We start from the raw sequence: 432,858 nt of genomic DNA, 5'->3' as shown, positions 1-432,858 counted from the left end.
TGCGCGCGCCGGCCGCACCCGGCTGCGTCGCGTAGACGCCGCCGGCCGGGTACGCCTGCGCGACGGGTGCATCGGGCCGCTTGTAATGCGGCGCCATCGTGCAGCCCGTGGCGAAGAGCGCGACCGCGATTGCAGTCAAAGCGTGTTTTTGCATCATCACTGTCCCTTGTTGCCTTCGTCGCCGTTGCCCGGCTTCTCTTCGTGGTGCGAGTGCTCCTGAGCCAGGCGCAGCGCCTCGTCGACGTCTTCCTTCTCGCCGCTGAAGATCGCGCGGATCTTCACGAAGAACATCGGGATCATGAAGATCGCGAGGAACGTCGCCGTGATCATCCCGCCGATCACGCCCGTACCGATTGCGTGCTGGCTCGCCGAACCCGCGCCGTTGCTGATCGCGAGCGGCATCACACCGAGAATGAACGCGAGCGACGTCATCAGGATCGGACGCAGCCGCAGGCGCGCCGCTTCCAGCGCGGCCTCGATCGGCCCCATCTTCTCCGTCATCTGCAGTTCGCGCGCGAACTCCACGATCAGAATCGCGTTCTTCGCGGACAAGCCCACGGTCGTCAGCAGGCCGACCTGGAAGAACACGTCGTTCTCGAGGCCGCGCATCGTTGCCGCGAGCAGTGCACCGATCACGCCGAGCGGCACCACCATGATCACCGAGAACGGGATCGACCAGCTTTCATACAGCGCCGCGAGACACAGGAACACGACGAGGATCGAGATCGCGTACAGGATCGGCGCCTGCGAACCGGACTGGATTTCCTGGAACGACAGGCCCGTCCACGAATAGCCGATACCGACCGGCAGCTTCTTCGCGATCTGTTCCATCGCAGCCATCGCCTGACCCGTCGACTTGCCCGGTGCGGCCTGACCCTGGATTTCCATGGCCGACACACCGTTGTAGCGCTCGAGCTTCGGCGAACCGTACGTCCAGTGACCGGTCGCGAACGAACTGAACGGCACCATCCCGCCCGACCCGTTGCGCACGTACCAGATGTTCAGGTCTTCCGGCGTCATCCGGAACGGTGCGTCCGCCTGCACGTAGACCTTCTTGATCCGGCCGTCGGTATCCAGGAAGTTGTTCACGTACTTCGACGCCCAGGCGATCGAGAACGTCTGGTCGATCGCATCCGCCGTCACGCCGAGCGCGTTCGCCTTCTCGCGATCGATGTCGACCTTGTACTGCGGCGTATCGTTCAGGCCGTTCGGACGCACACCCTGCAGCGTCGGATCCTTCGAGGCCATCCCGAGCAGCTGGTTACGCGCGGCCATCAGCGCATCGTGGCCGAGACCCGCGTTGTCCGTCAGCTCGAAGTCGAAGCCGGCAGCGGTGCCGAGTTCTGGAATCGACGGCGGGTTGAACGGGATCACGATCGCGTCCTTGTAGCCCGCGTAGCGCCCGAACATCCGGCCGATCAGCGCCTGCACCTTCTGGTTCGCATGCTGACGCTGCGAGTAGTCCTTCAGGCGAACGAACACGAGACCGGAGTTCTGGCCGCGGCCGGCGAAGCTGAAGCCGTTGACCGTGAACGCCGATTCGACGATTTCCTTCTCGTCCTTCAGCAGGTAGTCGGAAATGTTCGCGAGCGTCTTCGCGGTCGTTTCCTGCGTCGAGCCCGACGGCGTCTGCACGATCACGAACATCAGGCCCTGGTCTTCATCCGGCAGGAACGACTTCGGCAGGCGCACGAACAGCAGGCCGACCGCGACGATCACGACGAGGTAGATGATGAGCCAGCGGCCCGAGCGCTTGATCACGTGGTGCACGCCGACGTGGTACTTGTCGCGGCTGTTGTTGAACGTGCGGTTGAACCAGCCGAAGAAGCCCTTCTTCTCTTCGTGATGCCCTTGCGGGATCGGCTTGAGGATCGTCGCGCACAGGGCCGGCGTCAGAATCAACGCGACCAGCACCGACAGCACCATCGCCGACACGATCGTCAGCGAGAACTGACGATAGATCGCGCCGACCGAGCCGCCAGAGAACGCCACCGGCACGAACACCGCCGACAGCACGAGCGCCACGCCGACGAGTGCGCCGGTGATCTGGCCCATCGCCTTGCGGGTCGCCTCCTTCGGTGACAAGCCCTCTTCCGCCATCACCCGCTCGACGTTCTCCACCACCACGATCGCATCGTCCACCAGCAGGCCGATCGCGAGTACAAGGCCGAACATCGACAGCGTGTTGATCGAGAAGCCCACCATCGACATGATCGCGAACGTGCCGAGCAGCACGACCGGCACCGCGATCGTCGGGATGATCGTCGCCCGTAGGTTCTGCAGGAACAGATACATCACGAGGAACACCAGCACGATACCTTCGAGCAGCGTCTTGACCACTTCCTCGATCGACAGCTTCACGAACGGCGTCGTGTCGTACGGGTACTTCACGACGAGGCCGTGCGGGAAGAACGGCGCCAGTTCGTCGATCTTCGCGCGCACGGCCTTCGCGGTGGCGAGGGCGTTCGCGTTGGTCGCGAGCTGGATACCGAGTGCCGCGGTCGGCTGACCGTTGTACTTCGTGTCGAAGTTGTAGTTTTCACCGCCGAGCTCGAGCTTCGCGACATCCTTCAGGCGAACCTGCGAGCCGTCCTGGTTGACCTTCAGCAGGATGTTGCCGAACTGCTCGGGCGTCTGCAGCAGCGTCGACTCGGTGATCGTCGCCTGCAGCATCGTGCCCGGCGTGGACGGCGTGCCGCCGATCTGGCCACCTGCGATCTGCACGTTCTGTGCGGAAATCGCGGTCGACACGTCGACCGGCGTGAGGCCGTAGTTCGTCAGCCGGGTCGCATCGAGCCAGACCCGCATCGCGTACTGCGAGCCGAACAGCGTGACGGTACCGACGCCATTCAACCGGCTGATCGGGTCCTTCACGTGCGACGCCACGAAGTTCGCGAGGTCGTATTTGTTCATGCTGCCGTCTTCGGAGTTGAAGGCGAGCACCAGCAGGAAGCTGCTGCTCGACTTCGTCACCGAGAGGCCGAGCTGCTGCACGACCTGCGGCAGAATCGGCGTCGCGAGCGACAGCTTGTTCTGCACCTGAACCTGTGCGATGTCGGCGTTGGTACCCGGCGCGAAGGTCAGCGTGATCGTCGCGTTGCCCGAGTCGTCACTGGTCGACGACATGTACAGGAAGTTGTCGAGACCGCTCATCTGCTGCTCGATCACCTGCGTCACCGTGTCTTCCACCGTCTTCGCGGAAGCGCCCGGGTAGTTCGCGGTGATCTGGATCGAGGGCGGCGCGATCGTCGGATACTGCGAGATCGGCAGCGTGAAGATCGCCGCAACCCCGGCCAGCATCAGGATGATGGCGATCACCCACGCGAAGATCGGGCGATCGATAAAAAACTTTGCCATGAAACAGGCTCCCTGTTATTGCGCGCTCGAAGCAGCGGCAGCACTCGCCGGCGCGGCGCCCGATGCGGCAGCACCGGAAGCGGCAGCGGCGCCGGAACCGGCGGCAGCCGGCGCGGCGGTGGCGGCGACGCCCGATGCGGCGGCAGCCGCCGGTGCGAGCTGTGCCGGTACCGACTTCACGGTCGCACCCGGGCGCACCTTCTCGCCGCCCTGCACGATCACGTGGTCGCCCGCTTGCAGACCGCCTTCGACGATCCAGTTCGGGCCCTGCATGCCGGTGGTCTTCAGCGGACGCGGCTCGACCTTGTTGCTGGCGTTCACCACCATCGCGATCGCCTGGCCCTTCTGGTCGTGCGTGACGCCGATCTGCGGCACCAGGAACGCGTTCTCGTTCACGCCTTCCTCGATCCGTGCGCGCACGAACATGCCCGGCAGCAGCACGCGGCCCGGGTTCGGGAACACCGCGCGGATCGTCACCGAACCGGTGGCCTGGTCGACCGTCACGTCCGAGAACTGCAGCTTGCCGGCTTCCGAGTAGGTCTTGCCGTCTTCCAGGATCAGCGACACCTTCGCGGCGCCCGGGCCGCTCGTCTTCAGGCGGCCGCTCTGCACGTCCTGGCGCAGCTTCAGGCCTTCGAGGCTCGACTGCGTGAGGTCGACATACACCGGATCGAGCTGCTGCACCGTCGACATCAGCGTCGCCTGGCTCGCCTGCACGTACGCGCCCGGCGTCACCTGCGAGATGCCGACACGGCCGGTGATCGGCGACACGACGTCGGTGTAGCCGAGGTTGATCTGCGCGGTATCGACCGCTGCCTTGCCGGCCGCGACGTCCGCCGCGGCCTGGCCTTGCGTGGCCACTGCGTTGTCGTAGTCCTGCTTGCTGACCGCGTTCGCGGCCACCAGCACCTTGTAGCGCGCGACCAGTGCGTTCTGCGTGACGAGGTTCGCCTGCGCCTTCGCGAGCGTTGCCTTCGCGCTGTTCAGTGCGGCGACGTACGGCGCCGGATCGATCTTGTACAGACGCTGGCCGGCCTTGACGTCGGTGCCTTCGGTGAATTCACGACGCAGCACGATGCCGTCGACTCGTGCGCGCACCTGCGCGACGAGGAATGCGCTGGTGCGGCCCGGCAGTTCGCTGAAGACCGGTACGGCTTGCGGTTGGACGGTGACGACGCCGACTTCCGGCGTTTGCGGCGGCGGTGCCGATTCTTTTTTCCCGCACGCGGCCAGGAAAACGGCGGCCGTCGCGACAGTGATTAAGCGGTATGGAACCCGTTCGACGCGCATGGAGCGACCTCTGTGTATAACCAATGGAATAAGTGCCGCACCCCACCGGAGGGAGCGCGACACGGATGCGCCTCACGGCGCAGATCGAACACCTGAAATACTGGACTGCTAGATACAGCAAGCGGCACGAAACCTCCGTGCCGACAGGTTGCCCCGCACTGCGGACTGGAACTTTGGCGGGAATCAGCAGAGTGGGATATTAACTGATTGCCACTTGGGTCATTCGATCGTAGGGTGGTATTGTATATACATTCATGAATGTATGTAAAAAGCCCGTTTATGCCCCGCCTGCCGTCCAGTCTTACGGATTGTTACCAATCGCAAGCATAGCCAGTCTATATGACTGCGCAGAGGGTTGCAGACCCTAAATTCACCTACGCTCATTCCAATCAGGCCTGCACATGGTCAGACGTACCAAGGAGGAGGCGCTCGAGACGCGTAACCGCATTCTCGACGCCGCCGAACACGTGTTCTTCGAGAAGGGCGTGTCGCACACGTCGCTCGCGGACATCGCCCAGCACGCCGGCGTGACGCGCGGTGCGATCTACTGGCATTTCGCGAACAAGAGCGAACTGTTCGACGCGATGTTCGACCGCGTGTTTCTGCCGATCGACGAGCTGAAGCGGATGCCGCTCGACGCGCCGGGCGGCAATCCGCTCGAGAAGATCCGGCAGATCCTGATCTGGTGCCTGCTCGGCGTGCAGCGCGACGCGCAGTTGCGCCGCGTGTTCAGCATCCTGTTCATGAAGTGCGAGTACGTCGCGGATCTGGAGCCGCTGCTCCAGCGCAACCGTGCGGGCATGAGCGAGGCGCTGCACGCGATCGATGCCGATCTCGCGGGGGCCGTGCGGCTCAAGCTGCTGCCCGAGCGGCTCGATACGTGGCGCGCGACGCTGATGCTGCACACGCTCGTCAGCGGTTTCGTGCGCGACATGCTAATGCTGCCCGACGAGGTCGACGCCGAGCAGCATGCGGAAAAGCTCGTCGACGGCTGTTTCGACATGCTGCGCTTCAGCCCGGCGATGCTGAAGGACGGCGACTGACCGCGCGTCGAGCGCGCGCTTGCGGGGTTGTTTGTTTCATCGGGCGGCGCGCCGCCCGCGCCCTCCCCCCTCTCCCTCCCGTTTCAGGCCACCGTCGCGCGCTGCGCGCGGGCCCGCCGGTTCGACGCGGCGACCGAATCGCGCTTCGGCATCGGCGCACCGGCCAGCCCCGCGATCCACGCGTCGGTCGACATCACGGCCGCGAAGTTCGACTGGAACACGACCGCGTACGTGCGGTGAATCTCCTCGGCGCTCACCGCGCCAGCTTCGTTCTCGTACGGCAGCGCACCCGTCGCGTCGTTCAGGTACTCGACATTCAGCCCCGCGTGCGCCGCGTGATAGACCGTCGACGCATTGCAGTTGTGCGTCATGTAGCCGGCCACCGCGAGCGTGTCGATCCCGTGCGCGTCGAGCCACGCAGCGAGGTCGGTCCCGGCGAACGAGCTTGCCTGCTGCTTCTCGATCAGGTGCGCATACGGCCGGCCGGCAACGACCGCGTGCAGCGCGACGCCGTCGGAGCCGGGCGCGAAGATCGGCGCGCCGGCCGGTGCGACGTGCTGGACGACGATCACCGGCACGCCGGCCGCATGCGCGGCGTCGATCGCGCGGCCGATGTTCGCGAGCGACACGTCGAGCGGCGGATAGTCGATCGGCAGGTTGCCCGTCACGTATTCGTTCTGGACGTCGATCACGATCAGTGCGCGACGGGGAACGGTTTGGGAAGCGGAATGCGGGACGGCGTTCGACATGGCGGGCTCCTGGTGCGGTGGCGCGGCCCCGCCCCGGAACGGGACGGCCAGCGGCGCGATGCGATGCATTGTCGGCGCGCATCGCTCACGGGGACAGTGGCCCGATAGCCATTCTTCGATAGAATCGGGCCATCGCCATTCCGGATCCCGCCATGACCGCCGCCGCCTCGTCCACCCGGACCGCCCAGCCTGCTCCGACCGTCGTTGCCGTGATCGCGTACGACGGCATCAGCCCGTTCCACCTGTCGGTGCCGTCGGTCGTATTCGGCAAGGAACGCGACGCGGCCGCCTCGCCCGCGTTCGAGTTCCGCGTCTGCTCGGCCGAACGTGGCCCGCTGTCGACGACGGGCGGCTTCACGATCACCGCGCCGTACGGGCTCGACGGGCTCGACGAGGCGGACATCGTCATCGTGCCGGCATGGCGCGACCCGGACGAAGCGCCGCCCGACGTGCTGCTCGACGCTGTCCGCGCGGCCGCCGCGCGTGGCGCGCAGCTCGTCGGGCTGTGCCTCGGCGCGTACGTGCTCGCTGCGGCCGGCCTGCTCGACGGCCGCCCGGCCACCACGCACTGGGCGTGGGCCGACGACTTCGCACAACGCTTTCCGCGCGTGAAGCTCGATCCGGACGTGCTGTACGTGGACGACGGCAACCTGATGACGTCGGCCGGCACGGCCGCCGGGCTCGACTGCTGCCTGCACGTCGTCCGGCTGCGCTTCGGCTCGGACGCCGCGAACCAGATCGCGCGCCGCCTCGTGATCCCGCCGCACCGGCAGGGCGGGCAGGCGCAGTACGTGCCTCAGCCGGTGGCCGCGCACCCGCGCGATGCGCGGCTCGCGGGCCTGCTCGACTGGGTGCGCGCCCACCTCGACGTCGCACACAGCGTCGATTCGCTCGCCGAACGCGTGCTGATGAGCCGGCGCACGTTCACGCGCCACTTCCGCCAGGCGACCGGCACGACCGTCACCGCGTGGCTGCAGGCCGAGCGGCTCGCGCGCGCGCAGCATCTGCTGGAAACCACCGGGCAATCGATCGATGCGATCGCGCAGGCGGCCGGCTACGGGTCGAGCGTGTCGCTGCGCCAGCATTTCGCGGGCGCGCTCGGCACGTCGCCGTCGGCATATCGAAGGGAATTTCGCGGCGCCGGAGCCGGCGCCGAGGTCGTGCGGTAACGCGCGCGGCGAGCAGCCTCGCAGCGGAACCGGCCGGCCGCTCAGCCGCCGTTGATCCAGCGCGCCGCGTACAGCAGCAGCGCGACGAAGACGATCATCGCGGCCCACGCCCACACGGGCACGGTGCCGGCGCCGCGATGCGGGAGCGCGCTGGCGGCACGCCCGCTCAGCGCACCGCCAAGGTGCGGCGGCAGCGCACGCTTCGTCGCGGCCACCAGCGACGCCGGCCGCAGGAACACGTGCTGGCGCCGTGGCACGGCCGAGCGCGCGCGATTCGGTGCAAGACCGTGCTTCGCCTGCACGACCGTGCAGAATTCACGGAAGAAATCGTCGGTCCATTCGCGCAGCGTGTTTTCGATCTGCCGCCCCGGCAACTCGGTGAGCGGGCCGCTTGCCGTCGCCCAGACGACGTACTCGATGCGCGTGGCGTTCGCATCGTCATCCGGCATCAGCACGAGTTCGACCTGGCCGCGCAGCGCGCCAAGCCCGTCGGCCCGCGCCTTGAAGTTGAGCACGCGGCGCGGCTGCCCTTCCGCGTCGCCCTGCTCCGCGGCCGCATGCGCGCGCACGTCGTAGCGGGCGCGCAGCGGGCCGAGCGGCACCGTGATCGTCAGCGCAAACTCGCCATGCGCAAGCTTCACGAAGGATTCGCAATGGTCGAAGCTCGCGCGCAGCAACGCGAGATCCTCGAATGCCTCCCGCACGACGGGCGGGGCGAGCGGTATGCGTAACGTGTCGTTCAGTTCCATGACGCCTCCCCGATGAACACGCGCCGCATCAGGACGTCTCGACGAGACTGTCGATCCGTGCGGCGTCGAAGGCAACGTAGTGCGCGAGCGCCAACGCAGCCGCCTTCGGTGCCTCGTAACTCCACGCGGCGTTCTCGATCACGCCGTCTTCGGTCTGCAAGTCGAAGTGCACGGCCTCGCCCCTGAACGGGCAGGCCGACGTAACCCCCGACTTCACGAGCCGGCGCATGTTGACGTCGCTGCGCGGCAGGTAGTGGATGTCCGGCAGGCCCGTTTCGCGCACAGTCAACGCGCCGTGCGAATCGGCGTACGTAATGCCGCGATGGATCACGCGCACGCGATGGCGGTTCGGCACGATTTCGAGACGAGGGTCGGCTGCGTCGGACATCGTTTCTCCTTGGGGCGGCCCGGCCAGGCCGGACTCAGGAAACGAAAAAGCCACGGCACGAGTGCCGTGGCTTTCATTATGGGCGAAACCGCAGCCGAATGCGCAACCCCGGCCGGGGCCGCGCGCGGCGGGCTACTGTGCGCTCCACTGGAAGGCGGTTTTCGCGCCGCCCTTCGCGCCGACCGTGACGGCGTGGGATTCCTCGTTGCCCTGGTACGACGCCTGCACCGTATAGCGGCCCGGCGGCACCTTCACGAGCATGTACGGCCCGCGCGCGTCGGTCTTCAGCACTTCGGTACCCTTGCCGTCGACGATCCGCACATGGACGTCGGCCAGGAACTCACCGCCCTTGCCGGTGAACCGCAGCGCCAGCGGCCAACTCGGCTCGTTGCGCTGGAACGCCGTCGATTCGTCCAGCCCGACGCCGCCGGACACGAAGGTGACGTCGCCCTGCTGGCGCGCGGCGGGCAAGCCGTCCGACTGCGCGTACGCGCCGGTCGCTCCGGCTGCGAGGCCGGCGGCCAGCGCCGCGGCGACGGCAAATCGGGACACGTTGCGTAGATATTGCATGGCTCTCTCCTTGGGGTCGGAACACATACAGGGCGCCGCGCCAAACCTTCAATACGGCGGCGGCGCCCGCCGCGGCCGGCCTGGCCGGCCATCGGCCGTCGCCGGTCAGCTCAGGTCGACCGGCACGAAGATCTGTGCATTATCGCGCTGGATCAGCAGAGCAAGACTGTTGCCCGCCCCCTTGACCGCTTCGCGCAACTGCTCGGGGCTCGTGACCGGACGGCCGTTGACCGCGAGGATCACGTCGCCGGGCTGGATTCCTGCGTTGGCGGCCGGCCCACCGGCCTGCTGCACGATCAGGCCATGCGACAGGTTGGCGGCACTGCGCTCCTGCGGCGACAGCGGACGCACCGCGACGCCCAGGCGCCCCTGCTCGACCGGCCCGCCGTCGTTCGACGCGAGCTTCGCGTCGGCCATCGCGCCGAGCGTCACGCTGATCGACTTCTTCGACTTGTCGCGCCAGATCTGCAGGTCGGCCTTCGAACCCGGCTTCAGGTTCGCGATCTGTGCGGGCAGCGACGTCGAATCGGCAACCGGCGAGCCGTTGACCGACAGGATCACGTCACCCGGCTGCAGGCCGGCCTTCGCGGCCGGGCCGTTGGCGTCGACCGAGCTGACGAGCGCGCCGTCCGGCTTCTGCAGCCCGAACGAGCTCGCGAGCGTCTGGTTCAGCCCCTGCACGGCGACGCCGAGGCGGCCGCGGCTCACGTGGCCCGTCTTCACGAGTTCGTCCTTCACCTTGATCGCTTCGTTGATCGGGATCGCGAACGACAGGCCCTGGAAGCCGCCCGTCTGCGAGTAGATCATCGAGTTGATGCCGATCACCTCGCCCTGCAGGTTGAACAGCGGGCCGCCCGAGTTGCCGGGGTTCACCGGCACGTCGGTCTGGATGAACGGCGTGTAGTTCTCGTCCGGCAGCGCGCGCGACTTCGCGCTGATGATGCCCGACGTGACCGTGTTGTCGAAGCCGTACGGCGAACCGATCGCGACGACCCACTGGCCGACCTTGCTCTGCGCCGGGTCGCCGATCTTCACGGTCGGCAGGCCGCTCGCGTCGATCTTCAGCACCGCGACGTCCGACTGCTTGTCGGAGCCGACGACCTTCGCCTTGTATTCGCGCTTGTCGGTCAGCTTGACCGTGACGACGTTCGCACCGTCGATCACGTGCGCATTGGTGAGGATGTATCCGTCGGAGCTGATGACGAACCCGGAACCGAGGCTCGCGCTCGGCTGGTCGTCCGGCTGCGCGTCGCCGCCCATGCCCGGCACCTGGCCGTAGAAGTGCTTGAAGAACTGGTAGAACGGGTCGCTCGGATCGATCGGCAGCTGCGGCTGCGGCACGCGCCGCGACACCTGCTTCACGACGTGCTTCGCGCTGATGTTCACGACCGCCGGGCCGTAGGTCTCGACGAGCCCGGAGAAATCGGGGATGCCGGTCTTCGCGGCCGCTTCGGCCGGCATCAATGCGGCGGCCTGCGCGGGCGTGATGATCTGCGGATCGGCGCGGTGGGTGCCGGCGACATAACCGGCGGACAGGGCGGCCGCCACGGCGACCGCGACGGCGCCGCGCGCAAGGAATCGGGTATTCATCGTAGGACCTCCTCTTTGTTAGGACGCAGCGTAACGACCCTGACTTAAAGGAGGCTTAATCAGCCTTAAGCGGGGCTTAAGCGGCCGCCGGCGCCTGCGCGGGGTCGTGCTTCACACGGATTCGGACGGCTGCGGCGCCTCGGCCGGCATCTCGGCATCGCGAAACACGACGCTGACGAGCAGGCCGCCCGCGGCCGCGTCGCCGAGCGACACCGTCGCGCCCTGCTGCGCGGCCACGCGCTTGACGATCGCGAGCCCGAGCCCGCTGCCCGACACGTCGGTGCGCGCCCGCGCGGAGCTGTCGCGGTAGAAGCGGTCGAACACGCGTTCGCGCTCATCGGCCGGAATGCCGGGCCCGCTGTCGCCGATCTGCACGCACGCGCGGCCGGCCGCGTCGCGGGTCAGCGATACGTCGATGCGGCCGCCGTCCGGCGTGTACTTCACCGCGTTGTCGAGCAGGTTGCCGAACATCACGCGCAGCGCGCCGACGTCCGCGACGACGCTCGCCGCGCGCGTCTCCTCGAAGCCGAGATCGATGTCGCGCCGTTGCGCGAGCGGCGCAAGCGCGGCCACGCATTCGGCGAGCAGCGCCTGCAGGTCGACCGGCTCGCGCATCGTCGCGCCATCCGGTTCGGCGCGGGCGAGCGCGAGCAGTTGCTCGGTGAGGCGCGTCGCACGCGACACGCCATCCTGGAGATCGGCGATCGCCTCGCGGCGCGACGCGTCGTCCTTCGCACGGGCGACGAGCTGCGCCTGGATCTGCACGGCCGCGAGCGGTGTACGCAGTTCGTGCGCGGCATCGGCCACGAAGGCCTTCTGCGTGTCGAGGGCGGCCGCCAGCCGCGCGAGCAGCCCGTTCAGCGCGCGCACGAGCGGCTGCACCTCGAGCGGCAGGCGCCCATCGGGCAGCGGATCGAGCGCTTCCGGCCGGCGCGCCTCGACCGCGCGCGTCACGCGGCCGAGCGGCGCGAGCCCGCGTCCGACGATCACCCACACGGCCGCGCCGAGGAACGGCAACAGCACGATCAGCGGCCACAGCGTGCGCAGCGCGACGTTCGCCGCGAGCCGGTTGCGCACCGACAACGGCTGCGCGAGCTGCACGACGTTGTCGCCGACGATCGCGCCGTACACGCGCCATTCGCCGCGATCGGTGCGTTCGGTCGAGAAGCCGAGCTCCGCGCGCGGCGCGATCGGCGCACGCGGATGCGAGAAGTACATCAGCACGCCGTTGCGGTTCCAGATCTGGATCACGATACCTTCGTCGCCGTTGGTGCGCGAACCGAACACCTGCGAGAACGGCTCGGACGGCAAGGCCGCGGCGATTTCCTGCAACTGGTAGTCGAACAGTTCGTTCGCTTCGGCGAGCGCCTGCCGGTAGATGAGCCAGCCCGCGAGGCCCACGCCCGCGACGACGATCGCGAGCAGCCAGATCAGCAATTGATGACGAATCGACCTCACGCGTCAGCTTTCCTTGACGACCATGTAGCCGAGCCCGCGCACGTTGCGGATCAGGTCCGAGCCGAGCTTCTTGCGCAGCGCGTGGATGTAGACCTCGACCGTGTTGCTGCCGATCTCCTCGCCCCAGCCGTACATCTTCTCCTCGAGCTGGCTCTTCGACAGCACCGCGCCGGGCCGCGCGAGCAGCGCCTCGAGCAGCGCGAACTCGCGCGCGGACAGCGCGACGGGCGCGCCGTCGAGCGTCACCTGGTGCGAAGCGGGATCGAGCGTCAGCGCGCCGTGGCGGATCAGCGATTCGCTGCGCCCGGCCTGGCGACGGATCAGCGCGCGCATCCGCGCGCCCAGTTCGTCGAGGTCGAACGGCTTGACGAGGTAGTCGTCGGCGCCCGCGTCGAGCCCCTTCACGCGGTCGGCCACCGCGTCGCGCGCGGTGACGATCAGCACCGGCAGCGCCAGCCCGCGTGCGCGCAGCGTGCGCAGCACGTCGATGCCGTCGCGCTTCGGCAGGCCGAGATCAAGCAGCAGCAGGTCGTACGTCTCGCCGCCGAGCGCCGTCAGCGCGGCGTCGCCGTCCTGCACCCAGTCGACCGCGAAGCCGTCCGAGCGCAGCGCCTTGCGCACGCCTTCGGCAATCATTCGATCATCTTCGACAAGCAGAATCCGCATCGGGACAGGCATCCATGGGGCGAGTCAAACACGCCGACCATTGTAGCGCCGCGAACCGGGCGCGCGGCACCGTGCAATGCAACAGAAAGGCGGATTGCAAGGGGGCTGTCCGGACTTGTCTCTACAATGTGCGCTTTGGCGCCGCGCGCGCCCTGCCCGAACGTCGTGCTTCCCCCGTATTCGCTCATGCCGATTTCCGATCTTTCCACCCGGTTCGCCCCCCGCGCCCGCGTCTGCCTGAAGGCGGCCGCCATCGTCGCCACCTGCACGGCCCTCGCCTTCGCGCCGCCCGCGCAGGCCCGCAAGAAATCCCACAAGGAAGCACGCAAGACGGCCGTCGTGTCGCCGGCCGCGCGCGCGGCCGGCCTGCCGGCGTCGGTGCTCGTCGCGCTGCAGCGCGCGAAGGTGCCGGCGTCGGCGATGAGCGTCGTCGTCGAGCGCGTCGGCGATCCCGAACCGCTGATCGCGTGGAATGCGAGCCGGCCGATGATGCCGGCCTCGACGATGAAACTCGTGACGACCTTCTCGGGCCTGTCGATCCTCGGCCCCGACTACCGCTGGCGCACCACCGCCTACACGGACGGCACCGTCGACCCGGACGGCACGCTGCAGGGCAACCTGTACATCAAGGGCACCGGCGATCCGAAGCTCGTGCCCGAAGAGCTGATCGATCTCGTCGACAAGCTCCGCAAGGCCGGCGTCAAGCGCGTGGCAGGCGGACTCGTACTCGACAAGAGCTACTTCGCGACCTCGACGCGCGACCTCCCTTCGTTCGACGACGACGCGAGCGCGCCGTACAACGTCGGCCCCGATCCGCTGCTGTACGCATTCAAGGCCGTGTCGTTCACGGTCACGCCGGGCGACGACGGCAAGGTGGCCGTCGACGTGCTGCCGCCGCTCGCGGACCTGTCGATCGACAACCAGCTGGTCGAAGGCACGGGCTCGTGCAGCGCGGCCGCCGCGGCCGCGCGCCCGACGCTGACGGCCGGCGGCGGGATCATGACCGCCTCGTTCGCGGGCGACTACCCGCTGCGCTGCGGCGCGCACACGACCAACCTCGCGATCCTCGATCACACGACGTTCTTCGCGCGCGGCTTCCTCGCGCTGTGGCAGCAGGACGGCGGCACGATCGCCGGGCCCGTGAGCGAGGGCAAGGTGCCGACCGCCGCGCGGCCCCTCGCCGTGCATCACAGCCCGGTGCTCGGCAGCATCGTCTACGACATCAACAAGTTCAGCAACAACGTGATGGCGCGCAACCTGTTCCTGACGATCGGCGCGGTCAGCGGCAAGCCGCCCGCGACGCCCGAGCAGTCGAGCCGCGTGATCCAGGCGTTCCTGCAGAAGAACGGCATCGCGATGCCCGACCTCGTGCTCGAGAACGGTTCGGGCCTGTCGCGCGAAGAGCATGTGAGCGCGCTGTCGCTCGCCGCGCTGCTGCAGGCCGCGAACGCGAGCCCGGTCGCGCAGGCGTTCGTCGATTCGCTGCCGATCGCCGGTATCGACGGCACGATGAAGAACCGCCTCACCAACGCCGGCGTGCTCGGCAACGCGCACATCAAGACCGGCACGCTGCGCGACGTGCGCGCGATCGCCGGTTACGTCGCCGGTGCGGACGGCCAGAGCTACATCGTCGTGAGCTTCATCAACAACGACCACGCGGAAGCCGCGCGCGCCGCGCACGACTCGCTGCTCGAGTGGATCTACGCCGGCGCGCACTGACGTCGCCGCGCGCCGCGACATACGGCGCGCCCGTGGCCTGCTGCCGGCGCGCGTCGGCCCGCCTCGGCATCGGGCGGCACCGCGCAGCGGGTCGCCCTGACGCGCCGCCGGGGCCGCCTGCCGGTGCCTGCGCACACCGAATCCCGCCCTCTCCGGTTTGAAACGCCGGCCGCCACCGGCGCGCGACACACCGCGCGCCACCCACGACCGCAAAACAGGGCCATACCGCCCGCCCCCGTGCCGCGCGGCTTCCGTAAAAACCCTGTCCTCAGAGGGAACCCTCTACGCTGCCCCCTCGCCTAGCGCTTGGCGATTGCGTAGGCTGTTGGCCTGACCGATATCTACAACGGGCCATACGCCCGGCCTCAAGGCTTGCAGGGGAAAGAAGGAGACACGCCCATGCGATTCGACGTCGAATTGCTTCTGCTCGCGCTGGCGCCCGTCTTCCTGCTCTGCATCGCGTGGGAGGCCTGGCACCTCGCCCGCACCCGTGCGCAGGACGCTGTCTATGCGTGGCGCGACACGCTGTGCAACGCGGCGCTCGCGCTGATGCACCAGGGCGCCGACAAGGTCGCATGGCTGTTCGTGATCCCCGTCTATGCGTACTGCTATCAGCACTATCGCCTGTTCACATGGCATGACGGCTGGCTGTCGTTCGCGGTGCTGTTCGTCGCGCAGGATTTCCTCTACTACGTCTTTCATCGCGCGAGCCATCGCGTGCGCTGGCTGTGGGCCGCGCACGTCGTGCACCACTCGTCCGAGCGGATGAATTTCTCGACAGCGTTCCGCCAGAGCCTGATGTACCCGGTCGCGGGGATGTGGGTGTTCTGGCTGCCGCTCGCGTTCGCCGGTTTTCCGCCGCAACAGGTCGTCGGCATCGTGCTGATCAACCTCGCGTTCCAGTTCTTCGTGCATACGCAGGCGATCGGCAAGCTCGGCTGGCTCGAATACGTGCTGAACACGCCGTCGATCCACCGCGCGCACCATGCGCGCAACCCGCGCTACATCGACCGCAATTACGCAGGCGTCCTGGTGATCTGGGATCGCCTGTTCGGCAGCTATGTCGAGGAAACGCCCGACGATCCGCCGCAGTACGGAATCGTCGAGCGGCTAGGCTCGAACAACCCGCTCGTCGCGACGTTCCACGAGTGGATGTCGATGGCCGGCGACGCGTTGCGCGTCGCCGGCTGGCGCAACAAGCTGCGCGCGATTTTCGGCCCGCCCGAATGGGCGAGCGCTTATCATGCGCAGATTGCCGAGGCCGCGAACCCCGATCCGCGCACCGTGCCGCTCGCGGCCGCGCGAGACCAATAAACCGTTTCAGCCAACGGCCGCCGCGCAGCCCGGAACCGAGCAGGCACGCGGCAGATGAGAAACACATCAGGCCATATCTACGAGGAGATCGAACGATGCAGACACAACAACACGCACCCGCCCGCACCCGTCAGCGCATGCTGCGCACCGCGCAACTCGCGATCGCCGGCGCCGCGCTCGCGCTGCTCGCCGCGTGCGGCGGCGGCGGTGACGACAACAACAACAGCGCATCGAACACGCCGCCGTCGGGCGTGAAAATGCAGGTCGTGTCGTTCGGCGACAGCCTGTCCGACGCGGGTACCTACTCGCAGATCAAGCTCGGCTTCGGCGGCGGCCGCTTCACGACCAACCCGGGCCAGGTGTGGACGCAGAACGTCGCGCAGTACTACGGCGACACGCTGCAGCCCGCGAACCAGGGCGGTTTCGGCATTCCGCTGCAGGCCACCGGCGGCCTCGGCTACGCACAGGGCGGCTCGCGCGTGACGCAGCAGCCGGGCATCGGCCACGCGGACGCCAGCGTGCCGAACCCCGATTACGCACAAGCGACCACGACGCCGATCGCCGACCAGGTCAAGCAATACGTGTCGCAGCACGGCAGCTTCAACGCCGGCCAGATCGTGCTGCTGAACGGCGGCGCGAACGACATCTTCTACCAGGTCGCGGCGCTGCAGGCCGGCGCGATCACGCCGACGCAGCTGCAGCAGAACATCGGCGCCGCCGCGCAACAGCTCGCGGGCATCGTGCAGCAGATCGTCGCCGCCGGCGCGACGCACGTGTTCGTGTCGAACGTGCCGGATATCGGCGGCACGCCGCTCGCGCTCCAGAGCGGCTCGCAGACGACCCTCACGCAACTGTCGATGCTGTTCAACGGCACGCTCGCCGCGACGCTGCAGGCACTCAAGGTCGACACGACCAAGTACGTGCTGCTCGACACGTTCACGTGGCAGGACGGCATCCTCGCGAACTACAAGGCGAACGGCTTCGCCGTGTCGAACACCGACACCGCCTGTAACCTGAAGGCGATGGTCCAGGCCGCCACGCAGTATGGCGTCGCGAACGCAACCGCATTCGGCTCGTCGCTGTTCTGCTCGCCGCAGACCTACACGGTCGCGAACGCGGATCAAACCTACATGTTCGCCGACACGGTCCACCCGACGACGCGCCTGCATGCGCTGTTCGCGCAGTTCGCGCAGTCGAAGATCGCGGCCTCGGGCGTCGGCAAGTAAGCCGCCGGCCACGCGCCCAAACGAAAACGCCCGACCGGTTTACCGGTCGGGCGTTTTTCATTCGTGAACCGCGACGGGTATCAGTCGCGCGCTTCGAACGCGGCGGCCGCGCGGCCGAGGCGATCGTTGACCGCGATCCATTCGACGGTCTCGGGCAGCTTCTCGACGAGAATCCGCGCCACCTGCGCGCGGTCGAGCGCACGCAGCATCCCGTACAGGTCGCGCGCATACGCCTGCGGATCCTCCGGCGCCGCGACGAAATGCACGCCGTCAGCCTGCGCCCAGCGCCCCGCGCGCGATGCGCGTGCGACGAGCGCGACACGCTCGCCGTCGGTCTGCGCGGCCGCGAGCAATGGCTCGAGCGCGTCGAACGGCAGCAGCGCGAGCGGCGTGCGCGGCGCGTAGTGCGCCTTCAGCGTGCCCGACGCGCGCGGCGCGGTCGCGTCGCTGCCGTCCGGCAGTTGCGGTGCGCGACCGAGCACGGCGGCGATCTGCTGCGGCGTCACGTGCCCCGGGCGCAGCAGCGCCGGGAAACCGCGCGACAGGTCCAGAATCGTCGATTCGATACCGACTTCCGATGCGCCGCCGTCGAGCACGTGCACGGTGTCGCCAAATTCGTCGCGCACATGCTGCGCGGTGGTCGGGCTTACATGGCCGAACCGGTTCGCGGACGGCGCAGCCACGCCGCCATGCCCGCCGCGCCGCGCGCTGAATGCGGCCAGCAGCGCCTGTGCGACCGGATGCGACGGGCAGCGCAGCCCGACCGAATCCTGGCCGCCGCTCACGGCGTCCGGGATGCGCGCGTGGCGCTTCAGGATCAGCGTCAGCGGGCCCGGCCAGAACGCATCGATCAACGCCTGCGCGTCGGCCGGCAGATCGTCGGCCCAGTAGCCGGGATCGCCGCCCGGCGGCAGGTGCACGATCACCGGATGGTTCGCGGGCCGCCCCTTCGCCGCGTAGATGCGCGCGACGGCCTCGGGATTCGCCGCGTCGCCGCCGAGCCCGTAGACGGTTTCGGTCGGAAAGGCGACGAGCTGGCCCGCGTCGAGCAACGCGGCGGCCGCGTCGATCTGCGCGGCCGTCACGGCGTTCGGGAGGTCGATGGACATCGGCTGGCGTCTCAGTCGAGCGGCACGCGCAGCAGCTGCGCGCACGCGGTGGCCGCGGCAACGGCTTCGTCGCGCGTTTCGGCCGTGAAGTTCACGTGGCCCATCTTGCGGCCGATGCGCGCGTCTTCCTTGCCGTACAGGTGCAGGTGCGCGGTCGGCATCGCCGCGACCGTGTCCCACGGCGGCGTGACGGCATCGGCCGCCGCACCTACGCCGGCCGCACCGTTCGGGAACCACACGTCGCCGAGGATGTTCAGCATCGCGGCCGGCGAATGCTGGCGCGGGTTGCCGAGCGGCATCCGCGTCATGGCACGCACCTGCTGCTCGAACTGGCTCGTTGCGCACGCATCGACCGTGTAGTGGCCTGAATTGTGCGGGCGCGGCGCCATCTCGTTCGCGACGAACGAACCGTCTTCCAGCACGAAGAATTCGACGCACAGCACGCCGACGTAGCCGAGCGTATCGGCGATCCGCACGGCGGCCTGCTGCGCCGCTTCGACACGCGCGGCATCGGCGGCCGGCGCGGGCACAACGGTCAGCGCGAGGATGCCGTTGTGGTGCACGTTCTGCGCGAGCGGGAACGCAGCCGAGCGGCCGTCCGCGCCGCGCGCGATCAGCGCCGACACCTCGTATTTCAGCGGCAGGCGCTTTTCGAGCACGCACGGCACGCCGTTCAGCGCCGCATGCGCGTCGCGCACTTCCTGCGCGGTGCTCACCCGCACCTGGCCCTTGCCGTCGTAGCCGAGGCGCGCCGTCTTCAGGATGCCCGGCAGCACCGCGTCGAGCGCGGCATCGTCGAGCGCGGCGAGCGCCGCCGACGATTCGATCACGACGTGCGGCGCGACGGGCACGCCCGACGCTTCGATGAAGCGCTTCTCCGCGATCCGGTCCTGCGCGACCGCGACGCAGCGGCCGGCCGGTGCGACGAACGTCGTGCGCGCGAGGAAATCGAGGCTCGCGGCCGGCACGTTCTCGAACTCCGTCGACACCGCGTCACACAGGTCGGCCAGTTCGGCGAGCGCGGCTTCGTCGTCGTAGGCCGCGCGCAGGTGGCGGTCGGCGACCGCGCCGGCGGGGCTCGTCGGATCGGGATCGAGCACGGCGACGCGATAGCCCATCGACTGGGCGGCAAAGCAGAACATGCGGCCGAGCTGGCCACCGCCGACCATGCCAAGCCACGCGCCGGGCAGGATCGGGGAAACGGAATCAGGAGTTGCGGTCATGTCAGTGGTCGGTCGCGGCGGGCGCTGCCCGCCGCAAGTGGGGAGGTCAGGCAGCCGCTCGAATGGCAGGGCGGCCGCCGGTGCGCCGTCATTCCAGCGGCGGCAGCACCATTGCGTGCGCGGCTTCGTTCTGGCGCACGCGGAACGCGGCGAGCCGGTTCGCATAGTCGACCGAGTTGCCGGACAGGATCGACACCGCGAACAGCGCGGCGTTCGCCGCGCCGGCCTCGCCGATCGCGAACGTCGCGACGGGCACGCCCTTCGGCATCTGCACGATCGAGTGCAGCGAATCGACACCCTTCAGGTACTTGCTCGCGACCGGCACCCCGAGCACCGGCACCGTCGTTTTCGCGGCCAGCATGCCGGGCAGGTGCGCGGCGCCGCCGGCGCCCGCGATGATCGCGCGCAGCCCGCGCTCGCGCGCCTTCTCCGCATAGTCGAACATCTCGTCGGGCATCCGGTGCGCGGACACGACCTTCGCTTCGTACGGCACGCCGAATTCCTGCAGGATGGCGACCGCATGCTTCATCACGTCCCAGTCGGAACTCGAACCCATCAGCACGCCGACGAGCGGCGCGCTGTGCGTGTGGGCGGTCTGGACTTCACTCATTTCGTGCGTTCCTTCTGGTCAGGCCAGCGACTGGCCCGTGATGCGCTCGAGCGCTTCCTGGTACTTCGCGGCCGTCTTCTCGACGACGTCGGCCGGCAGTGCCGGTGCCGGCGCCGTCTTGCCCCACGGCTGCGCCTCGAGCCAGTCGCGCACGAACTGCTTGTCGAACGACGGCGGGTTCGTGCCGACTTCGTACTGGTCGGCCGGCCAGAAGCGCGACGAATCGGCGGTCAGCACTTCGTCCATCAGGTACAGCTGGCCGTGGTTGTCGAGGCCGAATTCGAACTTCGTGTCGGCGATGATGATGCCGCGCGTGGCCGCGTAGTCGGCCGCTTCCTTGTACAGCTTGATCGAGATGTCGCGGATCGTCGCGGCCAGCTCGGTGCCGATGCGGCGCTCGGTTTCCTCGAACGTGATGTTCTCGTCGTGCTCGCCCATCTCGGCCTTCGCGGCCGGCGTGAAGATCGGCTCGGGCAGCTTCTGCGCGTTCTGCAGGCCTTCCGGCAGTTGCACGCCGCACACGGCGCCCGACGCCTGGTATTCCTTCCAGCCGCTGCCGGCCAGGTAGCCGCGCACGACCGCTTCGATCATGATCGGCTCGAGGCGCTTGACGACCACGCCGCGGCCCTTCACCTGCTCGACCTCGTCGGCCGCGACAACCGCTTCCGGCGCGTCGCCCGTCAGGTGGTTCGGCACGATGTGCGCGAGCTTGTCGAACCAGAAGTTCGCCATCTGGTTCAGCACGCGGCCCTTGTTCGGAATCGGCTCGCCCATCACCACGTCGAATGCCGACAGGCGATCGGTCGTGACGATCAGGAGCTTGTCGTTGCCGACCGCGTAGTTATCGCGGACCTTGCCGCGACCGAGGAGCGGCAGCGAGCGGAGCGTGGATTCGTAGAGGGTAGACATCGTCTTTTCGCAGATAAGGAGCCAAACAAAAAGGGAAACGCCGTTCCCCGCGGCAGGCGGGAACGGCGGTCTTGCAATACGTCGGCGAACCGCCGGGCGACGGCGCCCGGGCGGTTGCCGGCCGGCCCTCGTTCGGCCGGACGGAGCGGCTGCGGGGCCGGATCAGATCCGGCCGGACAGCCTTGCCGTTGCCCACATCGGGCGCGGCAATCGTACTACAGTCTCAGCGCACGACCTGTGCGAGCGCGCCGGACTTGTACTGCTCGGCGATCTTGTCGAGCGCCACCGGCTTGATCTTGCCGGCCTGGCCTTCGCAGCCGAACGCGAGGTAACGGTCGACGCAGACCTGCTTCGCCGCTTCGCGCGCCGGCTTCAGGTAGTCGCGCGGATCGAACTTGCCCGGGTTCTCGAACAGGTAGCGGCGGATCGCACCGGTGATCGCCAGACGCAGGTCGGTGTCGATGTTGATCTTGCGCACGCCGTGCTTGATGCCTTCCTGGATTTCCTCGACCGGCACGCCGTAGGTTTCCTTCATGTCGCCGCCGAATTCGCGGATCTCGGCCAGCAGTTCCTGCGGCACCGACGACGAACCGTGCATCACCAGGTGGGTGTTCGGGATGCGCGCGTGGATTTCCTTGATGCGCTGGATCGACAGGATGTCGCCCGTCGGCTTCTTCGAGAACTTGTACGCGCCGTGCGACGTGCCGATCGCGATCGCGAGCGCATCGCACTGCGTGAGCTTCACGAAGTCGGCGGCCTGCTCCGGATCGGTCAGCAGCTGCTCGCGGGTCATCGTGCCTTCCGCGCCGTGGCCGTCTTCCTTGTCGCCCTTCATCGTCTCGAGCGAGCCGAGCACGCCGAGTTCGGCTTCGACCGTCACGCCGATCGAGTGCGCCATCTCGACGACCTTGCGCGACACGTCGACGTTGTACTCGTACGATGCGACCGTCTTGCCGTCGGCTTCCAGCGAACCGTCCATCATCACGCTGGTGAAGCCGCTGCGGATCGCGGCCATGCAGACTGCCGGCGACTGGCCGTGATCCTGGTGCATCACGACCGGGATGTGCGGGTACGACTCGACTGCTGCTTCGATCAGGTGGCGCAGGAACGGCTCGCCCGCGTACTTACGCGCGCCGGCCGATGCCTGCATGATCACGGGCGCGCCGACCTGGTCCGCCGCCGCCATGATCGCCTGGACCTGTTCCAGGTTGTTCACGTTGAAGGCCGGCAGGCCGTAACCGTGCTCTGCCGCGTGGTCCAGCAATTGACGCATTGATACGAGAGGCATTGTGGAACTCCATGGAATGAAAACCGGTGCGCCCTGACGCCGGCGCGGCGCTCGCTCCCGGTCGAACCCGGGGTGGCGCGGCGCGGCTGAGCGTCGAATAGCCGCATTTTATCGCGAAGCGCCTCCGATTCCGACCGCCCGGTGGCGCCGACTCGCAATTTGTTACGTTCGCACGGCACAATGCGGGCAAAAATGAGAAAAAAAGCCGCGCGGGGCTTCGACCCCACGCGGCTTTCGCGCGAAAAACGGTGCCGGATCGATTTTTCAGCCGACCCGAGCTTCAGCGGGCGCTCAATAGTGCTCGCCGACCCGCACGATCTTCAGCGTGTTGGTGCCGCCCGCCTGCCCCATCGGCTCGCCGACGGTCAGCACGACCATGTCGCCGTGCTGCACGTAGCCCTGCTTGACGACGATTTCGAGCGCCGCCTGCAGCGCCGAGTCGCGGTCGCTGTTGAAGTCGACGTGCAGCGGCGTCACGTTGCGGTACAGCGCCATCGTGCGCTCGCTGCCGACGCGCGGCGTCAGCGCGAAGATCGGCACGTGCGTGTAGTGACGCGACATCCACAGCGCGGTCGCGCCCGATTCGGTCAGCGCGATGATCGCCTTCGCACCCAGGTGGTACGCGGTGAACAGCGCGCCCATCGCGATCGACTGGTCGATCCGCGTGAACGTGCGGTCGAGGAAATCCTTGTCCAGCTCGACTTCTTCCGACTTTTCCGCCTCGACGCACACGGCCGCCATCGTTTCGATCGTGACGACCGGGTACTTGCCGGCAGCCGTCTCGGCGGACAGCATCACCGCGTCGGTGCCGTCGAGCACCGCGTTCGCGACGTCCGACACTTCCGCGCGCGTCGGCACCGGCGCGTGGATCATCGATTCCATCATCTGCGTCGCGGTGATCACGAGCTTGTTCGACTCGCGCGCCATCCGGATCATCCGCTTCTGCAGCGCCGGCACGGCCGCGTTGCCCACTTCCACCGCGAGGTCGCCGCGCGCGACCATGATGCCGTCGGACGCGTCGAGAATGCTTTGCAGCGCCGGAATCGCTTCCGCGCGCTCGATCTTCGCGATCATCTTCGGCTTGATGCCGTACGGCGCGCCCGCGATGTTCGCGAGCTGGCGCGCCATTTCCATGTCGGTCGCGTTCTTCGGGAACGACACCGCCACCAGGTCCGCGCCGAGCGACATCGCGGTGCGGATGTCTTCCATGTCCTTCGCGGTCAGCGCGGGCGCCGACAGGCCGCCGCCCTGGCGGTTGATGCCCTTGTTGTTCGACAGCTCGCCGCCCACCTTGACGATCGTGTGGATCTCGTCGCCGAGCACGCGCTCGACGGTCAGCACGATCAGGCCGTCGTTCAGCAGCAGCAGGTCGCCCGTGCGCAGGTCACGCGGCAGTTCCTTGTAGTCGAGCCCGACGCGCTCGTCGTTGCCCAGCTCGCAGCCCGCGTCGAGGATGAAGGCCTGGCCCGGCTCGAGCGTCGTCTTGCCGTTCTCGAACTTGCCGACGCGGATCTTCGGGCCCTGGAGGTCGGCCATGATCGCGATCTCGCGGCCGACCTTGCGGGCGGCCTCGCGCACCATCTCGGCGCGCTGGCGGTGATCGTCGGCCGTGCCGTGCGAAAAATTGAGCCGCACGACGTCGAGGCCCGCCTGCATCATCTGCAGCAGAATCTCCGGCGAACTGGAAGCCGGGCCGATCGTGGCGACTATCTTGGTGGCGCGCTGCATGAAACTCCTCATCTGGATCAAGGTGGATGCGCTGGGTGAAACGCTGCGAGAGCCGGAAGCGGCAGGCCCAGCGGCCGCCGCTCCGGGGGGCGTGCCGGTGCTTGCGCCCGGCATCGCTTTGTTCTGAATCTCGTGGTGCTGCTCGGCCGCGTCGCCGGCGGCCGCCGGTGCGCGCGGGGCGGTGTTCGCCCGCGCGGGCGCGCGTTTGCGCTTGCCCGCGCCGGCCGGCTGCTCCGCTTTCGCGGAGCGCACGGCCTTCGTCACCCCTGCGCGCGCCGCCACGCTCAGGCCGCCCGCGTTTCCAGCACTTCCACCGCCGGCAGCTTCTTCCCCTCGAGGAACTCGAGGAAAGCGCCGCCGCCCGTCGAGATGTAGCTGACCTGGTCATGGATGCCGTACTTCGCGATGGCCGCGAGCGTGTCGCCGCCGCCCGCGATCGAGAACGCGGACGATTTGGCGATCGCTTCGGCGAGCGTCTTGGTGCCGTTGCCGAACTGGTCGAACTCGAACACGCCGACCGGGCCGTTCCACACGATCGTGCCGGCCTTCTCGAGCTGGCTCGCGAGCGCCTTGGCGGTATCCGGGCCGATGTCGAGGATCATGTCGTCCGCTTCGATGTCGGCGACCTGCTTCACCGTGGCCGCGGCCGTCGGCGAGAATTCCTTGGCCGTCACGACGTCGGTCGGGATCGGCACCGACGCGCCGCGCTCGCGCGCTTCGTCGATGATCGCCTTCGCCTCGTTGACGAGGTCGGCTTCCGCGAGCGACTTGCCGATCGACAGGCCGGCCGCGAGCATGAACGTGTTCGCGATGCCGCCGCCGACGATCAGTTGGTCGACCTTGCCGGCGAGCGACTTCAGGATCGTGAGCTTGGTCGACACCTTCGAGCCGGCGACGATCGCCACCAGCGGGCGGGCCGGGTTGCCGAGCGCCTTGCCGAGCGCGTCGAGTTCGGCGGCCAGCAGCGGGCCAGCGCACGCGACCGGCGCGTACTTCGCGATCCCGTGGGTGGTCGCTTCCGCGCGGTGCGCGGTACCGAACGCGTCGTTCACGTACACGTCGCAGAGCTTCGCCATCTTCTGCGCGAGCTCGTCCGAATTCTTCTTCTCGCCCTTGTTCACGCGGCAGTTCTCGAGCAGCACGACCTGGCCCGGCGCGACGTTCACGCCGTTCTCGACCCAGTTCGACACGAGCGGCACGTCACGGCCGAGCAGCTCGGCGAGGCGCTTCGCGACCGGCGCGAGCGAATCTTCCGGCTTGAATTCGCCCTCGGTCGGACGGCCGAGGTGCGACGTGACCATTACGGCCGCGCCGGCGTCGAGCGCGGCCTGGATGGCCGGCACGGACGCGCGCACGCGCGTGTCTTCGGTGATGTTGCCCTGGTCGTCCTGCGGAACGTTCAGGTCGGCACGGATGAATACCCGCTTGCCGGCGAGCTGGCCGGCGGCGATCAGGTCGGTAAGACGCTTGACTTGGCTCATGTTGAACAAATTGAAGTAGTGGATGGGGAAAGGGGGTTCACGCTGGACGTGCGCGGGCTGCCGCGAAAGGGCGCCGGATGCGGCCGTGGCTGGCGGTTCGCATGACGCGCACGGGTAAAAAATCTCGAACGGGCATTCTAGCCGATCCATCCGGCAGACTGACCCGCGGGCGGCGAATTCCGCCTATTTGGGATCGCGCGCGGGAACGGACCCATTGCTGCAACGCAGTAATGCACGCGCGCAGGCGGCCGGCGCCCGGCGGGCCTGAGCGGCGGCCCATCAGAAGACCAGGCGCAGCGCGGTGAAGACGAGCATCCCGACGACGATCGTGCCGAGCATGCTGCGCCGCCACAGGAACCAGCCGAGGCCGGCGAGCGCCGCGTAGAACGGATGGTTGGACAGCGCGAACGACAGCCCGGCCGGCGTTTCGAGCACGTCGGGCAGCACGACGGCGACCAGGGCCGCCGCCGGCGCGTAGCGCATCGCGCGCTGCGCGCGCTCGGGCAGCACGGTGCGTTCGCCGCCGATCAGGAACAGCGCGCGCGTGACGGCCGTGACGATCGTCATCCCGATGATGACGATCCAGATTTCCGTCGCGCTCATTCGATTTCCTTTTCGGGCACGGTTTCGGTGCGGATGCGCCGCCAGTCGGCCCGCTCGACGAAGAAATCGGCCGTGCAGCCGGCCGCGAGCGCGGCGAGCACCGCGAGCGGCAGCGCGAGCCGGTACGGCAGGTCGAACGCGATGAGCGACACGATACCGGCGACCGCGACGGCCGCGAGCGTCGAGCGGTTCGCGACCGCCGACACCATGATGGGGATCAGCGCGAGCGTGCCGGCCAGTTCCAGCCCCCAGCTCGCGGGAAAGAAGCTCGCGAGCAGGATGCCGGCGAGCGACGACACCTGCCACGACAGCCAGCTCGCGAGCGCCATCCCCCAGAAGTACGCTTCCTTGCCGGGCACGTGGCCGTACGCGAAGCCCTGTTTCTGGAACAGCAGGTAGATCACGTCGCCGTTGAAATAGCCGATCGCGAGGCGCCGCCACAGCGGCAGGTAGGAAAAATGGGGAGCAAGCCCGGCGCTGAAGATCACGAAGCGCGTGTTGACCATCGCGGCCGTGAGCAGGATGGTCCAGATCGGCAGCTTCGCCGCGAGGAGCGGCAGCACCGCGAGCTGCGACGAGCCCGCGTAGACCAGCAGCGACATCGCGCTCGCCTGCCAGAGTGTCATGACCGACTTGCTCATCGCGATGCCGGTGACGAGCCCCCACGAGAAAATCGCCATCAGCGTCGGGGAATAGTCGCGCGCGCCCTGGATCAGCGCGAAGCGGTCGGTGGCGGACAATCGAGCGAGCATGGGAAGCGGGCCGCAGCGGGCGGTTCGTCGGGGCGCCGGCGCCTCCTGCCGGGTCGACCCGTCGTTATTGGAATCGGTACCGGGCGATTATAGCGCCGGCCCCGCGCCGACCGACCGGATCGCCTTCAAATGACGCTAAAATATGCGTCTTTCCGGCTCAACGCTGCATACAACCGCATCCCAGGAGAAATCTATGTCAATGGCCGACCGCGACGGCAAGATCTGGATGGACGGCAAGCTGATCGACTGGCGCGACGCCAAGATCCACGTCCTGACCCACACGCTGCACTACGGCATGGGCGTCTTCGAGGGCGTGCGCGCGTACAAGTCGGCCGACGGCAGCACCGCGATCTTCCGCCTGTACGAGCACACGAAACGTCTGCTGAATTCGGCGAAGATCTTCCAGATGGACGTGCCGTTCGACCGGGAAACGCTCGAAGCCGCGCAGCTCGAAGTCGTGCGCGAGAACCAGCTCGAGTCGTGCTACCTGCGCCCGATCATCTGGGTCGGCTCGGAAAAGCTCGGCGTGGCCGCGAAGGGCAACACGATCCACGTCGCGATCGCCGCATGGCCGTGGGGCGCGTACCTCGGCGAGGAAGGCCTCGCGAAGGGCATCCGCGTGAAGACGTCGTCGTTCACGCGCCACCACGTGAACGTGTCGATGGTGCGCGCGAAGGCGTCGGGCTGGTACGTGAACTCGATCCTCGCGAACCAGGAAGCCACCGCCGACGGCTACGACGAAGCGCTGCTGCTCGACGTCGACGGCTACGTGTCGGAAGGCTCCGGCGAGAACTTCTTCCTGGTGAACAACGGCAAGCTGTACACGCCCGACCTGTCGTCGTGCCTCGACGGCATCACGCGCGATACCGTCATCACGCTCGCGAAGGACGCCGGCATCGAGGTCATCGAGAAGCGCATCACGCGCGACGAGGTCTACACGGCCGACGAGGCGTTCTTCACCGGCACGGCCGCTGAAGTCACGCCGATCCGCGAGCTCGACAACCGCACGATCGGCAGCGGCGCGCGCGGCCCCGTCACGGAAAAGCTCCAGTCGGCGTTTTTCGATATCGTGTCGGGCAAGAACGCGAAGTACGCGAACTGGCTGACGAAGGTCTGAGCGCGCTGCGCCACCGACCGCCCCACAAAAGAGTGATAAGAGAAAGTCTCATGAGTGAAATCAAGGAAATGCCGCTGGTCGAGCTGACAGCCAAGGATCTTCCCGCGTACTGCCCGAACCCGGCCATGGCGCGCTGGAGCGCCCACCCGCGCGTCTTCATCGACGTCTCGCACGGCGAGGCACGCTGCCCGTACTGCGGCACGCGCTACAAGCTGCGTGACGGCGAGGTCGTCAAGGGCCACTGAGCCCCGGCGGCCGGGCCTGCAGGCTGATGCAGGCCCGCCGATCGCCCAGGCGGCGCAGCCGGATTGCCGGCGCGCCGCCGTTCTCCATTCTGGCAACCCGAACGCGGCGCCTGGGCGCCGTGCTTCATTACGACATCGGAAGTCGACCTGATGCGTCGAGCGCTGGTTATCGCACCGAACTGGATCGGTGACGCATTGATGGCGCAGCCGCTTTTTGCGCTGCTGAAGAAAAACCATCCCCGCATCGCGATCGATGCCGTCGCGCCCTCGTGGGTCGCGCCCGTGCTCGAGCGGATGCCCGAGATCCACGATGTCTACGCGACCGATCTCGCGCACGGCAAGCTGCAGTTGCTGCGCCGCTGGCAGCTCGCGAGCGACCTGCGCGACGTCGGCTACGACGCGGCGTACGTGCTGCCGAATTCGCTGAAATCCGCGGTGATCCCGTGGCTCGCGAACATCCCGCTGCGGGTCGGCTACACGGGCGAGCACCGCTACGGGCTGCTGAACGTGCGGCACGCGAACCCGGACAAATCGGGCGAGCGGCCGCCGATGACAACCCACTACGCGGCGCTCGCGTATGCGCCGGGCGCGAAGCTGCCCGAGTCGATGAAGACGCTGCCCGCGCCGCGCCTCGACGCCGATCTCAACGAGACGGCGCGCGTGTCCGCCCGTTTCAATCTCGATACGCGCAAGCCGCTCGTCGTGTTCTGCCCGGGCGCGGAATACGGCCCGGCCAAGCGCTGGCCGCCCGAGCACTTCGCGTCGCTCGCCACCATCGTCCACCAGTCGTTCCCGTACACGCAGATCGTCGCGCTCGGCTCGCAGAAGGACGCCGCGGCCGCGCAGGCAATCGCCGACCACGCGCCGAACGTGCGCAACCTGTGCGGACAGACGTCGCTGTCGGAGGCGTGCGCGCTGATCGCGCGCGCGAACGCGGTGGTCACCAACGATTCGGGGCTGATGCACGTTGCCGCCGCGCTACGCCGGCCGCTCGTCGCGCTGTACGGATCGACCGATCCGCGCCACACCCCTCCGCTGTCGGACCTGGCGAAGGTACAATGGCTTCATCTCGAATGCAGTCCCTGCTTCGAACGCGAGTGCCCGCTCGGCCACCTGAAGTGCCTGCGCGAACTCGGTCCCGAGCAGGTATTCGGCGATTTGCGCGGCATGCTCGTCGGGCAGCGCTGACCCTGGCCGGCAGCGTCGCACGGCGCGCCGGGCAATCCGATTCACCGGTGTACGGCGGCTCCATCCGGGCCGCCGTGCTGAATACGGCGCGCGACGCGCGCGAGAGATAACCCCGATGCCACGTTTTGCCCGCCTCTTCGAAGCCGCCGCCGATACGCTGAACGCCTACTACCAGGCCGTCGCCGATGCCAATCTCGACGCGCTGCTGGGACTGTGGATCGACGAGGATTTCGCCAGCTGCGTATGGGCGGACGGCGAGCATCTGCACGGCCTCGACCAGATCCGCAGCGGGCTCGCCAACCGGCTCGCCACGCGCCCCGTGACGATCGAGCCGCTCGACATCCGCGTGTACGACAGCCTCGGCACGGTCGTCTATACGATCGCCGAAGCGCATCAGCAGGCCGACCTGACGGCCGAACCCGACATGGTTTTCGCGACGTACGTGATGATTCACGAACGTGGCGAGTGGCGCATCGCGCACATTCACGCGAGCCCGATTCCTGAACAAGCGGCCGGACAATTCGCCGCGAAGATCCGTCACGGGCAGGGTCCGCTGCACTGACGAAAAGACGAAGCAACGCATACGCGGGGCGATCATGAGTACGGCTTCTCCGCCCACCTCGCCGCTGACCGGGGCTCCGGCCCCCGACGACGACATACTGCGCTATCGCGCACCACGCTGGCTGCCCAACAGCCATGCGCAAACCATCGTGCCCGCGCTGTTCGCGCGGCGTCCCGTCGTCGCTTACCGACGAGAGCGATGGGAAACCCCCGACCACGACTTCATCGATCTCGACTGGGTCGCGCATCTCGACAGCGCGGCGCCGCGGCCCGATGCGCCGCTGTTCGTGCTGTTCCACGGCCTCGAAGGCAGCTCCGGGTCGCACTACGCGCTCGCGATGATGGCCGCCGCGCGCGCGAAGGGCTGGCACGCCGTCGTGCCGCACTTCCGCAGTTGCAGCGGCGAGATCAACCGTCAGCCGCGCTTCTACCATCTCGCCGACAGCGCCGAAGTCGACTGGATCCTGCGCCGGCTCGCCGCGCAGCATCGCGGGCCGCTCGTCGCGGCCGGTGTGTCGCTCGGCGGCAACGTGCTGCTGCGCTGGCTCGGCGAGCATCGCAGCGACACGTCGATCCTGCGGGCGGCCGCCGCGATCTCGACGCCGATCGACGTGCACGCCGGCGGGCGCGCGCTGTCGCAAGGCTTTGCGATGGTCTACACGCGCAGCTTCCTGAAAACGCTCAAGCGCAAGGCGCTCGCGAAACTCGACCAGTACCCGGGGCTGTTCGACCGTGAAGCCATGCTGCAGGCCGTGACGATGCGCGACTTCGACGAGATCGTGACCGCGCCGCTGCACGGTTTCGCGAACGCGGACGATTACTGGACCAAAGCGACGACACGGCCGCTGCTCCCCGCAATCGACGTGCCGACGCTGATCCTCAACGCCCGCAACGACCCGTTCCTGCCTGAATCGGCGCTGCCGGGCCCGGCCGACGTATCGCCGGCCGTCGAGCTCGACCAGCCCGCGGCCGGCGGGCACGCGGGATTCATGACCGGGCCGTTCCCCGGCCGTCTCGACTGGCTGTCGGCGCGGGTGTTCGGCTATTGCTCCAAATTCGTCGACCATGGATGACATCGTCAGGCAGGCCCTCGCCAAGTGGCCGAACGTGCCGCACTGTACCGGCTGGCTGCTGCTCGACCGGCGCGGCGAATGGCGGCTGCGCGACGACGCGGCGCAGGCGGCCGGCGAACTCGGCTCGCCGATCCGGCATGCGGCGCTGAACGCGTTCATCGGCCGCAACTACGAATGCGACGCGCAGGGCCAGTGGTTCTTCCAAAATGGGCCACAGCGCGTGTACGTCGAGCTCGCCTATACGCCGTGGATCGTCCGACTCGCCGAGCGCGACGGGCAGCTCACGCTCACCGACCAGACCGGCACGCCGTTCGAACCGGACGAAGCCTGGCTCGACGACGCAGGCGGCGTGCTGTTTCGCGCGGCCGGCACGCCGCCGCGCATCGCGGCGCTGCACGATCACGATCTCGGGCTGTTCGCCGATCATGCGGATTTCGACGCCGCGCCGCCCGTGCTGCGCTGGCGCGAGGGCCGCACACTGCCGCTCGGCAGCATCGTCGGTGCGGACGTGCCCGCGCGGTTCGGCTACGTCGCCAGCCCGGCGCAACAGGCCCGCAACACCGCTGGCAGCGGCAACTGACCCACAGCGGCCGCGGCCGCGCTTCCCGAGTATCGGCCGCTACCCGCGGCCATTCTTCTCGTCCTCGCGCTCTTCCTTGTAGCGCGCCTCGAATTCCAGCAGCCGCGCGCCGATCATCGACTGCTCGTAGAACGACACGTCCTTCGCGTCGCGCGCTTCCTTCAGTTGGCGAATCGCCGACGGCCACGCGCCGTCGAGCGCGAGCTTCTCCGCGAGCGCGCGGCGCCGCGCCAGCAGGTCACCCTTGCCGTCGCTCGCCTTCGCGAGATAGTCCCACCAGTCCGGCTGTTCGGGGTCGGCCTTCGCCTGCGCGCGGGCCTGCGCCTGCGCTTCACCGAAACGGCGCGCCGCGATCAGCGCCTGAAGATGCGCGACGATCGCCGCGTGCGACGCCGGCCAGCGGCGCTGCGCGAGCGCCGCGAGCCGCACCGCGTCGTCGGCCCGCCCCGCGCGGCGCGCGATGTCGGCGGCCAGGACGTCGAGGCTCGGCGAGCTCGTCGCCGGATCGTCCTCGCGCCGCTCGCGGGCGTCGAACGCACTGCGTGCCGACGCGAGCGCCTTGCCGGCTGCGTCGTACTCGCCGAGCAGCGCATCCGCGAGTGCGATGCCGTACCAGTTCGCCGCGACGTTCGGCGCGGTGCGATCGTCGATCTCGAACTGCATCCGCCGCGCCTCGGCCGCGATGTCGGTCGGCGCACGGTTCTGCAGGACGCGCAGCCGCGCACGCACGAACCCGTATTCGGGCGACTGGCGCGGCTGCCGGTACGGCGCGCGGCGCGCGCGATCCTCCATGTCGGCGATCCGCTCGCCGGTCAGCGGGTGCGTACGCGCGTAGGCCGGCACGCCCGCATCGCCCATCGACGCGCGGTCGAGCCGCTCGAAGAAGCCCGGCATCCCGTACGGGTCATAGCCCGCGCCCGCGAGCAGCTGGAAACCGACGCGATCGGCCTCGCGCTCGGCCGACCGCGAGAAGCGCAGCTGGTTGTCCACCGCATACGCCTGCCCGCCCACCGCGATCGCACTGCCGAGGTCGCCGCTTCTCGCGAGCACGCCGGCCAGCACGCCGAGCAGCATCGTCGCGAGCGCCGTATAGCCGGTCTTCTCGTTCGCACCGATCATCCGCGCGATGTGCCGCTGCAGCACGTGCCCCATCTCGTGGCCGACCACCGATGCGAGTTCCGACTCCGTCTGTGTCGTGACGACGAGCCCGCTGTTGATCCCGATGAAGCCGCCCGGCATCGAGAACGCGTTGATCTGCGGATCGCGCACCGGGAACAGGTCGAAGTCCGGCATATAGCCGCCGATGAAGCGCGCGGCAGCCGCGGCCGCGAGCCGTGCCGCCATCGCGTTCAGGTAGTCGCGCACGAGCCAGTCGTCGAGATAGTCGGGGTCGCGCCGCACTTCGCGCATCACGCGCTCGCCGAGCCGGCGCTCGGCCTGCGGCGTCAGCGAACCGCCGGAGCCGTCGCCCAGGTCGGGCAGCTCCAGCGCGCGAAGCGGCGCGCGCAGGCTCGCGGCCGGCGCCGACGCGCCGCCCGCGTCCGAAAACCGGCTCTCCGCGCCGCCGTACGTGCCGAACACGCCGGCCGCGATGCCGGACGGCACGGTGGAAATCGACCGCGCGCCGTCGGCCGCCGATTCGAGCGGCGGCGCGGACGCGCTCTGCGCACGGCCGCTCGGCGGCCATGCGAGCGCCACCGACAGCGACACGGCAAGCAACTGTTTGACACGCATGGCAGGATGAAAGCGACGCCGTCCCGCGCGCCCGGCGCGCATCGCGGCGTTTGGTCTGAATATTCGGGTCATTGTACCGGCGGCAGCGTGACTGTCCCGTTCGGCATGGACGCCATCTGCGTCCCCGGCGCCGCGCATGCCACTGCTATGATAGGCGCCCGTTGAACCGCTGGATCGGAGCGGGGCGCAGAGACGGGATGCGATGCCCCGGCCAATCGCGATGCGCGATCGCGGGACGCGCTCGCGCACGCCGTTCCACTAGAGGAAGACATGTCAGGACTCACCCATTTCGACGCCGCCGGCCATGCGCACATGGTCGACGTCGGCGGCAAGCAGGAAACCCAACGCATCGCGATCGCGCGCGGCACGATCCGGATGCTGCCGGCCACGTTCGCGCTGATCCGCGACGGCAAGGCCAAGAAAGGCGACGTGCTCGGCGTCGCGCGCATCGCGGCCATCCAGGGCGCCAAGCGCACGGCCGACCTGATCCCGCTGTGCCATCCGCTCGCGCTGACGCGCGTGGCCGTCGAGTTCGACCTCGACGACGCGCTGCCGGGCGTCCACTGCGTCGCGCAGGTCGAGACGTTCGGGCGCACCGGCGTCGAGATGGAAGCGCTGACCGCCGTGCAGGTCGGGCTGCTGACCGTCTACGACATGTGCAAGGCCGTCGATCGCGGGATGGTGATCACCGACGTGAGCGTGCGCGAGAAGCGCGGCGGGAAGTCGGGGGACTGGAAGGCGGAGGAACCGGCGGGTTGAGCGGCCCTGCGGCGGTCGATCCGGCCGGAACCGCTGACGGCCAGCCCTTGCCCGGCCGGATGACGTGCGCGCGTTGCCCGCCAGGCCGACGATCCGACCAGATTTGAAATGCCGTTGAAGGGCAAATTCGAGATATCCGTCGCTTATCTCATACAATTACGGGATTCCGCACGAGAGAGCGTGCGACCCAGCACAAAAAAAAGCGAGCACGGGTAATGAATTCGCAAGCATTGAGAAGCGCACTGCTGGCCGGGCCGATCCAGGACGAGCGACTCGTCAAACTGGAGACGCCGCTCGGCCCTGACGTCCTGCTGCCCCATCGCGTCAAGGGGCGATCCCGGCTCGGACGGCATTTCGAGTTTGCGGTCGACGCCGTGTCGGTGTCCGATGACATCGAACTCAAGAAGCTGATCGCGCAGCCGGTGACACTGCGGATCCAGCAGGCCGACAAGTCGTACGCGCCGCACCACGGGTACGTGCACGCTGCCCGCCGGCTCGGGTCGGACAGCGGCCTCACGCACTACCAGATCGTCTTCGCCTCGTTCCTGCACTTCCTGAGGTTCCGCCGCGACCAGCGCATCTGGCAGGACAAGTCCGCCGACGAGATCATCACCGACGTCCTGAACCAGCATCCGCAGGCCAAGGGCTGTTTCGACTTCAGGCTCTACCAGCCGCTGCCGTCCCGTTCGTTCTGCATGCAATACGAGGACGACTGGAACTTCGTGCACCGCCTGATGGAATCGGAAGGCCTGTACGGCTTCTGGGAGCAGGCGCAGGACGGCAAGTCGCACCGGCTCGTCATCGTCGACCGGATCGACGCACTGCCGGCCCTGGCGCCACAGACCCTGCGCTTTCATCACGCCGGCGCACACGACGAAGCCGACACGCTCGTCCAGTTCTCCGGCACGCGCACACTGCGCAGCGTCGCGCGCACGACGCGCTCGTTCGACTACAAGCAGCCGCCCACCGCATCGAATCCTAAGGCGACTCACCTGCCGACGATCGCGAACCAGGGCGACCTGCCACAGCAACTCGAAGTCTACGAATACACCGGGGCCTACACGTATTCCGAACAGTCTCGCGGCGACCATCTGTCGAAGATCTGGATGGAGGAACAGGAGTCGCTCGCGAAGCGCTTTCACGGTATCGGCGGCGTCCGGCGCATGGACGCGGGACGCACGTTCGAGCTGGCGGATCACCCCGAACACGACAAGGACGATGCCGGCCAGCGCCGCTTCGCCGTGATCGAAACGACGTGGCTGATCGCCAACAACCTGCCCGTCGCCGATCGACAGGCCGGGTTCCCGCACAGCCTGCAGGCCGAAATCGACGACCTCGTGCAGGCCGGCGGCGCTGACCTGCCGCATGTCCTGCATCCGGACGGCAGCGCGGGCATTTTCCAGGTCAGCATCGAAGCGCAGCGCACCACGGTGCCGTTCCGCAGCCCGTTCGACCACCCCAAGCCGCCGATGCATCTGCAGTCGGCGATCGTCGTCGCGCCGCAAGGCGAGGAAGTCCACACCGACGAACTCAATCGAATCAAGGTCCGCTTCCACTGGGATCGCCTCAACGACGGCGACGAGAAGGCCTCGTGCTGGTTGCGCGCCGCCGCATCGGATTCGGGCAACGGCTATGGCGCCGTGCACCCCCATCGCAGCGGCGAGGAAGTGCTCGTCGATTTCCTCGGCGGCGACTGCGACCGCCCGATCGTCGTCGGGAAGCTGTACAACGGGGCGACGAGCCCGCAATGGCACAGCAACGGCATCCTGTCCGGGTACCGATCGAAGGAATACGCGGGCGCCGGTTACAACCAGCTGGTGCTCGACGACGCGACCGCGCAGAACCGTGTGCACCTGTACAGCAGCCAGGCCAACACGCACCTGCACCTCGGCTACCTGATCGACCACACGGGCAACAACCGCGGCCGCTACCTCGGCAGCGGGTTCGACCTGCGCTCCGACGCCTTCGGCGCGGTTCGCGCGAACCGCGGCCTGTACGTCACCACGCATCCGAAACAACCGGCGAGCCAGCCGCTCGACGTCAAGGAGACGCAACAGCAGCTCGTCACGGCGGAAGGCCTGATGGAAGCGATGTCGGGGGTCAGCGCGCAGCATCAGGGCGAGTCGCTCGACCCCGGCCACGCGGCGCTGAAGCAGTTCACCGATGCGACGCAGAACAGCGTGAGCGGCAGCGCGTCGGGCGGGCGAACCGGCGGCGGCGGAGCCGGCAGCGCCAATGCATTCAAGGAACCCGTGATGCTGTTCGGCAGCCCGGCCGGCATCGCACTGTCGACACAGCAATCGGTGCAGTTCGCCGCGGACCAGCACGTCAACCTCGTCAGCGGACAGAGCACGCACGTCGCGGCCGGGAAATCGCTGATCGCGAGTGTCCTCGACCGGATCAGCCTGTTCGCGCAGAACGCGGGGATCAAGCTGTTCGCCGGCAAGGGCAAGGTCGAAGTGCAGGCGCAGGCAGACAATATCGAGCTGACCGCGCAGAAGGCGCTGAAGCTGATCGCCGTCACGCAATCGATCGAAGGTGCCGCGGCGAAGGAAATCCTGCTGACGTCCGGCGGCGCCTATATCCGCATCGCGAACGGCAACATCGAAGTGCACGCGCCCGGCAAGATCGACATCAAGGGCGCGCAGCATGCGTTCAGCGGCCCCACTCACCTGTCGCAAACCATGCCGACACTGCCGAACTCGAGCGGCAACTACGACCAGGCGTTCATCGCACACTGGGCCGGCACCGACATTCCGGTCGCGAACACGCGATACCAGATGTTCTCGAACGGCACGCTGATCTCGGAAGGCGTCACCAACGCGGCAGGCGAGACGGGGCTCACGCAGAGCCACGTGCCGCATGACGTCGTCGTCAAGTTTTTAGGGAAATCGAATGGCTGACGGACAACAGGACAAGGTGCTCGGCACCGGCGCGGCAATGCTGACCCCGACGGATTACAAGGATCGGCCCAAGGTGCAGATCAACATCTGCGACAAGCATGTGACGCCGGCGCCGAAATGGATTGTCGGCACCTGTCCGTTCTACTATCGGCCGCTGCATGGCGCTTATCTGGAGACTGTCGAAAAAGTCAGCATGTCGAGCATCTGGTCGACCATCAAGGGTTTCGCGCTTTCGTGGGATCCGTGGACAGACTCGGACGCGGCGCACAAACTCCTCCACCGGCGCGAGGAACTGATCAAGCCAGAAAGTTCGAATTCCGACTGGTCGCGTCATGGCAACTTCATGATGCGTCATATCGGATGCGGACATAAGCCACCCGACTACTACATCAGCTACGGCTACTACTATTGCTCTGACTACGGCGCCAACCTCCTCCCGCGACTGTCCGCGCAAGGGAAAGCGTGGTTGAACAAGGCACGGAAGCTGCTGCAGGCCAACATGGAAGACGGCCTGAACCAGAACATGATGGGAGACACGATCCAGATGGCCAGCCCGACACCGGGAAACGGCGGTGTCGATATGACCTGGCCACAGTTCGAACTGGAAATGAACAACGAGAAATTCAAGGAGTTCGCGTTCAAGACGCACCCGATGGCCTACCTCGACGGGGGATTGGCGGACCTGCCGATCATGGATCTCGTCAAGATCGGGATGCGTCCGAACATCCAGGAATGGGGCGACGGAAAGACATGGGGACAGGCTCGAGATTCGGCCATCCCCGTTGCACGGAAAAAGGCCGAGGACTGGGACGTCGACGATCCGGTCGGCAAAGCGCTCGGAAGACTGCTGGTGAAGTGACATGCGAAAAGGCACACGATGGCTTTGGGTCGCGGGATGCGTTCTTGTTCTGCCGATCGCTATTTACGGATACACGGAAATGACTTCAGGGTGGGACACGGTATCAACGGAATTCATGCGCAACGACAAGCCGTACGGTGCGGGCGCATTTCGAGTGCATCGCAACGACTTCATCTCATTGAAGATTGCCAGACCGGAACTCAGGTTCAAGCCGGAAAGCGAGCAGAAGAACCCTGACGTCGCGGAGTTCGCCGAGCCCTGGATGGACGATTCGAACGAGCGGCTGAACCGGTCGACCGTCAGCTTTCTGCGCGGCACGCTGGGCGGCGGCGTCGCACGCCACTTCCAACAACCGGGCCAGACCGCGTCTTGGTGGTATTCGCCTGACTGGCAGGTCCTGTACGTCAGCACCGGCTGGATGGATTACAAGGCGCCGCGCCCCGACGACGGAGCGGCCCCTCAGACAACCAGACTCTGGAAATCGAGCGACGGCGGCCAGCACTGGTCCCAACTCGAATGGCCGGCGGACCGCAACGTCAACCGGCTGCTGTTCATCGATACGCAACGGGGCTACGCCATCGGCTGGGGACCACGCGTGTGGCGCACGGCAGACGGCGGGCAATCGTGGCAGGAAATCAAGGAGCCGCCCGGTGCCGCCGTGCAAGGCAAGCCGAGGCGGACTTTCGACAGCATCAATCTCGGCCCCGACGGTGTTTTGCGCATTGCCTATCAGGTCGAGGACGCCGAGCATCCGCAACCGGCAACCATCGTCTGGCGGCTCGGGTGGAGCCAGCATGACTTCGCCCAGGAAGCGGTACTGCCCGGACAAGTCGTCGGTCTCGAATCGCCACCGGCACCCGTCCGGGATTACGCGCTGTATGCGTTGTCACGCACCAGCAGCGCATCTGGCAGCGGCCGTGGCGCGGGCGTCATTTCGACCTGGACCAGCGAGCACCCCGACCACATCCAGGAACTGCACGCGTTCGACAACCCGCTGACGCTCAATGGACTGAGCGTGGGTCGCAACGGTGTCGTGCTGGTCCACGCGACCGATCCGAACACCGCAAACGGCGGCGGCTCGCCGATTGACCAGACGATCAGCAGCACCGACGGCGGCAAGACCTGGCGGCATGCCGCCGACAAGGCTTCACAGGGCGGCTACTTCGACCCGGAAACGAATACGCTCTATTCGGTTTTCGCCTATACGCTGCGCAAACGGCAATTCTGATTGCCGCCTGACACGCTCGCCGCGGGCCGCGTCCGCAGAATCGGACGACGCCCGCGCATGAGGCGCCTCATGATCCCTCCGCCGACGTCAGCCAGCCCTATGCGAAATCGATCTCGACTGAAGCGACTGGCCGCGATCGCGATCGGCAGCGTCGCATTGATTCTGCTGTACGAAAGCACCGGCCCTCGATGGGAAACCGTTTCGTCGCGGATTACGTGGCCCGACGGGTCGTCAGGCGTCGGGGATTTCTACGTCACCGGCAACGAGATCATGTCGTTCACGATCGCCGATCCCGTGGTGACGCTGAAGCCCGTCAGCGAGTGGAAAGACCCGATGGTCGCCGAACCCACCGAAGCATGGATGAACAGTGCGAGAGAAACCCTGAATCGGCGCACCGCGAATTTCTTCCGGGGCACGCTCGATCGGGGACTGCAGCGCTTCTTGCAAGTACCCGGTCAGCACACCGCATGGTGGCATTCGCGAGACGGTCATGTGCACTTGATCAGTGTCGGCCAGATGAGCTACACGTCGCCGGGCTCCGCAGACGACCTCGTCTCGCAGCAAACCCGTGTCTGGAAATCGCTCGACGGCGGCCGCCATTGGTCGCCACTCCCATGGTCCGAACCCGAAGATATCCATCAGCTCCTCTTCATCGATGCGCAGCAAGGCTACGCGATCGGCTGGGGCCCTGCCGTCCGGCGGACGTCCGACGGCGGCGAGTCCTGGCAGCGGATTGCACTACCGCCGGATGCAGTCGTCCCCGGTGCCCCTCAGCGCAAGTTCGACGCGGTGAGTCTTGGCCCCGACGGCATTCTGCGCGTGGCTTACCATGTCGACCGGTCTGCGACGGCCCCCGCCCGCAGCGTGGTCTACCGGCTCGCGCCGGATCAGCAGACGTTCGTCCCGGATGCTGTCCTGCCGAACCAGACCGTCACCCGACTCGCGTCGACGCCGGCCACGGCCGGCGGCTATGCGCTTTACGCGCTGTCTCTGCTCGACAGCGAGAGCGGCAACGACGCTACACCGGATCACACACACCGGACCGGCGTGCTTTCAACGTGGACGAACACGCGACCTGAGCACGTCCGGCAATTGACGACATTTGACAAGAAGCTCATCCAGCGTGATCTCGATGTGGGACGCGACGGCCTGTTGCTCGTATATGCGACCGATCCCCAGCAGGCAATCGATGATCCGCCGGTCCCACTGATGTTCAGCAGCACCGACGCAGGCATGACCTGGAAACAGCATGACGACAGAATCGCCTATCAAGGTCGGTACTTCGACCCGGATTCGAACACGCTCTATTCGCTGCTCGACAAAAGACTGAAGAAGCTGTCGTTTCCGGTGAGAAATACCCCCGCCTCAAAAGACTGAATCCCCTCGCTACGCCTGGGGACTCCGTTCGATGCAGAAATCGCTGCGCTGCGTGCGTACAAGCAGGCGCTCGTCAGCACGATCGATGCGTGGCTCGCGTGCAGCGACGAACAGGTCGATCCGGCCGCACTGAAGCGCACGCTCGCGGCGGCGTTCGGCGTGCCGGCCCGTCCAGCCGAAAAACGGCGAATCGGCGTTCGGCCGCAATCCGGACGTCGACGTCGAACGCGGTGGCACGTCCCGCCCGATGCTGTTCGTGCGCGCCGGCTTCGACATCGCATGCGGCGACGACAACCTGCTAACCGCGTATGCATGGGAAAACGGCGGCTGGCGACGCGTATGGCAGCGGATTCCGGCTCTCGGCGCTACCTGGCGGGCAGGTCGCGGTCGCACCGGCCAACGGCTCGGCTGCGCAACGCACGGTGTTCCATTCAGAGAACGACTACGTGCTCGACGAGAACTCGGATTGCGGAATGCGCCCAAGCCACCGTGCCGCAGCACGACCCTGGCGCTGCAGCACCGAACCGTATGCAGGTTCCCCAGGTTCGTCAGTTACCGCGCTGCGGCTCGAACACGAACGGTTGGGTCAGCAGGAACGGGTTCGCGGTCGCGCCCGTCTGCACGCAGGTCGCGTGCGTCATCGCGTCGACAGCCGCGCGGTCGGCCGCCGCATTGCGGCTGCTCGTCGTCACGGTGACGTTCTGCGCTTCGCCGGACGTCGTCATCAGCGCGCGCACGAGCACGGTCGCCGGGCGCGTGAGCGGCTTCGCGGTATCCGGATAGACGGCGCGTGGAATGTGACAGGTCAGCTTGCTTTCCTGCGACGACGTCAGCATCGCGCAGCCGGAAAACAGCATCGCGACGGCGGGCAGGATCAGGTAGGTCGAGCGAATAGCCATGGTCGAATATCGTTCTTCAGCACTGTTCCGGACACACGCGCCGCGCACCGGAACACGTCGCCCGGCCGCATCGCATGCATCACACTGCGCCGCGGCCATCGGACCGGCGCCCCGTTACGGCCGCACGGCCGATCGATGCTCGGCCGCGATCCTGCGTGGCGGACTTCCCGGGTAGCCCGGGCTTTGCCTGTGTTCGCGCTACCCTCGCCTCACACGGGTCGGCACGCGAGCGCTTTCGCGCATTGTGCACGCCCTGCCCGGCAAGCGGCGGCGATTTGACAATGGTTGACGCGAATCGCCGGGCCTTCAGCCGGAATCCATGCAATCCGCGAGGTAATCGATGCGCGGCCGGAATCGCCGTGTTCGCGCCGGGCGCTAACGCCCGACGCGCACCGCCGCTCCGTCGCGGCGCGGCACATGCCGGAATTCCCCGTTCCGGCAGGCGCTGCGCGCATCAATCCGAATCGTCGTCGTCCTCGTCGTCGGCCGCATCGGCCGGAACTTCGCCGTATTTCGCGACGACCGCCGCCTTGAACGGCTTCAGCGCCGGCTGCTGATCGCACAGCTTGTACAGCGCGGCCAGTTGTTGCGGCCAGTCCTTCAACTCCTTCGCAAACACGTGCAGGCGTGCGACGGTGTCGAGCGCGTCGGCCTCGCGACCGGCCAGCGCCTGCAGCGCCGCGTAGCGGCGCAGCACCGTCTCGCCGGGCAGCAGCGCGATCGCGCGCTCATGGGCGGCGAGCTTGGCCGGCAGGTCGTCCGCCGAAATCGGGAGGAGCGTGGCCGCACCGTATTCACCCCACGCGCCGAACAGCAGCGACGGCGCATCGCGGTACTGCGCTGCCGGATCGCTACCGTAATACAGCACTTCCGCGCGCTGGTAGTCGCGCAGCACCGGCACCGCCGCCAGCACGCCGCCGACCGACAGCACCGCGAACAGCCCGAATGCCGCACGCCCCGGCAGGATGCGCAGCGACTTCACCTCGAGCAGCCCGATCACGAACATGGCCGGCAACAGGAAGAACATGTACTGCTGCGGATACTCGACCAGCGCGTGCATCAGCAGGATGCCGATCAGCGCGAAGCCGAACACGCGCATGCTCGACTGCGGCGCGCGCACCGCGCGCACGAACCACGTCACGAGCGCGACGACGAGCACGCCCAGGCCGACGAGGCCGGACTTCGCGAGCAGGTCGATGAAGATGTCGTGCGAGTTGTTCGCGATCTCGACGCCGCCGAGCGAGCGCACGAGCGCGAACTGGTGCGACGGGAATTCACCCCAGCCGACACCGAGCAGCGGATGCTCGCGGAACATCGCGAGCCCGTACTTCCACAGCGCGAGGCGCGGTGCGATCTGCCCCGCGTCACGCATCCGGTCGGCCGCGGATTCCGCGAGACCCAGGTGGTAATGGACGTTCGCCCAGCGCACCGCGACGTTCACCGCGATGAACGCCACCGCGAGCACGACCGGGATCGCCCACGCACGCGCATTACCCGGCGCGCGGCGCGATTCGAGCCAGGCCATCCAGAAGCCCGCGACGACCATCACCGCGACCTGCAGCCACGGCCCTCGCGACACCGTCAGCGCTAGGCCGGCGGACAGCACGATCGACAGCGCAAGCCACGCCCATGCCGCAAGCCGGCGCGTCTGCACGAGATACAGCGCGCCCGCGAGCGCGAACGCGATGTAGCTGGCCAGATGGTTCGCCTGCGCCATGTTGCCGTACGGACGGCGATCGACCGCGACGTTGTACACCACGACGAACGGCGACAGCGCCGACTCCAGATGGAACAGCTGCACGATCTGCGTTCCGACCGCGAACACGCCACCGATGAGCAGCGCGCCGGCCATCATTCGCGACACGGCCTCTGCCAGCCCGTCGCGCGCGAGCGCATAACCGGCCTGCATCGCGACCAGCGCGGCGGCGAGGTAGCCGACCGCCAGCCAGTTCATCGACGGCACCTTGAGCGGGATCAGCGCGACCTGCGCGATGAGTACCACGGCGAACCCAAGCGGCGCGACGAACGCGGCCGGCGCCGCAAACGGCTCGGCCGGGCGGCCCGTGCGCGCGAGCAGCACGACGGACACCCCCACCAGCAGATACAGCACCAGCGCCGAAAACTCGGAATAGAAGGTCGGGATCGGATACGTGTGATTCGTGATCGCGTACGGCACGATCAGGGCGACAGCCAGCGCAACGAGCGGCAACGAACGGGAAAAAGTAGAAGGCATGAGCGAACCGGATGTCAGCAACCGGCGCACTATACAAAACTTTCCCCCCTCTGTGCGGGGCCTTCGCGCCGCGACCCGACGCCGGGTGGCCGCGCCGGCCGGCTGACGAGGCGGCCGGCATGCTGCCCGCGCCGCCGTGCTCCACCTCCGACACTAGGCGCGACACTCCGCCGGCGCATATTTCGCGGGCAGCGTCGCCGCGTCGACCGGCAGCGGCCCGGCCCCCGGCGCGGGCAGCGATGACGCCCCCTTGCCGGCGGCGAAGCACTCCCACACGATCGCGCCGGCCTGCATCGCGCCCTTTTTGAGCGGCACGCGGGCGGTGGGCGAGTCGGCCTTGTCGGGCGCGGACGGCACGAGCACCAGCGTGTTGGTGCCGGCCGCGGCGACGCGCGTGGTGAACGCGACCGTGATCTGGCCGGTCTCGCCGTCGATCACAACCGATTCGACGTTGCGGGTCCCGGCCGGCGGGCTGTAGCCGCCGTCGAGGCTCGCACCGCTTGCGGCGTTGTCGGCGACGGCGAGCCGCGCGGACGACGCAAGCGCGAGCCCTTCGCCGACGCGCGAGCGCGCAAGGTAATCCTGATACGCGGGAATCGCATAGGCCGCGATCACACCGACGATCGCCAGCACGATCATCAGTTCGATCAGCGTGAAGCCGGCCGGCCGCCAGCGCGGCGACGGCCGGTTCGCGCGCCGCAGATCGGCGGCCACGCGACGGAACAGGGAAACGGAAAAGGCTTCGAACATGGCAGGCTCCGGAAACGAAAAACGCCTGCCGGTAAAGGCAGGCGTCTCGATCGTAGCCAGCAGGCCGTGAATCCGGCAGTCGGCCGGACGGCCAATGTCAGTGCGCGTGCGGTACGTCGCGGCGCTTCCTGAGCGTGTAACCGATCGCCACCACGAACAGCGCGCCCGCGATGCTCGCACCGTAGAGGACCTCCGGCGTATCGAGCACCGGCCAGCGGTCGCCGACCGGGTCGTTCACGATCAGGCCGCCCGCGATCCATCCGAGCAGTCCCGCGCCGAATGCCACGAAGATCGGGAAACGGTCGAGCAGCTTCAGCACCAGCGTGCTGCCCCACACGATGATCGGCACGCTGACGACGAGGCCGAAGATCACGAGCGCGATCCGGTGCGACGGGTCGGCCTGTTCGGCCGCGCCCGCGATCGCGATCACGTTGTCGAGGCTCATCACCGCATCGGCGATCACGATCGTCTTCACGGCGTCCCACAGCCGGCTGGCCGGCTTGATGTCGTCATGCGCGTCGCCGGCCGGCGCCATCAGCTTGATGCCGATCCACAGCAGCAGCAACCCGCCGCCGAGCTTCAGGAACGGCACGTCGAGCAGCGCGACCGCGAACGTGATCAGCGCGACACGCAGCAGGATCGCCCCCGCGGTGCCCCAGACGACGCCGCGCAACCGCTGGTTCGCGGGAAGGTTACGGCACGCGAGCGCGATCACGACTGCGTTGTCGCCGCCGAGCAGGATATCGATGATGACGATCTGGAGAACGGCGCCCCAGTGGAGCGACGTCAGGAATTCGAGCATGGCGTGAAGGGCAGGACGGCGGCCGCCCGCGGGCGGCCCGGTTCATCGCCGGCACATGCGCGATGCATGCCCGGTGCTTACGAATTCATTGCGCGAGCATAACAAAAAACGCCGGCAAAGCCGGCGTTTTCTGCAGGACGAACCCAGGGGAAATATTACAGCGCCTTCTTCAGCAGACGGCCCATTTCCGACGGGTTGCGCGTCACGGTGATGCCGCACGCTTCCATGATTTCCAGCTTCGCTTCGGCCGTATCCGCACCGCCCGAGATCAGCGCGCCGGCGTGGCCCATGCGCTTACCCGGAGGCGCCGTGACGCCAGCGATGAAGCCGACCACCGGCTTCTTCATGTTGTCCTTGATCCACTCCGCCGCATTGGCTTCGTCCGGACCACCGATTTCGCCGATCATCACGACTGCGTCCGTATCCGGATCGTCGTTGAACATCTTCATCACGTCGATGTGCTTCAGACCGTTGATCGGGTCGCCGCCGATACCGACTGCCGACGACTGGCCGAGGCCGAGTGCCGTCAGCTGGGCAACCGCTTCATACGTCAGCGTGCCCGAACGCGACACGACGCCGATGCGGCCCTTGCGGTGGATGTGACCCGGCATGATGCCGATCTTCAGTTCGTCCGGCGTGATCGTGCCCGGGCAGTTCGGCCCGAGCAGCAGCGTCTTGCGGCCTTCGCGACGCATGCGGTCCTTCACTTCGATCATGTCGCGCACGGGGATGCCTTCCGTGATGCAGATCGCGAGATCCAGATCGGCTTCGACCGCTTCCCAGATCGCAGCCGCTGCGCCTGCCGGCGGAACGTAGATGACCGACACGGTCGCGCCGGTTTCCGCCTTCGCTTCCTTGACGCTTGCGTAGATCGGAATGCCTTCGAAATCTTCGCCGGCCTTCTTCGGGTTCACGCCCGCGACGAATGCTTCGCGGCCGTTTGCGTATTCACGGCAGGCGCGCGTATGGAACTGACCGGTTTTGCCGGTAATGCCCTGCGTGATGACCTTCGTGTCCTTGTTGATCAGAATCGACATGTATTTTGACCTCTGTTCGATGGGCGTCGCGTACAAACCGCGCCGCCATGCGTATTCGATAGCGTTACTTGCCTGCGGCAGCCGCGACGACCTTCTGCGCAGCCTCTTCCATGCTGTCCGCCGAGATGATCGGCAGGCCCGAATCGGCCAGCATCTTCTTGCCGAGGTCCTCGTTCGTGCCCTTCATGCGCACGACGAGCGGCACGTTCAGGTTCACGGCCTTCGAACCGGCGATCACGCCTTCCGCGATCACGTCGCAGCGCATGATGCCGCCGAAGATGTTCACGAGGATTGCCTTCAGATCCGGGTTCTTCAGCATCAGCTTGAACGCTTCCGTGACCTTCTCGGTGGTCGCGCCACCGCCGACGTCCAGGAAGTTCGCCGGTTCGCCGCCGAACAGCTTGATCGTGTCCATCGTCGCCATTGCCAGGCCCGCGCCGTTCACGAGACAGCCGATATTGCCGTCGAGCGAGATGTACGCGAGGTCGAACTTCGACGCTTCGATTTCAGCCGGATCTTCTTCGTCCAGATCGCGGTACGCGACGATTTCCGGGTGACGGAACAGCGCGTTCGAGTCGAAGTTGAACTTCGCGTCGAGTGCGATGACCTTACCGTCGCTGGAGACGTTCAGCGGGTTGATTTCGGCCAGCGATGCGTCGGTTTCCCAGAATGCCTTGTACAGGCCTTGCAGGATCGCGCGCGCTTGCGGGATCGAAGCAGCCGGCACGCCGATCTTCGCGGCGAGGTCGTCGGCTTGCGCGTCGAGCAGGCCCGTCGACGGTTCCACGATGACCTTGTGGATCAGTTCCGGGTGCTTTTCGGCAACTTCTTCGATGTCCATGCCGCCTTCGCTCGAACCCATCAGCACGATCTTTTGCGTCACGCGATCGACGACGAGGCTGACATACAGTTCCTGCTTGATGTCGGCGCCTTCTTCGACCATCAGACGGTTGACCTTCTGGCCTTCCGGGCCCGTCTGGTGCGTGACGAGCTGCATGCCGAGGATCTGGTTCGCGTATTCGCGGACCTGCTCGATCGACTTCGCCACCTTCACGCCGCCGCCCTTGCCACGGCCACCTGCGTGAATCTGAGCCTTCACGACCCATACCGGGCCGCCGAGCTCTTCTGCCACCTTGACGGCCTCGTCAACCGAGAACGCCGGCTTGCCGCGCGGTACCGCGACTCCGAATTTCCGCAGGATTTCCTTACCCTGGTACTCGTGAATCTTCATGCGTGATTCCCTTCAGTCTGAGAGTTGGATGAAAAGTCGCTTTAGACGCTTCTTCGAATGATTTCCGTTCATTCCTTCGTGCTGCCTTCACCGGGCACGTCCGGCCGGCTCGCGCCATACCAGCGCGGGTAGTACTGCCGCACGACCTCGCCGTCGAACCGCAAAGCCCGGCAGCGGCCGAGCTGGAAAGGCGCTTCGTCGTGCACGCCGCCATGGTCCGGCCCTTCGCCCCCCTCCTCGCGCACGTTCCACACGTCACCGGCGAACGCCTGGATCGCTGCCGTCGGCAGCACGGCGCACAGTTCGGTGAGATGGGAGCAGCCTGCGACGCCGGCGAGCAGCCGGTTCGCGTTGCGGCGGAAATTGCGGAAGAGATTGAGCCCGATGAGGGCCCGATAGGCGGGAGTGGCGGATTGACAGTGACCGGGATAGGGAACCCATTCCGAAGACGCTTCGGCGTCGACGACATTGAGGTCACGATCGATAGTCACGCGCAGCCAGAGTTCGTGGATCGGCAGGCCCTGGGGCCGGATGCCCGACGCAAGCGCGACATCGCGCGGCTTGTGGTCGGTCAGGCAGGCTTCGATGTCCCACAAGCCGTCGCCGCGCTCGTAAGCTTCCGCTCGGATTGCGCGTTGATGTCGCAACTGACGGGGCACGGGCTCGGATAGCGGCATGCTGGAGGTTGAGGCCGAAGAGGAAAACCCAAGGATTTTAGCATATTGGGTATTTGAGACAGTTTGACGCGACGGCGGGTATTCCCGCCTGTCCGGAAGCGGTTGCATTGCAGCAAAATCGCGCGCCACGCGCGCGATCGGTGCGATCAGTCGTCGACCAGGAAATCGTCGCCGACCTTCAGCAACTTCACGATGGTCGCACTCGAGAAGCCGCGCGCGGCGAGAAAGCGCGCCTGCTTCGCACGCTCGGCCGGCGTTTGCGGCAGTGCACCGAATTTCTTGCGCCAGACCGCCTGCGCACGCGCCCATTCGGTCTCGCGGAGCTGCGCATTCACCTCTTCGACGAGCGTGTCGCCCACCGCATGACGCTTCAGCTCGCTGACGATGCGCGCAACGCCGACACGCGACGCGCGACGATGCACGAGACTCTCGGCAAAGCGCGCATCGGACAGCCAGCCTTCCTGTTCCAGCGCATCGAGCACGGGTTCGACGGATTCGTCTTCGCCGACGTAGGGCGCGAGCTTGCGCGCGAGTTCCGTGCGACTGTATTCACGGCGGGACAGATAGCCGAGCGCGCGGCCCTTCAGCGATCGCTGAGGCTTCGACGACTTGCGCTCGGTAGCGCCCGGAGCGTCACCCGATGAAGTGCTGGAAGAAGCACCCGGCGCGCGACGTGTGCGGCGCGGATGCTGGCTGCTGCGCGTATAGACATCTTCCCTGGCCGGCGACGATGCATCGGCTGCGCGATCACCCGGGAAGCTGACACCGGAAACACGACGGCGGGAGCGGTCGTGCGCGTCGAACGATTCATCGTCGTCGAACGGATCGTCCGGGACGGCAATCTCAAACGAAACGAGGGCATCGTCGGATGCCCTCGTCGCGGTGCGGTTCGCGGCATCGCTGCCCGCGCCCCGCTGATCAGCGCCCGAGGATCCGGTTCGCCGGCCGGAGCGACCCGCCGTTTCGGGCGCGTCGCTCTCCTCCGGCTCGCCAGCCTGACCTCGGCGCCCGACCATCACTCTTCTTCGTCCATCGCCTCGGCTTCGTCCTGGACTACACCGTCGGGCATGGTGACCACGCCAAGCGATTCGCGAATGCGGTTCTCGATCTCGCGTGCGATTTCCGGATTCTCGCGCAGGAATTCACGCGCGTTGTCCTTGCCCTGGCCGATCTTCTCGCCGTTGTAGCTGTACCAGGCGCCGGCCTTGTCGACGATCTTCGCCTGCACGCCGAGATCGATGATCTCGCCCTGACGCGAAATGCCTTCGCCATACAGGATGTCGAAGATCGCTTCGCGGAACGGCGGCGACACCTTGTTCTTGACGACCTTCACGCGGGTTTCGTTGCCGATCACCTCGTCGTTCTTCTTGATCGAGCCGATCCGGCGGATGTCGAGACGCACCGACGAGTAGAACTTCAGCGCGTTGCCGCCCGTCGTGGTTTCCGGGTTGCCGAACATCACGCCGATCTTCATCCGGATCTGGTTGATGAAGATCACCAGGCAGTTCGTGCGCTTGATCGTGCCGGTCAGCTTGCGCAGCGCCTGCGACATCAGGCGGGCCTGCAGACCCGGCAGCGAATCGCCCATCTCGCCTTCGATTTCGGCCTTCGGCACGAGCGCCGCGACCGAGTCGATGACGATCATGTCGATCGAGCCCGAGCGCACCAGCGCGTCGGTGATTTCAAGCGCCTGCTCGCCGGTGTCCGGCTGCGAGATCAGCAGCTCCGGCACGTTCACGCCGAGCTTCGCTGCATATTGAACGTCGAGCGCGTGCTCGGCGTCGATGAACGCCGCCGTACCGCCGATCTTCTGCAGTTCGGCGATGACCTGCAGCGTCAGCGTGGTTTTACCGGACGATTCCGGACCGTAGATCTCGACCACCCGGCCGCGCGGCAGGCCGCCGACGCCGAGCGCGATATCGAGACCGAGCGAGCCCGTGGACACGACCTGGATGTTCTCGGTCGCCTCGCCGTCGCCCATGCGCATGATCGAGCCCTTGCCGAACTGCTTTTCGATCTGGGCAAGCGCGGCGGCCAGCGCCTTGCTCTTCTCGGCGGTCATCCCGGAGCCCTTCTTGCTATCTTCCATGAATCGTCCTTTGCTATGATGAGCAGCGTCTGTTAGAGGCGCGCCCACTTTCAAGCGCTGCCCACGAATGCAGACACTGTATAAAAAAACAGTGTTTTGTGCAAGCCCGCAATGCAGAGCGTTGTACACGAATAACTTCGGAGACAGCCGGCCGGCGCGAACGCCCCCGCCGGCCATCGGTCAGCACCATGCGAATTCTCATCGCGGAAGACGACAGCATACTCGCGGACGGCCTCACCCGGTCACTCCGCCAATCGGGCTATGCGGTCGACCACGTGAAGACCGGTGTCGACGCCGATACCGCGCTGTCGATGCAGACATTCGACCTGCTGATCCTCGATCTCGGGCTCCCGAAAATGCCCGGGCTCGACGTGCTCAAGCGCCTGCGCGCCCGCAATTCCAACCTCCCCGTGCTGATCCTGACGGCCGCCGACAGCGTCGACGAGCGCGTGAAGGGGCTCGACCTCGGCGCCGACGACTACATGGCCAAGCCGTTCGCGCTCAACGAACTCGAGGCGCGCGTGCGCGCGCTGACCCGGCGCGGCGCGGGCGGCGGCCCGACCGTCGTGCGCCACGGCTCGCTCGCGTTCGACCAGGTCGGCCGGATCGCGTATGCGAACGATCACGTGCTCGACCTCTCCGCCCGCGAGCTCGGCCTGCTGGAGGTGCTGCTGCAGCGGATCGGCCGGCTCGTGTCGAAGGAGCAGCTCGTCGACCATCTCTGTGAATGGGGCGAGGAAGTCAGCAACAACGCGATCGAAGTCTACGTGCACCGGCTGCGCAAGAAGATCGAACCCAGCGGCGTACGGATCTCGACCGTGCGCGGCCTCGGCTATTGCCTCGAGAAGGTCGCGCCCGCCGCGCCGGTCGACACGGCAGCGCCCCAGCCCGCGGTGGCCGGCACGCCGTTGCGCTGAATCCGGGCGTCGCCGCGATGGCCACGCCGGCCCATCCCCGCCATCCGACCGGCGCGCCGTCGTCGGCCGCCGACGAGGCGCGCGACGCGCGCTACGAGAACCCGTTCGCGCCGCCCGACGAAACCGATGCGCCCGAGGCGCCGCGCCCGCGCTCGCTGTTCGGCGAAATCCTCGACTGGATGCTCGCGCCGCTGCTGCTGCTGTGGCCGATGAGCATCGCCGTCACCTATCTGGTCGCGAAGACGATCGCGAACGGCCCGTTCGACCGCGCGCTCGAGACCAACGCCTATGTGCTCGCGCGGCAGATCCATCCGGTGAACGGCGTCGCCGAACTGACGCTGCCGGAGCAGACCCGCGACTTCCTGCGCGCGGACAACGTCGACAGCGTGTACTTCCAGGTGCTCGGCACACGCGGCGAGCTGGTCGCGGGCGAAGCCGACATGCCGCTGCCGCGCGACGAGGACCGCCCGCCGCCAGGCGTCGTCATGTTCCGCGACGACCTGCTGCGCGGCAACGACGTGCGCGTCGCGTATACGACGGTCGCGCTGCCGCAAGCGGGCAGCCCGCAGCCCGTGCTCGTGCAGGTCGGCGAAACGCTGGACAAGCGCAACGCGCTCGCGAACGACATCATCAAGGGCGTGATCCTGCCGCAGTTCGTGATCCTGCCGCTCGCGATCCTGCTGGTCTGGTTCGGGCTGTCGCGCGGGCTCGCGCCGCTCAACGCGCTGCAGGCGCACATCCGCGCGCGGCGGCCCGACGACCTGTCGCCCGTCGAGGCGCAGCGCGCGCCGCCCGAGATCGAGCCGCTCGTCACGTCGTTCAACGACCTGCTCGCGCGCCTCGAACAGAACATGGCGCTGCAGAAGCGCTTCATCGCCGACGCCGCCCATCAGATGAAGACACCGCTCGCGGGCCTGCGCACGCAGGCCGAATTCGCGCTGCGCCACCCCGTCCCGCCCGACGTGCAGCGCTCGCTCGAGCAGATCGCGACGAGCTCCGAGCAGGCCGCGCGGCTCGTCACGCAGCTGCTTGCGCTGGCGCGCGCCGAAAACCGCGCGAGCGGGCTGACGTTCGAGCCGGTCGAGATCGCCACGCTCGCGCGGCGCGCGGTGCGCGACTGGGTGCAGGCCGCGCTCGCGAAACGGATGGATCTCGGCTACGAAGGCCCGCCGGACCCGCCGGACGACGGGCCGCTCGACGTCGACGGCAATCCGGTGATGCTGCGCGAGATGCTCGGCAACCTGATCGACAACGCAATCCGCTACACGCCGGACGGCGGCCGCATCACGGTGCGCGTGCGCGCCGAACCCGCGGCGCGGCTCGTGCATCTCGAAGTCGAGGACACGGGGCCGGGCATCCCGGCCGCCGAACGCGAGCGCGTCGTCGAGCGCTTCTACCGGATCCTCGGCCGCGAAGGCGACGGCAGCGGCCTCGGGCTCGCGATCGTGCGCGAGATCGCCACGCAGCACGGCGGCACGCTGACGCTCGACGATCACGTCTACCAGCACGCACCGCGCCTCGCCGGCACACTCGTGCGCGTCAGCCTGCCGCTGGCCGAAACTGCCCCGGATTAACCCTGATGGGCGCCGCCACAGCACGCCGCGATTGAGTCAAAATCTACGATTTAACAGAAAATAAAAGCACTTCGCAGCACGATGAGCGCACGAAACCACCGATTCGGCGCGGGTTAACCTGCAGTCGTTTTGCACGCGCGAGTCAGTCGGCCGTAAGTTTCCGTACCAATAATCCTCGACAGGCCCGCCCACCCAAGGCGGCCGCACATCTATATCAAGGGACTTGGAGACGACTCATGGCAACGTTAGGCGGGCAAATTTCCCACTCGCCGATGACGGGCGAAGAGAAGAAAGTGATCTTCGCGTCGTCGCTCGGCACCGTGTTCGAGTGGTACGACTTTTACCTGGCCGGCTCGCTCGCGGCCTACATCAGCAAGAGTTTCTTTTCCGGCGTCAATCCGACCGCCGCCTTCATCTTCACGCTGCTCGGCTTCGCGGCCGGCTTCGCGGTGCGGCCGTTCGGCGCGATCGTGTTCGGCCGCCTCGGCGACCTCGTCGGCCGCAAGCACACGTTCCTCGTGACGATCGTGATCATGGGCGTCTCGACGTTCGTGGTCGGCTTCCTGCCCGGCTACGCGTCGATCGGCATCGCCGCCCCCGTGATCTTCATCGCGATGCGGCTGTTGCAGGGCCTCGCGCTCGGCGGCGAGTACGGCGGCGCGGCGACCTACGTCGCCGAGCACGCGCCGGCCAACCGTCGCGGCTTCTACACCGCGTGGATCCAGACGACCGCCACGCTCGGCCTGTTCCTGTCGCTGCTCGTGATCCTCGGCGTGCGCACGTTCATCGGCGAGGAAGCGTTCGGCAGCTGGGGCTGGCGCGTGCCGTTCGTCGCGTCGATCCTGCTGCTCGCGGTGTCGGTGTGGATCCGGATGCAGCTGAACGAATCGCCGGTGTTCCTGCGCATCAAGGCGGAAGGCAAGACGTCGAAGGCGCCGCTGACCGAAGCGTTCGGCCAGTGGAAGAACCTGAAGATCGTGATCCTCGCGCTCGTCGGCCTGACCGCCGGCCAGGCCGTCGTGTGGTACACGGGCCAGTTCTACGCGCTGTTCTTCCTCACGCAGACGCTGAAGGTGGATGGTGCGAGTGCGAACATCCTGATCGCGATCGCCCTCCTGATCGGCACGCCGTTCTTCCTGTTCTTCGGTTCGCTGTCGGACAAGATCGGCCGCAAGCCGATCATCCTCGCGGGCTGCCTGATCGCGGCACTGACCTACTTCCCGCTGTTCAAGGCGCTCACGCACTACGCGAACCCGCAGCTCGAGGTCGCGACGCAGAAGGCGCCGATCACGGTCATCGCCGATCCGGCCGCCTGCTCGTTCCAGTTCAACCCGGTGGGCACGTCGAAGTTCACGAACTCGTGCGACGTCGCCAAGAGCGCGCTCGCGAAGGCCGGCCTGAACTACGAGAACGTCGCGGCACCGGCTGGCGCGACGGCCCAGATCAAGGTCGGCGACACGGTGATCCCCGCCTATGAAGGCAAGGCGGCCGACGCGAAGGCGCAGGGCGCGGCGTTCGACAAGACGCTCGCGGCGACGCTGAAATCGGCCGGCTACCCGGCGAAGGCAGACCCGGCGCAGCTCAACTGGCCGATGACGATCGTGATCCTGACGATCCTCGTGATCTACGTGACGATGGTCTACGGCCCGATCGCGGCAATGCTGGTCGAGATGTTCCCGACGCGGATCCGCTACACGTCGATGTCGCTGCCCTATCACATCGGCAACGGCTGGTTCGGCGGCTTCCTGCCGGCCACCGCGTTCGCGATCGTCGCGGCGAAGGGCAACATCTACTCGGGCCTCTGGTATCCGATCGTGATCGCGCTGGCCACGTTCGTGATCGGCCTGCTGTTCGTCAAGGAGACGAAGGACTCGAACATCTACGCGCAGGATTGATGGCGGGTGCGCAGCGGGGACGGTCGGCGGAAGGTCTCCTTCCGAGGACCGACTCCCGCCCGCAATGAAAGCCGGCATGGGCCGCCGGCAACTTTTTTCGGGAAAGATGGAAAAAGGTATTGACAGCGGACCGCCCGATCGACATAATTCAAGTCTTCGGCGAATTAGCTCAGTCGGTTAGAGCGACGGAATCATAATCCGCAGGTCCGGGGTTCGAATCCCTGATTCGCCACCAAATGCGAAAGCCGCTGTTTCGAAAGAAACAGCGGCTTTTTCATTTGTATCTTCCGAACACCATGTCCTGGCGGCCCGCGGTGTCGGGCCGGGCACAGCCCGGCCTTTACCTGCAATCACTGTCACGCCGGATGACCGTGCGGCGCCTCGTCCAGTCTCGCCAGCCACGCGTCTGCCGAACTCGCTTCCCCGAGCTGGAATCGCGCTTCGCTGAAGTACTTCAAACCGCCCCAGAGCGACGCGTCGCCGACAACGAACAGGCGATGCCTTGCACGGGTCACCGCCACGTTCAACAGGTTCGGCTTGGATGCTGCCCAGTTCGCGGACGCGGCACTTTCGTGGTCCGCCCCGAGAACGAACACCACGACGCTTTCCTCCTTTCCCTGAAACGTATGTACGGTGCCGATACGTTGCGAGCACCACTGTCTCCATACCTTGCTCGAGGGCCCTCGCCGCCCCGTGTCGGCCACCCATTGGATTGCCTGCAAGCGGTCCGACAGCGCCTTCCTGATCGCCTTGAAGGGGGCGATCACGTACAACGGTGGCAAAGCGCCGGAGTCCGCATACAGACGAATCACCAGCGCCGCAATCACTTCGATTTGCGCCGGCACGACCTGCCGGTCCGACGTGCGGCCGCGCACATCGATCCACGCGCTCGCCCCCAGTCTTTCGAGCGGATCTCCGGAAGGGGCGCGGGACTTAAGCCCGTAGACCATCTTGTCCCGATACGCGATCCGGTTCGCGATCGTAAACATCTTGTCGCAGCAGCGGCGATGCACACGAAGCGGGCTCCCGATCCACAATGGATCATCGCCTTCTACCGGCACGTACGTACCGAAGGGATTCGCCTCGTCGGCCAGCCGTTGCACCGATACCCTAGCGGGCGAGCATCGTCCATCGGACGTGTGCGGCGACAGGTCCGCCAATGCATTGATCAATCGAGTCGGCACCGTGAACACCGGTTCGATCTGCAACGGATCGCCGACGACCACCGCGCGTCGCGCTCGCCACAACGCTCCTACGGCAGCTTGCGGCACGGCTTGACCGGCCTCGTCGATGAATAGCCAGCCGATCGACCGCGGCCCCATGCCGCGAAACTGTCGAGCAAACGACGCGAACGTCGACGACACAACCGGCACCACCATGAACAGGCTCTGCCATATGAATTCGGCTTCCGCAGGATCCTCCAGACGGGTCCCGGCAAGCAGTTTCTGAATCGCCACCAGATTGCCGCCGAAGCCGCCCCCTTTCCTCGACACTTCTGCGAGCCAGGCCTCGTGCAGCGCAAGCCCCGCGACGAAAAGACCGGACCGCAGTCGCGCAAATTCGTCGTCGTGCCCGAAGCCGTTCCGCTGCACTTCGTCCGATTCGAGCTGGTCGGAACCGACCGGCAAGCTGGCCTTACCGAATCGGCGGCACCCATCGGCAAGCAATGCGTGCTTTTCCGCCCACACGCGACGGGCATTGATCAACTCCGCACTCGCCCGTTTCGCTTGCGACTGCGCATTGTCCAACGCGTTGCGCGCGGATGCGGCATCCAAACGACATTGCACGGCGGTACGGCGTGCGTCGATCTGTGCACGCGCATTCGTCGCCACCTGTTCCATGTGCCGTCGCGCCCCCTCCGTCCGAAAAAAACGGGAAAAGAATCCGGGGCGGGCGCGATCGAGCAATCGCTCTTCCTCCTGCAATTCCGCGAGCGCGGCATCGGCTGCCGCCGTCCTGCCGTCGCACGCCGCAAGTTCAGCGCTTGCGTCGCGACCATGCTGCTCCGCCTGTCGCAACGCGTCCGCTGCTGGCTGCGCAAACTGCGCCTCGGTTACGTGGCCCCACGCCGAATGCAACGCTCTAAATGCCACCCGGTCGGAGAGCGCCGCCTGGTAGGCGGATTCCGCTTCGAGAAAGGACGCCCTCGCGGACTGGAAGGTCGGGCCCGAGTAGCGGTCACGCCACGCCCAGAACGCCTGGGGGTCGCTCGGCCCGCCACGCTCGCCCAACGGCCGGGAATCGATAAAGAAACGCTCCTTGAAACGCCATCGATTGTCGCCGTTGCCCAACGCACATGACACGAGCCCCCAGGGCACATCGTCGGCGTCAAGCCGCGTCATTTTGCGGTCACCCACCTGCGCCGCAATCTTGTGCGCGATCGGCTGCAAATAGCGCACCCCGCTCCACTCGGCACCGAGTTGCTTCTGCTTGGGCAGATCGTTCGAGATATTCTCGACCGCCGCGTTGTTCGACGAGGCCACTACCATCTCGAACCCCGTGAGATCGGCGCGCAGCGTGCGAATTCGCGCCACATCGCCGTCCATGAAGCGGATTCCCGTGCTCACGTCCGCCAATGCGTCCGCCGCGCGCGCCAACTTCGCCAGTCGACTCGCGCGTCGCACTACGTTCTCGCAAATCATGTCGCGAAGCAGGGTCGTTTTCCCGGTTCCCGGTGGTCCGTTGACGGAAAACACGCCGTCTTCCTTCAAGTGGTCGAACGCCGTGTTGATCGCAAACTGCTGCATCAAACTCATTTTTTGCGACGCATCGGCAGGCCAGCGCCCGGCGTTCGTTTTTTCCGGACGTAACGTATCGATGATCGCCGCACGACCGGCATCGGTATAAAGATCGACTCGCCGCGCGGGGTCGCCCGGCGTCAGATACGCGCGGAGCGCCGCCGGCACGTCGCCGGCATCGACCGACGCCATGCAGCGCTCGATATCCTCGATATAGAAACTGTTCAGGATGTCGACCGTGGGCGCATCATCCTGGGCCTCGTCGCCAGCTTCGTCATCGTCCGCCGGCGCCGCCCGATCCAGCGCACCAGCATCGTCCCTTGCGACTTCCGCTCCGCCGTTCGATGGCTTGGTGCGCGGCTTCTTCTCGCGCGTCACGATTTCCAGAAGCGCCACCGTGGAGCCCGTCTGCGATTCCCAGTTGCTCCACGCCGCCAGCAGATCGCGCAATTGCAGGATTTCGTCTCCCGTGAGCGGAATAGACGGCTCGTCCGGTTTCAGGCCAGCGCGTCTCCGGCGGCGCCGTTCGGTCTCGAAATTGAACAATTGGTCCGATAAGCTCCGCCGAGCACGGTCGAAGGAAGCCGAACCGAGCATCTCGAGGCCGTCGCTCCGGGCTGTGCCGATCGCCCACGGCGCAGTTGATACGGACAATGGATCGAAAGCAGGTTCGCCGGCAGCGTCCAACGTTATCCGTGCCATGCATGAACGACCGTCGAGTGCAGTCCGCTCCTCTTCCTCCGGCGCAATGCACGCCCCTTCCGGCGAAAGCGTATTGGCGAAGTCGACGATGGCTTGCATGTCGAATACACCGAGATACAGCCGGAATCCCGTCAATTCGCGCTCTTCCGGGATTGCCCCGACTGCCCACAACGACGCCGCACCTGGTGCGAGATCGGCCGGTTCGATCCATTTAAGCGAATCGTCGTCGGCATGATCGAATACCTGCTTCAAATCGAAAGGAATGAAGAATTCGATCTTGTGCCAGTAATCGAGAATATGATGAATCCGTTCCACGTCGGCCATGCTTTCTCAGGCTCCTCGTTCGGCTGATTTTGTCTAATCATATTCCCGAATTCCGAGTCACCGCCGACGACCACAGATCGAATACCTGTAACGACACGGTATTCGACACTTCCGCAATACGTTGAGAGCCGGCATATTCCAGATCATTCAAACTGCGGATCCGGAAAAAAACATCGCCGACTGGAGATTTTCAGTCGAACCTTCGTGCGCTTTTAATACGGGCATGCCGTCGTGAGCAATCAAATAAACATCGTACCGACGGGCATCGCAAACCGGTAGAACCATGTCGACTGACCCGCGACGGGCAAGCACGTGATGCAATGTCGAGCAGCGCCCCGATACGCTGCGGCGGAAGCGGCCGAATCGACGGTCGGCCGGCCGTGCGCTACGCCGCCACTGCCCCGCGCCGCACCTCCGGCGCGTTGCCCCCCACCCGCCCGCGCCAGTTCTCCCCACCTTCCAGCGACGGCGTCGACTCGAACACCTCCGCGATCCAGTCGGCGAACACGCGCACCTTCTGCGACAGATGCCGGTTGTGCGGATACACGATCGAAATCGGCTTCGGCTTCGGATTGCAGTCCGGCAGCACCTCGACCAGCGAGCCGTCGAGCAGGTGCGGCAGCACCATGAACAGCGTCGGCTGGATCATCCCGAACCCTTCGAGCCCACATGTCACATAGGCATCCGAATCGTTGACCGTGACGCTCCCGTTCATCCGCACCTCGAACGGCTTGCCGTCGATCATGAACACCCACGGAATTGCCCGCGCGCCGTGGCTCGACCGAAAATTCACCGCGTGGTGGTCGGCGAGATCGGCAATCTCGTGCGGCTCGCCGTGACGCGCGAGGTAGTCGGGCGACGCGCAAGTCACGCGCTTCAGCATCCCGATCCGCCGCGCGACCATCGACGAATCCTCGAGCGGCCCGACCCGGATCATGCAGTCGATCCCCTCCTCGACCGGATCCACGTAGCGGTCGGAGAGCCCCAGTTCGAGCGTGATGTCCGGATAGCGCTGCCGGAAAATCGACAGCGACGGCAGCACGATGCGCCGCCCGAGCGAACTCGGCATGTGAACGCGCAATACGCCGCTCGGCTTGCGGTTGCCGGTCTGGAAGCTCGCGTCGGCCTCCGCGATCTCCGAGATGATCTTCATGCAATGCTCGTAGTACGCCGCACCTTCCGGCGTCAGCGACAGCCGGCGCGTCGTGCGGTGCATCAGGCGCACGCCGAGCAGCGCCTCGAGATTCTGGATGATGGTCGTCACCGACGCGCGCGGCATCGCGAGCGTGTCGGCCGCGCGCGTGAAGCTGTTCGCGTCGACCACGCGGGTAAAAACTTCCATTGCCTGGATTCGGTCCATGCTGCTCCCCCTTCGAATCGCCAACGAAACAGAATAGAGCGCGCGACGGGCGTGGCACAAGTCCCCACCCATTGTTCTCCGATCCCGAATAGTTCCGGCGTTTCGGACTGGAAAGTGATCGATTTCCGTTCAGTCCCACCCGGCGATCGTTCCGGCCCCGCCCGATTACGGTCGCCCGCCGCGCGTTACCGCACGAATCGCTCGCGATACCCCTGCGGCGATACGCCCAGCACGCGTACGAAACAGCGGCGCAGCGTCTCCTCCGAGCCGAAGCCGCACCGCGCGGCGATCCGCTTGACGGGCCATGCCGTTTCACCGAGCAGGCGTTGCGCGGCTTCGACTCGGATCTGCTCGACTGCGCGCGCGGGCGTGCGGCCGGTTCCGGCGCGGTAGTGGCGCACGAAGCTGCGCTCGCTCATGCGCACGCGCTCGGCCAGCGCGGGCACCGACAGGTCGGCCGCCAGGTGCTCGGCCATCCACGCGTGCAGTTCGCCGAACCGGTCGTCGGTGCGCTGCATCGACAGCATCGTGCTGAACTGGGCCTGCCCGCCCGGACGCTTCAGGAACACGACGAGTTCGCGCGCGACGTCGAGGGCGGTCGCGCGCCCGAGATCCTCCTCGACCAACGCGAGCGCGAGATCGATGCCGGCCGTCACGCCGGCCGACGTCCACAACGCGCCTTCGCGGATGAAGATCGGATCGGATTCGACGCGCACATTCGGATAGCGTGCCGCGAATTCTTCGCAGCGCGCCCAGTGCGTGACCGCGCGCCGCCCGTCGAGCAAGCCGGCCTCGGCGAGCAGGAACGCGCCGGTGCAGACCGATGCCACGCGCCGTGTGCGCGCCGCCTGCTGTTGCACCCAGCGCACCAGCCGCGCATCCTTCGATGCCGCATGCACGCCCTTGCCGCCGGCGACGATCAGCGTGTCCGGATGGCGCGCCGCCGAGCGCAGCGATTCCGCCATCACGACCAGGCCCGACGATGTCTCGACGGGCCCTGCCTCGGCCGCGATGACGCGCGGCGCATACGGCGCCGGCTGGCCGCGCTCCTGCGCCAGCTCGTTGACGGACGCAAACACCTGCAGCGGCCCCGACACGTCGAGCAGCTGGGCACGAGGGAACGCGAGGATCAGGATCGAACGCGGGGCGGCAGGCATGATGATTGGCTGAAAACGTGGGTGATATGGCAATTTCGCCAAACACTACGCGCCTAGAATCGACCCGTCCATCCCGTACCGGCTACGGCCCGCCCCCATCCAATCGGAGTCTTCGCATGACCCTGCATATCGGCTTTCTCGTGTTTCCAGGCGTCCAGCAACTCGATCTCACCGGCCCGCACGACGTGCTCGCGTCGCTGCCCGACGCCACCGTTCATCTGGTCGGGAAGTCGCGCGACTCCGTCGCATCGAGCAGCGGACTCGCGCTCGCGCCGACCTGCACGTTCGACGACTGTCCGCCGCTCGACGTGATCTGCATTCCGGGCGGGATCGGGATCAACGCGCTGTTGCTCGATGCCGAAACGATCGCGTTCGTGCAGCAGCGCGCGGCCGCCGCGCGCTACGTGACGTCGGTATGCACGGGTGCGCTGCTGCTGGGCGTGGCCGGCCTGCTGCGCGGGCGGCGCGCGACGACGCACTGGGCGTTCCACTCGCTGCTCGAGCCGCTCGGCGCGGTGCCGGTGCGCGAGCGCGTGGTGCGCGACGGCAACCTGATCACGGGCGGCGGCGTCACGGCCGGCATCGACTTCGCCTTGACGATCGCCGCGGAGCTGGCCGGCGAGGAAGAAGCGCAGGCGATCCAGCTGCAACTCGAATACGCGCCGGCACCGCCGTTCGACGCCGGTTCGCCCGACACCGCACCGGCAGCGGTCGTGAAGCGCGTCACCGAACGGTCGGCGGCAGGTTTCGCGACGCGCAAGGCGACGATCGAACAGGCGCTGCGCGCGAGGTCGCGCTGAACGCCGGTGCCGGAAAATCGACTTGAAAGCTCGAAGACTGGAAGACGAGAACGACGCGCATTCGCGCCGGAGAACCCATCGATGAACATCGTCCGCAGCGCCGCGTTCACCGCGGACCGCGCATGGGGCGCGCTCGACATCGCGAACCTGAACGGCATCACGGTCCGCCTGCACTGGACCGACCAGCCGTATCGGTGGCACGTCAACGACGGCGAGGAAGTGTTCGCGGTGCTCGACGGTCGCGTCGAGATGCGCTACCGAGAAGCAGGCGCCGAGCACGCGACGGTGCTCGAAACGGGTGACGTGTTCCACGCATCGGCCGGCACCGAGCACGTCGCGCATCCGCTCGGCGAAGCACGCATCCTCGTGATCGAAACCGAAGGCAGCGTCTGACGGCCCGCGGCCGGGTGTCGATGCCGCGCGGATGGCAACCGCCGCCTCCGCGCGGCCGGTTTCACCCGGTGATCGTCCCGGTGGCCTGCGACGCGATCAGCTTCGGCTGCGGCGTGCACAGGCACTGGCACAGGTCGTGTTCGAGCGCGACGACCTTGCCCATCACGGTCATCGTCCGCTCGCCGCCGTCGGACACGATCACGCCCGGCGACTTGCAGGCGGCGCAGAACACGGCTGCGCCGAGATAGGCGAGTTCGCGTCCGTCGAACGACGAATTGGCGATCCCTTCGAGCACGACACCGCCGTGGTCGGTCGTGTCGCCCTTCAGAATGAATTTGCGGCTCATGTTGTCGGTTCTTCCCTCGGAAATGCCGTGCAACGCGGCAGCGCGCAGGCAGTCGGAATCTGCCCGTCGATCGCGGGCGTCCCGCGAGCATATCACCGCGCGCCTCAGCCGCCTCCCGGATCAGGGTTCGTGCCGTATGCCGCCGGCGCCGCCATTCAGACGAACAGAGCGAGACACCGCACGGCGCCGCACAGATACGTGCCGAGCGCGCCGACGAAACGCGCGGGATTCGGGTCGGCCATCGTCGGCCAGGCAAGCAGGCCGATCACGAGCAGGCAGCGGCACGCGGTCGCCGCGACGATCAGCGTCAGGATCGCGCGCGATGGATCGTGTGTACCGAAATAGAGAAACAGCACCGCGAGAAACGGCGCGTATTCGGCCGTGTTGCCGTGCGCGCGCACGATCTTGTGCAACCCGTTCGCGGGATCGGGCGCGCACCCGGAACCGGTCGTGCACCGGAAGCGCGTGACGGACACGACGAACCCGAGCCCGAACAGCAGCAGCCCGAGAATGGCCGTGCAAACGAGCGCGACGGGGTGGATCGCCATGGGACTCCCGGCGAACGCGGAAATGCGCCGCAAATCCAATGATCGTACCCGTGACCGACACACGCGACCATCACGGAAACCCTCAGCATCGCCGTGCGCCGGACACAATTTTTCGGTCGGGTTCCGATCCCAATTGTCGCTCGGCCGCACCGCACGAAACCGGTGCATCGCCCCTGCCTGCCTGGGTGTCCGAGCCTGCCCGCCGACCCACCCCGCCATACGACGCCCCCGGCACGAAACGCGCAAACGTTACGCGTCGACGGCATGCACCATCACAACGCAACTTGGGTGACAGCGCGTCGCAGGCATGCGCGTTGCGCCGACGCATCTCGGTAGTGAACGCCCTTGGCAGCCCGCTGCGGAGGACTACACTAATCCTTAATGGGGTGCGGCCGGAGCCCGCGCCTTCAGGGAGACGCCGCCATGAATCGGCCGCTGAATCGTATCCTGCCGCGCGTGACCGGTCCCGCATCGGTCTGGACGTGGGTCAAGTGGTCTTTGCTGGCCGCGCTGCTGATCGCCGTGGCGATCGTTGCGCGACTCGTGCAGAGCGAGATCGAAACGTCGCGGCTGCAGGCGCACTACCTGTCCGAGCTCACCCGCGATGTCGGCTACACGGTCGAGACGGGCCCGAGCGATCACATCCGCTTCCCCGCGAACGGCCCCTACGACCAGCGCCTCGGCTACGCGATGATTCCGGCGTTCCAGGAGCGGCTGCTCGCGCGCGGCTTCGTCGTCAGCAAGCAGGCGCGCGATTCGCAGCGAATGCTGTCGCTCGGCGAGCGCGGATTGTTCCTCCCGTTTGAAGAAAAGGACCAGGCGGGCCTGATGCTGTTCGATTCGACCGGCGCGCCGCTGTTCGCGACCGTGTTCCCGCAGCGCGTCTACGCCGACTTCGACCTGGTGCCGCGCGTGGTGGCCGATTCGCTGCTGTTCATCGAGGATCGCTACCTGCTCGATGCGAACGAACCGAACCGCAACCCGGCGATCGACTGGGGGCGCTTCGGCCGCGCGGTCGCCGACCAGGCGCTGCACGTCGTCAACCGCCATCAGGCGCGCCCGGGCGGCAGCACGCTCGCGACGCAGATCGAGAAGTTCCGCCATTCGCCCGAGGGCCGCACCGCGACGCCGCCCGAGAAGCTGCGGCAGATCGCGTCCGCGTCGGTGCGCGCGTACCTGAACGGCCCGCAGACGATGCTCGCACGCCGCACCATCGTCGTGCGCTACCTGAACTCGGTGCCGCTCGCCGCACGGCCGCATATCGGCGAAATCACCGGCATCGGCGACGGTCTCGCCGCGTGGTACGGCCGCGACTTCAACGACGTGAACCGGATCCTGTCCGCGCCGACGATCGGCGACAACGTCGACGAGCAAGGCAAGACGTTCCGCGAGGTGCTGTCGCTGATCATCGCGCAGCGCGCACCGTCGTACTTCCTCAACCGCGGCTACCCGGCGCTGCAGAAGCTGACCGACAGCTACCTGCGGCTGCTGTCGAACGGCGGCGTGATCTCGCCCGCGTTGCGCGACGCCGCGCTTGCCGCGCAGATCGAACGCAGCGCGCCGCCCGCCGCCGCGCACGTGCAGTCGTTCGTGTCGCGCAAGGCCGTGACGTCCGCGCGCGCGTCGCTGCTGTCGGCGCTCGGCATCAGCGACCTGTACCAGCTCGACCAGTTCGACCTGCAGGCGACCAGCACGCTCGACAACGGCGTGCAGCAGGCGGTCGCCGAACGGCTCGCCCAGGCGTCGACGCGCGACGGGGCGCAGAAGGCCGGCCTGTACGGTTTCGAGATGCTCGCACCGAAGGACGACCCGTCGCACCTCACGTACAGCTTCACGCTGTACGAACACCGCAACGGCGCGAACCTGCTGCGCGTGCAGACCGACAGCGTGAACGAGCCGTTCGACGTGAATCGCGGCGGCCGCATCAACCTCGGCTCGACCGCGAAGCTGCGCACGCTGATCACGTACCTGCAGATCGTGTCCGACCTGCATGCGCGCTACGCAAACCTGTCGAACGCGGAACTGGCGCGCGTGAAGCCCGATCCGATCGACGGGCTGTCGCATTGGGCGCTCGACTACCTGTCGCATACGCGCGACCGCTCGCTGCAGGCGATGCTCGACGCGGCCGTCGAACGCAAGTATTCGGCGAGCCCGGACGTGTTCTACACGGGCGGCGGCGCGCAGGTGTTCTCGAACTTCGAGAAGTCGGACAACGGCCGCATCCTGACGCTGCACACGGCGTTCGAGCATTCGGTCAACCTCGTGTTCGTGCGGCTGATGCGCGACATCGTCCACTACGAGACGCTGCAGGCGGCCGGCCCGTCGTCATCGTGGCTCGGCGATCCGGAGCAACGCCGGCATTACCTGCAGCAGTTCGTCGACGGTGAAAGCCAGGTCTACGTGAAGCGCTACTACACGCGCTATGCGGGCAAGGCGCCCGACGACGCGCTCGCGCTGATGCTGAAGGACGTGCGCAAATCGCCGCCGAAGATCGCGACGGTGCTGCGCAGCGTCGCACCGAACGAATCGCTCGCGTGGTTCGATGCGCAGATGCGCGTGCAACTGAAGGGCACGCCGGCCGCGACGCTGTCCGACGACGATCTCGCCAGGCTCTACGCGAAGTACGCGATCGACCGCTTCAACCTCAACGACCGCGGCTATATCGCGAGCGTGCATCCGCTCGCGCTCTGGACGCTCAACTACCTGCGCGCGCACCCGGCAGCGTCGCTCGCCGATGTCCAGCGCGAGAGCCGCGACGCGCGTTTCTACACGTATTCGTGGCTGTACAAGACGCGCTACCACGCGACCCAGGACCGTCGCATCCGCCGCATGGTCGAGCTGCGCGCGTACGCGGAAATCACGAAGTCGTGGCGCGCGCTCGGCTACCCGTTCGCGGAAGTCACGCCGTCGTACGCGGCCGCGATCGGCGCATCGGGCGACCAGCCCGACGCACTCGCGAAACTGATCGGCCTGATCGCGAACGGCGGCCAGAAGGCGCCGACCGAGACGATCACGCGGCTCGACTTCGCGAAGGGCACGCCGTACGAAACGCACTTCGAGCGCGCGGTCGCCCGGCCGCAGCCGATGCTGTCGCCGGAGATCGTCAACGTGACGCACACGCTGCTGCGCGACGTCGTGCTCAACGGCACCGCGCGCCGCCTCGCGGGCGGCTTCACGCTGCCCGACGGCAAGACGCTCGACGTGTACGGCAAGACGGGGACGGGCGACCAGCGCTTCAACGTCTATGCGCGCGGCGCGCGGCTGATCGAGTCGCGCAAGGTGAACCGCAGCGGCACCTTCGTGTTCGTGCTCGGCGACCGGTTCTTCGGGGTCCTGACCGCCACGGCGCACGAGCCGTATGCGGCACGCTACGACTTCACGAGCGCGATGGCCGTGCAGTTGCTGAAGTCGATGGCGCCGGCGCTCGCGCCGCTGATCGAACGCCCGGCCGGCACGCGCACCGCGGGCCCCGCCCCGCAGGCGGAAACGCCCGCGCCGGGCGCCGCGACCGCGCAACCGTCCTGACGGCCACGCGTCCGTTCATGCGCCGGCGCGCCGCTCAATGCGAGCGGCCGTCGTAGTGCGTGACCGGCAGCGCGTCGATATCGACATCCTCGAGACAGCGCACGTTGATCGCGGCCATCGCGGTGCCGTTCGGGTGGACGCCCTCGCCGAACGTGTGAATCCCGCAGCGCTTGCAGAAGCGGTGCTGGATCACGTGCTTGTTGAACGTGTAGGTGGCGAGATGGTCGTCGGGCGTGAGGAGCGTCATGTGGTCGCGCGGCACGAACCACATCAGCGCGCCCTTGCGCCGGCAGATCGAGCAGTTGCACGCCATCACGCCCTGCAGGTCGCCTTCCGCCTCGAACTTCACGTCACCGCAGTGACAGCTTCCGCGATAAAGCATGGTCGTCTCCCGGTGCGGCCCGTGCGCATCGACGGCGCCCCGGCGGAACACCGTTGGCCGGGCCGATCCAAGCGGGTACAGTAGCGCGCACCTGCACCGCACGCAATGTCCGTGCGGCGCCCGTCCCGACCCTGTCCAAACCAAGGAAAACCGTCATGCTCGAACTGCGCCCCGGCTGCGAATGCTGCGACAAGGACCTGCCGCCCGATTCGGCCGATGCACGCATCTGTACGTTCGAATGCACGTTCTGCGCGACCTGCGCCGACGACGTGCTGAAGGGCCGCTGCCCGAACTGCGGCGGCGACCTGGTCGTGCGCCCGCGGCGGCCGGCGAGCCTGCTCGCGAAGTACCCGGCGTCCACCGAACGCATCCACAAGCCGGGCGGCTGCGCGAACGCCTGACGGCGCCGCACGGCCCGCCCCTCCCCGTCACGACATCTCGATCCGTGCGCGCGTCACCGCGAGCAGCGCGGCCATCGCGCGGCGCGCACCGTCCTCGTCGCGCACGCGGATCGCGTCGCTGACGGCCGTGTGCTCGGCGAGCGACGCGTTGTATACGTCCGCGCGGCGCGCATTGAGCTGCAGTTGCGCCTCGAGCGTGCGATCGATCAGCGTGCCGAGCGGTACCAGCAGTTCGTTGCCGCCGGCCTCGAGCACGCTCAGGTGAAAGCGCAGGTCGGCGCGCACCCATTCGTCGACGTTGCGCGCGGCGGCCATCGCGCGCGCCGCGCCGTCGATCGCGTCGAACGTTTCCGGCGTATGCATGCGCGCGGCGAGCGCGGCCGCGTACGGCTCGACCATCTCGCGCATTTCCTGCAGCTTCAGCGCGAACGCGATCGGCGGCGCGACACGCGCGTACCAGTCGAGCAGGTCGGCGTCGAGCAGGTTCCAGACGCCGCGCGGCCGCACGCGCGTGCCGATCTTCGGCCGCGACTCGACGAGCCCCTTCGACGTGAGCGTACGCAGCGCCTCGCGCATCACCGTGCGGCTCACGCCGTACATCACCATCAGGTCGGGTTCCCTCGGCAGCAGCGACTCGGGCGGGTAGTCGCCGCGCAGGATCGCCGTGGCGAGCCGGAAGGCCGTTTGTCCATGCAGGTCGCGTCGAATGATCGTTCTCCGTTATGCGAGTACCCGGGCGTGCCGGCTGCCCACTATCTGCACAATAGTGCTATTAATACTATTTTTTATCGGGCTGCGCTAGGATAACCGCGAAAGCACGCGACCGCGCGCCGCGCCCGACTGCCCGCGCCGGTCAACCCTGGAGACTCGCACCGTGAAAATCACCCGCCTCGAAACCTTCGTCGTCCCGCCGCGCTGGCTGTTCCTCAAGATCGAAACCGACGAGGGCATCGTCGGCTGGGGCGAGCCGATCGTCGAAGGCCGCGCGCACACGGTCGAGGCTGCCGTGCAGGAGCTGGCCGACTACCTCGTCGGCCGCGACCCGCTGCTGATCGAGGATCACTGGCAGGTGATGTACCGCGCGGGCTTCTACCGCGGCGGCCCGATCACGATGAGCGCGATCGCGGGCGTCGACCAGGCGCTGTGGGACATCAAGGGCAAGCATCACGGCGTGCCCGTGCACGCGCTGCTCGGCGGCCAGGTGCGCGATCGCATTAAGGTGTATTCGTGGATCGGCGGCGACCGGCCGAGCGACGTCGCGAACAATGCGCGCGCGGTGGTCGAGCGCGGCTTCAAGGCCGTGAAGATGAACGGCTCCGAGGAGCTGCAGATCGTCGACACCTACGACAAGGTCGAGCAGGTGATCGCGAACGTCGCGGCGGTGCGCGACGCGGTCGGCCCGCACGTCGGGATCGGCGTCGACTTCCACGGCCGCGTGCACAAGCCGATGGCGAAGGTGCTCGCGAAGGAGCTCGATCCGTACAAGCTGATGTTCATCGAGGAGCCGGTGCTGTCGGAGAACGCCGAGGCGCTGCGCGACATCGTCAACCAGACCAACACGCCGATCGCGCTCGGCGAGCGGCTCTACTCGCGCTGGGATTTCAAGCACATCCTCGCGGGCGGCTACGTCGACATCATCCAGCCCGACGCATCGCACGCGGGCGGCATCACCGAGTGCCGCAAGATCGCGACGCTCGCGGAGAGCTACGACGTCGCGCTCGCGCTGCACTGCCCGCTTGGGCCCATTGCGCTCGCCGCGTGCCTGCAGCTCGACGCGGTCAGCTACAACGCGTTCATCCAGGAGCAGAGTCTCGGCATCCACTACAACCAGGGCAACGACCTGCTCGACTACCTGCGCAACCCCGAGGTGTTCCGCTACGAGGACGGCTTCGTCGCGATCCCGCAGGGCCCGGGGCTCGGCATCGACGTGAACGAGGAGAAGGTGCGCGAGATGGCGAAGACGGGGCACCGCTGGCGCAACCCGGTGTGGCGTCACGAGGACGGCAGCGTCGCCGAGTGGTGAGTGCGATGCGCGGCGTGCGGCTTCGGCCCGCGCGGCAAGTATCGATTCGAGAACGGCTGCCCGACGGGCAGCCGTTTTTGCATGCGCGGTGCGGCGCCCGGCACGTGCCGGATGCGCGACGGCAGCCTTGTATCGCGCCGCGCGCGCCCTGCCGTCAGCCGATCGCCGCGAACCCCGGCACGCTGAACGACAGCACGGCGGCCGCGACGAACACGCCGATCATCGTCAGCGCCTCGAGATGCAGGATGTTGCGGAACGTGTGCGCATCCTCGGTCGACGCGGTGCGGCGCAGGCGCGGCAGCGCCGCGAAGCGGTTCAGGCCGCCGAGCACGAGCGCGAGCGCGACGAGCAGCAGCTTCAGCAGCAACACGCGCCCCCACGTGCTGCCATCGAGCGGCGCGAGCGAACCGCCGAGCCCGCGGAGCGCATTGAGCGCGCCGGTGCCGAGCAAGAAGACGACCGCGATGATCGACGTGCGCGACAGGTGCTGGCCGATGCGGATCAGCGCGCCGCGCGCGACCGACGACCCGAGCGCCGGCAGCACCGCGAGCCCGCCCGCGAGCACGAGGCCACCCCACACGGCCGTCGCGAGCAGGTGCAGCGTCTGCACGCCGACCGCCGCGGACAGCGCACCCGTATCGGCCGCATGGCCGAGCGACGCCTTGCCGGCCGCGACCACGATCACCGCGAGCCACAGCACTGCGTGTGCAACCGGGCCCTCCGGCTTCCCCAGCGCGACGATCGCGAGCACCACGGCGCCGGCGAATGCAACGCTCCACGCGAAGCCCGTATGCGTCTGCATCAGCATCACGGGAATCGCGGCGAACGCGCCGCCGAGCCCCGCCCCGCTCATCGTCGCCGCCTCATAGACGAGCCAGCCGAGATCCGCGAGCACCAGCGCCAGCGCCGCCGCGACCAGCGAATGTTGCGCGCGCAGCCACGCGGGATGCGACGGCGCGACGACCGGACGCGCACCGTCCTTGCCGAGCCATGCCTTGAGCAGCGCCGAGCCGACCGCCATCGCGAACGCCGCGTCCATCAGCGCCGCGAGCGCGACCTGACCGATCCACAAGCTGTCGAACTTCATCGCGCACACCCTCCCGAAAGCGGCAGGCCGGCGAGGTGGCAGCAACGGGATGGACAGCGTGAGGAAGGCAACGGCACGGTAGAAAACGTCATCGATGAATCCGGAAACGGGAGAAATGACTGGACCTGCGGCGGAGGCGGCGCCGCGCGACCCGCGAGTGTACGGTCTTCGATGGGGAAAACGCACGCCGGTTCACACCGACACGTCGCAATGCGCGTCAAATTGTCGCAAGTCGCAAACGGACAGGAACCGATGACCTTTTGCCAAATAGCCGTCATTACCCATCGATGATAGAATGCCGCGTCGCAGCAGCCCGGCTGCCTTGCCGTCATGCGCCGAGCCGATCGTAGCCCGGACAACAGGTCCCCGTCGAATAAACATGGAGTCTCGTGTGTCTTCAAGACGCCTCTTCCGTCCGCTGCTCGCCGTTCTGATGTTCGGCGGCGCGGGCCTTATGAGCGCTGCCCAAGCGCAGACCAAGCCCACGGAGCAAGCGCACGCCCAGCAGGCGCCGCTCAAGGCACCCGATACCATGGCCGAGCGTGTGCGCGGCTGTACGGCCTGCCATGGCGTCCACGGCCAGGGCACGGACAACGACTACTTCCCGCGGCTTGCCGGCAAGCCGGCCGAGTACCTGTACAACCAGCTCGTCAACTTCCGTGACGGCCGGCGCAAGTACCCGCCGATGAACTACCTGCTGACGTACCTGAACGACGACTACCTGCGTGAAATGGCCGAGCACTTCTCGGCCGAACGCCCGCCGTACCCGGCGCCGGCGAAGCCGACGCTGCCGGCCGCGACGCTCGCGCGCGGCAAGCAGCTCGTCACGCAAGGCGACCCGTCCCGCAAGCTGCCGGCCTGCGTGGCCTGCCACGGCGCGACGCTGACCGGCATGCAGCCGGCGATCCCGGGCCTGGTCGGCCTGCACGCCGACTACCTGAGCGCGCAGATCGGTGCATGGCGTTCGGGCAACCGTCACGCGAAGGCGCCTGACTGCATGCATGAAGTCGCTTCGAAGCTTTCCGACGAAGACGTGACGGCCGTGACCGCATGGCTTGCCGCGCAACCGGCGCCCGCCAACCCCGTGCCGGCTCCGGCGCGTTCGATGAAGACTCCGCTCGCCTGCGGCAGCGAACCGCAATAAGGCAAGGGAGACAGACACAATGAAACGCAAGTCCCTGTTTGCACTCTCGGCCGTCGCGATCGTCGCGGCTGCTGCCCTCGTGCCGGTCCTGTGGCCGGGCAACGATACGCTGCACGGCGCTTCCGCCGTCGCGGCCACGCCGGCCGACCAGGCCGCGCTGATCAAGAAGGGCGAATACCTCGCGCGCGTCGGCGACTGTATCGCGTGCCACACCGTGCGCGGCGGCAAGTCGTTCGCGGGCGGCCTGCCGATGGCGACGCCGTTCGGCACGATGTACACGCCGAACATCACGCCGGACGACAAGGACGGCATCGGCAAGTGGACGTCGGACGACTTCTACCGCGCGATGCACACCGGTCGCTCGAAGGACGGCAGCCTGCTCTACCCGGGTTTCCCGTTCGCGAGCTACACGAAGGTCACGCGTGCGGATTCGGACGCGATCTACGCGTACCTGCGCTCGGTCGCGCCGGTGTCGGTGCCGAGCCGTCCGCATGAACTGAAGTTCCCGTTCAACAACCGCAACCTGCTGATCGGCTGGCGCACGCTGTTCTTCAAGGAAGGCGAATACAAGCCGGATCCGACCAAGTCGGTCGAATGGAACCGCGGCGCGTACCTCGTCGAAGGCCTCGGCCACTGCTCGATGTGCCACACGTCGATCAACATGATGGGCGGCCCGGTAACGGGCTCGGCATTCGCCGGCGGCCTGATCCCGCTGCAGAACTGGTATGCGCCGTCGCTGACGAACGACAAGGAACTCGGCCTCGGCGACTGGCACGTGCAGGAGCTGTCCGACCTGCTGCAGGCCGGCGTGTCGCAGAAGGGCGCGGTATTCGGCCCGATGGCGGACGTGGTCCACAACAGCCTGCAGTACATGACCGACGAAGATACGCGCGCAATGTCGACGTACCTGAAGTCGATCCCGCAGAAGGCTGAAGCGCCGAAGAACATGCAGTACGAGCCGTCGAAGCAGTTCGGCAACGCGCTGTTCGACCAGGGCAAGAAGATCTACGCGGACAACTGCGCGACCTGCCACGCCGAAAACGGCGCAGGCAAGCCGCCGGCGTATCCGCCGCTCGCGGGCAACCACTCGATCATGATGGAATCGGCCGTCAACCCGATCCGCATGGTGCTGAACGGTGGCTATCCGCCGAGCACGTTCAAGAATCCGCGTCCGTACGGGATGCCGCCGTTCGCCCAGTCGCTGTCGAACCAGGAAGTTGCGGCGGTCGTCACGTATATCCGGGTATCGTGGGGCAACAACGGTACGCCGATCTCGCCGCAACAGGTGAGCGACCTGCGTTCCGCGCCGCTCGACTAAGAAGCGGCTGACACAAACGGGGCGCGGCTGCGGGAAACCGCGGCCGCGCCCTTTTGCATTTTGCATTTTGCGATGTCACCTCCCGCGCGGGCCGCGCGCGACGTCGCCGATCATAAAACTGAAGAGTGGTATCTATGTCTTTTGAATCTCTCGGCTTGGCCGAACCGCTGGTCAAGGCGGTCAACGAGCTCGGCTACACGTCGCCGACTCCGATCCAGCAACAGGCGATTCCGGCCGTCCTCGGCGGCGGCGACCTGCTCGCCGGCGCACAGACGGGCACCGGCAAGACCGCCGGCTTCACGCTGCCGATCCTGCAACGCCTGCATACGTTCTACGCGGAACATCGCGGCGCGAAGCGCGCGGTGCGCGCGCTGATTCTCACGCCGACGCGCGAACTCGCCGCCCAGGTCGAGGAAAGCGTCCGTGCGTACAGCAAGTACCTGAAGCTGCGCTCGACCGTGATGTTCGGCGGCGTCAGCATCAATCCGCAGATCGATGCGCTCAAGCGCGGCGTCGACATCGTCGTCGCGACGCCGGGCCGCCTGCTCGATCACATGCAGCAGAAGACGATCGACCTGTCGGACCTCGACATCCTCGTGCTCGACGAAGCCGACCGGATGCTCGACATGGGCTTCATCCACGACATCAAGCGCGTGCTCGCGAAGCTGCCGCCGCAGCGCCAGAACCTGCTGTTCTCGGCCACCTTCTCCGACGAGATCAAGGCGCTCGCCGACAGCCTGCTCGACTCGCCCGCGCTGATCGAGGTCGCACGCCGCAACACGACCGCCGAAAGCGTCGCGCAGAAGATCCACCCGGTCGACCGCGACCGCAAGCGCGAACTGCTCACGCACCTGATTCGCGAACACAACTGGTTCCAGGTGCTCGTGTTCACGCGCACGAAGCACGGCGCGAACCGGCTCGCCGAGCAGCTCACGAAGGACGGCATCAGCGCGATGGCGATCCACGGCAACAAGAGCCAGTCGGCCCGCACGCGCGCGCTCGCGGAGTTCAAGAACAGCACGCTGCAGGTGCTCGTCGCGACCGATATCGCCGCGCGCGGGATCGACATCGACCAGCTGCCGCACGTCGTCAACTTCGACCTGCCGAACGTGCCGGAAGACTACGTGCACCGGATCGGCCGCACGGGCCGCGCGGGTGCGACCGGCGAAGCCGTGTCGCTCGTGTGCGTCGACGAGAAGCAGCTGCTGCGCGACATCGAGCGGCTGATCAAGCGCGAGATTCCGCAGGAAGTGATCGCGGGCTTCACCCCCGATCCGAACGCGAAGCCGGAGCCGATCCAGCAGCGCCGCGGGCAGCAGCAGCCGCGCGGCGGTGGCGGCGGCGGTGGCGGCGGCGGCAATCGCCAGCCGCGCGCAGGCGGCTCAGGCCAGCCGGCCGCGAAACGCGACGGCAATGCGCAACCGAAGGCTACCCAGCAGAAAGCCGCGAAGCCGCGCACGCAAGGGCAAGGCGGCGCGGGCGGCACCGGCGGACGTCCGGCCGGTGGCGGCAACAGCGCGCGCCCGGCGAATGGCAATGCCGCGCACGCGAACCGCAACCGCTCGTCGCGCAGCGGCCAGCGCGGTCACTGAAGCCGTGCGGCTGCGCGCCGCAGGTGCTCGACCTGGCGTTGCCAGCGTGCGAGCACCTCGGTGCGCTCCCCTTCCAGCGTGAACGTGACACCTGTCGCGAGACGCGCATAGCCGACCCGCTGCGCATCGCCGTGCGCGATCGTCGCAGCGAATCCGGCCAGTCCGCCGAAGTCTCCTTCGAGCGGCGCCATCCTCAATTGCGCCTGAAAGAACGCGCCGTCCGCGACCAGCGTCAACGCGGCCGATCGCCGTTGCGCGATCGCGCGCGCCGCACGCGATTGCGGCCAGAGCGCCAGCAGCAGCGTGCGCGCATCGTGTGCATAGATTTCGCCGACGCCGAGCAGCGTCGTGCGCAACTGACCATCGTCGGTCGCGACGATCAGCGACGCGGCGAGGTCGGCATGACGTTCGAGCGCGGTACCGTCGAACAATGAGACGACGGCCGGCGGCCACGCATCGAACGTCCATTGTTCGAGCGCGTCGCGATGGGTATCGGTCATGATGGCGTTGCCCCGGTGGACAAGCGGATGAAGAGCCGCAGCATACGCGCGTCGGGCCGCGCCGCGGCGCTCAGCGCAGGAACACGTGCCGCGTGATCTTCGTGAGCGGATAGTGAACGCCCGGCTGGATCTTCGCGGGCAGGTCGAGCGGCTTGAGCAGCATCTTCACGCACATGTCGGCCGACAGGTTGCGCCGCACGAGCGTGCTGATGCGCGCGGCGCGTTCGCGGTTGTACTGGCTGTCGCCGACACGATCCGGATAGCGCACCGCGAACACGTGGCGCAGCGCGATCTCCGAATCCTCGTTCTTGATTTCCATCACGCGGCGCGCCAGCGCGCCGAGCACCGCAAGGCGGCCATTGCCTTCGACCTGGTTGTACTTCTTGAAGAACTTGAAGAAGTGCTTGTAGTGGCGTACTTCGTCGGTGCGAATGTTGTCGGTGATTTCCTTCAGCACGGGCTCGTCCGAGCACTCGTTGATCGCGCGATAGAGCGTGGCCGTGCCCGTCTCGACGACGCAGCGCGCGACCATCTCGAGCGCGCGGGTCTTCTCGAACGCCTCGACCTTGCAGGTCTGCGAATACTCGGCGAAGAAGTTCGCGAACGCGGTATCCCAGTCGAACTCCGGCCACACGTGCGCGATGTACGCCTTCAGCGCGCGCCCGTGCTGCAATTCTTCGTGCTCCCATGCATTGTTGAGCCATGCGGAGACTTCCGGATCGTCGTTGAAGAACTGGCTCAGATTGCTCGTGTAGAGATCCGAGCCGCTTTCGATGAACGACGACGCGCACAGCAGCAGCAACAGATCCTCGTTGGCGGCGGCACGTTGACGATCGATCCGGTTCAGGTCGATGTCCTCGATTCGCCACGGCATCACATGCGTCGTTTTGGTGTCCATGGTAGTGCGCTCCCAGTCGTCGCGTGGGGCCGGCCCATGCCTTCGGCACAGGCGCCGGCCATCCCGCAGGCGGCGTTTTACTTGCGTTTATAGTGGATTGGTCCGGCCGAACCATGCTGGCATCTTAGCCGGACTTTGATGTTCATGCTTCAAAGCACTGACCATACCCGACAAGCGCAGTTCCACGGCGTCTGTTGCCGTTCGTTAGACGAGTCCTTCAAACCGCTTGCGCCCGCGCGGTGATAGGGGGCTTGCCGCAAACGAAACGGGCGGCCAATCGGCCGCCCGCGAAGCACACGACATGCCGGCGAAAGTCGCCAGGAATCCGTCAGAAACCGGCCGCCAGACCGTCGCGCCGGCTGTCGCTCGCGGCCGCGTAGCCGCGCTCGCGATCGTCGCGATCGAGACGCCAGATGAACTGCCCCGAACCGAAATCCATGTAAGGATCGTCGATCGACTTGATCGTATGGCCGCGTGCGGCCAGCGCATCGACGGTCGCGCGATTCATCGTCGCCTCGACGTCGAGCGTGAAGTCGCGGTTGACCTTCCAGCGCGGCGCATCGCAGGCCGCCTGCGGTTGCTGCCCGTAGCCGAGCATCCGCACGACGGTCTGCAGGTGCCCTTGCGGCTGCATGTCGCCGCCCATCACGCCGAAGCTCATCACGGCCTCGGTCCGGCCGTCGACCTCCTCGGTGACGAACGCCGGGATGATCGTGTGGAACGGCCGCTTGCCGCCCGCGACGACGTTCGGCGAAGCCGGGTCCATCGAGAAGCCGTGCCCGCGATTCTGCAGCGCGATGCCGGTGCCGGGCACGACGAGCCCCGAGCCGAAGCCCATGTAGTTCGACTGAATGAAGCTCACCATCATCCCGCGCTCGTCGGCCGCCGACAGGTAGATCGTGCCGCCCGAATGCGGCCGGCCGGCGGCGAAGTGCGTCGCGCGCGCGGGATCGATCAGCTTCGCGCGTTCGGCGAGATACGCATCGTCGAGCATCTGCTCGGGCGTGACTTCCATCGCACGCGGATCGGCGACGTAGCGATAGACGTCCGCGAACGCGAGCTTCATCGCCTCGATCTGCAGATGCTGCGAGTCGACCGAGTCGACTGGCCACTCGGTCACGCCCGCGTGCTCGGCAATCCCGAGCGCGATCAGCGCGGCGATGCCCTGCCCGTTCGGCGGAATCTCGTGGATCGTGTGACGGCCGAAGCGCTTGCCGATCGGCTCGACCCATTCCGGCCGGTACGCCTGCAGGTCGGCTGCGGTCAGCGCGCCACCGCCTTCGCGGGAGAACGCGGCGATGCGCTCGGCGAGCGCGCCCTCGTAGAACGCGCGCGCCCCCTCCTTCTGCAGCGTGCGCAACGTCTGAGCATGGCCCGGCAGGCACACGCGCTCGCCCACCTGCGGTGCGCGGCCGTGCGGCATGAAGGTGTCCGCGAAGCCCGGCAGTCCCTTGAGTTCCGGCACCGCGGCCGCCCACTTGTGCGCGACGATCGGCGGCACCGCATAGCCGCGCTCCGCGATCTCGATCGCCGGTTCGAGCAGGTCCGCGAACGGCAGCGAACCGAACTTCGCATGCAGCGCTTCCCAGCCCGCGATCACGCCCGGCACGGTGACGGTGTCCCAGCCGCGCGTCGGCTTGTTCGCGATGCCGTTGCCCGCCTCGCCGTGGCGCTTGCGGAAATAGTCGACGTTCCATGCGGCCGGCGCGACGCCCGACGCGTTCAGCCCGGACAGCCGCTCGCCGTCCCACACGAGCGCGAACGCATCGCCGCCGAGCCCGCACGACACGGGCTCGACGACCGTGATCGCGGCCGCGGCGGCGAGCGCCGCGTCGACCGCGTTGCCGCCCTTCCACAGCATCCGCAACCCCGCCTGCGCGGCGAGCGGGTGCGACGTCGACACGACGTTGCGCGCGAACACCGGGATGCGGGTCGTCGGATACGGGTTGTGCCAGTTGAAGCCAGTCATCGGTTCCACCTCGTCGAAAGCTGAATGATCGCGCCGGACGCGCACCCCGCGCGCGCGGACAATCCGCCATTGCAGCGCGATCGGCACAATCGCACAAATTCATTTGTGAAATGAATCCATGCAATTTCCACATGAATATCGGGCAAGCCTGCGGGCCGGGCCGGCCTAACGCCGTTGCCGCCCTTACAATACCCGCTCCGTCTCACGACACGACCATCGAGCCATGACCCGAGATCCCCGCCTCACCCTCAACGCGCGCCAGCAGGAATTGCTCGAATGGGTGCAGCGCGACGGCTTCGTGACCGTCGACGATCTCGCCGCGCATTTCGCGGTGACGCCGCAGACGATCCGCCGCGACGTGAACTGGCTCGCCGACCTGAACCTGCTGCGCCGCTACCATGGCGGCGCGAGCCTGCCGACCAGCTCGGAGAACGTGTCGTACACCGCGCGCCAGCGGATGTTCCACGACGAGAAGCGGCGCATCGCGGCGCTCGCGGCGTCGCACATTCCCGACCAGGCGTCGCTGTTCATCAACCTCGGCACGACCACCGAGGAAGTCGCACGCGCGCTGAACCGCCACCACGGGCTGCACGTGATCACGAACAACCTGAACGTCGCGTCGATGATGAGCGGCTACCCCGACTGCGAGGTGCTGATCACGGGCGGCATCGTGCGGCCGTGGGACAAGGGGATCGTCGGCGAACTCGCGATCGACTTCATCCGCCAGTTCAAGGTCGACTACGCGATCATCGGCACATCGGCGATCGAGGCCGACGGCACGCTGCGCGACTTCGACACACGTGAGGTGCGCGTGGCCGAGGCGATCATGCAGCATGCGCGCACCGTCTATCTCGTGACCGACCATTCGAAGGTCGGCCGTCCCGCGCTGGTGCGCCAGGGTCACCTGAGCCAGGTGCACGCGCTCTTCACCGACAAGCCGCTGCCGCCCGAGATGGCCGATACCGTGGCGGCCGCCGGCACCCAGGTGTACGTCGCCGAGTGACGGTTCCGATGCTGCACCGCACCTAAAACTTCAAGTGAAATCAAGAAGTTGGCGTCGCGAGCAAACCGCTTGCGCGCAGCCCGGCTGTCAAACGGAAAATTAACGGGGCCCGATTTGTCGTTGCCCGCGCGCTCGACTAGACTCCAGTTCCCCGGCCTATTTCGACCGTTCCGCCTGTGCCAGGGCGCGGACGAATGGCATGGCCGGCGAATACAGCTTTCCCCCCAAGCCATACCCCGCTGGGTATCGCGCGTCGGCCCGTGCGCCGGCTGCGCGGGCTGACTGGTCGCCATGGAGAGAACGATGCTGAGTCCGCATGAATTCGCCACGCTATTGCTTGTGAAGGACGCTCCCGATCAAACCCACATGGATCGGGACGAAATCGACGCGCTGCTCGAACAGCAGCTCGTCCGTCTGGAAGGCCTCGGTTCGGGACGCAAATACTGCGTGACCGAAACCGGCGACGCCGCACTGCGATCCATCAAGTACCGCTATTCGTAAAACCACACCGTTTCTGACCTGACCGCGCCGCCCGGATGCCGGGCCGCGCGGCCACTTCCGCTTCCGTCCCCCAACCCCGCCCCAGCCTGTTTCAACCGCCGCGCAGCGTCGGATCGACCGCCGCCCGCCAGCTGATGGCCTGCGCCCGCGCACCGTTGAAATACGCGATCCAGCCGGCACGCGCCGCCGCGTCCGGCGCCGCATAGTGCGTCGAAAGTTCGTTTACGAACGCACAATAGTTCGCATCGGTCAGCCCACGATACCGTTTCGCCACGTACGCGTCATATAGCGTCGAGTAGACCGGCTGAGCGTCCGCGCCCCAGTCCCGCGCCGTGCCGCCGCATGACGTCTGCAGGTCGGCGAACGACGGCGTGCGCCAGTTGCCGGCGAGCGGCGGCATCCCGGCAGTGCACCCCGCCAGAAGGACGGCGCACGCGCCGGCCCACATCCCAATACGCATGATTCACCTCGCGAAACGGTCGATTTCGCCAGTATCGTCCGGGATCGTGCCGCGCGCTACTGGCCCCGCTTTATCGAACTTTACTTTTTCGATTTCGTTCGTTAAATTTCGAATTCGAACATTTTCTGTTCAACCCTTTCCCTCAGACGATAAGGACAGCAGGTGACCCAACCGAATCGCTACGATCTGCTCGTCGTCGGCGGCGGCATCAACGGCGCGGGCATCGCGCGCGATGCGGCCGGCCGCGGCCTGTCGGTCATGCTCTGCGAGCAGGACGATCTCGCGTCGCACACGTCGTCGTCCAGCACGAAGCTGATTCACGGCGGCCTGCGCTACCTCGAGTACAACGAGTTCGGACTCGTGCGCAAGGCGCTGCAGGAGCGCGAGACGCTGCTGCGCGCGGCGCCGCACATCATGTGGCCGCTGCGCTTCGTGATGCCGCACATGCCGAACCTGCGTCCGGCCTGGCTGATCCGCATCGGCCTGTTCCTTTACGATCACCTCGCGAAACGCGAACTGCTGCCCGGCTCGCGCGGCATCGACATGCGCCGCCATGCGGCCGGCGCGCCGCTGATCGACTCGATCAAGCGCGGCTTCGTCTATTCGGACGGCTGGGTCGACGACGCGCGCCTCGTCGTGCTGAACGCGATGGATGCGAAGGAGCGCGGCGCCCAGATCCTGACGCGCACGAAGCTGGTGTCCGCCGAACGCCGCGGCGACGAATGGGAAGCGCGACTGCAGCACGCCGACGGCTCGATCCGCGTCGTGCATGCACGTGCGATCGCGAACGCGGCCGGCCCGTGGGTCGGCGAAGTGCTGAAAGGCGCGCTCGGCCGCGGCGCGCACCACAGCGTGCGGCTCGTGAAGGGCAGCCACATCATCACGCGCCGCCTGTTCGATCACGACCACGCGTACATCTTCCAGAACCCGGACAAGCGGATCATCTTCGCGATTCCGTACGAGCACGATTTCACGCTGATCGGCACGACCGACGTCGAATACACGAACGATCCCGCGAAGGTCGCGATCGATCGCGACGAGACGCAGTACCTGTGCGATTCGATCAACCGCTACTTCAAGCGCAAGATCTCGCCGGCCGACGTGCACTGGACCTACTCGGGCGTGCGCCCGCTGCTGGAAGACGAGAACGCCGCGAACGCATCGGCCGTCACGCGCGACTACCGCCTCGAGCTGGACGACGGCGCGGGCGCCCCGCTGCTGTCGGTGTTCGGCGGCAAGATCACGACGTTCCGCAAGCTCGCGGAAGAAGCCGGCGACATGCTGTGCCGCGCACTCGGCCGCGACGCGAAGACCTGGACGGCCGGCGTCGCGCTGCCGGGCGGCGACATCGCGAACGCGAAGTTCGACGCATTCGCCGATACGTTCGCCAAACGCCATGCGTGGCTGCCCGCCGCGCTCGCCCGCCGCTATGCCCGTGCATACGGCACGCGTGCGGAACGCGTGATCGACGGCGCGAAGTCGCTCGCCGATCTCGGCACCGAAATCGCACCGGGCATCTACGACGCCGAACTGCGCTACCTGCGCGACGCCGAATGGGCGACCTGCGCGCAGGACGTGCTGTGGCGCCGCTCGAAGCTCGGCCTGCACGTCGCGCCCGGCACGCTCGACGCGGTGACCGCCGCGGTCGACGCGTGGTTCGCCGCCGCGCACGCGCCGCACGCCTGACCGGAATGCAGTTGCAGTTGCTTGACCGACGTTGACTCACCGACGCGCCGCCCCACATGCGGCGCGCATCACAACTAAGCCAAATCCACGGATGGAGATGAGAGACATGCAGGATCAGTACATCCTCGCGCTTGACCAGGGCACCACGAGTTCCCGCGCGATGCTGTTCGATCGCCAGGGCAATATCGTTTCGATCGCCCAGAAGGAATTCGAGCAGATCTACCCGCAACCCGGCTGGGTCGAGCACGATCCGCAGGAAATCTGGTCGACGCAAGCCGGCGTCGCCGCCGAAGCCGTCACGCGCACGGGCCTGAACGGCACGTCGATCGCCGCGATCGGCATCACCAACCAGCGTGAAACCACGATCGTGTGGGATCGCGAGACGGGCCAGCCCGTCTACAACGCGATCGTCTGGCAGGATCGCCGCACGGCCGACTTCTGCGATTCGCTGAAGGCGCAAGGCTTCGAGGCGAAGGTGCGCGCGAAGACCGGCCTGCCGATCGATTCGTACTTCTCGGGAACCAAGATCCGCTGGATTCTCGACAACGTGCCCGGCGCACGCGAGAAGGCCAAGCAGGGCAAGCTCGCGTTCGGCACCGTCGACAGCTGGCTCGTGTGGAACTTCACGAAGCACGAACTGCACGTGACCGACGTGACGAACGCGTCGCGCACGATGCTGTTCAACATCCACACGCGCGAGTGGGACAACGAACTGCTCGACATGCTCGACATCCCGCGCAGCATGCTGCCGGAAGTGAAGGCGTCGTCGGAAATCTACGGCCACACGAAGACCACCGTGTTCGCATCGAAGATCCCGCTCGCGGGCATCGCGGGCGACCAGCACGCGGCACTGTTCGGCCAGATGTGCACGACGTCGGGCATGGTGAAGAACACCTACGGCACCGGCTGCTTCCTGATGATGAACACCGGCGACAAGCCGATCGAGTCGAAGAACAACCTCGTCACGACGATCGCCTGGCAGATCGGCGACGACGTGCAGTACGCGCTGGAAGGCAGCATCTTCATCGCGGGCGCGGTGGTGCAGTGGCTGCGCGACGGTGTCGGCATCATCAAGTCGGCCGCTGAAATCGAAGCGCTCGCCGCGAGCGTGCCGCACACCGACGGCGTCTACCTGGTGCCCGCGTTCGCCGGCCTCGGCGCACCGCACTGGAACGCGCGGGCGCGCGGTTCGGTGTTCGGCGTCACGCGCGGCACGACCTCCGCGCACCTCGCACGCGCGGCGCTCGATTCGATCGCGTACCAGTCGCTCGACGTGCTGGCCGCGATGGAAGCCGATTCGGGCATCAGCATCGGCGAGCTGCGCGTGGACGGCGGCGCGAGCGCGAACGACCTGCTGATGCAGTTCCAGGCGGACCTGCTCGGCGTCGACGCGGTGCGTCCGCAGATCACCGAGACGACCGCGCTTGGCGCGGCCTACCTCGCGGGTCTCGCGATCGGCTACTGGAAGAACCTCGACGAAGTGCGCGACCAGTGGCAGCTCGATCGCCGCTTCTCGCCGTCGATGCCGAAGGAGCACGTCGAACGCTGCATGTCGGGCTGGCAGCGTGCGGTGCGTGCCGCGAAGGCATGGGCCGACGACGCGCAGTAACCGTCAGGCATCCGGACGAAATACAACAACACCGGCGGACCGCGCACTGCGCGAGTCCGCCGTGATTCAAGAGAGACAAACATGTCACCTTATATTGCGGAATTCATCGGCACAGCGATCCTCGTGCTGCTCGGCAACGGCGCGGTCGCAAACGTGCTGCTTGCAAAGACCAAGGGCAAAGGCGCGGACCTGATCGTGATCGTGATGGGCTGGGCGATGGCCGTGTTCGTCGCCGTCTACGTGACCGCATCGTTCAGCGGCGCGCACCTGAACCCGATCGTCACCATCAGTCTCGCGCTCGCGGGCAAGTTCGCGTGGTCGAAAGTCGGCGGCTACGTCCTCGCGCAGATGCTCGGCGGGATGGCCGGCGCGCTGCTCGTGTGGCTCGCCTATCGCCAGCACTTCGCGAAGGAAGCCGATGCGGACCTGAAGCTCGCGGTGTTCTGCACGGCGCCCGCGATCCGCAGCGTCACGCACAACGTGCTGACCGAAGCGATCTGCACGTTCGTGCTGATCCTCGGCGTGCTGTACCTCGCGTCGCCGCAAGTCGGCCTCGGCGCGCTCGACGCACTGCCCGTCGGCCTGCTCGTGCTCGGCATCGGCATCTCGCTCGGCGGCCCGACCGGCTATGCGATGAGCCCCGCGCGCGACCTGTCGCCGCGCATCATGCACGCGCTGCTGCCGATCCCCGGCAAGCGCGACAGCGACTGGCGCTATGCATGGGTGCCCGTCGTCGGTCCGCTGCTCGGCGGCGCCGCGGCGGCCGGCCTGTACCTGCACCTGCACACGACGATCTGATCGTCGCTTGACCGAAACGCGCGGCGATCCTCGCCGCGCGTTTTGCTTTCCTTCCTTCGTTCGCCTTCCCTCGCGCTCCGCCGCTTCGCCGCTTCGTTTCCGCTACCGGCCTCACTCGGCCGAGACCAGCGACTTCAGCTTCACCCCCGTATCCGCGACAGCCGACGGGCTTACGTCGATCCCGCGCTCGACCAGCATTCTCGCCACCCGCATGTCCTTGACGAACCCGGACACGCGGCCGAAACCGCTTGCGGCGACGAGCCGCGCACCGGCGTCGAAATGGAAATGGATTTCCGCGTCGTCGCCGAGCGCGCGCGCGACCGATAGTTCGCCGAGTACCGGCTCACCGGCCACCTGCAACTGCGCGTCGTATTGATCCGACCAGAACCACGGCGTCTCGCGATACGGCTCGTCGGCGCCGAGCATGTTGCGCGCGGCGACGCGCGCCTGGGTCTCGGCGCCGTGCCACGTCTCCTGCCGGACGGGCCGCCCCGACAACGCACTCGGGAACACCGCGACGTCGCCGGCCGCGTAGATGCCGCGCGCCGATGTCTCGAGCCGCTCGTTCACGACGATGCCGCGCTCGACGGCGAGGCCCGCCTCACGCGCCAGCTCGTCAGCCGGCTCGATTCCGATGCCGGCGACGACCGTGTCGGCGATCAGCGTGTCGCCGTCGTCGAGTACGACGGCCAGCGCGCCGCCCGTCGTCCGCTCGATCGCAACCGGCTTCCGCTTCACGCGAATGGCCACGCCCTGCCGTTCGTGAAGCGCGTGCACGCGCGCCGCGATCGCCTCCGGCACTGCGCGCCCGAGCAGGCGCGACGCCGCATCGAGCACCGTCACGCGGCACCCGCGCAGTCGCGCCGACGCCGCGACTTCGAGGCCGATGAAGCCGCCGCCGATCAGCACGACCCTCGCATCGGGCGCGAGCCGCGTGCCGAGCGCCGCCGCATCGTCGAGCGTGCGCAATGCAAACACGCCGTCCAGCGTCGCACCCGGAATCGTCAGGCGACGCGCGCGGCCGCCGGTCGCGAGCAGCAGCGCGTCGTAGCCGACCACGCTGCCATCCGACAGGCGCACTTCGCGTGCGCCCGGATCGATGCGCTCGACCGTCGCGACGACCGGCTCGATACGATCGGCCGCCCACGCCGCCGGATCGCGCAACCGGCACTGCGCCGCGCTGCGTTCGCCGGTCAGCACGCCCTTCGACAACGGCGGCCGCTCGTACGGCAGGTGCGCCTCCGCGCCGATCAGCACGATCCGCCCACTCCAGCCGGATTCACGCAGCACCTGCGCCGCGCGGCCGCCCGCGTGGCCCGCGCCGACGATCGCCATCACCCGATCGTTCGTCATCGCGTCACACCTCGATCAGGATGCGGCCGTTGTCGATCTTCGCGCGGTATGTGCGCAGCTTCTCGCAGGCGGGCGCGGACAGCGGCCGGCCGTCGCGCACGTCGAAGCGCCCGTTGTGCTTCGGGCATTCGATCACGTGGTCGATCACAAGCCCGTCCGCGAGATGTACTTGCTCGTGCGTGCACAGGCCGTCGCTTGCATAGACTTCGCCGTCGATGCGGTAGATCGCGTACGTGTGGCCGGCATGGTCGAAGCGCGCGACGTCTTCGTCGTCGATGTCGTCGAGCGCGCCGGTGTCGATCCATTGCGTCATGTTGCGTGTCTCCGGGGTTGGAAGAGTCGATATCGGTCAGGCGCGCGCGGCATCCGGCACGGGCCGCACGACGTAATCGGTCGGGTCGCGCGTCTGCCGGACCAGCGCCGGCACGATCTCCGCGTATGCGGCCAGCGTGCTGCGATACGGCGGCGGCATGTCGGCCTTCACCGCCTCGTGCAGCTTCGGCAGCGCGTGGAACGGCACCATCGGGAACATGTGGTGTTCGACGTGATAGTTCATGTTCCAGTACAGGAAGCGGAACACCGGATTCATCATCACGGTCCGGCAGTTGCGCCGGTGATCGAGCACGTTCTCGGGCATGCCCGCGTGCTGCGTGAGGCCGAAATACAGGTACAGCCACGCACCGTAGAGGCTCGGCAGGCCGATGTAGAGGAGCGGCAGGATCGTGTGCCAGTAGAGCGAAGCACCGGTCACGAGTGCGTACACCGCGAGATGGATGCGAGACTCGCGCACCACCTTCGGCCGTTCCGATTCGGGCACGTAGGTGCGCTCCTCGTCGTCGAGCCGGCCGGTGAAGGCCGTCGCGATCATCTTGCGCAGCTCGCCGGCCACATGCTTCAGCGCGACGATGTTCAGCGCGAGCGAGCGCCAGTCGGTCGGCTTCGGCGCGGCGATTTCCGGATCGCGCCCGACGACCAGCGTATCGGTGTGATGACGTGCATGGCTCCACCGCCACGCCGTCGCGCGGCGGAACACCTGGAACGACGCGACCTGGTACAGCACGTCGTTCATCCAGCGCGTGCGGAACGCGGTGCCGTGCCCGCATTCGTGCCAGCGCGAGTCGGCCGGGCTGCAGTAGAGCGTGCCGTACACGAAGAACGCGGGGATCGCCCACGCCGAATGTGCACGCCACGCCAGCCATGCGAGCCCCCCGCTGATCGCGATCGCCGCATACCAGATCAGCGTGTCGCGAAGCGCGCGCGCGTCGCCACGCTGCATCAGCTGCTTCATCAGCGGCCGCGGCACCGGGCATCGATACCACTCGGCGTTGGCGAGCCCGGCCGCCTGCGCGCGCTCGCCGGCGCCGCCGATCATCCGGTATGCCTGACGGCGCGCCACCGTGCGGTCGTGCGCCTGGTCGTCGATATGAGCCACGTGCGTCTCCTGGATTCCTTGTTCGTTGGAAGCGCGGCAAGCGCTTCGGCATGGAATCAAAATTAGGCCCGCGGCCTCCCCCGCTCAATCGAAACGTTGACGAAATTTCGCCATCGTTTTAGCGTTCCCCGCATCGCCACGTCTCGATGGCGACACCACGATGGAGACAACCATGGCAGGCGAATCCGGGCCGCGCTGGCGCAAGCGCACCGCACGCTTCGACGAGATCGCGGCGCTTGCCGGCGTCAGCACGACCACCGTCGACCGCGTGCTGAACGAGCGCGGCAGCGTCTCGGCGCAGGCCCGCGAACGCGTGGTGGCAGCCGCGCGGCAGCTCGGCGTGCCGCGCCAGCTGCCCGACACGCGGCACGGGCTGCTCCACGTCGACGTGCTGCTGCCGGATACCGACGCGGCTTTCTTCAAGCGGCTGCAGCTGGCGCTGCAGCGCTCGCTGCAGATGCTCGATCGGCGCGTGGTCGTGCACCGGACGATCCTGCCCGCCGCCGACGACGAGCGGGCCGCCGCGCTGATCGAACGGCCCGCCTACCGGCGCGCGGCGCTGATCGTCACGGCACGCGACACGAGCCGCGTGCGCGACGCGCTGGCCGGCGCGATCGCGCGCGGCGAGACCGTCGTCACGATGGTCACCGACATCGGCGGCATCGACCGCGCGCACTTCGCCGGTATCGACAACTACCGGGCCGGGCGCACGGCCGGCTATTACATCGGCCGCCTGGCGGCACGCCCCGGCCGCGTGCTGCTGCTCGGCGGGCGCATGGGCTACCGCGCGCACGCCGACCGGATGGCCGGCTGCCGCGACCAGCTTGCCGAAGCGTTCGCCGCCGTCCGCTGCGACGACGAGCCGGTCGAGACGCTCGACCAGGACGATCGCTGCTACCGCGCGGTGACGAAGGCGCTGCAGGCGCACGACGACGTAGTCGCGATCTACAACAGCGGCGCCGGCTCGGCCGGCATCGAGGCGGCGCTGCGCAAGGCCGGCGCGGCCGGTCGCGTCGTGTGGATCGGCCACGAGATGATCGACCTGCACCGCACCTTCATCGAATCCGGCGCGATGGATCTCGCGATCGACCAGGATCCGGACGGCCAGGTGATTTCCGCACTGCAGCACGTGCTGCATGCGTGCGGGATCGTCGAACAGCCGCCACCGGCCGATCCGGTCGAATTCCGCGTGTTCTGTCCGGCAAACGTGCGGACGAGCGCGTACCTGCCAGCCTGAATTCGAACGCCCGGCACACCGTCTGTCGCGCCGCACGCGCATTGCGAAAAAATCGACCGCCGCATTGGCGATTTTTCGCCAACGTTTGTCATGCAGCCCGCGCCGCGCCTCCGTACATTGGGCAACCCATCCCATGACAACGGCGGACAGGAGACGATGGCTGAACCGATCCTCATCGGCGTGAACCTCGACGGCGTGCTCGAACACGACGGCCTGCCGTTGCCCACGCCCGCCGAACGCTTCCGGATGGTCGCCGGCGCCGGTGTGTTCGACTACATCGAAAAGAACCCGGCGCGCGGCGAGGACCTGTCGCCGTATTTCGCGCTGGTCGAACGTCATGCGCTGCCGATTCGCGTGATCGGCGGCATCTGGTGCGCGGGCCGTGACGAAGCGCACGTCGCCGAGATCGTCGACGCGGGCGCGCGCTTCGGCAGCACGGTGCTCAACTGCCAGTTGCATGCGCATCACGCGAGCGGCCATCCGCTGTCCGATCGCGAGGTCGCCGATTTCTACCTGCGGACCTACGAGCGCGGCGAGCCGGCCGGTTGCCTGCCGAGCCTCGAAGTGCACGTCGACATGTGGAGCGAGGATTTCACGCGTGTCGCACGCGTTGCACGGCTTGTCGAGCAGGCCGGCGTGCCCTTCCGGATCACGCTCGATCATTCGCACCTGCTGTTCAAGATCGGCAACCACACCGAACTCGATGCATCGGGCATCCGCGACGCGGCCGACGGCGGCCGGCGGTTGCTCGACCCTGCATCGCCCGACGCCCTCTACGCCGACTGGATCGCGCGCGGCTGGGTCCGGCATGCGCATGCGCGCAGCGTGATGCCGAACAATCCGGACAACCCGTGGATGCGCCGCGCCGACGGCAGGCCCGGGCGCGGCATCCAGTATCCGTTCGTCGCGCCCGCACCGGGCACCTATCACGACGTATGGCGCGCGGAGGCGCTCGACACGTGGAAGGCCGCGCTTCGGCAGTTGCTGCACGCGCAGGCCCACGCACAGCCGGCGCGCGTCGAGCAGATCAGTTGCGAATTCATCCCGTTTCCCGACTACGGCGGCGGCGCGCGCTATTCGATCTTCTACAACAACGTCGCGTGCGCGCACTGGCTGCGCGACACGTGGCACGCCGTCGCCGCGCCGCCGGCAACCGACGTCGCGCACACCGGCACCTGATTCGATCCCCGCCCCCACTCGAGACCCAAGGACAGAACGATGACGCAAGCCCTCCATTTTTCGCTGAACCGGATGAGCGCCCCGCGCTTGCCGTTCGACCGTTACGTCGCGCTGTGCCAGCGCCTCGGCGTCGACACGATCGAGATCCGCAACGATCTCGACGGCGTCGAGATCGCCGACGGCACGCCGGCCGCCACCGTGCGCGCAACGGCCGAAGCCGGCGGCGTGACGATCCTGACGATCAACGCGCTGCAGCGCTTCGAGCAATGGAACGCCGAGCGCGCGGACGAGGCGACCGTGTTGGCCGACTACGCGGCGCAATGCGGCGCGCGTGCGCTGGTGCTGTGCCCGACCAACAGCCGCGGCGACACGCGCAGCGCGGTCGAGCGCCACGCGGATCTCGTGAAGGCGCTGAAGGCACTCAAACCGATCCTCGACGCGCACGGCCTGCTCGGCTTCATCGAGCCGCTCGGCTTCGAGGAATGCGCGCTACGCCGCAAGTCGGATGCGGTGAAAGGCATCTACGACGCAGCGGGCGAACAGGTGTTCCGGCTCGTGCACGACACGTTCCACCATCATCTGTCGGGCGAGGACATCTTCTTCCCGAACCTGACGGGCCTCGTGCACCTCTCGGGCGTCGAGGAGGACGACCTGCCGGTCGACCGGATGCGCGACGGCCATCGCGTGCTGGTCGGCGGCGCCGACCGGCTCGGCAATATCCGGCAACTGCGCGAACTGCTCGCGCGCGGCTACCGTGGCGCGTTCTCGTTCGAGCCGTTCGCGCACGAAATCGCCGAGGCCGACGACATCGAGGACCGACTGCGCGCGAGCATCGACTACGTGCGCGGCGAACTGGCGAATCAATGAGCGCCGCCACGGTGCACGGCCAACTGAAGCCGCGCACCGGCGCATATCCACGAAATCAACAGGAGAACGGAATGATCGAATTCGCGTTGTTCGGCGCGGGACGGATCGGCAAGATCCATGCGGCGAATCTCGCGCGCCATCCGGGCGCGAAGCTGAAATACGTCGTCGACCGGCATGCGCCGTCGGCCGAAGCGCTGGCTCACGCGCACGGCGCGCAGGTGGCCGACGTCGAGCGCGCACTCGGCGATCCGGACGTCCGGGCGGTCGTGATCGCGTCGAGCACCGACACCCATGCGGACCTGATCGTCGCGGCCGCGAATGCGGGCAAGGCCGTGTTCTGCGAGAAGCCTGTCGACCTGAGCGTCGAGCGCTCGCGTGCGTGCGCGGACGCCGTCCGGCGCAGCGGCGTGACCTGCATGATCGGCTTCCAGCGCCGCTTCGACCCGACGTTCGCCGCGCTGAAGGCGCGCGTCGAGCGCGGCGACATCGGCGCGCCGGAAATGCTGGTCGTCACGAGCCGCGACCCGGGCGCGCCGCCCGTTGACTACATCCGCAGTTCGGGCGGCATCTTCAAGGACATGCTGATCCACGACTTCGACGTGTTCCGCTGGATTCTCGGCGACGAAGCGCAGACGCTGCACGCGACCGGCAGCTGCCTGACCGATCCGGCCGTGCAGGATGCGGGCGACATCGATTCGACGGCCGTGACGATCCGCACGCGGCGCGGGCTGCTGTGCCAGATCAACACGTCGCGGCGCGCCGCGTACGGTTACGACCAGCGTTTCGAGCTGCTCGGCAGCAACGGGATGCTGCAGGCCGGCAACGTGCGGCCGACCGAGGTGAGCGCGTGGCTCGCGGCCGGCATCGCGACGGACGTGCCGGAGCCGTTCTTCCTCGAACGCTACCGGCACGCGTATGCGGCCGAGATCGCGCATTTCGTCGATGCGCTGCGCGACGGCACGCCGGTCCGCACGACGATCGACGACGGGCTGGCCGCGCTCGAACTAGCCGAGGCCGCGATGACTTCGTGGAAAACGGGGCGCGTAATCGAGCTGTGACGTCACCGGCGACAAGCGGTGACAGGCGGCGGCGAACCGCGCAAGCGGGCCGCCGCCGGACGATCGGCAACCCACCCGGGGGAGACACAGTCAGCACGCGGCCGCATCGGGAAATTTTGCCGAAGCGTCGCGCGACGTGTGCGCGAATGCACGTATGATGGCGAATTGATCTGTGTCGCCGACCTCCCGCCTTTTCACCACCATGCTCGATCACCTTATCTGCGACTGCGACGGCGTGCTCGTCGACAGCGAAATCATTGCCGACCGCGTCCTGCTCGACACGCTGTCCGCCACGTTTCCGAATCTCGATTTCGAAGCTGCCGCCAAGTCGGCGTTCGGCCAGCAGACGTCGCGCTTCCTGACGGGAATCGAATCCCGCTTCGGGATCGAGATGCCGGCCAACTTCATCGAGACCATCGAGCACAACATCGAGCGCGCGCTGGCGCAATCGCTCGCGCCGATCTCCGGCGTGCGCGACGCACTACTGAAGGTGACCCTGCCGGCGGCCGTCGTGTCGAACAGCCGGCTCGCGCGCGTGCGCAGCTCGCTGAAGCGCGCGGCGCTCACCGAGATCTTCGGCGATCGCGTGTTCAGCTCCGAACAGGTGGCACGGCCGAAGCCCTACCCCGACGTCTACCTGCATGCGGCGCACGCGCTCGGCGTCGCGCCGGAGCGCTGCATCGTCGTCGAGGACAGCGTGTCGGGGTTGAATGCCGCGCGGGCGGCAGGCATGAAGACGATCGCGTTCGTCGGCGCGAGCCACATCCCCGACAACTACGCGGACGCGCTGCGCGCGATGGGCATCACGCGGATCATGCGCAAGATGGATGAACTACCGGCGTTCGTCGAAGCCGGCATGCGCGGCGAATTCGGGGACGTACAGTCCTGATGGTCGTGCCGGCCCGATCACGCTGATCGGGCCGATCCGGCGTGCACCGGTTCACGCACGCCGTGCAACGGGCGCGCGAACGCGCCCGCCTTCCCCTTCCCCGTACTCAGGCCGGTTCGCAGCAGCGCTCGCGCGCGGCGGCCAGCGCCTCGCGGAACTCGACGAGTTCCGCGATCGTCAGCATCGGCAGCCCGTGCTGTTGCGCGAAACGCTCGACATCGTCGCCGCGCGTCATCGTGCCATCCGGATTCATCAGTTCGCACAGCACGCCGGCCGGCTTCAGGCCCGCGAGGATCGACAGGTCGACCGTGCCTTCGGTGTGACCGCGGCGCGCCAGGACGCCGCCCGGTTGCGCACGCAGCGGAAACACGTGGCCCGGGCGCACGATGTCGTGCGGCTTCGCCCCTTCTGCGATCGCCGCGCGGATCGTCGTCACGCGATCGGCCGCCGATACGCCCGTATGCACACCTTCGCGTGCCTCGATCGACACGGTGAACGCGGTGCCGTTGCGGCTCTCGTTGGTCTGCACCATCGGCGGCAGCTCGAGCGCACGCACGGTGTCGTCGGTCAGGCACAGGCACACGATGCCGCTGCATTCGCGGATCAGCAGCGCCATCGTCTCGGGCGTGATGCGCTCGGCGGCAACGATCAGGTCGGCTTCATTCTCGCGGTCGTGGTCGTCCTGCAGCACCACGGCACGGCCTGCGCGCATCGCGTCGAGCGCGGCGGCGATGCGCGGCGGCATCGGTTCGGAATCCAGCAACGGGAGATCGGCAAAGGCGTCGGCGGGGGCCGACGAAACGGACATCAAGGACATGTGAAACGCTCCTCGCAAATACGATTTGGGCGAAAAACGTTTCAGGGCATTGCAAACAGACAGAACGACAACCCGCTTCGCACACATGGCGAAGCGGCCCTGACGGACATGACTATCTGCACATCTTCTCTCATCCGGACTATGACCGTCGGCTCTGGCATTCGACCAGATCTGCTGACCCCGCGCGAATGCGCGGGCGCTCGCGGGCTCGCCGGCTTACGCCAGCCTACCGCCGGTGGGGAATTTCACCCCGCCCTGAAGACGCACTGATTTGCCGGATGGGCCAACCCCATCGACGGCGGGCCAAGCATACAACAGCTGCGCGCGCGGCGCAGCGAACACGGCCTAAAACCTTACTGACGACCCCGTCTAACGGCATCGTCCAAACGGCCGACGGACGACCCGCGATCGCGCCCGAACGACGCGTACGCGGCTCGCTTCCGTGCGGCCTGCGTTACGCGGTCAGCCGGCCGCGTGCGCGGCATGTGCCGCGTGCGCCGCATCGGGCACGAGCCAGCGCGGCGGCACCTCGGGGCTCACCGTCACGCGAAATGCACGCGCTTCGCTGTCGCCCGGGTTGCGCAGGCTGTACGGCTGGTCGGCATCGAACACGATCGCGTCGCCGGTTGCGAGCAACTGGCGGCGGTCGTGCACGCTGACTTCGAGCGTGCCCTCGCTGACGACGAGGTTGACCGTCGTGCCGGGCGCGCGGCGGGCGCCGGGCTCCGTATGCAGCGGTGCGATCCGCAGCTCGTGGAACTCGGCCGCGGCCGGCTCGCCCTCCGGGTACAGCGCCCGCGCCGAGAAGCGGCCGTTCGAGCTGACGACCCGCGACGCACGCTCGGCCGCCAGATGCTCGAAGCCGTTCACCGCATGGCGGCGCAGGAAGGCGGCGACCGATACCTTCAGCGCCGCGGCGATCTTGCAGAGCACCTTGATCGACGGCACGCTGCGCGCCGACTCGATCTGCGCGAGCATCGCGCGCGACACGCCGGACAGCCGCGCGAGCGCATCGAGCGACAATTGCCGCTCGGCACGCAACCGCGCGAGGTTCACGCCAACGACCTGTTCGAGCACGTCGAGCGACGCGGACGCCCGCGCATCGGCGGCGTTGCCGGATTCGAAGGAAGACACGTCGCGCACGAGCGCCAGGGATGAAGACATAGCATTGCCTCCGGGCCGCGGTGCAGCCCTGCGAATGGGGTAAGCCGGGATCGGAATCGGGTTGCGCCAGCAACGGCGCGTATCGAGACGCTATCACCCGGTCTTGCACCGGCAAACGAAGTTATCTTCACACCGTTATCAGCATCGCGGAGGAATGCGTTCCTCGCGAACCTTTTCCCGCCGCTATCGCGTCGTGCCGGCGCCGCGCGTTGCACCGTTCATTGCGCCGCCGGCGCCGTGCCGCGCGCCGGCCCGCGCGCGTCGAGCCGCATCGCGCACCACGTGACGACGAGCGCCGCGAACGTCACCGCGACGGCCACCCAGGGCAGCGCATCGAGCGCCAGGCCGTGTTCCAGCGCAACGCCGCCAAGCCACGCGCCGAGCGCATTGCCGACGTTGAACGCGCCGATGTTCAGCGTCGATGCGAGATGCGGCGCGCTCGCGGCCTTCTCGACCACGTGCGCCTGAAGCGGCGGCACCGTCGCGAATGCGGCGATCCCCCATACGAACACGGTGACGGCCGCCGCGACCGGATGGTGGCTCGTCTTGGCGAACACGACCATCACGGCCATCAGCGCGACGAGGATCGCGATCAGCGACGGCATCAGCGCGCGGTCGGCGAGCTTGCCGCCGAGCGTGTTGCCGATCGTCAGCCCCGCGCCGAACAGCACGAGGATCGGCGCGACCGCGCGCGGCGAATAGCCCGACACGGACTGGAGAATCGGCGCGATGTACGTGAACACGACGAACACGCCGCCGAAGCCGAGCACGGTCATCAGCAGCGCGAGCCACACCTGCGGCTCCTTCAGCACGCGCACTTCGTGGCCGAGGCCGACCGGCCCGCTGTCGTGGCGGTTCGGCACCAGCGCGGCGACGCCGCCGAGCGACAGCACGCCGAGCGCGGCGACGATCCAGAACGACGCGCGCCAGCCGAGCAACTGGCCGACGAAGGTGCCGAACGGCACGCCGAGCACGTTCGACAGCGTGAGTCCCGTGAACATCAACGCGATCGCGCTCGCGCGCTTGTCGGCGGGCACGAGCGCCGCGGCGACCACCGCGCCGATCCCGAAGAACGACCCGTGCGCGAACGAGGTGACGACCCGCGCGACCATCAGCATCGCGTAGCCGGACGCGGTCGCGCACAGCACGTTGCCGACGATGAAGATCGCCATCAGCCACTGCAGCGCGGCCTTGCGCGGCATGCGGCTCGTCAGCACCGCGAGCAGCGGCGCGCCGGCCGCGACGCCGAGCGCGTAGCCGGTGACCAGCAGGCCGGCCGACGGCAGCGACACGGCCAGGTCGCGCGCGACTTCGGGCAACAGGCCCATGATGATGAACTCGGTGGTACCGATGGCGAAGGCGCTGATCGCAAGCGCCAGTAACGGAATGGGCATGAGGTTCTCCGGAAGGCGGCGGATGCGGCGCCCGGGCGGTGCCGCACCGCACAAAAGGCAGGATGTGCGCATTGTCCCGAAGATGCCGATATTTGATAATTGACGTGGCGTTTGAACCATTTTCAAATATTTCTGGAAAATCGCATGGATCGACTGGGCGATATCCGGCTGTTCGTCGAGGCGGCCGAACTGGGCAGCCTGTCCGCCGCCGGGCGCAAGCTGAACCTCACGCCGGCCGCCGCGAGCGCGCGCCTGGCGAAGCTCGAGGCGGCGGTCGCCACCCGGCTGTTCGACCGTTCGACCCGGCAGTTGCGGCTCACCGACGAGGGCCGCCTGTACCTGACCGGCTGCCGGCAGGCATTGCAGGCGCTCGACGACGCGAACGCGCTGCTGCAGGCCGGCCGCAACGTCGTCGGCGGCCGGGTGCGGCTGTCGGCGACGTCCGATTTCGGCCGCCGCCGGCTGCTCGACTGGCTCGACGAATTCACCGCGCGCTACCCGGACGTGACGTTCTCGCTGACGGCGTCCGACTCGACGGTGAACCTGTGGCAGGACGAGATCGACCTCGCGATCCGCTTCGCGGCGCCGCCCGACGGTGCGCTGATCGCCCGCCGGCTCGCCGCGGACCGGCGCGTGCCGTGCGCGTCGCCGTCGTTCATCGAACGTCACGGCGTGCCGCGTGACCCGCACGATCTGGCCCGCTTTCCGTGCAACGTGATCACGGTGGCGTCCGGCCCGATGAACACATGGCGCTTCACGCGCGGCGACGACACCCAGACCTGCACGGTGCCGCTCGCCACCGCGTTCGAGACCAACGACGGCGGCCTCGCCCGCGAGTGGGCGCTGCGCGGCCGCGGCATCGTGCTGAACTCGATATGGGATGTCGCCGACGACATCCGCGCCGGGCGGCTCAAGGTCCTGCTGCCGGACTGGCGCCACCAGAGCGCGCCGCTGCACGCGATCTATCCGGGCAAGCGCTACATGGCGCCGCGCGTGCGTGTGCTGCTCGACTTTCTCGCCGAACGCTTCGCGCGCGAGGAAGCCGTGCACGAAGACCTGCTGAACGCGTGCCGCTGACGGCCGGCACGCTGACGCCAAGGGGTCGGAACCTGGAGCGCGGCGTCGCGCGGCCGCAACCCGCCGCCCGTCCCGGCCAAGCATGAAAAGCTATAATGAAAGGCTTTCCCGACGGCTTTTCATGCTGGCTGCGCGCCAACCGCGTGCAGCGCACGGCCGTCCCGATTCACCCTATAGACGACGCCCCCAGGTCAACCACTGCGAACGGCGAACCCCCATGACCAAGAAAGTTTACGTAAAGACCTTCGGCTGCCAGATGAACGAGTACGACTCGGACAAGATGGTGGACGTGCTGAATGCGGCCGAAGGCCTCGAAAAGACCGATACGCCGGAAGACGCGGACATCATCCTGTTCAACACCTGCTCGGTGCGTGAAAAGGCGCAGGAGAAGGTGTTCTCCGATCTCGGCCGCGTGCGCGAGCTGAAGGAAGCGAAGCCCGGCCTGCTGATCGGCGTCGGCGGCTGCGTCGCGAGCCAGGAAGGCGCATCGATCGTGTCGCGTGCGCCGTACGTCGACCTCGTGTTCGGCCCGCAAACCCTGCACCGCCTCCCACAGATGATCGATGCGCGCCGCGAGAGCGGCCGTGCGCAGGTCGACATCTCGTTCCCCGAAATCGAGAAGTTCGACCACCTGCCGCCCGCGCGCGTCGAGGGGCCGAGCGCGTTCGTGTCGATCATGGAAGGCTGCTCGAAGTACTGCAGCTACTGCGTGGTGCCGTACACGCGCGGCGATGAAGTGTCGCGCCCGCTCGACGACGTGCTGACCGAAGTGGCCGGCCTCGCCGACCAGGGCGTGCGCGAAGTCACGCTGCTTGGCCAGAACGTGAACGCGTATCGCGGCGCGCTCGCGGCCGGCTCGTCGGAAATCGCCGATTTCGCGACGCTGATCGAATACGTCGCCGACATCCCCGGCATCGAGCGGATCCGCTACACGACGTCGCACCCGAAGGAATTCACGCAGCGCCTGATCGACACCTACGCGAAGGTGCCGAAGCTCGTGAGCCACCTGCACCTGCCCGTCCAGCACGGCTCCGACCGCATCCTGATGGCGATGAAGCGCGGCTACACGGTGCTCGAATACAAGTCGGTGATCCGCAAGCTGCGCGCGATCCGCCCGGACCTGTCGCTGTCGACCGACATGATCGTCGGCTTCCCCGGCGAGACCGAGGACGATTTCGACAAGATGATGGCGCTCGTGCACGAGATGGGCTACGACACCAGCTTCTCGTTCATCTACAGCCCGCGCCCCGGAACGCCGGCTGCGAACCTGCATGACGACACGCCGCGCGAAGTGAAGCTCAAACGCCTGCAACATCTGCAGGCGACCATCGAGGAAAACGTCGCGCGCATCAGCGCGTCGATGGTCGGGAAGGTCGAGCGGATCCTCGTCGAGGGCCCGTCGCGCAAGGACCCGAACGAACTCGCGGGCCGTACCGAGAACAACCGGGTCGTGAATTTCCCGGCGCCGCTCGCGTCGCACCCGCGCCTGATCGGCCAGATGATCGACGTGAAGATCAACCACGCCTACCCGCATTCGCTGCGCGGCGAACTCGTGCTCGTCAGCGACGACGCGAGCGCGGCCACGCACTGACTGACGCTCAACAGGAGCCCGACGCCACTTTGAAGCCGACCCAAGCACTGGAATTCGTCGCGCCGCGCGACGACAACGCGCGCCTCGCCAACCTCTGCGGCCCGCTCGACGAGAACCTGCGGCAGATCGAACAGGCGCTCGACGTCACGCTGTCGCGACGCGGCCACCGGATCGCGATCCGCGGGCGCGGCGCCAAGCTCGCGCTCGCCGCGCTCGAGAACTTCTACAACCGCGCGCGCGATGCGCTGTCGGTCGACGACATCCAGCTCGCGCTGGTCGAAGTGCGCCACACGTCCGGCAACGGCCGCCAGGACACGCTCGACGTGCGCTTTCGCGGCGACCCCGACCATCCGTTCGACGAGCCCGTCGTGCAGCTCGACGCCAGCGAGCCGGACGAGGAGCCCGCGCCGAAGCTCTACACGCGGCGCGCCGACCTGCGCGGCCGCACGCCGGCGCAGCGCGAGTACCTGAAGCAGATCCTGTCGCACGACGTGACGTTCGGCATCGGGCCGGCCGGCACCGGCAAGACCTACCTCGCGGTCGCGTGCGCGGTCGACGCGCTCGAGCGCGACCAGGTCAAGCGGATCGTGCTGACGCGCCCGGCCGTCGAGGCCGGCGAACGGCTCGGCTTCCTGCCGGGCGATCTCGCGCAGAAGGTCGACCCGTACCTGCGTCCGCTGTACGACGCGCTGTACGACCTGCTCGGCTTCGACAAGACGGCGAAGATGTTCGAACGCCAGATGATCGAGATCGCGCCGCTCGCGTACATGCGCGGTCGCACGCTGAACCACGCGTTCATCATCCTCGACGAGGCGCAGAACACGACCCCCGAGCAGATGAAGATGTTCCTCACGCGGATCGGCTTCGGCTCGAAGGCGGTCGTGACCGGCGATACGAGCCAGGTCGACCTGCCGCGCGGCCATAAGAGCGGCCTCGTCGAGGCGCAGCAGGTGCTCGGCGGCGTGCGCGGCATCGCGCTCACGCGCTTCACGAGCGCGGACGTCGTGCGCCATCCGCTCGTCGCGCGCATCGTCGAGGCGTACGACGAATTCCACGCGCAGCACCAGGACGGCTGACCGGCCGGCGGCACCCGTACGCCGCCCCGGCCCGACAGCCCGGCCCGGCCCGCCACACGGCGCGCCGGGCTTTTTTTCGCCTGTGCGAATTCGGGTGCGATCGGCCGTTTGGTGTATCCTCAACGCGTCCTAATCGCCGTACGCGTCATGAAATCCTCCCGTTCCCGCAAGTCCGGGCGCGCCCAGTCGGCCGCGCCCGCCTCCCCCCGCCTTTCGCTGTTCGATGCGAAGGGCAAGGCCCGGACCGTCAACGCGCAAGGGCTGCGAATCGACTTCCCGGATGGCCGCAGCCTGATGTTCGACCTGTCGGGCAGTTCGGGAGAAGCCGCCGTCGCGATCGTCGCGCAGCACAACGATCCGGCCATGCGCGCGAAGCTCGCGCTCCAGCCCGAGCACTACGACAGCGTGACGCTGCACGTGGGCGCCGAGCCCGCGCCGCGCGAAGACGACGCCGAGGACGCGCTGCGCGAGCTGGAACTCGACCTGTCCGTGCAATACGGTGACGAAATCACGAGCGACGTGCGCAAGACGCTGCCCAAGCGCAAGCTGATCGCCGAATGGATCGAGCCCGCGCTGTTCGCCAGCGCGCAGCTCACGGTGCGCTTCGTCGGCGAAGAAGAAGGCCGCACGCTGAACGCCGGCTACCGCCACAAGGACTACCCGACCAACGTGCTGACCTTCGCGTACGATGCGGCGCCCGACGGCACCGTGATCGGCGACCTCGTGCTGTGCTGCCCGGTCGTCGAGAAGGAAGCGCACGACCAGGGCAAGCCGCTCACGGCCCATTACGCGCACCTGCTGGTGCACGGCGCGCTGCACGCGCAGGGCTACGACCACGAGACGAGCGACGAGGACGCAGCCGAAATGGAAGCGCTCGAAGTCGACATCCTCGCGAAGCTGGGCTTCCCGAACCCGTACCAGTAAGCCCTCCGCACGATGCGCAACGCCGCGACGCTCCCGCCCGCCTACCCGCCGTCGATCGGCGCCGGGCGCCTGCTGACGGAAGACGAGCTTGCGGCCTCGCTCGCGCATACGATGCGCGACTGGGATGGCCAGCAGGATCTCTGGCTGTTCGGCTATGGCTCGCTGATCTGGAACCCGGGGTTGCCGACCGTCGCCGCGGTGCGCGGCAAGGTGCATGGCTATCACCGCGGGCTCTACCTGTGGTCGCGCGTGAACCGCGGCACGCCCGAACGCCCGGGCCTCGTGCTCGCGCTCGATCGCGGCGGCTCCTGCTCGGGCATCGCGTTCCGGCTCGCCGGCCCGACCGCGCAACCGCACCTCGAAACGTTGTGGAAGCGCGAAATGCCGATGGGCTCGTACCGGCCCGCGTGGCTGCCGTGCTCGCTGGAAAGCGGCGAACGCGTGAACGCGCTCGCGTTCGTGATGCGCCGCGACGCGCCGACCTACACGGGCAAGCTGACCGATCCCGTCGTGAAGGAAGTGTTCAGCTGCGCGGCCGGCCGCTACGGCACGACGCTCGACTACGTGAGCCGCACGGTCGACGCGCTGCGCGCGAGCGGCATCCCCGATCGCGCGCTCGAAGGGCTGCTCGCGCGATGCCGGTGACGCGGCCCGGCGCCCGGCTTGCCGCCACGCGCTGCCGCGCCGCATGCGCATTCGAACGAGGGCACGCCCGATGATGAAACCGTCACGCTGGTCGCGTTGCAGGATTGCCGCGCTGCTCGTTGCCGCGAGCGTCGCGCTGTCCGGCTGCGGCATCCTGGGCTGCGGCGGCGCCGCGACCAACGGCGCGGCCGCCGGCGGCTGCTCGGCCGGCATGCGGTTCTGAACCGCGGCGCGGCGACCCCACCCGCGTGCGTCAGAATGCCGCCCCCAGCCACCTCCGCCGGACGTTTTCCCGCGTCACGCCCCCACCCCTTCCGCACCCGTTTTTTGCCGCCGCTGCCCCGTCGCGCCTTTCTGAGATAGGATGGAACCGAGGACGATGCCGCGCCCGGCGCGGCCGTCCGCGAGCGGGGCCCGCGCGAGCCGCCCACCCTGGCCGTGCGGCCGGTGTGACACGGTCGCGTCGTGCCCTTGGTGTATCCTTGCCTACTCCGTGACCGCGCGCTCCGGCATGACCCGGGCGCACCACCATGAACGATTCGTATCCCAGTCGTAAGCTAACCGACAAACCGCAAGAAAAGCGCTCGCTGCTCGAGCGCCTGACCGACTTCATCTCGCCCGAGCCCGAATCCCGCGGCGAGCTGCTGGAAATCCTCCAGGATGCCCACGAGCGCAACCTGATCGACGCCGATTCGCTGTCGATGATCGAAGGCGTGTTCCAGGTATCCGACCTGTGCGCACGCGACATCATGGTGCCGCGCGCCCAGATGGACGCGATCAACATCGCCGACAAGCCCGAAGATTTCATCCCGTTCGTCCTCGAGAAGGCGCACTCGCGCTACCCCGTGTACGAGGAGAACCGCGACAACGTCATCGGCGTGCTGCTCGCGAAGGATCTGCTGCGTTTCTATGCCGAAGAGGAATTCGACGTGCGCGGGATGCTGCGCCCGGCCGTGTTCATTCCCGAATCGAAGCGCCTGAACGTGCTGCTGCACGACTTCCGCGTGAACCGCAATCACCTCGCGATCGTCGTCGACGAATACGGCGGCGTCGCGGGCCTGATCACGATCGAGGACGTGCTCGAGCAGATCGTCGGCGACATCGAGGACGAATACGACTTCGACGAGGAAGCCGGCAACATCATCTCGGGGCCCGACGGCCGCTACCGCGTGCGTGCGCTCACCGAGATCGAGCAGTTCAACGAGACGTTCGGCACCGATTTCCCCGACGACGAAGTCGACACGATCGGCGGGCTGATCACGCATCATTTCGGCCGCGTCCCGCATCGCGGCGAGAAACTGCAGCTCGGCAACCTCGTGTTCGAGATCCAGCGCGGCGATGCGCGCCAGGTCCACGTACTGCTGGTGCGCCGCAATCCGCTCGCCAGCCGTCGCGCCGAAACCTCGCACGAGGACTGACCGTCGCGCGCCAGCCGCGCGTTCCACAACCGCTCGCCCACTTCCGCTTCACATGGACGATCCGATCCTGTCCCGCCCGGCTGGCGGCCTGCTCGCGCCGACTCCCGGCCGCGCGCTGCCGCGCTGGCACTACCCGGCCGCGCTGCTCGCCGGCGCAGCCAATACGCTCAGCTTCGCACCGACGCCGCATGGCGGCTGGCTGCAACTCGTCGTATTCGTCTGGTTTTTCGCGCAGCTCACGCGCACCGCAAGCTGGCGCAGCGCCGCGCTCACCGGCGGCGCGTTCGGCTTCGGCAACTTCATCACCGGCGTCTGGTGGCTCTACATCAGCATGCACGTGTACGGCGAGATGGCCGCGCCGCTCGCGGGCGGCGCGCTCGTGCTGTTCTCGCTGTACCTGTCGCTGTACCCGGCGTTCTCCGCCGGGCTGTGGTCGTTCTGCGCGGGCCATGCGTGGCATCGCCGCGCGCCCGACCCGCGGCCGTTCTCGCCGACCTGGCACGGCGCATTCGCGTTCGCGAGCGCGTGGGCGCTCGGCGAATGGCTGCGCGGCACCGTCCTCACCGGCTTCCCATGGCTTGCCAGCGGCTATCCGCAGGTCGACGGCCCGTTCGCGGGCTTCGCGCCGGTCGCCGGCGTGTACGGGATCGCGTGGGTGCTCGCGCTGTTCGCCGCGCTCGTCGTGCAGGCGCTCGCCGCCGCCCGGCCGTCGCCGCTTGCCGAGCCCCGCGCCGGCGATGCGCGCGTGCGCATCGCCGCGCCGGCCGGCATCGCGCTCGCGCTGATCGCGGCCGGTCTCGGCCTGTCGCAGGTCACGTGGACCGTGCCCGCGAACAAGCCGCTCACGGTGCGGCTGCTGCAGGGCAACGTGAAGCAGGACATCAAGTTCGAGGAAGCGGGCATCGACGCGGCGATCAAGATGTACACGCAGATGATCATCGAGAAGCCGGCCGACCTGATCGTCACGCCCGAAACCGCGATCGCGGTGATGATCCAGGAGCTGCCCGAGCCGTTCGCCGTCGCGATCCGCAAGTTCAGCGACACGACGGGCTCGGCCGTGCTGTTCGGCGCGGTCGGCGCATCGGTGACCGAGGACGGCCACTACGTCGACTATACGAACAGCCTGTACGGCGTGACGCCGAATTCGCGCGACATCTATCACTACGACAAGCACCACCTCGTGCCCTTCGGCGAATTCATCCCGTGGGGCTTCCGGTGGTTCGTCGACCTGATGAAGATGCCGCTCGGCGACTTCGCGCGCGGCGCGCCCGTGCAGAAGCCGTTCCTCGTGCACAACCAGCCCGTGATGGCCGACATCTGCTACGAGGACTTGTTCGGCGAGGAAATCGCCGCGACGATCCGCGACAATCCGCAGCCGCCCGGCGTGCTCGTCAACGTGACGAACCTCGCGTGGTTCGGCGACACGATCGCGCTCGACCAGCACCTGCAGATCGCGCGGATGCGCTCGCTCGAGACGGGCCGGCCGATGCTGCGCGCGACCAACACGGGGATGACGGCCGCGATCGATGCGCGCGGCCGCGTGCTCGGGCAGCTGAAGCCGTTCACGATCGGCTCGCTCGACGTGCGGATCGAAGGCACCAGCGGCTTCACGCCGTACGTGACGAGCGGCAACAACATCGTGCTCGCGGTGTCGCTCGTGCTGCTCGCGTTCGGCTTCACGTTCGGCCCCGGGCTGCGCCGGCGCAACGGCAAGAAGAACGGCGACGACCAGCCGGAATGACGCAACGGGCGACCGCTGCGCAGTGCGTGGCGGCCGCCGTCGAATGCAACTTGCAGCAGCGGCCCGCAGCCGCGAAACGGCCGGCCGCTCAGGCCTGCCGGGTCGCCCCCTCCGCTTGAACCGGCTGCGCGGCGAGGCGCCGCAGGTCGCGGCTCACCTCCTCCATCACCGGCGCCCACGCGCCGAAAACCGGTTGCCGGTACAACGTCGCGGTCGGATACCACGGGCTGTCCTTGCGTTCGAGCAGCCACGGCCAGTGCGGATTCACGTCGAGCAGCACCCAGGTGCGCGCGCCGAGCGCACCCGCCAGGTGTGCGGCCGACGTGCACACGGTGATCACCAGATCCAGCGCGCCGATGAACGCAGCCGTATCGTCGAAGCTCGTCAGTTCCGCCGTGACGTCCTCGATCGCGAAGCCCGCCGCGCGCGCCGCCTCGACATCCGCGTTCGCGCCCGGCTGCAGCGAATAAAACGCGACGCCGTCGATCCCGCGGAACGCGTCGGCATAGCGCTCGAGCCCGACCCGCCGGAACGGATTGCGCTGGTGCCCCGCGCTGCCCGTCCACACGAGCCCGACCTTCAGCCGGCGGTCGCCCGCGAGCCGCGCGCGCCACGCATCGCGCGCATGCGGATCGGCCCGCAGATACGGCACCGACGACGCGAGTGTCGACGCTTCCATGCCGAGCATCAGCGGCAGGCCGATCAGCGGCACTTCGTAATCGAAGGCCGGCAGCAATTCGATGCCGCCGCCCGCGCTGAATGCGTCCGCATGCGCGCCGAGGCTGCGCTGCATCAGCGTGCCCACCAGCGGGAACGTATTCCAGACGAGCCGGCCGCCCTCGCGGTGCACGCGCTCGGCGAGCGGCGCGACGAAGCGGCAGAACTGCAGCACGTCGCCGAGCCCCTGCTCGCCCCACACGAGCAGCGTCTTGCCGGCGAGCGGCTCGCCCTGCCAGCGCGGGCCCGGCAGCACCGGCCGGCGGCCGCGCAATTCGCCCGCGCCGTCCCAGCGCGCCTCGTGGCCGCGCCAGCCGGCCGCGACGTTGCCGCGCACGAGCTGGATGATCGCCAGGTTGAAGCGGAACGACGCGTCGTCGGGCGCCAGCTCGCACGCGCGCGCCGCGTAGCGCTCGGCGTCGTCCCAGCGCTGCGCCTCCTTCATCGCCAGCGCGACGTTGTTCATCGCGAGCGCGTTGTCGGGCGCGAGCTCGACGAGCCGCGCCGCGCACGCGAGCGCGGCGTCCAGGTCGTGCGTCGCGAGCCGCGCGACGACGAGATTGATCCACGCCTGCACGTCGCGTGGATCGAAGCGCACCGCCGCTTCGAGCAGCGCGATCTCCTCCGCGCGGCCGCTGCCCGACAGCCGCAGCGCGATCGCGAGGTTGTTGCGCAGCGATGGCCGGTCGGCATCGAGCGCCAGCGCCGCGCGATACGGCGCCACGGCGTCCGCGTGGCGGCCCGCCATCTGCAGTGCGTAGCCGTGGTTGAAGTACGCGGTCGCGCCCGGCTGCACGCGCGCCGCGCATTCGGCGAGCGCGAGCGCATCGGCCGTACGCTGCCGCGAGACGAGCGCGCCGGTGAGTTGCGCGAGCGCATCGGCGTCGACCGCATGCAGCTGCGCGGCGGCGGCAAGCCACAGATCGTGCGCGGCATGTTCGCCGCGCGCCTGCGCATCGGCGGCCTGCCCGAGCAGCGCGAGGAAGGGCGGAAGCAGCGGAATGAGGATATCGGTCGGATCGTCCATGCAGTCGGAATCGGCTAGCGGTGGCGCGGCACACGTCGCGCGCACCGCAATACGCGCATCTTAACGCCCGCGCGAAGCCGCGCGGCACGCGCGTCACGCCAGGCCGCGCGCGGCCGCCCGGCGGCCATCGGTCACGCCCGCGCGGGCCGCCCGAACAGGGCCGACGGTGTGCCCTCCCGCGTTCCGGCCGCATCCGCTCGCCGATCCGGTAAAATTACGCGTTTCAGCACACTAACAAGCCGCGCCGCCGCGCGAGCCGACCCTCCGGGCCCCGCCCGGAGCGCCGCCCGCAACGGAGCGCCAGCGCCACGAAGGCTCTTCATGCTTACGTTTCAGCAAATCATCCTGACGCTGCAGTCCTACTGGGACAAGCAGGGTTGCGCCCTGCTCCAGCCCATCGACATGGAAGTCGGCGCGGGCACCTCGCACGTCCACACGTTCCTGCGCGCGGTCGGCCCCGAGCCGTGGCGCGCCGCGTACGTGCAGCCGTCGCGCCGCCCGAAGGACGGCCGTTACGGCGAGAACCCGAACCGCCTGCAGCACTACTACCAGTACCAGGTCGTGCTCAAGCCGGCGCCGGAAAACATCCTCGACCTGTACCTCGGCTCGCTCGAGGCGCTCGGTTTCGACCTGCAGCAGAACGACGTGCGCTTCGTCGAGGACGACTGGGAAAACCCGACGCTCGGCGCGTGGGGCCTCGGCTGGGAAGTGTGGCTGAACGGGATGGAAGTCACGCAGTTCACGTATTTCCAGCAGGTCGGCGGCCTCGACTGCAAGCCGGTGCTCGGCGAGATCACGTACGGCCTCGAGCGCCTCGCGATGTACCTGCAGAAGGTCGAGAACGTGTACGACCTCGTGTGGACCGAGTGGGAGGAGCAAGGCCCGAACGGCCCCGAGCTGCGCCGCCTGTCGTACGGCGACGTCTACCACCAGAACGAGGTCGAGCAATCGACTTACAACTTCGAGCACGCGAACGTCGACCTGCTGTTCACGTTCTTCAACAGCTACGAAGCGGAAGCGAAGAAGATGATCGACGCGCAGCTCGCGCTGCCCGCGTACGAGCTCGTGCTGAAGGCCGGCCACACGTTCAACCTGCTCGATGCGCGCGGCGCGATCTCGGTCACCGAGCGCGCGGCGTACATCGGCCGCATCCGCGCGCTGTCGCGTCTCGTCGCGCAGGCTTACTACGACTCGCGCGAGAAGCTCGGCTTCCCGATGCTCGGCAACCCGCCGGGCGTGCCGGGCCTCACCACCGACGCCCAGGACGCCGCACAACCGGCGTGGGCGCCGCCGCTCAAGGTCGAACGCAAGATCGATCAGGACTGACGAGACGAGATTCATTCCAATCATGACGCACAATCATCCCGCCCCCCTGCTCGTCGAACTGCTGACCGAAGAGCTGCCGCCGAAGGCCCTCGCGCGCCTCGGCGACGCATTCGCCGAAGGTCTCGCGCAACGCCTCGCGGCGCGCGACCTCATCGAAGGCGAACTCGTGTTCGAACGCTACGCCACGCCGCGCCGCCTCGCCGTCGTCGTGCAGAACGTGCGCGCCGTCGCCCCTGAAAAGCAGGTTCGCGAAAAGGTCCTGCCCGTGTCGGTCGCGCTCGACGCCGAAGGCAAGCCGACCGCGCCGCTCGCGAAGAAGCTCGCGGCGCTCGGCCACCCGAACCTGTCGATCGCCGATCTCGAGCGCGCGCAGGACGGCAAGGCCGAAGCATTCTTCATCAACTATTCGGCAGCCGGCGCGACGCTCGCCGACGGCCTGCAGGCCGCGCTCGACGAAACGCTCGAGAAGCTGCCGATCCCGAAGGTGATGACCTACCAGCGCCCGGACGGCTCCGACGTGAAGTTCGTGCGCCCCGTGCATCGCCTGACGGTGCTGCACGACGATCGCATCGTGCCCGTCACCGCATTCGGCGTCGACGCCGGCGACACCACGCTCGGCCACCGCTTCCTGTCCGACGGCCTCGTCGCGATCCAGCATGCGCGCAGCTACGCCGACACGCTGCGCGACAAGGGCCGCGTGATCGCGCAGTTCGCCGATCGCCGCGAAACGATCCGCACGCAACTGAACGAGCACGCGAACGGCGATACCGTCGTGATGCCCGAGTCGCTGCTCGACGAAGTGACGTCGCTGGTCGAATGGCCGGTCGTCTACCCGTGCCGCTTCGAGGACGAATTCCTGCAGGTCCCGCAGGAATGCCTGATCCTCACGATGCAAACCAACCAGAAGTATTTCGCGCTGACCGACGTCGCCGGCAAGCTGCGCTCGCGCTTCCTGATCGTGTCGAACATCGAGACGAAGACGCCGGGCGAGATCATCGAAGGCAACGAGCGCGTCGTGCGCCCGCGCCTCGCCGATGCGAAGTTCTTCTTCGAGCAGGACAAGAAGAAGCCGCTCGCCGACCGCGTGCCGCAGCTCGCGAACGTCGTGTATCACAACAAGCTCGGTTCGGCGCTCGCACGCGTCGAGCGCCTCGAGGCGCTGGCCGGCGAGATCGCACCCGCGATCGGTGCCGACGCCACGCACGCGAAGCGCGCCGCGCGTCTCGCGAAGGCCGACCTGCTGACCGACATGGTCGGCGAGTTCCCGGAACTGCAGGGCACGATGGGCACGTACTACGCGCGCCACGACGGCGAAGCCGACGACGTCGCGCTCGCCTGCGCCGAGCACTACCAGCCGCGCTTCTCCGGCGACGCACTGCCGACCACGCCGGTGTCGACCGCCGTCGCGCTGGCCGACAAGCTCGAGACGATCGTCGGCATCTGGGGCATCGGCCTCGCGCCGACCGGCGAGAAGGATCCGTTCGCACTGCGCCGCCACGCGCTCGGCGTGCTGCGCCTGCTGCTCGAGAAGCAGCTGCCGCTCGATCTCGTATCGCTGCTGCGCACGGCCCATGCACGCTTCGAAGGCGTGCCGGGCGTGGCCGAATCGACCGATGCGATCCTCGCGTTCTTCATGGACCGCCTGCGCGGCCTGCTGCGCGAGCGCGGCTATTCGGCCGGGGAAATCGATGCGGTGCTGAGCCTGAACCCGACGCGTGTCGACGATCTCGTCGCGCGCCTCGACGCGGTGCGCGAGTTCACGCGCCTCGCGGAAGCCGAAGCGCTCGCGGCCGCGAACAAGCGGATCTCGAACATCCTGAAGAAGTCGGAAGGCGGCGCGAACGGCACGGTGCAGCCGACGCTGCTCGTCGAGGCGGCCGAGAAGGCGCTGCACGAACAGCTCGCGGCCGTGACGCCGCACGTGCAGTCGCAGCTCGAGGCGCGTGCGTACACGGGCGCGCTGTCGGCGCTCGCCGCGCTGCGCGCACCGGTCGACACGTTCTTCAACGACGTGATGGTCAACGCGGAAGATCCGGCACTGCGCGCGAACCGTCTCGCGCTGCTGTCCGCGCTGCACCAGCAGATGAACTGCGTCGCCGACATCTCGAAGCTCGCCGCATAAGGGCCGCACGATGCCGACCAGCCCCAACCGAAAGCTCGTCGTCCTCGACCGGGACGGCGTGATCAACGTCGATTCGGATGCGTTCATCAAGACAACCGACGAATGGATCGCGCTGCCCGGCGCCCTCGAGGCGATCGCCCGGCTCAACCACGCGGGTTATCGCGTGGTCGTCGCGACCAACCAGTCCGGCATCGGTCGCGGGCTGTTCGACATGGCCGCCCTCAACGAGATGCATCTGAAGATGCATCGCGCGGCGGCTGCGGTCGGCGCACGTATCGACGCGGTGTTCTTCTGCCCGCACACGGCCGAGGATCACTGCGACTGCCGCAAGCCGAAACCCGGCATGATGCAGATGATCACCGAGCGCTTCGAGATCGATCCCGATCACACGCCGGTCGTCGGCGATTCGCTGCGCGACCTGCAGGCCGGTGTCGCGGTCGGCTTCCAGCCGCACCTCGTGCTCACCGGCAAGGGCAAGAAAACGCTCGCCGCCGGCAACCTGCCGCCCGGCACGAAGGTCCACGACGACCTGCGCGCGTTCGCGCTCGATTTCCTTTCACACGAACACGAGTGATGCAGCCGCCGCGCGCATCCTCCCTAACGCCAGACTTACGCCGATGCGCTTCGTCCGCTCCCTGCTGCTGCTGATCTACTTCGTCTTGTACACGGTGCCGTATGCCACCGCGTGCTTCATCGCCTTTCCGTTCATGCGCTCCGACGCGCGCTACTGGATGGCCGCCGGCTGGTGCAAGTCGACGCTGTGGGTCGTGCGCTGGCTGAACGGCATCCGCTACCGGATCGAAGGGTACGAGAACCTGCCCGACGGCCCGGCGGTGCTGCTGTCGAAGCACCAGTCCGCGTGGGAGACGCTCGCGTTTCCGGCGCTGATGCCGAGGCCGCTTTGCTACGTGTTCAAGCGCGAGCTGCTGTACGTGCCGTTCTTCGGCTGGGCGCTCGGGATGCTGCACATGGTCAACATCAACCGCAAGGAAGGCAAGAACGCGTTCACGTCGGTGATCCGCCAGGGCAAGAAGCGTCTGTCGGAAGGCGCATGGATGATCATGTTCCCGGAAGGCACGCGCACGCCGGTCGGCAAGCAGGGCAAGTACAAGACGGGCGGCGCGCGCTTCGCGATCGAAACCGGCGCACCGGTCGTGCCGATCGCGCACAATGCAGGTCGGGTGTGGCCGCGCAACTCGTTCACGAAATTCCCGGGCGTCGTCACCGTGTCGATCGGCAAGCCGATCGCGAGCGAGGGGCTGACGCCCGATGCATTGAACTCGCAGGTCGAAGCATGGATCGAAGCGGAAATGCGCCGGATCGATCCCGATTCGTATCGCCAGTCGGGCAATGCGGGCACGCGCGATGCCGCGCGTGTCTGACGCCCCCAGGTTGCAGCCGTTGCGTACGACAAAAAGAAGCGAACTGATGAAACAGCGTCCGCGGCCACGGCCTGCCGTCGTGGCTCTCGATCATCGCCAGATGGACCTGCCGCTCTTCGACGGGCCGGCCGCCGCGCCGTCGGCGCCCGCCACGCCGCCGGCGCCGCCCGAAGCGGCGCCCGCGGCGCCCCTCGATCCGGGCCTGGCGCCCGACCGCTCGCGCGTGCGCACGTTCGCACTCGACAGCCGCGTGCTCGAATACCGCCTGAAGCGCTCCGCGCGCCGCACGATCGGCTTCACGATCGACGGCAGCGGGCTGTCGATCACAGCACCGCGCTGGGTCACGCTCGCCGACATCGAAGCGGCAATCTCCGAGAAACAGCGCTGGATCTTCGCGAAGCTCGCGGAGTGGAAGACGCGCACCGAACAGCGCGCGCTGCCGCAGATCGACTGGCGCGACGGCGCAGCGCTTCCCTATCTCGGCAAGACGGTGACGATCGCACTCGGCGCGGGCGCCGTCGCGTTCGACACCGATGCGCTGCGGCTCTCGCTGCCGCTGCCCGTGCAGGCCGACATGCAGCAGATCAAGGATCGCGTGCAGGGCTGGCTGCAGGGCGAAGCCAAGCGGATCTTCGGCGAACGCCTCGCCGTCTATGCGGAGAAACTCGGCGTCACGTATTCGATGTACGCGCTGTCGTCGGCCGCGACGCGCTGGGGCAGCTGCTCGAGCGACGGCAAGATCCGGCTGAACTGGCGGCTGATCCATTTCCCGATGTCGATCATCGACTACGTCGTCGCACACGAGCTGTCGCACCTGCGCGAGATGAACCACAGCCCGGCCTTCTGGCTGACCGTCGAATCGATCTTCCCCGAGTTCCGCGAAGCACGGCACACGCTCAAGCATCACCCGCCCGAGTTGCTGCCGTCGCTGTGATACGCACGGCGTCGCCGCCAACGGAAAAGGGCGATGCGGGTCACCCCGCATCGCCCTCTTTTGCTGCCGCGGCGCCCATCGCACGCCGCAGCCCGGTTCATCCGGCGCTCAGCGTGCCTTCTTCTGAATGAACTCGATCTTGTAGCCGTCCGGATCCTCGACGAACGCGATCACGGTCGTGCCGTGCTTCATCGGGCCCGCTTCGCGCGTGACCTTGCCGCCTTGCGCCTTGATCTGCTCGCAGGCCTTGTACGCGTCGTCGACTTCGAGCGCGAGGTGGCCAAAGCCGTTGCCGAGGTCGTAGGCCGGCGTATCCCAGTTATGGGTCAGCTCGATCACCGTGTTGTCGCATTCGTCGCCGTAGCCGACGAATGCGAGCGTGAACTTGCCTTCCGGATAGTCGTCGCGGCGCAGCACCTTCATGCCGAGCAATTCGGTGTAGAACTTGATCGAGCGGTCGAGATCGCCGACTCGCAGCATCGTATGCAGCAATCGCATGTGTTGTACTCCTGTGGGGACTTTCCAGAACCGGGAATTTTACCGGAGTCGGGTGAATTTCGCCGGGGGCGCCTAGCCGGGGGCGCCTAGCCGGGGGGCGCCTGGCCGGGAGCGCCGCCGCGGCTGCCCACGGGCGTCCAGCCGGAGGCGCCTCGCCCGAGTGCGCCAATACGATTCGTCGACATCAACCGGCGCGAGCACAACGGCGGAAAGCGGCACGATCCGACGCGCCCGGCGGCTGCGCCGATCGGGTAACATCCTTCCACCTCGCACCAAAAACGGGCATGCGACCTAGTGCCCGAACGCGACCACCCCTCCCCCGAGACAGCCACACTGCCGTGCGAAACCGCCGATTCGAGCGCGCCGGATGCGCCGCCCTCCCGATCATGCAGCTGCCGCGCCGAACCGGCGAGGTTCGCCGATGACCACGCTCGCCGCCGCCCCCGTGCGCCGCGCGCTCGACACGCGCGCCGTCGGCCTGATGCTGCTGCTATGCGCGATCTGGGGCTTCCAGCAAGTCGCGATCAAGAGCACGAACGCCGCGATCGCGCCGATGTTCCAGGCCGGGCTGCGTTCGGTGATCGCGGCGGTGCTGCTGTGGGGCTGGGCCCGCTCGCGCGGTACGCCGCTGTTCCAGGCGGACGGCACGTTCGGCGCGGGCCTCGCGGCCGGGGCGCTGTTCGCCGGCGAATTCATCTGCGTGTTCTTCGGGCTGACGCTGACGAGCGCGTCGCACATGGCGATCTTCCTGTACACGGCACCCTGCTTCACCGCGCTCGGCCTGCACCTGTTCGCACCGGGCGAACGGCTGCAGCGCACGCAGTGGGCCGGCGTCGGCCTGGCATTCGCCGGCATCGCGCTCGCATTCGCGGACGGCTTCCTGAAACCGCGCGGGCCCGGCGCGTCGGTACTGGCAGGGCTCGCCGGCGACGCGCTCGGGATCCTCGGCGGCGCGATGTGGGCCGCGACGACGGTCGTCGTGCGCTCGACGGCGCTCGCGCGGGCGAGTGCAAGCAAGACGCTGTTCTACCAGCTCGCGGTATCGGCGGTCGTGCTGGTCGCGCTTGCCGCGCTGTTCGGCCAGGTGTCGTTCGCGCACGTCACGCCGGTCGCTGTGGCAAGCCTCGCGTACCAGTCGGTGATCGTCGCGTTCGTCAGCTACCTGTCGTGGTTCTGGCTGCTGACGCGCTACAGTGCGTCGCGCCTGTCGGTCTTCACGTTCCTGTCGCCACTGTTCGGCGTCGCGTTCGGCGTGCTGCTGCTCGGCGAATCGGTCGGCTGGCGCTTCATGTCCGCGGCCGCGCTCGTGCTGACCGGCATCGCGCTCGTCAACGCGCCGCCGCGCCGGCGTGCATGACGACCCGGCGCAGCACGCGCGCGCCCACGCAATAAAAAAGGCTGCCTCGCAAGGCAGCCTCTTGTTCGCATCCGGTACGGCTCGCGTAACCGGCCTCAACCGGCCTTGCGCACCGCCGCGAGCGCCTGCGCGACGCCGACGTATTCGGCCACGCTCACGTCCTCCGCACGGCGTGCGAGATCGAAGCCGAGCGCGTCGAAATCGATCGACTCGCGATAGTCGCCGAGCGTATTGCGCAGCATCTTGCGGCGCTGCGAGAACGCGGCGGTGACGATTTCGCCGAGCAGCACGGGATCGACGTCCGGCAGTTCGTGCGGTTCGTACGGAATCATCCGAACGATCGCGGAATCGACCTTCGGCGGCGGCTGGAACGATTCCGGCGGCACGTCGAGCATCTTCTCCATCACGTAGCGGTACTGCAGCATCACCGACAGACGCGAAAACGCCTTCGTGCCCGGCTCCGCGACCATCCGCTCGACGACTTCGTTCTGCAGCATGAAATGCTGGTCGATGACCGCATCGGCGAACGTCATCAGGTGAAACAGCAGCGGGCTGGATATGTTGTACGGCAGGTTGCCGACGATCCGCAGCGACGGCTTGTCGCCGGGCGCCGCGAGCGACCGGAAGTCGAACGCGAGCGCGTCGCCTGCGTGCAGTTCGAGCAGCGCGCCGAAACGTTGCTGCAGGCGCCCGATCAGGTCGCGGTCGAGCTCCACTGCATGCAGCGGCGACTCGGGCGTCGCGAGGCGCTCGATCAGCGGCTCGGTCAGCGCACCGAGCCCGGGGCCGATCTCGACCATGCGCTGGCCGCGCGCGGGACCGATCGTCGAAACGATCGAGTCGATCACGCCGTGATCGACGAGGAAGTTCTGCCCGAAGCGCTTGCGCGCGAAATGGCCTTGGTGCTGTCTGCTGTTCGACATCGACTGAGTAAAACGAAAAATACGACGAAAGAGGTGAAACCGGGCCGCGTCAGGCCGTGCGGCGATGACGCGCCATCGTGACGGCCGTGTCGAGCGCGGCGATCATGCTGCCCGGATCCGCGCGGCCGGTGCCGGCCAGATCGAGTGCCGTGCCGTGATCGACCGACGTCCGGATGATCGGCAGCCCGAGCGTCACGTTGATGCCCTCGCCGAACGTCGCATACTTCAGCACGGGCAGGCCCTGGTCATGGAACATCGCGAGCACGCAATCGGCGTCCGCGAGATGGCGCGGCTGGAACAGCGTGTCGGCCGGATACGGGCCGCGCGCGTCGATGCCCTGCGCGTTCGCGCGGGCCAGCGCCGGCGAGATCACGTCGATCTCCTCGCGGCCGAGATAACCGTTCTCGCCCGCGTGCGGGTTCAGGCCCGTCACGAGGATGCGCGGTGCGGCGAGACCGAAGTCGCGCCGCAGGTCGCGATCGATGATCGCGAGTGTCTCGACGAGCCCGTCGACCGTGAGTGCGGCGGACACGTCCTTCAGCGGCAGGTGCGTGGTCGCGAGCGCGACGCGCAGCGGCTGGTGGCCGGTACCGGCCAGCATCATCACGACCCGCGGCGTATGCGTGCGCTCCGCCAGGTATTCGGTATGGCCGGTGAACGGCACGCCCGCATCGTTGATGGTGCTCTTCTGCAGCGGCGCGGTGACGATCGCATCGTACCGGCCTGCCAGCGCACCGTCGATCGCCGCGTCGAGCAACCCGAGCACGTACGGGCCGTTCGCGGCGTCCAGCTTGCCCGCCTGCACGGGCACGGCAAGCGCGTGATGCGCGACCGACACCGGCCCGCTGCCGGCCAGCGTGGCGCGGTCGGCGTCGACGGCCGCCGCACGCGCGTCGAGCAGCGTCGCATCGCCGAGCACGGTGAAATGTGCGTCGGGCCAGCGCTGCGCGGCATCACGCAGCGCCTGCACGGTCAGCTCCGGGCCGACCCCCGCGGGTTCGCCAGTCGTGATCGCGATCTGCAGCGCGGGTGTGGTCATCCGAAGCTCGCTCAGTTCGCCGGGCCGACGCCGCCGATCTTGTACTGCACGTACGACGAATCGCGCAGCTCGCGCAGCCAGTCGGCATAGGCCTGCTCGGCCTTGCGCTGGCCGATCGCCTGACGCGCGATATCCATCTGCTGCTGCACCGAGCCTTCCGCTTCGCGGCGGCTCAGCACCTGGATCAGGTGATAGCCGTACTCGGTCCGGATCGGCTGGCTGACCTGGCCGTCCTGCAGGTTGTTCATCGCGCGCTCGAATTCCGGCACGGTCTCGCCCGGGCTGATCCAGCCGAGATCGCCGCCTTGCGACGCCGAACCGTCCTGTGAGTAAGTGCGCGCGAACTTCGCGAAATCGCCACCGGCCTCGACCTGGTTGCGGATGTCGGCCAGTTGCTGGCGCGCCTGGCCTTCCGACTTGCCTTCACCCACGCGCAACAGGATGTGGCGCACGTGCGTCTGCACGATCTTCGGTGCGGCGGCGGTCGCGCCCTGGCTCTGGCGACGATCGACGAGGCGCACGATCTCGAAGCCGTCCGGCACGCGGATCAGCGTCGGGTTGACCTGGCCCGGGCGCAGCTTCGATGCGGCGTCGACGACGTCGGCCGGCAGCGCGCTCGGCGCCTTGAAGCCGAGGTCGCCGCCCTTCTTCGCGTCGTTCGCTTCCGAATTGTTCTTCGCGAGCTTCTCGAAGTCGGCGCCCGACTTCGCCTGCTGCAGCAACGCGTCAGCCTTCTTCTGCGCGACTTCGATGTCGGCCTGCGGCGCGTTGGTCGGCGCCTTGATGAAGATGTGCTGGAAGCGCAGGTCCTGCTGTTGCGACGCACTCGGGCCGCGCTGGCTCGCGATGTAGTTCGCGACCTCGGCGTCCGACACGGTGATCTTGCCGTCGACCTCACGCTCGCGCAGCTTCGACAGCATCAGTTCGGTACGCGCGTCGCTCGTGAAGATGCTCCAGGGCACGCCTTGCGCCTCGAGACGCGCGCGGTACTGCTCGAGCGTCATGCCGTTCGCCTGCGCGAGACGCTGCAGCGTGGCCTGCACGGTCGCGTCGTCGATGCGGATCCCGTCGTCCTTGGCCTTCTGCACCTGGATACGCTCGAGCACCATCTGGTTCAGCACCTGCGCGCGCAACTGGTCGGTCGGCGGCACCGGTGCGTTCTGCTGCTGCAGCCGGCGCGCGATCAGGCCGGCACGCTGGTCGAGTTCGCGGCCCGTGATCACGTCGTTGTTGACGACCGCGACGACTTCGTCGGCGAGCTGCGCACCTTGCGAACCGAGCGCCTGCGCCGCGGCCGGCGCGGCGGCGAGCAGCGCGGAGGCCGCAGCGAGGCTGGACACGACTGCCGCGAAACGAAGGGTTTTCTTCATTGCCACTGGAACTCCATTGAAATCGTGCTGACCGGTGCAGACAAGCCGGCGTTACTCGTAGTTGCTGAAGCGGGACATCGGCGGCGGCGGCGGCGGCAGCGGCGTGTAGCCCGGCACCCCGGCGCGGAACGCCGACACGAGGCCGTTGTCGACGGTCGACAGGCCCTTGAGCGTCAGCTGCATCATGACTCGCGTCGACGAACTCTGCTGTCCCGACGAATTGATGCCGTTCGCCGCCCGTTGCACCCCGACCCCGAGCGCCCAGCAGTCCGCGTCGTATTGTAAGCCGACCAGACCGTCGACCACGCGATCGCCGGCGAGGTCGTAGTTGAAGCGGCCGATCGCATACAGGCGGCGCGTGAGCGGCCATTGCGCGGACACCAGGAACTGGTTGATCGGCTGGTTGTCGAGCGTGGTGTTCGATCGCGTGTAGCGGTAGCCGACGTTGATCACGCGGCGCTCGCCCGGGCTGTAGCCGAAACCGACGCTCGACTTCACGAGCTGGTTGTTGTTCTGGTTGTACTGGAACGCCGTCTCCGACATGAAGCCCGAGCCGAGCTTCAGCGCGGCGCCGACGATCAGGTCCGAGTGGCGCGCCTGCGCGGCGGCCTGCCCGGAATTCAGCGTGACGCGCTGATCGGCGAAATAGTACTGCTGCGCAATCACGAAACGCGCACGCTCGTCGCCGGTGCGCGGATCGATGAAGCGCGACGTGAGGCCCGCCGTGATCCGGTTCGCATCGGCGATCCGGTCGTTGCCGACGAACGTGTTCGGCTGGTAGATCTCCGCGAGGCCGAAGTCCGACTCCGCGGTGTCGAACAACGGTGCGTTCGACTGGTCGCGATACGGCGTGTACACGTAGTACAGGCGCGGCTCGAGGGTCTGGATGAAGTCCTGGCCGAACAGGCGCACCGAGCGGTCGAAGATCAGCCCCGTATCGAAGCTCACGGTCGGGATCGACTCGGTGAAGCGCTTCGGGCTGTTCGGCGTGGTCGACGACAGGTAGTTCAGGTCGTACGACGCGAAGTGGTACTGGACCTTCGGCACGACGAAGTAGCCGGGGCCGTACACGCCGTACGAGATGTACGGATTGAAGACGATCCGGTCACCCTGGGTCGCATCGGCCGTCGTGATGCGGAACCGCGAATAGTCGGCTTCCGCGCCGAAGTCGAAGCCGCCGACGTTGTACTTCGTGTACTTCACGTTCAACTGCGGCTCGCGGCTGTACGGCGCGATCGACGGCGGCAGCGTCTGCCAGTGCTGGTAGCGCGCGAGCACCGACCACGGGCCGTTGTTGTACGTGATACCGGCTTCCTGCTGGTACAGCGTCTGCGTCCCGTTGATGAACTGGTTCGCCGACCCGAGGTCTTCGGGATACGTATTGTCCGAGACCTTGTTGTAGTACACGTAACCGCCGAAGCCGCCGCCGAAATTCTGCTGGTGCTGCCAGTAGATCGCGTAGCGGTTGCGGTGCGCGAGCCGGTCATCCGGCAGGTAATTGGCCGTAAACGTGCCCGAATACGACGGCGACAGGTAGCGGAACGTCGCCTCGGCCATCACGCCGCGCCGCGAGATGATGCGCGGCGTGAGCGTCAGGTCGCGGTTCGGCGCGATGTTGAAGTAGTACGGCAGCGTCAACTCGAAGCCATTCTTCGAGTCCATCGAGAACGTCGGCGGCAGCAGGCCGCTGCGCCGCTCGCCCGACAGCGGGAACGTCATCCACGGGCTCGCGAAGATCGGCACGCCCTGGAAGAACAGCACGCCGTTGCGCGCGGTGCCTTCGTCGGCACCCGTATCGAAGTCGAAGCGGCTGCCCTTGATGTACCACGCGGGGTTCGTCGAGCACTGGCACGCGGTGTAGGTGCCGTTGACGAACACCGAGCGCTCGTTGTCGACCATGTCGACGCGTTCCGCGCTGCCCGAGCCGCCCGTCACGTTGAAGTGATACTTCGGCGCCGTCATGAAGCCCTGGTTCGCCTCGATCTTCAGGTGCGCCTCGGGGCCCGCGAACGACGTGCCGGCATTGTTGATCCTGACCTGGCCGTACGCATCGGCCATGTCGGTATCCTGATCGTAGTGGATCGCGTCGGCCTTCACGACGGCGTCACCGCGCCGCAGCTCGGCCGAACCCTTCGCGGCGAGATCCTGCTCGGCCGTGCCGCTCGTGTGGTCGGCGATCACGAACGCGGCCGGCTTCGCGCCGTCCTTCAGCGGATGATCCTCGAGCTGGGGCGCGAGACGCAGATCCCACGGCGAGTCGAGCGGCTGCGGCTGCGCGGCCGCGCCCGACAGCTGCGCGTACGACACGGCCGGCACGAGGCCGGGCACGGCCAGGAGTGCGAGCGCGAGCCGCCGTTTGCGCGGCGCCCCGTCACCGGGGAAAACATTCGGGAATAGCGGTTTGGGCGGCATCTATCGTTTGGCGAATCGCCCCTTGTCAACCGCGCCGTCGCGGCACATGCGCGCGCGGCAGGCCGCACCGTCGCACCGCGACTGCGGCTGAGCGCAAACCGGGGAGGCGTTCGGGCGACCGCGCGACAGGCGGCGGGCCTGCACGGCGGAAAGCTGACGCGGGGCGCGTCAAAAAAGTCGTGGGGTATTATATGGCAAGACGTTCCCCCCTCCGCCGAGTTTCATGACGCCCCCATCCGCCGCATCCCAGCCCGACGCCCGCCTCGAAGCGCTCACCGCGTGGCTGCACCCGCTCGCCGAACGCTATGCGCTCGACCTGTCGACCCTCGCGCCCGCCTCGTCGGATGCCAGTTTCCGCCGCTATTTCCGTGTCGCGTCGGCCACGAGCGCCGGCGGCACGCTGATCGCCGTCGACGCGCCGCCGCCCGAAAAGTGCCGTGAATTCGTCCAGGTCGCGCAACTGCTCGCCGCGGCCGGCGACCACGTGCCGGACGTGCTGGCCCACGATTTCGACTCGGGCTTCATGCTCGTGACCGATCTCGGCCGCACGTCGTACATCGCGGTGCTCGATCCGGCCGACCCGGCCGCCGCAAAACCGCTGATGCGCGCGGCGCTCGACGCGCTGATCCGCTTCCAGCTCACGTCGAAGCCCGACGTGCTGCCGCCGTTCGACGAGGCATTCCTGCGCCGCGAGATGGAGCTGATGCCCGAATGGTTCGTCGGCCGCCACCTCGGCAAGCCGGTCACCGACGCGATGCGCGGCACGCTCGACCGCACCTTCGCGCTGCTGGTCGCCAGCGCGCACGCGCAGCCGCAGGGTTTCATGCTGCGCGATTTCATGCCGCGCAACCTGATGGTGTGCGAGCCCAACCCGGGCATCCTCGACTTCCAGGATGCCGTCCACGGGCCGCTGACGTACGACGTCGTGTCGCTGCTGCGCGATGCGTTCATCAGCTGGGACGAGGAGTTCGAGCTCGACTGCTTCGCGTACTACTGGGAAAAGGCGAAAAAGGCCGGCCTGCCGGTCGACCCCGATTTCGGCGAGTTCTACCGCCAGCTCGAATGGATGGGGCTGCAGCGCCACATCAAGGTGCTCGGCCTGTTCGCGCGGATCAATTACCGCGACGGCAAGCCGCATTACCTGAACGACCTGCCGCGCTTCATCGCGTATGCGCGCAAGGTCGCGCTACGCTATCGCCCGCTCGTGCCGTTCGCGAAGCTGCTCGACGAGCTCGAGGGCAACGCACCGGCCGACGTGGGCTATACGTTCTGATTTCTGATCGTTCCGACTCTCCTGACACCCGGCCGAACATGAGCAACACCCTGACCACGGCGATGATCTTCGCCGCCGGGCGCGGCGAACGGATGCGCCCGCTCACCGACACCCGCCCGAAGCCGCTGCTCGAAGCGGGCGGCAAGCCGCTGATCGTGTGGCAGATCGAGGCGCTCGCCCGCGCGGGCATCGAGACGATCGTGATCAACCACGCGTGGCTCGGCGAGCAGATCGAGGCTGCGCTGGGCGACGGTTCGCGCTGGGGCGTACGGCTCGTGTATTCGGCCGAAGGCGAAGCGCTGGAAACCGCGGGCGGCATCGCGCAGGCGTTGCCGCTGCTCGAACGCGACGGGCAGCCGGCCGTGTTCGCGGCGGTCAGCGGCGATGTCTACTGCGCGTTCGACTACCGGTCGCTCGCGCCGCGCGCCGCCCGGATGGCCGCGCTCGATGCGCCGGCGATGCACCTCGTGATGGTGCCGAACCCGCCGTTCCACCCGGCCGGCGACTTCGCGCTCGGCGACGATGGCCGCCTTGCGCTCGACGGCGCCGCGCGCTTCACGTTCGGCAACATCGGCCTGTACGACACGCGGATGTTCCGCGATCTCGCGCCCGGCACGCGGCGCGCGCTGACGCCGTACTATCGCGCGGCGATCGAGGCCGGCCGCGCGAGCGGCGAACTGTATGAAGGTATCTGGGAGAACGTCGGCACGCCCGCGCAACTCGGCGAGCTGGATGCGCGGCTGCGCGCCGCGGAGTGACCGGCTGACGGGTCGTCGGGCTGATTGATCAACAGACCGGTCAACTGACTGGTTGGCTAGCTGGCTGACGGGCGAACTGGCGGCGTTGGCCTGGCCGATCAAAGGGTCCGCGCATGTCCGACCGCCATGCCGGCCCGACTCCCGCCCATCAAACGTGCCCCGTCCTGCTGCGCCCACCCCGCGCGCAGCCCCGCCGCTCACGCGGCTTCCGCTTCTTCCCCGCCTGCCGCCGCACGCTGCTGCTGCAACGCCCACATCTGCGCATACAACCCGTCGGCGCGCACGAGTTCGTCGTGCGTGCCGCGCTCGACGATCCGCCCGTGGTCCATCACGAGGATCTGCTGCGCGTGCACGACCGTCGACAGCCGGTGCGCGATCACGAGCGTCGTGCGATGCCGCGCGATCTGGTCGAGTTCGTGCTGGATCGCGCGCTCCGAGCGCGAATCGAGCGCCGACGTCGCTTCGTCGAACAGCAGCACCGGCGGGTTCTTCAACAGCGTGCGCGCGATCGCGACGCGCTGCTTCTCGCCGCCCGACAGCTTCAGCCCGCGCTCGCCGACCGGCGTGTCATAACCCTTCGGCAAACTTTCGATGAAATCGTGGATGTGCGCGGCACGCGCGGCCGCGATCACCTCGTCGCGGGTCGCGCTCGGCCGGCCGTACGCGATGTTGTAGTAGATCGAGTCGTTGAACAGCACGGTGTCCTGCGGCACGATCCCGATCGACGCGCGCAGCGAGTCCTGCGTGACGTCGCGGATGTCCTGGCCGTCGATCCGGATCGCACCGCCCGCCTGCCGGTCGAGATCGTAGAAGCGGAACAGCAGCCGCGACAGTGTCGACTTCCCGGAGCCGCTGTGGCCGACCACCGCGGTCGTCGTGCCCGCATCGATCGTGAACGACACGTCGTGGAGGATCTGCCGCGCCGGCTCGTACGCGAAATTCACGTGCTCGAAGCGCACCTGCGCGCCGGCGACCGCGAGCGGCCGCGCATCGGGCAAGTCGGCCACTTCCTTCGCGGCCGACAGCAGCCCGAACATGCGATCCATGTCGGTCAGGCTCTGCTTCAGCTCGCGATAGACGACACCGAGAAAGTTGAGCGGGATGTACAGCTGCAGCATGAACGTGTTGATCAGCACCAGGTCGCCGAGCGTCAGCTTGCCCGCGAGCACGCCCTGCGTCGCGCGCCACAGAATGAACACGAGCCCCGTGCCGATGATCGCCTGCTGGCCGAAGTTCAGCACCGACAGCGAATTCTGCGAACGGATCGCGGCCTTCCGGTAGCGCTTCAGGTTCTCGTCGTAGCGCTGCGCTTCCCACTCCTCGTTGCCGAAGTACTTGACCGTCTCGTAGTTGATCAGCGAATCGATCGCCCGCGAGTTCGCACGCGAATCGAGTTCGTTCATCGTGCGGCGGAAATGCGTGCGCCAGTTGGTGACCTTCACCGTGAACACGATGTAGGTGACCAGCGCCGCGAACGTCACGTACGCGTAATAGGCCTCGTACTTGACCACGAAGAAGCCAAGCACGAGCCCGACCTCGACGAGCGTCGGCAGGATGCTGTACAGCGAATACGAAATCAGCTGCTGGATGCCGCGCGTGCCGCGCTCGATGTCGCGCGACATGCCGCCGGTCTGACGCTCCAGGTGAAACCGCAGCGACAGCCCGTGCAGGTGCCGGAACACCTGCAGCGCGAGCTGGCGCACCGCGCTCTCGGTGACCTTCGAGAACAGGATCTCGCGCAGCTCGGTAAACAATGACGTGGACAGCCGCACGAGCGCATACGCGACGACCAGCAACCCCACGCCGCCCGCGAGCACGATGCCGGCCGACTGCTCGGCGCGGCCGATCGCGGTGATCTGCTGGACGTAGGACAGGTGGTCGACGATGCGCTTCATCACGACCGGCACGCCGAGGTTCGCGACCTTCGCGCCGATCAGGCAGCCGAGCGCGAGCGCGACGCGCCATTTGTAGGTGGTCAGGTACGGCAGCAGCGACCGGATGGTTTGCCAGTCGTTGCGGGGCCCGGTCGAAGCCGGCGCGGGCTCGCCGGAAGCAGGAAATCGGCGCATGGGGGAAGGATCGGCGGCGGTGCCGGACGCGTGCATCGGCGGCCGGCTCGCTCACTTTCTCGTACAATTTGCGAACGTTGTATTGTCGCAGAAGCCGCTTCGCGCCGCTGCCGGCGCCCTCGCCGGCCAGCCTGCGCGCGGCGGCGTATTTATTACAGGATGAAAGCCCCCGCCATGACCGATTCGACCCTCGAACTCCCGCAAAAGCAGCCCGCGCTGCGCGTCGTCCCGCAACCGCACGACGCGAACGTCCACGGCGACGTATTCGGCGGCTGGATCATGTCGCAGGTCGACATCGCCGGCTCGATCCCCGCGAGCCAGCGCGCGAACGGTCGCGTCGCGACGGTCGCGGTCAATTCGTTCGTGTTCAAGCAGCCGGTGTTCGTCGGCGATCTGCTGAGCTTCTACGCGACCATCACGCGTACCGGCAACACGTCGATCACGGTCGACGTCGAGGTATACGCGCAGCGCATGCGCCTGATGGGTGAAATCGTGAAGGTCACCGAAGCGACGCTCACCTACGTCGCGACCGGCACCGACCGCAAGCCGCGGCAACTGCCGCCGCTCTGACGGACGAGCGCCGCGCGGCGGCGCTTCCCCCTGCCTTCGGCCGCCTCAGTGCGTGGCCGTCAGCCCGAACTCCCGCATCGCGGGCAGGAAATCGTGGTTCAGCTTCGGCTTGCGCGACAGCTTCACCAGCACGTAGCGCTGGAACGGCGCGAGCCGCTGCCACTGCGCGAGCTCGGGCGCCATCAGCCCGGCCAGCGCGCTCTGCTGCACGAGCGACTCCGGCACGCTGTCGGTGGCACGCCAGGCCGGCTGCTCGTCCGGCTGGAACCACGAGGGCTCCAGATCCGCGTGCGTACGCAGCATTTCGAACAGCGCGTGATCGAAGTTGGGCTCGATCGCGGTGTCGTCGTCGGCCGGAAAGCGCGCGAGCAGCTTGCGGTCCTCGAGCGGCAGCAACTGCCACTGCTCCAGTGAGATCCGCAGACCGAAACGGTCGAGATTGAAACGCACGATCATCGGGATGTACGTGAAGTTTTCCGACGAAGCGTGTTCGAAGGCGAATAGCAGTGGAGCGTCGCTGAGTCCCATGATCGTTACCTGATGTGGCGGATACCGGCGCGGCCGGCTTGCCTGGGGTATTTTAGAACCTCTGCGCGCGGGTGGCGGATACGATTGCCGCCGGCCGCGCGCCGAATCAACGGGAGTGCTCGTGAATCCGACCGAATCCGGCGACCTGCGCGACGAACCGCGCGGCGCGATCGAACTGTCCGTGCGCCGCACGCGCGGCGGCGCCGTCGAAACCGCACACGACTACGTCGGCCAGGAATGGCCCGTCGCACTCGTCTTCAACGGTATCTCGCATGCGGTGATGATGTGTACGCCGTGCGATCTCGAAGCGTTCGCGGTCGGTTTCGCGATCTCGGAAGGAATCGTCGCGCGCGGCAGCGACATCAAGGACATCGAGGTGATCCTGCACGCCGACGCGCCGCTGCCGCATGCGGAAGTCCACCTGGAGGTCGTCCAGCAGGCGTTCGCCGCGCTAAAGGACCGGCGCCGTGCGCTCGCGGGGCGTACCGGCTGCGGCGTCTGCGGGATCGAAAGCATCGACCTGCTCGACCTTGCGCCCGAACGCGTGCCCGATACGGGCTTTCTCGCACGCCTCGCCCCCGACGCGCTGACGCGCGCGGCGCAGGCGCTGCCGGTTCACCAGGCGCTCACGCGGCTCACGGGCGGCCTGCATGCGGCCGCGTGGTGCGACGCAACAGGCGCGATCCGGATGGCATTCGAGGACGTCGGCCGCCACAACGCACTCGACAAGCTGATCGGCTCGCTCGTGCTGTCGCGCGCCGACGCGACCGACGGCTTCGTGTTCCTGTCGAGCCGCGCGAGCTACGAGCTCGTGCGCAAGGCCGCACGGGTCGGCATCCCGCTGGTCGCGACGATCTCAGCGCCGTCGTCGCTCGCGATCGAGATCGCGAAAGCGGCCGGCTTGCGGCTCGTCAGCTTCTGCCGCGAAACCGGCCACGTCGACTACGGCACGGCCTGATCGCGATCCCGGGAGCGCGCCGGCAGTCCGCTGCCGGCGCGCCCTGCTCCGTCAGACGGTCAGTCGAACTGACGGAAATCCGGCTTGCGCTTCTCGAAGAACGCCGTCATCGCCTCGCGCGCTTCCGGCGCGCGCAGCATCGTGGCGAAGTGGCCCGCTTCCTCGGCCATCCGCGCCTGCGTCGCCACCCCGCCCGTATCCTTCAGCAGCGCCTTGGTCACACGCAGCGATGCCGCCGGCAGCGCCGCGAGCTTTGCCGCCTGCTTCGCCGCGAACGCGTCGAGCTCGGCCGCCGGCAGCACACGGTTGACGATGCCGATCCGGTGCGCTTCCAGCGCGTCGAACGCTTCGCCGAGCAGCAACTTCTCGGCCGCGACCTGATGGCCGGCCAGACGCGGCAGCAGCGCGCTCGACGCGGCTTCCGGGCACAGCCCGAGCTGCGTGAACGGCAGCGAGAACGTCGCGGTGTCGGCCGCGTAGACCAGATCGCAGTGCAGCAGCATCGTCACGCCGACCCCGATCGCCAGGCCCGGCACCGCGGCCACGATCGGCTTGCTCGCGCTGCTGATCCGCGCGAGAAACTGGAACACCGGCGCGGTGTCGTCCTTCGGCGGCGACTTCAGGAAATCCTCGAGATCGTTCCCCGCGGTGAAGTTGCCGTCGCCACCGCGCAGCAGGATCACGCGAACCGCCTTGTCTTCCTGCGCTTCGGCGAGTGCGTCGGCCATCGTCTGGTACATCGCCGCCGTCAGCGCGTTCTTCTTCGCCGGGCGCGCGATCGTGATCGTCATCACGCCATCGGCGCGTTCCACTTGAATTTCGGCCACAACCGTCTCCTTTGACTTTCCTCTATCGGAATGAAAAAACGGTGCGCGAGCTCGTGGCCCGCGCACCGTCGTAGCTTGTCGTCGTGCTCCGCTTACAGGCGTTCGATGATGCCCGCGGCACCCATGCCGGTGCCGACGCACATCGTGACCATCCCGTACTTCAGGTTGCGGCGGCGCAGGCCGTGCACGACGGTCGCCGCGCGGATCGCGCCGGTCGCGCCGAGCGGGTGGCCGAGGGCGATCGCGCCGCCCATCGGGTTGACCTTCGACGGGTCGAGGCCGAGATCGCGCATCACCGCCAGCGATTGCGCGGCGAACGCTTCGTTCAGCTCGATCCAGTCGAGATCGTCCTGCTTCAGACCGGCGGCCTTCAGCGCGGCCGGAATCGCTTCCTTCGGGCCGATGCCCATGATTTCCGGCGGCACGCCACGCACCGCGAAGCTCACGAAGCGCGCGAGCGGCGTCAGGTTGAATTCCTTGAGCACCTTCTCCGACACCACGAGCAGCGCGCCCGCGCCGTCCGACGTCTGCGAGCTGTTGCCGGCCGTGACCGAGCCCTTGTTCGCGAACACCGTGCGCAGCTTCGCGAGGCCTTCGATCGACGTATCCGCACGCGGACCTTCGTCGAGCTTGATCTCGCGCGTCTTCACGTCGACTTCACCCGTCGCGAGGTTCGGGAAACGCTCGGTGATCGTGTACGCGGCGATCTCGTCGTTGAACTCGCCGGCCTGCTGGGCGGCAAGCGCCTTGCGGTGCGACTCGACCGAGAACGCGTCCTGGTCTTCGCGGCTCACCTTCCACTGCTCCGCGACGCGCTCGGCCGTCAGGCCCATCCCGTACGCGATGCCGAAGTCTTCGTTGCGATCGAAGATGTGCGGCGACATCGACGGCTTGTTGCCCATCATCGGCACCATGCTCATCGATTCGCAGCCGCCCGCGAAGATCGCGTCCGATTCGCCGACGCGGATGCGGTCGGCCGCCATTGCCAGCGCCGTGATGCCCGACGCGCAGAAGCGGTTGACCGTCACGCCGCCGACCGTCTGCGGCAGGCCTGCGAGCAGCGCGCCCATGCGCGCGACGTTCAGGCCCTGTTCGGCTTCCGGAATCGCGCAGCCGATGATCGCGTCTTCGATCAGCTTCGTGTCGAAGCCGGGCACCTGCGCCACCGCCGACCTGAGCGCGTGGACCAGCAGCTCGTCCGGGCGCGTGTTCTTGAAGACACCGCGCGGGGCCTTGCCGATCGGCGTGCGGCTGGCGGCGACGATGTATGCGTCTTGCAATTGTTTGCTCATTTGAGACTCCTTGCCTTATCCGCTCGCTCAGTTACGCACCGGCTTGCCGGTCTGCAACATGCCCATGATCCGTTCCTGCGTCTTCTGCGTGCCGAGCAGCTCGACGAACGCACGGCGCTCCAGCGCGAGCAGCCACTGCTCGTCGACCAGGCTGCCGGCTTCGACGTCGCCGCCGCACACGGCTTCGGCGATGCGGCTCGCGATCAGGTAGTCGTGATCGCTGATGAAGCGGCCGTCACGCATGTTGACGAGCGATGCCTTGATCGTCGCGATCGCCGAACGGCCGGCGACCGGCACCTCCTTCGCGCGCAACGGTGCGCGGTAGCCGGTTGCGGCCAGTGCACGCGCTTCCTTCTTCGCGGTGTCGAGCAGTTCGAACACGTTGAAGATGATCGTGTCGGACGGCTTCACGTAGCCCATCGCACGGGCATCGTGCGCGGACGCCGACACCTTCGCCATCGCCGCGTTCTCGAACGACTTCGTGACGAACTTCAGGATGTCGGTGGTCGCGTTCGCGGCCGTTGCGGCGTCCGCTGCGCGCAGCGCCGCTTCCTTCAGGCCGCCGCCCGCCGGCACGAGGCCGACGCCCACTTCGACGAGACCGATGTAGCTCTCGACGTGCACGACACGCTTCGCGCTGTGCAGCATCAGCTCGCACCCGCCGCCGAGCGCGATGCCCGACACGGCCGCGACGACCGGCACGTTCGCGTACTTCACGCGCAGCATGCCTTCCTGGAACTTCTTCACGAACGGCTCGATACCCTTCGCGCCGCCCATCATGAACGCGGGCATCGCCTCTTCGAGGTTCGCGCCGGCCGAGAACGGGCCGCCCGGCGTGCCGAGCTTCAGCGACGTCGGCTGCCAGATCACCACGCCCTTGTAGTCCTTCTCCGCGAGTTCGATGGCCTGCACGAGGCCGTCGATCACGCTCGGTCCGATCGTGTTCATCTTCGACTTGAACGACACGATCACGACGTCGTCTTCACCCGCACGGTCGTCGACCCAGGCACGCACGGCATCGGTCTCGAACAGCGTCTTGCCGTACGTCTTCGGATCGGCACCGGCTTCGCCGAGCAGCGGCGCGCGGAATACCTGCTTGTCGTAGACCGCGAGGTCCGAACGCGGCACGAAGCGCTTCGCTGCCGGCGCCCACGAGCCTTCGGCCGTGTGCACGCCACCCTTCTCCGCCACCGCGCCTTCGAGCACCCACGACGGCAGCGGCACGTTCGCGAGCGCCTTGCCGGCCGCGATGTCTTCCTGCACCCATTCGGCGACCTGCTTCCAGCCGGCAGCCTGCCAGCCTTCGAACGGGCCTTCGTTCCAGCCGAAGCCCCAGCGGATCGCGAGGTCGACGTCGCGCGCGTTGTCGGCGATCGATTCGAGATGCACGCCGATGTAGTGGAATACGTCGCGGAAGATCGACCACAGGAACTGCGCGTGCGGATGGTCCGTTTCACGCAGCAGCTTCAGGCGTTCCGCCGGCGGGCGCTTCAGGATGCGGCCGACCGTTTCGTCCGCCTTCGCGCCCGAATCCACGTAGGTGCCCGTCTTCGCGTCGAGCACCTTGATCGCCTTGCCTTCCTTCTTGTAGAAGCCGCCGCCCGTCTTCTGGCCAAGCGCGCCCTGCTTCACCAGTTCGGCGAGCACGGCGGGCGTCTGGTAGACCGGGAAGAACGGATCGTCGGCGAGGTTGTCCTGCATCGTCTTGATCACGTGCGCCATCGTGTCGAGGCCGACCACGTCCGCGGTGCGGAACGTCGCCGACTTCGCGCGGCCGAGGCGGCTGCCCGTTAGGTCGTCGACTTCGTCGAAGCGCAGGCCGAACTTCGCGGCCTCGGTGATCACCGCGAGGATCGAGAAGATGCCGACGCGGTTCGCGATGAAGTTCGGCGTATCCTTCGCGCGCACGACGCCCTTGCCGACGATGCTCGTCAGGAAGGTTTCGAGCTGGTCGAGGATCTCCGGGCGCGTATGCGCGGTCGGGATCAGCTCGACGAGGTGCATGTAGCGCGGCGGGTTGAAGAAGTGCACGCCGCAGAAGCGCGACTTCAGCTCGTCCGAGAAACCTTCGGACAGCTTCGTGATCGACAGGCCCGACGTGTTGGTCGCGAAGATCGCGTTCGGCGCGATGTGCGGCGCGACCTTCTTGTACAGGTCGTGCTTCCAGTCCATCCGCTCGGCGATCGCCTCGATCACGACGTCGCACTCGGCGAGTTTCGCGATGTCGTCTTCGTAGTTCGCTGCCTCGAGGTACTTTGCATCGTCCTTCACGCCGAACGGCGCGGGCGACAGCTTCTTCAGGTTCTCGATCGCCTTCAGCGCGATCGCGTTTTTCGGGCCTTCCTTGGCCGGCAGGTCGAACAGCAGCACCGGCACGCGCGCGTTGATGAGGTGCGCGGCGATCTGCGCGCCCATCACGCCGGCGCCCAGCACGGCGACCTTGCGAATCAGGAAATTGCTCACGGGATGTCTCCGGATAGTGTCGTGCAGCGCGGGAGGTGGGGGCTGCACGGCGAAGTGAGTACCAGGAACCGTTGCGTTCGGGCGGCGCGGCACGCGGCGCGCCCCGCCCGGACTCGCGTCAGAACAGCGATTCGTCGACTTCCATCAGCGTCTTCGAACCGGCGCGCGCCGCGCGGATCGTCGACGCCGTCTCGGGCAGCAGGCGCGCGAAGTAGAAGCGAGCGGTGGCGAGCTTCGACTTGTAGAACGGATCGCCCGACGCTTCCTTGTCGAGTGCGAGGCGCGCCATGCGCGCCCAGAAGTACGAGAACACCAGGTGGCCGACGGTGCGCAGGTACGGCACGGCGGCAGCGCCGACTTCGTCCGGGTTCTGCATCGCCTTCATGCCGATTTCCATCGTCAGCTTCTGCACCTTGTCGCCGATGTCGGCGAGCGGGTTGATGAACTCGGCCATTTCCGGCTTCACGCCTTCGGCTTCCGCGAATTCCGTGACGAGCTTGCCGAACTTCTTCAGCTTCGCACCCATGTCGCCGAGCACCTTGCGGCCCAGCAGGTCGAGCGACTGGATCGAGTTCGTGCCTTCGTAGATCATGTTGATCCGCGCGTCGCGCACGTACTGCTCCATGCCCCACTCGGAGATGAAGCCGTGGCCGCCGTAGATCTGCATCGCGTGGTTGGTCGACTCGAACGCGTTGTCGGTCAGGAACGCCTTGATGATCGGCGTGAGCAGCGCGACGAGGTCGGCCGCTTCCTTGCGCACCGCTTCGTCACCGTGCGACAGTTCCTTGTCGATCTGCAGCGCGGACCAGTACGTGAATGCACGCGCGCCTTCGGCGTAGGCCTTCTGCGTGAGCAGCATGCGGCGCACGTCCGGGTGCACGATGATCGGGTCGGCCGGCTTGTCCGGTGCCTTCGGGCCCGTCAGCGAGCGCATCTGCAGGCGCTCCTTCGCATAAGTGAGCGAGTTCTGGTACGCGACTTCCGTGAGGCCGAGGCCCTGCATGCCGACGCCGAGGCGCGCGGCATTCATCATCACGAACATCGCGTTCAAGCCCTTGTTCGGCTCGCCGACCATCCAGCCCTTCGCGCCGTCGAGGTTCATCACGCACGTCGAGTTGCCGTGGATGCCCATCTTGTGCTCGATCGAGCCGCACTTGATGCCGTTGCGCTCGCCCGGCTCGCCGGCTGCGTCGGGGATGAACTTCGGCACGATGAACAACGAGATCCCCTTGGTGCCTTGCGGCGCGTCCGGCAGGCGCGCGAGCACGAGGTGGATGATGTTCTTCGACATGTCGTGCTCGCCGCTCGAGATGAAGATCTTCGTGCCGCTGATCGAGTACGAGCCGTCGCCGTTGGGTTCGGCCTTGGTGCGCAGGATGCCGAGGTCGGTGCCGCAGTGCGGCTCGGTCAGGCACATCGTGCCCGTCCATTCGCCCGTCACGAGCTTCGGCAGGTAGCGCTGCTGCAGTTCCGGCGCGCCGTGTGCGTGCAGGCACTCGTAGGCGCCGTGCGACAGGCCCGGATACATCGTCCAGGCCTGGTTCGCCGAGTTCAGCATTTCGTAGAGCGCGTTGTTCACGAACGCGGGCAGGCCCTGGCCGCCGTAGTCCGGATCGCAGCCGAGCGCCGGCCAGCCGGCCTCGACGTACTGCTGGTAGGCTTCCTTGAAGCCGGTCGGGGTCTTCACGACGCCGTCGCCTTCATACGTGCAGCCTTCGCGATCGCCGACCTGGTTCAGCGGGAACAGTACCTCGGAGCAGAACTTGCCCGCTTCCTCGAGGACCTGGTTGATCGTGTCGGCGTCGAGGTCCGCATGCTTGGGCATTTGCTTGACTTCGGCTTCGACGTTCAGAAGCTCGTGCAACACGAATTGCATGTCGCGCAGCGGCGCGGCGTACTGTCCCATGACTCTCTCCAAAGGTGGGCAAAACGGCTCGAGCTCCTGGCGGGCGGATCACGCGCCGCTAACGGCTCTCGCTCTGATACGAAACAATCGTCTTTTCCAGCGCGGCCCACGTGAGGCGCACGGCGTCCGGCGAATGCAGGAAGCGTGCGTCGTGATGCAGGCCGAGCGTGAAGCTGTACAACTCGAAGAGCATCAGGTCCGGATCCGTATCCGCACGCAGATGGCCTTCTTCCTTCGCCTGCGAAATGGCACGCAGCATCGCGGCACGCCAGGCCGTCACGCTTGCGATCAACTGCTCGCGCACGGGGCTGTCGGGCCGGTCGTCGTACTCGACCGCGCCGCTGATGTAGATGCATCCGGTCGTCACCTCCTGGATGCGCTTCTCCGTCCAGCGGGCCAGCATCGCCCGAAGGCGCGGCAAGCCTCGCGGCTCGCGCAGGCTCGGAAAGAACACCTCGTTTTCGAAACGATGGTGATACTCGCGGACGACCTCGACCTGCAGGTCCTCACGCGATCCGAAGTGCGCGAACACACCGCTCTTGCTCATCTGCATGCGCTCGGCCAGCAGGCCGATCGTCAGCCCCTCCAGCCCGTCACGGCTGGCGAGGTCCAAAGCAGCTTCAAGTATCGCGGCACGCGTCTGTTCGCCTTTTCGCATAGCTATTTCTGTAACCGTTCGGGGGTTCGAATAAAATCGAACGGCCGTACTATTATTGAGTGCGGCCGCTCGCGAAACAAGGAAATTATTAGAAACCGGTGTCTAACCGAGCCGCTATTTTGCGCGATTCCGGCGGGACCGGAGCGGCTTTTCCGCACGAACGTGCGGACAGATTTTTTGAAGCGAATACTTAGTCTGCGTTCAGTCGTAACCGCCGACCGTCAGCGCCTTCATCACGAGGCGGTACGTGTTGTACGCAAGCCAGTTCAGCAGCCGCTCGATGCGCGGGCGCGCGGCGTAGCGCGCGGCATCGATCTCCCGGCCTTCGGCGAACGCAGTCGCGATCGCGTCGCGCAACTGGTTCGTCACTGCATCGTAGCGCACCAGCACGACATTCGCTTCATTGTTCAGCATCAGGCTCAGCGCGTCCAGGTTCGACGAGCCGACCGTCGCCCAGTTATCGTCGATCACGGCCACCTTGCCGTGCAGCATCGTCTTGTCGTATTCGGCCACGCGCACGCCCGCGCGCAGCAGTGCGTGATAGAGGAACGGCACGGCCGTATCGAGTGCCGCGAATTCCTTGCGGCCGATCAGGATCCGCACGTCGACGCCGCGTCGCGCGGCGCCCGTCAGCGCACGGCGCAGCTTGCGCCCCGGCATGAAGTACGGATTGGCGAGCAGGATCCGCTGGCGGGCCTGGCCGATCGCGGCGAGATACGCCTTCTCGATCGCGCGGCGGTTCACGACGTTGTCGCGCGCGACGAACGCGACGCTCGGCTCCGTCACGACCCGCAGCGCGCCGGCCTTTATCCACCGGTGGCTGCGCATCCAGCGGCGGAACATGTCGGGAAATGCTTCGCCGCCATGCAGCCCGGCCGCGTACTGCGCGTACGGCTTGTGGCCGAACTGGATCCGATGCCACTGCAACTCGAACGCGGCACGCACGTCGGACACCGCGGGCCCGGCCATCTCGACCGCGAAATCCCAGCGCGGGAACGGCAGCGTCGCGCTGCCCTGCGTGTAGTCGTCGACGATGTTGATGCCGCCGCAGAACGCGACCGCGTGATCGATCACCGCGAGCTTGCGATGCGTGCGCGAAAAGCCGAAGCGGCCGAACAGGAAGCGGTTGTAGATGCAATGCTCGACGCCGGCTTCGGCCCATGTGTCGAACAAAGGCAGGCGCGCGGTGCCGATGCCGTCGGTGATCACGCGCACGCGCACGCCGCGCTGCGCCGCGCGGATCAGCGCATCCGACACCGGCCGGCCGGCCGCGTCGTCGCAGAAGATGTAGGTTTCGAGCATCACCTGCTCGCGGGCGGCATCGATCCGCTCGATCAGCGCCCGGAAGAATTCGCCGCCGGTTTCGCACAGACGCACCGTGTTGCCGGCCGTGAACGCGAGTCGCGACGCGGAACCGCGTTCCTGCAGGAACATCTGCCGCAATTGCGCGAAGCGCTTGCGGGCTTCCGCCGTCATGCGGACGAGCCGTGCGGCGCGCGCGACAGTGCCACGCGCGCGGGCAGTTGCAGGATCGCCTCGGCGTTCGACGGCGAGAAACAGCGCGCGGCCGCCTCGCGGAACGGCAGCCACGCATGGTCGACATGCTCGCGCGGCGACAGCGTCACGTCGACGCGATGCGGCACGCACAGGCCGAACCAGTGCTCGACGTTGCGCGTGACGCCCGGGGCGTAGCGGTGCAGGTATTGCGGATAGATCGTGTATTCGATCCTGTGGCGCCAGTCGACGAGCGCGCTGGCCGGCACCTCCGGCGTGCCGACTGCGATGCCGGTCTCCTCGGCTACTTCGCGCGCGGCGGTGAGCGCGAGCGGCTCGTCGAGCGCGTCCTTCGAGCCGGTCACCGATTGCCAGAAATCGGGCTGGTCGGCACGCTTGATCACGAGCACATCGAGGTCGGGCGTGTAGATCACGACAAGAACGGATTCGGGGATTTTCGGCAGCTTCGTCATCTTTGTTTCATGCAACACAGGGCCGCGCGCCGGGCAAAGGCTCCGAACAGGCGGCAAGTGCTGCGACTGTACCGCAAAAAACGAAAAAGGCGCATCGCTGCGCCTTTTTCATGTGCGTCGTGTGTGCACGAACGCTCACACGACCGGGGACGAAGCGCGTTACGCCTTCGGCTGTTCCGGCTGACGCAGACGGATGTGCAGTTCGCGCAGCTGACGCTCGTCGACCGGGCTCGGCGCTTGCGTGAGCAGATCCTGCGCACGCTGCGTCTTCGGGAACGCGATCACGTCGCGAATCGAATCGGCGCCGGCCATCATCGTGACGATGCGGTCGAGACCGAATGCAATACCGCCGTGCGGCGGCGCGCCGTACTGCAGCGCGTCCAGCAGGAAGCCGAACTTGAGCTGGGCTTCTTCAGCACCGATCTTCAGCGCGCGGAATACCTTGCTCTGCACTTCCTCGCGGTGGATACGCACCGAGCCGCCGCCGATTTCCCAGCCGTTCAGCACCATGTCGTAGGCCTTCGCGAGGCAACGGCCCGGATCCGTCTCGAGGTACTCGAGATGCTCGTCCTTCGGGCTCGTGAACGGGTGGTGAGCGGCGACGTAGCGCGCATCTTCGTCGTCGTATTCGAACATCGGGAAATCGACGACCCACAGCGGCTTCCAGCCGGCATGGACGAGGCCGTTCGCCTTGCCGAATTCCGAATGGCCGATCTTCAGGCGCAGTGCGCCGAGGCTGTCGTTGACGACCTTCGCGCGGTCGGCCGCGAAGAAGATGATGTCGCCGTCTTCCGCGCCGGTGCGCTCGAGAATCGCCGCGATCGATGCGTCGTGCAGGTTCTTGACGATCGGGCTCTGCAGGCCGTCACGGCCCTTCGCCTTCTCGTTGACCTTGATCCAGGCGAGGCCCTTCGCGCCGTAGATGCGCACGAATTCGGTGTAGCCGTCGATGTCGCCACGCGACAGCTCGCTGCCCTTCGGCACGCGCAGTGCCGCAACACGGCCGTCCTTCGCGTTGGCCGGCGTGCTGAACACCTTGAAGTCGACGTCCTTCATCGCGTCGGTCAGCTCGGTGAATTCGAGCTGCACGCGCAGATCCGGCTTGTCCGAACCGAAACGCGCCATCGCTTCCGAGTACGGCATCACCGGGAATTTCGCGTCGAGTTCGACGTCGATCGTCGTCTTGAAGATGTGACGGATCATGTCTTCGAACAGGTCACGGATTTCCTGCTCGCCGAGGAACGACGTTTCGCAGTCGATCTGCGTGAATTCCGGCTGACGGTCGGCACGGAGGTCTTCGTCGCGGAAGCACTTGGTGATCTGGTAGTAACGGTCGAAGTTCGCGACCATCAGCAGCTGCTTGAACAGCTGCGGCGACTGCGGCAGTGCGAAGAACTGGCCCGCGTTCGTGCGCGACGGCACGAGATAGTCGCGCGCGCCTTCCGGCGTGCTCTTCGTCAGCATCGGCGTTTCGATGTCGATGAAGCCCTGCTCGTCAAGGTACTTGCGCGCTTCGATCGCTACGCGGTAGCGCAGGCGCAGGTTGTGCTGCATCTGCGGGCGACGCAGGTCGAGCACGCGGTGCGTGAGGCGCGTCGTTTCCGACAGGTTGTCGTCGTCGAGCTGGAACGGCGGCGTGACCGATGCGTTCAGCACGTTCAGTTCGTGGCACAGCACTTCGATCTTGCCGCTCTTCAGGCCGGCGTTGACCGTGCCGTCCGGACGGTTGCGCACGAGGCCCTTGATCTGCACGCAGAACTCGTTGCGCACGCCTTCGGCGGTCGCGAACATTTCCGCGCGATCCGGGTCGCACACCACCTGCACGAGGCCTTCACGATCGCGCAGGTCGATGAAGATCACACCGCCGTGATCGCGGCGGCGCTGCACCCAGCCGCACAGCGACACGGTTTGGCCCAGCAGGTGTTCGGTCACGAGACCGCAGTATTCAGTACGCATCGACATGATGTTTGCTTTCGTTCGGTTTGATCAACGGGCGCCGCAACGCGCGGCCCGGGCGATGATTCTTTACTTACAGCGGCGGCTCGACGGGGCGGCGTGCAGGCGCCGGAGCCGGCGCCGGGGGCGCCACCACGCCCATCGAGACGATGTACTTGAGCGCGGCATCGACCGACATGTCGAGTTCGATGACTTCGCTCTTCGGCAGCATCAGGAAGAAGCCCGACGTCGGGTTCGGCGTCGTCGGGATATAGACGCTCACGTATTCTTCCGTCAGATGATTGAGCACGTCGCCGCCCGGCGTGCCGGTCAGAAACGCGATCGTATACGAGCCGCGACGCGGGTATTCGATCAGCAGCGCCTTGCGGAACGCGTTGCCGCTGCTCGACAGCAGCGTGTCCGACACCTGCTTGACGCTCGTGTAGATCGGCCCGACGACCGGGATGTGACGCACCACGGCGTTCCACCACGTGACGAGCTTCTGGCCGATGAAGTTCTGCGTGGCCAGCCCGACGACGAAGATGAACGCGAGCGTCAGCACCGCGCCGATCCCCGGCAGATGGAAGCCGAGCATCCGCTCGGGCTGCCACGATTCGGGCAGCAGGAGCAGTGTCTGGTCCATCGTGCCGATGATGAGACCAAGCACCCACAGCGTGATCGCGAGCGGGACGAGAACCAGCAGGCCGGTCAGAAACACCGATTTCAGGGTCGTCTTTTTCATCATCTGCCGTCAATGAACCGCGCCGGCGGGCGCGGGTTGGTCGCAGCCCGGCCGGGCCGCGACGGTCAACTGCCGGCGGCGGGCGCTGCAGCCGGGGCGGGCGCGGCGCTCGTCGTCGTGCTTTCGGAACTGCTCGATGCAGCCGGCGCGGCCGCGGCGGGCGCGGCGTCCGTTGCCGCAGCTGGGGCTGCGTCGCCCGACGCCGTCGCCGGTGCGCTGGTGCCGCCCGAACCGCCACGGAAATCGGTGACATACCAACCCGAACCCTTCAGCTGGAAGCCCGCGGCAGTGACCTGCTTGCGAAATGCATCCTTCCCGCATTCCGGGCACTGCGACAGCGGCGCGTCGCTCATCTTCTGGAGCACGTCCTTCGCGAAACCACACGCTTCGCATCGATAGGCGTAGATCGGCATGATATTTTTCCCGCGGAAACTGGAAACGGCTTGCAAAACCTTGAATTATAGCCGAAACCCTGCCGCGCTCCGGCAATGGCCGCGATACCCGCGCATCAGCGGCGGCGCCACGTGAGCCAGCGCTCGTTCCCTTCGAACACGGGTAGCGAATCGGTCACGGGCAAATCCTCGATCAGCTCGAAGTGCGGCGTGAGCAGCGCATCGAGTTCGGCACGCTCGATTCCGAACGGCGGCCCCTTCGGTTTCGCCATCAGGAAAAAATAGCCGGCCAGCAATCCGTCAGCAGGCAGCAGCTCGGCCATGCGCGCCGCATAGCCGGCACGCATGGCCGGCGGCAGCGCGCACAGGAACGCACGCTCGTACACCCACTGCACGTCGAACGGCGGCCGGTACGTAAAGAAATCGGCCTGCTCGACGACGCCCGCATGCGCGCCGAGCTGCGCCTTCGCGGCCGCCACCGCCTGCGCGGCGAAATCGATCGCCCGCACGGGCCAGCCGGCGTCGGCCAGCCACCCGGCTTCCTGCGCACTGCCGCAGCCGGGAATCAGCACCGTGCACGGCTCGAGCCGATGCGCGAACACGCGGAAACCCTCGGGCACGCCGCCGAATTCCCACGGCGTCACGCCACGCTCGAAACGCTCGTCCCAGAACGATGCGTTGCCGGGATCGCGCGTCGCGAAATCGGCGGCTGACGGTGTAGCGGGTTGCTTCGGATCGGACATCGCCCTGCTCCTTTCGGTCATGTGCCGTACGTGAGCGCCAGCAGCACACGCGCGACGAGCGCCCCGACGCCGACGGCAAGGCCGAAGATCAGCAGCGCCTGCATCAGCCGGTTCGTCCGCTTCTGCTCGATGAGGATCTGGCGCATCAGGTCTTCGCTCGCGGCACGCGGCGCGTCATGGCGCGCGGCCATCGCGTGATGGATCAGGCGCGGCAGTTGCGGCAGCGTCTTGCTCCACTGCGGCGCCTCGACCTTGAAGCGCTCGTACCAGCCGCGCAGGCCGATCTGCTCGGTCATCCAGCGCTCGAGGTAAGGCTTCGCGGTCTTCCACAGGTCGAGCTCGGGGTCGAGCGAACGGCCGAGGCCCTCGACGTTCAGCATCGTCTTCTGCAGCAGTACGAGCTGCGGCTGAATCTCGACGTTGAAGCGGCGCGACGTCGAGAACAGCCGCATCAGCACCTGGCCCAGCGAGATGTCCTTCAGCGCGCGGTCGAAATACGGCTCGCACACCGCGCGGATCGCGCTTTCGAGTTCCTCGACGCGCGTTTCGGGCGGCACCCAGCCCGACTCGAGGTGAAGCGTCGCGACGCGGTGGTAGTCACGCTTGAAGAACGCGAGGAAGTTCTGCGCGAGGTAGTTCTTGTCGAAATCGGACAGCGCGCCGACGATCCCGAAATCGAGCGCGACGTAGCGACCGAACGTGTTCGGATCGAGGCTCACCTGGATGTTGCCGGGGTGCATGTCCGCATGGAAGAAGCCGTCGCGGAACACCTGCGTGAAGAAGATCTCGACGCCTTCGCGCGCGAGCTTCTTGATGTCGACGCCGGCCGAACGCAGCGTCTCGACCTGGCTGATCGGCACGCCGGTCATGCGCTCCATCACGAGCACCTGCGACGTCGAGAAATCCCAGAACATCTCGGGCACGAGCAGCAGGTCGAGGCCCGCGAAGTTGCGGCGCAGCTGGCTGCCGTTGGCGGCCTCGCGCATCAGGTCGAGCTCGTCGTGCAGGTACTTGTCGAATTCGGCGACGACCTCGCGCGGCTTCAGGCGCCGGCCGTCGGCCCACATGCGCTCGGTCCAGATCGCGATGTCGCGCATCAGCGCGAGGTCGGAGTCGATCACGGACAGCATGTTCGGGCGCAGCACCTTGACGGCGACGGCCTTGCCCGCGTGCTGGCCCTGCTTGAGCTTCGCGAAATGCACCTGCGCGATCGACGCGCTCGCGACCGGCTCGCGCTCGAATTCGTCGAACAGCTCGTCGACCGGCGCACCGAGCGACTTCTCGATGATCCCGATCGCGACCGCCGAATCGAACGGCGGCACCTGGTCCTGCAGCTTCGCGAGTTCGTTCGCGAAATCGACCGACAGCAAATCGCGGCGCGTCGACAGCACCTGGCCGAACTTCACGAAGATCGGGCCGAGGCTCTCGAGCGCGTGACGCAGCCGCACGGCAGGCGGATCGGAGTAGCGGCGGCCGATCGTCGTGATCCGCAACAGCAGCTTCACGCGCCGGTCGTCGATCCGGGACAGCATCACTTCGTCGAGACCAAAGCGGATGACGGTGTAGACAATCTTGATGAAACGGAAAATGCGCATGCCCTGCGGCCCCTCAGTGCGCGCCGCGCGGGCCGGAACCCGTGCGCGCGCCGATTTTTTGTTCGAGTCGCTCGACCCGCTTTTCGACCCGTGCGAGCGCATCGCGTGCGCGCGCCAGTTCGGCATCGAAGCCGCCGAGCGACGCGCGCCGGACGACTTGCGGGTTCTCGTCGAGCCAGTATTCGGCGACGGAATCGAGCACGTTGCGGCCGGTGCGTCGCGCGCGCGCGCCGGCGTCGCGCACGACCGTCGCGATCCGGTAGGCCGCCGCGTCGCCGACCAGCTTCGCGAGATCTTCTTCAGGTTCCCAGCGCAGGTGCTCGGCCAGCTTCGCGATCTGCGTGGCGAACTCCGCGTCGCCCTCGATCTTCACGTGCTTCATCACGGCCGCCTGGCCGCCCTGCAGGAACGCGGCGACCGTGTCGCCAGCAAGCGCGATCGACACGTCGACCTGTTGCGCATCGTGCGCGTCGACGGCCGACAGATAGCCGTCGGGCTGCACCAGCAGCGTCAGCGTAACCGGGGGCACGTCGATCCGTGCAGTCTTGCCCGAATAGGGAATCAGGCGGTCACGCGCCCACGATTCGCGGGCGAGCAGGTGATTGACAGCGGCAGCAAAAGGCTTGGCGGCAAAGGTCATCGGGCTGGGAAAGAAAAAACCCGCGCAGGCCGGGCGCCCACGCGGGTTTCTATTGTAACGTCGGATCGTCGGCAGACCGTGCCTGACCGCACACCCGGGCGGCAAGCGGTCGCAGTGCGGCGGCCGTCGCCCGGGTGCCGGCGGCGCGGGCCGCCGGTCACGCTCAGTGCGTGTTGATCTGCTGGATGCCCGCGAGCAGCCAGCCCTGACTGCCCGACTTCGACAGGTTCCACACCTCGTCGAACGGCGCGGCCGATGCATTCGCCGATTCGCGGATCAGGCCGTGGAAGCGCACGCTCGCCGACTGCTCGATGCCGCGATCCTCGATCGCGATCAGTTCCGCGTCGAGTTGCACGACGTCGGTCTGGTTCGACTCGTTACCGCGCGAATCGAGGTCGATCTTGATCTCGGCGAACATTTCCGGCGTCGTGAACTCGCGGATGTCGGCCAGGTTGCCCTGGTCCCACGCGGCCTGCAGGCGCACGAAATAGACCTTCGAGCTGCGCAGGAACGCTTCGGTGTCGAAGCCGGCCGGCACCTGGAGCGGTGCTGCCGCGGCAGCCGCTGCCGCGCCGGTGGCCGCGGCACCGCCGCCGAACACGCCTTGCGCTTCGTTCGCGTAGCTGCTGCCGCTACCCGAGTAGTTGCTGCCGGTGCCGCCCTGCTGGAACGACGGGCTTTGCGAGTAGCCGCCCGACGACGACGCCGAGCCGCCGACCGAGTAGGCCGGCTCCTGCGGACGACGGCGGTTCATGAACTTGCGGATCAGCCAGATGCCGACCGCCGCGAGCAGCGCGATCACGATGACGTTCGCCATCATGCTCGCGAATGCGCCGCCCAGGCCGAAGTGCGACAGCAGCGCCGCGATGCCGAGACCGGCCGCGAGGCCGGCGATCGGCCCGAGCCAGCGCGAGCGGTTAGGCTGCGCAGCCGGTGCGGGTGCGGCCGGATTCGCACGCTGCGCCTGCGACGGCGCGGCCTGCTGCATCGGCTGCTGCGCGGGCGGCGTGGCCTGGCGCTGCGTAACGGTGGAGTTCTGGCGGCCGATGCTGCGCCCGCCGCCCATGCGCTTGGCTTCGGCGTCGAGCGATGCGAACGTGCCGGCCGTGAGCAGGCCGACCATCAGCAGCGTGCCGACCCGTCGAGCCCACGGCTTCGACGGCTTGCTACGGTTGAACAACGAACGCGATTCGAACATCAGTTTCTCCGGATGTAAGACAAATGTATGGAAAGAGCCCCTTAATACTTGGCTCCCATGTGTAAAGCTACCACGCCACCTGACAAATTGTAATATTTGACGGCATCGAGGCCCGCTTGTTCCATCATCGTCTTCAGTGTGTCCTGATCGGGGTGCATCCGGATAGATTCGGCAAGATACCGGTAACTTTCAGCATCTTTCGCGAACTTGTCGCCAAGCCACGGTAATACTTTGAAAGAATACAGATCGTACGCTTTTTTCAGCGGATCCCAGACTTTCGAGAATTCCAGCACCATCACGCGGCCGCCGGGTTTCGTCACACGGCGCATCTCGGCCAGCGCGGCATCCTTGTGCGTCATGTTGCGCAGCCCGAACGCGACCGTGACCACATCGAAGTAGTTGTCCGGAAAGGGAATTTTCTCCGCGTCGCACAGCAGCGACGGCGTCACGATGCCCTTGTCGAGCAGCCGGTCACGGCCGACGCGCAGCATCGATTCGTTGATGTCCGTGTGCCAGACCTCGCCGGTCGGCCCGGCCGCCTTCGCGAACGACCGGGTCAGGTCGCCGGTGCCGGCCGCAAGGTCGAGTACCTTGAAGCCGGGGCGCACGTTCGCCTGCGCGATCGTGAACGCCTTCCACGCGCGGTGCATGCCCGCCGACATCAGGTCGTTCATCAGATCGTAGTTGCTCGCGACCGAATGGAACACACCCGCCACTTTCTTCGCCTTTTCGTTTTCCTCGACGCTTTCGAAGCCGAAGTGGGTTTTGCTCATCGCGTTGATCCTCAGTAAATGGCAAGACGGCGCCGAGCGGGCGCCGTCGAATTTCAGTGGCAGTGGCCGTGCGACGCGTTCGCCGCCGGCATCGGGGCATCGCGCTCGACGCCCGCCGCCTTCAGTTTGTCGAAATAGTCGCGCCACAGCGCGTCCTGCTGCGTGGCCAGCTCGTACAGCAGGTCCCACGAGTAGATACCGGTCGAATGGCCGTCGGAGAACGTCGGCTGCAGCGCGTAGTGGCCGACGCCCTCGAGCGCGGTGATCGTCACTTCGCGCTTGCCCGTCTGCAGCGTCTCCTGGCCGGGCCCGTGGCCGCGCACCTCGGCCGACGGCGAATACACGCGCATCAGCTCGAACGGAATCCGGAAACTGTCGCCGTTCGGGTACTGCAATTCGAGCACGCGCGATACCGCGTGCACGACGACGCCGGACGGAATCGGCGTCGTGGAAGTCAAACCGCTCATGGCTGCCTCGAATCGGTCATGCGTTGAATTTCCTCGCGCACCGCATTGTGCAGCAGCGAGGCCTGCGCTGCGCGCGAGCGCAGCAGCGCCTCGGACACGCTGCGCTGGCGCGGCGCCCATACGGGCTGCGGGAAGTGTGCGTCGTTGGAAAAGCGCGGGATCACGTGCCAGTGCACGTGCGGCACCATGTTGCCGAGGCTCGCGAGATTCACCTTGTTCGGCTGCATCACGCGGCGCACGGCCCGCTCGACCGCGTAGACCACGCGCATCAGATGTGCCCGCTCCGGTTCGCCGAGATCGGAGAATTCGGCCACGTGCGCGCCCCAGATTACCCGGCAGAAGCCCGGGTAGTCGTGCTCGCCCGTCGCGAGGACGACACGCACCGCATCGTCCTGCCAGAGCACTTCGCCGCCGTCTTCACGGCAAAACACGCATTCCATCGTCGCTCCCATGTGGACGGGCGCCGGCATTGCTGCGCCGGCGCCCGCTCATTCCTGGCCCGGTCGGGCGGTCGTCATGCCCGCATTAGACCAGCACGCGCTCGATCCCGCCATTGTTCGCACGTGCGACATAATCGGCCATCCAGTTCTCGCCGAGCACCTGGCGCGCGATTTCGACCACGATGTAGTCGGCTTCGAGGTTCGCGTCCTCGCTGTAGCGCGACAGGCCCTGCAGGCACGACGGGCAGCTCGTCAGGATCTTCACGTCCGGGCCGTTCGCGGCCGCGGCGGCCGACCCGGGCGCGTTGCCGGCCACGACCGGGATGCTGCGCAGCTTCGCGGCCCCCTTGCGGATCTCCTCTTCCTTGCGGAAGCGGACCTGCGTCGAAATGTCCGGGCGCGTGACCGCGAGCGTGCCCGATTCGCCGCAGCAGCGATCGTTCTTCTCGATCTTGTAGCCGTCCTTCTCGGCGCCCATCAGCTCGTTGACGAGCTTCACCGGGTCCATCGTCTTGATCGGCGTGTGGCACGGGTCGTGATACATGTAGCGCGTGCCCGTCACGCCATCGAGCTTCATCCCCTTCTCGAGCAGGAACTCGTGGATGTCGATGATCCGGCAGCCCGGGAAGATCTTGTCGAATTCGTAGCCGGCGAGCTGGTCATAGCAGGTGCCGCACGACACGACCACCGTCTTGATGTCGAGGTAGTTCAGCGTGTTCGCGACCCGGTGGAACAGCACGCGGTTGTCGGTGACGATCTTCTCGGCCTTGTCGTACTGGCCCGAGCCGCGCTGCGGATAGCCGCAGCACAGGTAGCCCGGCGGCAACACCGTCTGCACGCCGGCTTCCCACAGCATCGCCTGCGTGGCCAGCCCGACCTGCGAGAACAGGCGCTCGGAGCCGCAGCCCGGGAAGTAGAACACCGCTTCCGAATCGACGGTGGTCGACTTCGGATTGCGGATGATCGGCACGATCTTGTTGTCCTCGATGTCGAGCAGCGCGCGCGCCGTCTTCTTCGGCAGGTTGCCCGGCATCTTCTTGTTGACGAAGTGGATCACCTGCTCGACCACGGGCGGCTTGCCGACCGTCGCCGGCGGGTGCTGCGTCTGCTTCGTCACGACCTTCTTCAGCATGTCGTTCGCGAAGCGCTGCACCTTGTAGCCGGCGCCCATCATCACGCTGCGCGCGACGTTGATCGTCTGCGGATTGGTCGCGTTCAGGAAGAACATGCCCGCCGCATTGCCGGCGTTGAACTTCTTCTTGCCCATCTTGCGCAACAGGTTGCGCATGTTCATCGTGACGTCGCCGAAGTCGATCTTCACCGGGCACGGCGTCGCGCACTTGTGGCACACCGTGCAGTGGTCGGCCACGTCGTTGAACTCGTCCCAGTGCTTGATCGACACGCCGCGGCGGGTCTGCTCCTCGTACAGGAACGCCTCGACCAGCAGCGAGGTTGCGAGGATCTTGTTGCGCGGGCTGTACAGCAGGTTCGCGCGCGGCACGTGCGTCGCGCACACCGGCTTGCACTTGCCGCAGCGCAGGCAGTCCTTCACCGAATCGGCGATCGCGCCGATGTCGGACTGCTTCATGATCAGCGACTCGTACCCCATCAGCCCGAAGCTCGGCGTATACGCGTTGCGCAGATCGGCGCCTTCGAGCAGCTTGCCTTTGTTGAAGCGGCCGTTCGGGTCGACGCGCTGCTTGTACGCGCGGAATTCGGCGATCTCGTCGTCGGTCAGGAACTCGAGCTTCGTGATGCCGATGCCGTGCTCGCCGGAAATCACGCCGTCGAGCGAACGCGCGAGCGTCATGATGCGTGCGACCGCCGCGTGGGCGTCCTGCAGCATCTCGTAGTTGTCGGAGTTGACCGGCAGGTTGGTGTGGACGTTGCCGTCGCCCGCGTGCATGTGCAGCGCGACGAACACGCGGCCGCGCAGCACCTGCTTGTGGATCGCCTGCGCCTCGTCGAGGATCTGCTTGAACGCGCCGCCGTTGAAGATCGCGCGTAGTTCGGCGCGGATCTCCTGCTTCCACGATATGCGGACCGTGCGGTCCTGCGTGATGTGGAACACGGTCGCGCCCGGCTGATCGTCCGCGCGATCGGCGAACTTCTCGGCAAGCGCCTCGTAGCCGAGCTGCACAAGATAGTGCTGCGCCTCGCGCAGAGGCTGGTCGAGCCGGTCGCGCACGAATTCCCAGCGGGCACGCACGCGCTTGAGCAGTTCCAGCGCCTGCTGGACCCGATCTTCGAGCAGTTCGGCGCTCGGGATCTCGTTCGCGTCGTCGGTCTTGCCGAGCGGCAGGTTGCCGGCGCGGAAAAACGCTTCCAGCGCATCGACGAGCTGCAGCTTGTTCTTCAGCGACAGCTCGATGTTGATCCGCTCGATGCCGTCGGTGTACTCGCCCATCCGGTTCAGCGGGATCACGACGTCTTCGTTGATCTTGAACGCGTTCGTGTGCTTCGCGATCGCGGCCGTGCGGCTGCGGTCGAGCCAGAAACGCTTGCGCGCCTCCGCGCTGACCGCGACGAAGCCTTCGCCGCTCTTGCCGTTCGCCATCCGGATCACTTCGGACGTGGCGTGCGCGACCGCATCGGCATCGTCGCCGACGATGTCGCCGATCAGCACCATCTTGGGGAAGGCATTGCGCTTGCTCTTGGTCGCGTAGCCGACCGCGCGCAGGTAGCGCTCGTCGAGGTGCTCGAGGCCCGCGAGGATCGCGCCGCCCTGCTTCGACGTTTCGAACAGGTAATCCTTGATCTCGACGATGCTCGGGATCGCCTCGCGCGCCTGGCCGAAGAATTCGAGGCAGACGGTGCGCGTGTGCGCGGGCATCTTGTGCAGCACCCAGCGCGCGGACGTGATGAGCCCGTCGCAGCCTTCCTTCTGCACGCCCGGCAGGCCGGCGAGGAACTTGTCGGTCACGTCCTTGCCGAGCCCTTCCTTGCGGAACCGGCGGCCTTCGATCTCGAGCATCTCGCTCTTCAGCAGCTTCTCGCCCGGCGCGTAGGCGCCGTCGAACCACTTCAGCTCGAAACGCGCGACCGCGATGTCGTGGATCTTGCCCTGGTTGTGCTCGTGGCGCGTGACTTCGAGCCAGTTGCCGTCCGGATCGACCATCCGCCACCAGGCCAGGTTGTCGAGCGCGGTGCCCCACAGCACGGCTTTCTTGCCGCCCGCGTTCATCGCGACGTTGCCGCCGATGCACGATGCGTCGAGCGAGGTCGGATCGACCGCGAACACGTAGCCGGCCGCTTCCGCCGCCTCGGTCACGCGGCGCGTGACGACGCCCGCGCCGGAGAAGATCGTCGGCACCTTGTGCGCGACACCCGGCAGCTCGGTCAGCTCGACCGCGCCGAGTTGTTCGAGCTTTTCGGTGTTGATGACGGCGGAGAACGGCGTGAGCGGCACCGCGCCGCCCGTGTAGCCAGTGCCGCCGCCACGCGGGATCACGGTCAGGCCGAGCTCGAAGCAGGCCTTGATGAGGCCGGCGATCTCGGCTTCGCTATCGGGGGTCAGCACGACGAACGGGTATTCGACACGCCAGTCGGTCGCGTCGGTCACGTGCGACACGCGCGACAGCCCGTCGAAACGGATGTTGTCCTTCTGCGTGCAGCGGCCGAGCGCTTTCGTTGCGCGGCGGCGCAGGTCGGCCATCTTCTCGAATTCGTCGGCGAACTCGTTGACCGCCCGCTGCGCGGCGGTTTCGAGCATCTCGACGCGCGACGCACGTTCGCGGCCCGCGTCGTCGCGGTGCTCGGTGAGGTCCGCGCTGCGGCGCTTGCCGATTTCGGTGAGGCGGTGGTTCAGCGCCTCGATCAGCAGCGCGCGGCGCTTCGGGTTGTCGAGCAGGTCGTCCTGCAGGTACGGGTTGCGGCGCACGACCCAGATGTCGCCGAGCACTTCATACAGCATCCGTGCCGAGCGGCCCGTACGGCGCTCGGCGCGCAGTTCGTCGAGCACCGACCACGCCTCTTCGCCGAGCAGGCGGATCACGATCTCGCGATCCGAGAAGGACGTGTAGTTGTAGGGAATCTCGCGCAATCGGGGCGCGGGGTCGGCGGCGACGGCGGCGGCCGCGCCATGCGGATCGAAAACTTGTGGTGCGTTCATGTTCGGACGACTCGGAGGGCCGATACACCGTGCACGGGCGTCGGCAAGCGCGTAGGCGCAATCTTGGGGAAATCTGTTCTGTTACCAGGCGCGCGGCTGTCCTTCATGGGGCCGGAGCAGGCGACTCGCCCCTCCTGGCCGGCGACAGGGCCTGGCGGCACTCGGAACGATCAGCACGATCGCGCGCGGCGCGCATGCCGTTCGGCCGCGGGGCTGGCTGCGCGCGGCGTCGGCTTCAACGGTGCGATCCGAGGGTGCCTCTGCATCTTCCGATCCTTGATTCAAAACGGAATTCTAACCCATGATCGGGCCACGCGTGACACGTCGGACAGGTCGTGGGGCTATCCCCGCGAGCCGCGCCAGGCCTGGCTCGGCGCGATTTCGCGCGATCATTCGCCGTCCGTCCGGTCGGTAACCGTGCGGTTAAGCCGGTAAAAAAGGCCGCGCGCGCGCCGACGCCCCGCCTGCACGGCCCCGCGAGCACCGGCTCGGCATGCCGCTTGCGTGCAGGCAGACCCTTGGCGCTATCATTGATCCTTTACCGTCTGCTTTCCGCACTGCACGCGAGCGCCCATGGCATCCCACGATTACCTGAAGAAAATCCTCACCGCGCGCGTCTACGACGTCGCGATCGAGACGGAACTCGAATCCGCCCGCAACCTGTCGGCCCGCCTGCGCAACGCCGTCTACCTGAAGCGCGAGGACAACCAGCCGGTGTTCTCGTTCAAGCTGCGCGGCGCGTACAACAAGATGGCGCACATTCCGGCGGAAGCACTCGCGCGCGGCGTGATTACGGCGTCGGCCGGCAATCACGCGCAGGGTGTCGCGTTCTCGGCGGCCCGAATGGGCGTCAAGGCCGTGATCGTCGTGCCCGTCACGACGCCGCAGGTGAAGGTCGATGCGGTGCGTGCGCACGGTGGCCCGAGCGTCGAGGTGATCCAGGCCGGCGAGTCTTATAGCGACGCGTATGCACACGCGGTCAAGGTGCAGGAAGAGCGCGGCCTCACGTTCGTCCACCCGTTCGACGATCCGTACGTGATCGCCGGTCAGGGCACGATCGCGATGGAAATCCTGCGCCAGCACCAGGGCCCGATCCACGCGATCTTCGTGCCGATCGGCGGCGGCGGGCTCGCGTCCGGCGTCGCGGCCTACGTGAAGGCGGTGCGCCCGGAGATCAAGGTGATCGGCGTGCAGGCCGAGGATTCGTGCGCGATGGCGCAGTCGCTGGAAGCCGGCAAGCGTGTCGAGCTGAGCGAGGTCGGCCTGTTCGCGGACGGCACCGCCGTGAAGCTGGTCGGCGAGGAAACCTTCCGGCTCTGCAGCGAATACCTCGACGGCGTCGTGACGGTGAACACCGACGCACTGTGCGCGGCGATCAAGGACGTATTCCAAGATACGCGCAGCGTGCTCGAGCCGTCCGGCGCGCTCGCGGTCGCGGGCGCGAAGCTCTACGCGGAACGTGAAGGCATCGAGAACCAGACGCTCGTCGCGGTCACGTCCGGCGCGAACATGAACTTCGACCGGATGCGCTTCGTCGCCGAGCGTGCGGAAGTGGGTGAAGCGCGCGAAGCCGTGTTCGCGGTCACGATCCCCGAGGAGCGCGGCAGCTTCAAGCGCTTCTGCTCGCTCGTCGGCGACCGCAACGTCACCGAGTTCAACTACCGGATCGCCGATGCGCAGGCCGCGCACATCTTCGTCGGCGTGCAGATCAAGCGCCGCGGCGAATCGGCCGAGATCGCAGCGAACTTCGAATCGCATGGCTTCAAGAGCGTCGACCTGACGCACGACGAGCTGTCGAAGGAACACATCCGCTACATGGTGGGCGGCCGCTCGCCGCTCGCGCTCGACGAGCGCCTGTTCCGCTTCGAATTCCCGGAGCGCCCGGGCGCGCTGATGAAGTTCCTGTCGTCGATGGCGCCGGACTGGAACATCAGCCTGTTCCACTACCGCAACCAGGGCGCGGACTACAGCTCGATCCTCGTGGGGCTGCAGGTGCCGCAGGCCGATCGCGCCGAATTCGAACGCTTCCTCGCGGCACTCGGCTATCCGTATGTCGAGGAGAGCGCCAACCCGGCTTACCGCCTCTTCCTGTCGTAAAGGCGTCACGCATGAATCCCGAACATTCCCCGCTCGGCAAGGCCACCGTCTACGCCGCCCAGTACGACGCGTCGCTGCTGTTCCCGATCCCGCGCGCCGGCGCGCGCGAGCAGCTCGGCATCACGTCGGCGCTGCCGTTCTTCGGCACCGACATCTGGAACGCCTACGAGCTGTCGTGGCTCAACGCGCGCGGCAAGCCGCAGATCGCGGTGGCGACGTTCTACGTGCCGGCCGAATCGCCTAACATCGTCGAATCGAAGTCGTTCAAGCTGTATCTCGGCTCGTTCGCGCAGACGAAGTTCGATTCGATCGACGCAGTGCGCGACGTGCTGAAGCGCGACGTGTCGGCCGCGTGCGGCGCGACCGTCTCCGTGCAGCTCGTGTCGCCGCACGATTTCGGCAAGCTCGAGATGGACGAGCTCGACGGGCTGTCGCTCGACCGGCTCGACCTCGACACCGACGTGTACGAACCCGATCCGTCGCTGCTGTCGGCCGCTGAAGACGAAGCGCCGGTCGAGGAAACGCTCGTGTCCGACCTGCTGCGCTCGAACTGCCCCGTCACCGGCCAGCCCGACTGGGGCAGCGTGCAGATCCACTACGTCGGGCCGCAGATCGACCACGCGGGCCTGCTGCGCTACATCATCTCGTTCCGCAACCACACGGGCTTTCACGAGCAGTGCGTCGAGCGGATCTTCCTCGACATCCTGCACGCATGCAAACCGGTGAAGCTCGCGGTGTATGCGCGCTATACGCGCCGCGGCGGGCTCGACATCAATCCGTTCCGCACCAACTACAACCAGCCGATGCCGGATAACGCGCGTAATGCGCGGCAGTAACGGCGGCGGGCGGCCGCCGCGGTTCGAAGTTGGCGACGCGCGGTGACCACCCCAGACAAAAACAGCCCGGCCGGGCTGTTTTTCATTGTGTAGAGGCGCGCGGACAGCCCTCATCCACTCGCCGGCCGCTCCGGAAGAATCTCCACCAGGCGCAACAAGTAGCCGTCGGGATCCTGCACAAGCATCTCGATCTGGCCATGCTCGATCTCGTCCTCCCGATACCAGGACGTGCGCGGCTCGACGAACAACGTCACGCCCGCGGCATGAATCCTGTCGAGGATGGGATCGAGCGCATCGACCTCGATCTGAAAGTTGATCCCGCGCCCGAGCGGAGGCTCCAGCGGGCCGGTCAGCCAGCTCTCCGGGCTGTACTGCTCGAGCATCAACTGCGCGCCCCCGATCTCGAGATAGGCGAAACCGTCTTCCGGACGCTCGAAGCGGATCCGGAATCCGAGCACGTCACGATAGAAGCGAACGCTTCCGGCAAGGTCCGAGCAGATCAGCTCCGGCACCAGCGCAGCCCATTCCATGCATGTCCTCCCCATAAGGTCATGCGGCACATTACATGAACGGACGGGATGCGTTGCGGCGGTTGTGACCTCGGAGGCGCCATCGGCCAGTCGACCGGTGCCCTGCACATGAAAAACGGGCCCGGCGCACGTGAATGCGCCGGGCCCGTTGCGTAGCGGCTCGCCGTGGCGGCGTTACTTCGCCGGCGCCTTGTACGCGATGCAGTCGACCTCGACCTTGCAGTCGATGACCATGCTCGACTGCACGCACGCGCGTGCCGGCGGATGCTCGCCGAAGTACGAAATGAACACCTTGTTGAACGACGCGAAATCGCGCGCATCGTCGAGCCACACGCCGCAGCGCACGACGTGCTCGAGGCCGTAACCGGCTTCCTTCAGGATCGCGATCACGTTTTCGATCGTCTGCTTCGACTGCGTGACGATGCCGCCTTCGACAACCTCGCCGTTCACCATCGGCGTCTGGCCCGACACGTACAGCCAGCCGTCGGCCTCGACCGCGCGTGCGAACGGCATCACCTGGCCGCCCGTGCCCTTCGCTTCGCCTACGCCATATCGCTTCATCGTTTCTCTCCTTGTTTGTCGGCCGGAGCCGGCGCTTCAGCGCCTGCTCCGGCCCCATGCAACGCACGGTTACGGATGCGCGCACCGACGACGGCGCGCGCGGCAGATCGGACAACCACCGCGTTCAGAACGCGGCGTCGGCACTCGCCGGCACGCGCTCGCCGCGCGCGACGAAGCCGCCGGCGCGCTCGCCGGTCGGCTGGCCGTTTTCATAAGTGAGCACGCCGTTCACCCACACGGCGTCGATCCCGTGCGCGGGCTGCTGCGGCTTCTCGAACGTCGCGGCATCGATCACGCTCGCCGGGTCGAACAGCACGAGATCCGCGTGGTAGCCCACATGCACCTCGCCACGCCGCGCGATCCCGTAGCGGCGCGCGGACAGCGACGTCATCTTGCGGATCGCCTCCTCGAGCGGCAGCAGGTTCGTGTCGCGCACGTAGTGGCCGAGCACGCGCGGGAACGCGCCCCACAGCCGCGGATGCGGCAGCGGATCGTTCGGCAGGCCGTCGGAGCCGACCATCGTCGCGGGATGCGACAGGATCCGGCGCACGTCGTCCTCGGACATGTTGTGGTACACGGCGCCCGCCGGGCGGATGCGCTGCGCGGCCTCCTGCTCGGTCACACCCCACTCGGCCGCGATCGCCTTCAGCAGCTTGCCCGCCACTTCCGGGTGCGGCTCCGACCACGTGATCGTGATGTCGATGTCGCCCGTCACCTGCTTCAGGTCGAGCGTCGACGAGCTGCGGCTATACGGATAGCAGTCGCAGCCGACCGGCTGGTAGCGGCGCGCGCCTTCGAGCGACGCGAGCACCTCGGTGCTGCGGCCCCAGTTCGACGGGCCCGCGCACTTCAGGTGCGAGATCACGACCGGCACGCGCGCATGGCGGCCGACCTGGTACGCCTCTTCCATCGCATCGAGGATCGCGTCGAACTCGGTGCGCATGTGCGTGGTGTACAGCGCGCCCGCATTCGCGAGCGGCTCGGCGAGCGCCATCACCTCTTCGGCCGGCGCCGCGAACGCGGAACCGTACGCGAGGCCCGACGACAGGCCGAGCGCACCGTTCGCGAGCGCCTCCTCGAGCTGCGCGCGCATGCCGACGATCTCGCCGTCGGTCGCCGCGCGGTCGAGGCGGTCCATCTGGTTGTTGCGCAGCGCCGTGTGGCCGACGAGCGCCGCGACGTTTACGGCCGGACGCGCGTCGTTCACGGCCGCGACGTAGTCGGCGAAGGTCGGGTACTGGAACGCGCCGCGCTCGCCGAGGAGGTTCATCGGATCGGGCGGATCGCCCGCGAGCGTCACCGGCGACGCGCTGATCCCGCAGTTGCCGACGATCACGGTCGTCACGCCCTGCGAGATCTTCGGGATCATCTCCGGTGCGCGGATCACGTGCGTGTCGTCGTGCGTGTGCACGTCGACGAAGCCCGGCGCGAGCGCGCGGCCGTTCGCATCGACGACATTTTCGGCCAGCCAGTTCGACAGGTTGCCGATCGCCGCGATCATGCCGTTGCGGATCGCGACGTCGCGCGTGACGGGCGGCGCGCCGGTACCGTCGTAAAGCTGCGCGCCGACGATCAGCGTATCGGCGGCTTCGGGATGCGAATGCATGGTCAGTCTCCTACCGGTTGACGGTCTCCGCCGCCGCGATGCGCATCGAGCGCATGCTTGATGCGACGCAGCGATTCTCGGCCCGCATCGCCGAGCCGCAATGCGACTCCGGTGACGAGCACGTCGATCGCCATCATCATCGCGTAACGCGATGTCGACGGCTTGTAAATGAAATCGGTTTCGAACGCGACGACCGGGATCAGGTGGTCGGCCAGCTTCGCGAGCGGCGACGCCGGCGCGGTGATCGCGATCAGCTTCGCGCCGTAGCGCTTCGCGAGCCGGCAGCTTTCGAGCAGCTCGGGCACGCGCCCGCTCACCGACAGCGCGACGACGACGGTGTCGCGCGACAGCGTCGCGGCCACCATCCGCTGCAGCACGCTGTCCTGGTAGCTCGCGACCGGCCGGCCGAAGCGCACGAGCCGGAAGCGCAGCTCGTCGGCGAGCGCGGTCGAGCCGCCGCCCTGGCCGTACACGTAGGTCATCTTCGCGGCGGCGAGCAGGTCGGCGGCTGCGTCGAACGACGTGTTGCGCAGCAACTGATGGTTGTGCGCGAGCGCGACGCGGATCTCGTCGTAGACCATCGACGCGGGGCTCGCGTCGTCGGCCGGCGTGTCGTCGGACGGCACCAGAAAACGCTGGCCGACGGCCGCCGCCTGCGCGACGAGCACCTTCAGTTCGCGCACGTCGCGGCAGCCGACCGCCTTCGCGAAACGCGTGACCGTCGCGACGCTGACCTCCGCGTCGCGTGCCAGCGCGCCGATGCTGGCATGCGCGGCGCGCGCCAGGTCGGCGAGGATGAACGCGGCGACCTTGCGCTCGGCTTCGCGCAGCTCGGGCGCACATTCGGCGATCCGCGCGACGATGTCGAGCACCGGCGGAGCGGCCGGCGCCGGATGAAGCTCGGCTGCGAGCGGGGCGGACGGGGTGGCGGGCGTATTCATCTGCAAAAAGGGGGCGAAGCTCGAGGGTGCGAGGCTCGATGTTACTAAATAACATCACCGCGCCGATGCTACTTTCTGTACCATCGGCGTGTCAACTTCAGTGCAATGCATAGTGATGATGGAGCGGGATGACATGAAAGTTACAAACTATCAGGAAGCGACGATCGATCCGTTCGGCAAGGGCCTCGGCAATCTGCCCAGCGCGAGCGTGCCGCTCGGCGACGCAGGCCGCCTCGAGTGGAACCTGCTTGAGGAAGACGTCAGCCTGCCGGCCGCCGTGCTTTACGAGGATCGCATCGAACACAACCTGAACTGGATGCAGGCCTTCGTCCAGAAGTACGGCGTCAAGTTCGCGCCGCACGGCAAGACGACGATGGCGCCGCAACTGTTCCGCCGCCAGCTCGACGCCGGCGCGTGGGGCATCACGCTCGCGACCGCGCACCAGACGCAGGCCGCGTATCACGGCGGCGTGCGCCGCGTGCTGCTCGCGAACCAGCTGGTCGGCCGCCAGAACATGACGATCATCGCCGGGCTGTTGTCCGATCCCGATTTCGAATTCTTCTGCCTCGTCGATTCGGCGGAGAGCGTCGACCAGCTCGGCCGCTTCTTCGGTGCGCTGAAGAAGCCGCTGAACGTGCTGCTCGAGCTCGGCGTGCCGGGCGGCCGCGCGGGCGTGCGCGACGCCGCGCAACGCGAGGCCGTGCTCGCCGCGATCGCGCGCTATCCGGACACGCTGAAGCTGGCCGGTATCGAACTCTACGAAGGCGTGCTGAAGGAAGAAGGCGAGATCCGCACGTTCCTGCAGGAAGCGGTCGCGCTCACGCGCGAGCTGGCCGAAGCCGGCCGCTTCGCGCGTACGCCGGCGATCCTGTCCGGCGCCGGTTCGGCGTGGTACGACGTGGTCGCGGAGGAATTCGCGAAGGCGTCGAACGCTGGCTTCGCGGAAGTCGTGCTGCGTCCAGGCTGCTACCTGACGCACGATGTCGGCATCTACAAGAAGGCGCAGACCGACGTGTTCGCGCGCAACCCGATCGCACGCACGATGGGCGAAGGGCTGCTGCCCGCGCTGCAACTGTGGGCCTACGTGCAGTCGGTGCCGGAGGCGGACCGCGCGATCGTCGCGCTCGGCAAGCGCGACGCGGCGTTCGACGCGGGGCTGCCGGAGCCGGCGCGCCACTTCCGCCCGGGCCGCGACACCGCGCCGCGCGACGTCGCCGCCACCGAAGGCTGGGCCGTCACCGGGATGATGGACCAGCACGCGTACCTGCAGATCCCGCCGGGCGCGGACGTGAAAGTGGGCGACATGGTCGCGTTCGACATCTCGCACCCGTGCCTGACGTTCGACAAGTGGCGCCAGGTGCTGGTGCTCGATCCGCAGTTCAGCGTGACGGAAGTCGTCGAAACCTTCTTCTGACGCCCGTCGCGCACAACGTGCACCACCGCCCCGCCGCTCGCGCGGGGCGGCCGTCACGCGCGCTTCAAGCGGCCGGAGTACACTGCGCTTTCGTCCTCGGGGCCCCACGCGGGCGTGGCACTTGCCTGTCGCGCGGGCCCTCAATGCAGCTCCACTGGAGAAAGCCATGGCCGCGAAGAAGATCCTGTTCCTGACCGGCGATTTTGCCGAAGACTACGAAACGATGGTGCCGTTCCAGGCGCTGCAGGCCGTCGGCCACCACGTCGATGCAGTCTGCCCGGGCAAGCGCGCGGGCGACAAGATCAAGACCGCGATCCACGATTTCGAGGGCGACCAGACCTACACCGAGAAGCCCGGCCACCAGTTCACGCTGAACGCGGCGTTCGACGACGTCGACGCATCGCGCTACGACGCGCTCGCGATCGCGGGCGGCCGCGCGCCCGAATACCTGCGACTCGATCCGAAGGTGATCTCGCTCGTGCGCGAGTTCGCCGAAGCCGGCAAGCCGATCGCCGCGATCTGCCACGCGGCGCAACTGCTCGCGGCCGCCGACGTGATTCGCGGCAAGCGCATCTCGGCCTACCCGGCCTGCGCGCCCGAGGTGAAGCTCGCCGGCGGCGAATACGCGGACATCCCGGTCGATGCGGCCGTGACCGACGCGCCGTTCGTCACCGCGCCCGCGTGGCCCGCGCATCCGGCGTGGCTCGCACAGTTCCTCGCGCTGCTGGGCACGCGCATCGAGCTTTGAACCCGCTTCTGAGCGTAAGTGAATTGAGATGAGATGAAGGGCCGGGCCGGCGGCGGATGCGCGCCGCCCTGCCCGCCCTGCCCGCGCTTCAGCGCGCGGCCGGCGTCGAGCCGACGTCCGCGATCCGCGACTCCAGCATCGCCAGCGCGCCCGACAGCGCAGTCAGCACGTCGTCCGGCAATTGCGCCATCGTCTGTTCGAGAAACGCCTTGCGGCGCGGCAGGCACGCGTCGAACGCGGCGCGGCCGTCGTCCGTCAGCGTCACGTTGGTCACGCGATTGTCGCGTGCGTCGGATTCGCGCTGGATCCAGCCGAGCGCGTCGAGCGACTTCAACTGGCGCGTGAGCGCGCCGGGATCGACGCGCAGCACTTCGACGAGCTTCTTCTGCGACGAATGCCCGCCCATCGTGTGCAACGCGACCATGATGCGCCAGCGCGGCATCGGTTGCCCGACGTGCGCCTCGAACGCGGTCATGAATGCGCGATACGTGCGTCCGAATTGCTGCAAGATCGCGACGCGGTCCTGTTCTTCCATGCGCTCAGTTCTACTCGTTCAATCGTTCAGTCGGCCGCGACATGCGGTTCGATCTTGTGCCGCAGCGCGATCGGCGGCACGCGGCGGCACTGCCACACCGACACCACGGCGACGACCGCCGCCATCGCGACGCCCAGGTGAATCGCGCCGACGAGCGATTCGCGGGCCGCTTCCAGCAGCAGCGCGCCATTATGCCCGGCGCGCGTCAGCTCCGCGACGAGACCGCCCTGCGCGGCCCGATCGATCAGGATCTGCGGATCGGCGAGCTGCGCATGCCATTGCATCGCATGGTCGGCCGACAGCGCATTGCGCACGCCGCTCGAATACATCTGGTTGACGAGCGTGCCGGTGAGCGCGGTGCCGACCATCCCGCCGACCATCCGCAGCGACTGCAGCAACGCCGTGGCGATACCGAGATGCTCGCGGCCGGCCGTCTGCTGCGCGAAGACGGTGAGGTTCGGCAGCACGAAGCCGAGCCCGATGCCGCCCGCGACCATCAGCGCCATCAGCAGCCACTTCGGCGTCGTGTGGGTCGACACGACGATGCCCGCGCAGGTGATCGCGAACAGCACGAAGCCGACATGCAGCATCGCGTTCGGGTTGCGGATGCGCGTGACGACCCGGCCGTTCATGATGCTGCCGATCGTGATGAACACGACGAGCGGCGTGATCACGAGCCCCGCCTCCTTCGGCGACATCCCGAACCCGCCCTGGAACAGCAGCGGCGCGTAGAACAGCAACGAGAACATCGAGAAACCGGCGAGGATCGCCAGCACGAAGAGTGCCGACAGCGCGCGGTTGCCGAACATGTCGAACGGCAAGATCGGCTGCGCGCAACGCTTCTCCCAGTGCCACAGGCCGAAACCGGCCGCGACCGCGACGACGAGCAGCAGCGACGCCCAGCTCGCGACGCCGTACTTCGGCAGCCATTCGACGAACAGCTGCAGCGCGCCGAGCGACAGCGCGATCAGCAGCGCGCCCGGCCAGTCGAGCCGCATCTTGCGATCGTGCTCGACGTGGCGCAGGTGCGGCAGGTAGCGCCACACGAACAGCAGCGACAGCAGGCCGACCGGCAGGTTCACGTAGAACACCGAACGCCAGCCGAACGACTGGGTCAGCACGCCGCCGAGCGACGGGCCGACCGCGTTCGCGATGCCGAACGCGGAGCTCATCAGCACCTGCCAGCGCAGCCGCACGACGGAATCGGGGAACAGGTCGGGAATGCACGCGAACGCGGTGCCGACCAACATCCCGCCGCCGATCCCCTGCAGCCCGCGCGCGAGCACGAGCATCAGCATGTCGTTCGCCATCCCGCACAGCACGGACGCACCGGTGAACACGACGATCGACGCGATGACGAACGGCTTGCGGCCGTAATAGTCGCCGAGCCGGCCGAAGATCGGCACCGTGATCACGGAACTGAGCAGGTACGAGGTCGCGACCCATGCGTACAGGTCGAAACCGCGAAGCTCGGCGACGATGGTCGGCAACGCGGTGCCGACGACGGTCTGGTCGAGTGCGACCAGCATGGTGACAAATGAGATCCCGATCATCGCCAGCAGCGATTCGCGGAACGGCAGGACTTGCCCGCTCGAATGGTGGGCGGCAGTATGGACGGCCATTTTTTGTTGGCGCAACTTTTGACGAGTCAAACAATCTCAAAATTCTAGCATGCCGGAGTAATCTAGGCTGGCGACGGTCAAACCGAACCAGACCGCCAAGGAGAAAGATGGAACCGATTTCAATCACCCCCGCGACCACGCTGTCCCAGGAGGATCGGGACGCGCTGTGGCGCGCGAAGCAGGTGCTGGAAAGCCCGTCGCTGACGATGAAGCTGACGGGCATGCTCGGCGCGCCGGTCGAGAAAATGATCGCCCGGCTGCCGGATTTCGCGACCGGCAAGATCAACGACGCGACGCAGCTCGCGCTGCGCAAGTGCCTGAACATCGCACTGCGCACGCTCGGCAAGCCGCCCGGGCCCGACGCCGAGCCCGACAAGCCGAGCAACCTGCTGCACAAGCTCGCGGTGGCGACGACCGGCGCGGCGGGCGGCGCGTTCGGCTTTCTCGCGCTGCCGGTCGAGCTGCCGGTGACGACGACGCTGATCTTCCGCTCGGTGTGCGACATCGCGCGCAGCGAGGGCGAAGACCTGAGCTCGGTCGATACGCAGTTGCAATGCCTGGCCGTGCTCGGCATGGGCGGCAACCCGGACAAGCAGGAAGAGGACGCCGATCTCGGCTATTTCGTGCTGCGCGGCGCGCTCGCGCAGGCGATCTCGAAGGCGTCGTCCGACATCACGACGAAGGGCATCGCCGCGCACAGCTCGGCGGCCGTGTTCAAGCTCGTGCAGACGGTGGCGTCGCGCTTTTCGGTGCAGGTGACCGAGCAGATGGCCGCGAAGTCGATTCCGGCGATCGGCGCCGTGCTCGGCGCGACCGTCAATACACTGTTCATCGACCACTTCCAGCAGATGGCGCACGGCCACTTCACCGTGCGCCGGCTCGAGCGCAAGTACGGCTCGGTGGCCGTCAAGGCCGCCTATCAGGCGATCGACGCCTCGCCGGCACGCTGAACCGCACGCTCGACCGCGACGCGGCGCAGGAACGCGGCCGCGCGGTCGAGCGCGTCACGTGCTTCCGGCACCATCGGCGCGTACAGCTGCCACACGTGCGGCATGTCGGGCCACACCTCGATCTCCACCGCGACCCCGGCCGCCTTCGCCTTCTCGGCGACGCGGCGTGAATCGTCGAGCAGCACCTCGGTGCTGCCGACCTGGATATACAGCGGCGGCAGGCCCGCGAAATCCGCATAGAGCGGCGATGCGTACGGATTCGTGCCCGGCTCGTCGCCCAGGTACAGCTTCGCGGCCTTCGGCAGCGCCGCGCCCGCGAACATCGGATCGGCGCCGTCGTTCGTGCGCAGCGTCGCGCCGGTGGCGGCGAGGTCGGTCCACGGCGAGAACAGGATCGCGCCGGCCGGCAGCGGCTCGCCGCGGTCGCGCAGCGCGACGAGCGTCGCAAGCGCGAGGCCGCCGCCCGCCGAATCGCCGCCGAGCACGATCGACTCGGGCGGCGTGCCGAGCGCCAGCAGTTGCCGGTACGCGGCCAGCGCATCGTCGAGCGCGGCCGGGAAGCGGTGCTCGGGCGCCAGCCGGTAGTCGAGCGAGAACGAGCGCACGCCCGCGCGCTTCGTCAGGCCGAACACGAGCGGACGGTGGGTCTTCGTCGAACAGAAGTAATAGCCGCCGCCGTGGAAGTACAGCAGCGTGCGGCCGGGGCCGCGGCCCGCAACCGAGTCGGTGCGTTCGAGCCATTCGCCGCGCAGCGGCGCGTCACCCGGGCCATAGCACTGGCGCAGCCGGTAGCCCGACGGCGCACGGCGCGGCACATACATTCTCAAGTCGGTAAAGCGCCGTGCGCGAGCGGGATCGAGTACCTCACGCGTGGTCTCGGGACGGAACTGCCAGCGCAGCAGCCAGCAGGCGAACTTGCTTTGCCAACTCATCGGGCGCACTCCGTAATCACAGTGTGACGATGGTACGTGCGATCGCTCCCGCACCGCTCGACAGGTGCCTCTACATTAAACGCCGGCGCTCAGTTCGCCGGCATCACCTGGCCGCGGATCTCGCCGGCCGGGTGCTCCTTCGTATGGACGTTGAAATACCATTTGCCGCCCATCAGGTCGGTGACTTGCGCGTCGGTGAGTTCCTTCGAGCCCTTGATCGGGCTCGCGAGCTCCTCCTTCGGAATCGGCACCTGCACGCCCGCGTTCTGGCCGACCGGCGCCGGCCCGTGGAAGTGCGCGGCGGTGGCCGGCCCCGTGAGGTGTTCGTAAGTGACCTTCCACTGCAGCATGTGCGTGGCCGTGTCGTAGGTGGCTTCGACGTCGCCCGAGCCCTTGGTCGCCGTGGGCGGCACCTCACTCGACGGCTGGAGATTGGCGGACAGGCGCACCGTTTCGGCGGCGGCGCTGCCGGCGGCGAGCACGCCCGCGAGTAACGCGACCTGGAGCAAACGCAGCTTGAGCATGGACTCTCCTTGTACGACGTTGTACGCCGCCCGAGCGGGGGCGCCAGATAGGATGGTAGTCGATCGCCGCCGGTCCGGGAGTCCACCGAACGGCCATGCAGCGAATCGCCGCACCGCGCCCGGCCGACCCGCTCACGCGACGCACGGCGCATCAGTCTGCATCAACCTGGAATGGACCTTTGCAGCCAGGTGACTGAATCGGTGCGTAGCCTTTCGCTACACTTCGTCTCACAGTTGCTTGTTTCCTTCGTCCGAAGGAGTCTGCGAGTATTCACGCGGCCGCCCGGCCGCGTTTTTTTTGCGCACGCCAACGTCGGATCCGGTTCACCCCGTATCACGCATGACGATGCGAGCGCACCGCTTCACGTCACGCGCGATAGCCCGGATCGATGCGATCGACGATCCGCTGCAGCGCGTCGAACGCGTCCTGCCCCGCGCCATGCTTCGGATCGAAATTCAGCGAATCACGCACGCACCCTTCGAGCACCGGCGGCGCGATCGGCAGCGCGTCGCCGATCGCATGCGTGGCGACCTGCACCTCACATGCACGATTGAGCAGCCACATCAGCGAGAACGTCTGCGCGAGCGTCGCGCCGATCGTCACGGGCCCATGGTTGCGCAACAGCAGCACCGGCCGCCCGCCGGCGCTCTCGACGATGCGCCGCCCCTCCTCGAGATGCACGGTGATGCCCTCGAAGTCGTGATACGCGATCTTCCCGTACAGCTGCGCCGAATAGAAATTGGAGAACGACAGCCCGTCGCGCGAACAGCACACGGCCATCGTCGGCGTCGTGTGCACGTGCATCACGCAGTGCGCATCGGGCAGCGCCGCATGGATCGCGCTGTGGAACGTGAAGCCGGCCGGGTTGATCGGCCAGTCGGAATGACCGATCACGTTGCCGTCGATGTCGATCTTCACGAGGTTCGACGCGCACACCTCGCGGTAATGGAGCCCGAACGGGTTGATCAGGAAATGACCGTCCTCGCCCGGCACGCGCAGCGAGATATGGTTGTAGATCAGCTCGGTCCAGCCGAGGTGATCGAAGATGCGGTAGGCGGCCGCGAGCTGCACCCGCGCTTGCCATTCGGCTTCGGAGAAACGGGCGGGACGCGTGAACGGCTGGTTCGGGACACGTTGCATGGGGGAACTCCGGTTGCGGGTGTGCGCGGCACGCGTGGCGCAGCCGCCCGGCGGCGCCGTCGCGCACGCCACATTAGTTGCGCACACAACCATATCACGCTTCCCCGAGCACCGGAAACGCGGGTTTAGCCGGAGCGCTTCCGTCCCCTTAAAGCTGGTCGTCCACCGGCAGCAGCATGAACATGCCGGTCATCACGTTGCGCAGCAGCCCCGCGTGCGGATCGACGTGATAGGTGGTCGGCTGGCCGTTGTCGATGCCCGTCCATTCGAGTTCGGGCGACCCGCCGCCCGCCGGCGTGACGAGGCTCACGCGGTAGCTTTCATCCGGCCGGGTCACGCGCGCGAAGATCGTCGCGACCTGCTGCGCGAGCGCCGGGCTGTGGATCACGAGCGCCAGTTCGGTGTTCAGGTGCGCGGAACGCGGATCGAGGTTCATCGAGCCGATCACGAGGATCTTCCGGTCGATCACGTACGCCTTCGCATGCAGGCTCGCCCGCGAGCGCGACCCGAACAGGCGCGCGCGCGGCTGGCCCGGCTGCGCCTTGAACTCGTACAGCTCGACGCCGTGCCGCAGCAACGGCACGCGATACGGACCGTAGCCGGCCTGCACGGCGACCGCGTCGGTCGCGGCGAGCGAATTCGTCAGGATCGCGACGCGCACGCCGCGCGCGGTCGCGTCGCCGAGGATCTTCACGCCCGCGTCGTGCGGCACGAAATACGGCGAGAACGCGAGAAATTCCTGCTGCGCGCCGCGCGTGAGGTCCACCAGGCGCTGCATCGGCGGGCTCACGTACGCGTCGGTCGGCCGCGCGACCTTGTCGGGCGCGTCGACCTTGAACTCGGCCGGCGCCCAGACAAGCGCGAGCTCGTCGCGTGAGATCTGCTGCGCGAGCGGCGACGCGTTCAGCGGCTTCGCGTTGTATGGATCGGCGTTCGTGCGCCAGTGGGCGCGCAGCTCGTCGCGCGTCGCGTCGAGGTCCTTCGGATCGAACGACTGGTGATTCAGCACGCGCAGCGGATAGCTGCTCGCGCTCGACCAGTACGCGTCGAAGCTCGCCGAGACGTCGTTCGTCACGGGGCCGGCGGCCAGCACGTCGAGATCGCGGAACTGCAGCGTCGGGCTCGCGTTGAAGTATTCGTCGCCGAGATTGCGGCCGCCGACGATCGCGATCTGGTTGTCCGCGATCATCGCCTTGTTGTGCATCCGGCGCGTGAAGCTGTCGATGCGCGTGAAGAAATTGGCCGTGCGCTCGACCATGCCCTGCTGCGACGCGCCGAACGGGTTGAACACACGGATCTCGATGTTCGGGTGCGTGTTCAGCGCGGCCATGATGCGATCGATGTCGCGGAAATTCAGGTCGTCGACCAGCATCCGCACGCGCACACCGCGATCGGCCGCGTACAGCGCCGCGGCGAGCAGCAGCTTGCCGGTCGTGTCCTCGGTCGCGATGTAGTACTGCATGTCGAGCGTCTTCGTCGCGGCGCGCGCGAGCGCGATGCGCATCTGCAGCGCCTCGGCACCTTCCGGCAGCAGCCGGAAACCGGACTGGCCCGGATGCGCGGCCTCGGGCGCGGCCAGCGCGTCGCGCAGCGGCGTCGCGGTATCGGGCGGCAACGCGTGGGAGACCGGGCGCTCGAGCGTGGTGGCGGGCGGATGCGTCGCGCAGGCGGCGACGAGCGACAACAGCACACCGACGACCAGCGCGCGGGCCTGGCGGCAGGCGGCGCGCCACGACAGCGCGGCCGGTGCGCGCCGGATCAAAGAGGTAAACACGGAAACTTCCTCGACTGGCGGAACCAAAGTCCCGCATGCGCCGCGGCGCGCGGCTGGCGCGCGGTTCCGGCCGATTCTAGTGGGCGCCCGATGAACCGGTCAATCGCGCGGGGCGCCGCCGGCAACTTCGGGCCACGGACGGCCGCCCGCCCGCCGGGCACCGATGCCCCGCCGCTCCGGAGTCGCCCGCCGGACGGGCCACGGACCAAAGCGGCCCAACCAATTTCATGCGCCATCGCCGCTGCGCTCGAAATGGCTGCGCACATAGTCGATATGCGTCTGCATCGCGGTGCGCGCCTCCTCGGGCCGTTGCGCGCAGATCGCGTCGCACACGACGCGGTGCTGCAGCAACAGCAGCTCGGACGCCTGCTCGTCGTGCGTCGTCATGCCCGCCACGTTGATCGAGATGTGCTCGCGCAGCATCCCGATCACGCTGGTATGCAGGTGCAGGAACATCGTGTTGTGCGACGCGAGCGCAATCGCCTCGTGCAGCTTCGCGTCGGTCGCGGCTTCGACGGCCGCGGCGCCGTTCGCGTGCGCGGTTTCGAGCTCGCGCAGCAGCGCACGGATCCGGCGCCGGTCGTTCGCATCGGCGCGCAGCGCGGCGAAATAGGCGGTCGCGCCTTCGAGCACGCGGCGGAACTCGAGGATGTCGTCGCGCAGCGCCGGATGATCGGCGACCAGCTGGCCCCACGGCGACGCGATACCGGCACGCAACTGGTCCGTCACGTAGACGCCCGCGCCGCGCCGGCTCTGCAGCAGCCCGCGCGCGACGAGCCGCTGGGTCGCCTCGCGCACCGTATTGCGCGCCACGCCGTACTCCTGCGCGAGCACGCGCTCGGCCGGCAGGCGCGCGCCGGCCGGCCAGGTGCCGTCGAGCAGCGCCGTCTCGATCTTGCGCATCACCACTTCGGTCCGGCCCCGTGCCGTCATCGCTGCCATCGTCGCGTCTCCCCGCGGAATGCCTGCCGCGCCGATTGGCCCAACCAATTTGAGCTGCGGCGCCGTCGCGGGAATTATGCAGCGAAATCGTCGTCCCGCATCCGCATGCCGGGCCGTCGCCTCTGGAGCGAGACATGAACCAACGGCAGTACCCCGCCGCCGCCGCCGCGCACGTCTACCTGTTCGCGACCTGCCTGGTCGACCTGTTCGTCCCCGAAGCCGGGCTCGACGCGGTCCGCCTGCTGGAACGCGAAGGCCTGACCGTCCACTATCCACGCGGCCAGAGCTGCTGCGGGCAGCCGGCCTACAGCAGCGGCAATCCCGACGAGGCGCGCCGCGTCGCGGCCGCGCAGCTCGACCTGTTCGCCGAACCGTGGCCCGTGATCGTGCCGTCGGGCTCGTGCGGCGGCATGATCCGGCACCATTGGCCGGCGCTGTTCGCCGACGATCCGGTCCACGGCCCCAAGGCGCGTGCGATTGCGGAACGGACCTACGAACTCACCGAATTCCTCGTACACGTGCTCGACGTGCGGCTCGCTGCGCTCGCCGCGCCGGCCGGCGCCGACGAGCGCGTGGTGCTGCACACGTCGTGCGCGGCCCGCCGCGAGATGGGCACGCGCGTGCACGGCGTCGCGCTCGTCGACGCGCTGCCGGGCGTGACGCGCATCGAACACGAACGCGAATCCGAATGCTGCGGCTTCGGCGGCACGTTCTCGCTGAAGCATCCCGACATCTCCGGCGCGATGGTGCGCGACAAGGTCGCATCGGCCTGCGCGACGGGCTGCGACCGGCTCGTGTCCGCCGACTGCGGCTGCCTGCTGAACATCGGCCACGCGGCCGACCAATCCGGCGCGCCGCTGCCGGTCGAGCACCTCGCCAGCTTCCTGTGGCGGCGCACGGCCGGCGCCGCATCGCTGCGCGGAGACAAGCGATGAGCGCGCGCGACGCCATCCTCCAGCGGCTGCGCGCCGCCGCCCCGGGTGTCGCCGCCGAGGCCGCCCCCGCGCTCGACGCGCGCATCGACACGCATTACGACATGCGCCGCATGCAAACCGAGACGGCACACGAACCGCACACACTTGCCCTCACGATGCAGGCCGCGCTCGCCGCGTCGCACGCGGACGTCTGGTGCGCGACCGGCGACGAGTGGCCCGCTCAGCTCGCCGCGCGGCTCGCCGAGGCCGGCGTGCGCCGCCTGCTGCTCGACCCGGCCCGTGCCGAATCCGCGGCGCTCGCCCGCGCGCTGCCCGACACGGTCGTGCCGGTGCCGTTCGACCGGCCGATCGACGCATGGAAGACCGAACTGTTCGACACGATCGACGCGGGCTTCACCGTTGCGCGCTCGGGCATCGCCGCCACCGGCACCGTCGTGCTCGCACCCGATGCCGGCACGCCGCGCACGGTGTCGCTGGTGCCGCCGCTGCATGTCGCGCTCGTCCATGCGAACACGCTGCACCCCGACCTGCACGCGGCCGTGCACACGGAGCGCTGGCACGCCGGCATGCCGACCAACCTCGTGCTGGTATCGGGCCCGTCGAAAACCTCCGACATCCAGCAGACGCTCGCCTATGGCGCACACGGCCCGCGCCGCCTGTGGGTCGTGATCGTCACCGATACGGCCGCCACCGCCAGCGAGGCTCTCCCGCAATGAACGACCAGTCGCTGCACTTCGTCGCCCCCGGCGACTTCAAGGCCCGCGCGCGCGCCGCGCTCGACGATCCCGCACTGCGCAAGAGCTTTCGTGGTGCGATGGACTTCCTGCAAGGCAAGCGCGCGACGCAGTTCCCCGACGACGCGGAGCTGCAGCAGTTGCGCGATCTCGGCGAAGCCGTGCGGCAGCACGCGCTCGCGCAATTGCCCGCCCTGCTCGAACGGCTGGAAACGAAGCTCACCGAAGCAGGCGTGCACGTGCACTGGGCCGAGACGGCCGCCGACGCGAACGCGATCGTGCTCGGCATCGCGCAGGCGAAGAAGGCCCGCCGCGTGATCAAGGGCAAGTCGATGGCGAGCGAGGAAATCGAGCTGAACCACGCCCTCGCGGAGCACGGCGTCGACTGCATCGAATCCGACATGGGCGAATTCATCGTGCAGCTCGCGGGCGAGAAGCCGTCGCATATCGTGATGCCGGCGATCCACAAGACGCGCGGCGACATCGCCGAGCTGTTCGAGGCGCACATCCCCGGCACGCGCTACACCGAGGACGTCGACGAGCTGATCCAGACCGGCCGGCGCGCGTTGCGCCGCGCGTTCGCCGAGGCGGACATCGGCCTGTCCGGCGTGAACTTCGCGGCGGCCGACACGGGCACGCTGTGGCTCGTCGAGAACGAAGGCAACGGCCGCCTGTCGACGACGGTGCCCGACACGCACGTCGCGATCATGGGGATCGAGAAGGTCGTCGAGAAGCTCGAGCACATCGTGCCGCTGTCGAGCCTGCTCACGCGCTCGGCCACCGGCCAGGCGATCACGACCTACTTCAACCTGATCTCGGGCCCGCGCCGCGACGGCGAACGCGACGGCCCGCGCGAGCTGCATCTCGTGCTGCTCGACAACGGCCGCACGCAGGCCTACGCGGACGAGCAGTTGCGCGCGACGCTGCAGTGCATCCGCTGCGGCGCGTGCATGAACCACTGCCCCGTCTATACGCGCATCGGCGGCCACGCCTACGGCACGACCTACCCGGGCCCGATCGGCAAGATCATCTCGCCGCACCTGCTCGGCCTCGACGCGACGGCCGACCTGCCGACCGCATCGACGCTGTGTGGCGCCTGCGGCGAGGTGTGCCCGGTGCGGATCCCGATCCCGCAACTGCTCGTGCGGCTGCGCACCGAAGCGAACCGCAAGCCTAACGAGCCCGTCGCGCATCCGCTGCGCGGCCAGGGCGCGAACTACAACCGCGCGGAAGACCTCGTGTGGCGCTTCTGGTCGGGGGCGTTCGCGCATCCGCGTGCATACCGCGCGTTCCGCTGGACCGCAACGCGGCTGCGTGCGCTGACGCCCGCAAAGCAGATGGGCTGGACGCAGCACCGCACGCCGCTCGAACCGGCGCCGCGCAGCCTGTCCGACCTGCTGCGCGCCCGCGGCCAGCCCGAATAGCCGTTTCGTTTTTCAAGCCGTATCGACAAAAACCTATGGAGGAGACATCCATGCAAGCCTGGCATCAGATCTACACGCCGCTCGGCAGCCTCGGGCTGTCGGCGTTCGTCGCCGCAATCCCGATCATCTTCTTTTTCGTCGCGCTGGCCGCGCTGCGGCTCAAGGGCCACGTCGCCGCGGCGATCACGCTGCTGCTGTCGCTCGGCGTCGCGATCCTCGCGTACGGGATGCCCGTGCCGCAGGCGCTCGCGGCGGCCGGCTTCGGCTTCGCGTACGGCATCTGGCCGATCGCGTGGATCATCGTCGCGGCCGTGTTCCTGTACAAGATCGTCGTGAAGACCGGCCAGTTCGACATCATTCGCGCGTCCGTGCTGTCGATCACCGACGACCAGCGCCTGCAGATGCTGCTGATCGGCTTCTCGTTCGGCGCGTTCCTCGAAGGCGCGGCCGGCTTCGGCGCGCCCGTCGCGATCACGGCGGCGCTGCTCGTCGGCCTCGGCTTCAAGCCGCTGCACGCGGCAGGACTGTGCCTGATTGCAAACACGGCACCGGTCGCGTTCGGCGCGATGGGCATTCCGATCATCGTCGCCGGGCAGGTGACGGGCATCGACCCGTTCCATATCGGCGCGATGGCCGGCCGCCAGCTGCCGCTGCTGTCGCTCGCGGTGCCGTTCTGGCTCGTGTTCATGATGGACGGGCTGCGCGGCGTGCGGCAGACCTGGCCGGCCGCGCTCGTCGCGGGCGGCAGCTTCGCGGTGACGCAGTACTTCACGTCGAACCACATCGGGCCCGAGCTGCCGGACATCACGTCGTCGCTCGTCAGCCTCGTCGCACTCGCCGCGTTCCTGAAGGTGTGGCAGCCGCGCACCGCGCAGCAGACGGCCGGCGGCCTCGTCGCGTCGGGCGGCGGCGCCGCGCTCGCGGGCTTCGGCGGCGCAGCCGCAGGCTCGCGCAGCGGCTTCGGCACCGGCACGAGCCGGCAGGCGTCGCCGTACACGCTCGCGCAAACCGTGCGCGCGTGGTCGCCGTTCCTGATCCTGACGGCCGTCGTCACCGTATGGAGCATCGCGCCGTTCAAGGCGCTGTTCGCCGCGCACGGCGCACTCGCGTCGACCGTGCTGAAGTTCCATGTGGCGGGGCTCGACCAGCTCGTCGTGAAAACCGCGCCGATCACCGCGACGCCGAAGGCGCTCGACGCGGTGCTGAAGATCGATCTCGTGTCGGCGGTGGGCAGCGCGATCCTCGTGACCGCGCTGATCTCGATGGCGCTGCTGCGGATGAAGCCGCGCGACGCGCTCGTGACGTTCGGCGAGACGCTGAAGGAACTGACGCGCCCGATCCTGTCGATCGGCCTCGTGCTGGCGTTTGCGTTCGTCGCGAACTATTCGGGGATGTCGTCGACGCTCGCGCTGATGCTGACCGCGACCGGCGCCGCGTTCCCGTTCTTCTCGCCGTTCCTCGGCTGGCTCGGCGTGTTCCTGACCGGTTCGGACACGTCGTCGAACGCGCTGTTCTGCTCGCTGCAGCAGGCCACGGCCCATCAGCTCGGCGTGCCCGAGACGCTCGCGGTGGCCGCGAACACGACGGGCGGCGTGACCGCGAAGATGATCTCGCCGCAGTCGATCGCGGTCGCCTGCGCGGCGACGGGCCTCGTCGGCAAGGAATCGGAGCTGTTCCGCTTCACGGTGCGGCACAGCCTGCTGTTCGCGGTGATCGTCGGGTTGATCACGCTCGCGCAGGCGTACGTGCTGCCGGGGATGGTGCCGTAAGCGGCGGCCGCCCAAAAACAAAACCCCACGCCCGGAAGAGCGTGGGGTTTTTCATGTCGCCGCTGGATCGCCCGCCGCGGCAGGCGACCGGTTGCGCGATCAGCTGCCCTTCGCGATGCGATCCTCGATGTGCTGCGCACGGCTCGCCGACGACGGGTGCGAATCCATCATCGAGCTCTTGCCGCCGTCGAGCTTCGCGAGCTTCTGGAATGCGGTGACGAGACCCTTCTGGTTCATGCCCTTCTGCTTCATCAGGTCGAACGAGTAGTCGTCGGCCGCGCTTTCCTGCGTCTGCGAGAATTGCGCGTTGATGAACTTCTCGGTGATGTCGCCGAGCTGCGAGCTCGTCAGTGCCGCCACGCCCGGCGATGCCGCGCCGGCCGCGGTGCGCGCCGCGCTGACCGCGTAGGCCGTCTGCATCGCCTTCTTCGAGTGACCCAGGGCGACGTGGCCCATTTCATGGCCGATCACGCCGCGCAGCTCGTCGTCGTTCATCTGGTCCATCAGGCCGCTGTACACGCGCACGCAGCCGTTGCCCATCGCCCACGCGTTGACGTCCTTGGTCATGTAGACCTTGTAGTTGATCTTCTGGCCGTTCAGCGTCATGTCGCCGAAGCCCTTCATCACCTTCGTCAGGCGCTTCGCGTACGCGCTGTTCGCCGGCGCGATCTTCGATTCGGCATCGCTCGCCTTGCACGAGTCGTTCGACAGTGCGGCGATGTCGCTGTCCGACAGCGTCGCTGCCTTGTACAGGCTGGTCCCCGCCGACGTCAGGCTGTTCGCGTCAAGGCTCTGTACCCCGCCGCACGCGCTCAACAGAAACGCCACGCCACACGCTGCCACCGCTTTCTTGAGTTGCATCCCGGAATCCCTCGATAGTTGTATTTGGGAGCGGCGATTTTGCATAATCCGGCAGAAAATTACCAGATGTTTACATCCGATGACACGTTGATTACTCGACGAACAGGGACGAAACGGCGCGTCGACACGGGATTGACGACGGAAAACGGAGCAATCGCCGCAGCCGGGCGACGACCGGAACGGGAAACGGGCGGGCTCAGGCCGTCTGGCCGTGGCGTCGCGTCAGCCGCCGCGCGACCAGCATCGGCAGCCGCACCGCGAAGCCGGTGAACAGGCGCAGGTGCATCCACGCGAGCAGCGCGTTGTCGCGGCCGTAGTGGAAGTGCGAGACGCCGCCCTCGTGACGGCCGAAATAGCGCACCGGCGCGTCGATGCGGATCGGCCGCACGCCGGCCCAGCACAACCGCACGGCCGCCTCGGGATCGAAGTCGAAGCCGCGCATCCACGGCTGGCGGCGCATGATCGCGGCCAGCGGCGCGACCGGATACACGCGGAACCCGTACAGCGAATCGCCGATCCCGGCCCACAGCGTCTCGAGGTCGGCCCACGCGTTCGACAGCCGGCGCCCCTGCACGCGCAACTGCGGCGCGCTCGCGTCGAACTTCGGCACGCCCAGCACCATCGCGTCGGGCGCGGCCTGCGACGCGGCCATGAATGCGGGAATCAGGTCGGCCGGATGCTGGCCGTCGGAATCCATCGTCAACACATGCGTGAAGCCGCTCGCGGCCGCCGCGTCGAGCCCGGCGAGCACCGCGGCGCCCTTGCCGCGGTTCTCCGGCAGCACGATCACGCGCAGCCCCGGGTCGCGCTCGGCCATCGCCTGCAGCCGTTCGGCGCTGCCGTCGGTGCTGCCGTCGACGACGACCCACACCGGATTCCACTGCGCGCGGGCATTGCGCACGGTCGTGTCGACCTTGGCACCCGGGTTGTAGCTCGGAATCAGGACGAGATGGGTGGACGAGGCGTGCAGCTTGGACATGGAAACGGCCGATTGCGAAGACGGGGATCCTGACAAAAGTTTATGACTTGCCGGCGACCGTCGGCAGGCTTCGTCGACGTCGCCCGCATGCGGGGCCGGCGGCTCGATCGTGAGGTTTTCTCGCTTCATGACAGCCACGCCTCCTGATGACCCGTGCTGGCCTCGATCTCGACCAGCAGGTCGTCGCGGCACACGTCCGCATGGACGACGAGCGGCCGCACGCCGGGGCCGGCCGCCTCGCGCAGCACGCGCTCGATCGCGGCCAGCGCCGCGGCATCGCCGGCGTCGCGCACGTAGACGCGATAGCTCAGGTCGGCGAGCGAGAACGGGCCGTGCCCCTGGCGCGCGGCCTGCTCGAGCACGGCCGCGAGGTTCGCGACCGTCTCGCGCGTTTGCGCGACGACGTCGCCGTGATGCACGGTGCGGTGCCCGACGATGCTCGCGGTGCCCGACACGAACAGCACCGGCGCGGCATCGCCGTCCGACCACGCGGCGGCGCGCGCGAACGTCGGCGCACGCGGGCCGTACTCGGCCGGATAGTGATACGCGCTGACCTGGCGCGGGTTCTCGACCGGATCGGCCGGCGTGCGGCTCGCGAGGAAATGAATCGCGAGCGGCGCGGCCGGCGATGCATCGCCCGCGACCGGCACGACCGAGCCGAGCGCGCAGGCGGCCGGCACGCCGCCCGTCAGCGCGCGGCGACACGCATCGAACGCGTGCTGGCGGCCGATATTGAACTGACGATAGCGCTCGATCCCGAACTGCATCGCATTGATCGCCGGCACGGTATTCCAGATGCGCAGCGGATGCGGCATGCCGAGCGAATCGAGCACGTCGAACAGTGCGCGGTACGCGTCGCGGGTCGCGCGTTCGAGCGGGGTGCCGCTGTCGTGCGATTCGTTCGCCTCACGTGCTGCTTCGTGCACGACGATGCTGCCGAACACGAGGCCCGCCGTTTCGCTGTACCGATAGTGCAGCGCGCCGCGCCGTTCGCTGCGCAGGTCGCGCGCACGGCATTGCCAGATTTCGCAGATGGCGTCGTCCGGCGCGATGCCGGCGCCGAGCAGCGTCATCGGCACCGGGGCGACCGGCAGGTCGGGCACGACTTCGGCCAGCATCCGTGCTGCCGCGTCCGCTCGTGATTCGGCATGCGAAGCCGTGTCCGCGCCGATGCATACCGCACCCAATGCGCCGGGAAACGCGCGCTCGAATCCATCGCCACTGCCACGCGCATCGTGCAGCAATGCGGCGAGCCGCGCATGGCTCGTCCGGACGAGCCGCAGTGCTCGGCCGCCGCCGTGCGCGAGCGCTTCGCCCGATCGCGATGCGGCCGGCCCGGCCGCCGTCTGCCCGCGCACGACGGGCGCGGTGGAGGACGACAAGGAACACGGGCGCCGTTCGGCGTCGACTGGATGCACGGACACTTCGATTTCCTCACTATGCGGCGCAGGCCGCGCAACCTCGCGGCCTGCGCCGCGTTGCGTTACGTCACGCCGACGCTGCGCGCTTCGTCAGGCGAGCCCGCCGTTGACGGACAGCACCTGCCCCGTCACATAGGCCGCGGCGTCGGACACCAGATACGCGACCATCGCCGCGACTTCGTCGGGCCGGCCCGCGCGCTGCGCGGGCACGAGCTGCTTGATGCGTTCCGCGGGAAACGCGTACCCGGCCATCGGCGATTCGATGATGCCGGGCGCGACCGCGTTCACGGTGATGCCGCGCGACGCGAGCTCCAGCGACAGCGACTTCGTCGCGCCGATCAGCCCCGCCTTCGCGGCCGCGTAGTTGACCTGGCCGCGATTGCCGGTCACGCCGGCCACCGACGCGATGTTGACGATCCGGCCGCGCCGCGTGCGGATCATCGGCAACAGCAGCGGCTGCGTGACGTTGAAGAAGCCGTTGAGCGTCACGTCGAGCACGCTGTGCCACTGCCGGCGCGACATGCCGGCCATCGGCGCATCGTCGTGAATGCCCGCGTTGTTGACGAGGATCTGCACCGGCGCATCGTCGATGAACGGCTTCAGCGCGGCGAGCGTCGCATCGGCGTCGGTCACGTCGAACGCGATCGCGTGCGCGGTGCCGCCGGCCGCGACGATCTGCTGCGCGACCGCCTCCGCCTGCGCGAGATGACGGTTCGCATGCACCCACACTTCGTGGCCAGCCTGCGCGAGCGCCGTGCAGATCGCCTGCCCGAGTGCGCCGCTGCCGCCCGTCACGAGACCCCGCATCGAATTGCTCCGTTCATCGCGTTCCACCTCGACCGACGCGGCCGCGTATCGTCTGCCGATCGCGGCCGCCTGCCGTCATCATCTGCACGTCGCGCCCGTGGCGCGACCCCGTCACTTCGTGCGGTGCGCGGCGACGTACGCCGCCAGTGCACCGAGCGTCGCAAAGATCTTCTGGTTGTCCGGATTGTCCGAACGCAGCTCGAAGCCGTATTTCTTCGAGATCAGCAGGGCGATTTCCAGGATGTCGATGGAGTCGAGCCCGAAACCCTCGCCATACAGCGGGGTCTCGGCCGTCACTGTTTCGAGCGTGACGTCTTCGAGATTCAGTTCGCCGATGATCAGCGTGGCGAGCTCTTGTTCCAGTGCGTTCATCATGCGTGCGGGCAGGCGGCCCGTGGCAGCGGAAGGTGCCCGGAAACGGCTGTCGCCATGCACGCCCGGCGCGTGCGAATCTCCGTCCCTCCGGCGTCTGCCGGCTTCCCCGCCTGCTTTATTGGGGGATCGTTTGTAAAAGTTACGCGGATTCTAGACGAACGGGTATCGGGCCGTATACGGCCAATGGTTACAGACTGGCGAGCCGGCACCGCAGCCCGTTTCGGGACCCGAATGCACGAGACGCTTGAGCCGCTTTGGATGGAAATGGACCGACCCCGCCAAACCGTTCGTCCCGCGCCATACAATCGGTTACAAAACCCGTTCGCGCCCGCCCCGAACACGCGGTGCCGCGGCCCTAAAATGAGCGTGCCCGACCACCGGCCCGGACCCGCGTCCCAGCCGCCATTCATATGATGTTTGACGGCCCGACCACCACGTCCGGCCACGATCCGCCCGATGTCGCCAGTCATGCCGCGCCCGACCTTCCGCTCCGTTCCGGTTCGCCCGTCCGCCCGCTGCCGCCCGGCCGCCGGGCATGCGTTCGCGCGCCGTGTGCGCGGAGGCCGCCGATGAGCCGGCTGCTGCCCGCCGCGCGCGGCCTCGCCGCGGTCGGCGCCGTCGCGGCGTACCAGGCCGGCGCGCACTACGCGGCCGCGACACCCGGCGCGCACGGCTTCGGCCTCGCGATGGCACTGGTGCCGCCGCTGCTGCTCGCACTCGGTGCGGCGCTGCGCTCGCCGCATCGCGCATGGCTCGTGCCGGCGTGGCTGCTTGCCGCCACCGTGCTGTGGGCCGCGCGCGTGCCGCTCGCCCGGCATTTCGAATGGGGCCTGTATCTGGAACACGCGAGTTTCAACCTCGCGATGGCGCTAGTGTTCGGCCGCACGCTCGCCGCCGGCCAGGTGCCGCTGTGCACGCGCTTCGCGACGATGATCCACGGCGCGATCACGCCGGCCGTCGCGCGCTACACCCGGCAGATCACGCTCGCATGGACGCTGTTCTTCGTCGCGATCGCCGCCGTGTCGACGCTGCTGTTCGCGACCGCGCCGATCGTCACGTGGTCGACGTTCGCGAACTACCTGTCGCCGCCGCTCGTCGCCGTGATGTTCGCCGCCGAGCATGCGTGCCGGCGGTTCGCACTGCCGCACGAACCGCGGCCGCGCATGGTCGATGCGGTGCGCGCGTATCGCGCGACGACGCACGCATCGCAGCCGTCACGATGAATTCCCGGCCGGCGCGCCGCGCCGGCCTTCGCTCCCGTTTCGACCGATTTATGCCGACTCACCCGCTGGTTTTCCATTCGTCGCCGGACCAGACGATCGCCTGGCGCGACGGCGCGCCCGTCACCGTGCGCGCATTCGTCGCCGACGTCGCGCGCGTGGCCGCCGCGCTGCCCGCCGGCGGCCACGTGTTCAACGTGTGCCGCGACCGTTACCGCTTCGCGGTCAGCCTGTGCGCGGCGCTCGTTGCCGGCAAGATCAGCCTGCTGCCGTCGACGCACACGCCGGAAATGGTTCGCCAGCTCGCATCGTTCGCGCCCGACGCGTTCTGCCTGCACGACGCGCCCGACTGCGCGATCGACCTGCCGCGCTTCGCGTACCCCGATGCCGCCCCCGGCGAGCGCGCGAGCGATGCGCCGTTCGTCGTGCCGCAGATCGACGCGGCGCGAATCATGGCCTACGTGTTCACGTCCGGCTCGACCGGCGCACCGGTGCCGCACCGCAAGACCTGGGGCTTCCTGGTCGGCTGCGTGCGCGCGGCGGCCGACCGCCTCGGGCTGCTCGACGGCCGCGCGGCCACGCTGATCGGCACGGTGCCCGCGCAGCACATGTACGGCTTCGAGTCGACGGTGCTGCTCGCGCTGATCGGCGGCCTCGCGTTCAGCAACCGCCAGCCGTTCTACCCGGTCGACATTCGCGACGAACTCGACACGATCCCGCAGCCGCGCGTGCTCGTCACGTCGCCGATCCACCTGCGCGCGCTGCTGGCGGCCGGCCAGGCGCTGCCGCCCGCGGCGCTCGTGCTGTCGGCCACCGCGCCGCTGTCGGAAAAGCTCGCGTGCGAAGCCGAAGCCGCGCTCGACGCGCCGCTCGTCGAGATCTACGGCAGCACCGAAACCGGCCAGATCGCGACCCGTCGCACGTCGCAAGGCGCGACCTGGGCGTTGTTCCCGGGCATCCGGCTCGATGCGCGCGACGAACCGGAAAGCGACGACGGCGAGCCGACGATCTGGGTGTCGGGCGGGCACGTCGAGGCGCCCGTGCCGATGGGCGATGCGCTCGAACTGCTCGGCGACGGCCGGTTCCTGCTGCACGGCCGCAAGGCCGACCTCGTCAACATCGCCGGCAAGCGCACGTCGCTCGCGTACCTGAACCATCAGCTCAATGCGATTGCGCAGGTGATCGACGGCGTGTTCTTCATGCCCGACGAAGCCGCGCCCGCCCAGGCCGGCGCGGGCCTCGAACCGGTCACGCGCCTCGTCGCGCTGGTCGTCGCACCGACGCTCGCGGCCGCCGATCTGCAGCGCGCGCTGCGCGAGCGGATCGATCCCGCGTTCATGCCGCGCCCGCTCGTGTTCGTCGACGCGCTGCCGCGCAACGAAACCGGCAAGCTGCCGCGCGACGTGCTCGCCGCGCTCGTGGCGCAACATGCGCGCACCGCAGCCGCGCCGACGCCCATCCGCGACCCGGCCGGCGCGCCCGCGCCGGCGCTCGGGTTCACGATCCCCGCCGATCACCCGGCACTGCCCGGCCACTTCCCCGGCCATCCGGTCGTGCCGGGCGTCGTGCTGCTCGATCACGCAATCCATGCGATCGGTGCGGCTCTCGACCGTCCGCTGCACACGTGGCGGCTCGGGTCCGCGAAATTCCTGAGCCCGGTCGCACCCGGCGAACCGCTCGATCTCGCGTACGACGCCGCGGCGAGCGGTGCGATCCGCTTCACGCTGCGCGCCGGGGCGCGCGAAGTCGCGAGCGGCGTTCTGTCAGCGCCGCCGGCCGCGCAGGATGGCGCGCAGCCATGAAGCGCACCGCGTGGGCCGAACGCCAGGAACGCAGCAATGCGGGCTTGCTGCGCGCGATGACATGGATCTCGCTGCGCTTCGGCCGGCAGCGCGCACGCGTCGTGCTGCACCTGATCGCGACGTATTTCGTGCTGTTCTCGCCGGTTGCGTGCGCGGCGTCGCGCGACTACCTGCGCCGCGTGCTCGGACGCCCCGTGCGCTGGCGTGACGTGTACCGGCACGTGTTCACGTTCGCGGCGACGATCCACGACCGCATCTACCTGATGAACGGACGCTTCGACCTGTTCGACATCCGGCTGCACGGTGAAACGCTCGTCGACGACGCGCTCGCGGGCGGACGCGGCGCGTTCCTGATGGGCGCGCACCTCGGCAGCTTCGAGGTCGTGCGCGCGATCGGCCGCACGCACCCGGCCCTGCGCGTGGTCGTGACGATGTACGAGAAGAACGCGCGCAAGATCAACGCGACGCTCGCCGCGGTGAATCCCGCCGCGCAGCCGGAGGTGATTCCGCTCGGGCAGGTCGACTCGATGCTGAAGGTGCGCGAGCGCCTCGACGCGAACTGCATGGTCGGCATGCTCGCCGACCGCACGCTGCTCGACGACGCGGCCGCGTCGCTGCGCCGGCTGCCGCTGCTCGGCGCGCCCGCCGCGTTCCCGCTCGGGCCGCTCTACATGGCCGCGATGCTGAAGCGCCCGGTGATCTTCATGACGGGCCTCTATCGCGACGGCAACCGCTACGATGTGCACTTCGAGACGCTCGCCGATTTCTCCGACGTGCGGCGCGACGCACGCGCGGCGGCCGTCGACGCGGCACTCGTGCGCTACGTCGCGCTGCTCGACAAATACTGCCGCGCGGCACCGTACAACTGGTTCAACTATTTCGACTTCTGGCAAGGCGGCGATGCCGCAACCGCGACCGCACGCAGCGACGCGGCATGCGCCGGTGCCGACCTGTCCGCCACGAGGGATTCCGACGCATGACCGCCGTTCGCCGCTGCCTGCCCACGCTCCCGTCCACGCTGCGTCGCGCCGTCCGCACGCTGGCCGTCGCCGTCGCTGCGACCACCGCCGCAATCGCGCTGGCTGCCGCGCCCGCGCAGGCGGCCGACACGGCACCGGCGTGGAACCTCGACCGGTTGATGTCGACGCTTGCGCAACACAAGTCGGGGCGCGCGACGTTCACCGAGACGAAGACCCTGTCGATCGCGACGCAGCCGGTCGAATCATCCGGCGAACTCGTGTTCGTCGCGCCCGACCATCTCGAGAAGCACACGCTGAGCCCGAAGCCCGAACACCTCGTCGTCGATGGCGACATGCTCACCGTCGAGCGCAACAACCGCAAGTTCACGCTCGCGCTCGCACGCTATCCGGAACTCGGCGCGTTCATCGACAGCATCCGCGCGACGCTCGCCGGCAACCGCTTCGCGCTCGAACAGGTGTACAAGGTCGCGCTCGCCGGGCGCGGCGACGACTGGACGCTGACGCTCACGCCGCTCGACTCGCGGATGCTGAAAGTCGTCAGCACGATCACGCTCGACGGTACGCGCGACGTGTTGCGCAGCGTCGCGATCCGGCAGGCCGACGGCGACCGCTCGGTGATGCGGCTGCGGCCCGTTCCGGCGAACCCGAACTGATGGACGAACGCACCCGGCCCCCCGCGTCACCGGTCGCGCGCCGCCTGCACGCGCTGCGGCAGCGTGCCGTGCTCGCGTGGCTGCTCGCGCTCGTCGCATGCGGCGTCGCGATCGGGCGCGCGCACTTCACGGCCGACCTGTCCGCGTTCCTGCCGAGCGCGCCGAGCGCCGGGCAGCGCGTGCTCGTCGACCAGTTGCGCGACGGCGTCGTGTCGCGGCTGATCCTCGTCGCGATCGACGGCGGCGATGCCACGACGCGCGCCGCGCTGTCGCGACGCGTCGCCGGCGCGCTGCGCACCGATCCGCAATTCGCGGCCGTTCACAACGGCGAAGCCGCGAACGACGCGCGCGATCGCCAGTTCATCTTCGATCACCGCTACCTGCTGAGCCCGGCCGTCACGCCGCAGCGCTTCAGCGCCGCCGGCCTGCATCAGGCGCTCGGCGACAGCCTCGACCTGCTGAGTTCGTCGGCCGGCCTCGTGGCCAAGGCGATGCTGCCGCGCGACCCGACCGGCGAAGTCGCCACGCTCGTCGATCAGTTCGACAGCGCGGCGGAACCGGCGAGCCGCGATGGCGTGTGGGCATCGCGCGACGGCACGCGCGCGGTGCTCGTCGTGCAGACGGCCGCCGCCGGTTCCGATACCGACGCGCAGGCCCGCGCGATCCACACCGTGCGCGATGCATTCGCCGCCGCCAAGCAGGCCGTGCCGAACACCGCCGCGACCACGCTCGCGATGACGGGCCCCGGCGTGTTCTCGGTCGACACGCGCGACACGATCCGGCATGACGTCGAGCGGCTGTCGATGGCGAGCGTCGTGCTGATCGTCGCGCTGCTGCTGACGCTGTACCGTTCGCCGCGCACGCTCGCGCTCGGCTTGCTGCCGGTGCTGACGGGTGTCGCGGCGGGCATCGCGGCGGTCAGCATCGCGTTCGGCACGGTCCACGGGCTGACGCTCGGCTTCGGCACGACGCTGATCGGCGAAGCCGTCGACTATTCGATCTACCTGTTCGTGCAATCGGCGCAGGCCGGCACGCGTGGCGCGGCGCGCCCGGCCGACGCGACGCGCGCATGGGTCGCCGCGTACTGGCCGACGATCCGGCTCGGCGTGCTGACGTCCGTGTGCGGGTTCGCGTCGATGCTGTTCTCCGGATTCCCGGGCCTCGTGCAACTCGGGCTGTATTCGATCGTCGGGCTGACGGCCGCCGCGCTCGTCACGCGCTTCGTGCTGCCGCACCTGCGCGGCGAGCATGTCGCGATCCGCGACGTGTCGCGCGTCGGCGCCGTGCTCGCGCGTGCGGCCGACGCCGCGCCGCGATTGCGCTGGCCGCTCGCCGTGCTGGTGATCGCCGCGGCCGCGACGCTCGTGCTGCATCGCGACGGGCTGTGGAGCCGCGAGCTCGCCGCGCTCAGCCCCGTGCCGGCGCAAGCGCAGGTGCTCGACGCGCGGCTGCGCGCCGATGTCGGCGCGCCCGATGTGCGCTATCTCGTCGTGATTTCCGCCTCGACCGAACAAACCGCGCTCGAAGGCGCCGAAAAGGTCGCCGCGCAATTGCAGCCGCTCGTCGACCGGGGCGCGCTCGCCGGCTTCGAAAGCCCCGCGCGCTACCTGCCGAGCGACGCCGCGCAGCGCGCACGCCAGGCGAGCCTGCCGGATGCCGACGTGCTCGCCGCGCGGATGCGCGACGCCGTCGCGAACCAGCCGATCGCGGTCAAGCCCGACCTGTTCGCACCGTTCATCACCGACGTCGGGGCCGCGCGCCACGCACCGCTGCTGACGCGCGCGGACTTGCGCGGCACGTCGATGGCGCTCGCCGTCGATGCGCTGCTGACCGAACGCGACGGCCGCTGGCGCGCGATGCTGCCGCTGCGTGCGCCGGATGCCGCCCGCGCCGCGCAACCGGCATCGAGTCTCGATGCCACGCCGATTCGCGAAGCCGTCGCCCGCGCGGGCGTGCCCGATGCGCTGTTCGTCGACATGAAGGCCGAAGCCGATCGCCTGTACGTGAGCTACGTGCACGAGGACATCCGGCTGTCGCTCGCAGGCTTCGCCGCGATCGCCGTGCTGCTGCTGATCGCGCTGCGCTCGCCGCGCCGCGCCGTGCACGCGCTCGCGCCGCTCGTCGCGGCCGTGCTGGTCGTGACGGCCGGCTTCGCGCTCGCCGGCGTGCAGCTGACGATCCTGCATCTCGTCGGGATGCTGCTGATCGTCGCGGTCGGCTCGAACTACGCGCTGTTCTTCTGCAAGCGCGACGACGCGCAGCCCGTCACGCCGTACACGCTCGTGTCGCTGCTGATCGCGAATCTCGCAACGGTTGCCGGCTTCGGGCTGCTGGCGCTGTCGCGCGTGCCGTTGCTCGAAACCTTCGGGCTGACCGTCGGCCCGGGTGCGATGCTCGCGCTCGCGTTCGCGGCGATTCTCGCGCCGCGCCCGGCCGAGGTTGCGGCCATCAACCGTCATCGAGGAAACCGCGCATGAACGCGCCGTCGTCCGTTCCGTCGCGACAGCCCGGCGATACGCGCCGCTGGAAGCCGACGCCGCTGATCGCGGGCACGGCCGCGCTGCATGCGGGCGCGGCGGCGGCCGTCGTCGCGCAGCCGGCCGCGTGGCCGTGGGCGCTCGGGGGCGTGGTCGCGTCGCATCTCGCGCTGACCGCCGCCGGCCTGTGGCCGCGCAGCACGCTGCTCGGCCCGAACTGGACGCGCCTGCCGGCCAACGCTGGCCGCCGCATCGCGCTGACGATCGACGACGGCCCGGACCCGGACGTCACGCCGCGCGTGCTCGACCTGCTCGACCGTTACGACGCGCGCGCGACGTTCTTCTGCATCGGCGATCTCGCACGCCGTCATCCGCGCTGGATCGAGGCGATCGTCGCGCGCGGTCACGCAATCGAGAACCACAGCCAGCGGCACCGGCACACGTTCTCGCTGTCGGGGCCCGCCGCGCTGCGGCCCGAGATCGCGGCCGCGCAGCAGACGCTGACCGAGCTCACCGGCACGCGCCCGCTGTTCTTCCGTGCGCCGGCCGGCCTACGCAACCCGTTTCTCGAGCCGGTGCTGTGCGAACTCGGCCTGCAGCTGGCGAGCTGGACGCGGCGCGGCTTCGACACGCGTGCGCGCGATGCCGCGACCGTCACGCGCCGCCTGCTGCACGGCCTCGCGGCGCGCGACATCCTGCTCGTGCACGACGGCCATGCGGCGCGCGATGCGCGCGGCGAACCGGTCGTGCTCGACGTGCTGCAAGCGGTGCTGCGCGCGGCCGCCGATGCGCAATTGCACTGGACCACGCTGCGCGCGGCGCTCGCGCCGGAGCCGCCCGGCGGGCGGGGCGAGCCGGCCAATTCGGCACCCCCGTTTGATAAAATCTGACCTCGAACGGCGCGCCTGCCAGCCCTGCTGCGGCGCCCGTTCCGGCCACCGGATGCGACCCTCGTGAAACCTCTCCTGCTCTCGCACTTCACCGCCACCAGCTGCATCGGCCGCGGCCTCGATGCGACCCTCGATGCGCTGCGCAACGCGCGCGGCGGGCTCCAGCCCTGCGACTTCGAACGGGCGGATCTCGACACGTGGATCGGCGCGGTGGATGACGTCGATGCGCAGCCCGTGCGGGCCGATCTCGCCGACTTCGCGTGCCGCAACAACCGCCTCGCGCAACTCGGCCTCACGCAGGACGGCTTCGACGCACGCGTCGCGGCGGCCGTCGCGCGCTACGGTGCGGCGCGCGTCGGCGTATTCATCGGCACGAGCACGGCCGGCATCCTCGAGACCGAGCACGCATACCAGCGCCGCGATCCGGCGAGCGGCGCGCTGCCCGCCGACTTCCGCTACGCGCAGACGCACAACCCGTATTCGCCGGCCGCGTTCGTGCGCGCGTTTTTCGCGCTGCGCGGGCCGGCGATGGCGATCTCGTCCGCGTGCTCGTCCGGCGCGAAAGTGTTCGGCTCCGCGCGCCGCATGATCGAAGCGGGCTTGATCGACGCGGCCGTCGTCGGCGGCGTCGATTCGCTGTGCCTGACGACGCTGTACGGCTTCAATTCGCTCGAGCTGCTGTCGCGCCAGCCGTGCCGGCCGTTCGACGTCGCACGCGACGGCATCTCGATCGGCGAGGCCGCCGCGTTCGCGCTCGTCGAACGCGTGCCCGACCCGCCCGCCGCACTCGACGCCGATGCGATCCTGCTGCTCGGCATCGGCGAATCGAGCGACGCACATCACATGTCGTCGCCGCATCCGGACGGGCTCGGCGCGCGCGTCGCGATCGAGCAGGCGCTTGCATCCGCCGGCCTGGGCGCAACCGACATCGACTACGTGAACCTGCACGGCACCGCGACGCCGAGCAACGACGCCGCCGAAAGCCGTGCGATCGGCGCGCTGTTCGCCAGCACGCCGTGCAGCTCGACGAAGGGCGCGACCGGCCATACGCTCGGCGCGGCGGGGGCGCTCGAGGCCGTCGTCGCCGCGCTCGCGCTGCGCGAGCAGTTCGTGCCGGCCGGCGTCAACACGACGCAGCCCGACCCGGCACTCGCCGCCGACTACGTGCTCGCGAGCCGCGCTCCCCGCGTGCGCGCCGTCCTGTCCAATTCGTTCGGCTTCGGCGGCACGAACTGCAGCCTGATCCTCGGCCGCGCCGACCACGCCCGCCGTTGAGGCCCGCCATGACACTCACCGCCTTCATCGAAAGCATCGGCCTCATCGGGCCCGGATTGAACGACTGGCCGCACGCGGCCGACGTGCTCGCGGGCCGCGTACCGTATGCGCCCGCCCGCACCGAGCTGCCTCCACCGGCCGGCCTGCCGTCGGCCGAGCGGCGCCGCACCGGCCCCGTCGTGCGCGTGGCGCTCGCGGCCGGCCACGAAGCGGTGGTCGCGAGCGGACGCGATGCCGCGACGATCGCGACCGTGTTCAGCGCGTCGGGCGGCGACGGCCAGAATTGCCACGCGATCTGCGAGACGCTGGCGGGCGACGACCGCCAGCTGTCGCCGACGCGCTTCCACAACTCCGTGCACAACGCGCCGGCCGGCTACTGGAGCATCGCGACCCGCGCGATGGCGACGTCGAACGTGCTGTGCGCGCACGACGGCAGCTTTGCCGCGGGCTTGCTGGAAAGCCTGTGCCAGGTCGTGGTCGATCGCGTGCCGACGCTGCTGATCGCGTACGACACCGACTATCCGGAACCGCTGCGTGCGGTGCGCCCGATCGGCGACGCATTCGGCGTGGCACTCGTGCTCGCGCCGGAAGCAAGCGAACGCGCGCTCGCCCGCATCGACGTGCAGCTCGCCGACGCACCCGCCACGCCGCTCGCGCATGCCGAGCTCGACGCACTACGCGCCGGCAATCCGGCCGCGCGCGTGCTGCCGCTGCTCGACGCCATCGCCGCGCGGCGTTCGACACGCGTCGTGCTCGACTACCTGGCCGATACGCGCGTGCAGGTCGACGTCGCGATGCCGGATACGTTCGCGGAGCGCGCGTGATGACCGCGACGATCCCGCTCGCACCGCCGCTCGACCACGCGTGGATCGCCGCGCACATTCCGCACGGCGGCACGATGTGCGTGCTCGATACGGTCGATGCGTGGGATGCCGCTCGCATCCGCTGCACTGCGACGAGCCACCGCGATCCGCACAACCCGCTGCGCGCGCACGGCCGGCTTGCCGCCGTCTGCGGGATCGAATACGCGGCGCAGGCGATGGCCGTGCACGGCGCGCTGCTCGATGCGCACGAAACGCGCCCGCGCGTCGGCTACCTGGCGAGCGTGCGCAACGTCGACGCGTTCGTCGACCGGCTCGACACGTTCGCGCAGCCGCTCGTCGTCGAAGCGGAACGCGTGAGCGGCGACGCCCGCTCGGTGCTGTACGGCTTCGCGCTGCGCTGCGGCGATCGCGTGCTGCTGTCCGGCCGCGCCGCGGTGATGCTCGACGCGTCGGCGGCCGGCGCGTTACGCCCGGGCGCGGCGCCAGCCGGCGATGCGAATCCTCGATGAAGCCGCTTACCCAAGAGAAGGAAACCAGGTCGTGAAAGTTCGTCAGTTCATTGGCACCGCGCTCGTTCTGGCGCTGATCAGCCCGATCGCGCACGCGGACATGTCGGAAGTGAAGCAGGACATCAAGCACGATTCGAAGGAAGCCGCGCACAAGACCGGCGAGGCGGCCCGCAGCTTCGGCCACGCGACCGCGAGCGCCGCGAAGGCGGTCGGCCACGGGGTCGCACACGCGTCGCGCGAAGGCTGGGATGCCACCAAGCGCACGACGAAGCGGATCTTCCACAAGAACGACTCGGGCGAGTCGGGCGGGAAGAGCGAAAAGAACGATTGATCAAGGGCATCGCGCGCATCCCCGCAGGCATGCGCGCGATGCACGACCGCTCGTCAAGCGTGACGCGTCACTGCCGCGATGCCGCCGTCAACGCGCGCCGCGCAGGCGGCGTGCCGGCCGGGTCCGCACGCGTGCGAAGCACCTGCCGTACGCGACGAGCGAGCAATCGCGATGATCGAAGTTCCGCAGCAGCCGCGCACGGCGCCGCTCGAGCCAGTAGAGCGAGACTGCCATCGTCAGCGCGACGGCCAGTGCCGTGCCGCCGATTACGAGTCCCATCCAGGTATCGCCCATGCCTTCTCCGGAATGCGAAGCCGAAGCGGCGCGCCTGCCGCCGCCCCGGCACTGGATCGTGCGGAACGCGGCCCGGCAGGTGCGCGCACACCGCCGGGCCGCCCCGCGTCAATGCATGTGCTGGCCGCCGTTGATCGCGATGTTGGAGCCCGTCACGAAGCCGGCCTCTTCCGAGCACAGGTAAGCCACCAGCGCCGCGACTTCCTCGGGCTTGCCGAGCCGGCCCGCCGGAATCTGCGGGAGGATCTTCGAGTCGAGGATGTCCTGCGGAATCGCCGTGACCATCTTCGTCGCGAGGTAGCCCGGCGACACCGTGTTCACCGTCACGCCCTTGCGCGCGATCTCGAGCGCGAGCGACTTCGTGAAGCCGTGCATGCCGGCCTTCGCGGCCGCATAGTTGGTCTGGCCGACCGACCCTTTCGAGCCGTTCACCGACGAGATGTTGACGATGCGGCCCCAGCCGCGCTCGACCATGCTTTCGCAGACCGGCTTCGTCATGTTGAACACGGAATCGAGGTTGGTGCGGATCACCGCGTCCCAGTTGACCTTGTCGAGCTTGCGCAGCGTCATGTCGCGCGTGATGCCCGCGTTGTTCACGAGAATGTCGACCGGGCCGACGTCCCGCGCGATCTTCTCGATGCATTGCTGGCACGAATCATGATCGGCCACGTCCACCGGATACGCGTGGAACTCGCGGCCGGCCGCGTGCATCTCGGTCAGCCAGCGATCCGCGCCGGTGTTGTTCGGCGAATACGTGACGACTACCCGGTGGCCCGCGTCGTTCAACCGGATGCTGACCGCTTCGCCGAGGCCGCCCATTCCACCAGTCACTACTGCAATTCGCTTAGTCATCCTATTAATTACCGACAAAAAAGTAATCGATCAAGGCGGAGCGGCGGCGTCGCTCAGGCTGCCGCCCCACCGCTTCGATGCGCAGCCGCCCGCGTCGCGGGCGCGGCACGCACCGGCACCTCGCGCGTGTTGTTGACTGCTTGTCGTGCGCGAAAACCGCTTCGCCCGCGTGCGACGCTGGCCGCTGCCGCACGCGGGACGAGTCGTCAGACCCTGCTCAGGCGCGCTCGACCGCGAGCGCGACCCCCATCCCGCCGCCGATGCACAGCGACGCCAGCCCGCGCTTCGCATCGCGCCTGGCCATCTCGTGCAGCAGCGTCACCAGGATCCGGCAGCCCGACGCGCCGATCGGGTGCCCGATCGCGATCGCCCCGCCGTTCACGTTCACCTTCGACGTGTCCCAGCCCATCTGCTTGTGCACCGCCAGCGCCTGCGCCGCGAATGCCTCGTTGATCTCCATCAGGTCCAGATCGCCCGGCGTCCAGCCCGCGCGCTCCAGACACCGGCGCGATGCCGGCACCGGGCCCATCCCCATCACGCTCGGATCCACGCCCGCGTTCGCGTACGCCTTGATCCGCGCCAGCGGCGTCAGGCCCAGTGCCGCCGCCTTCTGCGCCGACATCACCAGCACCGCCGCCGCGCCGTCGTTCAACCCCGACGCGTTCGCCGCCGTCACCGAGCCGTCCTTCGAGAACGCCGGCTTCAGCCCGGCCAGCGATTCCGCCGTCACACCGTGACGCACGAATTCATCGGTGGCGAACTGCAGCGTCTCGCCCTTGCGTTGCGGAATCGCCACCGGCACGATCTCGTCGTCGAAGCGGCCGGCCTTCTGCGCGGCTTCCGCCTTGTTCTGCGACAGCGCCGCGAACGCGTCCTGCTCTTCGCGCGTGATCCCGTATTCCTTCGCGACGTTCTCCGCCGTGATGCCCATGTGGTACTGGTTGTACACGTCCCACAGGCCGTCGACGATCATCGTGTCGACCAGCTTCGCATCCCCCATCCGGAACCCGTCGCGCGAGCCCGGCAGCACGTGCGGCGACGCGCTCATGTTCTCCTGGCCGCCTGCGATCACGATCTCCGCGTCGCCCGCGACGATCGCGTTCGCCGCCAGCATCACGGCCTTCAGGCCCGAGCCGCACACCTTGTTGATCGTCATCCCCGGCACCGCCGTCGGCAGCCCGGCCTTGATCAGCGACTGCCGCGCCGGGTTCTGCCCGGAACCGGCCGTCAGCACCTGGCCCATGATCACTTCGCTGACCTGCTCGGGCTTCACGCCCGCACGCTCCAGCACCGCGCGGATCACCGTCGCGCCCAGCTCGGGCGCCGCAATCTTCGCAAGCGAACCGCCGAATTTGCCGACCGCGGTCCGCGCGGCCGATACGATCACTACATCCGTCATGTCCAGTTCCTGCATCGAAATCAGTTCGTCGTTTTGACGCCGGCGCGTGCCGGCCTCGGCTGGCGATCGCGCATCCCGGGCCGTTCGGCGCGATAGCGATCGCACGCCGCCGTAGAGCGCGCGGCACCCATTCGAACGGGTGGCACACCGGTACGGCTCGCCGGTTCACCGGCGTCTTGCGGCAAACCGGACGTTCGCCGGACGCCACGCGGCACACGCGGCGTCCGGCGCCATCCGGCGCCGCTCAATCGTGTCGCGCCCGTGCGCGACACGTGCTTGCGTGGCTACGCGATTACGCAGCCGATTCGCGTGCGGCCGCGGCGTCCTTGCGAGCGGCGCCAGCCGTTTGCTTCGCGCCTCGCGCGGCCGTTTCGCTGACCGCATCGAAACCGCTCTGCGCGGCTTCGATCGCCTGGCCCGTCGCGGCACGAACCGAATCGGCCGCGGCGGTCGCCGCCGACAGCGCCGAGTTCAGCGCGGCCACCACCGGCGCCGAGCCGGCCGGCGCATGCTTCGACAGCTCGCCAAGCACGTCCTTCAGGCGCTTGTCGTTCTGTTCGTATTGCGCTTGCGCGACCTTCGCCCATTCGGACTGCGTCGACACCGCGATGTCGAACAGATGGCGACCGTACGACACGGCCTTGCCGGCCGCTTCCTGCGGTGCGGCGATCTGCTGCGCGAAACCCGCGGCCGGGTTGCTGCTGTTGAATGCGTTCTTCAGCTTGTCCTCGTATTCCTCGAGCGCCGTCCGGGCCGCTTGCAGGTTGAGTTCGACGACAGCCTCGAAACCTTGGATCGCCGGACGGGCAATCGCAAACCACGCTGCAATACCGGATTGATATTCGGCGTTGATTTTTTCGGGGGCAAATACGGACATCGGGCACGCTCCTGTTAGCAATGCGAGAGACGACGTAAAGAAATTGGAAGCCGGATCGACAGCAGACTTCCTTATTGACAACCCGTCACTTATTTGAGTGCGGGAAGTTGAAGAAGCCCATTCTAGATCGATTAATTGTCAATTAAATGGCATTAATGCTAGGTGTAAACCCTTATTTTCATCCGGGACGACCGCTGGAACCCGCTGTGCGCCGACATCGCAGACGAAGCCACACATCATTCTGTCCCGCAATGCATTTTTACCTTGTTACAGGATAACGGATCATGACGTCGCGCAACATTTACCAATCCATTATTCCGTTTATTAGAAAACCGGAGCGCATTGAAAATGGAGCGGCCACCTATGTAATCGTTTTTTCTGGATTTATTATGAAATCGTTTTCGGGATTATTAATGACGGAATCAATGATCGGATGAATTGCGGTCGCAATAAAAAGCGGCCGCATGATGCGGCCGCGGTATCGTCAGGCAAATGCGGTATCAGCCGGCCAGCTCGCGATGCAGCGCGAGAAACTCCTGCGCGAGCTTGTGCCCGGGTTCCAGATGGATCACCGGCTTGGACTGCTGATGCGACTCGCGAATCTTCACCGACGCCGACAACCTCGACGCGAGCACTGGCAGCCCTTCTTCGACGAGTTCGTCGACCAGCCGCTGCGGCAGGCTCGCCCGCGGCTGGAACTGGTTGATCACGATCCCTTCCACCTCGAGCGCCGCGTTGTGGTCCTGCTGGATTTCCTTCACGTTCTCGAGCAGCGTGTACAGCGCACGGCGCGAGAAATCGTCGCAGTCGAACGGGATCAGGCAGCGCTCGACCGCGATCAGCGCTGAGCGCGTATAGAAGTTCAGCGCGGGCGGCGTGTCGATGTACACCGCGTCGTAGGTGTCGAGTTCGTTCAGCGCATCGCGCAGCTTGTAGATCTTGTAGCGCGACTCGAGCTTGCCGTGCAGCGTGTCGAGCTCCGGATGCGCGGGCATCACGTCGAGCCCTTCGAACGGGGTCGGATGAATGAACGACGCGACGTCGACCGGGCGGAAGTTGAAGGTCAGCGCGGTTTCGAAGAAATCGGCGACACCTGGCTGCGCGTCGGCTGCGGCGTCGCCGAGCAGGTAGCGCGTGGAATTCGCCTGCGCATCGAGGTCGATGACGAGCGTGCGCAGCCCTTCGCTCGCGCTGATCGCCGCCAGGTTGCAGACGATCGTCGATTTGCCCACGCCGCCCTTCTGGTTGAATACGACCCGCCGCATTGTGTCTCCTCGATCGAATACGTCGAAAAGGCAAGCTTAGCCGGTCAATAATGGCGGTCGCGTGACGCAGGTCGAATTGTGCGCATTCCGGCACGGGGTGTATCAGCGGCGCGTCACTGGCCCCGAGACGTACAGGTTGCCCGGCACGCTCCAGCGCCACGGCCGATCCGTGCCGACACGAATGCCGATGCGCGGCCCGCCCGCCAGATCAGCGGGCGGCGCGATGCCGTCGTCGACGATTGCGAACCCTTCGTGCGCACCGATCAGGTCGACACCGTCCTGCGCGCCGGTGATCCCCATCGCCTGGGTCAGCCGTGCCGGCCCCCGGCACAGGTCGCGATCGCGCGTCCGCGGCGGCCGGGCCGCACGCATTTGCTCGAGCCCTTGCAGCGGCTCGAGCGCGCGAATCAGCACGCCCGTTCCCGCGCCATCCGGGCCGCACACGCAGTTGCAGCACCAGTGCATGCCATAGGTGAAATAGACGTACAGGTGCCCCGGCGGCCCGAACATCGTCGCATTGCGCAGCGTCTTGCCGCGGTAGGTATGCGCAGCCGGGTCGATCGCACCGGCATAGGCTTCCACTTCGACGATCCGCCCGGCACGGCCGTCCGCGGCCGCGAGGATCTTGTTCAGCAGTTGCGGCGCAACGTCGGTGGCGACTCGGTCGAAGAATGCGCGCGGCAGCACGGTGCCCGGCCACCGGGGCGAGGGTTCACCGCGCCGCATCCTGCCCCTCCAGTTGGAGACCGGAAACGGCCTTCGCCTGCAGACGAAGCTGACGGTATGCGTCGACCAGATCGTCGAGACTGAACGCGAGGTTTCGCCCGCTCGGATTGGGCAGCACCCAGACGCTCGCCCCCTGCATCCGGGCCGGTTGCAGCCCCCACTCGATTTCTCGCTGCCCGGAAAGCGCGGAGTACGCCGCCTTGCCGAGAAAGGCGACGAAGCGCGGCGCGTAGCGCGCCAGCTTCTGGTCGAACTCCGCAGCCGCGGCGATGAATTCCGCGCGCGAAAGCTGATCGGCACTCGCGGTCGGCCGCTTCACCACCGCGGTCAGGCCGCAGCCATATTGAAGAATCGCGCGATCGTCCTGCGGCGAGATTTCCGCCGGCGTGAAGCCCGCGAGATGGATCACGCGCCAGAAGCGGTTGCTTCTCCCCGCGAAGTGATGCCCCGTGGCGGCCGCGGTCAGGCCCGGGTTGATCCCGCAGAACAGCACGTCGAGATGCGGAGCGATGAGGTCGGGAAGTTCGTCAGCCATGGTTTGCCCGAACCGAATTATTGTATAAACCCTCACGCATCGCGGACATCGATGAGATTACCACGAACCGCATTTGAAAGAATCGAACTAATCCCTCGCGCTTTTTCCCCAAGCAACTCAACACGGAAGCGAGCCCTTGTAAGAGCCACATAAACACGCTGATGGGACGCGTAGCTTAAATAATTCTGACTATCTTCATATGATGTTCCACCCTTTGGTGGCACTCTACCGCCATCAACACCAACTAAAACGGCGGCGGAAAACTCAAGGCCCCCAACAAACTCGGGAGCAGTAAGCACAAAGCGCCCTGCCTGCCGAGCACGCACAACAGCATCCAAATCCCCTCGACTTTTCACAATCTCCACCGGCTTTTTAGCACTCTTGGCTCGCTCCTGCAAATCCTTGAATATATCGTCACCGAACGCGATAATCACAACATCTGCTTTCGTCTCCCCCATTTCTTTGGCAAGCGCATCAGCACGCGCAAAAGCACCACTCAACATCGCATCACCAGAGGGATATTGAATCATGACCGGGCGCTCGGTTTTTCTCTCCTCTTCTGACGTAAAAGCACTAATAGCCGTAGTAAGTGGATCATGAAAATTGGTAAACAGCGTCGCTCCCGACGAAGTTACCGAAAATGCGAGATTTACAATATCCGGAGAACATCTAAATATAGATTTCACCGGAGTACTTGCCGACCCATCGCCCCCACATTCAGGATCAAAAATCAAATCAAAGGCTTCATCTGTCCACCCTCTATCACCAAGCGCTTGCGAACGATCAACCGAGTACGCAATTGGTTGAGTTGTTTCGTCACGCGAAAGTCGATGAAAAATTGATAATTCATTTAAATTAAACAGATGCGTTTCGTCAATAAAAATACCATCGTATCCCTCGCGCCCTCGCCTACGCCTCCAAATCGGAGTATTCAGCGATGATATTGCACTCAATACAACATCATCCGTATCAAATTGGGCTGATGCTATCAAAGCATTTTGATATCTCCGATACATCAAAAAAACAAATGATCTATCGCCCTCCGAAACAACCGGCATACCAACTTTCAACCTATGAAGTTTTTTGTATTTATCCAAATCCTGATCAGCCCGCCCCTTTATCTGCACACTGATTTCGTGGCACAACATGTCGGCAATAATCCATCGATCGGTCTTCGAAATAAAATCCGAAAAATCGTCCGACATAAATGGGCGGTGCGAATCAAATTCATTATCGATCACACTGTCAATTGCCTCACGCGCATATAGAGTTTGCACCTGTTTCGACTCATATGCATCGCGGTCGACGAGCTCAGACTCAGATATTTCTTGATGAAGCAGATTGGCACATAGTGCCTGCAAGGTTGTCACCCTGAGGACTTGGGCCGCCCCCAACAATGATCGCTCGGTCGAATAAAATCCATCCTGATCATTTATCGCAAAAAGGTTTTCAATCGCTCTCTTTGTCGCCTCGCTATGCGCAATAAATAGCGCGCGATATTCGTCATTTTGCTCCTGGGAGTCCTTCAATGATTTCAAACACTTCAACACCAAGCAAAGTGTCTTACCGGTTCCCGCCGGCCCCTCAATGCGATGCGGAACGTCCAGTCGACGATTCACAAACTCAAGTTGCCTACTAGTGAGTGCGCTTCGCCAACCATCCAGCCCCGCTTGAAATGCAGGGCGATCATGATTAGACGCGTCGAGATGCGTTACTGCTAAGGCCTGACTACCAAGCACCGGACGTATGTTGGAGCGAGCAATCACTTCAGATGCCGTTGCAAGAGCCGAATCTCGCCCATCTCCGGCTTTTCTAAAATTAGTGACGCGCGCAATTTCAGCAACACCTTCGCCTTCATCACTAGAAAATTTATAAACGAGAAACGCCGAGCCGGATTCGCGCTTGCTCCGTCTCCGTTCATCCGGCTGACGCTCGATCACAGCTCGCAAATCCGTTTGCATTCCAATTGGATAAGGAAAAACAACAGCCTTTCCGTTTACCAAGACTTTTTCGTGAGAACTTGGCTTCAAGCCATTCCAGAGCTTGATGGCGAAACGCAGCGTTTTTTGAATAACCAACAGCAATCCGTTATCGTCTAGCGACAACAACCTCGGAGCTTCCTCAAGATCAAAGACAATATAATTTTCAGATCTTGAATCAGGAGAAACAATATATGCACCCTCACCAGAGAACACCGCAGCAATTTTGGCACTAAGCGCCATCATTTTCACTTCCCCGCGGATAAATCCAGCAAATAATTTACCGGTTTCAAACTCAGCAGATTGCAGCATCCTTTCCGCGACCAGCTCCTGAGCGGCTTCCTGGCAAATATAAAGATATTTCATGGTCATCACCTCACCCCAATTGCATCAAGAGATTTTTTAACGTCTTCCAAATCGTTATCGCGCACACCAATTCGCGAAAACAGCAATGCGAAATTCTGCATGAGGTGCTCAATCCAAGGAGATTTCATTTTTGCAACTGGAAGCGCGTAATCGCCATCAGATATAAATCGTGGGCAAATCAACCCCAAATTTTCTCGATCCCGCCACTGCTCCCTTGAGATACCACTCGAAATATCACCAACAATATCACTAGGAATATGATGAACTTCCCGAAGTAACGCCACGAAATCACGGGGGCCGCCATCCTCAAAAGTCTCCAACCCTCTCAACAAATAATAACCAGAAAGTCTATTTCCAGACAATTCCTTAATTACCGAGTCTACATGTGATCGACAAATTTGAAAATGCGCCCTCATTCTCTCACGATCCACTCTGCTATTTTGAAGATCACGAGTTTCATCCAATTGCCGAATAATATTTTTCAACTTCTCACATTGCGCAGCCCTGTTTTTCACACCTTCAAATTTACGATAATGTGCATCGTACACTGAAGAAAAACTATGAGCTTGCAACAAAGATCTCGACAATCCATCTTTTTCCAATCGATCAGAAAATGAGTTAATGTAATCCGACTCTGCTCGATCAAAAACAACTGTCGCCCCGTCACCAAACAACCATGAACTCAATGGAATTACTGGTACATATGAGAATGCTTGAACCTTCGCCTGCGCAACGTCACAACGAGCGGTTATCACCAACCCGTGAACCATTTCTTCTTTGTAATTCTCTGCATACGCACAAGAGAATACCGTCCCCTGCGTAAACTCATTCGCCCGCGGCGCGTCGAACATGCTAGCCCCCGTTTTTCTATTTACCCATCCGTCTTGAAAGGATAGATGCTGTTGAATCGTGCCCTAGAGCTTAACATCCGTCACTAGTTATTCGCAGATTTCGATAGTCTTGATCCCAATCGTGCTGATCACACATTATTTGGACGACAATCTCCCGTTCCGTTTTATGACTTGATAGCAGTTTTGAAAGAAAAAAACCCGCCCTCCAAAGGAGAGCGGGCTTCTTACCACGAAGAATATAGCTAAACCTAAGTCAGAACGGAATATCGTCGTCCATCTCGTCGAAGCCGCCGCCTGCCGGTGCGCTCGGACGGCTTTGCGCGCCGCCGCCTGCACCGCCACGCGCTGCGCCGCCGGCACGACCGCCGCCGCCACCGCCACGTTCCATCTGCTCGCCACGGCCACCGCCGCCGCCACCACCGTAGCCGCCGCCGTAACCGCCTTCGTCACCGCCACCACCGCCGCCGCCGCCCGCACCGCGGCCGCCGAGCATCTGCATCTGGTCGGCGACGATTTCGGTCGAGTAACGATCCTGGCCGTCCTGACCCTGCCACTTGCGCGTGCGGATGCGGCCTTCGATATAGACCGACGAACCCTTCTTCAGGTATTCGCTGACGATTTCCGCCAGGCGACCGAAGAACGCGACGCGATGCCACTCGGTCATTTCCTTGAAATCGCCGCTCGCCTTGTCCTTGTAGCGGTCGGTCGTCGCGAGACGGATGTTCGCAACCGCGTCGCCGCTCGGCAGGTAACGGACTTCAGGATCGGCGCCGAGATTGCCGACGAGGATGACCTTGTTGACGGATGCCATGTGTTTCTCCAGTAAATTCGATGCCGGGCCGCCCGCTCATGCTGTCGGTGCGGCCCGCCGGGCAAGCCGGCGAAAGTCGCCGGGGCCTGCCCGAAGTGAGTTCAGGCCTTGCGCGGCGGCGCTTTCATGCTGGCCGCGATTATAAGCCACGCGGCAACGAGCCCCGAACACGTGTAGAAGACCGTATTGGCCCCACCGTGCTTCAGCAGCCAGCCGCCCACGATGCCGCCGAGCGCGAGCCCGACCGACTGCGTGGTGTTGTAAACACCCGTGGCCGCACCCTTGCGCGAACCGGGCGCGAGCTTCGACACAAGCGACGGCTGCGACGCTTCCAGGATATTGAAGCCGAGGAAGTAGACGAAAAGAACCGCCGCCACAATCAGGATGGTATGCGGCGCGCTGCCCAGCAGCAATTGGCCGATCAGGATAGCCAGGATGCCGCCGAGCAGCACCGGCTTCATCTTGCCCCGTTTTTCCGCGACGATGATCGCCGGGACCATCATCACGAACGCGAGCCCCATCACCGGCAGGTAGACCTTCCAGTGCGAGGCGACCGGCAGGCCGCCGTCGACGAGCAGGCGCGGCACGACGAGGAACAGCGCCGTCTGCGTCGCGTGCAGCACCAGCACGCCGAAGTTCAGGCGCAGCAGCTCGACGTTGTGCAGCACCTCGGCGAACGGCGCGGGCACGTGCACGGGCTTGGCCGCATCGGGCACGATCCACAGCACGACGCCGATCGCGAGGATCGACAGCACGCCGACGATCGCGAACAGCCCGCTCATCCCGACCCAGTGGAACACGATCGGCGCACCGACGATCGCGACCGCGAACGACACGCCGATCGAGCCGCCGACCATCGCCATCGCTTTCGTGCGGTTCTGCTCGGAGGTCAGGTCGGCGATGAACGCGAGCACCGCGGACGACACCGCGCCCATCCCCTGGATCACGCGGCCGACGATGATCCACGTGATGTCGTGCGCGGACGCGGCGACGAAGCTGCCGATCGCGAAGATCACGAGGCCGGTCGCGATCACCGGCTTGCGGCCGAACTTGTCGGACGCCCAGCCGTAGAAGATATAGAACAGCGACTGCGTGACGCCGTAGGCCCCGAGCGCGATGCCGACGAGCAGCACGTTGTCGCCGCCCGGGATGGTTTTCGCGTAGACCGAGAACACCGGCATGATCATGAACAGGCCGAGCATGCGCAGCGCGAAGATCGCCGCGAGCGACGTGGTCGCGCGCAATTCGGGCGCGGTCATGCGGGAAGACGTGGCAGACGGATTGGACATCGGGAATGAATTTCGAATGATCGGAATGTCCGCCCGACACCGGGCGGCGGAAGATCAGGACCAGCGGCCCGGGAGGCTTGGCCGGCAACACGTCGGGGCAGGATTCAGGCAGCCCGCAGGCCGCCCGGAACCGCGCGGCGCGGCCGCTGCGGCCACTTTTCCCGGCGCAGGCGCCATCTTGCTGCCACCTGCTGCTAAGGCTGGGGACCCCAAACGACGGCCTCGAAAAGCCGTTATAGTAGCAGGTTTGGTTCCCTCCATTTTCGCCAGGTTCATGGAACAGATCCGCATCCGTGGGGCGCGTACCCACAACCTGAAAAACGTCAATCTCGACCTGCCGCGCCACAAGCTGGTCGTGATTACCGGGTTGTCCGGATCGGGCAAGTCGTCGCTCGCGTTCGATACCCTTTATGCCGAGGGCCAGCGCCGCTACGTCGAAAGCCTGTCCGCGTATGCCCGCCAGTTCCTGCAGCTGATGGAGAAACCCGACGTCGACCTGATCGAAGGCCTGTCGCCGGCGATCTCGATCGAGCAGAAGGCGACGTCCCACAACCCGCGTTCGACCGTCGGCACGGTCACGGAAATCCACGACTACCTGCGACTTTTGTTCGCACGTGTCGGCACGCCGTACTGCCCCGACCACGACATCCCGCTTGAAGCGCAAAGCGTGTCGCAGATGGTCGACGCGGCGCTCGCGCTGCCCGAGGAAACCAAGCTGATGATCCTCGCGCCCGTCGTCGCGGACCGCAAGGGCGAGCATGCCGAGCTGTTCGAGGACATGCAGGCGCAGGGTTTCGTGCGCTTTCGCGTGCGCTCGGGCGGCGGCGCCGCGAACGAAGGCGTCGCGAAGATCTACGAGGTCGAGTCGCTGCCGAAGCTGAAGAAGAACGACAAGCACACGATCGACGTCGTCGTCGATCGTCTCAAGGTGCGCCCGGACATGAAGCAGCGCCTCGCCGAATCGTTCGAGACGGCGCTGCGCCTCGCCGACGGCCGCGCGATCGCGCTCGAGATGGATACCGACCGCGAGTACCTGTTCAGCTCGAAGTTCGCGTGCCCGATCTGCTCGTACTCGCTGCAGGAGCTCGAGCCGCGCCTGTTCTCGTTCAACAACCCGATGGGCGCGTGCCCGGAATGCGACGGCCTCGGCCAGATCACGTTCTTCGACCCGAAGCGGGTCGTCGCGCACCCGTCGCTGTCGCTCGCCGCCGGCGCCGTGAAAGGCTGGGACCGCCGCAACCAGTTCTACTTCCAGATGCTGCAGAGTCTCGCGGCGTTCTACGAATTCGACATCGACGCCGCATTCGAGGATCTGCCGGAAAAGATCCGGAAGGTGCTGCTGTTCGGCTCGGGCAAGCAGACGATCCCGTTCTCGTACATCAACGAGCGCGGCCGCACGACGATCCGCGAGCACGTGTTCGAAGGGATCATCCCGAACCTCGAGCGCCGCTACCGCGAGACCGATTCGGTCGCGGTGCGCGAAGAGCTGTCGAAGTACCAGAACAACCAGCCGTGCCCGTCGTGCGACGGCACGCGCCTGCGCCGCGAAGCGCGCCACGTGCGGATCGGCACGGGCGACTACGCGCGCGGCATCTTCGAAATCAGCGGCTGGCCGCTGCGCGACGCGCTCGGCTATTTCGACGGCCTGTCGCTCGACGGCGCGAAGCGCGAGATCGCCGACAAGGTCATCAAGGAAATCGTCGCGCGCCTCACCTTCCTGAACAACGTCGGCCTCGACTACCTGTCGCTCGAGCGCAGCGCGGAAACCCTGTCGGGCGGCGAGGCGCAGCGCATCCGGCTCGCGTCGCAGATCGGCTCGGGCCTCACGGGCGTGATGTACGTGCTCGACGAGCCGTCGATCGGCCTGCACCAGCGCGACAACGACCGCCTGATCGCGACCCTCAAGCACCTGCGCGACCTCGGCAACTCGGTGATCGTCGTCGAGCACGACGAGGACATGATCCGCACGGCCGACTACGTCGTCGACATGGGTCCGGGCGCCGGCGAGCACGGCGGCGTGATCGTGGCCGAGGGCACGCCGAAGCAGGTGCAGTCGAACCCGCAGTCGCTCACCGGCCAGTACCTGGTCGGCAAGCGCACGATCGAGTACCCGGACGAGCGGCTGGCCCCCGATCCCGAGCGGATGCTGCGCATCGTCGACGCGCACGGCAATAACCTGAAGCACGTCGATCTGGAGCTGCCGGTCGGTCTGCTGACCTGCATCACCGGCGTGTCGGGCTCCGGCAAGTCGACGCTGATCAACGACACGCTGTATCACGCGGTCGCGCGCCACCTGTACGGCTCGTCGGCCGAGCCGGCGCCGCACGAGGCGATCGAGGGCCTCGAGCACTTCGACAAGGTGATCAACGTCGACCAGTCGCCGATCGGCCGCACGCCGCGCTCGAACCCGGCCACGTATACGGGCCTGTTCACGCCGATCCGCGAGCTGTTCTCGGGCGTGCCGACCTCGAAGGAGCGCGGCTACGATCCGGGCCGTTTCTCGTTCAACGTGAAGGGCGGCCGCTGCGAATCGTGCCAGGGCGACGGCGTGCTGAAGGTGGAAATGCACTTCCTACCGGACGTCTACGTGCCGTGCGACGTGTGCCACGGCAAGCGCTACAACCGCGAAACGCTCGAGGTGCAATACAAGGGCAAGAACATCAGCGAAGTGCTCGACATGACGGTCGAGCACGCGTACGAATTCTTCAGCGCGGTGCCGGTCATCGCGCGCAAGCTGAAGACGCTGCTCGACGTCGGCCTCGGCTACATCCGCCTCGGCCAGTCGGCCACGACGCTGTCGGGCGGCGAGGCGCAGCGCGTGAAGCTGTCGCTCGAGCTCTCCAAGCGCGACACCGGCCGCACGCTGTACATCCTCGATGAACCGACCACCGGCCTGCACTTCCACGACATCGCCCTGCTGCTGGAAGTGATCCACCGGCTGCGCGACCAAGGCAACACGGTCGTGATCATCGAGCACAACCTCGACGTGATCAAGACGGCCGACTGGGTGATCGACCTCGGCCCCGAAGGCGGTGCCGGCGGCGGCCAGATCATCGCGCAGGGCACGCCCGAGCAGGTCGCGAAGACGAAGGCGAGCTTCACCGGCAAATACCTCGCGCCGCTGCTCAAGCGCACGGCCCGCAAGGTCGCGGCCGGCTGACGCGTCCCGCCTGCCTCCCCTCCCGCGCGGCCGCCCGGCCGCGCGCCTTTCCGCCCCGCCGAACCGGCCCCTTCTCGTTTTCCCTCCTGCGTATACACCATGCGCCAAACGGCCCCGTTGCGGACCATAATGGCAGCTATACTTTACGGTCGTAAGGTTCGCCGTACGCACCAATCCGGTGCGGCGCCGGGCGAACACGGCTCTGCCGCGCATTCCGCGGCATGACACACGAACGACAGGAATCCACGATGGAGAAGCAACCAGACTCGTCGCGCGATGCGCAGAATCGCGAACCGCACCTGCGCAGCGTGCGGCTGACGAGCGACTTCAGCCTGCCGAAGCTGTCGGCGCTCGAGATCGGCAGCTATGCGTTCGCGATCCTCGCGATGTGGCTCGTGATCGAACTCAAGCTGCTCGGCGGGCTGCTGGCCGGCCTGCTGGTCTACCAGCTGATCCACACGATCGCCCCCGTGATCGAACGCCACACCACGAGCATGCGCGCGCGCTGGGTCGCCGTCGTGCTGCTGTCGATCGCGATCGTCGGCGCGTTGACGGGCCTGACGATCGGCATCATCGAACACTTCGAGCGCACGGTGCCGAACCTGCAAAGCCTGCTCGACCAGCTGATGCAGATCGTCGAGCAGACCCGCGCCCGCACGCCGGCCTGGATCGCGAACCTGCTGCCGGTCGACGTCGAGCAGATGAAGACGAAGGCCGCCGTGCTGATGCACTCGCACATGGACCAGCTTCAGCAAAGCGGCAAGAGCGTCGCGCGCGGCTTCGGCCACGTGCTGTTCGGGATGATCATCGGCGCGATGATCGCGATCGGCGTCGAGCACGGCAAGGTACGCCGGCCGCTGTCCACCGCGCTCGTCACGCGCGTGTCGCGCTTCGCCGACGCATTCCGCCGGATCGTGTTCGCACAGATCAAGATCTCGGCGATCAACGCGGTGTTCACGGGCATCTACCTGCTCGTCGCGCTGCCGATCTTCCACCAGCGGCTGCCGCTGTCGAAAACGCTCGTGCTCGTCACGTTCATCGTCGGCCTGCTGCCCGTAATCGGCAACCTGATCTCGAACACGCTGATCGTCGCCGTGTCGCTGTCGGTCAGCATGGGCACCGCGATCGCGTCGCTGGCGTTCCTCGTGGTCATCCACAAGCTCGAATACTTCCTGAACGCGAAGATCATCGGCGGCCAGATCGAGTCACGCGCATGGGAGCTGCTGCTCGCGATGCTGATCATGGAGGCCGCGTTCGGGCTGCCGGGCGTGATCGCCGCGCCGATCTTCTACGCGTACCTGAAACGCGAGTTGTACCTGCTGCGGCTGATCTGAAGCAGCCCGCCCACCAACAGCGATAAAAAAACGCCGCGCCCCGTGAAGGGCGCGGCGTTTTTGTCTGTGATTGCCCGCCAGCCGACGGCCGGCAATCGGCACTCAACACATCAGCGGAACACGACCGTCTTCGTCCCGTTCAGCACGATCCGGTGCTCGACGTGCCACTTCACCGCACGCGCGAGCGTCACGCACTCGACGTCGCGGCCGATCGCGGTCAGCTGGTCGGGCGTCATGCTGTGGTCGACGCGCTCGACTTCCTGCTCGATGATCGGGCCTTCGTCGAGATCGGTCGTCACGTAGTGCGCGGTCGCGCCGATCAGCTTCACGCCGCGATCGAACGCCTGATAGTACGGCTTCGCGCCCTTGAAGCTCGGCAGGAACGAATGGTGGATGTTGATCGCGCGGCCGGCGAGCTGCTTGCACAGGTTCGGCGACAGGATCTGCATGTAGCGTGCGAGCACGACCAGATCGGCCTGGTGCTCGTCGATCACTTCCAGCACGCGCGCTTCCTGCGCGGCCTTCGCGGCATCTGACGAGCCGCCGATCAGCGGAAAGTGATGGAACGGGATGTTGTAGCTCGCGGCGAGCTGGTAGAACTCCTTGTGGTTCGACACGATCGCCGGGATCTCGATCGGCAGCTGGCCGGTGCGATAGCGGAACAGCAGGTCGTTCAGGCAGTGGCCGATCTTCGACACCATGATCACGACGCGCGGCTTCACGGCCGCGTCATGCATTTCCCAGCGCATCGAGAACTGCTCGGCGAGCGGCGCGAATTCCTTGCGAAGCGTGTCGAGCGCCGTCGCGGCATCCGCGCCGCCGCCGTCCTGCTCGAAGTGCACGCGCATGAAGAACTCGCTGGTGCGGCTGTCGCCGAACTGCGCCGAATCGAGGATGTTGTTGCTGCGCTCGAACAGGAAGCCCGAGACCGCATGGACGATGCCGTGCCGGTCGGGGCACGACAGTTTCAAGATAAAGCTGTGATCGGCCGGCATGACCGCTACTCCCTTCGTTTCCGTATTCGTCAAATTGCCCGTTCGCGCCGCCAGGCTGCGTGCGCGGCACGCGTCACGCGGCCGGTGCGAACAGGGCGTCGATGCCCGCCGCGTCGGCCGCCGGGATCCAGCGGTGACGCAGCAGCGTGTCGAGCGTCGCGAGGCTCGCATCCATGGTCGCGCGGCCGGCGCGCAGCCAGCCGATCACCTCGGGCACGCCGGCCAGCAGGTGCTCGGCCACTTCGCCGTCCTGGTTGCGCGGCGCGAAGTCGCGCGGCAGCGGCAGGTCGTACACGAAGATCAGTTCGGACTGCGTGCCTTCCGGCAGCGAGCACAGCACCTGCACCGCGCGGCCCGCGATCGCGCGCGCGGCCAGTTCGGCCGGAATGCCGGCTTCTTCCCAGCATTCCTTCGCGAGCGTCTCGTGAACGCCCAGGCCCCAGCCGATTCCGCCGGCGACGACGTTGTCGAGCATGCCGGGGTCGGTTGCCTTGGTCTCGCTGCGGCGGCCGAGCCACATCTGCGGGACGGCCGCGGCGGACGGCTCGCCCGGTGCAACCGCATATTCTACGATGCCGTTCAGATGCACCGCGTAAGTCTGCGTGCCGAAGAAGCGCGATGCGGCGCGCTCGATGTACGCGAGCGGCGGATCGTCGAAGCGGTTGCGGATCGCGTAGATCTCGTCGCGCCAGCCGGGAATCGCGCCTTCGGCCGCGAGCGCGCCGATCGCGCTCGCCAGCGCCATGCTGCGTGCGTCGACCGAATCGTAGCGCGCCGACAGCACGACGCGCTCATCGGCCAGCTCGAACACGTCGGGCCACCGCGCCAGCATCGCGACGTCCTCACGGCGCACCCAGCCGACAGCCTGGCCGGCAATCTCGAAACGCAGGTGCGCAGCGGGATCGAAGCGGCGCGCAGCCGCAATGCACGGAAACGTCATCGTGTGTCAGTCCTTCAGCGCCACGCGGATGCCGATCGCGATGAACGTCGCGCCGGCGATCCGGTCGAGCCACACGCCGGCCTTCGGACGGCGCTTCAGCCATGCGCCGATCATGCCCGCGCCGACGCCGAACAGCGAGAAGACCGCGGCCGTCTGCAGCATGAACAGCGCGCCGAGTTCGAACATCTGCAGCGTGACGCTCTGCGCGCCGTGCGGATCGACGAACTGCGGCAGGAACACGACGAAGAACAGCGTGACCTTCGGGTTCATCAGGTTGCCGATCACGCTTTGCCGGAAGATCGTGCCGAGCGGCTGCGGCGGGCGCGCGTGCGCATTCGAGAGCCCCTGGCTGCGCAGCGCCTTGATGCCGATCCACACGAGGTATGCGGCGCCCGCGAGCTTCAGGATCTGGAACGCGACCGGCGACGAACGCAGCACGGCCGCGACGCCGAGCGCCGCGAGCGTCGTGTGGAACAGGATCCCGGCCGTGAAGCCGAGCGCGGCGACGAAGCCGGCCGCGCGGCCTTGCGAGATGCCGCGTGCGAGCACCTGCAGGTTGTCGGGCCCCGGCGCGAACGTGATCGCGATCGACGTGGCGAGAAACAGCATGAAGTTGGGCATCGTGACCTCGCGTAACGTGGAAGCTCAGGCAGGCCGGCGTTCAGTGGCCGGCGAATTCGGTGACGGTATAAACCGGCAGTCCCGCATTGCGCAGCAGCGCCGAGCCGCCGAGATCGGGCAGGTCGATGATCGCCGCGCCTTCGACGACTTCCGCGCCGAGCCGCTGCAGCAGGTTGCGCCCCGCCATCATCGTGCCGCCGGTCGCGATCAGGTCGTCCATGATGATCACGCGGTCGCCGGGGCGGCACGCATCTTCATGGATCTCGACCGTCGCGCTGCCGTATTCGAGGTCGTACGATTCCGAGCGCGTCTTGTACGGCAGCTTGCCGACCTTGCGGATCGGCACGAAGCCGACGCTCAGTTCGTACGCGACGATCGGCGCGATGATGAAGCCGCGTGCATCGAGGCCCGCGACATAGTCGAGCTTCGCATCGACATAGCGCTCGACGAACAGGTCGACGAGGATGCGCAGCGCCTTCGGGCTCTGCAGCAGCGTCGTGATGTCGCGGAACATCACGCCCGGCTGCGGCCAGTCGGGCACCGTGCGGATCTGGCTGTGGATGAAGGCGACCGGATCGAGCGGTGCGCCCGACGACGAATGCGGCATGAAACTCTCCGAAAAAAACGGTGCGCGAAGATCGGGCACCGTTTCGAATAAATACGGGTCAGGTTATCAAACCAGGCGCGGCTCAGGCGGCCGCGGCTGGCGGTTCGCGCCGATGGCGCGACAGCCGCTCCTCCGCGAGCGCGAGCGCCTCGGGCAGCCCGCGCAGCACGACGATGTCGCTCGCGCGCAGCTTGGTTTGCGGATCGGGTTCGACGCCGCGGATACCATGCCGGCGAATCGCCGTGACTTCGAGCCCGAGTGCATACAACCCCAGTTCTTCCAGCGAACGCCCGACCGCGTCCGCGCGCGCATCGACCGGCACCGATTGTAGCCGCACCTGCTCGTGGTCGTCGTCGTCCGCGTCGTCCGCGCCGCGGAAATAGCCGCGCAGCAGGCTGTAGCGTTCGTCGCGCATCTCCTCGACGCGCCGCACGACCTTGCGCATCGGCACGCCGACCAGCACCAGCGTGTGCGACGCGAGCATCAGGCTACCCTCGACGATCTCCGGAATCACCTCGGTCGCACCGGCTGCGAGCAGCTTCTCGAGATCGGCATCGTCGACGGTGCGCACGATCGCGGGCAGCGTCGGCTCGAGTTCGTGCACGTGATGCAGCACGCGCAGCGCGGACGGCGTGTTCGCATAGGTGATCGCCACCGCTGCCGCGCGGTGGATACCGGCCGCGAGCAGCGACTCGCGGCGCGCCGCGTCGCCGAACACGACCGATTCGCCGGCCGCCGCGGCCGCGCTCACGCGATCGGGGTCGAGGTCGAGCGCGACGTACGAAATGCCTTCCTGTTCGAGCATCCGCGCCAGGTTCTGCCCTGCACGGCCGTAGCCGCAGATGATCACGTGGCCGCGCTGCTTGAGGCTTTGCGTCGCGATCCGCGTCATCTGCAGCGACTGCTGCATCCATTCGGTCGACGACAGCCGCATCACGATCCGGTCGGCGTTCTGGATCAGGAACGGTGCCGCGAGCATCGACAGCAGCATCGACGCGAGAATCGCCTGCAGCAGCGTCGAATCGACGAGGTGCCGGTCGAGGATCAGGTTCAGCAGCACGAAGCCGAATTCGCCGGCCTGCGCGAGCCCGATGCCGGTGCGCATCGCCACGCCCGGCGTCGCGCCGAACAGCCGCGCGAGCCCGGCGATCATCGTCCCCTTGAACAGGATCTGCCCGACGAAGAAACCGAGCACGAGCAACGGGTGCTCCCAGATCACGCGCGGGTCGAGCAGCATCCCGGTCGTCACGAAGAACAGGCCGAGCAGCACGTCGCGGAACGGCTTGATGTCCTCCTCCACCTGATGGCGGAACGGCGTCTCGGAGATCAGCATCCCCGCGATGAACGCGCCGAGCGCGAGCGACAGGCCGAAGCGGTCGGTGATGAATGCGGCGCCGAGCGTGACGAGCAGCAGGTTCAGCACGAACAGCTCCTGCGAGCGGCGCCGTGCGACGACGTTGAGCCAGCGCGTCATGAAACGCTGGCCGATGACCAGCAGCAGCGTGAGCGCGATCACGATCTTGACGGCCGCGAAGCCGAGCGTGATCGCGAGGTCCTTCGACGATTCGGCGCCGAACGCGGCGATCACGATCAGCAGCGGCACCACCGCGAGATCCTGGAACAGCAGCACGCCGAAGATGTTGCGGCCGTGCTCGGTCTCGATCTCGAGCCGCTCGGCGAGCATCTTCGACACGATCGCCGTCGACGACATCGCGAGCGCGCCGCCGAGCGCGATGCTGCCCTGCCACGTGATGTGCACCCAGTGCTCGAACAGCATGCCCAGCACGAGCGCGAGCACGAGGGTCGCGACGACCTGCAACAGCCCGAGCCCGAACACGAGCCGCTGCATCGCCCTCAGCTTCGCCAGCGAGAACTCGAGGCCGATCGAAAACATCAGGAACACCACGCCGAATTCCGCGAGATGCTCGGCCCGCTCCAGATCCGCCGCGATGCCGAACGCATGCGGGCCGACCAGGATGCCGACGGTCAGGTAGCCGAGCATCGGCGGCAGGTTCAACGAGCGGAATACGACGACGCCCACCACTGAGGCCAGCAGCAGCAGCAGGGTCATTTCGAGCGGGGAAATCACGGGCGAAGCGTCCTCGTTCGTCGGGGCCACGGCAATGCGGGCGCGGGTGGTGGCGGTGGTCAGGCGACCTCGGACGAGTCCGAAGGCCCGGCGCGGCGAACAAACGCCTTTGCTATACTCCGCGCATGATAGCGAAAATCAATGATGACCGGGCGCTCGCGCTCGCCCGCGACGTGCTCGACATCGAGGCGGACGCCGTGCGCGCGCTGCGCGACCAGCTCGACGGCGGCTTCGTCCAGGCCGTCGCGCTGCTGCTCGGCTGCCGCGGCCGCGTGGTGGTGTCCGGTATCGGCAAATCGGGGCATATCGCCCGCAAGATCGCGGCCACGCTGGCCAGCACCGGCACGCCGGCCTTCTTCGTCCACCCGGCCGAGGCCAGCCACGGCGACCTCGGGATGGTCACCTCCGACGACGTCTTCATCGGCATCTCCTATTCCGGCGAATCGGAAGAACTCGTGGCGATCCTGCCGCTCGTGAAGCGGATCGGCGCGAAGCTGATCGCGATCACGGGCCGCGCGGAATCGAGCCTCGGCACGCTCGCCGACGTGAACCTGAACGCCGCGGTCTCGAAAGAGGCCTGTCCGATGAACCTCGCGCCCACGGCGAGCACGACCGCCGCGCTCGCGCTCGGCGACGCGCTCGCCGTGGCGGTGCTCGACGCGCGCGGCTTCGGCTCGGAAGATTTCGCGCGCTCGCACCCGGGCGGCGCACTCGGCCGGCGCCTGCTCACCTACGTGCGCGACGTGATGCGCTCGGGCGACGACGTCCCGTCCGTCGGGCTCGACGCGACGCTGTCGGACGCCCTGTTCCAGATCACCGCGAAGCGCCTCGGCATGACCGCCGTGGTCGACGCCGGCGGCAAGGTCGCGGGCATCTTCACCGATGGCGACCTGCGCCGCGTGCTCGCGCGCGACGGCGACTTCCGCACGCTGCCGATCACCGACGTGATGACGCGCGACCCGCGCACGGTTGCACCGGATCACCTGGCGGTCGAGGCCGTGGAACTGATGGAGCGCCACCGGATCAACCAGATGCTGGTGGTCGATGCCGACGGCGTGCTGATCGGCGCGCTGAACATGCACGACCTGTTTTCGAAGAAGGTGATCTGATGAGCGCAGCGCTGACTGCGGCCGAACGCGCGAGCCGCGTGAAGCTGATGATTTTCGACGTCGACGGTGTGCTGACCGACGGCGGCCTGCTGTTTACCGCGGCCGGCGACGCGATGAAGTCGTTCAATTCGCTCGACGGCCACGGCGTGAAGCTGCTCGGCGAAGCCGGCATCGCGACCGCGATCATCACGGGCCGTCGCTCGGAGATCGTCGCGGCACGTGCGAAGGAAATGAAGATCGCGCACCTGTTCCAGGGCGTCGAGAACAAGCTCACCGTGTTCACCGACCTGATCGCGTCGCTCGGCCTCACCGCCGACCAGTGCGGCTACATGGGCGACGACTGGCCCGACCTGCCCGTGATGCTGCGCTGCGGCTTCGCGACGGCCCCCGCGAACGCGCACCCCGAGGTGATCGCCCGCGCGCACTGGGTGGCCGAGGCCCGCGGCGGCCACGGCGCCGTCCGTGAAGTCTGCGACGCGATCCTGCGCGCGCAGCGCCGCTACGACGCGCTGCTCGCGGCCGCCTGCGGAGCCTGACGGATGAACACGCATTTCCGCTGGACCCAGTTGCTGCCGCTCGTCGCGGTCGCCGCGCTCGCGGGCATCACCTGGTGGCTGCTGCAGGCCACGCTGCCGCCGCCCGGCGAGGGCACCGTGCAGCCGAAGCGCCACACGCCCGACTATTTCGCCGACAACTTCTCGGTCACCGAGCTCGACCAGTCGGGCGCGACCCAGTACCGGCTGACGGCCGCGAAGCTGATCCATTACGAAGACACCGAAGACAGCGACCTGACCGATCCGGCCATGCGCGCGTTCCAGCCCGGCAAGCCGGTCGTGACGACCACCTCGAAGCGCGGCACCGTCAACGGCGACGTGTCGATCGTCGACCTGTACGACGACGCGCGCATCCTGCGTGCGGCCGGCGGCGGCGATCCGCAGATGCAGGCTGATTCCCAGCATTTCCGGATCTTCGTCAATGACGATGTGATCCAGACCGAAAAGCCGGTTAAACTTCAGCGCGGCCTGTCGCTCGTCAACGCGACCGACGGCATGAAGTACAACAACGTCACCCGGGTCATCGAGCTCTACGGCAACGTGCGCGGCACGATCGCCGCGCAGGACACGTCCGGCGGCTCGAAAGGTCAACCCAAGTGACGCATCCCTCACGTGACTGCATGAACGAATCGTTCCCTCGACAGATTTCCGGCGGCGCTGCGCGCGCCGTCCGCGCCGCGCTTGCCGCGACGCTCGTGGCGCTCCCGCTGGTCGGGCTGGCGCCGCTCGCCCATGCCGAGAAGGCCGACCAAGGCAAGCCGATCAACGTCGAGGCCGACAACCTGACCTATGACGACCTGAAGCAGGTCACGGTCGCGACCGGCAACGTCGTGATCACGAAGGGCACGATCATCATCAAGGGCGATCGCGTCGAAGTGCGCCAGGACCCGGAAGGCTATCAGTACGCCACTTCGTTCGGCAGCGGCAAGAAGCACGCGACGTTCCGCCAGAAGCGCGAAGGCCTCGACGAGTACATCGACGGCGACGCCGAGCGCATCGACTACGACGGCAAGCAGGACCTGACCACGCTGACCACCGCCGCGACCGTGCGCCGCCTGCAGGGTACGTCGACCGTCGCCGATACCGTGCACGGCAGCGTGATCACGTACGACGGCCAGCGCGACTTCTACACCGCGAAGGGCGGCAAGGACGTCGCCGCGCCGGGCAACCCGAACGGCCGCGTGCGCGCGATGCTGTCGCCGAAGAACGGCGGCCCCGCGCCGCTGAACGGCGCGCCGGCAAAGCTGTCGCCGTCGACCACGATCCAGGGGGCGCCGGGCCAATGAACGCGCTACCGAACCGCCAGCCGGCCGGCACGACGAGCTCGCTCGTCGTCCGCAACCTGAAGAAGCGCTACGGCTCGCGCACGGTCGTCAAGGACGTGTCGCTCGACGTGAAGAGCGGCGAAGTCGTCGGCCTGCTCGGCCCGAACGGCGCCGGCAAGACCACGTCGTTCTACATGATCGTCGGCCTGGTGCCGCTCGACGCCGGCGAGATCTCGCTGAACGGCAGCTCGATCAGCCTGCTGCCGATCCACAAGCGCGCCTCGCTCGGCCTGTCGTACCTGCCGCAGGAAGCGTCCGTGTTCCGCAAGCTGACCGTCGAGGAGAACATCCGCGCGGTACTCGAGCTGCAGCACGGCGAAGACGGCAAGCGGCTGTCGAAGGACGCGATCTCGTCGCGCGCCGAAGCGCTGCTCGACGAGCTGCAGATCGCCCACCTGCGCGAGAATCCCGCGCTGTCGCTGTCGGGCGGCGAACGGCGCCGGGTCGAAATCGCGCGCGCGCTCGCCACCAACCCGAACTTCATCCTGCTCGACGAACCGTTCGCCGGCGTCGACCCGATCGCGGTGCTCGAGATCCAGAAGATCGTCAAGTTCCTGAAGCAGCGCAACATCGGCGTGCTGATTACCGATCACAACGTCCGCGAAACGCTCGGCATCTGCGACCACGCCTACATCATCAGCGACGGCTCGGTGCTCGCCGCCGGTGCGCCGAGCGAAATCATCGAAAACGAAAGCGTACGCCGCGTGTACCTCGGCGAACACTTCCGGATGTAACTCCTCCTCGTGGCTGGCTGCACCCCGCCCGGCGTCGCCGCGCGGGGCCGCGCCCCGCTTCGCGGCCATGCCCGCGGCCGGGCGGCGCGCCGCGCGTAATCGCGGATGGCTCAACGCGCCTGGGTCGTGGCAAACTGCCGGTATGACTCCCTCCTTGCCATGAAAGCCAGCCTTCAACTCCGCCTGTCGCAACATCTGGCGCTGACGCCCCAGCTACAGCAGTCGATCCGGCTCCTGCAGTTGTCGACGCTCGAATTGCAGCAGGAAGTCGCGATGGCCGTCGCGCAGAACCCGCTGCTCGAGAACGAGGATGAATGGATCGCGAGCCCGCTGCGTGTCGCAGCGGACGGATCGCTGATCGCGCAGACGCCTCCCGCGCAGAACACCGAGCCCACTGCGACCAACGGCAGCAGTTCGTCGAGCGATCGTGCCGAACGCGACGAGCCGGCCGGCGCGGACGAATACGACGGTTATGCATCCGGCGACGGCAACGACGGCCCGCAGTGGAACCTCGACGAATACGGCCGCTCGAGCGGCGCATCCGACGACGACGACCTCCCGCCGCTGCAGGTCCAGGAAGCGGCGACGTCGCTGCGCGACCACCTGTCCGCGCAATTGCGCGTCACGCAGGCCGGCCCGCGCGACCGCGCGCTCGTGATGTTCCTGATCGAATCGCTCGACGACGACGGTTACCTGACCGCCACGCTCGATGAAGTGCTCGCCGACCTGCCGCCCGAGCTGGAAATCGACTGCGACGAACTGAACGCGGCGCTTGCGCTGCTGCACAGCTTCGATCCGGCCGGGGTCGGTGCCCGCTCGGCATCCGAATGCCTGAAGCTCCAGTTGCTGCGCCTCGATCCGTCCCCGACACGCACGCTCGCGCTCGAGATCGTGTCGCAGCATCTCGAGCTGCTCGCCGCCCGCGACTTCACGCGGCTGCGCAAGCACCTGAAGGCGAGCGACGACGCGCTGCGCGACGCGCACACGCTGATCCGCTCGCTGGAGCCGTTCCCCGGCGCCGCGTACGGCAAGGCCGAGGCCGACTACGTCGTGCCCGACATCATCGTGAAGAAAGCCGGCCAAGGATGGCTCGCGGAGCTCAATCCGGAGGTCGTGCCGCGCCTGCGGATCAACAACCTTTACGCGAACATCCTGCGCAACAGCCGCGGCGATCCGTCGGCCGGTTCGCTCAAGCAGCAGCTCCAGGAGGCACGCTGGCTGATCAAGAATATCCAGCAGCGTTTCGACACGATCCTGCGTGTCGCGCAGGCCATTGTCGAGCGTCAAAAGAACTTCTTTGCGCACGGTGAAATTGCCATGCGCCCCTTGGTTTTGCGGGAAATAGCTGATACGCTGGGCCTACACGAGTCGACTGTCAGCCGTGTGACAACCGGGAAGTACATGCTGACCCCGTTCGGGACGCTTGAATTTAAGTACTTCTTCGGATCTCACGTCTCGACCGACACCGGTGGCGCCGCTTCGTCGACAGCCATCCGAGCCCTCATCAAGCAACTGATAGGAGCTGAAGACCCTAAATCGCCACTTTCGGACAGCCGCATTGCCGAGCTGCTGGCAGAACAGGGATTCGTGGTCGCGCGCCGCACGGTTGCGAAGTATCGCGAAGCCCTCAAGATCCCGGCAGTGAATCTGCGCAAGTCTCTTTAAGCCTGCTGCCTGCCCGGCGGCAGGCGTGTCCCGACCACCGCGCACACGGGGAACAGGCCGGGCGACCTGTCCGCGATACGCCGCCTTCGTGCGGCACGGGCAAGTCGACCGGAGCGCCGCCTCGATGCGGCCGGGTGGTCACTCGCTTGGAGAAGCACTATGAACCTGAAGATCAGTGGACATCATCTCGAAGTCACGCCTGCAATTCGCGAATACGTGATCACCAAGCTGGACCGGGTGCTACGGCATAGCGATCAGGTGATCGATGGCACTGTGATCCTCTCGGTCGACAACCACAAGGAAAAGGACAAGCAGCAGCGCGCGGAAATCAACCTGCACCTGAAGGGCAAGGACATCTTCGTCGAAAGCGCGAACGGTAACCTGTATGCAGCGATCGACCTGCTGATCGACAAGCTGGATCGCCAGGTCGTCAAGCACATGGAGCGCCTGCAAACGCACGCGCACGACCCGATCAAGCTTCAACCGTCGATCGACCAGATCGAACTGCCGCCGCAGTAACCTTCACCGCAACACATACGTCGCCCGGTTCGCCGGGCGTTTTTTTTGCGACTCCGCGCAGGGGTGCAACCGGTCCTTCCGCGCTGCGCCACGCACGCGGCTGTGCTCTATAATGTTCCGGTTATCGCCGGGGGGCGCTGGATGCGGTAGCTGCCTTGCAGGTTGCCGATGCCGAACGCCTTGATATCGCCGAACATGGATAATCAGTCTGCCGCCGCAAGGAGACCCCAGGCCGCCCAATCGCCTGCCAACATGAATCGCCTAGCCAAAATCCTGCCCATAGAGAACGTCGTCATCGACCTCTCAGTCACCAGCAAGAAACGCGTGTTCGAACAAGCCGGGCTGATGTTCGAGAATCAGAACGGCATCGCCCGCAGCACCGTCACGGACAACCTGTTCGCGCGCGAGCGACTCGGCTCGACCGGGCTCGGCGAAGGCGTCGCGATTCCGCACGGGCGCATCAAGGGTCTCAAGCACCCGCTCGCCGCGTTCGTCCGGCTCGCCGATGCGATCCCGTTCGAAGCCCCCGACGGCCAGCCGGTCGGCCTCCTGATCTTCCTCCTCGTGCCCGAGCAAGCCACCCAGCAGCACCTCGAGATCCTGTCGGAAATCGCGCAACTGCTGTCCGATCGCGACGCGCGCGAGCGTCTGCACAACGAAACGGATATCGCCGAGTTGCATCGCCTGCTCACTCAGTGGCAACCTTGAGTTGATCCGGGCGGAATATTTTCCCGTACGCGGCGGCACACGCCGCCGTTCAGGGCCGCCCGGCGCCGGCCCGGCATGGCGACGTCCGTCGCCGCGCGCACGCACCGGCCCATTGGAGTGACGAGAGTCATGGATACGTCCAGCATCAACGCCCAGAGCATCTTCGACGACAACGCGGCCACGCTGAAACTGAGCTGGCTGACGGGGCATGAAGGCTGGGAGCGCGGTTTTTCGGCCGACACCGTCGGCAATGCAACCTCGAGCGCCGACCTCGTCGGCCACCTGAACCTGATCCACCCGAACCGGATCCAGGTGCTCGGCGAAGCCGAAATCGACTACTACCAGCGGCAAACCGACGAAGACCGCTCGCGCCACATGGCCGAGCTGATCGCGCTCGAACCGCCGTTCCTCGTCGTCGCCGGCGGGGCCGCGGCCCCGCCCGAACTCGTGCTGCGCTGCACGCGCTCGTCGACCCCGCTGTTCACCACGCCCATGTCGGCCGCCGCGGTGATCGACAGCCTGCGGCTCTACATGTCGCGCATCCTCGCACCGCGCGCGACGCTGCACGGCGTGTTCATCGACATCCTCGGGATGGGCGTGCTGCTGACCGGCGATTCGGGCCTCGGCAAGAGCGAACTCGGCCTCGAGCTGATCAGCCGCGGCCACGGCCTCGTCGCCGACGACGCGGTCGATTTCGTCCGACTTGGCCCCGATTTCGTCGAAGGGCGCTGCCCGCCGCTGCTGCAGAACCTGCTCGAAGTGCGCGGTCTCGGCCTGCTCGACATCAAGACGATCTTCGGCGAAACCGCCGTGCGGCGGAAAATGAAGCTGAAGCTGATCGTCCAGCTCGTGCGGCGCCCCGACGGCGAATTCCAGCGCCTGCCGCTCGAAAGCCAGACGGTCGACGTGCTCGGCCTGCCGATCAGCAAGGTCACGATCCAGGTGGCGGCCGGCCGCAACCTCGCGGTGCTCGTCGAGGCGGCCGTCCGGAACACGATCCTGCAGTTGCGCGGAATCGACACATTGCGCGATTTCATGGATCGGCAACGACTGGCGATGCAAGATCCCGACAGTCAGTTCCCCGGCAAACTGGTGTAACCCGCACGCGCCGGCCGCGCAACGCCGACGCGTCGAGCCGGTGCTATGATGAAACGTCAGGATTCTCTGCTTCCCATGCGCATCGTCCTCATCACCGGCATCTCCGGCTCAGGCAAGTCCGTCGCGCTGAACGCGCTCGAAGACGCAGGCTATTACTGCGTCGACAACCTGCCGCCGCACGTGCTCCCCGAACTCACCCGCTACCTCGCCGAGGATGGCCAGCACCGGCTCGCGGTCGCGATCGACGCGCGCTCGAGCGCGTCGCTCGACGAAATGCCTGGCCTGATCCGCGACCTGTCGCGCGAGCACGACGTGCGCGTGCTGTTCCTCAACGCGAGCACCCAGGCGCTGATCCAGCGCTTCTCCGAAACGCGCCGCCGCCATCCGCTGTCCGGCTCGCTGTCGCACGATGCGGACGTCGGCCTGCTGTCGTCGCTCGAGGAAGCGATCGAGCGCGAACGCCACCTCGTCGCGCCGCTCGCCGAATTCGGCCACCAGATCGACACCAGCACGCTGCGCGCGAACGCGCTGCGTACTTGGGTCAAGCGCTTCATCGAGCAGAAGAACAACGACCTGATGGTGATGTTCGAATCGTTCGGCTTCAAGCGCGGCGTGCCGCTCGACGCCGATCTGATGTTCGACGTGCGCGCGCTGCCGAATCCGTACTACGACCACGAGTTGCGCCCGCTCACCGGGCTCGACCAGCCGGTCATCGCCTTTCTCGACGCACTGCCGATCGTCCACCAGATGATCGACGACATCCATGCGTTCCTGATGAAATGGCTGCCGCACTTCCGCGATGACAACCGCAGCTACCTGACCGTCGCCATCGGCTGCACGGGCGGGCAGCATCGGTCGGTGTTCATCGCGGAAACGCTCGCCGCGCGCCTTGCGCACGACGCGAACGTGATCGTGCGGCATCGTGACGCGCCAGTGGATGTCGACGCGTCGTCGCGGCTCGTCTCCGAGGTCGACCGACCCTAGCGACGCCCGCCCCAACGCCCGCGCGCCATGTCCTCCCTATCGACCACCCTGATCGACCTGCCGCTGTTTCCGCTGCACACGGTGCTCTTCCCGGGGGGCCTGCTCCCGCTCAAGGTGTTCGAGGCGCGCTATCTCGACATGGCCCGCGCGTGCCTGCGCGACGATGCACCGTTCGGCGTGTGCCTGCTGAAGAGCGGGCCGGAAGTCGCGCAGGACGGCGCCGTCTCGGTGCCCGAGACCATCGGCTGCATGGCGCGCATCACCGAATGCGATACCGGTGAATTCGGCATGCTGTACCTGCAGGCGGTCGGCACGCAGCGTTTCGAGCTGCTGTCGTATCGCGTCGAAGGCAACGGGCTGCTGGTCGGCATCGCGGAGCCGCTGCCGGACGACATCCCGCTCGAAGGCGAGCAGGCGCTCGCGCAGTTCGGCTCGTGCGCCGAGGTGCTCGAGCGCATCATCGACGCGCTGAAGAAATCCGATCCGCAGAAGATGCCGTTCGGCGAACCGTTCCGCCTCGACGATCCGAGCTGGGTATCGAACCGTCTCGCGGAACTGCTGCCGCTCGACCTGCGCGCGCGGCAAAAGCTGATGGAGTTTCCGGACGTCGGCGCGCGCATCGATGCCGTGCACCACGTGCTCGACCGGCACGGCTGGTTATAGCGAGCGCGGGACCTGTCGCTTTGCCTGAGTTATCCGGGAGAGGGCGTCCAACGAGGGGCTTCCTTCCGGGCGAAAAGCCGGGCCGGCGTGTTCCGAATCGCCCCAGACAGCCACTTCCCGCCAGCCCACCCAAGGCGACTTCCGTCGGCACGAAAAACCACGAGCGTCCGACGTTTCCCTGAAAGCGCGGCGTGCGCCGCGCCCCTTCCCCTTCGTTACAGCAGCGGCCCGCTCAGCGCATCGAGCAGCTTGCGCACGGGCGCTGGTACGCCATACGCGTCGAGCCGGCTCAGCGGCACCCACGCGGTGTCCGCGTCCCGCGCGCCGGCGGGCAGGCCGCCGGCGGCCATGTCGCTCAGCCGCGGCTCGATCTCGAGCCGGAAATGCGTGAACGTGTGCGTAAGCGGCGCGAGCGGCACCGTGCCGCCGCCGCCGAAGCCACGTGCGAGTTCCGCGAGCGCGGCGTCGCCGTCCGCTTGCGGCAGGCTCCACAGCCCGCCCCAGATGCCGGTCGGCGGCCGCCGCTCGAGCAGCACGGCGTCACCGTCGCGCAGCACGAGCATCCAGGTCTTGCGGGTCGGCACGGCCTTCTTCGGCCGCGCGGCCGGCAGTTCGCGCTGGCGGCCCGTCGATTGCGCGACGCAGTCGCCCGCGAACGGGCAGCGCGCGCAATCGGGCTTGCCGCGCACGCACAGCGTCGCGCCGAGATCCATCAGCCCCTGCGTATACGCGCTCACGTCGGCCGCGTTCGCGGCGTCGGGCAACAGCGATTCGGCGAGCGCCCACATGTCGTTCTCGACACGCTTCTCACCCGGGAAGCCTTCGACGCCGAACACCCGCGCCAGCACGCGCTTCACGTTGCCGTCGAGAATCGTCGCGCGCGCGCCGTACGCAAACGACGCGATCGCCGCGGCCGTCGAACGGCCGATGCCCGGCAATTCGGCCAGCGCGTCGGGCGTCGCCGGAAACGCACCGCCGTGCTCGGCGACGACGACCTGCGCGCAGCGATGCAGGTTGCGCGCGCGCGAGTAGTAGCCGAGCCCCGCCCAGAGCGTCATCACGTCGTCGGTCGGCGCGGCCGCGAGCGCGGCCACGTCGGGGTAGCGTTCGAGAAAGCGCGTGTAATACGGGATGACGGTCGATACCTGCGTCTGCTGCAGCATGATTTCCGACAGCCAGATCCGGTACGGATCACGGGTGTTCTGCCACGGCAGGTCGTGGCGGCCATGCTCGCGCTGCCACGCGACCAGGCGCGTGGCGAACGTGCGATGCAGCGGCGTGACGGGGAACGGAGCGGGGGCGATGCGGGGCGGCTTCAAGTGATCTAATTGTGGAAAAAGGTTTCAACGCTGGCAGGTCGGGCAGAAATAGGTCGACCGCTGGCCCTGCACGATCTGGCGGATCGGCGTGTTGCATACGCGGCACGGCTGGCCCGCACGATCGTAGACGAAGCAGTCGAGCTGGAAATAGCCGCTTTCGCCGTTGCTGCCGACGAAATCGCGCAAGGTGCTGCCGCCGCGCTCGATCGCGTCGGCAAGCGTCGCGCGCACTGCGTCGGCCAGCCGCTCGTAGCGCGGCAGCGACACCTTGCCGGCGGCCGTCGTCGGCCGGATGCCGGCGCGAAACAGGCTCTCCGACGCATAGATGTTGCCGACGCCGACGACCATGTCGCCCGCGAGCAGCGCCTGCTTGACCGACACGGTGCGCCCGCGCGTGCGCGCGTGCAGCAGCGCGCCGGTGAACGCCGGCGAGAACGGCTCGACGCCGAGGCTCGCGAGAAGCGGATGCGCATGCACGTCGCCCGCTTCGCGCGGGTGCCACAGCACCGCGCCGAAGCGGCGCGGATCGCGGAACCGCAACACGAATTCGTCGAAGATCCAGTCGATGTGGTCGTGCTTCGCGGCGACCGGCACGCCAGCCGCGGGCAGCACGCGCAGCGTGCCCGTCATGCCGAGGTGGACGATGAACCAGCCCGCGTCGACCTCGAACAGCAGATACTTGCCGCGACGCTCGACGGCGAGCACCTCGCGCGCGCGCAACTGCTCGGCGAGCCCGGCCGGCACGGGCCAGCGCAGCATCTCGGTACGGACGTCGACACGCTCGACGCGGCGGCCCGCGACAAAGGGCGCGATGCCCCGGCGCGTGACTTCGACTTCTGGCAACTCTGGCATGTTTTGCGGGTCTGAGACTGGATTCACGATCGTGCGTGTATTGTAGCGAGCGCGTTACAATCGGTTGAAACATCGAACGGATTTCCATGACCCTGCCCTCGAAGCTGCTTCAGAAGCGTCCCGCCGCCGTGCGCGGCGCGCGCGCCTTCCCGGTCCGCCGTGCACTCGGCGCCGCGCTGTTTGCCGCCTGGACCCTCACCGCCTTCCCGGCCCACGCGCAGGATCCGGCATCGGACGACGCGGAGTCGCAGGGCGCGTTCGAGCATGTGATGCCGGACGAGAAAAAAGATCTCCCCGGCGTTCCGCTGACGAGCCAGATCGTCTACCAGGTGCTCGCCGCCGAGGTCGCGCTGCAGCGTAACCAGCCCGCACCGGCCTACCAGACCTACCTCGCGCTCGCCCGCGACACGCGCGATCCGCGCATGGCGCAGCGTGCGACCGAGATCGCGCTCGGCGCGCAGAGCCCGGCTGACGCACTGTCCGCCGCGAACCTGTGGCGCCAGTACGCACCCGATTCGAATCGCGCATCGCAGGTCGACGCCGCGCTGCTGGTGCTCGCCGGCAAGCCGGCCGACGCACAGCCGATGCTCGCGCGCGAGCTGGCCCGGGCGACCGGCGAGACGCGCGGCCCGGCGATCCTCGCGCTGCAGGCGCTGCTCGTGCGCGGCTCCGACCGCGTCGGCGGCCTCGCGGTGCTGAAGGACATGCTGAAGAACGACCTGAACCGGCCCGAAGCGCAGCTCGCGATCGCGCGCCAGCAGCTCGCGGTCGACGACAAGGACGGCGCCGCGCAGTCGCTGAAGCAGGCGCTGCAGCTCCGCCCCGACTACCTGCCGGCGGCTTTGATGCTGTCGCAGATGGGGCCGGCGGAACGCGCGGCGGGCATCGCGTCGTTCGAGAAGTATGTTCAGCAGAATCCGAAGTCGCGCGATGCGCGGCTCGCGCTGTCGCAGCTCTATCTCGCCGACGATCGCCTCGACGACGCGCAGAAGCAGTTCGAGACGATGCGCAAGCTCGACTCGAAGGATCCGACGCCGCTGATGGCGCTCGCGCTGATCAAGATCCAGCAGAAGAAGCTCGACGAAGCGACCGGCTACCTGAAGCAGTACGTCCAGCTCGGCGACAAGCAGCCGAACCTCGACGTCGGCCAGGGCTACATCTACCTCGCGCAGATCGCGATCGACCAGAACAACGACGCGCAAGCGTCGCAGTGGCTCGACAAGGTCGACCAGACGAGCCAGCACTACCTGCCCGCGCAGATCACGCGCGCGCAGCTGCTGCAGAAACAGGGCAAGACCGACGAGGCGCGCAAGGTGCTCGACGACCTGCCGATCACGGATCCGCGCGATGCGGCCGTGGTCGCACGCACCGACGCGTCGATCCTGTTCACCGCGAAGCGCTACCCGGAAGCCGAGGCACGGCTCGGGCAGGCGGTTCAGGACTTCCCCGACGATCCCGACCTGCGCTACGACTACGCGATGGCGGCCGAAAAGACCGGCCACTACACGACGATGGAAAAGCAGCTGCGCGAGCTGATCCGCACGCAGCCCGACAATCCGCAGGCGTACAACGCGCTCGGCTACTCGCTCGCCGATCGCAACCAGCGGCTCCCCGAAGCCAGCAAGCTGATCGACAAGGCGATGACGCTCGCACCGAACGACGCGTACATCATGGACAGCCTCGGCTGGGTGAAGTACCGGATGGGCGATACGGCCGGCGCGACGAAGGTGCTGCGGCGCGCGTACGAACTGCAGCCGAACGCCGAGATCGGCGCGCATCTCGGCGAAGTGCTGTGGAAGAGCGGCGCGCAGGACGATGCGCGTTCCGCATGGCGTGACGCACAGAAGCTCGAGCCGGACAACGACACGCTCGTGCAGACGCTGAAACGCCTCCAGATCAACGGTCTCTGATGCAGATGTTCCCGACGTTTTCCCTGTCCTTCCGCGCGCAGCGCACGCTGGCCGCAGCCGGCACGGCGCTCGTGCTCGCCGGCTGCGCGAGCACGCCGCCGTCGGCCAGCGCGCCGACCGGCGCGGCGCTGCAGACCGCCGCAACGCACGCTTACCATGGCCGCTTCGCGGTGCGGTACGACGACCGTCTCGGCAATCCGCAGAACGTGTACGGCAACTTCGACTGGCAGGAGCACGGCGACGACGTGTCGCTCGAGCTGCGCAGCCCGCTCGGCCAGACGCTCGCGGTCGTGAAGTCGACGCCGCAGGCGGCATCGCTCGAATTGCCGAACCGTCCGACGCAATATGCGCCGGACGTCGGCGACCTGATGCAGAAAACGCTCGGCTTCGAACTGCCGCTCGCGGGCCTGCGCTACTGGCTGCTGCCGACCGCCGCGCCCGCCACGCCCGCGCAGACGGTGCGCGATCCGGCCGACGGTACGCGCGTCAAGCAGATCCGCCAGGACGGCTGGACGATCGACTACCTTGCCTACGCGGACGCCCCGGCCACGGGCGTCAAACGCGTCAACCTCGTGCGCGCGACACCGCCGCTCGACATCAAGCTCGTGCTCGATCAGTGAGCACTGGCCCAGCCCAGACATACGCATGACCGATTCGACCCGCTCGCTGCGCAACTGCCTTGCGCCCGCGAAACTCAACCTGTTCCTGCACATCACCGGCCGCCGTCCGAACGGCTATCACGATCTGCAGAGCGTGTTCCAGTTGCTGAACTGGGGCGACACGCTGCACTTCACGCTCCGCGACGACGGCCGCGTCGCACGCGTCACCGACGTGCCCGGCGTGCCCGAGGAAAGCGATCTCGTCGTGCGCGCGGCCAACCTGCTGAAAGCGCATACGGGCACCGCGCACGGTGTCGACATCGAGATCGACAAGTGCCTGCCGATGGGGGCCGGCCTCGGCGGCGGCAGCTCCGACGCGGCGACGACGCTGCTCGCGCTGAACCGCCTGTGGCAACTCGACCTGCCGCGCGCCGAACTCCAGTCGCTCGCGGTAAAACTCGGCGCAGATGTCCCGTTTTTTATTTTTGGAAAAAATGCGTTCGCAGAGGGTATCGGAGAAGAATTAGCTGAGGTACAATTGCCGACTCGCTGGTTCTTGGTTGTAACGCCCCGCGTTCACGTCCCAACCGCTGAAATATTTTCAGATGAGTTGTTGACAAGAGATTCGAAGCGCGTCACAATTACGGACTTTCTTGCACAGCAAAGCAGCGACGCGGGATGGCCAGATAGTTTCGGTCGGAACGATATGCAGCGAGTTGTGACAAGTAAGTATGCGGAAGTTGCGCAGGTGGTCAAATGGTTGTATGATGTGACCCCCGCGAGGATGACCGGCTCCGGAGCAAGCGTGTTTGCAGCGTTTCGCAGCAAGCATGAGGCAGAAGCGGCGCAAGCCAAGCTGCCCACCGGCTGGAACGGTGCAGTTGCCGAGAGCCTGAACGAGCATCCGCTCTTCGCTTTCGCGTCATGAAGTTTTACTTTGCCGAACGGCCTACACAAGTTCGGTGAAGTTATCAGTTAAGTGTAGGGGAGTCGCCAAGTTGGTCAAGGCACCGGATTTTGATTCCGGCATGCGAGGGTTCGAGTCCTTCCTCCCCTGCCAAAAATTTTCCCGCATTTCCCGCCTAAGCCCGAAGCAGGTGCACGATGAGCAGCCATGACGGCCTGATGGTTTTTACTGGCAACGCGAATCCCGCGCTCGCCCAGGAAGTCGTCAATATCCTTGGAATTCCCCTCGGCAAAGCAATGGTCAGCCGTTTCTCCGACGGCGAGATCCAGGTCGAGATCCAGGAAAACGTGCGTGGCAAGGACGTCTTCGTCCTGCAATCCACGTGCGCACCGGCGAACGACAACCTGATGGAGCTGATGATCATGGTCGATGCGCTCAAGCGCGCATCCGCCGGCCGGATCACCGCAGCCATCCCCTACTTCGGTTACGCCCGTCAGGATCGCCGCCCGCGTTCGGCGCGCGTCGCGATCTCGGCGAAGGTCGTCGCGAACATGCTGGAAATCGCCGGCGTCGAGCGGATCATCACGATGGATCTGCACGCCGACCAGATTCAAGGCTTCTTCGACATCCCGGTCGACAACATCTACGCAACGCCGATCCTGCTGGGTGACCTGCGCAAGCAGAACTACCCGGATCTGCTCGTCGTGTCGCCGGACGTCGGCGGCGTGGTGCGTGCCCGGGCACTCGCGAAGCAGCTCAACTGCGATCTCGCGATCATCGACAAGCGTCGCCCGAAGGCGAACGTCTCCGAAGTGATGAACATCATCGGTGAAGTCGAAGGCCGCACCTGCGTGATCATGGACGACATGGTCGATACGGCAGGCACGCTCTGCAAGGCCGCGCAAGTGCTGAAAGAGCGCGGCGCGAAGCAGGTCTTCGCCTACGCGACGCACCCGGTGCTATCGGGTGGCGCAGCCGATCGTATCGCCGCATCGGCGCTCGACGAGCTGGTCGTCACCGACACGATCCCGCTGTCCGCCGAATCGCTCGGCTGCTCGAAGATCCGTTCGCTGACGAGCGCGAGCCTGCTGGCCGAAACGTTCTCGCGGATCCGCCGCGGCGACTCGGTGATGTCGCTGTTCGCGGAATCCTGATCGCGAATCGACTGAACAAAGCATGCGCAGAAAGCGAAGCGGCAACGCTTCGCTTTTTGCACAATCGGACGGGATAGACGAAACCCCGTCCGTTTCATCGGGGGCCGCAGTTTGACGGCCCCGTTTTACTGCCTGGTCGCGGGCAGCTATTGGAGAATCACATGAAAGTCGTCGCTTTCGAGCGCCAAGAGCAAGGTACGGGTGCGAGCCGCCGCCTGCGCAACGCTGGTAAGACCACGGGTATCGTTTACGGTGGCGAAGCAGCCCCGCAAAAGATCGAACTCGATCACAACGCCCTGTGGCACGCCCTGAAGAAGGAAGCTTTCCACTCGTCGATCCTCGACCTCGAAGTGGCTGGCCAGTCGCAACAGGTTCTGCTGCGCGACGTGCAATACCACCCGTTCAAGCAACTGGTGCTGCACGTGGACTTCCAACGCGTTGACGCGAAGAAGAAGCTGCACACGAAGGCTCCGCTGCACTTCCTGAACGCTGAAATCAGCCCGGCCGTGAAGCTGTCGAGCGCGATCGTTTCGCACGTCGCGACGGAAATCGAAATCGAGTGCCTGCCGGCTGACCTGCCGGAGTTCCTCGAAGTCGACCTGTCGAAGATCGAAGCCGGTCAATCGCTGCACGCGAAGGACATCACGCTGCCGAAGGGCGTCGCGCTGGTCGCGCACATCGACGCGGAAAACCCGGTTGTCGCATCGGCGACGGTCCCGGCGGGTGCCGTGTCGGACGCAGCAGAAGGCGAAACGCCGGCTGCCTAAGCGGGCTGCCCACGCGCCCCATCGATCCGTTTCTCGAAACGGTCGACGCAACCCGCCGCGGCTTGCCCGGCGGGTTTTTCTTTTTCTGCGCCCAGGCGGCCGTTGCCGCCTTCGAAACGTCATGATCAAACTGATCGTCGGCCTCGGCAATCCCGGGGCGGAATACACCGCGACGCGCCACAACGCCGGCTTCTGGCTGATCGACCAGCTCGCCCGCGAAGCCGGCACGACGCTGCGCGACGAGCGCCGCTTCCATGGCTTCTACGCGAAAGCGCGCCTGCACGGCGAAGAAGTCCACCTGCTCGAGCCGCAAACCTACATGAACCGCTCCGGCCAGTCGGTCGTCGCGCTCGCGCAGTTCTTCAAGATCCTGCCCGACCAGATCCTCGTCGCGCACGACGAGCTCGACCTGCCGCCCGGCACCGTGAAGCTTAAGCTCGGCGGCGGCAGCGGCGGCCACAACGGCCTGAAGGACATCACCGCCCACCTGTCGTCGCAGCAGTACTGGCGGCTGCGGATCGGCATCGGCCATCCGCGCGACCTGATTCCGGAAAGCGCGCGCGCCGGCGCGAAGCCCGACGTCGCGAACTTCGTGCTGAAGCCGCCGCGCCGCGAGGAACAGGACGTGATCGACGCGTCGATCGAACGCGCGCTCGCCGTGATGCCGATGGTCGTCAAGGGCGAACTCGACCGCGCGACGATGCAGCTGCATCGCAACTGACCGCATCGCACCGCTCCTGTGCATCGAGCCGTCCGGCGCCGCCGGCCGGCCCCGCCCGCCCCGCCCCGGCGCACATGCGGTAATCTGGTCGCTTTGCCCGACAGGAGCCAAGCGGTGAGCCGTTACTGGAGCGACATCGTTCAGCAACTCGTGCCTTACGTGCCGGGCGAGCAGCCCGCGCTCGCACACCCCGTCAAGCTGAACACCAACGAGAATCCCTATCCGCCGTCGCCGCGCGTCGTCGCGGCGATCGCGCGCGAACTCGGCGAGACCGGCGACACGCTGCGCCGCTATCCCGACCCGGTTGCGCGCGCGCTGCGCGAAACGGTCGCGGCCCATCACCGGATCAAGCCCGAGCAGGTGTTCGTCGGCAACGGCTCCGACGAGGTGCTCGCGCACACGTTCCAGGCGCTGCTCAAGCACGACCGGCCGCTGCGCTTTCCCGACATCACGTACAGCTTCTATCCGACCTATGCGCGCCTGTACGGCGTCCAGACGTCGATCGTGCCGCTCGCGGACGACTTCTCGATCCGAGTCGACGACTATCTCGACGACGCCGGCGGCGTGCTGTTTCCGAACCCGAACGCACCGACCGGGCGCGCGCTGCCGCTCGCTGACGTCGAGCGGATCGCAGCGGCGAATCCGTCGTCGGTCGTCGTGATCGACGAAGCGTATGTCGACTTCGGCGCGCAGTCCGCGATCACGCTGATCCACCGCTACCCGAACCTGCTCGTCGTCCACACGACGTCGAAGGCGCGCTCGCTTGCGGGCATGCGCGTCGGCTTCGCGTTCGGCGATGCCGCGCTGATCGACGCGCTGAACCGCGTGAAGGACAGCTTCAACTCGTACCCGCTCGACCGGCTCGCGCAAGTGGCCGCGCAGGCCGCCTATGAAGACACCGACTATTTCAACGCAACCTGCCGGCGCGTGATCGACAGCCGGACGCGTCTGACGCATGCGCTGGACGCGCTCGGCTTCGACATCGTGCCGTCGGCCGCGAATTTCGTGTTCGCGCGCCATCCTGCGCACGACGCGGGCGCGATCGCAGCGAAACTGAAGGAACGGGAGATTTTCGTGCGGCACTTCCGGCTGCCGCGGATCGACCAGCACCTGCGCATCACCGTCGGCACCGACGCCGAATGCGATGCGCTCGTCGCGGCGTTGCGCGAGCTGCTGGCCTGAAACGGAAGAACCGGCGCCGGGCGGCGCCGATCCGGATGCGTGACGGTCGTGCCGAAGGACTCGAGCGCGCGCGTCACCGCAGGGTCACGACGCGTCGTCGCCCTTTTCGGCGGTCAACGCGTGATACTTCTCCATCAATTGCGCGTGCGATTCGTCATGCTGCGGATCGCGCGGAATGCATTCGACCGGACACACCTGCTGGCACTGCGGTTCGTCGAAATGGCCGACGCACTCGGTGCACTTGTTCGGGTCGATCACGTAGATGTCCGGGCCCATCGAAATCGCACCGTTCGGGCACTCGGGCTCGCACACGTCGCAATTGATGCACTCGTCGGTAATCATCAAAGCCATACTGATCTCACTTCTTCAGGCCGGCGGCCGGCTTCGCAACGAAACCGGCCGGCGCCGCATCACGCGGCAGGGCCTCCGATCGCAGCGACTTTCTCGGTCAGCCACTTCTCGACGGACGGGAACACGAACTTGCTGACATCGCCGCCCAACTGCGCGATTTCGCGCACGATCGTCCCCGAGATGAACTGGTACTGATCGGACGGCGTCATGAACATCGTCTCGACGTCGGGCAGCAGGTAGCGGTTCATCCCCGCCATCTGGAACTCATACTCGAAATCGGACACGGCGCGCAGGCCGCGCACGATCACGCGCGCATTGTTGGTGCGGACGAAATCCTTCAGGAGGCCGGTGAAACTCATCACCTTCACGTTCGGATAATGGCCGAGCACCTCGTTCGCAATCGTCAGACGTTCTTCGAGCGAGAAGAACGGCTTTTTCGCGCGGCTGTCGGCCACACCGACCACCAGCGTATCAAAAATGCTCGACGCACGCCGCACGAGGTCTTCGTGCCCGCGCGTCAGCGGATCGAACGTACCGGGATACACGGCGACTACCATGTCGCTCCTCCTGTCATCACGCAAACGGGATGGCAGCGGTGCGATGCGCACGCCGCTGCCGAGATGGGCATGCGTCGCCTTTGCGGCGCGCCGCCTCGTATGGAACGCGCATTATTCATCATTTTCGCGCCGCAGCAAATGATAGTGAACCGCACCGGCCTTGCCGTGCTTCACGACCTCCCAGCCGGCGAGCGCGTCGTGCGCGGCCGGATCGAGCTCCGCCCCCGTCTCGACGTACAGCGCGCCGCCCGCCGCGACGAGCGGCGCCGCCAGCGCAATCGCGCGCTCGAGCGCGGCCAGATCGTCGAACGGCGGATCGAGAAACACGACGTCGAACGCGCCCGGCGTGAGCCCGGCCGCGAGCCGCAGCGCGTCCGCCTCCGCGACCTCGACCGCACGTGCACCGAGCTTGTCCTTGATCGCACGCAGCTGCTGCGCCGCGCGCGGGTGGCGCTCGACCATCACGACGCTCGCCGCGCCGCGCGACGCCGCCTCGAAACCGAGCGCACCGGTGCCTGCGAACAGGTCGAGGCAACGCCGGCCTTCGAGATCCTGGCCAAGCCAGTTGAACAGCGTCTCGCGCACGCGATCGGGGGTCGGCCGCAGGCCGTCCAGATCGAGCACCGCGAGCGGCGTGCGTTTCCAGTCACCGCCGATGATGCGGATCGTGTGCGGCTTGCCGCGGCCAGAAGGGGCCGCCGGGCGGCCGGGAGAGGAACGGGACATACGGAAATATCGACGACGGAGGGACCGGGCGCGCGCGGGGGCGCGCCGCTAAACAGGCGCACGTTACCACAGCGGCGATGCACACTGGCGCGAGCGCCACGCCGCACTGATAAAATGCACGGTTTCGGCCGCCGTGCGCCGCGCCCGCGCGAACGCAGAGCGGCCCGTCTGGTGCCCGTCCCTGGCGGCGGCCCGCCCTCTTCCCGACGTCAGACCATGTTCAGCTTCTTCAAACGATTCAAGAAAACGCAGGAGCCCGATCCGGCGGAATCGCAATCGGCCGACGCGCAGCAAACGGACGAGCCGTCCAATGCGCCCGCGGTCGAGGCCCCGCCCGCGGCCGCCGTGCCGCAAGCGCCCGCGCAACCGGCCGCGCCGGCCGTCGTGATGACGGTCACGCCGACCAACGACGGCCGCGACGAAGTCGTCGAGACGGTCGAAATCGTCCCGCCGCCGCTGCAGGACGCCACCGCGAAGAAATCGTGGCTCGCGCGCCTGAAAACGGGGCTCGCCAAGACGGGCTCGAGCATCACCGGCGTGTTCGTCAATACGAAGATCGACGAGGATCTGTACGAGGAGCTCGAGACCGCGCTGCTGATGTCCGACGCGGGCGTCGACGCGACCGAGTACCTGCTCGGCGCGCTGCGCGAAAAGGTGCGCACGGGCCGCCTGACCGACCCGCAGGAGGTGAAATCCGCGCTGCACGACCTGCTCGTCGAGTTGCTGACGCCGCTCGAGAAATCGCTGATGCTCGGCCGCGCGCAGCCGCTCGTGATGATGATCACCGGCGTGAACGGCGCCGGCAAGACGACCAGCATCGGCAAGCTCGCGAAGCATCTGCAGAGCTTCGACCAGTCGGTGCTGCTGGCCGCGGGCGACACGTTCCGCGCGGCCGCGCGCGAACAACTGGCGGTCTGGGGCGAGCGCAACAACGTGACGGTCGTGCAGCAGGAAAGCGGCGATCCGGCCGCGGTGATCTTCGACGCGGTCAGCGCCGCACGCGCGCGCAAGATCGACGTGATGATGGCCGACACGGCCGGCCGCCTGCCGACGCAGCTCCACCTGATGGAAGAGCTGAAGAAGGTGAAGCGCGTGATCTCGAAGGCGCACGACGGCGCGCCGCATGAAGTGCTGCTGGTGATCGACGCGAACACCGGCCAGAACGCGCTCACGCAGGTGAAGGCATTCGACGACGCGCTCGGCCTCACCGGCCTCATCGTCACGAAGCTCGACGGCACCGCGAAGGGCGGGATTCTCGCCGCGATCGCGCGGCAGCGCCCGGTGCCGGTCTACTTCATCGGCGTCGGCGAGAAGGTCGAGGACCTGCAGCCGTTCAGCGCGGTCGAATTCGCGGACGCGCTGCTCGGCTGAACACCGCGGGCACGCATCGCACAGGGCGCCTTCGGGCGCCCTTTTTCATGCGCGCCCGGTCATGCATGCCGGGCGCACCACGCTCATTCGGCGTCAGGCTGCGCGCCGGGCTCGGCGGCCTTGAACGCATCGAGCGTCGACGCATGGTCGACGATCCGCTGGATCGTCGGATAGCGCGTCGTGTCGATCGAGAAGCGGTTCGCGTTGAACACCTGCGGCACGAGGCACACGTCGGCAAGCGTCGGCGTATCGCCGAAGCACAGCTTGCCGGTGCGCGGATCGCTCGCGAGACGTGTCTCGAGCGTCTCGAAGCCGGCCTCGATCCAGTGCCGGTACCACGCGTTCTTCGCGTCCTCGGGCACCTTCAGCGTGTGCTTCAGGTACTTCAGCACGCGCAGGTTGTTGAGCGGATGGATTTCGCACGCGATCTGCAGCGCGACCGCGCGTACAAACGCGCGATCGACCGGCTGCTTCGGCAGCAGCGCCGGTTCCGGATGAGTTTCCTCGAGATATTCGATGATCGCGAGCGACTGCTGCAGCGTCGCGTCGCCGTCGATCAGCGTCGGCACGACCGCATCCGGATTCAGCGCGCGGTACGCGTCCTTCAGTTGCTCGCCGCCGTCGCGCAGCATGTGCACGGGGACATAGTCGAACGGCAGCTGCTTCAGGTTCAGGGCGATCCGCACGCGGTACGACGCGGAACTGCGGAAATAGCTGTAAAGCTTCATGGGATGTCCCTCGTAGTCGTATTCGGCCGGCGACGGCACGGGCGCGGCGCAGCCGGCGCGCACCGCCGGGAATCAGAGTGTAGCGCGCCGCGCCGCGCGGCCCCGCCTGGCGGCAGCCGCACCCGTGCGATACTCGGGGCATTCCTCACCGCTCACAGCGCGGCCCGATGCCGGCCGCCCGCCCCACGCCCCGATGACCGCTTCCCACGATCCCGCCGCCGTTCCGTTCCCGTGCGCCCGCTTCATCAAGGAAATCGGCCGCGGCCCGCACGGCGCACGCGCGCTGTCCGCCGAGGACACGTTCGAGCTCTACCGCGCGATGCTCGACGCGCGCGTGTCGGACATCGAACTCGGCGCGATCCTGATCGCCTATCGGCTGAAAGGCGAATCCGCCGACGAGCTGGCCGCGATGCTCGCCGCCGCGCAGGCGTCGTTCGAGCCGGTGCACGTGCAGGATGCCGCGTTCCGCCCCGTGTCGATCCCGAGCTACAACGGCGCGCGCAAGCAGCCGAACCTCGTGCCGCTGCTCGCGCTGCTGCTCGCGCGCGAAGGCGTGCCGGTGCTCGTGCATGGCGTCGAGCAGGATCCGGGCCGCGTGACGAGCGCCGAGATTTTCTCGGCGTTATCGCTCGCACCGTCGGCTTCGCACGATGCGATCGAGGACATGCTCGCCGAGCGCCGCGTCGCGTTCGCGTCGATCGAGGTGCTGGCGCCGCGCATCGCACGCCTGCTGTCGATGCGCAGCGTGCTCGGCGTGCGCAACTCGACGCACACGCTCGTGAAGATCCTGCAGCCGTTCGCGCCGGCCGGCCTGCGGCTCGTCAACTACACGCACCCGCCGTACCGCGACAGCCTGGCGCAATTGTTCCGCGACCATCCGGATGCCGCACTCGGCGGCGCGCTGCTGGCACGCGGCACCGAGGGCGAAGCCGTTGCCGACACGCGGCGCCAGGTGCAGGTCGACTGGCTGCACGACGGCGCGTGCGACACGCTGATCGAGGCCGAACGCTCGTCGACCGATGCGCCCCCGGTTCCCCTGCCCGAATCGCGCGACGCGGCCACGACGGCCGCATGGACCGACGCCGTATTGCGCGGCGAAGTGCCGGTGCCCGACACGGTTGCCCGGCAGGTCGCGACGATCGTGCAGATCGCCCGCATCGCACGCTGACGGCACGCTCGCGAACCGGCCCCGCTTGCGGGGCATTTGACACGCGAGCGCATCCTGGCATAGAGTTGTCGCCATGCGTTCCTTTCCGAACACCCTCCGAATTACCTCCGGCCGCCTAGCGCGGCCGCTATCGCTACGACTAGCCTAAGGCTTTCGTAACGCCGTGTGCTGTCCGCACGGTCCCTCCCAGCAGTTCCTCGCCGTACCCCTCTCGTAGTTTTTACAACCCGAAGTCGTCAGCATTCGTCCGTCTATCCGTCGGCCGACTCGCGAAGATCATCCGCATCCGCAGCGCGTTCACGTGCCGCGGAGCGAGGCAGCGCCAACCGTCGCCCATGCCGCCCGTCTTCGCTCGCGACTTGAGACCCGAGGTCCAGAAGATGCAGCGCAATCCTCAAGACAAGTACCGTCCGTTCGAGCCCGTCCGCCTCAATGGCCGCAAATGGCCGTCGCGCACCATCGAGCGCGCGCCCGTCTGGATGAGCACCGACCTGCGCGACGGCAACCAGTCGCTGATCGAGCCGATGAGCATCGAGCAGAAGCTCGAGTTCTTCGAGATGCTGGTCGCGATCGGATTCAAGGAGATCGAAGTCGGTTTTCCGTCGGCGTCGCAAACCGACTTCGATTTCGTCCGCAAGCTGATCGACGACAAGCGGATTCCCGACGACGTGACGATCGAAGTGCTCGTGCAGGCGCGCGAGGACCTGATCGCCCGCACGTTCGACGCGCTCGAAGGCGTGCCGCGCGCGATCGTGCACCTGTACAACGCGGTGTGCCCGTCGTTCCGCCGCATCGTGTTCGGGATGTCGAAGGCCGACGTGAAGGCGCTCGCGATCGACGGCACGCGCATCATCAAGGAGCACGCCGCCGCGCGCCCCGACACGCAATGGACGTTCCAGTACTCGCCGGAAACCTTCAGCATGACCGAGCTGACGTTCGCGCGCGAAATCTGCGACGCGGTCGCGCAGACCTGGCGGCCGACCCGCGATCACAAGATGATCGTCAACCTGCCGGCCACCGTCGAAGCCGCGAGCCCGAACGTGTTCGCCGACCAGATCGAGTGGATGGACCGCAACCTCGCGTACCGCGACAGCATCGTGTTGTCCGTGCATCCGCACAACGATCGCGGCACCGCGGTCGCGGCGGCCGAACTCGCGCTGCTCGCGGGCGCCGACCGCATCGAGGGCTGCCTGTTCGGCAATGGCGAACGCACCGGCAACGTCGATCTCGTCACGCTCGCGCTGAATCTCTACACGCAGGGCATCGATCCGGGCCTCGATTTCTCCGACATCGACGCGGTGCGCCGCGTCGTCGAACGCTGCAACCAGATTCCCGTGCATCCGCGCCACCCGTACGCGGGCGACCTCGTGTTCACCGCGTTCTCGGGCTCGCACCAGGACGCGATCCGCAAGGGCTTCGCGCAGCAGCGCCCCGACGCGGCCTGGGAAGTGCCGTACCTGCCGATCGACCCGGCCGACCTCGGCCGCAGCTATGACGCGGTGATCCGCGTGAACAGCCAGTCCGGCAAGGGCGGCGCGACGTTCCTGCTCGAACGCGGGATGGGCTTCACGCCGACGCGCCGCGTGCAGATCGAATTCAGCCATGCGGTGCAGACGCTCGCCGACGCGTCCGGCGAGGAAGTGACGGGCGATGCGATCTGCTCGCTGTTCGCGCGCGAATTCTTCGACACCGACGGGCCGGCCGCGCGACACGGCAACGGCGCGCGCTGGCAGAACCGCGAGATCGCGGCAGCGCCCGCGGCGGATACGACGCCCGACGAGGCCGTGCGACGTTTGGCCGCGGCATTCGCGGCGGCCGCCGGCGCGGCGATCGACGTCGCGTCGTGCGAACACGCCCGCACGACGGACGGACGAATCGCGGTATCGGTCGGCTGCCGGGTCGGCGATGCGCCGCTGCGGCACGGCGTCGGCCTGCACGCCGATGCGGCGAGCGCCGCGCTCGACGCGGTGGTCAGCGCGATCAACCGCTCGGCCTGGCACTGCGCGGATCGCCGCGCGGCGGCCTGAGCGGCGGGTTCCGTTTCAGGGTTCAAACGTCAGCGAGCGGGGCGTGACCGCCCGTGCGCCGCGCGATCCGCGCCGCACGAGGCAACAAAAAGCGGCTCAGAAGGCCGCTTCGGTCGGGACATGAAAAGGAGCGCCACGCGCGCTCATGTCTCGGTCGCGCACCGCGTCGCCTGCCACGCGAACAGGCTCCAGCGGCCCTGTTCGTGGGTGTGGACGGAGGTATAGGCAATCGGGAAGACCAGGCCGCCGTTGTTCGTTTCCATCTCGATCAACGCGCGCCCGGTGACGACGCAGGTTTCATCGCCGACCGGCAGCACGTCCTGCGACTGGATTTCGATCTGGCGATAGCGGCGGCGGCCGGCGACGATGGCGTCGATGAACTGCTGCTTGGTTTCGCGTTTGCCGTTGGTATGGACGAAGAACACCTTGTCCGACAAAAGCGTGTCGAGCGCCTCGCCGTCCCCGTCCACCATCGCCCGGAACCGATCGCGCTCGAGCGCGCGGATCGCATCGACCACCTTCGCCATCGCCTGACTCCTCGGCAACGCGCACGCCGTGCGCGGGCGTGCGGATCAGAAGTTGTACTGCAAGTAGAACTGGTGGAAATTTATACCAGGATTCGGCTCTTTGATACCCGCGTTAGACACATGTTCAAAACGGTAGCCGACCTGATACTGTTGCCGTTGGCCGAACTGCACGCCCACCCCCGCCGTCGGCGCGAACTGGAACGCGGTCCCCAACGAGAAGTGATCCGAGATCGTCGGGTGCGTCAGCAGCCTCACGCCGCCGCCGGCCTCGATGAACGGGCGGATCTCCCCGGCGCTCTTGATGAAACGGAACATCGGCGTCACGCCGAATTCGCCGATGCTGCTATGGACGTTGCCGCCCGTGTGCCAGTAGCCGGCATGCCCCTCGACGACGAACGCGAAGTGCCAGCCGCCGATTTCCCACCAGTTCCAGCCCGGATCCCACACCACGCCGAGATCGGCCTTGTCGACCCCGCGGCGATCCGAAAAACCGCCGCCCGCCTGAATCCCCCATCGATCCGCGCATGCCGCACCCGATCCGCCCAGAAGGGACGCCACCAGCATCGCATGCAGCGCCAGCCGGCTGCGGGGCCGGCGATTCTTCTTATTGTTCATCTGTCACTCCAACTTTGTGGGTTGAATGGAGCCAGCCGCTTCGGCCGGCTCAAGCGAACTGAATGGTATGGTAAAGGACTTTTCGGATCGGCATCACAAAGCGAAATGGCTTGCTTCCGAAACGACAAAAATCGAAATCGTCTACCGATTGCCATCAGAAACAACGGCTTACGGAACTTCGCGTCGCGCCCTGTGTCGCAGAATAGACTATCGACTCGACATGCTCGATAGAAAAAGCGGGAACTCCGATGCCCACGCTTGCTCTAAGGAATTAGCACTCGGTTTCCGGGAGTGCTAAGATGGCTCCCGGAATCTCATCCGAGACCGGGGGTTTGTCCCTGATTCCAAAGGAGTTTTTTAGTGAGCAACGCCCTGACCCTCCCGAACACCCTGAGCCCCACGCCGGCCAAGGCCGCATCGGCAGGCTCGCTGGCGCTCGCAGCCCAATCGATGTTGCCGGGCCAGCTTGGCAACATCGACGCGTATATCCAGGCCGTCAATCGCATTCCGCTGCTGACGCCGGAAGAGGAACGCCAGTACGCGACCGAATTCCGCGAAGGCAACAACCTCGACTCGGCACGCCGCCTCGTGCTGTCGCACCTGCGGCTCGTCGTGTCGATCTCGCGCAACTATCTCGGCTACGGCCTCCCGCACGGCGACCTGATCCAGGAAGGCAACATCGGCCTGATGAAGGCGGTGAAGCGCTTCGACCCGGCGCAAAACGTGCGCCTGGTGTCGTACGCGATCCACTGGATCAAGGCCGAGATTCACGAGTACATCCTGCGCAACTGGCGCACGGTGAAGGTCGCGACGACGAAGGCGCAGCGCAAGCTGTTCTTCAACCTGCGCAGCCACAAGAAAGGCCTGCAGGCAATGACGCCCGAGGAAATCGACGGCCTCGCGAAGGAACTCAACGTCAAGCGCGAAGACGTGACCGAAATGGAAACGCGCCTGTCAGGTGGCGACATCGCGCTCGAAGGGCAGGTCGAGGACGGCGAGGAGTCGTACGCGCCGATCGCCTACCTGGCCGACTCGCACAACGAACCGACCGCCGTGCTGGCCGCGCGTCAGCGCGACACGCTGCAGACGGACGGCATCGCGCAGGCACTCGGCGCACTCGACGCGCGCAGCCGCCGCATCATCGAGGCGCGCTGGCTGCACGTCGACGACGACGGCTCGGGCGGCTCGACGCTGCACGATCTCGCCGCCGAGTTCGGTGTGTCGGCAGAGCGCATCCGCCAGATCGAGGCGAGCGCGATGAAAAAGATGCGCACCGCCCTCGCCGAATACGCGTAAATCGCTGCGATTTAGAGCGCCTCATCAAAAACCGCTGCCCGACCGGCAGCGGTTTTTTTTCGCCCGTCTTTTCCACTGCTTTTCATTCGCTGCTTCGTTCGTTTTTCGGCGCGTTTCAGTGCGGATTAATTGACCTGATTCGTCAGGTAATAGGCCGTTTGGGGGCCCCTTCCGCATAACCTTGATCTGCCTCAAGTTTCGGCCCGGGTTTCGCGACGGTCTGCCGCAGCGCAGCACTCGGCATCGGAAAGCCGTCCTTTTAAAATTGGCATGTCAGGCGCAAAAGGATTAAAACAGCTTCACGGCCGTCATAAATCCGACGTAAAGTCGCCCCAAATCAGACTTAAATCGATTCAGGATATTCGCCTTGATCTCGATCAATAAAGAGCCTGCGCCGCCTCCCGCGCGGCCGGCCGGTACGATCGGCTGGCGCGCGCGCATCGCCGCGTGGGCACGCGGCCCAACCCTCGCCCGCGACATCACCCTGGTGCTGATCGTCAAGCTGATCCTCCTGATGTCGCTCAAATACGCATTCTTCAATCATCCGCAGGCCGAGCACATGTCGTTGCCGCCTGCCGCCGTCGCCGAGAAGCTGCTCTCGGTACCGGCGCCTGCATCTACCGAGGGAGACCACCATGATAAGTAGTGAAGTCGTCGATCTGTCACGTCTGCAGTTCGGCATCACGGCGCTCTACCACTTCCTGTTCGTGCCGCTGACGCTCGGCCTGTCCTGGCTGCTCGTCATCATGGAAGCGGTGTACGTGATGACCGGCAAACAGGTCTACAAGGACATGACCCAGTTCTGGGGCAAGTTGTTCGGGATCAACTTCGCGATGGGCGTGACGACCGGCATCACGCTCGAATTCCAGTTCGGCACGAACTGGTCGTACTACTCGCACTATGTCGGCGACATCTTCGGCGTACCGCTCGCGGTAGAAGGCCTGATGGCGTTCTTCCTCGAATCGACGTTCGTCGGCCTGTTCTTCTTCGGCTGGAACCGCCTGTCGAAGGTCAAGCACCTGATGGTCACGTTCCTCGTCGCGCTCGGCTCGAACCTGTCCGCGCTGTGGATCCTCGTCGCGAACGGCTGGATGAACAACCCGGTCGGCGCCGAGTTCAACTACCAGACGATGCGCATGGAGATGACGAGCCTGTTCGACGTGCTGTTCAACCCGGTCGCGCAGGTGAAGTTCGTGCACACGGTGTCGGCCGGCTATGTGTCGGCGGCGATGTTCGTGCTCGGCGTGTCGTCGTGGTACCTGCTGAAGAAGCGCGACGTCGACTTCGCGCTGCGCTCGTTCGCGGTCGCGGCCGGCTTCGGCCTCGCGGCGACGCTCTGCGTGATCGTGCTCGGCGACGAATCGGGCTATACGACCGGCGAAGTGCAGAAGATGAAGCTCGCCGCGATCGAATCCGAATGGGAAACGCAGCCGGCACCCGCATCGTTCACGCTGATCGGCATCCCGAACCAGGAAGAACAGCGCACCGACTATGCGATCAAGATCCCGTACGCGCTCGGCCTGATCGCGACGCGCTCGATCGACGAACCGGTGATCGGCCTGCGCGAGCTCGCGAAGCACAGCGAGGAGCACATCCAGAGCGGCATGGTCGCGTACGGCGCGCTGCAGAAGATCAAGCAGGGCGACACGAGCGACGCGACCCGCGCCCTGTTCGACCAGCACAAGCAGTATCTCGGCTACGGGCTGATGCTCAAGCAGTTCACGCCGAACGTGGTCGACGCGACGCCCGAGCAGATCAAGGCCGCCGCGAAGAAGACGATCCCGCCGGTCGCGCCCGTGTTCTTCTCGTTCCGGATCATGGTGGCCCTCGGCTTCCTGTTCGTCGCGACGTTCATCGCCGCGTTCTGGTTCTGCGCGCGCCGCGAACTGCTGCAGGACAACCGCCGCTGGTTCCTCCGCTATGCGGTGTGGGCGATCCCGCTGCCGTGGATCGCGATCGAATTCGGCTGGATCGTCGCCGAGCTCGGCCGCCAGCCGTGGACGATCGCCGGCGTGCTGCCGACGCACCTGTCCGCGTCGAGCCTGCAGCCGAGCGACCTGTACCTGAGTCTCGCGGGCTTCATCCTGTTCTATACCGCGCTGTTCGTCATCGAGATCAAGCTGATGTTCAAGTACGCGCGCCTCGGCCCGTCGTCGCTGCATACCGGCCGCTATCACCACGAAATCGCGGCCGCCAGCGAGCGCGCCACGGCGTGAGCACGCACCTGAAACGGAACAAGGAATCGCTATGGACTATGCAACTCTCAAGCTGATCTGGTGGCTGCTCGTCGGCGTGCTGCTGATCGGCTTCGCCGTCACCGACGGCTTCGACATGGGCGCGACCGCGCTGCTGCCGTTCCTCGGCAAGACCGACGAGGAGCGCCGCATCATCGTCAACACCGTCGGCGCGACGTGGGAAGGCAACCAGGTGTGGCTGATCACGGCCGGCGGCGCGATGTTCGCGGCCTGGCCGCTCGTCTACGCGGCGTCGTTCTCCGGCTTCTACTTCGCGATGCTGCTCGTGCTGTTCGCGTTGTTCTTCCGGCCGGTGGGCTTCGACTACCGCAGCAAGCGCCCTGACCCGCGCTGGCGCGCGGGCTGGGACTGGGGCCTGTTCGTCGGCGGCTTCGTGCCGGCGCTCGTGTTCGGCGTCGCGTTCGGCAACCTGCTGCAAGGCGTGCCGTTCAAGTTCGACAGCGACCTGCGCGTGACCTACTACGGCGGCTTCTGGGCGCTGCTGAACCCGTTCGCGCTGCTGTGCGGGCTCGTCAGCCTCACGATGCTCGTCGCGCACGGCGCAGCCTTCATCAAGATGAAGACGGAAGGCGTGATCGCGCGCCGTGCGTCGGTCGCGCTGCGCGTGGCGTCGTTCCTCGCGGTTGTGCTGTTCGTGCTGGCCGGCGTGCTGGTCGCGTCGACCATCGGCGGCTTCCATATCACGCACGCCGCACCGACCGACACCGTCGCGAACCCGCTGCTCAAGGACGTCGCCGCCGGCTCGGGCCTGTGGCTCGCGAACTACGGCGAATTCCCGTGGATGATCGCAGCGCCCGTCGTCGCGATCGCGGGTGGCCTGATCGCGCTGCTGCTCGCCGGTTCGAAGCAGGAGAAGACGGCGTTCTTCTGCACGGGCCTGATGATCACCGGCGTGATCCTGACCGCCGGGTTCTCGATGTTCCCGTTCATCATGCCGTCGTCGCTCGACCCGCGCAGCAGCCTGACCGTGTGGGATTCCACGTCGAGCCACATGACGCTGCAGGTGATGCTGTTCGCGGTGATCGTGTTCCTGCCGATCGTCCTGCTCTACACGAGCTGGGTGTATCGCGTGATGCGCGGCAAGGTCACGCGCGAGGTGCTCGAAGAGAACAAGCATTCGATATATTGATGCTTTGAACCGGGCCGGGGCGCGCACGCGCCCTCGCCCACCGTTTCGCAAGGAGTCGGATCATGTGGTATTTCAGCTGGATTCTCGGTATCGGCGTCGCGCTGTCGTTCGGCATCGTCAATGCGATGTGGCTCGAAGCGCGGCAGAAGACGCAGGAAGCACGCGTTCGCCACGACTGATACGCGCGCGGCCGATCGTGCCGCCGCCGTCCGGAAGGAACCTCGCCTCGCGCGAGGTTTTTTTTCGCCCCGGCCGGCTGAACAGGCCCATCGACGCGATGCCAATTTAGCGCCAGATTGATACCACTTGAATACCAATAAAAGGTTTCATAAGATCTTTGGACACGGCCGCTGACAGGCCGAATCCTTCCGGGTGGGGGAGACATGCGAATCCCGTATGTGGCGCGCGCTGGCGCGCCGTCTCGTCGTCGGCGCGCGGCGGCCGGTTGTGCGTCGTCGGCGAGTGTCGCCGTCATCGACCGCGCAGGTCGCGCGCGCGCCTTTGCCCATGGGCACGTCGTCACGGCATCCACATCAGCAGCAGCCGCTGCCGTGCGCCGCCGATGAAGACGCGCACCCGCCCGCGCCGATCCGACCGGCACGCCTGCCCGCCACCCGTTCCGTAACGCACGCGCCCGCGTGCCGACTTCGCGCGGAGCAGCCGCATCGCCCGCGCACCCTGTTGTCCCCGCAGCTCCGTTGAAAGACCCGTTCGCAGCGACGTCATCCCGTGACGCCGCTACGCCCCCTTTTGTCTCAGGAGTCCGCATGAACCGAACCTTGTCCACCCTGTTTGCCGGCCTGCTGATCGTGGCGCTGTCGCCGGTCGCGCTCGGCGCGCCGCCGGCGTCGAGCGCGGCGGTCGCGACGGCCGGCGCCGTCCGTCCCCCCGTGCCGCCGGCCGAGCTCGCGGCTCGGCTGTCGAACGGCCTCGCGTTGCGCGTCGCCGTCGACAACAATCACGCGGCCGCGGCCGGCGTGCCGTGCGCCGATCTCGGCGCCGACGGCGCGGCCTGCGCGACCGGCCGCCTGATCCTGCAGAACCGCGGCCACCAGGCGATCGCCGATGGCGGCTGGAAGCTCTACCTGCACAGCATCCGCCGCCTGCTGCGGATCGACCGCCCCGGCTTCGCGCTGCGGCGGCTCACCGGCGACCTGTACGAACTGACGCCGCAACCGGGCTCGGTGCGGCTTGCACAGGGCGAGCGCATCGAGCTGCCGTTCGTCGCCGAATACTGGCTGCTGCGCTACAGCGACGTGATCCCGCGCCCGTACGTGGTCGTCGACGGCGCGCCGCCCGCCGTGCTCCGCTACAACGACACCGACGACGAGCTGCGCTACGTCGAATCGCTGCCGGCCGACGCGCAGAACAACTCGACCGGCAATGCGCCGCCCGTCGCCGCGCGGCCCGACGCGAGCCGCGCGCTGCCGAGCGTGAAGCGCGAGCAGCCGCTGCCCGGCACGCTCGACCTGCGCGGCGTCGAGCTCGCGCTGCCCGATTTGCCGGACGCGCAGGTCGCGGCACTGCGCGAGCGCGCAACGACACTCGGGCTCGACGGCGCACGCGTGCCGGTGCGCGGCGCCGTCGCGCCGCGCCGGCTGCCGGCCGACATCGCGACGCCGGGCGGCTACCGGCTCGCGATCGGGCCGCGCGGCGTGCTGATCGAAGGCTACGATCGTGCCGGCCTCTACTACGGCGTGCAGACGCTCTACTCGCTCGCGCCCGCCGGCGGCGGCCCGATCCCGGCGATGCTCGTCGAGGATGCGCCGCGCTTCGCGCATCGCGGAATGCACGTCGATCTCGCACGCAACTTCAAGCACCCGGCGACGCTGCGCCGGCTGATCGACCAGATGAGCGCGTACAAGCTCAACCGCCTGCACCTGCATCTGTCCGACGACGAGGGCTGGCGCATCGAGATTCCCGGCCTCCCCGAACTCACCGAGATCGGGGGGCGCCGCTGCCATGACCCGAGCGAGACACGCTGCCTGCTGCCGCAGCTCGGCTCCGGCCCGGACAACCGCTCCGGCGGCGGCTACCTGACGCGCGACGACTACGTGTCGCTGGTGCGCTACGCGGCCGCGCATTTCGTCGAGATCATCCCCGAGATCGACATGCCCGCGCATGCGCGGGCGGCCGTCGTGACGATGGAGGCACGCTACAAGCGGCTGCATGCGGCCGGCCGCGAGCAGGAAGCGAACGCATACCGGCTGCTCGATCCGCAGGACACGTCGAACCTGACGACGGTGCAGTTCTACGACCGGCGCAGCGACCTGAACCCGTGCGTGCCGGGCGCGCTCAATTTCGCGTCGAAGGTGATCCGCGAGATCGCGGCGATGCATGCGGACGCGCAGGCGCCGCTGCACACCTGGCACTACGGCGGCGACGAGGCGAAGAACATCTTCCTCGGCGGGGGCTTCCAGCCGCTGAGCGGCACCGATCCGAACAAGGGGCGCATCGACCTCGCCGCGCAGGACAAGCCGTGGGCACGTTCGCCCGCATGCACGGCACTGCTCCAGCGCGGCGAGATCAAGTCGATCGACGAGTTGCCGACACGTTTCGCGCAACAGGTGAGCGCGGCGGTCAGCGCGAACGGGATCGACACGATGGCCGCGTGGCAGGACGGCATCAAGCATGCGAACGGGCCGCAGGACTTCAGCACGCGCCACGTGATGGTGTCGCTGTGGGACACGATCTTCTGGGGCGCATCGGACAGCGCACGCGACCTGAGCAGCAAGGGCTACCTGACGGTGCTCGCGCTGCCCGACTACCTGTACTTCGACTTCCCGTACACGCTGAACCCGCGCGAGCGCGGCTACTACTGGGGCTCGCATGCGACGGACGAGTACAAGGTGTTCTCGCTCGCGCCGGAGAACCTGCCGCAGAACGCCGAAGTGATGGGCGACCGTGACGGCAACACGTTCGAGGTGACGGGCACGGGCGCCGCGCCGCGCATCGAAGGCATGCAGGGGCAGGCGTGGGGCGAGGTGATGCGCAATGACACCTTCCTCGAATACATGGCCTATCCGCGGCTGCTCGCGCTGGCCGAGCGCGCATGGCACCGGGCCGACTGGGAGCTGCCGTATGCGGCCGGCGTGCGCTTCAGGCGCGGCGACACGCATCACGTCGACACGGCCGCGCTGCAGCGCGACTGGGCCGGCTTCGCGACGCTGCTCACGCAACGCGAACTGCCGAAGCTCGACCGGGCGGGCGTCGGCTACCGGAAACCGACCTTCACGCTGACGAATCCGTGAACGGCTGAGTGACGAGGTGATGCGCGTTGCACGATGCGCGCAGGCGCATCGAATCATCCATCACCCGCACCAAAGAAAAACGGCTTGCGACGCATCGCAAGCCGTTTTCGTTTTACCAGCCGGCCCGAACCCGCAGCGCGGATCGGATCGGCTTCATCGCATCAGCATCAGGCCGGTTGTGCGGCCGCCCCGCTGCCCGACGGCGGCAGGCGCGCGCCGAGCTGTTCGGCATAGCGCGCCGCCGCGTTGCCGCAGACGATGTGGAACGTGTCGAGCGACACCCATGCGACGTCGAGCGCACCGAGACGATCGCGATCGACCGCCGACGGATCGCGTACGACCACCCGCAGGCGCGTGGTCGCGACCGCGTCGAGCGACACGACGTTGGTCGCGCCGCCGAACACCGCGAGCCAGCGCGTCGGCTCCGGATCGAGCGGGCCGGCGGCCGCGCCCGTGACGGGCTGTGCCGCGGCGGCCGTCGCCGTCGATGCCGCGCCGCTGCCGATGGCGGCACGCATTTCGTCGGCAATGATGTCGGCCTCCGGCCCGATGATCACCTGCACGCTGTTGCCGCCGCGCTTGAGCACGCCGCGCGCGCCGATCGACTTCAGTTCCGGCTCCGAGACCTTCTCCGGGTCGACGACGGTCAGGCGCAGGCGCGTCGTGCACGCGTCGACGACCGACAGGTTGCCTGCCCCGCCGAGCGCGGCGATGTAGCGTTGCGCACGCGGTGCAGCGGCAACCGCAGCGGCACCTGCAGCCGGCGCGACGAAGCCGCCCGATGCGTACGATTCCGCGGCCGCGTCGGCCGAAGCCGGCTCACGGCCCGGCGTGGCCATGTTGAACTTGCGGATGAAGAAGCGGAACAGCCCGTAGTACGCGGCGCCGTACGCGATGCCGAGCGGGATCGCGATCCAGCCCTTCGTCGACAGCCCGTAGTTCAGCACATAGTCGATCGCGCCGGCCGAGAACGTGAAGCCGAGCTTCACGCCGAGGATCTGGCAGATCGCGAGCGACAGCCCCGTCAGCACCGCGTGGATCACGTACAGCACCGGCGCGAGGAACATGAAGCTGAATTCGATCGGCTCGGTCACGCCGGTCAGGAACGACGTGAGCGCCATCGAGAACAGCAGGCCGCCGACCATCGCACGGCGTTCCTTCGGCGCTTCGTGCAGCATCGCGAGACACGCGGCCGGCAGGCCGAACATCATGATCGGGAAGAAGCCGGCCATGAAGGTGCCCGCGGTCGGGTCGCCCGCGAAGAAGCGGTGCAGGTCGCCGTGCACGATCTCGCCGCCGGCGGGCGGCGTGAAGTTGCCGAACACGAACCATGCGAGCGAGTTGATGATGTGATGCAGGCCCGTGACGAGCAGCAGTCGGTTCAAAAAGCCGAACACGAACGCACCGATCGCGCCCGCCGTCGTCAGCCACTGGCCGGCCGCGTCGATCAGATGCTGGACCGGCTGCCACACGTACCCGAACGCGATGCCGAGTACCACGCAGACCAGCCCCGTGATGATCGGCACGAACCGTTTGCCGCCGAAGAACGCGAGGTAGTCCGGCAGCTTGATGTCCTTATAGCGGTTGTACAGCAGCCCTGCGACCACACCGGCGATGATCCCGGACAGCACGCCCATGTTCAGCTTGGGATCGATGTCCTTCATGATCGCGGTTTCGATCAGATAGCCGATCGCGCCCGCGAGCGCCGCCACGCCGTTGTTGTCCTTCGCGAAACCGACCGCCACGCCGATCGCGAACAGCAGCGGCAGGTTGTCGAAGATCGCGCCGCCGGCGTCGGCGATCATCTTGATGTTGAACACGTCCGGCTGGCCGAGTCGCAGCAGGATGCCGGCAACCGGCAATACCGCGATCGGCAGCATCAGCGCCCGGCCCAGGCCCTGTATTTTCAGAAACGGATTCCCGTTCATTCAGTCCTCCAATCCTTGTCTCGTCATTAATCGTCGTTGACCTAATTGCTTTCGTCTTGAAACCGGTCGCGAACCTGCCGTCGACGCTCAGTCGAGCGGCCAGACCTCGCGGCTTGCTGCCCTTACCGCCTGTGCCGAATCGAGCGCGAGCAGATCCTGCGCGCGCTGACGGCACAACTGGTAATCGAGACGGCGCACACGCGCCTTGATGCCCGGCACCGATACGGGGTCGACCGACAGTTCGGTCACGCCGAGGCCCACCAGGATCGGCACCGCCAGCGGATCGCCGCCGAGTGCGCCGCACACGCCCACCCACTTGCCGTGCTTCGCGGCGCCGCGCACCGCGATGTCGATCAGGCGCAGCACGGCCGGATGCAGGCCGTCGGATTGCGCGGCCAGGTCGGCCTGGCAGCGGTCCATCGCGAGCGTGTACTGCGTCAGGTCGTTGGTGCCGATCGACAGGAAGTCCGCGTGCTGCGCGAGCTGGTCGGCCAGCAGCGCGGCCGACGGCACCTCGATCATCACGCCGACCTCGATCGGCTCGGTGCGGCCCAGTACGCGCGCGAATTCGTCGATGCGCTTTTTCAGGCGCACGAGCTCGCCCGCGTCGGTCACCATCGGCAGCAGGATGCGCACCGCGCCGAACGGCTTCACCGCGAGCAGGCCCTGCAGCTGATCGTCGAGCAGATCGGGGCGCACCTGCGCGAGACGGATGCCGCGCAGGCCGAGCGCCGGGTTCGGTTCAGGCGGCAGCGTCAGGTAGTCGACTTCCTTGTCGGCGCCGACGTCGAGCGTGCGGATGATCGCCGTGCGGCCCTGCAGCGCGTCGACGATCGACTGGTAGCTCTGCTGGTGCTCGACGACCGTCGGCGCGGCCTGGCGATGGATGAACATCAGCTCGGTGCGCAGCAGGCCGACCGCGTCGGCGCCGTTGTCGACCGCGGTGTTCGCGTCGTCGAGCGTCGCGATGTTCGCGGCGACCTCGATCGCGCGGCCATCGACCGTCGCGGCCGCTTCACCGGCCAATTGCCGGTTCGCCTCGCGCACGCCGTCCAGGCGCTGGCGCTCGTGCCGCGCACGTTCGACGTCGAGCGCGGTCGGCGCGTGTTCGAGCCGGCCCGCGCTCGCATCGACGACGACCTGCGTGCCGTCCGGAATCGCGTACAGCGCATCGCCGACCGCCACCAGCGCCGGAATGCCGAGCTGCCGCGCGATGATCGCCGCGTGCGACGTCGCGCCGCCGCGCGCCATCACGAGCGCGGTCACGCGCTGGCGATCGAGCGACGACAGGTCGGACGGCGTGAACTCCTCGGCCGCGAGCACCGCTTCGTCGGGCAGCGCACGTGCCGCACCGTTCGTATGGCCGAGCGCGCGCAGCACGCGCTTCTCGATGTCGCGCAGGTCGGCCGCGCGTTCGGCGAGCAGCGCATCGTCGAGTTTCGACAGCGTGTCGATCTGCGTGCGGATCGTCGCGCGCCAGGCGAAGCCCGCGCTCTTGCCGAGGCTGATCAGGTCGCGCGCCGCGTCGATCAGCGTCGGGTCTTCCAGCAGCACGCGGTGCACCGCGAAGATGCCCGCTTCGCCGACCGCGCCGCGCGCCGATGCGTTGCGCACCGTTTCGTCGAGTTCGGCGTCGACGGCCTTCAGCGCCTGGTCGAGCTGGCGGCTTTCCGTGGCCGGCGTGCCGGCGGCCTGTTCGGGCGGCATGATTTCCGCATCATCGAGACGCACCAGCGTGCCGACCGCGATGCCGGGTGCCGCGCACACGCCTGCCAGCGTGTTCGGGTCGATGGGCGCACCGACGTTGCGTGCGACCGTCTGCGGCGCGGGCGACCTCAGCCGCGCCGGTTTCTCCTCGACTTCGCCGTGCGCTTCGCGCAGCAGCTCGTGCTCGACCGCATCGACGGCCTGCTGCGCATTCGCGCCACGGCCGACCAGTTCGACCGTCGCGCCTTCGCCGGCGCCGAGGCCGAGCAGGCCGACGACGCTCGCGATCGACGCCTTGCGCCCGTCGAACAGCACGTCGACGGTCGCGTCGAACCCGCGCACGGCTTCACGCGCCCGCGCGGCCGGTCGCGCATGCAGGCCACCCGGCTGCGCCAGCACGATTTCACGGCGCACTTCGTTTTGCGCCGCGGCGCCGGTTTGTGCCGCCTGCGCGGCCGCTTCGCCCTTGCCGCGCAGTGCCAGCAGCGGCGTCTCGCCGGCCGTCGCGAAGCCACTGGCACGATCGACGACCTCGAACGCATCCGAGTTCGCGATCGCGATCACCGACACGAGCGAATGCGCGCTGCGCGCCACCGCATCCTGGTCGAACTCGATCAGCAGCGTGCCGGCCTCGACACGCGCGCCGGCCTCGACGTGCGCGATGAAACCCTGCCCGTTCAGCTCGACCGTGTCGATGCCGATGTGCAGCAGCACTTCCGCGCCTTGCGGCGTCGTGATCGTCACCGCGTGGCCCGTGCGCGCGAGATGCGACACGACGCCCGCGCACGGCGCGACGAGCTGGCCCGCGAGCGGGTCGATGCCGATGCCGTCGCCGAACATCCCGCCGGAGAACACCGGATCGGGCACGTCGGCCAGTGCGACGATCGGCCCCGTCATGGGGCTAAGCAGGACGATCTGATCGTGGGTGGGGCTCTTCAACTGGGACTCCTCGGCGCGTCTCATCGGCGGTCTCGGCTATCAGTGCGTTTCGGTGACTTTGTTCAGGTGGCGCGGCGTGTCCGGATTGCGGCCGCGCGCAACGGCGAGATCCGCCGCCATCACGTAGAACGAAAGAATGGCGGCGATCGGGTCGAGCGCCGAATGGGCGGACTGCGCGAGCGGCAGCGTCGCGCCGGGTATGCCGGCGGGCGCCGCGAGCAGCACGGCGGCGCCGCGGGCGCGCATGTCCGCGGCAAGCTGCAGCAGGCCGGCCTGCTCGGGCCCCGGCGGGGCGAACACGAGCAGCGGATAGTCGCGGTCGATCAGCTCCATCGGGCCGTGACGGACTTCGGCGCTCGAGAACGCCTCGGCCTGGATGCCGGACGTTTCCTTCAGCTTCAGCGCGGCTTCCTGCGCGATCGCGAGGCCCAGGCCGCGGCCGATCACGATCATCCGCTCGACACCCGCCAGCGCGGCCACCGCCTGCGACCAGTCGAGCTGGCCGGCCTGTGCGAGCACGTCGGGCAGGCCGCGCAATGCGGTCGTCAGCGCGGCGTCGCGCTGCCAGTACGCGACGATCTGCGCGGACAGCGACAGCATCGCGATATAGCTCTTCGTCGCGGCCACCGACAGTTCGGGGCCGGCGAGCAGCGGCAACTGGTGCTCGCACGCGTCGGCGAGCGGCGACGGCAGCACGTTCACGGCGGCGACGGTGCGCGCGCCGGCTTCGCGCAGCGCGGCCATCGTATTGACGAGATCGGGGCTCTTGCCCGACTGGGAGAAGGCGATCGCGAGCTGGTCCTGCACCTTCAGCGGCGCCTGCTGCAGCGTCGCGACCGACATCGGCAGCGACGCGACCGGCACGCCGAGGCGGCTCATCGTCAGGCTCGCGAAATAGCTCGCGGCGTGATCCGAGCTGCCGCGCGCGACCGTCAGCGCGACGGCCGGCGGGTGATCGAGCAATTGGCCGGCGAGCGCTTCGACGCGCGTCGTGTCGGCGATCTGCGCGGCGACGACCTGGGCGGACTCGCGCGCTTCCTTAAGCATATTCGACAATCGATTCTCCTTCGACGTAGGTCGCGGTGAGGTTCAGGTCGCGGTCGAACACCGCGAGGTCGGCCCATGCGCCGCGCTCGAGGCGGCCGCGATCGGCGACGCCAAGGTAGTCGGCCGCGTAGCGCGACATCCGGTTCGACACGTCGGCGATCGGCAGGCCGAGCGACACGAGGTTGCGCAGCGCCTGGTCCATCGTCAGCGTGCTGCCGGCGAGCGTGCCGTCGGCGAGGCGCACGCCGCCGAGGCACTTCGTCACGTGCTGGCTGCCGAGCCGGTATTCGCCGTCGGGCATGCCCGTTGCGGACGTGCTGTCGGTCACGACGTACAGGCGCGGGATCGCGCGCAGCGCAGCACGAATCGCGCCCGGGTGGACGTGCAGCAGGTCGGGGATGATTTCCGCGTATTCGGCGTGGGCAAGCGCCGCACCCACCAGGCCCGGGTTGCGGTGATGCAGCGGCGACATCGCGTTGAACAGGTGCGTGAAACCGCACGCGCCGTGCTTGAGCGCGGCCACCGCGTCGTCGTAGGTTGCGAGCGAATGGCCGAGCTGGACGCGCACGCCGCGCGCGGCCATCTCGCCGATGATCTCGATGTGGCCGGCGATTTCCGGCGCGAGCGTGACGACGCGGATCGGCGCGATCGACAGGTACTTCAGCACTTCGTCGAGCACGGCCGACACGGCCGCGTCGGGCTGCGCGCCGAGTTTGCCGGGGTTGATGTACGGGCCTTCGAGGTGCACGCCGAGCACACGCGCGCCGCCCGGCGTGCGGGTGCGCGCGACGGTGCCGAGGTTCGCGACGACCTGCATCAGTTCGTCGCGCGGCGCGGTCATCGTCGTCGCGAGCAGGCTCGTCGTGCCGAATTGCGCGTGCGTGCGGGCGATCGTCTCGATCGCGTCGCCGCCTTCCATCACGTCGGCACCGCCACCGCCGTGCACGTGCAGGTCGATGAAGCCGGGCAGGATGTAAGGCGCGTCGTTCTTCGCGGGATCGACGGGCTTGCCGTCGAGGGTCGTGATGCGGCCGTTCTCGCTATCGAGCGAACCGTGAATCCAGCCGTCGGGGGTAAGGATGTTTCCAGTCAGCATGACGTTCTCTTGATGATCTGGTGACGCGGGCATCCGCGTCGTGATTTGCAAATCCGTGTCGTTGCTTCACGCGTGTCGCGCGCGGGCAGTCTCGCGCGTCAGCGTTTCAGTTCGGCGACGAAGTCGTAGTAATCGTCGCGGCAATACGTTTCACTCACTTCGATCGCGCGCTGGTCGGCGCCGTAGCCGATCCGCGTGATCACCAGCAGGGCCGATCCCGGCTTCACCGCCATCCATTTCGCGATCGCGTGGGTCGCGTTCGCCGCGCGAAAGTGCTGCAGCGCGCGCACGACGGTCATGCCGCGCGCTTCGAGGTATTCGTACAGTGACGCGTCGAGCACCTGCGGATCGGGCACCACCGCGGCCGGCAGCGTCGAGTGCTCGACGGCCATCACGATGCCGTCCGCGCGGCGCAGCCGTTCGAGCCGCGCCACCGTCGCGCCGGGCGCGAGGCCGAGCCGCGTGATCTCGTCGCGGTTTGCGGCGCGCAGCGTGCGCGACAGCCACACCGAATCGGGCACGAAGCCGCGCTGCTGCATCTTCGCGGTGAAGCCGACGAGACGCGACAGCGGATCGGCGACGCGCGGCGTGATGAAGCTGCCCGCCCCGCGCGCCCGCTTGATCAGCCCCTGCTCGACCAGCAGCGCGAGGGCGCGACGGGCCGTGATCCGCGACACGCCGACCGACACCGACAGCAGCCGTTCCGACGGCAGCGCCTCGCCGGCCCGCCACGCGCCGGCGTGGATCGCGCTCGCCAGATTGCGGGCGAGCTGCAGATAGAGCGGCGTATCGCTGAGGGGATCGGGCGCCAGTTCGGACCAGCCGGTTTCCATGTGCCTCCGGGTGTCGGACGACGACCGCAGGCCGTCGAAAGTGAGGGCATTATATAACCACCATAATACCAGTCAACGAACTGGTATTAGTGGCGCCGAAATCGCCGGAAGCCTTGCCCGGCAAGCGTTTTAGTTCTCACAAACCCTTTGTTTACAACGAAGTACGGGGTAGGGATTTACCCGGATTGGTATGCAAGGGGACAGTTCCAGTACGCGGTTCGGCCAGGTTTTGGGCGCGAATATGAGACCTGGATAGGACCAGTTGAGCCGATTGGTATGCACGGGTGGCGACGCATCGCGCGTTCGGCGGCGCGCGCCGGTTGCGTCAGTGGAATCAGTGGAATTCGCGGCTCGACGTGCGCAGGCCGCCGAGCAGCGGCGTCAGATCCTCGAAATGCTGCACGACGAGGTGCCTCACGTCGCTCGCGACCTGCCACACGCCGGACGCGGCAAGCAGCCGCGAATCGAGGGTTTCGCGGCGCTGCCGCGCGAGCAACTCGGGCCGGACGATCAGGTTCACGCAGCCCGTTTCGTCCTCGAGCGTCATGAACATCACGCCTTTCGCGGTGCCCGGCATCTGCCGCGCGGTCACGAGCCCGCACGCACGCGCGAGCCGGCCGTCGGGGCGGTCGTGCAATTCGGCCGCGGACGACAGCCGCCGCGCGCGCAGTTCGGACCGCAGCAGCGCGACGGGATGGCGGTTCAGCGTGAGGCCGGTGGTGTGATAGTCGGCGAGGATGTCGTCGGCTTCCGACGGCGCGCCGAGCGCGGGCTTCTCCACTTCGTCGATCGGCGCGGTCGCGAGCAGGTCGCGTTCGGGGGCGGCCGCAACCGCTTGCCATAGCGCATCGCGGCGATGGCCGGCGAGCGTCGCAAGCGCGTTCGCGGCGGCGAGCGCTTCGAGATCGCGGCGTTCGAGTTGCGCGAGGCGTGCGAGGGTGTCGACGTTGTCGAACCGGCCGGCCGCCGTGCGCGCGGCTTCGATGCGGCGTGCGGCGGCTTCGCCGAGCCCCCGCACGAGCGACAGGCCGAGCCGCACGGCCGGCTGGCCGTGCGGCGGCGGCTGATCGGGCAACGCTTCGAGCGATGCTTCCCAGTTGCTTTGCGTCACGTCGATCGGCAACACCTGCACGCCGTGCCGCTTCGCGTCCTGCACGAGCTGCGACGGCGGGTAGAAACCCATCGGCTGGCTGTTCAGCAGCGCAGCGAGGAAGATCGCCGGTTCGTGGCATTTGAGCCAGCTGCTGGCGTACGCGAGTTTCGCGAAGCTGGCTGCGTGGCTTTCGGGGAAACCGTAATCGCCGAAGCCCTTGATCTGTTCGAAGATCTGTTCGGCGAAGTCGGGCGGATAGTCGCGCTCGCGCATCCCGTCGACGATCTTGCGGTGATATTTCTCGAGATTGCCCTTGCGCTTCCATGCGGCCATCGCGCGACGCAGTTCATCCGCCTCGCCGGGCGTGAAGCCTGCCGCGATCATCGCGATCTGCATCACCTGCTCCTGGAAGATCGGCACGCCGTACGTACGCTCGAGCGCGGGCTTCAGGTCCTCCTTTGGATAACTGACCTTTTCGAGTCCCTGGCGCCGTTTCAGATAAGGGTGCACTGCCCCGCCCTGGATCGGCCCCGGCCGCACGATCGCCACCTCGATCACCAGATCGTAGTAAGTCTCCGGGCGCAGGCGCGGCAGCATCGACATCTGCGCGCGCGATTCGATCTGGAACACGCCGACCGTGTCGGCACGACAGATCATGTCGTAAGTCGCCTTGTCATCCTGCGGAATATGCTTCAGCGTAAACGGCTCGCCATCCGGCTCCGGCGGCCCGCGCCACGCGGTACGCATGTCGAATGCGCGATGCAGCGCCGACAGCATGCCGAGCGCGAGCACGTCGACCTTCATCAGCTTGAGCGATTCGAGGTCGTCTTTATCCCACTGGATCACGCGCCGCCCGTCCATCGCCGCATTCTCGACCGGCACGAGCCGCGTGAGCTTGCCGCGGCTGATCACGAAACCGCCCGAGTGCTGCGACAGGTGACGCGGAAAGTTCAGCAGCCGCGCGGCGAGCCGGGCCCATGCCTGGATGAGCGGCGTCTCGGGATCGAGCCCGATCGTCGAGAATTGCTGCAGCAGGTCGCGGCTACCGTCGAACCAGCGGTGCGCTTTCGCGACGCGATCGACCAGCATCGGATCGACGCCGAGCGCCTTGCCGGTTTCGCGCAGCACGCCGCGCGGACGATAGGTCGATACGGCGGCTGCGAGTGCTGCGCGGTTGTGTCCGTACTTCTCGTAGATATGCTGGATCACCTCTTCCCGGCGCTGATGCTCGAAGTCGACGTCGATATCGGGCGGCTCGCCGCGCTCCGCGCTGATGAAGCGTTCGAACAGCATCGTGCTCTGCTCGGGATTCACCTCGGTGATGCCGAGGCAGAAGCAGACGACCGAGTTCGCCGCCGAGCCGCGCCCCTGGCACAGGATGTTCTGGCTGCGCGCGTATTTGACGATGTCGTAGACGGTCAGGAAGAACGGTTCGTAACTCAATTGCGCGATCAGGTCGAGTTCATATCGGATCTGCTTCGACACCTTCTCCGGCACACCTTGCGGATAGCGTGTGGCCGCCCCGGCCATGGTTTCCTGCTCCAGATAGCTCGTCGGCGTGAGCCCCTTCGGCACGATCTCGTCGGGATACTCGTAGCGCAGCGAATCCAGTTCGAAAGGACACGCATCGAGAATCGCGCACGTCTGCGCAATCTCCTCCGGCGAGAACAGATTCCCGATCCGGTTCCGCCCACGCAAATGCTGTTCCGCATTCGGCGCAAGCGCATACCCGCACTCGGAAACCGGCATGCCGACGCGAATCGCCGTCATCACGTCCTGCAGCTCCTTGCACGAGCGCCGGTGCATCGTCACGTCGCCCAGCGCGACGACACGCACGCCACGCCGCTCACCCGCCGCACGAATCTCCTCGCGCTGCGCACCGTCCAGCGCGCGCTGCAGTTGCACGAGCCCCAGCCGCGCCCGCTCGCCGAACGTCGTGCGAAACCACGCGACCTGCGCATCGAGTACATCAGCACGCACCGGATACGTCGGCACGAGGATCGCGAAGCAGTCGGGCATCCCGCGCAAATGCGCAAACTCGGCAGGCGGCGCCGACAGCATCCGCGACGTCAGCTTGTAAGTCCCCTTCGGCGATGCCATCCGCCGCCACGAAATCAGCTCGGACAGGTTGCCGTAGCCCTCGCGATTCTGCGCCAGCAACACGAGCCCGAACGCGCCGGGGCCCGGATCGTGGCCAGGCGCGACTTCATCCGGCGTGACGTCGAAATACGACCCGATGACGAGCGGCAACCCTTTCGCCTTCGCCGCGACGTGCATGCGCGGCGCGCCTGCAAGCGAGCATTCGTCGGTGATCGCAATCCCGCGATAGCCGAGCTCGGACGCGCGCTCGACCAGTTCCTCCGCATGCGACGCGCCATGCAGGAACGAAAAGTTCGAACGGCAGAACAACTCCGCGTAATCGGGCAGCCAGCTGAATTCCGCAACCATCACCGTTCACCCGAACAGGCCGTGCAGGAACCAGCGCGGCTCGGCCTCGCTCCCCGCCCGCTCCTTGAACACCCAGTAGCACGCGCCGGCCTCGTCCTGCGCGACGCAGTAATCGCGCGCAGCGAGCTGACCGTCGAACCACCCGGCCTCGATCCGCTCCACCGACGACATCATCCTCAGCGGCGTATGAAATACCGGCCGCTCCCCGCGCATCAACAGCGGCAGCGGCTCCGCCAGCAACCAGGCTGGCCTCGGCGGCACGGCGGGCGGCCCGGGAGCCGGCTTGCCGGCCTGCGCATCGAGCGGCAGCCAACGGTTCGCCGCCTCGGGCCGGTGATCGGCGACGGGCGCCGCGCGCAGCACGTTGTCCGCGCCGAGCCGCGCGACCAGCAGCTCGAACAGCCGCGCGCGCGTCTCGCGCGTGCCGCCCGGCTCGGGGAAAAGATCGTCGGCCGGCGGCGCGACCGATTCGACGCGCGTGGCCTTCAGACGCACCGCGATCACCGCGGCCGGCAACTCGACGCGCGCGAGCCGCTCGCCGAGCAGCCGCATGAAATGCGCCTCGTCACGCACGGGCGACGCGAACGCGAGCTCGAGCGGCGTCGGCGGCACGGCCTGGCGGCCGCGCTCGTGTTCGAGATCGAACGTCATCGCGGCCAGCGACAGGTGCCGCGCGGCCAGCCAGCCGCACAGCTGCACGACGAGCCGCCGCGCCACGAACAACACGGCTTCCGCGTATTCGACGCGCTCCTGCAATTCGAGCCGCACGTCGAATACGGGCGGCACCGCCATCCACGCAAGCGGCTCGACCGCGTCGCCATACGCACGATCGAGCGCAGCCAGCAACGCGGGACCGCAACGGCGCTGCAGCCCCGCGCGCGGCAGGCCGCGCAGATCGGCGAGCGTGCGGCAACCGAGGCCGTCGAACCAGCCTGCATACGGACGCGCATCGGGCAATAGCACACAGGGCAGCCGGTCGAGCACACGGACAAGCGAGGCCGAGCTCGCGACGCGGCGCCGGATGCGTGCACGGGCCGACACACGCGCGAGCAGCCACGCACCGCCCCCGGTCGGCGCGGCGGACAGGCGCGCCGCATAGCCGAGCGCCGCGAGCGTCGCACGTACCTGACGGCACAGCGACGGCAGCCCGCCGAACAAGCGCAGGCTCGGGCCGACGTCGACGAGCAGCGTGGCTTCGTCGCCGAGCGCGACGCACGGCGAGAAGCGCAGCAACGCGAGCGCGACCGCGCGCAGCGCATCGACCTCGCGCGCGGGGTCGCGTTCGACGAGCTGCGTGTGCGGTGCGAGCGTGAGCACGCCGCCGCGCTTCATGCCCGCGCGCACGCCCTGCCGGCGCGCGGCCGCGTCGGCGATCAGCACGACACCCTGCTCGAGTACCGCACTGCCTGCGCTGCCGGCCTCGCCCGCCTCGCCGTCAGACGGAAGCGCGACGCACACGTCGAGCGGCAGGCGCGGCAGATGGATGCCGAGCAAGACGCGCATAGCGGCTCTCCACGATGGGCGACGGCAGGTCGAGCACGAGCGGCTCGCTGCGGGCGGGGCCGCGCCGCTTGACGATGTCGAGCGACACGCCGCCCGGCACCGGATACAGCGCGACGCGCAGCACGGCCGGCGACGGTTGCCGCTCGGCCGACAGCGGGCGCAGCATCACGAACAGCGTGTCGCCCGTGCGCGCGGCCGCGAGATGCAGGCGCCGCAGCGCATCGGGCCGCGCGTCCTGCCACAGCAGCAGCGCGCCGCAACAACCGGTCTTGAGTGCCTGCTCGGCGGCCCACAACGCATCCGTGCGGCTGCCGGCGCGCAGCCACAGCAGCGCGTCGGCCGGCACGCCGAGACTGGCGAGCGCAGTCGCATGCGGCGACTGCGGCGGCGCGACGAGCGCGAGCGGGCGCCGGGCGCTGACGGTGTGCGCGAGCGCAGGCGCGAGCAGCCGCATCTCGCCGCAGCCCGGCTGCGCGGCCAGCAGTTCGACGAGCCCGCCGACCGGCCAGCCGCCGCCCGGCAGCTCGGCCGACAGCGGCGCGAAGCCGGTCTCGATCGTGCGCGGGCCGCCGCGCGCGAGCTGCGAGCCGCGCCACAGCGATGGATGAAGGGATTCGGGAGAAATGGAGGATGCGAGCATGATGCCACCCACAACTGTATGGATATACAGTATATGGCAATGCGTCCACGCCGCACAGTACTGGTACGAAACCGGTATTTCGTCAGATGAAAGACGGGTGAAAAGCCGGCAGGCCCACGCTATGACGGCGGGTCGCCCCGGCATCACCGGCTCGCACCGCCCGGACGGACGCCACACCCCTCGGGCGCCGATGCGGCGCATGCGAACCGAATCGCACAGCCGGGCCGAACGGAGCAGAGCCCGGCCCGGCCGGCCAACCGGCACGATGCGCACCCTGCACACCGCGCCGGCCCCGCCTGCCGCCCGTCAGCCGAGCAGCAATGCGTCGTCGTCGAGCTGCTCGTGCCGCACCTTCTCGAACATCTGCAGCAGGTCCGGCACGTCGAGCCCCTTGCGCGCGTCGCCCGACACGTCGAGCACGACCTGCCCCTGGTGCAGCATCACCGTGCGGTCCCCGTAGTCGAGCGCCTGCCGCATGCTGTGCGTGACCATCATCGTCGTCAGCTTGCTCTCGGCGACGATGCGCGCGGTCAGCTCCAGCACGAACGCGGCCGTCTTCGGGTCGAGCGCGGCCGTGTGCTCGTCGAGCAGCAGGATCCGCGACGGCCGCAGCGACGCCATCAACAGGCTCACCGCCTGCCGCTGGCCGCCCGACAGCAGCCCGATCCGGTCGGTCAACCGGTTCTCGAGGCCGAGGTTCAGCAGCCGCAGCTTGTCGCGGAACAGCTCGCGCGACGGCCGGTCGAGCGCGGCCCGGAAGCCGCGCCGCGCACCGCGCGCCATCGCGAGCGCCATGTTCTCCTCGATCGTCAGCGCCTCGCAGGTGCCGGCCATCGGATCCTGGAACACGCGCGCGACGAGGTGCGCGCGATCCCACGCGGCCTTGCGCGTCACATCGGTGCCGTCGATCGAGATGCGTCCCGCATCGACGGCCTGGTCGCCGCTGACCGCATTGAGGAAGGTCGACTTGCCGGCGCCGTTCGAGCCGATCACCGCGACGAACTGGCCGTCGGGAATCTCGAGCGACAGCCCGCGCAGCGCGCGCGTCTCGATCGGCGTGCCGGGATTGAACGTGAGTTTCAGGTCTTGTGCGGACAGCATGTCAGGCGCCTCCGTTCTTGCGCGCGAACAGCTTCTTGCGCGTCGCCGGCAGCACCAGCGCGATCGTGACGAGCGCCGCCGTCACGAGGTTCAGATCCTGCGCCTTCAGCCCGATGAATTCGCTGTTGAGCGCAAGCGCGATGAAGAAGCGATAGACGATCGCGCCGAGCACGACGGCGAGCGTCGTCAGCACGAGCCGGCGCGCCGGCAGCAGCGTCTCGCCGATGATCACCGCGGCCAGCCCGATCACGATCGTGCCGATCCCCATCGAGATATCCGCGCCGCCCTGCGTCTGCGCGAACAGGGCGCCTGCAAGCGCGACGAGCGCGTTCGACAGCGCCATCCCGGCGAGCGTCGCACGGCCGGTCGCGATGCCCTGCGCACGCGCCATCCGCGGGTTCGCGCCGGTCGCGCGCATCGCGAGGCCGAGCTGCGACGAGAAGAACCAGTCGAGGCCAAGCTTCGCGACCACGACGACGATCGCGAGCAGCGCCGGGCGCAGCACGTAGTCGGGCATCCAGTCCGGCTGCAGCACGGTGAAAATGGTCGGCTCGGTAATGAGCGGCACGTTCGGCCGGCCCATGATCCGCAGGTTCACCGAATAGAGCGCGATCATCATCAGGATACTGGCGAGCAGGTCCATGATCTTCAGGCGCACGTTGAGCCAGCCGGTGATGAAGCCTGCCACCGCGCCCGCGACGATCGCGATGCAGGTCGAGCTGAACGGGTCGTAGCCGGCCGAGATCAGCGTCGCGGCGACGGCGCCGCCGAGCGGAAAGCTGCCGTCGACGGTGAGGTCGGGGAAGTTGAGGATGCGAAACGAGATCAGCACCCCGAGGGCGACGAGGCTGAAGATCAGGCCGATCTCCAGCGCGCCCAGAAACGAGAACAGAGACATGATGGGGAAATCCTGTTGCTTCCCGGCCGGACGTGTACGGCCGGGCGAAGCGAACGGGCGGCCCCGGGTGGGAGCCGCCCGTCCGGCGGTGTCGTTCAGGCCCGGATCGGGCCCGCAAGCGCGGCGGTCGGGCCGCGGCTTACTTGATGACCGTCTTCGCGTCCTTGAGCAGATCCGGCGACAGCGTCACGCCCTGCTTCGCGGCCGCGCCCGTGTTCGCGAACAACTCGAGGTTGCTGCTCGTTTCCGATGCGATCGCGCCCGGCTTCTCACCCTTCAGGATGCGCGCGACGACCTTGCCCGTCTGGCGGCCGAGGTCGCCGTAGTTGATGCCGAGCGCCGCGATGCCGCCGCGCTTCACGCTGTCGGTGTCGCCGGCGACGAGCGGGATCTTCGCTTCGTTTGCGACCTTCACGAGCGCTTCGTACGCGGACACGACGTTGTTGTCGGTGTTCGTGTAGATCACGTCGACCTTGCCGATCAGGCTCTTCGCGGCCGGGCCGATGTCGACGGTGCGCGGCGCGGCCGCTTCCTTCAGCGTCATCCCCTGCTTCGCGAGGATCTCCTTGAGCTCCTTCACGACGACGACCGAGTTCGCCTCGCCCGGGTTGTAGACCATGCCGACCGTCTTCGCATTCGGCACGACGCGCTTGATCAGCGCGACCTGGCGATCGAGCGGCAGCTTGTCGGATACGCCCGTCACGTTGGTGCCCGACGCGCCCCAGCCCTTCACGAGCTGCGCGGCGACCGGATCGGTCACGCCCGAATAGACGACCGGCACGCTCTTCGTCGAGGCCACCACCGCCTGCGCGGCCGGCGTCGCGATCGCGACGATCACGTCGGGCTGGTCGCCGACGAACTTGCGCGCGATCTGTGCGGCCGTGCCCGTGTTGCCCTGCGCGCTCTGATATTCCCACTTGAGCTTGTCGTCGCCGTAACCTTCCGCCTTCAGCTCGGCGCGCACGCCGTCGCGGATCGCGTCGAGCGCCGGGTGGTCGACGATCGACAGCACCTTGACGGTCTGGGCGTGCGCGGCACCGGCCAGCGCGAGTGCGGCCACGCCGGCCGTGATCGAACGGATCGCGAAAGTCTTGAAACGCTTCATGGGTGTGTCTCCCCCGTATTGTGTCGGTTCTGGATGATGGATTCCCGCCGCCGTCGGGCGGGCGCCGCCATGCGTACGACGCGCTGGCGAACGGCCCGCGCACGCTCCGGGAAAGCGTGCAGCGGCGAACGCACGAGGATACCATTTCCGCAGACCACCGCCTGACTCCGCGCTTTCGTATCGCGCCCCGGATTGAAGCGCGCGCCGACGTGCGCGAACGCGCGTGAAGCCCGTCCGGCAGGGGTTCCGGCCGGCCCCGGCACAACGCGTCAGCCACGTGCGCGGCTTTACGTTATGCTGTCGGCCGACCCAGTCCACGCCATCGGAGGGCACATGAAACGGGGGAGCCGAGCCATCGCATGCGCGGCCGTCGCGCTGGCGCTGCCGGGTGCGGCATTCGCACTGACCGACGGCAGTGCGCAATACGACGACTGCATGCTCAATGCGCTGCGCGAAAGCCGCAACGGCGCGGCGGCGCAACTGATCCAGCGCTCGTGCGACGCGCTGTATCGCAACAACGCGATGCTGCTGCCGCGCGAGCGGCGTTTTCACGAGTGCGTCGTGCAGTCGCTGCCGGGCGTGCGCGACAACTATGCGATCCAGCAGATCATGTCGATCTGCTCGCGGCGCGGCGAGATGTGAGCCGGCGTTGAACGCGCCACACCGTGCGGCCGTCGTCGATCGGCCGCGCCAATGAAAAAGGCCTGCGCGATGCAGGCCTTTTCGTTCAGCGCTCCGGCGGGTGGGCGGCGTTCAGAACGACGCGACCATCGAGCCCTTGAACTGCTTCTTGATGAATTCCCGCACTTCCGGCGACTGGTATGCCTTGACCAGCTTCTTCACCCACGGCTGGTCCTTGTCCTTCGCGCGCACGGCGATCAGGTTCGCATACGGGCTCGTCAGCGATTCGAGCGCGATCGCGTCCTTGGTCGGCTGCAGGTTCGCGGCGAGCGCGTAGTTCGTGTTGATCACGGCCGCGTCGACGTCCGACAGCACGCGCGGCAGTTGCGCGGCGTCGAGTTCGGAGATCTTCAGCTTCTTCGGGTTGTCGGCGATGTCGAGCACCGTCGCGTTGTTGCCGCCCGTGCCGGCGCCCGCCTTCAGCTTGATCAGGCCTTGCGTCTGCAGCAGCAGCAGCGCGCGGTTCTCGTTCGACGGATCGTTCGGCACCGCGACCTTCGCGCCTTGCGGCAGGTCCTTCAGCGCCTTGAACTTCTTCGAGTACACGCCCATTGGCGAGATGTAGGTCAGGCCCGCGCTGACCAGCTTGTAGCCGCGCTGCTTCACCTGGCTGTCGAGGTAGGGCTGGTGCTGGAAGCTGTTGGCGTCGAGGTCGCCCGAGTCGAGCGCCGCGTTCGGCTGCACGTAGTCGTTGAACTCGATGACCTTCACGTTCAGGCCTTCCTTCTCCTTCGCGACCTTCTGCACGAGCTGCCACACTTCCGAATCCGGGCCGGCGACCGTGCCGACCTTGATCACCTTGTCTTCGGCGTGCGCGCCTGCCGACAGCGTCAGTGCCGCACCGGTGGCCAGCACGGAAAATACCTTCAGGAGACTGCGACGCTTCATCTGTTTCTCGCTTTCTTGCTTACTGGATGACTGAAAATGGGGCGCGATACGGGTATGCCCCGACTCGCAGGAAGGGGCAAATGGTGTCACAGGATCGGCGGGAAGTGAAATACATCCCGCTCATATGGGTATGCACCGCAGCGGTGCTGGCAGGGGTGTCGCGATTCGGCCGTTAGTTGCATTTGTGCGAGTCGCGCATCGGCCCGAGCGCGTTACGCCACCGCCGCCCGGTCGGCCTACTTCGTCTCGAATGCCGGCTCGCCCACCTGCCCGCCGACCCGGAACGCGCCGACCGTATCGCGCAGTCGCGCGGCCTGTTCCTGCAGCGACGCGGCGGCCGCGGCGGCCTCCTCGACGAGCGCCGCGTTCTGCTGCGTCACCTGGTCCATCTGCGTGACCGCGCGCCCGACCTGCGTGATGCCGCTCGCCTGCTCCTCGGACGCCGCCGCGATCTCGCCCATGATGTCGGTCACGCGTGCGACGGCCTGCAGGATCTCGCCCATCGTCGTGCCGGCCTGGCCGACCAGTGTCGACCCGTTGCGCACGCGCTCGACCGAATCGACGATCAGCTCGCGGATCTCCTTCGACGCCGTCGCGCTGCGCTGCGCGAGCGAGCGCACCTCGCCCGCGACCACCGCGAAGCCGCGGCCCTGCTCGCCGGCGCGTGCGGCTTCGACCGCCGCGTTCAGCGCGAGGATGTTGGTCTGGAACGCGATGCCTTCGATCACGCCGATGATGTCGGCGATCTTGCGCGAGCTGTCGTCGATCTGGCCCATCGTGCCGATCACGCGGTTCACGACGTCGCTCCCCATGCGCGCGATCTCCGATGCGCTGTTCGCGAGCCCGCTCGCCTGCCGCGCGTTGTCGGCGTTCTGCTTCACGGTCGCGGTCAGCTGCTCCATGCTCGCGGCGGTTTCTTCCAGCGACGCGGCCTGCTCCTCGGTGCGCTGCGACAGGTCGTCGTTGCCGGCCGAGATCTGGCGGCTCGCCGACGCGATCGATCCGGCCGACTGGCGAATTCCGCCGATCGTCGCCTGCAGCCGTGCCTGCATGTCGTGCATCGCGGCCATCATGCTCGTACGGTCGCCCGCGCGAACCGGCACCGGCTGCGTCAGGTCGCCCTGCGCGATGCGCGTCGCGAGCGCGGCCGCTTCGTCGGGCTCGCCGCCGAGGCTGCTGCGCACGTTGCGGATGATCACCAGCATCGCCGCGCTGATCACGAAGCCGATCACGAACACGACCGCGAGGTGGCCGAGCAGCGTCCGGTAATAGAGGGCGTCGATGTCCTTCAGGAACACGCCGCTCGAGATGTTCCAGTCCCACGGCGTAAATCGCGTGACGTAGCTGATCTTCGGCACGGCGGTCTCGCTGTGCGGCAGGCGCCCGCGATACTCGGCGAAGCCGCTGCCGGTTTCCTTCGCGGCGTTCAGGATCGCGACGAACAGCGGCTTGCCGTCCGGGTCGAGATAGTCGCCGACCTGCGTGTTGACGAGCTTCGGCAGCGTCGGATGCATCAGCACGACCGGCTTCGAGTCCATCACGAACACGTAGCCCGAATCGCCGTAGCGCATCGCGGCGAGGCTCGCGAGCGCGTCGCGCTTCGCATCGGCCTCCGGCAGCGTGCCGCTCTGAGCGAGTGCGTGATACGCCTGCACGATGCCGGCCGCCGAATCGACGAGATTCGCGATGCCGGCCTTGCGTTCGGCGAGCATCGTCGCGCGCGTCTCGTACGCGCTCCATGCGCCGACGCCCAGGAGACCGATCCATACCAGCGCAAGCGCGAGCCACAGCTTGCGGTTCAAACTCATTCTGCTCATCTGCGTGCCTCTGTCGATGTCGATGCGCACGCTGCGCGCGAACGGCCTGCCGCGCGCAAACGCTTGCTCATTCATTTACGGCACCGAGGCTTACAACTTGAATACGGCCGGCGCCGCGAACCGGCGATCGACAGGCCGCCCGCGCCCTGCGCCGCACCGCGGCCGCCGGCGCGACAGTCCGCATCTGCTGTGCTAAAAAGACCGGCTAGCCGGCACACGAAGAGCCGGCGCCATTCCGAGGGCCACCCATGTACGTCATCGACATTCACTACACCGCATCGCTCGAGCGCATCGACGACGCGCTCGAACGCCATCGCGCATTCCTGCAGCCGCAGTTCGACAAGGGCATCTTCATCGCAGCGGGGCCGAAGGTGCCGCGCGAAGGCGGCGTGATCCTCGCGGCCCGCATCGATCGCGACGAACTGGACGCGATCCTGAATACCGATCCGTTCGTCATCGAGGGGCTCGCCACGTATCGCGTGACGGAATTCCGGATCACGCGTGCCGCAACCGGCTTCAACGTGCCCGCGCTGCCGTAACGCGACCTCTGCACGACCTCTGCACGATACGCGCGCACGCCGACACGCCGCCCCCCGGGCGGCGTATGCAAACAACGAAGAGAGCGGGAAAACGTGACGGCGCGAGGCGGCCGTCACGTGATCGCCGGGCCGGGCGCCCGGCGGCTGCCGGTCAGTCGACCAACAGCTTCAGGTCGTGGACCCACGGGCCGGGGCCCTGGCCGTCGCGCACGAACAGGCGCAGCTTGCCGTCGCGGTCGAACACGTAGCTCGCGGCCGTATGATCCATCGTGTAGCTGCCGGGCGTCTTGCCGGGCACCTTCGCGTAGTACACGCGGAAATCCTTCGTGACCTTCTTCAGTGCCGCTTCGTCGGCGGGCCGCAGGCCGATGAACGACGGATCGAACGCGGGCACGTACTGGCCGAGCAACGCCGGCGTGTCACGCTCCGGATCGACGGTGACGAACAGCACCTGCACGCGCTTCGCGGCATCGGGCCCGAGCTGCTTCAGCGCTTCGGACAGCTCGGCCATCGTCGTCGGGCACACGTCCGGGCAGTGTGTATAGCCGAAGAACATCACGACGGCCTTACCCTTGAAATCGGCGAGCGTGCGTACCTTGCCGGCCGTATCGGGCAGCGAGAAGTCGCTGCCGAACTGCGTGTTGCCGGTGATGTCGAGATTCTGGAATTTCGGCGCGTTGTCGCATCCGGCGAGCAGCAGCGCTGCCGTGAATGCGCACGCGAGCATCCAGCCTTGGCGCGCGCGGCGCCCGAACCGTGATTGGAGCATTGCGTTCAAACCGTGCGGTTACACGCCGAGCAGCGGGCGTGCATAGTGATCGACGAGCAGCGCGGCGAACAGCAGCGACAGGTAGACGATCGAGTAGCGGAAGGCCTTGCGGGCGAGTTCGTCCGAGTAGTCGCGATGAATCTTCCACGCATACGCGAGGAACACCGCGCCGAGCAGCACCGCGCTCGTCAGGTAGACGGCCCCGCTCATCCCGGAGATGAACGGCATCAGCGTAACCGCGAACAGGATCACCGTGTACAGCAGGATGTGCAGCCGCGTGAACTTCTCGCCGTGCGTGACCGGCAGCATCGGCAGCCCCGCGTTCTCGTAATCCTTGCGGCGATACAGCGCGAGCACCCAGAAATGCGGCGGCGTCCACACGAAGATGATCAGCACGAGGATCCACGCGTCGCCCGGCACCGCGCCGGTGACCGCGGCCCAGCCGAGCGCCGGCGGCATCGCGCCCGACGCGCCGCCGATCACGATGTTCTGCGGCGTCATCGGCTTGAGCAGCAGCGTGTAGATCACCGCGTAGCCGACGAAGGTGGCGATCGTCAGCCACATCGTCAGCGGGTTCGTGAACGTATAGAGCGTCCATGCGCCGACACTGCCGAGCACGGCCGAGAAGATCAGGATCTGCGGGGGCGTGATCTCGCCGCGCGCGGACGGGCGCCACGCGGTGCGGCGCATCATCGCGTCGATCTTCTGTTCGACGAGGCAGTTGATCGCGAACGCGGCGCCGGCCAGCAGCCAGATGCCGACCGTACCGCCGATCAGCACGTGCCACGGCACCATGCCCGGCGTCGCGAGGAACATGCCGATCACCGCGCAGAACACCGCGAGCTGCGTGACACGCGGCTTCGTCAATGCCATGTACTGCGAAAACCGGCTACCGGGCGATTGGGAGAGGGTGCTTTGCATGGGGGCGGTCACGCCGGGGCGGCGTCGCGCGCAGGCTGCGCGACACGGCCGGGGCGGCTTGAAAGGATGCGAAAGTTTAACATGACGACGAGCAGCAGCAGGATCGCGGCCCCGCCGTTGTGCGCGACGGCGACCGGCAGCGGCCACTGCAGCACGACGTTGGTCAGGCCCGTCACGAACTGCAGCAGGACCACCACCAGCACGCCGTTCGCGGGGCGCCGCAGCGAATCGAAGCGGCGCATCTTCAGCGCGAACGCGACCAGGTACGCGACCACCACGAACGCGAACGTGCGGTGCGTCCAGTGGATCGCGACCAGCGCGTCCTGCGTGATCGCGTCGCCGTCCTTCGTCATCCCGAGCGCGCGCCACAGGTGGAAGCCGTGCTGGAAATCCATCGGCGGGATCCACTGGCCGTTGCAGGTCGGGAAGTCGGTGCACGCGAGCACCGCGTAGTTGGTGCTCACCCAGCCGCCGAGCGCGATCTGCACGACCAGCAGCACGAGCGCCGCGAGCGCGGCCGCGCAATAGCGGCCGGCTTCGGGGTCATGCGACGGCAGCGGCGTCTGCCGCGCCGCGAGCCAGCCGAGCGTGCCGAGCAGCGCGAGGCCGAGCAGCAGATGGATCGTGACGATCACCGGCTGCAGCTTCATCGTGACCGTCCACGCGCCAAACGCGCCCTGCACGAGGATCAGCAGCAGTAGGCTCGTCGGCCACCACGGCGACACGTGCAGAGGGCGGCGGCGCAGCCGCGCGGACCACGCGATCACGACCTGCGCGATGATCAGCACGCCGATCGCCATCGCGAAATAGCGGTGGATCATCTCGATCCACGCCTTCGACATGCTGACGGGGCCCGTCGGCATCGCCTGGTGCGCGGCCGTGATCGCGGCGTGCGCGATGAACGGCGACGACGTGCCGTAGCAGCCGGGCCAGTCCGGGCAGCCGAGCCCCGAATCGGTCAGCCGCGTGAAGCCGCCGAACATCACCAGGTCGAGCGTCAGGAAGGTGGTGATCCACACCAGCTTGCGAAACTTGTTGTCGTCGGCCTTCACCCACACGTACGACAGCGGCAGCAGCGCGATGCAGAAGCCGATCAGGCCGAGTTGCAGTAGATACGCCATCGGTTCAATGCCTCTCGTGTTGCGTTAGCCGATGCTCGACCACTTCAGCAGCTTCGTCACGTCCGCCTTGATCTTGCCGGGGTTCGGATCCTTCGGGAAACGCATCATCAGGTTGCCGTTCGGGTCGACCATGTAGAGGTGGTCGCTGTCCTTCGTGCCGGCGTCGGCCGGCAGCCACGCGGCCACCGCGGCCGGATCGGCGACGAGCCGGCGCGTGTCGGGGTACGCGTCCAGCACCTTCTGCGGCATCGCGCCCGCATCGCTGCGCAGCCAGACCATCGTGAGCCGGTGCCGCTCGCCCGCCTGCGTGACGCGGATCTGGCGCATGAAATAGAGCTTCTTCGCGCAGGCCTCGTCGCACGCGCTGCGGTCGGTCATCACGAACAGCCACACGCCGCGCAGCGACGACAGCGGCACGGTCTTGCCGGTTTCGTCGGTTACCTGCAGATCCGCGGGGATCGGGCGCTGCGGCTCGATCAGCGTGCCGTAGTTGGTCGAGCCGCCCTTCGGCTTGATCACGTAATAGGTGAAGTACGACGCGATCATCGGCGCGGCGCACACGAGACCCAGCAGCACGAGCATCCAGCGGCCGCGCTTGCGGGCCGCCGGCGACATCGGCGCAGCGGCCGAACCTTGACGGGGAGATTGCATGGACAAATCAGACCTCTCGAAACGAACCCGCGGCGCGAGCGCCGCGTCCTGGCATGGCGCTCACGCGCCGGCCGACTTCTTCGCCGCACGCCGCGCGGCGTACAGGCCGAAGCCGAGCGCGGCCGCCGCCATCGCCCACCACTGAAACATGTAACCGTAATTGCGCTCGACGCCGGTCGTCGCCGCCGGCCAGTCGCGCACGAGCTTGTCGCCGTCGTCGCTCGTCTGCTGGATCACGAACGGCTGCAGCGGCAGCCCCGTTTCCTTCGCATACGCGGCGACGTCCAGGTTCTGCCGGATCTTCTGGTGCGCCGCCGACCCGCCTTCGCCGAGCTCGAACGCTCGCGACGCGTCGGCGCGCGCGATGCCCACGATCTCGACGACGCCCGCGGGCGTCGCGAACGGCTCGATCGCCGTGCGATCGGCGATATTGCGCGGCAGCCAGCCGCGGTTCACGAGCACGACGCCGCCGCCCGTGAGTTTAAACGGCATCACGACGTAAAAACCCGGCTGGTCGTTATACGGCCGATTGTCGAGGAACACGGCCTGCTCGGGCAGGAACCGGCCCGTCGCACGCACGCGATGGAACTCGATCGACGCGAGCGGCATCGGCTGCGCGCCGATGTCGACGGGCGCCGCCTGCTCGTAGCGCGCGATGCTCGCCTGCAGCGCTTCCTTCTGGTGCGCGCGGTCGCGCTGCCAGAAACCGAGACGGATCGTGACCGCGACGACGACGAGGATCAGCAACGCGGGCAGCCAGCGGATCTTCATCATGCGGCCCGCCCGGCACCTGCCGACAGGCGAAGTGCGATAATTATCCTCTTCCTTTCGAATTGCCGTCGTCCGGTTCGTGTCATGCACATACTCGTTCCCATCGCCTTCGTCCTCATCATTGCCAGCATGGGCTCGGCGCTCTACTTCATGATGCACGACCGCGGCCACACGAAACGCATGGTCTGGTCGCTCGCCACCCGCGTCGGGCTGTCGGTGTCGCTGTTCCTGCTCATCCTGATCGCGAACGGGATGGGCTGGATCCATTCGACCGGCCTGCCGATCGGGCGTTGATCGATTCGCCGCCGCGGCCGCCGTGGCATTTCGCCGCACGGCCACGGCACCAAGCAAAAGCGCCGCCTGACTGAGTCGCGGCGGCGCCCGGGTGGTGAAGGCCGGCAGTCACGCTGCCCGGCCGACCCAATGAAAACGGCCCGCGCATTGCTGCGCGGGCCGTTGTTCCATTTACAGCCAGTAGACGACGACGTACAGGCCGAGCCAGACGACGTCGACGAAGTGCCAGTACCACGCGGCGCCTTCGAATGCGAAGTGGTGATCGGGCTTGAAGTGGCCGCGGATCATCCGCACCAGCACCACCGCGAGCATCGTGCCGCCGAGGAACACGTGGAAGCCGTGGAAGCCGGTCAGCAGGAAGAACGTCGAACCATACACGCCCGAGTTCAGCGTCAGGTTCAGTTCGTTGTACGCGTGGTAGTACTCGAAGCCTTGCAGGAACAGGAAGCAGATACCGAACGCGAGCGTCGCGGCCAGCCAGGCGATCGCCTTCTTGCGATGATCGTCACGCAGTGCGTGGTGCGAGATCGTCAGCGTCACGCCCGACGACAGCAGGAATGCGGTATTCAGCGTCGGGATCGGCCACGGGCCCATCGTCTTGAAGTGACCGGCGAGCGCGGCGGGGCCTTCGTTCGGCCACACGGCGGAGAAATCCGGCCAGATCAGCTTGTAGTCAAGGCTGCCGAGCTGATGCAGCGCGATTTCACGTGCATAGAACAGCGCGCCGAAGAACGCGCCGAAGAACATGACTTCCGAGAAGATGAACCAGCTCATGCTCCAGCGGTACGACTTGTCGACATTCTTGCCGTAATGACCGCCTTCCGATTCGGCGATCGCGTCGCCGAACCAGTGATACAGCGTGAAGAGCAACCACAGCAGGCCGAGCAGCGCCGTAAACGGCGCCCAGTCGTGACCGTTGATCCACAGCGCCGCCGATCCGAGCATGACCAGCAGGCCGATGGCCGCACTGATCGGATGGTGCGACGGATGCGGCACGAAATAGTACGGGGTCTGGTTTTGACCGCTCATGCTTGATTCTCCACTTCTGTCCAATTTGTGTACCGGAAACCGCTCCGGCTTTATTTCTTGCGCGGCGTGACCACCACCGCTCCTTCCTGCACGCGGCGCCGTGGCGCCACGCACTGCATTCTTCCTTCGTGGCCGCGGGCTTCAGCCCACGACGGCACGCACGACCAGGATCAGCACGCCGATGAACAAACCGGCTGCCAACAACGCGACGATCAGCACGTGCAGCGGATTCAGCTGCGTCGCATCGGCCTCCAGGTCGCGCCGCTTGCGCACCCCGAAGAACGACCACAACACCGCTTTCAGCGCCTGGCCGAACGATCCGCCCCGCTTGCCCTCCGTCATCGCCCCCGCCTCCGTCGTCATGCGTCCGGCTTCGCCGCGCCCTGCGCCGCGGTCTTGCCCGGCGCCGGCGCCGGCGTGGCCGGCGTATTCAGCTCGAAGAACGTGTACGACAGCGTGATCGTCTTCACGTCCTTCGGCAGTTTCGGATCGATCACGAACACCACCGGCATCTTGCGCGACTCGTTCGCGGCCAGCGTCTGCTGCGTAAAGCAAAAGCACTCGATCTTCTTGAAGAACTCCGTCGCCTGCTTCGGCGCGTAGCTCGGAATCGCCTGCGCAACGACCGGCCGGCCCTGCCCGTTCGTCACGTCGTACACGATCGTCATCAGCTCGCCCGGATGCACGTCGAGACTGTTGTGCTCCGGCTTGAAACCGAGCGGGCCGCGCGCGTTCGCATCGAACTCGACCGACACCGTGCGGCTATAGTCGACCTGCGAGTTCTTCACCTCGCGCTCGCTGACATCGCGCTGCACCAGGTTGTTGATGCCGGTGATCTGGCAGATCGCCCGATACATCGGGATCAGCGCGAAGCCGAAACCGAACATCAGCCCGGCCACGACGAAGAGCTTCACCAGCATCGAACGATTGAACGCGCGATCGACGGCGCCCTCTTCCGGCTTCGACATACGACAACTTCCTCGCTACTGCGTCTGTTGCTGCATCAGTGAGTGGACAGCCACCACTGCTTGATCACGACACCCACAAAAAAAACGGCGGCGATGACGAGCAGGATGAGGCCGAGCCGCTTGTTGCCCGCGCGGATCTGCTCGGGCGTTCGTCTTTCTTGTGGATTCCGGTTCATCTGACACTTCGGTTCGGCGCCCGCCGCGCCTGCCTGCGCGGCAGGCAGCGGCGGAACGCACTGTGAAACTTACTCGACGTGCGGCGGTTGCTCGAACGTGTGGAAGGGAGCCGGGCTCGGCACCGTCCACTCGAGGCCTTCCGCGCCATCCCACGGCTTGTCCGACGCCTTTTCCAGCTCGCCGCCGCCACGGTAGGCCGGCAGCGCAACGGCGAACAGGAAGTACACCTGCGCGAGGCCGAAGCCGAATGCGCCGATCGTCGCCACCTGGTTGAAGTCCGTGAACTGCGCCGGGTAGTCCGCGTAGCGACGCGGCATGCCTGCGAGACCGACGAAGTGCATCGGGAAGAACGTCAGGTTGAAGAAGATCATCGACGCCCAGAAGTGGATCTTGCCGCGCGTCTCGTTGTACATCCAGCCCGTCCACTTCGGCGCCCAGTAGTACCAGCCCGAGAACAGCGCGAACAATGAGCCGGCCACCAGCACGTAGTGGAAGTGCGCCACCACGAAGTAGGTACCGTGATACTGGATGTCGAGCGGCGCCATCGCGAGCATCAGGCCCGTGAGACCGCCGAACGTGAACACGAACAGGAAGCCGATCGCGAACAGCATCGGGGTTTCGAACGTCATCGAGCCGCGCCACATCGTCGCGAGCCAGTTGAACACCTTCACGCCCGTCGGCACCGCGATCAGCATCGTCGCGTACATGAAGAACAGCTGGCCGGTGACCGGCATGCCCGTTGCGAACATGTGGTGCGCCCAGACCATGAACGACAGGATTGCGATCGAAGCCGTCGCGTACACCATCGAGCTATAGCCGAACAGCGTCTTGCGTGCGAACGCCGGGATCACCTGCGACACGATCCCGAACGCCGGCAGAATCATGATGTACACCTCGGGGTGGCCGAAGAACCAGAAGATGTGCTGGTACATCACCGGGTCGCCGCCGCCTGCCGCGTTGAAGAACGACGTGCCGAAGTGGCGGTCGAACAGCACCATCGTGATCGCGCCTGCCAGAACCGGCATCACCGCGATCAGCAGGTACGCCGTGATCAGCCACGTCCATGCGAACATCGGCATCTTCATCAGCGTCATGCCCGGTGCGCGCATGTTCAGGATCGTCACGACGATGTTGATCCCGCCCATGATCGACGAGGCGCCCATGATGTGGACCGCGAAGATGGCGAAGTCCATGCCCGGACCCATCTGCGTCGACAGCGGCGCGTACAGCGTCCAGCCGGCGGCCGTCGCGCCGCCCGGCGCGAAGAACGAACCGACCAGCAGCACGGCCGCGACCGGCAGCAGCCAGAAGCTGAAGTTGTTCATCCGCGCGAACGCCATGTCGGACGCGCCGATCTGCAGCGGAATCATCCAGTTCGCGAAGCCGACGAACGCCGGCATGATCGCGCCGAACACCATGATCAGGCCGTGCATCGTCGTGAGTTCGTTGAAGAACTCCGGACGCATGATCTGCAGGCCCGGTTCGAACAGCTCGGCCCGGATGGCGAGCGCCATCACGCCGCCCGACAGGAACATGATGAACGAGAACAACAGGTACAGCGTACCGATGTCCTTGTGGTTGGTGGCGAACAGCCAGCGCCGCCAGCCGTGCGGCATTTCGTGCGCGTGGTCGTCGTGCGCGTGGTCCGCGGCTACGTCGTGCCCGATGCTAGACATGAGAATCTCCTAATGCGAATACGTCGACTAACTCAGCGACACGTCAAGCCGCCGGGCCGATCTCGACACGCCGGGCTTCCTTCGCGTCAGCCCCGCCCGTGATCGTTTCCGGCTTTTTGAGAATAATGTGGTCTTCCGCCACGCCTGCTGCCTTCAGCGCGTCGCGCACGGCTTGTGCGCGATGCTTCGCCAGTTCGGCGTTCGCGTCGGCCGAGCCCGTCTTGTCGGTAAAACCCGACAGCGCGAGCTTCGCGTCCGGATGTGCCTTCGCATAGTCGGCCGCGGCGGCGATCGCCGCCTTCGCGTCGGCCGGCAGCACGCTCTTGCCCGTCTCGAAGTAGATCGTCGACAGTGCGGCCGAGGCCGCTGCCGCCGGCTGCTCCGCGCCCGACGCAGCCTGCGCCGGTGCCGAAGCGGCTTCCGCCGGTGCCGCTGCCGCTGCGCCCGCCGCGTCTTCCGGCATCTTGCCGTTACGCGCGTCGGCCACTTGCTTCGGCTGCAGCAGGTCGTTCTTGTGGTTGCCCCACGAATTGCGTTCGTACGTGACGACCGACGCGATGTCGAGATCCGACAGCGACGCCCAGGACGGCATCGCGCCCTTGCCGTGCAGCACGCGCTCGACGTGAGCAGCGATCGGGCCGTTCACGATCGGGCTGCCATCCATGGCCGGGAAGGCGCCGAGGCCCTTGCCGTTCACCTGGTGGCAGGCCGCGCAGTTCGCCTTATAGACTTCCTCGCCGTGCGCGACGAGCTCAGCCATCGTGTAGACCTTGTTCGGATCGACTGCGGCGCTGGCCAGCTTGGCCTTCTGCGCGGTGACCCACTTCGCGTAGTCGTCATCCGACAGGACTTCGACCACGACCGGCATGTACGCGTGTTCCTTGCCGCACAGCTCGGTACAGAAACCGCGGAACGTACCGACCTTGTCGGCCTTGAACCACGTGTCGCGCACGAAGCCGGGGATCGCATCCTGCTTCACGCCGAACGCGGGCACGTACCACGAGTGGACGACGTCGTTCGCGGTCGTGATGATGCGGATCTTCTTGTTGACCGGCACGACGAGCGGGTTGTCGACTTCCTGCAGATAGGTGTCGGTGATCGGCTTCTTGCCCATCACTTCGTCACGCGGGGTGCTGAGCGTCGACAGGAAGCCGATGCCCTCGCCCGGGCCCTTCACGTAGTCGTAGCCCCACTTCCACTGGTAGCCGGTGACCTTGATCGTGAGATCGGCGTTGGTCGTGTCCTTCATCGCGACGACGGCCTTCGTCGCCGGCAGCGCCATCAGCACGACGATGACGAACGGCACGATCGTCCAGATGATCTCGACGGTCGTGCTTTCATGGAAATTGGCGGCCTTGTGGCCCTTGGATTTGCGGTGCGCGAAGATCGAATAGAACATCACGCCGAACACGCCGACGAAGATCACCGTACAGAGGATGAGCATCATCGTGTGGAGATCGTAGAGCTCCTCGGCGATCTTCGTGACAGGCGGCTGAAAGTTGATCTCGTTGACACGGGGGCCGCCCGGGCTATCACCGACCGCCAGGGCGGCACCGGCAAAGAGCAATCCGCTGCATGCCAGCACGCCCGCGAGGGCTCGCTTGATTGTTTTCATAGCATCCTTACCCAAAATTTCCATTCAAACCCTCCCCCGTCGCAAGCGACCGGCCCTATCCGCCGGTGCCCGCGCCTCGTCAGCCGCAGCGCCTGAGCGATATACGCAGTTCGTCGGCGAACTGCGCACGCTTGTACTGCGCGAGATGCTGACCGATTACGACGGTCTGCCCGCGCGATACCAGCCGAATCGGATCGCGTGGCGTCGCACCCGGCTCGACCCGCACCCAGCGCGGGTTGAATTCGATCTGCGTGAGCCGCTCCGCATCCATCCGCTCGATCACGAGCCGGTGCGGATACAGCCTGATGCGTTCGTAATCGACCGCATGGCGAGCATAGATCGCAAATGCGACACCCACAGCCAGCAACTCGATTCCGGTGAAGGGCATGACGAGCCAAGCCCCCCGCCACATCAGCAATGTCGCGATCACCAGCGAGAAGCTCGCGAGCGACGCATAAAACAGCACGAACTGGCGCGGCGACGCCGAACAGTTGCGTTTCATCAGCCAGTCTTCGAGGACCGGCTCGCCGTTCGTCGTCTCCGCCAACACCCTCGCTGCTTCCATCGCCGCCTCACGCGAATGGCATGCGATGCATGCCTGCATCGGACTCGTCGGCCCGTATTGCGGGGACCCCGGGACGACAAGCTGACGCATTATAGGCGGGTTCAATGGCATCCACAAGCAAGCGACTATCGGCCCGCGAGCCAAGCGCGACAAGCTTTCCGGCCATTTTAGGCGCCAATTCGACCCCGCTTTGCGCCGCTAATTTCAGACATAACAAAACCCCTCTTTACCGCTTTACCGATTCTTCGGACGCCCCTTTCCGATGTCCTCGATGCGCACGATCCCGTGCCCTTCGGCGGTCGTGCGGGGCACGGCCTTCCACGCGTGGCCGTAGATCACTTCGAATGTCAGCGGAATCGTGCCGTCCTCGCGCCGGCGGGCCTCCAGCGCGTCGCCGAGCGCCGCGCGAAAGCGCCGCGTCGCGCGCTGCGGCGCCTCGCGGTCGAACGGATAGGCGCCCCAGCGGCGCACGTCGGCCAGCAGCGAGTCGGGGGATTTGTAGGTGACGGTCAGCACTTCCTGATCCATCACCGGAATCTCGAAGCCGCTCTCGACGAGCATGTCGCCGAGGTCGTGCATGTCGACGAAATCGATCACGCGCGCGGCGGGCGGCGCCGTGCCCAGCGCCGCTTCGGCGTCCGCGCAGGCCGCGCGCAGTTCGCGCAGCGTATCGGGGCCGAGCGTGCTGAACATCAGCAGCCCGTTCGCGCGCAGCACGCGCTGCCATTCGGGCAGCACCGCGTCCGGGCGCGAATGCCAGTGGAGGGCGAGATTCGACCAGATCAGGTCGAACGCGCCGCCGGGAAACGGCAGCGCGGCGAAATCGGCCTGCGCGACGCGCGGGCCGCGCGGGCCCAGTGCGCGGCCGAGCGAGGCCGGCAGCCAGCGGCGCCAGCTCGTCTGCTCGACCTCGCGCTGCCCTGCTCGCGCGAGCATCGCGCCGGACAGGTCGACGCCGAACACGGGCGCCTCGGGAAAGCGCGCGCGCAGCGCCGGCAGGTCGTCGCCCGGGCCGCAGCCCGCGTCCAGCACGGCCGTGGGGCTCACCTTGATGTATTCGAGGCGCTCGTTCATGCGCTGCGCGATCTCGCGCGGCAGGAACGCGACCGCATCGAACGTGGCGGCACGGCGGTCGAAGATCCGCCGCAGGCGCCTTGCGTCATTGGCCGGACGGCCGGTTGAAGTCGAAGCTGGGGACATGTCGGGCACACTGGCGAAGAGCCCGAAGTATACTCGCTCGCCCCGCAGGCTTCATTGAGGCGGGGTGTCAGGAGTGTTGCAATGATCCGCCGTTCCGCCCCGCGCACGATGCGCGTCGCTTTGTCGCAGGTTCGCGCGCTGGCAGCGCGCGTCATCGCGGTCGCGCTGCCGAATCGCTGCGCACTGTGCGGCAATTTGTCACACGCCGTGATTTGCGGTGCTTGCGACGCCGCGTACTGGAATGAAGCGCGGCTGCGCTGCGACGTCTGCGCGCTGCCGCTGGGCATCGGGCCATCGCGTTCGCCCCCGCTACGTGGCGCTCGCGCCGGCCGCGTTACCGCATACCGTTGCGACGCGTGCCGCACGGCGCCGCCGCCGTTCGATGCGACGCTCGCGCTGGCGGATTACCGCGCACCGCTCGACGGGCTCGCGCGCGGCCTGAAGTTTCACCGGCAACTCGCGCTCGGCACCGAATTCGCGGCGCGGCTCGCCCGGTTGATCGACGATACGCCCGGCGCCGGCGGCTTCGACCTGGTGGCGCCGGTACCGCTGTCGCACCGGCGGCTCGTCGCGCGCGGCTACAACCAGGCGTGGGCGATCGCGCGTCCGCTCGCGCGGCGGCTCGGCGTGCGCGCGGATGCGGTGCTGCTCGCGCGCGTCGCCGACACCGCGCCGCAGTCGCGGCTCGACCGGCACGCACGGCGCGACAACGTGATGGCGGCATTCGCGGTGGCGGGCGGCGTCGCCGGCCGCCACGTCGCGCTGGTCGACGACGTGATGACCTCCGGCGCGACGCTTGCGGCCGCCGCGCACGCGCTGAAAGCGGCGGGCGCCGCGCGCGTGACGAATCTGGTTGCGCTGCGCACCGCCAGGGATTAATTAGATAGAGAGGCCAGCCGCCCGGACACGGCGGCGGCCGCCACGAACCGGCCGGCCGGGAGCGCGCGTTGCGCCGTCCCGGCCGGCCCAGCCAGACCGAAACATGTTCAACGTCGTCCTAGTCGCCCCCGAAATTCCGCCGAACACCGGCAACGTGATCCGCCTGTGCGCCAACACGGGCGCGCGCCTGCACCTGATCGAGCCGCTCGGCTTCCCGCTCGACGACGCGCGGATGCGCCGCGCGGGCCTCGACTATCACGAGTATGCGCAGATGCGCGTGCACCGCGACTGGGATGCGTTCGTCGCGACGGAAACGCCCGACCCCGCGCGAATGTTCGCGTTCACGACGCGCGGCTCGGGCCGCTTCCACGATCACGCGTTCCTGCCCGGCGACTGGTTCGTGTTCGGCTCGGAAACGCGCGGCCTGCCCGCCGAGCTGCTCGAGCGCTTCCCGAACGCACAGCGCGTGCGCCTGCCGATGCGGCCGGACAACCGGAGCCTGAACCTGTCGAACACGGTCGCGGTGGTCGTATTCGAGGCGTGGCGCCAGGCCGGCTTCGAAGGCGGCGCCTGACGCCTGCACGGCGCAGCGCGCCCCGCGGGACGCGTCACGTCCGTGCGAGCCGCGCGCGATACAGGTCGTAGATGTCGGGAGAAAAGCACGCGAACACCACGCGTGCGAGGTTCGGCGCCTGCGGCAGCATTTCGGCAACGGTGCCCACCGCGATCTCGACAGCTTCCTCGGCCGGATAACGATAGATGCCGCAGCTGATCGCCGGGAACGCGATCGACGTCGCCGCGACCTCCTCGGCCAGCTCGATCGCGCGCCGGTAGCACGACGCGAGCAGGTCGGCCTCGCCGCGCCCGCCGCCGTGCCACACGGGTCCGACCGCATGGATCACGTAGCGCGCCGGCAACCCATGACCGCGCGTGAGCTTGGCGTCGCCCGTCTCGCAGCCGCCGAGCGTGCGGCATTCGGCAAGCAGGCCGGGGCCGGCCGCGCGATGGATCGCGCCGTCGACGCCGCCCCCGCCGAGCAGCGAGCCGTTCGCGGCGTTGACGATCGCATCGACATCGAGCGTCGTGATGTCGACGACCTGCGCATCGAGCGTGGTGGAATGGATCTGCAGCATGACAACCTCCCGGAACGCCGGAGACTGTTCAAGCGTAGCGCGCTTTGACGCCGCGCGCCCGCAGTGAACACGGCGCCAGGCGGCGCCGGGCCGCGTTACTCGGCGCGCGCGTCGCGCCGCAGCAGGCCGCTGACGGCGTCGCGCGGCGCGATGCCGTCGAACAGCACGCCGCACACGGCTTCGGTGATCGGCATTTCGATCGACTGCGCGCGTGCGATGGCCAGCACGGCCTGCGCGCAGCGCACACCTTCGGCCACGTGGCCGAGCGCGCCGAGGATGTCGTTCAGCGTGCGGCCGGCCGCCAGCTGCAGGCCGACCGTGCGGTTGCGCGACAGGTCGCCCGTGGCGGTGAGGATCAGGTCGCCGAGGCCCGTGAGGCCCGTGAAGGTTTCCGCCCGGCCGCCGAGCGCGACACCGAGGCGCGACATTTCGGCGAGGCCGCGCGTAATCAGCGCGGCGCGCGCGTTCAGCCCGAGGCCGAGACCGTCGGCGATGCCGGTCGCGATCGCGAGCACGTTCTTCACCGCGCCGCCGACCTCGACGCCGACCACGTCGTCACCCGTGTAGATCCGCATCGCGCCGTGATGGAACGCGGCGAGCGTGCGCTCGCGGCATTCGGCGGACGTGCTCGCCACCGTCAGCGCGACGGGCAGCGACTGCCCGACTTCGCGCGCGAAGCTCGGCCCCGACAGCACGCCGTTGCTGAGCTGCCCGGGCAGCTCGGCCGCGATCACCTGATGCGGCAGCAGATGCGTGTCGGCCTCGAAGCCCTTGCAAACCCAGACGACATGCGCGGGCACGCAGCCTGCGTCGCGCATCGCGTGACACAGCGTGCGCAACCCGGCCACCGGCGCGGCGATCACGCACAATGCGTCGTCCGCGGCGCCATGCGCGAGCGCGGCGCCGAGATCGGCGTCGTAGCGCAACACGTCAGGCAGCGCGATGCCGTCCAGATAGCGGGAATTTTCGTGCCGGGCCTGCAGCCCGGCGATGAGCGCGGCGTCGCGCGCCCACAAAAGCGTATCGTGCCGCGCGGCCAGATGGCCCGCGAGCGCGGTGCCCCAGGCACCGGCGCCGAGAACGGCTACTTTCATACCCAGCACCGGTCCGAGTGAAACGTCAGTTCAGCGTCGTGCCGTTCGGTGCGCCTGCTGCGGCACCGGCCTGCTGCTGAAGCTGCGCGAGGCGTTGTTCGTACAGCGCCTGGAAGTTGATTTCCGCCAGGTGGATCGGCGGGAAGCCCGCACGCGTGATCGCGTCGGCGATGTTCGAACGCAGGTACGGGAACAGGATCGTCGGGCAGGCGATGCCGACGAGCGGGTCGAGCTGTTCGTCCGGAATGTTGCGGATGTCGAAAATGCCGGCCTGCTTCGCTTCGATCAGGAACGCGATCTTGTCCTTCACCTTTGCGGTGACGGTGCCCGACACGACGACTTCGAACACGCTTTCCGCGAGGCGGTCGGCCTTGACGTCGACTTCGACTTCAACCGACGGCATGTCCTGCTCGAGGAAGATCGCCGGCGAATTCGGCTGCTCGAGCGACATATCCTTCAGGTAGACGCGCTGGATGTTGAAGAACGGTTGGTTTTCGACGTCGGACATGGTGTTTCCCTAAAAGTGGTGACGGGGCGGCCCGGCTTCACGCCGGCCGCCACGGATGAATCCTGCGCGCCCAAGCCGCGGCGCGGCCGGCGGCCATTCTGCCCTAATCAGGCCGCTTGCAGAAGCGGGACGAGGCCGCCTTCGCGGTCGAGCTTCGACAGATCGTCGTAACCGCCGACGTGCGTGTCGCCGATATAGATCTGCGGCACCGTGCGGCGCCCCGTGCGCGTCATCATTTCGTCGCGACGGGCCGGATCGCGGTCGATCAGCACCTTCTCGATCTGCTCGACACCGCGCAGCTTCAGCAGGCGCTCGGCCTGGATGCAATACGGACACACCTGCGTGCTGTACATCAAAACCTTGTTCACTTCGCCACTCCTTGTTTGACGACCGGCATCCCGGCCTGCTGCCAGGCGGCCACGCCGCCCTCGAGCACGTGCACCTCGGCGTAACCCGCCGCCTCGACCTCGCGCGCCGCCTTCTGCGACTGCTGGCCGTTCTGGCAGACGAGCAGCACCGGCGTGCTCTTGTTCTTCGCGACCTGCGCGATCTTCGTGCCGATCTCGCCCGCCGCGACCTGGCGCGCCGACGGCAGGTGGCCGGCAGCGAAGTCGGACGCGGCGCGCACGTCGATCACGACCGCGTTGCGGCGGTTGATGAGTTGCGTCGCCTCCGCGGCCGACAAGCCGCCGCGGCCGCGGCGCAGCGCGGGCCACGCCAGCAGGCCGCCGGATACCACCAGGATCGCGATAAGGGCCAGGTTGGTGTAATTGGTAAAGAACGTCACGGAATTCCGCCGGAAAAAGAGAAATCGGATGAGGACAATCTTGCCATTATAAAATAACCGTCTTGCGCGATGGCGGGCCCGGGTCGGGTCCTGCACGACGCGCCACCGCTTCCTTCACTACCGACCGCAAGATCCATGTACAAACTCGTTCTCATCCGCCACGGCGAATCGACGTGGAACAAGGAAAACCGCTTCACCGGCTGGGTCGACGTCGACCTGACCGAACAGGGTCGCAACGAGGCCTACCAGGCCGGCGAATTGCTCAAGGAGGCCGGCTACACGTTCGACATCGCGTATACGTCGGTGCTCAAGCGCGCGATCCGCACGCTGTGGCACGTGCAGGACAAGATGGATCTCATGTACCTGCCGGTCGTCCACTCGTGGCGCCTGAACGAGCGCCACTACGGCGCGCTGTCGGGCCTGAACAAGGCGGAAACGGCTGCGAAGTTCGGCGACGACCAGGTGCTCGTGTGGCGCCGCAGCTACGACACGCCGCCGCCCGCGCTCGAGCCGACCGACGAGCGCGCGCCGTTCAACGACCCGCGCTACGCGAAGGTGCCGCGCGAGCAGCTGCCGCTCACCGAGTGTCTGAAGGACACGGTCGCGCGCGTGCTGCCGCTGTGGAACGAGTCGATCGCCCCGGCGGTCCGCGCGGGCAAGCAGGTGCTGATCGCCGCGCACGGCAACTCGCTGCGCGCGCTGATCAAGTACCTCGACGGCATCTCGGACAGCGACATCGTCGGCCTGAACATCCCGAACGGCGTGCCGCTCGTGTATGAACTCGACGAGAACCTGAAGCCGATCAAGCACTATTACCTCGGCGACCAGGACGCGATCGCGCAGGCGCAGGCCGCCGTCGCGAAGCAGGGCAAGGCGGGCTGACGCCCGTCGGCCGGGTGAGCCGGGCGGGCCGCGTCCGGTGCGGCCCGCCCGGCCCCGGCCCAGCCCCTTGCCCTGCGCCCCGCGCGAACCTTCGCGGCGCCGGCGCTGTCGAACCCGCTTTCGAACCCGCGGTGCGCACGGCGATGCCCGCCTGACCGGCCCCGGGCCCTTTTCGACGCTTTTCGCGCCGTTCCACTGAGTTATCGGACGAACAGTTATACTTGTCCGCTACATCATCCCCGCTACCGCCACGCGCTTCCCGACCGCACCAGATCTCTATGCGAATGAAATTGAAGAACATCGGCCTGATTGCCGCGGGCCTCGCCACGGGCGTGTTCGCCACGCTGCAGGTTTCCGCATCGGCCGAGCAGACCGCCACGGCGCCGCTTCCCCTCGACCAGCTCCGCCTGTTCGCGGAAGTCTTCGGACAGATCAAGCGCGAGTATGTCGAACCGGTCGACGACAAGAAGCTGCTGACGGCCGCGATCAAGGGCATGGTGTCGAGCCTCGACCCGCACTCGTCGTTCCTCGACAAGACCGACTATGACGAGCTGCAGGAGCAGACGAAGGGCCGCTTCGCGGGTCTCGGCATAGAGATCTCGCAGGAAGACGGCCTCGTCAAGGTGATCTCGCCGATCGAGGATACCCCCGCGTTCCGCGCCGGCATCCGTCCGGGCGACCTGATCACCCGCATCAACGACAAGCCGGTGCGCGGCATGACGCTCGACAAGGCCGTGAAGCAGATGCGCGGCGAGCCGGGCACCAAGGTCACGCTGACGATCTTCCGCAAGAGCGACGACCGCACGTTCCCGGTCACGGTCACGCGCGCGATCATCAAGGTCCAGAGCGTGAAGATGAAGATCCTCGATCCGGGCTATGCGTATGTCCGCATCACGAGCTTCCAGGAGCGCACGACGCCCGATCTCGCGCAGAAGCTGCAAGATATCGCACGCCAGCAGCCGAACCTGAAGGGCCTCGTCCTCGACCTGCGCAACAACGGCGGCGGCCTGCTGCAGAGCGCGGTCGGCGTGGCCGGCGCGTTCCTGCCGCCCGACTCCGTCGTCGTGTCGACCAACGGCCAGATCGCCGATTCGAAGCAGGTCTACCGCGATACGTATGACAACTACCGCCTGCCGTCCTTCGACGGCGATCCGCTGAAGAACCTGCCGCCGGTCTTCAAGACCGTGCCGATGATCGTGCTGACGAACGCCTATTCGGCGTCCGCGTCGGAAATCGTCGCCGGTGCGCTGCAGGATTCGAAGCGCGCGCAGATCATGGGCAAGACGACGTTCGGCAAGGGTTCGGTGCAGACGGTCCGCCCGATGACGGCCGACACCGCGCTGCGCCTGACCACCGCGTACTACTACACGCCGAGCGGCCGTTCGATCCAGAACAAGGGCATCACGCCGGACGTGCCGGTCGATCAGTACGCGGACGGCGATCCGGACGACGTGCTCGTGACGCGCGAGGTCGACTACACGAACCACCTCGCGAACACGCAGGATCCGAACGAGAAGAAGGAACAGGAAGACCGCGAGCAGCGCCGGATGGATCAGCTGCGCGTGCTTGAAGAGCAGAACGACAAGAAGACGCCGGAGCAGCGCCAGAAGGATCGCGATCGCAAGCCGATCGAGTTCGGCAGCGCCGACGACTTCATGATGCAGCAGGCGCTCAACAAGCTCGAAGGCAAGCCGGTCCAGGAATCGAAGTCGCTGCTCGCCGAAAGCACGAAGGGCCCGGCCGGCAAGGCCGCCACGGCCCCGAAGGCATCGGGCGCCAGCGCGAAGCCGGCTTCCGCACCGAAGCCCGCGTCGGCGCCGAAGTAAGCGCCGGCCGGCATCCGACGGGCCATCGCGGGAAGACCGCGATGGCCCGTTTTTCATGCGCGCCTAAAATAACGACACCTGTGCCGCCTCGCCACGACTCCCCATGAACGACGATCAACTCCTTCGCTACTCCCGTCACATCCTCGTCGACGAAATCGGCATCGAGGCGCAGCAGCGCTTTCTCGACGCGCATGCGATCGTCGTCGGCGCGGGGGGGCTCGGCTCGCCCGCCGCGATGTACCTCGCGGCATCGGGCGTCGGCACGATCACGCTCGTCGACGCCGATACGGTCGATCTCACGAACCTGCAGCGACAGATCCTGCACGTGACGGCGTCGGTCGGCCGCCACAAGGTCGAATCGGGGCGCGACGCGCTCGCGCAGTTGAACCCCGAGGTGACCGTGCACGCGGTCGCGGAGCGTGTCGACGATGCGTGGCTCGGCGCGCACGTGCCGCATGCGAGCGTCGTGCTCGACTGCACCGACAACTTCGCGACGCGGCATGCGATCAACCGCGCGTGCGTCGCGCACGGCGTGCCGCTCGTATCGGGCGCCGCGCTGCGCTTCGACGGGCAGATCAGCACGTTCGATTTCCGCGACCCGGCCGCGCCCTGTTATGCGTGCGTGTTTCCGGAAGACCAGCCGTTCGAGGAAGTCGCGTGCGCGACGATGGGCGTGTTCGCGCCGACGGTCGGGATCATCGGCGCGATGCAGGCCGCCGAGGCACTGCGCGTGATCGGCGACATCGGCAAGACGCTCAACGGCCGGCTGATGATGCTCGATTCGCTGCGGATGGAATGGACGACGATGAAAATCGCGCGTCAGGCCGACTGCCCCGTGTGCGGGGGCCGGCACTGACGCGCGACGCGCATGCGCCGGGCGGCGCATGCGTGGTGACACTTCGCTACGATTAACGGGGACGCCAGCGCCTCAAGCCGCCGCATCCGCGCGCGGCTCCGCAACCGACAGGCGCTGCAACGCGGCCTGCACTTCCTCCGGCTCGAACGCGGCGAGTACGTCGGCCGTCGGCTTTTCGAGCGCCTTCAGGTGCGCACGCAGGATCTCCTGCTTCACGACCAGCAACTGGCTCGGGTGCATCGAGAACTCGGTGAGCCCCATCCCGAGCAACAGGCGCGTGAGCGCCGGGTCCCCCGCCATTTCCCCGCACACCGACACGGACACGCCCGCGCGCTTCGCTTCGCGCAACGTATAGGCGATCAGGTGCAGCACCGCCGGATGCAGCGGGTCGTACAGGTGCGCGACCGCGTTGTCCGCACGATCGATCGCGAGCGTGTACTGGATCAGGTCGTTCGTGCCGATCGACAGGAAGTCGAACCGCTTCAGGAACAGCGGCAGCGCGATCGCCGCGGCCGGAATCTCGATCATCGCGCCGATGCGCACGTTCGGGTCGTACGCGAGCCCCGCGTCGTCGAGCTGGCGCTTCGCCTCGCGGATCAGGTCGAGCGTCTGGTCGATCTCCTGCGCGTGCGCGAGCATCGGGATCAGGATCTTCACCTGGCCGAACGCGGACGCGCGCAGGATCGCGCGCAACTGCGTGAGGAACATCTGCGGCTCGGACAGGCTCCAGCGGATCGCGCGCAGGCCGAGCGCGGGGTTCGGCGCCGTCTCGTAGCCTTCGTCGAGCGCCTCGAGCGGCTTGTCCGCGCCGACGTCGATCGTGCGGATCGTCACCGGCATGCCCTTCATCCACTCGACGGCCCGCTTGTACGCGGCGAACTGCTCCTCCTCTTCCGGCATCTCCTTCTGATGCATGAACAGGAACTCGGAACGGAACAGCCCGACGCCGACCGCGCCGGCCTCGACGGCCGCCTTCGCGTCGTCGGGCAGCTCGATGTTCGCGTACAGATCGATCTTGGTGCCGCACAACGTTTGCGTCGGCGAGAACTTCAGACGCTGCAGCTTGCGTTGCTCCAGCAGCTTCTCGGACTGCCGGTACGAATATTCCTCGAGGACGATCGGCGCGGGATCGACGATCACGATGCCCTGGTCGCCGTCGACGATGATCAGGTCGTCCTGGCGGATCAGCGCGCTCGCGTGCTGCACGCCGACCGCGGCCGGAATGCCGAGGCTGCGCGCGACGATCGCCGTGTGCGACGTGCGCCCGCCGAGATCGGTGACGAATGCCTGGAACGACTGCGACTTGAACTGCATCATGTCGGCCGGCGCGATGTCGTGCGCGACGACGATCATCTCGTTCGTGCCGTTCCTGGCCGCGCGGTCGAGCGCCTGCGACGCGGACGGCGCGCCGGCGAGCGCCTTCAGCACGCGCTCGACCACCTGCTCGATGTCGGCCTTGCGCTCGCGCAGGTATTCGTCCTCGATATCGTCGAAGTGGCGCGTGAGCAGCTCGAGCTGCTCGGTCAGTGCCCACTCGACGTTGTAGCGGCGCGTGCGGATCAGGTCGATGGTTTCCTGCACGAGCATCTCGTCGCTCAGGATCATCGCGTGGACGTCGATGAAGGCGCCGACTTCGCTCGGCGTGTCGTCGGTCAGGTCGGCGCGCAGCGCTTCGAGTTCGTGATGCACGACCTCGAGCGCGGTGCGGAAGCGCTCGACCTCCGCATCGATCTGGTTTGCCTCGACCAGGTAATGGGCGACGTCGAGCGCCGCCGGCGCGATCAGATACGCTCGCCCGATCGCGATACCACGTGAGACGGGAATGCCATGCAGCGTGAAGGACACGCGCACCTCCTCTGTACAAGTAAAGCCGCGGCACACTGCTGCGATGCGCTTATGACCCCGGTTAGCGATTATAAATTCCGCGACTCCCCGCTGACTGCATGCACCGCAGCATTGCGCATTCCGCATCAATGCTTGCGACGAAAAAAATGCCGCGGAATCCGCGGCATTCTGGCTGGAAACGGCAACGATCCCGCTTGAGGATTATTGGCCTTCGCCGAACTTGTCGGCGATCAGCTTCAGCAGCGCGTCCATCGCTTCCTGCTCGTCGGCCCCGTCGGTCTCGATCGTCACGGTGCTGCCGATGCCGGCCGCCAGCATCATCACGCCCATGATGCTCTTCGCATTGATCTTGCGCCCGTTGCGCGTCATCCAGACTTCCGACTGGAAGTTGCCGGCCAGTTGCGTAAGCTTGGCCGATGCGCGCGCATGGAGCCCCAATTTGTTGACGATGGTGGTTTCTTGTTGAAGCATGATTCTCGGTCGGGTCGGTCGGGGCCGCCGGCGGCGCGCGTCGGCGGTGCGGTCTAAAACGGAAAACGGGAAATCAGTGCGACTCGGTGCGCGGCTGCGGCTCGGGCGGAATCGGCGCGCACTGGCCGCAGCCGGTTTCCGTCGGCGGCGGCGGCGTACCGGCCGACACCTCGTGGACGCCCTTCGCACCGCCGGACAGCGCCTTGTCGACCAGCTTGTCGAGCGGCACGGTGCGGTAGCAGACGGCCCGCACGAGCATCGGCAGGTTCACGCCCGCGAGCACGCGCACGTTGTCGATCTTGGCCAGCTGGCCGGCGATGTTCGCGGGCGTCGCGCCGTACATGTCGGTCAGGACGACCACGCCGTTCTCTTCCTTGAGCCGCGCGAGCTCCGCGTGCGCGAACGCCATCACCTGGGTCGGATCGCTGTCCGCCATCACGTCGATACAGCCGATGCGGGCGGGCACGCCGCCATAGATGTGCGCGATGCAGTCCCGCAGCGCGGTGGCGAGCGGGGCGTGCGCGATGATCAGGATCCCGGCCATGTCAGATCGCTCCCGGCCGCCCCTGGCGGGCCAACACCCCGCGGCGGGGCAATGAGCGTAGCGAGTGAGGGAAACGTTCCATGTTCAGCCTTGCAACAGTTTCGGCCCGACCGCCGGGCCTTGAGTGCGCGAGCGCGGCACCAGACAAGCGGGCATTGTAGCAGGCCGGTCGAACTGCTCCGGCGACGGGGGACCTGCGCGGCCGCCGCCGGGGTTGCGCGGGAAAGCGGCCTACGAGGCCGCACGCTCCAGCGCGTCGATGAACATCGCGGCGACGTCGAAGCCCGTCTGCTCCATGATCTCGCGGAAGCACGTCGGGCTCGTGACGTTCACCTCGGTCAGCCAGTCGCCGATCGCGTCGAGGCCGACCAGCAGCAACCCGCGTGCCGCGAGCACGGGCCCGAGTGTGTCGGCGATCTCGCGATCGCGCGCGGTCAGCGGCTGCGCAACGCCGAGGCCGCCCGCCGCGAGATTGCCGCGCACCTCGCTGCCCTGCGGAATCCGGGCGAGCGAAAACGGCACCGGCTCGCCGCCGATCAGCAGGATGCGCTTGTCGCCGGCCTTGATCTCGGGGATGAATTTCTGCGCCATCACCGAGCGCGTGCCGTCGTGGCTCAGCATCTCGATGATCGAACCGAGGTTCATGCCGTCCGGCTTCACGCGGAACACGCCCATCCCGCCCATCCCGTCGAGCGGCTTCAGGATCACGTCGCCGTGCTCGGCGTGGAATGCGCGCAGCCGTTTCGCGTCGCGCGTGACGAGCGTCGGCGCGACGAACTGCGGAAACTCGCCGATCGCGAGCTTCTCCGAATGGTCGCGGATCGACTGCGCCTTGTTGAACACGCGTGCGCCGGCGCGCTCGGCCAGCTCCAGCAGCCAGGTCGACGTCACGTATTCCATGTCGAACGGCGGATCCTTGCGCATCAGCACCGCGCCGAACGATTCGAGGCGGCGCGCGTCGACCGGCCCGGCCTCGTACCACGTCTCGCGATGCAGGTCGCCCGGGTCGCCGACGAACGTGATGCGGCGCACGTCCGCCTCGACGGCCGAGCCCGTCCACGCGAGCTGGTTCGGCTCGCACGCGTACACCGCATGCCCGCGCCGCGCCGCCTCGGCCATCATCGCGTAGGTCGAATCCTTGTAGATCTTGAAGCGCTCGAGCGGGTCGGCGATAAAGAGAATGTCCATGAGGTCCTGTACGTGGCGAAGGTCCGTTACACCTGGATGGCTTCGGGATCGGTCTTTTCCAGTTCGATCGACGACGCGATCAGCGACAGCCGCGCGACGACGCCGTACATGTAGAAACGGTTCGGCGGTGCGGCGCCCGGCTTCGCGCCCGCATCCGGCAGCGCGGTGTGCTCGAAGCCGAGCGGCACGTAGTGCATGCCGGGGGCGTTCAGGTTCTGGTCGCGCTCGCGGCCGGCGTGCGTGCGGTAGAAGCCGCCGACCACGTAGCGGTCGATCATGTACACCACGGGCTCCGCGACTTCGTCGCCGACGCGCTCGAACGTATAGACGCCTTCCTGCACGATCACGTCGCGCACCGCGAGGCCGGCCTTCGACTCGGCCATCTGCGCGCGCTCGGCCTTCGACATCCGGCCGATCTCGGCCGCGTCGTGCACGGTCATCACGCCGCGCCCCGCCGTGCCCGCGTCGGCCTTCACGACGACGTACGGCTTCTCGCTGATCCCGTATTCGCGGTACTTGCGCGCGATCTTCTTCAGCACGCCGTCGATCGCGTCGGCGAGCGCCTGCTCGCCTTCATGCGCCTGCCAGTCGACGCCTTCCACGTGCGCGAAATACGGATTCACCATCCACGGATCGACGCCGACCATCTTCGCGAACTTCTTCGCGACGTCGTCGTAGCACGAGAAGTGCGTCGACTTGCGGCGCACGGCCCAGCCCGCGTGCAGCGGCGGCAGCAGGTACTGCTCGTGCAGGTTTTCCAGCACGGCCGGAATGCCGGCCGACAGATCGTTGTTCAGCAGGATCGAGCACGGATCGAAATTCTTCAGGCCGAGGCGGCGCTGCGAACGCTCGAGCGGTTCGAGCACGATCTTCTGGCCGTCGGCCAGCGTGATCGGCGTCATGTCGGTGATGCTCGGGTCGAGCGAGCCGAAGCGCACGTTCAGGCCGGCCTGGCGCATGATCGTCGCGAGCCGTGCGACGTTTTCGAGGTAGAACGCGTTGCGGGTCGGCAGCTCGGGAATCACGAGCAGGTTCTTCGCGTCCGGGCAGATCTTCTCGATCGCGGCCATCGCCGCCTGCACGGCGAGCGGCAGCACTTCGGACGGCAGATTGTTGAACGCGCCGGGAAACAGGTTCGCGTCGACGGGCGCCAGCTTGAAGCCGGCATTGCGCAGGTCCACCGAACAATAGAACGGCGGGGTATGTTCCTGCCATTCGAGCCTGAACCAGCGTTCGATCGCAGGCGTCGCGTCGAGGATCTTCTGCTCGAGTTCGAGCAGCGGACCGTTCAACGCGGTAACGAGGTGGGGAACCATGAATCACTCGCGAGCGGGAGAATGAAGATTGTAGAGCAATTGCCCAGCCCATTTGGGGATTGTTCCCGGCTTCACAAGGATATGGAGGAAGTTTTCGGCTATTGACCCGATAGAGTGAAGGGTTATCCGCTACGGCAGCGCATGACGGAAGAAAAAAAGCCCGCCTGGTGAGGCGGGCCCAAGTCGCTGCGCTCATTCATGGCGGGCGCCGTCGTCGCGGCGGCCCGCCGGTCATCCTTGTGACTTATTCGACATGCTCGCCGTGCAGGATCACGTCGAGGCCTTCACGCTCTTCTTCTTCCGACACGCGCAGGCCGATCGTCAGGTCGATCAGCTTCAGCAGCACGAAGCTCAGCACGCCGCTGTAGACCAGCGTGATCAAGACGCCCTTCGCCTGCAGCAGCAGGCTGCCGTCGGCGCCGCCGATGTCCTTGACCGCGAATACGCCGGTCAGCAGTGCGCCGAGAATCCCGCCAATGCCGTGCACGCCGAACGCGTCGAGCGAATCGTCGTAGCCGAGCTTCGACTTGAGCCACGTCGCCGACCAGAAGCACACGACGCCCGCCGCGATACCGATCACGAGCGCGCCTGCCACGCCGACGAAGCCGGCTGCCGGCGTGATCGCCACCAGACCCGCGACCGCACCCGACACGATGCCGAGCACCGACGGCTTGCCCTTCGCGATCCATTCGGCAAACATCCAGCCGAGCGCCGCGCACGCCGTCGCGACTTGCGTCGTCAGCATCGCGAAGCCGGCACGGCCGTCGGCCGCGACCGCCGAGCCCGCGTTGAAACCGAACCAGCCGACCCACAGCATCGAGCCGCCGATCATCGTCAGCACGAGGTTGTGCGGCGCCATCGATTCACGACCGTAGCCGACGCGCTTGCCGAGCACGAGGCACGACACGAGGCCCGCGATACCCGCGTTGATGTGCACCACCGTGCCGCCTGCGAAGTCGAGCACGCCGTCAGCCGACAGCCAGCCGGTCGGCTCCCACACCATGTGCGCGATCGGCACGTAGACGATCAGCGACCAGAGCGTCATGAACACGAGCATCGCCGAGAACTTCATCCGGTCGGCGAACGCGCCGCAGATCAGCGCCGGCGTGATGATCGCGAACGTCATCTGGTAGACGAAGTAGACCGATTCCGGAATCGTCGGTGCCAGGTGGCTGACGGTCAGCGTCGTCGCCTTGTCGCCGTGGATGTAGTTCATGCCGTGCAGGAACGCGCGCGACAGGCCGCCGATGAAGCCGCTGCCCGGCGTGAACGCGAGGCTGTAGCCGACCACCGTCCACAGCACCGTGATCACCGCGGTGATCGCGAAGCTCTGCATCACGGTCGCGAGCACGTTCTTCTTGCGGACCATGCCGGCGTAGAACAGCGCGAGGCCGGGGATCGTCATGAACAGCACGAGCGCGGTGGACGTCAGCATCCATGCGGTGTCGCCCGCATTGATCTTCGACGAATCAACCGAGAACGGGGCGGTCGGCGCGGCGGGAGCGGCCGGTGCCGAAGCGGCGGCAGCAGCCGACGCGTCGGTGGCGCCCGAGGCCGGCGCAGCAGCGGCGGCCGTGGCGGATGCGTCGGTGGCAGCCGGCGCCGAGGCGGCCGGAGCGGCGGCAGCCGACGCGTCGGAAGCCGTGGCGGCGGGCGCGGACGCAGCCGCGGCGGACGCCGCGTCGTCGGCGAGCGCGGGGCCGACGCCGGCCGCGATCAGCGAGCCGGCCATCAGCAGGGACATCAGAAGTTTGCGCATCTTGGGTTTCCTCTTGTCGCTTGTCTTGTCTGTTCTGTTACAGCGCGTCAGCGCCCGTCTCCCCGGTGCGAATCCGGATCACCTGTTCGATCGCCGTGACGAAGATCTTGCCGTCGCCGATCTTGCCGGTGCGCGCGGCCCGCTCGATCGCCTCGACCGCCTGGTCGACGAGATCGTCGGACACGGCTGCCTCGATCTTCATCTTCGGCAGGAAATCGACCACGTATTCGGCGCCGCGGTACAGCTCGGTGTGCCCCTTCTGCCGCCCGAACCCTTTCACCTCCGTCACCGTGATGCCCGAGACGCCAAGCGCCGACAGCGCTTCGCGCGTCTCATCGAGCTTGAACGGCTTGATGATTGCGGTAATGAGTTTCATGAAGTCCTCTCGCTGGGTTGTCCCGTCGAATTGGTTGGAATGTTGTAACGGACTCTTCTCAGCAACTCGCATGCCAAGTCGGTTCGAGCACCGTTTCAAAGGGCTTCATCAAGGGGTCGCATCGCGTGATGTAAGGTGCGAAGGCCCGGCCGAATGGCCAACGTGGCCCGGTTTGCTGGCGCGGCGAAAGGATCGTTGCTAGAGTGCACGCACGTCCCGGATCGCCGGGCCATTCACCCATGCGGGCGCCATGCCCGGAATTCGCGCTCCGGGCGCACCATTTCCGGTCATGCGTGCATCATGGGCACGTACGCAACTGAAGATGCACATTTTTTGTGCAAGGAAGGGGAATCACATGAAGCAACCCAGCGACGTTTTCAACGATCTGCAGTCGCGCGTCAGCGATCTGCTGAAAAACTCGCCGGCCAAGGACGTCGAGCGCAACGTGAAGGCCATGCTGTCGCAAGGCTTCTCGAAACTCGATCTCGTCACGCGCGAGGAATTCGACACGCAGGCGCAAGTGCTCGCCCGCACCCGCGTGCGCCTCGAGGAACTCGAGAAACGCGTCGCGGAACTCGAGCAGAAGCTCGCTGCGCCGCAAGCCTGACGCCCTGCCCGGCCGCAAGGCCCGGGCGCGGGCCGCCTCGTGCGGCCCGCGCCCGCCGCCTCAAGCACTGAAGCACTGAAGCACTGAAGCACTGAAGCACTGAAGCACTGAAGTCACCGTACCGCTCTTCGTCGTCCGTCGTTCCCCGCAGCACCCCCGCTCTTCGCTGTTCATCGCTCTTCGCAGTCCGTCGTTCCGCTGTGCCTCGTTCTTTCCCGCGCCACGCCGGCAAGCGCGCACCGATTCCTCCGATTCCCGCGGCATGCGGCCTCGAACGGCCGTCGTCCGTCTTGCTTACAGGAGCCTCGCCATGTCGCTCGCCGTGGTGCGCAGTCGCGCGCCCGCCTCCGGCCGTGCGCCGGACGTCACCGTCGAAGTCCACCTCGCCAACGGGCTGCCGTCGTTCTCGATCGTCGGTCTGCCCGATCTCGAAGTCCGCGAAAGCCGCGAGCGGGTGCGCGCCGCGCTGCAGAACTGCGGCTTCGAATTCCCCGTGCGCCGCATCACCGTCAACCTCGCGCCGGCCGACTTGCCGAAGGAGTCGGGACGGTTCGACCTGCCGATCGCGCTCGGCATCCTCGCCGCGAACGGCCAGATTCCGGCCGACGCGCTGGCCGGCCGCGAATTCGCGGGTGAACTGTCGCTGACCGGCGCGCTGCGGCCGATGCGCGGCGCGTTCGCGATGGCGTGCGGCGTGGCGCGGGATGCGCAGTCAGCGGAAAGTGGCGCGGCTTCCGGCCTGGGTTCCGGCACGCTGTCCGGTTCAGGCGACGGTGGCCAAGGGGCCGGCCCGGCGCCGCGCTCCACCGCCGCGTCGAACGCCCCCGAGCTGTACCTGCCGCTCGCCAGCGCCGCCGAGGCCGCGCTCGTGCCGGGCGTCACCGTGTTCGGCGCGCCGAACCTGCCCGCGCTGTGCGCGCATCTCACCGGCGCGCCCGACGGGCGGCTCGCGCCGGTCGCGGCGCCGTGCCTCGACGGCCTGCCGACGCCGGCCGCCCCCGATCTCGCCGACGTGGTCGGTCAGCGCGGCGCCCGCCGCGCGCTGGAAGTCGCGGCCGCGGGCGGCCATCACATGCTGATGGTCGGGCCGCCGGGGGCTGGCAAGTCGATGCTGGCCGCCCGGCTGCCGGGCCTCCTGCCGCCGCTGACCGACGACGAGGCGCTGACGTCGGCGGCACTCCTCTCCGCGAGCCGCCTCGGCTTCTCGCCCGCGCAGTGGCGCCGGCGGCCGTTCCGCGCACCGCATCACTCGTCGAGTGCCGCCGCGCTGGTCGGCGGCCGCAACCCGCCGCAACCGGGCGAGATCACGCTCGCGCACCTCGGGGTGCTGTTCCTCGACGAACTCCCGGAATTCGACCGGCACGTGCTCGAGATGCTGCGCGAGCCGCTGGAGGCCGGCCGCATCACGATTTCACGCGCGGCCCAGCAAGCCGACTTCCCGGCCGCGTGCCAGCTGATCGCCGCGATGAATCCCTGCCCGTGCGGCTGGCACGGCGATCCGTCGGGGCGCTGCCGCTGCTCGCCGGACGTCGCCGCGCGCTACCTGCGCAAGCTGTCGGGGCCGCTCGTCGACCGCATCGACATCCAGATCGACCTGCCCGCGCTGTCGCCGGCCGAACTGGCGACGCGCGCGTCGGCGCCGGGCGAGCCGAGCGCGGCGGTCGCCGCGCGGGTTGCGCAGGCGCGTGCGCTGCAACTCGATCGGCAGGGCAAGACGAACCACATGCTGAGCGGCCGCGAGACCGACGACCTGTGCCGGCCGACCGACGAAGGCGAACGGCTGCTGCGCGAGGCCGGCGAGCGCTTCGGCTGGTCGGCGCGCGCGTATTTCCGCGTGCTGAAGGTCGCGCGGACGATCGCCGATCTGGCCGGCGACCCGCTGCCGACGGCCGCGCAGATCGCCGAAGCGATCCGCTACCGGCGCGCACTGACGGCGCTCTGAACGCCCTCGGAGGACAAAATCCGGCTGTCAAGACTTGACTTATGCACAATTCCGCGAATCCGGCCCCGGATCGGGGCTCGGCGAGACCTTTGCAGCACGGAATCCGTATCTCGTTGTTTTGATTGACTTTTATCAAAACGCGAGCGAGCGACCAAACGGGCCGGAAGGCCGTCCCGCGCGGCTTGGCGGGAAATCCGGGCAACTTTTCAACAAAGTTATCCACATGCGTTGTGGATAGCCGAAAAAACCTCGCAAAATCCGGCGACTAGCGTCGAAAGCTGCGAATGAACTTTCAGTTGTCGCAGCGTGTCTGAGCGCCCTCTCCGGCCGCCGTCAGTCGAGTTTGAACGACCCGAAAAACTGGTCGAGCTGCTCCTGCGTGAGCGGGCCGTCGGCGATCACGACGGCCTGGTACGCGTGCCGGCCGCGCGCGACGAGTCGCGCCACGATCGTCTTGTGCGCGCGATCGCCGCCGGCGGCCGCGCCCGCGACGCGCAGTTCGAGCCCGTTCACCGCGCCGCCGGCCGCGAGCGGCACGGGCACCGAAGCCGTCCGCGGCGCGCCTTCGAGGTTGCGCGACAACCCGGCACGCAGGAACTCGAGCGCCGCGCGGCGCGTGTCGTCGCGGTCGTCCGGCAGCGTCAGCGTGCCGACCGCGAACACCGCGCCGTCGACGTGCGCGGCCTGCATCCGCATCGGCATCGACGCGCCGCCGATCGCCACCGGTTGCTCCTCGACGGTCGGCTTCGCCGGCAGGTCGATCGTGTAGCCGGCGTCGTTGTGCAGCGTGCGCCAGTCGTACGACGGCGAGCACGCGGCCAGCGCCGCGCTCATGCACGCGAGCGCGGCGAAGTGTCGCAGCGGACGGAAAAGGGGGCGCAACGAAACGGTGACTTCCTTCGGCATGGCGTGGATCGGGCAGGCAAAGCGGGCATTATCCGCCGAACGTGAAATCCGGGATGTGCGGCCGCCGCCGGTGCGCTAGCCGCATTCGCGCTAAAATGAGCGTCGAATTTCGATGTCCTTTGCATTGATCCGCGTCATCGACCGACTCCGAGAGCACCAGATGAACACCACGCCTCCCGTCCGGCGCAGCGCCGGCCCCGTCCGCTACATCGTCGCCGCCGCTGTCGTCGCGGCGATCGCCGTCGCCGGCTTCTTCGCGTTCAACGGCAAGTCCAGCGTGCCGGACGCCACGTTCACGCTGCTGTCGGGCCAGAAGGTCTCGACGGCAGGCGACCTGAAAGGCAAGGTCTATCTCGTGAACTTCTGGGCGACGAGTTGCGCCACCTGCATGCAGGAAATGCCGCAGATGGTCGATACCTACAATCGCTTCAAGGGTCAGGGGCTGGAATTCGTCGCGGTCGCGATGAACTACGATCCGCCGATGTACGTCGCGAACTACGCGCAGACGCGCCAGTTGCCGTTCAAGGTCGCGCTCGACGACGGCAGCGTCGCGAAGCAGTTCGGCAACGTGCAGCTCACGCCGACGACCTTCGTCGTCGACAAGGACGGCAAGATCCTGAAGCGCTACGTCGGCGCACCGCAGTTCGCGGAACTCGACGCGCTGCTCAAGAAGGCACTCGACGGCAACGCGGCCTGAGCGCCGCCCGATCCGGCTGGAAGGGCCGCGCACCGCGCCCTTCCCCGCACCACGGACCGCACGACCCGGCAACCCGGTTCCGCGGTCCGTTTGCTTTTCAGCGCTCGGTTTCGCCTTTCGCCGACAGCCCGTAGCGCTTCATCTTCTCGTACAGCGTCGCCTTGCCGACATGCAGCCGGTCGGCCGTCGCGGCGACCGCGCCGCCCGTCTGGTTCAGCGCCTCGGCGATCACCGCGCGCTCGAATTGCTCGATGCGCTCCTTCAGCGTCTGCTCGCTGTCGGCGTCGTCGCCGCTCGCGCCCGTCTCCTGCGGCATGTCGGCCACGCCGAGCACGAAGCGGTCGGCCGCGTTGCGCAGCTCGCGCACGTTGCCGGGCCAGTCGCGCTGCATCAGGCTCGCGCGCTGCCGGTCGGTCAGCACCGGCGCGGGCCGCGCGTAGCGCACGGCCGCATCGAGCATGAAGTGCTCGAACAGCGGCACGATGTCCTCGCGGCGCTCGGCCAGCGGCGGCAGCGCGATCGTCACGACGTTGAGGCGGTACAGCAGGTCGCGCCGGAACGTGCCGGCCGCGACGAGCTCACTCATGTCGCCCTTCGCGGCTGCCACCACGCGGCAGTTCACGCGGATCGGCTGGTTCGAGCCGAGCCGCTCCAGCACGCCGTCCTGCAGCACGCGCAGCAGCTTCACCTGCAGCGCGAGCGGCATGCTTTCGATTTCGTCGAGGAACAGCGTGCCGCCGGACGCATATTCGAGCTTGCCGACGCGGCGCTTCGCGGCGCCGGTGAACGCGCCGGGCTCGTAGCCGAACATCTCCGACTCGAACATCGGCTCAGGCAGCGCGCCGCAATTCACCGCGATGAACGGCTTGTCGCGGCGCGGCGACAGCTCGTGCAGGCTGCGCGCGATCAGCTCCTTGCCGGCGCCGGTGTCGCCGTTGATCAGCACCGACGCATCGGTGGGCGCGACGTTCGCGATCAGCTTGCGCACCTGCTCGATTGCCGGGCTGCGGCCGATGATGCGCGGCGCGACGACGTTCTGCCCGGCCAGCTCGCGCCGCAGCGCGTGGTTCTCGAGCACGAGCTCGCGGCGCTCGAGCGCGCGGCGCACCGTCTCGATCAGGCGCTCGGCCGCGAACGGTTTTTCGATGAAATCGTATGCGCCGTCGCGCATCGCCTGCACGGCCATCGAGATGTCGCCGTGCCCCGTGACGAGGATCACGGGCACGTCGGGCACGCGCTCGCGGCACTGCGCGAGCACGTCGAGCCCACTCGCGCCGGGCAGCCGGATGTCGCTGACGATCGCGCCGGCGTTGTCCGCGACGATCGCCTTCTCGGCCGCTTCGGCCGACTCGAAGCCGGCGACGTCGAACCCCGCCAGCTGAAGGCTCTGCACGCTGGCCCGGCGAACGAGCGCATCGTCTTCGATATAGATCACTTGCAGCCGGTTGGCCATCGTACTCACTTGCTCCTGACGGGCCGCGCGGCGGCAGCGCGCGCGGCGTCGTTGATACCGATCGTGCGCCGATCGGGCGGGCGGCGTGGCGCGCCTAGCGCGAGCCCGCCGGCTCGGACACGGAGTCCGGATGATGCGTGCGGGCGCGCCGCAGCGTCAAGACGAACAGCGCTCCGCCCGACGGCGCATTGCGCGCGGTCAGCGCGCCGCCCGCGTCGCTCGCGATCGACGACGAGATCGCGAGGCCGAGGCCGAGCCCGCGCCCCATTTCCTTGGTCGTGAAGAACGGCTCGAACAGGCGCGGCAGCAGGTCGGGCGCAATGCCGCTTCCGTTGTCGCGCACCTCGACGGCGAGCGTGGCCGCCAACACCGCGATCGTCACCTCGATCGCCGGCGCCGCCACGCCGGCCACCGCGTCGAGCGCGTTGCCGAGCAGGTTGATCAGCACCTGTTCGAGGCGCAGATCCTCGCAACGGGCGACGAGTTCGGGATAGTCGCGCGCCAGGTCGAGCGGCGCATCCTGTGCGGGCGACACGGTCGCGTCCTGCAGCGTCAGCGTGAGCGCGACGCCGCTCAGGCGCTCGCCAAGCAGCGACAGCACGCTGCGCAGCGCGCGCACGACGAGCGCCTGCTCGTTGCGCGGCTTCGCGCGGCCGACGAACAGCTTCAGCTGGTTCGTGATCTTGCCCATCCGCTCGGTAAGCGCGGCGATCGCCTCGAGGTTTTCCCGCGCGGCCGCCTGCTCGCCGCGATCGAGCAGCACGCGCGTGTTGTCCGAGAAACTGCGCAGCGCCGCGAGCGGCTGGTTCAGTTCGTGCGTGATGCCGGCCGCCATCTGGCCGAGCGCGGCGAGCTTGCTCGCCTGGATCAGTTCGTCGTGCGCGGCGCGCAGCTCCTGCTCCGCGCGGATGCGGTCGCCGACCTCCTTCTGCAACTGCTCGTTCGCTTCCGACAGGTCGGCCGTGCGCTCCTCGACGCGCCGGTTCAGCTCCGCATACGCCTGCTGCAGCAGCGCACGGCCGCGGATCATTTCACGCACGCGCGCGCGGCGCATCCGCCAGTAGAACGCGAGCAGCGCGACCGACACGAAGCCGAAACCCGTGACGATCGTCGCGTTGCGCGCATCGGCGTCGACGGGCGCGATCGGCGCGAGCGTGACGAGCAGCCAGTCGGGCTCGCCGATCCGGCGCTTGCTCGCGAGAAACCGCGGCGCGCGCAGGCCCGGGCCAAGGCGCACGATCTCCGCATCGGGGCCGAGCACCTGCTCGATGCGCAGCGGCAGCGGCGTGACGGGCTGCTGCGCGTACTGGCGCGTCTCGTAGATCGACGCGGCGACGGAGCCCGTCAGCGGCCGCAGCGTGTGGTACTTCCACGCGGGCACCGACGACAGGAACACGACGCCGTGATCGTCCACGACGACGAGCGGCTCGGATGCATCGGCGCCCTGGAACCATTCGAGGTTGAGCTTCACGACGACCACGCCCGCGATCTTGCCGTCGCGCCACACGGGCTGCGAGATGTAGTAGCCGGGATCGCGCGAGATCGTGCCGATCCCGAAGAAGCGGCCGACCTGGCCGTTCATCGCATCGAGGAAATACGGGCGGAAGCGGTATTCGATCCCGACGAAGCTGTCGGGCGCGCGCCAGTTGCTGGCGGCGACACACAGGCCGTCCGCGCCGATCACATAGGTGACGGTCGCGTGCGCGTGTTCGTTGAGGTCTTCGAGATAGCGATTGACGCGCCCGGTGTAGTCGGCGCGCGTCGGCTCGGCGAGCAGGTCCTGCACGTACGGATGGCTGCCGAGCAGATAGGGCAGCGACTCGTAGCGGTCGAGCGTGCTCTTGAGCGCGTTGGTGGTGCGATCGACGCGCACGGCGGCGTTGCGCTGCAGCTCGGCGACGCCGCGCCGCCAGGTGATCGTCCACGTCAGCGTGCACGCCGCGGCGAGCGCGGCGGCAAGCACGACGAGAATGAGCAGACGACGCGTCACGGTCGAGGCTTCCTGGCGATGCGGATCGCCTATTGTGTCATAGGCCTCCGCCCTTCCGCCTCGACCGCCGCGGCTCGCACCGCCGGCGGGCGGTGCCGCCGCCTGCTCCTTCATCGCGTCAGACGCCGGCCGTCTCGGTCGGCGTCACTTCGCCGCCGCCCTTCAGCGCCTGGCGCAGCTTGTTGCGGTCGAGCTCCTTCTCCCAGGCCGACACGACGACCGTCGCGACGCCATTGCCGACGATGTTGGTCAGCGCACGGCATTCGCTCATGAAGCGGTCGATGCCGAGGATCAGCACCATGCCCGACAGCGGGATCGTCGGCACGACGGCCAGCGTCGCGGCGAGCGTGATGAAGCCCGCGCCCGTGACGCCGCTCGCGCCCTTCGACGTCAGCATCGCGACGGCGAGCAGCGTGAGCTGCTGCATCCACGTCAGTTCGATGTTGGTCGCCTGCGCGATGAACAGCACGGCCATCGTCATGTAGATGTTGGTGCCGTCGAGGTTGAACGAATAGCCGGTCGGCACGACGAGGCCGACGACCGAACGCGAGCAGCCGGCCTTCTCGAGCTTTTCCATCAGCTGCGGCAGCGCGGCTTCCGACGAGCTCGTGCCGAGCACGATCAGCAGCTCTTCCTTGATGTAGGACACGAAGCGGATGATCGAGAAGCCGGTGAAGCGCGCGATCGTGCCGAGCACGACGAGCACGAACACCACCGACGTCAGGTAGAAGGTGCCGATCAGCTTGAGCAGCGGCACCAGCGAGCCGACGCCGTACTTGCCGATCGTGAACGCCATCGCGCCGAACGCGCCGATCGGCGCCAGCTTCGTGACGATGTGCACGATGCCGAACAGCACGCGCGTGAGCCCGTCGATGAAGTCGGTGACGACCTTGCCGCGCTCGCCGAGGTGCGCGAGCACGCTGCCGAACAGCAGTGCGATCAGCAGGATCTGCAGGATCTCGCCCTGCGCGAACGCATCGACCATCGTGTTCGGGATGATGTGCATCAGGAAGTCGACCGTCGACTGCCCGTGCGCCTTCGCCGCGTACGACGCGACGGCCTTGCCGTCGAGCGTCGCCGGATCGATGTTGAAGCCGACGCCCGGACGCAGGATGTGCGTGGCCGCCAGGCCGAGCACCAGCGCGAAGGTCGACACGATCTCGAAGTACAGCAGCGCCTTGCCGCCGACGCGGCCGACCTTCTTCATGTCCTCCATGCCGGCGATGCCGGTGACGACCGTACAGAAGATGATCGGGCCGATCACCATCTTGATCAGCTTGATGAAGCCGTCGCCGAGCGGCTTCATGTCGGTGGCGATCGACGGGTAGAAATGGCCGAGGATCACGCCGACGATGATGGCGAAGATCACCTGCACATAGAGCACTTTGTAGAAGGGTTTCTTCTTCACGATGGTTCCTGCAGAAGTAGATGAGCCGATGGAAACGGCGTCACGCGCGCGGACGAATGTCACAGGGGAGATTCACTCGCCCGCGCGGCTGCCGTGCCGCAACAAGCGATGCCTCAGGACGTCCGGAGGGGGAGGAAGGCAGTGGTCATCGATTGTCTCCTTGCTTGCTGTAGTAGTTCGGCCGGGGGAAGGCCGTGCGCTTTATATTGCAAGGTCGATGCCAGGTTCCTGAAACCCGTCAAACCTTTGTATTCATTGTATTTCTCATAATGCGGCAGGCAAGGAAATCCGGGATTCCGGATTTCCGGAAAATATCCGTCCGGCGATCCGGACGGATGCGTTCATTCATCTGACGAATCAATGCTGCACGGCGCGGCCGGCCAGCACGCCCGTCTGCGCGTAGAACTCCTGCTGCGCGAACGCGTCGCGCTCGCGCCGCGCGCGCTCGCCGCGATCCGCGAGCGAGCCGATGACGATCCCGATGAACGCGAGCGGCACCGACACGAGCGCCGGGTTGTCGAGGAACACCGGTGCGTGCGCGTGGTGCAGCACGTCGACCCACACCGACTTCGACAGCACCGTGAGCGTGACCGCCGACACGAGGCCGAGGCCGCCGCCGAGCACCGCGCCGCGCGTCGTCATCCCGCGCCAGAAGATCGACATCGCGAGCACCGGGAAATTGGCGCTCGCGGCCACCGCCGCGACGAGGCCGACCATGAACGCGACGTTCACGTGCTCGAACAGGATCGACAGCCCGATCGCGACCGCCGACAGCGCGATCGTCGCCGCGCGCGAGATGCGCATCTCGACGCGCTCGTCGGGCTTGCCGCGTGCCCACATCTGCGCGTACAGGTCGTGCGAGATCGTCGTCGCGCCGGCGAGCGTGAGGCCCGCCACCACCGCGAGGATCGTCGCGAACGTGACGGCCGCGATGAACCCGTAGAACCAGTTCCCGCCGACCGCCTGCGCGAGCTTCACCGCGACCATGTTCGAACCGCCGAGCAGGTCGTGCGTCAAGTTGAACGTGCCGTTCGCGCCGAGCTTGAAGAACTCCGGATGCTGCGCGAGCAGCACGATCGCGGAGAAGCCGATCACGAAGGTCAGCAAATAGAAGTAGCCGATGAAGCCGGTCGCATAGAGCACCGACTTGCGCGCCTCCTTCGCGTTCGGCACCGTGAAGAAGCGCATCAGGATGTGCGGGAAGCCGGCCGTGCCGAACATCAGCGCGATGCCGAGCGACAGCGCGTTGGCCGGATCGCGGATCAGCTTGCCGGGGCCCATGATCGACAGCGCGCCCGGATGCACGGCCACCGCGCGGCGGAACATCTCGTCGACGCTGAAGCCGAATTCGCCGAGCGCGAGCACGACGAGCAGCGTCGCGCCGCACAGCAGCAGCACGGCCTTGATCACCTGCACCCAGGTGGTCGCGGTCATCCCGCCGAAGAACACGTACACCACCATCAGCACGCCGACGATCAGCTCGGCCGTGCCGTACGACAGCCCGAACAGCAGCTGGATCAGCTTGCCCGCGCCGACCATCTGCACGACGAGGTACAGCACGACGATGGTCAGCGAATTCGCGGACGTCAGCAGCCGGATCGGCCGCTGCGCGAAGCGGTACGCGACGACGTCGACGAACGTGAACTTGCCGAGGTTGCGCAGCGGCTCGGCGATCAGGAACATCACGAACGGCCAGCCGACCAGGAAGCCGATCGAGTAGATGAGCCCGTCGAAGCCGAACATGAACACCATCCCCGACAGCCCGAGGAACGACGCGGCCGACATGTAGTCGCCCGCGATCGCGAGCCCGTTCTGCAGGCCGGTGATGCCGCCGCCGGCCGTGTAGAAGTCGCGCGTCGAGCGCGTGCGGCGCGCGGCCCAGCGCGTGAGCGCGAGCGTCGCGAACACGAACGCGAAGAACATCCCGATCGCGACCGGGTTCAGTTCGACCTTGTCGGGCATCGGGCCCGCGACGGATACCGCGTGCGCGGCGGTGGAAGCGAGAACGGCAGGCGCGCCGAGCGCCATCGAGAGTCGTCGCATGTCGGCCTCCATCACGAACGCTGCAGGATCGCGTCGACGCGGCGGTCGAACGCACGGTTCGCGCGCAGCACGTAGCACGCGGTCAGGCTGATCGCGACCAGGATGATCGCGACGCCGGCGGCGATCCCGACCGTCATCGTCGCGCCGCGGTACAGCGGCGCGGCGAGCACGTGCGGCGCGAGCGCGACGAGCAGGATGAAGCCGTAGTACGTGGCGATCATCAGCGCCGTCAGCGTGAAGCTGAAGCGGCGCCGCGCCCGCACGAGCTGCTGGTAGTCACGGCGCGCCGTGACCGATTCGATGACGGAAAGCTCCATGGTGTCTCCATTTCCACCGCGTCGTTGCGCGAGGGTTGTCTTGTGGATGGCTGGCGCGTCGACTGCTCCGCCCGCGCCACGGCGGCAAGGCATGAAGCGCGTTACACGATGCGATCCGCACGCAGCCGCGCCACCTCGTCGGCCGACATCCCGAGCCAGCCGCCGAGCACCGCCTCCGTATCGGCACCGAGCACCGGCGGCGCACCGCGCACCGGCAACCGCGCGCCGTCGAACCGGTACGGCGGCGCCAGCACGTCGACGCCGCCCGCGACCGGGTGCGGCTGCCGCGTGACGAGCCCCGCACTCGCCGCGCGTTCCGACTTCAGCGCCTCGTGCAGCCCGAGCACTTCGCCGCACGGAATGCCCGCGCCGGAAAGCGCCGTGAGCAACGCCGCGCGCGGCCGGCGTGCGAGTTCGCCGCAAATCTCGGGCAGCAGCTCGGCGCGGTTTTCCGAGCGGCCGAGGTTGGTCTTGTAGCGCGCGTCGGCCGCGAGATCAGGCCGCTCGATCGCCTCGCAGAAACGCGCGAACTGCGTGTTGTTGCCGACCGTGATCACGAGCGGGCCGTCGGCCGCGTCGAACACGCCGTACGGTACGACCGACGGATGCGCGTTGCCGTAGCGCGGCGGGTCCTCGCCCATCAGCAGCGCGTCGAGCCCGTAGTACGCGGTGATCATCAGCCCGCAGTCGAACAGCGCCATCTCGATGCGCCGCCCGCGCCCCGTTGCGTGTCGTTCGTACAGCGCGGCGAGGATCGCCTGCGCCGAATACATGCCGGTGAACAGGTCGACCGCCGCGACGCCGAACTTCAGCGGCGGCTGGCCGGCCTCGCCGTTCAGCGCCATCAACCCGGCCTCGCCCTGCACGACGAGGTCGTAGCCAGGCCGCGCGGCCTCGGCGCCCGAGCGGTCGTAGCCGGAGATCGCGCAGTGCACGACACGCGGATTCAGCTCGGCCAGCGCGTCGTAGCCGAGCCCGAGCTTTTCCGCGCCGCCGAACTTGAAGTTGTGGAGCACCACGTCGGCCTGCGCGGCCAGCTCGCGCGAGAGCCGGCGCCCGTCTTCAGTCTGCAGGTCGAGACAGATCGAGCGCTTGCTGCGGTTGACGCTGTTGAAGTAGGTCGTCTCGGTGTCGCCGATCCTCAGGCCCCAGTCGCGCGTGTCGTCGCCGCGCGCCGGATGCTCGACCTTGATCACTTCCGCGCCAAAATCGGCGAGCACCATCGCGCACCACGGGCCCGCGAGCACGCGCGAGAAATCGAGCACCTTCACGCCGGCCAGCGGCAATGCGCGCGATTCGTTCGTCATCCTTGTCTCCTCCGTTCGCGTCGTTCGTCATTACTGTTTCGACAGCGCGATGTAGCGCGCGAGGTGATGATCCTCGTCGCCGAGCTGGTGATCGATCATCACGAGGCGCTTCGCGTAGTGCGACAGCGGCAGCTCCCACGTCATCCCGATCCCGCCGTGCAGCTGGATGCTCTCTTCGGCAACGAGCGTGCCGATCCGGCCGATCGTGTACTTCGCCGCCGCGAGCGCGCGTTCGCGCACCCCGCGCGGCGCATCGAGCTGCGCGGCCGCGTTGATCACGGCCGAGCGCGCCTGCTCGACCTCGAGCAGCAGGTCGGCCATCCGGTGCTGCAGCGCCTGGAAGCTGCCGATCGGCAAGCCGAACTGCTTGCGCGTGCGCAGGTAGTCGAGCGTGTATTCCTTCGCGACGTCCATCGCGCCGAGCGCCTCCGCCGACAGCGCGAGCAATCCGTAGCCGAGCACGCGTTCGAGCAGCTCGACGCCAGCTTCGCCGTCGTGCGTGCCGAGCGCGGCATCGGCCGGCAGCACGACGCGTTCGAAGCGCACCTCGGCCGCGCGGCCGCCGTCGATCTTCCGGTAGTCGCGCAGCGATACGCCCGGCGCATCGGCCGGCACGACGAACAGGCCGATGCCGGCCGCATCGTCGTCGTGCCCCGACACGCGCGCGCTGACGACGAAGAACGCCGCTTGCGCGGCCTGGTCGACGACACCCTTCGCGCCCGTCAGCACCCAGCCGTCGCCCGAGCGTTCGGCGCGCGTGCGCACGGTCGTCAGTTCGTAGTGCGAGCCCGGCTCGTCATGCGCGAACGCGGCGCTCACGCTGCCGTCGATCAGCGCGGCCAGCCGGTCGCGATGCGCGGCGCCGCCGGCGAGCGACAGCGCACGCCCCGCGAGCAGCGCGCCGAGGAACGGCTCGACGACGAGCCCGCGCCCGAGGCATTCGAACACCACGGCGATGTCGAAGCCCGCGCCGCCGAACCCGCCGTCGGCTTCGGCAAACAGCGCGCCGACCGTGCCGAGGTCGGCAAGGCGCCGCCACATCGCGCGATCGAAACCCTCGGCCGACTGCGCGATGCGATCGCGCATCGGGAACGCGTACTGTTCGGCGATGAAGCGGTTCAACGTATCCGCCAGCATCCGGCGGTCTTCTGTGTGCTGGAAATCCATCGTCGCGTCCCTCGTTACAGCCCGAGCATCATCTTCGCGATGATGTTCTTCTGGATCTCGTTCGAGCCGCCGAAGATCGACAGCTTCCGGTTGTTGAAGTACTGCTGCGCGGCGCTCGCGGCTTCGTCCGGGCCGACCGGCTCGCCGTCGTAATCGGCATCGAGCGCTTCCTCGACGAACGGCTGCGCGTACGGCCCCATCGCGCGCCGCATCAGCGCGGTGATCTCCTGGCGGATCTGCGTGCCGCGGATCTTCAGCATCGAGCTTTCCGCGCCCGGCGCGCCGCCGCCCGCGACCGCGGCCAGCACGCGCAGGTTGGTCGTGCGCATGTTCTCGAGTTCGATCTCGACCCGCGCGACGCGCGCCGCGAAGAACGGATCGTCCGCGAGCGGCCGGCCGTTCTTCGTGACCTTCGCGGCGACTGCCCGCAGCCGGTCGAGCGCGGCCGTCGAGAAGCCGATTCCCGCGATGTTGGTACGCTCGTACGTGAGCAGGTATTTCGCGTAGGTCCAGCCGCGGTTCTCCTCGCCGACGAGGTTGGCCGCCGGCACGCGCACGTCGGTGAAGAACACCTCGTTCACTTCGTGCTCGCCGTCGAGCGTGACGATCGGGCGCACCTCGACGCCCGGCGTGTTCATGTCGATCAGCAGGAAGCTGATGCCTTCCTGCTTGCGCACGTCGGTCGCGGTGCGCACGAGGCAGAAAATCATGTTCGCGTAGTGGCCGAGCGTGGTCCACGTCTTCTGGCCGTTCACGAGGTAGTGCTCGCCCTGCGCGTCGATCCCGCGCACCGCGCTCGTCTTCACCGCTGCAAGATCGGAACCGGCGCCCGGCTCCGAGTAGCCCTGGCACCACCAGTCGGTGCCGTCGAGGATGCGCGGCAGCCAGTGGCGCTGCTGCGCGTCGTTGCCGTACTTGATCAGCACGGGGCCGAGCATGTTCACGCCGAACGGCACGATGCGCGGCGCACCCGCGAGCGCGCATTCGTTGTCGAACAGGAACTTCTGCGCGACGCTCCAGCCGGGGCCGCCGTATTCGCGCGGCCAGTGGCTCGCGAGCCAGCCGCGCGCGTTGAGGATCGCGTGCCATTCGCGCATGTCGTCGCGCGTGAGATGCAGGCCGCTCTTCACCTTGCGCGCGATGCGCGCGGGCAGTTCGGCTCGCAGGAAGCGCTGCACTTCGGTGCGGAAGGCTTCCTCTTCGGGAGTGAAATTGAGGTCCATCTTCGGTCCGTGGCGAATGCGGTGGGCGTTCAGTCGATGCGGTTCAGGCTCGCGAAATCCGCGCCGCGCGCGACGAGATCGACGAGCAACGGCGACGGCTTCCAGAACAGCGGATCTTCCTTCGCGAACGCGCGGATATCGGCGAGCACGTTCGCGAGGCCGACCGTGTCCGCGTAATGCATCGGGCCGCCGCGATAGCGCGGGAAGCCGTAGCCGTGCAGGAACACCGCATCGACATCGAGCGGGCGCAGCGCGATCTTCTCGTGCACGACGTTCGCGCCTTCGTTGATCATCGCGGCGAGATAGCGGCGCAGGATCTCGTCGTCGGTGAAGGTGCGCGGCGTGACGCCCTTCTTCGCGCGTTCTTCCGCGACGATCGCCTCGACTTCCGGGTCCGGCGTGCCGACACGCGCGCCGTCCGGATACAGGTAGTAGCCGCGCGCGGTCTTCTGGCCGAACCAGCCGCGCTCGCACAGCCGGTCGGAAATCTCCACGTAGCGCGCACGCGGGTCGCGCGTCGCCGCGCGGCGCTTGCGGGTCGCCCAGCCGATGTCGCCGCCCGCGAGGTCGACGACCTGGAACGGCCCCATCGGGAAGCCGAATTCGCGCACCGCGCGATCGATCTGGTACGGCGACGCGCCGTCTTCCATCAGGTAGTCGGCCGCCGTGCGATAGACCGCGAGGATCCGGTTGCCGATGAAGCCGTCGCACACGCCGGCGCGCACCGGCGTCTTCTTCAGCTGCTTCGCCAGCGCGAACGCGGTCGCAACGACGTCCGCGCTCACGCGCGCCGGCACGACGATCTCGAGCAGCTTCATCACGTTGGCCGGCGAGAAGAAATGCAGGCCGATCACGTCCGCCGGCCGGTCGATGCTGGCGGCCAGCGCGTCGATGTCGAGATACGACGTGTTGGTCGCGAGCACCGCGCCCGGCTTGCACACGCGCGCGAGTTCGGCGAACACGGCCTGCTTCACGGCCATGTCCTCGAATACCGCCTCGATCACGACGTCGGCCTGCGCGAGCGCGTCGTACGACGTGCTGCCCTTGAAGCGCGCGAGCCGCGCCGCGTGCGCGGCCGGCGTCATCCGCCCTTTCGCGACGAGGCCGTCGTACACCTTCTCGACGTGCGCTCGGCCACGTGCGAGCGATGCTTCGTCGCGTTCGATCATCGTCACCGGCAGCCCGGCATCGAGCGCCGCGACCGCGATGCCCGCGCCCATCGTGCCGCCGCCGACCACGCCGATCCGCTCGACCGGCCGCGCGCTCGCGCGCCGCGCCTCGGGCGCCTTCGCCGCTTCGCGCTCCGCGAAGAACGCATGCACGAGGCCCGCGCGCTGCGGGCTGTCGATGCACTGCAGGAACAGGCTGCGCTCGAGCTTCATCCCCGCGTCGAACGACTGCGTGAGCGCGGCCTCGACCGCGTCGACGATCTTCGCCGGCGAGAACAGGCCACGCGATTTCTTCGGCAGTTCCGCGCGCGCCGTATCGATCGCGGCCTGCGCGGCCACGCGATCGGCGAGCCCCCGCGCATCGCGCGTGCGGCGCACCGGCGCGCCGAGCGACACGAGTTCCTGCGCATACGCGAGGCCTTCGGCGAGCGTGTCGTCGCTGTGCGCGACGCGGTCGACGAGGCCCAGCGCGAGCGCTTCGTCCGCGCTCACATGACGACCCGTCAGCATCAGGTCGAGCGCGGCCTTCGCACCGATCAGGCGCGGCGCGCGCTGCGTGCCGCCCGCGCCGGGCAGCAGGCCGAGCGTGACTTCGGGCAGCCCGAGCTTCGTGCCGGGCACCGCGAGCCGGTAATGCGCGGCGAGCGCGACTTCGAGGCCGCCGCCGAGCGTCGCGCCGTGCAGCGCGACCACGACCGGCTTCGTGCCCGATTCGATCCGCTCGCATACATCAGGCAGCGACGGCGGCGCGATCGGCTTGCCGAATTCGCGGATGTCGGCGCCCGCGATGAAGTTGCGGCCGGCGCCGACGATCAGCACCGCACGGATCGCGTCGTCGGCCTGCGCGGCGTCGAGCGCGTCGGCGAGGCCGCGCCGCACCTCGGCGGACAGCGCGTTGACGGGCGGATGGTCGATCGTGACGACGAGCACCTTGTCGCGCCGTTCGCGCGTGACGGTGCCGGCCGGGCTGGCGGGGGAAGCGGGTGAATTCATCGTGTCTCCTTGACGCGGCGGCGGGTGCGTCGACGCCGGTTCGTGGCTCACGGCCACGCGAGCGGCGCCGGGCACCGGCCCCCGTCCCGCACGAAGCGGGACAAGATCCGGCCGTACGCCGGGCATGACCTGATTCTCGATTGATCGAGATTCATTGACAATTCCCTCCTGCTTTTACAAGCTGTCAAGTCTGACTTGACACTGAATGCTTCCGACCATTAACCGGGACGGATCAGGAGACGCGACGCATGGATCTGAACGCGCTGACGCTGCTCGTCGAGATCCTCGACGCCGGCAATCTCAGCAAGGCCGCGCAGCGGCTCAAGATGAGCCGCGCGAACGTCAGCTACCGGCTGAACCAGCTCGAGCGCTCGATCGGCCAGCAGCTCGTGCGGCGCACGACGCGGCGCATCGAGCCGACCGAGATCGGGCTGAAGCTGTACGAGCACGGCCGGCGCATCCGCAACGAACTGCTCGCCGCGCAGGAATCGGTGACGACGCTCGGCCAGGACCTGCAGGGCCGCGTGCGGCTGTCGGTGCCGAGCGGCTACGGGCAGATGGTGATGTCCGACTGGCTGCTCGCGTTCAAGCGGCTGCATCCGGGCATCGTGCTCGACGTCGTGTTCGAGAATCGCGTGGAAGACCTGATGCGCGACGAGATCGACATCGCGGTGCGCGTGATGCCGGAGCCGCCGCAGAACCTCGTCGCGCGCGACATGGGCGCGGTGCGCTACGTCGCGTGCGCGTCCGCCTCATTCGCGACCGAGCACGGGATGCCGGCGAGCCTCGGCGCGTTGTCGGCCGCCCCGGTCGTCACCGCGACGGTGATGGGGCGGCAGCTCCGGATCGCCGCGTATCTGGGCGACGAGCGCCACGAGGTGCTGCTCGAGCCCACGCTGGTTTCGGAGAACTTCCTGTTCCTGCGGCAGGCGATCCTCGGCGGGATCGGCGTCGGCATCGTGCCCGACTACGTGGTACAGGACGACATCCGGCGCGGCACGGTCGTCACGTCGCTCGACGCGTACCGGCTCAGCATCTTCGGCACGCACATGTACATGCTCTACATGCCGAACCGGCACCACACGCGCGCGACGTCGACCTTCATAGAGTTCATCCTCGAACAGGCCGGAAAGACCGGCCGGGGTGGGCCCGGCGCGATGCGTCAGGGTTTCCTGTCGGGTGACAAGCCGCCGGGCGCGCGGCGACAATAGCGCGCCGGGGCGGGCAGCCGCGTTGCGCCGGCACTGTCGCCTCCTTCGAATTCACTGCTGCCGAGGGTTCAATGTTCGACCGGATTCGTCCGCATTCGCGCTCCTGGACGCTGCTCGCCGCCGTCGCGCTCGTCGCGTTCAACGCCGGCTGCACGTCCCCGTCCACGCCGCCGTCGGGCGCGGTGGTGCCCGTCGTCGCCGCCTCGGGCGCCGCCGTGCCGCTGCCCGGCTTCCACGCGCCCGAGCTGTCGTCCGGCTGGACCGACAAGCCCGGCTGGACCTCGCAGCACTTCATGATCGCGGCCGCGAACCCGCTCGCGACGCAGGCCGGCTACGAGATGCTGAAAGCGGGCGGCACCGCGATCGACGCGGCGATCGCCACGCAGATGGTGCTCGCGCTCGTCGAGCCGCAATCGTCGGGGATCGGCGGCGGCGCGTTCCTGCTGTACTTCGACGGCAAGGCAACGCAGGCCTACGACGGCCGCGAAACCGCGCCGGCCGCCGCGACCGACCGCCTGTTCTACGGGCCGACCGGCCAGCCGATGAGCTTCTACGAAGGTGTCGTCGGCGGGCGCTCGGTCGGCACGCCGGGCGTGCTGCGCATGCTCGACGCCGCGCATCGCGCGCACGGCAAGCTGCCGTGGCGCCGGCTGTTCCAGCCGGCGATCCGGCTCGCCGAGCACGGCTTTACGATCAGCCCGCGGCTCGCGACGCTGATCGCCAACGACCGATACCTGAAGAACGACCCGGCCGCGCGCGCGTACTTCTACAACCCGGACGGCACGCCGAAGGCGGCCGGCACGGTGCTGAAGAACCCCGCGCTCGCGACCGTGCTGCGCCAGGTCGCCGACCGCGGCGCGAACGCGTTCTACAGCGGCGCGATCGCGCGCGACATCGTCACGAAGGTGCGCAAGCACCCGACCAACCCGGGCCTGCTGTCGCTGCAGGATCTCGCGCGCTACAAGGCGAAGGTGCGCGCGCCGCTGTGCGCCGACTACCGGCGCTCGGTCGTGTGCGGGATGCCGCCGCCGTCGTCGGGCGGCCTCGCGATCGCGCAGATGCTCGGCATCCTCGAAGCGATGCCCGACTGGCAGCAGATCGGCGCGCAGAAGCCGGTGCGCAACGACGTCGGCTACGAGCCGACCCCGTTCGCCGCGCACCTGTTCAGCGAAGCCGGACGCCTCGCGTATGCGGACCGCGCGCGCTACGTCGCCGATCCCGATTTCGTGCCGCTGCCCGGTGGCAGCTGGGCGAGCCTCACCGACAAGACCTATCTCGCGCAGCGCGCGCACCTGATCGGCGACAGCAGCATGGGCGTGGCCCAAGCCGGCACGCCGCAGGGCGCGACGCTCGCGATGGCCGACGACCGCAGCCCCGAGCTGCCGTCGACGTCCGACATCGCGATCGTCGACCGCTACGGCCAGGCGCTGTCGATGACGACCAGCATCGAGGACGCGTTCGGTTCGCGGCTGATGGTGCGCGGCTTCATGCTGAACAACCAGCTCACCGATTTTTCGTTCGTGTCGAACGACAACGGCCGGCCGGTCGCGAACCGCGTGCAGGCCGGCAAGCGGCCGCGCTCGGCGATGTCGCCGGAGCTGGTGTTCGACAAGAAGACGAAGCAGGTGACGATGATCGTCGGCTCGGCCGGCGGCCCCGCGATCATCAATCATGTCGCGAAGACGCTGGTCGGCGTGCTCGACTGGGGGATGACGATGCAGCAGGCGATCGCGCTGCCGAACTTCGGGTCGATGAACGGGCCGACGCAGCTTGAACGCGGCCGCGTGTCGGAAGCGCTCGCCGACGGGCTGAAGGGCCGCGGGCACGACGTGCAGGTCGTCGAGATGAACTCGGGGCTGCAGGGGATCCAGCGGCTGAACGTGCAGGGGCAGACAGTGTGGTTCGGCGGCGCGGATCCGCGGCGGGAAGGCGCGGCGATGGGGGATTGAGGGCGATGAGCGACAACTTCACGTGGCTGATCGACCCAGCGGTCTCACTCGATGCGGCGCCCGCGCAAGCGCAGAGAATGATCGCTTGGCTGCAGGCGGCAGGCATCGTCGGCACGGCGACGCGCGTCGGTGACCTGTATCGCGAATGGGGCAAGACCTGGGGGCTCAAGGAAAGCCATCTGACGGCCATCGACCGAACCGGTTACCCACCCGGCCCGCATCATGCGAACGCCTGCGACGCGCGCGCGAATTTGCCGCCGTCAATCCCGAACTGGCTGGAGGTCGCCGTGGAGCGCCGCATCTTCGATGCCGGGGGGAACGGCCTCGAAATTTTCTGCCGGGCGTGCAACGCGGAGCAGACCGCACTCGGCGACGCATGGGGTGATGCATTTTCCGACTGGTTCAAGGGTGACGATGCGGCTCCGCTCGTATGCGGCGCGTGCGGACATCGGCAGGCCGTGACGCAGTGGCGCTACGACCCGCCGTGGGCCTTCGGCAATCTCGGCTTCAATTTCCAGAACTGGCTGCTGAGCGATGCGTTCATCGCCGAATTCACCGCCGCGTATGGCCAGCCGCTGGCGGTCGTGCACCAGCACATCTGAGCACTGCGCGCTGCGTCAACCACGCCCCTTCCACGGCACGATCCGCCGCTCGACCCACCGCATCGCGAGATCGAACAGCCACGCGATCGCGCCGATGATCAGGATCCCCATCACGACGATGTCGGTGCGCAGGAAGCTCGACGCGTTGAGCACCATCTGCCCGAGCCCGGCCGTCGCGGCCACCATCTCGGCCGCGACGAGCGTCGTCCAGCCGAAGCCGATCGCGATCCGCAGCCCGGTGAGGATTTCCGGCAGCGCGGCCGGCAGCACCACATGCCGCACGATCTGCGCGAAGCTGCCGCCGAGCGAATACGCGGCGTTGATCTGCTCGACCGTCGCAGCACGCACGCCGGCGCGCGCGGCCATCGCGATCGGCGCGAAGCACGCGAGGAAGATCACGACGAGCTTCGCCGTTTCGTCGATGCCGAACCAGATCACGACGAGCGGCAGGTACGCGAGCGGCGGCAGCGGCCGGTAGAACTCCAGCAGCGGATCGAGCACGCCGCGCGCGACGCGGCTCACGCCCATCAGGATGCCGGCCGGCACGCCGATCGCGGTCGCGAGCAGGAACGCGCCGAACACGCGCGCGGCGCTCCAAAGCAGGTGCTCGGACAACGGCAGCCCACCCTGAATGCGACCATGCCAGGCATCGACGAACGCCGTCCACACGGCTTCCGGCGCGGGCAGGAACAGCGGCGGCAGCCACTGGCGATGCGTGGCGACCCACCACAGCACGGCCAGCACCGCGACCGTCGCCGTGCTCAAGGCCGCTGTCTTCCCCTCCCCCGGCAACCGGTAGCGGCGCGACGACGGCGCACGGCGCTCCGTCGCTCGAGCCTGCGTGCGATCGCCCTGCTCGACACCCGCGGCCGTTCCGTCGGCCGTCCACGAATCCTGCGTGCTCATGCTGTCCTGCCTGTGCAAAGTGCTGATCCGACCGCGTCCGACCGACGCGCCCTGTCGCGCGAGTTCGTGCATCACGCGGCCGCCTCGGCCGCTTCGTCGCGATGCAGGTACGCGATCAGCCGCTCGCGCCACGCGATGAAATCCGGTGACGACTTCACCGCGCGCGCATCGCGCGATTCGACGTAACGGCGCGCGAACGGCAATTCGAAGGTTTCCGCGATCCGGCCGGGGCCGGGCGTCATCACGACGAGGCGCGTCGCGAGGAACAGCGCCTCCTCGACATCGTGCGTGATGAAGAACACCGTCTTGCCGGTGCGCGCCCATACGTCGAGCACGAGCGCCTGCATCGTGCCGCGCGTCATCGCGTCGAGCGCGCCCATCGGCTCGTCCATCAGCAGCACGCGCGGGTCGCTCGCGAGCGCACGCGCGATGCCGACACGCTGCTGCATCCCGCCCGACAGCTCGTACACGCGCGCATGCGCATGAGCGTCGAGCCCGACGAGCGCGAGCATCTCCCGCGCCCGCGCTTCGCGTTCGGCTTTCGACACGCGCGCGAAGCGCAGCCCGAGCGCGACGTTGTCGAGCACGTCGAGCCACGGCAGCAGCGCGTACTTCTGGAACACGACGCCGCGATCGGCGCCGGGGCCCGTGACCGGCACGCCGTCGACGCACACCTCACCGGTGGTCGGCGCGACGAAGCCGGCCATGCAATTCAAGAGCGTCGTCTTCCCGCACCCGGACGCGCCGAGCGCGACGACGAATTCACCGGCATCGATGCGCAGGTCGACGCGCGCGAGCGCCTGTGTCGTCGGCCTGCCGCGCTCGCCCGGATAGGCCACCGATACCTGACGGACTTCCAGCGTGCTCATGCTCAGGGCTCCGCGATGATCGCCGCTTAGCGCGCGGCCTTCTGCACGAACTGCGGATCGACGCCGGCCGAATAGTCGGCGAGCACCGTCTGGATCGTGCCTTGCGATTTGAGGAAGGTGGCCGTCGCCGCCAGCGACTTCGCGGCACCCGATTGCGAACCGCCGCCGAGCCACGTCGGCGACGCCTGCTCGGCCGCCGTCGGGAACGCATAGAGCGCGAGGCTGGCCGGCACGTCCTGCGCGTTCGCGCCCGATACCTTCGCGACCGCCGCGACCTGCGGCGAACCGACCTTCCACGCCGCCGCATGCGCGCGATAGTCGGCATCGGCGGCCGCGAGCACCTTCACGAAGCGCGTGACGAACTCGGGATTCTCGCGCGCGAACTTGCGGCTCACGACGAAGCCGTCGAAGGTCGCCTTGCCACTTTCTTTCGCAACCTGGCCGGACGTCGTCAGCACGGTGCCCGACTGCTTGACCTTCGCGAGCACCGGATCCCAGATGTAGGTCGCGTCGATGTCGCCGCGTGCCCACGCCGCCGCGACTTCGGGCGGACGCAGGTTGACGATCTTCACGTCGTTCGGATTGATGCCCGCGGCCTGCAGCGCGACGAGCGTGTGGAAATGCGACGTCGACACGAACGGCACGCCGATCTTCTTGCCCTTCAGCGATGCGACGTTCGTCACGCCCGAGCCGTTGCGCGCGACGAGCGCCTCGGCGTCGTTGATGTTGTCGAGCACCCAGAACAGCGAGATGTCGAGCCCCTGCGACAGCCCGGCCGCGATCGGGCTCGAGCCGGCTTCGCCGAGCTGCACGGAGCCCGACGCGAGCGCGCGGATCACGTCGGCGCCGCTGTCGAGCTTGCGGAACGTGACCTTGTAGCCGGTCGCCTTTTCGACTTCACCGCTCGCCTGCGCATAGCGCCACGGCACCACCATGTCCTGGTACGCGATCACGACTTCGCGCGTTTCGGCGTGCGCCGCGCCGAGCGCGGCAAAGGCGGTCAGCGCGACGACGGCGCGGCGGATGAAGCTGAAACGGGACATGCGGCTCTCCTTCGGAATGCGGGCATTGCTGCGGGAGAGCCGACTATAGGAGCTTTGCGCGCGGCGGGAGCGAACTTATCCTGCGAAGCTATCGATGCCGTTTCAGCTTTGCTTTCCATGCTCGACCGGATTACGCGTCCGGTCGGGTGGCGATTGTCGTGCGGGGACGCGGAACGCGTGTGTCAGCGTTCGCGGGTCGCGGTTCGCACTGGCCGGCCGAGATACCTGCGCGCTAGCTCGGTCTGCGGGTGCTCGAACGCGTCCTCTAGATCGTCGAGTTCCCGTACCGTCAAACCGATATCCGCCAATTGACCGACGCGCCGCCAACTCTGAACGGCATCGAACACGCCGCCCAGCACGTCAAGCGCCTGTTCGCGCGTCAACGAAAAATGACTGCATGCATCGAGCAGCATGCCAATCGAATCGATCGGACCCGTATCCTCGGTGAGCCACGTCTTCGATTCGCGCAACTTGCCGGGCATCGGATTGACGTCGAAAGCCGGTGCCAACCGCCATCGTCGATTGCCGTCGTAAAGGAAGCCGAGATTCTGCAGATGGTCGTCAGTGTTCGTGATAAGGAGGTTGAACACGAGACGCCGCCAGAGCTCGCGCGCATCATCGAGCGGCCGGGCGCCATGCTGGCGCATCGCATCGACGATCTCCGTATAGGCGTGCTCATCGTCACGGGACGCCTGCAGCATCGACGCGGCTGACAGATACGGAATACGAAGATCGTCGCCGGTGCGGTCGAACCGTTCGATGAGCGCAACGGGCGTCTCGCCCACCATCACGCATCGCGCGCCCGCCGCATCGATACCGGCCATGCGAGCGAGACGCAGTGCCAGCACCTCGGCTCGCGTGACGTTGATCGTGTCCCCGATGCTGGGAAACTTGCCGATGGCGAGCCTGCCGTTCTCGTCCAGCACCGTGCATTTCGGGCGCATACCACCCAGCGACGTACCCTTGCCCTGCAGATAGCTCAGATCGGCGGCCGTGTCGGTGCCCGCCTCGAGCGCGCGCGTGGCATCGGCGATCCGCTCGAGTTCGATGAAAGGTGGCGTGGTCCGCCGCCCGCCCTCCTCGGTCCGCAAATACCGGCCCGAACGACACAGCCTCAGCGCACCAACCCGGCTGAAGTCATCGACCGCACACAAATAATCCAGCTCGTTGAGTGGCCTGAGGTCGGGCTGGGTTCGACGCAGCTTGGCGTGCGCTCGATCGATGACGCGTCTCCCCCATGCATCGGGCTCCGTATCGGCGAGCGCGAAGTGAAAGACCGAATCCACCGCGCGCGGTGCGCGGCGGGTCTGATAGCCAGCGTGCAGCGGCAGATCCGGCGATATCTCGAAGCGATCGGGATGCGTCAACCAGCGCTCGTCATAGACGAACTGGGACAATTCGCGCCGCCCTTGACTCACATAGAGTAAGCGCCCGACCGGCAACCCGGCCGAGTGCGTCGCTGACATCCGGTTTGATCGCTTTACCGTTCATTCGCTGCTCAAAATGCGTGGGGGCTCTTCTTGGGCGTGCGAACCCGTTGGGGCAGTTGCTCGTCCATCAGCGCGAGCCCGACGTCGTCCTGTGCACTGTCGAGCAGATCGCTCAGCCGGTCGAGTTCACCGAACACCTGAAGCACGCGCGCAAGCACATGCAGTTGCATGCGCGGATCACCGGCCTCCAGTCGCTTGATCGTGCTGAGTCCTGCTCCGACACGCTCGGCCAACGCCTGCTGCGTCAACCCTCGCCGACGCCGGCCACGATTGATGTCGCCACCCAGTTTCTTGAGCGTACGCTGCGCGATGACAGGCAAAGGTCGCTCAACCTTACGGTTCTCAACCGAGCCTTTATCCGACTTAATGGTTTCCATGAGACCCATTATAAGTCGACACAGCAGGATCTCAAGGCGAGCACCCCTTAAGAGCCCCAACGAGAACCATTAACCCGTATAACAGCTCTCATTAGATACCTTAAATGGCATTCATTGATGGGCAATGCGCTACTGCACCCAACGCGGCCACCGCTAACAGCGCGACTCTGACGTGTCGCGTAGTCCAACACTTCGTCGTCGCGTACATCATCGACGGCACCCTACCGGCACACAATTCGGCCGTTTGGCCACGCTCCGCGTCCGCATCAACAAAAAAGCCCGCATCGCTGCGGGCTTCTTTTGGTTTCGCCGGAAGACGGCAAAGCAACGGTGCTCAGACCACCCCGGCCCCATGCGCCTGCAGATCGGCGTGATAGCTCGAGCGCACCATCGCGCCGACGGCCGCGTGCGTGAAGCCCATCTTGTACGCCTCTTCCTCGTACATCTTGAAGGTATCCGGATGCACGTACGCCCGCACCGGCAGGTGGTGCTCGGACGGCTGCAGGTACTGGCCGATCGTCAGCATGTCGACGTCGTGCGCGCGCAGGTCGCGCATCACCTGCAGGATTTCCTCTTCGGTTTCGCCGAGGCCGACCATCAGGCCCGACTTCGTCGCGACGTCCGGATGCAGCGCCTTGAAGTCCTTCAGCAGCTTCAGCGAGTGCGCGTAGTCCGAACCCGGGCGCGCTTCCTTGTACAGGCGCGGCACCGTTTCGAGGTTGTGGTTCATCACGTCCGGCGGCGCGGCGTTCAGGATCGAGATCGCACGGTCGAGACGGCCGCGGAAGTCCGGCGTCAGGATTTCGATGCGCGTTTCCGGCGACTGCTCGCGCACTTCGCGGATGCACTCGACGAAGTGGCCCGCGCCGCCGTCGCGCAGGTCGTCGCGGTCGACGCTCGTGATCACCACGTACTTGAGCTTCAGCGCGCCGATCGTGCGCGCGAGGTTCTTCGGCTCGTCCGGATCCAGCGGATCGGGGCGGCCATGGCCGACGTCGCAGAACGGGCAGCGGCGCGTGCACTTGTCGCCCATGATCATGAACGTCGCGGTGCCCTTGCCGAAGCATTCGCCGATGTTCGGGCAGCTCGCTTCCTCGCACACCGTATGCAGGTTGTGCTCGCGCAGGATCGTCTTGATCTCGTTGAAGCGCGAGCTGCCGGTGGCCGCCTTCACGCGGATCCACTCGGGCTTCTTCAGCTTCTCGATCGGAATGACCTTGATCGGGATGCGCGCCGTCTTCGCCTGCGCCTTCTGCTTGGCGGTCGGATCGTAGGCAGGGGTCGCGGCCGAATCGGCCGGTGCGGGGGAAGCGGTAACGTCAGTCATTCGAATGTTGTTCCAGTGCCTGCGGCTTGTCGGCGGCCGCGGATGCGCCGTCGAGGTTGGCGATCAGACGGCGCACCAGCGTGTGGGCGACGTCGTTCCAGTCGGCGGCAACCTCGAGGCTCGCCATGTCGACAGTTTCCAGTCCGGCATAGCCGCACGGGTTGATCGCAAGAAACGGGCGCAGATCCATCTTCACGTTCAGGCTCAGCCCGTGATAGCTGCAGCCGTTGCGGATCTTCAGGCCGAGGGCCGCGATTTTCGCGCCTTCGTGCACGCCGGACGCCACGTAGATCCCGGGCGCGCCCGCCTTGCGGACCGAAGCGAGATTATACGCCGCGAGGGTTTCGATCACGGCCTCCTCGATCTTCGTCACCAGCGTGCGCACCATCAGCTTGCGCCGACGCAGGTCCAGCAGCAGGTACGCAACGATCTGGCCGGGGCCGTGGTAAGTGATTTGGCCGCCGCGGTCGACCTTCACGAGCGGCACGCCGCTGTCGGCCACCAGCAGGTGGGCCGGGTCGCCGGCCTGGCCGAGCGTGTAGACGGGCGGGTGCTCGACCAGCCAGATCTCGTCGCCGGTGTCGGCCGTGCGCGTGTCGGTGAACGCGCGCATCGCGTCGAAGCTCGCCTCGTAGGTCTCGACGCCCCGCCACCGCACGGTGACCGGCGGGGCCGGCTGATCCGGGGATCCGGTGGGCGATGCGGAAACGGCAACAGGCGTGGACACGATGGAAACCGGCGAAACGGACATGGGCGGTAGTTTACCGAAAACCCGTGGGTCTCGCCGGCCTGGGGAGGGGGACGGATCGCCGGTATCCGTCGGAGGAAATGATGGTCAGACGGTGCGCCATCCGTCATGGAGCAGCGCGGACAGCCGTTCACGCAGCCGTGCCAGCCCGCCGAGCGCGACTTCCCGGGGCGGCCGCGACACCGAGAACGCCACGCGCGTGCCCTCCCGGCCCTCCGCGCTGAGCCACAGCCGCTCGCCGCGGCGCAGCTTCAGCGTTTCGCCGTCGACCAGGAAGTAGTCGTTGACGTCGTTGCTGCGCGTTGCCCACACCGGCCCGCTCTGGACGATCAGCCGCGTGCTGCGTTGTACCTTCATCGGCACGGTTTCGCCCGCGGGGATTTCGAACGTGATGCTTGAAGAAATTTCTTGCATGATCGACTCCGCCAAAAAGTGCTTCGATGGCTACAATCGTAGTCACTCCAAGGCGTCAGACAAAACGACCAATTTTCACGTCGATGTGAGGAAAATTAGCAAATGGACCTCCGCCAGCTACCTGCGCTGAACGCGATTCGCGCGTTCGAAGCCGCCGCCCGTCACGAGAATTTCTCGCGCGCCGCCGACGAGCTGTTCGTCACGCACGGCGCGGTGAGCCACCAGGTACGCGCACTCGAGGAAGAACTCGGCGTGCAGCTGTTCACGCGCAACGGCAAGCGGCTGTGCCTGACCGACGCCGGCATGCGCTACGCGCAGCAGATCCGCACCGCGCTGATGGTGATCGCCGATGCGACCCGCGACGTGCGCGCGAGCGACCGCGACCGGCGGCTCGTGGTGTCGATGCTGTCGTCGTTCGCCGCGCGCTTCATCACGCCGCGCATCGGCACGTTCATCGAGCGGCATCCGGAAATCGACGTCGAGCTGCAGTCCACCAACTCGCTCACCGATTTCGCGCGCGACGACGTCGACATCGCGATCCGCTTCGGTCAAGGCAACTATCCGGGGCTCCATGTCGAGCCGCTGTTCGACGAGGTGTTCTTTCCGGCGTGCGCGCCGACGCTGAACGGCGGCAAGCTGCCGCAAACGCCCGCGGATCTCGTGCACTACAACCTGTTGCGCTCGGACGACGAGCTATGGCGGCCGTGGTTCGACGCGGCCGGGCTCAAGACGCTGACCGAGCCGAAACGGGGGATTCTGTACCAGGATTCGTCGAACCTGCTGCTGGCCGCGATCGACGGCCAGGGCATCGCGCTCGTGCGCCGCTCGCTCGCGGTGCACGACCTGCTCGACGGGCGCATCGTGCGCCTGTTCGACATCGACGGGCCGAGCCCGTGGCACTATTTTTTCGTGTGTCCGCCGCCGCTCGTGAACACGCCGCGCGTGCAGGCGTTCAGGACCTGGCTGCTTCAGGAAGTCGCCGAATACAAGCGGCTGTGCGACGAGCTGGACGCGCGGCGCGCGGCGGGGAAGACCCCCGCCGAGTGCGCGCAGGAAGGAGGATGGAAGGCGCTTAGAGCACGACCTTGACCATCGGATGGCCGGTCAGTGCGCGGTAGATGTTGTCGAGCTGTTCCTGGCTCGTCGCCCGCACGGTGATCGTGAGGCCCGTGTAATTACCGCCGCTCGACGCGCGCTCCTCGATCTTCTCGACGTCGATCTCATTGTCGTGAACGGCGACGACCTTGAAGATCGTGTCCTTGAACTCGGGGTGCGCCTTGCCCATGATCTTGATCGGGAAATCGCACGGGAACTCCAGCAGCGACTCCTTCCGGGTATCGATCGCGCCGGTCACCTCGATGGTTTTGGTCGGTTCGCTCATCATTTGCTCCGGGTTAGGTCAAACTGTTCAAACTCGCGCGCTTTCGCGCGCTGGTACGCGTCGTACAACGCCGCGAATACGGGGCCCGGCTTGCCGCCATGCACGGGCAGATCGTCGAGCGACGTGACGGGCAGCACTTCCTTCGTGGCCGACGTGATCATGATTTCGTCGGCTGCGCGCAACTCCACTTCGCTGATCTCGCGTGCGACGAACGGGATCTTGCATTCGTCCGCCAGTTCCTCGATCAGCGCGTAGCGGATCCCCTCGAGGATCTTGTTGCTGCGCGGCGGCGCGAGCAGCTCGCCGTTCTTCACGATCCACACGTTCGACGACGAGCCTTCCGTCAGGTTGCCGTCGCGCAGCTGCAGCGTCTCGAACGCATCGCGTTCGGCCGCATGCTGCGCCATCAGCACGTTGCCGAGCAGCGAGATCGACTTGATGTCGCAATGCAGCCAGCGACGATCCTCGGCCGTCACGCAGCGCACGCCCCGCGCGCGCTCTTCGGCGGACGGCAGGCGCAGCGGGCTCGTCATCACGAACACCGTCGGCACCGCGTTCGCCGGGAACGCGTGGCCGCGCTTCGCGACGCCGCGCGTCACTTGCAGGTAGACGAGCGCGTTGCCATCGCCGAGCCCTTCGGCATTCGCCGCCACCACGCGCTCGATCAACGCCCGCCAGCCCGCGTCGTCGTGCGGGCTCGCGATGCCGATCTTCTTCAGGCTGCGCTCGAGCCGTGCCAGATGCTGCTCGATCCGGAACGGCACGTGCGCACCGTCGTGCGCATAAACGGGGACAACTTCATACACGCCGTCGCCGAAGATGAACCCGCGGTCGAGCACCGGTACACGGGCTTCCGACAGCGGCACCATTTCCTCCTGCGACGAGACGCTGAGGTAGACGATCGGTTCGAATTCGGCTTGGCTCATAGCTATGTCAGATGGGGATGAAGTCGCGAAAACAAAGGCCCGTCGTGCTTACTTCTTCTTGCTGAACATCAGCAGGATCGAGTCCCAGATACGCCCGAAGATACCCGCTTCCGGCACGGCCTGCAGCGCGACGACCGGGAATTCCGACAGCGTCTTGCCGTCGGCGACGATCTTCACGGTGCCGACCTGCTGGCCTTCCGCGAGCGGCGCGATCAGCGGCGCGTTGACGTCGACTTCCGTCTTGATCTTGTCGCCGAGGCCGCGCGGCACGGTCGCCCACTGGTCGGCCTTCACGCCGACCTGCACGGTGTTGTCCTTGCCCTTGTAGATGCGCGGCGTCGACATCGCCTGGCCGCCCTTGAACAGGCGCACCGAATCGAACGCGCTGTAGCCGTAGTTCAGCATCTTCATGCTGTCCTGCGTGCGCTCGCTTTCCTTCTGCTCGCCCATCATCACCGACACCAGGCGGCGCTGGCCGTCCACGCCCGGGATCGCGCGCTTCGCCGACGCGATCAGGCAGTAGCCGGCCGCTTGCGTATGGCCCGTCTTCAGGCCGTCGACCGTCGGGTCGAGCCACAGCAGGCGGTTGCGGTTGCCCTGGCGGATGTTGTTGTACTTGAATTCCTTCTCCGAGAAGATGCTGTAGTACTGCGGAAAATCGCGGATCAGGTGCGCGGACAGCTTCGCGAGGTCGCCGGCCGTCGTGTAGTGGTTCGGGTCGGGCATGCCGTTCACGTCGGCGAAGTGCGTGCCCTTCATGCCGAGGCGCTGCGCCTCGTCGTTCATCAACGTGACGAACTGCCCTTCGCTGCCGCCGACGAGTTCAGCCAGCGCGATCGCGGCGTCGTTGCCCGACTGGATGATCATCCCGTACACGAGGTCGTGCACCGACACCGGCTTGTTCGCCTCGATGAACATGCGCGACTCGTCGCGGCCGACGCGGCGCACGGCTTCGCTCGGCGTGACGATCTGCTCCATCGAGATCTTCTTCTTGTCGAGCGCCTCGAACACGAGGTACGCCGTCATCAGCTTCGTCAGCGACGCGGGCTCGACGCGTTCATCGGCATTGCCCGATGCGAGCACCGTGTTGCTGGTCGCATCGACGAGCACCCACGAGCGCGCATTCACACCCGGCGGCGGCACCGCGCCCGGCATGTAGGTCGCGGGCGCGCCGGTGAACTGCTCGGTGGCGGCCGGCGCCGCATGCGCGGCCTTGGCCTTGGCGGCCGGTTTCGCTTCGGCGACGACGATCGTCGAGGCGAGCGCGACGGGCAGCATCACGCCGAGCGCGACGTTGCGCGCGGCGGTGCCGAAGGCGATGGAGGAAGCGAGGGACTTGAGGCCTTGGGGAGACAGACGCATGATCGATTCAGGCTGATGGCAGAAAGTGCGGTGCGAAACGCGCAGGGTTGAACGGCAAGGCGGCGGGCGTTTCGGGCACTCGCCCGACATCGTCGGGCGGCGCGAAACGCGCCGGTTGGACTCGTGCGGACGCGTTCGGTTCGCGGCCGTCGCAAGCGGGCGGACAGGCGGCGAAACGAGCGCCGCAATGGGCCCAGCCGGGCCGCGGGCGACGCGGAATCCGGCCATTATACGTGGGCGCGCAGGGCGTTTTCGCGAACCCGGCGCCGGACAGTTGCACATCCGCATCGAGCGCGGGGTGACGGCAAGCTGCCCGTCATCGCACGCGAAGGGGTGCGAAAGGCATGCGCAGGCGAGGTGGAAGTGAGGTGGCGCCGCACGGTGCGGCGCGATGTCGCGTGGGGGAAAGCGCGCCTCGGGCGAGGACCGGAGGTCATGTGCAAATGGCGAAGCAGGCTGCCGGCGTCATGCCGGCCCCCGCGCACGGGCTAGCGCCATGCGTCGACGATAATGCGCTTCAGCACGTGCAGCTTGCGATGCAGGAAATGCTCGGCGCCGGGAATCACGACGACCGGCAGTTCCTGCGGCCGCGCCCAGTCGTACACGGAAGCGACCGGCACCGTGTCGTCGGTTTCGCCGTGGATCACGAGCGTGTTCTCCGGCACGTCGGCCACCTGCCAGCGGCTCGCGGCCGTGCCGACGAACACCATCCGCTCGATCGTCTCGCCCGCGTCGCGCAGCCGCTTCGCGACGTGCGACAGCACGAAGGTGCCGAACGAGAAGCCCGCGAGCACGAGCGGCAGGTCGGCATACGCGGGCTGCGCGCGCATGTGCGCGAGCACCGCGAGCAGGTCGTCGGCCTCGCCGGTGCCGTTGTCGTGTACGCCTTCGGTCGCGCCGACGCCGCGGAAGTTCGACCGGAACACGACGTAGTTCAACTGCACGAGCGTGCGCGCCAGGGTTTGCGCGACCTTGTTGTCCATCGTGCCGCCGAACAGCGGATGCGGATGCGCGACGAGCGCGATGCCGCGCGGCGCGGCGCCGCTTTCGCGCACGGCGTCGGGGAGGTCGACGGCGATTTCGATCTGCCCGACCGGGCCCGCGATCAGCGACTTCTGCGTATGAACGTTCATTCGGCCGGCCCGCTCAGATCTTCAGGCGGTCGACGACCTTGCCGTCGCGCAGGTGCGATTCGACGATCTCGTCGATGTCGGCCTGGTCGACGTACGTGTACCACGTGCCTTCCGGATACACGACCATCACGGGCCCTTCCTCGCAGCGGTCGAGGCAGCCGGCCTTGTTAATGCGAACCTTGCCGGGCCCCGCGAGGCCGAGTTCCTTCACGCGCTTTTTCGCATATTCCTGCATGGTCTGCGCGTCGCATTGCGCGCAGCTCGGGCGTTCGGCGCCCGGTTCGCGCTGGTTCAGGCAGAAGAAGACGTGGTGCTGGTAGTAGGAATCCATGATGGTGACGAGCGGCGCGGCGCGAGGCCGTGCGGAAAGAGGAGCGGTTGCCGCTGCGCGCGGCAGCGGAGAATCCGAACGATTATAACGAGCGGCGCACGGTGCTGCCCGCGATACCGCCGCCGCGCCGCCGGGGCTACAGCGTCACCGGCGCAAGGCAGCCGGCAGCCACGCATGCTCGACGCGTTGGCCGAGCCAGATCAGCGCCGCGTAGGGCCAGATCCACGCGAGCCAGCGCGCGAGGCTGTTGAAGTGCACGTAGCGGCCCTGCCGCCAGCCCGACAGCGTGAAATCGAAGAACGGATTGACCGGCAGCAGGTTCACGAGCGCCACGCCGGCCAGCAGCGCGAGCGCCGCCAACGTCGCGCGCCAGGTCGCCGGCACGTGCAGCGCGACGAGCGCGGCCGCGAACCCGAGCTCGATCCCGAGCCGCGCGCCGGGCGTCGCCCAGACGACGACGAGGCCGGTGGCCGACTGCATGAAGGTCGCGGCCGCCTTCAGCACGAGCGTCGCGACGACGAGCGCGACCAAGAGCCGGATGCGCGGCGCGCGCGGCCGCATCGCGAGCGACGCGATCGTCAGCGCGGCGAACAGCATCAACCCGCCGAGCGCGGCTTCCCAGCCGGAGTCGGACAGCCAGCCGTCGACGCGCTCCGGCCATTCGCCCACGCGCCACGCGGCCGGCAGCCACGCGAGCAGCGCGTCCTGCATCGACACGTCGGCGCGCTCCCACAGCGCGGCCGGCCAGTCGCCGATGCCGAACAGGAATGGCGACGGAAACAGGATCGCGAACGGCCACAGCCCGGCGAGCAGCAGCGGCGTCGCGCCGTCGTCCTCGAACCACGCGAAGCGCAGCCGGCGCAGCGCGCCGCGATCGAGCAGCGCACCGGTGGCCGGCGCGACGAGCGCCGCGCCCAGCAGCGCGCCGAGCGCGTTGGCCGCGAGATCGAGATTCGACGCGACGCGCGTCGGCAGGTAGGTTTGCAGCGCTTCCATCGTGCCCGACAGCAGCACGCCGAGCCCGGCCGCGATCAGCGTCGCGGCCACGCCGCGCCAGCGCGGGTGCAGCGCGAGCACGGCAAGCGCGCCGAATGGCATATAGCCGAGCACGTTCGTGACCACGTCGAATGCGGTCACGTAGCGCTGCATCGGCGCGAACAGGTAGTCGAACGGCCCGATGCCGAGCGACACCCAGCCTGCGAACGGATACAGCGACGCGTAGACGACGAGGGCCGCGTAAGCGGCAAAGGCCTGCCGCGCGAGCGGCGATGCGCGAAGGGTGCCGGTCGCGCTCATCGCGGCTGCACGGCACGCGTCACGGCGTGCCCGCGTACGCCTGCATGCCGACCCACGCGGCAATCTGCGACACGAGCTGGTCGCTCGCCGTCGCGAGCGCGCGGGCGCCGCCCGCCGCGTCCGGCGTGCTGGACGGCGCGCGTGCCACGAACGTGCGCTGGCCGAGCACCTTGCCGTCCAGCATCAGCGTCGCGCGCGCGGTGACGGCGCCGTGGCTCTGCGACTGGCCGTCGAACACCTGTTCGAATTCGTTCAGGTCGACCTTGAGCGTCGGCGCGCGCACGCCGTCGGAGCCTTCGAGCACCGTGCCGCGCGACGACAGCGCGCCGCGCAGCCGCTGCGTGAGCAGTTGCGCGGGCGGCGCGGTCCAGCGGCTGTCGCGATAGACGGCCACGTGCTGCGCGTCCACGTACGCGAGGCGGTACGCGAACTTGTCGGAGTCGAGCGCGTCGGGCGCGGCGACGTCGAGCACCTTCAGCGCGGGGCCCGGGCCCGCGGTCACGACCGACGTGGCCGGCCCGAGGTCATAGCGGACATTCGACAGCACCGCGCCGTTGCCGGCGCAGCCGGCCGCGAGCGACAGCGTCAGCACGGCAAGCGCGGCCGCGGCGGGACGCAGCGCGCGGTCAAGGATTCGTGGCATGGCGTGTTCCTGCATGATGTTTCCGGTTTCGATAGGTGTCACTGCCCGGCCGTCGCACCCGGCCAGACGAAGCCCGGCTCGCCGGGCCCCGGCGCCGCGCCGGGCGAACCGAACAACAGACTGCGCGGATTGCGGCCAAGTTCACCGGCCACGTCCTTCAATTGCCGCGATGCGTCGCCGACGCTGCCGGCGAGCGCGTTGAAACGCGGCAGGGTGTCGTACTGCACGCGCGTGTTGAGACCGTTGAGCGCGACGCTGATCTGCTCGGCGGCCGTGCCGGCCTTGTTCAGGTTCGACACGAGCGGCCCGTTCGGCTGCAGCAGCGTGTTCGCCGACGCCATCGCGCGGTTCACCTCGTGCATCGTTTCCGGCAGCGCGGTCACCGCCGGGCCGAGCTGCTTCGTCAGCGTGGCGGCGCCATCGGCCGCGTGCTGCAGGCTTTCGGCGGTCGCGCGCAACTGCTCGCGCATCTCGGGCGACATCAGCGCATTCGCGCTCTTCGCGGCCAGTTCGAGCTGCCGCAGCAGCACGTCGCCGCGCTCCTGGATCTGGTCGAACAGGCTCGGCCGCATCGGGATCTGCGCGATCGCCTTCGGCGACGACGGCAGCGGCGCCAGGTCGCGGCCCGTGTCCTCGAGCTGCACGAACGCGATGCCCGTCACGCCCTGGAAGCCGAGGCTGCCGTAGGTCGACTGCGTGATCGGCGCGTCGTGATCGACGAGGATCCGGATCCGGATCTGGCCCGGATGCGTGCGGTCGAAGCCGATCGACTGCACCTTGCCGACGTCGAGGCCGCGAAAACGCACGGCCGCGTCCGGGAACAGCCCCGTCACGTTGGTGCGCGCGAGCAGGTCGTACGGCACACGCACGGTGCGGTCGACGTTGAACCAGAACACGGTGCCCGCGATCGCGAGCGTCAGCGCGATCGTGAACAGGCCGGCCCAGAACGCATGTGATTTGTTTTCCATTCGCGGATTCCTTCGTGCCTACAGCTCGACGCTCGACAGCGCCGGTTCGAGGGCCGCCTTCGGCAGCTTCGCGCGCCGCTCGGGCGGCAGCGCCTGCAATGCGCGGCGCCCGCGCAGCCCCAGGAAATATTCGTGGATGAACGGATGGTCGACGTTCGCGGCCTCCTCGACCGGCGCGGCGACCAGCACCTTGCGGTCGGCCAGCACCGCGACGCGTGTCGACAGCGCGACCATCGTGTCGAGATCGTGCGTCACCATCACGACGGTCAGCCCGAGCGTGCGGTGCAGCGTCGCGATCAGCTCGACGAATTCGTCCGACGCCTGCGGATCGAGGCCGGCCGTCGGCTCGTCGAGGAACAGCAGTTCAGGCTCGAGCGCGATCGCGCGCGCGATGCCCACCCGCTTGACCATCCCGCCCGACAGCGCGGCCGGCATCTTCGACGCGTGCTTGCACGGCAGCCCGACCATCTCGAGCTTCAGCATCACGATGTCGTGCAGCAGGTCCGGCGGCACGCGGCCGAGCTCGCGCAGCGGCTGCGCGACGTTGTCGAACACCGTCATCGACGAGAACAGCGCGCCCTGCTGGAACAGCATCCCGGAGCGCGTGCGCATCATCCGCGCGCTCGCGTCGTCGATCGTCGCGGTATCTTCGCCGAATACCTTGATCGTGCCCGACGTCGGCCGCTCGAGACCGAGGATCTGCCGCACGAGCGTGGTCTTGCCGGAGCCCGAGCCGCCGACGATCGACACGATCTCACCGCGCCGCACGTCGAAGTCGAGCTTCTGGTGGATGATGTTGCGCCCGTAGCGCTTGGTCAGATTGCGCACCTCGATCACGAGGTCGCCGCCGTCGGCCGCCGCGGCCGGCCCGTTGCCGACCGACCCGGCGCCGATGGCCGCGGCGTGCGCGGTCGTTTCGTTCGATGCGTTCATCCGAGCCCCACGTTCTGGAACAGGATCGCGAACACCGCGTCGGCGAGGATCACGACCGTGATCGACGTCACGACCGACGTGGTCGTGCCTTCGCCGAGGCTCTGCGAATTCGCCTTGATCCGGAAGCCGAAATGGCAGGCGACCAGCGCGATCAGCATGCCGAACACGACGCCCTTGCCGACCCCGATGTACAGGTTCGCGATCGGCACGACGCCCGGCAGCGAGCGCACGAAATAGTTGACGTCGATGCCGAGCACGAGCTTCGCGGCGAGCGCGCCGCCCGTCAGCGCGATGATGTTGGTCCACATCACGAGCAGCGGCATCGCGACGCCGAGCGCGAGCACGCGCGGCAGGATCAGCCGCAGCCCGTGCGGGATGCCCATCACGCGCATCGCGTCGAGCTCCTCGGTCACGCGCATCACGCCGATCTGCGCGGTGATTGCCGAGCCCGAGCGGCCGGCGACGAGAATCGCCGACAGCACCGGGCCGAGCTCGCGGATCACCGACAGCCCGAGGATGTTCACGATGTAGCGGTTCGCGCCGAACATCTGCAGCTGCTGCGCGGACAGGTAGCTGAGCACGATGCCGATCAGGAACGCGACGAGCGCGGTGATCGGCAGCGCCTGCGCGCCGGCGCTGTAGATGTTCGCCGAGGTCTCCTTCCACGGCATCGTCTTCGGGCGACGCAGCACCGACAATGCATCGAGGATCACGAGGCCGAACATCGCGATACCGCCCTTCAGGTGTTCGCCGAACGCGAACAGCATGAAGCCGAAGCGCGTGATCGGGCCGAAGCGCACCACGCGCTCGGGCGCCTCGCGCGCGCTGTCGAGCCGCTCGATGCGCTCGAAGATCGTGCGCTGCGTGGCGCTCAGCGCGACGCCGGCCGGCAGCTTGCGGCCCCACACGCGCCACAGCGCCTGGCCGCCGACATGGTCGAGCCGCTCGATGCCGGACAGATCCCATTCGCTCACGCGCCCGGACGCGATGCTCGCGATACGGCGCGCCACCGCGCCGCGATTGCGTGCCAGCGCGAGCGCGGTCCACTGGCCGGTCAGGCGCACCGTCTGGCCCTGGCCGCCGGCGTCGACCGACAGGCCGGGAGGAGTCTCGAAGTCCAAGGGCGGATGTTTGCAAAAAGGTGACAGCGGCCATTGTAGCGAACCGCCCGACGACGCGACGTGAGGATTTCCGTCGGGGCGCGCAGCCCGGGCGGCAAGCGTGGGGGCAGCGTAGCTGCGGGCGGCGAGCTCGGCGCGCGCAGCGGGGGCGCCGGGGCGCCGAGCCGGGGGGCCGGCCGGAACCGGCCCGAAGCCGTCGCCGGCCACGGCCCGCTGCCGACGTCGCAACCTTTCATTGTTCCGTCACGATTCCTTTCGATACTCTCACGCGCCGCACATCAGGCCGTCGGCGCCCCGCGCCGCCAATCGTTGCGACTCTCGCCTTTCATAAAACAGAACACCGAACAGGACAACCGATGCGTCTCCCCCTGCTTTCCCGCCGTCGCGTGCCGGCCATCGCCGCGCTCGCCAGCCTCGCCTTCATCCTCGCCGCCTGCGGCGGCGACGACGTCACCTCGCCGCCCGCGACGCCGCCGGCGGCCCAGGCGCCCGTCGGCACGACGGCCACGCTCGCGTTGCTCGAGACGACCGACCTGCACACCAACGTGCTGTCGTATGACTATTTCAAGCTCGCCGCCGACAATTCGCTCGGCTTCGAGCGCGTGTCGACGCTGATCGCGCAAGCGCGCGCGCAGTATCCGAACACGCTGCTGCTCGACAACGGCGACACGATCCAGGGCACCGCGCTGTCGGACTACCAGGCGCTCGTGAAACCGGTCGGCTGCGACCAGACGCTCGCGATCTACAAGGTGATGAACGCCGCGAAATTCGACGGCGGCGGGATCGGCAACCACGAATTCAACTACGGGCTGCCGTACCTGTCGCAGGTGACCGGCAACACGTTCGAGGTCGACGGCCTGCCGGCGCCGGCTCAGCAGAAGAAGTGCGCGGGCCCGAACTTCCCGCAGGTGCTCGCGAACGTGATCAGCGCGAAGACCAACGCGCCGCTGTTCACGCCGTACACGATCCTGACCCGCACCGTGACCGCGACGACGCCGGACGGCAAGACGGTCAGCGCGCCCGTGAAGATCGGCATCATCGGCTTCACGCCGCCCGCGATCATGAACTGGGACAAGCGCTGGCTCGACGGCAAGGTCTACACGACCGGCCTGAAGGAAGCCGCCGAGAAGTACATTCCGGAGATGCGCGCGAAGGGCGCCGATCTCGTCGTCGCGATCTCGCACGGCGGCCTCGACAATTCCGCGTATTCGCCGACGATGGAGAACGGCAGCTGGTGGCTGTCGAAGGTGACCGGCATCGACGCGATGCTGATCGGCCACTCGCACCAGGTGTTCCCGGACGCGAACAGCACCGTGTCGCAGTTCAACCTGCCGGGCGTCGACAAGGTCAAGGGCACCGTCAACGGCGTGCCGACCGTGATGGCCAACTACTGGGGCAAGCACCTCGGCGTGATCAAGCTCGGCCTGAAGTTCGACGGCAAGACGTGGAGCGTCGACAAGTCGCAGACGACCGTCGAGGCGCGGCCGATCCAGAACGCCGACAAGAGCTACGTCGCGGCCGATCCGTCCGTGTCCGCCGCGATCGCCGCCGAGCACCAGGCGACGATCGACTACGTGAAGACGCCGATCGGCTCGACCGACTACCGGATGAACTCGTACTTCGCCGATGTCGGCGATCCGGGCGCGATCCAGATCGTCAACGAGGCGCAGGCCGACTACGTGAAGACCTACGTGCAGGCGAACCTGCCGCAATACGCGTCGCTGCCGGTGCTGTCGGTCAGCGCGCCGTTCAAGAGCGGCTTCGGCGGCGGCACCGACTACACCGACGTCGCGCCGGGCGCGCTCGCGATCAACAACGCGGCCGACCTCTATCTGTACCCGAACACCGTGTACGCGGTGAAGGTGAGCGGCGCCGACGTGAAGAACTGGCTCGAAACGGCCGCGAAGCGCTTCAACCGGATCGACCCGACCAAGGCGACCGTGCAGCCGCTCGTCAGCACGTTCCCCGGCTACAACTTCGACATGTTCACGTCGGCCGATCTCGCGTATGAAATCGACGTCACGCAGCCGGTCGGCAGCCGGATCAAGAACCTGACCTACAAGGGTGCGGCGATCGACCCGAACGCGCAGTTCATCGTCGCGACCAACAACTACCGCGCGAGCGGCGGCGGCAACTTCCCGGGCCTCGACGGCAGCAAGACGATCTTCGCGTCGCCCGACGCGAACCGCGACGTGCTGATCGCGTTCGTCAAGAAGCGCGGCGCGATCACACGCGCGGCCGACGGCGCACAGCGCAGCTGGCGCTTCACGAAGCTCGCGAGCTCGGTCGCGCACGTGCAGTTCGCGTCCGCGCCGAACCGCCTCGGCGACGCGGCGGCGGCCGGCCTGACCGGCATCACGCAGGTCGCGGCCGACGACGGCTCGGGCAAGAACCTCGCCACTTACGAAATCGACCTCACGCAATGAGACCCGCGATGCAACCGATCCGGACGATGCGGCCGGCCGAAACCGGCCTCGCCGCCGCCGCGCGGCGCCTGCTGCGCGCGAAACTCCCGCCGGCCGCGCTGCTCGCGGCGGCGGCCGTGACCGTCGCGGCCGTCGTCGCGGCAGCCGGCCTGCGCGGCGCCGGCCCCGCGCCGAGCGCCGCGCAGCTCGACGAGTGGCAGGCGATGGTCACGCAGGCCACCGAGCCGCATGCGCTCGCGCAGTTGCGCACGCTGGCGCGCCGCGGCTCGGGCGACGCGCAGGCGGCGCTCGGGATCGCGCTCGTCGACGCGCGCGAACCGGGCTTGCGCGACGAGGGACGCGGCTGGCTGGAAACGGCCGCGGCGGCAGACAGCAAGGCCGACGCGCCGGCCGCCCGGCGTGCGCAGCTCGCGCTCGGCAAGGCGTTGCTGCTCGGCAGCAGCGATATGCCGAAGGACTACGCACGCGCCCGCACGCTGCTCGGCGAAGCGGCCGCGCAGGGCGACCCGGCCGCCGCGTATTACCTCGGGCTGATCTATCGCAGCGGCTACGGTGTCGCCGCCGATCCCGTGCAGGCCGCGCACTGGTTCGACGTCGCGTCGCACGCGGACATCCCGGCCGCGGACTTCATGCTCGCGAACGCGTACCGCGAAGGCAGCGGCGTGCCGCGCGACGAGGCGCGCGCGCTGGCGCTGTATCGCCGCGCCGCCGAGCACGAGCTGCCGGAAGCCGTGCAGACGCTCGCGATGGCCTATCGCAACGGCGAACTCGGGCTCAAGCCCGACGCGGACGCGTTCCACGCGCAGTGGATCGAGACCGCGCATGCGCTGAAGCACCCGGTCGTCGCGCCGTAACGGTTCGTCCGCACGCACCGGCATCCCACCGGCTGCATGACGCGCATGCCCCGACGCCCCGCGCATCGATCACCCGGCAACGGAATCGATCGCGGCGCGTCCGGGCTCGCGCGCCGGTTGCATTGCCGCCCTCCGGCTGCGCCACGTCGACCGTTCGACACGCGGCAATGCATTAACATGCAGCCTCACAATAAAACCTGAGAGAACTGCATCCATGTCCCATCGCCTTTCCAGGCTTGGTGCCGCTGCCGTCGGCGCCGTCGCCCTCGTCATTGCCGGCGCACCGCTCACCGCACGCGCCGCGCCGCCCGCCCAGCCCGACATCTTCAACGCCGCGCTTTGCAAGCCGCCGTTCACGTCCGACCTGATGGACTCGATCTACAACATCGCCAAGGCGGCCGATCCGAAGCCGGACGAATCGATGCTGGGCGCCGCGGTCTATCGCCTGCCGGAGCCGATCCACCGCGACGGCTTCACGACGCAGCAGGTCGTGTTCGTCAGTACCGGGATCGGCGTGCTCGTCGACGGCGAAGTCGCCGACCAGCTCGCGAAGCGCTACCAGCTCGCCCTCGAGAAGGGCCACCTGCTGGGCGCGTCGTCCGTCGGCTATTCGCGCCGGCTGACGGTGCGCGGCCCGGGCGGCGCACTGATCCTCGTGTCGGCCCGCCAGGGCCCGGCGCTGAAAGGCAAGACGCTGCTGGCCTGCGAAATGACGTCCGAGGAGGACATCAAGGCGCTGGAGCGGATGGAGATGCGGCGCTGAGGAGGTGAGGCGCTGGCGCGACGCAACGCAACGCCACACCGGGGATATCTCGCATGCGAATACCGTGCGTCGTTACTTCTGCTCCGGCAGGACCGTACCGCACGGATTCTCGCAACCTTCCGATGAACACGCTGGAATAAACTCTATCTCTATCTGATTGCGTTTACTCGACGGAACAACGGAGTTGCTTCGCCAGATTTTAGAGTCCATGTGAATCCGATCTTTTGCTACGCCGAGATCGAGCAGATACGCTCGGACAGCATTGGCCCGAGTACGGGCGATAGAAATTGCGTCGCGCTCACGCTCGTCGGCATATCCGTAGATCACGACGGGACCATTGTTGGCCGCACTGTTCCGAACGGTCACCAACAAGCTGGCGAGCGCAATCCGGTCAGCATTCGAAATGGCCACGACGCCGAGGTCGAGCTTACTTGCGTATTGCAAGGAAAAGCTGCAAGCAAACAGGACGCTTGAAGCACAAAGCCCCACAAGGCTAATCGATGCACAAGATATACCACGCAATATTGTCCGCATTCCTGATCGCCATTGTCGGGACCTCTTTGGCGAGCCGCCTGCTGAGAAATTGTCCATAGGTGTTCTTGTAGTCAATCGCTCCGAATGTATCCCGAAAATGCACACACTCGTGAACAATGGTCAGTTGCATCGAGGAAAACGTACCCGCACTCGTATCCGGAAGCTCACAGAACTTCGGGGAAATCGATATCGTGTGCGTGGCGGTATCGGGGCCGCAAACGTGCGCAACTTCGCCGTCTAGATTTTTGGTATTTGGCGTACAGCCGAGAGCCCGATCAAGGTCGGGATCGGAGCGAACGAAATTCCTTGCCGTCAATCCGTTCATGACTGTGATCAACGCCACCAATCCGTTCGTCAGCGCACCGCGAGTGGGCTCGTCGGCGACCCCGAACCACTCTCTGACTCTCGCCCGCGCAGGCTCTCTCCAGACATCGAGTTCGTCGACTCTCTGCGTGATTATTTTTACGGCATCGTCGCGCAATGTCAGGACTTTCTTCCGAAATTCCGCATCGGTCATGTTTTTACAGATGGGCGGCCCGTCGACTGCCAGTAAAAGCTCAACCTTCGAACCACGCGTCGTATTCGTTATGGCCGAGTCATGCACGGTCACGTATTCGTAGTCATCGTGCGGCATGGCCGTGCTCCACTATTTCAATTCGCAGTTTCTCCGAATGACGAGTCGCTACGCGCTGTGTGTGCCCGGCACGATCAGTCATACCGCTGAAGACCTGGCCGGAACTGGTATGTATTCGATAAGGCACACATACCAAGGGCTGCCCCGTCTTCTCGTTTTTCAATACATACTGCTCGTCGCATTCCACCCCAGAGACCGGCGAGTGAGAATGATCGTCTCCCAGTTCTTTCGGCTCAGTCGCCCCGTCACCGACCCGCATCCTCATGCCCCGCTCGGCATAGAACACAGGCGGCGGACTGCACCCGCATGCATTGATATCCCCGCTCAACGCCCATCCCTGACCATTCGGCGCCCTGCCGGGCAAGCGCGGGCCTTTCGGCGCGACAAACCCCACCTGCTCGCAAGCCGTGCAGTAAGTTTTCATGTAGAGCGTGGCGATCTGCACACGCGGCGGCGGATTGGAACACGTGACGCATCCCAATCCCTCGGTGATCGTCGCGCTGCCGCCCCGATCGCCCTTGGCAAGGAAATAGCGGATCATGCGGCGTCACCTCGGCTCATCGCGCCCGAGCAACGCTCATCCGCGAAAGTACCGGGCCCCGCCCCTCCGCCAACGGTCAACGAAGACTCGCTTAACCATTTCTCGCCACCATTCATCCGGATTCCCTCTCGTCGCTATCAGCGCAATCTCATCCCACCAAAATGCACGATCGGCACCAGGAAATCCATCATACGAATTCGAACTTCTGACCGATCGATATCGGTCGGCGATGTTTCGTCAATTGATCGACCGGAATGTCGGTGCGGCATTTCTTCCGGCTCGCATGCCCATGACTACCTGAACGTAACTTCCTTCGATTCGGCACGAGCACATACGCGCGAAGCGTCGGATACCAATTGGCCCCTGTCCCGGGGAAATGACTATTACCCCGCCCGACGCGCGCCACCGCGCCCTGTCGCTACAATAGGCGCCATGAACGCCCCCACCTCCTCCGACACGCCCGATTCCGGCGACGCGCACATCGCGCGCAACCGGCTCGAGGCGCACCTGGACGCCGCGCCGCGTGCGTGGCCGCTCGACATCGTCGCCGCCACCGGCTCGACCAACGCCGACGTCGCCACCCGGCTCAAGGCGCTGCCGCGCAACGCGAACGCGCTGCCCGCGCCGCTCGTGCGCGTCGCGTTCGAGCAGACGGCCGGCCGCGGCCGGCAGGGCCGCCCGTGGTTCGCGCAGCCCGGCAATGCGCTGCTGTGCTCGGTCGGCTGCATCGTGCCGCGCCCCGTCGAAGCACTCGGCGGCCTCAGCATCGCGATCGGCGTCGCGCTCGCCGAAGGGCTGGCCGCGCTGCCGCTCGACGCCCATACACGCGTCGCGCTCAAATGGCCGAACGACCTGCTGCTGACCGCTACCGACGACGGCACGCCGCGCATCGTCGGCAAGCTCGCCGGGATCCTGATCGAAACCGCGTGGACCAGCGCCGACGCCACCGCCGTCGTGATCGGCTTTGGCATCAACGTGCGCGGCGCGGAGGCCGTCGCCGCGCAGGTCGATGCGCTGCGCGCGCGCGAAGCGACGCTCGCGAGCGGGCTGCCGCCCGCCGCGCTGTCGATCGCGTGCGCATCGGCCAACCTCACCGACACGCTCGCCGCGTCGCTGAACGCACTCACGCCCGCGCTCGCGCAGTTCGGCGCCGAAGGGCTCGCGCCGTTCCTGCCGCGCTGGCACGCGCTGCACGCGTACGCGGGGCGCGAAGTCGTGCTGCTCGAACAGGGCGTCGAACGCGTGCGCGGCATCGCGACGGGCATCGACGCGACCGGCCAGCTGCTGCTCGATACGCCGGACGGCGTGCAGGCGATCGCCGCCGGCGACGTGTCGCTGCGCGAAGCGCAATGAACGAGCCGCACCTGCTGATCGACGCCGGCAACAGCCGGATCAAGTGGGCGCTCGCCGATGCGCAGCGCACGCTCGTCGAGACGGGCGCGTTCGGCCACACCCGCGACGGCGGCGCCGATCCCGACTGGTCGGCCCTGCCGCGTCCGCGCGGCGCGTGGATCTCGAACGTCGCGGGCGCCGACGTGGCCGCCCGGCTCGACGCGCTGCTCGACGCACGCTGGCCGGGCCTGCCGCGCACGACGATACGCGCGCGTCAGACGCAATGCGGCGTGACGAACGGCTATACGACGCCCGACCAGCTCGGCAGCGACCGCTGGGCCGGCCTGATCGGCGCGCACGCGGCGTTTCCGGGCGAGCACCTGCTGATCGCGACGTTCGGCACCGCGACGACGCTCGAGGCGCTGCGCGCGGACGGCCGCTTCACGGGCGGGCTGATCGCGCCGGGCTGGGCGCTGATGATGCGCGCGCTCGGCACGCACACCGCGCAGTTGCCCACGCTGACCACCGATATCGCGAGCGGCCTGCTCGCCGGCGCACCGGCCGAACCGTTCCAGGTCGATACGCCGCGCTCGCTGTCGGCCGGCTGCCTGTATGCGCAGGCCGGGCTGATCGAACGCGCGTGGCGCGATCTCGCGGATGCCTGGCAGGCACCCGTGCGGCTCGTGCTGGCCGGCGGCGCGGCGGACGACGTCGCGCGTGCGCTGACGCTCCCGCATACGCGGCACGATGCCCTGATCCTGTCCGGGCTGGCGCTGATCGCCGCGGAAGCAGCAACCGCCACGCCGACGCAGGCGTGACGGAAAAGCGCCGGCATCGCGCCGGCGCACGGCAACGCGAGCCCGTGCGGGCCTGCGTCACGATGACGGTGAAGCACCGGCGGCGCCGTGCTGGCCGCCCGCGCGCACGGTCAACGGCAGGAATGGGAAGGAATGAAATCGCCGGCGATGCGGCCGGCCCGATTGAATGACGTGAACCACGTCAATGACGACGAGGAGTGTCGACGATGCTGCGCTGGCTGATCGCTGTTCTCTTTCTCGCCAACATGCTCGCGTTCGTGGTGGCGCGCGGCGTGTTCGGGCCGCTGCCGGCGGCCGGCCCGCGCGAACCCGGCGTGCTGGCGCGACAGGTGCGGCCCGATGCGCTGCGCGTGACGCCGCTCGCACGGGCCACCGACCAGCCCGTCATCGGCGGCCCGATCGCGCCGCCGTCCGTCACGGCCGAACCGCTCGCCGCGTCCGCGCCCTGACGGCGCCGGGCCGCGCTCAGGACTGCTGCGCGCGCACCTTCTTCAGCAACGCGGTGGTCGAGCGATCGTGCTCGAACGGAATCGCCAGCGCCCGGCCACCCCAGCCACGCACCAGCGCCGATTCCGGCAACGCATCCATGTCGTAGTCGCCGCCCTTCACGAGGATGTCCGGCCGGACCGCCTCGATCAGCGACACCGGCGTCTTTTCCTCGAACGTCACGACCCAGTCGACGCTTTCCAGCGCCGCGAGCAGCGCCGCGCGGTCTTCCTGGCGATTGATCGGCCGGTCGTCGCCCTTGCCGAGCATGCGTACCGATGCGTCGCTGTTCACGCCGACGATCAGGCATGCGCCGAGCGCCTTCGCGTCGGCGAGATAGGTGACGTGGCCGCGATGCAGGATGTCGAACACGCCGTTCGTGAACACGACGGGCGACGGCAGCGACGCGCGCAGGGCGACGAGGGCATCACGAGTGATCAGCTTGCGTTCGAAGGTGGCGGACATGATGGAGGTCGGACGAAGTGGGCAACGGCGCGCGCGGCGGCGGCGCCAGATAAAAAGCCCGCCGGACTGACCGGGCGGGCTTCATGCAACGGGTACGACATCGCGCAACGCGGCCGGCGCGATTCACGCCGGCTGCGGCGCCAACCGGCCTCAGGCCGGCTGGGCGGCCGACGACGGGCCGCTTTCGGCCTGCAGGCGGCCGGTGACTTCCTTGCGGTAGCGGTTCAGCTCCTGCGCGGTCGCGAACGTGCGCTCGAACAGGATCGACAGGTTGTGCAGGATCCGCTCGACGACCTTCTTTTCCCACTCGCCGTCGAACCGGATCTGCTCGTCGAGCCAGCGCTCGAGCCATTCCGGATCGGGCAGGCGCGACTGCACGGTGTCGCGCGGGAACAGCGCCTGGTTCACGTGCAGGTTGGTCGGGTGCAACGGCTTTTCGGTGCGACGCGCCGACGCCATCAGCACGCCGATCTTCGCGAATGCCGCACGCGCGACGTCGCCGCAGTTGTTCAGCGCTTTCTTCATGTAGCGCAGGTACGCGCCGCCGTGGCGCGCTTCATCGCGCGAGATCGTTTCGTAGATCTGCTTGATGACCGGCTCGGTGTGCCAGTCGGCCGCGCAACGGTACCAGTGGTTCAGGCGGATCTCGCCGCAGAAGTGCAGCATCAGCGTCTCGAGCGGCGGCGCCGGGTCGAACTGGAAGCGCACCGCGTGCAGTTCCTCTTCGGTCGGCACCATTTCCGGCTTGAAGCGGCGCAGGTATTCCATCAGCACGAGCGAATGCTTCTGCTCTTCGAAGAACCACACGCTCATGAACGCGGAAAAGTCGCTGTCGTGCTGGTTGTCGCGCAGGAACATTTCCGTCGCGGGCAGCGCCGACCATTCGGTGATCGCGTTCATCTTGATCGTCTTCGCCTGCTCGTCGGTGAGCAGCGACGCGTCAAACTTGTCCCACGGAATGTCCTTCTCCATGTCCCAGCGGACGGCTTCGAGCGATCGGTAAAGTTCCGGATAAAGCATCGTGTTCATGATGGTCCCACCCCTGTTCTGCGCAATGCGACTTCTCTAAACGTGACTGTTGCCGCGCAAGCACGCCCGAGCGCGCCTTTTGCAGCCAAGACTCTAATTTTACGCGGGAAACCGGCCAGCCGGACGGTGATTCCTCGTCCGGCAGCCGGGCGGCCGCGCCGCCGCCGTTGCGGCATGCCGCAGCCACGCTCCGCGAACGGAACCGGCTGCACGCCTGCCTGAGTGGGGGGCCGGCGCTGGCCGGCTCGTTGCGCGCCCGTCCCCTGCCCCAGGCGGTTCCCCGAAAGGTCCCGTGCGGATGCCGGATCGGCGGGCTGCTCGATATGGTGTATACGGCGGCGGCCATGATATCACGCGTGCATGACGGTTCCGAGACGCCTGCCCGGTCGTGCGCCGCCCATCGGTGCGGCGATCGGTCGCGGCCGAACGTCGCGAAAACGCAACCTTACATTGCCCTGTACGCATCAGACCCGTATTTCTCCGGTCGCGAGGCCATCTTCCGGCGGCATGCCGGCGGCCGGCGCGCTGCCGCCGTCCGCTCGCGCGATCCAGCCGGCCAGCGTGTCGCGCTGCGCACGCCCGTCGCGGTAGCCGAGCTCGATCAGTTCGCGCGTGAACGCCTCCTCGAACAGCAGGTAGCTCGCAAACGACGCGCCGGCCGGCTGGCTGCCGCCGATCGCGCCGAGCAGCCCGCGCATCGTCGCCGGCATCTGCTTCAGGTGCTTCGCGGCGATCAGCTCGATGCGCTCGGACGGCGCGATCGCGAGCACGTCGACGTGCCGCCAGCCGCTGTCCATCTCGACCTGGTGCGGCAGGTGCTCGATCATCCGGTTGATGTGCTCGATGCGCTCGATGTCCGAGCCGATCGAATCGAGGAACACGCTCGCGAGCACCTGCTGGCCGATCTGTGCGGGCGTCGGGTAGCCGCGCACCAGCCCGTGGCCGTTCGCGGCCGGAATCTCGGGCCGCGGGTCGGCCGCGCCGATGACGACGATCCGGTCCGCGCCGAAGTGGATCGCCGGCGACAGCGGCGCGATCTGCCGGATCGAGCCGTCGCCGAAGTATTCGATCTGCCCGTCGAGCACGAGCGGCACGGCCGGGAATACGAACGGAATCGCCGACGACGCGAGCAGGTGCGACGCCGACAGGTCGACCAGCCGCGCGGTGCGCTGCGCGCGCCGCCACGCCTGGATCGGCTGGGCGGCCTGGTAGAACGTGAGGTGCCGCCCGCTCGAATAGCTGAGCGCCGTCACCGCGAGCGCATGCAGCAGGCGCGCCTCGAGCATCTGCTCGATCCGGTGAAAACTCAGCTCGCGCTGCAGCAGGTGCGCGAGCGGCGCGTTGTCGAGCAACCCGCGCGGCGAACGGCGGGCCGCCCAGCCGAAGGTCATCGTCGCCAGCCAGCGTGCACCGGCGCCCGCGATGCCGAGCCAGTCGGTGCGATACACGTAGTCGGCGCGTAGCGGCTCCCAGAATTCGAGCAGGCGCCGCACGCCGTGGGAAAAGTCGTCCGCGTGGCTCGCGATCGACGTCGCGTTGATCGCGCCGGCCGACGAGCCGCACACGACCGCGAACGGCAGCGTGTGCCGCAGCGGATCGGCCTCGCGCGCGATCTCGGCCAGCGCCTTCAGCACGCCGACCTGATAGGCGGCACGTGCGCCGCCTCCCATCAGCACGAGCGCGAGCCGCATGATCGACCTGCTACCTGCGCCGCGTCACGTCGAGCGCTTCGGCGGACGGGTTTCGGGCGACGATGCGGCGGCCGCGCGCGCCGCGGCCGAACCGGCCGCACCGGCTGATTTCGCGCGCTTCGCGGCAGGCTTGCGCGGCGCGGCGGCGGCCGGTGCCGGCTTCGCGGCCGGCTCCGGCGCAGCGGCCGCGTCCGGCGGCGCATCGCCCGACGCGGCGGGCTGCATGCCCGGCTGCGCCATCGCGAGGCTCGCGAGCTGGTTGAACTGCGACTGCAGCAGGTTCCACCAGCCCGACGGGTCGAACGGCTGCTGCGCGGCGTCGCCCGACGCTGCCGCCGACGCGTCGGCATCCGGTGCCGGCGGCGCATCGTTCGACGCCCCCGACGCGTGTTTCGCCGCATGCGCGGCCGCGACGGCCGCTTCCTCGGCGGCCGACATCGAACTCTGCGCGAACGCGCCGAACGCACGCAGCGTCGCGAGCGTCGCGCGCTGCACCTCGAGCGCCTGGATCGCGGACTGCAGCATCCCGAGGTTGAGCTTCAGCCACTGCTCGACCGCGCGCAGATCGGTGATCCGCTTGTCGAGCTCCTCGACGCTCGTGAGCGGCGCCATCATGTCGGACATGCTCGACAGCGACGGCGGCAGCCCTTGCGTGGCGCCCGGGAACGACGTCATCCCGCCGAACGGCGACATCCGCATCATGTCCCACATCCGGTCCATCATGTCGGCGGGCTTGAAGCCGGCAAAGCCGGCGAAAGGGTTGGAGCCGGAGGCATCGGTCGTCATACGGGCATCCTGGTTGACTGGGTGAGAGCGAGGCGGCCGCCATGCGTCGCGCGAGCCGCGCCTGGATCGATCATAGCGCCGGCGCGTGTCAGAACGGCGCGTCGCCGGGAAACTCGGGCGGGCGCCGCTCGCGCAGCGAGCGAATGCCTTCCTGCACGTCGGGCCCCGAAAAACCCATGAATTCGAGCGCCAGCGACGTATCGAAGGTCGGCCCGGCCGTGCGCAGCCAGTTGTTCAATGCGTATTTGGTCCAGCGGATCGCCGACTGCGAACCGTGCGCGAGCCGCTCGGCCACTTCGTAGGCCTTCGGCAGCAGGTCGGCCGGCTCGACCGCGAGCGACACCAGCCCGATCCGCTCGGCCTCCTCGCCGCTCACCGGCTCGCACAGCATCAGGTAGTACTTCGCCTTCGCCATCCCGCACAGCAGCGGCCACACGATCGCCGCGTGGTCGCCGGCCGCGACGCCGAGCCGCGTGTGGCCGTCGATGATGCGCGCATCCTTCGCGGCGATCGAGATATCGGCGAGCAGCCCGGCGACGAGCCCCGCGCCGACGGCCGGGCCATGCATCGCCGACACGATCGGCTTGCTGCAGTTGATCACGTTGTAGACGAGGTCGCGCGCCTCGCGCCACACGCGGGCGCGCACGTCGAAGTCGTTCGCCATGTCCTCGACGAGCGCGAGGTCACCGCCCGCGGAGAAGCCCTTGCCTTCGCCGCGGATCACCGCGACGCGCGTGTCGGGATCGCGGTCGATATCGCGCCAGATGTCGGCGAGCTCGCGATGCATGCGTGCGTTCGCGGTCGCGAGGCCGCTGCGGTTCGCGCCCTCGCCGCTCATCACGATGTCGAGCACGCCATGGTCGCGGCGCGTCACCTTCAGTGCTTCGTAACCGCCGTACGCGGCGAGATCGGCCATGCGCTGCTCCTTGCTCGAGGCTTTCGCGCCCCTGAATCGAGTGTAGCCAAGCCCGCGCGGGCAAACATCAGGCGAAACCCGGCGCGCGGGCCGGGCCCGGGTTTCGCGAAAGCGCAGCGCTGCGTGCGCCGCGCGACTTACGCCGCGCCGTCGGGCGGTGCGACCGACTGCTCGATCGCGCCGAAGATCGACTTGCCGGCCGTGTCGAACATCTCGATGCGCACGGTGTCGCCGTAGCGCATGAATTCCGTCTGCGGCGCGCCGTGCTCGATCGTCTCGAGGCAGCGCTTCTCGGCGATGCAGCAGTAGCCGCGCTTCGCGTCCTTGTTCGACACCGTGCCCGAGCCGACGATCGAGCCGGCGCGCAGGTTGCGCGTCTTCGCCGCGTGCGCGATCAGCTGGCCGAAGTGGAACACCATGTCGGTGCCGGCATCGGGCTGGCCGACCTTCTTGCCGTTCCAGTGGACGATCATCGGCCGGTGCACGCGGCCTTCGCGCCATTCGTCGCCGAGCTCGTCGGGCGTCACGGCGACCGGCGCGAACGCGGTGGCCGGCTTGCTCTGGAAGAAGCCGAAGCCCTTCGCGAGCTCGGCCGGGATCAGGTTGCGCAGCGACACGTCGTTCACCAGCGTGACGAGCCGCACGGCCTTCAGCGCTTCGTCGGGCGTCGCGCTCATCCGCACGTCGCCGGTGATCACCGCGACTTCCGCCTCGAAATCGATGCCCCATTCCTCGGACGGGCACACGACGTCGTCGCGAGCGCCAAGGAAATCGTCGCTGCCGCCCTGGTACATCAGCGGATCGGTCCAGAATTCGGGCGGCATCTCCGCGCCGCGCGCGCGGCGCACGAGCTCGACGTGGTTCACGTACGCGGAGCCATCGGCCCACTGGAACGCGCGCGGCAGCGGCGCCATGCAGTTGGCCGGATCGAACGCGAACGCATTGCGCGCGCGGCCGTGGTTCAGTGCGTCGTACAGGTCGCGCAGCTGCGGCGCGTAGAACGCCCAGTCGTCGAGGACGCGCTGCAGCGTCGGCGCGATCGCGTCGGCGATCGCCGCGGTGTGCAGGTCGCGCGACACGACGATCAGCTGGCCGTCGCGCGTGCCGTCCTTCAGCGAAGCAAGTTTCATAAGGGGACTCTGGCGTTGTAGTGACGATGGAGGGAATCTATTTTACGATGGTGAATCCCTGCGGCGCGCTGCGATCGTGCGTGCCGTTTTCGCCCCGATTCTTCGGCCCGGTTTTCCAGTCCGACTCCTGCCGCGTTTTCGCGCACTTGCCACCCATGCCTGCCAGCCCGCTTCCCGACGACGATCTCGCCGACTCCGACACCGACGACGCCGCTTCCGGCGAGCACGGCGAGAAGGTCCGTTCCGGCATCCAGTCGATCGAGGTCGGCTTCCGCCTGCTCGACGTGCTGACGAGCGAGCCGCGCGCGATGATGCTGCGCGACCTCGCGCAGCGCGCGGGCATGAGTCCCGCGAAGGCGCACCGCTACCTGGTCAGCTTCTCGCGGCTCGGCGTGGTGTCGCAGGATCCCGTCTCCGGCCGCTACGAACTCGGCGGCTTCGCGCTGCAGATGGGGCTCGCGCGGCTCGCGCGCGTCGACGGCGTGAAGCTCGCGCGGATCGCGCTGACCGAATTCCGCGACCGGCTCGACCAGACGGTCGGCATCGCCGTGTGGGGCAACCAGGGGCCGACGATCGTGCACTGGATGGAATCGAGCCACCCGGCGAAGGCGTCGCTGAAGCTCGGCGACGTGATGCCGCTGCTCGGCTCCGCGACGGGGCTGTTGTTCGCCGCGTACCTGCCGCGCAGCAAGACCGCCGCGATGCTCGAGCGCGAACTCGCCGATACGCGCCGCTCGCCGCACCACGGCGGCCCGCGCACGCTCGACGAGGTCGACGCGGTGCTCGCCGACGTGCGCCGGCACGAGGCCGCGCGCGTCGAGGGGATGCTGCTGCCGACGATCCACGCGTTCTGCATGCCCGTGTTCGATGCGGTCGGCGAACTCGCGCTCGCGATCGTCGCGCTCGGCCAGGAAGGCTCGTTCGACATTGCATGGGGCGGCGAGATCGACACCGCGCTGCGCGCCTGCGCGCAGAAACTGTCTTACGAACTCGGCTATAGTGCCGACGCGCGCGACGCCTGACGCATCCGGTAACCGCCCCCGGCACCTGCCCGTCACGCAGCGCGAACGTGCGGCGCATTCGACAGTCCGATTCCTGTGGCGCGCGCTGCGCGCCCGAGCTCACGCGAACGCCCCGATCCTGTCCCGATGCCCATGCAGCCTGCCGACACCCGCCCGAGTCACGCGTTGCCCCGCCACTGGCTGCGCGTGGGCATTGCGCTCGTGATCGTGCTGGTGCTGCATGCGCTCGCCGCGTTCTGGCTGATGCGCAACCGCGATTCGTTCACGCCGCCGCCAGCCGCCGAAGTCCCCGTGCAGATCGAGCTGCTGAAACCGCAACCGATCGAGCGCCAGCCTGCGCCGCCTGCGCCGCAGCCGGTCGAGCAGCCGGCCGCGCCCGCGCCGGCGGCCCCGAAGGCCGCCGCACCGAAACCCGCGCCTGAGCCGGTCCTCACGTCGACGCAAACGGCCGAGCACGGCGAGCCGCCGGCCGCCGCAGCAGCAGCGAGTGGTGTGCCTGCCGCATCGGGCGCGCATGCCGCGTCGGCTGCCGGCGCCGCCAGCACCGCGACTCCGGGCCCCGCGACGAACGGCGTGAAGTTCAACGCGCCGCCGTCCGGCGACCTGCAGTACGACACGTTCTACAACGGCATGCAGAACATGATCGGCACGATCCACTGGCGCACCGACGGGCACACCTACGACCTGTCGGTGTCGATGCCCGTGCCGTTCGTCGGCCCGTTCACCTACCGCAGCGAAGGCCGCATCGACGCGTTCGGCGTCGCGCCCGAGCGCTACGTCGAGAAGCGCGGCAAGCGGCCGGAAGACATCGCGATCTTCAACCGCGAGATCCGGCAGGTCGTGTTCACGCGCACGCCGAACAACGCGCCGCTGCCCGACGGCGTGCAGGACCGCTTCAGCATGCTGATGCAACTGTCGGGGCTCGTGCGCGGCAATCCGTCCGCGTACAAGCCGGGCGTCACGCAGCAGTTCTTCGTGATCGACAACAACAGCGGCGAAACCTGGCCGATCACCGTGATCGGCGACGAGCAGGTGCAGACGCAGGCCGGCATCATCGGCGCGCGGCACTTCATGCGCCTGCCGCGACGCGACGGCGACACGCGCCGCATCGACATGTGGCTCGCGCCGTCGCTCGGCTGGCTGCCCGCGCGGCTCGTGCAGACCGAACCGAACGGCGCGCAGATCGAGCTGTTGTGGCATGGCCGGCTCGCGGCGCCGGGCGTACCGTCCGACGACGCACCCGCAGGCGGCGCAACGCATGCGCCCGCCGGTACGCCGACGCCAGACGCATCAACCGCTCCCGCCGCGGAACTAGCACAACCCGCACCGCCGGCCGCCGTGCAACCGCCGGCACAACCGGCTGCACCGCCCGCGCCCTCGCCTGTCACATCGCCTGTCACACAGTGAACTCGCGCGCATATGCACGCGATTCGGCAATTTCGACCGATTACAGATTTCCGTGAAATGGCCGATGACACTCTTTAACAACTATTTCAGTCCACCGGCAGACAATGGGAAACGTTTCATAGACATCGGCTTCTAACCGATACACCCCATGCAGACGGGAACGGGGTGTGCAGCGCAAGCCCCTTGAAACCGGCAAGGCTCGCCCCACCTAGGGGACAACAAGGCCAGATGCCACTGCGAAGAGGAGTGCCGCCATGCAAATGATCTACAACAGCCCCAACTACTGCGTCGTCGAATTCGCGCCGCAGGCCGGCCACCACCTGATGAATGCCGGCGGATATGAAATCGTCGACAAGAACGCGCAGCGCGAAATCTTCATCGACGGCGAACTTGCCGAACGATTCCGCGCGCACGTGAAGCAGTTGATCGAGGATGAACCGTCGCTCGATGAAGTCGACGAATTCCTCGGACAATTCGACAGCCTGATGATGATGCCCGTCGTGCTGCACTGACGGCCCGCGGCCCGGCGCCTCGTGCGGCCGGGCCATTCGCCGCGCATCGACGCGGCGCCGCGAGCACTCCGATCCTGCCCCCGCCCGGTTCGCCGGCGGGGGTTTTCATTTGGCGGCCCGGCCGGCGCGGCGCGAGGCCGGGCGGCGCCCATGCGCACCGGCTACAATGACGGCTTTCCCGTCTTCGCCGGTCTTTCGCCCATGTCTGCGACTCCTCTCGCCGCTTCCGTCCCGCTCGACGCGTCCTACACGCGCGGCGCCGCTCTGCCTGCGCTGCTCAAATCGCGCATCCTGATCCTCGACGGCGCGATGGGCACGATGATCCAGCGCTACAAGCTCGACGAAGCCGCGTATCGCGGCGAGCGCTTCAAGGATTTCCCGCGCGACATCAAGGGCAACAACGAGCTGCTGTCGATCACGCAGCCGCAGATCATCCGCGAGATCCACGACCAGTACTTCGCGGCCGGCGCCGACATCGTCGAGACCAACACGTTCGGCGCGACGACCGTCGCGCAGGCCGACTACGAGATGGAAGATCTCGTCGTCGAGATGAACATCGCCTCGGCGAAGCTCGCGCGCGAAGCGGCCGAGCAATACGCGACGCCCGACAAACCGCGCTTCGTCGCGGGCGCGATCGGGCCGACGCCGAAGACGGCCAGCATCTCGCCGGACGTCAACGATCCGGGCGCACGCAACGTCACGTTCGACGAACTGCGCGCGTCGTACTACCAGCAGGCGAAGGCGCTGCTCGACGGCGGCGTCGACCTGTTCCTCGTCGAGACGATCTTCGACACGCTGAACGCGAAGGCCGCGCTGTTCGCACTCGACGAGCTGTTCGAGGACACCGGCGAGCGCCTGCCGATCATGATCTCGGGCACCGTCACCGATGCGTCGGGCCGGATCCTGTCGGGCCAGACGGTCGAGGCGTTCTGGAATTCGCTGCGTCATGCGAAGCCGCTCACGTTCGGCCTGAACTGCGCGCTCGGCGCGGCGCTGATGCGCCCGTACATCGCCGAGCTCGCGAAGCTGTGCGACACGTACGTGTCGTGCTATCCGAACGCGGGCCTGCCGAACCCGATGGCCGAGACGGGCTTCGACGAAACGCCGGACGTCACGTCGGGCCTCCTGAAGGAATTCGCGCAAGCCGGGCTCGTGAACCTCGCGGGCGGCTGCTGCGGCACGACGCCCGAACACATCGCCGAGATCGCGAAGGCGCTCGCCGACGTGAAGCCGCGCCGCTGGCCGAACCAGTACAGCGACAACGCCTGACCCGACCGTCCCCCGTCCTTCATCACCAGAATTCGCACCGCCATGACCGATCACATGATGCGCCTCGCCGGCCTCGAGCCGTTCAACGTCACGTCCGGGACGCTCTTCATCAACGTCGGTGAACGCACCAACGTCACCGGCTCGAAGGCGTTCGCACGCATGATCCTCAACGGCCAGTTCGACGAGGCGCTCGCGGTCGCGCGCCAGCAGGTCGAGAACGGCGCGCAGGTGATCGACATCAACATGGACGAGGCGATGCTCGATTCGAAGGCGGCGATGGTGCGCTTCCTGAACCTGATCGCATCCGAGCCGGACATCGCGCGCGTGCCGATCATGATCGACTCGTCGAAGTGGGACGTGATCGAGGCCGGCCTAAAGTGCGTGCAGGGCAAGGCGATCGTGAACTCGATCTCGCTGAAGGAAGGCGAGGACGCGTTCCGCCACCACGCGAACCTGATCCGTCGCTACGGCGCGGCCGCCGTCGTGATGGCCTTCGACGAAACCGGCCAGGCCGATACCTACGAACGCAAGACCGAGATCTGCAAGCGCTCGTACGACTTCCTCGTGAACGAAGTCGGCTTCCCGCCGGAAGACATCATCTTCGACCCGAACATCTTCGCGGTCGCGACCGGTATCGAGGAACACAACAACTACGCGGTCGACTTCATCGAGGCGACCCGCTGGATCAAGCAGAACCTGCCGTACGCAAAGGTGAGCGGCGGCGTGTCGAACGTGTCGTTCTCGTTCCGCGGCAACGACCCGGTGCGCGAGGCGATCCACACCGTGTTCCTGTACCACGCGATCCAGGCGGGGATGGACATGGGCATCGTCAACGCGGGCCAGCTCGGCGTGTACGCCGACCTCGACCCGGAGCTGCGCGAGCGCGTCGAGGACGTGATCCTGAACCGCCGCGACGATTCGACCGACCGCCTGCTCGAGATCGCCGACAAGTTCAAGGCGGGCGGCGCGAAAAAGGAAGAGAACCTCGAGTGGCGCAACCATCCGGTCGAGAAGCGGCTCTCGCATGCGCTGGTGCACGGCATCACGAACTTCATCGTCGAGGATACCGAAGAAGTGCGCGCGAAGATCGCTGCGGCCGGCGGCCGCCCGATCAACGTGATCGAAGGGCCGCTGATGGACGGGATGAACATCGTCGGCGACCTGTTCGGCCAGGGCAAGATGTTCCTGCCGCAGGTCGTGAAGTCGGCGCGCGTGATGAAGCAGGCGGTTGCGCACCTGATCCCGTTCATCGAGGAAGAAAAGCGCCTGCTCGCGGAAGCGGGCGGCGACGTGCGCGCGAAGGGCAAGATCGTCATCGCGACCGTGAAGGGCGACGTGCACGACATCGGCAAGAACATCGTGTCGGTCGTGCTCCAGTGCAACAACTTCGAAGTCGTCAACATGGGCGTGATGGTCCCGTGCAACGAGATCCTCGCGAAGGCGAAGGTCGAGGGCGCGGACATCATCGGGCTGTCGGGCCTCATCACGCCGAGCCTCGAGGAAATGGCGTACGTCGCGTCCGAAATGCAGCGCGACGACTACTTCCGCGTGAAGAAGATCCCGCTGCTGATCGGCGGCGCGACGACCTCGCGCGTGCACACGGCCGTGAAGATCGCGCCGCACTACGAAGGCCCGGTGGTGTACGTGCCGGACGCGTCGCGCTCGGTGTCGGTCGCCTCCAGCCTGCTGTCCGACGAAGGCGCGACGAAGTACCTCGACGAGCTGAAGTCCGACTACGAACGCATCCGCGACCAGCACGCGAACCGCAAGGCGCAGCCGATGGTCACGCTCGCCGAGGCGCGCGCGAACAAGACCAAGGTCGACTGGGCGGGCTACCAGCCGGTGAAGCCGAAGTTCATCGGCCGCCGCGTGTTCAAGAACTACGACCTGAACGAGCTCGCGCAGTACATCGACTGGGGCCCGTTCTTCCAGACCTGGGATCTCGCGGGCCCGTACCCGGCGATCCTGAACGACGAGATCGTCGGCGAATCGGCGCGGCGCGTGTTCTCCGACGCAAAATCGATGCTCGCGCGCCTGATCCAGGGCCGCTGGCTGACCGCGAGCGGCGTGATCTCGCTGCTGCCGGCGAACACCGTCAACGACGACGACATCGAGATCTACAGCGACGAGTCGCGCTCGGAAGTGCTGCTCACGTGGCGCAACCTGCGCCAGCAGAGCGTGCGCCCGGTGGTCGACGGCGTGATGCGGCCGAACCGCTCGCTCGCCGACTTCATCGCGCCGAAGGAGTCGGGCGTCGCCGACTACATCGGGATGTTCGCGGTGACGGCCGGGCTCGGCGTCGACGCGAAGGAAAAGCAGTTCGAAGCCGACCACGACGACTACAGCGCGATCATGCTGAAGGCGCTCGCCGACCGCTTCGCGGAAGCCTTCGCGGAAGCGATGCACGCGCGCGTGCGGCGCGAGCTGTGGGGCTACGCGAGCGGCGAGACGCTCGACAACGATGCGCTGATCGCGGAAAAGTACGCGGGCATCCGCCCGGCGCCCGGCTACCCGGCCTGCCCCGACCACCTCGTGAAGCGCGACATGTTCGACGTGCTGCGCGCGGACGAGATCGGCATGAGCGTGACCGACTCGCTGGCGATGCTGCCGGCCGCGAGCGTGTCGGGCTTCTATCTCGCCCATCCGGACAGCACGTATTTCTCGGTCGGCAAAATCGGCCAGGATCAGCTCGAGGACTACGCGCAGCGCATGGCGCTGTCGCTCGACGACGCGCGCCGCGCGCTCGCGCCGCAGCTCTGATCGATCGAACCGCGGCGCTACCGCCGCGCGTCGCCATCACGCGCCCCGTCCACGGGGCGCGTTGTACAACGCGCCAATCATTCAGGATACCTAATCTCAATATTGTGCATCCCAGGCTGCAAACGCCCTGGCCATCAGGTAAAGGCGCAGGAGTCGCCCTTTCCGCTTAGCCCGAAATTCGCCTCGCCATGTCGACCTTCGAGATCCGGATCAACGAAACGCCGATCGATGCAGCCCGTCCGTTCCCGCCGACGCGCTACCGCGACGAAAACTGGGACCTGAGTCATTTGCGTCCATTGACGTTCTCGTGCGACCTGGAAACCGGCTTCGACGTAACGGTGCTGGTCCTCTTCTCCTGTCACTGCTTCACCCGCAGTTTCAAATGGGATCCGCGCCCCCGCGACACCATTCCGGACGACGAGATCTACGACGATGGTCGCGAGACGCGTGTGCTCTGCGCGGACCGGTACCACGCATCGCGACGCCTGTTGCGCGACGTGATCGTCGGGCTGGCGACGCGCCGGATCGTCGTCGCCGACGAACGGCAACCCAATTTCGTGACGGTGGAGACAGCCTCGTCGGATGGCGTACAGCGGATGTATGCCGTGTTCTTCGAGGTTTCGCGGGACCGGGCCAGAAAACGCCGGCTCATCCTGCGCGTCCAGTCGGCCTATATGCTGGATGGCGGCTTGAACCGGCGCCAGCGGGAAGCCAGGAAGGTGGCGTTGCGCACGCTGCTGCGCGCAAGCCTGGAGGGCCGCAAAATCCGGGCGTAGAAAAGCCAACGGCCGCCTTTCGGCAGCCGTCGTATGCGGGACTCTCTTTCCGTCTTTCGACGAAGTACCCACTCCAGGTGGGGCCCGATTGCTCGGGCGGCGCTATGTTTTCGCACCCGCTTTCACATAGTCTTGCGTTGAATTATAAGGAATTTCACCTTTCGGTCAAGGCGAGTTCCTGCCGCCCGCGCCCGCTTCGAGCACACCACCGCGCAGCGCATTTTCATCAGACAAAAGAAAAAACCCGCTCGGAAGCGGGCTTTTTTCTGCCTTTCGATCCTTTCGAACCGGCCGGGCAAGCAGGCTCAGAAGCCCCAGTGCACGTCGGCTTCGCCGGCTTTCGCTTCGCGCAGCATCGTGAGGAAGGGCGCAACGCGCTGGGCTAGGCTCGCCGGCACTTCGTGGTGCGCGTGGTCGGCTTCGTCCTCGTGGAAATGGCCGGCGTGCTCGGCGCGCTCCTGCTTCGCCTGCGCGACCGCGCCTTCCAGCTTGGCGATCGCGTGGTCCAGCTCGTCGTGCGTAATCACCCCGCGCTCGCCCAGCTGCTTGCCGACGAGACCCAGCACATACACGGCGAAATCCTTCAGCACGTCGAGATCCTGTGCCGCCTTGCTCTTGAACGTAATCATGACAATTCCCTTTTCATCTTGTTGTGCCTGCGCGGCGCGGTTGGGGAACGCCGGCAGACCGGCGTCCGGCCTCGCGGACGCGGGCCGCCTGAGCGGCATATTAGCACCTGTTAAAATTCTGCGATCCCTGAAACGCGCGCTTAAAAAGCGCGCCGGCGGGCCGGCGTTTCCGGCCGCCACCAACGAAGCCTTCTACCAGCATGCTGCCAGCACACAAACAGACCCTCGAAGCCCTGCTCGCGGATAGCGTCAAGCAGGTCGCACACGCGCTGAAAGGCGCCGACGCCGCGTCCGTCGCCCCCGTCATCACGCTGGAGCGCCCGAAGGTCGCCGCGCACGGCGACGTTGCGTGCAACGTCGCGATGCAGCTCGCGAAGCCGCTCGGCACGAACCCGCGCCAGCTCGCCGAGCAGATCGTCGCAGCCCTCACCGCCCAGCCGGGCGCGCAAGGCCTCGTCGAAGCCGCCGAGATCGCCGGCCCCGGCTTCATCAACTTGCGCCTGTCGGCCGCCGCGAAGCAGGCGGTGATCGCCGCCGTGTTCGACCAGGGCCGCGCGTTCGGCACGTCGGATCGCGAGAAAGGCAAGCAGGTGCTGCTCGAATTCGTGTCGGCGAACCCGACCGGCCCGCTGCACGTCGGCCACGGCCGCCAGGCCGCGCTCGGCGACGTGCTCGCGAACGTGATCGCGAGCCAGGGCTACGCGGTGCACCGCGAGTTCTACTACAACGACGCGGGCGTGCAGATCGGCAACCTCGCGATCTCGACGCAGGCGCGCGCACGCGGCCTGAAGCCGGGCGACGCGGGCTGGCCGGAAGCCGCGTACAACGGCGAATACATCGCCGACATCGCACGCGACTTCCTGAACGGCGAAACGGTTGCCGCGTCGGACGGCGAGCCGGTCAAGGGCACGGGCGACGTCGAGGATCTCGACGCGATCCGCAAGTTCGCGGTCACGTACCTGCGTCGCGAGCAGGACATGGATCTGCAGGCGTTCGGCGTGAAGTTCGACCAGTACTACCTCGAGTCGTCGCTGTACAGCGAAGGCCGTGTCGAGAAGACGGTCGACGCGCTGATCAAGGCCGGCATGACCTACGAGCAGGACGGCGCGCTGTGGCTGCGCACGACCGACGAAGGCGACGACAAGGATCGCGTGATGCGCAAGTCGGACGGCACGTACACGTACTTCGTGCCGGACGTCGCGTACCACGTGACGAAGTGGGAGCGCGGCTTCACGAAGGTGATCAACATCCAGGGTTCGGACCACCACGGCACGATCGCGCGCGTGCGCGCCGGCCTGCAGGGCCTGCACATCGGGATCCCGAAGGGCTACCCCGACTATGTGCTGCACAAGATGGTCACCGTGATGCGCGACGGCCAGGAAGTGAAGATCTCGAAGCGCGCGGGCAGCTACGTGACGGTGCGCGACCTGATCGAATGGTCGGGCGGCGCGGCGGCGGGCCAGGAAGCGGCGCCCGACCTGATCGACGAAGCGACCATCACGCGCGGCCGCGACGCGGTGCGGTTCTTCCTGATCTCGCGCAAGGCCGATACCGAGTTCGTGTTCGACATCGACCTCGCGCTGAAACAGAACGACGAAAACCCGGTCTATTACGTCCAGTACGCGCATGCGCGGATCTGCTCGGTGCTCAACGAGCTGAAGTCGCGCTACAACGTCGACGTCGCGCATCTGCCGGGCGCCGACCTGTCGCAGCTGACGAGCACGCAAGCGGCGTCGCTGATGCAGAAGCTGGCCGAGTACCCGGACATGCTCACGCACGCGGCCAACGAACTGGCACCGCACGCGGTTGCGTTCTACCTGCGCGACCTCGCTGGCGAATTCCACTCGTTCTACAATGCGGAGCGCGTGCTGGTCGACGACGAAGCGCCGCGCAATGCGCGCGCCGCACTCCTCGCCGCGACCCGGCAGGTGCTCGAGAACGGCCTGGCGGTGCTCGGCGTGTCCGCGCCCGCCAAGATGTAAGGCAGCAAGCGGCCCGAACCGGGCAGCGAATGGCTGCGGCTGGAGCGCCCGTCGCAGCCTTTTCACGATTCTTTTTGCAGGTGACTCAAGCAATGGCACAACCACGCCGAACTTCGAAGCAATCGAAACAAGCCGGAGGGACATTTCTTGGAATCGTGCTGGGCCTGATCGTCGGCCTCGCGATCGCCGTGGTGGTGGCGCTCTACATCACGCGTTCCCCGTCGCCGTTCGTATCGAAGGTCGCGCCGCCGCCGGCCGACAACGGCGCGAGCCAGCCGCAGCAGTTCGATCCGAACCGCGCGCTGCAGGGCAAGACGCCGGGCCAGCCGGTGCCGCAGGCCGCGCAGCCCGCGCCGCCGAACACCGCGCCCGGCCAGGCCGCGAACCAGACCCAGGGCGGCCTGCTGCCCGAGCCGCAAATCGTCGAAGTGCCGCCGCAGGCCAACGGGTCGAGCGGCTCGAACAACACCGGCAGCTCGAACAATTCGACCGCGTCGAACAGCACGTCGTCGAGCAACGGCGTGGCCGTCGCGCCGAAGCCGGCCGACACCACGCCGCCGCCGAAGAAGACGCAGCAGGCGCAGCAGCAACAGCAGCAAGGCGGCGAGGACGACCTCGCCCGCTTCGCCGCGCAGAAGCAGGCGCAGCAAGCGGCCGCGCAAAAGCAGCAGCAACAGCAACTGGCCGCGAACACGCCGAAGCCGACCTCGTCGGCCACGGCCGCCGCGACGGCAAAGCCGCCGACCGCGAACGACGCGAATACCGGCTACTTCCTGCAGGTGGGCGCGTACAAGACGGAAGGCGACGCCGAGCAGCAGCGGGCGCGCCTCGGCTTCCAGGGCTTCGAGTCGAAGGTGTCGAAGCGCGATGTCAGCGGCGTGACGTATTTCCGCGTGCGTGTCGGCCCGTTCTCGAAATTCGAGGATATGAACTCGGCTCGCCAGCGCCTGTCCGATGCAGGTGTCGACACGGCGGTGATCCGTTTCACGAAGCAGTAAGCAACCGGCCGAGCCCACTCAGAACCCGTTACGTTTCGTAACCCGAGCAACTGATTCGACGTTCACAACATGAAAAAACTGCTTAGCACGCTCCTTCTGTCCCTGGGCCTGGCCGCCGGCCTCGCGCAGGCTTCGCCCGCCGCACCGGTCTCCGGCAAGGACTTCGAGGTGATGAAGTCGCCGCAGCCGGTGTCCGCACCGGCCGGCAAGGTCGAGGTGATCGAATTCTTCTGGTACGGCTGCCCGCACTGCTACGAATTCGAGCCGACGATCGAGGCCTGGGTGAAGAAGCAAGGCAACAACATCGACTTCAAGCGCGTCCCCGTCGCATTCCGTGACGATTTCGTCCCGCACTCGAAGCTGTTCTACGCGGTGTCCGCGCTCGGCATCTCCGAGAAGGTCACGCCGGCGATCTTCAACGCGATCCACAAGCAGAAGAACTACCTGCTGACGCCGCAGGCGCAGGCCGACTTCCTGGCCACGCAGGGCGTCGACAAGAAGCAGTTCACGGACGCGTACAACTCGTTCAGCGTGCAGGGTGAAGTGAACCAGTCGGCCAAGCTGCTGAAGGACTACGCGATCGACGGCGTGCCGACGGTCGTGGTCCAGGGCAAGTACAAGACGGGCCCCGCTTACACGAACAGCATCCCGGGTACCGCCCAGGTGCTCGACTTCCTCGTGAAGCAGGTTCAGGACAAGAAGCTCTGATCCCCGCCCGCGCGCCGGCATGACTACTCCGCTGAAGGTCTTCATCACCGGCGCATCGAGCGGCCTCGGCCTCGCGATGGCCGAGGAATACGCCCGCCAGGGCGCCACGCTCGCACTCGTCGCGCGCCGCACCGATGCCCTCGAGGCGTTCGCGCGGCGCTTCCCGAAGCTGTCCATCTCCGTCTATTCCGCCGACGTGCGCGATGCCGACGCGCTCGCGACGGCCGCCGCGTCGTTCATCGCGGCGCACGGCTGCCCCGACGTCGTGATCGCGAACGCCGGCATCAGCCAGGGCGCCGTCACGGGCCAGGGCGATCTCGCGGCGTTCCGCGACGTGATGGACATCAATTACTACGGGATGGTCGCGACGTTCGAGCCGTTCGTCGGCCCGATGACGGCCACGCGCCACGGCACGCTGGTCGGTGTCGCGAGCGTTGCCGGTGTGCGCGGGCTGCCTGGTTCCGGCGCGTACAGCGCGTCGAAATCGGCCGCGATCAAGTATCTCGAAGCGCTGCGCGTCGAGTTGCGGCCGGCCGGCGTCGGCGTCGTGACGATCGCGCCCGGCTACATCCGTACGCCGATGACCGCACACAACCCGTACCGGATGCCGTTCCTGATGGACGCCGACCGCTTCGCCGCGCGTGCGGCCCAGGCGATCGCGCGGCAGCGCGCGTTCCGCGTGATTCCGTGGCAGATGGGTGTGGTCGCGAAGGTGCTGCATGTGTTGCCGCGCTGGCTGTACGACCGCCTGTTCGAGAAGGCGCCGCGCAAGCCGAAGGCGGGCGCGCATTGACGCTCCGGTGAGCGCTCGGCCCGCGTGAAGCTTCGCGGGCCGTCTCTCCGTCTCTCCGTCTCTCCGTCTCTCCGTCTCTCCGTCTCTCCGTCTCTCCGTCTCTCCGTCTCTCCGTCTCTCCGTCTCTCCGTCTCTCCGTCTCTCCGTCTCTCCGCTTCTCCGCCTCTCCGCCTCTCCGCTTCCCCGCTTCTCCGCACCGCCACCTGGCCGTTTCGACGCTTCGATTCGCGACACGTCCGCACCGCTCCCGCGCCATCCCCGACGCGTCGCTGCCCGGCGTCCCCGGCGCCAGCGTTCCGCCGCCCGCGCCTCCTTCGCCCCACTCGTCGCCCCAACACCCGTTCCGTCGCGAACGCAGCCGTTTTTCGGCCAATTCGCCGCGTTCAGGCGCCTTTTTTCACGCGCCGCGCGCTTTGACGGTATGCTATTCGCCAGCCGCGCCGGCCCTGTCCGCTTCCGGGCCGCGCCCGCATCCCGTCACCCAGCAAAAAACACAAGCCACGTGGGAGATCCTATGCAGGTCAAGCTGTTCGCCGCGGCCACGCTCGCCGCCGCCCTCGCCGCCCCCGGCCTCGCCGCCGCCAAGCCGCTCACCGTCTGCACGGAATCGAGCCCCGACGGCTTCGACGTCGTGCAATACAACTCGCTCGTCACGACCAACGCGTCGGCCGACGTGATCTTCAACACGCTCGTGTCGTACGACGAAGCCGCGAAGAAGGTCGTGCCCGCGCTCGCCGACAAATGGGACGCGAGCGCCGACGGCCTCACGTACACGTTCCATCTGCGCCCGAACGTCGCGTTCCAGACCACCGAGTATTTCAAGCCGACCCATGCGCTCGACGCGGACGACGTCGTGTTCACGTTCTCGCGGATGCTCGACGACGCGAATCCGTGGCACAAGGTGGCCGGCGCGAGCGGCTTCCCGCACGCGCAGTCGATGGGCCTCGTGAAGCTCGTGAAGTCGGTCACGAAGGTCGACGACAGCACCGTGAAGTTCGTGCTGAACGAGCCGAACGCGACGTTCGTGCCGATCCTGACGATGGGCTTCGCGTCGATCTACTCGGCCGAATACGCGGACCAGCTGCTGAAGGCCGGCAAGCAGGCCGACCTGAACGCGAAGCCGGTCGGCACCGGCCCGTTCGTGCTGAAGAGCTACACGAAAGATGCGCTGATCCGCTACGACGTGAACCCGACCTACTGGGGCACGAAGCCGAAGGTCGACCGGCTGATCTATGCGATCACGCCCGATCCGTCCGTGCGGCTGCAGAAGGTGAAGGCCGGCGAATGCCAGATCGCGCTGTCGCCGAAGCCGCAGGACGTGCTCGCCGCGAAGGGCGAAAGCGCGCTGAAGGTCGTGCAGACGCCCGCGTTCATGACCGCGTTCGTTGCACTGAACACGCAGAAGAAGCCGCTCGACAACGACAAGGTGCGCGAAGCGCTCAACCTCGCGTTCGACCGCGCGACCTACCTGAAGGTCGTGTTCGACAACACCGCGACGGCCGCGAACAATCCGTATCCGCCGAACACGTGGAGCTACGCGAAGGACGTCGCGCCGTACGCGTACGATCCGGCGAAGGCGAAGCAGCTGCTCGCGCAGGCCGGCTTCCCGAACGGCTTCTCGACGACGATCTGGACGCGCCCGACCGGCAGCGTGCTGAACCCGAACCCGAAGATCGGTGCGGAGCTGCTGCAGGCCGACCTCGCGAAGATCGGCGTGAAGGCCGAGGTCAAGGTGATCGAATGGGGGGAGCTGATCAAGCAGGCGAAGCTCGGCCAGCATGACATGCTGTTCATGGGCTGGGCCGGCGACAACGGCGATCCGGACAACTACCTGTCGCCGCTGTTCAGCTGCAATGCGGTGAAGTCGGGCATCAACTTCGCGCGCTTCTGCGACACGCAACTCGACAAGCTGATCGCCGACGGCAAGTCGACCGCCGATCAGGCCAAGCGCGCGAAGCTGTACGAAGCGGCGCAGAAGATCATCCACGACCAGGCGCTGTGGATTCCGCTCGGCTATCCGACCGCGGCCGCGCTCACGCGCACGAACGTGAGCGGCTATCACGTGAGCCCGTTCGGGCGGCAGAACTTCACGACCGTCGCCGTGCAGTAACGCGACCCTCGCGCGTGGCGCGCAAGCGACGGTGCGTCCGACCGTCGCTTGCGGCCCGCGCGCCGCGCTTGCTACACTGCGCGCCTATTCCTCATACCGGACGCCAGCCAAAGTGAACAACTAAGCCTTCCCAAAATGTTTTCGCCGCCGTGCCACGTACGCCGCGCGCGAAGGTCTTCACGCATTTTTGGAGGTGCTTATGGCTGCAGCCACGCCCACCGGCGCGCTCGTCGCGCTTCATCACGTTTCCTTCCGCTTCGACGACGGCTTCACGCTGTTCGATTCGCTCAACCTTTCCATCGATCGCACGCCGACCGGCATCGTCGGCCGCAACGGCATCGGCAAGAGCCAGCTCGCGCAATTGATCGCGGGCCGCTGCGCGCCGAGCGCGGGGGCGATCGAGCGGCACACGCACGTCGTCTACGTCGCGCAGCAGCACGACTACGGTGGCGTATCGGCCGGCCCGCGAACCGTCGCGCAGATCGCCGCGCTCGATGCACCGCTCGGCGCGCTCGCACGTCTCGCCGACGGCCGCGCGGAACCGCACGACTTCGACCTGATCGGCGATCGCTGGGATCTCGCGGAACGGCTGCGCACCGCGCTCGACGCGGCCGGCCTGCACGACGTGCAACCCGACACGCCCGCGCAGGCGCTGAGCGGCGGGCAACTCGCACGCGTCGCGCTGATCGGCGCGCTGCTGTCCGGCGCGGGCTTGCTCGTGCTCGACGAACCGACCAACCATCTCGACGTGTCGGGCCGCGCGTGGCTGCGCGCGGCGCTCGACGGCTGGCGCGGCGGCCTCGTCATCGTGAGCCACGACCGTGCGCTGCTCGCCGACGTGCAGCGCATCGTCGAGCTGACGCCACAAGGCGTGCGCGCGTACGGTGGCAACTACGCGCTCTATCGTGCGCAGCGCGGCGCGGAACAGGATGCCGCGCAGTCCGCGCTCGACAACGCGCGTGCCGAACGCGGACGCGTCAGGCGCAGGCTCGAACAGGAACACGACACGATCCAGCGCCACGCGGCCGCGTCGCTGCGCGACGCGAAGACGGCCAACCTGTCGTCGGGGGCAAAACAGAGTCGCAAGGGTGCGGCGCGCAGCATCATGGGCACGGTGCGGCGCCACCAGAATGAATTCAAGGCGACGCTCGACGAACGCGTGCAGGAAGCGGCCGCGCGCGTCGAAGCCGATGCGCCCGTGCTCGTGTCGCTGCCGGGCACCGAGGTCAGCGCACGCCGCCAGCTGTTCACGCTCGACCGCGCGCAACTGCCGTGGCGCATCGCCGGCGATGCCGACGCGATCACATGGTCGGCCAGCGGCCCGGTGCGCATTGCATTGACCGGCCCGAACGGCTGCGGCAAATCAACGTTGCTGCGCATGCTCGCGGGCGAGCTTGCGCCGCGTTCGGGCGCATGCACGACACACGTAAGTGCCGCGTATCTCGACCAGCGGCTCGCGCTGCTCGATCCCGATCGCTCGATCGTCGAGCAACTGGGGCTGCTCGATACGCCGCTCGCCGAAGGCGACCTGCGTAGCCGTCTCGCGTTGTTGCAGCTCGACGCGGTACGCGCAACGCAGCCGGCGCGGCAACTGAGCGGCGGCGAACGGCTGAAGGCCGCGCTCGCGTGCGCGTTGTGGCGCGGCACGCCCGCGCAACTGCTGCTGCTCGACGAGCCGACCAATCACCTCGATCTCGAATCGGTGCGGGCGATCGAAGCCGCACTGGCGGGCTTCCCCGGCGCGATCGTGGTCGCGTCGCACGACCCCGCGTTTCTTGCGGCGCTCGACCCGACGCATACGATGCAATGGCATCGCGACGGGTGGCGCTACGAACCCGTCGCTTGAGGAAAGCGAAACGGTGTCAGCCGGCGGTGCGGAACCGCAGCACGCCGTCGTCGCCCTGCTCGCGCACGAGCTCGCCCGCGAGCCACAGCAGGTTCAGGTGCGCGAGCGCCTCGCCGAGCGCGAACGTCATCTGGTGGATGTCGAGTTCGCGGCGGCGGAACATGATCGGCACGATGTCGGCCGCGCTCATCGGCTGTTCCGCGCACGCGACGCGCACTTCGGCCAGGCGCGCGTCGTGGTGCTCGCGCAGTTGCGTGATGCGCGTGCGCACGCCGCGAAACGGCTTGCCGTGCGACGGCAGCACCAGCGTATCGGGCGCCATCGTCTCGTAGCGGCCGAGCGACTGCAGGTACAGCGCGAGCGGGTTCGCCTCCGGTTCGAGGTCGAACACGGACACGTTCGTCGAAATGCGCGGCAGCACCATGTCGCCGGAGATCAGCACGCCGTCCGCTTCGCTGTGCAGCGCGCAATGTTCAGGCGAATGGCCGAAGCCGGTCACGACGCGCCACGTGCGCGCGCCGATCGTCACCGCGTCGCCTTCGCGCAAGCGCCGGTAGCGCGGCGGCACGGCCGGCACGAGATCCGAGTAGTAGTGGCGGCGGTTGCGCAGCTTGTCGAGCGCGGCCGGATCGGTCAGCCCGTGGCGCGCGAAGTGATCGGCGGCGGCAGCGCCGCCCGCGTTCGAGCCGTTGCCGGCCGCCATCAGGCAGCCGAACATGTACTCGCCGAGCGTCATCCACAACCGCACGTTCCAGCGGCCCTTGTCGCCGCCTTCGCACAGCCAGTTCGCGAGGCCGAAGTGATCGGGGTGGCAATGCGTGACGAGCACGCGCAGCACGGGCAGGCCGTCGAGATGCGTGTCGAAGATCTGCTCCCAGTGCGCGCGGATCGCATCCGACGCGATCCCGCAATCGACGATCGTCCAGCCGGCCTGCCCGTCGATCTCGTCGCGCAGCAGCCAGAGGTTGATGTGATCGAGCGAGAACGGCAGCGGCATGCGCAGCCAGCGCACGCCGGGCGCGACCTCGAACGTGTCGCCCGCGGCGGGCAGCGTATCGGCGAAGGGATAGTCGAGTTGGTGTTCCAGTGCGTTCATCGGTGGGGCGTCTCGTCGTTATCGGTGCGATTGCGCGCGGGCGGCAGGCCATGGCGGGCGTTCCGCCGATTCTATCGCCGTCCCGGGGAACGCGTGCCCGGCGGCTTGCTGCCCGTCAAAAAAAGTTCGTGCCAGAATCGGTTCCGTACCCGTATCTTTACGCGAAGATGCACCGAACGGCACCCAACGGCGGGCAACCCGCCGCTTGCCGGCCGGCCGCGCCTTGCCGCAAAGCCCTTGAACCGCCCGCTTGGGCGCTAAAATGGCGAGTGCTTACAGCCCCTCCCGAACGAGCCTGCACGCGATGAATCACTTCCCCAAACTGCTGTCCTCGCAGATCGGTTTCGACGTCGCGCAGACGATGCTCGAAAACTTCGACCGCCACTACCGGATCTTCCGCGACGCGGCCGTCGAGGCGAAGACGCTGTTCGAGCGCGGCGACTGGCACGGGCTGCAGCGGCTCGCGCGCGAGCGGATCACGTCGTACGACGATCGCGTGAAGGAATGCGTCGAGGTGCTGGAAGACGAATACGACGCGGAGAACATCGACGACGAAGTGTGGCAGCAGATCAAGCTGCACTACATCGGCCTGCTCACGTCGCACCGCCAGCCCGAGTGCGCGGAGACCTTCTTCAATTCGGTGTGCTGCAAGATCCTGCACCGCTCGTACTTCAGCAACGATTTCATCTTCGTGCGCCCGGCGATCTCGACCGAGTATCTGGAGAACGACGAGCCGGCCGCGAAGCCGACCTACCGCGCGTACTATCCGGGCACCGACGGGCTCGCGGCCACGCTCGAGCGGATCGTCACGAACTTCCAGCTCGAGCCGGCGTTCGACGATCTCCCGCGCGACATCGCATGCGTGATGGACGCGATCCACGACGAATTCGGCCATTTCGACGAAGCGCCGAATTTCCAGATCCACGTGCTGTCGTCGCTGTTCTTCCGCAACAAGAGCGCATACATCGTCGGCCGCATCATCAACGCCGACCGCGTGCTGCCGTTCGCGGTGCCGATCCGCCACGTGCGCCCGGGCGTGCTCGCGCTCGACACCGTGCTGCTGCGCCGCGACCAGCTGATGATCATCTTCGGCTTCTCGCACTCGTATTTCCTCGTCGACATGGGCGTGCCGTCCGCGTACGTCGACTTCCTGTGCACGATCATGCCCGGCAAGCCGAAGGCGGAGATCTACACGTCGGTCGGCCTGCAGAAGCAGGGCAAGAACCTGTTCTATCGCGACCTGCTGCACCATCTGTCGCATTCGAGCGACCGCTTCATCATCGCGCCCGGGATCAAGGGCCTCGTGATGCTCGTGTTCACGCTGCCGTCGTTCCCGTACGTGTTCAAGATCATCAAGGATCAGTTCCCGCCGCCCAAGGAAACGACGCGCGCGCAGATCATGGAGAAGTACCAGCTCGTGAAGCGCCACGACCGCCTCGGGCGAATGGCCGACACGCTCGAGTATTCGAGCGTCGCGCTGCCGCTCGCGCGGCTCGACCACGCGCTCGTGCGCGAGCTGGAGAAGGAGGTGCCGTCGCTGCTCGAATACGAGGACGGCAATCTCGTGATCGAGCACCTGTACATCGAGCGCCGGATGACGCCGCTCAACCTGTACCTGCAGAACGGCTCCGATGCCGACGTCGAGCACGGCGTGAAGGAGTACGGCAACGCGGTGAAGGAGCTGATGAAGGCGAACATCTTCCCCGGCGACATGCTGTACAAGAACTTCGGCGTCACGCGCCACGGCCGCGTGGTGTTCTACGACTACGACGAGATCGAGTACCTGACCGACTGCAACGTGCGCCGCGTGCCGCCGCCGCGCAACGAGGAAGACGAGCTGTCCGGCGAGCCGTGGTATACCGTCGGCCCGCACGACATCTTTCCGGAGACCTACGGGCCGTTCCTGCTCGGCGACCCGCGCGTGCGCGACGTCTTCATGAAGCATCACGCGGACTTTTTCGATCCCGCGCTGTGGCAGGCCAGCAAGGACAAGCTGATCCAGGGCGAATTGCCCGACTTTTACCCGTACGACACCGCGCTGCGCTTTTGCGTGCGCTACCCCGCGCGCTTCGGCGCGACGGACCAGAACGAGGGCGCCGGCGACGCGCAGCGCGCCGCCTGACGCCCGCTAGACCGCACCGATTGCGACCCGATTTCCGTCAACGGAATCCACACCGATGAACCCCCAAGACAATCCGCTTTCACACCTGTTCGACAACAACGACGCCTGGGTCAAGCACAAGCTCGAGGACGACCCGCAGTTCTTCGCGCGTCTCGCCCACCAGCAGGCGCCGGAATATCTGTGGATCGGCTGCTCGGATTCGCGCGTGCCCGCGAACGAGATCATCGGCCTGCCGCCGGGCGAAGTGTTCGTCCACCGCAATATCGCGAACGTGGTCGTGCACAGCGACCTGAACTGCCTGTCGGTGATCCAGTTCGCGGTCGACATCCTGCGCGTGAAGCACATCATGGTGGTCGGCCACTACGGCTGCTCGGGCGTGAACGCCGCCTTGCTCAACCGCCGCGTCGGCCTCGCCGACAACTGGCTGCATCACGTGCAGGACGTGCGCGAACGCCACTCGGCGCTGCTCGACGCATGGCCGGTGGGCGAAGCGCGCTATCGGCGCCTGATCGAGCTGAACGCGATCGAGCAGGTCGTCAACGTGTGCCGCACGACGATCGTCAACGACGCGTGGGCGCGCGGCCAGTCGCTCACCGTGCACGGGCTCGTGTACGGCGTGCATGACGGCCGGATGCGCAACCTCGGGATGGCCGTGTCGAGCTTCGACGCGCTCGACGAGACCTACAAGCGCTGCGTGGCCGCACTCGTCGCCGGCGGCGAGCATGCACCGGACAACGACATGATCGCGGCGGACGCCGCACGACTCGAAGGCGTCGCGCAGGCGGTCGCCGCCACGCTGAAGCCGTGCGAAGACACGAAGTGACACTCTAGCCTGCGCAGCGGGTCGCTGCGCAGGCGTGCAGCCGTGCCACCCATCGAATGGATCTGACCCCGGCGCCGCCGCCACGGCGGCGCCAAGCAAAGGAGCGACGGGCATGAAAACCGCATTGATCGTCGGTGCATCGCGCGGCCTCGGCCGCGAATTCGTCCGCCAATACCGGCGCGACGGCTGGAACGTGATCGCCACCGCGCGCGACGACGCGTCGCTCGACGCGCTGCGCGCGCTCGGCGCGCAGGCCCATGCGCTCGACATCACGCAGCCCGAGCAGATCGCGGCGCTCGGCTGGAAGCTCGACGGCGAGCGGCTCGATGCGGCCGTGCTGGTGTCGGGTGTGTACGGGCCGCGCACCGAAGGAGTCGAGACGGTCACTGCCGAGGATTTCGACGCGGTGATGCATACGAACGTGCGCGGGCCGATGCAGTTGCTGCCGATCGTGCTGCCGCTCGTCGAGGACGCGCGCGGCGTGCTGGCCGTCGTGTCGAGCCGGATGGGCAGCATCGCCGAGGCGACCGGCACGACCGGCTGGCTGTACCGCGCGAGCAAGGCCGCGCTGAACGATGCGCTGCGCATCGCGTCGCTGCAGACGCGCCACGCCGCGTGCATTTCGCTCCATCCCGGCTGGGTGCGCACCGACATGGGCGGCGCGCAGGCCGCGATCGACCCGGAAACCAGCGTGACCGGCATGCGCCGCGTGATCGCCGAATCCGGCGCGGACGTGTCGCAGGCAAACGGCCGTTTCTTCCAGTACGACGGTATCGAGCTGAGCTGGTGAGCGGGTAGTCAGCCGACAACCCTACGTCGTTAATTCCTGTTTCGCATGATTTTGAACCGACCTGACGCGTGCCCGTGCGGCGGCGCGTCCCCCGCTCCCGCCGGCAAAGCGCCGGCGCCCCGCTATGCGGCCTGCTGCGGCCGCTTCATCGACGGCGGCGAGGCCGCGCCGACCGCACTCGAGTTGATGCGCTCGCGGTACAGCGCATACGTGCTCGGCGCGACCGACTACCTGCGCGCGACCTGGGCCGCGCGCACCTGCCCGCCCGATCTCGACACCGACCCCGAAGCGCCCGACGCGCCGCGCTGGCTCGGCCTCGCGGTCAAACGCCACGCGCCGCTCGACGAGCGGCACGCGGAGGTCGAGTTCGTGGCCCGCTACAAGGTTGGCGGACGCGCTTACCGGCTCCACGAGACGAGCCGTTTCGAGCGCGACGAACAGGGTTTCTGGCGCTACGTCGACGGCGAAGTCAGTGAACGTTGACAAATAGTTGCTGTGTCAGACGCCGGGTAATTCCCGCATTGCACAACCCCATTTTGTCCGGCTACGATGACCTCGAATTGGTCATGTTGCATGGCAGGGCTTCCGAATGGCGTTCAGCAAGGGATTGGTGGGATGGATGGCGGCGTGTGCGCTGTCGGCCGCTCAGGCCGGTACGCTGCCGAGCGCCAATACGGGGACGGGTGCCGGCGCCAGCGGGTCGCTCGCCCACGCCGAACGCTTCGACTACGCCGATTCGAACCTGCCGCAGGTCGCCGCCGACCTGAACGAACAGATCCTCCGCATTCCGGCCGACGCATCGGGCACCGTCACGCTCGAGGCCACGCTCTTCAAGCCGAACGGGCCCGGCCCGTTCCCGCTCGTCGTCTTCAACCACGGCAAGAACACCGGCGATCTCCATCAGCAGCCGCGCAGCCGGCCGCTCGCGTTCGCGCGCGAATTCGTGCGCCGCGGCTATGCGGTGATCGCGCCGAACCGCCAGGGCTTCGCGGGCTCGGACGGCACGTACCAGCAGGAAGGCTGCAACGTCGGCAAGAACGGCCTCGCGCAGGCGGCCGATGTCGACGCGACGGTGCGCTACATGTCGCATCAGTCCTACGTCGATGCGTCGCGCATCGTCGTCGCCGGCACGTCGCACGGCGGCCTCGTGTCGGTCGCGTACGGCACCGAAGCCGCACCGGGCGTGCGCGGCATCATCAACTTCTCCGGCGGGCTGCGCCAGGACCTCTGCGACGGCTGGCAGAAAAACCTCGTCGACGCGTTCGACCAGTACGGCGCGCACACGGCCGTGCGGTCGCTGTGGCTGTACGGCGACAACGACTCGGTGTGGACGCCCGGGCTCGTCGCGCAGATGCACGACGCGTACGTTTCGCACGGCACGCAGGCCCAGTTCATCGATTTCGGCCGCTACAAGGACGACGCGCACCGGCTGATCGTCGATCGCGACGGCGTACCCGTGTGGTGGCCGGCCGTCAACGCGTTCCTCGCGCAGCTGAACCTGCCGACGTCGGTGCGCTACGCGGTCGCGAGCCCGCACGAACCGAAGGCGAGCGGCTATGCGTCGATCGACTCGGTCAACGCGGTACCGTATGTCGACGAAGCCGGCCGTGAAGGCTATCGCCGCTTCCTGAACCAGCATCCGAGCCGCGCGTTCGCGGTGTCGTCGGAAGGCGCGTGGTCGTGGGCCGAAGGCGGCGACGATCCGATGGCGCTCGCGCTCGACAACTGCTCGAAGCAGGGCGCAGGTTCGTGCCGGCTGTATGCGGTCAACGACCGGGTCGTGTGGAACGACGCGACGCAGACGGCCGACAACGACGACGGCACCGCACGCGACACCGGTACGCCGGCGCTGGCTTCGCGCTGACCCAGGCCCGTCATTTCCCTCCCCTCGCCCGTCACGCCGAGGCCATCTCAGCGCCTCGCTTCACGCCTCGCTCGTGCTCGTAAAATCGAGCGCAAGCCGTGGAACGCGCGTTTTTACGAGCATCCAGCTTGAATTCGTGTAGTCATGATCTATCATGATCGTTATTTCGATCCCTATCGACATAACGATCGATTTTACGAGCATGAAGGTCAATCAAGCCGCTGCCGCCGGCCCAACCGTTCTCGCGGAAGCCGCCCGCGTTGGCGAAGCGCTCGCCCGTCTGCGCGTTTCGCGCCGCGTTCAGCAAAACGAGGCGGCCACCCGCGCCGGGCTCTCGCGCAATACCGCCTATCGCATCGAGAAAGGCGATCCGGGCGTCGCCCTCGGGCAGTGGCTTCGGTATCTCGACGCGATTGCGCCAGGAACGACCCTGCTGGAACTGCTCTCCGGAACGGACCCGTCGCTCAAGGCTCAAGCGGCCCGCGAACGCGGCCGGCGTGTGCGCTCGCTCACCGACAACGAACTCAAGGATCTGGACTTCTGATGGCTGCCGTCGTCAAAAGACTCGCGGTGTTTGCCTATCTCGACGACGACTGGGCACCCGCCGGCCTGCTCGAAATGACCGAAGACGGCGTGAGCCTGCAGGCGTCGAGCTTCGCATACGGCTTGCGCTATCTCGGCCGGCCCAACGCCATCGAAATCGATCCGGTCAGCCTGGGCCTCGCAAGAAAGGATGAGATACGCGGCAAGATGAACTTTCCGGCGGGCGGATTGACGCAGTTCGGCGGTATTCGCGATGCCGCGCCCGATGCATGGGGGCGACGTGTCATCGAAGCCAAGCTCAGGGCCAAAGCCAACGCGCTGCCCGAGTCCACCTATCTCCTGCACGCCGGCAGTCAGCGGATCGGCGCACTCGACGTTCGGGAAAGCCTGGACACGCCTCCCGGCCCGCAGGCGGGCAATGGCCTGCTCAACCTCGAATACCTGGTCGATTCGGCGGCGCGCATCGAGGAAGGCGAGACCGTGCCCGCCGAACTCGAGGCCATCTTCGTACAAGGGAGCGGTCTCGGCGGTGCGCGCCCGAAGGCGACGGTGCGAGACGAAGAAGGCGTGTTGTGGCTGGCCAAATTCCCGAGTCTCAGCGATCGGTTGAACCTGACGGTCATCGAAGAAGCCACGCTTCGTCTGGCGGCACAGTGCGGCATTCGGGTACCGCCCACCCGCATCGTCGACGTGGGAACCCGTCAGGTCATGTTGATCCGTCGATTCGATCGGTACTGGACCCACCCCAAATTCGGCACCCTTCGCGGCGACGACGCGTTATACCTGCCCCCTCGCGCCGGAGCAACCGAGCGAAGACTCCCCTTCGCGAGTGCGTTGACGCTGGTCGGCTGTGCCGAGATGGAATCGATGGCGAAAAGTTACCAGGACGTCGCGCACGCGATCCGGCAGCATGGACACATCGATGCCATTCGCGCCGACAACCGGGAACTGTTCAAGCGGATGGTCTTCAACATCCTCGTGAGCAACGACGACGACCACCTGCGCAACCACGGATTCATCTACGACCCCCGCCTCCCCGGCTGGCGCCTCAGCCCGCTGTACGATGTCCTGCCCCGGCCGAGCAGCGCGCACGAACGCTATTTGCACCTCGGCATCGGGCCGCAAGGCCGGCTCGCGACGCTGGACAACGCGTTCGACGCCCGGGATGCGTTCGGTCTTTCGAAAACGGATGCCGGACTCGCGATTGCGGAAGTCTGGCAACCGACCCGCGAGTGGAAGACGTGTTTCGAGGAGCGCGGCGTGCCCGGCAAGGAAATCGACAAGATCACGCCGGCGTTCCGCCACATCGATGACGTATCCCACCCGGCGTTGCGTAAAGCGTTGCCCTGATCTCACCTTCCATCGGCGTCCGTCCCGGCGCGTTGCCATGCATGGTCCCCGTCGATCGGGCAACGCGAGACGCTGGATCGCTCGATCTCCCAGTGTCGCCACAAACCACCCATTTCATCATTCCCCATATTTCTGCGCCATCACGCCCCACCCGCCCCACGATTTTTTCAGTTGGGGGGTCTCACTCGAACGTCGTCATCTGCGGTCATTTCGGGATATCTGAACCGTACCGTCCCGAGCCGCCCCGATCTGCGCCGAACTCCCGCCCGGCAAGGCTTTGCGGTGTTTGTAACCGGTAGTGCAACGGGTCGCGGAACACGCTAATCTCAGCGCGTTTCGTATCTCGCCGCGCGGCATCCCTTCGATGCCGCGCAGCCGTTTTATCCCCCGGAGTCGCCTTGAGTACGCCAGCCACCGACGACTGGGTCGCGCGCAGCCTGCGCGCGGTCTGGCATCCCTGCACCCAGATGAAGCATCACGAGCGCCTGCCGCTGATCCCCGTCGCGCGCGGCGCGGGCCTGTGGCTGTACGACCGTGACGGCCGCCGCTACTTCGACGCGATCAGCTCGTGGTGGGTCAACCTGTTCGGCCATGCGAACCCGGACATCAACGCGGCGCTGAAGGACCAGCTCGACACGCTCGAGCACGCGATGCTCGCCGGCTGCACGCACGAGCCCGCGATCGAGCTCGCGGAGCGGCTGCACGCGCTCACCCAGCGCACGCTCGGCCATGCGTTCTTCGCGTCGGACGGCGCGTCGGCGGTCGAGATCGCGCTGAAGATGAGCTTCCACGCGTGGCGCAACCGCGGCCGCGCGAACAAGCAGGAATTCGTCTGCGTCGCCAACAGCTATCACGGCGAGACGATCGGCGCGCTCGGCGTGACCGACGTCGCGCTGTTCAAGGACGCGTACGACCCGCTGATCCGCCATGCGCACGTCGTCGCGTCACCCGACGCACGCGGCGCACTGCCGGGCGAAACGGCCGCCGACGTCGCGGGCCGCGCGCTCGCGGACGTGCGGCGCCTGTTCGTCGAACGCGGCGACCGGATCGCCGCGCTGATCGTCGAGCCGCTCGTGCAGTGCGCGGCCGGCATGGCGATGCACGATCCGTCGTACGTCCGCGGGCTGCGCGCGCTGTGCGACGAATTCGGCGTACACCTGATCGCCGACGAGATCGCGGTCGGCTGCGGCCGCACCGGCACCTTCTTCGCGTGCGAGCAGGCCGGCGTGTGGCCCGATTTCCTGTGCCTGTCGAAAGGCATCAGCGGCGGCTACCTGCCGCTGTCGCTCGTGCTCACGCGCGACGACGTGTTCGCCGCGTTCTACGACGACGACACGACGCGCGGCTTTCTCCACTCGCATTCGTACACGGGCAACCCGCTCGCGTGCCGCGCGGCGGTCGCGACGCTCGACCTGTTCGAGCGCGACGACGTGCTCGCGGCCAATGCCCGCAAATCGGCGACGATGCGCGCGGCGCTCGCGCCGCTCGATGCGCACCCGCAGGTGCGCCACCTGCGCGAGCGCGGCACGCTGTTCGCGTTCGACGTCGCGCTCGACGGCGACGCGGCGCGCGGCTTCTCGCGTCGCTTCTTCGAGCGCGCGCTGGAACGCGAGCTGCTGCTGCGCCCGATCGGCACGACCGTCTATCTGATGCCGCCGTACGTGATGAGCGACGACGACATCGCGTGGCTCGCGCAAAGCACGCGCGACACGCTCGATGCAACGCTCGCGGAGATCGCCGGATGACACAACAGCCCCCACGCTCACTTCGTTCACTGCCCCCCGAGGGGGCGGCTGCCTCCCTTGGGGCGGCCCGGCGGGAGGCAGCGACGAACCCTCTGCTCGATACCCTGCAACGCGGCCTCGCCGCGCTCGACGCGCAAGGGCTGCACCGCGTGCGCCGCACCGCCGACACCGCGTGCGATGCGCGCATGACCGTCGACGGCCGCGAAATCATCGGCTTCGCGAGCAACGACTATCTCGGCCTCGCCGCGCATCCGGCGCTCGTCGCCGCGTTCGCCGAAGGTGCGCAGCGCTACGGCTCCGGCAGCGGCGGCTCGCACCTGCTCGGCGGCCATTCGCGTGCGCACGCGACGCTCGAGGACGAACTCGCGGCCTTCTCGGGCGGCTTCTCCGACGCGCCGCGCGCGCTGTACTTCAGCACCGGCTACATGGCGAACCTCGCCGCGATGACGGCGCTCACCGGCCGGGGCGCGACGATCTTCTCCGACGCGCTGAACCACGCGTCGCTGATCGACGGCATGCGGCTGTCGCGCGCGAACGTGCAGGTCTATCCGCATGCGGACACGGCCGCGCTCGCCGCGCTGCTCGACGCATCGGATGCCGAAACGAAGCTGATCGTCAGCGACACGGTGTTCAGCATGGACGGCGATATCGCGCCGCTCGCCGAACTCGTCGCGCTGGCCGAACGCCACGGCGCGTGGCTCGTCGTCGACGATGCGCACGGCTTCGGCGTGCTCGGCCCGCAAGGCCGCGGCGCGCTCGCGGCCGCTGCGCTGCGCTCGCCGCATCTCGTGTACGTCGGCACGCTCGGCAAGGCCGCCGGCGTCGCGGGCGCGTTCGTGATCGCGCACGAGACCGTGATCGAATGGATGATCCAGCGCGCGCGCAGCTACATCTTCACGACGGCCGCGCCGCCGGCCGTCGCGCACGCGGTATCGGCCAGCCTGAAAGTGATCGCGGGCGACGAAGGCGACGCGCGACGCGCGCATCTCGCCGCGCTGATCGACCGCACGCGCGCGCTGCTGCGCAACACGCGCTGGCAGCCGGTCGATTCGCACACTGCCGTGCAGCCGCTCGTGATCGGCAGCAACGACGCGACGCTCGCGGCGATGCGCGCGCTCGACGCGCACGGCCTGTGGGTGCCCGCGATCCGGCCGCCGACGGTGCCCGTCGGCACGTCGCGGCTGCGCGTGTCGCTGTCGGCCGCGCATTCGTTCGACGATCTCGCGCGACTCGAAGCCGCGCTGATCGAAGCCAGCGAAGCGCAGGCCGCGCAAGAGGCAGAACAGCCCCCACGCTCACTTCGTTCGCTGCCCCCCGAGGGGGCTGCAGCCTCCCTTGGGGCGGCCCGGCGGGAGACTGCGGCATGACCGCCCCGCTCTCGCTGTTCGTTACCGGCACCGACACCGAAATCGGCAAGACCTTCGTGTCGGCCGCGATGCTGCACGGCTTCGCGCGGCATGGCCTGCGCGCGGCCGCGCTGAAACCCGTCGCGGCCGGCGCGTATGAACGCGACGGCGTGTGGCGCAACGAGGACGCCGACCAGCTCGACGCGGCCGCGAACGTCGTGCTGCCGCCCGAGCTGCGCACGCCGTTCCTGCTGAAGGCACCGGCCGCGCCGCATATCGTCGCCGCACAGGAAGGCGTGACGCTCGACATCGACACGATCGTCGCGTGCCATCGCGAAGCGCTGACGCGCGCGGAGATCGTCGTCGTCGAAGGCGCCGGCGGCTTCCGCGTGCCGATGAACGACACGCAGGACATGGCCGATCTCGCGGTCGCGCTCGGCGTGCCGGTCGTGCTCGTGGTCGGCGTGCGGCTCGGCTGCATCAACCACGCGCTGCTGACCGCCGACGCGATCGCCGCGCGCGGCCTCACGCTCGCCGGCTGGGTCGCGAACCACGTCGACCCGGCGATGTCGTTCCCCGATGAAAACATCGCGACGATGCGCGACTGGCTCGCGCGCGAGCATGGCGCGCCGCTGCTCGGCCGCATTCCGCACCTGAGCCCCGCCGCCCCCGAATCCGCCGCGGCGATGCTCGACATCGCCGCGCTCGTCGAGACGCTGCGCACCGCGCGGCATTGACCAACCGAAACAGATCCCCCCGATCCCTCATCCCCGACCAGGACAGGAAAACGATATGACCCAAGCCCAGACCGCCGCCACCGTGCAACCCGACGCGATTCCCGTGGCCGCTCCGGTCTCGCAGCGCTGGCGCGTCGCCGACGTCGTCGCGCTGTTCGAGCTGCCGTTCAACGACCTGCTCTTCCGCGCGCAGCAGGTGCACCGCGAGCACTTCGACGCGAACGCGGTGCAGCTGTCGACGCTGCTGTCGATCAAGACGGGCGGCTGCGAGGAAGATTGCGGCTACTGCTCGCAGTCGTCGCACCACGACACGGGCCTGAAGGCCGAGAAGCTGATGGACGTCGACGCGGTGCTCGACGCCGCGCGCGCGGCGAAGGCGAACGGCGCGAGCCGCTTCTGCATGGGCGCCGCGTGGCGCAACCCGAAGGAGCGCCACATGCCGGCGCTGACCGAGATGGTGCGCGGCGTGAAGGAACTCGGCCTCGAGACCTGCATGACGCTCGGCATGCTGGAAGACGAGCAGGCGCAGGAACTCGCGAGCGCGGGCCTCGACTACTACAACCACAACCTCGACACGTCGCCGGAGTTCTACGGCCAGGTGATCTCGACGCGCACTTACCAGGATCGCCTCGACACGCTCGACCGCGTGCGTGACGCGGGCATCAACGTGTGCTGCGGCGGCATCATCGGCATGGGCGAATCGCGCCGCGAACGCGCGGGCCTGATCTCGCAGCTCGCGAACCTGAACCCGTACCCGGATTCGGTGCCGATCAACAACCTCGTCGCGATCGAAGGCACGCCGCTCGAAGGCACCGCGCCGCTCGACCCGTTCGAATTCGTGCGCACGATCGCGGTGGCGCGGATCACGATGCCGAAGGCCGTGGTGCGCCTGTCGGCCGGCCGCGAGCAGCTCGACGACGGGCTGCAGGCGCTGTGCTTCCTCGCCGGCGCGAACTCGATGTTCTACGGCGACCAGCTGCTGACGACGAGCAACCCGCAGTCGCAGAAAGACCGCGCGCTGTTCGAACGCCTCGGGATCCGTTCGAGCGATGCGGACGCGATGACGGCGAACGCGTAAGCGGCAGCATCGCGTACCCACGAAAAAGCCGGGGCATGCCCCGGCTTTTCTTCACCCGATCGTCTGCACCGGATAGACTCGCGCGCCGTCCCGCGTGGCGAATGTCACGCCCGTCATGTGGCCCGCCCTTCCGGATGGCGTACCGGTGTGTCGTATCGGCACGTACGGCAGCGGCCGCTGCCCGCTGCGGTGCGCGTCACACGTGTGCCGCCGCGCCGTCGATCGCCGCGCGCACGCGCTCGACGAGTGATTGATCGACCGGCGCCAGCACCTCGCCGCGCGGCCGCACACCCGAGCCGACATGCACCGCGCGCACGCCGGTCGCGCGGACGAAATCGCCGACCGCATCGACCGTGAGCCCCGAGCCGGCCAGCACCGTGCAGGTCGAGCCTGCCGCCTGCCGCGCGAGCCGCGTGATCGTCGGGACCGCGTCGAGCACCGATGGATGGCCGCCCGACGTCAGCACCGACGTGACGGCCGGCACGCGCAACAGCGCGTCGAAGGCGGCATTGAGGTCGCGCGACACGTCGAACGCGCGGTGGAAGGTCAGCGCGCGGCCGTCCGCCGCGGCCGCGATGCGCGCCAGCGCGCCGAGATCGACGTCGCCGCGTGCGTCGAGCGCGCCGAACACGACGCCGTTCGCCCCGGCCGCGACGGCTGCACGCACGTCGCGTTCGATCACGCGGAGATCATCGACGTCATAGACGAACGACCGGCTGTGCGGTCGCACGATCACGTTGACGGGAATCGGCACGGCGGCCACGACGGCTTCGATCAGGCCGACGCTCGGCGTCAGCCCGCCCTCGGTGATCGCGGTCACGAGTTCGAGGCGGTCGGCGCCCGCGCGGGCGGCGGCCTGCGCATCGCCGACGGTCGTGGCGATCACTTCGAGGAGAACGGAGGAAGCGGCGTTTCGGTTCATGGGCGGCCCGCGAATCGTCAGGACAATTCGCGCATCCTAGCCGAGCCGCGTGACGGACGCCAGCGTGCCGGCGGCCGCCCGTGATGCGCGCGGCGCTAGCCGGCGTCCGCTTCGTCGTCGCGCCAGTCGATATCGCCGCACAGCACGCGCTGCGCATCGCCGATGCGCACGGCCACCGACAGCGTCACGCACGGCTGCGCCTCGTTGATCGACAGGTACGGCCGCGTGACCTGCACGCGCCCAGGCTCGGCGATCGCCGAGCGGAAATACGGCCGGCGCAGCCAGTTCGCGCCCTGCGCGTCCGCCAGCGGCGAGAAGCGCGCCTCGGCGAGCGCGCGGTCGGCGCGCAGCACGACGTTGCGGCCCGACTGGCGGCCGTGCGCGTCGAGCAGGAAGCAGCGCGCGGCCGCGTCGAGCGCGAGGAAGTTCCAGCACACCTCGTCGAGCGGCTCGCCGGCCGCGAGACGCTCGGCCGCACGTTCGAACGCGCGCAGGTACGGCGCGAGCCGCTGCGCATCGCGCCGCTCGCGCGCGTCGGTCTGCTGCCGGAAGCGCTCGGTCAGCTCGCCGATGCAGCCCGTCGCGGCCGCGCTGTCCGGCAGCCCCGGCGCCGGCCGGCCGAAGTAGTAGCCCTGCACGAAATCGGCCTCGCACGACAGCGCGATCTGCGCCTCGTGCTCGGTCTCGATGCCCTCGACGAGCACCAGCTTGCCGGCCTCGTGCAGCAGCGTCACGAGCCCGTGCAGGATCGCGGTGAGCCCCGTGCGATGCGCCGCGTGCGACAGCATGATCCGGTCGAGCTTCACGATGTCCGGGTTCAGCTGCCAGATCCGCTCGAGGTTCGAGTGGCCCGCGCCGAAATCGTCGAGCGCGATCAGGAAGCCGTGCGTGCGGAATTCGCGCACGGCTTCGGCAAGCCGCTCGACGTCTTCCGCGCGCTGCTCGAGCACTTCGAGCACGACGCGGCGCGGCGGCATGCCGAGCCGCTTCAGGTTCGCGAGCAGCGCGGCCGCCTGGAACGGGTCGGTGAGCACGCCCGGATGCACGTTGAGGAACAGCCACTCGCGCTCGGCGCCGAGCAGCGCGAAGTTCTCGAGATGCAGCGCCTGCGCGAGCCGGTCGAGCTGCAGCAGCTCGCCCCGGCGCGCGGCTTCGCCGAACACGTCGAGCGGCGACACGGCGCGATCGAGCGCATCGTGCGCGCGCAGCAGCGCCTCGTAGCCCACCGCCCGCTGGTGCGACAGGCTGAAAATCGGCTGGAATACGGTCGTGAGCGTCATGTCGCGGTGCTGCGTCGCCAGACGTTCGAAGCCGGAACTCACTTCCCGCTCGAACCGGTACGGCGACGCGGCGGCCGGACGCTCCTGTTGCACGATCGTCATGCCTTCCTCCTGGTATTGCCTTCGAACGCGGCGCCCGACGAAGCGAGCGGCGCGTGCAATGTCATTGGTTGGACCCTCGGTTGCCCGGTCGACGCCGGACGGCTGCCGAACCTCAAGCAAGCTCCGTGCAAGGCGCCGACCGCCCGTGCGCCGCATGACTCGCGCCGGGTTGCCGCACCATCCCGGCGCAGGTCGCGCGCACCGTTTTCGTGCACGCGCACCGGCCGCTCGAACGCAGCCGTCACGCCAGCACGCTACACTCCGTACGATCGTTTCATTCCCCGTATTCGCCGTATCGATGGAAATCGTCTTTACCGTCCTGATCCTGCTGCTGACCGTCGCGCTGTCCGGCGCCGTCACACGCCTCCTGCCGTTCCAACTGCCGTTGCCGCTGATGCAGATCGCGTTCGGCGCAATGCTCGCGTGGCCGAAGCTGAACCTGCACGTCACGTTCGATCCCGAAATCTTCATGCTGCTGTTCATTCCGCCGCTGCTGTTCGCGGACGGCTGGCGGATTCCGAAGCGCGAGCTGTACCTGCAGCGCCGCGCGATCCTGATGCTCGCATTCGGGCTCGTGTTCATGACGGTACTCGCAGTGGGCTACTTCGCGCACTGGCTGATACCCGAGTTGCCGCTACCGATCGCGTTCGCGCTCGCGGCCGTGCTGTCGCCGACCGACGCGGTCGCGCTGTCGGGCATCGCCGGAAAGGGCCGGATCCCGCCGCAACTGATGCACATCCTCGAAGGCGAAGCGCTGATGAACGACGCGTCGGGCCTCGTCGCACTGAAATTCGCGATCGCGGCCGCGCTGACGGGCATGTTCTCGCTGCGCGACGCGTCGGTCACGTTCGTGATCGTCGCGGCCGGCGGGCTCGCGACGGGCGCGATCGTGTCGTGGGCGTTCAGCGCGCTGTCGACGCGTTTCCTGAACGCCGAGCAGGAAGGCGATCCGGCCCCCGGCATCGTGATGACGCTGCTCGTGCCGTTCGCGGCCTACCTGTTCGCCGAGCACCTCGACCTGTCGGGCGTGCTGGCGGCCGTGTCGGCCGGGATGATGATGAACTACACGAGCTTCTCGCGTAAAAGCACCGTCGCATCGCGCGTGCGCGCCGAAAGCACGTGGGCGATGATCGAGTTCGTGTTCAACGGCATGGTGTTCATCATGCTCGGGCTGCAACTGCCGCACATCATCGGCCGCACGCTCGTCGACGCGCACCACACGAGCGACGCGCTCGTCGGCCGGATGATCTTCAACGTCTGCGCGATGATGCTCGCGCTGTATGCGATCCGCTTCCTGTGGGTCTGGCTGCTGCGCTGGTTCGCGAGCCGACGCGCCGCCCGCCACGGCCTCGCGGGCACGATGGCCGGCGTGCGCACGATCGCGGTGATGACGGTCGGCGGCGTACGCGGCGCGGTCACGCTCGCCGGCGTGCTGTCGATTCCGGTCGCGCTGTCCGACGGCGTGCCGCTGCCGGGCCGCGATACGGCGATCTTCGTCGCGTCGGCCGTGATCCTCGGCTCGCTCGTCGTCGCGGTGATCGGCCTGCCGCTGCTGCTGCGCGGCGTGCGTTCGTCGCGCAGCCCGCTCGGCGACGAGGAGCGCGCCGCGCGCGCGGCCGCCGCGCAGGCCGCGATCCGCGCGATCGACTCGTCGCACGACGCGATCTCGGTCGATCTCGACGAATCGGGCGCCGCACGCTGCGCGGACATCTCCGCACGCGTGATGGACCAGTACCGCCGCCGCCTCGCGACGCTCGCCGAGGACGGCCCCACGCCGCGCGCGGAAGCGAAGCAGGCCGAAACGATGGAACTGCAGATGCGGATCGCGGCCGTGCGCGCGGAACGCTCCGCGCTGTATCGGCTGCGCAGCGAGAGCAAGATTTCCGACGAGACGCTGACGAAGCTGCTCCGCGAGATCGACCTGTCGGAAACCGCGCTGTCGACGCGCAAGAAGGGCATTCTCTAAAGGGCCGGCCGCTGCCCGTACGCGGCAGCCGGCGCCCAAGAAAAAACGGCGACGCACACGCGTCGCCGCTTTCACATCCACCCGCGTTCGCGTTACTTCGCGACGACGACCGGAATCCCCTTCAGCATCCCCGCGCCCTTCATCTCGTCGAGCGCGTGCTGCACGGCCGCGCTCGTCGCCGCTTCGATGCCGAGCTGCAATGCGAGCTCGCGCTCCGCGCGCTTCACGCCGGCGAGATTGCGCACCTTCACGTGCCCGAAGCCGCGCACACGTGCATGCAGGTCGGCCAGTTGCGTGACCTGCGCCGCATTGCCGGCCGTCATCGCGGCGAGCGCACGCGCGAGCGTCGTCTCGTAGTCGTCGGCGAGCGCACGCTCCATCTTGCGCTCGACAGTGCGGCCGAACGGATCGAGCCCCGTGCCGCGCAGGCTGCGCACGCGCGCCAGCATGCCGAACACCGGCCACATCCACTGGCCGAACACCCGCTTCTTCGGTGCGCTGCCGTCGCGGCCGGCCTTCGCGACCGTCGGCGGCGCCAGGTTGAACTTCACGCGATAGGCCTGCCCCGGCACGCCTTCGAACTGCGCTTCGAGCGCCGTGCGGAACGCGTCGTCCGCGTACAGCCGCGCGACCTCGTATTCGTCCTTCACCGCGAGCAGCCGGTAGAACGTCGTCGCGACCGCGCGCGTCAGCGCGTCGTCACCCTTCGCACGCGCCGCGCTCACGAGCGTACGGTAGCGCTCGACATAGCGTGCGCCGCCGTACGCGTCGAGACGCGCTTCGCGATCGGCGATCAGCTCGGCGAGCGTCTCCGGCGCGGCATGCGCGGCCACCGTGTGACGCGCGTTCCACAACGCATCGAGGCCCGCCGCGTCGCCGGCCGCCATCCGGCCGATCGAGAACGCGAGCTTGTTCATCGGCACCGCGACGTTGTTCAGCTCGATCGCACGCATCATCGCCGCGAGCGACACCGGTACGAGGCCGAGCTGCCATGCATAGCCGAGCATCAGGATGTTCGCGCCGATCGAGTCGCCGAGGAACTTCGCGGCGAGCGCCTGCGCGTCGCAGCTCGACAGGTAGCCGTCGCCGGCCGCGTGGCGCATCTTCTCGAGCAGCGCGTCCGCATGCAGGTTCGCATCGGGGTTCTGCACGAACGACGCGTTCGGGATCCGGTGCGTATTGACGACGATCCGCGAACGCTCGTGACGCACCGTCTGCAGCGCCTCGGCGCTTGCGCCGACGACCATGTCGCACGCGAGCAGCACGTCGGCCTGCTGCGTGTCGATGCGCACCTGGTTCAGCCACCGGTCGCTCGACGCGATCCGCACGAACGACAGCACCGAGCCGCCCTTCTGCGCGAAGCCCATGAAGTCGAGCACCGACGCGCTCTTGCCTTCGAGGTGCGCGGCCATGCTGATCAGCGCGCCGACCGTCACCACGCCCGTGCCGCCGACGCCCGTCACGAGCATGTCGAACGGTGCCGCGTCGAGATGCGTCGCCGGCACCGGCAGCGCGTCGACGCGCACGGCGAGCGCGGCTTCGTCGAACGCGGCACCGGCCGCCTTCTTCAGCGCCGCGCCTTCGACCGTCACGAAGCTCGGGCAGAAGCCGTTCACACACGAGTAGTCCTTGTTGCACGACGACTGGTCGATGCGGCGCTTGCGGCCGAGCGGTGTTTCGAGCGGCTCGACCGACAGGCAGTTCGACTGCACGCCGCAATCGCCGCAGCCTTCGCACACGGCGTCGTTGATGAACAGGCGCTTGTCCGGGTCGGGGAATTCGCCCTTCTTGCGGCGGCGGCGCTTCTCGGCCGCGCAGGTCTGGTCGTAGATCAGCACGGTGACGCCCGGCGTCTCGCGCAGCTCGCGCTGCACGGTGTCGAGTTCGCTGCGGTGATGGAACGTCGTGCCGGTCGGGAACTGGCCGTGATGACCGTCGTACTTCTCCGGCTCGTCGGACACGACGACGAAGCGCGACACGCCTTCCGCCTCGACCTGCCGCGCGATCTGCGGCACCGAGATGCTGCCGTCGACCGGCTGGCCGCCCGTCATCGCGACCGCGTCGTTGTAGAGGATCTTGTACGTGATGTTCGCTTTCGCGGCCACGGCCTGGCGGATCGCGAGGATGCCCGAGTGGAAGTAGGTGCCGTCGCCGAGGTTCTGGAACACGTGCTTCGTGTTGGTGAACATCGCGTGCGCGGCCCAGTCGACGCCCTCGCCGCCCATCTGGATCAGCCCCGTCGTGTCGCGCTCCATCCACGACGCCATGAAGTGGCAGCCGATGCCGGCCTGCGCGATCGAGCCTTCCGGCACCTTCGTCGACGTGTTGTGCGGGCAGCCCGAGCAGAAATACGGCGTGCGCTTCACCGCGTCCGCCTCGTTCGACAGGATCTGCGGCGCGACGAGATCGACCACGCGCTCGCGGCGGTCGAGCGCCGGCTTGTGGCGCGCGAGCCAGTCGGCGAACACCGGCAGGATGCGCGACGGGCGCAGCTCGCCGAGCTCGGACAGCAGGCAGGCGCCGGCGGCGTCGTGCTTGCCCAGCACGCGCGGGCGCGCGCCTTCCGTGCGGTTGTACAGGTAGTCCTTGATCTGCTGCTCGATGACCGGGCCCTTCTCCTCGATCACGAGCACTTCGGCCAAGCCGTCGACGAAGGTTTCGACGCGCGTCATCTCGAGCGGATACGACAGGCCGACCTTGTAGATCCGCACGCCGGCCGCGTCGAGATCGGCCACCGTCAGGTCGAGGCGGCGCAGCGCTTCCATCAGGTCGAGGTGCGCCTTGCCGCAGGTCACGATGCCGACGTTCGCCAGCGCGCTCGGCGCGATCCACTTGTCGATGCTGTTGGTGCGCGCGAAATGGCGCACCGCGTCGAGCTTCGCGGCGAGGCGCGCCTCGATCGTGAGGCTCGGCAGATCGGGCCAGCGGTTGTGCAGGCCGCCCGCCGGCGGTGTGAAGCCTTCCGGCGCCGGCCACTGCGTCTGCAGCGCGTCGAGGTCGACGGTCGAGCCCGATTCGACCGTTTCCGAGATCGCCTTGAAACCGACCCACGCGCCCGAGTAGCGCGACAGCGCCCAGCCGTACAGGCCGAATTCGAGCATGTCGGCGATGTTCGCCGGGTTCACGACCGGCATGTGCCACGCGATCATCGCGAAGTCGCTCTGGTGCGGCATCGACGACGACACGCAGCCGTGGTCGTCGCCCGCGACGACGAGCACGCCGCCATGCGGCGACGAGCCGTACGCGTTGCCGTGCTTCAGCGCGTCGCCGGCGCGATCGACGCCCGGCCCCTTGCCGTACCACATCGCATACACGCCCTCGACCGTGCGCTCGGGATCGGCCTCGACCCGCTGCGTGCCGAGCACGGCCGTGCCGCCGAGTTCCTCGTTGATCGCGGGCAGGAAGCGCACGCCGCCGGCGTCGAGCAGCTTCTTCGCCTTCCACAGCTGCTGGTCGACCATGCCGAGCGGCGAGCCGCGATAGCCGCTGACGAAGCCGGCCGTGTTGAGCCCCTGTTCGGCGTCGACCGTGCGCTGCATCAGCAGCAGGCGGACCAGCGCCTGCGTGCCGGTCAGGAAAATCCGGCCGCGCGTCGCGGTCAGGTTGTCGGTCAGGCGGTAGTCGGACAGGGCAGGCGTGCCATCGACGGGCAGGCGGGCAGTCATGGGGGGATGTCTCCGGATTGTGCTGTTCTGGGCTGCTCGGCAGGGCGTCGGGCGACGCGTGACTGGCGGCAGCGAATGGCTCTATTTTTTCGCGCGCAGCCGAGAATGTTTTTTCTCATCTTGCTCGGGCGGGCCCTCTGTGAGAAAAGCTGCGCACCTTTTTGGCGGGATTTGAGAGAGTTTTCGCGCACGGCGGTCGGGCGGGATGGGTGACGCGTCGGGGTGGGCTGGTCGCTTGTCGGGGAAACGCGTGGCGGTCCGACGGTGGCCCCGGGTAGGGGGCGGATGGCGCTCGTGCCCCGTGCGACAAGCGTTTCAGCGCTTCGTGGCGGTGACCCTCACCATTGAAATGCACAGCGTTGCGATTGGTCGGTGGTGCGGGATGTCCACAACGCCGCGCCCCTCGGCCGACCGGGCTCGCGCGCTCACCGTTCGATTGCACAGCGTTTCGAGTGGCGTGGAGGCCGGGATGTCCACATCGTTGGCGGCATGCGTTTGGCGCTTGCCTCGACGCTCACCGTCGAAATTCACAGCGCGGCGAGTGGATTTCGGCTGCGGATATCCACATCGGTGAGGGCGTGTTGCGTCGATCGGCGGCTCGCCTTCGGCGTTCGAATGCTCAGGGTCGTGAGTGAGTTTGTCGGCTGGAAAGGCGTGCGGAAACATGCATGCCGGGCAAGTGCAGACTCGCGCTCATGGTGGAAGTACGTTGGGTCGCGAGTGGGTTTATCAGCCGGAAAGGCACGCTGGAACACGCATGCTGCGCAATCGCGGGCCTGCACTCACCGTGGAAATACACCGGGTCGCGAGCGGGACGATCCGCCGGACGGGCGCCCTGGTGCACGCATGCCGCACCATCGCGGACTCACACTCACCGTGGAAATACACCGGATCGCGCGCGGGTTTATCGGCCGGACGGGCACGCTGGAACCCGCATGCCGAACAACCGCGGGCTCCCGCTCACCATGGAAATGCATTGGGTCGAGAGCGGGCTTATCTGCCGAACAGGCAGGCCGGAACCCGCATGCGGCGCAATCGCGGATTCACACACTCCGCAGAAGTACACACGGGGGCACGAGCAGGTTTATCGGCCGGACATGTACGCCGCAACGCGCATGCGGCACAATCGCGGGCTCGCGCTCACCGTTGAAATACACAGGGCTTCGAGTGTCCACAACAGCGGTTATCCACGCCCGATCCGGCATTGCCGACCAGCCACGCGGGCACCCTCACCGTTGAAAACCACAGCGCGTCGAGTGGTCCGCGACGCAGGATATCCACATGCATGCGCATCTACCAATGCGATGACGGATGCGCGCCGCGGAAGGCGAGACCGGCCGGCAATCCTTGCTGGCAAAGGCTCATCGGCCGATCGGGTACTGCCGCTCACCGTCGAAATGCACAGTGTCGCGAGTCGTTTCGGTGATCGGATATCCACACGGGGGCTTGCGTTGGCCCCGCTCGCACGCTCGCGTCCGAACCGGACATGCACGCCACTTCGGACGGAACCGCTGGCGGAACGATCGCATCTTGCCGCGCCGACCACCGCTCGCGTATTCGCGCTCGCCGCTGCATTGCGCAGCGTTTCGAGTCGCTTGCGAACGCGGCGAGGCGCCGCGAAATCTGCATGTTGCAGACCACGCACCCGCACTCGCCGTTAAAATGCACGGCCTTCCGGGTGACAGCCGGAACCGGATCTCCACATCGCGGCACGCACGCGGTTCCGCCAAGCATGCGCGCGTTCGGCTAGAATGCGCGACGCCTCGAACCACGCAAAGACCGGTAAGCCGCGCCAGGAAAGGCGCATCGCCCGATCGGACGCGGCCCCTCACCGTTGAATTCCACAGCATTTCGCGTCGTTTCGCGGGCGAGTTGTCCACAACCCGCTTCATGCGTTCCGTATCATCCGGTGACCCTCACCTGTGAAATGCACAGGGCGCCGAGTCGTTTCGGCGTGAGGATATCCACAACCGATCGCGCGGCGCGACTTTCTTCCAACCATCGACCGGAACGGCCCGCGCATCCGCCAACCGCTATCGGGCATTTGCCAGAAAGCCGCATCCAGACTGCCTCGGCGGCGCCCTCACCATTCAAATGCACAGTGTTTCGAGTCGCCTCGGGGGTCGGTTATCCACATCCGCCCATCCCGGCTGCCTCGAATGGGCAAGCGTCCTCGCGTCGGATTACTCGACAATCGACCGGATGACCGCCGCCGGATTGCCGCCGACCAGCACATTCGGCGGAACATCCCGCGTGACGACGGCGCCGGCCGCGACCACCGAGTTTTCGCCCACCGTCACACCGCCGATGATCGTCGCGCCGGCGCCGATCCAGACGTTCCGTTCGATCACGATCGGCTTCGCGACGACGAAGTCGCGCCGCCGCGAAGGTTCGACGGGATGGCCGGACGTGATGAGGCTGACGTTCGGCCCGATCATCACGTCATCGCCGATCTCGAGCCCGCCAAGATCGTAGAACGTGCAGTTCTGGTTGATGAACACATTGCGCCCGAGCGTCATGCCGGTGCCGCCCGTCGCATGGAACGGCGGGATCAACACGAAGCCGTCATCCACCTGCGTGCCGATCAGCTCTCCGAATAATGTGCGCACCTCGGCGGCATCGTCGAACGTCAGGCGATTGATCCGCGCGGCGATCGACATCGCCCGCTTGACTTCGGCCACCATCGCCGCCGATTCCGGCGTTCTTCTCGGAATGATCGTGGTGCGATCGTCGTTTGCCATGCGTGAGTTGTCTCCCATGATTTCCCTGTTTCGCGATGCATCGGCGCTTGCGGAAGGATGCCGGTGTTGGCGTGTGCGCGGACGCTGCGGGCTCCGTGATGCCGTGTGCGGGATGCCAGCCAATACCGGGATTTCCGCAAAATTTATAACTAGTTTAAGTATAACTAGTCATAACCAAACCTTCTTGTATCGTAAGGCTTTGCCCGGACTTCTGCCTGATTCACGCCCGACACATAACGCATCGGGTCATCACACGCAGATAGCCGCGCGCGGCGGGAAGCCCCTCGCCGGGCGCCCCTAGCCGGGCGCCCCTGTCCGAACCGCCGCTGCTCGGGTACGCTGGAGCATCCACCGGACCGACAGTTGCACCCCAACGCGGAGGCAAGATGAAGCTCTACTATTGGCCGAAGACCCGGGCATTCCGGGCCTTGTGGATGCTCGAAGAACTCGGCGTGGTGTACGAACTCGTGCCGATCGACCTGCGTTCGCACGAACAGGGCAGCGACGCGTTCGTGCAGGTCAACCCGATGGCCAAGCTGCCCGCACTCGACGACGGCAGCATGCCGTTCGCCGAATCGGGCGCCGTGCTGCTCTATCTTGCCGACCGCTGCCCGGCTGCCGGGCTCGGCGTCGCGCCCGACGATCCGCTGCGCGGCCGTTTCCTCCAATGGATGTTCTTCACGCCGACCTGCCTCGAACCGGCGATGGCCGAAAAATTCACCGGCGCGTCGGGAAATCCGGTCGCGTTCGGCTGGGGCAACATCACGCGCGTGCAGCGCGCACTCGCGCAAGCGCTCGCCCATCGTCCATGGCTCGTCGGCGACCGCTTCACGGCGGCCGACCTGCTGCTCGCCAGCACGCTGAAGATCGCCTTCGACGCGCATCTGCTGCCGCACGAAGGCGTGCTCGGCGACTACGTCGCGCGCGCCGAGGATCGCGACGCATTCCGCCGCGCGGTCGCGATCGAACAGCGCGAAGCGGCGCGCCTGCTGCATGCGTGACGTGTAGACGCGTCGCTCGGGGGCGGCACGACCGGCCCGCCCGCGAGCGCCGCTACGCGGCCGGGCCCGACGTCGCGGCGCCGGCGTTGACCACCGCACCCGGCGAGCCGCGCTCGTCGGTATCGGCGTCGACCGGCACCACCTCATGAAAATGCGTGTAGTCGATGTGCGTGATGCCGTCTTCGTCGTGCATCAGGTCGACATAGCGGTGACGCCAGCGGATCTCGTCATGCTCCCACGAGTGACGCGCCTGCATCACCTGCGCGGTCGTCTCGTCCGAGCCTTCGATCGTGATCAGTAACGACGCGTCGCGCGCGGCGAGCGATTCGGGCGTCTCGCCGAACAGCGCGCTCGATTCGTCGATCACGTGCATCAGGTTCCAGCCGAGCAGGAAGATCGGATGCTCGCTGCGCACGAGCGCCAGGTCGTGGATCTTGCGCAACGTGTAGCCCTCGTGCGTGCCTTCGACGCGCATCAGCCGCAGTTTCGCCTGCGCCTCGGCAATCACGTTCTGGCGCGCATTCGCGGCGCGCACCATCAGCGTCATCCTGCCGTTCAACGGCCGGACGATCGCGTAGCGTGCGAACAGGATCTTCGCCTGCGGCCGCGAAAACCGCGCGAACACGAGCCCCGTGGCCATCGCAATGCCCGACATCCCGACGAAGATCTCGAACGTCGCGACCAGGTGCGCATAGACGGTCTGCGGGTGCATGTCGCCATAGCCGACGGTCGCGAGTGTCTCGACACTGAAGAAGAACGCGCCGCCGAAGCCGGCCGGCGACTGGTTCGCGATCGGCGCATGGCCAAGCAGGTAGAGCGTCGCGAAGGCGCCATTGAGCAGCAGGAACAGCACGGCGAGCGACAGGAAGAATACGGGCCAGCTCACCGTCAGCGCGCGGTGATAGAGGTCGCGCCAGCCGAGCGGCGGCATCCCGTACGCAATCACCGGGCGGGTGCCCGACCAGAGCTTGCGGCCACGGCCGCGGGAGGCTGGGGAGGACGAATCGACGTTCATCGCGCGGTGCCGGAAACAGGGAGGCGATGAGCGTAGCACGCGCGGCGGCGGCCGGGTATGCGTGCCGGTTCGGAATGGAAATCCGTCGCGCCACCGGCCGCGCGGCGCAAAAAAAACCGGCCGCGGAAGCGGCCGGCTGCATCGTCGGCGAATGGGCGAGGGCGCGCTGCGCGCGGCGCTCACTTGCGGTCGACGATCACCTGGTCGAACGTGCCGCCGTCCGCGAAGTGCGTCTTCTGCGCGTTCGCCCAGCTGCCGAAGACCTGCTCGACGCTGAACGTCTTCAGCGACTTGAATTCGGCCGCATGCTTCTTCAGCACGTTCGCGTCACGCGGGCGCAAATGGTGTTGCGCGATGATTTCCTGCGCTTCCGGCGTGTACAGGTAGTCGAGATACGCCTGCGCGACCTTGCGCGTGCCCTTCTTGTCGACGACCTTGTCGACGACGGCGACGGGCGGCTCCGCGAGGATGCTCGCCGACGGATACACCGCGTCGAACTGCGCGCCCGATGCGCCGGTGTCCATCAGCGCGACTTCGTTCTCGAACGTGACCAGCACGTCGCCGATGCCGCGCTGCGTGAACGTCGTCGTCGCGCCGCGGCCGCCGGAGTCGAGCACCGGCACGTTGCGGAAGATCGCCTTCTCGAAGTCGATCGCCTGCTGGTCGGTCGCGCCCTTCTGCTTCTGGAAGCCCCACGCGGCCAGATACGCATAGCGGCCGTTGCCCGACGTCTTCGGGTTCGCGATGATCACCTGGACACCCGGCTTCGCGAGATCGCTCCAGTCCTTGATCGCCTTCGGGTTGCCCTTGCGCACCAGGAACACCATCGTGGTCGAGTACGGCGAGCTGTTGTCCGGGAAACGCGCGCGCCAGTCCTTCGGCAGCAGCTGGCCACGCTCGGCGAGCAGATCGATGTCGTTCGGCTGGTTCATCGTCACGACGTCGGCCTGCAGCCCTTGCAGCACCGACAGCGCCTGCGCGCTCGACGCGCCGTGCGACTGCTTGATCGCGACCGTCTCGCCGGTCTTCTGCTTGTAGGCAGCGGCGAAACCCGCGTTGATGTCCTTGTACAGTTCGCGCGTCACGTCGTACGACACGTTCAGGATCGACGTATCCGCGTGCGCGGCCGTCGCCGCCACGACCAGCGCCGCCGCCGCGCCCGTGTGCAGCCAGCGGCCGATCCCCTTCATGCTTGCCATCGTGATATGCCCCGTTTCCAGTGGTGGTGAATGTGCGTGACGGCACGCGTACGCGCTGTCATCGAAACGTAAGCGGGCATTCTAGCGGCCGGGCGCGGCGCGCTTTCCAATCAGTCGTGGAAAGCAAATCTCGAATCCTGCTAAACGACGGCAGGCGCTCGCGCGCGGATCGGAACCGGTGTTAAGATCGCCGCTCAGCCCATTTCCCGGTTCCTCCATGTCCGCTGCCCTGCGCTCGCTTCCGATCCTCGCCGCCGTCGCGGCAGGTGCGCGCGCGGCCGGGCTGAAACTGAAAAAACGACTCCTCGACTGACGGGGACGTCGCGTCCCGTCAGGCGAATGCCGGACGGGATGCCCGCAGGTCGTTTCTTTCTCCTTGCTCGCACGCCTCGCTCCGGCTCTCCGCCGGCGGAACGGTTCCTTCCCACTCCGTTTCCACCCTGAGGCTTTGCATGAACACACGTTTCGAAGGTATCTGGCTGCCGATCATCACGCCGTTCCACCACGGCGAAGTCGACCATGCCGCGCTCGCGCGACTCGCGCGCCACTATGCGGCCGCGGGCCTCGCGGGCTTCGTCGCGGGCGCGACGACCGGTGAAGGCGTGCTGCTCGACGCACGCGAACAGGACGCGGTGTTCGCGACGCTGCGCGACGCGGCACCCGGGCTGCCGATCGTCGTCGGGCTGACCGCGAGCGCGACGCATTTCGCGGCTGCCCGTGCGCGCGAACTCGCGGCGCTGCGGCCTGACGGGCTGCTCGTCACGCCGCCCGTCTACGTGCGGCCGACGCAGGACGGCATCCGCCGCCACGTCGAGGCGATCGTCGACGCGGCCGACCTGCCGGTGCTCGTCTACAACATCCCATACCGCACCGGCGTGAACGTCGAACTGGACACGCTGCAGGCGCTCGCGCGCGACCCGCGCGTCGCGGGCATCAAGGAATGCGGCGGCACGCTCGACCGGATGAGCCGGCTCGTGCACGACACGCCGCTCGCGATCCTGTCCGGCGACGACAACCAGAACTTCGCGGCGATGTGCACCGGTGCGCACGGCGCGATCGCGAGCAGCGCGCACGTGCTGCCCGAATGGCATGTGCGCATCCACGCGCTGCTGCGCGACGGCCGGCTCGCCGATGCGCGGCGCCTGTCGGTCGCGCTGCGGCCGCTCGTCGCGGCGCTGTTCGCGGAGCCGAACCCGGCGCCGGTGAAGGCCGTGCTGGCCGCGCAAGGGTGGTGCGAGGACGGGTTGCGGCTGCCGTTCGTGCCGGCAAGTGAAGGGTTGAAGGAGCGGCTGGCGGCCATTTGTGCGGAACTGGACGAAATCGAGCCGGACGTCGCGGCCGCATGAACCGCGACGCCACATGACGTGCAGGCGACCGATCGATTTCGCCCCGACAGATTGCTTCAAACTGTCAGAACGAGAGACCGGTCGTACCGCGCGAGATAGGCATCGGCCGTCACGAGCTGAAGCGGCTCGTGACGAGCCTGCGCGACCAGCAAGCGATCGAATGGATCACGATGGTGGTGCGGCAGATCACGGACCGCGGCCCCATGCACGGCCCGAACGGGTAGCTCGCGAATCCCGCTCGCGCCGATCGCACGAATCAGCTTGCCGACGTCGATATCGAGCTTCCCCAGGCCCGCCTTGATGGCGGCCTCCCAGATACTCGCGCTGCTGACGAAACGGTCATCGGCGGCCGAGATCAGCCGGCGCGCCGTTGCGCTCAGCCTGGGGTCATTGGTCACGATCCACAAAAAGATGTGCGTATCGAGCAACAGCCGCATCAGCGCCCTTCGAAGGCATCCAGCAGGTAATCGGGCAGCGGGGCATCGAAATCGTCCGCGATCCACGCCTGCCCTTGCAGGATACCGAACCGAACAGGCGGATCGCCAGGCACGAGTCGATCAGTTGACGCCCCGTCACCGCGGATCGTGACATCTGCCCTTTGGGCCGGATCGGCCGCACTGGCGCCGGGCGTATTTGCGTTTCGCATGATGACCTCCGTTTCAAGTGATCATCACTGTAGTCAGGTTCACCTGATCGATCCATTCGACCGATCGGCAGAGGGAGTGCCGAACAACACCCTGCCACGGCAATCGAAGGTTTCGTCACGCCGCCAGCGCCACCCCCGTCCCCTCCGTCGCATCCCGCACCGCCTGCTTCACGATCCGCGCGAGCCGATCGACGGTCGGCGTCGCCGACGACGTGCGCCGCAGCAAGATCAGCGGCAAACTCGGCAGCGCCGGCAACCCGCTCGAAGCCGCATCGAGCACGCGCACCGACGCGGGCAGCCCGTACTGCGAGCGCACCGTCAGCCCGAGGCCGGCCGCCGCCGCGGCCCATAGCCCGGCGAGACTGGGGGTCGTGAACGCAACGCGCCACGGCACGCCCGCGCGATCGAGCGCGCCGGTCGCCGCGCCGAAGAATCGGCACGGCCGGTCGAACACGACGAGTGGCAGCGGCTCGCCTGGCGCGCGCACCGCATCGCCGCCTGTTTCGTCCGCGCCGCCCTCCTTCTCCGCACCGCCGCCCGGCATGCCGAAGCCGCCCGCCGCCCCCACCCACTGCATCGGCACCTGCGCGATCGCTTCGCTGTCGATCCCCGCGCGCGCCACCAGCGCCGCCGACGCCGGGTCTCCCCACACCAGCGCGAGATCGAGCTGGTTCGCGTCGAGCCGGTCGAGCAAGTCGGCATTGCGCGCCACGCGCGCCTCGATCCGCACCTTCGGATGCGCACGCGCGAACCGCCCGAGCACGTCGGGCAGAATCGCCTCGCCGAAATCCTCCTGCAGCCCGACGCGCACCCAGCCGTCGAGATTCATGCCGCGCACGGCCGCGGCCGCCTCGTCGTTCAGCTCGATCATCCGCCGCGCATAGCGCAGCATCGCGTCGCCGGCATCGGTCAGCGCCAGCCCGCGCCCCGCCTTCACGAACAGCGGCGTGCCGGCCTGCTCCTCGAGCTTGCGGATCTGCGCGCTCACCGCCGACGACGAGCGCGCGACGCGGTCGGCCGCCTTCGCAAAACTGCCGAGATCCACCCCGGCGACGAGGCTGCGCAGCGCCGCCACGTCGAAGTTGGGCCGGGCCAGCGTGGCATCGGCCAGCGCGAGCGACTCGCCGTCGTCGTGTGGAATGTCTTGTCCGGACATCTCAACCATCCTGTTTTATCGAACGATTCATCAAGAACTTTCCGATTTTCAGGATGAATGTAGGTCGCCAGACTGTGGATGTCAATTTCCACCCGGGCCTGCCGTCATGGATACCTCGTGCATCGCTTCCCCCTCCTCGCCCGCCCGCGACGTGCGCGGCGCGGCTCATCGCTGGCGCGTGCTGGCGGCCGGCGTCGCCGCGAACATGAGCTTTTCGGCCGCGGCGGCCGGCATTCCGACCACGGCTGTGTGGATGCGCACGGCCTATCACCTCGACAACGGCGCGCTCGGCCTCGTGCTCGGCGCGCTCGGCTTCGGCGTCGCGCTGTCCGAGCTGCCGTGGGGGATGGCCGCCGACCGCTTCGGCGACCGCCGCGTGCTGCTCGCCGGGCTCGTCGCGACGGCCGCGATGTTCGCGCTGATGGTGGGCACGATTGTCCCGACCACGCACGGCGTGCCGCCGCTGATGCGCGTCGTCGCGGCGATGTGCTGCGTCGGCCTGCTCGGCGGCAGCGTGAACGGGTCGAGCGGGCGCGCGGTGATGCGCTGGTTCGGCGAGCGCGAACGCGGGCTCGCGATGAGCATCCGCCAGACGGCCGTGCCGCTCGGCGGCGGCATCGGCGCGGCGCTGCTGCCGTCGCTCGCGTCGCATATCGGCTTTGCCGCGGTATTCGGCGCGCTGATGCTGCTGTGCGCGGGATCGGCCGCGCTCACCTGGCGCTGGCTGCATGAGCCGCCGGCCGAACCGGCCGTGATGCACCCGGCCACGCATCGCCCCGTCGAGCGGCAGCCGTCCGCGCATCAGGGGCGCAACCCGCTCGCGAGCGGCCCCGTGTGGCGCATCGTGCTCGGCATCGGCCTGCTGTGCGCGCCGCAGTTCGCGGTGCTCACGTTCGCGACGGTGTTCCTGCACGACTTCGGCCGGCTCGGCCTCGCCGGCATCAGCGCGGCGATGGTCACGCTGCAGCTGGGCGCGATGGTGATGCGCGTGTGGAGCGGCCGTCATACCGATCGGCACGGCAACCGGCGCGCGTATCTGCGCGGATCGGTATTCGTCGCGGCCGGCTCGTTCGCGCTGCTCGCAGCCGCAACGGCCGGCCATGCGCACGTGCCGCTCGCCGCGATCGTCGCGATTCTCGTGTTCGCCGGCATCTGCGTGTCCGCGTGGCACGGCGTCGCGTACACGGAGCTCGCGACGCTCGCGGGCGCGAATCAGGCGGGCACCGCACTCGGAATGGCCAATACCATCGTCTACCTGGGGCTGTTCGCGACGCCACTCGCGATTCCACCGCTGCTCGCGGTCAGTTCGTGGAGTGTCGTGTGGCTCGCGGCCGCGCTGGTCGCCGGCGCGACCTATCCGCTGTTCGCCGCGAAATAGCAGCCGCACGTCTCAGGCCGGCGTCGCCGCGCACGCCACGACGCCCGCGCAATCCGTCAGACCGCCTCGCGCGCCAGCGCATGCCGCGACGCCGGCCGCTCGGCCTCGCGCTGCGCGTGGGCAGTCCAAGCCGCATGCCGCGTCATGTCGAGCCCGATCGCGACGCCCCAGCGATACAGCACGAACAGGAACGGATCGACGATCGAATGCGCACCCGGCTCGGCCCATGTGCGGCCGTCGGCGAGCGCGGCTTCGATCGTTTCGTTCGCGGCTTCGATGGTGCGTCGCCCGTGCGCGCTGACCTCGCCATGCAGGGCCGGATCGCCGATGAAGCGGCCCGGCCGCCATAGCGCGCCATAGCCGACGCCATGCACCCAGCCGACCAGCCAGGCGAGCCATTCGTGGCACCGTGCCTCGCGCAGCGGATCGCCGAGCGGCAGCAATTGCGCATCGGGATAACGGCGCGCGAGATACGTGAGGATCGCCGGCGTTTCGGTCAGCACGTGCGGCTCGCCTGGAATCGCGAGCACCGGCACGCGCGCCTTCGCGTTGATCGCGAGATAGCGCGCCTCGAGATTCTGCTGCTTCTGCACGGAGACGATCTCGACGTCGAACGGCGCGCCGGTTTCCTCCAGGGCGATGTGGGCGGCAAGCGAGCAGGCGCCCGGCGAAAGATAGAGACGATAGGCGTTCATGGTGGGGGGCCCGACGAGGCTGTGGAAGACGGAACCGAGTGTAGGAACGCGTGCCTGCCCGCCGCAAACGATGAATTGTCGTGCTCGGACATTAGTGTTACTAATACCCGCATGCGACGCATCCACCTTCCTCCGCTGCAGACGCTGCGCGCGTTCGAGACCGCCGTGCGGCTGCAGAGCTTCACGCGCGCGGCCGACGAACTCGCGCTCACGCAAGGCGCCGTCAGCCAGCACATCCGCGCGCTCGAGGCGCAGCTCGGCTATCCGCTCTTCACGCGCGAGCGCAACGGCGCGACGCCGACGCACGCCGCGCACGCGCTCGCCCTGCAGGTACGCCAGGGCCTCAGCGTGCTCGAGCGTGCGTTCGAGCCGGCGCTCGCCGTGCGCAGTCGCCCGCGCACCTGCGACGTCACGCTGAACGTCAGCGTGCTGCCGAGCGTCGCCGAGCGCTGGCTCGCGCCGCGCCTGCCGCGCTTCGCGGCCGCGCATCCGCGCATCGCGATCGTGTTGCACCCGGACGTGGCGCTCGCACCGCTGCGCAAGCGCGACCGCATCGACGTCGCGCTGCGCTACGGGCCCGGCACGTGGCCGGGCGTCGTCGCCGAGAAGCTGATGAACGAGACGATCTTTCCGGTCGCGAGCCCCGCGTATCGCAATCGCGACGGCATCGCACCGCGCGCGCCGGCCGATCTCGTGCGCGCGACGCTGCTGCGCCATCCCGCGCAACCGTGGGAACCGTGGCTCCAGGCCGCGCGGCTCGACCTCACCGAATCCGCGCGCGCGCCGCGCTTCACCGATCCGAATGCGCTGATCGACGCGACGCTGAAGGGGCGCGGCGTCGCACTCGCGCGCCGCTCGCTGATCGAGCCCGAACTCGCGAACGGCACGCTCGTGCGCGTGTCGACGGTGCGCGTGACCGACGTGTATGCGCACTACGTCGTGTGGCGCCCCGGCCATCCTCACGAAGCGGCGATCCGCACGTGGCTCGACTGGCTGCGCAGCGAGGTGCGGCGCAGGACGCCGCGGCGCTGACGCCGGCGCTCACGCCCGCATCGGCATCGCCACCTTGTCGAGCGTGATCGGCAGATCGCGCACCCGCACGCCGGTCGCCTGAAAGACCGCATTGGCGATCGCGGCCGGCACGCCGGTGATGCCGATCTCGCCGATGCCGCGAACGCCGAGCGGATTGAAATGCGTGTCGCGCTCGTCGACGAAACTCACATCCAGCTCGCCGATGTCTGCGTTCACGGGCACGTGATATTCAGCGAGATTCGCGTTCGTGAAGCGGCCGTGCCGTACGTCGAGATGCGAGCCTTCCTCGAGCGCGGTGCCGAGCCCCCACACCATCCCGCCGATCAACTGGCTGCGTGCCGTTTTCGCGTTGAGCAGGCTGCCGACGCTGTAGACGCCGACGATGCGCGGTACGCGAATCGTGCCGAGCTCGGCGTCGACGTGCACTTCGGCAAACACCGCGCCGAACGAATGGGACGCATAGCGTGACTTCTCGTCGCCCGGCTTGGTCGTCGCCTGCGCGTCGATCGGCCGGCCGCCCGCACGCGCGATCACCGCCGCGGCCGGATCGCGCCGCGACGGCTCGTCGCGATGCACGACCCAGCCGTTGTCGACCGTCACGTCGCCGGCCGCGGTGCCGTGCAGCGGCGACCCGGGGTCGGCGACCGCCAGCGCGATCAGCTTCGCGCGCGCCTGCAGCGCGGCCTCGCGCACGGCCGGCGCCACGCTCGCCGCCGACTGCGAGCCGCCCGATACCGGCGCACGCGGCAGGCTGGAATCGCCGAGCGCGAAGCGCACGTTCCGCGGCGAGAAGCCGAGCGCATCGGCCGCGACCTGCGTCATCACCGTGTAGGTTCCGGTGCCGATGTCCTGCGTGCCCGACGCGACTTCGGCCGTGCCGTCCGGCAAGATGCGCGCCCGCGCCGACGCTTCGCTGCGGTTCGCCGGATACGTGGCGGCCGCCATCCCTAGGCCGATCAGCGTGTCGCCGTCGCGCATCGTGCGCGGCGTGCCGGTGCGGCGCGACCAGCCGAAGCGCCGCGCGCCGACCTCGTAGCATTCGCGCAGCTTGTTGCTCGACCACGGCTTGCCGTCCTGCGGATCGACCGCCGCGTAATTCGCGAGCCGCAGCGCGACCGGGTCCATGCCGAGCCGCCACGCGAGTTCGTCCATCGCCGATTCCAGCGCGAACGAGCCCGACGCCTCGCCCGGCGCACGCATGAACGTCGGCGTGCCGACGTTCAGCGACACGATCCGGTGCGTGGTCGCGTGGTTCGGCACCGCGTACATGATCCGCGACGGCATCCCGCACATCTCCATCCAGTCCTCGAACGTCGACGTGGTGGCGATCGTGTCGTGGCGCATCGCCGTCAACGTGCCGTCCTGGCGGGCGGCCAGCACGATGCGCTGTTCGGTGAACGGCCGACCGCCGACCGGGCCGAACATCTGCGGCCGCGTCAGCGCGAGACGAACCGGGCGCCCGACCTGCTTCGCGGCCATCGCGCACAACGACACGTGCGACCACGATGAGCCCTTGCAGCCGAAGCCGCCGCCGAGAAATGGCGAAATCACGCGCACGTGTTCCGGTGGGACGCCGAACACGGCGGCCACCGCCGTGCTCGCGCCCGACACGCCCTGCGTCGCATCGTGCAGCGTGAGCGTCGGGCCGTCCCAGCGCGCCATCGTCGCGTGCGGCTCGATCGGGTTGTGGTGCTGCATCGGCGTCGTATAGGTTGCGTCGACGCGCACCGCGCCTTCGCGCAGGCCCGCATAGAGGTCGCCGCGCTGCGTATCCATCGGGCGGCCCTGCTGCTTCGGCGGCACGCGCGCGCAGCGCTTCGCCAGCGCGAAATCCACCACGGCATCGGTCGCGCGATAGCGCACCTGCACGGCATGTGCGGCGTCGGTCGCCTGCTCCAGCGTTTCGGCGACGACGACCGCGACGGGTTCGTTGCTGTAGCGCACCGTGTCGTCCTGCAGCAACGTGAGCCGGCGCCCGGCCGGCGGCGACAACGGCGGCCGGCCGCCGTTGGGCAGCCGCATCGCGTTCTCATGCGTGATCACGCTCAGCACGCCCGGCATCGCACGTGCGCGCGCCGCATCGATCGACTCGATCCGCCCGGATGCGATCGTGCTCGTCACGAGCACCGCGTGCGCGAGCCGCGCATCGGAGAATTCGGCCGCGTAGTGTGCGCCGCCCGTCACCTTGAGCACGCCGTCGACACGGTCCAGCGGTTGTCCCGTCATCGTGTTCATGCTGCACCTCCCGGCATGGCGGCTGCCGTTTCGACCGCACGGACGATCGCCCGCTGCGCGAGCGCGACCTTGAAGCCGTAACCGTCGAGCGGACGCGCGTCGCGCAACGCCAGCGCGGCCGCCTCGCGCAACGTCGCGTCGGTCGGTGTGCGGCCCGCGAGATGCGCTTCCGCCTCCATCGCCCGCCACGGCTTGTGCGCGACGCCGCCGAGCGCGATCCGTGCGTCGGCGACACGCGGGCCATCCATCCGCAGCGCAGCCGCGACCGACACCAGCGCGAACGCGTAGCTCGCGCGATCGCGCACTTTCAGATAGTGCGCATGGTCGGCGAAGCGCGGCGGCGGCAAGTCCACCGCGGTGATCAGCTCGCCCGGTTCGAGCGTCGTGTCAAGGTCGGGACGATCGCCCGGCAAGCGGTGAAACGATGCGATCGGAATCTGCCGCGCGCCGCGCGGGCCGCTCACCTGCACGACGGCGTCGAGCGCGGCGAGCGCGACGCTCATGTCCGACGGGTTCACCGCCACGCACTGGGGGCTGGCGCCGAGGATCGCGTGCATCCGGTTGTGGCCGCCGATCGCCGCGCAGCCGCTGCCCGGCTCGCGCTTGTTGCATTGCGCGAACGCGGGATCGTAGAAATACGGGCAGCGCGTGCGCTGCATCAGGTTGCCGCCGACGGTCGCCATGTTGCGCAATTGCGCGGACGCGCCGGCGAGCAGCGCCTGCGACAGCAGCGGATAGTCGGCGCGCACGCGCGAATGATCGGCCGCATCGCTGTTGCGCACGAGCGCGCCGATGCGCAGGCCGCCGCCGGGCAGCGCATCGACCGTATCGAGGCCCGCGATGCGCGTGATGTCGATGAGCGTGACGGGCCGCGCGACGCCGCCCTTCATCAGGTCCAGCAGGTTCGTGCCGCCGCCGATGAAGGCCGCGCCGGGCCGCAGCGCCGCGCGCACGGCGCCGGCGACGTCGGTCGCGCGTTCGTAGGAGATCGCTTCCATTGCGGTGCCCTCCGTCGGCTAGCCGCGCGCCGCGTGCGCGGCGCGCACGGCGGCGACGATGTTCGGGTACGCGCCGCAGCGGCACAGGTTGCCGCTCATGCGCTCACGGATCTCGTCGTCCGACAGTTGCGCGGGACGGCGCCGCACGTCGTCGGTGGCGGCGCTCCCGGCCCCCGCCGCGAACTCGTCGAGCAGCGCGGTCGCCGAGCAGAGCTGGCCGGACGTGCAGTAGCCGCACTGGAACGCATCGCATTCGACGAACGCGCGCTGCACCGGGCTCAGCACGCCGCCGCGCGCCAGCCCTTCGACGGTCGTGATCCGCGCGCCTTCGTGCATCACCGCGAGCGTCAGGCATGCGTTGATGCGCCGCCCGTCGACGAGCACCGTGCACGCGCCGCACTGCCCGCGATCGCAGCCCTTCTTCGTGCCCGTGAGCCCGGCGTATTCGCGCAGTGCGTCGAGCAGCGTGACGCGCGGTTCGAGCTGCAGCGTGTACGCGCGCCCGTTGATGTCGAAACGCGCGGGCTGCGCCGGCACCGTATCGCGGCGGGGCGCGGCCGGCGTGGATGCCGCGTACGACGGCTGCGGATGAACGTGCGATGCGGCGCTGACGGTCGCGGCAGCCGCCGCGGATTGCAGGAAGCGGCGCCGCGCGGCACTGGACGGCAATTCGTGCGGCAACGGCGGCAGCGCCGCTGAATGGCCGGGCCCGAGCGGCGACGGGGCGTCGCGCGGCGGTTCGGCAGACGGAGAATCGGATCGATCGCTGGACATGACTTCTGCGAGCTCCATGGTTGATGGACGCGGCGGTGCGCCGCGTGCCCGGATGGCAGCGCGGTCGGCGCACGCATCGGCAAGGAGCAATTCGGGTGCCGCGACACTGCGGAGGCCGCATGCAGGTGCAGCGCGGGCTACCGTGCGCGGCGCGCACCGGGCGGCAGACGGGCCGGGTCGGCGGTGATCGCGCCGCCATGACGCCACGCTGGCGCGCGGCCGGCCGTTCGCTGACGAAGTGGCAATAACGCCCGGTTTTTCGGCGTGGCCGGCCGCGCATCGGTCGCAAATTGCCGGTCGTATTTACGATGCCGCGCAGGGTGCCCGCGTCGCCGTGGCCGGGTCGCGGCATCGCGCGCCGTGTAAATGCGCGCAGCATCCGCCTCTGCTGGAAAATTCCGCCATGCGTGCCGGTGGATCGCCGCGACAGCATTCGGTCAGCCTGACGAAAACGCTTCGCGATCAGGCCAGAATTGCAAACGATTCACCGAAACGTCGCATCGCGGCGGCATACTCGAAAACGTTTCCCGATCAGCCTGCCAGGAGAGAAGTCATGCGTCGCGTTTTCGTCGCCGTCGTTCTGTGTGCCGCCGTTTTCGTCGCCGCGTGCAGCGACGACGCGCCGCACGACGCCAACGCGACCGACGCCACGCAGCAGGCCGGCGGCGCATCGAGCGGCGCCGCCAGCGCGTTCAACAGCGACGCAAGCGCGAATACCGCCGCATCCGATGCCGCGCCGCTCGCGCCGCCCGTCGTGCACTACCCGCCCGATGACGACGACGATGCGAAGCCCGCCGCGAATGCAGCCGCCTCCAGCGCGGCCGCGTCGTCGCCGGGCTGATCCCGTCACCACGCGATAGGAGTCGGACCCGCTCGGGGAGAGCGGTGGGCATTCGTTGGGAGGCGTCGCTGACATGACGTCACGGTCGGCGGTGGCGCAAACGGCATGACGTCGCGCCACCTCGCGGGCCACGCCGAGCCCGGCCGGCCGAGCGATTCGGATCCGGCGGCGGTGCGGCCCGTCGCCGCGGCGTAAGCGCGCCGGCGCGCGGCACGCGCCGCCCGCCCGTCAGACCGCGTGCGCGAGCGCGCGGTCGACGAGCGCGGCCTCGAAGCCGTCGTCCGCGTCGCGAAAGCGCAGCGGTGCCGCGCAATGGACGAGCGTGTCGATGAAGTACTTCGCGCGCGGCCACGGCCCGAAGCCAGCCGCGGTGTTGATGTGCCCCGCGTCGCCGAGGTTCACGAACGCGCTGCCGAGATGCTGCGCGAGCGTGCGCGCGTCGCCGAGCGGCATCCACGGATCGGTTTCGCTGCCGATCACGATCGACGGCACGGCGAGCCGGCGCGCGTCGAACGGCCCGGCAAACGTGAATTTCTTCGGACTGGCGGGCGCGACGAGCAGCACGCCCGCGACATCGCCCGTATGCGGCCACTGCGCGAGCGCATGCGCGGCCGCGAGGCAGCCGAAGCTGTGCGCGGCCAGCACGAACGGGCCGCGTTCGCGGTCGAGCAATGCGCGCACCGATTGCGCCCAGCGCGCGAGATCGGGCGCGTCCCAGTCGTCCTGCTCGACGCGCAGCGAGCGCGGGAACTGCCGTTCGAGCCAGGTCTGCCAGTGAGCGCCTTCGCTGCCGTGCAGGCCCGGAACGGTGACGAGCCGCGGCGGCCACGCCGATTTGCTGCATGCGCGCATGATTGCCCTCGCTTGCTTGAAGACGGGATTCGATTGTGGCGCGGCGTCCGCGGCGGCCGAACCAATATTTTGTGCTTTGCTTTTAATTGGGCGGGCCAGCAGGGGCGTCCGCCTGCTCCGCGCACCGGCGCGCGATGCGCCGCGAAACCGTAGAATGTGGGCTTCCCGTCAGCTTCACACGGAACCGGGGCCGGGCGCCGACGCGCCGGGCGCCCGGTCGTCAGGAGACGCCCGATGTCCGCTACGCTCGCCGGCGCGCCGCGCCCGGCCCCGCTCGCCGTTCCCGCGACGCGCCTCGCCAGCGCGCGCGCCGTCATCCAATGAAGATCCTGTTCCATTCCCCGCACCAGGAAGCGGCCGCGTGGCGCGACCAGATCGCGCATGCGCTGCCGGAAGCCGAACTGCGCGCGTGGCAGCCAGGCGACACGGCCGCCGCCGACTACGCGCTCGTCTGGCGCGCGCCGCGCGAATTCTTCGCCCCGCGCGACGGCCTGCGCGCAATCTTCAACCTCGGTGCCGGCGTCGACGCGCTCCTCGCGCTCGAGCACGCGCATCCGGGCACGCTGCCGCGCCACGTGCCGCTCGTGCGGCTCGAGGATTCGGGCATGGCGCAGCAGATGGTCGAATACGTGACGCACGCGGTGCTGCGCTACCTGCGCCGCTTCGACGAATACGAAGTGCTGCAGCGCGAGCGCCGCTGGCAACCGCTCGAACCGCATGCGCGCGCCAGCTTCACCGTCGCCGTGCTCGGCCTCGGCGTGCTCGGCGCGCAGGTCGCGCGCGCGCTCGCCGTGCTCGGCCTGCCCGTGCGCGGCTACAGCCGCAGCGCGAAGCAGCTCGACGGCGTGACGACCTTCGCCGGCGACGGCGCATTCGATGCGTGCATCGACGGCGCGAAGGTGCTCGTCAACCTGCTGCCGAGCACGCCCGACACCGACGGCATCCTGGCGTCGCGCACGTTCGCACGGCTCGCGCCCGGCGCGTATGTCGTCAACGTCGCGCGCGGCGCGCATCTCGTCGAAGCCGACCTGCTCGACGCGCTCGCGAGCGGCCAGATCGCCGCCGCGACGCTCGACGTGTTCCACCGCGAGCCGCTGCCGGAAGACCACCCGTTCTGGCACGCGCCGCGCATCACGATCACGCCGCACAGCTCGGCCGAGACGCTGCGCGACGAAGCCATCGCCCAGATCGCCGGCAAGATCCGTGCACTGGAGCGCGGCGAGCGCGTCGGCGGCATCGTCGACTACGCACGCGGCTACTGAACCTACAAGCACACCAGGAGACAACCATGACGTTCCCCACCGCCGTCAAGATCGTCGAAGTCGGCCCGCGCGACGGGCTGCAGAACGAGAAGACCTTCGTGCCGACCGACGTGAAGATCGCGCTCGTCGACCGCCTGTCGCACGCCGGCTTCCGCAACGTCGAGGCCGCGTCGTTCGTGTCGCCGAAATGGGTGCCGCAGATGGCCGACGGCGCCGACGTGATGGCCGGCATCGAGCGCCGCGCGGGCACCGTGTACTCGGTGCTCACGCCGAACCTGAAGGGCTTCGAGAATGCGGTCGCGGCGCGCGCGGACGAAGTCGTGATCTTCGGCGCGGCGAGCGAGGCGTTTTCGCAGCGGAACATCAACTGCAGCATCGCCGAGAGCATCGCGCGCTTCGAGCCGGTCGCGAAGGCGGCGAAGGATGCGGGCCTGCGGCTGCGCGGCAGCGTGTCGTGCACGCTCGGCTGCCCGTACCAGGGCGACGTGCCGGTCGCATCGGTCGTCGACGTCGTCGAGCGCTTCGCGGCGCTCGGCTGCGACGAGATCGACATCGCCGACACGATCGGCGTCGGCACGCCGACGCGCACGCGCGAAGTGCTCGCGGCCGTCACGCGCGTGTTCCCGCGCGAACGCCTGTCGGGCCACTTCCACGACACCTACGGCCAGGCGCTCGCGAACATCTACGCGGCGCTGTTCGAAGGGATCGAGATCTTCCACGCGTCGGTCGCGGGCCTCGGCGGCTGCCCGTACGCGAAGGGCGCGACCGGCAACGTCGCGACCGAGGACGTGCTGTACCTGATGCAGGGCCTCGGCATCGACACCGGCATCGACCTCGCGCAGGTCGTCGCCGCCGGCGACTTCATCTCGAACGCGATCGGCCGCGCGAACGTGTCGCGCGCCGGTCGCGCCCTGCTCGCCAAGGCGCAGAGCGCGGCCGACGCCGCGAACTGCGTATGACCCCGGTATTCGATGGATTCCTCAACATGACGACACCTGCTTCATTCGATTCCCTCCCCGATTCCGCGCGACGCGTCGCGCTGCTGCTGCGCGAGCGCGGCCATGCGAAAGGCATCGTGATGCTCGCCGAAACCGGCAAGACGTCGGCCGAAGCCGCGGCCGGGCTCGGCTGCTCGGTCGCGCAGATCGCGAAGTCGATCCTGTTTCGCCGCCAGTCGGACGGCGCGCCGGTGCTCGTGGTCGCGAGCGGCGTGAATCGCGTCGACGAGAAGAAGGTCGCCGCGCAAGTCGGCGCGGTCGGCCGCGCGGACGCGAAGTTCGTGCGCGACAACACCGGCTATGCGATCGGCGGCGTCTGCCCGATCGGCCATCTCGTCGAACCCGTCACGCTGATCGACGCCGACCTGCTCGAGCTCGACAGCGTGTGGGCGGCCGCCGGTCATCCGCACGCGGTGTTCAACCTGTCGCCGAACGAACTCGTGTCGCTGACGGGCGCGCCGGTCGCGGACGTCGCGTTGCGGGAGCCCGCATGAGCGACGTGCCGGTGACGGTGCCAGTCGGCACGGTCGCGTCGCCGTGCACCGACGTATGCCGGATCGATCCGCGCACCGACTGGTGCGCGGGCTGCCTGCGCACGCGCGACGAGATCAAGGGATGGCGTGCGTCGGACGACGACGCGCGGCGCGCGTTGCTCGCGCGGCTCGATGCGCGGCGGCGTCTGCTGGCGAGAAGCGGCGCATAAAAAAAAGCCGTTCAGCCTGACAGGCGAACGGCATCGAGATCGGAATCCTGTGAACGTGATCAACGTCACAGCCCGCATCATACGAGCGACGCGGCCGCATCGCATCGGGTGTTTCCCTACAACTTCTTACAGCGTCTTCCACGCGTGTGCGCGCACGACTTTTGCTCGCCATGTACGCACCCGCTGCCCGCAATACGCGCGCCTGAAATACGCATTCGACGAGCGGCTGCGCTGCCCCGTAGCGGCTCGCCGAATCGCACGACCGTTTCAGTGGCCGACGGCCGCACGACGGGCCGGCACGATGCGCCAGCCGAGATTCACGCCGGCCGCCGCGAGCAGGATCAGCAGCGCGCCGACCACCTGCGTCCACGCGAGCGTCTGCCCGAACGCGACGCGATCGACGACGATCGCGACAACCGGATAGACGAACGACAGCGCGCCGGTCATCGCGGTCGGCAGCTTCTGGATCGCGCCGTACAGCAGCACATACATCAGACCTGTGTTCACGACGCCGAGCACGACGAGGTCGAGCCACTGTCCGGCGGTCGCCGGCAACGTGCCGAAGTGCGCGAACGGCGCGAGCAGCAGGATCCCGAGGCCGGCCTGCAGCAACGCGAGCAGATGCGGCGGCGTGCCCTTCAGGTGCTTCGTGACGATCGACGAGATCGCATACAGGAACGCCGCGCCGAGCGACAGCGCAACACCTTCCAGATATTCGCCCGGCACCGCGAGCACGGCCGGCTCGACGCGCACCACGGCGACGAGCCCGACGAAGGCGAGCGCGAGCCACGCGAGCGTCGACGCGGTGATCCGCTCGCGGAACACGATCGCGCCGAGCGCGACGAGCATGAACGGCTGCGTGTTGTAGACGGCGGTCGCCATCGAGATCGACGCGCGCGAATAGGCGGCGAACAGCAGCAGCCAGTTCGCGACGATCGCGACGCTGCCGAGCATCGCCAGCGCGAGCATCCGCGGCGAGAACAGTGCACGGCGCAGGAACCCGAACGCCGCGCAGACGATCGCGAGCGTCGCGGCGCCGAACAGGCAGCGGAAGAACACGACGTTCGTCAGCGGCTGCTGCGACGACATCACGAGCCAGCCGATCGTGCCGGACATCATCATCGCGACGACCATCTCGGCGGCGCCGCGGCGAATTTCATTCGAAGCCATCGTGAACTCCGTTCAGAAGAGTGGATGACTTCGATTCTAGAAACTTGCTTTCGCGGCAACCACGGCTAAACTGAAGTGAATCGACCGATTCACCTTCGAAAGCAAAGCGATCATGCCGAAACGCCTTTCCCCGCCCGCCGTCGCGTCGCTCGACGCGACCGACCGCGCGATTCTCGCGGCGCTGGCCGACGACGCGCGCATCGCCACCAGCGAACTCGCCCGGCAGATCGGGCTGTCGGCGCCCGCGACGGCCGACCGCGTGCGGCGGCTCGAGGCGCAGGGCGTGATCGCCGCGTTCACCGTCGAGCTCGACCCGCGCGCGCTCGGCTACACGCTGCAGGCGATCGTCCGCGTGAAGCCGCTGCCCGGCCAGCTGCATCTCGTCGAAGAGATGCTGCGGCGGATTCCCGAGTTCGTGGAGTGCGACAAGGTGACCGGCGACGACTGCTTCATCTGCCGGCTCTACCTGCGCACGATCGCGCACCTCGACGACATCCTGTCGAAAGTGACCGAGCGCGCCGAGACGAGCACCGCGATCGTGAAGTCGACACCGGTGCCGCGCCGGCTGCCGCCGCTCGTCGAGGACGACGCCGCGCACCGCTGAACGAGGCGGCACGCGCGCCGCGCCGCCGACGTGCCCGCGCGTGTACCGTCAGGCAGCCGCGTCGCGCGCCTCGAAGAACGCCAGCAGTTCGTCGATCAGCGCGACGGGCGCCTCCTCCGGAATGTAGTGCCCGCACTCGAGCGCGCGGCCGCTGACGTCGCGCGCAACACGGCGCCATTCGTCGAGCGGATCGAAGCAGCGGCCGACGATTCCGTTCTCGCCCCACAGCACGCGCAGCGGGCACGCAACCTTGCTGCCGCGCTCGAGATCCGCACGGTCGTGCTCGAGATCGATCGTCGCGGACGCGCGGTAGTCCTCGCACATCGCATGCACGGCGCCCGGCTGCGCGAGCGCGGCGCGGTACGCGGCGAGCGCCTCGGGCGCGAACGGCGCGAGCCCGGCGGACCGGTTGCCCATCACGCGCTCGATGTACGCATCGGTATGCGCGCCGACCAGCGTCTCGGGCAGCGGCGCCGGCTGGATCAGGAAGAACCAGTGGAAATACGCGGTCGCGAACGCGCGATCGGTTTTCTCGTACATCGCGAGCGTCGGTGCGATGTCGAGCAGCATCATCCGTTCGACGGCGTCCGGATGATCGAGCGCGAGCCGGTGCGCGACCCGCGCGCCGCGATCGTGCGCGCACACATGGAAGTGCTCGAAGCCGAAATGCCGCATCACGGCGACCTGGTCGGCCGCCATCGCCCGTTTCGAATACGGCACGTGCTGCGCGTCGCTCGGCGGCTTGCCCGACGCGCCGTAGCCGCGCAGGTCGGTGGCGATCACCGTGAAATGATTCGCGAGCGTCGCCGCAACGCGATGCCAGATCATGTGGGTTTGCGGATGTCCGTGCAGCAACAGGAGCGGCGGACCCGCGCCTCCTTTGACACCGAAGATGTCGGTGTCCTGCACCGTCACGCGAAACGGTGCAAACGCCTCAAACGACATGGTTTATTTCTCGTTGGTTTGTTATGGCCGCTATTTTAGGAGCGCTTGCGCCTCTGCACAGCGGGGCAACAGCCAGAATCCGTAGAAAGAGAACACTCCCTCGATTGCCGGCACGCCACGCATTTTGTTAAGCTCGCGTAGAATCGCACGATCGTTCGTATTAATAAGGACGACCTCGTTTTACCGCTACACTCGAATCACCGTTCGACCGCAAAGCATGGCGCCGGCGCGACCGCGCGGGCGCCCCTGGAGACTGGAGACATCACATGGCATTGCCCACCGTCCTGCAAAACCTGACGCTGCCCGTCATCGCGTCGCCGATGTTCATCGTCAGCTACCCCGAACTCGTGCTCGCGCAATGCAAGGCGGGCATCGTCGGTTCGTTCCCCGCGCTCAACGCCCGTCCGGCCGAACTGCTCGACGAATGGCTCACGCAGATCCAGTCCGAGCTCGCCGACCACCAGTCCAAAAATCCCGGCGCGGCGATCGGCCCGATCGCGGTCAACCAGATCGTCCACCAGTCGAATGCGCGGCTCGAGCACGACGTACGCGTGTGCGTCGAGCACAAGGTGCCGATCTTCATCACGAGCCTGCGCGCACCGGCGCGCGAGATCGTCGACGCGGTGCACAGCTACGGCGGCATCGTGCTGCACGACGTGATCAACCTGCGCCACGCGCAGAAGGCGCTCGAAGCCGGTGTCGACGGGCTGATCCTCGTCGCGGCCGGCGCAGGCGGCCATGCGGGCACGACGTCGCCGTTCGCGCTCGTCGGCGAAGTCCGCAAGATCTTCGACGGCCCGATCGTGCTGTCCGGCGCGATCGCGAACGGCGGCTCGATCCTTGCGGCGCAGGCGATGGGCGCCGACTTCGCGTACATGGGCACGCGCTTCATCGCGACGCAGGAAGCGCACGCGATCGACGACTACAAGCACGCGATCGTGAACGCGAAATCGTCGGACATCATCTACACGAACCTCTTCACGGGCGTGCACGGCAACTACATTCGGGAGAGCATCGAGAAGGCCGGCCTCGATCCGGAGGCGCTGCCGGAATCCGACAAGACCAAGATGAATTTCGGCAACGACAAGACGAAGGCGTGGAAGGACATCTGGGGCGCCGGGCAGGGCGTCGGCCTGATGGACGACCTGCCGAGCGTGGGCGCGCTCGTCGAGCGACTGAAGCGCGAATACGACGACGCGAAGGCGCGGCTCGGCATTCCACGCTGACGGATGCGGCGGCCATCGCGGCCGCCGTCGGCGCGCATGCCGTCGGACAAAACAAAAAGCGCGAACCGCAGCGGTTCGCGCTTTTTCATTGCCCCGCTGCAGCGGGGCACACGGCGGTTCAGACCACGCGCTTCATCCGCGTGATCGGCAGCACGCGCAGGCGCGATTCGATCGACGGGCACAGCGACTGCCCTTCGAAACGCGCGGCCAGGAAGTCGACGAACGAACGCACCTTCGCGGATACGTGACGACGGCTCGCGTAGACCGCGTAGATCGGCGCCTCGTGCGGCGGCACCGCATCGAGCAGCACCGGCACGAGCCGGCCGGACTCGATGTCGTCGCCGACCACCTCGGTGCCGAGCAGCGCGATGCCCGCGCCCGCGAGCACGGCCGCACGCAGCCCTTCGAGATGGTTCACGATCAGGTTGCCGTTGAGGTTCACGCGCGACGCGGCGGCCGCGTCGATCACCAGCGAGTCGAGCATCGTCGAATTCGAGTCGCGCCGCAGGTAGTTGTGGTGCGCGAGATCGCCGATCGTCGCGGGCGTGCCGTGCTTCTCGAGATACTCGGGCGACGCGACCAGCAGGATGTGCGCGGTCGCGATCTGCCGCGCGACCAGCGACGACGATTTCAATCCGTTCGGCGCCGCGCGCACCGCGACGTCGTAGCCTTCCTCGATCAGGTCGACCACGCGATCGGACAGCGTCATGTCGACGGTCACGTCCGGGAACCGGCTCGCATAATCGGTGACGGCCTGCATCACGTGCCGCAGACCGAACGCCGATAGCGACGTCACGCGTAGCCGGCCTTGCGGCACCACGCTCGCAGCGCCGACGGCCTGCCCGGCTTCGTCGAGTTCGGACAGCGCCTGCACGAGGCGCTCATAGTATTCGCGTCCCGCCTCGGTAGGGGCGACGCGTCGTGTCGTGCGATGCAGCAGCCGTGCGCCGAGCTGCTGCTCGAGATGCATCACGTGCTTGCTCGCCATCGCAGCCGACATCTGCATGCGCTCGGCCGCGCCGACGAAGCTGCCCACTTCGACGACGTAGCGAAACACATTCATGCTGACGAGGGTATCCATCGAACTAGCTCGTAATGACGGGGGAATGGTCCAATTACGAGATAGGGTAACAAAGGCGGGGAAACAGAAAGGTCAAGAAAGGCAAAACGGCGCCGCGGGGTCGCAGCGCCGTTTTGGCGGGAAAACATGCAGTCCGGACGCGTTTTTCACACGCGTCCGGCGCACCGGCCGCGCGTGCGCGTCAGAACTTCGCGCGAATGCCGGCGCCGAACGTGTTGCCGGTCGACAGGCCGCTGATGTGGTCGTTCATGTACGCGGCGTAGACGTCCGTGCGCTTGGACAGCGGATAGTCGTAGCCGACGGCCCAGGTCTGGCGCGTCTGATCGAGGCCGCCCGAATCGCGCGAGTACGCGTACGACGCCATCGCGTTGCCCACGCCGAGCGGCACCGACACGCCGCCCTGCGCGGTGTTCACGTGCCAGCTGCCCGCGACCTGGTCGTTCTTCGTGTACATGTACTGGCCGAACAGCTTCACGAATTTCAGGTCGTAGGTGGCGCCGACTTGCGCGATGCCCTGGCTCTTCATGCCGGCCACCAGCGCGCTCAGGTCACGCGGGCCGTTGTTGAAGTTCACGTACTGGTAGACCGCGGTCGCCGCGAACGGGCCGTTCGCATAGTTGAACTGCGCGCTCCACTTCTTCGAGCCGTTGTCGCCGGCCTGGTTGCCGAGTGCGTACATCGCGCCGAAATTCAGGCCACCGAACGAAGGCGACGTGTACGAAAGTGCGTTGTTCCAGCCCGAATCGCCGACGGCACCCTGGTCGCTCGGGTAGGTCGGGAACGTGCCGAGGCCGAGGAACACGTGGTACACCATCGGCGAGAAGGTGTACGAGTCGTAGAACGGGTTGAACAGGATCGTCGACAGGAACAGGTGCGTGGTCAGGCGGCCGGCCGTGACCGTGCCGTACGGCGAATCGATGCCGACGTAGGCGTTGCGCGCGAAGAACGTGTCGCCCTGGAAGCGGCCGAACTGGCCGTTCTGTGCGCGGAAGAAACTTTCCAGCGTGAAGATCGCCTTGTAGCCGTTACCGAGATCCTCGGCGCCGTGCAGGCCCCAGTACGACGTCGACATCCCGCCGCCGCTCACGTTCCACGCACGGTTGCCGCCCGGGAACTTGGTTGCGCCGACCCATTCGTCGACCTGACCGTAGAGCGACACGCTCGACTGTGCATGGACGGGTGCGGTAGCCGCCACGCAGGCGGCCGCGGCGATCAGCTTGACGGACGTGCGCGACGCACGGCGAGCGAATGCTTTCATTGGATCTCCAGATTTTGTCGAATGGTCGATAAGTGGCGCGAGCGTTGTTTTTTGGAGCCGAGTGCTTGCGTCGTATGGGGCGCAGCCATCTTTACGGATCATTCGTCCGGCCAAAATTGCGCACACTTATTGCTGGTATAGCGCCAGCATTAACTTCGCGGAATGGATACATGGCCGGCCACCTGCCGGCGGCCCCGCACGAACGCGGTCGCGCGGCGGGACGGCAGCGGGGCACACGCGAGCCGGGCGCGAAAGATAGCGCAATGCGACGGGAAAATCAGCGGAAATCTGTGCGCGACTGTGGCGAATTCGCATCAGCCGGCGGAGGGCCGAGCGCGCGGGCGCTCAGTTTCGGTAGAACGGGGAGAAAGACGGCGAGTGCGCAGGCTCTTCCTGCGAGCGGGGCGGCGGCATCGGACGTCCGCCGCGCTCCTCGTTGTAGCGCGCGACGTCGGCGCGGATCGAACCGGCACGCAGCGGCACGTTGCCGCCGCCCGGCGGGCGCGGCACCTGGCGCACGTCGGCGCTGATCGGACGATACGGGCTTTGCGCGGCGTAATGGCCATACGACGGCGTCGGCCGCAGCCCCCAGCGGGAGCCGTAGCCGTTCACGCCGCCGGCGCGTGCACCGGGCGAAGGCGCCACGCGGCGCCAGACGGGCCCGCCACCAGCCGGCTGACCGTACGCGCGCATGTCGCCGCCACCGAAGCCGTGGCCGCCGAAGCCCTGGCCGCCGAACGCATGACCGCCGTGGGGCGGCTGCGCGAGCGCGAGCGGCAACAGCAGCGCGCCGAGCACGCCTGCCACCCATCGTCCGATCTTCCGTTTCACCCGTTCCGTCATCGTTCAGTGCCTGTCCACGCCCGCCGCCGGCTCCTTTCGGCCGACCCAAGGCTTTCAGCAGTAATTTATGAGCGGGCCGAAAGCGTGTCGAGCCAAAAAGTGTTATGTCGCCGGCATCGGTGTAACACCATGTTACTGCTAGGTTTTTTCACTTCCGGGCGCGACCGCGACAGAACATTCTTCTGCCGTTTTGCGCACGGCCGGGCCGGCGCCGCGGGCGCTGGTGCATGAGATTGGCTCATCAATCGATTCCCACAATGCATTTGTGTAGTGAATCGCCGACCGGGACAATGGCGCCATCCGCGCGCGCGATGCGCGCCCTGGTCGTTTCCGAATCGAGTTCCCGATGGCCCGTCCCCGTTTTCTCCCCGACAACTTCACGCTCGCGCTCGTCGGCACCGTCGTGCTCGCGAGCCTCCTGCCGTGCCGCGGCCCGGCCGCCCATGCGTTCAACTGGGCGACCAACATCGCCGTCGGCCTGCTGTTCTTCCTGCACGGCGCGAAGCTGTCGCGCGAGGCCGTCGTCGCGGGCGCGACCCACTGGCGGCTGCACGCGGTCGTGCTGCTCAGCACGTTCGCGCTGTTCCCGCTGCTCGGCCTCGCGCTGAAGCCCGTGCTGCAGCCGCTCGTCACGCCGACGCTGTATGCGGGCGTGCTGTTCCTGTGCACGCTGCCGTCGACGGTCCAGTCGTCGATCGCGTTCACGTCGATCGCGAAGGGCAACGTGCCGGCCGCCGTGTGCGCGGCATCCGCGTCCAGCCTGCTCGGGATCTTCGTCACGCCGGCGCTCGTCGGGCTGATGATCACGTCGCAGTCGGCGGCCGCCGCGTCGCCGTGGAGCACCGTCGGCAGCATCGTGATGCAGCTGCTCGTGCCGTTCATCGCCGGCCAGTTGCTGCGGCCCGTGATCGGCGGCTGGATCGACCGCAACCGCGGCGTGCTGCGCTTCGTCGACCAGGGCTCGATCCTGCTCGTCGTCTACGTCGCCTTCAGCGAGGCCGTCAACGAAGGCCTGTGGCACCAGATCCCGCCGCGCGCGCTCGGCGGCCTGCTCGTCGTCAACCTCGTGCTGCTCGCGATCGCGCTGCTGCTGACCGCGTTCGTCAGCAAGCGGCTCGGCTTCAACCGCGCCGACCAGATCACGATCATCTTCTGCGGGTCGAAGAAGAGCCTCGCGGCCGGCGTCCCGATGGCGAAGGTGATCTTCTCGGCGAACGCGGTCGGCGCGATCGTGCTGCCGTTGATGCTGTTCCACCAGATCCAGCTGATGGCGTGCGCGGCGCTCGCGCAGCGCTGGGGCGCGCGCGACATGACCGGCGAGCACGACGAGGGCGACGCGGCATCGGCGTCCGGCGCGCTGAGCCCGGGCAAGCGCTGACGAGCAGGCGGGACGGCCCTCGAGTGGTGCCGTCCCGACGTTCTCGCTTTCCGCCTTTCCGCCTTTCCGCCTTCCGCCTTCCGCCTTCCGCCTTCCGCCTTCCGCCTTCCGCCTTCCGCCTTCCGCCTTCCGCCTTCCGCCTTCCGCCTTCCGCCTTCCCGCCGCACCGCCGCACCGCGCTTCCCGCCGCACCGCCGCACCGCGCTTCCCGCCGCACCGCCCTTCCCGATGCGCCCCAGGCGCAATGCACCACCACCGCTCATCGCGTCACGAAATCTTCATTCAATTCTCCGCGGGCGATGCCGTTATGCCGGGCGTCCTGTCGATTCGGCTGCCCTCGCCCATGCCCGCGCCCCACTCCGACTCCGCTGCCGCCAGCATCCCGCGCCTGATCGCGGATCGCGCGCTCGCCGCCGTCTTCCAGCCGATCGTCGATCTCGGGTCGGGAACGGTCGTCGGCTACGAGGGCCTGATCCGCGGCCCGCGCGGCACCGACCTCGAACCGCCCGCCGCGCTGTTCGCGCAGGCCGCGCGCGAAGGCGAAACGATCGCGCTCGAACAGGCCGCCGCGCGCACCTGCCTCGATGCATTCGCGGCGCTCGGCTGCGACGGCAAGCTGTTCCTCAACTTCAGTGCCGGAACGATCCTGAAGCTCGCCAGCGAACGCGAGCGGGCACGCCAGCTCCTCGTCCGCGCGCGGATCGGCGCCGAGCGCATCGTGATCGAGCTGACCGAGCAGAACGCGATTCCCGATGTCGCCCAGATCGGCCCGGCGGTCGCGTCGCTGCGCGACGCCGGCATCCAGTTCGCGCTGGACGACTACGGCACCGCGAACGCGAGCATGAACCTGTGGCTGCGCCTGCATCCCGACGTCGTGAAGATCGACCGCTTCTTCATCCACGACATCGCCCGCGACCCGCTGAAGTTCGAGGCCGTGAAGGCGATGCAGCACTTCGCGCAGGCGAGCGGCGCGAAACTGATCGCGGAAGGCATCGAGAACGAAAGCGACCTGATCGTCGTGCGCGACATGGGCATCTGCTGCGTGCAGGGTTTCCTGCTCGGCCGGCCGAACGCGCAGCCGTCGCGGGTCGTCGCGCCGGCCGCGCGCGATGCGATCCGCGCGCCGCACATCGCGGTGTTTCCCGGCGCGACGCGCTCGGTGCGGCCGGCCGGCACGATCGCCGGGAAGATGCTGGTGCCGGCGCCGGCGCTGCCGCGCGACGCGACCAGCAACGACGTGCTCGACCTGTTCAACCGGATGCCCGACCTGCATGCGGTCGCGCTCGTCGAACGCGGGCGGCCCGTCGCGCTCGTGAATCGCCGCGGCTTCATCGACCGCTTCGCGCTGCCGTATCACCGCGAGGTGTTCGGGAAGAAGCCGTGCCTGCAGTTCGCGAACGACGCGCCGCTGATGATCGACAACGCGACGACCTTCGAGCAACTCGCGATGCTGCTCGCGAGCCACGACCAGCGCTATCTCGCGGACGGCTTCGTGATCACCGAACACGGCCGCTACGTCGGGCTCGGCACCGGCGAGAGCCTGGTGCGCGCGGTGACCGAGATGCGCATCGAGGCCGCGCGCTACGCGAATCCGCTGACGTTCCTGCCCGGCAACATCCCGATCAGCGCGCACATCGACCGCCTGCTCCAGCGCGACGCCGGCTTCCATGCGTGCTACGTCGACCTGAACCAGTTCAAGCCGTTCAACGACCAGTACGGCTACTGGCAGGGCGACGAGGTGCTGAAGTTCGCGGCGACGGTGCTGGCCGGCGTGTGCGACCCGCAGCGCGACTTTCTCGGGCATGTCGGCGGCGACGATTTCCTCGTGCTGTTTCAGCGCGACGACTGGCGCGAACGCGCCGCCGACGCGATCGCCCGCTTCAACGAAGGCGCGCAGCTCTTCTACACGCAGGCCGACCGGCAGGCGGGCGGGCTGCACGGCGAGGACCGCCACGGCAACCCGGCGTTCTTCGGCTTCGTGACGATGGCGATCGGCGCGGTCGGCGTGGCGGCCGGCGCGCACGGCGCGAAACGCTACGGCAGCGACGAGATCGCGTCGGTCGCCGCACTCGCGAAGCGGCGCGCGAAACAGCAGCCGGATGGGCTCGCGGTCGTCGACCTCGATGCGGGGCGCGCCGCGCTGCGCCATCGTGGCGAACCGCCGGCCGTGGCAATCCGCTGAACGGCGGGTGACCGCCGCTTGCAGACACGGCGGCGCCCGGTGCGGTGATGGCGCACGTCCACCCGCCATGCAGCCAGACCGTTAGTTGCACTGCGCCTGTCCGGCGGCCCGCGGAGGCAACCGCGCACGACTCGCGCGAATGCGTGAAGCCAGCCCGCTTGCCGCCCGTTTCCCGCTCGCCATGCACCCGCACGTTCACCTTGCCTTTTTCGCGTTTTGTTTAGTATTTTTAGTAACGGTGTTTTCGCAGATTAGCGCCTAAAACACGGGAATTTGCGGGTATTCCCCGGCTATCCGGCCCGAATTCCGCAATACGTTTTACTATACAATCGCTCTCACCCTAAACAAACCGGACCCCGAACGATGGGTACGACCATTCGCGATGTGGCACGGGCGGCAGAGGTCTCGATCGGCACCGTCTCCCGCGCGCTGAAAAACCAGCCGGGCTTGTCCGAAGCGACGCGTGCGCGCATCGTCGAGATCGCGCAGCGGCTCGGCTACGATCCCGCGCAACTGCGGCCGCGCATCCGCCGGCTCACCTTCCTGCTGCATCGCCAGCACAACCGCTTTCCGGCCAGCCCGTTCTTCTCGCACGTGCTGCACGGCGTCGAGGATGCGTGCCGCGAGCGCGGCATCGTGCCGACGCTGCTCACGGTCGGGCCGAACGACGACGTGCTGCGCCAGATGCGCCCGCACGCGCCCGACGCGATCGCGGTGGCCGGCTTCATCGAGCCGGAGACGATCGAGGCGCTCGCCGCGACCGGCCGCCCGCTCGTGCTGATCGACCTGTGGGCGCCCGGGCTGCGCTCGGTGAACATCGACAACGCAACGGGCGCGGCGCTCGCGATGCGCCACCTGCTCGCCACCGGCCGCACGCGGATCGCATTCATCGGCGGCTCGCCCGCGCACTACAGCATCGCGCAGCGCGCGATCGGCTACCGGCGCGCGTTCTTCGAGGCCGGGCGGCTGTTCGATCCCGCGTACGAAGTGACGATCGATGCGGGGCTCGATCCCGACACCGGCGCCGCGCGGGCGATGGAGCAGCTGCTCGACGCGCCGGGCCCGCGCCCGGAAGCCGTGTTCGCGTACAACGACGCGGCCGCGCTCGCCGCGCAGCGCGTCTGCACCGCGCGCGGGCTGCGCATCCCCGACGACATCGCGATCGTCGGCTTCGACAACATCCCGGCCGCCGCGCACGCGAGCCCGCCGCTCACGACGCTCGCGGTCGACAAGGAGGCGCTCGGCCGCCGCGGCGTCGAGCTGCTGCTCGCGGAAGCGCCCGAGCGCACCGAGATTTCCCTGCCCGTCGAGCTGATCGTACGGGCCAGCAGCCAGCCCGCCGGCTCCCCGGCACTCGATACCGCCACGGCCACCGAATCATCATGAACATGCCCCCGGTCCAACCCTGCACGGCCGCGCCGGCCGCCCACACGCAAGCCGCGCCGTTCGTCGCGAGTTTCCGCGATCCGTCGTTCCTGCTGTCGCACATCGAGGACACGCTGCGTTTCTACGCGACGAACGCGTTCGACCCGACGGGCGGCTTCTACCACTACTTCCGCGACGACGGCAGCATCTACAACCGCACGTCGCGCCACCTCGTCAGCAGTTGCCGGTTCGTCTTCAACTACGCGATGGCGTACCGGCATTTCGGCGATCCGCGCCACCTGGAATATGCGCGCCATGGGCTGCGGTTCCTGCGCGACGCGCACTGGGACGACGCACTGCAGGGCTACGACTGGGAACTCGACTGGCGCGACGGCGCGAAGCGTGCGACGCTCGACGGCACGCGCCACTGCTACGGGCTCGCGTTCGTGCTGCTCGCGGCCGCGCACGCGACGATGGCCGGCCTCGACGAGGCCCGCCCGCTGATCGCGGCCACCTTCGAGCTCGCCGAGCACCGTTTCTGGGATGCGGCCGCGGGCCTCTATGCGGACGACGCGACGCCGAACTGGATCGTGTCGTCGTACCGCGGCCAGAATGCGAACATGCACATGACGGAGGCGCTGCTCGCGGCGTACGAGGCGACCGGCCACCTCACGTACCTCGATCGCGCGGAAAAGCTCGCGTCCCACATCACGCAGCGCCAGGCCGCGCTGTCGGGCGGGCTCGTGTGGGAGCACTACCATGCGGACTGGTCGGTCGACTGGGATTACAACAAGGAAGACAGCTCGAACATCTTCCGCCCGTGGGGCTTCCAGCCCGGGCACCAGACCGAATGGGCGAAGCTGCTGCTGATCCTCGAGCGGCACCGCCCGCTCGACTGGCTCGTGCCGCGCGCGGCCGAGCTGTTCGACGCGGCGCTCACGCACGCGTGGGACGCCGATCACGGCGGCCTGTGCTACGGCTTCGGCCCCGACTTCACGATCTGCGACCACAACAAGTATTTCTGGGTGCAGGCGGAAACCTTCGCGGCCGCCGCGATGCTCGGCGCGCGCACCGGCAGCGAGCGCTTCTGGGACTGGTACGACGAGATCTGGCGCTACAGCTGGGCCCACTTCGTCGATCACCGCTACGGCGCGTGGTACCGCATCCTCACCTGCGACAACCGCAAGTACAGCGACGAGAAGAGCCCGGCCGGCAAGACCGACTATCACACGATGGGCGCGTGCTACGACGTGCTCGCGACCCTCGCGCGTGCGCAGCGCAGCGAGCCGACGCAATGAGCGGCGGCACGTTTCCGGCTTTCGTGTCGGCGGGCGACATCCTGACCGACATGGTGCGCGCGGGCGACGCGCAATGGACCTCGGTGCCGGGCGGCGCCGGCTGGAACGTCGCGCGCGCGGTTGCGCGGCTCGGCGTGCCGAGCGCGCTCGCGGGCTCGATCGGAGAAGACTGCTTCTCCGACGTGCTGTGGCGCACGAGCGAAGCGGCCGGGCTCGACCTGCGCTTCCTGCAGCGCGTCGCGCGGCCGCCGCTGCTCGCGATCGTCCACGAGACGCGCCCGCCCGCGTACTTCTTCATCGGCGAAGCAAGTGCCGACCTCGCGTTCGATCCGGCGCGGCTGCCGGCCGGCTGGACCGATCACGTGAAATGGGCGCACTTCGGCTGCATCAGCCTCGTGCGCGAACCGCTCGCCGGCACGCTGGCCGCGCTCGCGGCCGACCTGCACGCGCGCGGCGTGAAGATCAGCTTCGACCCGAACGTCCGCAACCTGATGACGGCCGCATTCCGGCCGACGCTCGAGAAGATGGCCGCGCTCGCCGACCTGATCAAGGTGTCCGACGAGGATCTGCGGCACCTGTTCGGCGGCGACGGCCCCGACGCGGTTGGCGCGGTGCGCGCGCTGAACCCGCGCGCGGCGGTGCTCGTCACGCGCGGCGCGCAGGCGGCGACGCTCTACGCGGACGGCGACGTGCATGAAGCGAGCCCGCCGCGCGTCGAGGTGGCCGACACCGTCGGCGCGGGCGACGCGTCGATCGGCGGCATGCTGTTCAGCCTGATGGCCGCGCCGCAGCGAACCTGGCGCGAGCACCTCGTGTTCGCGCTGGCGGCGGGCGCCGCGGCCTGCCGGCATACGGGCGCGCACGCGCCGACGCTCGACGAGGTCGTCGCACTGATCGAACGATAACGGGAGGATGGCGGCCGGATCCCGTTCGGTCACCGATAAGCCGCGCTGTACATGCTGCGCCGCAGTGCTACGATGAAGTGTCCTTTTGCGGGAGAGCACCATGGACACCAACACGTTCACGAAGGGCATCTACACGGCCAAGGCGCATACCCAGCATGCGGGCAACGGGCAGTTCCAGGGTTACGTGATCCTCGCGCGGGACGACGGGGACGACACCGAGAACACGCGCTACGACGTCCACTCGACGAGCCCCAGCGAGGAGGAAGCATTCGACGAGGCGAAGGCGCTCGCGCACCGGATCCTCGGCGAAATCGAGTTGTAGCGCGCCGCCGCTCTTTTCGGCGCGGCTCAGAGCAGCCGCGCCGCCATCGACAGCAGCATCGTCAGCACCAGCGTCGACATGAACGGGAACGGGTAGCGCCGCCCGCCGAGCGTCAGCGTGACGTCGCCCGGCATCCGCCCGATGCCGAGCTTGCCGAGCCACGGCCAGCAGCGCGTCAGGATCATCACCGCGACGAACGACGTCATCAGCCAGCGCAGCATGGCGGCTCCCGTCAGAGTGCGTGCGAGCGGTCGCCGCGCGCGAACGCGTCGAGCGTGCCGTCGATGCCGCGCGAGAACGCGATCACCTTGAACAGCTCGCCCATCTCGGCTTCGGAGATCAGCTTCTGCACCGCGTTCGCGGCCGGCAGGAACGCGTGGATGTCCGACGGATCGATCGCGGACAACGCGTCGGTGATGCCCGCGTTCAGCAGGAAGCGCGCCTGCGACGTGTAACCGAGCAAATCGGCGCCGGTCGCGACGGCGGCGTCGTAGATGCCGGTGAATTCGACGTGCGCGGTGATGTCCTGCAGCCCCGGGTACAGGAACGGATCGTCGTGCGCGTGGTGGCGGTAGTGGCACATCAGCGTGCCGCGGTCGCGCTGCGGGTGGTAGTACTCGTGCGCGGGAAAGCCGTAGTCGACCAGCAGCACCGCGCCGCGCCCGAGCATCGTGCAGACGGTGCGCGTGAACGCCAGCGCGGCCTCGTGCGTCTCGGTCACGTAACCGTGCGCCGCGTCGGCAAGGCTCGCGAGCACCGGCGGCAGGCCGCCCGGTGCGGCCGGACGGTCCTCGAACACGAACGCCTGCCGCGCATCGAGCGCGACGCCGCGCTCCCGCCATGCGCCGCCCGCCTTCGCGAACAGGCGCACCGGCATCGCATCGAGCACCTCGTTGCCGACCACGACGCCGTCGAACCGCTCGGGCAGCGCGTCGAGCCAGCGCACCTTCGCGGCGAGCGCCGGGGCGGCGGCCGTGATCGTGTCGCGCTGCCGCTCGCGCAGCTCGCCCGAGAGATCGACGATCAGGTAGGCGTCGAGTTCGACGCCCAGCGCGTCGAGCGCCGCGAGCAGCCCGGCCGCGAGCTTGCCCGTGCCGGCGCCGAATTCCATCACGCTGCGCGTGCCGCTCGCCGCGAGCGCTTCCGCGACCGGCTGCGCGAGCGTCTGCGCGAACAGCGGCGACAGCTCGGGCGCGGTGACGAAGTCGCTGCCGTCGTCGGCGCGGCGCCCGAACTTGCGCGCGCCGCCGCTGTAATAACCGAGGCCGGGCGCATACAGCGCGCGCTCCATGAAGCGGTCGAACGGCAGCCAGCCGCCGGCCGCCGCGATCTCGTCGCGCAATTGCGCGGCGAGGGTTTCGGACTGCGCGAGCGCGTCAGGGCCGGGAGCAGGTAAACTAGCGGGTTCGTGAGCTTTCGGGTTCATCCCGGCATTGTAAATGACCGTTTCAGCCGATACGTCGACCCAGCGCGTGGCGCTCGTCACGGGCGCCCTGGGCAGCGCGGCCGACGCCGCGTCGATCGGCCGTGCGCTCGCCACCGGATTCGCCCGGCGCGGCTGGGACGTCGCGCTGCAGCGCAGCCACGGCGCGCCGCATGCGGCAGCCGACGCACTCGTCGCCGAAGTCGCGGCGCTCGGCCGCCGCGCGGTCGTGCTCGACGCCGATCTGGCCCTGGAAGCCGAGGCCGCCGGACTCGTCGCCGCGTGCGGCACTGCGCTCGGCCGGCCCGCGTGCGCTGTGTTCGTGAGCGCCAGCGCCGGCGCCGACGACGCGCACACGGTGGACGGCGCTTCGCTCGCCGGCGCCCTCGCCCGCAACGTGACGGCGCCGCTCGCACTGGCCCGCGCGCTCGCCGATGCGACGCCCGACGCCGCGCGCGAGCACGAGGCGCTGCGCGCCTGCGCGATCCACGTGCTGGATCAGGCCCTGTTTCACCCTGCGCCGGCGCAGATGTCGCACGCGCTGATGCAGGCCGCGCTGAATCGCGCGACGTCGGCGCTCGCACTGGCGCTCGCGCCGAAGGTGCGGGTCGCGGCGCTCGTGCGCGGCCACGCGCCGCACGCGGACGACATCGCGGCGGCCGCCTGCTATCTCGCGAGCGCGCCGGGCGTCACCGGCGCGACGCTGACCGTCGACGGCGGCGAGCACCTCGTGCCGCCCGCCGCCGGCCCGAATGAATGAACTGCGCGGAAACGCGCGGCCTGAGCGCCGCCGCCCGCGCCGCTTTGCGTGCGCGCACGCCAATTTGACTGGGACGACCATGTTTTCCGCTCTCCTGCACCCCCGCCTCGCGGACTGCCGCAGGCTCTACCTGCGCGACTACGAAGTGCACATCAACATCGGTGCCTTCGAACACGAGAAGCGCGGCGAGCAGCGCGTCGTCATCAATATCGACCTGTTCGTGCCGCTCGCGCTGTCCACCCCCGTCGACGACCGGCTGCATGAAATCGTCGACTACGATCTGATGAAGCAGAGCGTCACGCAATGCCTGGCGCGCGGCCACATCCACCTGCAGGAAACGCTGTGCGACGCGATCGCCGCGCGCCTGCTGGCGCACGATGCCGTGCGCGCGGTACGCGTCCGTACCGAGAAACCGGACGCTTATCCGGACTGCGACGCCGTCGGCGTCGAAGTCTTCCGCATCAAGGACGAGAAGCGAGCATGAACGCCCCCCACATGAATGACACGGCGGCCGATGCCGCCACCCTCGACACGCCCGCCGCCCCGGCCGGCCGCCCGGCGCTGACGCGCCGCGAGCAGAAGGACGCGTACGAGAACAACAAGCTGTTCAAGCGGATCGTGCGCCAGGTCGGCCAAGCGATCGGCGACTTCAACATGATCGAGCAAGGCGACAAGGTGATGGTGTGCCTGTCGGGCGGCAAGGACAGCTATGCGATGCTCGACGTGCTGCTGCGCCTGCGCGAACGCGCGCCGATCGATTTCGACATCGTCGCGGTGAACCTCGACCAGAAGCAGCCGGGCTTCCCGGAGCACGTGCTGCCGGAATACCTGAAGCAGGTCGGCGTGCCGTTCCACATCGAGAACCAGGACACCTACAGCATCGTCAAGCGGCTCGTGCCCGAAGGCAAGACGACCTGCTCGCTGTGCTCGCGGCTGCGCCGCGGGATCCTGTACCGCGTGGCCGGCGAACTCGGCGCAACCAAGATCGCGCTCGGCCACCACCGCGACGACATCGTGCAGACGCTGCTGCTCAACATGTTCTACGGCGGCAAGCTGAAGGGGATGCCGCCGAAGCTTCAGTCGGACGACGGCAAGAACATCGTGATCCGCCCGCTCGCGTACGTGAAGGAAACCGATCTGGAGAAATATGCGGAGCTGCGCGAATTCCCGATCATCCCGTGCAACCTGTGCGGCAGCCAGCCGAACCTGAAGCGCGCGGAAATGAAGGCGCTGATCCGCGAATGGGACAAGCGCTTCCCGGGTCGCGTCGAGAACATGTTCAACGCGCTCGCGAAGGTCGTGCCGTCGCACCTGATGGACACGACGCTGTACCCGTTCCAGTCGCTGCGCGCGACGGGCGAGGCGGATCCACAGGGCGACATCGCGTTCGACGAGGAACCGTGCGCGTCGGGCGACGACAGCGCGGCACCGGGCGGCGCCCAACCGATCTCGATCGTCCAGTTCGACGACCTGTAAGCAGGGCCGGAACACCCGCCGGAACGGGGCCGCAAGGCCGCTTTCCGGGGCTGTCGCCCCGCCGCGACAGCCCCGGGACGGCGGAGGCCGCATGCTAAAATGGTCGGCTTCGAACTCCTCTGACAAGCTGACGCCATGAATATCGTGATTTTGGCGGCAGGCACCGGCAAGCGCATGCGTTCCGCGCTGCCGAAAGTGCTTCATCCCCTGGCCGGCAGGCCGCTCCTCTCCCACGTCATCGACACCGCGCGCACGCTGCAGCCGTCCCGGCTCGTCGTCGTCGTCGGTCATGGCGCCGAGCAGGTCCAGGCCGCCGTCGCCGCGCCCGACGTCCAGTTCGCGGTGCAGGCCGAGCAGCTCGGCACCGGCCACGCGGTGCGCCAGGCGCTGCCGCTCCTCGATCCCGCGCAACCGACGCTCGTGCTGTACGGCGACGTGCCGCTCACGCGCGCATCGACCCTGCAGCGCCTCGTCGACGCCGCGCGCGAAGGCCGCTACGGGATTCTGACGGTCACGCTCGACGATCCGACCGGCTACGGCCGCATCGTGCGCGACGCGGCCGGCTTCGTCACGCGCATCGTCGAACAGAAGGACGCGTCGCCCGAACAGCTGAAGATCGCCGAGATCAACACCGGCATCATCGTCACGCCCACGGCCCAGCTGTCGATGTGGCTCGGCGCGCTGAAGAACGAGAACGCGCAGGGCGAGTACTACCTGACCGACGTCGTCGAACTCGCGATCGAGGCCGGTTTCGAGGTCGTCACCGCGCAGCCCGACGAGGAATGGGAAACGCTCGGCGTGAACAGCAAGGCGCAGCTCGCCGAACTCGAGCGGATCCACCAGCGCACCATCGCCGACGCGCTGCTCGTCGCGGGCGTCACGCTCGCCGATCCGGCGCGCGTCGACGTGCGCGGCACGCTGCGCTGCGGCCGCGACGTGTCGATCGACGTGAACTGCGTGTTCGAAGGCAACGTGACGCTCGCCGACAACGTGACGATCGGCGCGAACTGCGTGATCCGCAACGCATCGGTCGGCGCGGGCACGCGCATCGACGCATTCACGCACATCGACGGCGCCGAGCTCGGCGCGCACACCGTGATCGGCCCGTACGCGCGGCTGCGCCCAGGCGCGCAACTCGCGGACGAAGCGCACGTCGGCAACTTCGTCGAGGTGAAGAATGCGGTGATCGGCCACGGCTCGAAGGCGAACCACCTCACGTACATCGGCGACGCCGACATCGGCGCGCGCGTGAACATCGGTGCGGGCACGATCACCTGCAACTACGACGGCGCGAACAAGTTCCGCACCGTGATCGAGGACGACGTGTTCGTCGGCTCCGATACGCAGCTCGTCGCGCCCGTGCGCGTCGGCCGCGGCGTGACGATCGCCGCCGGCACGACGATCTGGAAGGACGTGGCCGACGGCCTGCTCGCGTTGAACGAGAAGACCCAGACCGCGAAGAGCGGCTACGTCCGCCCGGTCAAGAAGAAAAGTTAACATCACGCGGGTGCCGGACGGCGCCCGCTTCCCTATGGAAGGTAGATTTCATGTGCGGCATTGTCGGCGCAGTTGCGCAGCGTAATATCGTTCCGGTGCTGATCGAAGGTTTGCGGCGCCTCGAATACCGTGGCTACGACTCGTGCGGCGTCGCCGTGCTCGAGCCGGACGCACCGAAGCGCGCGCGCAGCGTCGCACGCGTCGCCGATCTCGACGCGCAGGTGCGCGAGTCAAACCTCGAAGGCACCACCGGCGTCGCGCACACCCGCTGGGCGACGCATGGCGCGCCCGTCACGCACAACGCGCACCCGATCTTCTCGTCGAACGCGCTCGCGCTCGTCCACAACGGCATCATCGAGAACTTCGAATCGCTGCGTGAAGCGCTGCGCGCGAAGGGCTACGAATTCGTGTCGCAGACCGACACCGAAGTGATCGCCCACCTCGTGCACAGCCTGTATCGCGGCAACCTGTTCGACGCGGTGCGCGAGGCGGTGGGCCAGCTGCACGGCGCGTATGCGATCGCCGTGATCCACAAGGACCAGCCGCACACCGTCGTCGGCGCACGCCAGGGTTCGCCGCTCGTGGTCGGCCACGGCGACGGCGAGAACTTCCTCGCGTCCGACGCGCTCGCCCTCGCGGGCAGCACCGACCACTTCACGTTCCTCGAGGAAGGCGACGTGTGCGAGCTGTCGCTCGACGGCGTGAAGATCGTCGACCGCAACGGCGCCACCGCGCAGCGCGAGATCCGCGTGGTCAGCGCCTACGGCGGCGCAGTCGAACTCGGACCGTATCGCCACTTCATGCAGAAGGAAATCTTCGAGCAGCCGCGCGCGATCAGCGATACCGTGCCGCAGACGGACGCGTTCGACGCGACGCTGTTCGGCGACGCCGCGCCCGCCGCGTTCGCGGACATCGACAGCCTGCTGATCCTCGCGTGCGGCACGAGCTACTACTCGGGCCTGACCGCGAAGTACTGGCTCGAATCGATCGCGAAGATCCCGACCCAGGTCGAGATCGCGAGCGAATACCGCTACCGCGAATCGGTGCCGAACCCGCGCCAGCTCGTGCTGGTGATCTCGCAGTCGGGCGAGACGGCCGACACGCTCGCCGCGCTCAAGCATGCGCAGTCGCTCGGCCACACCCATACGCTCGCCGTCTGCAACGTCGCGACGAGCGCGATGGTGCGCCTCACCGAAATGCAGTTCCTGACGCACGCGGGCACCGAGATCGGCGTCGCGTCGACGAAGGCGTTCACGACGCAGCTCGTCGCGCTGTTCGTGCTGGCGGCCACGCTCGGCAAGCTGCGCGGGCACGTCGATGCCGCGCAGGAAGCCGAATTCCTGAAGCAGCTGCGCCACCTGCCGGCCGCGCTGAACAGCGTGCTCGCGCTGGAGCCGCAGATCATCGCGTGGTCGGAGGAATTCGCGCGCAAGGAAAACGCGCTGTTCCTCGGCCGCGGGCTGCACTACCCGATCGCGCTCGAAGGCGCGCTGAAGCTGAAGGAAATCTCGTACATCCACGCCGAAGCCTATCCGGCCGGCGAACTGAAGCACGGGCCGCTCGCGCTCGTCACGGAAGCGATGCCGGTCGTCACGGTCGCGCCGAACGACACGCTGCTCGAGAAGCTGAAGTCGAACATGCAGGAAGTGCGTGCGCGCGGCGGCGAGCTGTACGTGTTCGCCGATGCCGACACGCAGATCGTCAACGACGACGGCCTGCACGTGATCCGGATGCCGGAGCACTACGGGCAACTGTCGCCGATCCTGCACGTCGTGCCGCTGCAATTGCTCGCGTATCACACCGCGTGCGCACGCGGCACCGACGTCGACAAGCCGCGGAACCTCGCGAAGTCGGTGACGGTGGAGTAAGGCAGGGCACCGGTCGGCGCACCAGCGACGTGTGCGCCGCCGAGACAGACGGAGAGACAATGGTAAGACTGATTGGATGCGGTGTGCTGGCGCTGACGTTCGCGTCGACGGGCTGGGCCGCCGAGCATTACGTCGAGGTCTGGAACCCGCCCGAGGCGCGGAAGCCGGCAGCCCATGCGCCGGAAGCCCGTACGCCGGAAGCCCGTACGCCGGATGCCCGTACGCCGGATGCCCGTAACCCGGCCACGCACACGGGCGCCGACGCGCGCGCCGGCAAGAGCGCGGAGAAGCACGCGAACGTCACCCCGAAAGCCGCGGCGAAGCCGCACAAGCGCCGCGTCGCGCAGGCCGTGAAAGCCGATTCGCATCGTCCGCCCGCGGCCGGGGCGCCGGCCGCTCCGCGCCCCGTTGCGCAGCCCGCACCGGGACGCCTGACGGTGATGCAGCCGGCTGCGCCCGATGCGCCGCACGCACTGAATTACTCCAACATCCCGCGTCAATACACGCCGGACGGCAACGTGCTGCAGGTCGGCACGCACGGCCGCTCCGCGGAGGTGACTCGATAATGGAAGCGCAAACCTACCACGGCTACCAGATCTGGGGCCACGCGATCCTGCAGCAGGACGAGATCCTGCAACCCGAGCGCTTCGCGGCGAGCGGCACGATCACGCAGAACAACAAGCTGGTCGAGGCGTCCGGCGTGCTCGGCGTGTTCGACACCGAGGACGACGCGCGCGACGCGGGGCTCGAATGGGCTCGCGCCTGGATCGACAGCCACCGCTGAGCCGGCGCGGCGTGCGCAACCGGCACGCTGCCGCCGACGCCGCGCATCGGCCGGCCGCACACCGCACATGAAAAAGGGGCGTCATGGACGCCCCTTTCCTATTCGAACCCGAACAATTCAGGCTGCAGGCCGTGGCGGCCGCATGGCCGTCTGCGGCCGGCCGACGAGCCGTGCCAGCCCGACGATCGTGGCCAGTGTCGCGAGGTACGCGACGATCTGGATGCCCGCCGGGCGCGCGGTATAGCCGATCAGCGTATGCAGCGCCTTGCCGACGAGGCTCGAATCCTTGAGCAGCCACGACGTATCCCAGATCACGTCGCCCCACGACGGCACGAGGCCCGCCGAGAGCAGGAAGCCGACGCACTGGCTGGCCATCCCCGCCGCGAGCAGCACGATCAGCCAGTTGGTGACGGAGAACAGGCGCTTCAGCGGAATCTGCAGCAGGCCCGCATACATCCCGTAGCCGAGCCCGGCGCCGCCCAGCACGCCGAGCAGCCCGCCGACGATCATCTGCGGCGTCTGCCCCGGGTCGCCCGCCGCGATGCCGTACAGGAACAGCACGGCCTCTGAGCCTTCACGCAGCACCGCGACGCCGACCACGATCGCCAGCCCCGTCAGCGGCTTGCTGCCGTCCGCGACGGCGCGCCCGACCTCGGTCATCTGCATCGCCATCTCGCGGCCGTGCCGGCTCATCCAGATACTGTGCCACGCGAGCATCAGCGTCGCGACGAACATCACGCCCGCGTTGAAGACCTCCTGCCCCATGCCGGACGCCCACTGCGAAATCACGTCGGCGAACGCGGCGATCAGGCCCGCGCCGATCACGCCGCCCACCAGCCCGCCGCCGACCCACCAGCCGCGCCGCGGCACGCCCTTGGTGGCGGCCATCACGATCGACACCACCAGCGCGGCCTCGAGCACTTCACGAAAGACGATCAGGGCAGTAGACAACATGGCGATAGGGGCTTATTTGACGGTCAGGTGCGTCTTCGACTGCGCTTCGTGATACTCGTCGTGGAATTCGTACGTGCCGGCCTTCAGCGGCCCGACCATGATTTCCACCGACTTGCCGGCGGGGATGACCTTCTCCGCCTTGAAGTCGTCGCTCTCGAATTCGGCGGGCGTCGCGTCGAGGTTCTTCACGACGAACTTCACCTTCTTGCCGGCCGGGATCGTCACGCCATCGGGCGAAAACTTGTGGTCCTTCAGGGTCAGGTTGACGACATCGTCGGCCGCGAATGCGGACGTGGCCGATGCGCCCACCAGGGCCAGCGCGAAGCCGAAAGCAAAACGGTTCATGACGGTAACGAATTGAAATATCGAAGGGAACCGATACTAAGATCGATTCGCATTTTCAACTCGCGTACCCTTACTGGCGTCATGGTGATCACGCTTCACGGATCGCCGTCGCGCAAGGCCCGACAAGGCATCCGCCCCGCCGCACCCGGAACGCGCCGCCGTCAATCGGGATAAATTCCGAATGACGTCGACGGCGCAATCGCAATTCATCAGACTTCACGTTTACAACAGCCTGTCGCTGCAGCAAGGCTGCGACACGGATTTCCGGCAACCCGCGTACGCTTGACCTTCCCACCGTGGCAAGCTTCATGCTGTCGATGCTTGTCAATCGTCAACTCAGGAGAACACGATGGAATTCGAAGTCCAGGACATGACCTGCGGCGGCTGCGCCAACGCCATCACGCGCGCGGTGACGGCCGCCGATCCCGCCGCGAAGCTCGACATCGACGTCGCGGCGAAGATCGTCAAGGTCGAATCGGCGCAAGGCGCCGAGCGCGTGCAGTCGATCATCGAAGCCGCCGGCTTCCACCCCCGCGCTGCGCGCCGCATAACGCCCGCGCGCCGCGACCCGCGGGCACATCGCCGAGCGGCGCTGCGCCCGCGCCCGATTGCGCGTCAGCGCAGCCGGATCAGCGTCGACTTCAGCTCGGTGTATTTCTCGAGCGCATGCAGCGACTTGTCGCGGCCGTTGCCCGACTGCTTGTAGCCGCCGAACGGGAAGTTCATGTCGCCGCCCTCGTCGTAGCAGTTCACCCAGACGGTGCCCGCACGCAGCCGGCGCGACACGTCGTGCGCGGTCGTCAGGTTCGACGTCCACACGGCCGCCGCCAGCCCGTATTCGGTGTCGTTCGCGATTCGCACCGCTTCGTCGACGTCGTCGAACACGATCACCGACAGCACGGGCCCGAAGATCTCCTCGCGCGCGATCTTCGCGTCCGGCTTCACCTCGAACACCGTCGGCTCCACGTAGAAGCCACCCGTTTCCGCCTTCACGCGCGCACCGCCCGTGACGAGCCTGCCTTCGCTGCGCCCGGCCTCGATATAGCCGAGCACGCGCTCGAGCTGGATGCCGTCGACGATCGCGCCCATCGACACCGCCGGATCGAGCGGATTGCCGGGCACGTACGCGCGCGCCGCCGCGACGAGCTTCTCGATGAATGTGTCCTTGATGTCGCGATGCACGAGGAGGCGCGAGCCTGCCGTGCACATCTCGCCCATGTTGTAGAAGATCGCACCGGCAGCCGCCTGTGCCGCGCGGTCGAGATCGGGACAATCGGGCAGCACGATGTTCGGCGACTTGCCGCCGAGTTCGAGCCACGCGCGCTTCAGGTTCGACTGCGCGGCGTACTGCATGATCAGTTTGCCGACCGCCGTCGAGCCCGTGAACGCGATGCAGTCGACGTCGCGATGCAGCGCGAGCAGCTTGCCCGGCTCGCCCGCGCCCGGCACGACGTTGAACACGCCGGCCGGAATGCCGGCCTCATACGCGAGCTGCGCGACACGGATCGCGGTCAGCGGCGATTTCTCCGACGGTTTCAGCACGACGCTGTTGCCGGCCGCGAGCGCCGGGCCGAATTTCCACGCGGCCATCAGGATCGGGAAGTTCCACGGCACGACGGCGGCCACCACGCCGACCGGCTCGCGCGTGACGAGACCGACGAGATGATGATCGGCCGGCGCGACTTCGCCGCCCACCTTGTCGATCGCCTCCGCAAACCATTCGACGCAGTATGCGGCGCCCGGCACGTCGACCGTCGTCGTGTCGCCGATCGGCTTGCCGGCGTCGAGCGTTTCGAGCAGCGACAGCTCGTCGAGATGCTCGCGCATCAGCGCGGCCCAGCGCAGCAGCACGGCCTTGCGCGCACGCGGGTTCAGCCCGGCCCACACGCCCGCGTCGAACGCGCGGCGCGCGGCGGCCACAGCCGCGTTCACGTCGGCTTCGCCGCAATCGGCTACCTTCGCCAGCACGCGGCCGTCGATCGGGCTCACGCAGTCGAACGTCTTGCCGCCGTGCGCGTCGCGCGACGCGCCGTCGATGAATGCGCGCCCTTCGATCTCGAGCGACGCCGCCTTGTCCTGCCAGTCAGCCAAAGTCAACTTGTTCATCAGGATGCCTCAGTTTTTTGGCATTCGCGATGCGACACGCCGCTGCGCGTGACGCGCAGCCGGCCGGCAGCGAATGCAGTGACGCGCGGGGGAAGGTCAGAAGGTCGCCGGCGAATTGGCCGAGACGACCTCGCAGATCAGGTCCGCGCTGGGATTGCGAAAACGGTGCGGCAAACGGCTTTCGAAGTAGTAGCCGTCTCCGGGGTCGAGCAGCCACGTCGCGCCGTCGACGGTCAGCTCGAGCCGGCCCGACACGACGACACCGCCCTCGTGCCCCGCGTGCACGAGCATCTCGGGCCCCGTATCGGCCTGCGGCTGGTAGATCTCGCGCAGGATGCACATGTTGCGATCCTTCATGCTCGCGCCGACCAGATGAAACGCGAGCGTGTCGTTGCCGAGGTTCGGCATCTCGTCGCGACGCGACACGACCGAGCGCGATTCGACGAGCTCGAACGTGAAGAACTCCGCGAGACTCATCGGGATGCATTCGAGCAGCTTCTTCAACGAGCCGACCGACGGGCTCACACGGCCCTGTTCGATCAGCGAGATCGTGCCGTTGGTCACGCCGGCCCGCTTCGCGAGTTCGCGCTGCGACAGGCCCTGCTTGTTGCGCACGAAACGCAGGCGCTCGGCGACTTCGGTGGACATCGATTCGGTTTCGGACACGATAAGTGCGATGACAAAGTGAAACGACGCGGTGGACAGCCGTTGAATATTCTAATCACTTTATGCCGCGCATCAGCGGGGAAAACCCTGAAAGGCGTTCGAAATAATGAACGCCGTGCCGATTATTCATTTTACGAATCTTTTGTTCGCACTGCTCGGGAAAGCCCTGATGCAACACCGTTAAAAAACATTTGACGCCGTTTTTGGCTCGTATATGCTGGCTCTCAGGTTAGCGTCATCAAGCATTCATCGGCAGCAAAAAACGTTATTGCAACGCAAAAATTGATGCCCATCAATGTAAATAACGCGTAACCGGCGCCTTGATTATTTTAAACGCCCCGCGCGTCGAAACGGTCAGGTGTTCAATACTTTCAACAACCCAGTCGAGTGTAATCGTGAGAGTCCGTGGCCCTCTGGTGAGGTGGGATCGAGGCGATGTGCGAAGTTTGCGCAGCGCGGCGTCCGCTTCCGACGACGGCAGTTGCGGCTGGCATAGTCCTCGCCTGCTTCACCTGTCGATCTACACCATCCTGTCCCGTCGTTCCGTTCGGCGTCACAACGCCGTTTCCGCACGCGCATTCGTCGCCGTCGACACCGACGAAGTGGCGTCGCTGCTGCCGTAGCGCCTCTCCTTTCTTTACGTCGTTCGTTTCGTCTGCTGATTCGCCAACCGCATCGTCCGTGCGGTGACGGAACGCGTTCGCGCATGCGTTGCCGCGTCGCGTGTCGCAATGAAACGAACGACGGCCTGATCGTCGCGCGCAGCGCGGATCGCCACGCCATCCCGTTGCGCCCATTCACCAGCGGCCTTGCCTCTTGCGCAAGGCTGCGGGGCCGTTGCACGCCGGCGTTTCGCCACATCCGGCAAGCAAGACGCAACGACCCTCCGGATAACTGATTGACGTCATGGATAGAAGGAAACCTCTCGTCGGCATCACCGCCGACCACACGCAAATCGGCGCACACGCGTCGCATACGGTCGGCGACAAATACGTCGCCGCGATCGTCGACGGCGCGCAAGCGTTCGCGATGGTGCTGCCCGCGCTCGGCGAGCGCCAGTCGGTCGACGACGTACTCGACACGGTCGACGGCCTGCTGTTTACCGGCAGCTACTCGAACGTCGAGCCGCATCGGTACGGCGGCGAACCGAGCGCGCCGGGCACGAAGCACGACCCGGCCCGCGACGCGACCACGCTGCCGCTGCTGCGCGCGGCGATCGCCGCGGGCGTACCCGTGCTGGCCGTCTGCCGCGGCTTCCAGGAGCTGAACGTCGTCTGCGGCGGCACGCTGCACCAGCGCGTGCACGATGTGCCGGGCCTCGCCGATCACCGCGAGGACGACGACGCGCCGATGGAGACGCAGTACGGCCCCGCGCACGTCGTGCGCCTGACGCCCGGCGGCACGCTGCACGCGCTCGCCGGCGGCCGCGACGAGGTGCACGTGAATTCGCTGCACAAGCAGGGCATCGCCCAGCTCGGCTCCGGCCTCGCCGTCGAAGCCGTCGCGCCGGACGGGCTGATCGAAGCCGTGAGCGTCGTCGATGCGCCGGCTTTCGCCCTCGCCGTGCAGTGGCATCCGGAATGGCGTCATGCGCAGGACCCGCTGTCGAGCGCGATCTTCCGCGCCTTCGGCGATGCCTGCCGCGCCCGCCGCGCTGCCCGCACGCGCGCCATGGCCGCCGCCGCGCTCGCCTGAGCGCGCCGACCCAACCAACGAGAACAGACATGCAAGACATCGAAGACTTTCTGAAGCAGCACCGGATCACTGAAGTCGAAGCGATCATCCCCGACATGGCCGGCATCGCGCGCGGCAAGATCACGCCGCGCAACAAGTTCACGTCCGGCGAATCGATGCGCCTGCCGCAAGCCGTGATGGTGCAGACCGTCACCGGCGAATATCCGGAAGACGGCTCGCTGACCGGCGTGACCGACCCCGACATGGTGTGCGTGCCCGACACGTCGACGATCCGCCTGATTCCGTGGGCCGTCGACCCGACCGCGCAGGTGATCCACGACTGCGTGCACTTCGACGGCTCGCCGGTCGAGATCTCGCCGCGCTACGTGCTGCGCCGCGTGCTCGACCTGTACAAGGCGAAGGGCTGGAAGCCCGTCGTCGCGCCGGAACTCGAGTTTTACCTGGTCGACATGAACAAGGACCCCGACCTGCCGCTGCGCCCGCCGGTCGGCCGCACGGGCCGCCCCGAAACGGGTCGCCAGTCGTATTCGATCGAGGCCGTGAACGAGTTCGACCCGCTGTTCGAGGACATCTACGAGTACTGCGAAGCGCAGAATCTCGACATCGACACGCTGATCCACGAAGTCGGCGCCGCGCAGATGGAGATCAACTTCATGCACGGCGACGCGCTGTCGCTGGCCGACCAGGTGTTCCTGTTCAAGCGCACGGTGCGCGAGGCCGCGCTGCGTCACAACATGTACGCGACGTTCATGGCCAAGCCGATGGAAGACGAACCGGGCTCGGCGATGCACGTGCATCAGAGCATCGTCGACGAGGAAACCGGCCAGAACCTGTTCACGTCACCGGAAACCGGCGGCGCGACGTCGATGTTCTACAACTACCTCGCCGGGCTGCAGAAGTACACGCCGGCGCTGATGCCGATCTTCGCGCCGTACATCAACTCGTACCGCCGCCTGTCGCGCTTCATGGCCGCGCCGATCAACGTGCAGTGGGGCTACGACAACCGCACGGTCGGCTTCCGCATTCCGCACTCGGGCCCGTCGGCACGCCGTATCGAGAACCGCATCCCGGGCGTCGACTGCAATCCGTACCTCGCGCTCGCCGCGACGCTCGCGGCCGGCTATCTCGGCATGACGCAGCGCCTGGAGCCGACCGAGCCGCTCGTCAGCGACGGCTACGAGCTGCCGTACCAGCTGCCGCGCAACCTCGAGGAAGGGTTGACGCTGATGGCGGCCTGCGAGCCGCTCGGCGAGATCCTCGGCCACAAGTTCCTGAAGGCGTATTTCGCGCTGAAGGAAACCGAATACGAAGCGTTCTTCCGCGTGATCAGCTCGTGGGAACGCCGCCATCTGCTGCTGCACGTCTGAGCGTGCACCCGACCGAATACGGAATCACGGAGGAAACATGACGTATCGCAACGAATCAGCCTGGGTCCAGCCGGCCGCACCGAGCGCCACGGCCGCCGCACCGCGCGCGACGCAGGCGCGCACGACCGCCGAATACCGCGCGCTCGATGCCGCGCACCACATCCACCCGTTCTCCGACATGGGCGCGCTGAACCGCGCCGGCAGCCGCGTGATCGTGAAGGCCGACGGCGTCTACCTGTGGGACTCGGACGGCAACAAGGTGATCGACGGGATGGCCGGCCTCTGGTGCGTGAACGTCGGCTACGGCCGCAAGGAACTCGCCGACGCCGCGTATCGCCAGATCCAGGAACTGCCGTTCTACAACACGTTCTTCAAGACCACGCACCCGCCGGTGATCGAGCTCTCCGCGATGCTCGCGGAAGTCACGCCGGCCGGCTTCAACCACTTCTTCTACTGCAACAGCGGCTCGGAAGGCAACGATACCGTGCTGCGCCTCGTGCACCAGTACTGGCGCGTGCAGGGTCAGCCGCAGAAGAAGTATGTGATCTCGCGCAAGAACGGCTATCACGGCTCGACGATCGCCGGCGGCACGCTCGGCGGGATGGGCTACATGCACGAGCAGATGCCGTCGAAGGTCGAGCACATCGTGCACATCGACCAGCCGTATTTCTTCGGCGAAGCAGCGGCCGGCGAAACGCCGGAAGCATTCGGCCTGGCGCGCGCGCAGCAGCTCGAAGCGAAGATCCTCGAACTCGGCGCGGAGAACGTCGCGGCGTTCATCGGCGAGCCGTTCCAGGGCGCGGGCGGCGTGATCTTCCCGCCGTCGACGTACTGGCCGGAAATCCAGCGGATCTGCCGCAAGTACGACATCCTGCTGGTGGCCGACGAAGTGATCGGCGGCTTCGGCCGCACCGGCGAATGGTTCGCACACCAGCACTTCGGTTTCGAACCCGATCTCATCACGATGGCCAAGGGCCTCACGTCGGGCTACGTGCCGATGGGGGCGGTCGCCATTCACGAACGCGTGGCGCGACCGATCATCGACAACGGCGAATTCAACCACGGCCTCACGTACTCGGGCCATCCGGTGGCGGCGGCCGTCGCGGTCGCGAACCTGAAGCTGCTGCGCGACGAAGGGATCGTCGAGCGCGTGAAGAACGACACGGGCCCGTACTTCCAGGCGCTGATGCGCGAAACCTTCGCGCGTCACCCGATCGTCGGCGAAGTGCATGGCCACGGCCTCGTCGCGAGCCTGCAGCTCGCCGAGGCGCCGGCCGAACGCCGCCGCTTCGCGAACGGCGGCGACGTCGGCACGATCTGCCGCGACTTCTGCTTCAACGGCAACCTGATCATGCGCGCGACCGGCGACCGGATGCTGCTGTCGCCGCCGCTCGTGATCTCGCGTCCGGAAATCGATGAACTCGTATCGAAGGCGAAAAAAGCAGTCGATGCAACCGCCCAGCAACTGGGTATTTCGTAACGGTTTTTGCCTACAGGCGTGCGGCGGGCGCCGCACGCCGCCATAACCCAAGGGAATTCCACCATGCGTGCCTGCTTTCTTCGCCAAGCCTGTTCCGTTGCCGCCCTTGCCGCCGCGGCCGCGTTCACGTCGGTCGCCAGCCCGACGGCACACGCGGCCGACGAGCTGAACGTCTACAACTGGTCCGACTACATCGCACCCGACACGATCCCGAACTTCCAGAAGCAGACGGGCATCCACGTCAAGTACGACAACTACGACAGCGACGACACGCTTCAGGCGAAGCTGCTGGCCGGCAGTTCGGGCTACGACATCGTCGTGCCGACGTCGAACTACATGGCCAAGCAGATCCAGGCCGGCGTGTACCAGAAGCTCGACAAGTCGAAGCTGCCGAACCTCGCGAACCTCGACCCGCTGCTGATGAAGATGATCTCGGATGCCGATCCGGGCAACCAGTACGGCGTGCCCTGGGCCTACGGCACGGACGGCATCGGTTACAACGCGCAGGCGGTGAAGAAGGCGCTCGGCGACAAGGCGCCGGTCGACAGCTGGGCGCTGGTGTTCGACCCGGCCAACATGGAAAAGCTGAAGAGCTGCGGCGTGTCGTTCCTCGACCAGGCCGTCGACGTGTTCGCCGCCACGCTGCAATACATGGGCAAGGACCCGAACAGCAAGAATCCCGGCGACTACCAGGCTGCGTTCGAAGTCCTGAAGAAAGTCCGCCCGTACATCACCCAGTTCAACTCGTCCGGCTACATCAACGACCTCGCGAACAACGACGTGTGCGTCGTGCTCGGCTGGTCGGGCGACGTCGGCATCGCGCATCGCCGCTCGGCCGAAGCGAAGCGTTCGTACGACATCAAGTTCTCGAACCCGAAGGAAGGCGGCCTGCTGTGGTTCGACGTGATGGTGATCCCGAAGGATGCGCCGCACCCCGAGAGCGCGCTGAAGTGGATCAACTACGTGTCCGATCCGAAGGTCAACGCGGCGATCACCAACACGGTTTTCTACCCGACCGCGAACAAGGCCGCGCACCAGTTCGTCACGCCGGCCGTCGCACAGGACCCGACCGTCTACCCGCCTGAAGACGTACTGAAGAAGATGGTGCTGATGAAGCCGATGCCGGCCGACATCCTGCGCCTCGAGAACCGTCTGTGGGCCCAATTGAAGACCGGCCACTGATCGACCTGAATTCCGGCGGCGCAGGCGGCGCTTCAAGCCTGCCCGCCTGAGATCCGCGGACCTCCGTCCGCCCGCGCGCGCCGCGCGCACTGTTCCATCCGGCACGAGCCGTCGCCCGTGAGTCGCGTTTTGCGCCTCGCGCGGGGGCGCTCACGCCTGCAATCCGTGAAGAACGAATGGTGAATCCCATGCAATCGATACCCTCTTCCGCTGCCGCACGACAGACCCAACCGGCCCCCGCGGTCCGTACGCAAAACGACGCCTTCGTCCGCATCGAAAACGTCGTGAAGAAATTCGGCGACAGCACCGCCGTCGACAACGTGAACCTGACGATCGCGAAGAACGAGCTGTTCGCGCTGCTCGGCAGCTCGGGCTGCGGCAAGTCGACGTTGCTGCGCATGCTCGCCGGGCTCGAGACGGCCACCTCCGGCAAGATCTTCGTCGACGGTGAAGATCTTGCTTCGCTGCCGCCGTACCGCCGCCCGGTGAACATGATGTTCCAGTCGTACGCGCTGTTCCCGCACATGACGGTCGAATCGAACGTCGCGTTCGGCCTGAAGCAGGAAGGCACGCCAAAGCACGAGATCAAGGAGCGCGTGGCCGATGCGCTCGCGCTCGTGCAGATGAGCAAGTACGCGCAGCGCAAGCCGCATCAGCTCTCCGGCGGCCAGCAGCAGCGCGTCGCGCTGGCCCGCTCGCTGGTCAAGCGCCCGAAGCTGCTGCTGCTCGACGAGCCGATGTCCGCGCTCGACAAGAAGATCCGCCAGAAGACCCAGCTCGAACTCGTGAACATCATCGAGAAGGTCGACGTGACCTGCGTGATGGTCACGCACGACCAGGAAGAGGCGATGACGATGGCCAGCCGCCTCGCGGTGATGAGCGAAGGCAAGATCGTGCAGATCGGCGCGCCGGGCGAGGTGTACGAATTCCCGAACAGCCGCTTCTCGGCCGAATTCATCGGCTCGACCAACCTGTTCGAAGGGCGCG

Annotated in this window: 395 protein-coding genes, 2 tRNA genes, 3 pseudogenes and 1 riboswitch; of the genes and pseudogenes, 184 read left to right on the top strand and 216 right to left on the bottom strand. The window is 67.6% G+C overall.

From position 1 onward, the window contains the following. The 3 genes and pseudogenes from LGM56_RS23080 to LGM56_RS23070 all read right to left on the bottom strand — a co-directional run. Nucleotides 1–157: pseudogene (locus LGM56_RS23080) on the bottom strand (multidrug transporter); the annotation flags it as partial. Further along, complete coding sequence (gene bpeB, locus LGM56_RS23075; RefSeq protein WP_039368427.1) at nucleotides 157–3,357, bottom strand: efflux RND transporter permease BpeB; 3,201 nt, start codon at nucleotides 3,355–3,357, stop codon at nucleotides 157–159. The pseudogene LGM56_RS23080 and the gene bpeB, both read right to left, overlap by 1 nt. Nucleotides 3,358–3,372: 15 nt before the next feature. Beyond that, nucleotides 3,373–4,647, bottom strand: coding sequence for an efflux RND transporter periplasmic adaptor subunit (locus tag LGM56_RS23070; RefSeq protein WP_089495538.1), 1,275 nt, complete (start codon nucleotides 4,645–4,647; stop codon nucleotides 3,373–3,375). Nucleotides 4,648–5,048: 401 nt separating this feature from the next. Here LGM56_RS23070 and LGM56_RS23065 point away from each other — a divergent pair, with 401 nt between their 5' ends. Beyond that, on the top strand, nucleotides 5,049–5,690 hold the full coding sequence (locus tag LGM56_RS23065; RefSeq protein WP_124580883.1) for a TetR family transcriptional regulator: 642 nt from the start codon (nucleotides 5,049–5,051) through the stop codon (nucleotides 5,688–5,690). 83 nt (nucleotides 5,691–5,773) lie between these two features. Here the strand turns inward: LGM56_RS23065 and LGM56_RS23060 are convergent, their stop codons facing one another. Continuing rightward, on the bottom strand, nucleotides 5,774–6,439 hold the full coding sequence (locus LGM56_RS23060; RefSeq protein WP_226206856.1) for a cysteine hydrolase family protein: 666 nt from the start codon (nucleotides 6,437–6,439) through the stop codon (nucleotides 5,774–5,776). 152 nt (nucleotides 6,440–6,591) lie between these two features. Here LGM56_RS23060 and LGM56_RS23055 point away from each other — a divergent pair, with 152 nt between their 5' ends. Beyond that, nucleotides 6,592–7,608, top strand: coding sequence for a helix-turn-helix domain-containing protein (locus tag LGM56_RS23055; RefSeq protein ID WP_226206855.1), 1,017 nt, complete (start codon nucleotides 6,592–6,594; stop codon nucleotides 7,606–7,608). A gap of 41 nt (nucleotides 7,609–7,649) precedes the next feature. On the opposite strand, the gene LGM56_RS23050 is transcribed toward LGM56_RS23055, so the two are convergent. From LGM56_RS23050 to LGM56_RS23025, 6 genes are all read right to left on the bottom strand, one after another. Beyond that, complete coding sequence (locus tag LGM56_RS23050) at nucleotides 7,650–8,357, bottom strand: CoxG family protein (RefSeq protein ID WP_089456843.1); 708 nt, start codon at nucleotides 8,355–8,357, stop codon at nucleotides 7,650–7,652. Nucleotides 8,358–8,385: 28 nt separating this feature from the next. Beyond that, nucleotides 8,386–8,745, bottom strand: coding sequence for a DUF427 domain-containing protein (locus tag LGM56_RS23045; RefSeq protein WP_089495542.1), 360 nt, complete (start codon nucleotides 8,743–8,745; stop codon nucleotides 8,386–8,388). A gap of 132 nt (nucleotides 8,746–8,877) precedes the next feature. After that, complete coding sequence (locus LGM56_RS23040) at nucleotides 8,878–9,315, bottom strand: carboxypeptidase regulatory-like domain-containing protein (protein WP_089495543.1); 438 nt, start codon at nucleotides 9,313–9,315, stop codon at nucleotides 8,878–8,880. A gap of 105 nt (nucleotides 9,316–9,420) precedes the next feature. Then, on the bottom strand, nucleotides 9,421–10,905 hold the full coding sequence (locus LGM56_RS23035; protein ID WP_226206854.1) for a DegQ family serine endoprotease: 1,485 nt from the start codon (nucleotides 10,903–10,905) through the stop codon (nucleotides 9,421–9,423). 111 nt (nucleotides 10,906–11,016) lie between these two features. Next, complete coding sequence (locus tag LGM56_RS23030) at nucleotides 11,017–12,363, bottom strand: ATP-binding protein (RefSeq protein ID WP_089495544.1); 1,347 nt, start codon at nucleotides 12,361–12,363, stop codon at nucleotides 11,017–11,019. 3 nt (nucleotides 12,364–12,366) lie between these two features. Continuing rightward, nucleotides 12,367–13,029 carry a response regulator gene (locus tag LGM56_RS23025; protein WP_021164091.1) on the bottom strand — a complete coding sequence of 221 codons (663 nt, stop codon included), beginning with the start codon at nucleotides 13,027–13,029 and terminating at the stop codon, nucleotides 12,367–12,369. 186 nt (nucleotides 13,030–13,215) lie between these two features. Here LGM56_RS23025 and dacB point away from each other — a divergent pair, with 186 nt between their 5' ends. The 3 genes from dacB (at nucleotide 13,216) to LGM56_RS23010 (ending at nucleotide 17,288) form a co-directional block, all read left to right on the top strand. Continuing rightward, complete coding sequence (gene dacB / locus LGM56_RS23020) at nucleotides 13,216–14,748, top strand: D-alanyl-D-alanine carboxypeptidase/D-alanyl-D-alanine-endopeptidase (RefSeq protein WP_226206853.1); 1,533 nt, start codon at nucleotides 13,216–13,218, stop codon at nucleotides 14,746–14,748. A 399-nt stretch (nucleotides 14,749–15,147) separates the two neighbouring features. Next, nucleotides 15,148–16,062 carry a sterol desaturase family protein gene (locus LGM56_RS23015; protein WP_226206852.1) on the top strand — a complete coding sequence of 305 codons (915 nt, stop codon included), beginning with the start codon at nucleotides 15,148–15,150 and terminating at the stop codon, nucleotides 16,060–16,062. A gap of 95 nt (nucleotides 16,063–16,157) precedes the next feature. Then, nucleotides 16,158–17,288, top strand: coding sequence for an SGNH/GDSL hydrolase family protein (locus LGM56_RS23010; RefSeq protein WP_089473483.1), 1,131 nt, complete (start codon nucleotides 16,158–16,160; stop codon nucleotides 17,286–17,288). Between the two features lie 80 nt (nucleotides 17,289–17,368). Here LGM56_RS23010 and LGM56_RS23005 read toward each other — a convergent pair whose 3' ends face one another. The 6 genes from LGM56_RS23005 to pyk form a co-directional block, all read right to left on the bottom strand. Then, nucleotides 17,369–18,397, bottom strand: a complete 1,029-nt coding sequence (locus LGM56_RS23005) for an L-threonylcarbamoyladenylate synthase (protein ID WP_089426234.1) — start codon at nucleotides 18,395–18,397, stop codon at nucleotides 17,369–17,371. Between the two features lie 11 nt (nucleotides 18,398–18,408). Beyond that, on the bottom strand, nucleotides 18,409–19,620 hold the full coding sequence (locus LGM56_RS23000) for a 5-(carboxyamino)imidazole ribonucleotide synthase (protein ID WP_089495548.1): 1,212 nt from the start codon (nucleotides 19,618–19,620) through the stop codon (nucleotides 18,409–18,411). Between the two features lie 88 nt (nucleotides 19,621–19,708). Then, nucleotides 19,709–20,230, bottom strand: coding sequence for a 5-(carboxyamino)imidazole ribonucleotide mutase (gene purE, locus LGM56_RS22995; RefSeq protein ID WP_039360624.1), 522 nt, complete (start codon nucleotides 20,228–20,230; stop codon nucleotides 19,709–19,711). Nucleotides 20,231–20,248: 18 nt separating this feature from the next. Continuing rightward, a complete protein-coding gene (locus tag LGM56_RS22990; protein WP_089495549.1) occupies nucleotides 20,249–21,139 on the bottom strand; it encodes a phosphoribosylaminoimidazolesuccinocarboxamide synthase in 891 nt (296 codons plus the stop codon). A 223-nt stretch (nucleotides 21,140–21,362) separates the two neighbouring features. After that, nucleotides 21,363–22,427, bottom strand: coding sequence for a class II fructose-bisphosphate aldolase (gene fba, locus LGM56_RS22985; RefSeq protein ID WP_034189083.1), 1,065 nt, complete (start codon nucleotides 22,425–22,427; stop codon nucleotides 21,363–21,365). Between the two features lie 291 nt (nucleotides 22,428–22,718). Further along, nucleotides 22,719–24,155 carry a pyruvate kinase gene (gene pyk, locus LGM56_RS22980; protein WP_039360687.1) on the bottom strand — a complete coding sequence of 479 codons (1,437 nt, stop codon included), beginning with the start codon at nucleotides 24,153–24,155 and terminating at the stop codon, nucleotides 22,719–22,721. Between pyk and LGM56_RS36820 the strand changes: the two genes are divergently transcribed. Next, nucleotides 24,154–24,282, top strand: a complete 129-nt coding sequence (locus LGM56_RS36820; RefSeq protein ID WP_256093618.1) for a hypothetical protein — start codon at nucleotides 24,154–24,156, stop codon at nucleotides 24,280–24,282. The genes pyk and LGM56_RS36820 overlap by 2 nt on opposite strands. A 157-nt stretch (nucleotides 24,283–24,439) precedes the next feature. On the opposite strand, the gene LGM56_RS22975 is transcribed toward LGM56_RS36820, so the two are convergent. The 3 genes from LGM56_RS22975 to LGM56_RS22965 all read right to left on the bottom strand — a co-directional run bounded on the left by LGM56_RS22975 (nucleotide 24,440) and on the right by LGM56_RS22965 (nucleotide 26,991). Next, the gene (locus tag LGM56_RS22975) at nucleotides 24,440–25,636 is read right to left on the bottom strand and encodes a phosphoglycerate kinase (RefSeq protein WP_069257480.1); all 1,197 of its coding nucleotides are present in this window, start codon (nucleotides 25,634–25,636) and stop codon (nucleotides 24,440–24,442) included. 279 nt (nucleotides 25,637–25,915) lie between these two features. After that, nucleotides 25,916–26,239: an AzlD domain-containing protein gene (locus LGM56_RS22970; RefSeq protein ID WP_069248754.1), complete on the bottom strand. Its 324-nt coding sequence runs from the start codon at nucleotides 26,237–26,239 to the stop codon at nucleotides 25,916–25,918. Then, nucleotides 26,236–26,991 (bottom strand): AzlC family ABC transporter permease, encoded by a 756-nt coding sequence (locus tag LGM56_RS22965; RefSeq protein ID WP_089495551.1) that lies wholly within the window; start codon nucleotides 26,989–26,991, stop codon nucleotides 26,236–26,238. The genes LGM56_RS22970 and LGM56_RS22965 overlap by 4 nt, the downstream gene beginning before the upstream one ends. Nucleotides 26,992–27,184: 193 nt before the next feature. Here LGM56_RS22965 and LGM56_RS22960 point away from each other — a divergent pair, with 193 nt between their 5' ends. From LGM56_RS22960 to LGM56_RS22935, 6 genes are all read left to right on the top strand, one after another. Next, on the top strand, nucleotides 27,185–28,108 hold the full coding sequence (locus tag LGM56_RS22960) for a branched-chain amino acid transaminase (RefSeq protein ID WP_089473488.1): 924 nt from the start codon (nucleotides 27,185–27,187) through the stop codon (nucleotides 28,106–28,108). A gap of 50 nt (nucleotides 28,109–28,158) precedes the next feature. Then, the gene (locus LGM56_RS22955) at nucleotides 28,159–28,353 is read left to right on the top strand and encodes a zinc-finger domain-containing protein (protein WP_006749970.1); all 195 of its coding nucleotides are present in this window, start codon (nucleotides 28,159–28,161) and stop codon (nucleotides 28,351–28,353) included. A 150-nt stretch (nucleotides 28,354–28,503) separates the two neighbouring features. Next, entirely contained in the window at nucleotides 28,504–29,541 is a 1,038-nt protein-coding gene (gene waaF, locus LGM56_RS22950) for a lipopolysaccharide heptosyltransferase II (RefSeq protein WP_041492938.1), read from the top strand. Between the two features lie 115 nt (nucleotides 29,542–29,656). Next, a complete protein-coding gene (locus LGM56_RS22945) occupies nucleotides 29,657–30,103 on the top strand; it encodes a nuclear transport factor 2 family protein (RefSeq protein ID WP_006749968.1) in 447 nt (148 codons plus the stop codon). 34 nt (nucleotides 30,104–30,137) lie between these two features. Next, a complete protein-coding gene (locus LGM56_RS22940; protein ID WP_089495552.1) occupies nucleotides 30,138–31,175 on the top strand; it encodes a hydrolase in 1,038 nt (345 codons plus the stop codon). Next, nucleotides 31,168–31,755: a DUF2946 family protein gene (locus LGM56_RS22935; RefSeq protein WP_226206851.1), complete on the top strand. Its 588-nt coding sequence runs from the start codon at nucleotides 31,168–31,170 to the stop codon at nucleotides 31,753–31,755. Before LGM56_RS22940 ends, LGM56_RS22935 begins: the two co-directional genes overlap by 8 nt. 39 nt (nucleotides 31,756–31,794) lie before the next feature. On the opposite strand, the gene LGM56_RS22930 is transcribed toward LGM56_RS22935, so the two are convergent. After that, nucleotides 31,795–33,489 carry a M48 family metalloprotease gene (locus tag LGM56_RS22930; protein WP_226206850.1) on the bottom strand — a complete coding sequence of 565 codons (1,695 nt, stop codon included), beginning with the start codon at nucleotides 33,487–33,489 and terminating at the stop codon, nucleotides 31,795–31,797. 270 nt (nucleotides 33,490–33,759) lie between these two features. Here LGM56_RS22930 and moaC point away from each other — a divergent pair, with 270 nt between their 5' ends. The 6 genes and pseudogenes from moaC to LGM56_RS22900 all read left to right on the top strand — a co-directional run. Beyond that, nucleotides 33,760–34,248 (top strand): cyclic pyranopterin monophosphate synthase MoaC, encoded by a 489-nt coding sequence (gene moaC, locus LGM56_RS22925; protein WP_226206849.1) that lies wholly within the window; start codon nucleotides 33,760–33,762, stop codon nucleotides 34,246–34,248. 215 nt (nucleotides 34,249–34,463) lie between these two features. Beyond that, nucleotides 34,464–37,151: a type VI secretion system Vgr family protein gene (locus tag LGM56_RS22920; RefSeq protein ID WP_226206848.1), complete on the top strand. Its 2,688-nt coding sequence runs from the start codon at nucleotides 34,464–34,466 to the stop codon at nucleotides 37,149–37,151. Next, on the top strand, nucleotides 37,144–38,010 hold the full coding sequence (locus LGM56_RS22915; RefSeq protein WP_089495557.1) for a hypothetical protein: 867 nt from the start codon (nucleotides 37,144–37,146) through the stop codon (nucleotides 38,008–38,010). The genes LGM56_RS22920 and LGM56_RS22915 overlap by 8 nt, the downstream gene beginning before the upstream one ends. Nucleotides 38,011–38,089: 79 nt before the next feature. Continuing rightward, entirely contained in the window at nucleotides 38,090–39,238 is a 1,149-nt protein-coding gene (locus tag LGM56_RS22910) for a WD40/YVTN/BNR-like repeat-containing protein (RefSeq protein WP_226206847.1), read from the top strand. A gap of 69 nt (nucleotides 39,239–39,307) precedes the next feature. Then, a complete protein-coding gene (locus LGM56_RS22905) occupies nucleotides 39,308–40,615 on the top strand; it encodes a WD40/YVTN/BNR-like repeat-containing protein (protein WP_226206846.1) in 1,308 nt (435 codons plus the stop codon). Nucleotides 40,616–40,660: 45 nt separating this feature from the next. Beyond that, a pseudogene (locus tag LGM56_RS22900) lies at nucleotides 40,661–41,079 on the top strand (hypothetical protein); the annotation flags it as partial. A gap of 84 nt (nucleotides 41,080–41,163) precedes the next feature. On the opposite strand, the gene LGM56_RS22895 reads toward LGM56_RS22900, so the two are convergent. The 9 genes from LGM56_RS22895 to recA form a co-directional block, all read right to left on the bottom strand. After that, nucleotides 41,164–41,514, bottom strand: coding sequence for a TonB family protein (locus LGM56_RS22895; RefSeq protein ID WP_089495560.1), 351 nt, complete (start codon nucleotides 41,512–41,514; stop codon nucleotides 41,164–41,166). 454 nt (nucleotides 41,515–41,968) lie between these two features. Beyond that, nucleotides 41,969–43,747: a PglL family O-oligosaccharyltransferase gene (locus tag LGM56_RS22890; protein ID WP_226206845.1), complete on the bottom strand. Its 1,779-nt coding sequence runs from the start codon at nucleotides 43,745–43,747 to the stop codon at nucleotides 41,969–41,971. A gap of 153 nt (nucleotides 43,748–43,900) precedes the next feature. Beyond that, on the bottom strand, nucleotides 43,901–44,497 hold the full coding sequence (locus LGM56_RS22885) for a pilin (protein ID WP_089495561.1): 597 nt from the start codon (nucleotides 44,495–44,497) through the stop codon (nucleotides 43,901–43,903). A 97-nt stretch (nucleotides 44,498–44,594) separates the two neighbouring features. After that, nucleotides 44,595–45,299, bottom strand: a complete 705-nt coding sequence (locus tag LGM56_RS22880) for a TerC family protein (RefSeq protein WP_089473497.1) — start codon at nucleotides 45,297–45,299, stop codon at nucleotides 44,595–44,597. 155 nt (nucleotides 45,300–45,454) lie between these two features. Beyond that, nucleotides 45,455–46,336, bottom strand: a complete 882-nt coding sequence (sucD, locus tag LGM56_RS22875; protein ID WP_006477916.1) for a succinate--CoA ligase subunit alpha — start codon at nucleotides 46,334–46,336, stop codon at nucleotides 45,455–45,457. Between the two features lie 64 nt (nucleotides 46,337–46,400). Then, nucleotides 46,401–47,567 (bottom strand): ADP-forming succinate--CoA ligase subunit beta, encoded by a 1,167-nt coding sequence (gene sucC, locus LGM56_RS22870; RefSeq protein WP_011353083.1) that lies wholly within the window; start codon nucleotides 47,565–47,567, stop codon nucleotides 46,401–46,403. A 68-nt stretch (nucleotides 47,568–47,635) separates the two neighbouring features. Beyond that, nucleotides 47,636–48,244, bottom strand: a complete 609-nt coding sequence (locus LGM56_RS22865; RefSeq protein WP_089473498.1) for a DUF2889 domain-containing protein — start codon at nucleotides 48,242–48,244, stop codon at nucleotides 47,636–47,638. A 146-nt stretch (nucleotides 48,245–48,390) separates the two neighbouring features. Then, entirely contained in the window at nucleotides 48,391–49,260 is an 870-nt protein-coding gene (gene recX, locus LGM56_RS22860; protein ID WP_226206843.1) for a recombination regulator RecX, read from the bottom strand. After that, nucleotides 49,260–50,333 carry a recombinase RecA gene (gene recA / locus LGM56_RS22855; protein WP_089495563.1) on the bottom strand — a complete coding sequence of 358 codons (1,074 nt, stop codon included), beginning with the start codon at nucleotides 50,331–50,333 and terminating at the stop codon, nucleotides 49,260–49,262. Before recA ends, recX begins: the two co-directional genes overlap by 1 nt. A gap of 188 nt (nucleotides 50,334–50,521) precedes the next feature. Here recA and LGM56_RS22850 point away from each other — a divergent pair, with 188 nt between their 5' ends. From LGM56_RS22850 to LGM56_RS22835, 4 genes are all read left to right on the top strand, one after another. Next, nucleotides 50,522–51,250: a response regulator transcription factor gene (locus LGM56_RS22850; RefSeq protein WP_226206842.1), complete on the top strand. Its 729-nt coding sequence runs from the start codon at nucleotides 50,522–50,524 to the stop codon at nucleotides 51,248–51,250. Nucleotides 51,251–51,267: 17 nt separating this feature from the next. After that, nucleotides 51,268–52,824: a sensor histidine kinase gene (locus tag LGM56_RS22845; RefSeq protein ID WP_206148400.1), complete on the top strand. Its 1,557-nt coding sequence runs from the start codon at nucleotides 51,268–51,270 to the stop codon at nucleotides 52,822–52,824. A 236-nt stretch (nucleotides 52,825–53,060) separates the two neighbouring features. Continuing rightward, complete coding sequence (locus LGM56_RS22840; protein ID WP_089495565.1) at nucleotides 53,061–54,719, top strand: MFS transporter; 1,659 nt, start codon at nucleotides 53,061–53,063, stop codon at nucleotides 54,717–54,719. A 158-nt stretch (nucleotides 54,720–54,877) separates the two neighbouring features. Then, a tRNA-Met gene (locus LGM56_RS22835) sits at nucleotides 54,878–54,954 on the top strand. A 121-nt stretch (nucleotides 54,955–55,075) separates the two neighbouring features. On the opposite strand, the gene LGM56_RS22830 is transcribed toward LGM56_RS22835, so the two are convergent. From LGM56_RS22830 to LGM56_RS22820, 3 genes are all read right to left on the bottom strand, one after another. Further along, nucleotides 55,076–58,483: a DEAD/DEAH box helicase gene (locus LGM56_RS22830; protein WP_226206841.1), complete on the bottom strand. Its 3,408-nt coding sequence runs from the start codon at nucleotides 58,481–58,483 to the stop codon at nucleotides 55,076–55,078. Between the two features lie 385 nt (nucleotides 58,484–58,868). Then, nucleotides 58,869–59,843: a LysR family transcriptional regulator gene (locus LGM56_RS22825; RefSeq protein ID WP_226206840.1), complete on the bottom strand. Its 975-nt coding sequence runs from the start codon at nucleotides 59,841–59,843 to the stop codon at nucleotides 58,869–58,871. Between the two features lie 185 nt (nucleotides 59,844–60,028). Then, nucleotides 60,029–61,000 (bottom strand): GlxA family transcriptional regulator, encoded by a 972-nt coding sequence (locus LGM56_RS22820; RefSeq protein ID WP_226206839.1) that lies wholly within the window; start codon nucleotides 60,998–61,000, stop codon nucleotides 60,029–60,031. Between the two features lie 116 nt (nucleotides 61,001–61,116). Here LGM56_RS22820 and LGM56_RS22815 point away from each other — a divergent pair, with 116 nt between their 5' ends. Together LGM56_RS22815 and LGM56_RS22810 are read left to right on the top strand one after the other, a co-directional pair. After that, a complete protein-coding gene (locus tag LGM56_RS22815) occupies nucleotides 61,117–61,800 on the top strand; it encodes a DJ-1/PfpI family protein (RefSeq protein WP_175237400.1) in 684 nt (227 codons plus the stop codon). 81 nt (nucleotides 61,801–61,881) lie between these two features. Next, nucleotides 61,882–62,193 (top strand): cupin domain-containing protein, encoded by a 312-nt coding sequence (locus LGM56_RS22810; RefSeq protein WP_089495573.1) that lies wholly within the window; start codon nucleotides 61,882–61,884, stop codon nucleotides 62,191–62,193. Between the two features lie 61 nt (nucleotides 62,194–62,254). On the opposite strand, the gene LGM56_RS22805 is transcribed toward LGM56_RS22810, so the two are convergent. Together LGM56_RS22805 and LGM56_RS22800 are read right to left on the bottom strand one after the other, a co-directional pair. Continuing rightward, nucleotides 62,255–62,539, bottom strand: a complete 285-nt coding sequence (locus tag LGM56_RS22805; protein ID WP_039359956.1) for a PAAR domain-containing protein — start codon at nucleotides 62,537–62,539, stop codon at nucleotides 62,255–62,257. A gap of 155 nt (nucleotides 62,540–62,694) precedes the next feature. Beyond that, nucleotides 62,695–63,087 (bottom strand): MAPEG family protein, encoded by a 393-nt coding sequence (locus LGM56_RS22800; protein WP_226206838.1) that lies wholly within the window; start codon nucleotides 63,085–63,087, stop codon nucleotides 62,695–62,697. Nucleotides 63,088–63,510: 423 nt separating this feature from the next. Between LGM56_RS22800 and LGM56_RS22795 the strand changes: the two genes are divergently transcribed. Further along, nucleotides 63,511–66,612 carry a transglycosylase domain-containing protein gene (locus tag LGM56_RS22795; protein ID WP_226206837.1) on the top strand — a complete coding sequence of 1,034 codons (3,102 nt, stop codon included), beginning with the start codon at nucleotides 63,511–63,513 and terminating at the stop codon, nucleotides 66,610–66,612. 34 nt (nucleotides 66,613–66,646) lie between these two features. On the opposite strand, the gene LGM56_RS22790 is transcribed toward LGM56_RS22795, so the two are convergent. Further along, nucleotides 66,647–66,994: a GFA family protein gene (locus LGM56_RS22790; protein WP_089431884.1), complete on the bottom strand. Its 348-nt coding sequence runs from the start codon at nucleotides 66,992–66,994 to the stop codon at nucleotides 66,647–66,649. A gap of 155 nt (nucleotides 66,995–67,149) precedes the next feature. Between LGM56_RS22790 and LGM56_RS22785 the strand changes: the two genes are divergently transcribed. Next, on the top strand, nucleotides 67,150–67,395 hold the full coding sequence (locus tag LGM56_RS22785) for a DUF1272 domain-containing protein (RefSeq protein ID WP_069248784.1): 246 nt from the start codon (nucleotides 67,150–67,152) through the stop codon (nucleotides 67,393–67,395). A 27-nt stretch (nucleotides 67,396–67,422) separates the two neighbouring features. Here LGM56_RS22785 and LGM56_RS22780 read toward each other — a convergent pair whose 3' ends face one another. Beyond that, a complete protein-coding gene (locus LGM56_RS22780; protein ID WP_226206861.1) occupies nucleotides 67,423–68,106 on the bottom strand; it encodes a FadR/GntR family transcriptional regulator in 684 nt (227 codons plus the stop codon). A 163-nt stretch (nucleotides 68,107–68,269) separates the two neighbouring features. On the opposite strand from LGM56_RS22780, the gene dgoD reads away from it, so the two are divergent. After that, nucleotides 68,270–69,418 (top strand): galactonate dehydratase, encoded by a 1,149-nt coding sequence (dgoD, locus tag LGM56_RS22775; protein ID WP_089426266.1) that lies wholly within the window; start codon nucleotides 68,270–68,272, stop codon nucleotides 69,416–69,418. 154 nt (nucleotides 69,419–69,572) lie between these two features. On the opposite strand, the gene LGM56_RS22770 is transcribed toward dgoD, so the two are convergent. Both LGM56_RS22770 and LGM56_RS22765 read right to left on the bottom strand, forming a co-directional pair. After that, a complete protein-coding gene (locus LGM56_RS22770; protein WP_089495578.1) occupies nucleotides 69,573–70,505 on the bottom strand; it encodes a CopD family protein in 933 nt (310 codons plus the stop codon). A gap of 192 nt (nucleotides 70,506–70,697) precedes the next feature. Continuing rightward, complete coding sequence (locus LGM56_RS22765) at nucleotides 70,698–70,886, bottom strand: hypothetical protein (RefSeq protein WP_146126476.1); 189 nt, start codon at nucleotides 70,884–70,886, stop codon at nucleotides 70,698–70,700. Between LGM56_RS22765 and LGM56_RS22760 the strand changes: the two genes are divergently transcribed. The 3 genes from LGM56_RS22760 to LGM56_RS22750 all read left to right on the top strand — a co-directional run bounded on the left by LGM56_RS22760 (nucleotide 70,885) and on the right by LGM56_RS22750 (nucleotide 74,559). After that, entirely contained in the window at nucleotides 70,885–71,649 is a 765-nt protein-coding gene (locus LGM56_RS22760) for a c-type cytochrome (protein ID WP_042975501.1), read from the top strand. The two genes, LGM56_RS22765 and LGM56_RS22760, sit on opposite strands and share 2 nt — an antisense overlap. Before the next feature lie 19 nt (nucleotides 71,650–71,668). Continuing rightward, entirely contained in the window at nucleotides 71,669–72,967 is a 1,299-nt protein-coding gene (locus LGM56_RS22755) for a c-type cytochrome (RefSeq protein WP_089426268.1), read from the top strand. A gap of 134 nt (nucleotides 72,968–73,101) precedes the next feature. Next, nucleotides 73,102–74,559, top strand: coding sequence for a DEAD/DEAH box helicase (locus LGM56_RS22750; protein WP_226206836.1), 1,458 nt, complete (start codon nucleotides 73,102–73,104; stop codon nucleotides 74,557–74,559). Here LGM56_RS22750 and LGM56_RS22745 read toward each other — a convergent pair. The 3 genes from LGM56_RS22745 to LGM56_RS22735 all read right to left on the bottom strand — a co-directional run bounded on the left by LGM56_RS22745 (nucleotide 74,553) and on the right by LGM56_RS22735 (nucleotide 77,926). After that, nucleotides 74,553–75,059, bottom strand: coding sequence for a hypothetical protein (locus LGM56_RS22745; RefSeq protein ID WP_226206835.1), 507 nt, complete (start codon nucleotides 75,057–75,059; stop codon nucleotides 74,553–74,555). The genes LGM56_RS22750 and LGM56_RS22745 overlap by 7 nt on opposite strands. Before the next feature lie 70 nt (nucleotides 75,060–75,129). Beyond that, a complete protein-coding gene (locus tag LGM56_RS22740) occupies nucleotides 75,130–75,957 on the bottom strand; it encodes a ferritin-like domain-containing protein (protein WP_039360322.1) in 828 nt (275 codons plus the stop codon). A gap of 328 nt (nucleotides 75,958–76,285) precedes the next feature. Continuing rightward, nucleotides 76,286–77,926, bottom strand: coding sequence for a gamma-glutamyltransferase family protein (locus tag LGM56_RS22735; protein ID WP_226206834.1), 1,641 nt, complete (start codon nucleotides 77,924–77,926; stop codon nucleotides 76,286–76,288). Between the two features lie 223 nt (nucleotides 77,927–78,149). On the opposite strand from LGM56_RS22735, the gene LGM56_RS22730 reads away from it, so the two are divergent. Next, the gene (locus LGM56_RS22730) at nucleotides 78,150–78,929 is read left to right on the top strand and encodes a DeoR/GlpR family DNA-binding transcription regulator (protein WP_006493999.1); all 780 of its coding nucleotides are present in this window, start codon (nucleotides 78,150–78,152) and stop codon (nucleotides 78,927–78,929) included. A 303-nt stretch (nucleotides 78,930–79,232) separates the two neighbouring features. Next, nucleotides 79,233–79,430 (top strand): hypothetical protein, encoded by a 198-nt coding sequence (locus LGM56_RS22725; protein ID WP_011353109.1) that lies wholly within the window; start codon nucleotides 79,233–79,235, stop codon nucleotides 79,428–79,430. 91 nt (nucleotides 79,431–79,521) lie between these two features. Here LGM56_RS22725 and LGM56_RS22720 read toward each other — a convergent pair whose 3' ends face one another. Beyond that, on the bottom strand, nucleotides 79,522–79,890 hold the full coding sequence (locus LGM56_RS22720) for a hypothetical protein (protein ID WP_089495582.1): 369 nt from the start codon (nucleotides 79,888–79,890) through the stop codon (nucleotides 79,522–79,524). A 162-nt stretch (nucleotides 79,891–80,052) separates the two neighbouring features. Between LGM56_RS22720 and glpD the strand changes: the two genes are divergently transcribed. From glpD to LGM56_RS22705, 3 genes are all read left to right on the top strand, one after another. Next, nucleotides 80,053–81,576: a glycerol-3-phosphate dehydrogenase gene (gene glpD / locus LGM56_RS22715; protein WP_226206833.1), complete on the top strand. Its 1,524-nt coding sequence runs from the start codon at nucleotides 80,053–80,055 to the stop codon at nucleotides 81,574–81,576. Between the two features lie 106 nt (nucleotides 81,577–81,682). Then, the gene (gene glpK, locus LGM56_RS22710; RefSeq protein ID WP_089431661.1) at nucleotides 81,683–83,185 is read left to right on the top strand and encodes a glycerol kinase GlpK; all 1,503 of its coding nucleotides are present in this window, start codon (nucleotides 81,683–81,685) and stop codon (nucleotides 83,183–83,185) included. A gap of 81 nt (nucleotides 83,186–83,266) precedes the next feature. Continuing rightward, on the top strand, nucleotides 83,267–83,983 hold the full coding sequence (locus LGM56_RS22705; RefSeq protein ID WP_006484467.1) for an MIP/aquaporin family protein: 717 nt from the start codon (nucleotides 83,267–83,269) through the stop codon (nucleotides 83,981–83,983). A gap of 111 nt (nucleotides 83,984–84,094) precedes the next feature. Here LGM56_RS22705 and LGM56_RS22700 read toward each other — a convergent pair whose 3' ends face one another. Genes LGM56_RS22700 through LGM56_RS22690 form a run of 3 tightly spaced genes read right to left on the bottom strand, consistent with a single transcriptional unit; the run spans nucleotide 84,095 to nucleotide 86,768 of the window. Next, on the bottom strand, nucleotides 84,095–85,336 hold the full coding sequence (locus LGM56_RS22700; RefSeq protein WP_089495584.1) for an NAD(P)/FAD-dependent oxidoreductase: 1,242 nt from the start codon (nucleotides 85,334–85,336) through the stop codon (nucleotides 84,095–84,097). Between the two features lie 4 nt (nucleotides 85,337–85,340). Continuing rightward, entirely contained in the window at nucleotides 85,341–85,649 is a 309-nt protein-coding gene (locus LGM56_RS22695; RefSeq protein WP_089426273.1) for a non-heme iron oxygenase ferredoxin subunit, read from the bottom strand. A gap of 36 nt (nucleotides 85,650–85,685) precedes the next feature. Continuing rightward, nucleotides 85,686–86,768 (bottom strand): fatty acid desaturase family protein, encoded by a 1,083-nt coding sequence (locus LGM56_RS22690; RefSeq protein ID WP_226206832.1) that lies wholly within the window; start codon nucleotides 86,766–86,768, stop codon nucleotides 85,686–85,688. Between the two features lie 172 nt (nucleotides 86,769–86,940). Here LGM56_RS22690 and LGM56_RS22685 point away from each other — a divergent pair, with 172 nt between their 5' ends. The 5 genes from LGM56_RS22685 (at nucleotide 86,941) to LGM56_RS22665 (ending at nucleotide 91,998) form a co-directional block, all read left to right on the top strand. Beyond that, nucleotides 86,941–88,005, top strand: coding sequence for a LacI family DNA-binding transcriptional regulator (locus tag LGM56_RS22685; RefSeq protein ID WP_089473518.1), 1,065 nt, complete (start codon nucleotides 86,941–86,943; stop codon nucleotides 88,003–88,005). Nucleotides 88,006–88,161: 156 nt separating this feature from the next. After that, nucleotides 88,162–89,184: a xylose isomerase gene (locus tag LGM56_RS22680; RefSeq protein ID WP_226206831.1), complete on the top strand. Its 1,023-nt coding sequence runs from the start codon at nucleotides 88,162–88,164 to the stop codon at nucleotides 89,182–89,184. 39 nt (nucleotides 89,185–89,223) lie between these two features. Further along, a complete protein-coding gene (locus tag LGM56_RS22675; RefSeq protein ID WP_226206830.1) occupies nucleotides 89,224–90,051 on the top strand; it encodes a TIM barrel protein in 828 nt (275 codons plus the stop codon). Between the two features lie 71 nt (nucleotides 90,052–90,122). After that, the gene (gene iolG / locus LGM56_RS22670; protein ID WP_226206829.1) at nucleotides 90,123–91,109 is read left to right on the top strand and encodes an inositol 2-dehydrogenase; all 987 of its coding nucleotides are present in this window, start codon (nucleotides 90,123–90,125) and stop codon (nucleotides 91,107–91,109) included. Nucleotides 91,110–91,311: 202 nt separating this feature from the next. After that, the gene (locus LGM56_RS22665) at nucleotides 91,312–91,998 is read left to right on the top strand and encodes an HAD family hydrolase (protein WP_089495590.1); all 687 of its coding nucleotides are present in this window, start codon (nucleotides 91,312–91,314) and stop codon (nucleotides 91,996–91,998) included. 106 nt (nucleotides 91,999–92,104) lie between these two features. On the opposite strand, the gene ribB is transcribed toward LGM56_RS22665, so the two are convergent. From ribB to LGM56_RS22650, 3 genes are all read right to left on the bottom strand, one after another. After that, on the bottom strand, nucleotides 92,105–92,815 hold the full coding sequence (ribB, locus tag LGM56_RS22660) for a 3,4-dihydroxy-2-butanone-4-phosphate synthase (RefSeq protein ID WP_089495591.1): 711 nt from the start codon (nucleotides 92,813–92,815) through the stop codon (nucleotides 92,105–92,107). Nucleotides 92,816–92,933: 118 nt separating this feature from the next. Next, a riboswitch (FMN riboswitch) is annotated at nucleotides 92,934–93,082 on the bottom strand. Nucleotides 93,083–93,277: 195 nt separating this feature from the next. After that, on the bottom strand, nucleotides 93,278–93,979 hold the full coding sequence (locus tag LGM56_RS22655) for a helix-turn-helix domain-containing protein (RefSeq protein WP_069248802.1): 702 nt from the start codon (nucleotides 93,977–93,979) through the stop codon (nucleotides 93,278–93,280). 218 nt (nucleotides 93,980–94,197) lie between these two features. Next, the gene (locus LGM56_RS22650; RefSeq protein ID WP_226206828.1) at nucleotides 94,198–95,373 is read right to left on the bottom strand and encodes an MFS transporter; all 1,176 of its coding nucleotides are present in this window, start codon (nucleotides 95,371–95,373) and stop codon (nucleotides 94,198–94,200) included. 144 nt (nucleotides 95,374–95,517) lie between these two features. Here LGM56_RS22650 and LGM56_RS22645 point away from each other — a divergent pair, with 144 nt between their 5' ends. The 8 genes from LGM56_RS22645 (at nucleotide 95,518) to lnt (ending at nucleotide 103,845) form a co-directional block, all read left to right on the top strand. Next, complete coding sequence (locus LGM56_RS22645) at nucleotides 95,518–96,450, top strand: LysR family transcriptional regulator (protein WP_226206827.1); 933 nt, start codon at nucleotides 95,518–95,520, stop codon at nucleotides 96,448–96,450. Nucleotides 96,451–96,667: 217 nt separating this feature from the next. Continuing rightward, entirely contained in the window at nucleotides 96,668–98,041 is a 1,374-nt protein-coding gene (gene miaB / locus LGM56_RS22640; RefSeq protein ID WP_226206826.1) for a tRNA (N6-isopentenyl adenosine(37)-C2)-methylthiotransferase MiaB, read from the top strand. 29 nt (nucleotides 98,042–98,070) lie between these two features. Then, complete coding sequence (locus LGM56_RS22635) at nucleotides 98,071–99,117, top strand: PhoH family protein (protein WP_089426281.1); 1,047 nt, start codon at nucleotides 98,071–98,073, stop codon at nucleotides 99,115–99,117. A gap of 147 nt (nucleotides 99,118–99,264) precedes the next feature. After that, nucleotides 99,265–100,041: an rRNA maturation RNase YbeY gene (gene ybeY / locus LGM56_RS22630; RefSeq protein WP_226206825.1), complete on the top strand. Its 777-nt coding sequence runs from the start codon at nucleotides 99,265–99,267 to the stop codon at nucleotides 100,039–100,041. A 12-nt stretch (nucleotides 100,042–100,053) separates the two neighbouring features. After that, entirely contained in the window at nucleotides 100,054–100,686 is a 633-nt protein-coding gene (locus LGM56_RS22625) for a gamma-glutamylcyclotransferase (protein ID WP_089426283.1), read from the top strand. A gap of 70 nt (nucleotides 100,687–100,756) precedes the next feature. Further along, on the top strand, nucleotides 100,757–100,909 hold the full coding sequence (locus LGM56_RS22620; RefSeq protein ID WP_174972906.1) for a hypothetical protein: 153 nt from the start codon (nucleotides 100,757–100,759) through the stop codon (nucleotides 100,907–100,909). Between the two features lie 307 nt (nucleotides 100,910–101,216). Beyond that, a complete protein-coding gene (locus LGM56_RS22615) occupies nucleotides 101,217–102,104 on the top strand; it encodes an HlyC/CorC family transporter (RefSeq protein WP_089426284.1) in 888 nt (295 codons plus the stop codon). 52 nt (nucleotides 102,105–102,156) lie between these two features. Next, nucleotides 102,157–103,845 carry an apolipoprotein N-acyltransferase gene (gene lnt, locus LGM56_RS22610; RefSeq protein WP_226206824.1) on the top strand — a complete coding sequence of 563 codons (1,689 nt, stop codon included), beginning with the start codon at nucleotides 102,157–102,159 and terminating at the stop codon, nucleotides 103,843–103,845. Nucleotides 103,846–103,933: 88 nt separating this feature from the next. On the opposite strand, the gene LGM56_RS22605 is transcribed toward lnt, so the two are convergent. Next, nucleotides 103,934–105,589, bottom strand: coding sequence for a hypothetical protein (locus LGM56_RS22605; RefSeq protein WP_226206823.1), 1,656 nt, complete (start codon nucleotides 105,587–105,589; stop codon nucleotides 103,934–103,936). 321 nt (nucleotides 105,590–105,910) lie between these two features. Here LGM56_RS22605 and glyQ point away from each other — a divergent pair, with 321 nt between their 5' ends. From glyQ to LGM56_RS22580, 5 genes are read left to right on the top strand one after another with little or no spacing between them, the layout of a single operon-like run. Continuing rightward, the gene (gene glyQ, locus LGM56_RS22600; RefSeq protein ID WP_011885965.1) at nucleotides 105,911–106,915 is read left to right on the top strand and encodes a glycine--tRNA ligase subunit alpha; all 1,005 of its coding nucleotides are present in this window, start codon (nucleotides 105,911–105,913) and stop codon (nucleotides 106,913–106,915) included. Nucleotides 106,916–106,937: 22 nt separating this feature from the next. Beyond that, nucleotides 106,938–109,037 carry a glycine--tRNA ligase subunit beta gene (gene glyS, locus LGM56_RS22595; RefSeq protein ID WP_226206822.1) on the top strand — a complete coding sequence of 700 codons (2,100 nt, stop codon included), beginning with the start codon at nucleotides 106,938–106,940 and terminating at the stop codon, nucleotides 109,035–109,037. 10 nt (nucleotides 109,038–109,047) lie between these two features. Further along, nucleotides 109,048–109,611, top strand: a complete 564-nt coding sequence (gene gmhB / locus LGM56_RS22590) for a D-glycero-beta-D-manno-heptose 1,7-bisphosphate 7-phosphatase (protein WP_089495598.1) — start codon at nucleotides 109,048–109,050, stop codon at nucleotides 109,609–109,611. Between the two features lie 43 nt (nucleotides 109,612–109,654). Beyond that, complete coding sequence (locus LGM56_RS22585; protein ID WP_089495599.1) at nucleotides 109,655–110,419, top strand: lysophospholipid acyltransferase family protein; 765 nt, start codon at nucleotides 109,655–109,657, stop codon at nucleotides 110,417–110,419. Between the two features lie 46 nt (nucleotides 110,420–110,465). Then, the gene (locus LGM56_RS22580; protein WP_226206821.1) at nucleotides 110,466–111,353 is read left to right on the top strand and encodes a M48 family metallopeptidase; all 888 of its coding nucleotides are present in this window, start codon (nucleotides 110,466–110,468) and stop codon (nucleotides 111,351–111,353) included. Between the two features lie 108 nt (nucleotides 111,354–111,461). Here LGM56_RS22580 and gloA read toward each other — a convergent pair whose 3' ends face one another. Then, nucleotides 111,462–111,851 carry a lactoylglutathione lyase gene (gene gloA / locus LGM56_RS22575; protein ID WP_226206820.1) on the bottom strand — a complete coding sequence of 130 codons (390 nt, stop codon included), beginning with the start codon at nucleotides 111,849–111,851 and terminating at the stop codon, nucleotides 111,462–111,464. Nucleotides 111,852–112,272: 421 nt separating this feature from the next. On the opposite strand from gloA, the gene LGM56_RS22570 reads away from it, so the two are divergent. Continuing rightward, nucleotides 112,273–113,208 carry a DMT family transporter gene (locus LGM56_RS22570; RefSeq protein WP_226206819.1) on the top strand — a complete coding sequence of 312 codons (936 nt, stop codon included), beginning with the start codon at nucleotides 112,273–112,275 and terminating at the stop codon, nucleotides 113,206–113,208. Between the two features lie 95 nt (nucleotides 113,209–113,303). On the opposite strand, the gene rsmA is transcribed toward LGM56_RS22570, so the two are convergent. Genes rsmA through LGM56_RS22550 form a run of 4 tightly spaced genes read right to left on the bottom strand, consistent with a single transcriptional unit; the run spans nucleotide 113,304 to nucleotide 118,952 of the window. Then, nucleotides 113,304–114,131 (bottom strand): 16S rRNA (adenine(1518)-N(6)/adenine(1519)-N(6))-dimethyltransferase RsmA, encoded by an 828-nt coding sequence (gene rsmA / locus LGM56_RS22565; RefSeq protein ID WP_089495603.1) that lies wholly within the window; start codon nucleotides 114,129–114,131, stop codon nucleotides 113,304–113,306. A 49-nt stretch (nucleotides 114,132–114,180) separates the two neighbouring features. After that, entirely contained in the window at nucleotides 114,181–115,170 is a 990-nt protein-coding gene (gene pdxA, locus LGM56_RS22560) for a 4-hydroxythreonine-4-phosphate dehydrogenase PdxA (RefSeq protein WP_089495604.1), read from the bottom strand. 11 nt (nucleotides 115,171–115,181) lie between these two features. Then, entirely contained in the window at nucleotides 115,182–116,540 is a 1,359-nt protein-coding gene (locus tag LGM56_RS22555) for a peptidylprolyl isomerase (protein ID WP_089495605.1), read from the bottom strand. A 51-nt stretch (nucleotides 116,541–116,591) separates the two neighbouring features. Continuing rightward, nucleotides 116,592–118,952 carry an LPS-assembly protein LptD gene (locus tag LGM56_RS22550; protein WP_124580751.1) on the bottom strand — a complete coding sequence of 787 codons (2,361 nt, stop codon included), beginning with the start codon at nucleotides 118,950–118,952 and terminating at the stop codon, nucleotides 116,592–116,594. Nucleotides 118,953–119,175: 223 nt separating this feature from the next. On the opposite strand from LGM56_RS22550, the gene LGM56_RS22545 reads away from it, so the two are divergent. Together LGM56_RS22545 and murU are read left to right on the top strand one after the other, a co-directional pair. Next, complete coding sequence (locus LGM56_RS22545; RefSeq protein WP_226206818.1) at nucleotides 119,176–120,225, top strand: aminoglycoside phosphotransferase family protein; 1,050 nt, start codon at nucleotides 119,176–119,178, stop codon at nucleotides 120,223–120,225. A gap of 38 nt (nucleotides 120,226–120,263) precedes the next feature. Next, nucleotides 120,264–120,983 (top strand): N-acetylmuramate alpha-1-phosphate uridylyltransferase MurU, encoded by a 720-nt coding sequence (gene murU / locus LGM56_RS22540; protein ID WP_226206817.1) that lies wholly within the window; start codon nucleotides 120,264–120,266, stop codon nucleotides 120,981–120,983. Between the two features lie 197 nt (nucleotides 120,984–121,180). Here murU and LGM56_RS22535 read toward each other — a convergent pair whose 3' ends face one another. Continuing rightward, nucleotides 121,181–123,052: an ABCB family ABC transporter ATP-binding protein/permease gene (locus tag LGM56_RS22535; protein WP_089495609.1), complete on the bottom strand. Its 1,872-nt coding sequence runs from the start codon at nucleotides 123,050–123,052 to the stop codon at nucleotides 121,181–121,183. Nucleotides 123,053–123,226: 174 nt separating this feature from the next. Between LGM56_RS22535 and LGM56_RS22530 the strand changes: the two genes are divergently transcribed. Next, nucleotides 123,227–123,622: an acyl-CoA thioesterase gene (locus LGM56_RS22530; RefSeq protein WP_059684352.1), complete on the top strand. Its 396-nt coding sequence runs from the start codon at nucleotides 123,227–123,229 to the stop codon at nucleotides 123,620–123,622. 45 nt (nucleotides 123,623–123,667) lie between these two features. Here LGM56_RS22530 and LGM56_RS22525 read toward each other — a convergent pair whose 3' ends face one another. Then, nucleotides 123,668–124,150: a nitrate reductase associated protein gene (locus LGM56_RS22525; protein WP_089495611.1), complete on the bottom strand. Its 483-nt coding sequence runs from the start codon at nucleotides 124,148–124,150 to the stop codon at nucleotides 123,668–123,670. Nucleotides 124,151–124,265: 115 nt separating this feature from the next. Between LGM56_RS22525 and fdhD the strand changes: the two genes are divergently transcribed. Beyond that, nucleotides 124,266–125,108 carry a formate dehydrogenase accessory sulfurtransferase FdhD gene (fdhD, locus tag LGM56_RS22520; protein ID WP_373452550.1) on the top strand — a complete coding sequence of 281 codons (843 nt, stop codon included), beginning with the start codon at nucleotides 124,266–124,268 and terminating at the stop codon, nucleotides 125,106–125,108. Between the two features lie 59 nt (nucleotides 125,109–125,167). Here the strand turns inward: fdhD and LGM56_RS22515 are convergent, their stop codons facing one another. The 18 genes from LGM56_RS22515 to LGM56_RS22430 form a co-directional block, all read right to left on the bottom strand. Further along, nucleotides 125,168–125,935, bottom strand: a complete 768-nt coding sequence (locus LGM56_RS22515) for an enoyl-CoA hydratase (protein WP_089495612.1) — start codon at nucleotides 125,933–125,935, stop codon at nucleotides 125,168–125,170. Nucleotides 125,936–126,027: 92 nt separating this feature from the next. Continuing rightward, nucleotides 126,028–127,227: an acetyl-CoA C-acyltransferase gene (locus LGM56_RS22510; protein ID WP_226206816.1), complete on the bottom strand. Its 1,200-nt coding sequence runs from the start codon at nucleotides 127,225–127,227 to the stop codon at nucleotides 126,028–126,030. 27 nt (nucleotides 127,228–127,254) lie between these two features. After that, a complete protein-coding gene (locus tag LGM56_RS22505; RefSeq protein WP_226206815.1) occupies nucleotides 127,255–129,690 on the bottom strand; it encodes a 3-hydroxyacyl-CoA dehydrogenase/enoyl-CoA hydratase family protein in 2,436 nt (811 codons plus the stop codon). A 118-nt stretch (nucleotides 129,691–129,808) separates the two neighbouring features. After that, the gene (locus tag LGM56_RS22500; RefSeq protein ID WP_124580733.1) at nucleotides 129,809–131,596 is read right to left on the bottom strand and encodes an acyl-CoA dehydrogenase C-terminal domain-containing protein; all 1,788 of its coding nucleotides are present in this window, start codon (nucleotides 131,594–131,596) and stop codon (nucleotides 129,809–129,811) included. 58 nt (nucleotides 131,597–131,654) lie between these two features. Next, a complete protein-coding gene (locus LGM56_RS22495; RefSeq protein WP_006751498.1) occupies nucleotides 131,655–132,254 on the bottom strand; it encodes a TetR/AcrR family transcriptional regulator in 600 nt (199 codons plus the stop codon). Between the two features lie 201 nt (nucleotides 132,255–132,455). After that, a complete protein-coding gene (clsB, locus tag LGM56_RS22490) occupies nucleotides 132,456–133,730 on the bottom strand; it encodes a cardiolipin synthase ClsB (RefSeq protein WP_226206814.1) in 1,275 nt (424 codons plus the stop codon). Then, nucleotides 133,727–134,221: a dihydroneopterin triphosphate diphosphatase gene (gene nudB, locus LGM56_RS22485; protein WP_226206813.1), complete on the bottom strand. Its 495-nt coding sequence runs from the start codon at nucleotides 134,219–134,221 to the stop codon at nucleotides 133,727–133,729. The genes clsB and nudB overlap by 4 nt, the downstream gene beginning before the upstream one ends. A 159-nt stretch (nucleotides 134,222–134,380) precedes the next feature. After that, on the bottom strand, nucleotides 134,381–136,183 hold the full coding sequence (aspS, locus tag LGM56_RS22480; RefSeq protein WP_089495616.1) for an aspartate--tRNA ligase: 1,803 nt from the start codon (nucleotides 136,181–136,183) through the stop codon (nucleotides 134,381–134,383). Nucleotides 136,184–136,250: 67 nt separating this feature from the next. Then, nucleotides 136,251–136,901: a DUF502 domain-containing protein gene (locus tag LGM56_RS22475; RefSeq protein WP_069248829.1), complete on the bottom strand. Its 651-nt coding sequence runs from the start codon at nucleotides 136,899–136,901 to the stop codon at nucleotides 136,251–136,253. 62 nt (nucleotides 136,902–136,963) lie between these two features. Then, nucleotides 136,964–137,311: an FmdB family zinc ribbon protein gene (locus LGM56_RS22470; protein WP_089440993.1), complete on the bottom strand. Its 348-nt coding sequence runs from the start codon at nucleotides 137,309–137,311 to the stop codon at nucleotides 136,964–136,966. 95 nt (nucleotides 137,312–137,406) lie between these two features. Continuing rightward, nucleotides 137,407–138,033, bottom strand: a complete 627-nt coding sequence (locus LGM56_RS22465) for a TPMT family class I SAM-dependent methyltransferase (RefSeq protein ID WP_226206812.1) — start codon at nucleotides 138,031–138,033, stop codon at nucleotides 137,407–137,409. A 17-nt stretch (nucleotides 138,034–138,050) separates the two neighbouring features. Beyond that, nucleotides 138,051–139,628 carry a ubiquinone biosynthesis regulatory protein kinase UbiB gene (gene ubiB / locus LGM56_RS22460; protein WP_089456904.1) on the bottom strand — a complete coding sequence of 526 codons (1,578 nt, stop codon included), beginning with the start codon at nucleotides 139,626–139,628 and terminating at the stop codon, nucleotides 138,051–138,053. Nucleotides 139,629–139,641: 13 nt separating this feature from the next. After that, nucleotides 139,642–140,268, bottom strand: a complete 627-nt coding sequence (locus LGM56_RS22455; RefSeq protein ID WP_069248831.1) for an SCP2 domain-containing protein — start codon at nucleotides 140,266–140,268, stop codon at nucleotides 139,642–139,644. 163 nt (nucleotides 140,269–140,431) lie between these two features. Next, nucleotides 140,432–141,466 (bottom strand): Tim44 domain-containing protein, encoded by a 1,035-nt coding sequence (locus LGM56_RS22450; protein ID WP_089495620.1) that lies wholly within the window; start codon nucleotides 141,464–141,466, stop codon nucleotides 140,432–140,434. Nucleotides 141,467–141,507: 41 nt separating this feature from the next. Continuing rightward, nucleotides 141,508–142,239 carry a bifunctional demethylmenaquinone methyltransferase/2-methoxy-6-polyprenyl-1,4-benzoquinol methylase UbiE gene (ubiE, locus tag LGM56_RS22445; RefSeq protein ID WP_039360112.1) on the bottom strand — a complete coding sequence of 244 codons (732 nt, stop codon included), beginning with the start codon at nucleotides 142,237–142,239 and terminating at the stop codon, nucleotides 141,508–141,510. Between the two features lie 53 nt (nucleotides 142,240–142,292). Further along, nucleotides 142,293–142,706, bottom strand: a complete 414-nt coding sequence (locus LGM56_RS22440; RefSeq protein WP_089426307.1) for a gamma-butyrobetaine hydroxylase-like domain-containing protein — start codon at nucleotides 142,704–142,706, stop codon at nucleotides 142,293–142,295. Continuing rightward, nucleotides 142,703–143,146, bottom strand: coding sequence for an HIT family protein (locus tag LGM56_RS22435; protein WP_089426308.1), 444 nt, complete (start codon nucleotides 143,144–143,146; stop codon nucleotides 142,703–142,705). The genes LGM56_RS22440 and LGM56_RS22435 overlap by 4 nt, the downstream gene beginning before the upstream one ends. A gap of 85 nt (nucleotides 143,147–143,231) precedes the next feature. Beyond that, entirely contained in the window at nucleotides 143,232–147,257 is a 4,026-nt protein-coding gene (locus tag LGM56_RS22430; RefSeq protein WP_089495621.1) for a DUF3683 domain-containing protein, read from the bottom strand. A 573-nt stretch (nucleotides 147,258–147,830) separates the two neighbouring features. On the opposite strand from LGM56_RS22430, the gene ilvA reads away from it, so the two are divergent. Both ilvA and queF read left to right on the top strand, forming a co-directional pair. Continuing rightward, the gene (gene ilvA / locus LGM56_RS22425) at nucleotides 147,831–149,354 is read left to right on the top strand and encodes a threonine ammonia-lyase, biosynthetic (protein WP_089440998.1); all 1,524 of its coding nucleotides are present in this window, start codon (nucleotides 147,831–147,833) and stop codon (nucleotides 149,352–149,354) included. Between the two features lie 11 nt (nucleotides 149,355–149,365). After that, nucleotides 149,366–150,190: an NADPH-dependent 7-cyano-7-deazaguanine reductase QueF gene (gene queF / locus LGM56_RS22420; protein WP_089426312.1), complete on the top strand. Its 825-nt coding sequence runs from the start codon at nucleotides 149,366–149,368 to the stop codon at nucleotides 150,188–150,190. Between the two features lie 110 nt (nucleotides 150,191–150,300). On the opposite strand, the gene LGM56_RS22415 is transcribed toward queF, so the two are convergent. The 4 genes from LGM56_RS22415 to LGM56_RS22400 all read right to left on the bottom strand — a co-directional run bounded on the left by LGM56_RS22415 (nucleotide 150,301) and on the right by LGM56_RS22400 (nucleotide 153,828). Further along, nucleotides 150,301–150,720 carry a bleomycin resistance protein gene (locus LGM56_RS22415; RefSeq protein ID WP_226206811.1) on the bottom strand — a complete coding sequence of 140 codons (420 nt, stop codon included), beginning with the start codon at nucleotides 150,718–150,720 and terminating at the stop codon, nucleotides 150,301–150,303. Between the two features lie 174 nt (nucleotides 150,721–150,894). Continuing rightward, nucleotides 150,895–151,281: a RidA family protein gene (locus LGM56_RS22410; RefSeq protein WP_011353171.1), complete on the bottom strand. Its 387-nt coding sequence runs from the start codon at nucleotides 151,279–151,281 to the stop codon at nucleotides 150,895–150,897. A gap of 124 nt (nucleotides 151,282–151,405) precedes the next feature. After that, complete coding sequence (locus tag LGM56_RS22405; RefSeq protein ID WP_226206810.1) at nucleotides 151,406–152,887, bottom strand: N-acyl-D-amino-acid deacylase family protein; 1,482 nt, start codon at nucleotides 152,885–152,887, stop codon at nucleotides 151,406–151,408. A gap of 2 nt (nucleotides 152,888–152,889) precedes the next feature. Further along, nucleotides 152,890–153,828 (bottom strand): MurR/RpiR family transcriptional regulator, encoded by a 939-nt coding sequence (locus LGM56_RS22400; RefSeq protein ID WP_226206809.1) that lies wholly within the window; start codon nucleotides 153,826–153,828, stop codon nucleotides 152,890–152,892. Between the two features lie 133 nt (nucleotides 153,829–153,961). Here LGM56_RS22400 and LGM56_RS22395 point away from each other — a divergent pair, with 133 nt between their 5' ends. Together LGM56_RS22395 and LGM56_RS22390 are read left to right on the top strand one after the other, a co-directional pair. Further along, a complete protein-coding gene (locus tag LGM56_RS22395) occupies nucleotides 153,962–155,242 on the top strand; it encodes an amino acid deaminase (RefSeq protein WP_226206808.1) in 1,281 nt (426 codons plus the stop codon). 166 nt (nucleotides 155,243–155,408) lie between these two features. Beyond that, a complete protein-coding gene (locus tag LGM56_RS22390; protein WP_021161332.1) occupies nucleotides 155,409–155,990 on the top strand; it encodes a DJ-1/PfpI family protein in 582 nt (193 codons plus the stop codon). Between the two features lie 88 nt (nucleotides 155,991–156,078). On the opposite strand, the gene LGM56_RS22385 is transcribed toward LGM56_RS22390, so the two are convergent. Together LGM56_RS22385 and LGM56_RS22380 are read right to left on the bottom strand one after the other, a co-directional pair. Further along, nucleotides 156,079–156,525 carry a MarR family winged helix-turn-helix transcriptional regulator gene (locus LGM56_RS22385; protein ID WP_089426316.1) on the bottom strand — a complete coding sequence of 149 codons (447 nt, stop codon included), beginning with the start codon at nucleotides 156,523–156,525 and terminating at the stop codon, nucleotides 156,079–156,081. Nucleotides 156,526–156,551: 26 nt separating this feature from the next. Next, nucleotides 156,552–158,147 carry an MDR family MFS transporter gene (locus LGM56_RS22380; protein WP_089495629.1) on the bottom strand — a complete coding sequence of 532 codons (1,596 nt, stop codon included), beginning with the start codon at nucleotides 158,145–158,147 and terminating at the stop codon, nucleotides 156,552–156,554. 107 nt (nucleotides 158,148–158,254) lie between these two features. Between LGM56_RS22380 and LGM56_RS22375 the strand changes: the two genes are divergently transcribed. Beyond that, nucleotides 158,255–159,097: an EcsC family protein gene (locus LGM56_RS22375; protein ID WP_089495630.1), complete on the top strand. Its 843-nt coding sequence runs from the start codon at nucleotides 158,255–158,257 to the stop codon at nucleotides 159,095–159,097. On the opposite strand, the gene LGM56_RS22370 is transcribed toward LGM56_RS22375, so the two are convergent. From LGM56_RS22370 to LGM56_RS22350, 5 genes are all read right to left on the bottom strand, one after another. Next, nucleotides 159,067–160,029 carry an alpha/beta hydrolase gene (locus LGM56_RS22370; RefSeq protein WP_226206807.1) on the bottom strand — a complete coding sequence of 321 codons (963 nt, stop codon included), beginning with the start codon at nucleotides 160,027–160,029 and terminating at the stop codon, nucleotides 159,067–159,069. The genes LGM56_RS22375 and LGM56_RS22370 overlap by 31 nt on opposite strands. An 89-nt stretch (nucleotides 160,030–160,118) precedes the next feature. Continuing rightward, nucleotides 160,119–160,553 (bottom strand): CHRD domain-containing protein, encoded by a 435-nt coding sequence (locus LGM56_RS22365; protein WP_046544429.1) that lies wholly within the window; start codon nucleotides 160,551–160,553, stop codon nucleotides 160,119–160,121. A 367-nt stretch (nucleotides 160,554–160,920) separates the two neighbouring features. After that, entirely contained in the window at nucleotides 160,921–161,694 is a 774-nt protein-coding gene (locus tag LGM56_RS22360; RefSeq protein ID WP_006497398.1) for a class II aldolase/adducin family protein, read from the bottom strand. A 148-nt stretch (nucleotides 161,695–161,842) separates the two neighbouring features. Further along, complete coding sequence (locus LGM56_RS22355; protein WP_413226794.1) at nucleotides 161,843–163,468, bottom strand: phospholipase D family protein; 1,626 nt, start codon at nucleotides 163,466–163,468, stop codon at nucleotides 161,843–161,845. A gap of 225 nt (nucleotides 163,469–163,693) precedes the next feature. Continuing rightward, entirely contained in the window at nucleotides 163,694–164,410 is a 717-nt protein-coding gene (locus LGM56_RS22350) for a FadR/GntR family transcriptional regulator (RefSeq protein WP_069248848.1), read from the bottom strand. A gap of 134 nt (nucleotides 164,411–164,544) precedes the next feature. Between LGM56_RS22350 and LGM56_RS22345 the strand changes: the two genes are divergently transcribed. The 4 genes from LGM56_RS22345 to LGM56_RS22330 are packed head-to-tail and all read left to right on the top strand — an operon-like array spanning nucleotide 164,545 to nucleotide 169,272. Beyond that, nucleotides 164,545–165,345: a (Fe-S)-binding protein gene (locus LGM56_RS22345; protein ID WP_226206806.1), complete on the top strand. Its 801-nt coding sequence runs from the start codon at nucleotides 164,545–164,547 to the stop codon at nucleotides 165,343–165,345. Next, nucleotides 165,342–166,061 carry a LutC/YkgG family protein gene (locus LGM56_RS22340; protein WP_089495635.1) on the top strand — a complete coding sequence of 240 codons (720 nt, stop codon included), beginning with the start codon at nucleotides 165,342–165,344 and terminating at the stop codon, nucleotides 166,059–166,061. Before LGM56_RS22345 ends, LGM56_RS22340 begins: the two co-directional genes overlap by 4 nt. Continuing rightward, entirely contained in the window at nucleotides 166,058–167,503 is a 1,446-nt protein-coding gene (locus tag LGM56_RS22335) for a LutB/LldF family L-lactate oxidation iron-sulfur protein (protein WP_226206805.1), read from the top strand. The genes LGM56_RS22340 and LGM56_RS22335 overlap by 4 nt, the downstream gene beginning before the upstream one ends. A 50-nt stretch (nucleotides 167,504–167,553) precedes the next feature. Further along, nucleotides 167,554–169,272 carry a lactate permease LctP family transporter gene (locus LGM56_RS22330; protein ID WP_226206804.1) on the top strand — a complete coding sequence of 573 codons (1,719 nt, stop codon included), beginning with the start codon at nucleotides 167,554–167,556 and terminating at the stop codon, nucleotides 169,270–169,272. Between the two features lie 99 nt (nucleotides 169,273–169,371). On the opposite strand, the gene LGM56_RS22325 is transcribed toward LGM56_RS22330, so the two are convergent. The 5 genes from LGM56_RS22325 to LGM56_RS22305 all read right to left on the bottom strand — a co-directional run bounded on the left by LGM56_RS22325 (nucleotide 169,372) and on the right by LGM56_RS22305 (nucleotide 173,712). Further along, a complete protein-coding gene (locus tag LGM56_RS22325) occupies nucleotides 169,372–170,133 on the bottom strand; it encodes a M48 family metallopeptidase (RefSeq protein ID WP_089446404.1) in 762 nt (253 codons plus the stop codon). Between the two features lie 196 nt (nucleotides 170,134–170,329). Next, nucleotides 170,330–171,112, bottom strand: coding sequence for a glycosyltransferase family 2 protein (locus tag LGM56_RS22320; RefSeq protein ID WP_089495638.1), 783 nt, complete (start codon nucleotides 171,110–171,112; stop codon nucleotides 170,330–170,332). Between the two features lie 125 nt (nucleotides 171,113–171,237). After that, complete coding sequence (locus LGM56_RS22315; RefSeq protein WP_226206803.1) at nucleotides 171,238–172,536, bottom strand: endoribonuclease L-PSP; 1,299 nt, start codon at nucleotides 172,534–172,536, stop codon at nucleotides 171,238–171,240. Nucleotides 172,537–172,623: 87 nt separating this feature from the next. Next, complete coding sequence (gene fabG / locus LGM56_RS22310) at nucleotides 172,624–173,340, bottom strand: 3-oxoacyl-ACP reductase FabG (RefSeq protein WP_226206802.1); 717 nt, start codon at nucleotides 173,338–173,340, stop codon at nucleotides 172,624–172,626. A gap of 111 nt (nucleotides 173,341–173,451) precedes the next feature. Next, on the bottom strand, nucleotides 173,452–173,712 hold the full coding sequence (locus LGM56_RS22305; protein WP_039360173.1) for a phosphopantetheine-binding protein: 261 nt from the start codon (nucleotides 173,710–173,712) through the stop codon (nucleotides 173,452–173,454). A gap of 572 nt (nucleotides 173,713–174,284) precedes the next feature. On the opposite strand from LGM56_RS22305, the gene LGM56_RS22300 reads away from it, so the two are divergent. The 10 genes from LGM56_RS22300 to LGM56_RS22255 all read left to right on the top strand — a co-directional run bounded on the left by LGM56_RS22300 (nucleotide 174,285) and on the right by LGM56_RS22255 (nucleotide 184,676). After that, the gene (locus LGM56_RS22300) at nucleotides 174,285–174,938 is read left to right on the top strand and encodes a hypothetical protein (RefSeq protein ID WP_226206801.1); all 654 of its coding nucleotides are present in this window, start codon (nucleotides 174,285–174,287) and stop codon (nucleotides 174,936–174,938) included. Nucleotides 174,939–174,988: 50 nt separating this feature from the next. Then, nucleotides 174,989–176,737, top strand: coding sequence for an acyl-CoA synthetase family protein (locus LGM56_RS22295; RefSeq protein WP_226206800.1), 1,749 nt, complete (start codon nucleotides 174,989–174,991; stop codon nucleotides 176,735–176,737). Continuing rightward, a complete protein-coding gene (locus LGM56_RS22290; RefSeq protein ID WP_226206799.1) occupies nucleotides 176,734–177,717 on the top strand; it encodes an acyl-CoA synthetase in 984 nt (327 codons plus the stop codon). The genes LGM56_RS22295 and LGM56_RS22290 overlap by 4 nt, the downstream gene beginning before the upstream one ends. Then, nucleotides 177,714–178,370, top strand: coding sequence for an outer membrane lipoprotein carrier protein LolA (locus LGM56_RS22285; RefSeq protein ID WP_226206798.1), 657 nt, complete (start codon nucleotides 177,714–177,716; stop codon nucleotides 178,368–178,370). Before LGM56_RS22290 ends, LGM56_RS22285 begins: the two co-directional genes overlap by 4 nt. After that, entirely contained in the window at nucleotides 178,370–180,847 is a 2,478-nt protein-coding gene (locus LGM56_RS22280) for an MMPL family transporter (RefSeq protein WP_226206797.1), read from the top strand. Before LGM56_RS22285 ends, LGM56_RS22280 begins: the two co-directional genes overlap by 1 nt. Beyond that, nucleotides 180,844–181,737 carry a polysaccharide deacetylase family protein gene (locus LGM56_RS22275; protein WP_226206796.1) on the top strand — a complete coding sequence of 298 codons (894 nt, stop codon included), beginning with the start codon at nucleotides 180,844–180,846 and terminating at the stop codon, nucleotides 181,735–181,737. Before LGM56_RS22280 ends, LGM56_RS22275 begins: the two co-directional genes overlap by 4 nt. 63 nt (nucleotides 181,738–181,800) lie before the next feature. After that, nucleotides 181,801–183,012: a beta-ketoacyl-[acyl-carrier-protein] synthase family protein gene (locus LGM56_RS22270; RefSeq protein ID WP_226206795.1), complete on the top strand. Its 1,212-nt coding sequence runs from the start codon at nucleotides 181,801–181,803 to the stop codon at nucleotides 183,010–183,012. A gap of 8 nt (nucleotides 183,013–183,020) precedes the next feature. Next, entirely contained in the window at nucleotides 183,021–183,836 is an 816-nt protein-coding gene (locus LGM56_RS22265; protein ID WP_089495649.1) for a beta-ketoacyl synthase chain length factor, read from the top strand. Continuing rightward, the gene (locus LGM56_RS22260) at nucleotides 183,836–184,345 is read left to right on the top strand and encodes a hotdog family protein (RefSeq protein ID WP_089495650.1); all 510 of its coding nucleotides are present in this window, start codon (nucleotides 183,836–183,838) and stop codon (nucleotides 184,343–184,345) included. The genes LGM56_RS22265 and LGM56_RS22260 overlap by 1 nt, the downstream gene beginning before the upstream one ends. Next, on the top strand, nucleotides 184,329–184,676 hold the full coding sequence (locus LGM56_RS22255) for a hypothetical protein (protein ID WP_226206794.1): 348 nt from the start codon (nucleotides 184,329–184,331) through the stop codon (nucleotides 184,674–184,676). The genes LGM56_RS22260 and LGM56_RS22255 overlap by 17 nt, the downstream gene beginning before the upstream one ends. An 87-nt stretch (nucleotides 184,677–184,763) precedes the next feature. Here the strand turns inward: LGM56_RS22255 and LGM56_RS22250 are convergent, their stop codons facing one another. From LGM56_RS22250 to phaP, 4 genes are all read right to left on the bottom strand, one after another. After that, nucleotides 184,764–184,970, bottom strand: a complete 207-nt coding sequence (locus LGM56_RS22250) for a hypothetical protein (protein ID WP_089441025.1) — start codon at nucleotides 184,968–184,970, stop codon at nucleotides 184,764–184,766. 108 nt (nucleotides 184,971–185,078) lie between these two features. After that, on the bottom strand, nucleotides 185,079–185,822 hold the full coding sequence (phbB, locus tag LGM56_RS22245) for an acetoacetyl-CoA reductase (protein WP_041492959.1): 744 nt from the start codon (nucleotides 185,820–185,822) through the stop codon (nucleotides 185,079–185,081). Nucleotides 185,823–186,039: 217 nt separating this feature from the next. After that, nucleotides 186,040–187,221 (bottom strand): acetyl-CoA C-acetyltransferase, encoded by a 1,182-nt coding sequence (locus tag LGM56_RS22240; RefSeq protein ID WP_226206793.1) that lies wholly within the window; start codon nucleotides 187,219–187,221, stop codon nucleotides 186,040–186,042. A 292-nt stretch (nucleotides 187,222–187,513) separates the two neighbouring features. Continuing rightward, nucleotides 187,514–188,098 carry a TIGR01841 family phasin gene (gene phaP / locus LGM56_RS22235; protein ID WP_226206792.1) on the bottom strand — a complete coding sequence of 195 codons (585 nt, stop codon included), beginning with the start codon at nucleotides 188,096–188,098 and terminating at the stop codon, nucleotides 187,514–187,516. 284 nt (nucleotides 188,099–188,382) lie between these two features. On the opposite strand from phaP, the gene LGM56_RS22230 reads away from it, so the two are divergent. After that, the gene (locus LGM56_RS22230) at nucleotides 188,383–188,535 is read left to right on the top strand and encodes a hypothetical protein (RefSeq protein ID WP_226206791.1); all 153 of its coding nucleotides are present in this window, start codon (nucleotides 188,383–188,385) and stop codon (nucleotides 188,533–188,535) included. Between the two features lie 63 nt (nucleotides 188,536–188,598). Here the strand turns inward: LGM56_RS22230 and LGM56_RS22225 are convergent, their stop codons facing one another. From LGM56_RS22225 to LGM56_RS22195, 7 genes are all read right to left on the bottom strand, one after another. Then, complete coding sequence (locus LGM56_RS22225; RefSeq protein ID WP_039345972.1) at nucleotides 188,599–189,363, bottom strand: ParA family protein; 765 nt, start codon at nucleotides 189,361–189,363, stop codon at nucleotides 188,599–188,601. 102 nt (nucleotides 189,364–189,465) lie between these two features. Next, nucleotides 189,466–190,089 (bottom strand): DNA-3-methyladenine glycosylase, encoded by a 624-nt coding sequence (locus LGM56_RS22220; protein WP_226206790.1) that lies wholly within the window; start codon nucleotides 190,087–190,089, stop codon nucleotides 189,466–189,468. Beyond that, complete coding sequence (mug, locus tag LGM56_RS22215) at nucleotides 190,076–190,624, bottom strand: G/U mismatch-specific DNA glycosylase (protein ID WP_226206789.1); 549 nt, start codon at nucleotides 190,622–190,624, stop codon at nucleotides 190,076–190,078. Before mug ends, LGM56_RS22220 begins: the two co-directional genes overlap by 14 nt. Before the next feature lie 32 nt (nucleotides 190,625–190,656). After that, nucleotides 190,657–192,969, bottom strand: coding sequence for a UvrD-helicase domain-containing protein (locus LGM56_RS22210; RefSeq protein WP_226206788.1), 2,313 nt, complete (start codon nucleotides 192,967–192,969; stop codon nucleotides 190,657–190,659). A gap of 5 nt (nucleotides 192,970–192,974) precedes the next feature. Then, the gene (locus LGM56_RS22205; protein WP_226206787.1) at nucleotides 192,975–193,820 is read right to left on the bottom strand and encodes a hypothetical protein; all 846 of its coding nucleotides are present in this window, start codon (nucleotides 193,818–193,820) and stop codon (nucleotides 192,975–192,977) included. Nucleotides 193,821–194,073: 253 nt separating this feature from the next. Continuing rightward, nucleotides 194,074–194,631, bottom strand: a complete 558-nt coding sequence (locus LGM56_RS22200; protein ID WP_059233184.1) for a single-stranded DNA-binding protein — start codon at nucleotides 194,629–194,631, stop codon at nucleotides 194,074–194,076. A gap of 101 nt (nucleotides 194,632–194,732) precedes the next feature. Continuing rightward, on the bottom strand, nucleotides 194,733–195,920 hold the full coding sequence (locus tag LGM56_RS22195; RefSeq protein WP_089426342.1) for an MFS transporter: 1,188 nt from the start codon (nucleotides 195,918–195,920) through the stop codon (nucleotides 194,733–194,735). 274 nt (nucleotides 195,921–196,194) lie between these two features. On the opposite strand from LGM56_RS22195, the gene uvrA reads away from it, so the two are divergent. Together uvrA and LGM56_RS22185 are read left to right on the top strand one after the other, a co-directional pair. Further along, on the top strand, nucleotides 196,195–199,080 hold the full coding sequence (gene uvrA / locus LGM56_RS22190; protein WP_089473576.1) for an excinuclease ABC subunit UvrA: 2,886 nt from the start codon (nucleotides 196,195–196,197) through the stop codon (nucleotides 199,078–199,080). Nucleotides 199,081–199,328: 248 nt separating this feature from the next. Then, complete coding sequence (locus tag LGM56_RS22185; protein WP_174973068.1) at nucleotides 199,329–200,414, top strand: AI-2E family transporter; 1,086 nt, start codon at nucleotides 199,329–199,331, stop codon at nucleotides 200,412–200,414. A 110-nt stretch (nucleotides 200,415–200,524) separates the two neighbouring features. On the opposite strand, the gene purU is transcribed toward LGM56_RS22185, so the two are convergent. The 5 genes from purU to LGM56_RS22160 all read right to left on the bottom strand — a co-directional run bounded on the left by purU (nucleotide 200,525) and on the right by LGM56_RS22160 (nucleotide 205,666). Next, nucleotides 200,525–201,409 (bottom strand): formyltetrahydrofolate deformylase, encoded by an 885-nt coding sequence (purU, locus tag LGM56_RS22180; protein WP_226206786.1) that lies wholly within the window; start codon nucleotides 201,407–201,409, stop codon nucleotides 200,525–200,527. 73 nt (nucleotides 201,410–201,482) lie between these two features. After that, nucleotides 201,483–202,349 (bottom strand): NUDIX hydrolase, encoded by an 867-nt coding sequence (locus tag LGM56_RS22175; RefSeq protein ID WP_089495658.1) that lies wholly within the window; start codon nucleotides 202,347–202,349, stop codon nucleotides 201,483–201,485. A 6-nt stretch (nucleotides 202,350–202,355) separates the two neighbouring features. Further along, nucleotides 202,356–202,970 carry a LysE family translocator gene (locus tag LGM56_RS22170; protein WP_059233178.1) on the bottom strand — a complete coding sequence of 205 codons (615 nt, stop codon included), beginning with the start codon at nucleotides 202,968–202,970 and terminating at the stop codon, nucleotides 202,356–202,358. 40 nt (nucleotides 202,971–203,010) lie between these two features. Next, nucleotides 203,011–203,577: an adenine phosphoribosyltransferase gene (locus LGM56_RS22165; protein ID WP_011353218.1), complete on the bottom strand. Its 567-nt coding sequence runs from the start codon at nucleotides 203,575–203,577 to the stop codon at nucleotides 203,011–203,013. 82 nt (nucleotides 203,578–203,659) lie between these two features. Next, nucleotides 203,660–205,666, bottom strand: a complete 2,007-nt coding sequence (locus tag LGM56_RS22160; protein WP_089495661.1) for a monovalent cation:proton antiporter family protein — start codon at nucleotides 205,664–205,666, stop codon at nucleotides 203,660–203,662. A 125-nt stretch (nucleotides 205,667–205,791) separates the two neighbouring features. Here LGM56_RS22160 and kdsD point away from each other — a divergent pair, with 125 nt between their 5' ends. From kdsD to LGM56_RS22105, 11 genes are all read left to right on the top strand, one after another. Continuing rightward, nucleotides 205,792–206,775 carry an arabinose 5-phosphate isomerase KdsD gene (gene kdsD / locus LGM56_RS22155; protein ID WP_039345999.1) on the top strand — a complete coding sequence of 328 codons (984 nt, stop codon included), beginning with the start codon at nucleotides 205,792–205,794 and terminating at the stop codon, nucleotides 206,773–206,775. Beyond that, nucleotides 206,775–207,311, top strand: a complete 537-nt coding sequence (locus LGM56_RS22150; RefSeq protein WP_089426347.1) for a KdsC family phosphatase — start codon at nucleotides 206,775–206,777, stop codon at nucleotides 207,309–207,311. Before kdsD ends, LGM56_RS22150 begins: the two co-directional genes overlap by 1 nt. Nucleotides 207,312–207,314: 3 nt before the next feature. Beyond that, complete coding sequence (gene lptC, locus LGM56_RS22145) at nucleotides 207,315–207,929, top strand: LPS export ABC transporter periplasmic protein LptC (protein ID WP_089441038.1); 615 nt, start codon at nucleotides 207,315–207,317, stop codon at nucleotides 207,927–207,929. A gap of 20 nt (nucleotides 207,930–207,949) precedes the next feature. Beyond that, on the top strand, nucleotides 207,950–208,615 hold the full coding sequence (lptA, locus tag LGM56_RS22140) for a lipopolysaccharide transport periplasmic protein LptA (protein WP_089426349.1): 666 nt from the start codon (nucleotides 207,950–207,952) through the stop codon (nucleotides 208,613–208,615). After that, the gene (lptB, locus tag LGM56_RS22135) at nucleotides 208,612–209,388 is read left to right on the top strand and encodes an LPS export ABC transporter ATP-binding protein (protein WP_039346017.1); all 777 of its coding nucleotides are present in this window, start codon (nucleotides 208,612–208,614) and stop codon (nucleotides 209,386–209,388) included. The genes lptA and lptB overlap by 4 nt, the downstream gene beginning before the upstream one ends. A gap of 159 nt (nucleotides 209,389–209,547) precedes the next feature. Further along, nucleotides 209,548–211,053: an RNA polymerase factor sigma-54 gene (locus LGM56_RS22130; RefSeq protein WP_226206785.1), complete on the top strand. Its 1,506-nt coding sequence runs from the start codon at nucleotides 209,548–209,550 to the stop codon at nucleotides 211,051–211,053. Between the two features lie 159 nt (nucleotides 211,054–211,212). Continuing rightward, entirely contained in the window at nucleotides 211,213–211,572 is a 360-nt protein-coding gene (hpf, locus tag LGM56_RS22125) for a ribosome hibernation-promoting factor, HPF/YfiA family (protein ID WP_006477786.1), read from the top strand. 168 nt (nucleotides 211,573–211,740) lie between these two features. Beyond that, nucleotides 211,741–212,280 (top strand): PTS sugar transporter subunit IIA, encoded by a 540-nt coding sequence (locus LGM56_RS22120; RefSeq protein ID WP_011353226.1) that lies wholly within the window; start codon nucleotides 211,741–211,743, stop codon nucleotides 212,278–212,280. Nucleotides 212,281–212,409: 129 nt separating this feature from the next. Next, a complete protein-coding gene (hprK, locus tag LGM56_RS22115; protein WP_011353227.1) occupies nucleotides 212,410–213,378 on the top strand; it encodes an HPr(Ser) kinase/phosphatase in 969 nt (322 codons plus the stop codon). A 75-nt stretch (nucleotides 213,379–213,453) separates the two neighbouring features. Next, nucleotides 213,454–214,362: an RNase adapter RapZ gene (gene rapZ, locus LGM56_RS22110; RefSeq protein WP_089495664.1), complete on the top strand. Its 909-nt coding sequence runs from the start codon at nucleotides 213,454–213,456 to the stop codon at nucleotides 214,360–214,362. A gap of 27 nt (nucleotides 214,363–214,389) precedes the next feature. Next, on the top strand, nucleotides 214,390–215,025 hold the full coding sequence (locus LGM56_RS22105) for an LON peptidase substrate-binding domain-containing protein (RefSeq protein WP_089441042.1): 636 nt from the start codon (nucleotides 214,390–214,392) through the stop codon (nucleotides 215,023–215,025). Between the two features lie 215 nt (nucleotides 215,026–215,240). On the opposite strand, the gene mutY is transcribed toward LGM56_RS22105, so the two are convergent. Both mutY and mutM read right to left on the bottom strand, forming a co-directional pair. Beyond that, the gene (mutY, locus tag LGM56_RS22100) at nucleotides 215,241–216,344 is read right to left on the bottom strand and encodes an A/G-specific adenine glycosylase (RefSeq protein WP_226206784.1); all 1,104 of its coding nucleotides are present in this window, start codon (nucleotides 216,342–216,344) and stop codon (nucleotides 215,241–215,243) included. 24 nt (nucleotides 216,345–216,368) lie between these two features. Next, entirely contained in the window at nucleotides 216,369–217,196 is an 828-nt protein-coding gene (mutM, locus tag LGM56_RS22095) for a bifunctional DNA-formamidopyrimidine glycosylase/DNA-(apurinic or apyrimidinic site) lyase (RefSeq protein WP_046544386.1), read from the bottom strand. Nucleotides 217,197–217,282: 86 nt separating this feature from the next. On the opposite strand from mutM, the gene LGM56_RS22090 reads away from it, so the two are divergent. The 8 genes from LGM56_RS22090 to hisC all read left to right on the top strand — a co-directional run bounded on the left by LGM56_RS22090 (nucleotide 217,283) and on the right by hisC (nucleotide 224,436). After that, nucleotides 217,283–219,106 (top strand): tetratricopeptide repeat protein, encoded by a 1,824-nt coding sequence (locus LGM56_RS22090; RefSeq protein ID WP_226206783.1) that lies wholly within the window; start codon nucleotides 217,283–217,285, stop codon nucleotides 219,104–219,106. Continuing rightward, a complete protein-coding gene (gene lolB, locus LGM56_RS22085; protein WP_089495668.1) occupies nucleotides 219,106–219,726 on the top strand; it encodes a lipoprotein insertase outer membrane protein LolB in 621 nt (206 codons plus the stop codon). Before LGM56_RS22090 ends, lolB begins: the two co-directional genes overlap by 1 nt. Nucleotides 219,727–219,751: 25 nt before the next feature. Further along, on the top strand, nucleotides 219,752–220,633 hold the full coding sequence (ispE, locus tag LGM56_RS22080; RefSeq protein ID WP_089495669.1) for a 4-(cytidine 5'-diphospho)-2-C-methyl-D-erythritol kinase: 882 nt from the start codon (nucleotides 219,752–219,754) through the stop codon (nucleotides 220,631–220,633). 55 nt (nucleotides 220,634–220,688) lie between these two features. After that, nucleotides 220,689–220,765: transfer RNA gene (locus LGM56_RS22075), tRNA-Gln, on the top strand. Between the two features lie 44 nt (nucleotides 220,766–220,809). Then, entirely contained in the window at nucleotides 220,810–221,766 is a 957-nt protein-coding gene (locus LGM56_RS22070; protein WP_069248896.1) for a ribose-phosphate pyrophosphokinase, read from the top strand. A gap of 161 nt (nucleotides 221,767–221,927) precedes the next feature. Next, the gene (locus LGM56_RS22065; protein ID WP_085042200.1) at nucleotides 221,928–222,533 is read left to right on the top strand and encodes a 50S ribosomal protein L25/general stress protein Ctc; all 606 of its coding nucleotides are present in this window, start codon (nucleotides 221,928–221,930) and stop codon (nucleotides 222,531–222,533) included. A 121-nt stretch (nucleotides 222,534–222,654) separates the two neighbouring features. After that, entirely contained in the window at nucleotides 222,655–223,254 is a 600-nt protein-coding gene (gene pth / locus LGM56_RS22060; protein WP_006477776.1) for an aminoacyl-tRNA hydrolase, read from the top strand. 114 nt (nucleotides 223,255–223,368) lie between these two features. After that, nucleotides 223,369–224,436, top strand: coding sequence for a histidinol-phosphate transaminase (gene hisC / locus LGM56_RS22055; RefSeq protein ID WP_226206782.1), 1,068 nt, complete (start codon nucleotides 223,369–223,371; stop codon nucleotides 224,434–224,436). An 84-nt stretch (nucleotides 224,437–224,520) separates the two neighbouring features. Here hisC and LGM56_RS22050 read toward each other — a convergent pair whose 3' ends face one another. The 3 genes from LGM56_RS22050 to rsmD form a co-directional block, all read right to left on the bottom strand. Next, a complete protein-coding gene (locus tag LGM56_RS22050) occupies nucleotides 224,521–224,787 on the bottom strand; it encodes a YfhL family 4Fe-4S dicluster ferredoxin (RefSeq protein ID WP_069248899.1) in 267 nt (88 codons plus the stop codon). Nucleotides 224,788–224,846: 59 nt separating this feature from the next. After that, complete coding sequence (gene coaD, locus LGM56_RS22045) at nucleotides 224,847–225,344, bottom strand: pantetheine-phosphate adenylyltransferase (protein WP_039346084.1); 498 nt, start codon at nucleotides 225,342–225,344, stop codon at nucleotides 224,847–224,849. Between the two features lie 111 nt (nucleotides 225,345–225,455). Then, nucleotides 225,456–226,070, bottom strand: coding sequence for a 16S rRNA (guanine(966)-N(2))-methyltransferase RsmD (rsmD, locus tag LGM56_RS22040; protein ID WP_089426360.1), 615 nt, complete (start codon nucleotides 226,068–226,070; stop codon nucleotides 225,456–225,458). 216 nt (nucleotides 226,071–226,286) lie between these two features. Between rsmD and ftsY the strand changes: the two genes are divergently transcribed. Beyond that, nucleotides 226,287–227,441 carry a signal recognition particle-docking protein FtsY gene (gene ftsY / locus LGM56_RS22035; protein WP_226206781.1) on the top strand — a complete coding sequence of 385 codons (1,155 nt, stop codon included), beginning with the start codon at nucleotides 226,287–226,289 and terminating at the stop codon, nucleotides 227,439–227,441. An 83-nt stretch (nucleotides 227,442–227,524) separates the two neighbouring features. On the opposite strand, the gene maiA is transcribed toward ftsY, so the two are convergent. After that, nucleotides 227,525–228,169: a maleylacetoacetate isomerase gene (gene maiA, locus LGM56_RS22030; RefSeq protein WP_226206780.1), complete on the bottom strand. Its 645-nt coding sequence runs from the start codon at nucleotides 228,167–228,169 to the stop codon at nucleotides 227,525–227,527. Between the two features lie 193 nt (nucleotides 228,170–228,362). Between maiA and ybiB the strand changes: the two genes are divergently transcribed. Then, complete coding sequence (gene ybiB, locus LGM56_RS22025) at nucleotides 228,363–229,337, top strand: DNA-binding protein YbiB (protein ID WP_226206779.1); 975 nt, start codon at nucleotides 228,363–228,365, stop codon at nucleotides 229,335–229,337. A gap of 380 nt (nucleotides 229,338–229,717) precedes the next feature. Further along, nucleotides 229,718–231,364 carry a 2-isopropylmalate synthase gene (gene leuA / locus LGM56_RS22020; RefSeq protein ID WP_226206778.1) on the top strand — a complete coding sequence of 549 codons (1,647 nt, stop codon included), beginning with the start codon at nucleotides 229,718–229,720 and terminating at the stop codon, nucleotides 231,362–231,364. 143 nt (nucleotides 231,365–231,507) lie between these two features. Here leuA and LGM56_RS22015 read toward each other — a convergent pair whose 3' ends face one another. Both LGM56_RS22015 and pagL read right to left on the bottom strand, forming a co-directional pair. Next, a complete protein-coding gene (locus LGM56_RS22015) occupies nucleotides 231,508–231,891 on the bottom strand; it encodes a nuclear transport factor 2 family protein (RefSeq protein WP_039346091.1) in 384 nt (127 codons plus the stop codon). A gap of 45 nt (nucleotides 231,892–231,936) precedes the next feature. Next, nucleotides 231,937–232,506, bottom strand: a complete 570-nt coding sequence (gene pagL / locus LGM56_RS22010; protein ID WP_226206777.1) for a lipid A 3-O-deacylase PagL — start codon at nucleotides 232,504–232,506, stop codon at nucleotides 231,937–231,939. A gap of 360 nt (nucleotides 232,507–232,866) precedes the next feature. Here pagL and rpoH point away from each other — a divergent pair, with 360 nt between their 5' ends. The 6 genes from rpoH (at nucleotide 232,867) to LGM56_RS21980 (ending at nucleotide 240,437) form a co-directional block, all read left to right on the top strand. Then, on the top strand, nucleotides 232,867–233,802 hold the full coding sequence (rpoH, locus tag LGM56_RS22005) for an RNA polymerase sigma factor RpoH (protein ID WP_089426365.1): 936 nt from the start codon (nucleotides 232,867–232,869) through the stop codon (nucleotides 233,800–233,802). 367 nt (nucleotides 233,803–234,169) lie between these two features. Further along, nucleotides 234,170–234,448, top strand: coding sequence for a cytochrome oxidase putative small subunit CydP (gene cydP, locus LGM56_RS22000; RefSeq protein WP_089426366.1), 279 nt, complete (start codon nucleotides 234,170–234,172; stop codon nucleotides 234,446–234,448). Then, nucleotides 234,438–236,018 carry a cytochrome ubiquinol oxidase subunit I gene (locus tag LGM56_RS21995; RefSeq protein WP_089431704.1) on the top strand — a complete coding sequence of 527 codons (1,581 nt, stop codon included), beginning with the start codon at nucleotides 234,438–234,440 and terminating at the stop codon, nucleotides 236,016–236,018. The genes cydP and LGM56_RS21995 overlap by 11 nt, the downstream gene beginning before the upstream one ends. A gap of 31 nt (nucleotides 236,019–236,049) precedes the next feature. After that, nucleotides 236,050–237,186 carry a cytochrome d ubiquinol oxidase subunit II gene (gene cydB / locus LGM56_RS21990; RefSeq protein ID WP_226206776.1) on the top strand — a complete coding sequence of 379 codons (1,137 nt, stop codon included), beginning with the start codon at nucleotides 236,050–236,052 and terminating at the stop codon, nucleotides 237,184–237,186. 62 nt (nucleotides 237,187–237,248) lie between these two features. After that, nucleotides 237,249–237,365 carry a cytochrome bd-I oxidase subunit CydX gene (gene cydX / locus LGM56_RS21985; protein ID WP_011353251.1) on the top strand — a complete coding sequence of 39 codons (117 nt, stop codon included), beginning with the start codon at nucleotides 237,249–237,251 and terminating at the stop codon, nucleotides 237,363–237,365. A gap of 588 nt (nucleotides 237,366–237,953) precedes the next feature. Next, on the top strand, nucleotides 237,954–240,437 hold the full coding sequence (locus tag LGM56_RS21980) for a family 20 glycosylhydrolase (RefSeq protein WP_226206775.1): 2,484 nt from the start codon (nucleotides 237,954–237,956) through the stop codon (nucleotides 240,435–240,437). Between the two features lie 167 nt (nucleotides 240,438–240,604). Here LGM56_RS21980 and nagE read toward each other — a convergent pair whose 3' ends face one another. From nagE to LGM56_RS21925, 11 genes are all read right to left on the bottom strand, one after another. Continuing rightward, nucleotides 240,605–242,365: an N-acetylglucosamine-specific PTS transporter subunit IIBC gene (nagE, locus tag LGM56_RS21975; RefSeq protein WP_226206774.1), complete on the bottom strand. Its 1,761-nt coding sequence runs from the start codon at nucleotides 242,363–242,365 to the stop codon at nucleotides 240,605–240,607. A gap of 87 nt (nucleotides 242,366–242,452) precedes the next feature. Further along, the gene (gene ptsP / locus LGM56_RS21970) at nucleotides 242,453–245,035 is read right to left on the bottom strand and encodes a phosphoenolpyruvate--protein phosphotransferase (RefSeq protein WP_226206773.1); all 2,583 of its coding nucleotides are present in this window, start codon (nucleotides 245,033–245,035) and stop codon (nucleotides 242,453–242,455) included. Between the two features lie 15 nt (nucleotides 245,036–245,050). Then, the gene (locus LGM56_RS21965) at nucleotides 245,051–246,058 is read right to left on the bottom strand and encodes an SIS domain-containing protein (RefSeq protein WP_226206859.1); all 1,008 of its coding nucleotides are present in this window, start codon (nucleotides 246,056–246,058) and stop codon (nucleotides 245,051–245,053) included. Beyond that, a complete protein-coding gene (nagA, locus tag LGM56_RS21960) occupies nucleotides 246,051–247,154 on the bottom strand; it encodes an N-acetylglucosamine-6-phosphate deacetylase (RefSeq protein ID WP_047852242.1) in 1,104 nt (367 codons plus the stop codon). The genes LGM56_RS21965 and nagA overlap by 8 nt, the downstream gene beginning before the upstream one ends. Before the next feature lie 98 nt (nucleotides 247,155–247,252). Further along, entirely contained in the window at nucleotides 247,253–247,987 is a 735-nt protein-coding gene (locus tag LGM56_RS21955) for a GntR family transcriptional regulator (protein ID WP_226206772.1), read from the bottom strand. A 334-nt stretch (nucleotides 247,988–248,321) separates the two neighbouring features. Then, the gene (locus LGM56_RS21950) at nucleotides 248,322–251,528 is read right to left on the bottom strand and encodes an error-prone DNA polymerase (protein ID WP_226206771.1); all 3,207 of its coding nucleotides are present in this window, start codon (nucleotides 251,526–251,528) and stop codon (nucleotides 248,322–248,324) included. Nucleotides 251,529–251,534: 6 nt separating this feature from the next. After that, nucleotides 251,535–253,031 (bottom strand): Y-family DNA polymerase, encoded by a 1,497-nt coding sequence (locus LGM56_RS21945; RefSeq protein WP_226206770.1) that lies wholly within the window; start codon nucleotides 253,029–253,031, stop codon nucleotides 251,535–251,537. Beyond that, nucleotides 252,964–253,671, bottom strand: a complete 708-nt coding sequence (imuA, locus tag LGM56_RS21940; protein ID WP_089461670.1) for a translesion DNA synthesis-associated protein ImuA — start codon at nucleotides 253,669–253,671, stop codon at nucleotides 252,964–252,966. The genes LGM56_RS21945 and imuA overlap by 68 nt, the downstream gene beginning before the upstream one ends. A 306-nt stretch (nucleotides 253,672–253,977) precedes the next feature. Next, the gene (locus tag LGM56_RS21935) at nucleotides 253,978–254,772 is read right to left on the bottom strand and encodes an ABC transporter ATP-binding protein (protein WP_011353261.1); all 795 of its coding nucleotides are present in this window, start codon (nucleotides 254,770–254,772) and stop codon (nucleotides 253,978–253,980) included. 1 nt (nucleotide 254,773) lies between these two features. Next, nucleotides 254,774–255,670 (bottom strand): ABC transporter permease, encoded by an 897-nt coding sequence (locus LGM56_RS21930; RefSeq protein ID WP_039346181.1) that lies wholly within the window; start codon nucleotides 255,668–255,670, stop codon nucleotides 254,774–254,776. 139 nt (nucleotides 255,671–255,809) lie between these two features. Further along, entirely contained in the window at nucleotides 255,810–256,775 is a 966-nt protein-coding gene (locus LGM56_RS21925; RefSeq protein ID WP_226206769.1) for an ABC transporter substrate-binding protein, read from the bottom strand. Between the two features lie 333 nt (nucleotides 256,776–257,108). Between LGM56_RS21925 and LGM56_RS21920 the strand changes: the two genes are divergently transcribed. Beyond that, nucleotides 257,109–257,417, top strand: coding sequence for a VF_A0006 family four-cysteine protein (locus LGM56_RS21920; protein ID WP_226206768.1), 309 nt, complete (start codon nucleotides 257,109–257,111; stop codon nucleotides 257,415–257,417). Between the two features lie 111 nt (nucleotides 257,418–257,528). On the opposite strand, the gene LGM56_RS21915 is transcribed toward LGM56_RS21920, so the two are convergent. Then, nucleotides 257,529–258,344: a MetQ/NlpA family ABC transporter substrate-binding protein gene (locus tag LGM56_RS21915; protein ID WP_226206767.1), complete on the bottom strand. Its 816-nt coding sequence runs from the start codon at nucleotides 258,342–258,344 to the stop codon at nucleotides 257,529–257,531. Nucleotides 258,345–258,580: 236 nt separating this feature from the next. Then, a complete protein-coding gene (locus tag LGM56_RS21910) occupies nucleotides 258,581–260,161 on the bottom strand; it encodes a methyl-accepting chemotaxis protein (RefSeq protein ID WP_226206766.1) in 1,581 nt (526 codons plus the stop codon). A 248-nt stretch (nucleotides 260,162–260,409) separates the two neighbouring features. Here LGM56_RS21910 and LGM56_RS21905 point away from each other — a divergent pair, with 248 nt between their 5' ends. Further along, on the top strand, nucleotides 260,410–260,700 hold the full coding sequence (locus LGM56_RS21905; protein ID WP_089441070.1) for a YciI family protein: 291 nt from the start codon (nucleotides 260,410–260,412) through the stop codon (nucleotides 260,698–260,700). Nucleotides 260,701–260,851: 151 nt separating this feature from the next. Here the strand turns inward: LGM56_RS21905 and LGM56_RS21900 are convergent, their stop codons facing one another. From LGM56_RS21900 to LGM56_RS21880, 5 genes are read right to left on the bottom strand one after another with little or no spacing between them, the layout of a single operon-like run. Beyond that, complete coding sequence (locus tag LGM56_RS21900; protein WP_043187233.1) at nucleotides 260,852–261,469, bottom strand: SCO family protein; 618 nt, start codon at nucleotides 261,467–261,469, stop codon at nucleotides 260,852–260,854. Between the two features lie 18 nt (nucleotides 261,470–261,487). Then, nucleotides 261,488–262,390 (bottom strand): heme o synthase, encoded by a 903-nt coding sequence (gene cyoE / locus LGM56_RS21895; protein WP_089441071.1) that lies wholly within the window; start codon nucleotides 262,388–262,390, stop codon nucleotides 261,488–261,490. 8 nt (nucleotides 262,391–262,398) lie between these two features. Then, entirely contained in the window at nucleotides 262,399–263,511 is a 1,113-nt protein-coding gene (locus LGM56_RS21890; RefSeq protein WP_226206765.1) for a COX15/CtaA family protein, read from the bottom strand. A gap of 24 nt (nucleotides 263,512–263,535) precedes the next feature. Further along, a complete protein-coding gene (locus LGM56_RS21885) occupies nucleotides 263,536–264,162 on the bottom strand; it encodes an SCO family protein (RefSeq protein ID WP_089431714.1) in 627 nt (208 codons plus the stop codon). A 60-nt stretch (nucleotides 264,163–264,222) separates the two neighbouring features. Beyond that, a complete protein-coding gene (locus LGM56_RS21880; RefSeq protein WP_226206858.1) occupies nucleotides 264,223–264,933 on the bottom strand; it encodes an SURF1 family protein in 711 nt (236 codons plus the stop codon). Nucleotides 264,934–265,017: 84 nt separating this feature from the next. Here LGM56_RS21880 and LGM56_RS21875 point away from each other — a divergent pair, with 84 nt between their 5' ends. Next, complete coding sequence (locus LGM56_RS21875) at nucleotides 265,018–265,227, top strand: twin transmembrane helix small protein (RefSeq protein WP_043187227.1); 210 nt, start codon at nucleotides 265,018–265,020, stop codon at nucleotides 265,225–265,227. Between the two features lie 171 nt (nucleotides 265,228–265,398). Here the strand turns inward: LGM56_RS21875 and LGM56_RS21870 are convergent, their stop codons facing one another. From LGM56_RS21870 to LGM56_RS21835, 8 genes are all read right to left on the bottom strand, one after another. After that, complete coding sequence (locus LGM56_RS21870; protein ID WP_059233128.1) at nucleotides 265,399–266,256, bottom strand: cytochrome c oxidase subunit 3; 858 nt, start codon at nucleotides 266,254–266,256, stop codon at nucleotides 265,399–265,401. Between the two features lie 141 nt (nucleotides 266,257–266,397). After that, a complete protein-coding gene (locus tag LGM56_RS21865) occupies nucleotides 266,398–266,598 on the bottom strand; it encodes a DUF2970 domain-containing protein (protein WP_089426387.1) in 201 nt (66 codons plus the stop codon). Between the two features lie 17 nt (nucleotides 266,599–266,615). Then, nucleotides 266,616–267,224, bottom strand: coding sequence for a cytochrome c oxidase assembly protein (locus tag LGM56_RS21860; RefSeq protein WP_089426388.1), 609 nt, complete (start codon nucleotides 267,222–267,224; stop codon nucleotides 266,616–266,618). 35 nt (nucleotides 267,225–267,259) lie between these two features. Continuing rightward, on the bottom strand, nucleotides 267,260–267,400 hold the full coding sequence (locus LGM56_RS21855) for a cytochrome oxidase small assembly protein (RefSeq protein ID WP_006760728.1): 141 nt from the start codon (nucleotides 267,398–267,400) through the stop codon (nucleotides 267,260–267,262). A gap of 69 nt (nucleotides 267,401–267,469) precedes the next feature. Continuing rightward, nucleotides 267,470–269,077 carry a cytochrome c oxidase subunit I gene (gene ctaD / locus LGM56_RS21850; protein WP_069248929.1) on the bottom strand — a complete coding sequence of 536 codons (1,608 nt, stop codon included), beginning with the start codon at nucleotides 269,075–269,077 and terminating at the stop codon, nucleotides 267,470–267,472. Nucleotides 269,078–269,120: 43 nt separating this feature from the next. Next, a complete protein-coding gene (gene coxB, locus LGM56_RS21845; RefSeq protein ID WP_089495683.1) occupies nucleotides 269,121–270,716 on the bottom strand; it encodes a cytochrome c oxidase subunit II in 1,596 nt (531 codons plus the stop codon). A 55-nt stretch (nucleotides 270,717–270,771) separates the two neighbouring features. Next, on the bottom strand, nucleotides 270,772–271,296 hold the full coding sequence (locus LGM56_RS21840) for a DUF2244 domain-containing protein (RefSeq protein WP_089441077.1): 525 nt from the start codon (nucleotides 271,294–271,296) through the stop codon (nucleotides 270,772–270,774). A 195-nt stretch (nucleotides 271,297–271,491) separates the two neighbouring features. Then, complete coding sequence (locus LGM56_RS21835; protein ID WP_226206764.1) at nucleotides 271,492–272,457, bottom strand: methyltransferase domain-containing protein; 966 nt, start codon at nucleotides 272,455–272,457, stop codon at nucleotides 271,492–271,494. Nucleotides 272,458–272,538: 81 nt separating this feature from the next. On the opposite strand from LGM56_RS21835, the gene LGM56_RS21830 reads away from it, so the two are divergent. Next, nucleotides 272,539–273,336: a ComF family protein gene (locus LGM56_RS21830; protein WP_089495685.1), complete on the top strand. Its 798-nt coding sequence runs from the start codon at nucleotides 272,539–272,541 to the stop codon at nucleotides 273,334–273,336. Nucleotides 273,337–273,439: 103 nt separating this feature from the next. Beyond that, the gene (gene trmL, locus LGM56_RS21825; RefSeq protein WP_089495686.1) at nucleotides 273,440–273,910 is read left to right on the top strand and encodes a tRNA (uridine(34)/cytosine(34)/5-carboxymethylaminomethyluridine(34)-2'-O)-methyltransferase TrmL; all 471 of its coding nucleotides are present in this window, start codon (nucleotides 273,440–273,442) and stop codon (nucleotides 273,908–273,910) included. A 34-nt stretch (nucleotides 273,911–273,944) separates the two neighbouring features. On the opposite strand, the gene LGM56_RS21820 is transcribed toward trmL, so the two are convergent. From LGM56_RS21820 to LGM56_RS21800, 5 genes are all read right to left on the bottom strand, one after another. After that, nucleotides 273,945–274,469, bottom strand: coding sequence for an O-acetyl-ADP-ribose deacetylase (locus LGM56_RS21820; protein ID WP_089426392.1), 525 nt, complete (start codon nucleotides 274,467–274,469; stop codon nucleotides 273,945–273,947). Nucleotides 274,470–274,564: 95 nt separating this feature from the next. Next, complete coding sequence (locus LGM56_RS21815) at nucleotides 274,565–275,563, bottom strand: NAD(P)H-dependent glycerol-3-phosphate dehydrogenase (protein ID WP_089495688.1); 999 nt, start codon at nucleotides 275,561–275,563, stop codon at nucleotides 274,565–274,567. A gap of 25 nt (nucleotides 275,564–275,588) precedes the next feature. Next, nucleotides 275,589–276,071: a protein-export chaperone SecB gene (secB, locus tag LGM56_RS21810; RefSeq protein ID WP_089426394.1), complete on the bottom strand. Its 483-nt coding sequence runs from the start codon at nucleotides 276,069–276,071 to the stop codon at nucleotides 275,589–275,591. A gap of 107 nt (nucleotides 276,072–276,178) precedes the next feature. After that, on the bottom strand, nucleotides 276,179–276,439 hold the full coding sequence (grxC, locus tag LGM56_RS21805) for a glutaredoxin 3 (protein ID WP_039346228.1): 261 nt from the start codon (nucleotides 276,437–276,439) through the stop codon (nucleotides 276,179–276,181). Then, nucleotides 276,436–276,858, bottom strand: a complete 423-nt coding sequence (locus LGM56_RS21800) for a rhodanese-like domain-containing protein (RefSeq protein WP_089426395.1) — start codon at nucleotides 276,856–276,858, stop codon at nucleotides 276,436–276,438. The genes grxC and LGM56_RS21800 overlap by 4 nt, the downstream gene beginning before the upstream one ends. A 135-nt stretch (nucleotides 276,859–276,993) precedes the next feature. Here LGM56_RS21800 and gpmA point away from each other — a divergent pair, with 135 nt between their 5' ends. The 3 genes from gpmA (at nucleotide 276,994) to LGM56_RS21785 (ending at nucleotide 280,422) form a co-directional block, all read left to right on the top strand. After that, a complete protein-coding gene (gene gpmA / locus LGM56_RS21795) occupies nucleotides 276,994–277,740 on the top strand; it encodes a 2,3-diphosphoglycerate-dependent phosphoglycerate mutase (RefSeq protein ID WP_027789056.1) in 747 nt (248 codons plus the stop codon). A 278-nt stretch (nucleotides 277,741–278,018) separates the two neighbouring features. Beyond that, entirely contained in the window at nucleotides 278,019–279,566 is a 1,548-nt protein-coding gene (locus tag LGM56_RS21790; RefSeq protein ID WP_089495689.1) for a S41 family peptidase, read from the top strand. Nucleotides 279,567–279,669: 103 nt separating this feature from the next. Next, a complete protein-coding gene (locus LGM56_RS21785) occupies nucleotides 279,670–280,422 on the top strand; it encodes a HesA/MoeB/ThiF family protein (protein ID WP_089495690.1) in 753 nt (250 codons plus the stop codon). A gap of 72 nt (nucleotides 280,423–280,494) precedes the next feature. Here LGM56_RS21785 and ptsP (LGM56_RS21780) read toward each other — a convergent pair whose 3' ends face one another. The 7 genes from ptsP (LGM56_RS21780) to LGM56_RS21750 form a co-directional block, all read right to left on the bottom strand. Next, on the bottom strand, nucleotides 280,495–282,267 hold the full coding sequence (ptsP, locus tag LGM56_RS21780) for a phosphoenolpyruvate--protein phosphotransferase (protein ID WP_089495691.1): 1,773 nt from the start codon (nucleotides 282,265–282,267) through the stop codon (nucleotides 280,495–280,497). A 201-nt stretch (nucleotides 282,268–282,468) separates the two neighbouring features. Next, nucleotides 282,469–282,738 carry an HPr family phosphocarrier protein gene (locus LGM56_RS21775; RefSeq protein WP_089441083.1) on the bottom strand — a complete coding sequence of 90 codons (270 nt, stop codon included), beginning with the start codon at nucleotides 282,736–282,738 and terminating at the stop codon, nucleotides 282,469–282,471. Nucleotides 282,739–282,811: 73 nt separating this feature from the next. Next, nucleotides 282,812–283,282 (bottom strand): PTS sugar transporter subunit IIA, encoded by a 471-nt coding sequence (locus tag LGM56_RS21770; RefSeq protein WP_089441084.1) that lies wholly within the window; start codon nucleotides 283,280–283,282, stop codon nucleotides 282,812–282,814. A gap of 231 nt (nucleotides 283,283–283,513) precedes the next feature. After that, a complete protein-coding gene (gene gshB, locus LGM56_RS21765) occupies nucleotides 283,514–284,470 on the bottom strand; it encodes a glutathione synthase (protein ID WP_226206763.1) in 957 nt (318 codons plus the stop codon). A 26-nt stretch (nucleotides 284,471–284,496) separates the two neighbouring features. Then, nucleotides 284,497–285,786: a glutamate--cysteine ligase gene (gene gshA, locus LGM56_RS21760; RefSeq protein ID WP_011353295.1), complete on the bottom strand. Its 1,290-nt coding sequence runs from the start codon at nucleotides 285,784–285,786 to the stop codon at nucleotides 284,497–284,499. 244 nt (nucleotides 285,787–286,030) lie between these two features. Continuing rightward, nucleotides 286,031–287,545, bottom strand: a complete 1,515-nt coding sequence (locus LGM56_RS21755; RefSeq protein WP_226206762.1) for an ammonium transporter — start codon at nucleotides 287,543–287,545, stop codon at nucleotides 286,031–286,033. Between the two features lie 37 nt (nucleotides 287,546–287,582). Then, a complete protein-coding gene (locus LGM56_RS21750) occupies nucleotides 287,583–287,921 on the bottom strand; it encodes a P-II family nitrogen regulator (protein ID WP_027789049.1) in 339 nt (112 codons plus the stop codon). Between the two features lie 355 nt (nucleotides 287,922–288,276). Here LGM56_RS21750 and LGM56_RS21745 point away from each other — a divergent pair, with 355 nt between their 5' ends. After that, nucleotides 288,277–288,528: an accessory factor UbiK family protein gene (locus LGM56_RS21745; RefSeq protein WP_006489451.1), complete on the top strand. Its 252-nt coding sequence runs from the start codon at nucleotides 288,277–288,279 to the stop codon at nucleotides 288,526–288,528. A 310-nt stretch (nucleotides 288,529–288,838) separates the two neighbouring features. Continuing rightward, nucleotides 288,839–290,470 (top strand): YifB family Mg chelatase-like AAA ATPase, encoded by a 1,632-nt coding sequence (locus tag LGM56_RS21740; RefSeq protein ID WP_226206761.1) that lies wholly within the window; start codon nucleotides 288,839–288,841, stop codon nucleotides 290,468–290,470. 333 nt (nucleotides 290,471–290,803) lie between these two features. On the opposite strand, the gene LGM56_RS21735 is transcribed toward LGM56_RS21740, so the two are convergent. Beyond that, on the bottom strand, nucleotides 290,804–291,376 hold the full coding sequence (locus tag LGM56_RS21735) for a hypothetical protein (RefSeq protein WP_089495694.1): 573 nt from the start codon (nucleotides 291,374–291,376) through the stop codon (nucleotides 290,804–290,806). A 160-nt stretch (nucleotides 291,377–291,536) separates the two neighbouring features. On the opposite strand from LGM56_RS21735, the gene LGM56_RS21730 reads away from it, so the two are divergent. Further along, the gene (locus LGM56_RS21730; protein ID WP_089426404.1) at nucleotides 291,537–292,073 is read left to right on the top strand and encodes a peroxiredoxin family protein; all 537 of its coding nucleotides are present in this window, start codon (nucleotides 291,537–291,539) and stop codon (nucleotides 292,071–292,073) included. Between the two features lie 97 nt (nucleotides 292,074–292,170). On the opposite strand, the gene LGM56_RS21725 is transcribed toward LGM56_RS21730, so the two are convergent. The 9 genes from LGM56_RS21725 to LGM56_RS21685 all read right to left on the bottom strand — a co-directional run bounded on the left by LGM56_RS21725 (nucleotide 292,171) and on the right by LGM56_RS21685 (nucleotide 305,143). After that, nucleotides 292,171–293,526 carry a sigma-54-dependent transcriptional regulator gene (locus LGM56_RS21725; protein ID WP_089426405.1) on the bottom strand — a complete coding sequence of 452 codons (1,356 nt, stop codon included), beginning with the start codon at nucleotides 293,524–293,526 and terminating at the stop codon, nucleotides 292,171–292,173. Nucleotides 293,527–293,620: 94 nt separating this feature from the next. Beyond that, nucleotides 293,621–295,630: a sensor histidine kinase gene (locus tag LGM56_RS21720; protein WP_226206760.1), complete on the bottom strand. Its 2,010-nt coding sequence runs from the start codon at nucleotides 295,628–295,630 to the stop codon at nucleotides 293,621–293,623. A gap of 4 nt (nucleotides 295,631–295,634) precedes the next feature. Continuing rightward, entirely contained in the window at nucleotides 295,635–296,924 is a 1,290-nt protein-coding gene (locus LGM56_RS21715) for a dicarboxylate/amino acid:cation symporter (protein ID WP_039346259.1), read from the bottom strand. Between the two features lie 357 nt (nucleotides 296,925–297,281). Then, nucleotides 297,282–298,967, bottom strand: coding sequence for a cation acetate symporter (locus tag LGM56_RS21710; RefSeq protein WP_226206759.1), 1,686 nt, complete (start codon nucleotides 298,965–298,967; stop codon nucleotides 297,282–297,284). 11 nt (nucleotides 298,968–298,978) lie between these two features. After that, nucleotides 298,979–299,284 (bottom strand): DUF485 domain-containing protein, encoded by a 306-nt coding sequence (locus LGM56_RS21705; protein ID WP_039346261.1) that lies wholly within the window; start codon nucleotides 299,282–299,284, stop codon nucleotides 298,979–298,981. A gap of 101 nt (nucleotides 299,285–299,385) precedes the next feature. Continuing rightward, entirely contained in the window at nucleotides 299,386–300,591 is a 1,206-nt protein-coding gene (locus tag LGM56_RS21700) for a CaiB/BaiF CoA transferase family protein (RefSeq protein WP_226206758.1), read from the bottom strand. Nucleotides 300,592–300,621: 30 nt separating this feature from the next. Further along, nucleotides 300,622–301,758: an acyl-CoA dehydrogenase family protein gene (locus LGM56_RS21695; RefSeq protein WP_226206757.1), complete on the bottom strand. Its 1,137-nt coding sequence runs from the start codon at nucleotides 301,756–301,758 to the stop codon at nucleotides 300,622–300,624. Nucleotides 301,759–301,772: 14 nt separating this feature from the next. Then, nucleotides 301,773–302,981 carry an acyl-CoA dehydrogenase family protein gene (locus tag LGM56_RS21690; protein ID WP_226206756.1) on the bottom strand — a complete coding sequence of 403 codons (1,209 nt, stop codon included), beginning with the start codon at nucleotides 302,979–302,981 and terminating at the stop codon, nucleotides 301,773–301,775. Nucleotides 302,982–303,010: 29 nt separating this feature from the next. Beyond that, nucleotides 303,011–305,143 carry a 3-hydroxyacyl-CoA dehydrogenase NAD-binding domain-containing protein gene (locus tag LGM56_RS21685; protein ID WP_226206755.1) on the bottom strand — a complete coding sequence of 711 codons (2,133 nt, stop codon included), beginning with the start codon at nucleotides 305,141–305,143 and terminating at the stop codon, nucleotides 303,011–303,013. A 248-nt stretch (nucleotides 305,144–305,391) separates the two neighbouring features. Between LGM56_RS21685 and LGM56_RS21680 the strand changes: the two genes are divergently transcribed. The 3 genes from LGM56_RS21680 (at nucleotide 305,392) to LGM56_RS21670 (ending at nucleotide 308,905) form a co-directional block, all read left to right on the top strand. Beyond that, nucleotides 305,392–306,354, top strand: coding sequence for a LysR family transcriptional regulator (locus tag LGM56_RS21680; protein WP_226206754.1), 963 nt, complete (start codon nucleotides 305,392–305,394; stop codon nucleotides 306,352–306,354). Nucleotides 306,355–306,425: 71 nt separating this feature from the next. Beyond that, a complete protein-coding gene (gene ggt, locus LGM56_RS21675; RefSeq protein ID WP_226206753.1) occupies nucleotides 306,426–308,303 on the top strand; it encodes a gamma-glutamyltransferase in 1,878 nt (625 codons plus the stop codon). Beyond that, entirely contained in the window at nucleotides 308,252–308,905 is a 654-nt protein-coding gene (locus LGM56_RS21670; RefSeq protein WP_226206862.1) for a hypothetical protein, read from the top strand. Before ggt ends, LGM56_RS21670 begins: the two co-directional genes overlap by 52 nt. A 15-nt stretch (nucleotides 308,906–308,920) precedes the next feature. Here the strand turns inward: LGM56_RS21670 and LGM56_RS21665 are convergent, their stop codons facing one another. From LGM56_RS21665 to LGM56_RS21630, 8 genes are all read right to left on the bottom strand, one after another. Beyond that, complete coding sequence (locus tag LGM56_RS21665; RefSeq protein ID WP_089495704.1) at nucleotides 308,921–309,883, bottom strand: ABC transporter permease subunit; 963 nt, start codon at nucleotides 309,881–309,883, stop codon at nucleotides 308,921–308,923. Next, on the bottom strand, nucleotides 309,883–310,680 hold the full coding sequence (locus LGM56_RS21660) for a taurine ABC transporter ATP-binding protein (protein WP_089495705.1): 798 nt from the start codon (nucleotides 310,678–310,680) through the stop codon (nucleotides 309,883–309,885). Before LGM56_RS21660 ends, LGM56_RS21665 begins: the two co-directional genes overlap by 1 nt. Nucleotides 310,681–310,706: 26 nt before the next feature. Next, on the bottom strand, nucleotides 310,707–311,723 hold the full coding sequence (gene tauA / locus LGM56_RS21655; RefSeq protein WP_226206752.1) for a taurine ABC transporter substrate-binding protein: 1,017 nt from the start codon (nucleotides 311,721–311,723) through the stop codon (nucleotides 310,707–310,709). Between the two features lie 182 nt (nucleotides 311,724–311,905). Beyond that, a complete protein-coding gene (locus LGM56_RS21650; protein WP_319000777.1) occupies nucleotides 311,906–313,120 on the bottom strand; it encodes a HipA domain-containing protein in 1,215 nt (404 codons plus the stop codon). A 101-nt stretch (nucleotides 313,121–313,221) separates the two neighbouring features. Further along, complete coding sequence (locus tag LGM56_RS21645; RefSeq protein WP_089495897.1) at nucleotides 313,222–313,590, bottom strand: helix-turn-helix domain-containing protein; 369 nt, start codon at nucleotides 313,588–313,590, stop codon at nucleotides 313,222–313,224. Between the two features lie 334 nt (nucleotides 313,591–313,924). Continuing rightward, nucleotides 313,925–314,917 (bottom strand): lipoyl synthase, encoded by a 993-nt coding sequence (lipA, locus tag LGM56_RS21640; protein ID WP_039346279.1) that lies wholly within the window; start codon nucleotides 314,915–314,917, stop codon nucleotides 313,925–313,927. Next, nucleotides 314,910–315,668: a lipoyl(octanoyl) transferase LipB gene (gene lipB, locus LGM56_RS21635; RefSeq protein ID WP_089495708.1), complete on the bottom strand. Its 759-nt coding sequence runs from the start codon at nucleotides 315,666–315,668 to the stop codon at nucleotides 314,910–314,912. The genes lipA and lipB overlap by 8 nt, the downstream gene beginning before the upstream one ends. 84 nt (nucleotides 315,669–315,752) lie before the next feature. After that, nucleotides 315,753–316,079 (bottom strand): DUF2917 domain-containing protein, encoded by a 327-nt coding sequence (locus LGM56_RS21630; protein WP_089426664.1) that lies wholly within the window; start codon nucleotides 316,077–316,079, stop codon nucleotides 315,753–315,755. 102 nt (nucleotides 316,080–316,181) lie between these two features. Here LGM56_RS21630 and LGM56_RS21625 point away from each other — a divergent pair, with 102 nt between their 5' ends. Beyond that, nucleotides 316,182–317,168 carry a transcriptional regulator GcvA gene (locus LGM56_RS21625; protein WP_226206750.1) on the top strand — a complete coding sequence of 329 codons (987 nt, stop codon included), beginning with the start codon at nucleotides 316,182–316,184 and terminating at the stop codon, nucleotides 317,166–317,168. On the opposite strand, the gene LGM56_RS21620 is transcribed toward LGM56_RS21625, so the two are convergent. The 10 genes from LGM56_RS21620 to LGM56_RS21575 form a co-directional block, all read right to left on the bottom strand. Next, nucleotides 317,152–317,460: a YbeD family protein gene (locus LGM56_RS21620; RefSeq protein ID WP_011353335.1), complete on the bottom strand. Its 309-nt coding sequence runs from the start codon at nucleotides 317,458–317,460 to the stop codon at nucleotides 317,152–317,154. The two genes, LGM56_RS21625 and LGM56_RS21620, sit on opposite strands and share 17 nt — an antisense overlap. Continuing rightward, complete coding sequence (locus tag LGM56_RS21615; protein ID WP_089495709.1) at nucleotides 317,460–318,386, bottom strand: D-amino acid aminotransferase; 927 nt, start codon at nucleotides 318,384–318,386, stop codon at nucleotides 317,460–317,462. Before LGM56_RS21615 ends, LGM56_RS21620 begins: the two co-directional genes overlap by 1 nt. A gap of 48 nt (nucleotides 318,387–318,434) precedes the next feature. Beyond that, nucleotides 318,435–319,748: a D-alanyl-D-alanine carboxypeptidase family protein gene (locus LGM56_RS21610; protein WP_089495710.1), complete on the bottom strand. Its 1,314-nt coding sequence runs from the start codon at nucleotides 319,746–319,748 to the stop codon at nucleotides 318,435–318,437. 488 nt (nucleotides 319,749–320,236) lie between these two features. Then, the gene (locus tag LGM56_RS21605; protein ID WP_175236804.1) at nucleotides 320,237–320,881 is read right to left on the bottom strand and encodes an alpha/beta hydrolase; all 645 of its coding nucleotides are present in this window, start codon (nucleotides 320,879–320,881) and stop codon (nucleotides 320,237–320,239) included. Nucleotides 320,882–320,894: 13 nt separating this feature from the next. Beyond that, nucleotides 320,895–321,212 carry a (2Fe-2S) ferredoxin domain-containing protein gene (locus LGM56_RS21600; RefSeq protein WP_011694422.1) on the bottom strand — a complete coding sequence of 106 codons (318 nt, stop codon included), beginning with the start codon at nucleotides 321,210–321,212 and terminating at the stop codon, nucleotides 320,895–320,897. A gap of 144 nt (nucleotides 321,213–321,356) precedes the next feature. Beyond that, on the bottom strand, nucleotides 321,357–322,508 hold the full coding sequence (locus LGM56_RS21595; RefSeq protein WP_226206749.1) for a VanZ family protein: 1,152 nt from the start codon (nucleotides 322,506–322,508) through the stop codon (nucleotides 321,357–321,359). A gap of 19 nt (nucleotides 322,509–322,527) precedes the next feature. Then, nucleotides 322,528–323,151, bottom strand: coding sequence for an ABC-type transport auxiliary lipoprotein family protein (locus LGM56_RS21590; RefSeq protein WP_089495713.1), 624 nt, complete (start codon nucleotides 323,149–323,151; stop codon nucleotides 322,528–322,530). Nucleotides 323,152–323,189: 38 nt separating this feature from the next. Continuing rightward, nucleotides 323,190–324,119, bottom strand: a complete 930-nt coding sequence (locus LGM56_RS21585; RefSeq protein ID WP_089426421.1) for an MlaD family protein — start codon at nucleotides 324,117–324,119, stop codon at nucleotides 323,190–323,192. A gap of 18 nt (nucleotides 324,120–324,137) precedes the next feature. Further along, nucleotides 324,138–325,052, bottom strand: coding sequence for an ABC transporter ATP-binding protein (locus LGM56_RS21580; RefSeq protein WP_089495714.1), 915 nt, complete (start codon nucleotides 325,050–325,052; stop codon nucleotides 324,138–324,140). Continuing rightward, complete coding sequence (locus LGM56_RS21575; protein WP_089495715.1) at nucleotides 325,049–326,173, bottom strand: MlaE family ABC transporter permease; 1,125 nt, start codon at nucleotides 326,171–326,173, stop codon at nucleotides 325,049–325,051. Before LGM56_RS21575 ends, LGM56_RS21580 begins: the two co-directional genes overlap by 4 nt. Nucleotides 326,174–326,529: 356 nt before the next feature. On the opposite strand from LGM56_RS21575, the gene LGM56_RS21570 reads away from it, so the two are divergent. From LGM56_RS21570 to LGM56_RS21560, 3 genes are all read left to right on the top strand, one after another. After that, the gene (locus LGM56_RS21570) at nucleotides 326,530–328,599 is read left to right on the top strand and encodes a bifunctional 2',3'-cyclic-nucleotide 2'-phosphodiesterase/3'-nucleotidase (RefSeq protein ID WP_226206748.1); all 2,070 of its coding nucleotides are present in this window, start codon (nucleotides 326,530–326,532) and stop codon (nucleotides 328,597–328,599) included. Between the two features lie 8 nt (nucleotides 328,600–328,607). Continuing rightward, nucleotides 328,608–329,453 carry a tetratricopeptide repeat protein gene (locus LGM56_RS21565; RefSeq protein WP_226206747.1) on the top strand — a complete coding sequence of 282 codons (846 nt, stop codon included), beginning with the start codon at nucleotides 328,608–328,610 and terminating at the stop codon, nucleotides 329,451–329,453. Between the two features lie 214 nt (nucleotides 329,454–329,667). Then, entirely contained in the window at nucleotides 329,668–330,216 is a 549-nt protein-coding gene (locus LGM56_RS21560) for a hypothetical protein (RefSeq protein WP_089495718.1), read from the top strand. A gap of 72 nt (nucleotides 330,217–330,288) precedes the next feature. Here the strand turns inward: LGM56_RS21560 and LGM56_RS21555 are convergent, their stop codons facing one another. The 3 genes from LGM56_RS21555 to LGM56_RS21545 are packed head-to-tail and all read right to left on the bottom strand — an operon-like array spanning nucleotide 330,289 to nucleotide 331,925. Next, nucleotides 330,289–330,660 (bottom strand): OmpA family protein, encoded by a 372-nt coding sequence (locus LGM56_RS21555; RefSeq protein WP_179254839.1) that lies wholly within the window; start codon nucleotides 330,658–330,660, stop codon nucleotides 330,289–330,291. Nucleotides 330,661–330,709: 49 nt separating this feature from the next. Then, the gene (locus LGM56_RS21550) at nucleotides 330,710–331,384 is read right to left on the bottom strand and encodes a M35 family metallo-endopeptidase (protein ID WP_226206746.1); all 675 of its coding nucleotides are present in this window, start codon (nucleotides 331,382–331,384) and stop codon (nucleotides 330,710–330,712) included. Next, nucleotides 331,371–331,925: a hypothetical protein gene (locus LGM56_RS21545; protein ID WP_226206745.1), complete on the bottom strand. Its 555-nt coding sequence runs from the start codon at nucleotides 331,923–331,925 to the stop codon at nucleotides 331,371–331,373. Before LGM56_RS21545 ends, LGM56_RS21550 begins: the two co-directional genes overlap by 14 nt. Before the next feature lie 432 nt (nucleotides 331,926–332,357). Here LGM56_RS21545 and LGM56_RS21540 point away from each other — a divergent pair, with 432 nt between their 5' ends. From LGM56_RS21540 to LGM56_RS21530, 3 genes are all read left to right on the top strand, one after another. Next, a complete protein-coding gene (locus LGM56_RS21540) occupies nucleotides 332,358–333,278 on the top strand; it encodes a biotin--[acetyl-CoA-carboxylase] ligase (protein WP_069248972.1) in 921 nt (306 codons plus the stop codon). After that, nucleotides 333,275–334,075, top strand: a complete 801-nt coding sequence (locus tag LGM56_RS21535; protein WP_226206744.1) for a type III pantothenate kinase — start codon at nucleotides 333,275–333,277, stop codon at nucleotides 334,073–334,075. Before LGM56_RS21540 ends, LGM56_RS21535 begins: the two co-directional genes overlap by 4 nt. A 206-nt stretch (nucleotides 334,076–334,281) precedes the next feature. Further along, nucleotides 334,282–334,524, top strand: coding sequence for a hypothetical protein (locus LGM56_RS21530; protein ID WP_089426666.1), 243 nt, complete (start codon nucleotides 334,282–334,284; stop codon nucleotides 334,522–334,524). A 16-nt stretch (nucleotides 334,525–334,540) separates the two neighbouring features. Here the strand turns inward: LGM56_RS21530 and rfaE2 are convergent, their stop codons facing one another. The 6 genes from rfaE2 to LGM56_RS21500 all read right to left on the bottom strand — a co-directional run bounded on the left by rfaE2 (nucleotide 334,541) and on the right by LGM56_RS21500 (nucleotide 340,578). Beyond that, on the bottom strand, nucleotides 334,541–335,026 hold the full coding sequence (gene rfaE2, locus LGM56_RS21525) for a D-glycero-beta-D-manno-heptose 1-phosphate adenylyltransferase (protein ID WP_089426432.1): 486 nt from the start codon (nucleotides 335,024–335,026) through the stop codon (nucleotides 334,541–334,543). A gap of 150 nt (nucleotides 335,027–335,176) precedes the next feature. Next, nucleotides 335,177–336,055, bottom strand: a complete 879-nt coding sequence (locus LGM56_RS21520; RefSeq protein WP_011353352.1) for a diiron oxygenase — start codon at nucleotides 336,053–336,055, stop codon at nucleotides 335,177–335,179. 464 nt (nucleotides 336,056–336,519) lie between these two features. Continuing rightward, nucleotides 336,520–337,746, bottom strand: a complete 1,227-nt coding sequence (locus LGM56_RS21515) for a patatin-like phospholipase family protein (RefSeq protein ID WP_175236814.1) — start codon at nucleotides 337,744–337,746, stop codon at nucleotides 336,520–336,522. A 24-nt stretch (nucleotides 337,747–337,770) separates the two neighbouring features. Then, entirely contained in the window at nucleotides 337,771–338,532 is a 762-nt protein-coding gene (locus LGM56_RS21510; protein ID WP_226206743.1) for a PhaM family polyhydroxyalkanoate granule multifunctional regulatory protein, read from the bottom strand. An 88-nt stretch (nucleotides 338,533–338,620) separates the two neighbouring features. After that, nucleotides 338,621–339,448 (bottom strand): enoyl-CoA hydratase/isomerase family protein, encoded by an 828-nt coding sequence (locus LGM56_RS21505; protein WP_089495725.1) that lies wholly within the window; start codon nucleotides 339,446–339,448, stop codon nucleotides 338,621–338,623. A gap of 137 nt (nucleotides 339,449–339,585) precedes the next feature. Beyond that, on the bottom strand, nucleotides 339,586–340,578 hold the full coding sequence (locus LGM56_RS21500) for a fumarylacetoacetate hydrolase family protein (RefSeq protein WP_039346348.1): 993 nt from the start codon (nucleotides 340,576–340,578) through the stop codon (nucleotides 339,586–339,588). 155 nt (nucleotides 340,579–340,733) lie between these two features. Between LGM56_RS21500 and LGM56_RS21495 the strand changes: the two genes are divergently transcribed. From LGM56_RS21495 to LGM56_RS21470, 6 genes are all read left to right on the top strand, one after another. Continuing rightward, complete coding sequence (locus LGM56_RS21495; RefSeq protein WP_179254841.1) at nucleotides 340,734–341,600, top strand: IclR family transcriptional regulator; 867 nt, start codon at nucleotides 340,734–340,736, stop codon at nucleotides 341,598–341,600. 126 nt (nucleotides 341,601–341,726) lie between these two features. Further along, entirely contained in the window at nucleotides 341,727–343,007 is a 1,281-nt protein-coding gene (locus tag LGM56_RS21490; protein ID WP_226206742.1) for a DUF3108 domain-containing protein, read from the top strand. Nucleotides 343,008–343,261: 254 nt separating this feature from the next. Beyond that, entirely contained in the window at nucleotides 343,262–343,519 is a 258-nt protein-coding gene (locus LGM56_RS21485) for a DUF3567 domain-containing protein (RefSeq protein ID WP_006477667.1), read from the top strand. Between the two features lie 201 nt (nucleotides 343,520–343,720). Continuing rightward, nucleotides 343,721–344,788 (top strand): homocysteine S-methyltransferase family protein, encoded by a 1,068-nt coding sequence (locus LGM56_RS21480; protein WP_089495898.1) that lies wholly within the window; start codon nucleotides 343,721–343,723, stop codon nucleotides 344,786–344,788. Nucleotides 344,789–344,830: 42 nt separating this feature from the next. After that, a complete protein-coding gene (gene metH / locus LGM56_RS21475) occupies nucleotides 344,831–347,548 on the top strand; it encodes a methionine synthase (RefSeq protein WP_226206741.1) in 2,718 nt (905 codons plus the stop codon). A gap of 188 nt (nucleotides 347,549–347,736) precedes the next feature. Then, nucleotides 347,737–348,324, top strand: coding sequence for a hypothetical protein (locus LGM56_RS21470; RefSeq protein ID WP_226206740.1), 588 nt, complete (start codon nucleotides 347,737–347,739; stop codon nucleotides 348,322–348,324). A gap of 305 nt (nucleotides 348,325–348,629) precedes the next feature. On the opposite strand, the gene LGM56_RS21465 is transcribed toward LGM56_RS21470, so the two are convergent. Beyond that, nucleotides 348,630–348,953, bottom strand: a complete 324-nt coding sequence (locus LGM56_RS21465; protein ID WP_089426439.1) for a DUF1840 domain-containing protein — start codon at nucleotides 348,951–348,953, stop codon at nucleotides 348,630–348,632. A gap of 200 nt (nucleotides 348,954–349,153) precedes the next feature. Here LGM56_RS21465 and argS point away from each other — a divergent pair, with 200 nt between their 5' ends. The 6 genes from argS (at nucleotide 349,154) to LGM56_RS21435 (ending at nucleotide 357,390) form a co-directional block, all read left to right on the top strand. Next, nucleotides 349,154–350,935, top strand: coding sequence for an arginine--tRNA ligase (gene argS, locus LGM56_RS21460; protein WP_226206739.1), 1,782 nt, complete (start codon nucleotides 349,154–349,156; stop codon nucleotides 350,933–350,935). A 92-nt stretch (nucleotides 350,936–351,027) separates the two neighbouring features. Further along, nucleotides 351,028–351,933 (top strand): SPOR domain-containing protein, encoded by a 906-nt coding sequence (locus tag LGM56_RS21455; protein ID WP_226206738.1) that lies wholly within the window; start codon nucleotides 351,028–351,030, stop codon nucleotides 351,931–351,933. Between the two features lie 69 nt (nucleotides 351,934–352,002). Next, complete coding sequence (locus LGM56_RS21450) at nucleotides 352,003–352,641, top strand: thiol:disulfide interchange protein DsbA/DsbL (protein ID WP_089441130.1); 639 nt, start codon at nucleotides 352,003–352,005, stop codon at nucleotides 352,639–352,641. Nucleotides 352,642–352,660: 19 nt separating this feature from the next. Further along, the gene (locus LGM56_RS21445) at nucleotides 352,661–353,434 is read left to right on the top strand and encodes an SDR family oxidoreductase (protein ID WP_226206737.1); all 774 of its coding nucleotides are present in this window, start codon (nucleotides 352,661–352,663) and stop codon (nucleotides 353,432–353,434) included. 514 nt (nucleotides 353,435–353,948) lie between these two features. Then, on the top strand, nucleotides 353,949–355,544 hold the full coding sequence (locus LGM56_RS21440) for an ABC transporter substrate-binding protein (RefSeq protein ID WP_226206736.1): 1,596 nt from the start codon (nucleotides 353,949–353,951) through the stop codon (nucleotides 355,542–355,544). Nucleotides 355,545–355,743: 199 nt separating this feature from the next. After that, nucleotides 355,744–357,390 (top strand): ABC-F family ATP-binding cassette domain-containing protein, encoded by a 1,647-nt coding sequence (locus LGM56_RS21435; protein WP_226206735.1) that lies wholly within the window; start codon nucleotides 355,744–355,746, stop codon nucleotides 357,388–357,390. A 16-nt stretch (nucleotides 357,391–357,406) separates the two neighbouring features. Here LGM56_RS21435 and LGM56_RS21430 read toward each other — a convergent pair whose 3' ends face one another. Then, nucleotides 357,407–358,486 carry an MBL fold metallo-hydrolase gene (locus LGM56_RS21430; protein WP_089495733.1) on the bottom strand — a complete coding sequence of 360 codons (1,080 nt, stop codon included), beginning with the start codon at nucleotides 358,484–358,486 and terminating at the stop codon, nucleotides 357,407–357,409. A gap of 304 nt (nucleotides 358,487–358,790) precedes the next feature. On the opposite strand from LGM56_RS21430, the gene aceK reads away from it, so the two are divergent. The 11 genes from aceK (at nucleotide 358,791) to bioB (ending at nucleotide 370,884) form a co-directional block, all read left to right on the top strand. Next, nucleotides 358,791–360,608, top strand: a complete 1,818-nt coding sequence (gene aceK, locus LGM56_RS21425) for a bifunctional isocitrate dehydrogenase kinase/phosphatase (protein ID WP_226206734.1) — start codon at nucleotides 358,791–358,793, stop codon at nucleotides 360,606–360,608. A 55-nt stretch (nucleotides 360,609–360,663) separates the two neighbouring features. Then, entirely contained in the window at nucleotides 360,664–361,431 is a 768-nt protein-coding gene (can, locus tag LGM56_RS21420; RefSeq protein WP_226206733.1) for a carbonate dehydratase, read from the top strand. 112 nt (nucleotides 361,432–361,543) lie between these two features. Further along, complete coding sequence (locus tag LGM56_RS21415; protein ID WP_089441137.1) at nucleotides 361,544–362,221, top strand: SDR family oxidoreductase; 678 nt, start codon at nucleotides 361,544–361,546, stop codon at nucleotides 362,219–362,221. A 45-nt stretch (nucleotides 362,222–362,266) separates the two neighbouring features. Further along, nucleotides 362,267–362,704, top strand: coding sequence for a YchJ family protein (locus tag LGM56_RS21410; protein WP_069248996.1), 438 nt, complete (start codon nucleotides 362,267–362,269; stop codon nucleotides 362,702–362,704). Between the two features lie 106 nt (nucleotides 362,705–362,810). Continuing rightward, a complete protein-coding gene (locus tag LGM56_RS21405; RefSeq protein ID WP_226206732.1) occupies nucleotides 362,811–364,085 on the top strand; it encodes a dienelactone hydrolase family protein in 1,275 nt (424 codons plus the stop codon). Between the two features lie 154 nt (nucleotides 364,086–364,239). After that, nucleotides 364,240–364,629, top strand: a complete 390-nt coding sequence (locus LGM56_RS21400) for a helix-turn-helix domain-containing protein (RefSeq protein WP_226206731.1) — start codon at nucleotides 364,240–364,242, stop codon at nucleotides 364,627–364,629. Then, nucleotides 364,629–365,978: a type II toxin-antitoxin system HipA family toxin gene (locus LGM56_RS21395; RefSeq protein ID WP_226206730.1), complete on the top strand. Its 1,350-nt coding sequence runs from the start codon at nucleotides 364,629–364,631 to the stop codon at nucleotides 365,976–365,978. Before LGM56_RS21400 ends, LGM56_RS21395 begins: the two co-directional genes overlap by 1 nt. A 398-nt stretch (nucleotides 365,979–366,376) precedes the next feature. After that, nucleotides 366,377–367,723 carry an adenosylmethionine--8-amino-7-oxononanoate transaminase gene (gene bioA, locus LGM56_RS21390; RefSeq protein WP_089457020.1) on the top strand — a complete coding sequence of 449 codons (1,347 nt, stop codon included), beginning with the start codon at nucleotides 366,377–366,379 and terminating at the stop codon, nucleotides 367,721–367,723. Then, on the top strand, nucleotides 367,720–369,090 hold the full coding sequence (bioF, locus tag LGM56_RS21385; RefSeq protein ID WP_226206729.1) for an 8-amino-7-oxononanoate synthase: 1,371 nt from the start codon (nucleotides 367,720–367,722) through the stop codon (nucleotides 369,088–369,090). Before bioA ends, bioF begins: the two co-directional genes overlap by 4 nt. After that, nucleotides 369,087–369,806 (top strand): dethiobiotin synthase, encoded by a 720-nt coding sequence (gene bioD / locus LGM56_RS21380; protein ID WP_089495740.1) that lies wholly within the window; start codon nucleotides 369,087–369,089, stop codon nucleotides 369,804–369,806. The genes bioF and bioD overlap by 4 nt, the downstream gene beginning before the upstream one ends. A 55-nt stretch (nucleotides 369,807–369,861) precedes the next feature. After that, on the top strand, nucleotides 369,862–370,884 hold the full coding sequence (gene bioB / locus LGM56_RS21375; RefSeq protein ID WP_089441144.1) for a biotin synthase BioB: 1,023 nt from the start codon (nucleotides 369,862–369,864) through the stop codon (nucleotides 370,882–370,884). 196 nt (nucleotides 370,885–371,080) lie between these two features. On the opposite strand, the gene LGM56_RS21370 is transcribed toward bioB, so the two are convergent. Both LGM56_RS21370 and LGM56_RS21365 read right to left on the bottom strand, forming a co-directional pair. Next, complete coding sequence (locus LGM56_RS21370; RefSeq protein ID WP_089495742.1) at nucleotides 371,081–371,806, bottom strand: copper homeostasis protein CutC; 726 nt, start codon at nucleotides 371,804–371,806, stop codon at nucleotides 371,081–371,083. A gap of 95 nt (nucleotides 371,807–371,901) precedes the next feature. Continuing rightward, nucleotides 371,902–373,188: an EAL domain-containing protein gene (locus tag LGM56_RS21365; protein WP_089426455.1), complete on the bottom strand. Its 1,287-nt coding sequence runs from the start codon at nucleotides 373,186–373,188 to the stop codon at nucleotides 371,902–371,904. 298 nt (nucleotides 373,189–373,486) lie between these two features. Here LGM56_RS21365 and LGM56_RS21360 point away from each other — a divergent pair, with 298 nt between their 5' ends. After that, a complete protein-coding gene (locus tag LGM56_RS21360) occupies nucleotides 373,487–375,154 on the top strand; it encodes a Na+/H+ antiporter (protein ID WP_226206728.1) in 1,668 nt (555 codons plus the stop codon). 92 nt (nucleotides 375,155–375,246) lie between these two features. On the opposite strand, the gene LGM56_RS21355 is transcribed toward LGM56_RS21360, so the two are convergent. Then, entirely contained in the window at nucleotides 375,247–378,819 is a 3,573-nt protein-coding gene (locus LGM56_RS21355) for an indolepyruvate ferredoxin oxidoreductase family protein (protein WP_226206727.1), read from the bottom strand. 2,183 nt (nucleotides 378,820–381,002) lie between these two features. Beyond that, the gene (locus LGM56_RS21350; protein WP_226206857.1) at nucleotides 381,003–381,560 is read right to left on the bottom strand and encodes a sugar O-acetyltransferase; all 558 of its coding nucleotides are present in this window, start codon (nucleotides 381,558–381,560) and stop codon (nucleotides 381,003–381,005) included. A 386-nt stretch (nucleotides 381,561–381,946) separates the two neighbouring features. Between LGM56_RS21350 and LGM56_RS21345 the strand changes: the two genes are divergently transcribed. After that, nucleotides 381,947–382,561 carry a glutathione S-transferase family protein gene (locus LGM56_RS21345; protein ID WP_089495746.1) on the top strand — a complete coding sequence of 205 codons (615 nt, stop codon included), beginning with the start codon at nucleotides 381,947–381,949 and terminating at the stop codon, nucleotides 382,559–382,561. 52 nt (nucleotides 382,562–382,613) lie between these two features. Here the strand turns inward: LGM56_RS21345 and LGM56_RS21340 are convergent, their stop codons facing one another. Then, nucleotides 382,614–383,576, bottom strand: coding sequence for an ion channel (locus LGM56_RS21340; RefSeq protein WP_039346434.1), 963 nt, complete (start codon nucleotides 383,574–383,576; stop codon nucleotides 382,614–382,616). A gap of 179 nt (nucleotides 383,577–383,755) precedes the next feature. Next, the gene (locus tag LGM56_RS21335) at nucleotides 383,756–384,775 is read right to left on the bottom strand and encodes a sulfate ABC transporter substrate-binding protein (protein ID WP_069249019.1); all 1,020 of its coding nucleotides are present in this window, start codon (nucleotides 384,773–384,775) and stop codon (nucleotides 383,756–383,758) included. A gap of 452 nt (nucleotides 384,776–385,227) precedes the next feature. Between LGM56_RS21335 and dapA the strand changes: the two genes are divergently transcribed. Continuing rightward, nucleotides 385,228–386,121: a 4-hydroxy-tetrahydrodipicolinate synthase gene (dapA, locus tag LGM56_RS21330; protein WP_226206726.1), complete on the top strand. Its 894-nt coding sequence runs from the start codon at nucleotides 385,228–385,230 to the stop codon at nucleotides 386,119–386,121. 56 nt (nucleotides 386,122–386,177) lie between these two features. On the opposite strand, the gene LGM56_RS21325 is transcribed toward dapA, so the two are convergent. The 3 genes from LGM56_RS21325 to LGM56_RS21315 all read right to left on the bottom strand — a co-directional run bounded on the left by LGM56_RS21325 (nucleotide 386,178) and on the right by LGM56_RS21315 (nucleotide 387,923). Continuing rightward, the gene (locus LGM56_RS21325) at nucleotides 386,178–386,558 is read right to left on the bottom strand and encodes a type II toxin-antitoxin system VapC family toxin (RefSeq protein ID WP_226206725.1); all 381 of its coding nucleotides are present in this window, start codon (nucleotides 386,556–386,558) and stop codon (nucleotides 386,178–386,180) included. Further along, nucleotides 386,558–386,767, bottom strand: a complete 210-nt coding sequence (locus tag LGM56_RS21320) for a hypothetical protein (protein WP_089495750.1) — start codon at nucleotides 386,765–386,767, stop codon at nucleotides 386,558–386,560. Before LGM56_RS21320 ends, LGM56_RS21325 begins: the two co-directional genes overlap by 1 nt. A 115-nt stretch (nucleotides 386,768–386,882) precedes the next feature. After that, nucleotides 386,883–387,923, bottom strand: a complete 1,041-nt coding sequence (locus LGM56_RS21315) for a LysR substrate-binding domain-containing protein (protein ID WP_226206724.1) — start codon at nucleotides 387,921–387,923, stop codon at nucleotides 386,883–386,885. A gap of 106 nt (nucleotides 387,924–388,029) precedes the next feature. Here LGM56_RS21315 and LGM56_RS21310 point away from each other — a divergent pair, with 106 nt between their 5' ends. Further along, complete coding sequence (locus LGM56_RS21310) at nucleotides 388,030–389,301, top strand: MFS transporter (RefSeq protein ID WP_089495752.1); 1,272 nt, start codon at nucleotides 388,030–388,032, stop codon at nucleotides 389,299–389,301. Nucleotides 389,302–389,357: 56 nt separating this feature from the next. Here the strand turns inward: LGM56_RS21310 and LGM56_RS21305 are convergent, their stop codons facing one another. Continuing rightward, a complete protein-coding gene (locus tag LGM56_RS21305) occupies nucleotides 389,358–389,996 on the bottom strand; it encodes a glutathione S-transferase family protein (protein ID WP_226206723.1) in 639 nt (212 codons plus the stop codon). A gap of 111 nt (nucleotides 389,997–390,107) precedes the next feature. On the opposite strand from LGM56_RS21305, the gene LGM56_RS21300 reads away from it, so the two are divergent. Then, on the top strand, nucleotides 390,108–391,028 hold the full coding sequence (locus tag LGM56_RS21300) for a LysR substrate-binding domain-containing protein (protein ID WP_226206722.1): 921 nt from the start codon (nucleotides 390,108–390,110) through the stop codon (nucleotides 391,026–391,028). 9 nt (nucleotides 391,029–391,037) lie between these two features. On the opposite strand, the gene LGM56_RS21295 is transcribed toward LGM56_RS21300, so the two are convergent. Genes LGM56_RS21295 through LGM56_RS21285 form a run of 3 tightly spaced genes read right to left on the bottom strand, consistent with a single transcriptional unit; the run spans nucleotide 391,038 to nucleotide 395,035 of the window. Next, the gene (locus LGM56_RS21295; RefSeq protein ID WP_226206721.1) at nucleotides 391,038–393,263 is read right to left on the bottom strand and encodes a xanthine dehydrogenase family protein molybdopterin-binding subunit; all 2,226 of its coding nucleotides are present in this window, start codon (nucleotides 393,261–393,263) and stop codon (nucleotides 391,038–391,040) included. After that, nucleotides 393,260–394,261, bottom strand: a complete 1,002-nt coding sequence (locus LGM56_RS21290; RefSeq protein ID WP_226206720.1) for an FAD binding domain-containing protein — start codon at nucleotides 394,259–394,261, stop codon at nucleotides 393,260–393,262. Before LGM56_RS21290 ends, LGM56_RS21295 begins: the two co-directional genes overlap by 4 nt. Before the next feature lie 18 nt (nucleotides 394,262–394,279). Next, nucleotides 394,280–395,035: a (2Fe-2S)-binding protein gene (locus LGM56_RS21285; protein WP_226206719.1), complete on the bottom strand. Its 756-nt coding sequence runs from the start codon at nucleotides 395,033–395,035 to the stop codon at nucleotides 394,280–394,282. A 553-nt stretch (nucleotides 395,036–395,588) separates the two neighbouring features. Here LGM56_RS21285 and LGM56_RS21280 point away from each other — a divergent pair. Further along, nucleotides 395,589–395,876: a hypothetical protein gene (locus LGM56_RS21280; protein WP_089495758.1), complete on the top strand. Its 288-nt coding sequence runs from the start codon at nucleotides 395,589–395,591 to the stop codon at nucleotides 395,874–395,876. 228 nt (nucleotides 395,877–396,104) lie between these two features. On the opposite strand, the gene LGM56_RS21275 is transcribed toward LGM56_RS21280, so the two are convergent. Beyond that, nucleotides 396,105–396,728, bottom strand: a complete 624-nt coding sequence (locus tag LGM56_RS21275) for an RBBP9/YdeN family alpha/beta hydrolase (RefSeq protein ID WP_174985398.1) — start codon at nucleotides 396,726–396,728, stop codon at nucleotides 396,105–396,107. Nucleotides 396,729–397,048: 320 nt separating this feature from the next. Here LGM56_RS21275 and LGM56_RS21270 point away from each other — a divergent pair, with 320 nt between their 5' ends. The 4 genes from LGM56_RS21270 to LGM56_RS21255 are packed head-to-tail and all read left to right on the top strand — an operon-like array spanning nucleotide 397,049 to nucleotide 399,691. Further along, nucleotides 397,049–397,990: a 2-hydroxyacid dehydrogenase gene (locus LGM56_RS21270; protein WP_226206718.1), complete on the top strand. Its 942-nt coding sequence runs from the start codon at nucleotides 397,049–397,051 to the stop codon at nucleotides 397,988–397,990. Between the two features lie 26 nt (nucleotides 397,991–398,016). After that, the gene (locus LGM56_RS21265; RefSeq protein ID WP_226206717.1) at nucleotides 398,017–398,949 is read left to right on the top strand and encodes a hydroxymethylglutaryl-CoA lyase; all 933 of its coding nucleotides are present in this window, start codon (nucleotides 398,017–398,019) and stop codon (nucleotides 398,947–398,949) included. Nucleotides 398,950–398,975: 26 nt separating this feature from the next. Further along, the gene (locus tag LGM56_RS21260) at nucleotides 398,976–399,482 is read left to right on the top strand and encodes a YbaK/EbsC family protein (protein ID WP_226206716.1); all 507 of its coding nucleotides are present in this window, start codon (nucleotides 398,976–398,978) and stop codon (nucleotides 399,480–399,482) included. After that, nucleotides 399,479–399,691 carry a DUF1289 domain-containing protein gene (locus LGM56_RS21255; RefSeq protein WP_011353411.1) on the top strand — a complete coding sequence of 71 codons (213 nt, stop codon included), beginning with the start codon at nucleotides 399,479–399,481 and terminating at the stop codon, nucleotides 399,689–399,691. The genes LGM56_RS21260 and LGM56_RS21255 overlap by 4 nt, the downstream gene beginning before the upstream one ends. A 267-nt stretch (nucleotides 399,692–399,958) precedes the next feature. On the opposite strand, the gene LGM56_RS21250 is transcribed toward LGM56_RS21255, so the two are convergent. Further along, on the bottom strand, nucleotides 399,959–400,861 hold the full coding sequence (locus LGM56_RS21250; protein ID WP_226206715.1) for a DMT family transporter: 903 nt from the start codon (nucleotides 400,859–400,861) through the stop codon (nucleotides 399,959–399,961). Nucleotides 400,862–400,973: 112 nt separating this feature from the next. Between LGM56_RS21250 and LGM56_RS21245 the strand changes: the two genes are divergently transcribed. Continuing rightward, nucleotides 400,974–401,465, top strand: coding sequence for an Lrp/AsnC family transcriptional regulator (locus LGM56_RS21245; RefSeq protein ID WP_089495761.1), 492 nt, complete (start codon nucleotides 400,974–400,976; stop codon nucleotides 401,463–401,465). 48 nt (nucleotides 401,466–401,513) lie between these two features. On the opposite strand, the gene LGM56_RS21240 is transcribed toward LGM56_RS21245, so the two are convergent. After that, on the bottom strand, nucleotides 401,514–402,410 hold the full coding sequence (locus tag LGM56_RS21240; RefSeq protein WP_226206714.1) for an alpha/beta fold hydrolase: 897 nt from the start codon (nucleotides 402,408–402,410) through the stop codon (nucleotides 401,514–401,516). Between the two features lie 266 nt (nucleotides 402,411–402,676). Between LGM56_RS21240 and LGM56_RS21235 the strand changes: the two genes are divergently transcribed. After that, a complete protein-coding gene (locus tag LGM56_RS21235; protein ID WP_226206713.1) occupies nucleotides 402,677–403,636 on the top strand; it encodes an NAD(P)H-dependent flavin oxidoreductase in 960 nt (319 codons plus the stop codon). A gap of 118 nt (nucleotides 403,637–403,754) precedes the next feature. Here the strand turns inward: LGM56_RS21235 and LGM56_RS21230 are convergent, their stop codons facing one another. The 3 genes from LGM56_RS21230 to LGM56_RS21220 all read right to left on the bottom strand — a co-directional run bounded on the left by LGM56_RS21230 (nucleotide 403,755) and on the right by LGM56_RS21220 (nucleotide 406,818). Continuing rightward, complete coding sequence (locus LGM56_RS21230; RefSeq protein ID WP_226206712.1) at nucleotides 403,755–404,717, bottom strand: LysR family transcriptional regulator; 963 nt, start codon at nucleotides 404,715–404,717, stop codon at nucleotides 403,755–403,757. Between the two features lie 181 nt (nucleotides 404,718–404,898). After that, nucleotides 404,899–405,975: a porin gene (locus tag LGM56_RS21225; RefSeq protein ID WP_124585037.1), complete on the bottom strand. Its 1,077-nt coding sequence runs from the start codon at nucleotides 405,973–405,975 to the stop codon at nucleotides 404,899–404,901. A 345-nt stretch (nucleotides 405,976–406,320) separates the two neighbouring features. After that, on the bottom strand, nucleotides 406,321–406,818 hold the full coding sequence (locus tag LGM56_RS21220) for a peptide-binding protein (protein ID WP_089495765.1): 498 nt from the start codon (nucleotides 406,816–406,818) through the stop codon (nucleotides 406,321–406,323). 346 nt (nucleotides 406,819–407,164) lie between these two features. Between LGM56_RS21220 and LGM56_RS21215 the strand changes: the two genes are divergently transcribed. From LGM56_RS21215 to LGM56_RS21190, 6 genes are all read left to right on the top strand, one after another. Further along, the gene (locus LGM56_RS21215; RefSeq protein ID WP_226206711.1) at nucleotides 407,165–408,196 is read left to right on the top strand and encodes a bile acid:sodium symporter family protein; all 1,032 of its coding nucleotides are present in this window, start codon (nucleotides 407,165–407,167) and stop codon (nucleotides 408,194–408,196) included. Nucleotides 408,197–408,539: 343 nt separating this feature from the next. Then, nucleotides 408,540–410,378 carry an EAL domain-containing protein gene (locus LGM56_RS21210; protein WP_226206710.1) on the top strand — a complete coding sequence of 613 codons (1,839 nt, stop codon included), beginning with the start codon at nucleotides 408,540–408,542 and terminating at the stop codon, nucleotides 410,376–410,378. Nucleotides 410,379–410,741: 363 nt separating this feature from the next. After that, entirely contained in the window at nucleotides 410,742–411,764 is a 1,023-nt protein-coding gene (locus tag LGM56_RS21205) for a LacI family DNA-binding transcriptional regulator (protein ID WP_089441179.1), read from the top strand. Then, a complete protein-coding gene (locus tag LGM56_RS21200; protein ID WP_226206709.1) occupies nucleotides 411,761–413,041 on the top strand; it encodes an AGE family epimerase/isomerase in 1,281 nt (426 codons plus the stop codon). Before LGM56_RS21205 ends, LGM56_RS21200 begins: the two co-directional genes overlap by 4 nt. Further along, nucleotides 413,038–413,946, top strand: a complete 909-nt coding sequence (locus LGM56_RS21195) for a carbohydrate kinase family protein (RefSeq protein WP_089495767.1) — start codon at nucleotides 413,038–413,040, stop codon at nucleotides 413,944–413,946. The genes LGM56_RS21200 and LGM56_RS21195 overlap by 4 nt, the downstream gene beginning before the upstream one ends. Before the next feature lie 100 nt (nucleotides 413,947–414,046). Continuing rightward, nucleotides 414,047–414,268, top strand: coding sequence for a hypothetical protein (locus tag LGM56_RS21190; protein WP_011353424.1), 222 nt, complete (start codon nucleotides 414,047–414,049; stop codon nucleotides 414,266–414,268). Nucleotides 414,269–414,294: 26 nt separating this feature from the next. Here LGM56_RS21190 and LGM56_RS21185 read toward each other — a convergent pair whose 3' ends face one another. Then, a complete protein-coding gene (locus tag LGM56_RS21185) occupies nucleotides 414,295–414,489 on the bottom strand; it encodes a DUF2905 domain-containing protein (RefSeq protein ID WP_089495768.1) in 195 nt (64 codons plus the stop codon). 11 nt (nucleotides 414,490–414,500) lie between these two features. Further along, nucleotides 414,501–415,694, bottom strand: coding sequence for a class I SAM-dependent methyltransferase (locus LGM56_RS21180; protein WP_226206708.1), 1,194 nt, complete (start codon nucleotides 415,692–415,694; stop codon nucleotides 414,501–414,503). Nucleotides 415,695–415,707: 13 nt separating this feature from the next. On the opposite strand from LGM56_RS21180, the gene LGM56_RS21175 reads away from it, so the two are divergent. The 7 genes from LGM56_RS21175 (at nucleotide 415,708) to LGM56_RS21145 (ending at nucleotide 422,076) form a co-directional block, all read left to right on the top strand. Next, a complete protein-coding gene (locus LGM56_RS21175; protein WP_226206707.1) occupies nucleotides 415,708–416,451 on the top strand; it encodes an SDR family oxidoreductase in 744 nt (247 codons plus the stop codon). Between the two features lie 79 nt (nucleotides 416,452–416,530). Further along, nucleotides 416,531–416,935 carry a dihydroneopterin aldolase gene (locus LGM56_RS21170; RefSeq protein WP_089495770.1) on the top strand — a complete coding sequence of 135 codons (405 nt, stop codon included), beginning with the start codon at nucleotides 416,531–416,533 and terminating at the stop codon, nucleotides 416,933–416,935. After that, entirely contained in the window at nucleotides 416,932–417,927 is a 996-nt protein-coding gene (gene ttcA, locus LGM56_RS21165) for a tRNA 2-thiocytidine(32) synthetase TtcA (RefSeq protein WP_046544270.1), read from the top strand. The genes LGM56_RS21170 and ttcA overlap by 4 nt, the downstream gene beginning before the upstream one ends. A gap of 135 nt (nucleotides 417,928–418,062) precedes the next feature. Continuing rightward, the gene (gene glmU / locus LGM56_RS21160; protein WP_089461736.1) at nucleotides 418,063–419,424 is read left to right on the top strand and encodes a bifunctional UDP-N-acetylglucosamine diphosphorylase/glucosamine-1-phosphate N-acetyltransferase GlmU; all 1,362 of its coding nucleotides are present in this window, start codon (nucleotides 418,063–418,065) and stop codon (nucleotides 419,422–419,424) included. A 50-nt stretch (nucleotides 419,425–419,474) separates the two neighbouring features. Continuing rightward, nucleotides 419,475–421,292: a glutamine--fructose-6-phosphate transaminase (isomerizing) gene (glmS, locus tag LGM56_RS21155; RefSeq protein ID WP_089495771.1), complete on the top strand. Its 1,818-nt coding sequence runs from the start codon at nucleotides 419,475–419,477 to the stop codon at nucleotides 421,290–421,292. 59 nt (nucleotides 421,293–421,351) lie between these two features. Beyond that, entirely contained in the window at nucleotides 421,352–421,858 is a 507-nt protein-coding gene (locus tag LGM56_RS21150) for a hypothetical protein (RefSeq protein ID WP_226206706.1), read from the top strand. Next, a complete protein-coding gene (locus LGM56_RS21145; RefSeq protein ID WP_011353435.1) occupies nucleotides 421,858–422,076 on the top strand; it encodes a hypothetical protein in 219 nt (72 codons plus the stop codon). The genes LGM56_RS21150 and LGM56_RS21145 overlap by 1 nt, the downstream gene beginning before the upstream one ends. Before the next feature lie 117 nt (nucleotides 422,077–422,193). Here the strand turns inward: LGM56_RS21145 and LGM56_RS21140 are convergent, their stop codons facing one another. Beyond that, a complete protein-coding gene (locus LGM56_RS21140; RefSeq protein ID WP_089495773.1) occupies nucleotides 422,194–423,030 on the bottom strand; it encodes an FTR1 family iron permease in 837 nt (278 codons plus the stop codon). A 12-nt stretch (nucleotides 423,031–423,042) separates the two neighbouring features. Beyond that, the gene (locus tag LGM56_RS21135; protein ID WP_226206705.1) at nucleotides 423,043–423,375 is read right to left on the bottom strand and encodes a cupredoxin domain-containing protein; all 333 of its coding nucleotides are present in this window, start codon (nucleotides 423,373–423,375) and stop codon (nucleotides 423,043–423,045) included. A 349-nt stretch (nucleotides 423,376–423,724) separates the two neighbouring features. Between LGM56_RS21135 and LGM56_RS21130 the strand changes: the two are divergent. Further along, nucleotides 423,725–423,907, top strand: a pseudogene (locus LGM56_RS21130) (heavy-metal-associated domain-containing protein); the annotation flags it as partial. An 83-nt stretch (nucleotides 423,908–423,990) separates the two neighbouring features. On the opposite strand, the gene LGM56_RS21125 reads toward LGM56_RS21130, so the two are convergent. Together LGM56_RS21125 and LGM56_RS21120 are read right to left on the bottom strand one after the other, a co-directional pair. Beyond that, nucleotides 423,991–425,481 (bottom strand): aldehyde dehydrogenase, encoded by a 1,491-nt coding sequence (locus LGM56_RS21125; RefSeq protein ID WP_089495774.1) that lies wholly within the window; start codon nucleotides 425,479–425,481, stop codon nucleotides 423,991–423,993. Nucleotides 425,482–425,577: 96 nt separating this feature from the next. After that, nucleotides 425,578–426,129 (bottom strand): cupin domain-containing protein, encoded by a 552-nt coding sequence (locus LGM56_RS21120; RefSeq protein WP_069249383.1) that lies wholly within the window; start codon nucleotides 426,127–426,129, stop codon nucleotides 425,578–425,580. A gap of 455 nt (nucleotides 426,130–426,584) precedes the next feature. On the opposite strand from LGM56_RS21120, the gene LGM56_RS21115 reads away from it, so the two are divergent. The 6 genes from LGM56_RS21115 to LGM56_RS21090 form a co-directional block, all read left to right on the top strand. Further along, entirely contained in the window at nucleotides 426,585–426,770 is a 186-nt protein-coding gene (locus LGM56_RS21115) for a hypothetical protein (RefSeq protein WP_043184603.1), read from the top strand. 283 nt (nucleotides 426,771–427,053) lie between these two features. After that, complete coding sequence (locus LGM56_RS21110) at nucleotides 427,054–427,842, top strand: gamma-glutamyl-gamma-aminobutyrate hydrolase family protein (protein WP_226206704.1); 789 nt, start codon at nucleotides 427,054–427,056, stop codon at nucleotides 427,840–427,842. Nucleotides 427,843–427,871: 29 nt separating this feature from the next. Further along, nucleotides 427,872–429,209, top strand: a complete 1,338-nt coding sequence (locus LGM56_RS21105) for a glutamine synthetase family protein (RefSeq protein ID WP_089441191.1) — start codon at nucleotides 427,872–427,874, stop codon at nucleotides 429,207–429,209. 37 nt (nucleotides 429,210–429,246) lie between these two features. After that, nucleotides 429,247–430,689 carry an aspartate aminotransferase family protein gene (locus LGM56_RS21100; protein WP_226206703.1) on the top strand — a complete coding sequence of 481 codons (1,443 nt, stop codon included), beginning with the start codon at nucleotides 429,247–429,249 and terminating at the stop codon, nucleotides 430,687–430,689. A 63-nt stretch (nucleotides 430,690–430,752) separates the two neighbouring features. After that, entirely contained in the window at nucleotides 430,753–431,871 is a 1,119-nt protein-coding gene (locus LGM56_RS21095; RefSeq protein ID WP_089495776.1) for a polyamine ABC transporter substrate-binding protein, read from the top strand. Between the two features lie 188 nt (nucleotides 431,872–432,059). Next, nucleotides 432,060–432,858 (top strand): ABC transporter ATP-binding protein (locus LGM56_RS21090; protein ID WP_226206702.1); only part of this gene is annotated, 799 nt, incomplete at its 3' end.

Origin of the sequence: Burkholderia sp. AU38729 (assembly GCF_020419725.1) — a bacterium.
Classification (GTDB): Bacteria; Pseudomonadota; Gammaproteobacteria; order Burkholderiales; family Burkholderiaceae; genus Burkholderia.
The sequence above is the reverse complement of the archived record's forward strand: the minus strand, read 5'-3'. Positions and strand labels throughout refer to the sequence as shown.

Coding starts and splice junctions, on each gene's coding strand:
- bpeB (WP_039368427.1), bottom strand. CDS start 3,357: ATGGCAAAGTTTTTTATCGATCGCCCGATCTTCGCGTGGGTGATCGCC.
- LGM56_RS23070 (WP_089495538.1), bottom strand. CDS start 4,647: ATGCGCGTCGAACGGGTTCCATACCGCTTAATCACTGTCGCGACGGCC.
- LGM56_RS23065 (WP_124580883.1), top strand. CDS start 5,049: ATGGTCAGACGTACCAAGGAGGAGGCGCTCGAGACGCGTAACCGCATT.
- LGM56_RS23060 (WP_226206856.1), bottom strand. CDS start 6,439: ATGTCGAACGCCGTCCCGCATTCCGCTTCCCAAACCGTTCCCCGTCGC.
- LGM56_RS23055 (WP_226206855.1), top strand. CDS start 6,592: ATGACCGCCGCCGCCTCGTCCACCCGGACCGCCCAGCCTGCTCCGACC.
- LGM56_RS23050 (WP_089456843.1), bottom strand. CDS start 8,357: ATGGAACTGAACGACACGTTACGCATACCGCTCGCCCCGCCCGTCGTG.
- LGM56_RS23045 (WP_089495542.1), bottom strand. CDS start 8,745: ATGTCCGACGCAGCCGACCCTCGTCTCGAAATCGTGCCGAACCGCCAT.
- LGM56_RS23040 (WP_089495543.1), bottom strand. CDS start 9,315: ATGCAATATCTACGCAACGTGTCCCGATTTGCCGTCGCCGCGGCGCTG.
- LGM56_RS23035 (WP_226206854.1), bottom strand. CDS start 10,905: ATGAATACCCGATTCCTTGCGCGCGGCGCCGTCGCGGTCGCCGTGGCG.
- LGM56_RS23025 (WP_021164091.1), bottom strand. CDS start 13,029: ATGCGGATTCTGCTTGTCGAAGATGATCGAATGATTGCCGAAGGCGTG.
- dacB (WP_226206853.1), top strand. CDS start 13,216: ATGCCGATTTCCGATCTTTCCACCCGGTTCGCCCCCCGCGCCCGCGTC.
- LGM56_RS23015 (WP_226206852.1), top strand. CDS start 15,148: ATGCGATTCGACGTCGAATTGCTTCTGCTCGCGCTGGCGCCCGTCTTC.
- LGM56_RS23010 (WP_089473483.1), top strand. CDS start 16,158: ATGCAGACACAACAACACGCACCCGCCCGCACCCGTCAGCGCATGCTG.
- LGM56_RS23005 (WP_089426234.1), bottom strand. CDS start 18,397: ATGTCCATCGACCTCCCGAACGCCGTGACGGCCGCGCAGATCGACGCG.
- LGM56_RS23000 (WP_089495548.1), bottom strand. CDS start 19,620: ATGACCGCAACTCCTGATTCCGTTTCCCCGATCCTGCCCGGCGCGTGG.
- purE (WP_039360624.1), bottom strand. CDS start 20,230: ATGAGTGAAGTCCAGACCGCCCACACGCACAGCGCGCCGCTCGTCGGC.
- LGM56_RS22990 (WP_089495549.1), bottom strand. CDS start 21,139: ATGTCTACCCTCTACGAATCCACGCTCCGCTCGCTGCCGCTCCTCGGT.
- fba (WP_034189083.1), bottom strand. CDS start 22,427: ATGCCTCTCGTATCAATGCGTCAATTGCTGGACCACGCGGCAGAGCAC.
- LGM56_RS36820 (WP_256093618.1), top strand. CDS start 24,154: ATGAAACTCCTCATCTGGATCAAGGTGGATGCGCTGGGTGAAACGCTG.
- pyk (WP_039360687.1), bottom strand. CDS start 24,155: ATGCAGCGCGCCACCAAGATAGTCGCCACGATCGGCCCGGCTTCCAGT.
- LGM56_RS22975 (WP_069257480.1), bottom strand. CDS start 25,636: ATGAGCCAAGTCAAGCGTCTTACCGACCTGATCGCCGCCGGCCAGCTC.
- LGM56_RS22970 (WP_069248754.1), bottom strand. CDS start 26,239: ATGAGCGCGACGGAAATCTGGATCGTCATCATCGGGATGACGATCGTC.
- LGM56_RS22965 (WP_089495551.1), bottom strand. CDS start 26,991: ATGCTCGCTCGATTGTCCGCCACCGACCGCTTCGCGCTGATCCAGGGC.
- LGM56_RS22960 (WP_089473488.1), top strand. CDS start 27,185: ATGTCAATGGCCGACCGCGACGGCAAGATCTGGATGGACGGCAAGCTG.
- LGM56_RS22955 (WP_006749970.1), top strand. CDS start 28,159: ATGAGTGAAATCAAGGAAATGCCGCTGGTCGAGCTGACAGCCAAGGAT.
- waaF (WP_041492938.1), top strand. CDS start 28,504: ATGCGTCGAGCGCTGGTTATCGCACCGAACTGGATCGGTGACGCATTG.
- LGM56_RS22945 (WP_006749968.1), top strand. CDS start 29,657: ATGCCACGTTTTGCCCGCCTCTTCGAAGCCGCCGCCGATACGCTGAAC.
- LGM56_RS22940 (WP_089495552.1), top strand. CDS start 30,138: ATGAGTACGGCTTCTCCGCCCACCTCGCCGCTGACCGGGGCTCCGGCC.
- LGM56_RS22935 (WP_226206851.1), top strand. CDS start 31,168: ATGGATGACATCGTCAGGCAGGCCCTCGCCAAGTGGCCGAACGTGCCG.
- LGM56_RS22930 (WP_226206850.1), bottom strand. CDS start 33,489: ATGCGTGTCAAACAGTTGCTTGCCGTGTCGCTGTCGGTGGCGCTCGCA.
- moaC (WP_226206849.1), top strand. CDS start 33,760: ATGTCAGGACTCACCCATTTCGACGCCGCCGGCCATGCGCACATGGTC.
- LGM56_RS22920 (WP_226206848.1), top strand. CDS start 34,464: ATGAATTCGCAAGCATTGAGAAGCGCACTGCTGGCCGGGCCGATCCAG.
- LGM56_RS22915 (WP_089495557.1), top strand. CDS start 37,144: ATGGCTGACGGACAACAGGACAAGGTGCTCGGCACCGGCGCGGCAATG.
- LGM56_RS22910 (WP_226206847.1), top strand. CDS start 38,090: ATGACTTCAGGGTGGGACACGGTATCAACGGAATTCATGCGCAACGAC.
- LGM56_RS22905 (WP_226206846.1), top strand. CDS start 39,308: ATGATCCCTCCGCCGACGTCAGCCAGCCCTATGCGAAATCGATCTCGA.
- LGM56_RS22895 (WP_089495560.1), bottom strand. CDS start 41,514: ATGGCTATTCGCTCGACCTACCTGATCCTGCCCGCCGTCGCGATGCTG.
- LGM56_RS22890 (WP_226206845.1), bottom strand. CDS start 43,747: ATGCCTTCTACTTTTTCCCGTTCGTTGCCGCTCGTTGCGCTGGCTGTC.
- LGM56_RS22885 (WP_089495561.1), bottom strand. CDS start 44,497: ATGTTCGAAGCCTTTTCCGTTTCCCTGTTCCGTCGCGTGGCCGCCGAT.
- LGM56_RS22880 (WP_089473497.1), bottom strand. CDS start 45,299: ATGCTCGAATTCCTGACGTCGCTCCACTGGGGCGCCGTTCTCCAGATC.
- sucD (WP_006477916.1), bottom strand. CDS start 46,336: ATGTCGATTCTGATCAACAAGGACACGAAGGTCATCACGCAGGGCATT.
- sucC (WP_011353083.1), bottom strand. CDS start 47,567: ATGAAGATTCACGAGTACCAGGGTAAGGAAATCCTGCGGAAATTCGGA.
- LGM56_RS22865 (WP_089473498.1), bottom strand. CDS start 48,244: ATGCCGCTATCCGAGCCCGTGCCCCGTCAGTTGCGACATCAACGCGCA.
- recX (WP_226206843.1), bottom strand. CDS start 49,260: ATGGTCGGGCGCCGAGGTCAGGCTGGCGAGCCGGAGGAGAGCGACGCG.
- recA (WP_089495563.1), bottom strand. CDS start 50,333: ATGGAAGATAGCAAGAAGGGCTCCGGGATGACCGCCGAGAAGAGCAAG.
- LGM56_RS22850 (WP_226206842.1), top strand. CDS start 50,522: ATGCGAATTCTCATCGCGGAAGACGACAGCATACTCGCGGACGGCCTC.
- LGM56_RS22845 (WP_206148400.1), top strand. CDS start 51,268: ATGGCCACGCCGGCCCATCCCCGCCATCCGACCGGCGCGCCGTCGTCG.
- LGM56_RS22840 (WP_089495565.1), top strand. CDS start 53,061: ATGGCAACGTTAGGCGGGCAAATTTCCCACTCGCCGATGACGGGCGAA.
- LGM56_RS22830 (WP_226206841.1), bottom strand. CDS start 58,483: ATGGCCGACGTGGAACGGATTCATCATATTCTCGATTACTGGCACAAG.
- LGM56_RS22825 (WP_226206840.1), bottom strand. CDS start 59,843: ATGGACCGAATCCAGGCAATGGAAGTTTTTACCCGCGTGGTCGACGCG.
- LGM56_RS22820 (WP_226206839.1), bottom strand. CDS start 61,000: ATGCCTGCCGCCCCGCGTTCGATCCTGATCCTCGCGTTCCCTCGTGCC.
- LGM56_RS22815 (WP_175237400.1), top strand. CDS start 61,117: ATGACCCTGCATATCGGCTTTCTCGTGTTTCCAGGCGTCCAGCAACTC.
- LGM56_RS22810 (WP_089495573.1), top strand. CDS start 61,882: ATGAACATCGTCCGCAGCGCCGCGTTCACCGCGGACCGCGCATGGGGC.
- LGM56_RS22805 (WP_039359956.1), bottom strand. CDS start 62,539: ATGAGCCGCAAATTCATTCTGAAGGGCGACACGACCGACCACGGCGGT.
- LGM56_RS22800 (WP_226206838.1), bottom strand. CDS start 63,087: ATGGCGATCCACCCCGTCGCGCTCGTTTGCACGGCCATTCTCGGGCTG.
- LGM56_RS22795 (WP_226206837.1), top strand. CDS start 63,511: ATGAATCGGCCGCTGAATCGTATCCTGCCGCGCGTGACCGGTCCCGCA.
- LGM56_RS22790 (WP_089431884.1), bottom strand. CDS start 66,994: ATGCTTTATCGCGGAAGCTGTCACTGCGGTGACGTGAAGTTCGAGGCG.
- LGM56_RS22785 (WP_069248784.1), top strand. CDS start 67,150: ATGCTCGAACTGCGCCCCGGCTGCGAATGCTGCGACAAGGACCTGCCG.
- LGM56_RS22770 (WP_089495578.1), bottom strand. CDS start 70,505: ATGAAGTTCGACAGCTTGTGGATCGGTCAGGTCGCGCTCGCGGCGCTG.
- LGM56_RS22760 (WP_042975501.1), top strand. CDS start 70,885: ATGGAGTCTCGTGTGTCTTCAAGACGCCTCTTCCGTCCGCTGCTCGCC.
- LGM56_RS22765 (WP_146126476.1), bottom strand. CDS start 70,886: ATGTTTATTCGACGGGGACCTGTTGTCCGGGCTACGATCGGCTCGGCG.
- LGM56_RS22755 (WP_089426268.1), top strand. CDS start 71,669: ATGAAACGCAAGTCCCTGTTTGCACTCTCGGCCGTCGCGATCGTCGCG.
- LGM56_RS22750 (WP_226206836.1), top strand. CDS start 73,102: ATGTCTTTTGAATCTCTCGGCTTGGCCGAACCGCTGGTCAAGGCGGTC.
- LGM56_RS22745 (WP_226206835.1), bottom strand. CDS start 75,059: ATGACCGATACCCATCGCGACGCGCTCGAACAATGGACGTTCGATGCG.
- LGM56_RS22740 (WP_039360322.1), bottom strand. CDS start 75,957: ATGGACACCAAAACGACGCATGTGATGCCGTGGCGAATCGAGGACATC.
- LGM56_RS22735 (WP_226206834.1), bottom strand. CDS start 77,926: ATGACTGGCTTCAACTGGCACAACCCGTATCCGACGACCCGCATCCCG.
- LGM56_RS22730 (WP_006493999.1), top strand. CDS start 78,150: ATGACCCGAGATCCCCGCCTCACCCTCAACGCGCGCCAGCAGGAATTG.
- LGM56_RS22725 (WP_011353109.1), top strand. CDS start 79,233: ATGCTGAGTCCGCATGAATTCGCCACGCTATTGCTTGTGAAGGACGCT.
- LGM56_RS22720 (WP_089495582.1), bottom strand. CDS start 79,890: ATGCGTATTGGGATGTGGGCCGGCGCGTGCGCCGTCCTTCTGGCGGGG.
- glpK (WP_089431661.1), top strand. CDS start 81,683: ATGCAGGATCAGTACATCCTCGCGCTTGACCAGGGCACCACGAGTTCC.
- LGM56_RS22705 (WP_006484467.1), top strand. CDS start 83,267: ATGTCACCTTATATTGCGGAATTCATCGGCACAGCGATCCTCGTGCTG.
- LGM56_RS22700 (WP_089495584.1), bottom strand. CDS start 85,336: ATGACGAACGATCGGGTGATGGCGATCGTCGGCGCGGGCCACGCGGGC.
- LGM56_RS22695 (WP_089426273.1), bottom strand. CDS start 85,649: ATGACGCAATGGATCGACACCGGCGCGCTCGACGACATCGACGACGAA.
- LGM56_RS22685 (WP_089473518.1), top strand. CDS start 86,941: ATGGCAGGCGAATCCGGGCCGCGCTGGCGCAAGCGCACCGCACGCTTC.
- LGM56_RS22680 (WP_226206831.1), top strand. CDS start 88,162: ATGGCTGAACCGATCCTCATCGGCGTGAACCTCGACGGCGTGCTCGAA.
- LGM56_RS22675 (WP_226206830.1), top strand. CDS start 89,224: ATGACGCAAGCCCTCCATTTTTCGCTGAACCGGATGAGCGCCCCGCGC.
- iolG (WP_226206829.1), top strand. CDS start 90,123: ATGATCGAATTCGCGTTGTTCGGCGCGGGACGGATCGGCAAGATCCAT.
- LGM56_RS22665 (WP_089495590.1), top strand. CDS start 91,312: ATGCTCGATCACCTTATCTGCGACTGCGACGGCGTGCTCGTCGACAGC.
- ribB (WP_089495591.1), bottom strand. CDS start 92,815: ATGTCCTTGATGTCCGTTTCGTCGGCCCCCGCCGACGCCTTTGCCGAT.
- LGM56_RS22655 (WP_069248802.1), bottom strand. CDS start 93,979: ATGTCTTCATCCCTGGCGCTCGTGCGCGACGTGTCTTCCTTCGAATCC.
- LGM56_RS22650 (WP_226206828.1), bottom strand. CDS start 95,373: ATGCCCATTCCGTTACTGGCGCTTGCGATCAGCGCCTTCGCCATCGGT.
- LGM56_RS22645 (WP_226206827.1), top strand. CDS start 95,518: ATGGATCGACTGGGCGATATCCGGCTGTTCGTCGAGGCGGCCGAACTG.
- miaB (WP_226206826.1), top strand. CDS start 96,668: ATGACCAAGAAAGTTTACGTAAAGACCTTCGGCTGCCAGATGAACGAG.
- ybeY (WP_226206825.1), top strand. CDS start 99,265: ATGAAATCCTCCCGTTCCCGCAAGTCCGGGCGCGCCCAGTCGGCCGCG.
- LGM56_RS22625 (WP_089426283.1), top strand. CDS start 100,054: ATGCGCAACGCCGCGACGCTCCCGCCCGCCTACCCGCCGTCGATCGGC.
- LGM56_RS22620 (WP_174972906.1), top strand. CDS start 100,757: ATGATGAAACCGTCACGCTGGTCGCGTTGCAGGATTGCCGCGCTGCTC.
- LGM56_RS22615 (WP_089426284.1), top strand. CDS start 101,217: ATGAACGATTCGTATCCCAGTCGTAAGCTAACCGACAAACCGCAAGAA.
- lnt (WP_226206824.1), top strand. CDS start 102,157: ATGGACGATCCGATCCTGTCCCGCCCGGCTGGCGGCCTGCTCGCGCCG.
- LGM56_RS22605 (WP_226206823.1), bottom strand. CDS start 105,589: ATGGACGATCCGACCGATATCCTCATTCCGCTGCTTCCGCCCTTCCTC.
- glyQ (WP_011885965.1), top strand. CDS start 105,911: ATGCTTACGTTTCAGCAAATCATCCTGACGCTGCAGTCCTACTGGGAC.
- glyS (WP_226206822.1), top strand. CDS start 106,938: ATGACGCACAATCATCCCGCCCCCCTGCTCGTCGAACTGCTGACCGAA.
- gmhB (WP_089495598.1), top strand. CDS start 109,048: ATGCCGACCAGCCCCAACCGAAAGCTCGTCGTCCTCGACCGGGACGGC.
- LGM56_RS22585 (WP_089495599.1), top strand. CDS start 109,655: ATGCGCTTCGTCCGCTCCCTGCTGCTGCTGATCTACTTCGTCTTGTAC.
- LGM56_RS22580 (WP_226206821.1), top strand. CDS start 110,466: ATGAAACAGCGTCCGCGGCCACGGCCTGCCGTCGTGGCTCTCGATCAT.
- gloA (WP_226206820.1), bottom strand. CDS start 111,851: ATGCGATTGCTGCATACGATGCTGCGAGTCGGCGATCTCGACCGCTCG.
- LGM56_RS22570 (WP_226206819.1), top strand. CDS start 112,273: ATGACCACGCTCGCCGCCGCCCCCGTGCGCCGCGCGCTCGACACGCGC.
- rsmA (WP_089495603.1), bottom strand. CDS start 114,131: ATGTCGAACAGCAGACAGCACCAAGGCCATTTCGCGCGCAAGCGCTTC.
- pdxA (WP_089495604.1), bottom strand. CDS start 115,170: ATGACCACACCCGCGCTGCAGATCGCGATCACGACTGGCGAACCCGCG.
- LGM56_RS22555 (WP_089495605.1), bottom strand. CDS start 116,540: ATGAAGAAAACCCTTCGTTTCGCGGCAGTCGTGTCCAGCCTCGCTGCG.
- LGM56_RS22550 (WP_124580751.1), bottom strand. CDS start 118,952: ATGCCGCCCAAACCGCTATTCCCGAATGTTTTCCCCGGTGACGGGGCG.
- LGM56_RS22545 (WP_226206818.1), top strand. CDS start 119,176: ATGACGCCCCCATCCGCCGCATCCCAGCCCGACGCCCGCCTCGAAGCG.
- murU (WP_226206817.1), top strand. CDS start 120,264: ATGAGCAACACCCTGACCACGGCGATGATCTTCGCCGCCGGGCGCGGC.
- LGM56_RS22535 (WP_089495609.1), bottom strand. CDS start 123,052: ATGCGCCGATTTCCTGCTTCCGGCGAGCCCGCGCCGGCTTCGACCGGG.
- LGM56_RS22530 (WP_059684352.1), top strand. CDS start 123,227: ATGACCGATTCGACCCTCGAACTCCCGCAAAAGCAGCCCGCGCTGCGC.
- LGM56_RS22525 (WP_089495611.1), bottom strand. CDS start 124,150: ATGGGACTCAGCGACGCTCCACTGCTATTCGCCTTCGAACACGCTTCG.
- LGM56_RS22510 (WP_226206816.1), bottom strand. CDS start 127,227: ATGAGCAAACAATTGCAAGACGCATACATCGTCGCCGCCAGCCGCACG.
- LGM56_RS22500 (WP_124580733.1), bottom strand. CDS start 131,596: ATGGGACAGTACGCCGCGCCGCTGCGCGACATGCAATTCGTGTTGCAC.
- LGM56_RS22495 (WP_006751498.1), bottom strand. CDS start 132,254: ATGCGAAAAGGCGAACAGACGCGTGCCGCGATACTTGAAGCTGCTTTG.
- clsB (WP_226206814.1), bottom strand. CDS start 133,730: ATGACGGCGGAAGCCCGCAAGCGCTTCGCGCAATTGCGGCAGATGTTC.
- nudB (WP_226206813.1), bottom strand. CDS start 134,221: ATGACGAAGCTGCCGAAAATCCCCGAATCCGTTCTTGTCGTGATCTAC.
- aspS (WP_089495616.1), bottom strand. CDS start 136,183: ATGTCGATGCGTACTGAATACTGCGGTCTCGTGACCGAACACCTGCTG.
- LGM56_RS22475 (WP_069248829.1), bottom strand. CDS start 136,901: ATGATGAAAAAGACGACCCTGAAATCGGTGTTTCTGACCGGCCTGCTG.
- LGM56_RS22470 (WP_089440993.1), bottom strand. CDS start 137,311: ATGCCGATCTACGCCTATCGATGCGAAGCGTGTGGTTTCGCGAAGGAC.
- LGM56_RS22465 (WP_226206812.1), bottom strand. CDS start 138,033: ATGTCCGATCCGAAGCAACCCGCTACACCGTCAGCCGCCGATTTCGCG.
- ubiB (WP_089456904.1), bottom strand. CDS start 139,628: ATGCGCATTTTCCGTTTCATCAAGATTGTCTACACCGTCATCCGCTTT.
- LGM56_RS22455 (WP_069248831.1), bottom strand. CDS start 140,268: ATGACCTTTGCCGCCAAGCCTTTTGCTGCCGCTGTCAATCACCTGCTC.
- LGM56_RS22450 (WP_089495620.1), bottom strand. CDS start 141,466: ATGTTCGAATCGCGTTCGTTGTTCAACCGTAGCAAGCCGTCGAAGCCG.
- ubiE (WP_039360112.1), bottom strand. CDS start 142,239: ATGAGCAAAACCCACTTCGGCTTCGAAAGCGTCGAGGAAAACGAAAAG.
- LGM56_RS22440 (WP_089426307.1), bottom strand. CDS start 142,706: ATGAGCGGTTTGACTTCCACGACGCCGATTCCGTCCGGCGTCGTCGTG.
- LGM56_RS22435 (WP_089426308.1), bottom strand. CDS start 143,146: ATGGAATGCGTGTTTTGCCGTGAAGACGGCGGCGAAGTGCTCTGGCAG.
- LGM56_RS22430 (WP_089495621.1), bottom strand. CDS start 147,257: ATGAACGCACCACAAGTTTTCGATCCGCATGGCGCGGCCGCCGCCGTC.
- ilvA (WP_089440998.1), top strand. CDS start 147,831: ATGGCATCCCACGATTACCTGAAGAAAATCCTCACCGCGCGCGTCTAC.
- queF (WP_089426312.1), top strand. CDS start 149,366: ATGAATCCCGAACATTCCCCGCTCGGCAAGGCCACCGTCTACGCCGCC.
- LGM56_RS22415 (WP_226206811.1), bottom strand. CDS start 150,720: ATGGAATGGGCTGCGCTGGTGCCGGAGCTGATCTGCTCGGACCTTGCC.
- LGM56_RS22410 (WP_011353171.1), bottom strand. CDS start 151,281: ATGAAGCGATATGGCGTAGGCGAAGCGAAGGGCACGGGCGGCCAGGTG.
- LGM56_RS22405 (WP_226206810.1), bottom strand. CDS start 152,887: ATGCATTCGCATCCCGAAGCCGCCGATACGCTGATCGTCGGCGCGCAG.
- LGM56_RS22400 (WP_226206809.1), bottom strand. CDS start 153,828: ATGAATACGCCCGCCACCCCGTCCGCCCCGCTCGCAGCCGAGCTTCAT.
- LGM56_RS22395 (WP_226206808.1), top strand. CDS start 153,962: ATGAAAGTTACAAACTATCAGGAAGCGACGATCGATCCGTTCGGCAAG.
- LGM56_RS22390 (WP_021161332.1), top strand. CDS start 155,409: ATGGCCGCGAAGAAGATCCTGTTCCTGACCGGCGATTTTGCCGAAGAC.
- LGM56_RS22385 (WP_089426316.1), bottom strand. CDS start 156,525: ATGGAAGAACAGGACCGCGTCGCGATCTTGCAGCAATTCGGACGCACG.
- LGM56_RS22380 (WP_089495629.1), bottom strand. CDS start 158,147: ATGGCCGTCCATACTGCCGCCCACCATTCGAGCGGGCAAGTCCTGCCG.
- LGM56_RS22375 (WP_089495630.1), top strand. CDS start 158,255: ATGGAACCGATTTCAATCACCCCCGCGACCACGCTGTCCCAGGAGGAT.
- LGM56_RS22370 (WP_226206807.1), bottom strand. CDS start 160,029: ATGAGTTGGCAAAGCAAGTTCGCCTGCTGGCTGCTGCGCTGGCAGTTC.
- LGM56_RS22365 (WP_046544429.1), bottom strand. CDS start 160,553: ATGCTCAAGCTGCGTTTGCTCCAGGTCGCGTTACTCGCGGGCGTGCTC.
- LGM56_RS22360 (WP_006497398.1), bottom strand. CDS start 161,694: ATGCAACGTGTCCCGAACCAGCCGTTCACGCGTCCCGCCCGTTTCTCC.
- LGM56_RS22350 (WP_069248848.1), bottom strand. CDS start 164,410: ATGGCAGCGATGACGGCACGGGGCCGGACCGAAGTGGTGATGCGCAAG.
- LGM56_RS22345 (WP_226206806.1), top strand. CDS start 164,545: ATGAACCAACGGCAGTACCCCGCCGCCGCCGCCGCGCACGTCTACCTG.
- LGM56_RS22340 (WP_089495635.1), top strand. CDS start 165,342: ATGAGCGCGCGCGACGCCATCCTCCAGCGGCTGCGCGCCGCCGCCCCG.
- LGM56_RS22335 (WP_226206805.1), top strand. CDS start 166,058: ATGAACGACCAGTCGCTGCACTTCGTCGCCCCCGGCGACTTCAAGGCC.
- LGM56_RS22330 (WP_226206804.1), top strand. CDS start 167,554: ATGCAAGCCTGGCATCAGATCTACACGCCGCTCGGCAGCCTCGGGCTG.
- LGM56_RS22325 (WP_089446404.1), bottom strand. CDS start 170,133: ATGCAACTCAAGAAAGCGGTGGCAGCGTGTGGCGTGGCGTTTCTGTTG.
- LGM56_RS22320 (WP_089495638.1), bottom strand. CDS start 171,112: ATGTCCAAGCTGCACGCCTCGTCCACCCATCTCGTCCTGATTCCGAGC.
- fabG (WP_226206802.1), bottom strand. CDS start 173,340: ATGCGGGGTCTCGTGACGGGCGGCAGCGGCGCACTCGGGCAGGCGATC.
- LGM56_RS22305 (WP_039360173.1), bottom strand. CDS start 173,712: ATGAACGCACTGGAACAAGAGCTCGCCACGCTGATCATCGGCGAACTG.
- LGM56_RS22300 (WP_226206801.1), top strand. CDS start 174,285: ATGAGCCGGCTGCTGCCCGCCGCGCGCGGCCTCGCCGCGGTCGGCGCC.
- LGM56_RS22295 (WP_226206800.1), top strand. CDS start 174,989: ATGCCGACTCACCCGCTGGTTTTCCATTCGTCGCCGGACCAGACGATC.
- LGM56_RS22290 (WP_226206799.1), top strand. CDS start 176,734: ATGAAGCGCACCGCGTGGGCCGAACGCCAGGAACGCAGCAATGCGGGC.
- LGM56_RS22285 (WP_226206798.1), top strand. CDS start 177,714: ATGACCGCCGTTCGCCGCTGCCTGCCCACGCTCCCGTCCACGCTGCGT.
- LGM56_RS22280 (WP_226206797.1), top strand. CDS start 178,370: ATGGACGAACGCACCCGGCCCCCCGCGTCACCGGTCGCGCGCCGCCTG.
- LGM56_RS22275 (WP_226206796.1), top strand. CDS start 180,844: ATGAACGCGCCGTCGTCCGTTCCGTCGCGACAGCCCGGCGATACGCGC.
- LGM56_RS22265 (WP_089495649.1), top strand. CDS start 183,021: ATGACACTCACCGCCTTCATCGAAAGCATCGGCCTCATCGGGCCCGGA.
- LGM56_RS22260 (WP_089495650.1), top strand. CDS start 183,836: ATGACCGCGACGATCCCGCTCGCACCGCCGCTCGACCACGCGTGGATC.
- LGM56_RS22255 (WP_226206794.1), top strand. CDS start 184,329: ATGCGAATCCTCGATGAAGCCGCTTACCCAAGAGAAGGAAACCAGGTC.
- LGM56_RS22250 (WP_089441025.1), bottom strand. CDS start 184,970: ATGGGCGATACCTGGATGGGACTCGTAATCGGCGGCACGGCACTGGCC.
- phbB (WP_041492959.1), bottom strand. CDS start 185,822: ATGACTAAGCGAATTGCAGTAGTGACTGGTGGAATGGGCGGCCTCGGC.
- LGM56_RS22240 (WP_226206793.1), bottom strand. CDS start 187,221: ATGACGGATGTAGTGATCGTATCGGCCGCGCGGACCGCGGTCGGCAAA.
- phaP (WP_226206792.1), bottom strand. CDS start 188,098: ATGTCCGTATTTGCCCCCGAAAAAATCAACGCCGAATATCAATCCGGT.
- LGM56_RS22230 (WP_226206791.1), top strand. CDS start 188,383: ATGACGTCGCGCAACATTTACCAATCCATTATTCCGTTTATTAGAAAA.
- LGM56_RS22225 (WP_039345972.1), bottom strand. CDS start 189,363: ATGCGGCGGGTCGTATTCAACCAGAAGGGCGGCGTGGGCAAATCGACG.
- LGM56_RS22220 (WP_226206790.1), bottom strand. CDS start 190,089: ATGCGGCGCGGTGAACCCTCGCCCCGGTGGCCGGGCACCGTGCTGCCG.
- mug (WP_226206789.1), bottom strand. CDS start 190,624: ATGGCTGACGAACTTCCCGACCTCATCGCTCCGCATCTCGACGTGCTG.
- LGM56_RS22210 (WP_226206788.1), bottom strand. CDS start 192,969: ATGAAATATCTTTATATTTGCCAGGAAGCCGCTCAGGAGCTGGTCGCG.
- LGM56_RS22205 (WP_226206787.1), bottom strand. CDS start 193,820: ATGTTCGACGCGCCGCGGGCGAATGAGTTTACGCAGGGGACGGTATTC.
- LGM56_RS22200 (WP_059233184.1), bottom strand. CDS start 194,631: ATGGCATCCGTCAACAAGGTCATCCTCGTCGGCAATCTCGGCGCCGAT.
- LGM56_RS22195 (WP_089426342.1), bottom strand. CDS start 195,920: ATGTCCAATCCGTCTGCCACGTCTTCCCGCATGACCGCGCCCGAATTG.
- uvrA (WP_089473576.1), top strand. CDS start 196,195: ATGGAACAGATCCGCATCCGTGGGGCGCGTACCCACAACCTGAAAAAC.
- LGM56_RS22185 (WP_174973068.1), top strand. CDS start 199,329: ATGGAGAAGCAACCAGACTCGTCGCGCGATGCGCAGAATCGCGAACCG.
- purU (WP_226206786.1), bottom strand. CDS start 201,409: ATGCCGGCCGATCACAGCTTTATCTTGAAACTGTCGTGCCCCGACCGG.
- LGM56_RS22175 (WP_089495658.1), bottom strand. CDS start 202,349: ATGACGTTTCCGTGCATTGCGGCTGCGCGCCGCTTCGATCCCGCTGCG.
- LGM56_RS22170 (WP_059233178.1), bottom strand. CDS start 202,970: ATGCCCAACTTCATGCTGTTTCTCGCCACGTCGATCGCGATCACGTTC.
- LGM56_RS22165 (WP_011353218.1), bottom strand. CDS start 203,577: ATGCCGCATTCGTCGTCGGGCGCACCGCTCGATCCGGTCGCCTTCATC.
- kdsD (WP_039345999.1), top strand. CDS start 205,792: ATGATAGCGAAAATCAATGATGACCGGGCGCTCGCGCTCGCCCGCGAC.
- LGM56_RS22150 (WP_089426347.1), top strand. CDS start 206,775: ATGAGCGCAGCGCTGACTGCGGCCGAACGCGCGAGCCGCGTGAAGCTG.
- lptC (WP_089441038.1), top strand. CDS start 207,315: ATGAACACGCATTTCCGCTGGACCCAGTTGCTGCCGCTCGTCGCGGTC.
- lptA (WP_089426349.1), top strand. CDS start 207,950: ATGAACGAATCGTTCCCTCGACAGATTTCCGGCGGCGCTGCGCGCGCC.
- lptB (WP_039346017.1), top strand. CDS start 208,612: ATGAACGCGCTACCGAACCGCCAGCCGGCCGGCACGACGAGCTCGCTC.
- LGM56_RS22130 (WP_226206785.1), top strand. CDS start 209,548: ATGAAAGCCAGCCTTCAACTCCGCCTGTCGCAACATCTGGCGCTGACG.
- hpf (WP_006477786.1), top strand. CDS start 211,213: ATGAACCTGAAGATCAGTGGACATCATCTCGAAGTCACGCCTGCAATT.
- LGM56_RS22120 (WP_011353226.1), top strand. CDS start 211,741: ATGCCGAACGCCTTGATATCGCCGAACATGGATAATCAGTCTGCCGCC.
- hprK (WP_011353227.1), top strand. CDS start 212,410: ATGGATACGTCCAGCATCAACGCCCAGAGCATCTTCGACGACAACGCG.
- rapZ (WP_089495664.1), top strand. CDS start 213,454: ATGCGCATCGTCCTCATCACCGGCATCTCCGGCTCAGGCAAGTCCGTC.
- LGM56_RS22105 (WP_089441042.1), top strand. CDS start 214,390: ATGTCCTCCCTATCGACCACCCTGATCGACCTGCCGCTGTTTCCGCTG.
- mutM (WP_046544386.1), bottom strand. CDS start 217,196: ATGCCAGAGTTGCCAGAAGTCGAAGTCACGCGCCGGGGCATCGCGCCC.
- LGM56_RS22090 (WP_226206783.1), top strand. CDS start 217,283: ATGACCCTGCCCTCGAAGCTGCTTCAGAAGCGTCCCGCCGCCGTGCGC.
- lolB (WP_089495668.1), top strand. CDS start 219,106: ATGCAGATGTTCCCGACGTTTTCCCTGTCCTTCCGCGCGCAGCGCACG.
- ispE (WP_089495669.1), top strand. CDS start 219,752: ATGACCGATTCGACCCGCTCGCTGCGCAACTGCCTTGCGCCCGCGAAA.
- LGM56_RS22070 (WP_069248896.1), top strand. CDS start 220,810: ATGAGCAGCCATGACGGCCTGATGGTTTTTACTGGCAACGCGAATCCC.
- LGM56_RS22065 (WP_085042200.1), top strand. CDS start 221,928: ATGAAAGTCGTCGCTTTCGAGCGCCAAGAGCAAGGTACGGGTGCGAGC.
- pth (WP_006477776.1), top strand. CDS start 222,655: ATGATCAAACTGATCGTCGGCCTCGGCAATCCCGGGGCGGAATACACC.
- LGM56_RS22050 (WP_069248899.1), bottom strand. CDS start 224,787: ATGGCTTTGATGATTACCGACGAGTGCATCAATTGCGACGTGTGCGAG.
- coaD (WP_039346084.1), bottom strand. CDS start 225,344: ATGGTAGTCGCCGTGTATCCCGGTACGTTCGATCCGCTGACGCGCGGG.
- rsmD (WP_089426360.1), bottom strand. CDS start 226,070: ATGTCCCGTTCCTCTCCCGGCCGCCCGGCGGCCCCTTCTGGCCGCGGC.
- ftsY (WP_226206781.1), top strand. CDS start 226,287: ATGTTCAGCTTCTTCAAACGATTCAAGAAAACGCAGGAGCCCGATCCG.
- maiA (WP_226206780.1), bottom strand. CDS start 228,169: ATGAAGCTTTACAGCTATTTCCGCAGTTCCGCGTCGTACCGCGTGCGG.
- ybiB (WP_226206779.1), top strand. CDS start 228,363: ATGACCGCTTCCCACGATCCCGCCGCCGTTCCGTTCCCGTGCGCCCGC.
- leuA (WP_226206778.1), top strand. CDS start 229,718: ATGCAGCGCAATCCTCAAGACAAGTACCGTCCGTTCGAGCCCGTCCGC.
- LGM56_RS22015 (WP_039346091.1), bottom strand. CDS start 231,891: ATGGCGAAGGTGGTCGATGCGATCCGCGCGCTCGAGCGCGATCGGTTC.
- pagL (WP_226206777.1), bottom strand. CDS start 232,506: ATGAACAATAAGAAGAATCGCCGGCCCCGCAGCCGGCTGGCGCTGCAT.
- LGM56_RS21995 (WP_089431704.1), top strand. CDS start 234,438: ATGATAAGTAGTGAAGTCGTCGATCTGTCACGTCTGCAGTTCGGCATC.
- cydB (WP_226206776.1), top strand. CDS start 236,050: ATGGACTATGCAACTCTCAAGCTGATCTGGTGGCTGCTCGTCGGCGTG.
- cydX (WP_011353251.1), top strand. CDS start 237,249: ATGTGGTATTTCAGCTGGATTCTCGGTATCGGCGTCGCGCTGTCGTTC.
- LGM56_RS21980 (WP_226206775.1), top strand. CDS start 237,954: ATGAACCGAACCTTGTCCACCCTGTTTGCCGGCCTGCTGATCGTGGCG.
- nagE (WP_226206774.1), bottom strand. CDS start 242,365: ATGAACGGGAATCCGTTTCTGAAAATACAGGGCCTGGGCCGGGCGCTG.
- ptsP (WP_226206773.1), bottom strand. CDS start 245,035: ATGAGACGCGCCGAGGAGTCCCAGTTGAAGAGCCCCACCCACGATCAG.
- LGM56_RS21965 (WP_226206859.1), bottom strand. CDS start 246,058: ATGCTTAAGGAAGCGCGCGAGTCCGCCCAGGTCGTCGCCGCGCAGATC.
- nagA (WP_047852242.1), bottom strand. CDS start 247,154: ATGCTGACTGGAAACATCCTTACCCCCGACGGCTGGATTCACGGTTCG.
- LGM56_RS21955 (WP_226206772.1), bottom strand. CDS start 247,987: ATGGAAACCGGCTGGTCCGAACTGGCGCCCGATCCCCTCAGCGATACG.
- LGM56_RS21950 (WP_226206771.1), bottom strand. CDS start 251,528: ATGGTTGCGGAATTCAGCTGGCTGCCCGATTACGCGGAGTTGTTCTGC.
- LGM56_RS21945 (WP_226206770.1), bottom strand. CDS start 253,031: ATGCGCGTCTTGCTCGGCATCCATCTGCCGCGCCTGCCGCTCGACGTG.
- imuA (WP_089461670.1), bottom strand. CDS start 253,671: ATGCTCGCATCCTCCATTTCTCCCGAATCCCTTCATCCATCGCTGTGG.
- LGM56_RS21935 (WP_011353261.1), bottom strand. CDS start 254,772: ATGCTGTCCGCACAAGACCTGAAACTCACGTTCAATCCCGGCACGCCG.
- LGM56_RS21930 (WP_039346181.1), bottom strand. CDS start 255,670: ATGTCTCTGTTCTCGTTTCTGGGCGCGCTGGAGATCGGCCTGATCTTC.
- LGM56_RS21925 (WP_226206769.1), bottom strand. CDS start 256,775: ATGAAGCGTTTCAAGACTTTCGCGATCCGTTCGATCACGGCCGGCGTG.
- LGM56_RS21920 (WP_226206768.1), top strand. CDS start 257,109: ATGAAACGGGGGAGCCGAGCCATCGCATGCGCGGCCGTCGCGCTGGCG.
- LGM56_RS21915 (WP_226206767.1), bottom strand. CDS start 258,344: ATGAAGCGTCGCAGTCTCCTGAAGGTATTTTCCGTGCTGGCCACCGGT.
- LGM56_RS21910 (WP_226206766.1), bottom strand. CDS start 260,161: ATGAGCAGAATGAGTTTGAACCGCAAGCTGTGGCTCGCGCTTGCGCTG.
- LGM56_RS21905 (WP_089441070.1), top strand. CDS start 260,410: ATGTACGTCATCGACATTCACTACACCGCATCGCTCGAGCGCATCGAC.
- LGM56_RS21900 (WP_043187233.1), bottom strand. CDS start 261,469: ATGCTCCAATCACGGTTCGGGCGCCGCGCGCGCCAAGGCTGGATGCTC.
- cyoE (WP_089441071.1), bottom strand. CDS start 262,390: ATGCAAAGCACCCTCTCCCAATCGCCCGGTAGCCGGTTTTCGCAGTAC.
- LGM56_RS21890 (WP_226206765.1), bottom strand. CDS start 263,511: ATGGCGTATCTACTGCAACTCGGCCTGATCGGCTTCTGCATCGCGCTG.
- LGM56_RS21885 (WP_089431714.1), bottom strand. CDS start 264,162: ATGCAATCTCCCCGTCAAGGTTCGGCCGCTGCGCCGATGTCGCCGGCG.
- LGM56_RS21880 (WP_226206858.1), bottom strand. CDS start 264,933: ATGAAGATCCGCTGGCTGCCCGCGTTGCTGATCCTCGTCGTCGTCGCG.
- LGM56_RS21875 (WP_043187227.1), top strand. CDS start 265,018: ATGCACATACTCGTTCCCATCGCCTTCGTCCTCATCATTGCCAGCATG.
- LGM56_RS21870 (WP_059233128.1), bottom strand. CDS start 266,256: ATGAGCGGTCAAAACCAGACCCCGTACTATTTCGTGCCGCATCCGTCG.
- LGM56_RS21865 (WP_089426387.1), bottom strand. CDS start 266,598: ATGACGGAGGGCAAGCGGGGCGGATCGTTCGGCCAGGCGCTGAAAGCG.
- LGM56_RS21860 (WP_089426388.1), bottom strand. CDS start 267,224: ATGTCGAAGCCGGAAGAGGGCGCCGTCGATCGCGCGTTCAATCGTTCG.
- LGM56_RS21855 (WP_006760728.1), bottom strand. CDS start 267,400: ATGAACCGGAATCCACAAGAAAGACGAACGCCCGAGCAGATCCGCGCG.
- ctaD (WP_069248929.1), bottom strand. CDS start 269,077: ATGTCTAGCATCGGGCACGACGTAGCCGCGGACCACGCGCACGACGAC.
- coxB (WP_089495683.1), bottom strand. CDS start 270,716: ATGGAAATTTTGGGTAAGGATGCTATGAAAACAATCAAGCGAGCCCTC.
- LGM56_RS21840 (WP_089441077.1), bottom strand. CDS start 271,296: ATGCAGGCATGCATCGCATGCCATTCGCGTGAGGCGGCGATGGAAGCA.
- LGM56_RS21835 (WP_226206764.1), bottom strand. CDS start 272,457: ATGTCCCCAGCTTCGACTTCAACCGGCCGTCCGGCCAATGACGCAAGG.
- LGM56_RS21830 (WP_089495685.1), top strand. CDS start 272,539: ATGATCCGCCGTTCCGCCCCGCGCACGATGCGCGTCGCTTTGTCGCAG.
- trmL (WP_089495686.1), top strand. CDS start 273,440: ATGTTCAACGTCGTCCTAGTCGCCCCCGAAATTCCGCCGAACACCGGC.
- LGM56_RS21820 (WP_089426392.1), bottom strand. CDS start 274,469: ATGCTGCAGATCCATTCCACCACGCTCGATGCGCAGGTCGTCGACATC.
- LGM56_RS21815 (WP_089495688.1), bottom strand. CDS start 275,563: ATGAAAGTAGCCGTTCTCGGCGCCGGTGCCTGGGGCACCGCGCTCGCG.
- secB (WP_089426394.1), bottom strand. CDS start 276,071: ATGTCCGACGTCGAAAACCAACCGTTCTTCAACATCCAGCGCGTCTAC.
- gpmA (WP_027789056.1), top strand. CDS start 276,994: ATGTACAAACTCGTTCTCATCCGCCACGGCGAATCGACGTGGAACAAG.
- LGM56_RS21790 (WP_089495689.1), top strand. CDS start 278,019: ATGCGAATGAAATTGAAGAACATCGGCCTGATTGCCGCGGGCCTCGCC.
- LGM56_RS21785 (WP_089495690.1), top strand. CDS start 279,670: ATGAACGACGATCAACTCCTTCGCTACTCCCGTCACATCCTCGTCGAC.
- LGM56_RS21775 (WP_089441083.1), bottom strand. CDS start 282,738: ATGCTTCAACAAGAAACCACCATCGTCAACAAATTGGGGCTCCATGCG.
- LGM56_RS21770 (WP_089441084.1), bottom strand. CDS start 283,282: ATGGCCGGGATCCTGATCATCGCGCACGCCCCGCTCGCCACCGCGCTG.
- gshB (WP_226206763.1), bottom strand. CDS start 284,470: ATGGACATTCTCTTTATCGCCGACCCGCTCGAGCGCTTCAAGATCTAC.
- gshA (WP_011353295.1), bottom strand. CDS start 285,786: ATGGTTCCCCACCTCGTTACCGCGTTGAACGGTCCGCTGCTCGAACTC.
- LGM56_RS21755 (WP_226206762.1), bottom strand. CDS start 287,545: ATGCGCAAACTTCTGATGTCCCTGCTGATGGCCGGCTCGCTGATCGCG.
- LGM56_RS21750 (WP_027789049.1), bottom strand. CDS start 287,921: ATGAAACTCATTACCGCAATCATCAAGCCGTTCAAGCTCGATGAGACG.
- LGM56_RS21745 (WP_006489451.1), top strand. CDS start 288,277: ATGAAGCAACCCAGCGACGTTTTCAACGATCTGCAGTCGCGCGTCAGC.
- LGM56_RS21740 (WP_226206761.1), top strand. CDS start 288,839: ATGTCGCTCGCCGTGGTGCGCAGTCGCGCGCCCGCCTCCGGCCGTGCG.
- LGM56_RS21735 (WP_089495694.1), bottom strand. CDS start 291,376: ATGCCGAAGGAAGTCACCGTTTCGTTGCGCCCCCTTTTCCGTCCGCTG.
- LGM56_RS21730 (WP_089426404.1), top strand. CDS start 291,537: ATGAACACCACGCCTCCCGTCCGGCGCAGCGCCGGCCCCGTCCGCTAC.
- LGM56_RS21725 (WP_089426405.1), bottom strand. CDS start 293,526: ATGGCCAACCGGCTGCAAGTGATCTATATCGAAGACGATGCGCTCGTT.
- LGM56_RS21720 (WP_226206760.1), bottom strand. CDS start 295,630: ATGAAGGAGCAGGCGGCGGCACCGCCCGCCGGCGGTGCGAGCCGCGGC.
- LGM56_RS21710 (WP_226206759.1), bottom strand. CDS start 298,967: ATGCGACGACTCTCGATGGCGCTCGGCGCGCCTGCCGTTCTCGCTTCC.
- LGM56_RS21705 (WP_039346261.1), bottom strand. CDS start 299,284: ATGGAGCTTTCCGTCATCGAATCGGTCACGGCGCGCCGTGACTACCAG.
- LGM56_RS21700 (WP_226206758.1), bottom strand. CDS start 300,591: ATGACGAACGAATCGCGCGCATTGCCGCTGGCCGGCGTGAAGGTGCTC.
- LGM56_RS21695 (WP_226206757.1), bottom strand. CDS start 301,758: ATGGATTTCCAGCACACAGAAGACCGCCGGATGCTGGCGGATACGTTG.
- LGM56_RS21690 (WP_226206756.1), bottom strand. CDS start 302,981: ATGGACCTCAATTTCACTCCCGAAGAGGAAGCCTTCCGCACCGAAGTG.
- LGM56_RS21685 (WP_226206755.1), bottom strand. CDS start 305,143: ATGAATTCACCCGCTTCCCCCGCCAGCCCGGCCGGCACCGTCACGCGC.
- LGM56_RS21680 (WP_226206754.1), top strand. CDS start 305,392: ATGGATCTGAACGCGCTGACGCTGCTCGTCGAGATCCTCGACGCCGGC.
- ggt (WP_226206753.1), top strand. CDS start 306,426: ATGTTCGACCGGATTCGTCCGCATTCGCGCTCCTGGACGCTGCTCGCC.
- LGM56_RS21665 (WP_089495704.1), bottom strand. CDS start 309,883: ATGCACGAACTCGCGCGACAGGGCGCGTCGGTCGGACGCGGTCGGATC.
- LGM56_RS21660 (WP_089495705.1), bottom strand. CDS start 310,680: ATGAGCACGCTGGAAGTCCGTCAGGTATCGGTGGCCTATCCGGGCGAG.
- tauA (WP_226206752.1), bottom strand. CDS start 311,723: ATGTCCCGTTTCAGCTTCATCCGCCGCGCCGTCGTCGCGCTGACCGCC.
- LGM56_RS21645 (WP_089495897.1), bottom strand. CDS start 313,590: ATGGAAACCATTAAGTCGGATAAAGGCTCGGTTGAGAACCGTAAGGTT.
- lipA (WP_039346279.1), bottom strand. CDS start 314,917: ATGACTGACGTTACCGCTTCCCCCGCACCGGCCGATTCGGCCGCGACC.
- lipB (WP_089495708.1), bottom strand. CDS start 315,668: ATGTCCGTTTCGCCGGTTTCCATCGTGTCCACGCCTGTTGCCGTTTCC.
- LGM56_RS21630 (WP_089426664.1), bottom strand. CDS start 316,079: ATGCAAGAAATTTCTTCAAGCATCACGTTCGAAATCCCCGCGGGCGAA.
- LGM56_RS21625 (WP_226206750.1), top strand. CDS start 316,182: ATGGACCTCCGCCAGCTACCTGCGCTGAACGCGATTCGCGCGTTCGAA.
- LGM56_RS21620 (WP_011353335.1), bottom strand. CDS start 317,460: ATGAGCGAACCGACCAAAACCATCGAGGTGACCGGCGCGATCGATACC.
- LGM56_RS21615 (WP_089495709.1), bottom strand. CDS start 318,386: ATGAGCCAAGCCGAATTCGAACCGATCGTCTACCTCAGCGTCTCGTCG.
- LGM56_RS21610 (WP_089495710.1), bottom strand. CDS start 319,748: ATGCGTCTGTCTCCCCAAGGCCTCAAGTCCCTCGCTTCCTCCATCGCC.
- LGM56_RS21605 (WP_175236804.1), bottom strand. CDS start 320,881: ATGAACGTTCATACGCAGAAGTCGCTGATCGCGGGCCCGGTCGGGCAG.
- LGM56_RS21600 (WP_011694422.1), bottom strand. CDS start 321,212: ATGGATTCCTACTACCAGCACCACGTCTTCTTCTGCCTGAACCAGCGC.
- LGM56_RS21595 (WP_226206749.1), bottom strand. CDS start 322,508: ATGAGCGCGACCGGCACCCTTCGCGCATCGCCGCTCGCGCGGCAGGCC.
- LGM56_RS21590 (WP_089495713.1), bottom strand. CDS start 323,151: ATGCCACGAATCCTTGACCGCGCGCTGCGTCCCGCCGCGGCCGCGCTT.
- LGM56_RS21585 (WP_089426421.1), bottom strand. CDS start 324,119: ATGGAAAACAAATCACATGCGTTCTGGGCCGGCCTGTTCACGATCGCG.
- LGM56_RS21580 (WP_089495714.1), bottom strand. CDS start 325,052: ATGAACGCATCGAACGAAACGACCGCGCACGCCGCGGCCATCGGCGCC.
- LGM56_RS21570 (WP_226206748.1), top strand. CDS start 326,530: ATGCGTCTCCCCCTGCTTTCCCGCCGTCGCGTGCCGGCCATCGCCGCG.
- LGM56_RS21565 (WP_226206747.1), top strand. CDS start 328,608: ATGCAACCGATCCGGACGATGCGGCCGGCCGAAACCGGCCTCGCCGCC.
- LGM56_RS21560 (WP_089495718.1), top strand. CDS start 329,668: ATGTCCCATCGCCTTTCCAGGCTTGGTGCCGCTGCCGTCGGCGCCGTC.
- LGM56_RS21550 (WP_226206746.1), bottom strand. CDS start 331,384: ATGCCGCACGATGACTACGAATACGTGACCGTGCATGACTCGGCCATA.
- LGM56_RS21545 (WP_226206745.1), bottom strand. CDS start 331,925: ATGATCCGCTATTTCCTTGCCAAGGGCGATCGGGGCGGCAGCGCGACG.
- LGM56_RS21540 (WP_069248972.1), top strand. CDS start 332,358: ATGAACGCCCCCACCTCCTCCGACACGCCCGATTCCGGCGACGCGCAC.
- LGM56_RS21535 (WP_226206744.1), top strand. CDS start 333,275: ATGAACGAGCCGCACCTGCTGATCGACGCCGGCAACAGCCGGATCAAG.
- LGM56_RS21530 (WP_089426666.1), top strand. CDS start 334,282: ATGCTGCGCTGGCTGATCGCTGTTCTCTTTCTCGCCAACATGCTCGCG.
- rfaE2 (WP_089426432.1), bottom strand. CDS start 335,026: ATGTCCGCCACCTTCGAACGCAAGCTGATCACTCGTGATGCCCTCGTC.
- LGM56_RS21520 (WP_011353352.1), bottom strand. CDS start 336,055: ATGAACACGATGCTTTATCCGGAACTTTACCGATCGCTCGAAGCCGTC.
- LGM56_RS21515 (WP_175236814.1), bottom strand. CDS start 337,746: ATGCGGCTCGCGCTCGTGCTGATGGGAGGCGGCGCACGTGCCGCCTAT.
- LGM56_RS21510 (WP_226206743.1), bottom strand. CDS start 338,532: ATGACGACCGATGCCTCCGGCTCCAACCCTTTCGCCGGCTTTGCCGGC.
- LGM56_RS21505 (WP_089495725.1), bottom strand. CDS start 339,448: ATGGCCGATCTCGCCGCGTACGGCGGTTACGAAGCACTGAAGGTGACG.
- LGM56_RS21500 (WP_039346348.1), bottom strand. CDS start 340,578: ATGAAACTTGCTTCGCTGAAGGACGGCACGCGCGACGGCCAGCTGATC.
- LGM56_RS21495 (WP_179254841.1), top strand. CDS start 340,734: ATGCCTGCCAGCCCGCTTCCCGACGACGATCTCGCCGACTCCGACACC.
- LGM56_RS21490 (WP_226206742.1), top strand. CDS start 341,727: ATGCCCATGCAGCCTGCCGACACCCGCCCGAGTCACGCGTTGCCCCGC.
- LGM56_RS21485 (WP_006477667.1), top strand. CDS start 343,262: ATGCAAATGATCTACAACAGCCCCAACTACTGCGTCGTCGAATTCGCG.
- LGM56_RS21480 (WP_089495898.1), top strand. CDS start 343,721: ATGTCTGCGACTCCTCTCGCCGCTTCCGTCCCGCTCGACGCGTCCTAC.
- metH (WP_226206741.1), top strand. CDS start 344,831: ATGACCGATCACATGATGCGCCTCGCCGGCCTCGAGCCGTTCAACGTC.
- LGM56_RS21470 (WP_226206740.1), top strand. CDS start 347,737: ATGTCGACCTTCGAGATCCGGATCAACGAAACGCCGATCGATGCAGCC.
- LGM56_RS21465 (WP_089426439.1), bottom strand. CDS start 348,953: ATGATTACGTTCAAGAGCAAGGCGGCACAGGATCTCGACGTGCTGAAG.
- argS (WP_226206739.1), top strand. CDS start 349,154: ATGCTGCCAGCACACAAACAGACCCTCGAAGCCCTGCTCGCGGATAGC.
- LGM56_RS21455 (WP_226206738.1), top strand. CDS start 351,028: ATGGCACAACCACGCCGAACTTCGAAGCAATCGAAACAAGCCGGAGGG.
- LGM56_RS21450 (WP_089441130.1), top strand. CDS start 352,003: ATGAAAAAACTGCTTAGCACGCTCCTTCTGTCCCTGGGCCTGGCCGCC.
- LGM56_RS21445 (WP_226206737.1), top strand. CDS start 352,661: ATGACTACTCCGCTGAAGGTCTTCATCACCGGCGCATCGAGCGGCCTC.
- LGM56_RS21440 (WP_226206736.1), top strand. CDS start 353,949: ATGCAGGTCAAGCTGTTCGCCGCGGCCACGCTCGCCGCCGCCCTCGCC.
- LGM56_RS21435 (WP_226206735.1), top strand. CDS start 355,744: ATGGCTGCAGCCACGCCCACCGGCGCGCTCGTCGCGCTTCATCACGTT.
- LGM56_RS21430 (WP_089495733.1), bottom strand. CDS start 358,486: ATGAACGCACTGGAACACCAACTCGACTATCCCTTCGCCGATACGCTG.
- aceK (WP_226206734.1), top strand. CDS start 358,791: ATGAATCACTTCCCCAAACTGCTGTCCTCGCAGATCGGTTTCGACGTC.
- can (WP_226206733.1), top strand. CDS start 360,664: ATGAACCCCCAAGACAATCCGCTTTCACACCTGTTCGACAACAACGAC.
- LGM56_RS21415 (WP_089441137.1), top strand. CDS start 361,544: ATGAAAACCGCATTGATCGTCGGTGCATCGCGCGGCCTCGGCCGCGAA.
- LGM56_RS21410 (WP_069248996.1), top strand. CDS start 362,267: ATGATTTTGAACCGACCTGACGCGTGCCCGTGCGGCGGCGCGTCCCCC.
- LGM56_RS21405 (WP_226206732.1), top strand. CDS start 362,811: ATGGCGTTCAGCAAGGGATTGGTGGGATGGATGGCGGCGTGTGCGCTG.
- LGM56_RS21400 (WP_226206731.1), top strand. CDS start 364,240: ATGATCGTTATTTCGATCCCTATCGACATAACGATCGATTTTACGAGC.
- LGM56_RS21395 (WP_226206730.1), top strand. CDS start 364,629: ATGGCTGCCGTCGTCAAAAGACTCGCGGTGTTTGCCTATCTCGACGAC.
- bioF (WP_226206729.1), top strand. CDS start 367,720: ATGACACAACAGCCCCCACGCTCACTTCGTTCACTGCCCCCCGAGGGG.
- bioD (WP_089495740.1), top strand. CDS start 369,087: ATGACCGCCCCGCTCTCGCTGTTCGTTACCGGCACCGACACCGAAATC.
- bioB (WP_089441144.1), top strand. CDS start 369,862: ATGACCCAAGCCCAGACCGCCGCCACCGTGCAACCCGACGCGATTCCC.
- LGM56_RS21370 (WP_089495742.1), bottom strand. CDS start 371,806: ATGAACCGAAACGCCGCTTCCTCCGTTCTCCTCGAAGTGATCGCCACG.
- LGM56_RS21365 (WP_089426455.1), bottom strand. CDS start 373,188: ATGACGATCGTGCAACAGGAGCGTCCGGCCGCCGCGTCGCCGTACCGG.
- LGM56_RS21360 (WP_226206728.1), top strand. CDS start 373,487: ATGGAAATCGTCTTTACCGTCCTGATCCTGCTGCTGACCGTCGCGCTG.
- LGM56_RS21355 (WP_226206727.1), bottom strand. CDS start 378,819: ATGACTGCCCGCCTGCCCGTCGATGGCACGCCTGCCCTGTCCGACTAC.
- LGM56_RS21350 (WP_226206857.1), bottom strand. CDS start 381,560: ATGGCAAACGACGATCGCACCACGATCATTCCGAGAAGAACGCCGGAA.
- LGM56_RS21345 (WP_089495746.1), top strand. CDS start 381,947: ATGAAGCTCTACTATTGGCCGAAGACCCGGGCATTCCGGGCCTTGTGG.
- LGM56_RS21340 (WP_039346434.1), bottom strand. CDS start 383,576: ATGAACGTCGATTCGTCCTCCCCAGCCTCCCGCGGCCGTGGCCGCAAG.
- LGM56_RS21335 (WP_069249019.1), bottom strand. CDS start 384,775: ATGGCAAGCATGAAGGGGATCGGCCGCTGGCTGCACACGGGCGCGGCG.
- dapA (WP_226206726.1), top strand. CDS start 385,228: ATGAACACACGTTTCGAAGGTATCTGGCTGCCGATCATCACGCCGTTC.
- LGM56_RS21325 (WP_226206725.1), bottom strand. CDS start 386,558: ATGCGGCTGTTGCTCGATACGCACATCTTTTTGTGGATCGTGACCAAT.
- LGM56_RS21320 (WP_089495750.1), bottom strand. CDS start 386,767: ATGCGAAACGCAAATACGCCCGGCGCCAGTGCGGCCGATCCGGCCCAA.
- LGM56_RS21315 (WP_226206724.1), bottom strand. CDS start 387,923: ATGTCCGGACAAGACATTCCACACGACGACGGCGAGTCGCTCGCGCTG.
- LGM56_RS21310 (WP_089495752.1), top strand. CDS start 388,030: ATGGATACCTCGTGCATCGCTTCCCCCTCCTCGCCCGCCCGCGACGTG.
- LGM56_RS21305 (WP_226206723.1), bottom strand. CDS start 389,996: ATGAACGCCTATCGTCTCTATCTTTCGCCGGGCGCCTGCTCGCTTGCC.
- LGM56_RS21300 (WP_226206722.1), top strand. CDS start 390,108: ATGCGACGCATCCACCTTCCTCCGCTGCAGACGCTGCGCGCGTTCGAG.
- LGM56_RS21295 (WP_226206721.1), bottom strand. CDS start 393,263: ATGAACACGATGACGGGACAACCGCTGGACCGTGTCGACGGCGTGCTC.
- LGM56_RS21290 (WP_226206720.1), bottom strand. CDS start 394,261: ATGGAAGCGATCTCCTACGAACGCGCGACCGACGTCGCCGGCGCCGTG.
- LGM56_RS21285 (WP_226206719.1), bottom strand. CDS start 395,035: ATGTCCAGCGATCGATCCGATTCTCCGTCTGCCGAACCGCCGCGCGAC.
- LGM56_RS21280 (WP_089495758.1), top strand. CDS start 395,589: ATGCGTCGCGTTTTCGTCGCCGTCGTTCTGTGTGCCGCCGTTTTCGTC.
- LGM56_RS21275 (WP_174985398.1), bottom strand. CDS start 396,728: ATGCGCGCATGCAGCAAATCGGCGTGGCCGCCGCGGCTCGTCACCGTT.
- LGM56_RS21270 (WP_226206718.1), top strand. CDS start 397,049: ATGAAGATCCTGTTCCATTCCCCGCACCAGGAAGCGGCCGCGTGGCGC.
- LGM56_RS21265 (WP_226206717.1), top strand. CDS start 398,017: ATGACGTTCCCCACCGCCGTCAAGATCGTCGAAGTCGGCCCGCGCGAC.
- LGM56_RS21260 (WP_226206716.1), top strand. CDS start 398,976: ATGACGACACCTGCTTCATTCGATTCCCTCCCCGATTCCGCGCGACGC.
- LGM56_RS21255 (WP_011353411.1), top strand. CDS start 399,479: ATGAGCGACGTGCCGGTGACGGTGCCAGTCGGCACGGTCGCGTCGCCG.
- LGM56_RS21250 (WP_226206715.1), bottom strand. CDS start 400,861: ATGGCTTCGAATGAAATTCGCCGCGGCGCCGCCGAGATGGTCGTCGCG.
- LGM56_RS21245 (WP_089495761.1), top strand. CDS start 400,974: ATGCCGAAACGCCTTTCCCCGCCCGCCGTCGCGTCGCTCGACGCGACC.
- LGM56_RS21240 (WP_226206714.1), bottom strand. CDS start 402,410: ATGTCGTTTGAGGCGTTTGCACCGTTTCGCGTGACGGTGCAGGACACC.
- LGM56_RS21235 (WP_226206713.1), top strand. CDS start 402,677: ATGGCATTGCCCACCGTCCTGCAAAACCTGACGCTGCCCGTCATCGCG.
- LGM56_RS21230 (WP_226206712.1), bottom strand. CDS start 404,717: ATGGATACCCTCGTCAGCATGAATGTGTTTCGCTACGTCGTCGAAGTG.
- LGM56_RS21225 (WP_124585037.1), bottom strand. CDS start 405,975: ATGAAAGCATTCGCTCGCCGTGCGTCGCGCACGTCCGTCAAGCTGATC.
- LGM56_RS21220 (WP_089495765.1), bottom strand. CDS start 406,818: ATGACGGAACGGGTGAAACGGAAGATCGGACGATGGGTGGCAGGCGTG.
- LGM56_RS21215 (WP_226206711.1), top strand. CDS start 407,165: ATGGCCCGTCCCCGTTTTCTCCCCGACAACTTCACGCTCGCGCTCGTC.
- LGM56_RS21210 (WP_226206710.1), top strand. CDS start 408,540: ATGCCCGCGCCCCACTCCGACTCCGCTGCCGCCAGCATCCCGCGCCTG.
- LGM56_RS21205 (WP_089441179.1), top strand. CDS start 410,742: ATGGGTACGACCATTCGCGATGTGGCACGGGCGGCAGAGGTCTCGATC.
- LGM56_RS21200 (WP_226206709.1), top strand. CDS start 411,761: ATGAACATGCCCCCGGTCCAACCCTGCACGGCCGCGCCGGCCGCCCAC.
- LGM56_RS21195 (WP_089495767.1), top strand. CDS start 413,038: ATGAGCGGCGGCACGTTTCCGGCTTTCGTGTCGGCGGGCGACATCCTG.
- LGM56_RS21190 (WP_011353424.1), top strand. CDS start 414,047: ATGGACACCAACACGTTCACGAAGGGCATCTACACGGCCAAGGCGCAT.
- LGM56_RS21185 (WP_089495768.1), bottom strand. CDS start 414,489: ATGCTGCGCTGGCTGATGACGTCGTTCGTCGCGGTGATGATCCTGACG.
- LGM56_RS21180 (WP_226206708.1), bottom strand. CDS start 415,694: ATGAACCCGAAAGCTCACGAACCCGCTAGTTTACCTGCTCCCGGCCCT.
- LGM56_RS21175 (WP_226206707.1), top strand. CDS start 415,708: ATGACCGTTTCAGCCGATACGTCGACCCAGCGCGTGGCGCTCGTCACG.
- LGM56_RS21170 (WP_089495770.1), top strand. CDS start 416,531: ATGTTTTCCGCTCTCCTGCACCCCCGCCTCGCGGACTGCCGCAGGCTC.
- ttcA (WP_046544270.1), top strand. CDS start 416,932: ATGAACGCCCCCCACATGAATGACACGGCGGCCGATGCCGCCACCCTC.
- glmU (WP_089461736.1), top strand. CDS start 418,063: ATGAATATCGTGATTTTGGCGGCAGGCACCGGCAAGCGCATGCGTTCC.
- glmS (WP_089495771.1), top strand. CDS start 419,475: ATGTGCGGCATTGTCGGCGCAGTTGCGCAGCGTAATATCGTTCCGGTG.
- LGM56_RS21150 (WP_226206706.1), top strand. CDS start 421,352: ATGGTAAGACTGATTGGATGCGGTGTGCTGGCGCTGACGTTCGCGTCG.
- LGM56_RS21145 (WP_011353435.1), top strand. CDS start 421,858: ATGGAAGCGCAAACCTACCACGGCTACCAGATCTGGGGCCACGCGATC.
- LGM56_RS21140 (WP_089495773.1), bottom strand. CDS start 423,030: ATGTTGTCTACTGCCCTGATCGTCTTTCGTGAAGTGCTCGAGGCCGCG.
- LGM56_RS21135 (WP_226206705.1), bottom strand. CDS start 423,375: ATGAACCGTTTTGCTTTCGGCTTCGCGCTGGCCCTGGTGGGCGCATCG.
- LGM56_RS21125 (WP_089495774.1), bottom strand. CDS start 425,481: ATGAACAAGTTGACTTTGGCTGACTGGCAGGACAAGGCGGCGTCGCTC.
- LGM56_RS21120 (WP_069249383.1), bottom strand. CDS start 426,129: ATGTCCACCGAAGTCGCCGAGCGCCTGCGTTTCGTGCGCAACAAGCAG.
- LGM56_RS21110 (WP_226206704.1), top strand. CDS start 427,054: ATGGATAGAAGGAAACCTCTCGTCGGCATCACCGCCGACCACACGCAA.
- LGM56_RS21105 (WP_089441191.1), top strand. CDS start 427,872: ATGCAAGACATCGAAGACTTTCTGAAGCAGCACCGGATCACTGAAGTC.
- LGM56_RS21100 (WP_226206703.1), top strand. CDS start 429,247: ATGACGTATCGCAACGAATCAGCCTGGGTCCAGCCGGCCGCACCGAGC.
- LGM56_RS21095 (WP_089495776.1), top strand. CDS start 430,753: ATGCGTGCCTGCTTTCTTCGCCAAGCCTGTTCCGTTGCCGCCCTTGCC.